Source organism: Paraurantiacibacter namhicola (assembly GCF_001687545.1).
Classification (GTDB): domain Bacteria; phylum Pseudomonadota; class Alphaproteobacteria; order Sphingomonadales; family Sphingomonadaceae; genus Paraurantiacibacter; species Paraurantiacibacter namhicola.
In genome coordinates this window covers 56,154-500,660 of record NZ_CP016545.1, presented here as the reverse complement: position 1 = coordinate 500,660, position 444,507 = coordinate 56,154, and the positions used below count along the sequence as shown (strand labels likewise).

Below are 444,507 nucleotides of genomic sequence, written 5' to 3'. Positions count from 1 at the left end.
TGCGCAACGGGCGGCGGGCGGACCTGATGGGCATCGATCCCAAGGGCCGCATCGTGATCGTGGAGATCAAGACGGCGCGCGGCGATCTGATGGGCGATGCCAAGTGGCCGGACTATCTCGATTATTGCGACCGTTTCTACTGGGGCCTGCCACCGGAACTGGACCGCGCCTGCCTGGAGGATGCCGGGTTCAAGCCCGAGTGCTGCGGCATCATCGTGGCGGACGAATACGATGCGGAGATCGTGCGGCCCGCGCCCAGCCACCCGCTCGCCGCGGCGCGCCGCAAGAAGGAAGCGGAGCGGCTGGCCCGCGTCGCCATGCGCCGGATCGCCGTGCAGGCAGACCCGCAATGCGCGCCGTGGGGCAACGAGGCGGGCTGAGCCCTATCGCATCCGGGCAACAGCGGCGCGCGAATACGTCTGCGCCCCGCCCTGTCCGATTGCGCGCCATGCGCAGCGCCTGCTAGGAGGCGGGCGATGGAGGGACTGCTTGCCATAGCGATTGCTGCGGCCGCGATGACGGCCATCGTGGCCGTGCGCTACCTGCTCACCAGTGGCCTGTTCGCCTTTGCCACCTCGCGCGCGCGGCCTGGCCTCTACCAGGGCCTGAACCCGCAGATCCGCCGCGAGATCGGCTGGTCGCTCGCCTCCGCTGCCATCTACGGCATCCCCGCCGGCATCGTGGCCTGGGGCTGGCAGCAGCATGGCTGGACACAGATCTACACCCAGTGGGACGCGATGCCGCTGTGGTACCTGCCGCTGTCCGTTTTCCTTTACATGTTTGCGCACGATACGTGGTTTTACTGGAGCCACCGCTTCATGCACCGGCCCAAGTGGTTCAAGATCGCGCACGCCGTGCATCATGCCAGCCGCCCGCCCACCGCCTGGGCTGCCATGAGCTTCCACCCGTGGGAAGCGCTGACCGGTGCGATTGTCGTGCCGCTGCTGGTATTCGTAATTCCGATCCATGTCGCCATGCTGGGCAGTGTGCTGGCCATCATGACGATCATGGGCGTCACAAACCACATGGGGTGGGACATGTTTCCCCGGTGGCTCGTTCATTCCCGGTTGGGAAGCTGGCTGATAACGGCCAGCCACCACCAGCGTCATCATGATGAGTACCTATGCAACTTCGGACTGTATTTTCGTTTCTGGGACCGGTTGTGCGGCACGGATCGCGGACTGTCCCGGCGCTGACGGTCGCTGCGTGCGCGCTGGCGCTGGGCGGCGCTGCGCCCGCGCCGGTCAAGCCTGCAGGCACTGACGTCACCGTGTCAGTGGTGGACATCCGCGCCGCCAAGGGCAGCGTGCGTGCGTGCCTGACGCCGGACCCGAAGGCCTTCCCGAAATGCGACGGTGATGACCGGGCGCAGGAACTGGCGGTGAGCGCCGATGGCAAGTCGGCCAAGCTGGTGTTCCGCAACGTCCGGCCCGGAACCTACGCCATTTCGCTGCTGCATGACGAGAACGACAACGGCAAGATCGACACCGCGCTCGGCATGATGCCCAAGGAAGGCTACGGCTTCTCACGCGATGCCAAGGTGTCGATGGGCCCGCCCAAGTTCCACAAGGCCGCCTTCGAAGTGGGCGAGAAGCCTGTCAGCCAGACGATCCGGGTGCGCTACTTCCTGTAACCCTGCCGCGTCGCCGTGACGCCACGCAGCAAACCAGCGCCGAAAGATGCGCCAAGGTTTAACGGTTAATTTACCATGCATCGTCACAACCGACTGGAGAACTCCAGGAAACGGGGGCTGTGGCCTTTTTATGGACAATTTGCGGGGCAATTTCGAACTGGGCGGCCAGGACGGCACGGATTACGATCCGTCCGAGGATGAGCGCGTCGACGCCACGCCGCCTGCCGTCATCGGAACCGACGAACGCCGCATGCAGGTGCGCGCCTACAATCACTGGGCCGGCCTGCTGGAAGATCGCGCCTTTCCCTCGATCGAGGACCTCGATCCGGAATCGCTCGACGATTTCGGGCCGCATAGCGTCCTGCTGGATTTCTCCGGCGGGGTCGAGAATCCCGGCATCTCCTATCTCGGCAGGGAACTGGCGAGCGAATGCGACGTCGATCCCGACGACCTGACCGCGCTGGACGATGTTCCCAGCCGCAGCCTGCTGAGCCGCATCACCGACCATTACATGCAGATCCTGGCCAACCAGGCCCCGATCGGCTTCGAGGCCGAATTCGTGAACCAGCGCGGCGCCACGATCCTGTATCGCGGCATCCTGCTGCCCTATTCCAGCGACGATGACACCATCGACTTTATCTATGGCGTCATCAACTGGAAGGAACTCGCCGACGCAGCGACGTCGGAAGAACTGCTGCTGGAAATCGACCAGGCGCTGGAAGACAGCCCGCTGCGCAAGAAGGGCGAGGACCTTTCCACCGACTGGGCCGACGGACCTGCCGCGCCAGTCGCAAACCATGCCGCGAACGATGCCGATGGCGAGCACGACATTGCTGCCGTCGATGAAGGTTTCGACGAAAGCGTCAGCCTGCCCGCCGCCGATGTTCCCGCAGCCACTCCTGAAGCCGAGGATGACGGCCTGCCCGCACCCAGCTTCGGCGCGACGCTGGGCCGGCTGACCGGTTCCGGCGATGACGGCGACGAGGACGATCTCGAGGACGAGGAAGAGGGCGACAGCTATTCCGGCATGGGACGCTTCGCATCGCTGGTGCGTCCGGCTGGCGGCGCCGATGCGCCGAAGAAAGCCTCTGCCATCCCGTCTGCTTACGAGCCGGGTGAAGATGCCTGGATCGACAGCGAAGAGGGCACTGCCCCCAATGACTTGGGCGCAGATGTGAGCGCTGATGAAGGTGCCGGCGAAGGCGCTTCCAAAGACGCTTACGACACTCCGGAAGCCGGCGCTGCGGATGAACCCGCGACGGGCGCGACCATTATCGAGCTTCCCGTTGCCAGCGAAGGCGACATGGAACTGGGCGACTGGCTCGCCGCCGCTCGCGAATGCGCCGCCGAAGCGCGCAGCAGCGAAGATCGCACGCGGAGCGCGCTGTATGAAGCCGTGGGTCGGGCCTACGATTTCTCGCTCGCCGCTGCCGAAGAACCGGAAGATTTTGCCGAGCTGGTGGCCGATAGTGGCCTGGCCGTGCAGGACCGCGCGCCGATGACGCCGGTCGTGAAACTGGTGTTCGGCGCGGATTACGACAAGACGCGCCTGACCGAATATGCCGCTGTCCTCTCCCACGCACACCGGCTGGAAATGCCGCGCGGCAAGCTGGCCGATTTCCTGCGCGAGGCCGATGGCGGCCTGAAGGGCGTGGTCCAGGCAGAACGTCGCCTGCGCCGCGAAGAGAGCGGCGAAACCGCCCTCACCGCGGACGAGGCACGCGAAGCACTGTTCGAACAGCTGCGCGCCATGCCGCCGCAGGGATTCGACGCGCTGGACGGCGAAGGCGAGGAATTTGCCTTGCTGATGGTTCGCCGCCTGGAAGATGGCCGCGTGGTATTGCTGGGCGAAGTGCCCGAGGATGCCGCGCTGGTAGAGCGCGCCGCTCGCAAGATCGCGGGCTGATCCGGCGCATTCCTTTTCCCGCGGAAGCGTGACAAATTTGCGCAAGCTCTGGATTGCCGCGGCCCGGCAGTGCTAGCGCCTGCCGCATGGTATTTTCCCCTAAAGCGCCCGTCCGCATTCAGCCCTATTTCGGCCATCGCAGCCGGGGCCGCCTGCTGCTGTCGGCGCGGGCGCTAAAATCGGGCTCCCCCAACTTCCGCAAGACCGGCGGCCGGCTGCAGGCCATCCGCACGATGCTGGCGCAATTCGCCTCGCGCGAGGCAGAAGGTGTCGAGGTCCGGCTGGAAATCGAACTGGCCGACGGACGCAGCGAGAGCTTTACCCGGGTGACCGACGCGGAAGGCTTCGTGCATTTCGACGTCACGCTCGACCCGGAACTGGCGATGCCGGATGCCACGATGTGGGATGTGGTGGCGCTTCACTGGACCAATGAGGACGGCCCGCAATGCGTGGAAGGCCACGTGCTGGCGCCGGCCGCCAACGCGCGGCTGGCTGTCATCTCCGACATCGATGACACGATCATAGAGACCGGCATCACCGGCGGTTTCCGCTCCATCGCGCGCAACTGGCGCCGCGTCGTGGCGCAATTGCCGGAGGACAGGATCGCCGTGCCGGGGGCCGACGCCTTCTACGGCGCGCTGGGCGGCGGCGCGGTGCTGCAGGACGGGGCAAGCTCTGCCAACAAGCATATCCCGGCCACCAACCGGCCGTTCTTCTACATTTCGTCCAGCCCGTGGAACCTCTATTCCTACCTCATCGCCTTCCAGCGGGCAAACAAGCTGCCGCTTGGTCCGCTGAAGTTGCGCGACTGGGGTTTCGACCGGGCGACGCTGGGCAAGAAGGGCCACGGCGCCCACAAGAGCGCCGCGATCCGCGAGATACTGGCGATGTATCCGGACTTGCGCTTCGCCCTGATCGGCGACGATACGCAAGGTGACCTACCCGCCTATGGCGAAGCCGTGCGCGCCTATCCCGGACGGATCGCCGCCATCTTCATGCGCAAGGCAGCGGGCGAGGTCCTGAATGCCGAGGAACAGACCGCCAAGGCGCTGATCGAGGCTGCCGGCGTGCCCATGTTCATGGGCGAAACCTGGGAAGAAGGTCAGAAATTCCTGAAAGCCGCGGGCGTATCCATGGGCGGTGAGACCGAGCAGATCGTGCGCCGCGTGGAAGGGCTGGTGGAATGAGCGAGACGAGGGGGCGGCGCGGCTGCATGAAAGGCGTGCTGGTGTCGCTGCTGTTGACGGGCGGCGCATTGTTCCTGGCCTATCGCTGGGCCGTGGGCGCGGGCTCTGTCGGCGCGCTCGACGGGATCGACAAGACCCTTGCAGGCGGACCCGATTACCTCGTCCACGAGGAAGCCTTCGGCGACCATCCGGCGCAGCGGCTCTATGTGTTCAGGCCTCAAGGTGCAGCGGCGGACGCGGCGCTCCCGGTGGTCATCTTCATCCATGGCGGCGGCTGGACCGCCGGAGATCCCGCCGATTACGGCTTCGCGGGGCGCAGGCTGGCCGAAATGGGCTATGTCGCGGTCATCCCGGGCTACCGCCTGAGCGAGGCGGGCATTTTTCCCGCCATGCTGGAAGACGGCGCCTCCACCGTGCGCTGGACGGTCGACAATATCGCCCGGTTCGGCGGCGATCCTGGCCGTATCTACGCCTCTGGCCATTCGGCCGGCGCCTATAACGCGGTCATGCTGGCGCTGGACCGGCAGTGGCTGGGCCGCGAAGGCCTGGGCGAGGATACGCTGAAAGGCATCATCGGGCTGGCCGGGCCGTATGATTTCCTCCCCTTCAACAGCGACGGCACGAAGCTGGTCTTCGGGCAGGAGGACGATCCGGAACGCACGCAGCCGGTCAATTTCGCACGGGCCGGCGCGCCGCCCATGCTCCTGCTGACCGGGACCGAAGATACGGTGGTGGAGCTGCGCAATTCCCGATCGCTGACCGATGCGCTGGAAGCGGCGGGCAGCCCGGTGCAACTGGTGAAGTTCGAAGGCATGGACCACGTGCAGATCCTGACGACCATCGCGCGGCCGTTCTCCTACCGTGACGAGCGCGTGCTGCGCGCCATGGCTGCTTTCCTGCCCGATCCGGCCAGCGCGGCCCCCACCCCGCAGGCCCCGGCAAGCGCGCGATCCGAGTAACGCTTCAGTTCCGGTTCAGCGCGAATCACGCTAGCGTGGCGCCATGACCCGTATATTTGCCCGTTTCCTGGCCGTTATCGCTGCATTCGGCATGGTGGCGCAGCCCGCCGCCGCACAAAGCATCCTGCGCGATGCGGAAACCGAACAGCTGCTGCAGGACATGATGGACCCGCTGGCCGAGGCCGCCGGGCTTGGCGCCGGATCGGTCGAGGTCGTGCTGATCAACGATGGCTCCATCAACGCCTTCGTGGCGGGCGGGCAGCGCGTCTACATCCATTCCGGCCTGATCGGCGCCGCCGACACGGCGAACGAGGTGCAGGGCGTGCTGGCGCACGAGCTGGGCCATATCACCGGCGGGCATATCCTGCGGTTCGAGGAAGGGATCGGCAACGCCACCAAGATCACGCTGCTGTCGCTGCTGGTCGGTATCGGGGCGGCGCTGGCCGGGTCGAGCGATGCGGCCGTCGGCGCCATGGCGCTGGGCCAGCAGGCCGCACAGCGCAGCTTCCTGTCCTTCAGCCGCGCGCAGGAATCCTCTGCCGATGCTGCGGGTGCCGAGTATCTCAGCAAGGCCGGCATTTCCGGCCGGGGCAGCCTGGCCTTCTTCGGCAAGCTGCAGAATTACGAGTTCCGCCGCGGTTACAGCCAGTCCGACGAGGCAGGCTTTGCCCGCACGCACCCGCTATCGGGCGACCGTATCGCCAATCTGCGCGCCGATTACGAGGCCGACCCGGCATGGGATACCCCGTCCGACCCGGTGCTGGAGCGCCGCTTCACGCAGGCCAAGGCCAAGCTGTTCGGATACCTCTCCCCGCCCGAGCGCACGCTGCAATTCTATCCTGAGAACGACCAGACCGTGCCCGCGCGCTATGCCCGCGCCTATGCCTATCACAAGGATGCCCGGCTCGACATGGCGCTGGCGGAAACCGATGCGCTGCTGCTGGACGATCCGGACAACGCCTATTTCCTGGAGCTGCGCGGCCAGGTCCTGCTGGAATCGGGCAAGCCGCTGGACGCGCTGCCGAACCTGCGGGAGGCGACCCGGATTTCCGGCCATCACCCGCTGATTGCCTCCACCTTCGCCCATGCCCTGATCGCCACCGAGGACGAGGCATATCTGCCCGAAGCCGAGCAGGTGCTGCGCGCCGCCGTGGGCCGCGACCGTGAGAACCCCTTCGCCTGGTACCAGCTGGGCATCGTCTATGGCCGGCAGGGCGACATGCCCCGCGCGCGCCTTGCCAGCGCCGAGTTCGCCATCCTGACGGGCAAGCCGACCGAGGCGCTGAGCCATGCCGAATATGCCGAGGCGAACCTGCCTTACGGCACGCCGGATTGGATCCGCGCGCAGGACGTGGCTCTGCAGGCGCGCGATCAGCTTGAACGGATGCGAGAGCGCCGATAGGGCAAGGCCATGCGCTGGCTCGCCACGATCCTTGTCTCCCTCCTCGCAGGCTTTGCGGGCGCGGGGCTGTGGCAGGTGAGCGGGCTGGGCGATACCGCCGTGCGCAGCGCCATCATGGCGCAACCCGAAATCGTCCCCGACGCGATCGAGCAGTGGCAGCGAGACGAGGCGGCCAAGCGCGTCGCGAAATACACCGAGCAGATCGAGACGCCCTGGCCCGGCGCGGTCCTGGGCAACCCCGAAGGCAGCGTGACACTGGTGGAGTTCAGCGATTACGGCTGCGGCTATTGCCGGCAGAGCGTTGCGGATGTGGAGGCGCTGATCGCCGCCAACCCGGACCTGCGCGTCGTCATCCGCGAGCTCCCCATCTTTGGCGAGAACAGCGAGGCCGCCGCCCGCATGGCGCTGGCCGCGGCGGAGCAGGGCAAGTACCGCGAGTTCCACCTCGCCATGTTCGAGGCGGGCCAGCCCGGCCCCGCCACCATCGCGGCCGCAGCACGCGCCGCAGGGCTCGACATGGCGCGGGCGGAGGCGGACATCGCCAGCGGCCGCTTCGATCCCCACCTGAAAGCAAACGCCTTCATGGCGAATGAGCTGGGCCTGCGCGGCACGCCCGGCTTCATCGTCGGCGATGCGCTGTTCGACGGGGCCGTTGGCGAGCAGCGGCTGGGCGAGGCCATTGTCAATGTACGCGATGCGGCAGGTGCAAGCTGAGCTGGCTGCGCAACTTCCTGGGCCTGAGGTCCGCAAGGGACGCGAAGCGGCGCGACGAGCGCGGCATCAATTCGCTGCCCTTCCGCCCCACGCCCTTCTTCGCGGACAAGAACCGCGCCTTCTGGCGCCTGCAGATGCTGGGCTGGGGCGGCGCCATGCTGCTGCGCGCGGTGACCAGCCTGGCCAATGGCCGCCCGCTCTCCTTCTACATCATCGTGCTGATTGCCACGCTGACCGGCTTTTTCATCAGCCTCGTGCTGTCCGTCATCTACAGCCGCCTGATCAACCAGAAGCCGCTGGTGACATGGGGCGTGACGGCGATCGTGCTGATGCTGGCCGTGGCGCTGTCCGCCACGATCAACGGCTGGACCGTCAGCCTGTACCAGGCGGGCAGCGAGACGAGCTTTGCGCAGCTGGTGCTGGGTGTGTTTTACCTCGACATGACGCTGCTGGGCGCATGGTCGGCGCTGTATTACGCTATCAATTTCTTCCTGCAGGTGGAACAGCAGGCTGACCGGTTGGAGCGGCTGGAGATGCAGGCCACCAGCGCGCAGCTGGCGATGCTGCGATACCAGCTGAACCCGCACTTCCTGTTCAACACATTGAATTCCATCAGTACGCTGGTGCTGACCCAGCAGACCGAGCCTGCCAATGCCATGCTGACGCGGCTTTCGGCCTTCCTGCGCCACACGCTCGTCACCCAGCCCGGTGGCCGCGTGACCATTGCGCAGGAGGTGGAGACGCTGAAGCTGTACCTGGCGATCGAACACATGCGGTTCGAGGAACGGCTGCGCACCCGCTTCCGCGTCGATCCTTCGGCAGAAAAGGGGTACATCCCCTCGCTGCTGCTGCAGCCGCTGGTGGAAAATGCCATCAAATACGCCGTCTCCCCGCAGGAGGAAGGCGCGGAGATCACGCTGACGGCCAAGCGCATGGGCGACCGGCTGATGCTGTCCGTCGCCGATACCGGCCCCGGCATGTCCCGCCGCGGCGAAGCACCCCGCCCCCAGCCCGGTTCACCCAGCCAGACCGTTTCCACCGGCGTCGGTCTGCCCAATATCCGCGATCGGCTCGCACAGGCGTATGGCACGGATCATCGCTTCGCCATTCACAGCCCGGAAGAAGGCGGCTTTATCGTGCGGATAGAGATTCCGTACGAAGAAGCGGAGGAAGAGGGCGCGCGCGAAATCGGCGCAGCCCAGAAACCTCCGCGCTTGCCGCGGGTTGAGGAAGAGAGCGCGCAAGGCAGCTTTGCGGGCATGCTGGGACAAAGACCATGACAATTCGCACCATTATCGTCGACGATGAGAAGCTCGCCCGGCAGGGGCTGGAATTGCGGCTCGAGAAATTCACCGACGTGGAGATCATCGCCACCTGCGCCAACGGCCGCGAAGCGATCCGCGCGATCAAGACGGAAAAGCCGGACCTCGTCTTCCTGGACGTGCAGATGCCGGGTTTCGACGGGTTTTCCGTGGTGAAAGGCGTGATGGAGCTGGATCCGCCGCTGTTTGTTTTCGTCACTGCCTTCGAGGAGCATGCGATCCGCGCCTTCGAGGCCAATGCCATCAATTACCTGATGAAGCCGGTCGATGGCGACAAGCTGGCCGATACGCTGGAACGCGTGCGCCAGCGCCTGGCTGAGAAGAAGTCCGCCGACGAGGCCGACAAGCTGAAAGACGTGCTGGCCGAAGTCGCCCCCGAAAAGGTCGATACGTTCGAATCCGGCGAGGACGACGCAGCCGGCCGTTACGAGAAGCTGCTGAACGTGAAGGACCGCGGCCAGATCTTTCGCGTCGATGTCGAGACGATCGAGCATATCGAGGCGGCGGGCGATTACATGTGCATCTACACCGGCGACAATTCGCTGATCCTGCGCGAGACGATGAAGGACCTGGAGCGCCGCCTGGACCCCAAGACCTTCCAGCGCGTGCACCGCTCCACCATCGTCAACCTCGACCAGGTGCGGCAGGTGAAGCCGCATACCAATGGCGAATGCTTCCTGGTGCTGGATAGCGGGGCGGAGGTGAAGGTTTCGCGCAGCTACCGCGATGTGGTCGCGCGGTTTGTGCACTAATTATGTCTTTCGAACTCCATGGCTTCGATCTTGACGCATTCGTGCGGGACACGCTGGCGGAGGACCTGGGCGAAGGCCTGCCGGGTGGCGGCCGCGATGTCACCGCCGAGAGCGTAATCCCGGCCGATGCGCGCTTCCAGGGTGTCATGGACAGCCGCGATCCCATCGTGGTGGCGGGCCTGCCGATAGCCGAAGCCTTCTTCCGCGCGCTGGACCCGGACATGGCTGTCGAGCTCCTGGTGGACGAGGGGGCCGAAGTCGAACCGGGCACGGACCTGATGCGCCTGTCCGGCAATGCCCGCGCCATGCTGACGGCCGAGCGCAGCGCCCTCAACACCGTGCAGCACCTTTCCGGCATCGCCACCATGGTGCGCGAATATGTGACCGCGATGGATAATCCCGATTGCACGCTGCTCGATACGCGAAAGACCATCCCCGGCCTGCGCCACCTCGAAAAATACGCCGTCCGCATGGGCGGCGGCAGCAATCACCGCATGGGATTGTGGGATGCGGCCATGATCAAGGATAACCACATCCTTGTCGCCGGCAATGTGGGTGAGGCAGTGCGCCGCGCACGCGACGCAGGCGTGGCGGACATCATCTGCGAAGTAGACCGGATCGACCAGATCGAGCCCGCGCTGGAGGCAGGTGCCACGCGCCTGCTGCTTGACAACATGGCGCCCGACACCCTGCGCGAAGCCGTCGCCCTGGTAGATGGCCGCGTCCCGACCGAGGCAAGCGGCGGCATCAATCTCCAGACCATCCGCGCAAAGGCCGCGACCGGGGTGGATTTTGTCAGCGTTGGTCGCCTTACGCAGAGCGCACCGGCGGCCGATATCGGTCTCGATTTCACGCCGGTCTGACCGCTTCTCTTCCGCGAGCGGGCTTTACCAATGCCTGCGGATCGGCCAACCTGCGCCCATCCGGAAGATGAGGGGAAACGCGGCCATGAAACCCGCTTCGATCAAGACATTCGACATATTGTACCTCGGCTCCATCGCGATCACGATCATCGCGACCGTGCTCGCCTGGGACGGGCTGATGGCCGCGACCAATGCCGAGCTCGCGCGGCAGGGCATGGAAATGGGTGAGGGCACGAACACGCTGGCCATGATCAGCGCGGGCTTCGGGATCGGCATCGTCGTGGTAATCCAGCTGCTGCTGTGGGCCGGTGCTTCCATCTGGCGCGCAGGATGGGTCAAATGGCTGATCGCCGCGCTGGCGCTTTACAGCCTGGCCACCTTCTTCATCGGTTTCGGCGGCGACATCACGCTGCGCACCGTGCTGGTGGCCGCTGCCCGCCTGATGGCACTGGGCGCTGCAGCCATGCTGTTCAGGGCCGATGCCAAGGCATGGTTCGCCAAGGACAAGGCCTGAGCCGCTTGCGCGGGCATCTGGCTGCGATTGCGGCGGCCGCGGGCCTGCTTTCTCCGCTCCACGCGGCGGCGCAAGCCTATCAGTGCCGCGTACCGCAATCGGGCGTCACCGTGCCCGACATCCGGCCGCAGGGTCGCCCCCGGGAGATGCCGACCGAGGGGTATACACTCGCGCTCAGCTGGTCGCCGGAATACTGCCGCTTCCGCAAGGACAGCCGCCGCGACGCGCGGCAATGTTCCGGACAAGGCGGGCGCTTCGGCTTCGTCGTTCACGGGCTTTGGCCGGACGGGCCCGGCGATCGTTGGCCGCAATGGTGCCCCAACCGCCGCGACCTGCAGGCGGAGGAGGCGCGCCGCAACATGTGCATGATCCCCGATGCGCGGCTGCAGGCGCGGCAATGGGAGAAGCACGGCAGCTGCCGCTTCTCCAGGCCGGAAACCTATTACAAGGTGACGCGCATCCTCTGGAACAGCCTGCGCTGGCCCGATTTCGACCGGCTATCCCGCAAGCGCGGCCTGACCGCCGGGGACATCCGCGAAACCTTTGCGCAGGCCAATCCCTATTGGGAGCCGGAGCATGTCGGGCTGAAGCTGAATTCGCGCGGATGGCTGCAGGAGATGCGGCTGTGTTACGGCGCGGATTTCATGCCCACGCGGTGCGAGGCGCATCAGTTCGGCCCGCCAGGCAGCGCACGCGCGAAGATCTGGCGCGGGCTCTAACGCCGCGCGGCGAAGAAGTCGCGCAGGATGGCGGAGGCTTCGTCTGCTCCCATCCCGGCATAGACTTCCGGCTTGTGATGCGCCTGAGCATGCTCGAACACGCGCGCGCCATGCTCCACGCCGCCGCTCTTGGGATCGGACGCGGCGTAATACAGCCTGCCGATGCGCGCATGGGCGATGGCGCCGGCGCACATGGCGCAAGGCTCCAGCGTGACATAGAGATCGCATTCGGACAGCCGCTCCTGCCCCAGGTGCCGTGCCGCATCGCGCAGGGCGCGGACCTCGGCATGGCCTGTCGGGTCGGGCGGATCGCGCGTCACATTGCCGCTGGCCGCAATCACGCGCCCGTCATGGACAACAACCGCGCCAACCGGCACTTCGCCCGCCGCGGCCGCCTTTGCCGCTTCTTCCAGCGCGAGCTGCATGGGTGAGGGTAAGGGCCAGCGGGTCATGGCGCGGAGCTATACCGGCGCCTGCCCGCACGCAATGCTGCACGCAGGCGTGCGGCAATGCTTGACGATTCGCACCATGGGGGGTAAGCGCGCCGCTTCCCGGATAGAACCGTATTTTATTGAGAAGAGACGAAGCATGTCGCGCATCTGCGAACTGACCGGCAAGGGCCGCCTGACCGGCAACAATGTGAGCCACGCCAACAACAAGACCAAGCGTGTGTTCCTGCCCAACCTGCAGAACGTCACCCTGCTCAGCGAAAAGCTGGATCGCGGTTTCAAGTTCCGTGTGTCCACGCACGGCCTGCGCTCTGTCGAGCACAATGGCGGGCTGGACAATTGGCTGCTGAAGACGCGCGACGAGAAGCTCTCGGCCCGCGCGCTGAAGGTGAAGCGCGAGCTCAAGAAGGCTGCAAAAGCCGAAAAGGCCGACCAGGCCGCATAAGCACTCCGTCGCTACGGCGATCAGAAGACCCGCCCGCAGCCTGGCTGCCGGCGGGTTTTTCTTGTTCTTCCATCCGCTGAGGTGTGGCGCCCATTTCGGGCGATTTCAGTCCAGTTGGGCGCGAGCCCTGTCGTAAGCCTCGAATACCGGCGCCAGCATCTCGTGATAGGGCGCGGAGGATCCAAGGCCGCGCTTGTTGATTGGCTCGCGCACCTGCGCCGCGCTGTTGGTGATGACGGCCCGCTCGGTCTTGTGGGGTGCCAGCATGGCATCCTGCAGGTCCAGCCCGCAATGCGCGGCAATCGCGGCAATCATCGCCGCGCTGTCCTCAACCAGCTCGGTGAACTCGGTCACCAGCAGGCGGTCACCCAGCAGGCCGCGCCAATGTTCGAACAGCGCATCCTCCATGGCGAAGTGCGCGCCCAGCCCTTCCAGGCTCTGACTCCAGCTCACGCCGGTCAGGAAGAAGCTTCGGAAGGCAGACCAGGCGCAGTCGTGCATGTCGCGGCGCAGCCACACGAAACGGGCCTGCGGGAACATTGCCGCAGCCTGCGCGACGTAGCGGCTGGTGCTGAGCGACTTGTCGACCAGGCGGCCGTTGCCGAAACGCTCTGCAGCCAGGCGGCTGTAGAAACCCGCCGGGGTTTCCGGGCCGGAATAGCGGGCGATGGCGTCCACACCGGGCCCGCCGACGAGGCGCGCGACCTGCGGCAGCAGCTCGAGCTCACCGCCACCGCTGACTAAATCATGACTGGCCAGGATTTGCTCGACCAGCGTGGTCCCGGATCGCGGCAGACCGGTCACGAAGATGGGTCCGCGCGCATCGCCAGCGGCCGGCGTCCCCAGTGTCTCGATCGACAGGTTCCGCCGAGCCTCGGCCAGGTCGGCGGCGCGGTCGTAGGGACGCAGGCTTTCCAGCACCGCGCCGGACGCAGCATATCTGGCAAAAGCCTCGGCGTGGTCGCCCTGCTTCTCGTGTACGCGGCCGAGCGCCGTCTGGAGGGCCGCGGCGGACATGGTGGGCGGACCATTGGCAGTCTGTTTCGCGGCGAGCAGCTTTTCGCTCCACTCCGCGTCCAGCCCGCCCGCCATTGCCAGCCCGAGCCACGCCTCACCCGATGTTGGATCGAGGGTAAGGGCCTGCTGGAAATGCGAGCGTGCGGCCGGAAGGTCGCCAAGGTTCATGCGCAGAGTGGCGCGGGTGTAATGGTGGTTCAGGCGGTCGGGGACGGTCTCCGGCAGGGCCTGCAGGATCTCGTCAGCGACTTGCGGGCGGCCGCTGCGGGCATAGGTCGCAGCACGCTCGAACTCCGACCCCGGGCCGGGTACCTGCCGGGCCAGCGCATCGGCGGCGCGGCGGGCAAGCTCGTACTCGCCATCGTTCAGCATCACTTGCGCCACGGCCTTCCACTGCCCGGCAAGCCTTGCGCCCGCATCGAGCATGCCGGCCGCGTTCTGGCGGACGCCGACCCGGTCCTGCCGCTGCAACGCGGCCACGAAGGCTGCGGGGCTGGCAGGCGGGTTCATGCGGCGCCGCTGGGTCCGTAATAAGCGGTGAGGAAGGGCTTCATGTGTTCGCGATAAGGCTCGGCTGCACCAATACCCTTGCGGTTAATGGGCTGGCGAACCTGCATCGCGCTGGCCGTGCTGACCGCGCCGTCGCTTTCGTAGAAACGCGATTGCGCCTCTTCCGGATCTAGCCCTGCGTGGCGCGTGATCTTCTCGATCCACTCTTCGGGCGCGGCCACCAGCTCTTCATACGGCACAGTCAGCAGGCGGCCGCCAAGCTGGGCCTGCCAATGCGCGTGAAGGCGGTCTTCGGTCTTCATGTGATGGGCGATGGCTTCCTGCGACCAGCCTGAGATGGCAGCATTGGCCATCCAGGTGCGGAAGATCGACCATGCATTCTCCAGCGGGTCACGGCGCAGCCAGATAAACCGACCTTGCGGGAAGAGGGCAGCATAGGGTCCGAGCGAGCGCGACTGGTTGAGCGACTTGTCGACCAGCATTTGCGAGCCGGGCACCCGTTCTGCCGCGAGGCGAAGGTACAGCGCCTGCGCCTTCTGCAGCGAGGCGTCGTTCGCGGCGGCGTAGGCATCGAAATCCTTCGGTGCGAAACCGCCGATTTCGGCCTCCAACTGGCGGGCGAGACCCAGTTCGCCGCCGCCATCGACGGCGGAATGCGAGGAAAGGATCTGCTCGACCAGCGTGGTTCCGCTGCGGGGTAGGCCGGTCACGATGGTAAGCGGCCGTTCGGCTTCAGCCGGGTCTTTCCCGAGGCTAATCATCCGATCAATTGCCGCGCTGTCCCATGCGCTTGCGATGCGAGCGGAAGCTTCATTGTCGGGAGCGCTGTATGCGCGGGCATCCTTGGCAGCCCTGGCCTGTTCGAAATGGCCAAACGCCTTGTCGTGGTTGCCAGCACGGTGCGCCTGCATGGCGAGAGCCTGGTGGGCCGCGGCACGGTCGGTACCGTCAGCGAAGGCGTTCGTTTCGATCTGGCGGTGGATGGCAGCAAGGTCCTCAGCCGACAGACTGCCGATCTGGGCAAGTCCCAGCCATGCCGCGCCGGCGGCCTGGTTGACCGACAACGCTCGGCGATATTCGCGTTCTGCGTCATCGTTGCGGCCGAGGTTCCAATAGAGCGACGCCTTCAGGTAGGCGTTGGCGATGGCGTTGGGTTGGTCAGCGGGCAGCTTTTCAACCTTTTCCAGCGCATCGGCCGCGCGCCCGACGCGGCTGAGCAGGATGGCCTTCTCGTAAGCGATGGCGGGCGCCGTTCCCCCCTGGCCTGCCCAACGATCAAGCGCCGCGAGAGCGAGATCGAGCTCTCCCCAGCGGAAAACCTGTTGGGCGAGGCCCTGCCATTGCGGTCCGACCGGCGCATTCATCTGAACGAGCGTGCGCGCGCCCGCGATGGTGGATCGTCGATCATCCTGCTGCACACCGGACTTATAGGCAGCGGCTGCAATCTGGAGTCCGTTGGTATTCAATTGACGTCTCACAAAAAGAAAGGGGCGACCGCATGGCCGCCCCTTCCGTATCTAGTTTGCTGCCCCGTTTGGGGCAACCGGCATCAATCGCCGCCGTAACGCAGGGCCAGCGTGAAGCGGACCGAACGCGGAGCCTGATAGCCGCGAACCTTCTTGTAGTTCGGGTTGATACCGCCGAAGCCGATGTCACCGAACTCGTTGAAGTCGAGCTTGGACTGCCAGTTGAACACGTTGAAGATGTCCACACGGAAGTAGCTGTTGCCGATGTTGCGAAGCGGCAGCAGGTCGAAGCGAACGCCGAGATCGACACGCTTGTTCCAGTCCGATTCAAACGCCGAGCTACGCGGCACCAGGACAGAGCCCTGACCGTTGCCGATCGGCTGGCTCGGGTCGCCACCGAATTCCGGCTGACGGCAGTAGAACGATGCAGCGCCATACGAATATTCGAAGGCGGAGGAGTCGTTCTGGTAGTTACCGATACAGCTGAACTTACGCGGCGACTGGACAACGACGTTGGTCGAGATGTCGAGCCATTCCAGCGGCTGGATGTGACCGTAGAACTTGAACGAGTGCTCGCGTTCGTTGGCCAGCGGGCCGAAGGCACCATCCAGGAAGCCCGGCTGGTCGAAGTCCTGCGTAAGGCCGGCGTCGGACTGGTTGTTGTCCGACTTAACCGCACCTTCGAAGTTACCTTCGAGCTTGGTCCAGACGTAGCTGAAGTTGAAGCCGTAGAGACCGTCGAAGGACTTATCGACCACGAATTCCACCGCGTCATAGTCACGGATGGCTTCCGGGTAACCCAGCTGGGCTGCCGTCAGGGTCACGACGTCACACTGGCCAGCGATCGAACAATCGCCATCCAGACGGACGGTCATGTCCTTGCCGGGGTTGGTCAGCACGTACTGGTGGAAACCGGTCCACTCCGTGGGGCAGCCTGCGATGCCGTTGGCGGCGCAGTATGCGATCACGGCGGCGTCGATGGCTACGTCTTCCAGCGTCTCACCGAGACGACGGTTGATGTAGTTCACGCCGAAGGTCCAGTCGTCGATCTTGTGCTCGACACCGATGATGAACTCGTCGGTGTAGCTCGGCTGCAGGCTGGCGTTGACCAGCGTGTCTGTCGGGCCAAGCGTCCCGTCAGCGAACACTGCGCGGCAAACACGGCCTGCATCCGGCGTACCGGCGGGGCAGGTTGCGCTACCGAACAGGAAGCTGTTGGGCGAGGTGCCGAAGTTGGTGACTTCGCCATCAGCACCGACGGTGTAGAAATCCGGAATACCGTCACCGTCGACGTCGGGCGCGGAGCCGTAGAAGTCGAGCAGCAGGTAGTAGGATTCCGAACCGGCGAGACGGATGTTCGTGTTCGTCGCGATCGGCAGGAAGTAACGACCCCAGAAGCCGGTCAGCTTCGTACGGCCATCACCGAACACGTCGAATGCGGCACCGATACGCGGGCCCCACTGGTCACCGGAGTCGTAGTAAAGCTCGCCATTCTGCGTGTAGTTGCGGAAGCGATCGTTACGCAGACCCAGCTGCAGGTTCAGGCGGCCATCGAACAGCGACCAGTCGTCCTGGATGTAGAACGCCCGCATGTCGGTGTTGAAGGAACCTTCGTTGAAGTAACGATAGGCCAGTGCGAAGCGGCTACGGAAATCGTAGCGGTAGCCCGAACCCGTGTAGCGCGTGGTTTCCGACGCCGTCAGGTCTTCGTAATCGAAGCCGAAACGGAAGTGGTGCTCACCCAGGAAATCTACATAAACGTCGGCATCTGCACGGTAGAAGATACGGTCGTTCAGGTCGTTCACGTCACCGGTGACGGTGCCGTATGCCTGGCGGGTCGTGCCGAGACGCGTGATGGCCGAGCTGACGTTCGGATCAGCGACCTGCGTCGACTTGTCGTGGTTCTCACCATAGGAGAGCGACAGCGTGAACCAGTCCGTGAAGGAACCGGTGTAGGTCACGATGAAGTTGTCGCCACCGAAAGTGTTGACCACGTTACCGAGAATGCCGCCCGTCAGGCCGGCACCGCCACGCGCATCATAGATGGCGTATTCGGTTTCCTGCGTCTGGTCGTCGCGGAAGTAGGTACCTTCCAGACGGTGACCGTCAGCAATCACGAAGTCCAGCTTGCCGCCGAAGAACGGGGAGTCGCTGGTCGTGGTCAGGCGCTGGCCGCTGGGGGCCGTGCCGGTGCTGACGCCTGCGCTGGTGCCGGCCGACTTGAAATAGCGCGGCTGGTACAGAGCGTAGAAGAACAGGCGGTCCTTGATGATCGGGCCCGAAGCATACAGCGAAGCGTCATAGCTTTCGCTGAAGTCATCGTCGTTGAGCGACAGAACGTCGTCACCGGCGATCAGCGGGTTGTCCTGGAAGGTGTTCGGCGAAGTCGAACGGCCCCAGTTGGGGTTATACGTGGCGACAACACCGAATTCGAATTCGTTGGAACCCGACTTGGTGGTGGCCGAGGTCACACCGCCCAGCGCGCGACCGTATTCGGCCTGGTAGCCGCCGGTCTTGACGTCGAGGGTCTGGTAGAATTCGAACGGAATGATCGAACCGCCGAGGAAGTTACGGAAGTCCGTGATGTTCAGGCCGTTCACGTAGTAGGCGTTCTCAGCGACGGTTGCACCGCCGATGGAGACCAGGCTGCCGAAGCCGCCGTCACCTGCCGTCGTACCCGGAGCGAGAAGGATCAGGTCGTTCGCGTTACGCGAAACCGGAATGTTCTCTGCCAGGTCTTCGACGTCCAGCGTGATACCCGTCTGGGTGGCGCTGAAGTCGACGGTCTGCGTACGAATGCCGAGAACGACGATTTCGTTGCCGCCGTCAGCAACAGCAACCGCTTCGCCGGTGGCGATGTAGCGGTAGTTGTTGGTCTGACCAGCAACGACGCGTGCGCCGCGGTCTTCAACCAGCGGCGTGCCGTTCTGCGAAACGACAACGGTGTAGTTGCCGGTCGGCAGAGCGTTGACGGTGAAACCGCCGTTTGCGCTGGTGGTGGTGGAGTTGCTGAAGCCCTGTGCGTTCGAAGTCACCGTGACTTCTGCACCGGCAACCGGGTTGCCAGCTTCGTCGACCACGGTGCCCTGAAGCACACCGCGGGTGTAGTCCTGCGCTGCCGCAGGAGCAGCCACTGCAACCATGCCCGCGCCGACACCGACGATGGACAGTGCCTGCAGGCAGCTGGCGCTCTTAAGAGCAGATTTCTTGAGGAAAGATTTCACGTTCCAGTCCCTTTTTCCCGAAGGCCGTCGCGGATTATGCGACGGTTCCTGACATTTCCTGACTTCTTCCTGCGTGCGATGCGACACGAGTTGCCACACCACGGACGCACGACTCCCGTCCGGAAAATGATGCGCCCGAATGGCGGCAAAGCGGGGTCCACCACAAGGGGCACTTGCAGCTTGCGTTAAGATTGGGCGGGCGTTGTCACCAATTTGCCACACTACCGCGCGCGCCTTGCGAAAGCCGCGGCCTCACTGGGAAAGGACGCCTGTACGCAATATTGTTGCGCGATCTGGCGGTCATGCGTTGCATTCCAGCACCAGCGTTTCTTAACCGCCTGAATCGCCGGGCGAAGCTTCAGTCCATCGGTCCAGTGAACAGCAGCGGGTCGAGCCGCGCATCGCGCCATTTCAGGCCCCAGTGGAGGTGCGGGCCCGTTGCCCGGCCGGTCGAGCCTATGTTGCCGACATACTGGCCCTGCCGAACAACATCGCCGGTCTGCACCGCGATTCGCGAGCAATGCAGGAAGGCGCTGTTGAGGCCCTGCCCGTGATCGATGATCAGAAGGTATCCCTCCAGGCTGAAGGGGGTCTGCGTTGCCAGGACGACAACCCCGTCGGCCGGGGCGACGAAGGGCGTGCCGCTCTCACCCGTCGCAATGTCGATGCCCGAGTGATAGCTGCCCGGCTCCCCCCGATAAATGCGCTGCGATCCGAATCGCCCGGAGATGCGCCCCTTCACGGGCCAGATGAAATCCTGTTGCCAGCCATCGCTGTCCGCGTTGACGCGGCGTGCGGCGTTGATCTGCGCCAGCTCGGGCCGGCGACGCTCCATGAAGCTCGCGCTGGGCCCGCCGGAGCGGCGCGCGACATTCACGCGCTCTATATTCCACTCGCGCGGGGAGACTGCCACCGGACTGCTGATCGTGCGCCCGTCCGCCAGGGTGGCGACGAGGCTGGTCTGGCTGGCGGCATCGCGGTCGAATGCGGCGAAGAACATGCCGGCCTCGTCCAGCACCAGCGCCTGCTCGCCCAGCCGCGCCGAGACAGTGCCCGCCGGGGCCTGACCGCGGATCCAGCCGCCCTGCGTCAGCTCACCGCTGAAGAGGAAGGTGGTGGGGCCGACGGGCGTAGGTGTCGGGGTCGGGGTCGGCGCGGGTGTCGGCAGCGCCTGCGCCACGATGGTGGGGCTTGGCGATGGCGAGGGCGTGCTATCCGGCTCCTGCGCGCCGGGGATGCAGGCAGAGAGCGATACGGCGGCGATACCTGCGACGAGGGCGATGCGCATCAGGCCGCGCCCGGCGCGAGCCGTTCGGCGGCCTGCGAGGGCCCGGCATAGGCCTCCTGCCGCTCCACGCACCAATATCGCAGCTCTTCCAGCGGGACAGCCAGTCCGCTCACCGCGCAAACGACATGGTCGCCGGGTTTGACGACGCGAAAGCCGTTCGGGCCGTAAAGGAGCGTGGCGGGCTTGTTTCCGGAATTCATCAGCATGCGCGGCAATTTAGGCGCGGGGGCGAGTGGCGGCAAGGGCGTGGGTGGCCCGGCCTGTCCGAAGCAGCATCAGAACAGGTCGCCCTGCCGCTTTGCTGCCTCGCCGGTGCTGGGTTTGCGGGGCCTGGGACGGGCCTTCAGCGGCGGCGCGTCGCCGGGGGCGACCTGCAGCCTGCCATCGGCGAATTCCAGCGTCAGGACCGGCTGCTTGCCCGCCAGGTCGCGGCTGGCGATGACTGGCAGGTCCGGCGCGCTGACAAGGGCATAGCCGCGTGCGAGCGGCGCCTTGGGGTCAAGCTGGCGGCGCACGCGCTCCATGGCATCGAGGCGCGACGTCGCATCCTCAAACTTGCGGGTCAGCAAGGCGGGCGAGAGCCGAGCCTGCGCCAGCCGGCCGGCCCCGTCGCGAAGGGCGCGCTGCAGGATTGCGGGCGAGAGGCGCGCCGCCTGCAGCCGCTCGCGCCCCTTCGAGGCCCGGTCCGCCAGGCCGCGGCGAAGGCGTTCGGCGGCATCGTCCAGCGCCTGCTGCTGGGGCTGGAGAAGGGCATCGGGCCGGGGCAGGCGCTCGGCCCGGGCGGCCAGCCGCTCGCGGCCCAGCTGCACGGGGCGCAGGATGGCGCGTTTCTGCCGCGCGGCGAAGTCCGCCAGGGTGGCGACAAGCTCCCCGCGCACCGGCACCGCCATCTCCGCCGCCGCCGTGGGCGTGGGCGCGCGGCGGTCCGCAGCATAATCGGCCAGCGTCGTATCGGTCTCGTGCCCCACCGCGCTGATCACGGGGACCGGCGAGTCGGCGATAGCACGCACCACCACCTCCTCGTTAAAGCTCCACAAATCCTCGATCGAGCCGCCGCCGCGCGCCACAATCAGCAGGTCCGGCCGGGCATCCACCTCCATCGCGCCGAAGCCGCGCACGGCGGCCGCCACCTGCTCGGCGCTGCCCTGCCCCTGCACCATGACGGGCCAGACGAGCACTTCGCTCGGAAACCGGTCGGCCAGGCGGTGGAGGATATCGCGGATTACCGCGCCCGTGGGGCTGGTGACCACGCCGATGCGGCGCGGGATGAAGGGCAGCGCGCGCTTGCGATCCGCGTCGAACAGCCCCTCGGCCTGCAGTTTCGCCTTGGTCTTTTCCAGCAGCGCGAGCAACGCGCCCTCGCCCGCAATCTCCATACTGTCGATCACGATCTGGTATTTGGAGCGGCCGGGATAAGTCGTCAGCTTGCCGGAGGCGACCACCTCGATCCCGTCTTCGGGGCGGAAGGAAAGGCGCTGCGCATTGCCCTTCCACATCACGCCGTCGATCACGGCTTTTTCGTCCTTCAGCGCGCAGTACATGTGCCCGCTGGCCGCCCGCTTCACGCCCGAAAGCTCGCCGCGCAGCTTCACATGGCCGAAACGGTCCTCGACGGTGCGCTTCAGCAGCGAGGAAATCTCGGTGATGGAGAAAGGCGCGGAATTGTCGCCCGCGCGGCCCTTCGCTACCAGTCCTGACGCATTTTCATCCGAAGTTTCTGGAGCGGCCATGAATATCCTTCTGCTGGGCTCGGGCGGGCGCGAACATGCGCTGGCGTGGAAGCTCGCGCAATCCCCGCGCTGCGATACACTCTACGCCGCGCCCGGCAATCCTGGCATTGCGGAAGAAGCGGAGCTGGTGGCGCTGGACGCCGCCGATCACGCCGCAGTGGGCGCGTTCTGTGCGGAGCATTCGATCGGCATGGTGGTGATCGGCCCGGAGGCGCCGCTGGTGGACGGGCTCGCAGATTCCTTACGCGCCGAGGGCGTGCCGGTCTTCGGACCCGGGCGCGCGGCGGCGCAGCTGGAAGGCAGCAAGAGCTTCACCAAGGCGCTTTGCGACCGGGCGGGCATCCCCACGGCTGGCTATGTCCACGCGGCCTCGCTGGAGCAGGCCATGGGAGCGTTGGACCGATTCGAGCCGCCTTACGTGCTGAAGGCCGATGGCCTTGCTGCGGGCAAGGGCGTGGTCATCCCCGAAACGCGCGCGGAGGCCGAAGCGGCGCTGGCCGGCATGTTCGGCGGCCAGTTCGGCAGTGCGGGCGCGGAAGTGGTGGTCGAGGAGTTCATGCGCGGGGAGGAGGCGAGCCTCTTCGCCATTACCGACGGCACCAGCGTGGTCCCCTTCGGCACCGCGCAGGATCACAAGCGTGTGGGCGAAGGCGACACCGGGCCCAATACTGGCGGCATGGGCGCGTACTCCCCCGCGCCCGTCCTCACCGCCGATCTTGAAGAGCGCGCCATGGCGGAGATCGTGCGCCCGACGGTGGCGAAGCTGGCCGCAGAAGGCACGCCCTATTCCGGCGTGCTCTATGCCGGGCTGATGCTGACGGAGGACGGCCCGAAGCTGGTGGAATACAATTGCCGCTTCGGCGATCCGGAATGCCAGGTGCTGATGATGCGCTTTGCCGGAGACCTGGTGGAGGCCATGCTGGCCTGCGCCGAGGGACGTCTGGCCGACCTGCCCGCGCCGGAATTCTCGGGCGAGACCGCCCTGACCGTAGTGATGGCCGCCAATGGCTACCCCGGCACGCCGGAAAAAGGCGGCGCGATCGACCTGCGCGATGCGGAGGCGAAGGACGCCAAGGTCTTCCACGCCGGCACCGCGATGAAGGACGGCGCACTGGTGGCAAACGGCGGCCGCGTGCTGAACGTCACGGCGACGGGCGCGAATGTGACCGAGGCGCAGGCGACGGCCTACGAAGCAGTGGACGCCATCGACTTCCCCACCGGCTTCGTGCGGCGCGACATCGGCCATAATGAAATCCGGCGCGAGGCGGAACGGGATCGGGGGTGAGCGCACGCTCTGCGCCAGACGGCCCGAGCCTGGCTGAGGATGGCTGCGAGCACTTTCCACTGTTTGCTTCGGCAGAAGTGGAGCGCTTCCCGGTTCCCTCACTGCTCAGTCAAGGCAGGCGACCAGGTATGCGTCTGACTAGTCATTCCGACATAGCGGGTTGGCTCAAGCCAATTTCGAACCGGCTTTTGGCTTTTGGCGCGAAGGATTTTCGCCCCGTGCGTGCCGTGCTGTTCGACAAGTCGGCTAATACGAATTGGGCTTTAGGTTGGCATCAGGACAGAACCATCAACGTGGAGGAACAGCGTCCGGTGGAAGGGTTTGGGCCATGGTCGCGGAAAGCGGGCGTCCTGCATGTCGAACCCCCGTTTGAAATCATTGAACGCATGCTGACACTGCGCATCCATTTCGATGATACGCCTAAGGCCAACGCACCTTTAGTCGTTGCTTGCGGATCCCATCGACTTGGAAAGATCGCAAGCGGGCACGCCAACGTAGTGGCTGAGGCGTGCCCCGCGATCGAATGTGTCGCAAGCCGAGGCGACGTCTGGCTCTATGCGACTTCAATACTGCACAGCTCAAAACGCGCCTCTAGGCCGGACCGAAGACGCGTACTTCAAGTCGATTTCTCAGCTGACAAACTGCCCGGCGGCCTGAAATGGCTGGGCCTAGCTTGAGGCTGCAGGTTGAGACGGCTTCTTGAAAGAGCACCGGTGCACGGGTCTCGACCAAGGCAACGGCGAGGCGGCTCGTCGCTGCACTACAGCGGTTGCGTGAAGCCAGTCGGGCCGGTCAAACCATAGATCGGACCAGCGTCACCGCCCATGAAGCACCAAAGTCTGTCGCAGGCCTTTCACCATTAGGCCGCGCCCAGCCCGCGCCCGAATACTCAGCCCTTCTCAGCGATCAGCTTTGCGAGGTCCGCCTCCGGCCGCGCGCCGTAGTGCGAGATGACTTCCGCCGCGGCGATGGCGCCGTAGCGCAGGCAGGTTTCCAGCGGCTTTTCCTGGACGTGGCCGTGGAGGAAGCCGGCGGCGAAGAGGTCGCCTGCGCCGGTGGTGTCGACGACATGTTCGACCGGCTCGGCGGAAACCTCGGCGCGTTCGCTGCCCGCCAGCGCAACCGCGCCTTCGGGGCCGCGCGTCACGACCAGCGTGGGCACTTTGTCCTTCAGCGCGGCGATGCCGGCTTCGAAATCGTCCTCACCCGTCAGCGCGGCAAGTTCGGTGTGGTTGGCGAAGAGGATGTCGATCAGGCCATCTTCGATCAGGGCGCGGAAATCGTCGCCGTGGCGGTCGATCACGAAGACCTCGGACAGGGTGAAGGCGACCTTGCGCCCGGCCTTGCGGGCCGCCTCGATGGCGCGGCGCATGGCAGCGCGCGGCTCTTCCGGATCCCACAGATAGCCCTCGAGATAGAGGATCTTGGCGCCGCCGATGGCTTCCTCGTCCAGTCGCTCGGCGGGGAGGAACTGGCTTGCGCCGAGGAAGGTGTTCATCGTGCGCTCCGCATCGGGGGTCACGAAGATCAGGCAGCGCGCCGTGGCGGGGGAGCCGGTGCGGGCGGGCGTGTCGAAATCGATGCCCACGGCGCGGATGTCATGCGCGAAGACCTCGCCCAGCTGGTCGTCCGCGACCTGGCCGATGAAGGCGCACTGGCTGCCCATGGCGGACAGGCCCGCCAGCGTGTTGGCCGCGCTGCCGCCGGAAATCTCGCGCGCCGGGCCCATGGCATCGTACAGCGTCTTCGCGCCGTCCTCGTCCACCAGCGTCATGCCGCCCTTGTTGAGGCCCAGCTCGTCGATCAGGCCATCCTCGCACGGGGCCATCACGTCCACGATGGCATTTCCGATGGCGATCACATCGTAACGGGGCTGGGTCATTGGTCGTCCTGTCTATCCGGTTGGGAGGGCCGCTTGTCTGGCAGGCGGCAAAGCGGCGTTGACTTGGCCGCATCGCCGCGCAATCGCAAGGGCCTATGTCCCAGATCCTCTCCGCATTCCTCCTTGGCCTGCGCCAATTGGGCGATTCCCGCGTGCTGGCGATCCTGTTCAAGAGCATCGCCGCCAGCCTGGTGCTGTTCGTGATCGTGGCCGTGGCGGGCTGGTATGCCTTCGACTGGGCGATCGGCGCGCTGGGCCTGTCCGACACGCTGTTTGCGGGCGCAGGCGTGGTGCGCGAGGCGCTTTCCCTGCTGCTCGCCCTGGCAGGCCTGTGGCTGACATGGCGCATCGTGGCGATGGCCGTGATCCAGTTCTATGCCGACGACGTGGTGGAGGCGGTGGAAGCGCGCTTCTATCCCGAGGCTGCCGGTCGTGCCCGCACGCCGCCCCTGGCAGAGCAGGTCCGCGCCAGCCTGAAGGCCGCCGGGCGCGCGCTGCTGGCCAACCTCATCGCCCTGCCCTTTGCCATCGCCCTGCTGGTGACCGGGGTGGGGACCTTCGCCCTGTTCCTGGTGGTGAACGGCGTGCTGATCGGGCGTGAGCTGCAGGACATGGTCTGGCAGCGGCATCACGGCGCGATGGGTGTCGCAGCGGGTGGTGGCGCACATCCGCTGGGCAAGATGCAACGCTTCCTGCTGGGCGGGATCACCGCCGCCATGCTCGCCATACCGGGCGTCAATTTCCTCGCCCCGCTGCTGGGCGCGGCGAGTGCGACCCATCTGATCCATCGCAAGGATGCAACCGCAAATGCGCGCTAAGATCGCCCTTCTCCTGACTCCGCTGGCCGCAGCCTGCGCCAGCGTGCCCGATGCCCCGCAGCAGGCCCGCCCCGTGCCGCCTCGCCCGGAAGCCTCGCGCCCGCCGCCGCAGCAGTCGGTGACGCCGGCAGCCCCCGCCGGGTTCCTGCAGCCGCAGGTCCTGCGCATGCGCGGGCTGGAAGACGTGATCGAGCGCGACCGCGCCGCGCTGGTCGGTCTGTTCGGCACGCCGCGGCTGGATGTGGTGGAAGGCGATGCCCGCAAGCTGCAGTTCAGCGGCGAGGCCTGCGTGCTCGACGTCTATCTCTATCCCATGAGCCCGGGGGCAGAGCCGGTCGCGACCTATGTCGATGCGCGGCGCTATTCCGATGGGCTGGATGTGGACCGCGCGGCTTGCGTGGAAGCGTTGCGGCAGCGCTAGGCCGCCAGCCGCGTCACACCATGAAGCTTTCGCCGCAGCCGCAGGCGCCCTTGGCGTTGGGGTTCTCGAATACGAAACCGGCGGAGAAGTCGTCCTCCACCCAGTCCATCGTGCTGCCGATCAGGTAAAGCACGCTCGCCCCGTCGATGTAGAACGTGCCGCCCGGCGTCGCGATCTTCTCGTCGAAAGCCACTTCCTCGGTCACGTAATCGACCGAATAGGCAAGGCCCGAACAGCCCCGGCGCGGGGTGGAAAGCTTCACGCCGATGGCGTCGGCAGGCGCCTTGGCCATCAGGTCCGCAATGCGTTGCTCGGCGCGCGGCGTCAGGTTGACGGCGGCTTTGGGGGCGGGGCGGGTGCTTGTCGCGGTGTCGGTCATGTCAGTGCCTTTTGCCAGAACATGGCGGTGCCGGTGCCAGCGTCCAGCGCGTAATCGCCATAGCCGCAGCGCTGGTAGAGGGTCTTTGCCGTATCGTTGCCGCTCAGCACTTCCAATGTGACCTTGCACGCGCCGCGCTTCAAGGCCTCGGCATCGACGGCCTCCATCAGGGCGCGGCCGATGCCCTTGCCGCGGTGTCCCGGCAGCACGGCCATGTCATGGATGTTCACCAGCGGGGCCGCGTTGAAGGTGGAAAAGCCGGTGAAGCAATTGGCAAGCCCGACGGCCGAATCGCCGAGCCGCGCGATCAGGGAAAACGCCCCGGGCACCTGTGCCAGCGATGGCACGAGCCGGGCGCGGACATCTTCCGGCAAAGGCTCTCCGCCGCCCATGGCATCGCAGGCATATGCGTCCAGCAGGGTGACGATCGCCGCCGCATCGGCAGGATCGCCGTAATCGGCAAGCGCGACGGTCACCTCGGGCGCGGCCGTGCTCACAACATGCCCAGTTCGAGGCGGGCTTCGTCGCTCATCTTGGCCGGGTCCCATGGCGGATCGAAGGTCAGGATGACTTCGGAATCGCGGACGCCCGGCACGGCGCCTGCGCGCAGCTCGACCTCGGCAGGCATGGATTCCGCCACAGGGCAATTGGGCGTGGTCAGCGTCATGGTGACCTTCACGTCTGCATCCTGCGTGACATCGACCGCGTAGATCAGGCCGAGATCGTAGATATTCACCGGGATTTCCGGGTCGTAGATCTCCTTCAGCGCGGCCACGACAGCCTCATAAAGCTCTCCGCCCGGTTCGCCGGACGAGACCGTTTCCGGCTTCTTCTGGAGGAACCCTTCGAGGTAATCCTTCTTGCGCTCCAGCTTCTGCGGCGCAGATTCCTCCACCGCATCGTCGACCCTGGCACGCGCAGGCTTCGCCACCTCGGCAACCTGCTCATTGGGCGGCGGCGCGGCGATGTAATCCTTGGTCGAGCTTTCCTCGCTCATAATCGAATTCCTCAGGCGAATATCTTTTGTGTTCTCTCGATGCCGCGCACCAGCGCCTCGACATCGCTTTCGTCGCTGTACAGCCCGAAACTGGCCCGCGCCGTGGCGGGAACGCCCAGGTGCTCCATCAGCGGCTGGGCGCAGTGATGACCGGCGCGGATCGCGACATTCTCTTCATCCAATATGGTGCCGAGATCATGCGGATGCACCCCCTCCATTGCGAAGGAGAGAATTCCGGCAGATTTTTCGGGGCCCAGCAGGCGGATGGAATTGAAGTGGCTCAAAGCTTCGCGCGCCTTGCGCACCAGCCGTGCCTCATGCGCGAACAGGTTCTCCATGCCAAAGGCCTCGGTGTAATCCACGGCAGCATGGAGTGCGATCGCCTCCGTGATCATCGGCGTCCCGGCCTCGAAGCGCTGAGGGGCGGGCGCATAGGTCGTGCCGCCGAAATCCACCGTGTCGATCATGGCGCCGCCGCCCTGCCATGGGGGCATTTCGTCCAGGATCTCGCCCCGCGCCCACAGCACGCCGATGCCGGTCGGGCCGTAGAGCTTGTGGCCGGAGAACACGAAGAAGTCGCAGCCCAGCTCGGCCATGTCGAGCCGCATGCGCGGTGCGCTCTGGCAGCCGTCCAGCAGCAGCTTTGCGCCAACGGCATGCGCGGCCCTCGCCGCCCTCTTCGCGCCAAGGATCGAGCCGAGCACGTTGGAGACATGGGCCAGCGCGACCATCTTGTGCCGCTTGGTCAAATTCGCTTCCAGCCAGTCGAGGTCGATCAGGCCGTCCTCGGTCAGCGGGCAGACGTCGATCTCGGCGCCGACACCCTCTGCCAGCATCTGCCAGGGCACGATGTTGGAGTGATGCTCCAGCTGGCTGAGCATGATACGGTCGCCCTCGCCGACATTCGCCTGGCCCCAACTTTGCGCCACAAGGTTGATGCCCTCCGTCGCGCCGCGCACGAAGACGATCTCGTCCTCACTCTCCGCGCCGATGAACTTGGCGACACGCTTGCGCGCAGCCTCGAAGCCCAGCGTCATGTTGGCGGAGCGGGAATAGACCCCGCGGTGGACCGTGGCGTAATCTTCGCCCAGCGCGCGGCTCATCGCATCGATCACTTGCCTTGGCTTCTGCGCGGTGGCGGCAGTGTCGAGATAGTGCCACGGCTGGCCGTCTGCCGTCAGCAGGCCGGGGAAATCGGCGCGCACCTGATCCCCAGCGGAGGCTGGGGTCTCTTTCAGGCCCGTGCCAGGCCGAAGGAGGTTCCCGCCTTCGCGGGAACTCATGGAAGCGGGACTACCCATCACAGGTGCCGGTCCAGCTTGTCGAGCGCCACGCGCATCAGCCGCTCGCGCGCTTCCTCGTCATCGTCCAGCGCCACGAAGGCATCGCCGATGAAAGCCTGTACCAGCAGGCGGCGGGACTGTTCGGGAGAGAGGCCGCGCGTCGCCATGTAATAACGTGCGCTTTCGTCCAGCTGGCCCACGGTCGCGCCATGCGCGCACTGCACATCGTCGGCAAAGATTTCCAGCTGCGGCACGGCATTCACGCTCGCGCCCTTCTCCAGCAGCAGGCCCTTGAAGTCCTGCGCTGCATCGGTCTTCTGGGCATCGCGCACCACGTCGATCCGGCCGAGGAAATTGCCCGTGCCCTGCCCCCAGTGAACGCTGCGGATCACCTGGTTGCTGGTGGCATTCGGCTCCTCATGCGCCACGCGGGTGACGAATTCGCGCACCGTGTCGCGCCCGCCCACAGTCACGCCGCCAAATTCGAAATGCGCGCCATCCTCCAGCATCACCACGGTCTCGACCCGGCCAAGGTGGCCGCTGGCGATCACCGCGAACAGCTCGCACCGCGCGCCTTTCCCGATCGTCACGCGCAGCCGCGTGAGCAGCGTATCGTCCGACACGCCGCCCTCGTCCTCGATCACCAGCAGCTCGCGATAGGTCTCGCCCGCCGGCACCTCGATATCGCGCCACTGGTCGAAGCGGCCAAGGTCCATGCCCTCAAGCGCGTCCGTATCGGAATAGCGCCAGGCCTCGTCCTTACGCGTGGGGAGGAGGATGCTCTGGGTCATGCAGGCTCCGCCATGACCGCGTCATAGCCTTCGCTTTCAAGGCGCAGGGCGATGTCCGGCCCTCCGGTCTTCACGATCCGGCCATCGGCCAGGATGGAGACCTTGTCCGGCTGCACCACGTCCAGCAGGCGCTGGTAATGGGTGATCAGCAGCACGGCCTTGCCGCTGGCGCGCATGATGGAATTGATGCCCTCGCCCACCACGCGCAGCGCGTCGATGTCGAGGCCGCTGTCCGTCTCGTCCAGCACGGCGAATTTGGGATCGAGAATGCCCATCTGTACCATCTCGGCGCGTTTCTTCTCGCCGCCGGAGAAGCCGACATTCACGTTGCGCTTCAGCATTTCCATGTCGAGGCCGAGCAGCGCGGCCTTTTCCTTGGCCAGCTTCAGGAACTCGCCGCCCGACAACTTCTCTTCGCCGCGGTGCGCGCGCTGGGCATTCAGCGCCTCGCGCAGGAACTGCACGTTGGAGACGCCGGGAATCTCTACCGGGTACTGGAAGCCCAGGAACATGCCTGCTGCGGCGCGCTCATGCGGCTCCAGCTCCAGCAAGTCCTCGCCATTGTACGTGACGGTGCCGCCCGTGACTTCATAGCCCGGGCGCCCGCCCAGCACATAGGCCAGCGTGGACTTGCCCGCGCCGTTCGGCCCCATGATCGCATGGATCTCGCCCGCCGGGATTTCCAGCGTCAGGCCCTTGAGGATTTCCTTACCGTCAATCTCGGCGTGGAGGTTTTCGATTTTCAGCATTCGATCAGTCTCATTCAAATTTCGTCATTGCGAGGAGCCGAAGGCGACATGGCAATCCATCTTCCGGGCTTGCGTACAGGCGCAGCGGTAGGAGATGGATTGCTTCGCTCCGCTCGCAATGACGGTGAACCTATCCGCGTCACCTGCGCCCCCTTGGCGGGCCATTGCCATCGCGGTCATAGCGTGGGCGGCTCTGGCGCGGGTTTTCGGCGAGGTGCTTGCGGCGGGCATCGGCCTTGTCGGCGATGCGCATGCGCATGCCGGCGGCGATCCGGGCGAGCGTGTCGTCCATATGCTCGAGGATGGCCTCGGGCGTGATCCGCATCACGCGGATGCCGACCGACTCAAGGCTCTTGTCGCGGCGCCGGGAAATGGTCGGGTCAGCCTCGGGGTCGTCGATAATGATCGCCATGCCGAGGTTGTGGCAGTTGAAGTCCACGATGGCGCTGCCGACCACGGCGAAGCGCTTGAAAGTGTATTTGCCGAAATCCGCCTTGGCGAAGCGTTCGGCCAGCGCCGTATGCGCGGGCGAGGCAAAGCGCTTCATCTCGCGCGCACGGTCATGCAGCGCGTCGAGCCGCTTGTCGCTGATTTCCCAGCCGCGCCCCTTCTTCTTGAGCGCGGGCGCTTCGGCATCGTCGGATGGCGGGCGCAGGTTGAGGGTTTTGCGGTCAGTCATTTTCTTGTGCCGAATGCCAACGAAGACTTTTTGCAAACTCTTGGCTGCGTCTATGAACGAACTGAATTTTCTCTTCAGGCAACATCTCGTTCGGCATCCAAACCGCGCATTCCCAATAGATCACCTCGGCGAGCGCGCGCGATTCACTGCTGCTCAGCTTTTTGTCCAGTTTGGCCAATTGATCATTCGCCTTCTCACCCAGGCATCGTTGGTGATCAATCAACCAAGGCGCTGGAGTTTCTGCATGCGCTGCAAATGAAGCAAAAAGAAGCGCAATTCCCATGAAGAGTCGCATCACCCCACACTCCCTTCGAGCGAGATCGCCAGCAGCTTCTGCGCCTCGACCGCGAACTCCATTGGCAGTTCTTTCAGCACTTCCTTCGCAAAGCCGTTGACGATCAGGGCCATCGCCTCTTCCTCGCCCAGGCCGCGTTGCATGGCGTAGAAGAGCTGGTCGTCGCTGATCTTGCTGGTGGTCGCCTCGTGCTCGATCTGTGCGGATGGATTCTTCACCTCGATATAGGGCACGGTGTGCGCGCCGCATTTGTCGCCGATCAGCAGGCTGTCGCATTCGGTGCGGTTGCGCACGCCTTCCGCGTTCGGACCCACGCGGACGAGGCCGCGATAGGTGTTGTTGCTGTGGCCGGCGGAGATGCCCTTGGAGATGATCGTGCTGCGCGTGCCCGGCGCATTGTGGATCATCTTCGTGCCGGTATCGGCCTGCTGGTAATTGTTGGTCACCGCGACCGAGTAGAACTCGCCCACGCTGTCGCGCCCGTTGAGCACGCAGGAAGGATATTTCCACGTCACCGCACTGCCGGTTTCCACCTGCGTCCAGCTGACCTTGCTGCGGTCGCCCTGGCACAGCGCGCGCTTGGTGACGAAATTGTAGATCCCGCCCTTGCCCTCGGCATCGCCCGGATACCAGTTCTGCACAGTGGAATACTTGATCTCCGCATCCTCCATCGCGACGAGCTCGACCACTGCGGCGTGGAGCTGGTTCTCGTCGCGCATGGGCGCGGTGCAGCCTTCGAGATAGCTGACGTATGAGCCCTTTTCGGCCACGATCAGCGTGCGTTCGAACTGGCCGGTATTCTCCGCATTGATGCGGAAATAGGTGCTCAATTCCATCGGGCAGCGCACGCCTTCGGGAATGTAGACGAAGGTGCCGTCGGAAAAGACCGCGGCATTGAGGCAGGAGAAGTAATTGTCACGCTGCGGCACCACCTTGCCGAGCCACTTCTTCACCAGCTCCGGATATTCCTTGATCGCCTCGGAAATGCTGCGGAAGATGACGCCCGCCTTCTCCAGCTCCTCGCGGAAGGTGGTGGCGACCGAAACGCTGTCGAACACCGCATCCACCGCAACCTTGCGCGCATTCTTCACGCCCGCGAGCACTTCCTGCTCGCCCAGCGGGATGCCGAGCTTGTCGTAGACTTCCTTGATCGCCGGATCGAGATCGTCGAGCGAATCCAGTTCCGGCTTCTTGGTCGGCGCGGCGTAGTAATAGGCGTCCTGGTAATCGATTTCCGGATAGCCAAGCTTGGCCCAGTCCGGCTCCTCCATGGTCTGCCAAAGGCGGAAGGCCTTCAGGCGCCAATCCAGCATCCATTCCGGTTCACCTTTCTTGCCGGAAATGAAGCGGACGGTGTCCTCCGTCAGGCCCTTTTCGGCAAATTCGGTGTCGATTTCCGTCGACCAGCCATGCTCGTACTCTGCGGCCTTGGCGGCTGCATCATGCGCTTCCTGGTCCTGCATCGGGGCGAGATCGTTCATGCCATTTCCCTCGCGCCTGCCAGCTGCGTCAGCGGGATGTCCGCCAGCGCGCCGCGCAGGGCATTGTTGATTACCGGCCAGTGCGGCTTCACGCTGCAGGTGTGGTCCACCGCGCAATCCGCGCCGTCCACGCATGCGGTTAGCGCGATGGGGCCTTCCACCGCTTCCACGATATCGGCCACGCTGATCGCCGCCGCCGGGCGCGCCAGCTGCAGCCCGCCGCCCGCACCGCGCATGGAGCGGATCAGGCCGGCGCGGCCAAGCAGGCTGACCACCTTCTGCACCGTGGGCACGGGCAGGCCGGTTTCCGCCGCCAGCTCTGCCGCCGACACGCGCGATCCGCCACAATGGCGCGCGGCGGCGCACATCGTGACGACGGCATAATCGGCCATGCTGGATAGGCGCATTGCGGGGTCCTGGCGGTTAATCGGAGTGATTCGTTCCGGTTTCCAGCTAGGGAGCGCGCCCACCCCCTTCAAGCAAAACCGACTGTTGCGAATCACTCTCAATCCCGCAGGATTGCTGCAATTATCGCGAAAAAAAAGGGGCGGCGCCGAGATCGGAGCCGCCCCCTTGGAAGTCGAGAACTCGATGGCGTTCGCCAAGAGCCCTTCGGGTCGCAGCGGTGTCATTGCACGAAAATGGAATAAACAATTGTAAAAATGCGTCACGCATTGTGCCTGCATACGATTGCTGCGCATTTTCTCTGCGAAAGACAGGTGTCGACAGCCGCCCACCGGTTTGCCATGCGCGCTTCCCATGCTCTTCAAGCTGGCCCGGCCCGTCATCTTCGCGCTCGATCCCGAACGCGCGCACCGCCTCTCCATCGCTGGGTTGAAGGCCCTGCCCGGCAGGGCCGCGCCCGCGGCTGGGCCGCTCGCGACAGAAGTGGCCGGGCTGCAGTTTCCCAATCCCGTCGGCATGGCCGCAGGCTATGACAAGGATGGCGAAGTCCCCGATGCGCTGATGGGTCTGGGCTTCGGCTTCGCGGAGATCGGCTCCATCACGCCGCTTCCCCAACCCGGCAATCCGAAGCCGCGCCTGTTCCGGCTGGTGCAGGACCGCGCGGTCATCAATCGCATGGGCTTCAACAATGGCGGGATGGACGCAGCTTTCGCTCGCCTCGCGCGGCGCAAGCGGGACGGCAGCGGCGTACTGGGCGTCAATGTCGGCGCCAACAAGGATGCGGCGGACCGCGTCGCAGACTATGTCACCGGCATCACGCGCTTCTCCGGCGTGGCAGACTATATTACGGTCAATATCTCCTCTCCCAATACGCCGGGCTTGCGAAACCTGCAGGCGAAGGGTGAGCTGGAAGCCCTGCTGGAAGCCATTGCTGCTGCGCGCCAGCCGGAAACACCGCCGGTCTTCCTGAAAGTCGCGCCGGACCTCGAGAGCGGCGATCACGAGCGCATCGTGCGGGCCGCGCTCGATAATGGCATCGCGGCCCTGATCGTTTCGAACACGACCATCTCGCGCCCATCGCTGCAATCGGCGGATGCCGGGGAGGCAGGCGGCCTGTCCGGTGCGCCGCTGAAGGCTTTGGCGCTTTCCCAGCTTCGCCGCTTCCGCGAGATTGCGGGCGACACGCTGCCGCTGGTTGGCGTCGGCGGGATCGCCACGGCCGAAGATGCCTGGGAGCGGATCCGCGCCGGGGCGAGCCTGGTGCAGCTTTACAGCGCAGCGGTCTATCGCGGGCCCGGCATCGCGCGCTACATCACCCGCGGGCTGGAGCGGCTCATGCGCGCGGACGGCTTTGCCTCCATTGCCGAAGCGGTGGGAAGCGAATAGCACCCCAGCGCATGACAATCCGCACGCTGTTCGCGCTTTTCGCCGCCTTCTCGCTCTGCGCCTGCCCGCCGAAGGAGCCGCTGGCCTCCACCGCTTCGCCTGTTGCCGGGCAATCGCAAACCGGCCTGGTCACCGCTGCCGATCCGCGCGCGGCGGAAGCGGGGATGGACATGCTGCGCATGGGCGGCAACGCCACCGATGCGGCGATTGCCACGATGCTGGCCCTGACCGTGGTGGAGCCGCAATCGAGCGGCATCGGCGGCGGCGGCTTCCTGCTGCTGGGCACGCCGGATGGCAGCGTCACCACTTACGATGGCCGCGAAACCGCGCCATCGGCCGCCGGGCCGGACTGGTTCCTTGGCAGCGACGGCAAGCCGATAGGCTACCGGGAAGTGGTGCTGACCGGTAAAAGCGTCGGCGTCCCCGGCAATATCGCCCTGGCGGCGAAAGCCCATGCCGAGCGCGGCCGTCTGCCCTGGAAGACGCTGTTCCAGCCCGCCATTGCGCTCGCTCGCGACGGCTTCCGGATCAATCCGCGGCTTTACATGTCGCTGGACGCCTACCGCGAACGGGCCGGTAACTCCGCCTTCGGGCGCAACCTCTATTTCGAAGCCGACGGCAGCCCGAAGCCGGTCGGGACGCTGATCGTAAACCCTGAACTGGCAGGCACGTTCGAGGCTATGGCGGAGATGGGCGCGCAGGCATTCTACACCGGTGCGCGCGCAGAAACACTGGCCGAAACCGTCGCCGCAGCCACTCCGGGCGAAGCGCGCATGAGCGCTGCCGATGTCGCGGCCTACCGCGCGAAGGAGCGTGAGACCGTCTGCGGGTCCTATCGCGGGTATCGCATCTGCGGCATGGGCCCGCCATCTTCCGGCGGGATCGCGGTGCTGGCAATGCTTGGCCAGCTGGAGCGCTTCGACCTTGCGGCCATGGGGCCGGATTCGCTGACCTTCTGGCAGCTGTTCGTCGATTCCAAGCGCCTCGCCTACGCCGACCGCGAGCTTTACACCGGCGATGGCGATTTCGTGTCCGTCCCCGTCGCGGGCCTCGTCGAACCCGATTACCTCGCCGCGCGATCGCTGCTGCTGCAGCCGGGCCGCGCGCTGGCCTCTGCCGAGCCGGGCAGCCCGCGCGGCGCACCTGCCCCTGCCGGCGACGGGGATGAACCGCCCGAGAACGGCACGTCGCACTTCGTGGCCGTGGACGGCGAGGGCAACATGGCCAGCTGGACCTCCACCATCGAAGGGGCGTTCGGCAGCGGGCTGATGACCGGCGGCTTCTTCCTGAACAACGAGCTGACCGATTTCAGCTTCTCGCCCGAGGCAGATGGCCTGCCCGTCGCCAACCGGGTGGAAAGCGGCAAACGGCCGCGCAGCTCCATGGCGCCGACGATCATCTATGCACCCGATGGCGAGCCCTTCATGCTGGTGGGCGCAGCAGGCGGGGCGACGATCCCGGTACAGGTCGCGCGCAGCATCATCGGCGTGATCGACTTCGGCCTGCCGCTAGAAGATGCGCTGGGCCTGCCGCTGGTCACCACTTTCAGGGAGACGGTCATCGTGGAGGAGGGCAGCAGCCTGGAGCCGCGCATGGCCGAGCTCTCCGCCATGGGCTTTTCCAACGTGCGCTCCGCCACCCCGCCCTTCCGCGCCGTGGGAGCCATCCGCACGCCCGATGGTTGGGTGGGGGCATACGATCCGCGGCTGAAGGGCGTGCTTGCCATTCCCGACTAGCTTGCCTGCCAAGCCAAGCGTGCCTAAGCCTTGGCGCCATGACAGCCGGACTAACCGGCGATAGCTATGAGAGGAGGCAGCAGGGGTGCAGCTTTCCGATTTCGAAAATGCCACCGACCTTGTGTCGCTGTTCCTTGAGCGGGCAGACGAGCGGGGCGACATGACTTTCCTGGCCGCGAAGAAAGCGGGCAAGTGGGAAAAGACAAGCTGGACCGAGGCCGCAAGGCAGGTCTGCCAGCTGGCCGAGGCGCTGCGCGCCATGGGGCTGCAGGACGGCGACCGGGTGATGCTGGTCAGCGAAAACCGCCCCGAATGGGCAATCGCAGACCTTGCGATCATGGCCGCCGGGTGCATTACCGTGCCGGCCTATGTGACCAATACCGAGCGTGACCACTTGCACATCCTGGAGAACTCCGGTGCGCGGGCGGCCATCGTTTCGACCCAGAAGCTGTCGAAACCGCTCCATCCCGCGATCCTGCAATCGGGAATCGTGGAGCATGTGATCGGCATGGAAGCGCTCGACTGCAGCCAATCCAGCGGCTTCGACTGCCATGTCTGGTCCGACCTCGTGGCGGGCGATGCCGGCGAATCGCGCAAGGCGGTCGAGGCGCGCGCAGAGACAATCCAGCGCACCGATCCGGCGTGCATCATATACACCAGCGGCACCAGCGGCGCTCCGCGCGGCGTGCTGCTGCATCACGGCGCGATCCTGTGCAATGTGGACGGCGCGGCGCATATCCTGGCCAATGATTTCGGCTGGGATGACGAACGCTTCCTGTCCTTCCTCCCGCTGAGCCACGCGCTGGAGCACACTGCCGGGCTTTACCTGCCCATCGGCATGGGCGCGGAAATCTGGTTTGCGGAAGGCCTGGACAAGCTGGGCAGCAATATCGAGGAAGCGCGCCCCACCATCATGGTGGTGGTCCCGCGCCTGTTCGAATTGCTGCGCGGCCGGATGGTCAAGCAGGTGGAAAAGCAGGGCAAACTTGCCAATTTCCTGCTCGGCCAGGCGCTGGGCATGGCGGAGCGCAAGGGCGCAGGCAAATCCGGCCTGCTCGACTGGCCTGTCGCCAAGCTGCTGGACCTGACCCTGCGCCCGAAGGTGCGCGAGAAGTTTGGCGGACGCATGAAGGCGCTCGTTTCCGGCGGCGCGCCGCTTAACCCGGAAGTCGGCAGCTTCTTCGAGAGCATGGGCCTCGTCATGCTGCAGGGATATGGCCAGACCGAAAGCGCGCCTGTCGTCAGCTGTAACCGTCCCGCCGTGGGTATCCGCATGGAAACCGTCGGTGCGCCGATGAAGGACGTCGAGGTGAAGATCGCCGAGGATGGCGAGATCCTGGTGCGCGGTGAGCTGGTGATGCTGGGCTACTGGCAGAACCAGGCCGAAACCGATCGCACGATCAAGGATGGCTGGCTGCATACCGGAGATATCGGCCTGCTGGACGATAAGGGCCGCATCCAGATCACCGACCGCAAGAAGGACATCATCGTCAACGACAAGGGCGACAATATCGCCCCGCAGAAGATCGAAGGCATGCTGACGCTGCAGCCGGAAATCGCGCAGGCGATGGTGAGCGGCGACAAGCGCCCCTATGTCGTCGGGCTGATCGTGCCCGATGCGGACTGGGCGCTGGAATGGTCGCGCCAGAACGGCGAGGAATTCAACCTGAAGGCGCTGCAGGACCTGCCAGCCTTCCGCAGCGCCGTGCGCGCGGCGGTGGACCGGACCAACCAGGACCTGTCGGTGATCGAAAAGGTCCGCCAGTTCTGCTTCGCGGACGAGCCGTTCGACATCGACAACGGTGAGATGACGCCCAGCATGAAGATCCGCCGCGGCCCGATCCGCGAACGCTATGCCAGCCGGATGGACGGGCTTTACCGCGGGTGAGGCCCCGGCACGCCCTGCTCGCCCCGATATTGCTGCTGGCGGGCTGCGCCAGCACGCCGGAGCCGGCCTTGCTTTCCGCACTGGAGGCGGGCTGGGAAGGCGAGCGTGTCTGCGAATTGCTGCATGAGACACCCGGCGACCGCATGCTGCGATGCACATTTGCGCCGGGTGTGGGGCATGAACGCCATTATCATCCGCCGCACTATGGCTACGCATTGAGCGGCGGGACCATGCAAATCACGGATGCCGGCGGCACGCGTGAAGTCCGGCTGGAAACAGGCTCCAGCTATCGCAGCGAGGGAACCGCCTGGCATGAAGTGGTGAATGTGGGCGACACGCCCGTCATCTACCTGATCGTCGAGGAAAAGCCGGACGGCCGCTAAGCGCTGGCCAGAATCCGGTTTAGGCCGCTTCGGCCTCCACCCATTCGGGATAGAAGCATGGCTCGCGCTCGGACCAGCCGGGTGCTGTCGCAGCGGCTTCGCTCAGCGATTGCAGCAGCATCTTGCGCCGCGCGGGGCGGATTTGCGGCAGGGCCGCAGCCCCGCAGAAGATCGCCGGCAGGAAAGGCCGTGCCCGCGCGCCCAGCAGGCGCTCGTAGAGGAAGCGAAAGGCGGAGAAGCTGTCGATCCGCTCCATGGCGAGATCCTGCGCCGCAATCCGCATCAGCGGGGCAACGAAGCTCTCGACACCGTCGATCGCGTTTTCGGACGGCACGCAGTCACGCAGCGTCTTGAGTTCGCGGTATGCCAGATACTGTCCGCGGATCGCCCGCCCGTCGCCGCTTTCGCGCTGCCAGCGCTTGAACGCATCGCCGCGGTTCAGCCCGATATCCAGGCTGCGCTCGATGAACAGCTGTTCGCTTTCGGTGAAGCTGGCGAATTCGCGCAGTTCCGAAATGGTCAGCGATGCAGTCTTCGTTCCGGCCATGAAAGCCCCCTGTGATTACAGGGAGAATGTCACCGAGTTTGGTTAACAAATCGTGCGCGGGGCGAAGCTTTTGTGCATGCCCACATGCGCGCGGCCGTCAGATCAGGCCGGCCAGCGGGCTGGAGGGATCGGCATATTTGCGCGTGGCCATGCGTCCCGACAGATAAGCGTAGCGCCCGGCCTGCACGGCCAGCTTCATGGCGCGCGCCATGCGCAGCGGGTCCTTCGCCTCGGCAATGGCGGTGTTCATCAGCACCCCGTCGCAGCCCAGCTCCATGGCAACGGCCGCGTCGCTGGCCGTCCCGACACCGGCATCGACCAGCACGGGCACTTTCGCACCCTCCACGATCAGGCGGATGGTCACGCGGTTCTGGATGCCCAGCCCGCTGCCGATCGGCGCGCCCAGCGGCATGATGGCCACCGCGCCTGCCTGCTCCAGCTGCTGCGCCGCGATGGGATCGTCCGCGCAATAGACCATCGGCTTGAAGCCTTCATTGGCCAGCGTTTCGGTCGCCTTCAGCGTCTCGCGCATGTCGGGGTATAGCGTGCGCGCCTCGCCCAGCACTTCCAGCTTCACCAGGTCCCAGCCGCCCGCCTCGCGCGCCAGCCGCAGCGTGCGGATGGCCTCATCCGCCGTGAAGCAGCCTGCGGTGTTGGGAAGGTACGTGACCTTCTTCGGGTCGATGTAATCCATCAGCACCGGCTGGCCCGGGTCTGAGATATTCACGCGGCGCACGGCCACGGTCACGATCTCTGCGCCGCTTGCCTCCACGGCAGCCGCGTTCTGGGCAAAGTCCTTGTACTTGCCCGTCCCCACGATCAGCCGAGAGTTGAATGTGTGGCCAGCCACTTCCCAGCTGTCGTCGCCTTGTCCGCCGCCTACGAAATGCACGATCTCCAGCGTATCGCCATCGGCCAGCTGGGTTTCGGCCAGCTGGGAGCGCGGAGCGATCTCGCCATTGCGCTCCACGGCAATTTTCGCCGGATCAAGGCCGATTTCCTGCGCCAGTTGGGCGACAGTGGATGCGGAAGTGCGGCGGGTTTCGCCGTTGACGGTGATGGAAATGGATGCGGACATGCGCCGCAGATAGAGCCTAGCGCGCGCCGCGCAAGTTCAGGAAGTGTCCTGCGGCCACCAACACGACGCCGATAACGGTCAGGACCGCCTCTTCCACACCGTGATCCATCGCCAGCGCACCGCCCATGAACGACAGGCCCGTCATCGCCACGACGAAGGGCTTGCGGCGGCGATGCTTGATCGCGCCCAGGCCAATGGCGATGCCCGCGATAACGGTGGCCACCAGCAGACCAATCTCGTGGAACAGCGGGTTGAGGAAGAACGATCCGCCTGCGCCAACGCTGGCCACCAGCAGCAGGCCGCCAATGCAATGCAGCGCGCACAGCCCCGAAAGGGCGATGCCGACCCGGTCGAGACGCGGGGCCTGGATGGGGGAATCATTCGTCACGCGGGCTAGATATGTGACCATGTAACATTACGCAAGGGCTGGGCGTGTTCGTTCGGTCTTGAAAAAGGCTCGCCTCGCGCGCACCTGTGCCCCCATGGTCGCACATTCCGCCAAGCGCAGCTCGTCCGAAGCCCTGCATGATGCCGGAACCGGGACGGCGCGCCCGCACCTACTGGCCCGCTGGCTGTTCATCGTGGCCGGGCTCGTCATCGCCATCGTGACGGTGGGCGGGATCACCCGGCTGACCGAAAGCGGCCTGTCCATAACTGAATGGAAGCCGTTCCTGGGCGCCCTCCCCCCGATGAACGAGGCGGACTGGCAGGCCGAGTTCGAACTCTACAAGCAGATCCCGGAATATACGCAGATCAACGGGCCGGCCGGGATGGACCTGGCAGCGTTCAAGACAATCTATTTCTGGGAATGGGTGCACCGCCAGATGGGCCGGGTGATCGGCCTGGCGCTGCTGCTGCCCTTCCTGTGGTTCTGGCTGCGCGGCGCGATCCCTGCCGGGTACAAGCTGCGAATCGGCGCGCTGGTCGCGCTGGTTGGCCTGCAGGGCAGCATCGGCTGGTGGATGGTCGCATCCGGGCTGGAAGCGCGGACCGATGTCAGCCACTTCCGCCTGTCCGTGCACCTGCTGACCGCCCTGTTCCTGCTGGGCGGGCTGGTCTGGACGGCGCTGGACCTGCGGCGCTTCGGGCAGCGTCCCGCGCGCTTCACGGGCCTCTCCATCGCTGTGCTGGCGGTGCTGTTCATCCAGCTGCTGCTGGGTGCCTGGGTGGCAGGCCTGAATGCAGGCCTCGCCAGCGACACCTGGCCCGCAATGCAGGGGCAGTTCGTCCCGGAATTCGATACCTCGCGCGGCGCGCTTTGGGCGCTGACGCATGACCCGTTCCTGCTGCACTGGCTGCACCGCTGGTGGGCCTTTGTCGCCCTCGCTGCGCTGATCGTGATTGCGCGCAAGGTGAAGCCGGTGCAGCGCGGTGCATCGATCGCCCTCAATGCCACGGTCGGCGTGCAGGTGATCCTGGGCATCCTGACTGTGCTGAGCGGTGTCGCCATCTGGATTGCGGTGGCACACCAGACGGTCGGCGCCTTGCTGGTGGTCGCCTTCGCCTGGGCCGCGCACGCGCTCGGCCGGCAGGAGTGACCAGGGCCGCCTTCGTCTGGTGCCCCTGTCCCGATGCGGACAGCGCAAGGGTGCTGGCGGATGGCTTGCTGGCCGAAGGCCTGATTGCCTGCGCCAATATCCTGCCCGGAGCCGAGTCGCGATTCGTTTGGCAGGGCGAGGTGCATGCCTCGTCCGAAGCGATCCTCGTACTCAAGACCACCTGTTCGCGGCTGGATGATGCCATCGCACGCCTGACAGCGTTGCATCCATACGACACTCCGGCAGTAAGCGGGTGGCTGGCGGATGCCAGCGCGCAGGTAACGCTGGACTGGCTTTCGGCAATCGGGAAGACTGCCTGATCATGGCCGATCGTCGCAACGCCCTGAAACTAGCCCTCTATGGCGCCTGCGCGCCGCTCTTCGCCATGCGGGCAGCCCCCGCGCTGGCCAAAAGCGCACCGGCAGGGCTGTTCCGGCCACCGATGAGCCCACTTTGCTATACCCGCGCCCTGCACCGCGAGCTGGGGCGCGGCGCGCATATCGAAGTCAGCCGGGCCTTTTCCGTACGCTTTTCCAGCGAGGCCGCCGGATTCCGCCTCGACGGGTCACAGATTTCCGCCGAGGTCGACATGCCGCCCTCCCTGGAAAGCCTCGCCCGGATCGAACGGGAAAGGCGCGAGGACGGGATCTTCCCGATGCAGCTCGACAATGCCGGCGCCATTATCGGCGGGCCGGATTACCGGGCAGACGAAGCCATCGGCCGTGCCATCGGAGTGGTCGAGCAGAAGCTGGCGACCGGCAATTTCGATGGTGCTGACCAGCAGGTGATTTCCGGCATGCTCCAGGCGGCCCACCGGCAGAGCGAAAGCCTGGTGGCCACATTGCCGGTCGACCTCTTCGCGCCGCGCCAGAGGGCGACACATGACAGCCGCAGCGTGAACCTGCCCGGCGGCAGCACCGGCCGGATCGAGGTGTCGTTCGAAGCGCAGGTCGATCCCGAAACGGGCGTGCTGCAAAGCGCGCAGCGCCGCATCGTCACGCGCATCGGGGACAGCGCCCGCGCCACCGTGGAAAGCTGGTCTCTGGCACCGCTTTCGGCCTGACGAAACGGTTGGGGGTATTATTATACCTCCCCGCTGACCCGCCGTTTTGCTTGACTTGCGGCCCCTTACCCATCATTTGGCGCGCTCTTCGCGACCAGGGATCTTCGATTCTGCGGCCGCGATGCATTTTTGCATTACAAGGATTCCAACAGCCATGAAGGCGCTCAGCAAGCAGACCCGGTCGATCAAGCCGGCCGAGGTCGAAAAGAAATGGCACCTGATCGATGCGGAAGGACTGGTCGTCGGCCGCCTTGCATCCATCATCGCCAACATCCTGCGCGGCAAGCACAAGCCGAGCTACACCCCGCACGTCGATTGCGGTGACCACGTCATCGTCATCAATGCCGACAAGGTTGCCTTCACCAGCAACAAGGCGGCCAAGAAGGTCTACTACAAGCACACCGGCTATCCCGGCGGCCTGAAGGAAACGACCGCTGCGAAGGTGCTGGAAGGCCGCTTCCCCGAACGCGTTCTGGAAAAGGCTGTCGAGCGGATGATTCCGCGCGGGCCGCTGGGCCGCGACCAGATGCGCGCCCTGCACCTCTACAATGGCACCGAGCATCCGCATGAGGGCCAGAAGCCCGAGACGCTCGACGTCGCTTCGATGAACCGCAAGAACAAGGTCTCCGCATAATGGCCGAGAATACCGAAACCGTATCCGACCTGTCGGACCTGAAGGATATCGCAGGCGATGCACCGGACGCCGGTGAAACCGCTGTGGAAACGCCGTCCGCGCCGCTGCGCGAGCAGGAACTGGACGGCCAGGGCCGTGCCTATGCCACCGGTCGCCGCAAGGACGCGGTCGCCCGTGTCTGGCTGAAGCCCGGCAAGGGCAAGATCACCGTCAACGGCCGCGACCAGGAAGTGTATTTCGCACGTCCCACCCTGCGCCTGGTGATCAACCAGCCGTTCGCCGTGACCGACCGCGAAGGCCAGTACGACATCGTCGCCACCGTCAAGGGTGGTGGCCTGTCCGGCCAGGCAGGCGCCGTGAAGCACGGCATCTCCCAGGCCCTGACCAAGTACGAGCCCGCCCTGCGTGCCGCCGTGAAGTCCGCCGGCTTCCTGACGCGCGACAGCCGCGTGGTGGAGCGTAAGAAGTACGGCCGTGCCAAGGCACGCCGCAGCTTCCAGTTCTCGAAGCGCTAAGCCTTCAGGACAGACTGTTCATGGAAAGGGCGGCCCGCGGGTCGCCCTTTTCTTTTGCGCCTCAATGCACCGGAGGATCGGTCCGGGGGACCTGGTTCACCGGTGCGACCGGCTCCCCTGCTTCGCGCGGGGGCAGCGCGTTTTCCGGCACGTCGTCGATCATCATGTCGGCCGTTTCGACATCCTGCAGATTGCGCACTTCCACATCCAGCGTCTCGCCATCCCAGCGCAGCAGGTTGAAGCTGGCGGGGGTGGAGCGGGTGCGTTGGCTAAGTGTCCCGGCACCGATCATGCGAATGGGCCCGTGCGCCGTATGCTCCATGATATCGAAGGCGTCGTGGACGTGCCCGCTCAGCACCGCGAGCACGCCGCGCTTCGCCAGCTCGTCCAGCGCTTTCTGGCCATTGCGGGTCAGGGCCGTGCCCTGCGTGCCGACTTCGCGCAGCGGATGGTGCACCGCCACGACGGCGCGATTGCCGGCAGGCACACTGTCCAGCGAGGCAAGGCAGCGTTCCAGCGCCGCATCGGTCACCCAGCCCTTCGACCAGTTCAGCCGGGGCTGCCAGCGCCGCACCGTCTTGAGCGACACGATGGAGAGGCCGGGCAGGTCGAGGTCCCGCTCCACCTTGTCCTCGATCGCGCGGAAGCGCTTGTACGGATCGAAGAACCGTTCGATCGGATTGAAGTACGGCATGTCGTGATTGCCGATCTCCACCGTCACCGGCACGTCCAGCGACAGGATCCAATTGCAGGCCGCATCGAATTCCCGGTGCCGCGCGCGCATGGTCAAATCGCCGGTAATGGCGATGGCGTGCGGGCTGCGCTCGGCAATTTCCTGCTGCACCCAGTCGAGCGCGCGATTGTCCTCCAGGCCGAAGTGGATGTCGGACAGGTGGAAGATCAGGGTCTGCTGGGTCATGTGCCTGTAGCAACCAGCTGCACGGGGCAGCGTTCCAGCGTGAAGAGCTCTGCAGCATCGCCGCTCGCAGGCTCCCCGTCGAAACTCATGTCCATCCCGCCTTCCTCCAGCGAAGCAATCCGCACGCGCCGCGCATGGCCCAGCACCTCGTGCGGACCCTCGCGGAACCGGCGCATCAGTATGGCGAGGCCCTGCTTCGCGTAACCGGCAAAATCCTGCGCGGTATAGGCGACTATCCGCAGGCCGTCCTCGTGCGGTTCCAGCTCAATGACGGGATAGCCCTCCTCGCGGCCGAGCTTCGGATCGGCGCAAGTCACCATCGGGCCATTGACGCTAAGGCCAACTGCATCGCGGGTCTCGTTGGCCAGATCTCCCAGGCTGCCATCCTCCGGGACATCGCGCATGGCCTCGCGCACATGGTACCAGTGTGTGCCCGGCCCGCAGGCAATCGCCACGAGCGATATGCGCGTCCCGTTCCTGACCACGGGCTCGCACGATCGGCGGAAGTCGCCGGCGGCGAAGCGGGCCGCAATCTCCTCGGCGCCGGCGTCCTCGCCATGGAGCCGCGCGCACAGCAGGTTCATCGTCCCGCCGGGTAATGGCAGCAGCGCCCCGTCCCAGCCGGAGAGCGCCTGGATCGCTAGGTTGATCGTCCCGTCGCCCGCAAAGACAGCAAGGCAGTCCAGGCCCTCGTCATCGAGGTCCTTGCCGCCGGGCACGTCATCATCGGGCAATTGGTACGTCTTGGCGACGTCCACCTGCCCACCCTCGAGCACGGCGACCAGCCGCTCCACGGCTTCCTGCGAATAGCTGCCGCTCGCGCTGTTCACGACCAACGCAATGCGCGTGGGGGGAGCCTGCTCGCCAGCCACCTACATTCGTCCCGAGAGGATGGCCCACGCCGTCCCGCAATTGAAGATGGAGTAGATCACATAAGCCCAGCCCCAGCCGGGGAAGCCGTTTGCCGCCAGCAGCATGGCAGCCAGCAGGATCGCGAATTCGAACAGCAGGCTGGCGCGTCCGTCCATGGCGGTGAAGAAGCGCCCGGCCTGCTCCAGCATGGGGTGACCGCTTTCCAGCACGGCGGCGTGCAGCGCGAAATTCACGATGCCAAGAATGAAACAGAGGCCGAGCACGAGCATGCGGCGCAGCATGGCCTATCGCGGACCGAATGCAAGCGGAGCGGCGCTGTCGCTGGTCGGCCCGTGTTGGCGAATCGTCGAGCGGGTGTGGTCTTGCGCGGCGGGCCGGTTAGGCAGGAAATGCGTCCTGCGGCTTACCCCCTACGTCCCGAACCCCCGCCGCGGGACGCAAACCCCCCCGACCAGCCCGAGAGACTCAGCGCCCGGCGATGGCCTTGACCTTACGCAGGTATGTGCGGCCAATGCGAAGCGCCTCGCCGTCCTCCAGCTCCACCGACCAGACGCCCAACCCTTCGTGGCGCAGGCCGCGGATGGCATCGCGCCGCAGGATGGTGGAGCGGTGGATACGCATGAACTTTTCCGGGTCCAGTTTCGCTTCCAGCCCGGCGATGGTCTGCAGCAGCAAGTAGCTGGTGTCGCCGACATGCAGCCGGACATAATCGCGCTCGGCATCGATCCGGTGCACCTGCCCGGCCTCGATCCGCAGCAGTTCGCTGCGATGCGGCACCCAGAATTCGCTGAGCCAGCGCTCGTCCGCCGCCTCGCCCGGATTGCGGCGGGAGGTTGCGCGCCCGATGGCCCGCTCCAGCCGCTCCGCCGCGACAGGCTTCAGGACATAATCGACGGCTTCGAGGTCGAAGGCCTCGACGGCGAAATCCTCATGTGCGGTCACGAAGATGACCGCCGGGGAATTGTCGAATTCCGCCAGCGCGCGGGCGACCTGCAGGCCGTCCATCCCCGGCATCGTCATGTCCAGCAGCACCACGTCGGGTGCAAGCTCGCGAGCCTTCTCGACGCCGCTTTCACCATCGCTTGCTGTATCGACCACCTCGATGGCGTCCAGCTCCCGGCACAGCACCTGCATCCTCTCGATGGCCAGCGGCTCGTCGTCGACGATCAGGGTGCGCAAGGGCTGTCCTCCTGCTTGCGGTGTTTCGGTCATGCCGCCACCACGCGCGGCTCTGCCTTCGGGCGGACACCGGTAAGCGGGATGGTGATGCGGGTAGCGAAGCCCTCTACGCTTGGCCCGCTGGCGATCTGCGCCGCGTCCCCGAAGGACGCCTGCAGCCGGTCGCGCACATTGGCGAGGCCGATGCCGAAGCCGGGGCGCGTCTTGCCCGGGCCTTCCGATACGCCGCCATCATCCGCGACTACGATCACGAGACGGTCGCCTTCCGCATGGGCGGACAGGGTGATCGTCACCTCGCGCTTCACGGGCGCGACGGCATGCTTGACCGAATTCTCGACGATGGGCTGCAACAGCATGCCGGGCATGCGCGCTTCCACCAGGTCCTCGGGAAGGTCGAACACCGCGCGCAGGCGCTTGGGGAAGCGCACGGCCTCGATGTCGAGGTAAAGGCGCTGCAGGTCGAATTCCTCGGCCACGGTCACATCCGCGGTGGGATCGTCGGCCAGGCTGCGGCGATAGAAACGGCTGATCGTCTGGATCATCTTTTCCGCCTCCTTCGCCCGGTCCGTCAGCACCATGGCCGACAGGGAGTTGAAGGTGTTGAACAGGAAATGCGGGTTCACCTGATATCGCAATGACCGCAGCTCGGCCGCGCGCGCCGCCTCGCGCGCCTGCGCCTCGCGCCGTTCCGCCGTGCGGGCCTTCTGGCCAACCAGCATGGCGATATAAAGCGCGCACCAGGTCAGCATCATGAAATACCGCCCGAAGCTTTCTTCGGCGATGCGCAGGCGGGAACGCTCGTTCTCGGACTGGCGCAGCACGACTATGGGCTCACCGCCCGTCTCTTCCGGCATGGCCGTGACGAATGCGCCGGATCGCGGAGGCAGCGAGACCACCAGGTCTCCGTTCTCGTCACGCGAGAGGTCCAGCCCCTGTTCGGCGGCCTTGCGCTGGTTCACCTGGTCCATGATGTCGGAGAAGGCGAGGGCATTGGCCTGCGTCAGCAGCACGGCGGTCGGCATGGCCAGCACCAGTGCGGCGGCAATCTTTGCCCACAGCGGCCTGCGATCGAACAGCCGGAGCATGATCCAGAGCAGGCCGGTGATGCCCACGCCCATCAGCGAGGTCAGCCCGCGGCGCCACAACAGCTCCTGCGAAAAGCCCAGGTCGAGCATTTCCGCACGGATCGTGTTGAGGATGAAATAGCACAGCCAGAGGCCGACGATCGACGCGAAGACGGCGCGCGCGGGGACGCGCGCGGTTTCGGGCCGGCTCCCGCCAAGGGTCTCGTCGCTTGTCATCATGCTGCCATAGACCTCGCAGGGCTTTTCGCGCCATGGCGGCGGTCGAAGCCCGTCCGCTCTTGGTCGAGTGCCCCCTTGCCTCAGCCGAGGAGGTTTTCCTTCGCGATACGGTCCCGCCAGTGCGCCGGGGCCTGCACGTGGACATTGGTCCCCTTGCTGTCGACCGCCACGGTCACGGGCATGTTCTCGACGGTGAATTCGTAGATCGCCTCCATGCCGAGGTCCTCGAAAGCCACGACCTTCGCTTCCTTGATGGCCCGCGCCACGAGGTAAGCCGCGCCGCCTGTTGCCATCAAATAAGCGACCTTGAAGCTGCTGATCACGTCCACCGCATCGGCCCCGCGTTCCGCCTTGCCGATCATCGCGAGGAGGCCCTGGTCCAGCATCATCTGCGTGAATTTGTCCATGCGCGTGGCGGTGGTGGGGCCGGCCGGGCCGACGACTTCGCCCATCACCGGGTCGACCGGGCCGACGTAATAGATGGCGCGGCCCTTGAAGTTGACGGGCAGCTCTTCGCCGGCATCCAGCATGTCCTTGATGCGCTTATGCGCGGCATCGCGCCCGGTCAGCATCTTGCCCGACAGCAGCAGGCGGTCACCCGCCTCCCAGCTTTCCACCTCGGCCTGCGTGAGGTTGCCCAGATCGACGCGCTTCGCCTCTGCATCGGGCTGCCAGTTGACCTTGGGCCAGGCGTCCAGGTCCGGCTTCTCCAGGTAGCTCGGGCCGGAGCCGTCGAGTGTGAAATGCGCATGGCGCGTGGCGGCGCAATTGGGGATCATGCCCACCGGTTTGCCCGCAGCATGGCACGGCCAGTCCAGGATCTTCACGTCGAGCACGGTGGACAGGCCGCCCAGCCCCTGTGCGCCGATGCCCTGCGCATTGACCGCATCGAAGATGTCGATTCGCAGCTGTTCGATGTCACTGCTCGCCCCGCGCGCCTTCAGCTGGGCCATGTCGATCGGGTCCATCAGGCTCTGCTTGGCAAGCTTCAGGCAATGTTCCGCCGTGCCGCCTATGCCGATGCCCAGCATGCCCGGCGGGCACCAGCCTGCGCCCATGCTGGGGATCTGCTCCACCACCCAGTCCACGATATTGTCGGACGGGTTCATCATCTTGAACTTGGACTTGTTCTCGCTGCCCCCGCCCTTGGCCGCGACATCGACGCTGACCGTATTGCCCGGCACCATGTCCACCGACAGGACACAGGGTGTGTTGTCGCGCGTGTTGCGGCGGGTGAAGGCAGGATCGGCCAGGATGCTGGCGCGCAGCTTGTTGTCGGGGTTGGTATAGCCGCGCCGCACCCCTTCATCGACCACGTCCTGCAGGCTCTTGTCGCTGTCCAGCCGGCAATCCTGGCCCCATTTGACAAAGACGTTGACGATGCCGGTGTCCTGGCAGATCGGGCGGTGCCCCTCGGCACACATGCGGCTGTTGGTCAGGATCTGCGCGATGGCATCCTTTGCCGCCGGGCCCTGCTCCGCCTTGTAAGCGTCGCCCAGCGCGCGGATGTAATCCATCGGGTGGTAGTAGCTGATGAACTGCAGCGCATCCGCAACACTCTCGACCAGGTCTTCTTCGCGGATTGTGGTCATGTCGCTCATCGGGTCGATACTCCTGCCGGTCGATTTGGATGCGCGCATAGTAGGGCAAGTCGGCAAAGGTCAAAGGCGCTTGGCGTTGAGGGGCCATGCTCCTAAAGCTCGTCCCCACCAAAAACGCCCGTAACGACGCGAGAAATAATGGCCGACGATAGCAAGACCGCCCGTTTCACCACCGCCCGCAAGGCCATGGTCGACAGCCAGCTGCGCACCAGCGGCGTCAATGCGCCTTTCGTGCTCGCCCGCATGGGCAGCGTCCCGCGCGAGGATTTCGTGCCGGAAGCGCAGGCTGCATTCGCTTACATGGACCGCGCGGTTCCCCTGTCCGGCCGTTCGGCCTTGCCGCCGCCCGTGGTGCAGGGCCGGATGCTGGAAGAAGCCGCCCCCGCCCTGTCCGACGACGTGCTGCTGGTGGATCACGCGCCGTCCTACTTGGCCGAGCTGCTGCGCCCGCTGGTCACCTCCGTCACGGTCATCTCTCCGGAAGACGCGGTTAAGGCATCGCGCAAGCGCACGAAGCACACGCTGCTGATCGTGCATGGCGCAGCCGAACAGCTGCCCGATACGCTGGTGAAGCGGCTCGCCGATGATGGCCGGATCGTGACCGGCCTGTTCGACCGGGGCGTCACCCGCATCGCCATCGGTCGCAAGTCCGACCGCGACGTCGCTTTCTATCCGGTCGCCGAAATGGGCATTCCCGTGCTCGAAGAATTTGCCAAGCCGAAAGCCTGGAGTTTCTGAGCATGATGCGCCGCGCCGCCTCCGTCCTGCTGGCAGCCGGCTGCGCGCTTGGCGCCATGCCTGCGCAGGCCGATACGCTGCGCGACGCGCTGATCGCGGCATACCGCACCAACCCCACGCTGGAAGGTGCCCGGGCCCAGCAACGCGCGACGGACGAAACCGTTGTGATCGAGCGTGCCAACCAGCTGCCCAACGCCAGCGCGACGGCCAATTACAGCGAATTCCTCTACAACAGCGGTGACAATCCCGGCCCTTCGCGCTCCGTCGGCGGGTCGATCAATATCGGCTATCCGATCTTCGATGGCGGCGGGAATCGCAACGCCCTGCGCGCAGCCGAAACGCGCGTGGGCGCCGGACGCGCGGATTTGCGCGGTACGGAAAGCTTCGTCTTCACGCGCACCGTCTCTGCCTACATGGACGTGATCCTGAACGAAGCGATCGTCCGCCTGAACGAGCGCAATGTCTCCGTCCTGACGGTAAATCTCGAAGCCACCAGCGACCGCTTCCAGATCGGCGACCTGACGCGCACCGACGTGGCGCAGTCCGAAGCGCGGCTGGCGCTGGCCCGGGGCGATCTGCGCCAGGCGCAGGCGAACCTGCTGCAGGCGCGCGAGAATTACATCGCCATCGTCGGCATCGCGCCCGACAATCTGCAGCCACCCCCGCCGCTTCCCGGCATGCCGAGCAGCGCGGACGAGGCCGTGCGCGTGGCCCTGCTGAACAATCCGGACCTGCTGGCCGCACGCGAGCGCGCCGATGCGGCGGGTTACGATATCCGCGTGGCGGGATCGACCCGCATGCCGAGCGTCAGCGTCTTCGTCGGCGGCGACTACACCGATTTCGTCGGTTCGGTGCCGACCGCCGCCCAAGCCATCATCGCGAACAATTCCAGCTCGGTGACGGCAGGCGTGCGCGCCACCATCCCGTTGTACCAGGGTGGCCGGCCCGCCGCGCTGGAACGCCAGGCCCAGGCGCGTGCCTCCGCTGCGCAGGAGCAGTTCATCGCGACCGAGCGCGACGTGATCGCCCAGACCCGCTCGGCCTATGCCAGCTGGCAGGCATCGCTTTCCATCATCGCGTCCACTCAGGCTGCGGTCGATGCGGCGGAGCTCAGCCTCGAAGGTGTGCGGGCGGCCAATTCCATCGGCAACCGCACGGTGCTGGATGTGCTGAATGCGGAGCAGGAGTTGCTGCAAGCCCAGGTCCAGCTCGTGACGGCCAAGCGCAACGCTTACGTGTCCGGCTTTGCGCTGCTGGCCATCATGGGCCGCGCCGAAGCGCGCGACCTCGGCCTCGATGCCTACGGCCCGCTGTACGATCCGATCACCAATTACGACCGCTCCAGCGCGGTGCTCTGGGACTGGTCGAGCCGGCCGGACCCCGGCAACCCCAGTCCCGGAACCGTTGACATTCCCGCGCAGGATGGCGAAGTCCGCGGTCAGGGTAACGGGGATTTCGGGTTATGAGGCACGATAGCGAACCTTCGGTCGAGGAGATCCTCGATTCCATCAAGAAGGTGATCGCACGCGACAATCGCGGCCGGGCCGAACAGGCGCGCCGTGTGCGCGAGAACACCGGCATGCCTGCCGGCACTTCCGAGCGCGAACTGATCGAGCCTGCCGATTCGGACGAGGCGGATGAGATCCTCGACCTCGGCACCGATGCCGAACTGCTGGCCGAAGACGAAGCCCCGGGCGGCCTGACCAATCCGCAATCGGCCGAAAGCATGCGCGAATCGCTCGCGGCCCTTGCGATGCTGGCGGAACCCGGCGCGCAGCCGCAGATCGTTCGCTCCGGCGAGACCTCGCTGGAAGGGCTCGTTCGCGAAATGCTGCGCCCGATGCTGGCGCAGTGGCTGGACGACAATCTGCCCGCCACGGTGGACCGCCTGGTGCAGGCCGAAATCGCGCGGATCGCCGGCAAGAAGGGCTGATCCTTGCAAGGCCGGATGGCCGCGCTACAACGCCGTCCATGAAAACACGCACATTCGGCCGCATCTTCGGCCTCTCGCTGGCCTCGGCCTGCACGCTCGCCCTCGCTGCTCCGGTCGCCGCGCAGAATAGCGATCCCCAGCCCATCTCCGCATTGGACCTCGCCACCCTGCCCCGGCTTGGCGGCGTCACAGTGTCGCCGGACGGCAACCGCGCCATCTACAATGTACGCGCAACCGACCGAGAGACCTTCGAGCGCAGCGGCACGTTCTACCTGCTGGACCTCACGCGCCCCGGCTCCGCGCCTGTCGCGCTCACCTTGCCAGCCGATGTGGCGGACCCGCAATTCGGCAGCGACGGCATGGTCTATTTCATGTCCGACCGCCCGGACGGGCCGGATGAAGAAAGCGGCAATCCGCGCGTCTGGCGTATGGCGCTGGCCGAGGACGGCACTCCGGGCGAAGCGAGCGTGGTGCTGGACATCGCTGCACCATTCGACGGCTACGCCCTGTCCCCCACAGGCAACGCCATCGCCATCTGGGGTACGACCGCGCGCGAATGCGAACAGCTCGGCTGCGAGGACGCCGCCGATGCCAATGCCCCCAGCGGCCGCCTGTATGAAGGTGATGCCGGCTTCGTGCGGCACTGGGACAGCTGGGTGAAGCCCGGCAAATACAGCCGCGTTTTCATGTTCGGGCTGGAGGACGGCGTGGCAGTCGGTGACGGCGCGGCGCTCGACGGGCCGCACGATGCGGCAGGCGCACCCACCGGCAACACGCCCACCCGCCCCTTCGGCGGGTCCGAGGACATCGCCTGGGCACCCAACGGACAGAGCGTCTATTTCGTGGCGCGCCAGACGGGCGCCGCCGAACCGATGTCGACCAATCTCGACATCTGGCATTCGCGGATCGACCAGCAGGTCCCCGCCAATATCACGGACGGGAACGAGGCGCTCGACGCCCTTCCCACCCCCTCGCCCGACGGCAAGTGGCTGGCCTACGTCGCCATGGCGCGCCCCGGTTACGAATCGGACCGGCAGGTGATCCACCTGCGCGACACGGCGACGGGCAACGTCCGCGCGCTGACGACCGAATTCGACCGCAGCTTCGGCTCGCTCGCATGGTCGCCCGATTCGCGCTGGATCTACGCCACGGCGCAGGACGTGCTCGACACGCCCGTCTTCCGGATCGATCCGCGCAGCGGGGCGGTGACGAAGCTGGACCTGCTGCCGGGTAACGAAGCGCATATCGGTGATGTCCGCCCGCTGTCCGGCAACCGCCTGCTGTTCCGCCGTGATTCGGTGGCGCACCCGGCGGAGCTGTTCTTGTGGAACGGCAAGGGAGCGGCAACGCGCCTGACCGATGTCGCCTTCTCCCAAACGCAGGCCATGGCGGCGGTCGAAACGACGCGCTTCAAATTCGCAGGGGCCGGCGGCGCGGAGGTCTGGGGCCAGATTCACAAGCCGAGCTGGGCCGAAGGCGAACTGCCCGTGGTGCTCTATGTCCATGGCGGGCCGCAGGGCAGCTTCAACGATGGCTGGTCCACCCGCTGGAATCCGCGCACCGTCGCCAGCCAGGGCTATGCCGTGGTCAGCGTCGATTTCCATGGCTCCACCGGATACGGGCAGGCCTTCACCGACAGCATCAATGCCGACTGGGGCGGGAAGCCGCTGGAAGACCTGCAACTGGGCCTTGCCGCCGCGCTGGAGCTGGATCCACAGATCGACGGGGAGCGCGCCTGCGCCATGGGCGCCAGCTATGGCGGTTACATGATGAACTGGATCGCCGGGAACTGGCCCGACCGGTTCGACTGCCTGGTGCAGCATGACGGCCTGTTCGACATGCGCAGCTTCTATTACACAACCGAGGAACTGTGGTTTCCGCGCTGGGACTTTGGCGGATCCTATGCCGAGCAGAGCGAGCTGTACGAGCGGTGGAACCCGGTGAATTACGTCGACAATTGGAAAACGCCGATGCTGGTGATCGCGGGCGAGCAGGACTTCCGCGTGCCTTACACGCAGGGCATCGCCAGCTTCACCGCCTTGCAGGAACGCGGCGTCCCCAGCCAGCTGCTGGTCTTCCCGGACGAGAACCACTGGGTGCTGAAGCCGAAGAACTCAGTCCAGTGGCATAACACCGTCTTCGACTGGCTGGCCCGCTGGCTGAAGCCGTGAGCGAAAAAAAGCTGGGCAAGGCGGAAAAGGCTTTCGCCAAGATCGGTGGCGGGGCGATGTCCCGCCACATCTTCCTTTGCGCCATTTCGGACAAGCAGAAATGCTGCAAGCGGGCCGAGGGCGAGGCCGCCTGGAAATTCCTGAAGCGGCGCATGAAGGAATTGGGCCTGACCTCCCCCGCCAAAGCGCCCGATGGTATGGTCGTGCAGCGCACGAAGGCCGATTGCCTGCAGGTGTGCGAGGCGGGGCCCATCGCCGTCGTCTGGCCGGACGGGGTCTGGTACCATTCCTGCGATCCGGACGCGCTGGAGCGGATTATCCAGCAGCACCTGATCGGCGGGGAGCCGGTGGAAGACCTGCGCCTGCGTCCGCCGCGAGAGGCCTAGTCGCGCGAATCCTGATCCGGTGTGTCGCCGGACTTGTCTCCGGGCAGCTTCCCATCCAGCGAATTGTCGACCGATTCGTCATGCCCCGTGCCGCTGGACATGAAAATCAGCCCCATCAGGGCTGCGGTCAGCAGCATCATGAAGCCGATGCCCAGCGCGACGGCGATGAAGAAATGGACCGAGACCATGCCGTGCTGGCGATAAAGCAGGAACAGCGCGATCCCGACCGTGGTGACAGTAATCAGGAACATGAAACGCATGAGCCGGCGGAACCTGGCCCAGGCGAAGCTGGCGTTTTGGGGGTCGTCCAGGGGCGATTTGCCGATCATCCCCGCCTGATGGCGCATTGCGGATTTGGCGGCAAGCCGCCTCTGTGGCACATTTGCGTTACACCGCAGCGGAGAAACTCATGGATATCGCCCACCTGATTGCCGATCGCGACCCCGACGCCATCGTTTCCTGCAATACTTCGCATAGCGTGCGCGATGCCGTGAAGCTGCTCGCGGAGAAGCGGATCGGCGCGATCCCGGTGATGCAGGATGGCAGCGTTGCAGGCATCTTCTCCGAACGCGACGTGCTGTACCGACTGGCCGATGAAGGCGCGCTGTGCCTCGACAAGACGGTGGGAGAGGTGATGACCAGCCCGCCCATCACATGCGCGGCGGATATGAGCGCAAACCAGGCGCTGGCCCTGATGACGCGCCGGCGCATTCGCCACCTGCCGGTGGTGGATGGAAGCCAGATGGTCGGTTTCATTTCCATCGGCGATATCGTGAAAGGCCGCATCGACGAGGTGACCGAGGAAGCCGAGCAGATGCGCCAATATATCCAGACCGCTTGAGCGCGGGGCCTGCGCCCCCTATCTCTTGACCATGAGCACCATGGCCCTTTCCCCCTCCGCCGCCGAGCGCGTGCGTCTGATTGCGCAGAAGCAGGGAAAGCCCGCCATCCTGCGGCTGTCCGTCGAAGGCGGTGGCTGTTCCGGCTTCCAGTACAAATTCGACCTGGCCGAGGCGCCGGAAGGTGACGATACGGTCAGCGAAACCGATGGCGCGAAGCTGGTGGTCGATCCGGTGAGCCTGGACCTGGTGGCTGGCAGCATCGTGGATTTCGTCGAATCGCTGGGCGGCGCGGCCTTCCGGGTCGAAAATCCCAACGCGGCTGCCGGTTGCGGTTGCGGTTCCAGCTTCGGCATCTAAGGTCCGCGGCATGCGGATTGCCACCTTCAACATCAATGGCGTGAAAGCGCGCCTGCCCCGCCTGCTGGAATGGCTGGAGGAAACCCGCCCGAAGGTCGCCTGCCTGCAGGAGATCAAGAGCCAGGACGAAGGCTTTCCGGGCGAGGAATTCGAGAAGATCGGCTATCACGCCATCTGGCACGGGCAGAAAAGCTTCAACGGCGTTGCCATCCTGGCCGATGGCGAGGAGCCCGTGGAAATCCAGCGCGGCCTGCCGGGCGATGATGAGGACGAGCAGGCCCGTTATCTGGAAGCCGATGTAGGCGGCGTGCGTGTGGCCAATCTCTACCTGCCCAATGGCAACCCGCAGCCCGGCCCGAAATTTGATTACAAGCTGGCGTGGATGAAGCGCCTGCGTGCCCGCATGGCAGAGCTCGCCGCGCGCGAGCTGCCGACCGTGGTGCTGGGCGACTTCAACGTCATCCCGCATGACCGCGACGTGTGGGCCGTGCGCGCCATGGCGGAGGACGCCCTGATGCAGCCGGAATCGCGCGATGCCTATTTCCGCCTGCTGGGCGATGGCTGGACCGATGCGATCGAAACGCTGAACCCGCGCGGCGGTGTATGGACGTTCTGGGACTACCAGGCCGGTGCCTGGCCGCGCGACCATGGCTTCCGCATCGACCACCTCCTGCTGTCACCCGAAGCGGCCGACCGCTTGCGCGCCGCGGGCGTGGACAAGGAATATCGCGGGCGGGAAAAGGCCAGCGACCACGCCCCCGTCTGGGTGGAACTCGCCGACTGAATCAAAAAGGGCGACCCCGCGGGGCCGCCCTTCCTTGTTTCGATTGCCTGTCAGCTATCAGCGATAGAAAACGTGCGTGCTGATTTTGGCGCGCCGGGTCATCCGGCTCGCCCAGCGCGGCTTCACGTAAGTGGCGTGGAAGTAGAGCGCATCGCCCACTTCGCTTTCCCACAGGCCGCGGTGCGCGATGCGGGCGACCTTGCGGGCGCGGTTCCATGCAGCACCGCTGCGGGGCTCGGGAATGCGACCACCCTTCACGAAGGAGAACTGCGAACGCTGCTTCACGACACTGCAATAGGTGTCGGGGAAACGGCTGCTGTCCGCGCGATTGATGATGACCGTGGCAACAGCCAGCTGGCCGGCAACGGGTTCACCGCGGGATTCGAAATAGACGGCCTTGGCGAGGCACTGCATGTCGGCGCTCATGTCGCCATCATGCGGGACATTTGCCATGACCTCGTTAAGCGAGTTGCCGGCGACCGGGGCTTCCGGCTCGGCGGGCTGCTCGGTTTCGGCAGGGATTTCCTGCACCACCGGCTCTGCCACGAAGCGGACTTCGGGAGCGGGCTCTGCAGCCGGCTCGACCGGGTCCTGGATCTGGGATCCGGCAATCACTGCCGGTTCGGCGGTATCCTGGGCGAAGGCGCCATCGCCCTGCGCCATCGCGTACCATCCCGTGCCAAGAAGGGCCACGGCGAGCGCCGCGGTCCGAAGTTTCGAAACTTTCATCGATCCCTAAACTCTAGGCGGTGAGCGCACTGTCGCAGGATGGCGATCCGGGGCTGTCCAGAGCCCGCTTGGTGGATCGGCATGACCTGCCGGCCACTCCCCGTCTACGCAGCGACCCGCAACGGCAGCATGCCGTGCGTTTCAAAATCGTCCGCGTTGTTGGAAGTTGCCGCCCAAATAGTAGGCTAGGACTAACTGTCAACTAACGGTTCCGTCTCCCGCGACGAACCGTGTTGCATTTTCGACGTCCAGCTCCACGACCCACAAATCGGGGTCCTGCTGCGCCCTGCGACGCCAGAAATCGAAGAAGTCCGCTTTGTTTTCAGGGTCTTCCGTGCGGGCGCATTCGAATGCACGGGTCCCGTCGCGCTGCGGCATCCGCTCCCAGGCGCTGGCATTTGTGCCATTTTCGCAACAAATTACCATGATTGTCCCGGCATCGCGCTCACCCTTGGAAAGGACCGTCGCAAAGCCGCCTGCGGCCTGCACGGCGCGGATCAGGCCGGAAACCTCGATATGTGTGGGGAGCCTCTGGTCGGGCAAGGGCGCCGTCAGGTCCGGTAGCCGGGCAGGCCGCCCAGCGGGATGTTGCTGCGCATGAAGGTGCCCGTACCGCGCCCGATTTCCTCGCCCTCGGCATCGACCAGCCGGGCTTCGGCCACATAGACTCGCCGCTTGCCGCTGATCCACTTGCCCTCGGCCACGACCGGCCCTTCGCGCACCGGCTTGGTGAAGAACAGGTTGAAACCGGTGGTCAGCAGGAAACGGTCCGTGACGAGCGAATTGGCGGCATAGAAGGCCGCATCGTCCAGCATCTTGAAATAGAGCGTCCCATGCGCTGCGCCCGCGGCATGGTGGTGCTCCTCACCGACTTCGAAGCTGATTCGCGCCTCCCCCGGACCCGGCACTTCGAGGCGCGAGCGGAACAGCGCGTTGACGGGCGCGGAGGCATAGAGCGATTCGAGCGCGCGGAAATGGCCTGACTGGCCGATATCTCCGGCGTTCTCAGGCAGCGTCGCGGTCCCCGGCATTGGTAATGAGACCATACAGCACTTCCGGCGTATCCGCCGCTGTCAGGGCATCGCGCATGGCATCGTCGCGCGTCAGGCGCGAAATGGCGGCAAGGGCATGCAGATGCGTTGCCCCGGCATTTTCCGGGGAGACCAGCCCGAAGACGAGGTCCACCGGCATGCCGTCGGCCGCCGCGAAATCCACCGGGCTGTCCAGCTTCAGCAGCACGCCGACCGGGCGCTGCAGCCCGCCGATGCGCGCATGCGGGATGGCAACGCCACGGCCAAAACCGGTGCTGCCCAGGGCCTCGCGTTCGCGCAGGTGGTCGAGCACGTCCTGCAAATCAAGTTCGTATGCGGTCGCGAATCGGGCAGCCAGCAGCTCAAGGATCTCGTCCTTGCTGCCCGCATTGCTCAATGCGACGGCGTCCGCCGTGATCAGGAAGTGCACGTTCATTGCTTCACTCGTTCAAACATTGGCCCGCCATGCGGCGAAAGCCACCTGAAACCCTCAGGTTGTGATTTGATGGCGGGCTGCGGACCCGCCAGAGATCAGGCCGGTTCCACCCAGCCGATCGACCCGTCAGGGCGGCGATAGACCATATTATGCCGCCCGGTTCCAGCATTTTTGAAAAACAGCGCAGTGGTGTTGCGCAAATCGAGCATCATCACCGCGTCAGAAACGCTGGCCTCCGGGATGTCGACGCGGGTTTCGGCAATGATCGGGGGCGCGTCTTCGGCCACTTCCTCTTCGCTGTCGATATCGGCCGTATTGGCGAACACGACATAGGCTGCATCCTCCTCACGCGCGGCGTGGGCGGCCTGTTCGTGGCGATCTTTCAGCCGGCGCTTGTAGCGGCGCAGCTGCTTCTCGATCTTTTCCGCCGCATCGTCGAACGCCTTGTGCGCATCATGCGCATCGCCGCGCGATTTCAGCACGAGTCCGTGGCTGACATGCATGACGATATCGGCGGTGAAGGCGTTGGCGGGAGCTTTCCCGAAAGTGACGTGGGAGGAGATGGCCCGACTGAAATGCTTATCGACGATTGTGCCCAAACGATCCTGCGCATGCTCCTGCAGCGCGGTTCCGGTGTCGACCTGGTGGCCGGATACACGAATGTCCATAAGCTGGTGCTACTCCATCTGTTGCCGTCCGCGATCCCTGACCGGCAGCCTAGGCTGTCCAGAGCGGGGAATCCAATGATTCGAGAAAGGCCTTATGCCGGGCCAGCTCTTCCGGCGATGCGGCGTGCGGGCGGGGCGGGCGGAATTGCCCCGTGCGCGGGACGAAGCGCGCCGTCACGGCCTCCCCCTCATCGCCGCCGTCGCTGCCATCGTCCGCCAGGCCCAGGCCGATCTGCCGGCCGCCGGTCAGTTCGACATAGACCTGCGCCAGCAGTTCGGAATCGAGCAGGGCGCCGTGCAGCGTGCGGTGGCTGCGATCGACGCCGTAACGCGTGCAAAGCGCATCGAGCGAATGCTTGGCGCCGGGGTGCCGCTTGCGCGCAAGGACCAGCGTATCGATCATCCGGTCCAGCGAGATCGCCTCGAACCCGCAATTCTCAAGCTCGAAATTCAGGAAGTTGAAGTCGAACTGCGCATTGTTCGCCACCAGCGGTGCATCGCCGAGAAACTCAAGCAATTCGCGCGCCATTTCCGCGAAAGGCGGCTTGTCCGCCAGGAAGCTGTCGGAAATGCCATGAATCTTCTCGGCCTCGGCCGGCATCGGCATGCCGGGGTTGTAATAGGCGTGATAGGTCTGGCCCGTGGCCACGCGGTTGACCATTTCAATGCAGCCGATCTCCACCATCCGGTCGCCTTTCCTGGGGTCCAGGCCGGTGGTTTCGGTGTCGAATATGATCTCGCGCATGAGCGATGGAATCGCACCTGCGTGGCTGGCATTCAAGCCTTCGCGGCCTCGCTGCCAAGTTTCTTCACCAGATCCGCGACGGCAGCCCGGGTCTGCTCCAGCGTCATGCCCGTGTCGATGACGTGGTCCGCCCGCAGGCGCTTCTCCACATCGGGCAGCTGCAGCTCGAGGATCTCGGCAAACCGCTCGGGCGTCATGCCGGGGCGGGCCAGGACGCGGGCGCGCTGGATGGCGGCGGGGGCGGAGACCACCACAATGACGTCCACCACGTCCGCGCCGCCCTTCTCGAACAGCAGCGGGATATCGAACAGCACCATCGGCGCAGAGCCATGCTCCAGCAGGAAGGCCGCGCGGCGCTCCGCAACCGCAGGGTGCACAATGGATTCAAGCCTTGCGAGCGCTTCGGGATCGTCGAATACGAGCGCACCCATGGCCGCGCGGTCCAGCCCGTCCGGCCCGGTCGTGCCCGGAAATGCCGCCTCGATCGGTTCCAGGAGCGCGCCGGCCGGGCCCTGCAATTTGCGCACGGCGGCGTCGGCATCGAAAACCGGCACGCCACGCTCGGCAAACATGGCAGCAACCGTGCTCTTGCCCATGCCGATGGAGCCGGTCAGGCCGATAACGAGCGGGCGACTCATTGCGCCAAGGCCTGACGCAGCGCCGCATCGCGGTCTGCGCGTGGGGGCGGGGCGCCAAAGAACTTCTCGAAGGCGATGGCAGCCTGGCCGATCAGCATGGAGAGGCCATCGACCGTCTCCAGCCCGGCGGCGCGGGCTCCGGCAAGGAAGGGTGTGTCCAGCGGATCGGTGACGATGTCGTAGGCCAATGAGCGGGGCGGGGCATGGCTCCAGTCGAAGGAAAGCGGTGACTGCCCGCGCATGCCCAGCGGGCTGGCATTGACCACCAGGTCGCAGCAACCTTCCCGGTCGTCGAAGGCGAAGTCGGTTGGCGCGGCAAAATGCTCGAGCGGGGCCACATGATGCTCCCCGCCAGGATCCAGCTCGTCCAGCAAGGCGCGCGCCTTGTCCAGATTGCGGCCCGCCAGGACGATGACAAAGCCCTCCGCCGCAAGTGCAGCAACAATCGCCCGCGCCGCGCCGCCAGTGCCCAGCACGCGGGCCATGCGGAAGAGGTGCTGCTGGCCCAGCCGGTCCTTCAGCGGCTCCAGGAAACCGGGCGCATCGGTGTTGCAGCCGACCAGCGCCTCGCCCTCGCGCACGATCGTGTTGATCGCGCCAATGCGCCGGGCGAGCGGATCCAGCCGGTCGACCAGTTCCAGCGCGGTCTGCTTGTGCGGCATGGTGATATTGCAACCGCGCCAGTCCGGGTCCTGCCGCCGCGCATCCAGATAGGCGGGCACGCCGCCAGCCTCGACCCGGTGCGCGCGGTATTCGGCTTCAAGGCCCAGCTCTGCCAGCCAGTGACCATGGATCAGCGGCGATTTCGACTGCGCGATGGGATCGCCGATCACCTCCGCATAGGGCAGGGCGGCCTGCGTCACGATTGCAGCACGCCGATTTCGCGCAAGGCGCCGAGGACGGGCACCAATGGCATGCCGAGGATGGTGAAATAGTCGCCCTCGATCCGCTCGAAGATCTGCACGCCCAGCGCCTCCATCCGGAACACGCCGACGCAATAGGATACCTCGGGCCACTCGGTCTGTAGGTAGGCCTCGATGAATTCGTCCGACAATTCACGCACTTGCAGTGACGCCACGCCGGAATGGCGCCACACGATATCGCCTGAGATGGCTATGGCCGCCGCCGCATGCAGCTGCATCACGCGGCCGGAGAACGCCCGCAAATGGCGCGCGGCGTCCTCTCGCGAGGCGGGTTTGTCGAAGCGTTCGTTCCCCAGCACGACGAGGGAATCGCTGCCCAGCACGGCGGCATCGCCAGCCTCCACGGCCAGTGCCTTTGCCTCCGCCAGCGCAAGTGCCACCTGGTCCGGCCGCGCACCGCCCAGCCCCGCTTCCACGGCGCGCTCGTCCACATCGGCAGGGCGCGCTTCGAATGGTACGCCGGCACTGCGCAGCATGTCCTGCCTCGAGGCGGACTTGGAGGCGAGCACCAGCGCCCGCGCCGAGCTGCCCGGCCGGGTCATATGGGCTTTAAGCCTTCCTGCGCCTCCCCGCCTTCTTCCAGCATCGTCTCGCGCTGGTTGTAGAGGCGGATCACGGCAGCGGCCGTCTCCTCGATAGAGCGGCGCGTCACGTCGATCACGGGCCAGCCATTGTCGGCAAACATGCGGCGGGCGAACTTGTTCTCCGCTTCCACCGCATCCTGGTCGATATAGGAGGTGGTCTTTTCCTCGTTCAGCGACAGCAGCCTATTGCGCCGGATTTCCAGCAGGCGGCGCGTCGCCGTGGTCAGGCCGACCACCATGGGCTTCTTCAGCTGGAACAGCTTCTGCGGGGGCGGGCTTTCCACCACCAGCGGGATATTGGCGACCTTGTAGCCGCGATTGGCAAGATAGATGCTGGTCGGCGTCTTGGAGCTGCGCGACACGCCCGCCAGCACGATGTCGGCCTCCTCCCACTCGTCGTAAAGCAAGCCGTCATCATGCGCGATGGTGAACTGGATGGCATCGACCCGCGCGAAATAGGCATCGTCCATCTTGTGCTGGCGGCCCGGGCGGCCATGCGCTTCCTGCCCCAGCTGCGCCTCCAGCGCCTCGGTCACGGCGTCCAGCGCATCGACATGCGGCAGGCCCATGGCGCGGCAGCGTTCTTCCAGCCTCTCGCGCGTCTGCTCGTTCACGAGGGTATAAAGCACCAGCCCCGGATTGTCCTTCAGCTCGCCCATGATACGGTCGAGGTGCTGCTGGCTGCGCACCATCGGCCAGAAATGGCGCTGCACGCCGGCATCCTCGAACTGGGCGAGGGCGGCCTTGGCGATCATCTCCAGCGTTTCGCCGGTGGAATCGGACAGGAGGTGGAGGTGCAGTCTGGTCATTTTCGCCATGTGGACAAGTGGGGGCATAAACCACGGGACATGGCTGCGGACAAGATCGGGATAGAAATCCGTCCCCGCTAACGGGTGATTCCTGCAGCGGCTTATCCGTGGGAAGCCCTGGTGTTTGCACAGCATTCTCTGGCCGTGGACAGCTCTCGCTTGACTCACGTGCGGTGCGGAGTCGCAAGACCGTTCTGCGGTTTGCAGCCGGGGAAAAGTCTGGCAGGGCGCGTTTCGTCCCCGGTTTCCACAGGGCCAACAGACTCCAGAATCCTATATATAAATATATTGTTTTTTGATTGGACCATTCCGCAATGCCCGGACTTCTCCTAGAAACGTTGAACGGTAACAAGGGTGAGCGGGCACCCGTATGGCTGATGCGGCAGGCCGGACGTTACCTGCCGGAATACCGCGCCTTGCGGGCGGATAAGGGCGGTTTCCTGGAGCTGGTGTATGACAGCGAGGCCGCGGCAGAGGTCACGCTGCAACCGATCCGGCGGTTCGGGTTCGACGGGGCGATCCTGTTCTCGGATATCCTGATCGTCCCCTATGCGCTGGGGCAGACGCTGGAATTCCTGGCAGGCGAGGGCCCCAAGCTTTCGCCGGTGCTGGCAGATACGCCCTTCGCCGCGCTGGAGCCCGATGCCAGCCGGTACGACGCGATTTACGAGACGGTGCGCCAGGTGCGTGCCGGCCTGGGGGATGAGACCACGCTGCTGGGCTTTGCCGGTTCTCCCTGGACCGTGGCGACTTACATGGTGGCAGGGCAGGGCAGTAAGGACCAGCAGGCCGCACGCAGCCTGGCTTACCGCGACCCCGCGGCCTTCGACGCAATCATCGATGCGATCGTCTCCGACACGGTGGAATACCTCTCCGGCCAGATTGAGGCGGGGGCGGAAGCGGTGCAATTGTTCGATAGCTGGGCCGGATCGCTGAGCCCGGCGCAGTTCGAGCGCTGGGTCATCGCACCCAATGCGCGCATCGCCTCTGCGGTGAAGCAGCGGCATCCAGCGGTCCCCGTCATCGGGTTCCCGAAGGGCGCCGGCACGAAGCTTCCCGCTTATGCCCGCGAAACGGGCGTGGACGCTGTGGGGCTGGACGAGACGGTGGAGCCGGAATGGGCGCACCGCGAGCTGCCCGCCGGCATGCCGGTGCAAGGCAATTTCGATCCGGTCCTGCTGTTGTCGGGCTCGGAAGAACTCGAGGGCGCGGCAAGGGGCATATTACGCGCCTTTGCGGACCGCCCGCATGTCTTCAACCTGGGTCACGGGATCGACAAGGAAACGCCGATTGCCAATGTGGAGCGGCTGCTGGCGGTTGTGCGCGGCGGCGCGGGCTCCTAACTGGCGGATATGCAGGAAGCGCTCCTCCCGATCTATGCCTGGCTGAAGGCGGGACACCTCATCTTCGTGATTTTCTGGATGGCCGGGCTATTCATGCTGCCGCGCCTGTTCGTCTATCACCAGGAAGCGGCCGAAGGTTCCGAAGAGGCGACAAAATTCGTCGACCGGGAGCGCAAGCTGCTGAAGATCATCCTGCTGCCATCCATCGTGGTGGTTTGGGTGCTCGGCCTGCTGCTCGCCAGCACGATCGGAGCCTGGAGCAGTGGGTGGTTCCACGCCAAGCTGCTCTTCGTGATCCTGCTGTCCGGCTATCACGGCTGGATGAGCGCTTATGCGAAAAAGCTGGCGCGCGGCGAACGCACCCTGAGCGGCAAGCAGCTGCGGCTGGTGAACGAAGTGCCGGGCGTTGCCGTGGCGATCATCGTGATCCTGGCAATCGTAAAGCCCTTCTGAGCCCGCGCCAAAGAACGCATCCGCCCGATTGACGGGCCGCAGCGGCGGGCGTATCGCCGCAGCAACGGAATTGGGCTGTAGCCAGTGGCGCAGCCGGGCCCGCTTTCCCCAAGCCCCATGGCCCCGTCACCGCGCTCTCCGGCCCCGAACACACGAATTTTCCCATACGGAACACATCAAATGCATCTGAAAGAACTGAAAGAACGCACACCGGCCGAACTGGTGAGCATGTCGGAAGAATACGGGGTCGAAGGCGGCTCCACCATGCGCCGGCAGGACCTGATGTTCGCCATCCTCAAGGAAGTGGCGGAAGAAGGCGAAGAGATCATCGGCATGGGCACGATCGAAGTGCTCAACGATGGCTTCGGCTTCCTGCGCAGTCCGGAAGCGAATTACCTTGCCGGGCCGGACGACATCTATGTTTCGCCCAACCAGGTCCGCAAATGGGGCCTGCGCACCGGTGACACGGTGGAAGGCGAGATCCGCGGTCCCAAGGACGGCGAACGCTATTTTGCGCTGACCAAGCTGCAGACCGTCAATTACGAAGATCCCGACCAGGTCCGCACGCGTACCAATTTCGACAATCTGACGCCGCTCTATCCGGAACAGCGCCTCAACCTCGATACGCTCGACCCCACGGTGCAGGACAAGTCGGCCCGCGTGATCGATCTGATCAGCCCGCAGGGCAAAGGGCAGCGCGCCCTGATCGTGGCCCCGCCGCGCACCGGTAAGACCGTGCTGCTGCAGAATATCGCCAAGGCCATCACGGACAACCATCCGGAAGTCTTCCTGCTGGTGCTGCTGGTGGACGAGCGCCCGGAAGAAGTCACCGACATGCAGCGCAGCGTGAAGGGCGAGGTAATCTCCTCCACCTTCGACGAGCCTGCCAATCGCCACGTGCAGGTTGCCGAAATGGTGATCGAGAAGGCCAAGCGCCTGGTGGAGCACAAGAAGGATGTCGTCATCCTGCTCGATTCCATCACCCGTCTTGGCCGCGCCTACAACACCGTGGTGCCGAGCTCCGGCAAGGTGTTGACCGGCGGTGTCGACGCCAATGCCCTGCAGCGCCCGAAGCGGTTCTTCGGCGCGGCACGCAACATCGAGGAAGGCGGATCGCTTTCCATCATCGCCACCGCGCTGATCGATACCGGCAGCCGCATGGACGAGGTGATCTTCGAGGAATTCAAGGGCACCGGTAACAGCGAAATCGTCCTCGACCGCAAGGTTGCGGACAAGCGCATCTTCCCGGCGCTGGATGTCGGCAAGTCCGGCACCCGCAAGGAAGAGCTGCTGGTGGACAAGGACCAGCTTTCCAAGATGTGGGTCCTGCGCCGTATCCTGATGCAGATGGGCACGGTCGACGCGATGGAATTCCTGCTCGACAAGATGAAGGATTCCAAGACCAACGAGGACTTCTTCGCCACGATGAACCAGTAAGGGGCAGGGCAAGGAACCGCTTGTGGAACGGCTCATCTACACCAGCACTGCGGCGGAAAACCTCTCGTCTCCGGATGTCTTTGCCATCGTCGCACAGTCCGAGCGGAACAATTCAGCCTCCGGCATCGGCGGCTTCCTGATCCATTCGGGCGGCCGATTCCTGCAATTGCTGGAAGGTCCGGCCCTGCGGCTGGAAGCGCTGATGGCGGAGATCGAGGCCGATGCCCGCCACCACGGCGTGGAAGTGATCTACCGCGCTCCGGCCGAGGAAACCTGGTTTCCGGACTGGGACATGAAACCGCTGATCTCCTTTTCCGGTACGCCGGGCCTGGAGGAACTGCGCGAAGTGCTGGCGGAGAAGGATCCGTCGGGTGAAATCATGGGCCATGTCCTGAGCTTCCTCGAAGGGCCTGCCCCGCGTTGAGTACAGACGATGCCTTTGCGGAGGACGCAATGGTGACCGTCGCCATTGCCGTCTCCCGCGTGCAGGCGGTGGTCATGGCAAGCATGCTGCGCTCGGCCGGCATCATGGTTCACATCCACGGCGACCATCACGCATCGGCAGAGGCCATATCGCTGGCGCTGGGCGGGCATCGCCTGATGGTGCCTGCTTGGCAGTGGGAAGCGGCCAGCGCGGTAATACGCGAGGCGGAATTGCCGGGGAGCTGGGAATTCTGCAGCGGTCCGGCGAAGGCCCTCTGGCGGTTCGTGGGCGTGTATTTCGGCGCCGAACTGGCGATCGGTTTGCTGGGCGTGCTCACAGTTCCGGGACTCCCGGCTGGGAACTTGCTTGCCGGGATGCTTGTCAACGTCCCGGCAACGGTGCTGGCGGCGCGCGGAAGCCCGCAGGGCCCCGCCGAGTTCTTCCTGGCGCCGACCGCGAGCTAGGCCGCGCGCTTGAAGCTGCCGGCCTGCGCCATGGCCCAGATGCGGGCGAGGGCGAGGGTTTCGGTATTTTCCAGCAGCGCGCCCGGCTCCACGAATTCATAGATCCGGTCCATCGCATCGCTGCGCGCGCCATTGACGCGTTCGCGCAGGTCGATTGGCTCGATCTGCCAGGGATTGTCGAGCCCCATGGCGACGACGATCTCGCGGAAAGCGTCGAGCGTGGCGTGCTGGTAGCGAGCGACGCGCTCCGCCTTGTCCTCCACCGCCAGCCCGGCTTGGCGCCAGGCCTTCTGCGTGGCGACGCCGGTGGGGCAATTGCCTGTGTGGCACTGCATGCTTTGCACGCAGCCCAGCGCGAACATGAAGGGCCGGGCCGAATTGCACCAATCCGCCCCCATGGCAAAGGCGCGGGCCATCTGCGCGCCGGAGTGGATCTTGCCCGATGCGGCGATCCTGACCTGGTCCTTCAAACCGATGCCCACAAGCATGTTGCGCACGAAGATCAGTCCTTCGCGCAGCGGCATGCCGACGGCATTGCTGAGTTCCAGCGGAGCTGCGCCCGTTCCGCCTTCCGCCCCGTCCACCGTGATGAAATCGGGGACGATGCCGGTCTCCAGCATGGCCTTGCCGATCGCGAAGACCTCATGCGGCTGGCCCACGCATAGCTTGAGGCCGACCGGCTTGCCGCCGGAGGCATCGCGCAGCTGCGCCAGCCATTCCAGCATGCCGATGGGGGTTGAAAACGTGCCATGCGCTGCGGGCGAGTAGCAGGTCTCCCCCACCTCGACGCCGCGGGCCTCCGCGATCTCCTCGGTCACCTTGTGGCCCGGCAGCACGCCGCCATGGCCGGGTTTAGCGCCCTGGCTCAGCTTGATTTCGACCATCTTGACCTGGCCGTCACCAGCCCGCTCGGCAAACTGTTCGATATCGAAGCTGCCATCCTTGTGGCGGCATCCGAAATAGCCGCTGCCGATTTCCCAGATCAGGTCGCCGCCATGCTTGCGGTGGTAACGGCTAATGCTGCCTTCGCCTGTGTCATGCGCGAAATTCCCCTGCTTCGCGCCGAGGTTTAGCGCCTCGATGGCGTTTGCGCCAAGCGAACCGAAGCTCATGGCGCTGATGTTCAGCAGGGCGGAATCGTAAGGCTTGGCGCAATCCTTGGATCCGATAGGCAGCCGCCATGATTCCGGCGCATTCTCGTGCGGGGTGATGGAATGGCCAAGCCATTCATACTCGTCGGAATAGACGTCCAGCTCCGTGCCCATCGGATGCACGTCCTGCTGGCCCTTTGCTCGGGCGTAGACCAGCGCGCGTTCCTGGTGGCTGAAGGGCCGGCCTTCCAGGTCGTCTTCCACGATATAGGCCTGCGCGAAGGGCCGCAGGTCCTCCATGATCCAGCGGATCCGGCTGACCAGCGGGTAATTCCGGCGCAGCGAATGGCGCGTCTGGACAAAGTCCCACAGCGCCAATGCGGTCAGCGGGGCCAGCAGCCAGAGGGCAGGGCCCCACAGGAGCCATGCAGCCGCGCACAGGGCGGCCAGCAGCAACGGGATTGCGTAACGCCAGGGAAAGGTCATCCAGCGGCGCTCAGGCCAGGTGCCGGGCGAAGAACTGCGCGGTGCGTTCATCCGCGATTTGCGCCGCTTCCTCGCTCCGGCGATCGCCGAACTCGGTGGCAAAGCCGTGGTCCATGCCCTCGTAATCGTGCAGCGTGACCTTTGGGTGACCGTCCAGGCCTTCATGCATGGCGGCCTGCGTTTCCTTGTCCACGAAGCCATCCTCTTCGGCGATGTGCAGCATCAGCGGATTGGCGATGGCGTCTTTCTCGCGCAGCAGGTTGTCCACGCCCACGGCATAATAGCCGACGCTGGCATCGCTGTCCGTGCGTGCTGCGGTCATGTAGGCAAGCCGCCCGCCGAGGCAGTAACCGACCGCGCCCACCTTGCCGCCGCCGGTTGCCTTGCGGGCGTGGGCGATGGTGGCGGCGATGTCGCGCACGCCCTGGTCCTGGTCGAACTTGCCGAACAGGCCCATGGCCTTGTCCATCTCGTCCGGGATGTCGGGGTCGAGCTCGATCCCGTCCTCGAACTGGTGGAACAGGTCTGGCGCGATGGCGAGGTATCCCGCTTCCGCCAACTTGTCGCATTTGCGGCGGATCCCGGCATTCACCCCGAAGATTTCCTGGATCACCACGATGGCCGCTTTGGGGGTTTCCTGTGGCTTTGCGAGGTAGGCGCCGAACGAGCCGCTGGCGCCGTCCGTGGTTTCGAGGGTGGAAATGCGGATGTTCTCGCTCATATGGGTATCCTCGCTCCGGGGAATGCTGTCACTGTCTTCCCACATACGAGCAAGCTAGGCGAAAGGTGCCCGTGATGAAAATGCATATCGAAATCGACTGTACGCCCGAAGAAGCGCGCCAGTTCATGGGCCTGCCCGATGTGGAGAAGGCGAACAGCGTCTATATCGACACCATCACGAACGCGATGAAGGGTACCAGCAACACCGAACAGCTGGAAACCTATGCCAAGCAGCTCGCGCCCATGGGCCAGCTGGGACTGAAGATGTTCCAGAACTTCATGGAGAATGCATCCAGCGCGGCGCAGGCCGGGTCCAAGGGCGCGTCCTCCCCCTCTTCTTCCAAGAAGAAGTAGGGCACGCGGGACCGGGGCGATGTCCGGCGCGGATACGATCTTTGCGCTCTCGAGCGGTGCGCCGCCTTCCGCCATTGCCGTGATCCGCGTCACGGGTCCGCGCGCGCTGGATGCGTTGGCGGCCCTCGGTTGCGTAGCGCCTGACGCGCGCCGGGCCGGCCTGCGAACCTTGCGAGGGGCGGATGGCGGGGTTCTCGACCATGCGCTGGTTGTCGTATTTCCCGGGCCCGAGACGGCCACGGGCGAGGACCTGGTCGAACTGCACCTGCATGGGGGCAGGGCGGTCATTGCGGCCGTCTCACTCGCCCTGGAGGCGGTGGATGGCCTGCGGCCCGCGCTGCCGGGCGAGTTCACCCGCCGCGCCTTTGCCAATGGCCGCATGGACCTGGCCGAGGCCGAGGGGCTGGCTGACCTGCTCGCTGCAGAAACCGAGTTGCAGCGGCGCGTCGCGCTCGATTCGGCATCTGGTGGGCTTTCGCGGCGGATCGAAGGCTGGCGGGACGATGTGCTCGGCCTGTCTGCACAGGTGGAGGCCGTGCTCGACTTCGATGACGAGGACGATGTGTCCGACCTTCCGGCGGGATTTGGCGAGGCGGTGCGAGTGCTTGCAGGGCAAGTCCGGGCTGCGGTGGCGACACCGACTGTCGAGCATCTCCGCGAAGGCTTCCGCGTAGCGTTGGCGGGTCCGCCGAATGCCGGAAAATCCACGCTTTTCAATGCTTTGCTGGAAGAAGAGGCTGCAATTGCCGCCCGGACGGCTGGAACCACGCGCGATGTGCTGCTGCGCAATGTTGCCCTGGACGGCGTGCCTTTCACCTTCGTCGATATGGCCGGCCTGCGCGACGATACCTCGGACGAGGTCGAGGCAATCGGCGTCGGGAGAGCGGGCGAGGAGATCGCGCGGGCTGACCTCGTCCTGTGGCTTGGTGAGGGCGAGGAGCCGGAGGGCGCATGGCGTGTCCGGTCGAAATGCGACCTTGATGACCGGCAGCCCGGTCGTTCATCCGATTATCGCATCTCGGCCGTGACCGGAGAGGGCATGCCAGAACTCAAGCGGGCGCTGGTCGCAGAGGCACGCTCCCGCTTGCCGAAGCCCGGCGCCACTGCGCTGAACCAGAGGCAGAGGGCTTTGCTGCAGGACGCTCTTGCCGCGTTGGACGGGGCTGGCGAGACGCGCAGGGACCTGCTGATCGTCGCTGAGGACCTGCGCTCGGTAAGGGCGGCTTTCGATGCGCTGGTGGGGCGTTCCGGCGTTGAAGACGTGCTGGATACGATCTTCGGGAAGTTCTGCATCGGTAAGTAGTGTTTCACGTGAAACATCGCCCAACCCGTTCCGCCCATCCCTAAGGCTTTGACCGGGGCGCAGTGCGGCATTATCGGGCAGGAATGCAGGAATTCGATATCGTAGTGGTCGGCGGCGGCCATGCCGGTTGCGAGGCGGCAGCGGTTGCGGCCCGGATGGGCGCACGCGCCGCGCTGGTGACATTCGACCCTGCGCGAACCGGCGCGATGAGCTGCAACCCGGCAATTGGCGGCCTTGGCAAGGGCCATCTGGTGCGCGAGGTGGATGCCCTCGACGGCCTGATCGGGCGCGCAGCCGATGCGGCGGCAATCCACTACCGCATGCTCAACAAGTCGAAGGGTAGTGCCGTCTGGGGCCCGCGCGTGCAGGCGGACCGTTCGCTGTTCCTTCGCTCCATACAGGACATGATCGCAGCGCAGGATGGTCTGACCGAGATTGCGGGCGAGGTCGCATCGCTCATAATGGAGGGTGGATCAGCCCGCGGCGTCATGCTGGCCGATGGAAGCAAGATTGCTGCGAAAGCGGTGATCCTCTGCACCGGGACCTTCCTTGGCGGACGCTTGTTCCGCGGCGAGGAGCGCCTGGAAGGCGGGCGTATCGGCGAAAACGCAGCCCACCGACTGGCCGAACAGATGCGGGAAGCGCAGCTTCCAATGGCGCGCCTCAAGACCGGCACGCCGCCGAGGCTCGACGGGCGCACGATCGACTGGGCGGCGCTGGAGGAGCAACCGTCCGACAGCGATTCCTGGACCATGTCCGCCATGTCGCGCTCGCGCACAAACCCGCAGGTATTCTGCGCCATTACGCGCACCAATGCCCGCAGCCACGACATCATTCGCGCGAACCTCGACCGTTCGCCTCTGTTCAGCGGCGCGATCGACGCGGCCGGCCCGCGCTATTGCCCGTCGATCGAGGACAAGATCCATCGCTTCGGCGACCGCGACGGACACCAAGTGTTCCTTGAGCCGGAGGGGCTGGACACGCCGCTGGTCTATCCCAATGGGATCAGCACTTCGCTGCCAGTGGATGTGCAGCTGGGCATGCTGCGCACCATGGACGGCCTGCATGCAGTGGAGATGGCGGTCCCCGGCTATGCCGTGGAATATGACCATATCGATCCGCGCTGCCTCGACAGCGGACTGCAGGTGCAGGCGATCCCCGGCCTTTATTGCGCAGGGCAGATCAACGGCACGACTGGCTATGAGGAGGCAGCCGCACAGGGCCTTGTCGCCGGTATGCATGCTGCCGCCGCGGTCACCGGTAAGGCGCCTGCCTCACTTGATCGTGCCAATTCCTACATCGCTGTCATGGTCGATGACCTGACCTTGCACGGGGTCAGTGAGCCGTACCGTATGCTAACCTCGCGCGCCGAGTACCGGCTGCGGCTGCGCGCCAACAATGCGACAACACGCCTGACGGGCTTGGGGATCGATTGCGGCTGCGTGGGTCCGGAGCGTGCCGACTGGTACCGTGCCCGGATGCAGGACCGGGCGGAGCTGGAGGAGTTCCTGGCGCAGCCGGTCCCTGCAACCGAATTGGCGGATGCCGGGCTTCACGTGAAGCGCGATGCCGGGACGCGGGCGATTGCGGAGTGGCTGCAGTTCGACCAGGTCGCGCTCACAGATTTTGGCGCTCATGCGCCGGATGGCATTTCGTTGACGGGCGCGCTTGCCGAGGAACTGGCAGAGGACGCGGCTTACCGCCCCTATCTGGAGCGGCAGGATCGCGAAATCGCCGAACTGCAGGCCAGCATGCGCGTCCGTCTTGGCCCGGACTTCCCATACGCCTCCGTCCCGGGGCTCTCGAATGAGATGGTGGAACGTCTGGCCGCGTCAAGGCCGGCAACACTGGCAGACGCACAGCGCGTGCGCGGCATCACGCCGGCGGCGCTTGCTGCTGTGTTGGTAAAAGCGCGGCGACGCGAACAGGAGAAAGCCGCATGATCGCAGGTGAATCGGCAGCCCGGGCCTATTGCGCGGGACTGGTCGATGAGGAGGCCATGGAGCGCCTCGCGGCTTTCGCGGCAATCGTCGCTGAGGAGAACGAGCGGCAGAACCTCATCGCAAAGGCCACGCTCGAACACATGTGGCAGCGCCATATCGCCGATAGCTTGCAGCTGCTCGAGCATGTTCCACGTGAAACATCGACGCTGCTCGATCTGGGAACGGGTGCAGGCTTCCCCGGCATGGCCCTCGCCATTGCGAGGCCGGACTGGACCACACATTTGGTCGAATCGCGCCGCAAGCGTTTCGAGTGGCTTGCAGACGTTGCGGCCCGGCTTGGCCTGAAATCGTGCGCGGTTCACGGAAGTCGGCTCGAACTTGTGGATAGCTTTCCGGTGGACGTAATCTGCGCACGCGCCTTCGCTCCGCTGCCCAAGCTGCTGGAGTTATCCGCGCGCTTTTCCACACGCTCGACCGCCTGGCTGTTGCCGAAAGGGCGATCGGCAGCGCAAGAAATGGAAGCACTGCCAGCGAATCGCCGCGCAATGTTCCACGTGGAACAATCGCTGACCGATGCAGATGCGGGAATCTTGGTAGGGAAGGGGAGGCCGGCAGGTTTATGATCACCGTTGCGATAGCGAACCAGAAGGGTGGCGTCGGCAAGACGACGACTGCCATCAATATCGCCACCGCCATGGCCGCAACCGGCTGGAAGACCATGCTGATCGACCTCGATCCGCAGGGGAATGCCTCCACAGGCCTGGGAATCGATGCGGCCCACCGTGAGATGAGCAGCTATGACGTGCTGGTCGAAGGCGCTTCGCTGCAGGAATGTGCGGTTCCCTCCGGTATTCCCGGTCTCGATGTCGTCCCGGCGACCGTTGATCTCAGCGGCGCGGAGATCGAGCTGGTTGCACGCGAAGACCGTGCCGGGCGGCTGAAGGCGGCATTGCGGGGCGATGATACGCACGAGATCTGCTTCATCGACTGCCCGCCATCGCTCGGCCTGCTGACCCTGAACGCGCTGGCTGCCGCCGATACACTGCTTGTGCCGCTGCAGTGCGAATTCTTTGCGCTGGAGGGGCTAAGCCAGCTGCTCCAGACCGTCGAACAGGTGCAGGATCGGTTCAATCCGGACCTGGGCATCGTCGGTGTGGCCCTGACGATGTTTGATCGCCGCAATCGCCTGACCGACCAAGTGGCGGACGACGTTCGCGAATGCCTGGGCAATCTGGTGTTCGAGGCCGTGATCCCGCGCAATGTGCGCCTGTCAGAGGCTCCCAGCCATGGCCTCCCGGCGCTGATTTACGATCACAAATGCCCCGGTAGCCGGGCCTATATGGCGCTGGCCCGCGAATTGATCGGGCGCCTGCCCAAGGAAAGGATCGCAGCATGAGCGCGAAGACGACCACCGGCACGCCAGCGAAGGCAGCAACTCCGCCGAAGCGAAAGCTGGGCAAGGGACTGGGCGCATTGATGGGCGAGGCCCGCCGGGAGGAACCGCTGGTGCGGTCCTCCGGCAGGGCTCCGGCGCAGGGCACGAATTCGGCCCAAGGCGCTGGAAGTTCAGGACAATCTTCGCAAAACGCCGCGCCTTCTTCTGCCAATATGCTGGCCATTGCCGCGATCGAGCCGCATCCGGAGCAGCCGCGCCGCCATTTTGACGACGGTGCGCTGGCAGAACTGGCTGCATCCATCGAATCGCGCGGCGTCATCCAGCCCGTGATCGTCCGCCCGCTCGCCGGCGGCCGCTACCAGCTCGTCGCGGGTGAGCGTCGCTGGCGCGCGGCGCAGAAGGCGCGGCTGCACGAGATACCCGCCATCGTGCGCGAGCTGGACGAACAGGAGGTCATGGCGCTCGCCCTGATCGAGAACGTCCAGCGCGAAGACCTGAACCCGGTCGAGGAGGCGCGCGCCTATCATCGCCTGTCCGAGCAGGAAGGTATGACCCAGGCGGAGATTGCCAAGCTGGTCGACAAGTCGCGCAGCCACGTGGCGAATCTCCAGCGCCTGCTCGCCCTGCCGGACGCCGTGCTCGATCATGTCGAGGCCGGGCGGCTGGACATGGGCCATGCACGCGCCCTGATCGGCCATGACGATGCGACCGCGCTGGCCGATGAAGCCGTGCGCAGGAAGCTTTCCGTGCGCGATGTCGAGAAGCTGGCGCGCAAGGGCCGCGAGGGTGCTTCCGGCGGGGAGGGGCGCAAGACCGCTCGCCAGCCACGCGGGGGCGCAGAGGATGCGGACATCGCAGCGGTAGAGAATCACCTGGAAGAGATTCTCGGCCTGTCGGTAAAGATCGCTACGGACGCCGATCCGCGCAGTGGAGCGGTAACGATAAAGTATCGTACCCTGGACCAGCTGGACCTGATCTGCCAGCGTCTGACAGGCGCAAGCATCTGAAATTATTACGATAAGTTCCCACCTGCTGGTTAAAACCTTAAGGAAAAAGACCTAGGTGTTAACCACGCTTGCTGACCAAGCCTGAACGCCGGGTCGCTATTTCAGACATCGCGTTGGAGGCCGATTGGCTTCCTGCCGGGTGCCCTTGCAGCCTTCTGGCGTTGGGCAGTTCAAGTTTGAAAGGGACCTAAGTTATGAAATTCACGAAGATTGCCGCAACCGGTGCTGCACTCGTCTCCCTGGCCGTTGCTGGCCAGGCCCAGGCCGCCACGCAGGCTTCCGCCGACGTGCGCGCTGAAGTGCTGTCCGCACTGTCCGTGACGGTCGACGCCACCGACAACGTCCTGAACTTCGGCACGGTTGCCGACGGCGGCCTGACCGCTGACGTGGACGTGATTGTCAATGCAGACGGCACCCGTGGCAGCACCTGCCCCGCCACGCTGATCTGTGGCGGCACGCTGGCAACGCCGACCTTCACGATCGCTGGCCTCGCCGGCCGCAGCGTGCAGGTGACGTTCCAGAACGCAACCGAAACGCTCAGCCACGCCGCTCCGCCGGCCGGCACCGACGGCACGATGACGGTGAAGGACTTCACCACCAGCCTGACCGGCAACGCTGCAACGCTGCCCGCCGGCGGCACGCAGGACTTCACGGTCGGCGGCACGCTGACTGTTGGCCCGAACCAGGCCGAAGGCACTTACAGCGGCACCGTTACGGTGAACGTCGCTTACAACTGAGCCGATGCGCCCGTAGCGGCGCACGCCAGAAAAGCATGAGGGGCCGCCTCCGGGAAACCGGGGGCGGCCCTTTGCTTGCGCCTCCGCGCCATCCCGTAAGCCGCGCCCTTCCATGCTTTACGCGGAATTAACCCTGTTGGCGTAGCCCGGACAGGCACCCCCGCTGCACGAAATGGCTGCGGGCGAGTTTTCGAAGAAGAGGATCGCACATGTTTCGCACCGTATTCCCGGTACCCTTCAGGAAGGCCGCGCTGGCCGCTGCAACGCTCATAAGCTCCTTCGCCCTTGCACCGTCCGCTGCCGCGCAGGGCGACTTGCTGATCGCGCCCACGCGCCTCGTGCTCGATGGCCGCAACGGCGGCGAGATCATCCTGTCCAATATCGGATCGGAAGACGCGACGTACCGTGTGACGCTGGAACTGCGCCGGATGATGCCGGACGGATCGCTGGTGGAAGTGGAGGAGGGCGCAGAGAATGCGCTTGAGATCTCCAGCCGCGACATGGTCCGCTATGCCCCGCGCCGCGTCGTCCTGCCGCCCAACCAGCCGCAGGCCATCCGCGTCAGCGCGCGGCCCAGCGCGGACCTGCCCGACGGCGAATACCGCGTGCACATGTCCTTCAATGCCATCCCGAAGGCGCAGGAAGTCACCGAGGCTGCGCCGGCTGGCGGGGGCATCAGCATCAACCTGATCCCGATCTACGGCATCACCATGCCGATCATCATCCGCAAGGGGCAGCTGGAAGTGACCGGCTCGCTCGACAATGCGCGGCTTACGACCATCGACGGGAATCCTGCCTTCGCGATCGATATCGCGCGTGAGGGAAGTGCCTCGCTATATGGCGACCTGGTGGTCAGCAAGCCGGGCGTGGACGACCCTGTGTTCGCCGCCCGCGGACTGGGCGTCTATCCCGAAATTACCAAGCGCCAGGCCGTCTTCGGAATCCCCGCCGAGATGGTGGACACCCTGCGTGGCCCGGTGCGGATCGAATTCCGCGAACCGCCCGAGCGCGGCGGCGGGCTCATCATGGCTCTCGACGCGGTGCTGTAAGGCAGCGGACGGGACATACGGATAGCGCTCATGCGGATCCTGCGGGCCTTTGCGACCAGGGCCGCTGCCATTACGGCGGCGGCCCTTGTTGCGTCTGCACCGCTAAGCCCCGCATCGGCGCAGGACGCCGCGACGCCATCCACCTGGCAGGCAAATGAGGACGATTTCATCTTGCTGGAGCCGCAGGTGAAGAAATACCGCCTGACCTTCGAGCTACGCGGCTACCAGACGCCGGGCGGCACTTGCGTGGACCTGGCCGACGTCATTCAGTCATTCGACCTGCCGGTGCGACTCGACAAGAAGTCGCGCCGCGCAACCGGGTGGCTTTTCAGCGAGCAGCGCACATTCACCCTCGATCGCGACTCCAACACGGTACAAATCGTGAACAAGAGGCGTGATTTACGGACTGGCGAGCTGTATGACACGCCCGAGGGCTGGTGTGTCGATACGAAGAGCCTTTCCGACTGGCTTGGTGTCTCGCTGACGCCCAATCTCTTCGAATCCGTGCTGAAGGTGGAAAGCGACGCGCCCCTGCCTTTCATCCAGCGGATCGAGCGCGAAAGTCGCGCGGCGCGACTTTCCGGGCGCGCCCCGACCGATCTGTCCAAGCTTCCGCAAGCGCGCAACGACTACCAGACCTTCCGCCTGCCGAGCGTCGATGTCGTTGCACGGGTCGGCCACAAGTCCGACGGATCGAGCACCCGCACTACCGGGCAGTACGAGATCTTCGCCACCGGAGAGCTCGCATCCGCCAGTTTCGAGGCGCGTCTTGCCTCCGACGACCAGGGAACGCCCGCCAGCCTGCGGATGCGCGCTTACCGCGTGCAGCCGGAAGGCGGCATGCTGGGCCCGCTCGATGCAACGCAGGTGGGTGTCGGCGATGTGGACTATCCGGGCGGCCAGCTGGCAGGCGGTCCCGCCGTCGGGCGCGGCCTGTTCGTCAGCAACCAGCCGCTCAATCGCCCGAACACCTTCGGCAAGACCGTGGTGCGCGGCGCGCTGCCGGTGGGCTGGGACGCCGAACTTTACCGCAACGGCCAGCTGCTGGCCTTCCAGCCGTCCCCCATCGACGGACGTTACGAATTCGAAGTCGACCTCCTGCTGGGCCGAAACGAGCTGGAGATCGTGCTTTACGGTCCGCAGGGGCAGATCCGGAAGGATACGCGATCCATCCCGGTGGGTTATTCCGCGCTGGAGCCCGGTAAGCTGGAGTATTGGGCCGGCGCCGTGGAGCGCAACCGTGACCTCATCAGCTTCTCCAGCTCAAGCGTGCGGCCGGAAGGCGGCTGGATCTTCGGGGCAGGCGCGCAATATGGCATCGACCAGCGGACCTCTGCGGGCGTCAGTGCGCAATCCATGTATCTATTTGGAAAACAACGATATTACGTCGAAGGCTCTGTGCAGCGGTCGCTTGGGCCGGTGTTGGTGAATGTCACCGGTGCGCAGGAGTTCGGCGCAGGCCAGGCCTTCCGCGCGGAGGCCATTGGGCGTTTCGGGAGGACGAATTTCCGGGCCGAGACCTTCTTTACCAACGGCGGCTACACCAGCGGCACGATCCGGCCCGATGAAAAGAGCGCGCAGCGCTTCGAAATCGACCATTCGCTGAAGCTGGGCAAGCAGGACATGCCGGTGGCCTTCGGCTTCTCCCGCTCGGTCAGGCGCGATGGGCAAAAGGTTAACGAATTCTTGCTGCGCGGATCGCTGATCCTTCCGCAGGTCTCGCTAACCGGTTTCGTGCTGCACCGCGACGTGTCGGGCGTGCCGCCGGGATCGAGCGAGGCGGACCAGACGCGTGTGGGCGTGCTGGCCAACACCCGCTTCCTGGGGTTCCGCATGCGCGGCGAGGCGCAATTCCGCATCAGCGGGCCGGACCAGGGCTTCGAAAGCGCGCGTATCAGTGCGGACCGGGCCATCGGCGTGCGGTCGGACCTGCGCGTCGATGTGCAGCACTTCGCGCGGACCAATGTCACGCAGTTCGGCGCGGGATACATCCACCAGTTCGACAAATTCGCGCTGCAGGCTGGCGGCACACTCGATACGCGCGGCTCCTATGGCCTTAACCTGTTCATCAGCTTCAGCGTGGGCCCGGACCCACTGAGCGGCGGGTGGCACATGTCGAACGAGAAGCTGGCCCAGCGCGGGCAGGCGGCAGTGTCCGTCTTCGTCGATCGCAACGGCAATGGCCGCCGCGAACCGGGCGAGGAGGCGCTGCCGAATGTGGGCGTGACGGCCGGGCAGTTCGGCTCCTCCGCGCCGACGGATGAGGACGGCCACGCTTTCGTGGCGGGGCTCGATCCGTATCGCCAGGTCCTGGTCGGTATCGATTCCTCCACCTTGGAGGATCCCTTCTTGGTGCCGCGCGGCAAGGGCGTGGTCGTAACCCCGCGCCCGGGCGTGGCAGCGACGGTCGAGCTTGCCGTCACACCGACGGGCGAAGTGGAAGGCATGCTGCTGGATGCCGAAGAGCGCCCGCGTCCGGGCGTGAAGCTAGAACTGGTGCGCAGCGACGGCGAAGTCGCGGCCACGACCATCTCCGAATATGACGGATTCTTCCTGTTCGACCGCGTGCCCTATGGCGATTACGCGCTGCGCATTTCTGCCGACAGCGCGCGGGTCCTGTCCGTGCGCCGCGAGCTCGCGACCGGCCTTGCGGTGGGCGATGCACAGCCGGTGCAGAATGCCGGCACGATCAGGCTTTCCCCGATAGAAGTCGCCGACAATTCGCCCTGACCGCGCATCCGGCCTTTCGGCCGCGCCCCTGGTTTACTTGACGTAGCGCGTGCGCTTGGCGGGTGTGCGCTTGACGGGCACGGTGCGCACGGGTGTGCGCTTGGACGCGGGGCGCTGGACCGGCACTTCGACCACTTCGGTCTCATAGACCGTCTCGTAAGTCACATGCTCTTCCACCACCACATTGCGCTGGGCGCGGCGGGGGCGCTCTACCGGCACGCGAACGACCATCATCGGCACGGCATAGGTATATCCGACGACCTGGCCGTGATGGCCATAGCTGCCGTGATGACCGGCCGGCGCGCGCCAGTTCGCCTCGTAATCGGCGAGATAGGCTTCGCATTCATTGCGCGCATCGCGGCCATCGACGGCATTGCCGATCGCCGCCCCGGCAAGACCGCCCACGCCGGCACCGATCAGCGTACCGCCAAGGCGATCGCCCCGGCCGGCCACGCGGTTGCCAATCACACCGCCGACTGCTGCGCCTGCCAGACCGCCGATCAGCGTGCCGCTGCCATTGGCCTTCACGCGGCGGGTGCACTCATCCAGCCATGCACTCCGCTCGTATTCGGAATAGCCGCGCTGGACAGGCTGCTGCGCAGCGTGGTGCTGAACGTTGCGATAGGCGCCGCACGGTGCCGGCGCGCGCTCGGCCGTCCGGCACATGGTGGCGGGCTGCGCGTATTCGACTTCGTCCTCGTAATAGACCTCTTCCGCATAGGCGGCATCGTCTTCGTAATAGTAATCCTGCGCGGCGGCCGGGCTGGCTATCAGCGCGAGCGTGAGGCCGGTGGCGGCGAGTGCGGAGCGGTGCATGATCATTCCCCTTGTCGATGGCAGGCAGCACGCGAGGTGCGCGAGTTAACCCCGCGGTTACCATGCAGTTTCCCGCAATCAGGAGTCTTTCGCCGGGCGCGTCCCGTTTCGGGGCGGTCAGGCGCGATCAGGCGCGCTCAGATGCGCGCGGCAATCGCCTCGGCGAGCGCTTCGATCCCGGCCTGGTCACCTTCATCGAAGCGGGCGGGGCTGGGGCTGTCGAAATCGAGCACGGCGATGACTTCGCCGCCGCGCTTCACCGGCACCACCAGTTCGGACCGGCTGGCCGCGTCGCAGGCGATATGGCCGGGGAAGGCATGGACGTCCGCCACGCACTGGCTCTCGCCGCTTTGCGCCGCCGTGCCGCACACGCCCTGTCCCAGTGGGATGCGGATGCAGGCGGGGCGGCCGACGAAGGGCCCCAGCAACAGCCCGCCATCCACCATGCGGTAGAATCCGGCCCAGTTCAGGTCCGGCATCGCTTGCCACAGCAGCGCCGCGATATTGGCCATGTTGGCCACGCCGTCGGGCTCGCCTTCGGTCAAGGCGACGGCGGCTTGAGTCACTTCGCGGTAGAAATCGGCCTTGGGCTGGGCGGGATCGGGCTGGAAATCGAACATCGCCAAGGCATCTAGGGCCTTGCGCGATTGCCGCAAGGTCCAGCCTGCTTTATCCTGCCCGGCATGAGCACCCTCAAGAAAATCGGCATCGGCCTCCTCGTCTTCGTCCTTGTCCTCGCCATCGCGATCTGGTGGCTGATGCGGGGCGACACCGCGCAATACAGTGTGGAGGCTGTGACCGGCACCGATCCCACGCTGGCGGAAGCGGATGCCCAGCTGCTTCCCACGGTCGCCATTGCAGAGCCTGTCGGCTGGCAGGAAGGTGAAGTCCCCGAAGCGGCGGACGGGCTGGTCGTGAACCGCTTTGCCGAGGGGCTCGACCATCCGCGCGTGATGCATGCCCTGCCCAATGGCGATGTGCTGGTTACGCTGACAGCAGCCCCTCCGGGCGAGGTGGCTGGCGGCTGGCTGACGAATTTCGTCGCGGGTCTGCTGTTCGACAAGGCCGGCGCGGGCGGCGAATCCGCCAACACGCTGATGCTGCTGCGCGATGTCGATGGTGACGGCACGGCGGACCGGCAGATCGCCCTGCGCGACGACCTCTCCTCGCCGTCCGGCATCGCCTGGTCCGATGGCACGCTGTACATCGCCAATCACGATGCTGTCGTCAGCTTCCCTTACGAGCTGGGCGCGGGCGAGATCGCGGGCGAGGCGCGCAAACTGATGGACCTGCCGCCGGCCGGCAATCACTGGATGCGCAATATCGTACTGAGCGAGGATGCGACCAAGCTTTACGTCGCGGTCGGTTCGGCCAGCAATATCGGCGAAGGCGGCATGGCTATCGAGGAAGGCCGCGCCGCGATCCATGAGCTGGACCTCGAAACCGGGCGCTCGCGCCTGTTCGGGGCGGGCCTGCGCAATCCCAATGGCCTTGCCTGGAACCCCTGGTCGGGCGAGCTCTGGACCACGGTGAACGAGCGAGACATGCTCGGCAGCGACCTCGTGCCCGATTACCTGACCAATGTGCCCGTAGGCGTGCATTACGGCTGGCCGTGGTTCTACTGGAACGACATTCGCGACGAGCGGGTGGACCACCCGCTGCCCAACCGCTTCCTGGCGGAATACACCCGCACCCCGGAATATGCGATGGGGCCGCATGTCGCGGCGCTGGGCCTGTCCTTCACCCGCGGCGGTGCGCGCATGGGCGAACGTTTCGGCCAGGGCGCCTTCATCGCGCGCCACGGATCATGGAATCGCAAGCCACCTGCCGGATATGACGTGGTCTATGTCGCCTTCGATGCGCGCGGCAATCCGCAGGGCAAGCCGCTGCCGGTGCTCACCGGTTTCCTGACCGGGGACGGCACCACGCGCGGCCGCCCGACATGGACCGAATGGGACCGGACCGGCGCGTTGCTGGTGACGGACGATACCGCCGGCATCGTATGGCGCGTGACCGCTCCCGATGCGGAGCCTGCCGCTGCGCCGGTCCGCAACACGGGCCGCAGCCTGCCGCCCCGACGCCAGCTGATCGGCGATCCCTCGCGCGCATTCGAGGAAGGCGCGATCGCGCCGGGCTCGCTCTAGGCGCAGGGCACTTCGCGGCTTCGGAAGGGAAGCGATGGGCGATATCTGGACAGAGATCGTGGCGGCCAATGCTGCCGGGATCGCGCGCGCGGCCGATGTCATCGCGCGCGGCGGCCTGGTCGCCGTGCCGACGGAGACGGTCTATGGCCTCGCCGCGCGGGCCGATGACGCGCAGGCCGTCGCGGGCATCTACCGCGCCAAGGGCCGCCCGGATTTCAACCCGCTGATCGTCCATGTCCGGGATGCCGCCCATGCGGCAGAGCTGGTGGAATGGCCGGATGGCGCGGCGAGCCTTGCCGATGCGCACTGGCCGGGGCCGCTAACGATGGTGCTGCCTGCGCGCGAGCCCAGTCCTGTCACGGCAGCGGTGCGCGCCGGCCTGCCGACGCTTGCCGTCCGCTGCCCTCAGCACGAGGCGATGCAGGCCCTGCTGCAGGCGACCGGCCTGCCGCTGGCTGCCCCCTCGGCCAATGCCAGCAACACCGTCAGCCCGACCTCGCGCGAACATGTGCTGGCGACGCTCGATGGCCGTATCGACATGGCCATCGACGGCGGGCCCTGCCGCGCAGGCGTGGAATCCACCATCGTCGCCCTGCGGGACGCGGGTCGGTGGGAGCTGCTGCGCCCCGGCCCTGTGGAGGTGGAAGGCGCCAGCCCGCCAGCGGCGAGCGGTAAGGTGGAGGCCCCCGGCCAGCTCGCGCGGCATTATTCGCCCGGGAAACCCGTCCGGCTGGAAGCTGCGGCGGCACGGGAAGGCGAATTCCATATCGGCTTCGGAAAAGTGGCGGGGGACGTCTCGCTCTCTCCCGGCGGCGACATGTGGGAAGCTGCCGCCCGGCTCTATGCCTGCCTGCACGAGGCCGCCCGCTCCGATGCACCGCGCATTGCGATTGCCCCGGTTCCGGCGCATGGTGTCGGGGCCGCGATCAATGACAGGCTGCGCCGCGCCGCTGCCTGAACCGGAAAAGAGGCGCATATGGTCCTCGCTCACTTCCTTCTTGCCATGCCGCTGGCGCTTGCCGCCTGCGCTGCCAATTCCGCCGGTCAGGCCGGTCCGCTTTCGCTCGACGTTGGGGATCGACCCCGCGGGATCGCGCTGGCGGACCTCGATGGTGACGGGCGCATGGACATCGCCGTCGCCAATGCAGACAGCGACAGCCTGTCCATCCTGCTGCAATCCGCCGACGGCACTTTCGTGCGGAGCGATTTTGCCGCCGGAAACGAGCCATCCGATATCGAACTTGCGGATTTCAACGGCGACGGCACCCTGGATGCCGCATTTGCCAATCATGAAACCTCGCTTGTCACCGTGCTGCTCGGCGATGGTTCGGGCGGCTTTGCGCCCATGCCTGGATCGCCCTTCGACAGCGGTGCGCGGCCGCACCTGCACGGTCTGGCGGTCGGCGATTTCAATTCGGACGGCCATCTCGATATTGCTGCGGATTCCTCGGACCTCGACAGCATTGCCGTGCTGCTTGGCAAGGCAGGAGGTTTCGAGGCGGGACAGCAGGTGGCGGCGGGGCAATTCCCCTATTACCGCGTGGATGCCCGGCCCGATGGCGCGCAGACCGGCATTCTCATCCCCAGCCCGCGGGCCCACACCGTTTCGCTCATCCCCGGATTGGCCGATGGCGGCGCGGCGCTAGTCGCGGTCGGCCAAGCGCGCGGCGCGATGATGGTTGTCGATGCCAATCTCGACAGCAAGGGCGGGCGCGACGTTGTGGCTGCGCATGAAAATGCCGTGTCGCTGTGGGTGGCCGGTGACGAGGGCTTCACCGCGCTTCCCGGATCGCCGCTGGCCTTCGAGATCCCGACCGAAATCGCCGTGGGGGATATGGACGGTGACGGGCGCGACGAGATTGCGATTGGATTGTGGGACAGCGACCGGGTCCATATCCTGTCGCCCGAAGGCGCTCTGCTGGGCACGATTGCGGCCTGCTTCCGCCCCGTCGGGCTGGCTATCGGCGATGTCGATGGTGACGGGCGCGGCGACCTGGTTGCCGGCTGCTGGGAGGAACCGCGCGTAATGCTGTTTACCGATCCCCTCCAGCAGCTCGTGCAGGAATAGTCGGCAGCGCGCCTAAGGCTCCGGCGATGCGGGAAGCTGGCGGCTGATCTCGCGCATTTCGGCGGCGATCGAATCGCGCTCGCGGCATTTTTCCGCGTCGCCGCGCAGACATTTCGCGTCCGCCTTGTAATAGTCGCGCTCCAGCCTGCCGAGGCGCTCTTCCAGCTTGCGGATCTCGCGGCCGCGCTTTTCATCGGCTTCGGACTGGCTGGTGGTGACGCCGTCCACCACGGCGCCTGCGGCCTTGACCGGCAGGGTGGCGACATCCCACGCCGCCTTTGCCAGGCAGGCCTGCAGCGAGAGGCCGAGTCCCAATAGGGCACATGCCCGAAGCGACAAAAGGAAAGCCCGCGCGACCATGGCAGGGCCGTAGCAGCGCGGGCTTTTCAGTTCGATGAACTTGTGAAGCGCGGATTACCCGGCGGTGGGGGCATCCGGCGCTTCGGGTGCATCCGGCATGTCCGGTGCGTCCGGTCCTTCCGGTGCCTCGGCCGCTTCGGCGGGCTGGGCTGCCGGTGCAGCATTGCTGCGCGGCTGGCAGGTCAGCTTGCCGCTGCCGAAGCTGCTGAGTTCGCATTTCGCGCTGCCGTGGACGACGATATCGCCGGCGCCGGCAATGCTGGCATTGACCGTGCCATCGGATGCGAACTCCGCATTGCCCGATCCGCCGATGTTGATGTCAGCCTCCTGCACCTGCAGGTCCGGAGCGACGAGGTCGCCCGATCCGCCGACAGACAGGCTCAGCTTCGTGGCCTTGCCGGACGCCATGACCTTGCCCGAACCACCGATTGCGATGCTGAGCTCGTCGGCATCCAGCGTGGCGATGTTCACGGAGCCCGATCCGCCGATGGCGATGGAGGCGTCCTTCGCCATGGTCGGCGTTTCGACCGATCCGGATGCGCCGATGGCAATTTCGGACGGGGCGGGCATGGTGACATTGACGGTGGCAATGCCGCCGCCCTTCCAGCCATCTTCGCGGGCGATACCAAGCGTGCCGTCCTTCAGCACGAAGCGCAGCGTATCGGTCGCCTCGGTATCGCCTTCGACGGTGATGGCCAGCGTATCGCCTTCGGTAATGCGGACCAGGTCCGGCCCGGCGATGGCGAGGGTCGTGGGGGCAGCGCCCGACATGTCGAGTTCCGCCAGCGGGACGCCCTCTTCGCCGTTGAACTTCATGTCCATATTGCTGTCGCACCCGGCCAGAGCAACGCCCATGGCGAGACCCAGTACCGGCCCCAACTTGCGGAAAAACTTGCCTGCTCGCATCGTCGCACTCCCTGAAAAAGCGTCCAATTCCCTATGTGTATTATCAAGGTAATACGCCGGAGCACGGTGCGCAAGCGGCGCAACGCAAAAGGGCTGCCAATCGGCAGCCCTTCGCAGAACCCTGTCGGCTGTTGGCCGAAATCAGGAGTCTTCGGTGTTCTCGTAATATTGCGGGGCGTGCTCCTTCAGCACGTCCAGGATCTTGGTGAGCGCGGTGGGCTCATCCGTCTTTTCCATGGCCGCGAGTTCACGTGCGAGGCGGCTGGAGGCCGCTTCGAAGATCTGCCGCTCGGAATAGCTCTGCTCGGGCTGGTCTTCCGGGCGGAACAGGTCGCGCGTCACCTCGGCGATGCTGACCAGCTCGCCGGAGTTGATCTTGGCTTCGTATTCCTGGGCGCGGCGGCTCCACATCGTGCGCTTGACCTTGGGCTTGCCCTTCAGCGTCTCCATCGCTTCCTTCAGCGTCTTGTCGCTGGAAAGCTTGCGCATGCCGATCGATTCCACCTTGTTGGTGGGCACGCGCAGCGTCATTTTCTCTTTTTCGAAGCGGAGCACGTAAAGCTCCAGCTGCATCCCGGCGATTTCTTCGTTCTGCAGTTCGATCACACGGCCAACGCCGTGCTTGGGGTAGACAACATAATCGCCGACATCGAAGGCGAATTCACTGCTTGCCATGAAAAATCCTTTCACGCGGCCGGGAAACCTGCGTCAATCGGGTGGCCTTCCCGCCGGTGGCGGAGCCAAGAACGCCCGAAGATGCCGGTAATGCCCTGCCTTTCCGAATCAGGCTGCCGCCGAAACCAGACGGCGGAGGTGATGGATTATATAGCAGGTTTGTAACAAAATTTCCAGCGCCTGTTGCATTGGGCGCAAGTGCGGCCTCTCTCAGCCCTGTTCGCGTGCCGAGACGGCGGACATCTCGGCGCCCAGCAGCAGGATATAGGCGCTGGCGTAGAACCACGTCAGCAGGATCACCACTGCGCCGAGCGAACCATAAGTCGCATTGTAATTGCCGAAATTGGAAACGTAGGCGGTGAAGGCCAGCGTGGCGACCAGCCATCCCGCCGCAAACAACAGCGCGCCGGGTACCGTGGCGCCCCAGCCCAGCGTGGGCCGGGCAGGCGCACGGCGGTAAAGCACGGCTGCGCCGGCAAATCCGGCCAGGAAGACCAGCGCATGGCCGAATAGCGGCGCGAGGATGCCGGGCAGGGCCGCCGTCAGCGTGACGGACAGTGCGACCAGAGCAAGGCCGATGACGGCACCGAGTGTGATGGCCAGCGCCACGAGATTGGAGCGCAGGAAGCTGCGCCCCTCCTCCACGTCGAACACGATATTCAGGCCCGTGACCATGCCGCCCGCCGCGCCGCGCGCGCTGATGATGGCGAGTCCAAGAGCAATGACGAGCCCGATGCCCTTTGCGCCGGACCGCGTCTCCACCACCGCTTCAAGCTGGCTCGTGACCAGCTCCGCCGCGGATTGCGGCAGCGCGCCGGCAATGGCCTGCGCGTGGCGGGCGAGCGTCTCGGGATCGACGAACAGGCCGTAGGACAGCACGGCCACCGCCATCAGCGGTACCATGGCGAGGAAGGCGTAATAGGCCATGCCGGCAGCGGCCAGGCCGATATTATCGGCCGAACCGGCGCTCCACGCAGCCTTCAGTCTTGCAAAAACGAACCTGGAAGCGACGGCTCAGTCGCCTTCGCCGGGCTCGGGAGAGAAGAACTTCTCGTACTTGCCCTCTTCGCCCTTGTGCTCGTCGGCATCGGCGGGCGGATCCTTCTTTTCCGTGATGTTGGGCCATTCGGCGGAGAACTTGGTGTTGATCTCCAGCCATTTTTCCTGGCCGTCCTCGGTATCGGGAAGGATCGCTTCGGCCGGGCATTCCGGCTCGCACACGCCGCAATCGATGCATTCCGAAGGATTGATGACGAGCATGTTCTCGCCCTCATAGAAGCAGTCGACGGGGCACACCTCCACGCAGTCGGTGTACTTGCACTTGATGCAGGCATCGGTGACGACATAGGTCATGGCGCGGCGTGTCCTTGTTCATTCCGGCCATCCGGCAGCCGGTCTTCGCGGCCTGCTATGGCCAAAGGGCGTGCCGGGTCAAGCACATGGTAATGTTCGCGTGCCTCTGCCGGCGATCCGCGGCGCTGCGGGATGGCCAGGATGCGCACCACCAGCACGCCCGATCGCAGCGGCATGGTGAGGATATCATCCACCCACACGCACTGGCCTGCCTGCTCGATCCGCTGGCCGTTGCGGCGGAAATGGCCGGCCTCGATCCAGTCGCGGGCGGCGGCGCGGGAGCGCGCGAAACGCAGGTAGCACAGCAGCTTGTCCAGCCGCAGGCCGCCCTCGCGCATCAGGCCGCAGCCCCGATCAGCGCACCAGGCCCTTCAGCGCGGCGAACGCGTTTTCAGGCCGCGGCTCTACGGGTTTCTGCGGTTTGGCAGGTCGCTTGCCGCCAGCTTTGCCACCAGGCTTGCCGCCGGGCTTGCCACCGGGTTTACCACTGGCGCGCGGCTTGCCGCGATGCGCGGGCGCGGCGGAGGGATGGCGGTCCTTGCGCGGCGGACGCCAGCTCCAGCTCGCCGGGGCAGGCGCGCCGTGCACACCTTCCTCCAGCGGCTTTGCGCGGCGCACGGCGAAGCCCGCATCGCGCATCAGCCGGTCGTAATTTTCCATCAGCAGGCCCATGGAGACGGGCAGCGCGTCCTCCAGCCGGAAAAACTTCTTGTCCTGCTTCACCCGCGCCTCATGCGCGGCGCGGAACAGCTTTTCCGCCATGTCCACGCGGATCGCCTGCTTGCCCGCGCGGCGATAGCCTGCAGGCGGCTGCTTCCCGCCTTCGATCACGGCCTGCATTTCCGGATTGAGCGGCCTGCGGTCCACGCCAAGCTCTCGCAGCAGCGCGCGCGGCGCGGGTTTCAGCAGGGCGGGCAGATAGACATCGAGCGAGCCGATGATGACGCCGAGACGCCGCAGGGCAGGGCGTTTCTCCTTCGGAATCACCGCAAGGCCAGCGGCTTCCCGGTGCACCACGCCGGCGCGTTCGATCAGCGTCAGCACGAGCGCGCGCGCCTCCGATCCTAATGCCTCGTCCTGCGCAGCCTCTTCCAGCGCGCGCAACGGGGCGAGCGGGGCGAGGCGGTTCTCGAACCAGATCTCCAGCGCGCGTTCCAGCGCGGTGCGGTCAGCCGGGTTGAGGGCCGAGAGGTCCTTCTCCAGCACCAGGCGCGGGCTGCTGGGCTGGCGCGTGCGCTCGATGGAGGCCACGGCCTGCTCGCCGCGCCACACGCGGCCCTTCGCAATGGTGAGCTCGCCCAGCTCGTCCGCCACCAATCGCTTCGCGCGGTCCGCCAGCAAGGCAGGCATGTGCTTTTCGGCCGCGGCCAGCATCAGGCGGCGCTCCTCGCTATCGGCGCTGTCATCGACGATGAAGCGAAAGCCATCGAGGCGGCCGATGACATGGTCTTCCACCATGACCCGGTCGGTTTCATCCAGCGTGACGCGCAGCAAGTTCGTATCCTTCATGCCGCGCATCAATACAGCTGTGCGCCGATTTACGAAACGTTCCGTCAGCCGCTGGTGCAATGCGTCGGACAAGCGGGCTTCCACGGCGCGGGCGCGGCCGGCCATCTCGTCGCGCGCCAGCACCCAGTCCGGCCGCTGGCAGATATAGGCCCAGCTGCGGATCGCGGCGATACGGCCTTGCAGCGTGTCGATATCGCCATCGGGCTTGTCGAGGTCTGCGATGCGCGCCGCGACATAATCCGCGCCCAGGTAATCGTGCTTCAAATCCTGCCACAGCCGCGCCACGAAGCGGGCATGGGCATCCGCGCCCAGCTGGCGGAAATCGGGCAGCTGGCAGGCCTCCCAGAACCGGCGGACGCGGGCGGGTGTCGTGACGCCATTGGCGATATCGGGATTGTCGGACAGGCGCTTCAGCACGGCGAGGTCGATGCTTTGCGGCGCAGCGGTCAGCTCCGGCTGGGACGGGCGCTGTTCCAGGTCGCCGATCAGCACGGCGAGCGAGGAGAAGCGCGGCTCCGCATTGCGCCAGTACAGCTGGGTGAGCGGGGCGAAGCGGTGTTCCTCGATCGCGAAGACTTCTTCGTCGGTGAATTCCAGCGGGGTCCCGCCGCGCCGCCCGCCGCCGCCGGATAGCGTGCCGAAGCTGCCATCGGTCTGGTGCCGCCCTGCGCGCCCGGCGATCTGCGCCATCTCCGCCGGGTGCAGCCGCCGCTGGCGTACGCCGTCGAATTTCGACAATGCGGCGAAGGCGACATGGCGCACGTCGAGGTTCAGTCCCATGCCGATGGCATCGGTGGCGACGATGTAATCGACCTCGCCCGACTGGAACAATTCCACCTGCCGGTTGCGGGTTTCCGGGCTCAGCGCGCCCATGACCACCGCCGCCCCGCCCCGGAACCGGCGCAGCATTTCCGCCAGCGCATAAACCTGCTCCACGCTGAAGGCGACGATGGCGCTGCGGCGGGGCAGGCGGGACAACTTGGCCGCGCCCGCATGGGTGAGCGTGGAGAAACGCGGCCGTTCTTCCACCACGGCTTCGGGCACCAGCTTGCGCAGCACCGGCTCCAGCGGGGCGGAACCGAGGATCATCGTCTCCTCCCGCCCGCGGGCATGCAGCAGCCGGTCGGTGAAGATATGTCCGCGCTCACGGTCGGCGCCGATCTGCGCCTCGTCCAGCGCCACGAATGCGTGGCCTCCGCCATTCCTTGGCATCGCCTCCGCCGTGCACAGCATGTAGCGCGCACCCGGAGGTTCGATCCGTTCCTCCCCCGTGATCAATGCCGTCACGGCGTCGCCCTTGATGGCGCGGACCCGGTCATAGACCTCGCGCGCCAGCAGCCGCAGCGGGAAGCCGATCGCGCCGCTGGAATGGGCGCACATGCGCTCTATGGCGAGATGGGTCTTGCCGGTGTTCGTCGGGCCGAGGACGGCGCGGACATGGGACTGGGGGCCTTTGTGCGACACGATGCCCCGGAATCTGGCCCTTGCCGCCCGCCTGCGCAAGGCGTGGCCGCGAATGGCGCACAGTTCGGCGCACCGGGGAGTCCGCTCACCGGAATTTTACCCGGCATTAACTTTAAGCGCGCAAGCAATACTGCCAAGAAAGCCGCCGGATCGTGGGGGTCGCAACCTCCCCTTCAAGAGGGCCATCGGCCCGGCACAGCAAGCGAGGAACAGGCGTGTTCACACAGGCCGACAGCGAAGCACTGCCGGAAGGCAACCGCGCGCAGCCCGCGTCGCTGTCGCATGACGCCATCATCGGCGCGCCGCTGCGTGCGAAGATCGCGCGCGAAGGCGGCACTCTGGGCCAGCGTTACGAGAACTGGCGGCAGGCAGCATCGGCCCGCCTCTCCGCCCTCGACCTCGCGCCCGACCTTGCCAGCAATATCGGCAGCGTACGGTGGCTGCGCGGCAGTGCGACATTGCTTGGCCTGACCGTGCTGGCCTTTGCCTTCTGGCCCGATTTCTCCCGCCTGGAAGCTGCGCCGCCCGTCGATATCGACGAGGCTGCGCGTGACGAGTTTCGCAGCCAGTCCATCGCCCCGTTGGCGCTGGGCGCGGACAGCGGCCGCCGCATGGGCGAAAGCCGCTTCGTCTCGCAGCTGGCCTCTGCGCCGGAGCGTCCGCGCATGGACGTGCTGGCCACGCTGGCGCAGGGCGATGGCTTTGCCCGCATGCTGACCCGTGCAGGGGTGGGCGAGGCGGAGGCGATCCGCGTTGCGGAGATGGTGGGTGACGCCATGCCGCTATCGCAGATCCAGTCCGGCACGCAGGTGGATATTACGCTGGGCCGCCGCGCCGCGCCGGACATGCCGCGCCCGCTGGACGCGCTCAGCTTCCGCGCGCGCTTCGACCTGCAATTGCGCGTGACGCGCACCGATGGCCGGCTGGTGCTGGACCCCGTACCGATCAAGGTGGACACGACGCCGCTGCGCATTCGCGGCAAGGTCGGCAGCAGCCTTTACCGCTCCGCCCGTGCAGCCGGCGCCCCGGCCAGCGCGGCGCAGCAATATTTGCGCGCCGTGGGCAATGAGGTGAACCTCGACACCGCAATTTCCGCCGCGGACGAATTCGACCTGATCGTGGAATACAAGCGCGCCGCAACCGGCGAGGTGGAGGCGGGGCGCCTGCTCTACGCCGGTCTGGTGCGCGACGGGAAGCCCAAGCTGCAGCTGATGCGCTGGGGCCCGCAGGGGCGCTTCTTTGAAGCCAGCGGCGTTGGCGAACAGCGTGAGGGCATGGTGCGCCCCGTGCCCGGCCGCGTCAGTTCCAATTACGGCATGCGCCGCCATCCGATCCTGGGATACAAGCGGATGCACCGCGGCATGGACTTCAAGGCGAGCCACGGCCAGCCGATTTACGCCGTGACCGATGGCACCGTGGCCATGGCCGGACGCAATGGCGGGCATGGCAATTACGTGAAGCTGACCCATGGTGGCGGCCTGCAGACCGGATATTCGCACATGAGCCGCATCGCCGTGCGCAGCGGCCAGCGCGTGCGGCGCGGGCAGGTAATCGGCTATGTCGGCTCCACCGGCCTAAGCACCGGCCCGCACCTGCATTACGAGGTGTATCGCAATGGCCGCACGGTGAACCCGGCGGGCATCAAGTTCGTGACCCGCGCGCAGCTGGAAGGGGCTGAATTGCAGGCCTTCCGCGGGCGACTGTCCAGCCTGCAGTCGGTCACTCCGGGCGCTGCGCTGGTCTCATTGGCACCCGATCCCGGCCTGGAGGAGCGCCCCGAGCGCGAGATCGACCGGCTGGAGCGCCGCCGCCAGGTCCTCTGACCTAGCGCGATGTGCGTTGCCCTGCGCCCCGCCATGCGGCACAAGCTGGCCCCATGACCGGAGCATTCCCCAACACCCGTTTGCGCCGCACCCGTGCGCATGGCTGGAGCCGCACGATGTTCCGCGAAACGCGGCTGGCCGCGGCGGACCTGATCTGGCCGATATTCGTGACGGAAGGCAGCGGCGTCACCGATCCCGTCGCCAGCCTGCCCGGCGTGTCGCGCCGCAGCGTGGACGGCATCGTGGAGCAGGCGCGCGAGGCGGTGTCGCTCGGCATCCCGTGCATCGCGCTGTTTCCCTACACGCAGGCAGACCGCCGCAGCGATGACGGGGCCGAAGCGCTAAATCCGGACAACCTCATGTGCCGCGCCATCAGGGCGGTGAAGGATGCTGTCGGCAGCGACCTTGGCGTGCTCGCCGATGTCGCGCTCGATCCCTACACAAGCCATGGGCAGGACGGACTTCTGGACGCGTCGGGCTATGTCGCAAATGACGATACGGTTGCCGTTCTGGTGGACCAGGCGATCGTGCAGGCGGAGGCCGGCGCGGATATCGTCGCCCCGTCGGACATGATGGATGGCCGCGTGCGCGCGATCCGCATGGCGCTGGAAATGGGCGGGCATCACAATGTCCAGATCATGGCCTATGCCGCCAAATATGCCTCCGCCTTCTATGGCCCGTTCCGCGATGCGGTCGGAAGTTCCGGCGTACTGCAGGGCGACAAGAAGACCTACCAGATGGACCCGGCCAATGGCGAAGAGGCGTTGCGGGAAATCGCGCTCGACATCGCGGAAGGTGCGGACAGCGTGATGGTGAAGCCGGGCCTCGCCTATCTCGACATCATCTGGCGCGCGAAACAGGCCTTCGACGTGCCGATCTTCGCTTACCAGGTCAGCGGGGAATACGCCCTGGTAGAGGCCGGCGTGGCCGCAGGCGTGGGCGAGCGCGAGGCGCTGGTAATGGAAAAGCTCATCGCTTTTCGCCGCGCGGGCTGCACCGGCATCCTGACCTATCACGCCCCGCAGGCCGCGCGCTGGCTCGCCAATGCGTGAATTTCGCCTGCCGACCGATCGGCTGGTGCTGCGCGACTGGCGCGGCGATGCCGACTGGAAGGCCTTCTTCCGCCACACCAATACCGAAGCTGTGATGCAATGGCTGGGCGGGGTGCTGGACGGCGATGGCATGGCGATGCAGCGCGCACGGGTGGAAGCCTGCGAGGCTGGTCACGGCCATTGCTTCTGGCTGGTCGAGCGACTGGCGGATGGCGGACATCTGGCGGGAGAGGTGCTGGGCTTCTGCGGCCTGAAACGCGCCGATGCGCCGGGCAGCAGCATTACCGGCGAGATGGAGATCGGCTGGCGCTTCCGCAGCGATGCCTGGGGCAAGGGCTATGCACGCGAGGCGGCGGAGGCAGCGATGGATGCGGGCTTCACCCGCTTCGGTGCGGAGCAGATCCACGCCATCACCGTGATCGACAATGCGGCCAGCTGGCGGCTGATGGAGCGGCTCGGCATGCAGCGCCGCGAGGATCTCGATTATCAGGACATGCGCTACGATCCGCCCTGGCGCGACAATATCATCTGGACGATGAAGCGCGCGGATTGGGAGGCGCTAGACAGCAATGCGACAAGTGGACGGGGCTATGACTGACGCCGTGACGGCTGGCGAAGCGCCAAATAGCGCCGGATCTCAGCCGCGCCGCTGGCTGTTCGTGCTGGCCATCCTGACGGGCAGTTTCCTGCTGTTCCTGGTGCAGCCCATGGTCGCGCGCATGGCCCTGCCGAAACTGGGCGGCGCGCCGAATGTCTGGAACAGCGCCATGCTGGTTTACCAGGCGCTGCTGCTGGGCGGGTATGCCTATGCGCATTTCATCGGGCGGTTGTCCCTGGCGAAGCAGGGCTATGTCCACCTCGCCGTGCTCGCGCTCGCTGCGCTGACCCTGCCGCTGCACCTGGCCGAAATCGCGCCCGCCGCGCCGGGGTGGGAGGCGCTGTGGGTGCCATGGCTCTTCCTGCTGAGCGTAGGGCCGGTGTTTTTCGCCGTCAGTGCGCAGGCGCCGCTGGTGCAGCGCTGGTTTGCCGCGCATCCGCAGGCGGGCAATCCCTATCCGCTTTACGCCGCGTCCAACCTTGGCAGCTTCGGCGGGCTGATCGCCTATCCCTTGCTGGCCGAGCCACTGCTGCCGCTGGCGCAGCAGGGGCGGCTTTGGGCGTTTGGCTACCTTGTCCTGCTGGGCCTTGTCGCGGCGCTCGTCTGGGCGCGGCGCGGAGTGGCAGCGGCCGCTCCGGCGGTTCGGGCCACCGAAGAGGCAGCACCGCAGGAGCGGACCGGCTGGCGGCGCATCATGCTGTGGCTGGCGCTGTCTGCCGTGCCCAGCGGGCTGATGCTGTCCACCACCACCTATCTCACCACCGATATCATGGCGATGCCGCTGCTGTGGGTGATTCCGCTGGGCCTTTACCTCCTCAGCTTCAGCATCGCCTTTGCCGAAGGGCGCGGGCTTGCCCGGCTATTCGTGCTGGCCGCGCCGGTTGTTCTGCTGGCCGGGGCCGCGATGGCAATCTACGGCTCGGGCCGCCCGGGCCTGAGCGCGGCGATCGCCAGCGTGGTGCTGCTGTTCGTGGTGGCCACGGCGCTGCATGCGCGCCTGTACGAGAGCCGTCCGGAGCCTGCACAGCTGACGCGCTTCTATCTCGTCATGTCGCTGGGCGGCGCGCTGGGCGGCCTGTTCACGGCGCTGATTGCGCCGGTCACCTTCGACTGGACGTGGGAACACCCCATCCTGATGGTGGCGGCCGCCGCCCTGCTGCCGCTCGGCGCTTATCGCGGCTTTGCGGACCGGTTCGTGCTTCCGGCCTTCTTCGTGCGCTGGACGCTGCTCCTCGCGCTGATCGCCGCGCTGTTTGCGGGGCTCGCCTTCCTGAAGATCGGGGAGGAGATGGGCCGTCCGGGCTGGGCAATCGCCATCGCGCTGCTGGGCCTGTTCGCCTTCGCGCTGTTCGTGGCCATCCGGCGTTGGTCCTTCGTGGCCGGGACCGCCACCGTGCTCGCCGCGCTGGGCGGCATCATGCAGTTCCAGGTCAGCGCATCGGGCGATCGCAGCCGCAGCTACTTCGGGGTCTATTCCGTGATCCGGCAGGACGATGGCACGCGCCAGCTGATGCACGGGACCACGACCCACGGTATCCAGCTGGCAGGAGAGGATGGCCAGCGATCGCTTGCGCCGTCGACTTATTACGGCCCGACATCGGGGGCCGGGATGGCTTTGGCCAGCGTGCCGGAGCTGTTTGGTAGGGATGCGCACATCGGCGTGCTGGGCCTCGGCGTGGGGACGCTCGCCTGCTTCCGCCAGCCGGGCCAGCGGTGGACGCTGTTCGAGATCGATCCGGCCGTGGTGCGCTATTCGCGCGACGGGACCTTCACCTATGTCGAGAAATGCACGCCCGATGCCGATGTCCGCGTCGGCGATGCGCGGCTGGAAATGGCCGAAACGCCCGCCGACAGTTACGACCTGCTGGTGCTCGACGCATTTTCCAGCGATTCCATCCCGCTGCACCTGCTGACGAATGAGGCGATGGGCCATTACCGCCGCGCGCTGGGCGAGCGGGGCATATTGGTGGTCAATATCACCAACCGCTTCCTGCAGCTGAAGCCGGTGCTCTCGGCGCTGGCGAAGGAGCAGGGCATGGTCGCCCTGGTGCGCGACGATGTGCCGGACTGGGAAGCGGGCCTCTATTCCTCCACATGGGTGGTGATGACGGCGGATCCGGCAGTGCTGGCCCACCTTGCGGACAAGGGCGAGTGGGAAGAATTGCCCGTGCCGGACCGCGCGGCATGGACGGACGATTACGCCTCCATCCTGCCGCACCTGATCTGGGAGAATTTCCTGTGAACCACATCCCGCAATCCGAATGGGCCGAGCGCTTTCCGGGTGCGACCATCATCCCGTTCGAGGGCAAGCATCCGCAGATCGACGAAAGCGCGTTCGTTGCGCCCGGGGCGCGGATCATCGGGGACGTGACGCTCGGCCCGCAATCCAGCGTCTGGTACAATTGCGTGCTGCGCGGGGACATCCACCGGATCGAGGTGGGCGCGCGCTCCAACGTCCAGGATGGCAGCGTCTTCCATGTCGAGGGGCCGCGGCCCGACACGGATGGCTGCCCCACCATCATCGGCGAGGATTGCGTGATCGGTCACATGGCCGTGGTCCACGGCTGCACGGTGGAGGACAAGGGCTTCGTGGGCATGGGTGCCGTTGCGATGGACGATTGCCGCATCGGCGCGGGCGGCATGCTGGGGGCGGGCGCGCTGCTCAGCCCCGGCAAGCATATCCCGGCAGGCGAGATATGGATCGGCCGCCCGGCCAAGCCCTTCAAGCAGCGCAGCGAAACGGAGATCGAAAAGGTCCGCTTCCAGACCGAACGCTACATGCGCCTCGCGCAGCGCCACATGGCGGAGCTGCGCCGTTAGGCTTCCCCGGTCCGCTTAAGTCGGACCCCACGGGCCACCCCGCGGAGGCGGGGCCGCAAATGAAGACCGAGTTGCGCGGCGCTACTTCGCGGTTCCCGAGCGCCCTTATCCGCCCGCGCGGCTGCGCTCGGCGGCTTCGATATATTCCTCAGGCCAGGTGACCTGCGTCTGCGTCTGCGGATTGAAGACGTCCCCGGCATATTCGGCATTCTCGGCCGCGGCGATCTCTTCGGCAGTCAGGAACTCGCTCGGCTCCAGCGCGAACACGTCCAGCCCGCGGCTGATCTCGGTCGCGTAGATCCGGCCCTTGTACCAATATGCGGACCAATAACCGCCGGTAACCAGCTGGTCCTTGTCCACCGGGCCGCGGTCGAAATAGGCGATCTCCACCGGGTTGGTCGCGTCGGTGAAGTCGATCACGCTGATCCCACCCTGGTACCAGGCCTGCACGAAGATATCGCGCCCCGGCACCGGGACGATCGAGCCATTATGCGCGACGCAGTTTTCCTTGTCGCTCTGCGGTGCGGGCAATTTGTACATCCCGCGATATTCCAGCTTCCCGTCCACGAAGGCGTAGAAGGCATCCGCGCCCCAGTTCTGGGGGTCGCCGGCCTGGCAGCGCGGCCGCCCGCCGCCGCCCCATTCATCCGTGAACAGCACCTTCGTGCCATCATTGTTGAAAGTGGCGGAGTGCCAGTAGGCGAAGCCCTTGTCCGTCACATCGTCGATGCGCTTCGGGCGCAGCGGGTCGGAGATATCGAGCACGATGCCGTTGCCGGAACAGGCGCCCGCCGCGATATTCTTTGCCGGGAATACGGTGATATCGTGGCAGTGGTTGGTGACGCTGGTGCGCTGCGTATCGCGGCCATGGTCGCCGCCGCGCCAGAGGCCGGCAATCTCGCCATCGGTTGCAAACACGCGCGGCTTTTCCACCACCCGTGCGGAAGCGGGGTCGGATACGGGTATCTCGATGACGTCGATACTGAACAGCGCCGTCCCGTCACCGGCCGTCTCGATGCATCCTGCCAGCTCCTCTTCGTCACGTACGTAGGAGGAGCCGGAGTTGTAGACCACCAGCCGCTCGGCATCTGCGCGCACGATGGAATGGGTGTGGCTACCCCGGCAGGTCTGCACCTGGCCCACCTGGCGGGGGCGGGTGAGGTCGGAGATATCGAAGATGCGCAGACCGCGGAAACGCTCCTCGCTTACCTTGTCGGTCACGCCCTGCAGCCCGCAGTCCTTGCGGCCCTGGCTGGATTCCACGCTCATCACCAGGAGGTCGCCCGCGATCGAGACATCGCCCTGCCCGCCGGGGCAGACGACGGAGCTGACCAGCTGCGGCACGCCGTCCGCGCCGAGGCGATAGGCGTTGAAGCCGTGATAGCTGCCGACAACCATCACATCGCCGGCAAACGCCATATCGGTGAAGCTGAAGCTGAGCAGCGATCCGCGCTTGCCGAATTGCGGCTTGTCGGCCTCCGCATCTTCTTCCGCTTCGGACATCGATGTTTCGGTTTCGGCTTCCTCCTCGTCCTTCTCGACCAGGGGGCGAAGCTGCGCGGGGTTCGCCGGATCGAAGAAGCCGGCGGGCTTTGGCATCACTGCCACCTTGCGCATGTGCAGGATCGCCTCGTCCGCATCGCGGAAGCCTGCGCCCAGCGTCGCGCGCGGATCCTGCGACAGGGTGGCCGCGATGGCGTTCATCCGGTCGATCTCGGACTTCTGGTCGCCCAGCACCTCATTGGTGAATTCGTACATCACCGGGTCGTAAGCACTGCCGGGCTGCTTGTGCAGCTCCTCTACCATGTCGACCGCGCCCAGGTGGTGCGCGGTCATCAGCTGCAGGAAAAGCCGGTCGAATTCCGTCCCGCTGGAGGCTGCGAGCTGCGCCATCTGCTCGGGCGTGGCCATGCCTTTCATCATGTGGTCATGGTGCGCATGGCCCATGCCCATGGGCATCACCTCGATATTGCGCGCTTCGAGCCAGCCGCGCATGAATTTCATCTCGTCGGCCTGCGTCGCCTCGATCCTGTCGGCGATCTTCAGCACGGCATCGTTACTGGTGCGCCCCTTCGCCAGCTGCGCCATGTCCAGCGCCTGCTGGTGGTGCACGATCATGCCCTGCATGAAGGCCACATCGGCGGGGGAATAGCGCGTGTCCGCCAGCGCGATGGCTTCCTCGCTGGAAACGACACGCGGGGCTTCACCCGGCGCGCCCGGCAGGATGATCGGCACCTCCTGCGCGGCGACAGGGGCGGTGGTGGCCAGCATGGTGGCCATGAGGAAAACAGACTTGTGCATTGCGACCTCCGAAGGAATGCCGGAGGGCTAACAAACGCAATTCATGGTGGAAAGGGGTCTTGTGCCCTTAATCCCGCACCAGCTTGCGCAGCGCCTCGATCCGGTCCGCTTCGTGCGGCGGCTTGTCCCAGCGGATGCGGTGGATGCGCGGGAAGCGCATGGCGAGGCCGCTCTTGTGGCGCTTGCTTTCATGCACGCTGTCGAAGGCGACTTCGAACACCATGCTGCGGTTGGTCTCGCGCACCGGGCCGAAGCGGTTGACGGTGTTCTGGCGGACGTGGCGATCCAGCTTCTTCAACTCCTCGTCCGTGAAACCGGAATAGGCCTTGCCGACGGGCAGCAGGTCCGCGCCCGCGTCGGGATCGCCGTCCCAGCACCCGAAGGTGTAATCGGAAAAGAAGCTGGAGCGTTTGCCGCTGCCGCGCTGGGCATACATCAGCACGCAGTCGACCAGCAGCGGGTCGCGCTTCCATTTGTACCAGAACCCCACGCGGCGCCCGGCGATATAGGGGCTGTCGCGGCGCTTCAGCATCAGGCCCTCGATCGCATCGTCGCGCGTGCCCTCGCGGATTTGGGCCAGGTGCTCGAAATCGCGCGCCTCCACGATGCTGCTGATGTCGAAATGGCTGCCGGGCAGCTCGCTCATCAGCGCCTCCAGCCGCGCGCGACGCTGGGTCCAGGCCATTTCGCGCAAGTCCTCGCCCTTCACCAGCAGCGCATCGTACAGCCGCACGAAGGCGGGGCTTTCCGCCAGCATCTTCTTGCTGACGGTCTTGCGGCCGAGGCGCTGCTGCAGCGCGTTGAAGCTGGCCGCGCCGCCCTCCTCACCGCCCTGCGTGCTGCCCCGCACCAGCAGCTCGCCGTCCAGCACGGCATCGAAGGGCAGCACGTCCAGCAGTTCCGGGAAGGTGGCGGAGATATCGTCACCGCTGCGCGAATAGACGCGCGTTTCGCCGCCGGCTCGCACCAGCTGTACGCGGATTCCGTCCCATTTCCACTCCGCAGCGTAATCGGCCAGGTCCACCACCGTTTCCTCCAGCGGATGGGCCAGCATGAAGGGGCGGAAGGTGGGCAGGTTGGCGATATCGGGCGGGTCTTTGCCATGCGCGCCCCAGTCGAACAGCTCCGGATAGGGTGGGGCGAGGCCGTGCCAGTATTCCTCCACCTCCTCGACAGGCACATCGAAAGCCTGCGCGAAAGCGGTCTTGGCCAGCCGGCTGGACACGCCGATCCGCATGCCGCCCGTCGCCAGCTTCAGCAGCGCGTAACGGCCGGAGGAATCGAGCCGGTCCAGCAGCCGCGGCAGTTCGGTCACCACGCTCTTGCGGTTCATCGCGCTGAGCAGTTCCACCGTTTCGGACACCGAGGGCGGGGAAGGCGGGTCATCCGGTTGGGGCCAGAGCAGGCTCGCCGTCTCCGCCGTATCCCCCACGAAATCGCGGCTGAGCGTCCAGAGCACGGGGTCCACCCGGTCCTTCAGCAAGTTCCGGATGGTGGAGGATTTCACCGCCGGGAAGTCGAGCCCATCGGAAAGCGCCGCCAGCGCCCAGCCGCGATCCGGGTCGGGCGTCGCGCGCAGGTACTCGGCAATCAGACGCAACTTCTCATTGCGGGAGCGGGTGTAAACCAGCGCGTCGATCAGGGCGGCGAACTCTTCCAACGTCGCTATCGCCTAGGATGAGACCGGAGATGCGGTGCGCTGCCGCCCGGCCGCCATGAAAGGGACCAAGAACCAGCCGAAGCTGAGCAGGATATAGGCGCGCTGGGTAAGCCCCCGATATTCGGCCGGATCGAGCCCGACGAGCAGGAACCACATGTAAAAAAGGCCTGCGAAAGCCACGAACAGCGAGATTTGCTTGCCGACCGGCGTTAGCCAATCGGAAAATTCGGTTGCAAAAAATGCCGGCAGCAGCACCGCGAAAATGGCCAGGCCGTACAGTCCGTGCCGTGGATCACCCGCGACGAAAATGCCGTTGAACAGCATGGCAAGGCCAAAGGCGAAGCCGGCAAGCGCGCTCCAGGACCAGCTGATCCCGCCCTTTGCGAGCAATAGGCCGATGGAAAAGGCGATGATCGAAGTGCCGGCGAGCGCAGCCGATATGCGTACGATCGCACTGATCCACTCTGGGCCCAGCTGGTACTCGCTCAGATGGCTCGCAAAACTGTCGAACCCGGGCACGAAAGGGCTGAGCAGCATCGGAATTACCATTGCGACCGGCGCGATGATGCCTTGCCTGATCAGGTGGTGGGCCAGCATTGGGTGTCGTTCCTTTCTTGGGATCCATCAGATCCTTTCCGCCTAATCATCCTCGTCCTCGTAGCCAACCATCGCCAGTGCGCGCGCGCGGCGCTGGTGGAGCTGGCACCAGCGCAGAAGCGCCTCCTCGCGGCCGTGGGTGACCCAGGTTTCCTGCGGGTCGACTTCCTGAATGGTGCGGGTCAGTTCCTCCCAATCGGCATGGTCGGAGATGACCAGCGGGAGCTCCACATTGCGCTGGCGGGCGCGCTGGCGCACGCGCATCCAGCCGCTGGCCATGGCGGTGATGGGTTCGGGCAGGCGCCGGCTCCAGCGGTCGTTCAGGGCGCCGGGCGGGCTCACCACGATATGGCCGCGAAGATCATCCTTCGGCGTGTCGGCCACCGGCGCAAGCCTGCCGAGGTCGACCCCGAAGTCTTTGTAAAGATTGCACATCTTCTCCATCGCGCCGTGGAGGTAGATGACGTCATGGTGTCCTGCCGCCCGCAATTCCGCGATCACCCGCTGCGCCTTGCCCAACGCATAGGCGCCCACCAGCACGCAGCGATCGGGATGGGCCGCCAGCGCGCTTGTCAGCTTGGCCATCTCCTCCTCGATCGGCGGATGGGTGAAGACCGGCAGGCCGAATGTCGCCTCGGTAATGAAGATGTCGCAGGGCGTCACTTCGAAGGGCGGGCAGGTGGGATCGGCGCGGCGCTTGTAATCGCCGGTGATGACCACGCGCTCGCCCGCATGTTCCAGCAGGATCTGCGCGCTGCCCAGCACATGCCCCGCGGGGATGTACGTCGCATCGACGCCGCCCTTCAGGCGGATCGTCTCGCCATAGGCCACGGGCACGGCGCGGTGCGGGATTTCGCCTGCATCGTCCTGCGCCCCAGTGCGATAGCGAAGCTCCATGATGGCGAGCGTCTCGGGCGTGGCCACCGTCTCGCCATGGCCGCCGCGCGCATGGTCGGCATGGCCATGGGTGACGAGCGCGCGGTCCACCGCCCGGCTGGGATCGATCCAGCAATCGGCGGGCACGACATGCACGCCCCAGGGTTCGGGGCGGATCCAGGAAAAAGGCGCGGCCATTGCGGGATAAAGCCGCGATGGCGCGCTTATGTTCCGGCCCTATGTCCCGGCCCTATGTCCCGGCACGCGCCCTGGCCTGCTGCGCCTGGTAGGCTTCGATATTCGGATCGCGGCGCAGGATCTTCGATTGCGGGTCCAGCGTGACGATCTGCGCGTCCTCCCCGATTTCGAGCACCGCGCGGTTGCCCGTGAACTCGGCGCGCATCAGCTGGCCGTCCACCATCACTTCCACCGGCATGGCGAATTCGACATTGCCCACATCGCGCCATTCCAGCGCCAGCGTGCCGCCATCGCGCGTCGCGACGAGGTCCGGCAGGGCGGCCTGGCGCAGGTAGACCTCGAAGAACCAGCCGAGCTCCAGGCCCGATTCTTCTTCCGCAATCTGCAACAGGTCGTCCGTGTCGCGCAGGACCGGCATGAACCGGCCCGGCTGCGGATCGAAGGTGTCGTAAACCAGCAGCGTCATGCTGCGGAAGAAGGCATCGTCCCCGATCAGCTCGCGCAGCGTGTGCAGCACCCAGCTGCCCTTGGCATAGATGTCGCTGCCCCAGCCGGCATCGTCCAGATATGCGTCTGATCGCACATGATCGCGCGGCGCGACGGGCACCTGGTTGCGGATGATATTGCGCGCGCCCGCCATCTTGGCGTGATAGGCATGCTCGCCCGCAATATCGCGCAGGTACAGCGCCTCCATGTAGCTGCCCGTGCCCTCGTGAAGCCACATGTCCGCATTGCTGCGATGGGTCAGCTGGTTGGCGAACCATTCATGCGCGAATTCGTGGAACAGCAGCCAGTCGTAAGGCATGACTCCGCGCTTGTAGCCATTGCCGTAGGCGTTGATGGTCTGGTGCTCCATGCCCAGGTGCGGCGTGTGGACGACGCCCGCTTTCTCGTCCGCGAAGGGATAGGGGCCGATGCGGCGCTCGAACCAGTCGATGTAAAGCGCCAGCTCGTCCAGCAGGCGCCCGGCATTCTCTCCGTCGCCCGGCAGGTGATAGAACACCAGCGGGATGTCCTGCCCCGACGGGCCGCGATGTGTGCGCTCCAGCACCTCGTAAGGCCCGATGTTCAGCGCCATCGCGTAGATGTTCGGGTGCTTGGCCAGCCAGCGATACCCGCGCCACTCGCCGGCGGTCTCCTCGCCCAGCAGCCTGCCATTGCCCGCGGCATAGAGGTTGCTGTCGGATGGCACGAAGATCGTGCTCTCCACCTCGGCAATCTCCTTCGTCGAATGGTCGATGCAGGGATACAGCAGGTCGCATCCATGGCCCTGCATGGCGGTGGCGATCCAAGGCTGGCCATCGGGCGTCTGCGACCAGACGAAGCCGCCGTCCCAGGGCGCCCGCGGCGCCTCTCGCGGAACGCCTTCGTATTGGATCTGCACCGAATAGCGGCGCGGATCGCGGCGGCTCTCTGGCAATTCGATCGACAGCAGCCCGTCTGCGTGGGTGAAGCTGCCCGGCGCGATCTGCATGCCGCCCACCATCACCTGCGAGACGGCCAGCCGCTCATCCAGCTCCAGCTCGACCCGCTTCGGGGTCCCGTTTGCGGCGAATGTGTAATCGGCCAGCCCGCGAATGCTGGTCGTCTCCGGCATCACCCAGATCTTCAGGTCCAGTTTCAGCGGGACCAGCTTGGCCTGCTCGCTGGTCAGCGGCGTACCGGAAACCAGCGTGCGTATCGGCTCCGCCTGCGCCTCAGCCGTGTCCTGCGCGGCAGACATGCCCATCGGCATGGCGGCGGCCAGGCCGGCGAGTAGTGTGATCCTGAGTGGCTGGCGCATGCATGTTCCCCCAAAGCAAAACGGGCGGATGCATCATGCACCCGCCCGCCGCGTGTTCAAACCATTTTGCCGCTCAAGCGATCAGCTGTCGCCGGAGCCGTCGTCCCCCGAGGCATCCGCGCCGGACGTGTCGGGCGTATCCTTGGGCTTATCCTTTGAAGGGGCCTTCTTCTTGGCGGCTGGCTTCTTTTTGGCTTTCTTGGCCTTGGACTTGGGCGGGGCCGGGGCGAGTTCGAAGGCGAGCTTGTCGTCCTTCACGCTCACCTGCACCTCGCCGCCGCCGGACAATTTGCCGAACAGCAGTTCCTCGGCCAGCGGCTGTTTCACCTTTTCCTGGATCAGGCGGTCCATCGGGCGCGCGCCATAGAGGCGGTCGTAACCGCGCTTGCCCAGCCATTCGCGCGCATCGCCGTCGAACTGGATGTGCACGTTCTGGTCGGCCAGCTGCAGTTCCAGCTGCAGGATGAACTTGTCCACCACGCGGCTGATCGTGCCCGTGCCGAGGTAACCGAACGGCACGATGGCATCGAGGCGGTTGCGAAACTCCGGCGTGAACATGCGCTTCACGGCTTCCTCGCTGGCATCTTCCTTCGACACGTCGCCAAAGCCGATGCCCTGTTTCGCCATGTCGGACGCGCCGGCATTGGTCGTCATGACCAGCACCACGTTGCGGAAGTCCACCGTCTTGCCGTGATGGTCCGTCAGGCGGCCGTTATCCATCACCTGCAGCAGGATGTTGAACAGGTCCGGATGGGCCTTCTCGATCTCGTCCAGCAGCAGCACGCAGTGCGGGTTCTGGTCGATGGCATCGGTCAGCAGGCCGCCCTGGTCGTAACCGACATAGCCCGGAGGCGCGCCGATCAGGCGGGAGACGCTGTGACGCTCCATATATTCCGACATATCGAAGCGCTTCAGCTCGATCCCCATGATGGAGGCAAGCTGGCGGGCGACTTCGGTCTTGCCGACGCCGGTCGGGCCGCTGAACAGGAAGCTGCCGATGGGCTTCTCCGGATCGCGGAGGCCCGCGCGCGACAGCTTCATCGCGGTCGAGAGCTTCTCGATCGCCAGGTCCTGCCCGAACACGACGCGCTTCAGGTCCTTCTCCAGGCTGCCGAGCGCGGCCTTATCATCCTTGCTGACGGATTTCGGGGGGATGCGCGCCATGGTAGCGATCACCTTCTCGATTTCCTTGGCCGTGATGGTCTTGCGGCGCCGGCTGGGTGGGACCAGCATCTGCATCGCGCCGACCTCGTCGATCACGTCGATCGCCTTGTCCGGCAGCTTGCGGTCATTGATATAACGCGCGCTCATTTCCACCGCCGTCTTGATGGCGTCGGGCGTGTAGCGCACCTTGTGATGCTCCTCGAAGGCGCTGCGCAGGCCCTTGAGGATCTTGATCGTGTCTTCCACCGTGGGCTCGTTCACGTCGATCTTCTGGAACCGGCGCAGCAGGGCCCGGTCCTTCTCGAAGTGATTGCGGAATTCCTTGTAAGTGGTCGAACCGATGCAGCGGATCGTCCCGCCGGACAGGGCGGGCTTCAGAAGGTTGGAAGCATCCATGGCCCCGCCGCTGGTGGCCCCTGCGCCGATCACCGTGTGGATCTCGTCGATGAACAGCACCGCGTCGGGCATCTTTTCCAGTTCGGAAACGACCTGCTTCAGCCGCTCCTCGAAATCGCCGCGATAGCGCGTACCGGCCAGCAGCGCGCCCATGTCGAGCGAGTAGATGACCGCATCGTTCAGCACTTCGGGCACGTCGCCTTCCACGATCTTGCGCGCCAGGCCCTCGGCAATCGCCGTCTTGCCCACGCCGGGATCGCCCACATACAGCGGGTTGTTCTTGGACCGGCGGCACAGGATCTGGACCGTGCGGTCAACCTCGGCATTGCGGCCGATCAGCGGGTCGACCTTGCCGTCCTGCGCCTTCTTGTTGAGGTTGACGGTGAACTGGTCGAGCGCGGTTTCCTTCTTCTTGCCGCCGGGCTTGGTATCGCCGTCCTCGGCCCCCTCCGCGCCTTCGGGCGGGCGGGCTTCACTGCTGCCGTTCTTGGCGATGCCGTGGCTGATGAAGCTGACCGCATCCAGCCGGCTCATATCCTGCTGCTGCAGGAAATAGACGGCATAGCTGTCGCGTTCGGAGAACAGGGCGACCAGTACATTGGCGCCCGTCACCACGTCCTTGCCGCTGGCCTGCACGTGCAGGATGGCGCGCTGGATCACGCGCTGGAAGCCGGCCGTGGGCTGCGGATCGCTTTCCGGCTCACCCTCCAGCTTCTTGAATTCCTGGTCGAGATATTGCTGCACCGCCAGGCCCAGCTCATCGAGGTCGACACCGCAGGCATTCATCACCTCGGCCGCATCGCTATCGTCCACCAGCGCCAGCAGCAGGTGCTCCAGCGTGGCGTATTCATGCGTGCGATCGCTGGCGAGCTGCATCGCGGTGTGGAGGGTCTTCTCTAGGCTCTGGGCAAAACTTGGCATGGTCTATCCGTTATTCGGCCGCGTCCGGCATGGTCCGGGAACGGCAGGGTAAGGCGGGAAACTGAACGCACGGCAAACGGCTGGCTGCCGGCGGGTCCCTGTTGCAGGGAATATAGGAAGCCGCCGCGCGATTTACAGGTGCGGGCGGATTGGGTCGGCATGGCTCAGCCGGCCTGCCCGGATTGGGGCGGGGAACCAAACAGCGCATCGGCCGCCTTGCGGTGGTCCGCGGCCCGCGCATGCTGCGCCTTCACCCGCGCGATTTCCGCTTCAAGCAGTGCAACCCTCTCCAGCAGCTCTTCCTGCGAATAGCTGTCCAGATCCTCTTTCGAGAGCTGGTCGGCCGCATCCTGGCGCGCCCGCGGGAGGTCGTCTTGGTCCATTGCGCAGCCAGTGTCCTGCGCTTGGCGCTTGCTGTCAACGGGCGCTATCACTACGCCAACAGGCGTGGCGAAGGGGCCACAGCAACGTGACAGAGCAACGTGACAGGGGGGTAACGTTGGACGAGGCATCGGCCATTCCGGAAACCATGCAGGCAATCCGCATCGCGCAGCCGGGCGGGCCGGAGCAGTTGCAGCTGCATGAGCTGCCCGTGCCGCAGCCGGGGCCGGGCGAAGTGCTGGTCCGCGTCAGCCATGCCGGTGTGAACCGGCCGGACGTATTCCAGCGCCTCGGCCTTTATCCCCCTCCGCCCGGTGCGCCCGAGACGCCGGGGCTGGAAATCTCCGGTGACGTCGTGGCGCTGGGCGATGGGGTGGCGGCAGAGATGCTGGGGCAACAGGTCTGCGCGCTGGTTCCGGGCGGCGGCTATGCGCAGTATTGCTGCGCAAAGGCCGGGCAGTGCCTGCCAGTGCCGCAGGGCCTCTCGCTGGCAGAGGCTGCGGCCCTGCCCGAAACGCTGTTTACCGTATGGCATAACGTCTTCCAGCGCGGTTTCGCGCGCGATGGCGAGGTGCTGCTGGTGCATGGCGGGACGAGCGGGATCGGCACCATGGCGACGCGGCTGGGCAAGCTGCTAGGGCTGACGGTGATCGTCACCTGCGGCAGCGAGGCGAAGTGCGACGCCGCGCGCGACGTCGGCGCGGACCTGGCGATCAATTACAAGGCGGAGGATTTCGGCGCGCGCGTGCTGGAACATACCGGCGGGACAGGCGCGGACGTGGTGCTGGACATGGTCGCGGGCGAATATACGCAGCGCAACCTCGATTGCATGGCGCCGGACGGCCGGCTGGTCACCATCGCCGTGCTGGGCGGGGCGCAGGCGCAGGTCAACATGGCCAAGGTGATGATGAAGCGCCACGTGCTGACCGGGTCCACGCTGCGCGCGCGGCCCGATGTCTTCAAGCAGTTGCTGGCGCAGGATATCGCGCAGAACGCCTGGCCGATGGTGGCCGAAGGGGAGCTGCGCCCGGTGATGGACCGCACATTCCCGCTGGCAGACGCCGCCGCCGCCCATGCGCGGATGGAGGCGGGCGATCACATCGGCAAGATCGTGCTGGCCGTGGGCGATGGCGCAGCGGGCTAAGCATGCGGCAAACGCGGCCCCGCTTGCGCTTTTTCTTGCCGCGCGGGGCGAATGCGCTTACATCGGGCATGCAACGGCCGCTCCGCAAGGGGCGGCCCTTTTAATTTCAGCGGAGAAATCATGTGGCCCAGTCCACTAACCAGCCCACTCCCCTCATGCCCCATGCGACAGCCAGCTGGCTGATCGACAACACCGCATTGGGCTTCACCCAGATCGCCGATTTCTGCGGCCTCCACATCCTGGAAGTGCAGGCCATGGCGGACGACCTGGCAGGCTCCAAATATACCGGCCGCGATCCGGTGCATTCCGGCGAGCTGACCCATGCCGAAATCGAAAAGGGCGAGAAGGACCCGGAATATGCGCTGGTCATGCAGCGCGCCCCGGTCGATGTCAGCCGCACCAAGGGCCCGCGCTACACGCCGGTGTCCAAGCGCCAGGACAAGCCGGACGGCATCGCATGGCTGCTGCGCAACCACCCGGAAATTTCCGACGCGCAGGTCGGCAAGCTGATCGGCACCACGCGCAACACGATCAACGCCATCCGCGAACGCACGCACTGGAACATCCAGAACATCCAGCCCAAGGATCCGGTGACCCTGGGCCTGTGCAGCCAGCGCGAGCTGGACGCCGCCGTGGCCAAGGCCGCGAAGAAGGCCGCCGCCAACGCGCCCGAGCCGGTCGAAGGCGAAGAGGTGGTCGAAGAGGCTCCCGTCCAGCCGCGTGACGACAAGGCCGCGCTGATCGAGGAACTGAAGGCCGAGCGCGAGGAAGCCGCCAAGGCTGCTGCGCAGGCCGCGCAGGAAGCCGAAGCCGAAGCATGGCTGACCGCCAAGCGCGCTGCCGAAGACGGCGAGACGAACGAAGGCTGACCTCCTCCGGCCAGCGATGGCCGATAGATAGCAAAAGGGCCGCTTCCCGATCCGGGTAGCGGCCCTTTTTGTTTTCCTGCCCTGTCAGGCGAAGCGCGCGATCAGTTCGCGACGGTCAGCACCGGTTCCCCGCCATCATTGCCGTTCTGCTTGGCTGCGGGCTTGGCGCCCTGCGTGGATGCGCGGGCCTCGCCGTGCGAGAAGCGACCTTCGATATGCGCGCCCTGTTCCACGGTCAGCGCTTCGTAACGCACGTCGCCCTCGATGCGGGCGCTGCGCAGCACGACGAGTTCGCGAGCGGAGATCGTGCCCTTCACAGTGCCGGAGATGCGGGCGCTTTCCGCCTCGATCGAACCGTTGATGACGCTTTCCTCGCCCTGCACGATGGCCTTGCAGGTGATGTCGCCATGCACCTTGCCATCGACATGCAGGTCGGCATTGGCGGAAATGTCGCCGGTGATCGAAACGTCCGGGCCGAGGACGGAGAAGGTCGAGCCGGGATTAGCCACGTTTCTTTTCCTTTGCGGTGGAAGCGGGGCGTCGGGCTTCTTCGAGAACATTCGGGGCCGTCTCCAGGAACGGGCGCGGATTGACCGCACGATTGTTGATGCGCACTTCGAAGTGCAGGTGCGGGCCGGTGGAGCGCCCGGTGGAACCGATGGCGCCGATGACGCTGCCGGCGTCGACTTTCTGACCGACCTTGGCGTTGTAACGCGACATGTGGGCGTAGCGGGTCATCATGCCGTTGCCGTGGGTGATTTCCACCGTCTTGCCGTATCCGCCCTTGTAACCGACGAAGGTCACCTTGCCGGCGGCTGCGGCGTGGATCGGGGCGCCCACGGGGCCCTTGAAGTCCAGGCCGCTATGCATGGCGCCCGAACCGTTGAACGGATCGCGGCGATAGCCAAAGCCGCTGGAGATCATGTTGATATCCGCCGGCATGACCTGCGGAATGCCGGCCAGGCCGCGCTCCAGCGCGTCCATGCGGGCAAGGCTTGCGCCCAGGCGCTGGAAGCGCGGGTCGATGCTCTTGCCCAGCGCCTCGAAAGGACCACCCATGGCATCGCGCGAATTGGCGAGCATGGCGTCGGGGTTGAGGCCCAGCTTGCGAATCGCCTTCTCGGCGCGGGCTGCGCGGCGGTCCGCAAAGCGGGTCATGCGTTCGGCCAGCGCGATCTGGCGGCGCTCGATCTGGGCCAGGCGGGCTGCCTCGGGGAAGCTGGCGGACACCTTCTGCACGGTGGCGGCGGTTTCGCTTTCGCTATCGGTTACCGTTTCGCCTTCGCGCACGTCTTCCGGCAGCATGGGCAGCATGTCTTCAAGGAAGTCCTGCCGCGTCTCGAGCTCGTCGGCCACGGAATCCAGGTCGTCGCTATAGGCGTCGAGCCGCGTCTGCGCGTCTTCCACCTTCGCTTCGCGGTCCAGCAGGGCCATCCGTTCGGCCTGGGCGCTGTATTGCATGACGCCCGCACCCACCACGGACACGCCCCAAACCAGCAGCGCGGCACAGGCCGCGCCGGCAGCGGTCATCTGCATCTTCGTGGTAATCGTGATGAAACGGACCTGCCCGTTAGACCGCATGAAAAATTCGCGATCCGGGAACCAGCTCCGCAGGCGCGCCAGAAAGCCGCCTCCGGTTTCGTTCTGCAAGATGTCGACCCCGTACTAAATAAGTGTCCAAACCCGCGGCGTGGTTAGCAACAGGGTCACGATTCGCAAAATTACCTACGTTTAAAGGGGGCGAGCCGAGAAAAAGAAGCGATGAAACGTTTCATCCGGCGGGAACTTGCCGGGACTCTGTGCGTGAGCGTTCACAGAATCGATTCGGCATTTGGGCCGGCTTTGCGTCCGCTCCGGCGAAAATCCTGACAAGGCGAATGATGTTTGTTAGGCACACCGCATGACCGATCAGACCGCATTTTCCGCCGATCCGGAGGCGCTTGTTGCCGGCCTTGCGCGCGATGGCCGCGCAGCCCAGCGTCAGCTCGCCCGGATGAGCGACGGACAGAAGGCTGCCGCCTTGCGCGCTGCCGCCCAGGCGCTGCGCGATCACGAGGCGGACATCCTCCATGCCAATGCGAAGGATATCGCGGCGGGCCAGGAGCGCGGGCTAACCGGTGCGCTGCTCGATAGGCTGAAGCTGGATGGGGAGCGGCTGGAAGGGATCGCCGCCGCGCTGGAAAACGTCGCATCCCTGCCCGATCCGGTGGGCGAGGTAATCTCGAAATCCGAAGCACCCAGCGGGCTGGACCTGCAGCGCGTGCGCATCCCGATCGGCCTGATCGGCATCATTTACGAAAGCCGCCCCAACGTCACGGCGGACGCGGCGGCCCTGTGCTTGCGCTCCGGCAATGCAGCCCTGCTGCGCGGCGGCAGCGAGGCGGTGCATTCCAACCGCGCGATCCTGGATGCTCTGACCGAGGGGCTGACGAAAGAAGGCGTACCGGAAGCAGCCGTGCAATTGCTGCCAACGCAGGACCGCGCCGCCGTGGGGGCGATGCTGAAGGCGGCCGGGCTGATCGACATGATCGTGCCGCGCGGGGGCAAGAGCCTGGTGGAGCGGGTGCAAAACGATGCCCGCGTGCCCGTGCTCGCCCACCTCGATGGTATCTGCCACACCTATGTGCACGCGGCGGCAGAGCCCGGCATGGCGGAGAAGCTGGCCGTGAATGCGAAGCTGCGCCGCCCCGGCATCTGCGGCGCGATGGAGACGCTGCTGCTCGATTCGCAATTTCCCGAAAGCGCGCGGATCGTGGGCGCGTTGCTGGACGGCGGCTGCGAACTGCGCGGCGACAAGCGGGCGCAGGCGCTCGATTCGCGGATCGTTCCCGCCTCGCCCGAGGACTGGGACACCGAATATCTCGACGCCATCCTGTCGGTCGCCGTGGTGGACGGGATGGATGATGCGCTAAGCCATGTCGCGGCGCATTCCAGCGGGCACACCGATGCCATCGTGACGTCGGACGCCGATGCCGCCCAGCGCTTCCTGGACGAGGTCGATTCGGCCATCGTCATGGTCAATGCCTCCAGCCAGTTCGCCGATGGCGGGGAATTTGGCCTGGGCGCGGAAATCGGCATCGCGACCGGGCGGCTGCACGCCCGCGGTCCCGTGGCGCTGGAAGGCCTCACCACATACAAGTGGCAGGTGCGCGGCACCGGGCAGGCGCGCGCCTGATGCGCGGCGGGCCGATCGGCCTCCTTGGCGGCAGCTTCAACCCGGCGCATGGCGGGCACAGGCGGATCAGCCTGTTCGCCCTGCGCGCGCTGGGTCTGGCGGAGGTCTGGTGGATGGTTTCGCCCGGCAACCCCCTGAAACCGAAGGAAGGCATGGCCAGCCTGACCGCGCGCGTCAAAAGCGCGCAGGTGCAGGCGCGGCGCGCGCCGATCCGGGTGACCGCGATCGAGCAGCAGCTGGGCACGCGCTACACCGTCGACACGCTGGCAGCGATCCGCCGCCGCTTCGCGAACCGCGATTTCGTGTGGCTGATGGGGGCGGACAATCTTGCGCAGTTCCACCTGTGGAAGGACTGGCAGGCCATCGCCCGCCAGATGCCGATTGCGGTGATTGCGCGCCCGGGGTATGACAGTGCTGCAATTGCGAGCCCCGCAATGGCCTGGCTGCGCCGCTACCGGCTCTCCGCCGCCAGTTTCAGGAGCCGGACGGATTGGAGTGCCCCCGCGCTGATCGAACTGCGTTTCGACCCGGATCCCCGCTCGGCCACCGCTCTGCGCCGTGCCGATCCCGACTGGGCCGACGCTTTTGCCGGTCCGCCGCCGCGCGACGAGGTTACCCATTCGCTTATTCAGCAACATACAAGGTCCGGCGCGGCATGACCGCCCGCACTGACCGCTTTTCAAGACTTACAGGAGACTGATCCGCCGCGGCCAAATTCGCCGCGCGCCATCACGCCATGACCGACGCATCGCAACATATCGCGGAAAAACCCGCCACCGAGCCGGGCTCGCTGCACGAACTGATCATCGACCAGCTGGACGACGACCAGGCGCAGGACCTCGTCTCCATCCCGCTGGCGGGCAAGTCCTCCATCGCCGATCACATGGTGATCGCATCGGGCCGCTCCACGCGGCAGGTGGCCGCCATGGCCAGCAAGCTGGCGCAGAAGGTGAAGGACGCCGGCCACGGCCGCGCGCATATCGAAGGCCTGCCCGCAGCCGACTGGGTGCTGGTGGATGCCGGTGACGTCGTGGTGCACCTGTTCCGCCCCGAAGTCCGCAGCTTCTACAACCTCGAACGCATGTGGGGTTTCGGGGACGAGGAGAAGGCGGCAGACGCGGCCGGGGGCTGAGATCGGGCGTAGTGGCTCCGCGTTTGTTTGTCTCATGAACCCGCATCCGCGGGTTCGTCCTCCCGGCTATTCCCTACGCTTCGCTCCGGGGCCGGTCCGGGCGGGCGGTCGCCTTTGCGGTCCGCTGGACGCGGACCGGACTTGAGATAGCCAGTTCGGGAGCGCTGAAATTCTTCTCCACATCATCGCACGGGGCAAGATCGCGCGTTCGCCGGAGGCGGAGCTGCTGGCGCGGTATGAGAAGCGCATCACCTGGCCCTTCCGCCATACCGAGCTGCCCGAAACCGGCGGCAGGATCCCCGACGCGCTGACGCCGTGCCGCACTGTCCTGCTGGACGAGCGGGGCAAGGCCATGGGCAGCGAGGATTTCGCGGCCCTGCTCGGCCGCTGGCGTGATGACGGCATCCGCGAAACCCGCTTCGTACTGGGCGCGGCAGACGGGCATTCCCAGCAGGAACGCGCCGAGGCCGACCTGCTGCTCGCCTTCGGCAAGGCGACCTGGCCGCACCTGCTCGCCCGCGCCATGCTGGCAGAGCAGCTGTTTCGCGCCACCTCCATCCTTGCAGGGCATCCCTATCATCGGGCATGACGGCTGCGTGATCACGCTGGCCAACCAGACACCGGAAACCCAGACACCGGAATCGAGGCCGCGGCGCTGGCCGCTGGTCGCCTTCCTGCTGGTGCTGGCCGCGTCGCAGGCTACCGCCCAGCGCGAGCCCGTCTTCACCTCTGCCGAGGAAGGCCGCGCGGCGCTCGAAACCGCGGTGGAGCAGCGCAAGCATGCCGAAGCCCGCAGCATCCGGCTGGAGCGCGAGGCCAGCGAGGCTGAGACCGCCGCCGCGCGCACCAGGAAAGAAGCCGCCGCGCTGGCCGCCCGCGTGCAACAGGCCGAAGCCGGCATCGCCGCCGCTGAAGCACGCATCGCCATGATCGATAACGAGCGCCGCAAGCTGCGTGAGGAGCTGGGCGCGCGGCAGGGCCCGGTGGTCCGCCTCACCGCCGCCTTGCAGAAATTCAGCCGCCGCCCGGTGGTGCTGTCGCTGCTGCGCCCCGGCTCCATCCGCGACGTGGTCTACACCCGCGCCATGCTGGCGAGCGCCGTGCCCCAGGTGCGCCAACGCACATCCGGCCTGCGCGCCCGGCTCGATCGCAGCCGCAGGCTCCGGCGCGAGGCGGAACAGGCCCGCGGCGTCCTGCGCGCCGAGCAGGAGGCGCTGGACGAGCGGCGCACCGAGCTGGCCGAGCTGGAGACGCGCCAGCGCCTCGCCGCGCGGCAGGCGAGCGGCAATGCGGCACGCGAATCCGAACGCGCGCTGGCGCTGGCGGAGGAGGCGCGCGACCTCGACGGGCTGGTGGGTGAACTCGACCGGGCAGGGTCCTTGCGCGACAGGCTGGCGGCACTCCCGGGCCCGAAATTGCGGCCGGAACGCCCGCAGGATGCGCAGGTCACCGCGCCGGAACGCGCCGCGCAGGGTACTGAAGGCATCCGCACCCGTCCGCCCAGCCCATACCTCCTGCCTGTGGCCGGGAGAACCGTCACCGGCTTCGGTGCGCCCTCTTCCGGCGGGCTGTCCAACGGCCTGACCATCGCCCCGCGCGGCGGCGCGCAGGTGATTGCGCCTGCGCAGGGCCGCGTGGTCTTCGCCGCGCCATACGAGGGCTATGGCCGCATCGTGATCGTGGAGCACGAGGGCGGCTGGACCAGCGTGGTCATGGGCCTTGCCCGCGTGGACGTGAATGTCGGTGACGAGGTGACGGGCGGTTCGCCGCTGGGTATCGCGCCGCAGGGGCGCCCGACCATCTCGCTGGAATTGCGGCGCGAGGGCGAGCCGGTCAATCCCGTCCCATTCCTGGGCTGATTGCCGGCCGCCGCCTCGTCCGGCGCATCCTCATCTGGCGTTAAGCCCTCCTGCGCGATAGGATGGCCATACGATAACGGGATCCTTCAATGACATTCGCACCCAAGAAATTCGCACCGAAAAACCTTGCGCGGGCCGCCCGCGCGGGCGCGCTGCTGACTGCCGTCGCCCTGCTGCCCGCCACCACGGCCGGTTTCGCGCAGGTCGAAAGCCGGGCCAGCGGCGAATTTGCCACGCTGTTCGCCGTCGTGGACCGGGTGAAGGCCGTCTATGTCCGCGAAGTGGATGACGAGACGCTGGTGAACGGCGCCATCAAGGGCATGCTGGCAGAACTCGATCCCCATTCCGCCTATATCTACGGCGACGGCTACGAGCGCCTGACCACCATGATAGACGGAAATTACCAGGGGTTGGGCATCCAGGTCCAGGGCGAGGACGGCGCGGTGAAGGTCGTCTCCCCCTTCAAGGGGTCCCCGGCAGACAAGGCCGGCCTGAAGGCGGGCGATTACATCACCCATATCGATGGCAAGCTGATCGTCGGGCTGGAGCTGGACGAGGCCATTAGCCAGATGCGCGGGCCTGCGGGCACGGCCATCACGCTGACGGTAGTGCGCGCCGGGCGCGATGCTCCGCTGGAAATCACCGTGACGCGCGGCGTGATCGAGCTGGAGCCGGTGACCTGGGAGCTGAAGGACGGCAATATCGGCTATATCTCGGTCAACGAGTTCAGCCGCGATGTCGGGCGCGATGTCGCCCAAGGCCTGGCCGACCTGCGCAAGCAGGCAGGCGGCACGCTGAACGGCCTGGTGCTGGACCTGCGGCGCAATCCGGGCGGCTCGCTGGACGAGGCCGTGGCCCTGTCCGACCTGTTCCTGGACGAAGGCCAGATCGTGTCCCAGCGTGGGCGCGGACGGCGTGACACCATCTATTACGACAGCGAGAGCGTGTATCCGGGCGACGTGGCCGACGGCGTGCCGATCATTGTGCTGATCGATGCCGGCTCCGCTTCCGCCAGCGAAATCGTGGCAGGCGCGCTGCAGGACCAGAAGCGCGCGCTGGTGATGGGCGAGCGCAGCTTCGGCAAGGGCAGCGTACAGACGCTGATGCCGCTGACACGCAACACCGCGCTGAAGCTGACCACGGCGCTGTATTACACGCCTTCGGGCCGCAGCGTGCAGGAAGGCGGGATCGAACCCGATATCCGCGTGCCGCAGCTGTCCGATCCGGACATGGCCGCACGCGCCAAATTCACCTTCCGCGAGAGCGACCTGCAACGCCACATCGTGAATGAGCAAGATTTGAAGGACGAAACGCTGGAGATCGACAACAAGGCCGATCCGCGCTTCACCGCCACGCCGGAAGAGCTGGCCGAGCAGGGCATCGAGGATTTCCAGCTGCATTACGCGCTGCAGACCCTGCGCCGCACGTCGCGCACCGCAACTGCGCGCCGCTGACAGGATGGCGGGAATGCCGATAACGCGCGCAGAGCGGCTCGCACGGCAAATCGCCATCGGCCTGCCCGCCGTGCTGCTGGGCGGGGCCTATATCTCGCAATATGGCTTCGGCCTGTTCCCGTGCGAGCTGTGCTGGTGGCAGCGCTATCCCCATTTCGCGGCCGTGGCGCTCGCCTTGCTGGCTTATTTGCTGCCGCGCCCGCGGCTGTGGACTTCGCTTGCGGCCGGCGCGATCCTGACCAGCGCGGGCATCGCCGGTTTCCATGCGGGCGTGGAATGGGGCTGGTGGGAAGGGCTGGATACCTGTTCCGGCGCGGCCAGCGGGGGCGGGGGCAACGCCCTCGACAATATCCTCGGCCAGTCGATGATTTCCTGCGACAAGGCAGCGTGGCGGCTGATGGGCATTTCGCTCGCAGGCTGGAATTTCCTCTTTTCTGCGGCGGGCGGGATAGCCATCTTTGCCTTGCTGCTAAGGAAACCGAGATGACCGACCAAGCGACTGCCAAGCCCGACCGCTCTGCCATGATCCGCGTGGACCAGGCGGGCGAACTCGGCGCCACGCGCATCTACGAAGGCCAGCTGGCCGTGCTGGGCGAGAACGGCCCGCATGCGGCCGAAATCCGTGCCATGGCGCAGCAGGAAGAAGGCCACCGCGCCCGCTTCGACGCACTGCTGGCAAAACGCGGCGTGCGGCCGACCCTGCTGCAGCCTTTCTGGTCCGCCGCTGGATACGCGCTGGGCGCGGGTACGGCGCTGATGGGGCCGAAAGCCGCCATGGCGTGCACCGCTGCGGTGGAGACCGAGATCGACCGGCATTATTCCGCGCAGCTCGATGAATTGCAGCGCGATCAGGACGATCCCGAACTCGCCGCCATGATCGAGGAATTCCGCGAGGACGAGCGCGAGCACCGCGACCACGCGATTGCCGCAGGCGCGGAAGAGGCGCCCGGCTATCCCATCCTGTCCGCCGCCATCCGCTTCGGCTGCCGCGCCGCGATCCGGCTGGCGGAGCGTATCTGACGCTGCCCGAAGGCTTCGCAAACGGCGGAACGCTGCGGCTTGCCGCCCGTTTGCTTCATAACCCGTTCACCGGCCAGCGCGCCTTATTGCAGCAAGCAGGGTGCAAAGTTCCGGTGCACCGCAATTGATGGAAGAATGCCCATGACCCGCCTCGCCCTCCTCAGCCTTGCCCCCGTCGCTGCCATGGCGCTGGCCGCAGCCCCTGCCGCCGCGCAGGACGAAGGCGGCGACCGGGTCAACACGCTGATTATCTATGGCGATGATCCCTGCCCGCAATCGGCCGAAGACGAAATCGTGGTCTGCGCCCGCCTGGACGAGGGCGAACGTTACCGCATCCCGGAAAACCTGCGTCTCAGCGACAGTCCTGCCAACGAGGCATGGGCCAGCCGCGTGCAGAGCTTCGAGACGGTCGGCAAGTTCGGCCCGCTGTCCTGCTCCACCGTGGGCCTCGGCTCCGAACTGGGCTGTACGGCGGAACTGATCGACGCGGCCTACAAGGAAAAAGAGAACAATCCCGGCGTCCGCTTCGAGGAAATCATCGCGCAGGAACGCGCCAACCGCCTGGCCGAGATCGACGGTGATGCTGCCGAACAGCAGGCCCGCGTCGAGGAGATCGAGGAAGAGCGGCTTGGCTCCGGCTTCCGCGAAGTCGATCCCAATGCCCAGCCGGTCGTGGTGTCCACCATGGATGGCGGAAGCGAAGAAGGCGATGAGGGCGATGAGGGCGGCGAATAAGCCTCTTTAGGAGGCCCGTTTCCTATTCGCCGGTGTAATCCCGGTACCAATCCACGAAAGCGGGCACGCCCTGACTGACCGTGGTCGTCGGTTCATAGCCGCGGTCCGCGCGGATCGCGTCGATATCGGCAAAGGTCTTGTGCACGTCGCCCGGCTGCATCGGCAGCATCTCGAGCTGCGCCTTGCGGCCGCAGGCTTCTTCCAGCACCGCGATCACGTCCATCAGCTTCTCGCTCTGGTGATTGCCGATATTGTAGAGCGCATGCGGCTTCGTGCTGCCGCCGGCCTTTGCCTGCCCGTCATCGGCGGGCGGGCTGTCGAGGCAGGCGACCACGCCGCTCACGATATCGTCGATGAAGGTGAAATCGCGGTACATGTCGCCGTGATTGTAAACCGGGATGCTTTCGCCAGCCAGGATCCGCTGGGTGAAGCGCCACAGCATCATGTCCGGGCGGCCCCACGGTCCGTAAACGGTGAAGAACCTGAGGCCCGTCAGCGGGATGCGGTAGAGATGGGCGTAAGTCTCGCTCATCAGCTCGTCCGCCTTCTTGGTGGCGGCATACAGACTGACGGGGTGGTCCGCGCGGTCGTCCACCGAAAACGGCAGCTTGGCATTGCCGCCATAGACGCTGCTGGAACTGGCATAGACCATATGCGCCGCCTGCCGGTGCCGCGCGATCTCCAGCATGTTCAGGTGCCCTGCCAGATTGCTGGCGACATAAGCGTGCGGGTTCTCCAGCGAATATCGCACGCCCGCCTGCGCGCCCAAATGCACGATCCGGTCGAACTGCTCGCCCTCCAGAGCCGCCTTCAGCGCGGCCATGTCGGAGAAATCGACCCGCTTGCACGCGAAGCTGCCGCCCGTATCCGCAGCATTGGCATGTACGCGCGCCAGCCGGTCTTCCTTCAGGCTGACCTGGTAATAATCGTTGAGGTTGTCGATGCCGAGCACGTCGTCCCCGCGCGCCAGCAAGCGGTCGCTGAGCGCCGCACCGATGAAGCCCGCCGCGCCGGTGACCAGTACCCTCACTTCGCATCCTCCAGCAGGCTTCGGAACCAGTCGATCGTGCGGCGCAAGCCATCATGCAGCGCGATCTTCGGCTCCCAGTCCAGCTCGCGCTTTGCCAGATCGATGCTGGGGCGGCGCCGCACGGGATCGTCCTGCGGCAGGTCGGTGTGCACGATCTCGCTCTTGGTGCCGGTCAGCGCGATCACTTCGCGCGCCAGCTCGCCAATGGTGAATTCGCGCGGATTGCCCAGATTGACCGGCCCGGTGAATTCGGGGCCTGTATCCATCAGCCGCACCAGCCCTTCGACCAAGTCGTCCACATGGCAGAAGCTGCGCGTCTGGCTGCCATCGCCGTTCACTTCCAGCGGCTCGCCGCGCAGCGCGCGCACGATGAAATTGCTCACCACGCGCCCATCATTGGGATGCATCCGCGCACCATAGGTGTTGAAGATGCGCGCGACCTTGACCGGCAGGCCCATCTGGCGGTGGTAATCGAAGAACAGCGTCTCGGCGCAGCGCTTGCCTTCATCATAGCAGCTGCGCGGGCCGATGGGGTTCACATTGCCCCAGTAATCCTCCGTCTGCGGGTGCACGGTGGGATCGCCGTAAACCTCGCTCGTGCTCGCCTGCAGGATGGGGCAGTCCAGCCGCTTGGCCAGTCCCAGCATGTTGATCGCGCCGTGCACGCTGGTCTTGGTCGTCTGCACCGGGTCGTGCTGGTAATGCACGGGGCTGGCCGGGCAGGCGAGGTTCCAGATGGCGTCAACCTCCACATACAGCGGGAAGGTAACGTCGTGGCGCAGGAATTCGAAGCGCGGATTGTCCAGGTGATGCGCAATGTTCTGCTTGCTGCCGGTGAACAGATTGTCGGCGCACAGCACCTCGTGCCCGTCGGCCAGCAGGCGGTCGATCGCATGGCTGCCGATGAAGCCGGCCCCGCCGGTGACGAGGACGCGCTTCCGGTCGAAATAGGTCCCGCCTCTCGTCATTCGAGGTCAGCCGAGCGCGATATCGGGCGCGTCTTCCTGCTTCATACCGACCACGTGATAGCCGGCATCGACATGGTGGGTCTCGCCCGTCACGCCGCTGGACAGGTCCGAGAGGAAGTACAGGCCCGATCCGCCGACATCGTCGATGGTGACATTGCGGCGCAGCGGCGAGTTCAGCTCGTTCCACTTCAGGATGTAGCGGAAATCGCCGATCCCGCTGGCGGCCAGCGTCTTGATCGGCCCTGCGCTGATGGCATTCACGCGGATGTTCTGCGGGCCAAGGTCATTGGCGAGATATTGCACGCTTGTTTCCAGCGCCGCCTTGGCCACGCCCATCACATTGTAATGCGGGATGACCTTTTCCGCGCCGTAATAGGTCAGCGTCACGATGCTGCCGCCGTCCGGCATCATCTCCGCCGCGCGCTTGGCCACGGCGACCAGCGAATAGGCCGAGATGTTCATCGTCATCAGGAAGTTGTCGAGGCTGGTGTCGACATATTTGCCGCGCAGCTCGTTCTTGTCGGAAAAGCCGATGGCGTGGACGATGAAGTCGATGGTGTCCCAGCGCGATTTCAGTGCATCGAAGGCCGCGTCGAGCGCGTCCATGTCCGACACATCGCATTCCAGCAGGAAGTCCGATCCCAGCTGCTCGGCCAGCGGCGCAACGCGCTTCTTCAGCGCCTCGCCCTGGTAGGAGAAGGCGAGCTCCGCCCCGTGTTCGGACAGCTGTTTGGCAATGCCCCAGGCCAGCGACTTGTCATTTGCCAGGCCCATGATGAGCCCGCGTTTACCCTGCATCAGACCGCTCATGTCCCGGCCTCCTCCGTCTGCGCGCTCGCGGCCGCGGCGCGGCGCTTACGCTCCCTGTTGTCTTCCTGCCCTACCCGGTCTTCCTCCTCTTCGGGAGTTTCGGCCAGGGCAGCGTTCAGTTCCGCTCCCATAACCATGCCGAGGCCGACTAGCCAGAAGAAGAACAGCGCCACCATTACCCCGGCCAGCGAGCCATAGGTGGCCGACATGCGGAACACGCTGCGCAGCAGCGGCGGCAGGGCCACGGTCACCAGCACCCACCACCCCGTCACCAGCAGCGCGCCCGGCCACTTGGGATAGCGGCGCACGCGGTATTTGGCCGGCGTCAGCGTGTAGAACAGCAGGTATAGAGATCCGAACAGGCCGAGTGCGGGCACGATGCGCGACAGGGCAAGCTCTCCCAGTATGTCGTTCAATTGCGGGAAATAGGCAGCGATGATCTGCTGCGCGGCGCCGATCACCACCTGCGCGATCAGGCTGAGCATCATCAGCGCCACGGCCGCCAGGATGATGCCGGTGGAGAAGATGCGGTATTTCCAGAAGGCCTTGGTCGCCTTCGTCCCATAGGCGCGGCGCAGCATGTCGCGGATCGTTTCCACCAGGCTGCCCACGGTCCACAGGCCGAACAGGCCCGCTACCCACAGCAGCCAGCCATTGCGCGCCTCCACCACGGACCGCGCAACCGGGCCGATCACCTCGCCCACCACGGGGGGCAGGGCGGTCAGGACGGCATTAATCGTGGCCGCGCGCTCGCTTTCCTCCCCGATGACGGAGAAGATTGCAGCGGCGGTGATGAAGAAGGGAAAGATTGCCAGCACGGCCATGTAGGCGAGGTTGCCGGCATGGATGAAACCGTCGTTGAAAGTGCCGACCGCCACGCGCTTGGTCACTTCGAAGGCGCGCGTGCCGGGGCCGTATTTCTCGCGCAGCTTTTGCCCGCGCTTGTGCCGCGCCGCACGGGCGCGCGCCTCGGGCGAGAGGTCTTCCACCGGCTCTCCGGGGGCGGGGATCTCGTCCTCGTCTTGCTGGTCAGCCAGGGCCATTGCGCACGGCGTAACCCCATGGTGGCCGCAAGTCGAGGGCGCAGGGGCTGCAAAAGGGACGCCCCGGCGCGTTATTTCAGGATGTTAGCCGCCCATGTCGGCGCGGACGTTGCGCCCGTCCGACCAGTCGCCCAGCCGATCCTTCAGCGCGGACAGGTCTTCGGGCAGCTGGATTTCCAGCGTCACCAGCTGGTCCCCGCGGCCGCCGCTCTTCTTCGAAAAGCCCTTGCCGCCAAGGCGCAGCACGCTGCCGCCATTGCTGCCGGGCTTCAGCGTCATCATCACGGCGCCGTCTACCGTGGGCACGCGCACCTTCGCCCCGTTCACCGCCTCGTCCAGCGTGATGGGCAGGTCCATGCGCACATCGTCGCCTTCGCGCTTGAAGAAATTGTGCCGTTCGATTGCGACGGTGACGATGGCATCGCCATTGCCGCCTGCGCCGGGCTGGCCCTTGCCCTTCAGTCGCATCTGCGTGCCATCCTCCACCCCGGCGGGCAGTTTCAGGTCGATCGTCTTGCCATCGGCCAGCGTGATGCGCTGGTCCTTGCGCGCGGCCGCATCCACGAAGGGCACGCGCAGCCGGTATTGCACGTCCGCACCCTTCGATGGCGGGGCGCGCCGCTGCTGGAAGCCGCCGCCGCCCATGCCGGAGCGTGCGCCGCCCCGCGCGCCGCCGCCGCCGAATAGCCCCTCGAACAGATCGCCCAGGTCCACGCCTTCCGCGCCTTGCTGGAAACCTTCGAAATCACGCGCCGAGAAGCCGCCCTGGCCGCCGCGCGCCCCGCCGCCGCCGAACGGATTGCCGCCTCGGCCGCCGCCAAAGCCGCCACCCATTCCGAAGGGATGCGCGGGGTTGCCATCCGCGTCGATCTCGCCCCGGTCGAACTGCGCGCGCTTGTCCTTGTCGGACAGCAGGTCATAGGCATTGGTGACAGTGCTGAACTTCTCCGCCGCCTTCGGATTGTCCTTGTTGCGGTCCGGATGCAGTTCCTTGGCGAGCTTGCGATAAGCGGACTTGATGTCCTTCTCGCTTGCGGAACGGCTCACGCCGAGAGTTGCATAGGGGTCTGCCATGGTGTGTTAGCTAGGTAATGCGCGCGGACCATGCAAGGCAATCGCGGGCGGTGCGGCCTTTCCTACGCCAGCCATGCTGGCTAGGGGCGGGGCATGAGGTTGGAAACTGTCCATCGCATGCACCATCGCCGCCCTGCCGGAACGCGTGTGCCGCGGCCGCGCTTTTTCGGCTCAGGACTGTGTAACACCTGTAACACCTTAAGGTACGTGCCATGAAAGCTGAACAGAGCGCGCTGGAGCCGACGGACCCGATCGCGCTGTTCGATGCCTGGTTTGCCGAGGCAAAGGGCAGCGAGCCGAACGATCCCAATGCCATGGCGCTCGCCACCGCGACGCCCGATGGCGCGCCGTCGGTCCGAATGGTGCTGCTGAAGGATCACGATGTGGCGGGCTTTGTGTTCTACACCAATGCGCAGAGCCGCAAGGGCGGCGAGATCCGCGCTAACATGCAGGCCGCCCTGCTGTTCCACTGGAAGAGCCTGCGCCGCCAGATCCGCATCGAAGGCCCGTTGCATGAAGTGAGCGCGGCGGAGGCGGATGCCTATTTCCACTCGCGCGCCCATGTCAGCCAGGTGGGCAGCGCGGCGAGCGACCAGTCGCGCCCGCTGGAGCAGCGCGCCGACTACCTCGCCCGCGTGGAAGCGCTGGCGGAGCAGTATCCGGAAGGCACGGACGTACCGCGCCCCGATCACTGGACGGGCTTCCGGCTTGTGCCCAGCGCCATCGAGTTCTGGCTCGACCGGCCGAACCGGCTGCATGACCGGCGCCTCTACAGCGCAGACGGAAAGGGCGGCTGGACCAGCACGCTGCTCTACCCGTGATCATGTGCTCCCTTTCCCCAACCGCTCACCCTGAGCCTGTCGAAGGGTCCGTGTGGCGCGCGCCGGTCAAGCGTCCTTCGACAAGCTCAGGACGAGCGGAGGTTGCGCGATGACGGAGATGACCAAACGCAACTGGCTGACGCGCAGCGCCGCGCTGGCGAGCATCACGGTGGCCGTGCTGCTGGTCGGCCTGAAGCTGTGGGCGACATGGCGCACAGGCTCCACCGCCATGCTCGGCAGCCTGGCCGATTCGGCGCTCGACATGATTGTCAGCATGGCCACCTTCGTGGGCGTATGGATCGCCAGCATGCCGGCGGACGAGGATCACCGTTTCGGACATGGCAAGGCGGAGGCGCTGGCGGCCATCTTCCAGGTCCTGCTGATCGCCCTGTCGGCGCTGGCCATTGCGGCGCGCGCGGTGGAACGCCTGCTGGCGGGCGACACTGCAGTCAGCGCGGTGGGCGACGGGGTGCTGGTCTCCACCATCGCGATTGTCGCAACCATTGCTCTGCTGGCGTGGCAGCGCTTCGTGATGGCCCGCACGCGCTCGGTCGCGATCCATGCGGACCACGTGCATTACCAATCAGACCTGCTGCTGAACGTGGCGGTGATCGCCGCCCTGCTGCTGGAAAGCACCTTCGGCCTGGCGGGCGCCGATCCGCTGTTCGGCCTTGGCATCGCACTCTGGCTGGGCTGGGGCGCATGGCGCGCGGCGAGCGAGGCGGTGGACCATCTGATGGACCGCGAATGGCCGGAGGATGAGCGCCGCCGCTTCGTGGAGATCGCGCATCGCCATCCGGAGCTGTCCAACCTGCATGACCTGCGCACGCGCTCTGCGGGGGACCGCGACTTCGTGCAGTTCCATGTCGACTTGCCCGGTGCCATGACCGTGGAGCAGGCGCATGACATCATCGAGCGCGTGGAAGAGGACCTGTGCGGCCACTTCCCGCGCATGGAGCTGCTGATCCATATCGACCCTGCCGGACATGTCGACGACCCCGGCAATCCGCTGGTCGAGGAAGACGAGTTCGCCAAGCTGGAGGAGACACCGGACAATGCCTGACACGCTGCCCTACTGGCATGTTGACGCCTTTGCCTCGCGCCCGTTTACCGGCAACCAGGCGGCCGTGATGCCGCTCGTGGAATGGCTGCCGGACGCGGTGCTGCAAGCCATCGGGGAAGAGAACAACTTCGCGGAAACCGCCTTCCTGGTGCCCGATGCCACGGGCGAGGCCGATTACGAGCTGCGCTGGTTCACGCCGACCTGCGAGATCCGCCTGTGCGGCCATGCCACGCTGGCGAGCGGTCATGTGCTGCTGGGCCAGAATGGCGGCGACCGGGTCACTTTCCGCACCCGCAAGGCCGGCGTGCTCGAGGTGCGTCGCAGCGATGCGGGATACGAGCTGGCTCTGCCTGCGATCCCGACCGAGCAGGGCGAGTGGGCCGAAGCGGCGGCCTTGCTGGGCGCGCAGCCGCAGGAGGTGTGGCTGAACCCGGATCGCTACGGCATCTACCTGTTCGGCAGCGAGGATGAGGTGCGCGCGCTGTCACCCGACATCCGCGGGCTGGGCGCACTGGGGGACGACCAGTTCATCTGCACCGCGCCGGGCGACCGCACCGACGTCGTCAGCCGGGTCTTCGTGCCCGGCGGCGGGGTGGATGAGGACAGCGTGACCGGCTCCGCCCACGCGGCGCTCACCCCGTTCTGGGCTGCGAAGCTGGGGCGCGATGCCTTCACTGCACACCAGGCCAGCGCGCGGGGCGGCGATGTGGCGTGCAGGCTTGCCAAGAGCGATGGCGGCGAGCGCGCGTGGCTCGGCGGGCAATGCGTGACGGTGGTGGAAGGCCGCTTCTACGTCAGCGGGTAAAGCGCAAAGAGCTCGGCCAGCAGCGGGACCATCAGGTCTCGCTCCTCATTCGTGCTCTTGCCCAGCCGAACCACGGTCAGGCCCTGCTCGGGCGAAACCACGACATACTGGCCGAGGTGGCCAACGGCGGCAAAGGCGGTGTCCGGACCCTGCGCGGGCCACAGCACCGTGCGGTCATTACCCGATGCGCGATTGAGCCAGAGATGCGCGCCGTAATCGCTTGCCCGCGGGCTGGGACGGCGCATGAAGTCCACCCAACTGCGCGGTACCAGCTGCACGCCGCCCTTGCTGCCGCCATTGCGCAGCAGCTCGCCCAGTTTCGCCCAGTCGCGCGCCGTGGCCCAGATGTTGGACCCGGCCAGCATGGTGCCCTGGGCATCGAATTCGCCGGTGAAGCTGGGCGCGCCCATGGGCGTTGCCAGCCGCGATTCGAGGAAGCCCGCCACCGCCTCGCGCCGCGCATCAGGCCCGGCGCCCGGTGCCAGCACGCGCGCCGCCACGTCCGCCAGGATGACGGAGGTGTTGGTGGAATAGTCGAACTCGGCGCCCGGCTCATGCTCCAGCGGCTGCGCCTGCGCCCAGGCTGCCATGTCGTCGCGCCCGTCGAGGAACATCATCCGCACTTCCGGGGATTCGTAGACCGGGTCGCTCGCCTCGGCATGCCGCAGCCCGCTGCGCATCTGCAGCAGCTGGCGAATCGTGATCTCGCCGCGCGGATCGCCGCTCCGCTGCCAACGCGGGATGGGCGGCGATTCGTCCAGCGCCAGCTGCCCTTCGGCCACCAGCGCGCCGATCATCAGCCCCGTCACCGTCTTGGACAGCGACCAGCCGATGAAGCGCGTGCCCGGGCCAAAGCCCTCGGCATAGCGTTCGGCCACCACCTCGCCGCGGTGCATCACGATAACCGCGCGCGTCTCCCCGATGCCCTCGGCCGTGAACAGCGCATCGATCTTGCGGGCCAGCTTCTCGCGCTCCACGCCCGGGCTTTCCACCACCGCTTCCAGAGCGCTTTCGGGCAGGGGCGGTTCGGGCGGCGGGCCATCGCTGCCGCAGCCTGCCAGCACCGCCGCGGCCAACAGGGCTGGCAGCAGGCGGGCAAGCGGGTTAGGGGAGCGGGACCGGCGCGACATGTCGTCCGCGTCTCTTCCCCAAGCAGGTGGACATGGCAACCGCAAAGCGTCGCACCGGACCCAAGGCGAAGCGCACATGGCTGCGCGTGCTGGTCGTGCTGCTGCTGGTTGTGGCAGCGGCGGCATGGTTCTGGCGCGCCCCGATCACCGGCATGTCCGGCGCAGGCGCGGCTTACGGCGCGCGCATCGCGTGCTCCTGCAAATATGTCGGCGGGCGCGATCTGGATAGCTGCCGCGCCGACCTGGAAGACAGCATGTGGGCCGTGTTCCTCAGCGAGGATGAGGCGAAGCAGAGCGTGACCGCCCGCGTACCGCTGGTCGCCAGCGAAACGGCGACTTACCGCGAGGGACAGGGCTGCGTGCTGGAGAGCTGGGAAGACTGATCAGCCCGCTCAGCGCACGATGGTGCTCTCCGACAGCCCGGGCGGCGGGGGCGGGGGCATCTGCGGCTTCGGCCCGGGCGTGACCGGCGCATCGGGATGGCGGCATACGTCCCCGCCGATGGCCTCGATGGGAGGCGGCGTGTTCAGCAATGGAGGGCAGGGCGCAGGCGGCGTGCGGGGGCCAACGCGCTTCGATTCCACGGCGGCGCGGCTCTCGTTTGCGGCTCGGCAGGCTTCGGCCTCATCCTTCTGCGCGGCATAGGCGGCGTCGTAATGCCGCTGCTTCTCCGCTTCGATCGCGAGGAAGGCCGCCGAGCAATCGGGCAGGCGCTTGGGCGTGCCGGTCATCAGGGCGATGGGCGCATCACCGCAGGCCTCGCGGAAGGCGGCCACGCCTTCCAGCTGCGCGTCATCGACGGGGCTGAGCCAGACCAGGCCGCCCGGCTCGCCGATGCGCAGCTGGTATTCCGCGGCGCCATCGGGCTGCCCTACGGCGAGATAGCCCTGCGCATCGCGGAACAAGTCGATCGGGCCGAAGGGAATGACGAGATGCTCCTCGTCCCATCCCTCCTTGCGCGCGCGCAGGCACCCTTCGCGCAGCAGCAGGGTCGCGCCGGTCGCCGAGTGCTCGGGGCGCATCTCCAGAGTCGAGTATTCCGGCCGCACGCCCTCATCCAGCACCGTGACGGATGGCCACGCCCTGACGAATCGCGCGACGTCTTCGGCCACCGTGCCGGACGTCGACCCGCGCCCGACGCGGGCATCGACCATCCCTGCCCGCAGCACGGGCGCTTCAATTACGGTGCCATAGATACTGGCGACGAAGTCCATGCCGCGCGTCGGTTCGCTGTCCGGATCGCCGGGCCAGAGGTCTGGCAGGAACACCTCGAATGTCGGCGGGCGGGACTCGCTTCCCTCCGGCGGGCCGTAAGGATCGAGCCAGACATAGATGAACGCCACCACCGGCACGGCGAGGATCAGCGGCACCAGCATCCAGTTGCGGCTGTTCCACTTGTCCCGCAACCAGCCCATCAGGCCTTGTCCGTATCCTCGATCCAGCCTCCGCCTACCACGCGCTCACCGGCATAGATGACGGCGGCCTGGCCGGGCGAGACGCCCAGTTCCGGCTGGTCGAAGCGCAATGTCACGGTCTTGCCGTCACCCAGCGCGCCATCCAGCCTGACCGGTACGGGCTTGGCCATGGAGCGGACCTTGGCTGTCAGCGGCGCATCGGGTAGCGGGCCGATGCGGTTGGTCTCGATCACTTCGGCGCTCGCGACAGCAAGCATGCGGCGCGGGCCGACCAGCACGCGGGCCTCATCCGCATCGATGCCCATCACGTAAAGCGGTTCCGGCTGGCCGCCGATATCGAGGCCGCGCCGCTGGCCGACGGTGTAATGGATGACGCCGGGATGGGTCCCCAGCTCCTCGCCAGTCTCCGCATGGACGATAGCGCCGGGCCGGCCGCCTTCGGGCCGCATCGCCTTCACGATCTTCGCATAATCGCCATCGGGCACGAAGCAGATGTCCTGGCTGTCCGGCTTGGCGGCATTGCGCAGGCCGAACTCCTCGGCAATCTCGCGCACCTGCGCCTTGGGCAGGCCGCCGAGCGGGAAGCGCAGGTAATCCAGCTGCTCTTCCGTGGTGGCATAGAGGAAATAGGACTGGTCGCGCGCCGGGTCCGTCGCGCGGTGCAATTCGGGGCCGGCGAGGCCGATGATGCGCTGCACATAATGGCCGGTGGCAAGGCAATCCGCGCCCAGCTCGCGCGCCATGGCGAACAGGTCCGTGAACTTGGGCCCCATATTGCAGCGGATGCAGGGGATCGGCGTACGTCCAGCCAGGTAATCGTCGGCAAACTGCTCGACCACTTCCTCGCGAAACGCGCTTTCATGGTCGTGGACGTAATGGGCAAAGCCCAGCCGGTCCGCCACTTCGCGCGCATCGCGGATATCGTCGCCCGCGCAACATGCACCCTTGCGCCCGGTCGCCGCGCCGTAATCGTACAGCTGGAGCGTGATGCCGATGACCTCCGCCCCGCTGCGCGCAGCCAGCGCGGCGACCACGGAGGAATCGACCCCGCCGGACATGGCCACGACGATACGGCACTGCTCCGCCGGGCGGGGCAGGTCGAACAGGCCGGCGGCTTCGGCCGGCGAAAGGGATAGCTGCGCTGCTGGCATGGATGGCCCTTTACAACATGGGCAGGCCGCGCGCCAAGCCCTCCTCGCCGGCCTGCCCGGACCGCGCGGTAACCTCTCCTAAGAGATGATGAAGGCGCGCTTTACCCGATCTTGACGCTTCGCCCGGTAAAGGGGCGGACATGTTCGAAGGACGTTTTCCATTTGCCGGCCTTGGCCCGGGTGCTGACGATGCGGTGAAACCCGTAGCGGCCGACGCGCTCGTGCGGCTGGAATGGGATGTACTGAAAGCCCGTCTGGGCGCGGCGCGCGAATTGCGCGGGGCGCTGGGGCACGAGGCGTGGTCCGGGACGCAAGAGGGCATGGATGATGCCAGCTTCGATCCCCGATCGGCCCGCAAGCTGCACGCCCATGGTGATGGCAAACAACCCTTTAACCTTGATTTTTCAGCAGATGGTAAGCCCGTTGGCGACACTATCCTTCCCAGTGACGCGGCGGCCCCGAAGGGCATGGCCCAGAACCCCGCCCGATCCGGCGATCCGAGGATTTAAATGATCGAGAACCAGAAAATCCGTCCTGCACAGGTCATCGGCCCGCTCGGAGAGCCGCTGACCATCGACGACTTGCCCAAGCCCAGCACCAAGCGCTGGGTCGTGCGCCGCAAGGCGGAAGTCGTCGCTGCGGTCAATGGCGGCCTGCTGACGATCGACGAAGTGCTGGAACGCTACAGCCTGACGCTGGAGGAATTCGCATCCTGGCAGCGCGCCGTGGACCGTTCGGGCATGCAGGGCCTGCGTGTCACCCGCATCCAGCATTACCGCGATCTCTACGAACGCCAGCTGAAATACTGAACCTAAATCCGCGCAGGCCGCGAATTGCGGGAACTTTGCGTCTCGGCTACGAGTCTTCCCTCATGACCCCGCACAAGGGCGGGCATGTGTGAGGAGAGAGCAACATGGGTTGGATTATCGCAATTATCGTCGGCGGTGTCGCCGGCTGGCTGGCCAGCATGGTGATGAACCGGGATGCCTCGATGGGCATTTTCTGGAATATCGTCGTCGGCATCATCGGATCCATCCTAGGCAATCTGATTGCCGGCCCGCTGCTGGGCATTGCCGGATCGATCCAGGAGTTTTCGCTGACCGGTTTCCTGATTGCCATCGTCGGCGCCATCGTGCTGCTGGGCATCGTGAACCTCGTGCAGCGCGGCCGCGTTCGCTAAGCACGACACCAAATACAGTTAAAGAAGGGCGGCCCGCCATGCGGTGCCGCCCTTTTTCGTGCGCGCCGCCTGTTCCAGCCGCCTAGGCCTGCGTCGGGCGGCGATGGCCTTTGGTGGAATGGGCGATTGCGGGTTCCGGGGGGCAGCCCTAAGGCCGGAGGATGGCGGTAACGCGTATCCGGTGCGCTTTTGTGGGCGCTGTGATATGGCCAGCCGGCAGGGATTGAAAAGCAGGTAGGGCGGATGAATTACGAAACGCGGATGAACCTGGAAAGTGGCACCGGCACGACTGCCGGCGAAGACCCGCTGGAGGCAGAGCGCAAGCGTGCCGGAAAGCGGCGGCTTTTCCTCTTCATCGCCATCGGCCTGATTGCCATCCTTGCAGCCGGCTATGTCTGGAATGCCATGGCGGGCGAGGAAGAAGAGGCCCCGCCCGAGCAGACCGCCGCCGTCACCGTCGTCAGCCCCGGCGCGGGCACGATCGAAGGCATGATTTCTGCCACCGGCACGCTGGCTGCCCGCCGCGAGATTCCCGTCGGCGTGGTGGGCGAGGGCGGCCGTGTCGTCTCCGTACCCGTCGAAGAAGGCCAGTGGGTCCGCGCAGGACAGGTCCTCGCCGTGATCGACCGCAGCGTGCAGAACCGCCAGCTGGAAAGCGCGGCAGCGCAGATCGAGGTCGCCCAGTCCGATGCCAATCTGGCGCAGGCCAATCTCGACCGCGCGTTGCAGCTGGTCGACCGCGGCTTCATCTCGCAGGCCGATGTGGACCGCCTGACCGCGACGCGCGATGCCGCCGTTGCCCGGGTCAAGGTCGCGCGCGCCAGCTATGGCGAGCTGCAGGCCCGCAATGCGCGCCTCAACATCGTGGCGCCGGCCGCTGGCCTGCTGCTGACCCGCAATGTGGAGCCCGGACAGGTCGTTAGCGGCGGCTCCGGCGTGCTGTTCATGATCGCCCGCGGCGGCGAGATGGAGCTGATGGCCGAAGTGGGCGAGCAGGAATTGTCCCGCCTGTCCGTCGGCGTCCCCGCTACCGTGGTGCCCGTGGGCACGGACAAGGTCTTCGAAGGCCAGGTCTGGCAGATCGCCCCCACCATCGATGCCCAGAACCGGCAGGGCACGGCGCGCGTCGCCCTGCCTTATGCACCCGAACTGCGGCCCGGCGGTTTTGCCACGGCCACCATCCGCTCCGGCACTGTCACGGCCCCGATGCTGCCCGAAAGCGCGATCCAGTCCGATGACGGCAGCAGCTACGTGCTGGTCGTCGACGGAGAGAACCGCGTACGTCGCCGCCCGGTGAAGCTGGGCATGGTGACCGACAACGGGATAGCCATCTCCAGCGGCCTCGACGGCACGGAACGCGTCATCGTGCGCGCTGGCGCTTTCGTGAAGGAGGGCGAGGAAGTCCGCCCGATCGTGGCCAAGGAAGGCTGACAGGCCACACATCATGAACTTCAACCAGATTTCCGCATGGTCCATCCGCAACCCGATCATCCCGATCGTGTTCTTCGTGGCGCTTACCTTTGCCGGCTTGCTCAGCTTCAACCGGATGGAAGTGCAGAACGACCCGGACGTGGATTTCCCCGTCGTGATCGTGGGCATCAACCAGCCAGGCGCCGCACCGACGGAAATCGATACGCAGATCACCGAAAAGGTGGAAAGCGCCGTCAGCACGGTTGAAGGCGTGGACGTCATCACCTCCTCCGTCAGCGAGGGCTACAGCCAGACGGTGGTGCAGTTCCAGATCGGCACCGACATCAATGTGGCCGTGAACGAGGTAAAGGCCTCGGTCGACCAGGTGCGCGGAGACCTGCCGGACGGCATCCTGGAGCCGCGCGTCTTCCGCGTGCAGAACTCCGACAATTCCTTCGCCAGCTATGCGGTTGAATCGCAGGACATGACGATGGAGCAGCTGAGCTTCTTCGTCGACGATGTGATATCAAAGCGGCTGCTGGCCGTGCCGGGCATGGCATCTGCGGGACGGCGCGGCGGCGTGGACCGCGAAATCCGCGTTGTGCTGGATCCGCAGCGCATGCAGAGCTTCGGCGTTACCGCCTCGCAGATCAACGGCGTGCTGCGCCAGAACAACACCGATGCCGGCGGCGGCCAGGCGGAAATCGCCGGCTCCCGCCAGTCCGTGCGCGTGCTGGGCAATGCCGATACCGCCTTCGAGCTGGGCGAGCGGCGCATATCGCTGGGTGGCGGGCGCACCATCAAGCTGAGCGACGTTGCCGATGTGAGCGACGGCAACAGCGAAATCCGCTCCATCTCCAAGGTCGACGGCAAGCCTGTCGTGACCTTCCGCCTGACGCGCGCCAAGGGCGAATCCGACGTATCCGTCTACGATGCAGCGCAGATCGTCATCGCGCAGATCGAGGAAGAGAACCCCGGCATCGACATCGTCGAGCTCGACAACCAGGTGCAATATACCAAGGGGCAGTACTCCTCCTCCATGGCAGCCATGATCGAAGGGGCCGTGCTGGCCGTGGTCGTGGTGTTCTTCTTCCTGCGCGACTGGCGCGCGACCATCATTGCGGCGATCGCCATCCCGCTTTCGGCCATTCCCACCTTCTTCTTCATGGACCAGCTGGGCTTTACGCTAAACTCCTTGAGCCTGCTGGCGCTGGGACTGGTGGCCGGGGTGCTGGTGGACGATGCGATCGTGGAGATCGAGAATATCGTGCGCCATATGCGCATGGGCAAGACGGCTTACCAGGCCAGTATCGACGCGGCGGACGAAATTGGCCTGGCCGTGGTGTCCACCACCTTCTGCATCGTCGCCGTCTTCCTGCCGGTGGGCCTGATGCCGGGCATTGCGGGCGAGTTCTTCAAGAATTTCGGCCTGACGGTCGTGGTCGCCGTGCTGATGAGCCTGGCGGTCGCGCGCATGATCACGCCCATGGCCGCGGCCTATTTCATGAAGTCGCACGGCCATGCCGATCACGCCAACGGCCCGTGGGTCAACCGGTACGAAAGCGTGCTGCGCTGGACGCTGGATCGCAGTGAGGCGAATCGCCTGCGCGAAGGCGTGGAGACGGTCCATGCGCGCTGGTGGGGCTATCCCATCGGTATCGTGCTGTTCACGCTGATCGGCCTGTCGTTTGCAGGCGCGACCGGCGCCGTCTTCTACTTCGTCGACCAAGCGCTGGCGCCGCATGTCGGCCTCGGTCTGCTGCGCAAATTCATCGTTCTGATCTTTTCCGCAGTCGTGGGCTGGTACGCCGCGCGGCTGGTCGCGCTGTTCGTGCGCTACGTGCTCGTCGGCTTCATCCCGGGCATGCTGCTGGGCGAGCGTTTCCGCGCCTGGTACGATTACCGCGCCCGCCGCTTCTGGGCGCGGTTCCACGACAATCGCGTAAAGGTGATGGGCGTTGGCCTGTGGGCCTTTGTCGCCACAATCATATCCATGGCATCGCTGCCAGTGCAGTTTCTCCCCAACGTCAATCTCGATTACAGCCAGATTTCCATCCGCATGGCGCCCGGCACGACGCTGGAGCAGACGGAGGAGATGGCAGACAGTATTGAGGCCATCGTCCGCGAAGAGCCGGAGGTCGAGCGCATCCTGGTTTTCGTGAGCGAAGGCAGCGCATCGCTCAGCATCACCCTGCGCGACGGACGCGAGCGGACGAGCCAGGAATTCGAGCGGGAAACCGCCCGGTACTTCGCCGACATTCCCGATGCGCGCGTCAGTTTCCGGAACAATCAGGGCCCCGGTGGCGGCGGCACCGGCCGTGATATCACCGTGATGCTGCAGGGGAGCGACCCCGATCTGCTGGAAAGCACGGCGCAGCAGGTTGTGGAGGAAATGCGCGGCCTGTCAGAGCTGGGATCGCCGCGTGTGGAAGCCGACATGCAGCGGCCGGAACTCATCATCACGCCCCGGCCGGAACTGGCCGCATCGCTTGGCGTGTCGACAGTCTCGCTCAGCCAGGCGATCCGCATCGCGACCATCGGCGAGGTCGACCAGTCGGCGGCCAAGTTCTCCCTGTCCAACCGGCAGGTCCCTATCCGCGTGATGCTGCCCAAGAGCGGGCGCAGCTCCATCGAGACGATCCGCAACCTGCCCGTGCCAACGAGCTCCGGCGGTTCGGTTCCGCTGGAACGCGTGGCGGAGATCAGCTTCGGCTCCGGCCCCACAAGCATCCAGCGTTACGATCGCCAGCGCCGCGTCTTCATCGGTGCCGACCTTGCGCCGGGCGCGGAAATGGGCGTGGCGAATGCCAAGATCAAACAGCTGCCGACGATGAAGAGCCTTCCCACCGGCGTATCGACGCAGGCTGCCGGTTCGGAAGAGTTCCTTGCCGACCTGATATCCGATTTCCAGACGGCGCTGGTGACGGGCATCATGCTCGTCTTCGCTGTGCTCGTGCTGCTGTACCAGCGCCTGATGAGCCCGTTGGTAAACATGGGCGCACTGCTCCTTGCGCCCCTTGGCGGCTTCATTGCCATTGCGCTTATCGGACAGCCGATATCCATGCCCGTCTTCATCGGGGTGCTGATGTTGTTCGGTATCGTGTCCAAGAACTCGATCCTGCTGGTCGATTTCGCGATTGACGAGATGGCCAAGGGCACGCGCAAGTTCGAGGCGATCATCGATGCCGGTCGCAAACGCGCCCAGCCCATCGTGATGACCACGGTCGCTATGACTGCGGGCATGATCCCAACGGCCATGTCGCTGAATGGCGATGGCGCATGGCGCGCGCCGATGGGCACGGTGGTGATCGGCGGCCTGATCCTTTCGACCCTGCTCACCCTGCTGATCGTGCCTGCGGGCTTCAGCCTGGCTGACGGTATCGAGAAGCGATACGGGCCCAAGCTGCGCAAGAACCTTCTGTCTTACCGCCCCGGTGACGAGAAGGGCGGTGCGTCCGATGCATCCGGAGAGCAGCCGGGTCAGGCGCAGCCGGCCGAGTGACGCTGCCCACGCCCGTGACCGGAAACCTGCCGCCCGATCGCGCGCGGCGGATGCGGATCGTGGCGACCGGGCTGCTGGTTGTCATGGCCGGGCTGTTCCTGTTGGGCCACCGGCTGGAGCAGGTCGATCCCACATGGGGCTATTTGCGCGCCTTTGCCGAAGCCGGCCTGGTGGGCGGCCTGGCAGACTGGTTCGCGGTGACGGCTCTGTTCCGCCGCCCGCTTGGCCTACCCATACCGCACACCGCCATCATCCCCGAGAACAAGGACCGCATCGCCGATACGATGGCGCGGTTCCTGCAGTCCAACTTCCTCATCCCGCAAGTGGTGGCGCGGCGCATGCGCGGCATGAACGTGGCACAGGCGGCCGGCGATTTCCTCGCGGCCCCGAAGGACGAGAGCGGCGTTCGCTCGCGCATCGCGGGCGGTGCGGGGGAGATGTTCGCCGAGCTTCTCGAATCGCTCGATCCGCAGCGGCTTGGCATGCAGGTGCGCGCCGGGCTGGCGGGGCAGCTGGAGAAGCTTGAAATCGCGCCGCTGCTCGGCCGGATGCTGGAGAGCGCCATTGCGGACAAGCGCCACCTGCCGCTGCTGGACACCGGTATCCGCTGGGCCGGCAATGCGCTGGAATCGAATGAGAACATGGTCCGCACCATGGTCCATGAACGCGCCTATGCCATCGTGCGCTGGACCGGGCTGGACGAGAAGCTCGCAAACTCCGTGCTGGATGGCCTCTACCGCCTGCTGGCCGAGATCGCGATCGACGTGAACCACCCCGTCCGCGGCAAGATCGAGGAGGGTCTCGCCAGCCTCGCGCATGACTTGCAGCACGATCCCGAAACGCGCGCCAAGGTGGAGAAGGCGAAGGCGGAAATGCTGGCCAACCCCGCCCTTGCCGACTGGTGGATGGCGGTGTGGGAGCGTATCCGCCTCTCGCTGATCGACAGCGCGCGCAATCCCGCGAAGGACGGGCTGGGCGCACAGATGGGCTCCATGCTGGGCGAGCTTGGCCGTGCGCTGCAATCGGACGAGCGGCTGCAGTGGCAGATCAACCGCTTCGCGCGCCGAACGGCGGTGGGCGTCGCCACCCGATACGGCTCCAATATCGTGCAGCTTGTTTCCGAGACCGTGCGCCGCTGGGATGCCCGCACGCTGACCGGCAGGCTGGAAGGCGCCGTGGGGCGCGACCTGCAGTTCATCCGCGTGAACGGCACGCTGGTCGGCGGGCTGGTGGGCGTGACGCTGCACTTCCTGCTGAAATTCATCTGAGCGCTGCGCCGATGACGACCGGCCCGTTCCTGACGACCGACCGGCTGGAGCTCTGGCGGCCGACGCAGGCGGACATGCGCCCCATGTTCGCCATCATCAGTGAACCGGAAACGGGGCTGCACTTCGGCAATTCGGTGACGCTGGACGATCATTTCATGCGCTTTTGCCGCAATGCCGGCAGCTGGGCGCTTTACGGCTATGGCGGGCTGATGGTGCGCGAACGGGGCGGGGACGGATCGCTGCTGGGCAATTGCGGCATCTTCCACTCGATCCGCGGCATGGGCGAGGATTTCGACGACCGTGCCGAGGCCGGCTGGATCCTGCGCCACGCCAGCACGGGCAAGGGCTATGCCGAAGAAGCCATGCGCGCGATCCTGGCCTGGTTCGACCGCGAGTATGGGCAGGAAGTCATGTGCATGGTTGCGCCGGCCAACACGCCGTCGCTGAAGCTGGCGGACAAGCTGGGCTTCGGCCTGCTGCGCGATACCAGCTTCGCGGATGGCGAGGAGATACGCCTCATGCGCCGCGCGCCACCAGCTCGCAGCTAGTTCAGCTGGTACGAGATCGCGAGCGAATAGAAGCTCGCCACCGGCGTACCGGACGCATCGTGGGCCGGATAGAAGCGGCCCTGTCGCTTCAGCACGCCGCAAGCAGCATCGTAGAATTCCTTGCCTGAGAGATTTGACTGCGGGTGACAGTCCGTAACCCGGCCTTCGGTATCAATCGCCAGGCGCACCCGGATCAGGCCATTGTTTCCACTGCGCAATGCCTGGCCGGGGTAATGCTGTTGGACATAGGGGATCCATTTATAGCCGTCGCGCATGGCCGTATGGCGCTTTTGCGCGTGATAGCTGGCCGCGTCATAACCCCAGGATTCCAGCAAGGCATCGGTGCAGTCGCGAAGTTGCATCATCGGGCCAAGCATCGTGCCCGTCTTGAGCAGGACCGGTTCGCCCAGGCCGGTCCGCACCCAGATGCCGGTCGCCTTTTTCTCCATGGCAGCCCGTTTGTACGGGTCGACCGGAACGCGCTCGTAATCCTCGTCACCCGGAGCGGGCTGGTCGTCCGGTTCTTCGTCCCGCTCTTCCAGAGGCAAGTCGAAATGCGCGTTTGTTATGAAGCCGCCGTACTGGGCCGAGCGCGCAAACATCGGAAGGCCCGAGTGCCATTCCGTTTCCGGCGAGAAGCGGAAAGAAAGCTTGTTCCTTTCAAGGTCCGCCTCGGACACGAACACGGAAAGTTCGAAGACTTCGTCCGGACTGTACCGCCGGATCTCCGCCTGGCCCCTGCGCGGACCGCTTTTGAAGCCGCGGACCATCGCGCAGCTTTCGCCGTCCGTTGACACTTGCCACGGCGTGGTGGGCGTGAAGACCCGCCATGCATCATCCGGCAGGACGTCGTCGGCGGCCGAAGTCGCAGACGCCGAAACCGGCGCTGCGATCAGCGAAAACGAGAGGACGAGAGGTAAAGCGAGCTTGGTTTTCAATGCCATGCGCGCATTACAGCATCATCAAAGCTTTTCGGTCAACTCCGGAACGGCCGTGAACAGGTCCGCGACCAGGCCGATATCGGCGACCTGGAAGATAGGCGCATCCTCGTCCTTGTTGATGGCGACGATGACCTTGGAATCCTTCATGCCCGCAAGGTGCTGGATGGCGCCGGAGATGCCGACGGCCACATAAAGCTCCGGTGCCACGATCTTGCCGGTCTGGCCGACCTGGTGATCGTTGCTGATGTAGCCGGCATCGACTGCAGCGCGCGATGCGCCCACGGCAGCGCCCAGCTTGTCGGTCAGCGGCATGATGTACTGTTCGAACGTGGCGGCATCCTTCAGCGCCCGGCCGCCGGACACGATGGTGCCCGCGCTGGTCAGTTCCGGACGGTCGGACTTTGCCGCTTCCAGGTTCACGAAGGTCGACATGCCGGAATCGCCGGGGCCGCTGACGTCTTCGATCGCGGCGCTGCCGCCTTCCGGCGCGGCCTTGTCGAAAGCGGTGGTGCGCACCGTGATGACGAGCTTGTCGTCCGTCGCTTCCACGGTGGCGATCGCATTACCGGCATAGATCGGGCGGGTGAAGGTCTTGCCCCCTTCCGCACTGATGATGTCGGACAGCTGCATCACGTCCAGCTTCGCGGCGACGCGCGGGGCGATGTTCTTGCCGGTCGTGGTAGAGGGCGCAAGGAATGCGTCATGGTGGCCCATCAGGTCCACGATCAGCGGCGCGACGTTTTCGGCCAGCTGGTGTTGGTAAGCGGCGTCATCGGCCAGATGGACCTTGCCAACGCCGGCAATTTTCGCGGCTTCTTCCGCCACGCTGCGGCAGCCGGAACCGGCGACCAGCAGGTGGACTTCACCCAGCTTTGACGCGGCAGTGACAGTCGCCAGCGTGGCATCGCCGACAGAGTTGTTGTCGTGTTCTACGAGTACGAGCGTCTTCATTACGCAACCCCCAGGGCTTTGAGCTTGGCAACCAGCGCATCCACATCGGCGACCTTTTCACCGGCCTGGCGCACGGGCGGCTCGGCAACATTGGTGGTCTTGATACGCGGGGCGGTGTCCACGCCGTAATCGGCGGGCGATTTGGTATCGAGCGGCTTCTTCTTGGCCTTCATGATGTTGGGCAGCGAAGCATAGCGCGGCTCGTTCAGGCGAAGGTCCGTGGTGACGACAGCCGGCATGGCCAGCTTCACCGTCTCCAGGCCGCCATCGACTTCGCGCGTCACGCTGACGTGGTCCCCGTCGATTTCCACCTTGCTGGCGAACGTGCCCTGCGGCCGGTCGAGCAGCGCGGCGAGCATCTGGCCCGTCTGGTTCGAATCGTCGTCGATCGCCTGCTTGCCCAGGATCACCAGGCCGGGCGTTTCTTCGTCCACGATGGCCTTCAGGATCTTCGCAACGGCGAGCGGTTCCACCTGATCGTCCGTTTCCACCAGGATCGCGCGGTCTGCGCCCATGGCCAGCGCGGTGCGCAGCGTTTCCTGCGCCTTGGCCGGGCCGACAGAGACCGCGATGACTTCTTCAGCCTTGCCGGCTTCCTTCACGCGCAGCGCCTCTTCCACCGCGATTTCGTCGAAGGGGTTCATGCTCATCTTGACGTTGGCAAGATCGACACCGGAACCGTCCGCCTTCACGCGCGGCTTCACGTTGTAATCGATCACCCGCTTTACGGGGACGAGGATCTTCATGGGGCGTACCTTTCCGTATTCTCGAATCTTGCGCGGCTTTTAGAGGATGCCTTCCCTATACGTCAAGCAGCGTACCTTAAGGAACGCGTCGGCGCGACGTATCGGGAAACCTCTCCCCCTTGGCCAATGCTGCGCTGGCTCTCGCGTTCCCCGGCGCGCGGGTCAAGCAATATGGCTCTCCAGCGCCAGAAGCGTTACATTCCATCAGCAGGAGGGATATTTGCCATGACTATTCGCCATCTGGCCGCAGGGATCGCGCTGGCCTGCGCCGCGCTGGCAGCGCCGGCCGCTGCACAGGAAACCCGCGTTCTGGGCGAGGGCGAGGCGCCTCCGGCCGCCACCCTGGCCGATGTCGCCTGGCTGCAGGGCCAGTGGCAGGGCGAGGGGATCGGCGGTGCGCCCGCTTCCGAAAGCTGGCTGCCTGCAACCGGCCCGCTGATGGTCGGCAGCTTCGTGCAGCAGGATGGCGAGGGCGGCGTCATGTTCACCGAGCACATGTATATCGCCGAGACGGACGGCAGCCTGGTGGTGAAGCTCAAGCATTTCGACGACCAGCTGGTGGGCTGGGAGGACAAGGAGGGCATGGTGCGCTTCCCGCTGGTGGCGGTGGAGCATTGCGCGGCCTTCTTCAACGGGCTGACCTATCGCTGCCTCGATGCCGATGCGGGCCCGGAATCCGGCCTGCTGGTCGCCGTGCGCATGAGGCAGAAGGATGGCAGTACGAGCGAGCTGGTGTTCCGCTTCTACCCGCTGGGAGGGGCAGCGTCCGGAGTAGGGGCCGACTGAGCGGAACTGCCCACCCCGCCGACCGTTCGATCAGGCGGGGGAGAGACCCATGGCCGATACGCCGCATTCCGTAGGCGACATCCTCGATAACCTTTCCGAGCAGGCCTCCGACGGCAAGCCGGTGAGCGTGGGCGATATCGCCCATACTTTCGGCGCGCGTACCTTCGGCCCTGCCATCATGGTCCCTGCCCTGCTGGAGCTCACCCCCGTCGGCGCCATTCCCGGCGTGCCGACAACGCTTGCGGCGATCATCGCCCTGGTTGCCGCGCAGAAGATGCTGGGCATGAGCCACCTCTGGATCCCGGGCTTCCTGAAGCGGCGCGAAGTCTCCGCCGAGAAGATGGACAAGGCGGTGGGGAAATTGCGCCCGCTGGCAAAGTTCATGGACAAGCATTTCCATGGGCGGCTGGAACGCCTGACTCATGCGCCCTTCAGCCGGATCGCGGCGGGCGTGGTCATCCTGCTGTGCTGCACCGTCCCCTTCCTGGAAGTGCTGCCCTTCGCCAGCAGCGGCCCGATGCTGGCCATCGCGATGTTCGGCCTGGCCGTGCTGGTGCGCGACGGCGCGCTGATGATCGTCGCCCTGCTAATCAGCGCCATCGCCATGCTGGGCGGTGCATTCTGGTGGGGCAGCGGGGGCGAGGGCTCCGGCTGAACCTGCCGCCCCAATGAAAAGAGCCGCGCGTATCGGCTACGCACGGCTCTGTTTCGAACCCTCAGAAGAGGAAGAAAGGCTGCGTCAGGCGGCCTGCTTCACTTCCGCCACGATCTTCTTCGCGGCATCGCCCAGATCGTCCGCAGCCACGATGGGCAGGCCGGAATTTGCCAGGATGTCCTTGCCCTTCTGGACGTTGGTGCCTTCCAGGCGCACGACGAGCGGCACGGACAGGTTCACTTCCTTGGCGGCTTCCACGATGCCCTGCGCGATGATGTCGCACTTCATGATGCCGCCGAAGATGTTGACCAAGATGCCTTCGACAGCCGGGTCCTTCAGGATGATCTTGAAGGCGGCCGTCACCTTCTCCGTCGTGGCGCCGCCGCCGACATCGAGGAAGTTGGCGGGGAAGGCGCCGTTCAGCTTGATGATGTCCATCGTTGCCATGGCCAGGCCCGCGCCGTTCACCATGCAGCCGATATTGCCGTCCAGCTTGATGTAAGCGAGGTCGTATTCGCTGGCTTCCACCTCGGCCGGGTCTTCTTCGGTCTCGTCGCGCAGCGCTTCCACATCGGGATGGCGATAGAGCGCATTGCCATCGAAGCTCATCTTCGTGTCGAGCACCAGCAGCTGGCCGTCCTTGGTCTCGACCAGCGGGTTGATCTCCAGCATCTCGCAATCGAGGTCCATGAACGCGGTGTAAAGCTGCTTGGCCAGCTTCTGGCAGGCCTTGTTCAGCGCCCCGTCCAGTTCCAGCGCAAAGGCCACGGCGCGGCCATGGTGCGGCATGAAACCCTGTGCGGGATCGATGGTGATGGTGGTGATCTTCTCTGGCGTGTTGTGGGCCACGTCCTCGATATCCATGCCGCCTTCGGTGCTGGCGACCATGGCCACCTGCCCGCTCGCGCGGTCCACCAGCATGGCGAGGTAATATTCGCTCTCGATGTCCACGCCGTCCGTCACATAGAGGCGATTGACCTGCTTGCCCTCGTCACCGGTCTGGATGGTCACCAGCGTGTTGCCGAGCATCTCGCCGGCGTCGCTGCGCACGTCGTCGACGCTGTGGGCCAGGCGCACGCCGCCTTTGGCATCGGGCCCAAGTTCCGCGAACTTGCCCTTGCCGCGGCCACCGGCGTGGATCTGCGCTTTCACGACATAAAGCGGCCCGGGCAGCTTGCCGGCGGCTTCTACAGCCTCTTCCACCGTGGTGGCGGCGTGACCGGCCGGGATGCCGATGCCGTATTTCGCGAGCAGTTCCTTGGCCTGGTATTCGTGGATATTCATGGAGCTTCCGCAGCCTCTCAATAGGGATATTGCACGTGGCGGCGGGCATAGGGGGATGGCGCACCCCTTGCAATGCTACCTTCCGCCATCCAGTTCACGATCCGTGATAGATTCCCTTCGCCTCGAACAGATCTGCCGGGAGGCCGGGCACATGGCGCTGGCGCTGTGGCCCGGGAACCCGAGCGGTTCGGGCGATGCATTGGAAAGCTGGGAGAAGTCTCCCGGATCGCCCGTGTGCGAGGCAGACCTTGCCGTGGACCGGTTCCTGAAGCGTGAGCTTGGCGCCCTGCTGCCCGCCGCCGGTTGGCTGAGCGAGGAGACGGCGGACGACCCTGCGCGGCTGGGCAAGGGGCTCGCGTGGCTGGTCGACCCGATCGACGGGACGCGCGACTTCATCCGCGGCAGGCCCGGCTGGGCCGTCAGCGTGGCGCTGGTGAGCGGCGGACGCCCGCTGATCGGCACGCTGGTGGCCCCGGCGCGGCAGGAAGTCTGGTCCGCCACCGCGGGGCGCGGCGCGTGGCGCAATGGGGAGCGGCTGGTCGCCTCCACGCGCAAGACGCTCGCCGGAGCGCGTGTTCCCGCGCATGATTTGCCGAAAGAGGACCAGATCCTCACCAAGGTTAGCCAGCCCAATTCCATTGCCCTGCGCATCGCCATGGTCGCCAATGACGAGGCGGATCTGGTGGCCACCCTGCGCTGGGGGTTCGAATGGGACGTTGCGGCAGCGGCGCTGATCGCGCGCGAGGCTGGCGCTGCGGCGACCGACGCCTTCGGCAAGCCGCTGGCGTATAACAAGCGCGACCCGCGCGCCTTCGGCCTGCTGGTCAGCGCGCCCGCCATCCATGGCGAGGCGGTGGCGCACCTGGCCGGGCGCGCCGCGGCCCTGGCCCCCAAGGGCTGAGCGCAAAAGGAAAGGGCGACCCCTCGCGAGGCCGCCCCTTACCGTGTTCACGCGATGCGCTGCGATTACATCGCAGCGTCGATTTCCGCCTGCGTCAGCGGGGTGATCTTGATTTCCACGCGGCGGTTCTGCGCGCGGCCATCTGCCGTGTCGTTGCTGGCGATCGGATACTGCTCGCCATAACCGATGGTCTGCACCCGGCTGCGGGCAACGCCGCGCATTTCCAGGTAGCTGGCAACCGCTTCGGCGCGGCGCTTCGACAGGCCGAGGTTGTAATCTTCGCGGCCGACCGAATCGGTGTGGCCCATCACGTCGATCAGGCTGTTGGGATATTTCACCAGGCTGGCAGCGACTTCATCCAGGCCGGCGCGCAGGCCGGGGCTGATTTCGGTGCTGTCGGTGGCGAAGGTGAGGTCCGGCAGGTTGACCAGGATGGCCTCGCCATCGGGGGTCTGGCTCACATCGATGCCGGAGCCTTCGGTCGCCTCGTCGATTTCGCGGATCTGTTCGTCCATCCGGTAGCCGACATAGCCGCCGATTGCGCCGCCGGCAGCTGCGCCCACGATGCGGGCCGTCTTGCCGCCGATCACGCCGCCCAGCAGGTAGCCGAGAGCTGCGCCGCCGACGCCGCCGATGGCGGTGCGCGACACCTTCTTCTCGCCCGTATTGGGGTCTGTGACACAGGCCGATGTACCCATCAGCGCCAGTGCAGCGGTCGAAGACACAAGCAGTTTCTTGATATTCATGGGGCAGTCCCCCTTCCATGGTTGAACCCTTAACCAGCCCACAACGCATCATGGCCCCTCCCGTTCCACGCAAAAAGCGCAGGCCTGTCATTCGACAAGCGCGCAAAACCTGCTAGCGCGAAACTCAAATGACACCCTTCCCCTGGTTCGATTTCTCCGTGCTCGTTGCGCTCATCCTGATCAACGGCGTGTTTGCCATGTCGGAGCTGGCCATCGTGTCCGCCCGGCAGGCGCAGCTGCGCATGGAGGCGGAAAAGGGCAGTGGAGCAGCGCGCACCGCTCTGTCGCTGGCGCAGGATCCCGGCAAGTTCCTGTCCACCGTGCAGATCGGCATCACGCTGATCGGCATCATCGCCGGTGCCTATTCCGGGGCCACGCTGGGCGGACCTGTGGGCGAGCGGCTGGAGGCCATGGGCCTGCCGGCAGATACGGCGGAGACGGCGGGCTTCGTCTCGGTCATCGTGCTGACGACCTATCTCAGCCTGGTGATCGGGGAGCTCGTGCCAAAGCAGGTGGCCCTGCGCGCGGCGCTGCCCATCGCGCTGGCCATGGCGCGGCCGATGGCCATGCTGGCCCGCATCGCCGCGCCTTTCGTCTGGGTGCTGGACAAATCCTCCAGCCTGCTGATGCGGCTGCTGGGCATCCGCCACAAGGGCGAGCACGGGCTGACCGCGCAGGAACTGCAGATGATCTTTGCCGATGCCACCCGCAGCGGCGCGATCGAGGAGGAGGAGCGCGCCATCCTGTCAGGCGTGATGCGCCTCAACACCCGCCCGGTGCGCGAGCTGATGACGCCCAGGACGGAGCTCGACTGGATCGACGCCTCGGCCACGGCGGAGGAGTTCCGCGCGCTCATCTCCGAATCGCCGCATTCGCTGATCCCGGTGGGGCAAGGCACGGCGGACAAGATGCTGGGCGTGGTGAAGGTGCGCGAAGTGCTGGCCGAGCTTCTGGATGGCAAGCCGCTGGACCTGCCCGCCATGGTCACCAAGACCGAAGTCGTGCCGGACCAGCTGGACGCCATGGACGCCTTGCGCATCCTGCAAAGCTCCGGCGCGGGGATCGCCATGGTGCATGACGAATACGGCCATCTGGACGGTATCGTGACCAGCGCGGACCTGCTTTCCGCCATCGCCGGCAGCTTCGCCAGCCATGCGGACGAGGGCGACGAGCCCATGGTCGTGGAACGCGCCGACGGCAGCCTGTTGATATCCGGCGCGATGGGTGCGGACGACCTGGCGGACCGGCTGGGCATCGAATTGCCCGAAGCCCGCGAGTTCGCCACGGCGGCAGGCTTCGTCCTGTTCTACCTCAAGAAACTGCCCGAGGAGGGCGAGTGGTTCGAGGAACAGGCCTACCGATTCGAAGTCGTCGACATGGACGGCCGCCGCATCGACAAGCTGCTGGTGAGCGGGGTGAGCTAGCGGAGCCTGTCGGCCACGCCAGGTTGATTACCCGACGATACCGGCCTTTGCCGCCTGGCCGTCACCTTCGGGGGCGGCGATGATGGCGGTGGTCGACTCGCCCTTGTCCACCGTGAAGGTGTCCGGATCGCCGACATTGGAACGGATGCCTGCATCGGCGCTGCCTGCGCGGGCCAGCGCGTCGCTTTCGATCGCGCTGCGGGCCTGCGGGCCGCCGAACAGGGCGTCCAGCGCCTGCTGCGAGGCGGTGCCTTCGGCCGGGCGCGGAGCACCGGGCTGCGGGGGCTCGAGATCGTAATCGGGCGGGACCACCAGCGGCGCCTGGCGCTGCACGGCGAATTCGTCAGGCCGGTCGCGGCCCAGCACACCGCCGCCCTGGCAAGCGGAAAGCGCCATGCCGGCAGTGGCCAGCAGCAGGGTGGATCGGGCAATCTTGGTCATTCAAATCTCTCCGCGAAGGTCTTGTTCGCTTGGCATGTGGCGGCGATGCCGCCCAGGGAAAAACGCGTTTATCAGGCGGTCTCGCTCTGCGTGTCGCCGGGTTTCTCGCCCATGAACAGCGCGCGGGCAAGCAATATCACGACTCCGATGGTAATTGCCGCATCGGCCACGTTGAAGATCAGGAAGGGGCGAAACTCCCCGATGTGGAAGTCGGCAAAGTCGAGGACATAGCCGAAGCGGACCCGGTCGAGGATATTGCCCAGCGCGCCGCCCAGCACCAGCGAAAGCGCCACGACATCGCCCAGCAGCTTCTCGCGCAGCATCCAGAACAGCACGATCGCGGCGATCAGCGATGTGGCGATCACCAGAAACCAGCGCATTTCCTGGCTTTCGGCGGTCAGCATGCCCAGCGAAATGCCGTAATTGTGCGTGCGCGTGAAATCGAAGAAGGGCAGCAGGTCGATCGTCTCGCCGCGCAGCATGCCCAGATGCACGTCCACCAGCCACTTCGTCGCCTGGTCGGCCAGGAAGATGACGCCCGCGATGGCGAGGCCGATGGTGGTGTTGCGCCGGTCGATCACCATGCTCATGCCTCCCCGCCTTGCGCGTGGGCGGCATCCCATCCGTCCACCACGCGCTCGCAGCGATTGCATAGCGCGCCGTCCTCTTCCACCTCGGGCAGCAGGCGCCAGCAGCGCCCGCATTTCGCATCGTCGGACTTGGTCACCGTGATGCCCTCGCCATCATGCCGCGTGACGGTGCCGGTGATGAACAGCTCAGCGAGGTCCTCGTCGCTGAAGCCTTCGGGCACGGCGCTGGCGGGGACGGAGACTTCGGCTTCGAGGCCGGAGCGGATTACCTTCTCGCGCCGCAGCGGCTCGATGGCTTCGAACACGTCTTCGCGAAGTTCGCGCAGGGCCTTCCAGCGCGCGCCGTCTGCTGTCACGCCCGGCACCATCGGCCATTCCAGCAGGTGGACACTGCCGCCGTCTGGGTAGCGGCTCTGCCAAACTTCCTCGGCGGTAAAGACCAGCACCGGCGCAGCGTAGCGGACCAGCGCGTGGAACAGCAGGTCCAGCACGGCGCGATAGGCGCGGCGGCGGTCATCCTCCGGCGCATCGCAATAGAGGCTGTCCTTGCGGATATCGAAGAAGAAGGCGCTGAGGTCCTCGTTGCAGAACTCGGTCAGCGCGCGGACATAGGTGTTGAAGTCGTAATCCTCGACCGCCTTGCGCAGCCGCCCGTCAAGATCGGCCAGCAAGGCGAGGACATAGACTTCCAGCTCCGGCACGGCGCCGGCATCTTCCAGATTGCCCGTGTAGCCTTCCAGCGCGCCCAGCATGTAGCGGAAGGTGTTGCGCAGGCGGCGGTACTGGTCGCCCACGCCCTTCAGGATTTCCGGGCCGATGCGGTGGTCCTCGGTGTAATCGACACTGAGCGCCCACAGGCGGATGATGTCCGCGCCGTATTCGCCCATCACTTTCAGCGGATCGACCGTATTGCCGAGCGACTTGGACATCTTGCGCCCGTCAGCCGCCATGGTGAAGCCGTGGGTCAGCACCGCCTTGTACGGCGCGCGGCCGCGGGTGGCGCAGCTTTCCAGCAGCGATGACTGGAACCAGCCGCGATGCTGGTCGCTGCCTTCCAGGTATAGGTCCGCGGGGCTGGAAAGCTCGGGCCAGTTGTCCGACTCCAGCACGAAGGCGTGGGTGGAACCGCTGTCGAACCAGACATCGAGGATGTCGGCGACCATTTCGTAATCGTCGGGGTTGCGGGTTTCGCCCAGGAAATGCGCGGCATTCTCCTCGCGCCAGGCGTTCACGCCCTCGGCCTTTACCGCCTCGACGATGCGGGCGTTGACGGCTTCATCGACGAGGTATTCGCCGCTCGCCCGGTCCACGAACAGGGTGATCGGCACGCCCCAGGCACGCTGGCGGCTGAGCACCCAGTCCGGGCGGCCTTCCACCATGGAATCGATGCGGTTCTTGCCCTTGGCCGGCACGAAGCGGGTGGCGTCGATGGCCTGCATGGCCTTCTGCCTCAGCGTCATCCCAGCGGAAGCTGGGATCTCGTCCGGGCTGGCGTTCCCATTGAGAGAGGTCCCAGCTTCCGCTGGGACGACGGACGTTTCCTGGTCCATCGGCACGAACCATTGCGGCGTGCAGCGATAGATGACCTTGGCCTTGGACCGCCAGCTATGCGGGTAGGAGTGCTGGTAATCCGCCGATGAGCTCAGCAGCGCGCCCGCCTCGCGCAGGTCGGAGCAGATCGGCCCGTCCGGCGCGTTGAATTTCGGGTTGATGACGCTGCCCGAACGCTCGTCGGTGCGGGGCAGCCACAACCAGTCTTCCTTGTAGCGGCCATCGGCATCGACCACGAATTTCGGGTTCAGCCCATGCGCCTTGCACAGCTCGAAATCGTCCTCGCCATGGTCCGGCGCCATATGGACAAGGCCCGTGCCGCTGTCCGTGGTGACGAAATCACCCGGCAGCAGCGGACGCGGCTCGGCAAAGAACCCGCCGAGGTGGTGCATCGGGTGGCGGGCGATGGTTCCGGCGAGGTCGGAGCCTTTAAAGGTCTTCCCGAAATGCTCCAGATGTTCACTAGGATTCGCCGCGTGGAAGCGCTCGATGAAAGCTTCGACAAGCGGTTTGGCGACCAAGAAATTTCGATTGGTCCCGCCCCATTCCACGAGCGCATAGTCAACATCCGGCCCATAGGCCAACGCCTGGTTCACCGGGATCGTCCACGGCGTGGTCGTCCAAATCACCGCGTGTGCGCCGACCAATTTGGGCACATTCGGGCACTCCGTGATCTCGAACGCCACGTCGATCTGCGTCGAGGTGATGTCCTCGTACTCGACCTCGGCCTCGGCGAGCGCGGTCTTCTCCACGGGCGACCACATCACCGGCTTCGCGCCGCGATAGAGCTGGCCGGTCTCGGCGAATTTGAGGAGTTCGGCGACGATGCCCGCTTCGGCGTCGGGGGCCATGGTCAGATAGGGCCGGTCCCATGCGCCGGAGATGCCCAGCCGCTTGAACTGCTCGCGCTGGACGCCCACCCATTCGGCGGCATATTCGCGGCATTCGGCGCGGAATTCGGCCGCGGGGACCTCGTCCTTGTTGCGCTTCTTCTTGCGGTATTTCTCCTCCACCTTCCATTCGATGGGGAGGCCGTGGCAATCCCAGCCGGGCACGTAAGGCGCATCCTTGCCAAGCAGGCTCTGCGTGCGGACCACCGCATCCTTCAGCACCTTGTTCAGCGCATGACCGATGTGGATGTTGCCATTGGCGTAAGGCGGGCCGTCATGCAGGATGAATTTCTCGCGACCGCTGCGCGCCTCGCGCAGCTGGCCGTAGAGGTCTTCCTCCTCCCAGCGCGCCAGGATTCCGGGCTCCTTCTGCGGCAGGCCGGCCTTCATGGGGAAGCCGGTCTTCGGCAGGAAGACGGTGGGGCGGTAATCGCGCTGCTGTTCGGGTTCGTCGCTCATTGCGAGGGCGCGCTTAGAAGCTTCCTCGCCTCCTCGCAATCCTGCGCCATCTGCGCCGTCAGCGCATCCATGCTGTCGAACTTCGCTTCGGGGCGCAGGAAATGCTCCAGCCGCACCTCGATCTCGCGTCCGTAGAGGTCGCCGGAAAAGTCGAAGAAATAGGGCTCCAGCAATTCCTTGGGCGGATCGAATGTGGGGCGGATGCCGACATTGGCCGCACCGATCAGCTCCTCGCCGCTGTCCAGCACGCGGGCGGTGACGGCGTAAATGCCGAAGCGCGGGCGCAGATAGCTGCCCAGTTCCATGTTCGCGGTGGGATAGCCGATGGTGCGGCCCACCTTGTCGCCATGGATCACCGGCCCGCGGATTGCGAAGGGGCGGGTGAGGAGTTCGGCCGCGCGCCCGCAATCGCCCGCCTTCAGCGCATCGCGGATGCGGCTGCTGGATATGGTCATGCCTTCGTCAGCCACCGGAGAGATGGCGCGCGCAGCAATGCCATGCGCCGCCCCGACATCGCGCAGCACGTCCACATTCCCGCCGCGGCCCTTGCCGAAGGTGAAGTCCTCCCCCGTCACGACGCCCGCCGCGCGCATATGGTCGCCCAGCAGAAGGCCGATGAAATCCTGCGCGGTCATGCCCGCCAGCGCATCGTCGAAAGTGAACACCAGCATGCCGTCCGCGCCGGCAGCGGCGAACCATTCCTCGCGCTGGTCCAGCGTGGAGAGGCGGAAGGGCGGCACATGCGGCGCAAAATGGCGCACGGGATGGGGATCGAAGGTGGCGATGACGGCGGGGCGGCCCTCGGCGCGCGCCCAGTCGATGGCCTCGCGCGCGACATGCTGGTGGCCGGTGTGGAAGCCGTCGAAATTGCCGAGCGCGATGATGGCGCCGTGCAGCGCCTCCGGCATCGGGTCGCGGTGAGTGAGGCGGATCATGAGCTGCGCTCCGGCGCGGGGAGCGGCGGCATGGGGGGATCCAGCGGAATGATCCCGCGCTGTATCACCCGCAGGGCATTGCCGCCCATGGCCAGCCGGATTTCCTCGTGGCTGAAGCCTTCGTCCAGCAGCGCCTGCGTCACCTGCACCAGCTGGCTTGTGTCGAAGCGCACCGTCACCGCCCCGTCGAAATCGCTGCCCAGCGCGACGTATTCGATGCCGACCAGGTCGCGCACGTGGCGCATCGCCTTGGCGATGGCGCGCGGCGAGGTATCGCACACCGCGCCGGGCCAGTATCCAATTCCGATGACGCCGGCCGTTACCGCAACACCGCGGATTTCGTCATCGGTGAGGTTGCGGTTCTCCTCGCAGGCTGCCTGCACGCCGCCATGGCTGGAGACGACCGGGCGCTTCGCCATGGCCAGCACATCGGCCACGCAGGCGCGGCTGCAATGCGCGATGTCCACTATAATTCCCATGCGCTCCATTTGACGGATGGCGTCGCGGCCCATCGGGGTCAGACCACCTTTCTCGACGCCGTGCATGGACCCAGCCAGCTCGTTATCGAAGAAATGCACCAGCCCCGCCATGCGCATGCCCGCATCGTACAGCACCTGCAGATTGGCGAGATCGCCTTCGAGATTATGCAGGCCTTCCACGCTGAACATAGCGCCGATGGGCGGATGGGCAGCGCCCTTTACTCCGTATGGAGCGCGGAGCCAGCTCTCGCTATTTGAGCGGTGATCGACCAGCGTCGATATATCCTCATGACTTCGGATCGTGCGCAATACGCCCCACTCATCAGCGGCAACCGCCCGGTCCAGCTTCTCCGCATGGAACAGCGAGCGTTCCAGCAGCGAGCCCCAGGTCCGCACCGGCTGCAACTGGCCGATCACCAGCGGAGTGATGTTGTCCGTGTCCGCGCTGTTACTCTCGTAATTCTGCCCGCGCGGCATCTTGGTGACGCTGGAGAAGATTTGCAGCGCGACATTTCCCCGCATGAGACGCGGCAAATCCATGTGCCCGCGCGCGCCATCATCCAGCAGGTCGCGGTCCCACAGCAGCGTGTCGCCATGCAGGTCCACGATGGTCAGGCTGGCATGCAGTTCGCGCGCCTCGTCCGAAACCTCCAGCAATTCCCCGCCGTCGATCACGTTCATGCTGCGCTCGGCAATCCCGGGGGCGAAGCCGAAGAAGCCGATCGCCGCCAGCAGCAGCACCGCCAGCAAGCCGATGCGGAAGATGCGCTTCATCCGCGCGGCTCCAGCGTGACGAAGGAATACCCGGGCAGGTCGCCCGCCGGGTCGAACTCCTCGCGCCGCACGCACTTCCATGCCTCAGGGTCCAGCGCCGGGAAGGTCGTGTCGCCTTCCACCTCGGCATGGACCTCGGTCATCTCGATGCGTTTCGCCATGGACAGGAAGCGGCGATAGATCTCGCCCCCGCCGATCACGGAGATGCTTCCCGATCCGGCCAGCTCCAGCGCCTCGGCGGCGTTGGCGGCCACCTGCACGCCGTCAGCCTTCCAGCCCTTGGCCCGTGTCATCACGATGTGGCGGCGGCCGGGCAATATGCCGGGCAGGCTTTCGAAGGTGCGGCGGCCCATGATCATGGGCGTGCCCGTGGTCAGCGCCTTGAAGCGTTTCAGGTCTGCCGGGATGTGCCAGGGCAGGTCGCCGTCGCGGCCAATCACGTCATTGGCGGCCTTGGCCACCACCAGCACCACTTCGCGCGCCATCTCAGCGCTCCAGGAGGGTCACGTGCCCCATCTTGCGGCCTTCGCGCGCCTCGCCCTTGCCATAAAGGTGCAGGTGGGCATCTCCCTGCTCCAGCCAGTGCTGCCAGTCGCCAGCGGCGGCGCCGATGATGTTGGCCATGTCCACCTTGCGCGCGGTTGTGGCGGTATCGCCCAGCGGCAGGCCGCAGATGGCGCGGATATGGTTCTCGAACTGGCTGGTGGCCGCACCCTCGATCGTCCAGTGGCCGGAATTGTGCACGCGCGGGGCCATCTCGTTGAAGACCGGTCCGGCCTCCGTGGCAAAGAATTCGCAGGTCAGCACGCCGACATAGCCAAGCGCATCGGCCGCATCGCGGGCCAGTTTGCGGGCTGCTTCTACCTGTTCGCCCACGATGGCGGGCGCGGGCAGGGAGGAATGGGCCAGGATGCCGTTCTCATGCGTGTTATGCGCGCTGTCCCAGAAGCGCACCTCGCCATCGCGGCCGCGCACCAGGATGACGCTGAATTCGCAAGTGAAGCGCACGAAGCCTTCATAGACCAGCGAATCGCCGGGCAGGCGCATGCCTTCCGCCTCGCGCCGGTCCATGATGCGCCACTGGCCCTTGCCGTCATAGCCATCGCGCCGCGTCTTGAGGATGCCGGGCGTGCCGATGCGTTCGATGGCGCTGGCCAGGTCCTCGTCCGAGTCCACCTTGGCAAAGGGCGCGGGCGATCCGCCCAGATCCGTGACGAAGTTCTTTTCCGCCAGCCGGTCCTGCGCCGCTTCCAGTGCGCGGGTGGGGGGATGCAGCTTCTCCGCCGGGATCGCGGCGAGCGGGGCAACGGGCACGTTCTCGAACTCGTAAGTCACCACGTCGCAGGCCTCGCCGAAGCGGGCCATGGCGGCCTGGTCGGTCCACTTGGCGCTGGTGAATTCCGCGCTCACCTCTGCCGCCACGCTGACCTTTTCGGGGGCGAAGACATGGCAGCGATAGCCCAGCTGAGCGGCGGAAACCGCCAGCATGCGGCCGAGCTGCCCGCCGCCAAGGATGCCGATCGTGCTGCCGGGCGCGATCATCGCCCTATTCCGGCCGCTCTGCCACAGCGTCGCGCCGGGCATCGCGCCAGTCCTTCAGCCGCTGCGAGAGCGCGGGGTCGGACAGGGCGAGGATGGCTGCCGCGTAAAGGCCCGCATTGGTCGCGCCCGCCTCGCCGATGGCAAAGGTGGCGGTGGGGACGCCGGCGGGCATCTGCACGATGGAAAGCAGGCTGTCCTGCCCGCTCAGCGCCTTGGACTGCACCGGCACGCCCAAGACGGGGAGGTGGGTGAGCGCGCTGATCATGCCCGGCAGGTGCGCCGCGCCGCCCGCGCCGGCGATGATGACCTTGTGCCCGGCATCTTCCGCGCCGCGCGCGAAGTCCACCATGCGGTCGGGCGTGCGGTGAGCGGAGACAATGCGCGCCTCGTAGGCCACGCCCAACTCGTCCAGCGCCTGTGCGGCGCATTGCATGGTCGGCCAGTCGGACTGGCTGCCCATCACGATTGCGACTGGTGCTGCCATCTTCTCAGATATCCTTGAGGTACCGCATCTCGCCGGGCTGCAATTCGCCATCGGCGTCGGCTGCGAATTCGTAGATGATCGGCTGGCCGGTGGGAATTTCCAGCCCGGTGATGTCATCGTCCGAGATGCCGGACAGGTGCTTCACCAGCGCGCGCAGGGAATTGCCGTGGGCGGAGACGATCACCGTCTCGCCGTCTTCCAGCACCGGCAGGATGGCGTTTTCCCAGAATGGCAGCACGCGCTCGATGGTCAGCTTCAGGCTTTCCGTGCTGGGGATATCGATGCCTTCGTAACGCGGATCGCCGAGCATGTCGTATTCATGGCCCGGTTCCATTTCCGGCGGCGGCACGTCGAAGCTGCGGCGCCAGATATGCACCTGCTCGTCGCCATGCTTGTCGCGCGTTTCCTGCTTGTCGAGGCCGGTCAGCCCGCCATAGTGCCGCTCATTCAGGTGCCAGTCCTTGGTCACCGGGACCCACAGGCGATCGGCAGCATGCAGCGCCAGGTGCAGGGTGCGGATGGCGCGGGTCTGCAGGGAGGTAAAGGCGCTGGTGGGCAGCACGTCCTTTTCCTTCAGCAGCTCGCCCGCGGCAGTCGCTTCGGACACGCCCTTCTCCGTCAGGTCGACATCCCACCAGCCGGTGAAACGGTTTTCGAGGTTCCACTGGCTCTGCCCGTGGCGGACGAGGATCAAGGTCGACATGTCTGTTCCCTGTTAATGCGCGTTTTTCGCGCGTTAGCTGTCACCGGCGGGCTTGGAAAGCGCGGAAGCGGGCGATTCGGCCGTGGGCGCCTCGCTAGGCCCATCGCTCAAGAGGCGCGATTGCTGCTTGCGGCGGCGCAGGTTCTCGCGCAGTTTTTCCGCCAGCCGCTCCTCGCGCGACATTTCCTTGCCCTGATCTTCAGTCATGGGAAACACCTAGCGGGTATGGCGCGGATTGCTCAAGCTATGCTTGACATGGCGGCGGTGCGAGACAATAGCGCGCCACCGTAATCGGCGGGCCGACGCAGGCCTGCCCGCGTGCCGCGGTAGCTCAGTGGTAGAGCGCACCCTTGGTAAGGGTGAGGCCGAGAGTTCAATTCTCTCTCGTGGCACCATTTTCACCTTAAAGGTGAAAATGGTTTCTGTTTTCTTGATCCCTCAAGCGCCGGGCGCGGGCCGTCCGGCCCGCTTGGCTTCCGGCCTAACCGGCCGGCGCGCGGTCGCGCTTGCGGTCGATTTCATCGACCGAACTATAGCCAGCCCAGTTAGTTTGAACTTGGACTAGGCGATAAAGCCAGCGGTGTAGTGCCAGTCCGGAACGCGACCAGCGGACCGCAAGGGCGACCGCCCGCTCGCAGGTGCCCCGCAGCGAAGCGGAGGGAACAGCACCGAGGACGAACCCGCGGATGCGGGTTCATGAAACAAAAAGGCGCGGAGCCACCCGCGCCCGCAAATTCCTTCCCATTTCGGTGCATCACCTCTATAACACACCTATGGACGACCAGACAGAGGGGAGCGCGGCCCAGGCCGGGCCCAAGACCGAGACCCAAACCGATATCGACAGGGACGAGCTGACGCAGCTCGATCCGGCTTACACCACCGTGCTGCGCATCGTGGCGGCGCTTACCAGCCTGCCGTTCATCATCGGCGCACTGGTGCTGGAGATTGCGGACCTGCTGCCCACCGGGGCCATCATCGCGCCGGTGTTCCTGATCGCGCTGATGCTGGTGCTGCGCCTGCCCATGCGGCGTTACCAGGCGCGCGGGTATCGGCTGGATGCGGACCGGCTGCGCGTGGTGCGCGGTATCTGGTTCAATTCCGACACCGTCGTCCCCTTCGCCCGCGTGCAGCATATCGATGTGGAGCAGGGCCCGCTGGAGCGGCTGTTCGACCTTGCCACGCTGACGGTCCACACCGCCGGGTCGCACAATGCCAGCGTCCACCTGCCCGGCCTGAAGCATGCCGATGCCACCGACATGCGCGAGACGATCCGCCGCGCGATCGGCAAGGAAGAATTTTGAACGAGGCGACCGACCTTACCGGCCAGCCGCGGCGCACGCAGCCGCTGGGGCTGGTGATCGGCGCGCTGCAGGGCCTGCGCTCGGCGGTGTTTTCGCTGGCGGCGCTGTGGTTCGTGACGCGCGACGACCTGGGCGGCGTGTCCTGGGCGATTTACGCATTTGCCGGGATGGCGCTGCTGGCCATCGGTTTCTCCTTCTTCTTCTCATGGCTCGCCTGGACCCGCCGGACCTACACCACGGGCCGCGACGATATTCGGGTGGAAAGCGGCATCGTCAGCCGCCAGGCGCGCTCCGTGCCCTATGACCGGATCCAGGATGTCAGCCTGGAACAGGCTCTGCTGCCGCGCCTTTTCGGCCTCGTTTCCGTGAAATTCGAAACCGGCGCGGGCGGCAAGGAGGAGCTCAGCCTTTCCTATCTGACCGAAGCAGAGGGCGAGGAACTCCGCAGCACCGTGCGCGCGATGAAGGCGGGCGCCGGCAGCGTGCCCGTTGCTGCCGATGGCGAAGCTGCCGAAGCGCCCGAAGAGGAAGAGGCCCGCACGCTGTTTGCCATGGGGCCGGGCCGCCTGCTGACCTTTGGCGTGTTCGAATTCTCGCTCGCCTTTGTCGCAGTCTTGTTCGGTGTGACGCAGCAGTTCGAATTCCTGCTGCCCTTCGATGTGTGGGATCCGGACGTCTGGATGGGCTGGGTGAACGAAGGCAGCGAGCGGCTCGGCGGGCTTGGCCCGATGGCGCAATTCGCCGGTTTCCTGGCAGCGGCCGTGTCGCTGATCCTGACCGGCCTGGCGGCGGGCATCGGCAAGACATTCCTTCGCGACTGGGACTTCAAACTGGAAGACACGCCGCGCGGCCTGCGCCGCCGCCGCGGCCTGCTGACCAAGACGGACGTGATGATGCCGCTCCACCGCGTGCAGGCGATTATCGTTTCCACCGGCATCGTGCGCCGCCTGTTCGGCTGGCACGGGCTGAAACTGGTCAGCCTGGCCCAGGATTCGGGCAATGCCAGCCACGATGTCGTGCCATTCGGGCGGATGCCGGAAATCGCGCCGGTGGCCGATGTGACGGGATTTGCTTTGGCGGGTGAAGACACGTCCTGGCACCGATCGAGCCGCGAAAGCCGGATCGACGGAGCCATCCTCGCCATCGCGATCGCGCTGCCCATATCCATCGCCATCGGGCTGGCGCTGCATTTCCTGCCGGACGTTTCGGTGAAAGGCCGGGTTGCAGCACTGCCACTGTTTTTCGGCGTGCTGGTCGCCGCGCGCGAGTACTTCCTCTGGCGGTATGAGCGGCATGCGATCGATGCGGCGCAGGTCTATACGCGGACCGGCTGGCTGGCGCCGAAGCTGGTCGTTGGAAATCGCGTGAAGCTGCAATCGGTCGAAATTGCACAGGGACCCATCGCCCGGCTGCGCGGCTATGCCACGCTGCACTGCGGGCTGGCCGGCGGGAAGTTCGCTATCGAGAACCTGCCGCTGGCACGGGCAAGGGCCGTGCGTGAGGAACTGCTGGCCAGCATGTGCGCGACGGACTTTGCCGACACGCGCAAGGCGAGCTGACCGGCGCCTTAGCTTTCGATTTCGGCCCGCACGTCAGACCACTCGGGATGCTTGCGAAACTGCGCCTCGACATAGGGGCATTGGGGCACGATGGTGAAGCCCTGCTCCTTTGCATCGGCCACCAGCGCCTTGACCAGCTCCAGCGCGATGCCCTTGCCGCGGGCTTCGGGCGGGGTGAAGGTGTGGTCCGCGATCCGCGCTTTCCCGCGCGCCGCCCAGGTCAGTTCGGCGCGCTTCTCGCTGCCTTCCACGGGGGCGTAATAGGCACCGCTGGTGCCATTGTCCTCGCGGGTGATCTCTATACTGTCGGCCATGTCGGTGTCGTCTCCTTCTTGCGCTGAACGGGCGGGGCGGGCAGGGCGTTCCGCGATGACTTCGACCCGCCAGTTCCTGTCCGACAATGCCGCCGCCGTGCACCCGAAGGTGTGGGAGGCGATGCGCGCCGTGGACGAGGCCGATGCCCCCTATGACGGCGACCGCGCCAGCGCCGCGCTGGACGAGCGGTTTGCGGACCTGTTCGGCCGCGATTGCACCGCCCTGTGGGTGGCGACGGGCACGGCAGCGAACTGCCTTGCGCTCGGCACCATGGTGCAGCCGCATGGCGGTGTCGCCTGCCACCGCGAAGCGCATATCGAGATGGACGAAGGCGGCGCGCCCGGCTTCTACCTCCACGGCGCGAAGCTGCTGCTGTGTGGCGGGGAGCATGCCAAGGTCACGCCGCACACGCTGGCCGCCACGCTCGATCCGATCCGCGACGATGTGCACCAGGTGCAGCCGCACGCGCTCTCCATCACGCAGGCCAGCGAATATGGCTGCATCTATTCGGGCGAGGAGCTGGCCGCGCTTAAGGGTGAATGCGACGCGCGAGGTCTGGGCTTCCACATGGACGGCGCGCGCTTTGCCAATGCCGTGGCCTTTGCCGATGCGCCTGCTTCCGCCGTGGCCGGGCCGGTCGATGCGCTCAGCTTCGGCTTCGTGAAGAATGGCGGCATGGGCGCAGAAGCCATCGTGTTTTTCGATACCGACCTTGCCGATGTCGCGCGCTATCGCCGCAAGCGCGCCGGGCATTTGCAAAGCAAGGGCCGCTACCTCGCGGCGCAGATCCTCGCCATGCTGGACGGCGACCTCTGGCTCGAGAATGCGCGCGCCGCCAATGCCGCTGCGGCGGAGATTGCCCGCGGCGCAGGCGCGCGGCTGCTGCATCCCGTGCAGGCGAACGAGGTATTCCTGCAATGCGATGCGGCTGAGCGCGCAGGCCTGCGCGGCCAGGGCTTCGGCTTTTACGACTGGGGCGAGGGCGCCGCGCGCTTCGTGGCCGGCTGGGACGCGCGCGAGGAAGAGGCGCAGGCGCTGGGCAAGGCTATCGCCGCCCTATGAGCGCGCCGGTCGCGGACGCAGCGCCGCCGCACACATTGCTGCGCCCCGCCATTGCGCTGCCATTCCTGCTCGTCGCGCTGCTGTGGGGCAGCACGTGGTATGTCATCACCACGCAGATTGGCGACGTGCCTGCACCGTGGGCGGTGACCTATCGTTTCATGCTGGCAACGCCTGCCATGTTCGCGCTGGCCGCCTGGCGCGCAAAGGTCCTGGCCATGCCGCGCCGCGCGCACATGCTGGCGCTGGCCATCGGGCTGTTCCAGTTCTGCGGCAATTTCAACCTGGTCTATCTGTCGGAGCTGCACCTGACCTCCGGCATCGTTGCGCTGCTGATCGGCATGATGCTGGTGCCCAATGCCATCTTCGGGCGCTTCCTGCTGGGCCAGCCGATCACCGCGCGCTTCGTGCTGGGCAGCGCCATCGCGCTGGCGGGCATCGCCGCGCTGTTGGTGAACGAGGCGCGCGAGGCGCCGCTGGGCGGCAATATCCCGCTCGGCACGGTGCTGGCGCTGCTGGCCATGCTTTCGGCGAGCTTTGCCAATGTCATCCAGGCGCGGCCATCGGGCAAGGATGTGCCGCTGCTGACGCTGCTGGCGTGGTCCATGCTGTATGGCACGGGCCTGGACGCGGCGCTGGCCTTCGTGCTGACCGGGCCGCCGGTGATGCCGGACCAGTCGATATTTTGGGCCGGGACGGCGTGGCTGGCGCTGGCGGGGTCGGTCGGGACATTCCCGATCTATTACGACCTCGTGCGCAAACTGGGCGCGGGCCGGGCGGCCTATAACGGCGTGCTGGTGATCGTGATCGCCATGGCCGTATCGACCGTGCTGGAAGGCTATCGCTGGTCGCCGCTTGCTGTGGCGGGCGGCGCGCTGGCCATGGTCGGCCTCCTCGTCGCCCTGCGCGGACGCCAGATGGCGGTCAAAGCAGGCTCCTGAGCCCTTCGCGGTAAGTCGGGTATTCCGGCTCCCACCCCAGAACACGCTTCGCCTTGCCATTCGCGACGCGGCGGTTCTCGGCATAGAAGCCGCGCGCCATGTCGCTCAGGCCCGCCTCGTCCATCGTCTGCAGGGGTGGCGGCTCCACGCCCAGCAGGCGGCAGGCTTCCTCGGTCACCGCATTGTGGCTGGCGGGTAGATCGTCGCCGAGATTGTAGGCCCCTGCCGGCGCATCGCCCGTCAGCGCAGCCGTCACACCGCTGGCGACATCCTCCACATGCACACGGCTGAAGACCTGTCCCGGCATGTGGATCCGGTGCGCCTTGCCGCTGCGCACGCGGTCGAGCGCGCTGCGAGAGGGGCCATAGATGCCCGGCAGGCGGAAAACCCGCGCGCCCAGCTCCAGCCATTTCGCATCGGCCTCCGCCCGCGCAGATCGGCGGCCCGTGCCGGTGGGCGAGGCCTCGTCCACCCAGGCCCCGCCTGCATCGCCGTAAACGCCGGTGGAGGAGAGATAGCCCATCCAGCGCTCGCCAAGATCGCTGGCATAGCGTTCCAGCGCCGGGTCTGTCCCGCTCTCCCGGTCCGGCGGCACGCTGGAGAGGACATGGCTCGCCCGCGCCAGTTCGCGGCGCACGGCATCGGCGTCTTCGAAGTCCACATCGCCGTCGCTGCCGGTGGCGGAAACCTGCCAGCCCAGCGCCTCCACACTGGCCTTGATCCGCTTTGCGCTATAGCCGAGGCCGAAAATGAACAGATAGGGCATTGCCGCGTTGTAGGGGCGAAGCTGCCATCCGGAAAGACAGGACGACCATGGATATTGCCCGCACCCCCAGCACCGCAGACGGCAACCCGCACCTGGCGGACGCCCCGCCGGAGCCGCAGGAACCCGCGATCATCCGGCGCGAGGATTACACGCCGTTTGCCTGGCTGGTGCCCGAAACGCATCTCGACTTCGAGCTGGGGCTGGAGAGCACACGCGTCACCGCCACGCTGAAGGTGGAGCGCAATCCGGCGGCCGAGGCGAGCCCCGTCCTGCGCCTGAACGGCGACGGCTTGAAGCTGGAGAGCCTGCACTGCGACGGCGAGGACTGCGCCGGCTGGGCGATGGACGGGGATGACCTGCTGGTAACGCTGGAGGGCGATGCGCATACCATCACCATCGTCACGCGCTTCGATCCCAGCGCCAATTCGCAGCTGATGGGCCTGTTCGCCTCGAACGGTATGCTGTGCACGCAGTGCGAGGCCGAAGGCTTCCGCCGCATCACCTTCTTCCCCGACCGGCCCGACGTGCTAAGCACTTACACTTTGCGCATGTCCGGCCCCAAGGCGCAGTTCCCGGTCCTGCTGAGCAATGGCAACGAGGTCGCCACGGGCGAGGATGGCGACAATCACTGGGCCGAATGGCACGATCCCTGGCCCAAGCCGTCCTACCTCTTCGCGCTGGTGGCCGGGCAGCTGGTGGCCAATCGCGACACATTCACCACTATGGGCGGCCGCCGCGTCGACCTTGCCATCTGGGTGCGCGAGGGCGACCTGGAGCGCACCGACCATGCGATGGATTCGCTGAAGCGCAGCATGAAGTGGGACGAGGAGGTGTTCGGCCGCGAATACGATCTCGACATCTATAACATCGTCGCCGTCTCCGATTTCAACATGGGCGCGATGGAGAACAAGGGCCTCAACGTTTTCAACACGAAATACGTGCTGGCCGATGCCGACACCGCAACGGACGGCGATTTCGACGGGGTGGAAGGCGTGATCGCGCACGAATACTTCCACAACTGGTCGGGCAATCGCATCACCTGCCGCGACTGGTTCCAGCTGTCGCTGAAAGAAGGCTTCACCGTCCTGCGCGACCAGCTGTTCAGCCAGGATATGGGCAGCGAGGCGGTGTGCCGCATCGGCGATGTGCGCGTGCTGCGCGGCGTGCAGTTCCCCGAGGACAGCGGCCCGCTGGCACATCCGATCCGCCCGGACAGCTACCGCGAGATCAGCAATTTCTACACCAGCACGGTCTATAATAAGGGCGCGGAAGTCATCCGCATGATGCGCAGCATGGCCGGGCCCGAACGCTTCCGTAAGGGCACGGACCTCTATTTCGAACGCCACGATGGCGAGGCGGCCACCTGCGAAGACTTCATCCGCGCGATGGAGGAGGGCGCCGGGCTGGATCTGGAGCAGTTCCGCCTGTGGTATCGCCAGGCCGGCACGCCCAAGATCGAGGCCTCCGTCCTGCACAGCGACAAGACGACGCTTCTCGCGCTGAAGCAGAGCGTGCCGCCGACCCCCGGCCAGCCGGACAAGAAGCCCATGCCCGTGCCCCTGCGGATCGCCATGTTCGACCGCGCAACCGGCCAGCATCGCGGCGAGCAGCTGGTCATCATGGACGAGGCGCAGAAGGGCATAAATTTCGATGGCTTTGCGGAGCCGCCGATCCTCTCGATCAACCGCGGCTTCACTGCGCCGGTGACCATAGAGCGCGACATTGCAGATGCGGACCTGGCTTTCCTGGCCGCGCATGACGATGATCCCTTCGCCCGGTACGAGGCGATGCAGGACCTCGTCACCCGGCACCTGGTCGCTGCAGCGGACAACCGGCTGGACGATGCCGCGAAGGCTTCCGCGCGCGAGGCGATCGGACAGGCGCTGGCCAATATCATCGGCGACGAGGCCGTGGACGACCTCATGCGCGGCGAGCTGCTGGTGCTGCCCAGCCAGACCTATCTTGCAGAGCAGGTGCTGCTGGCGGACCCGGCCGCCATCCACCGCGAGCGCGAGGGGCTGAAGGCATGGCTGGGGGCGGAGCTGGAAGACCTGTTCACCGCCATGCACAGCCGCGCCAGCAAGGTCCCCTATTCGCTGGATGCCGCCGCCAAGGGCGCGCGCAAGGTGAAGGTGCAGGCGCTGGTCTACCTTGCCGCCGGCGCTCCCGACGTGGCCCGCGCGATGGCGTGGGAGCAGTACCGCGGCGCCGACAACATGACGGACCGGCAGGGCGCGCTGATGGTCCTTGCCGGGATCGACGGCATCGAGCGGACCAATGCGCTGCTCGATTTCTACAACCGCTACGAAGGCAACGACCTGGTCATCGACAAATGGTTCAGCGTGCAGGCGCAGTCGCTCCATCCCAATGCCATCGAGCATGTGAAGGCGCTGGCAGACCACCCCGATTTCACGCTGAAGAATCCCAACCGCGTGCGTTCGCTTTACATGGCGTTCGCCGCCAATCCGCATGCCTTCCATGCGGCCAGCGGCGAGGGCTACCGGATGATCGCCGACCTGATACTTCAGCTCGACCCGATCAACCCGCAGACCGCCGCGCGCTTCGTGACTCCGCTGGGCCGCTGGCGCCGGCTGGAGCCGGGCCGCAGCGCCCTGATGCGCGAGCAGCTGGAGCGGATTGCCAAGGCCGACAAGCTGAGCCGCGACACCTATGAGCAGGTGACCCGCAGCCTTGGCGACTGAGGCGCCCCCGCATCTGCGCGCCCCGGCGCTCGGCCCGGTCCCGCACGGCTTCTTCGGCAGCGAGGGCGGCGTTTCGGCGGGCGAAGTCGCCGGGCTGAACGTCGGCTACGGGGCGGAAGACGATCCGGCCTGCGTGGCGACCAATCGCCGCCTCGCCGCCGATGCCGTGCTGCCGGGCGCACAGGTGGTGGCCGTCTACCAGGTGCATTCGCCCGATGTGGTGAGCGTGCCTGCGCCATGGGGCGATGACGCCCGGCCCGAGGCGGATGCGTTGGTCACATCCGTGCCCGGCCTGCTGCTGGGCATCGTTACTGCCGATTGCGCGCCTGTGCTGCTGGCGGACACATCCGCCGGTGTCGTGGGTGCGGCCCATGCAGGCTGGCGCGGCGCGCATTCCGGCGTGCTGGAAAACACGCTCGCGGCGATGGAGGAGCTGGGCGCCGCGCGCGGGAACATCGCCGCCGCCATCGGCCCCTGCATCGCGCAGGCAAGCTACGAGGTGGACGCGGGCTTCCGCGCGCAGTTCTCCGATGCGGACGCGCACCATTTCGCCGCCGGGCGCGAGGGGCACTGGCAGTTCGACCTGCCCGGCTATGTCGCCGCGCGGCTGGAGGCGGCAGGCGTGGGTCATGTGGAGGACACGGCGCGGGATACCTACCCTCCAGGCAGCGGCTATTTCTCCTTCCGCCGGGCGACGCACCGCGCCGAGGCGACCTATGGGCGGCAGTTCTCGCTGATCGGCCTGCCGCAGGACTGAGCCGACCATCGGCTGCGCGCACGGCTGGCATCCGCAAACACTGTCATCAAAGCGCCCAATTGCCTGTTGGCATCGGTGGCACGAGCGGCTATTGGCCGCGCCAAGACGCCTTCCGGCAGGCCGGTAGGCGCGTTCTGACAGGTCACTTCGATCCGGGTAAGCCGCCCATGCGGGCACGGGCCTCCCGGCAGCCAAGGCAGGGTTATGGCAACGAGCACCGACACCACCGTCAACACCACCGATGTGGCTGCCGAAACGGTAGGCGAAGACGGCGTCCGCCGGCGCGATTTCATCAATATCGCGGCGGTCTCCGCTGGCGGCGTTGGCGCGCTGGCAGTGGTTTACCCGCTGGTCTCGCAGATGGCCCCGTCCAAGGACGTGCTTGCCGAGTCGACCACGGAACTGGACATTTCCGCCATCCAGCCGGGGCAGGCCGTGAAGGCCGTGTTCCGCAAGCAGCCGGTTTTCGTCCGCATGCTGACCGAAGCGGAGATCGCAGAAGCCGATGCGGTGTCGCTGGGCGACCTGCGCGAGCCGGAGACGCTGGCCGACCGGACGCTGGAAGGGCATGAGAACGTGCTCGTCACCATGGGCGTGTGCACCCACCTCGGCTGCGTGCCGCTGGGCGCTGCCGAAGGCGAGAACAAGGGCGAATACGGCGGGTATTTCTGCCCCTGCCACGGTTCGCATTACGATACGGCGGGCCGTATCCGCAAAGGCCCGGCGCCGACCAACCTGGTCGTGCCGGATTACACCTTCACCACCGACACCACCATCGTGATCGGCTGAGGCGAGAGTAAGAGACCATGAGCTTCCCCTGGGCCAAGCAATACGAACCCAAGATGCCGGTGATGCGCTGGCTGGACGAAAAGCTGCCTCTGCCGCGCTTCGTCTACAATGCCGTGGGCGCTGGCTACCCGGTTCCGCGCAACCTGAATTACATGTGGAACTTCGGCGTGCTGGCCGGTTTCTGCCTGGTCCTGCAAATCGTGACGGGTGTCATCCTGGCGATGCACTATGCGCCCAATGCGCTGGTCGCCTTCGACACCACCGAACACATCATGCGCGACGTCAACTGGGGCTGGATGATGCGCTATGCGCACGCCAACGGCGCCAGCTTCTTCTTCGTCGTGATCTACATGCACATCTTCCGCGGCCTGTTCTATTCCAGCTACAAGGCCCCGCGCGAGATGATCTGGCTGCTGGGTGTGGTCATCTTCCTGCTGCTGATGGCCACCGCCTTCATGGGTTACGTGCTGCCGTGGGGCCAGATGAGCTTCTGGGGCGCCAAGGTCATCACCGGCCTGTTTTCCGCTATCCCGCTGATCGGCGAGCCGCTGCAGGTCTGGCTGCTGGGCGGCTATGCGCCTGACAATGCCGCGCTGAACCGCTTCTTCAGCCTGCACTTCCTGCTGCCTTTCGTGACGGCCGGCGTGGTGATCCTGCACATCTGGGCGCTGCATATCCCGGGCTCCAGCAACCCGACGGGTATCGAGATCAAGTCCGAAAGCGACACCGTGCCGTTCCACCCGTATTACACGGCGAAGGATGGTTTCGGCCTGGGCATCTTCCTGATCCTTTACTGCACCTTCGTGTTCTTCCTGCCGAACTTCCTGGGCCACCCGGACAATTACATCCCGGCCAACCCGATGGCGACGCCGGCGCACATCGTGCCCGAATGGTACTTCTGGCCCTTCTACGCCATCCTGCGTGCCTTCACCGTGGACTTCATCCTGTCGGCGAAGCTGTGGGGCGTGCTGGCCATGTTCAGCTCCATCTTGCTGTGGTTCTTCCTGCCCTGGCTGGATCGCAGCCCGGTGCGCAGCGGCCATTACCGCCCGCTGTTCCGCAAGTTCTTCTGGTTCGGCCTTATCCCCGCCATGGTCGTGCTGTTCATCTGCGGCGGCGCCCCGGCTGAAGAGCCCTATGTGATGCTGAGCCAGATCGCGACGGCATATTACTTCCTGCACTTCCTGGTCATCCTGCCGATCGTCTCCTCGATCGAGCGGCCCGAGCCGCTGCCCTATTCCATCACGGAAGCGGTGCTGGGATCGGACAAGAAGGCGGTGCTGGGCGAAAACACCTCGCCGGCCACCTGAGCGAAACGGTTTCAAGGAACGCACACGACATGATCCGCATCATCGCTATCCTGATCGGCCTCGGCTTCTCGCTGGTTGTCGGCATCGCCTTTGTCACCGGCGCCTATACTGCCGCGACCGAAGACGTGGAAAAGCCCGTCGAGTATGAATTTCAGCTTCCGGCCCACGGGCCCGAAGGCGGTTTCAGCTTCGAAGGCGTGCTGGGCACTTATGACAAGCAGCAGCTGCAGCGCGGCTACCAGGTGTACCGCGAAGTTTGCTCCGCCTGTCACGGCCTGCGCCACGTCGCCTTCCGTAACCTCAGCGAGCTGGGCTATGACGAAGGCCAGGTGAAGGCGCTTGCCGCACAGTGGCAGGTGCCCGGCATCGATCCGGCCACCGGCGAAGCCACCATGCGCGAAGGCACGCCTACCGATTACTTCCCCTCGCCCTATCCCAATGATGTGGCGGCAGCGGCGGCCAATGGCGGCAAGATCCCGCCCGACCTCTCGCTGATCACCAAGGCGCGCCATCACGGCTCTGCCTATGTCTATTCTCTGCTGACGGGCTACCGCGATCCCGCCACCTTCGCCGTGAACGGCAAGAAGTTCAGCGAAGCCGCGCCGGACTTCGAACTGCCGCCCGGTGGCTATTTCAACGCCTATTACCCCTCGCTGGTGATCGGCATGGCGCCCCCGATCACGGCCGCCGGACAGGTGACCTATGAAGACGGTACGGATGCGACCATCTCGCAGATGTCGAAGGACGTTGCCGCATTCCTGACCTGGGCGGGCGAGCCGACCATGATCAAGCGCAAGCAGACCGGCGTGCCGGTGCTCGGCTTCCTGATCTTCTTCACGATCCTGGCCTTCATGGCCAAGAAGCAGGTCTGGGCCGACGCAAAGCCTGCCCAAAAGCGCACTGGGCGCAAGGACTGAGCGGACTTTCGATGAGGCGCGCCGGATGACCCTGGAGGACATCCGCGCGCTCATCCGCACCGTTCCCGATTTCCCGAAAACCGGGATTCAGTTCCGCGACATCTCCACACTGCTGGCGCACGGCCCGGGCCTTGCCGCCACCATCGATCACCTGTGCGAGCGTGCCGAGGCGCTTGGCCCCTCCGCCATCGCCGGGATCGAGGCGCGCGGCTTCCTGTTCGGGGCGGCCATGGCGGCTCGCCTGGGCCTTGGCTTCATCCTGCTGCGCAAGCCGGGCAAGTTGCCCGTGCCGACCATCGGCCACGATTATGCGCTGGAATATGGCACAGCGCGGCTGGAGCTCGATCCCACGCTGGTCGATGACGGGCGGGACGTGCTGATCGTCGACGACCTGCTGGCCACCGGCGGCACGGCGCTGGCCGGGGCGCACCTGCTGCGGCAGGCCGGGGCGCGGGTGGATCATGCGATGTTCGTCGTCGACCTGCCGGACCTTGGCGGTGCGCGCGCGCTGGAAGGGGCGGACATCCGGCCGCAATCGCTCGTCGCCTTCGACGGGGACTAAAGCGCGCCGGCCTGCATGGGATAGAAAGCCGCCGCCGGGCATTATAACTTGCAGGCCGCAGCAAGGGGGAGCAGGGCGCACACATGGAACACCAGGCATTAGTTATCGCCCTGGTCGGTGTACTTGGCATCGGCGCGCAATGGATCGCATGGCGCACGGGGCTACCTGCCATCGTCCTGATGCTGGCCGCCGGTTTCCTCGCAGGCCCCATCCTCAACATCTTCGACCCGGAGGTGGCCTTCGGTGAGTTGCTGGAGCCCATCGTGGGCATTGGCGTTGCGCTGATCCTGTTCGAAGGCGGGCTCAGCCTCGATTTTCGCGAGCTCAACAAATACGGCAATGCCGTCTGGCGGCTGGTGATCCTTGGCGTGCCCATCGGCTGGCTGCTCGGCTCGCTTGCCAGTTTCTACGTCGCGGGCCTCGTCTGGCCGGTGGCGATCCTGTTCGCCGGCATCCTGGTCGTGACCGGCCCGACCGTGGTCATGCCGCTGCTGCGACAATCCAGCGTAGAGGCGCGCCCTGCCGGCATCCTGAAGTGGGAAGCCATCGTCAACGATCCCATCGGCGCGCTGTGCGCCGTGATGGCTTATGAATATTTCCGCCTGTCGGCCGATGGCTCCACCCTTGTGGAAGTCGTCCCGCCGCTGATCATTGCCGCGCTTGTTTCCGGCGTGATCGGCTATGCCGCCGCGCGCGCCATCGCCTTCACCTTCCCGCGCGGGCTGGTGCCGGAATACCTCAAGGTCCCCGTCCTGCTGGTTACCGTCATCGGCGTGTTCGTGGGCTGCAACATGATCGAGCACGAGGCCGGCCTGCTGGCCGTCACCGTCATGGGCATCGCGCTTGCCAACATGCATGTCGCCAGCCTGCGCAGTATCCACCCCTTCAAGCAGAACATCGCCGTGCTGCTGGTCTCGGGCATCTTCATCCTGCTGTCCGCCAGCCTCGATTTCGAAGAGCTGCAGCAGTTCCAGTGGCGCTTCGGCCTGTTCCTGCTGGCGCTGCTGTTCATCGTGCGCCCGGCCACCATCCTGCTCAGCCTGCTGGGCAGCAAGATCCCGTGGAACGAGCGGCTGTTCCTGGCCTGGATCGCCCCGCGCGGCATCGTGCTGGTCGCGATCAGCGGCCTGTTCGCGCTGCGCATGGCGGACCTTGGCTTTGCCGATGGCAGCGTGCTGATCGGGCTGAGCTTCGCCGTGGTGGTGACCACCATCCTCGCGCATGGCTTCACCATCAACATCGTGGCCAAGTGGCTGGGCATCAAAGGCGCGGAGCGTCCCGGCCTGGTCGTGGTCGGCTCCACCCCCTGGACAATCGCGCTGGCCAAACAGATGGACGAGCTGGGCACGCCCACGCTGATCGTCGACACCAGCTGGTCCCGCCTCAAGCCCGCGCGGCAGGCGGGCCTGCAGACCTATCACGGCGAGATCCTGAACGAGGCGACGGAGCACAATCTCGACCTCGGCCCCTACCAGGTGCTGGTCGCCGCGACCGAGAACGAGGCGTATAACACGCTGGTGTGCAGCGAGTTCGCCCCGGAAATCGGCACGGACAAGGTGTACCAGCTGGGCGAGCTGGACGATGACGACGATCACCGCGCCCTGCCGCGCAGCCTTCGTGGGCGAGCCCTGTTCGCCAGCGGCTGGGGCGTGGACGAGGTGGCCGAGAAAACCGGCGAGGGCTGGGTCTTCCGCAAGACCAAGCTGTCCGAGGAATTCGATGTCGACGCCGCGCGCGAGAAGCTGCCGAATGCCGCCAATATGCTGTTGCTGATCCGCCCCAGCGGGAACCTGCGCTTCTTCACCCATGCTTCGGTCCCCGAACCGGAAGCGGGCGATACGATCGTCTCCTTCTCGCCCCCGCGCGAAAGCGGGGAAATGCGCGAGAAGCGGGCGAAGCGCGATGCCGAGAACGGCAATGGAAACGGCAATGCGCGGCCGGAGCCGGGCTGATGGAAATGCTGGAGAGAACCGAGATGACCAAGCGACCCGCATATCGCCACGCCGCAATCGCGATGACGCTGGCCGCAGCGCTGCTGGCCAGCGGCTGCAAGGTAAAGGACACGCGCGAGGATGGCGGCGAGGCTGCACCCGACCCGTCCGAAACCACGCTGATTTCGCCGGATCCCACGCCCGCGGCCGCCGAAACGCCGGTCAATTCCATCATCCGGCCCGACCTGGAAGACAATCCCGTGGTCGAAAGCCCGCCGGAGCCGCAATCGCTCACCATCGGCTTCCCCGATGGCGGATACGCAGTGTCGGCGGGTGGCAAGCGCACACTGCGCGCCTTGCTGGACAGCGATGCCTATGAGGAAGGCTGGCCCATCGTGCTGCGCGGCCACACCGATTCTGAAGGGGACGACCAGGGCAATATCTTTGCCAGTCGCAAGCGCGCCGAAGCCGTCGCCGGATGGCTGACGGAAAACGGCGTGGACGAGGACCGGATCGAGATCATCGCGCTTGGCGAACAGCGCCCCGTTGCCCCCAATGCCAAGCTCGACGGCACGCCGAACGAGGCCGGTCGCCGCGCCAATCGCCGCGTGGATGTGTGGCTGGGCGAACCGGGCAGCCAGCCCCCGGAAGACACCGAAGAGGAGGAGGCCGAGGCCCCTCGCGGCAACCCGCGCCCGTTGAGCGAACCGCGCGCCACCCGCACACCCGCTCGCTGATTGCCGGAGGTCCGCCCGAACCGGATGCTTGACGACGCGCGCCCATCGGTGGCAAGCGCGCTGCGCTGGGAATGCGGGTATAGCATAGTGGTAATGCTCTAGCCTTCCAAGCTAGCTAGAGGGGTTCGATTCCCCTTACCCGCTCCAGCCTTCTTACAGCCATCACTCCCCCGAGAACGCAAACGGCACGCCCGTGTCGCGGTAAGCGGTGGGGCTCATTTCGCGGCCCATGGGCGGGGCGCTTCGGGCGATGCAGTGGGGGCGGTGGCACAGGCGGCAGGCGACGCCGATGGGGGTCGGCTCGCGGCCTTCCAGTGTAGAGGAATAGACCAGTTCGGCGGAATGGCTTGCCGGGCAGGCCAGCGCCACACTGCGTAGCGCGGCGGGCGCATCGAAGGCGCCGCCACCCGATTTCACCGTGCGCGCGATGGAGACGTAGCGCTCGCCGTCCGGCAGCTCGATCTCCTGCGCGATGACCTGCCCCGGCGCGGCGAAGGCATGGTGCACGTTCCACAGCGGGCAGGCCCCGCCATGGCGCGCGAAGGGGAAGCCTGCCCCGTCCAGCCGTTTCGAAACATTGCCCGCCCGGTCCACCCGCAGGAAGAAGAACGGGATGCCTTCCTCGCCCGGCTGGCGCAGAGTGGTCAGGCGGTGGGCGACCTGTTCGAAGCTGGTCCCGAAGCGCCCGGCCAGCGCCTCCACGTCATAGCGCAGCTCCCGCGCGGCCTTCAGGAAGGGGCGATAGGGCATGATCAGCGCGCCAGCCCAATAGGATTGCAAGGCGCGGCGTACCAGCATGGCCGCATCCTCGGATTGCAAGCGACCTTCCTCTACCAGCGGCGCAATGGCCTCGCCCTGTTCCAGGATCGCCACCTGCAGCGCCAGCTGGAAGCGGCGCGATGACAGGTCCAGCCGTTCGTTCAGCAACAGGCGGCGGCGGTGGTAATCGAGGAAGCGCAGCGCCCCCAGCAGCAGGCCCGCATCGACGAAGCGCACCTCCAGCCCGTGATTGTCCTGCAGGCGCGCCGACAGCGCCTCGATACTGCCCAGCTCGCTCGCCAGTTCCGCTGCGCTCGCATCCAGCGCTGGGAAGCAGTTCTGCCGTGCGGCCAAGAAGGCGCGCGCCTCGCCCACCGGGTCGCTGGTGCCGGGCGCGGCGCTCCCTTCCGCGCTGTCCATCCGCTCGGCCAGGGCCAGCCGCTCTTCCTCGAACGCGGTCTGCAGGCGCAGGAACGCCTCGGCAAAACCGGGATAGGATGTGGCAATATCGGCGGCGTCGAGCGCGGGCAGGTCGATATCGGCAAAGATCGGGTCGCGCAGGGCCCCCTCCAGCCGCGTGCCCAGCTCTTCCTCCGCCCCGTCCGCCAGGTCGGCGATATCGATGCCGTATGTGGTGGCCAGGTTCAGCAGCAGCTCGGCGGTGACGGGACGCTGGTTGCGCTCCATCAGGGCGATATAGCTGGGGGAGACGCCGAGATCCTCCGCCATGTTGGCCTGCGTCAGCCCCCGGTCGCGCCGCACGCGCTTCATCCGCGGGCCCATGTAGATTGCCTTGCGCGCCATATCCGGCTCCTGACTTTCCGCCTGTGTCGAGTGCTTACAACTTTACAACACATTCTTGTAAAGTTTGACAACGCGACACTGCAAGCGATTTTCGCAGGCGCACGTCCGCTGCATGGTCCGTCCAGAAGACAACCCAAGGACGGATAACGCCATCATGACTTACAGCCAGATACTCGCCGCAAAGCGTGACCTGATCGCAGACGAAGGCCCGCGCTGGACCGGCATCGATCCCGAAGCCGCGGCCCGCATGGAATTGCAGAACCGCTTTCGCACCGGCCTCGACATCGCGCGTTACACTGCAAAGATCATGCGCGAAGACATGGCCGCTTACGATGCGGACCCGGCCAATTACACGCAGTCGCTGGGCTGCTGGCACGGTTTCATCGGCCAGCAGAAGATGATCAGCATCAAGAAGCATTTCGGCACGACCAAGGGCAAGTACCTGTACCTGTCCGGCTGGATGGTGGCCGCGCTGCGCAGCGAATTCGGCCCGCTTCCCGACCAGTCCATGCATGAAAAGACGAGCGTGCCCGCGCTGATCGAGGAACTGTACACCTTCCTTCGCCAGGCCGATGCGCGCGAGCTGGGCGGCCTGTTCCGCGAGCTGGACGAGGCCAAGGCCAGCGGCGACGTGATGAACACGCACCGCCTGCTGCATGCCATCGACGATCATCAGACGCATGTCGTGCCGATCATCGCCGATATCGATGCCGGCTTCGGCAATGCCGAGGCGACGTATCTCCTCGCCAAGAAGATGATCGAGGCCGGCGCCTGCGCGCTGCAGATCGAAAACCAGGTGTCGGACGAGAAGCAGTGCGGCCACCAGGACGGCAAGGTCACCGTGCCGCACGAGGACTTCCTGCAGAAAATCCGCGCGATCCGTTACGCCTTCCTCGAACTGGGCGTGGACGATGGCATCATCGTTGCCCGCACCGATTCGCTGGGCGCAGGCCTGACCAAGCAGATCGCTTTCACCAAGGAGCCGGGCGACCTCGGCGACCAGTACAACAGCTTCCTCGATTGCGAGGCAGTGGACACGGCGGATATCGGGACGGGAGAAGTCCTTATCAGCCGGGAGGGCGGGCTTTTCAGACCACGACGCCTGCCCTCCAACCTTTACCAGTTCCGCCCCGGCACGGGCGAGGACCGCTGCGTGCTCGACTGCATCACCTCGCTCCAGAACGGTGCGGACCTGCTGTGGATCGAGACCGAGAAGCCGCATGTCGAGCAGATCGCCGGCATGGTCGACCGGATCCGCGAAGTCGTGCCCGATGCCAAGCTGGTGTATAACAACTCGCCCAGCTTCAACTGGACGCTGAACTTCCGCCAGCAGGTTTACGATGCCTGGGAAGCGGAAGGCCGCGACGTGACCGATTACGATCGCGCCATGCTGATGAGCCAGCATTACGACGACAGCGAGCTGGCGGCCGAGGCGGATGAGCGCATCCGCACCTTCCAGGCCGACGGCGCGAAGCGGGCGGGGATCTTCCACCACCTGATCACGCTGCCGACGTATCACACCGCGGCGCTTTCCACGGACAACCTCGCCAAGCGTTACTTCGGCGACGATGGCATGCTGGGCTACGTCAAGACCGTCCAGCGCGAGGAAATCCGCCAGGGCATCGCCTGCGTGAAGCACCAGAACATGGCCGGCTCCGACATCGGGGACGACCACAAGGAAGCCTTTGCCGGCGAAGCGGCCCTGAAGGCCGGCGGCAAGGACAACACGATGAATCAGTTCGCGGCGTAATCCGCTGCGAGAATGGGCCGCTGCCAACCCCCACGGCAGCGGCCACTCAAAGGAGAGTAGAAATGGCCGAACCGACAATGGCCCGCCCCGTTTTCTCGACCGAGGATTTCCGCCTGCTGCGCGCAGCGGTGGTGGAATACATCCGCGCCCATGATGGCGAAGAAGGCGTCGAGAAATACGTCAACTTGCACCACCGGCTGGGCCGCTTCGGCGAACGTCCGCCGCGCCACACGCCCGCCACGGCGAAAAGCGATGCGGCATGACGACCGAGGCCGTGCTTGAACGCAGCCCCTCGCCCGATAGGGAAGATGGCATGAACACGCACACCCACGGCATGGTAGAGCGGGCGGGGCTGGCAATCGCCGCCCCGCTTGCCGCTTTCCTGGAGGACGAAGTCCTGCCGGGCACGGGCCGCGACGTCGCCGCCTTCTGGCGCGGCTTTGCCGGCATCATGGACCGCTTCGCCCCGCGCAATGCCCGGCTGCTGGCCGTGCGCGAGAGCCTGCAAGCGCAGATCGACGACTGGCACAGGGACAATCCCGGCAAGGGCGGCGCGCCCGAGGCCTTCCTGCGCGAAATCGGTTATTTGGTGGAAGAGCCCGAGGCCTTCGCCATCGCCCCGCCGCCGGCCGACCCCGAAATTGCCGACATCGCCGGGCCGCAGCTGGTGGTGCCGGTTCTGAACGCCCGCTTCCTGCTCAACGCCGCCAATGCGCGCTGGGGCAGCCTGTACGACGCGTTTTACGGTACCGATGCGCTGGACGGCTCCGCGCCGCCGCCGGGCGGTTATGACGAAGCGCGCGGTGCCGCCGTGGTGGCGCGCGGACGGGCCTTCCTGGACGAGGCCGTGCCGCTGGCAGCGGGCAGGTGGAGCGACTGGGACGGCCAGGCGCCGGACCTCGCCGACCCTGCACAGCTGGCTGGCCGCGCGGGCGAGAACATCCTGCTCGTCCACAACGGCCTGCATATCGAAATCGTGATCGACCGCGACCATCCCATCGGGAAAACCGATGCGGCGGGCGTGGCCGATATCCGGCTCGAAGCGGCGCTTTCCACCATCGTGGACCTGGAAGATTCCGTCGCCGCCGTCGATGCCGAGGACAAGGTCGCGGCCTATCGCAACTGGATGGGCGCGCTGCGCGGCGACCTGGAGGCGGAGTTCACCAAGGGCGGCCAGACCATGCTCCGCCGGAGCGAGGCCGACCGCGACTATACCGCGCCGAATGGCAGCGCCTTCACCCTGAAGGGCCGCAGCCTGCTGCTGGTGCGCAATGTCGGCCATTTGATGACCACGCCTGCCGTGCGCCTGCCCGATGGCAGCGAAGCGCCCGAAGGCCTGCTGGACGCCGTTGTGACCGGCGCGATCGGCCTGCACGATATCGAGGGCCTCGGCCCCCGCAGCGACATCGGGCGCAATTCCCGCCACGGCGCAATCTATGTCGTGAAGCCCAAGATGCACGGCCCGGAAGAGGCCGCCTTTGCCAATGCCGTATTCGATGCGGTGGAGGACATGCTCAGCCTGCCGCGTCATACCATGCGCGTGGGCGTGATGGACGAGGAACGGCGCACGTCTGCCAACCTTGCCGCCTGCATTCATGCGGTGAAGGACCGCATCTTCTTCATCAACACCGGCTTCCTGGACCGGACGGGTGACGAGATCCACACCTCCATGCTGGCCGGGCCTTTTGCCCGCAAGGCCGAGATCAAGCAGGCGAAATGGATTTCCGCCTATGAAGATCGCAACGTCCAGATCGGCCTCGCCACCGGCTTTTCCGGCAAGGCGCAGATCGGCAAGGGCATGTGGGCCGCGCCTGACCGCATGGCGCAGATGATGGCGGAGAAGACCGGCCATCCCATGAGCGGGGCCAGCACCGCATGGGTCCCCTCGCCAACGGCGGCCGTGCTGCACGCGGTGCATTACCACCAGGTCGACGTGAAGGACCGGCAGGCCGAACGCGCGAAGGAGGGCATCGCGCCGCTGGCGGACCTGCTCACCGTGCCGCTGGGCAGCGGGGACTGGTCTGCCGAGGAGATCGCGCAGGAACTGGAAAACAATGCGCAGGGCATCCTGGGCTATGTCGTGCGCTGGATCGACCAGGGCGTGGGCTGCTCCAAGGTGCCGGACCTGAGCGATGTCGGCCTGATGGAAGACCGCGCCACGCTGCGCATCTCCAGCCAGCACATCGCCAACTGGCTGCAGCACGAAATCGTCACTCCGCAGCAGGTGGACGAGAGCCTGCAGCGCATGGCCGCGCAGGTCGATGGGCAGAACGCAGGCGACCCGGCTTACGAGCCGATGGCCGGCAGGTGGGACGAATCGCTTGCTTACAAGGCCGCGCGGGCGCTTGTGTTCGAAGGCACCACGCAGCCATCGGGCTATACGGAGCCGATCCTGCACGGCGTGCGGGCGATGAAGAAGGCGAAAGCCTGCTAAAAATTGCCGACAACAGCAAACAGACGCCGCTCCGCCGATTGACGGGGCGGCGTTTTTGCTTAGGAGTCCGCCGCGTCGGCCGGGCCTTCGGGTCCGGGCGCGCCACGGGAGAGTGCGGGGCCTGCAATGGCTTCGCCGCCGAAGGAGCAACCGCCCCGGAATCTCTCAGGCCAAAGGACCGCGGCGCGAATCCACCGGCACTCTGGAAAGCGCCCTGCCTGGCAGGGCCACCGAAGGTGTAAGCGCGGGCATTCCCCGCGTCAGGCTCTCAGGTTTTCCCGACAGAGGGGGTGTGCGGCTTACGCAAACGGTCCACCCGGGCCGTGCCGCCCTGTCGGATGAAACACCATGGCCGGACCTTCCGCCACCGATGATGTGAAAACGCTGCCGCTGGATGCCTGGCACCGGGCGCAGGGCGCGCGCATGGTGCCCTTCGCTGGCTATGCAATGCCGCTGCAATACGAAGGCATCGTGGCAGAGCATGAGTGGACGCGCGAGCGTGCCGGCCTGTTCGATGTCAGCCACATGGGCCAGCTGGTGGTGACCGGCGAGGGCGCTGAAGAGGCGCTGGAAGCCATCCTGCCAGCCGATATCGCCGCTCTGAAACCGGGCCGCGTGCGCTATTCCCTGCTGCTGGACGACAATGGCGGCATCGTGGACGATCTGATGGTCACCAACTGGTCCAGCGACGAGGCTGGCGAGTGTTACGGCCTGGTGGTCAACGGGGCGACCAAGCACGGTGATATCGCCTTCCTGGCCGAGCGCCTGCCCGACCACATAACCCTGACTCACCGGGTGGACCGCGCGCTGCTGGCGCTGCAGGGCCCGGCGGCGGCTCAGGCGCTGGAGCGCGTTCTGCGCGGCGTGAATGAGGATTTCTATTTCATGCAGGCCAGGGCGTGGGAGTTCGGGATGCTCGATCTCGAAATCACCCGCAGTGGCTATACGGGCGAGGATGGCTACGAGATCTCCGTGCCTGCCGAACATGCCGAAACGCTGGCCGGGCGGCTTTGCGCCGAACTGGAAGTGAAACCCGCGGGCCTCGGCGCGCGCGACTCGCTGCGGCTGGAAGCAGGCCTGCCGCTTTACGGCCATGACCTGTCGCTCGACACCGATCCGGTCAGCGCAGGCCTGTCCTTTGCCATCAGCAAGCGCCGCCGCACCGAAGGCGGCTTCTCCGGCGCGGACCGCGTGCTTTCCGTGCTGGAGAAGGGCGCGGAGAAGCGCCTCGTCGGGCTGGAGCTGGAAGGCCGCCTGCCCGCGCGCGAAGGAGCCTTGCTGTATGCCGGTGACGAGGAAGTCGGCGTGGTGACCTCCGGCGGGTTTTCCCCCACGCGCGGCCACCCGATCGCCATGGGATATGTGCTGGCCGGCCATGCGGGCGAGGGCACCGCGCTCGAAGCGCAGGTCCGGAACAAGCGCCTGCCCACGCGCGTCACGAAATTGCCGTTCGTAAAACAGAATTACCACCGCAAGGGAGCAGCCTGATGGCGCGATATTTTACCGAGGAGCATGAGTGGATCGAAGTCGAGGGCGATGATGCCACCATCGGCATCACCGATTTCGCGCAGGAACAGCTGGGCGATATCGTCTTCGTCGAAGTGCCCGAAGAAGGCGCCGATTTCGCCAAGGGTGACGAGGCGGCCGTGGTCGAAAGCGTGAAGGCGGCAAGCGACGTCTACGCCCCCGTCTCCGGCGTCATCACCGAAGGCAATCCCGCGCTGGAAGAAGACCCCGCGCTGGTGAACTCCGATCCGGAAGGCGAAGGCTGGTTCTTCAAGCTGACCCTGGCCGACAAGTCGGAGCTGGAAGGCCTGATGGACGAGGACGGCTACAAGGAATTCGTGGCTAATCTGTGATGCCAAGGGGTGAGCCCCGGCGCAGGCCGGGGCCTCCCGCAATCCTACAGCCCTGCCGAGAGAGGTCCCTGCCTTCGCAGGGACTCATGAGAGAAGCGAGACGATGCGCTACTTACCCCTGACCGATGCCGATCGCGGCGCCATGCTCGATGCCGTGGGGGCCTCCTCCATCGACGACCTGTTTGTCGATGTTCCGGAAGCCGCGCGGCTGGATGGGCCGATCCGCGGCCTGCCGACCCATGCCGGCGAAATGGCGGTCGAGAAGCACATGCGCCGCTTGTCGAAGAAGAACCTCGCGGCAGCGGATGCGCCGTTCTTCCTTGGTGCGGGGGCCTATCGCCACCACGTGCCCGCATCGGTCGATCACATCATCCAGCGCGGCGAGTTCCTGACCGCTTACACGCCTTACCAGCCGGAAATCGCGCAGGGCACGCTGCAGATGCTCTTCGAATTCCAGACGCAGGTCGCGCGCCTTTATGGCTGCGCGGTGGCCAATGCGAGCATGTATGATGGCTCGACGGCGTGCTGGGAAGCCGTGGCCATGGCCAGCCGCATCGCGCGCGGCAAGAAGCGCAAGGTCGTGCTCTCCGATGCGCTGCATCCGCATTACGCCGAAGTCGTGCGCACCATGGCCAAGTTCACCGATGACGAGATCGCCGGCGGCGCGCCGAGCCTCACGCCCGCGCCGGACGATGACGCGCTGATCGGCCTGATCGATGGCGAGACCTCCTGCGTCGTGGTGCAATATCCCGACGTGCTCGGCCGCCTGCCGGACCTCGCCCGCATCGCCGAGGCCGCGCACGCGGCGGGCGCGCTGCTGATCGCCGTGAATACCGAACCGGTGGCGCTGGGCGCGATCCAGTCTCCCGGAGAGCTGGGCGCCAATATCGTGGTGGGCGAAGGCCAGGCCATCGGTGTCGGCCTGCAATTCGGCGGGCCGTATCTTGGCCTCTTCGCCGTGCGCGACCAGAAGCATGTGCGCATGATGCCGGGTCGCCTTTGCGGCGAGACGGTGGATGCCGATGGCAAGCGCGGCTTCGTGCTGACGCTCTCCACGCGCGAGCAGCATATCCGGCGCGAGAAGGCGACGAGCAACATCTGCACCAATAGCGGGCTGTGCGCCCTGGCCTTCAGCGTGCACATGACGCTGCTGGGCGAGAAGGGCCTGACCGCGCTGGCGGCGGAGAACCACCGCCTCGCCTGCCTTGCGGCGGAGCGGTTGGCGCAGATCCCCGGCGTCAGCGTGCTGAACGAGAGTTTCTTCAACGAATTCACTATCCGCATCGGCCGCGACGCGCGCGACGTGGTGCGCAAGCTGGCGGATGACGGCGTGCTGGCGGGCGTTTCGCTCGGCCGCCTGTTCCCCGGCAATGCAGAATTGCACGATGCGCTGCTGGTCTGCGTGACCGAAACCTCCGGCGAGGACGATATCGATGCCCTCTGTGCTGCGCTGAAGGAGGTACTGTCATGAGCAATCCTAACGCATCCGGCTGGAAGCCCGGCTCTCCGGTTTCCGCAGACAGCTTCAGCGGCCCGGCCACAACCACCGGCAACCGCGCGCTGATGCTGGAAGAGCCGCTGATCTTCGAGACCGGCTCGCTGGACCGGACGGGCGTGGACCTGACCTTCCCGGGCCAGATGGACCTGGCCGGTGTCGATGCCGCCGCGCCGGTGCGCAGCGAGCCTTCCGCCAGCAAGCTCGGCAAGTTCGCGCGCAAGGAAGCCATCGGCCTGCCCGGCCTGACGGAGCCGGAAACGGTGCGCCATTATACGCGCCTGTCGCGCCAGAATTACGCCATCGACCTCGGCCTCTTCCCGCTCGGTAGCTGCACGATGAAGCACAACCCGCGCCTGAACGAGAAGGTCGCGCGCATGCCCGGCTTTGCCGATGTCCACCCGCTGCAGCCAGTCGAGACCGTGCGCGGCGCGCTGGAGGTGATCAACGAACTCGCCTTCTGGCTGATCGAGCTGACCGGCATGCATTCGGTGGCCATGAGCCCCAAGGCGGGCGCGCATGGGGAACTCTGCGGCATCCTGTGCATCCGCGCCGCGCTGGAAGCACGCGGCGATGCCCGCAAGGTCGTGCTCGTGCCCGAAAGCGCGCATGGCACCAATCCCGCCACCGCCGCCTTCGCCGGTTACGAGATCGAGGACATCCCGGCCAATTCCGACGGGCGCGTCGATTTCGATGCGCTGAAATCGCGCCTCGGCCCCGATGTCGCAGGCGTGATGATCACCAACCCCTCAACGCTCGGCCTGTTCGAGCGGGACCTGAAGGCGATCTCCGACGCGGTGCATGAGGCGGGCGGTTTCGTTTACTGCGATGGCGCGAACTTCAACGCCATCGTCGGCAAGGTGCGCCCCGGCGACCTTGGCGTGGATGCGATGCACATCAATCTGCACAAGACCTTCTCCACCCCGCATGGCGGCGGCGGGCCCGGCTCCGGCCCGGTCGTGCTGTCCGAGGCGCTGAGCCCCTTCGCCCCGCTGCCCTATGCCGCCCGCACCGCGGATGGCACGGTGCACCTGGTCGAGGAGGAGAGCGCCGACAGCTTCGCGCAAGAGCACTTCGGCAAGACGCTGCAGAGCTTCGGCCGCATGACCGCCTTCCACGGGCAGATGGGCATGTTCACCCGCGCGCTCACTTATATCCTCAGCCACGGGTCCGATGGCCTAAGGCAGGTGGCGGAGGACGCGGTCCTCAACGCCAATTACGTGCTGCGCCAGCTGGAAGACGTGCTGCACGCGCCCTTCGCCCACAGCGGGCCGTGCATGCACGAGGCGCTCTTCGGCGACAAAGGCTTTGCCGAGGGCCTGTCCACGCTGGATCTGGCCAAGGGCCTGATCGACGAGGGCTTCCACCCCATGACCATGTACTTCCCGCTGGTGGTGCACGGCGCGATGCTGGTGGAGCCGACGGAAACCGAGAGCAAGGCGGCGCTCGACCAGTTCATCGGCGCGCTGCGCAGCGTGGCGGAGCGTGCGAAGGCTGGCGACGAGACGCTGAAGACCGCACCGCATTACGCCCCGCGTGCAAGGCTGGACGAGACGCTGGCGGCAAGGAAGCCGGTGCTGGCGTGGAATGGCGAGGTCGCCCCGTCCGGCACGCCGGTGCCAAGCGAGATCGGCGGGCAGTAAGGCTAAGCGGCGCAGCTTTACGCGTTTGGCCCCACCGCCATATTGTCGATCAGCCGCGTGCCGCCGATGCGCGCGGCGACGAGCAGGCGGGCGGGCTTCTCGCCCAGCGCCTCCAGCGCCTCCAGCGAGGCTGCGTCCGCCAGTTCGGCGTAATCGACGCTGTCGAAGCCGCCGCCCAGCAGCGCGTCTTCCAGCTGGCCCAGCGTGCCGTGCACCTCTTCGCCGCTCTCGATCCGGGCAATGGCTTCGCGCATCTCGCGCGGCAGGGTCGCGGCGCGCTCACGGTTCTCCTCCGACAGGTAGCGGTTGCGGCTGCTCATCGCGAGGCCGTCCGCCTCCCGCACCGTGGGCACGCCGTGGATCGCTTCGGCGCGCGGCAGCAGCAGGTCCATGTCGGCGGCCATGCGGCGGATCACGGCGAGCTGCTGCCAATCCTTCTCCCCGAAGAAGGCCATGTCCGGGCGGACCTGGTTGAACAGCTTGCACACCACCGTTGCCACGCCATCGAAATGGCCCGGGCGGTTGGCGCCGCACAGCCGGTCCGGCAGGCCGGTCACGCGGATCTTGCTGGCGAAACCTTCGGGATACATTTCCTCCACCGATGGCGCCCACAGCAGCGCACACCCCGCGCCCACCAGCATGGCGGAATCCTGGGCCAGCTGCCGGGGATAGGCGTCCAGATCCTCGCCCGGGCCGAACTGCGTGGGGTTCACAAAGATGCTGGCCACCACATGGTCGGCATGCTTCGCCGCCTCGCGCACCAGCGTCAGATGCCCATCGTGCAGCGCGCCCATCGTAGGGACCAGCGCCACCGTGCCGCCGCCCCCACCACTGGCGGATCGCAATTCGTCCACAGCTTCGCGCAGGGTCCTGACCGTGTTGACGGTTTGCATGGATGCCAGCCTCCGATAGGGTATTGGAAACGGCGGCTTAGCCCCGCCAGCGCAGTCAGGAAAGAGCAGCAATTGAGCACCACCGCCCCTCACCGCATCGTCTTCGCCAATGAGAAGGGCGGCACGGGCAAGTCCACCACGGCGGTGCATGTCGCCATTGCGCTGGCCGCGCAGGGACACCGCGTGGCCGCGATCGACCTCGACCCCCGGCAGCGCACGCTGGCCCGTTACCTGGAGAATCGCTGCGAGACGATGCAGCGCCGCAGCATCGACCTGCCCACCGTGGCATTCGACGTATTCGAGAACGGCGACGTCATCGCGCTGGAGGCGGTGGCGGAGCGACTGGGCGCCGATGCCGATTACCTCGTCTTCGACACGCCGGGCCGCGACGATCCGCTGGCGCGCCATGTCGCGACGAAGGCAGATACGCTGGTCACACCGATGAACGACAGCTTCGTCGATTTCGACCTGATCGGGCAGGTGGATGCGGAAACCTTTAAGGTCAAACGCCTCAGCTTCTATGCCGAACTGCTGTTCGAGGCGCGCAAGACCCGCGCCATGAAGGAACGGCGCGAGATGGACTGGGTGGTGGTGCGCAACCGCGTCCAGCGCCTCGACGCGCGCAACCAGGTCCGCATCGACCAGGCCCTGACGGAGCTGTCCAAGCGCGTCGGCTTCCGCGTGGCCCAGGGCCTGTCCGAACGCGTGATCTACCGCGAACTGTTCCCCTCGGGCCTCACCCTGCTCGATCGCGGGCACCTGGGGGAGCTGGGCACGAGCCACCTGATCGCACGGCAGGAACTGCGCGAGCTGGTGGGCGCGCTGAACCTGCCAGCAAAACCGAGCGCGCCGCCCAGCCAGGCACAGGCAGCCTGATCGATGCTCAAGCTCCTAATCCTCGCCGCCATCATTTGCGTCGGCTGGAAAATGGCGCTGGGTCGCTGGCCCTGGCAGAAGCAGGACGGCACGCGCCAGCAGGCCCTGTTCCGCGCGCGCAAGCTGCTGGGTGTGCCCGCCAATGCCCGCCATCAGGACATCATCGAGGCGCATCGCCGCCTGATCACAATGGTCCACCCGGACCGGGGCGGCAGCAATGCGCAGGTGCATGAAGCGAATGACGCCCGCGACCTTCTACTGAACGAATTGCCCGACAGGAGCACGCATCCATGAGCCACCAATTCGATCCCACCGTCCTGCGCGAATACGATATCCGCGGCATAATCGGCGAGACGCTGGGGCCGGACGATGCCCGTGCCATCGGGCGCACATACGGCTCCATCCTGCGCGAAGCGGGCGGCAAGACGGTGGCCGTGGGCTATGACGGGCGCGTCAGTTCACCGCTGCTGGAGCATGCGCTGGTGGAGGGGCTGACCGCCTCGGGCTGCGATGTGGTGCGCATCGGCATGGGGCCCACGCCCATGCTCTATTTCGCGGAAGCCTCAATCGAAGAGGTTGACGGCGGCATCGAGATAACCGGGAGCCATAACCCCGCCAATTACAACGGCTTCAAGATAGTAATCCAGGGCCGACCGTTTTTCGGGGAGGACATCTTGGCTCTCGGCCGCCGCGCTGCCGCCGGCGACTGGCTGGACGGCACCGGCACTGCGCGCCAGCTCGATATCATGGACGCCTATATCGACGCCCTCCTCAAGCCCCTCGAAGGGGTCGATGGTGATGGCCTGGCTGCCCTGCGCATCGGCTGGGACGCCGGGAACGGTGCCGCCGGCCCCGCGCTCGAACGCCTTGTCGCCCGCATGCCGGGGGAACACTTCTGCCTGTTTACCGATGTCGATGGCAACTTCCCCAATCATCATCCTGATCCAACTGTGGAGGCCAATCTGGAAGACCTCCGCCAGCTCGTCAGCGAGAAGAACCTCGACTTCGGAGTGGCATTCGACGGTGACGGCGACCGCATCGGTGCCATCGACGGCCAAGGTAGGGTGATATGGGGTGATCAATTGCTGATGATCTATGCGGAAGACCTCTTAGGTAATCGCCCGGATGCCACGATTATCGCCGATGTGAAGGCCAGCCGCGCCCTGTTCGACCATGTCGAAAAGCACGGCGGCAAGCCGCTGATGTGGAAGACGGGCCATTCGCTGATTAAGTCCAAAATGAAGGAAACGGGCAGCCCGCTGGCAGGCGAGATGAGCGGCCACGTCTTCTTCGCGGACGAATATTATGGGTACGACGATGCGCTTTATGCCGGCGTGCGGCTGATCACGGCCAGCGCGCGGCTGGGCAAATCCGTCACCCAGCTGCGCGGCGAGATGCCCGCCATGCTCAACACGCCCGAAATGCGCTTCCAGGTGGACGAGAGCCGCAAGTTCGCCGCCATCGACGAGGTGAAGGCGCGGCTGGCGGACAGCCCGGATGAGGTGAACTCCACCGATGGCGTGCGCGTGACCAATGCCGATGGCTGGTGGCTGCTGCGCGCCAGCAATACGCAGGACGTGCTCGTCGCCCGCGCCGAAAGCGATACGGAAGAAGGCCTCGAACGCCTGATGGCGCAGATCGACGAGCAGCTGGCCCTGAGCGGGCTGGAGCGCGGTGAGAGCGTAGGTCACTGACCGGATCTGCAGAGGGGGCAATCATGAAAGCGGTTTTGGGATTCTTGGCGGGCGCGGCGCTGATGTGCGGCATGCCGGGCGCGGCACATGCGCAGGAGCGCAACAAGGATGCGGCGAGCGCGGAAGAGACCGATGCTGTCTTTGCCGACCTGACGTTCTTCGAGCTCGATATCGATCCGCTCACCGATGTGCAGGAAGCACGTCTGCCTGCGGCCGAGCGCGTGGCCCTGCAATTGATGCCCGAAGGCTCCTTCAAACGCATGATGTCCGACCAGCTGATGCCGGTTTTCGAATCCGCTTTGGCGTCGGAAAAATCTGACCCGCGCGAAGCCCTGACGAATCTGACAGGCCTGCCGAGCTGGCGCATCAACGCGCTGGACGATGATGCCGCTGCATCGGCCCTGGCCATACTCGACCCGAACCAGGCAAAGCGGGAAGCTGCGACCTTCCAGTGGCTCATGGGCATGTTGGACGAGATGTTCACACTTCTGGAGCCGCATTATCGCGCGGGCATGGCGCAGGCGATCGCGGTCGAATTTACCGCAGAAGAGCTCGAGGAGATGGAGGTTTTCTTCGCAACGCCGGCGGGTGCCCGGTATGCGACCAATAGCTATCTCTTGCACAGCAGCCCCCATGTCCTGGATGCAACGAACCAGATCGGACCGCTCATCGGCCAGATGTTTCCCCGCCTCATGGAGGAGGTGGCGGAAATCGAAGAGCGCTACGGTTCGGCGCGGTCGATAGGCGAACTGCCCGCAGACGAGCTATCGAAGCTGGCCGGATTGTTCGGCATTTCCTCGCAGCAATTGCTGTCCGAAGCGGCCGAGGACGAGGAAGAGATCGACTTCAGCGAGGATTGAGCGCGCGGCGGGCGCATGGCGCACTTTCCTACAGGACGGCGCCCGTGCTGGGCCCGGGCCATGCCTGCACTTCGCCCCCTCACTTGCGACATGTCACCTCCGTCACGCGGTGTGCGGACCGTGCGGGACACACCGGCTCGCTTTTTCGTTCTAGGACTGTGTCACACCTGTATCACCTTTCAGCTTCGCCAGTCCGAACATGAACGGCGCGGCCATTCCGCCGGAGATCGCGGCCTGGTTCGATGCGCGCGGCTGGCGGGTGCGGCGGCACCAGGCCGAGATGCTGGAGACCAGCGATGCCGGGCGGCACGCGCTGCTGGTGGCCGATACGGGCGCGGGCAAGACGCTGGGCGGCTTCCTCCCCACGCTTGCCGCCTTCACGCCCTCGCGGCTGGATGGCGCGGCCCCGCCCGAGGGCCTGCACACGCTCTATGTCAGCCCGCTGAAGGCGCTGGCGCACGATGTGCAGCGCAACCTCATTACCCCGATCGAGGAAATGGGCCTGCCCATAAGGGTGGAGACCCGCAGCGGCGACACCCCGTCCGACCGCAAGAAGCGCCAGCGCAGCCGCCCGCCGCATGTCCTGCTGACCACGCCCGAAAGCCTCTCCCTGCTGCTCAGCTATCCGGACAGCGACACGCTGTTTGCCGGCCTGAAACGCGTGGTGGTGGACGAGGTGCACGCCTTTGCCACCCAGAAGCGCGGCGACCTGCTGGCCCTCGCGCTCACCCGGCTGCAGGCCATTGCCCCGGACATGGAGCGTGTGGCGCTCTCGGCCACGCTGGCGGACCCGACTGCTTACCGTGAATGGCTCGCCCCGTGGGGGGAGATCGACACGGTCGAACTGGTGAAGGGCGAGGATGGCGCTCCGGCCGAGGTTGAGATCCTGCTGCCTGTGGAAGAGCGCGTGCCCTGGGGCGGCCATGCCGCGACTTGGGCGATCCCGCAGCTTTACGAGTATGTGAAGCAGAGCCGCACCACGCTGATCTTCACCAACACCCGCTTCCTGGCCGAGTATATCTTCCAGCACCTGTGGGATGTGAACGAGGACACGCTGCCCATCGGCATCCACCACGGCAGCCTGGGCATAGAGGCCCGGCGCAAGGTGGAGGGCGCGATGGCGCGGGGCGAGCTGCGCGCGCTTGTCTGCACGGCCAGCCTGGATTTGGGCGTGGACTGGGGCGACATCGACCTCGTCGTGCAGATGGGCGCGCCCAAGGGCTCCAGCCGTCTGCTGCAGCGTATCGGGCGCGCCAACCACCGGCTCGACCAGCCCAGCCGCGCGCTGCTGGTGCCGGGCAACCGCTTCGAGTTCCTGGAAGCGATCGCGGCGAAGGAAGCCGTGGACGATGGCCAGCGCGACGGCGAGGACTTCCGGCCCGGTGGGCTCGACGTGCTCGCCCAACATGTAATGGCGCGCGCCTGTGCGGGGGAGTTCGAGGAGGCCGCCTTCCTGCGCGAGGTGCGTTCCTGCCTCAGCTACGCATGGGTGGACGAGGATGTCTGGAACCGCGTCCTGCACTTCGTGGCGACAGGCGGTTATGCGCTGGAGGCCTATGACAAGTTCAAGCGCATCGTGCGCGACAAGCAGGGCGTCTGGCGCCTGACCCACCCCGAACATGCCGCGCGCCACCGCATGAACGCCGGGATCATCATCGATTCCGAGATGCTGCAAGTCCGCTTCCGCAACGGGCGCAACCTTGGCAAGGTGGAGGAACGCTTCGCCGCTTCGCTCAGCCCTGGCGATACGTTCAGCTTCTCCGGCATGGCGCTGGAAGTGGAGCAGATCCGCGACATGGAGCTGGTCGTGCGGGCGGCCAAGAAAAGCGCGGCGATCCCCTCCTATGGAGGGCTGCGCCTGCCGCTGACAACTCATTTGGCAGACCGCGTGCGCGCGATGCTGGTGGACCGCGCGGGCTGGGCGCGCTTCCCCGACGATGTGCGTGAATGGCTGGAAGTGCAGGACTGGCGTAGCCAGCTGCCCGGGCCGGACAATCTGCTGGTCGAGAGCTTCCCGCACGGCCAGCGGCACTACACCGTGTACTACACCTTCGTCGGCTGGAACGCGAACCAGTCGCTGGGGATGCTTATCACCAAGCGGATGGAGGAGCTGGGCTTGGTGCCTGGCGGCTTCGTGGCGAATGACTATTCGCTCGCGGTGTGGAGCCTGAAGCCGGTGACGGACCCGGCGCCGCTACTCTCGCCCGACATTCTGACGCATGAATTCATCGACTGGGTGCAGGATTCGCACCTGCTGCGCCGGGCCTTTCGTGAGGTTGCCGTGATCAGCGGTCTGGTGGAGCGGCAGCATCCCGGCAAGCGCAAGACGGGCAAGCAGGTCACCTTCAGCACCGACCTGATCTACGACGTATTGCGCAAGTACGAGCCGGATCATGTGCTGATCGAGGCGGCTTGGGCCGATGCGCGGGAGAAAATGACCGATATCGGCAGGCTCGGCGACCTGCTGGACAGCGCGGCCGACCGGCTACTGCATGTCGAGCTGGACCGGGTGAGCCCTCTGGCCGTGCCGGTGATGGTGATGATCGGCCGCGAGAGCGTGCCGCAGGGCGCGGTGGACGAGGAGCTGTTGCTGGAAGCCGAAAGCCTGGCAGGCGCTGCAATGCGGACGAGTGACCCAGAACAGCTGAACGGCCCTGGCTAGGCCCAGCTGCGCTGGAGGATGCGCGTTAGGCTCAGTCGCGTTCGAAGTTCCGGTAGCGCTCATTCCCGACAAAGCCGACCTTGGTGACGCCAGACACATCCACCAGCCGCATGAGGCGTGCGGTCTTTTCGTAACTGGCCCCGGCTTCCGGCGCGATTTGCGTTTCGGGCTCCGGCACGCGGGTCTCGACCAGGCGGAGCGCGGCGAGGGCCTGCGCCTCGCTGACCTTAGTGCCGTTCCACAGGATGCTGTCCTGCGCGGTCACGACGAGGCGGTTCTGGTCCGGCTCCAGTATGGGCGGATTGACGGGATCCGAGCTAGGCAGGTCGATTTGATCCGCTTACCGCAGGCGAGTGGTGACTTCGCGCAGGGCCGGTCGGCGGCAGGGGCATGCGACGTCTGCGGCAGGCAAAAGAAAAGGGGCGGATCGCTCCGCCCCCTCTCAGATTGCTATGGTGGTCGGATCAGCCGCCGACGGGGTTGGCCGGGCCACCCGTACCGAACTGGCGGTACTGTTCGTTGCCGACGAAGCCGAACTTCGTGACGCCCGAGCCCTTGATGATCTGCAGCACCTTGGCCGACAGGTCATAGCTGGCATTGGCTTCCGGTTCGAACTGCAGTTCCGGCTCGATCGCGAAGGTCAGCGATTCCTGCAAATTGGCGACGAGACCACCCTGGTCGATCGGCTCGCCATTCCAGAGGATCGTGTCGTCCGCCAGCAGGACCAGCTTGTTCTTCACCGGATCGATATCCGGCAACTGCTGGTCGGGGTTTGGCTGCGGAAGGTCGATATCGACCGAGTGCGTGGCCACCGGGATGGTGATGATGAACATGATGAGGAGCACGAGCATGACGTCGATAAGCGGCGTCGTGTTCATGTCCATCATTGGCTCGCCATCGTCTTTGCCGCCTGACATTGCCATGGGTTTCTACTCCTGAATTCTGCTTGCCGAACCGATCAGCCGCCGTTGGGGTCGACCGGGTTGGAAATGAAGCCGACCGTGGGATAGCCCGCAGCCTGCACGTTGAAGATGGCACCCGCCACGCAGCGCCAGGGCGCGTTCTTGTCAGCACGGATGTGAACCTGCGGAACCTTTTCCGGATCTTCCAGGATGGCATCGATGCCGCCGGCACGCTGCACGATCTGGTCGAGGCGCGCGAAGGCGCGGTCATACAGTTCCTGCGAGGTCACTGGCGTGATGTTGTTGAAATAGACGCGGCATTCGCCATTGCGCGAAGCGCCGGAAAAACCGCCCTCGCCGGCGCTAAGGCCCTGTGCATCGGTGGTGCTGACCGTCAGCAGCAGGTTCTCGACCTTGTCATCCGATTCAATGGATTCGAAAATCGGGATTTCCAGCTTCTCGATGGTCTGGATGGCGACCGGGACGGCAATCAGGAAGATGATCAGGAGCACCAGCATCACGTCCACGAGGGGCGTGGTGTTGATATCCGACATCGGTGTCTCGGCACCCGATCCGCCTGTAGAAATGGCCATTGGTTAGGTATCCTGTCTCAAAACTTACCGACTTCGAAGTGGGCGGCATGCCGTGGCACGCCGCCCCCGTTCGAAACGACCTTACTTCTTTGCGGTCGTCGTCGTTGCCGAGCCTGCCGGCTTGGCTGCGGCCGGAGCCGTCTTTGCAGCGGTGCCAGCAGCCTGCGTGGAGGTCTTGGACATCGTCTGCGGGCGGATCTGGCCGTCCGAGGTGATGTAAGCCTGCAGGTCCGTCGAGAAGCCCGACAGCATGGCAAGGATGCGTTTGTTGCGGCTCTGCAGCCAGTTGTAGGCGAGCACCGCCGGAACGGCGACGAGCAGACCGATGGCGGTCATGATCAGGGCTTCACCCACCGGGCCGGCAACGGCGTCGATGGAAGCGGAGCCGGCCATGCCGATCTTGATCAGTGCGCGATAGATGCCGATCACCGTGCCGAGCAGGCCGATGAACGGCGAGGTGGCGCCGACCGATGCGAGGAACGGGAGGCCACCGGCAAGCTTCGCTGCGATGGCGGATTCCGAACGTGCCAGCGAACCGTGCAGCCAGTCATGGGCTTCCAGGCTGTCGGTCATCTTCTTGTGCTGCGATGCGGCAGCAAGGCCATCGTCGACCAGCTGGCGCCATGCGCTGTTCTTGTCGAGCTTGGTTGCGCCTTCGCTAAGCGAATTGGCACGCCAGAAGTTGGTGCGGACACCCTGGTACTGGCGAAGGATCTTGTTCTGCTCGAGCAGCTTCGTGATCAGGATGTAGAACGAGCCGACAGACATGATGACGAGAACGCCGAAGATGGACCAGGCGACGAAGCCGCCCTGGTTCATGGCTTCGATGAAGCCGAACTGGTTCTTCGGCGCTTCTTCGCCAACTGCGGCAATAAGGTTGGTAAGCATGCGGATTTCCTCTCTGAAAGGTCTGAATTCTGTTTAGTTGAGCTGGTAGACGATGGTGGTGGACCAACGACCCGTGATCGGGTTGCCGGCATCGTTCAGCGCGGGGTTGAACCGGCCGTAACGGCTGAGGTCCTTACAGGCCGCGTCATCCAGCACGCTGGAGCCGGAGCTGCGGCTGACCGAGCAGGAATCGACCCGCCCGTTCGTACCCACGGTAACCGTCACACCAACACGGCCTTCCACACCTTCACGCAGGGCGCGGGATGGGTAGTTCTCGATGATACGGCGGGTCCAGCGTGCCTGTCCGTCCGGCGACACACCACGGGCCTGCGAAGGCGGCGGCGGCGGCGGGGGCGGCGGCGCGGGGGGTGCCGGCGGCGCAGGGGGCGGGATCACGCGCGCCGGCGGAGCGGGCGGCGGGATCTGCGTCTGCGTCTGGATGTCCGGCGGCCGCGTGCTCACATTGATCGGCGGCGGCGGAGCCACAGGCGGCGGCGGTGCCACGTTTTCCTGAGGCTCGGGCGGAGGGGGCTCCTCCTCCGGCTCGGGCGGTTCGGGCTCGTCGATGTCCACCGTCGTCACGCGTTCGGCAATCTCCTTGACTGCCGACATGGCCAGGCCCGTAACCAGGGCGTAGCCGAGCGCAACGTGGATGAGAGCAACGATGATGATCGCGATAACCTTGTTACCGCTCATTTGTTGGTCAGCGTAAGCCATCCAGTCGCATCACTCCGTTCACGTCTTGGGAAACCTTTCGATTTCCGCACAATCCGGTTGCTATTGCCGGATGCCAAGCGGCCATCCTGCCAGCGCCCGGAAGCGTTTGTCCAGCCTGTTGACCAAAATGGGGTCCAGCATTCTTACTGATGCAAGACCCGCATTGTTCCGGGCGTCCAGGCTGCCGGGCAGCTTATGTTTTGTTGTCTCGGCCCGTTCGGCGCGGTCTTAACGAGAGGTTACGGAACCGGCAAACGGTTTATCGGTTAACCGCGGATTCACAGGCCGGTAGCCCCTTAAAGGGACGTCTCGGGCCTGCTGCAAAGGCAGGCCATCTTTCGCGAAAGCTCGCGCAAATGCTGCCCCATGATAGGAAGGTCGCCATGAAATTTCCTTCGATTCGCAACCTCGCCGCGCTCCTTCCGGCGGCGCTCCTCGCCTCTGCATGTGCGGGCGGCCCGCCGCCGGTGTCGGCGCAGTCGATGGCCGCTTCGCAAGCCACTTATGGCGATCTTGTCGCGCTCTCAGAGGCATCGCCCGTCGTGGTGCGGGTGGAAATTCGCGACCAGGCCATGCTGGAGCCAGAACGCAGCCCCGGCCTCGCCCCCGGGATGGCGCGCGTCTATTTCGAATCGCGTACGCAGAACGTCCTAAAGGCTCCTGGCGCGATGGGCGGCGAGTTCGCCTTCCTGGCCGATGTGCCGCTGGGTCCGGACGGCAAGGTGGCCAAATACAAGAAGCAGGAATGGCTGCTGTTTGCCCGCCCCGTGGCCGGCAATCCGGGCCAGCTGCAGCTGGTTGAGCCCGACGCCTACCTCCCCGCCAGCCCGGCGGAAGAGGCACGGGTCCGCGCCGTGATTGCGGAGCTTCTTTCCCCAGACGCCCCCCCCGTGGTGACGGGGATCGGCGATGCCTTGTGGATGCCCGGCAACCTGGCCGGCGAATCGGAAACGCAGGTATTCCTGACTACGCGCAGCAACGCCCCCGTCTCGCTCAGCGTCGTCCGGCGGCCCGGTATGGCGCCGAGCTGGGGCGTATCCTGGAGCGAGATCGTGGACCAGTCCGCGCGGCCGCCGCAGCGCGGGACGCTGCGCTGGTACCGCCTCGCATGCTCCCTGCCTGCAACCTTGCCGGCAGGCGCAATCCTGCAGGACGGGGCACAGGTGCGTGCGCGCGCACAGGAAGATTACGCCTTCGTGATCGACCAGCTTGGCCCCTGCGATCGGACGCGCGCTCGCAGCCGCGGCTGATTTCTTTCGCAACGAAAACCGATTTTGGCTGGCCAGCAAAGGCCAAGCCTCTTTAACCCGCCAGCCGATCCCCCAGACGGGATGGACAAGTTGGACGGAATAATGACGCAGGAATTGCGGATCGCCCTTGCGGGGCTGGGCACTGTGGGCACGGGCGTCGTGCGCTTGCTGGAGGAAAACGCGGACGAAATCCGGGCAAGGGCCGGCCGGGACATCCGCATCACCGCCGTCAGCGCCCGCGACCGCACGCGCGACCGCGGCATCGATATTGCGTCCTATGCCTGGGAAGACGAGATGGCGCAGCTGGCAGCGCGCAGCGATGTCGACGTGGTGGTGGAGCTGGTCGGCGGTTCCGACGGCCCGGCGCTGGCGCTGGCGCGCGGCGCGTTGGAGGGCGGCAAGCACCTCGTCACGGCGAACAAGGCGATGATCGCCCATCACGGGGCCGAGCTGGCCGCGCAGGCCGAGCAGGCGGGCGTGTCGCTGCAATTCGAAGCGGCGGTGGCAGGCGGCATCCCCGTGCTGAAGGGCCTGCGCGAAGGGGCCGCGGCCAACCGCGTGGAGCGGGTCTACGGCATCCTCAACGGCACCAGCAATTACATCCTCTCCGCCATGGAGAAGACCGGGCGCGACTTCACCGACATCCTCGCCGATGCGCAGGAGCTGGGCTATGCCGAGGCCGACCCGACCTTCGATATCGAGGGGGTGGACGCAGCGCACAAGCTGGCCATCCTCGCTGCCATCGCTTTCGGTACGAGGCCCGATTTCGGCGCTGTGGAGACCGGCGGCATCTCCGGGGTGCGGGCCGCCGATATCGCCCAGGCCGATGCGCTGGGATATGTCATCCGCCTGATTGGCATGACCGACTGCGCGGCCGGAGAGGATGGTAAACCCCGCCTGTTCCAGCGCGTGCAGCCTTACCTCGTGCCCAAGTCTCACCCGCTCGCGGCGGTCGATGGCCCGACCAATGCGGTGGTGGTCGAGGGCAATTTCGCCGGCCGACTGCTGTTCCAGGGCGCAGGTGCGGGCGACGGGCCGACGGCCAGCGCGGTCGTGGCCGATCTGGTGGACATTGCCCGCGGCAATCCGGCAGCCCCTTTCGGCCTGCCGGTCGCATCGCTCGCCAGCAGCAGCCCGGCCGACACGGCGGAGCGGCGCAACCGCGCTTACCTGCGCTTCGTGGTGAGCGATCGCCCGGGCGTGATGGCGGAGCTGACGGCTGCCATGCGCGACGCCGGTGTCTCGATCGAGAGCCTTATCCAGCACGGCAAGCCGGAAGAGGCGGGCGATGTGCTGGTGGCCATCGTCACCCACGAAGGACCGGAACGGACCGTGTCCGATGCGCTCGCCGCGCTCGCCCAGTCCGACTGCATCGCGGAGCCGCCGCTGGTGCTGCGCGTATTGGGCTGATTTTCCTCGCTGGAGTGCGGGCTGGCGGCTCGACAAAACCCGCGCGCCTACCTAAGCGGCGTGCAGCCGCAGAATACGAATGCATGAAGCCAGCGAAAGAGCATAAATGAGCCAGTCCGATAACGTCCTCGACCGCGTCCTCGTCCTCGAACTGGTCCGCGTGACCGAGGCTGCCGCGGTTGCCGCCAGCAAGCTGATCGGCCGCGGCGACGAGAAGGCTGCAGACGCTGCCGCCGTGGAAGCCATGCGCAAGGCGTTCGACACGCTGTACATGGATGGCACCGTGGTGATCGGCGAGGGCGAGCGGGACGAAGCGCCCATGCTCTATATCGGCGAGAAGGTGGGCGGCGCGCCGGGCAAGGGCCCGAAGATCGACATCGCGCTCGACCCGCTGGAAGGCACCACCATCACTGCCAAGGCCGGTCCGAATGCGCTGGCCGTGCTGGCCGCCGCGAAGGAGGGCGACCTCCTCAACGCGCCTGACACCTATATGGACAAGATCGCCGTCGGCCCGGGCTACCCCGCCGGCGTGATCAGCCTAGAGAAGTCGCCCTCCGACAATGTCCGCGCGGTGGCCGAGGCGAAAGGAGTGAAGCCGTCCGACATCATCGTTTGCGTGCTCGATCGTCCGCGCCATGCGGAGCTGATTGCCGAACTGCGCGGCCTGGGCTGCGGCGTCGTGCTGATCGGCGATGGCGATGTGGCAGGCGTGATCGCCACCACGGACGAGGACACGACCATCGACATGTACATGGGCCAGGGCGGGGCGCCGGAAGGCGTGCTGGCAGCTGCCGCGCTTCGCTGCGTCGGCGGCCAGTTCAGCGGGCGGCTGGTGTTCCGCAACGATGACGAGCGCGCCCGCGCAGCCAAGTGGGGGATCGAGGACCTCGACCGGATCTACGCGCTGGAAGACCTCGCCAAGGGCGACTGCATCTTTGCCGCCACCGGCGTCACCGATGGCTCCCTGCTGGACGGCGTGAAATATCGCCGCGGCGGCGTGATGACGACCGAAAGCGTCGTAATGCGCGCCAGCAGCGGCACGGTGCGCTGGGTGAAGGGCGAGCATCGCGGTCCGAAGGGCTGAGTCCAGCGGGCCAGCCCGCGCCGGCCGCAAGTTCAAAAAAGCGCGAATCTGGATAAACCGCCGCCAGGCCTGTTGCGCGGCCGGCGCGCTGGGCTAGGGCAGGGGCATTCACCGTCAGAAGGGATTCGCATTCCATGAAGATCATGTCCGGCAATTCCAACCTGCCGCTCGCCCGTGCGATTGCGGCTTATCTGGAAATCCCGCTGACGGACGCCAGCGTGCGCCGCTTTGCGGACGAGGAGATCTTTATCGAGATCCACGAGAACGTGCGCGGCGAGGATGTCTTCATCCTGCAGTCCACGTCCTATCCGGCGAATGACAATCTGATGGAGCTGCTGATCGGGATCGACGCACTCAAGCGCGCCTCCGCCCGGCGCATCACCGCCGTGATCCCCTATTTCGGCTATGCAAGGCAGGACCGAAAGCCGGGCCCGCGAACGCCCATCTCGGCCAAGCTGGTGGCGGACATCATCACTCGCGCCGGGGCCGACCGCGTGCTGAGCGTGGATTTGCACGCCGGCCAGATCCAGGGCTTCTTCGATATCCCGACGGATAACCTCTATGCCGCGCCGACCATGGCGGCCGATATCCAGGCACGGTACGGCGGGCAGGATCTGATGGTCGTGTCCCCCGACGTGGGCGGCGTCGTGCGTGCCCGTGCGCTGGCCAAGCGGCTCGACAATGCGCCGCTCGCCATCGTCGACAAGCGGCGCGACCGCCCCGGCGAATCGGAAGTGATGAACATCATCGGCGAAGTGTCCGGGCGCCATTGCATCCTGATCGACGACATCGTCGATTCGGGCGGGACGCTGTGCAACGCCGCGCAGGCCCTGCTGGATAACGGCGCGAAGTCCGTCGCGGCCTATATCACCCACGGTGTGCTGTCCGGCGGAGCGGTGGCCCGGGTGGACAAGAGCGCGCTGAAGGAGCTGGTCATCACCGACAGCATCCTGCCGACCGATGCGGCCAAGGATTCCGAGCGTATTCGCATCCTGCCGATCGCCCCGCTGATAGGCGAGGCCGTGCGCCGCATTGCGGACGAATCGAGCGTATCCAGCCTGTTCGACTAGGCCCGGGGCGGCTGCCTCAGGTCACCGGCTCGCTTCCGGGATCGCGCCATGGGCCGATCTCGTCGGGATGGAGCTGCTTAAGCGCATCCAGCCGGCAGCGTTGCCGCACTTCCAGGCTGAGCCGGAGGAAGGGGTGTGCGCCGGTCTTCAGGTCCTTGGGCCGAAGGTCGAAGAAGGACTTTATCTCGCGAATCAGGTGGGACTGGTCGGTGTAGCGCAGCGCCAGCCCCGCTTCGTCCTCCTCGCGCGCGACGCCCAGCAGGGCCGCGCCCATGTCCATGGCGCGCGCACGGCGCATGGCGAACTTGGGCGTCACACCGAAATCGCGCTTGATGATCCGTTCCAGCGTCCGCCTGCCCACACCTGCGCGGCGGCAGAAGTCCTCGACGGGCAGGTGCGGATTGACCAGCGCCTGCCGCTCGAACGCCAGCGAAAGGGGGTCCGGCTCGGCCGCATCGATCTGGTCGATGTAACTGCCCAGCACCTTCTCGAGCGCGATGATCCAGTTCTCATAGGGCTCGTCCAGCGGGGCATGGCGATGAACCGCCTTCGTCACCTCCGCAATGCTGTCGAATTCCACGATGCGGTCCAGCATCTCGCTCTGCGGCGGGCCGCCAAGGACGCTGGGCGCGCCAGCCGTGAAGTGCAGGGTGATGGCGATGTAGCGGCCTTCGATGGCCAGCGGCATGCAGCGGCTCTGCGGTCCGAAATACAGCGCCTTGCCCTCCGCGCCCGGGTCCCAGACCTGCTGGCCGTCCAGTGTGTCCGCCGTCCAGGGATCGCGGTAGATGATCCGCAGGCATGAATGGTCGACGAACATCCCGCATTTGACGCGCACGCCGGGCGGCAGCTCGCCTTCCGAAACGCTCCACCAATAGAACCACGGTCGCAGCCGCTCTGCCGGCGCGCGCGACCAGGCGAGCGGCGCGCCGCCGCGCGTGCGCCCCGTCTGCGATTCGACCTGTGCCTGACTTTGCGCCCCCATGGACGAGAGGTCTGCGACAGAAATGCGCCGCTTGCAACGCGTTAGGTCTGCGCTAACAGCGTCCGCCAGGGCAGGTGCCCGCTTCCGGAGGTTTCGATGACGCCCGACGATATCCAGTTTGCAGAGCGGCTGGCCGACGCCGCGCGAGAGGCGATCCGCCCGCATTTCCGGCAGGGCGTGCAGCCCGATCGCAAGGCCGATGCCTCGCCCGTCACCATTGCCGACCGGGCAGCGGAAGAGGCCATGCGGGCCCTGCTGAGAGCAGAGCGACCGGACGACGGCGTGCATGGCGAGGAGTTTGGCGTCACCGAAGGGACATCGGGTCGCCAGTGGGTGCTCGACCCGATCGACGGCACCACGGCCTTCCTCGCCGGGCGGGCGACCTTCGGGACGCTGATCGCGCTGCTGGAAGGCGGCTTCCCGGTGCTTGGCATCATCGACCAGCCGATCCTGTCCGAACGTTGGCTGGGCGTGGCTGGGCGCGAGACGACTTTCAATGGCGCGCCGGTCTCCACCCGCCGCTGCCGCGAACTGTCGGATGCCGCGCTGGCGACCACGGGCGCGCATTATTTCAGCGAGGACGAGGGCCATCACTTCATGGCGCTTGCCTCGAAGACCGATCACAAACGCATGATCATGGGCGGCGATTGCTATAATTATGCCATGGTCGCGCATGGCCAGCTGGACGTGGTGTGCGAGGCGGGCCTGAAACTGCATGACTTCGCCGCGCTCGTCCCGGTGGTGGAGGGCGCTGGCGGCACGATGTGCGACTGGCAGGGCGATCCGCTGCATGCGGGAAGCGACGGGCGCGTGCTGGCGATGGGCGATCCGGCGCGGCTGGAAGACGTGCTGGAAGCTCTGGCCGGCTGAACGCCCGCAAGGCTTGCAATCCGCGCGCCATCCGCTATTTGCGCGCACTTCACCGACACGTGATTCATCTGCCGGTCTGGCCGTTAGGGCTGCCAGGGCTGGTTGGACGTGTTTCTGAACTAGGAGACGAAAATGCCCAAACTGAAGACCAAGAGCGGCGTCAAGAAGCGCTTCAAGCTCACCGCCACCGGCAAGGTCAAGCATGGCGTGGCCGGCAAGCGCCACCGCCTGATCAGCCATAACGCGAAGTATATCCGCCAGCAGCGCGGCACCAAGGTCCTGGCGAAAGCCGATTGGGCTGCCGTGAAGAGCTGGGCCCCCTACGGGCTCAAGTAAGCAGGAGGATATAGACAATGCCCCGCATCAAACGTGGTACGACCACCCGCACCAAGCACAAGCGTCTGCTGGACCAGGCCAAGGGCTATCGCGGCCGCCGCAAGAACACCATCCGCGTCGCGCGCCAGGCCGTCGAAAAGGCCGGCCAGTACGCTTACCGCGACCGCAAGGTTAAGAAGCGCAACTTCCGCGCCCTGTGGATCCAGCGCATCAACGCGGCTGTCCGCGTCGAAGGCCTCACCTATTCTCAGTTCATGCACGGCGTGAAGCTGGCCGGTATCGAGCTGGACCGCAAGGTCATGGCCGATCTCGCGATGAACGAATCCGCGGCGTTTACCGCCATCATCAAGCAGGCGAAGGAAGCGCTTCCCGCCTGATTGTTGACGCGATACGAAAACCAGGAAGCGCCATCCGAAAGGGTGGCGCTTTTTGTTTGTCCGGTTAAGAGGCACGCACGATGAGCCAGGAACAGGAAAAACAGGTCGCCGACACGCTCGAGCGACTGCATGGAGCGGACAGCGTCGACGCGGTCGAGGCAATCCGGGTCGAGGCGCTGGGCAAGCAGGGCTGGCTGAGCGGCCTGATGAAGACGCTCGGCAAGATGACCCCCGAAGAGCGCCAGGTGGAAGGCCCTCGCATTCAGGGCCTGCGTGCCCGCGTGGCCGACGCCATTGCGGACCGCAAGGCCGTGCTGGAGGCCGCTGCGCTGGAAGCCAGGCTGGCGAGCGAGGGGATCGATCTCACCCTGCCCGCCCCGGCCATGCCGCAGGGCAGCGTCCACCCGGTCAGCCAGGTGATGGACGAGCTGGCGGAGATTTTCGCCGACCTTGGCTTCGCCGTCGCCACCGGTCCCGAGATCGAGGACGACTGGCACAATTTCACCGCGCTCAACATGGCCGAAACGCACCCCGCGCGCGCCATGCACGACACCTTCTATTTCCCTGACGTGGATGCCGAAGGCCGCCGCATGCTGCTGCGTACGCACACCAGTCCGGTGCAGATCCGCAGCATGATGAAGCAGGGCGCGCCGATCCGTATCATCGCACCCGGCCGCGTCTATCGCTCCGACAGCGATGCGACCCACACGCCCATGTTCCACCAGGTCGAAGGCCTAGTGATCGACAAGGACATCCACCTCGGCCATCTGAAATGGACGCTGGAGACTTTCCTCAAGGCCTTTTTCGAGCGCGAGGATATCGTCCTGCGCCTGCGCCCGAGCTACTTCCCCTTCACCGAGCCAAGCGTCGAAGTCGATGTCGGCTGGAAGGATGAGAACGGCAGGCGCGTGCTGGGCGGCGACGGCGATGCGCCGGGCCATGGCTGGATGGAGCTGCTGGGCAGCGGCATGGTCAACCGCCGTGTCATCGAATTTGCCGGGCTTGACCCGGACGAGTGGCAGGGCTTCGCCTTTGGCGTGGGTGTCGATCGCCTCGCCATGCTGAAATACGGGATGGACGATTTGCGCGCCTTCTTCGACGGCGACCACCGCTGGCTGGCGCATTACGGCTTCTCCGCTTTCGACCAGCCGACACTTTCCGCCGGTGTAGGAGCGCGCTCATGAAGTTCTCGCTCGAATGGCTGAAATACTTCCTCGAAACCGATGCCTCGGTTGCTCAGATCGCGGCTGCGCTCAACCGCATCGGGCACGAGGTGGACGAGATCGAGGACCCGGCCGAGAAACTCGCGGGCTTCCGTATCGCGCATGTCCTGACGGCTGCGAAGCATCCCGATGCCGACAAGCTGCAGGTCCTCTCCGTCGACACGGGCGAGGGCGAACCGCTGCAGGTCGTATGCGGCGCGCCCAACGCGCGGGCCGGGATGAAGGGCGTGCTGGGCCTGCCCGGCGCGGTCGTGCCGGCCAACGGCATGGAACTTCGCAAGAGCGCCATTCGCGGCGTCGAATCGAACGGCATGATGTGCTCCGTGCGAGAGCTGGAGCTGGGCGAGGAGCATGACGGCATAATCGAGCTGCCCGGCGATGCGCCCGTGGGCCAAGGCTTTGCCGAGTACCAGGGCGCCAGCCCGGTCTTCGACGTGGCCATCACGCCCAACCGTCCGGATTGCATGGGCGTTTATGGGATTGCCCGCGATCTCGCGGCGGCCGGCGTGGGACAGCTGAAGGACTTCGCGGTGCGGCAAACGGACGGCGAGGGTGCTTGCCCGGTCGAAATCCGCACCGACGATCCGGACGGCTGCCCGGCCTTCCACGGCCGCGTCATTCGCGGCGTCACGAATGGCACAAGCCCCGAGTGGATGCAGCGCCGCCTTATCGCGGCGGGCCAGCGGCCGATAAGCGCGCTGGTCGATGCGACCAATTACCTGATGCTCGCCTTCGGGCGGCCGGCGCATGTCTACGACCTCGCGAAGCTCTCCGGCCCCGTCGTGGCGCGGCGAGCGAAGGACGGCGAGACCATCGAGGCGCTGAACGAGAAGACTTACACGCTGGACGACACCATAACCGTGATCGCGGACGATAATGGCGTTCACGATATCGGCGGCATCATGGGCGGCGAGCATTCCGGCGCGACCGAGGCGACGACCGACGTCCTGCTGGAAATCGCCTATTTCGATCCCGCGCGGATTGGCGTGACCGGCCGCAAGCTGGGCATTGCGACTGATGCGCGTACGCGATTCGAGCGCGGCGTGGACCCGGCTTTCCTTGAGGATGGGCTTGCCATCCTGACAGACCTAATCGTGCGCACATGCGGCGGCACGCCTACCGAAGCGGTCCGCGCAGGCTCCGCGCCGGATGGGGCAAAGGTCATCGCTTTCGATCCCGCCCTGACGCAGCGCCTTGGCGGTGTGGACGTGGATGAGGCGGAGCAGCGCCGGATCCTGGAAGCACTCGATTTCAAGGTCGGCCCGGACTGGCAGGTCACCTGTCCGCCGCGGCGCCACGATATCGAAGGCCCGGCCGATCTCGTCGAAGAAGTCGTCCGCATCCACGGACTGGACGCCGTGGAAAGCGTGGCCCTGCCGCGCGCGGAGGGCGTCGCGCGCCCCACCGCCACGCCGCAGCAGGCAATGGAGCGCCGGCTGCGCCGCGCCGCTGCTGCCGGCGGTCTAAAGGAAGCGATCACCTGGTCCTTCCTGCCCGTGCCGGAGGCGGAGCATTTCGCCGACGGCCACCAGCTGTGGGTGCTCGACAATCCGATCAGCGAGGACATGAAGGCCATGCGCCCGTCCCTGCTGCCGGGCCTGCTGTCTGCCACCAAGCGCAACATGGACCGCGGCGCCGACAGCCTGCGCCTGTTCGAGATCGGCCGACGCTATTTCCGCAGGTCAGACGGCGCGAGCGACGAGAAGGCCGCGCTGGGCGTGCTGCTGGCTGGCGAGAAGACGTCCCGAGGCTGGGCAAGCGGCAAGGCCAGCGCCTTCGACGCATATGATGCCAAGGCTGCCGCCGAGCGGCTGCTGGCCGAGGCTGGCGCGCCGGTCGAAAAGCTGATGGTGATGGAGGATGCGGGGGAGCAGTTTCACCCCGGCCAGTCCGGCACACTGCGACTTGGCCCCAAGAACGTGCTGGCCCGCTTCGGCGCGCTGCACCCGCGCACTCTGGAGGCCTTCGACGTCGATGGCCCGGTGATGGCGGCGGAAATCTTCCTCGACGCCATCCCGCAGAAGAAGGGCGCCAGTTTCGCCCGCTCCGCCTATGCGCCGCCCGCTCTGCAGGCGATCACGCGCGATTTCGCCTTCCTGGTGGACGCCAGCCTGCCCGCCAGCGACCTGCTGCGCGCGGTGAAAGGCGCGGACAAACAGGCCATCGTGGATGCCCGCGTGTTCGACGTCTTCGCCGGACAGGGCGTGGCGGAAGGCAGGAAATCCGTCGCGCTGGAAGTCACCCTCCAGCCGGGCGAGAAGACCTTCACCGACGAGCAGATCAAGGCAATCAGCGACGCCATCGTCGCCGCCGCCGCCAAGCAGGGCGCGGAGCTGAGGGGGTGAAAACAGCCTTCGTCTCAGGCGCCACCTCCGGCATCGGCGAGGCCACTGTCCGCACGCTTGTGGCGAGCGGCTGGCGCTGTGTTGCGACCGGGCGGCGCGGTGAGCGGCTGGATGCGCTGGTGGAAGAGCTGGGCGCGGACAAGGTTCACCCGGCCGTGTTCGACGTGCGCGACGAAGCGGCGATGGATGCCGCCATCGAAGCGCTTCCGGGCGATTTCGCCAAGGTCGACCTGCTGGTGAACAATGCCGGGCTCGCCAAGGGGCTGTCCGCTGCGCAGGATGCTGACCTTGCCGACTGGCAGACCATGATCGACACCAATGTCACGGCCATGGTGAAGCTGACGCGCAAGCTTCTGCCGGGCCTGATCGAGCGGCGCGGGGCGATCATCGCCATCGGCTCTGTCGCTGGCAGCTACATTTACCCCGGCGGCAATGTCTATGCGGGCAGCAAGGCCTTTGCGAACCACTTCACGCTTGCCCTGCGCGCGGACCTGCACGGCACCGGCGTGCGCGTGACGAGCATCGAGCCGGGCATGGTCGAAACTGAATTCACCAAGGTGCGCACCGGCAGCCAGCAGGCATCGGACGATCTCTATCGCGGGTCGGACCCGATGACGGGGCAGGACATCGCCGATACCATCCGCTGGATTGCCGAACTGCCGCCGCATCTCAATATCAACCGGCTGGAACTGATGCCGGTGAACCAGGACTTCGCCGGCTTCCGCGTGCACCGGGAGGATTAGCACCGATACAAGCCACGCTCGTGCTGAGCCTGTCGAAGCACGCCCGCGCCACGCCAGCATCCTTCGACAAGCTCAGGATGAGCGGATGAAGGTTAGAGAACTTATGACCAACCAGCGCCGCACCTTTGCCATTATCTCCCACCCCGACGCGGGTAAGACCACGCTGACCGAGAAGCTGCTGCTTCGCGGCGGCGCGATCCACCTTGCGGGCGAGGTCAAGGCGCGCGGCGCAGCGCGGCGGGCGCGCAGCGATTGGATGAAGATCGAGCAGCAGCGCGGCATCTCCGTCACCAGTTCCGTGATGACCTTCGAGCGAGACGGCATCACCTTCAACCTGCTCGATACGCCGGGGCACGAGGACTTCAGTGAAGACACTTACCGCACGCTGACGGCGGTCGATTCGGCCATCATGGTGCTGGACGCCGCCGCCGGTATCGAACCGCAGACGCTTAAGCTGTTCGAGGTATGCCGCCTGCGCAGCGTGCCGATCATCACCTTCATCAACAAGATCGACCGCGAAGGCCGCGATGCGTTCGAGCTGCTGGACGAGATTGCGGAAAAGCTGGCGCTCGACACCAGCCCGATGAGCTGGCCGGTCGGCATGGGCGGCCTGTTCGAAGGCGTCTTCAATTTCGAGACGAAGCAGCTCCACCTGCCCGAAGGCGATGGCAAGGAATTCCTCGGCAAGACGATCCAGACCGATGGCCCGGAAGACCCGGCGCTGGCCAATCACCTTTCCGCCGATGGTGTGGAGCGCGTAGCGGAAGAGGGCCTGCTGGCGCGCGAGGGCTATCCCGAGTTCGATTTCGAGGCCTATCGCAATGGCGATCTGACGCCGGTCTATTTCGGCAGCGCGCTGAAGGAATTCGGCGTGGAGGCGATCATCGATGCGATTGCCAAGTATGCGCCCGCCCCGCGGCCCCAACCGGCGGGCGATGGCGAGATCAGCCCGGACCATGACGAGGTCACCGGCTTCATCTTCAAGGTGCAGGCCAATATGGATCCGAACCACCGCGACCGCATCGCCTTCATGCGGCAGGTCAGCGGCACCTTCAAACGCGGCATGAAGCTGACGCCGAGCGGGCTGGGCAAGCCGATCGCCGTGCATTCGCCGATCATGTTCTTCGCGCAGGACCGCGAGATTGCCGACACCGCCGAGCCGGGGGATATCATCGGCATTCCCAACCATGGCACGCTGCGCGTTGGCGATACGCTGAGCGAAAAGGACGAGGTGCGCTTCACCGGCCTGCCCAATTTCGCACCGGAAATCCTGCGCCGCGTCCAGCTGAAGGATCCGACCAAGACCAAGCAACTGCGCAAAGCGCTGGACGATCTTTCCGAAGAAGGCGTGATCCAGGTGTTCTACCCGGAACTGGGCGCGCAATATATCGTGGGCGTGGTCGGCCAGCTGCAGCTGGAAGTGCTGATCAGCCGCATGGCCGCCGAATACAAGGTGGATGCCGCGCTGGAGGCATCGCCCTTCGCGACCGCACGCTGGCTCAAGGGACCGGATGCGGCCCTGTCGGAATTCGAAGGCTTCAACCGTCCGAACCTGGCGCGGGACCGCGACGGCGACCTCGTCTTCATGGCGAAAAGCCCCTGGGACGTGAATTACCAGCAGGAAAAGAATCCGGAGCTGACCTTCTCCGCTACCAAGGAGCGGTGACATCCGGCGCGCGCCTGCGTAGCGTAGCGCAATGGCCGACTTCACCGATACGCTCTCGCCAGACCACATCGCCATGATCGAGGCGCAGCCCGTCTTCTTCGTGGCGACGGCGGCGACGGGTGCGCGGATCAACCTCAGCCCCAAGGGTCTGGACGATACGCTGCGGGTCCTTGCGCCTGACCGAGTTGCCTATCTGGACCTGGCGGGATCGGGGAACGAGACGCAGGCGCACCTGAAGGCGGACGGGCGGATCACCCTGATGGTGTGCAATTTCCGCCAGCCGGCGCTGATCCTGCGGATCTACGGCACCGGCGTGCCGGTGATGCCGGGCGATGCTGGCTGGGAAGATCTGGCCGCGCACTTCAAGCTGCTGCCGGGCACGCGGCAAATCTTCGATATTGCGGTGGAAAGCGTGCAGACCAGCTGCGGCTGGGGCGTCCCGCTAATGGAATACGAAACGGACCGCGCGACGCTGGTGAAATACCACGCGCAGGCCGAGCCGGAAAAGTGGGAAGCCAAGCACGCCGCGCGCGATACCAGCATCGACGGCCTGCCCGTACGGCCGCCCGAACGCTACATCGCTGGCGATTGAGCGGCACGGCAATGCGGCTCCGGATCGCCAGCTACAACATTCACAAGGCGGTGGGCACGGACCGCGTGCGCGATCCCGAACGTATCCTGACGGTGCTTGGCGAGCTCGATGCCGATATTATTGCGTTGCAGGAAGTGGACCGCCGCTTCGGGCGCAGGATCTCTGTCCTGCCGAGACAGGCGGTGGAGGAGCACGGCTGGCACGTCGCGCGGCTCCGGACGCGGCCGGCGAGCATGGGTTGGCATGGCAATGCCGTGCTGGTGCGCCGGCACATCGCCATCGACCGGACGGAAGCGATCGCGCTCCCACGGCTGGAGCCGCGCGGCGCGGTCTGCGCGCACCTCTCTGTCGGCGGATCGGCCTTGCGCGTGGTTGCCACCCATCTCGACCTGTCCGGCATCAGGCGGCGCCACCAGGTCGCCTCGATTGCCGATCACATCCTGGGCGAGGGTGGTCCCGCAGTCGTGCTGGGCGATTGCAACGAATGGACGCCGGGAAGCCAGATGCTGCGTCCTTTTCCGGAAGGATGGCAGCTCGCCGATCCGGGCCGCTCCTTCCCCAGCCGCAGGCCGGTGGCAAAGCTCGACCGCATCCTAGTAAGCCCGGAGATGCGGCTGCTGGACAGCGGCGTGCACCATAGCCCCCTGTCTGCCCGCGCGTCCGACCACTTGCCCGTATGGGCGGACCTCGACCTGCCTGAAATATAGGCAGCTGCCGATTATCTAGGCGGTCGGGCAGGCCCGCTCGCGCAACATAATTTCACGATTACCCCAAAAGGCGCGCTCCGGCGAACTGGCACGCTTGTTGCAGCGCACAATGCGACCGGACGCGATCCGGTGAGCAAGAGGGGTTCGTGATGAAATTCATCGTTGCCATCATCAAGCCGTTCAAGCTGGACGAAGTGCGCGAGGCGCTGAGCGCCATTGGCGTCGCCGGCATGACGGTTTCCGAAGTGAAGGGATTTGGCCGCCAGAAGGGCCAGACCGAGATTTACCGCGGTGCGGAATATTCCACCAACATGCTGCCCAAGGTGAAGCTGGAAATTGCCGCTGCGGATTCGCTCGCTGCGCAGGTCGTGGAGACCATCCAGCAGACCGCCAGCACCGAAAGCATCGGGGACGGGAAGATCTTCGTCCTCGATCTCGCATCCACAACCCGCATCCGCACCGGCGAAACCGGCGACGCGGCGCTTTGACGAAGGGGGTCAAGACAATGATTCGCAAGGTATTCGCAGGCGCAGCGGCGCTTGCATCGACGGTGGCCTTCCCGGCCGCCGCATTCGCACAGGAAGCGGCAGAAGCCGCAGCGGCCGTGCCCAATCCCGGCAACAATGCGTGGATGATGACGGCAACCGTCCTGGTCATGCTGATGATACTGCCGGGCCTGGCCCTGTTCTACGGCGGCCTCACCCGCTCAAAGAACATGCTGTCCACCATGACACAGGTCGGCGGCGCGGCTGCGCTGGCGATGCTGGTCTGGGTGATGTGGGGCTATTCCACGGCCTTCGGTCCCGAAGGCAATGCCATCTTCAGCTGGGGCGTGCCCTTCCTTGCCGGGATCGACGCGTCCAGCACGGCGGCCACCTTCACCGACGAGGTGATCAGCGAGTACGTCTTCATCAGCTTCCAGATGACCTTCGCAGCAATCACCGCCGCGCTGATCCTGGGCGCGACGGCGGAGCGGCTGAAGTTCAACGCCGTCATGCTGTTCGTGCCGATCTGGCTGACCATCGTCTATTTCCCGATCGCGCATATGGTGTGGGCCGGGGGCGGCTTCCTGTTCGAGAAGGGCGCGCTGGACTTCGCGGGCGGCACCGTTGTGCACATCAATGCCGGTGTATCAGGCCTCGTGCTGGCCTTCCTGCTTGGCAAGCGCCGCGGCTATCCGGCAGAACCCATGCCGCCGCACTCCATGACGCTGACCATGGTCGGTACGGGCCTGCTGTGGGTCGGCTGGTTTGGCTTCAACGCTGGTTCGGCGCTGGAAGCGGATGCCTCGGCCGGTCTTGCCATGATCAACACCTTCGTCGCCACGGCGGCCGGTGCGCTTACCTGGATGGTGATCGAGCGGATGGCGGGCCACAAGGGCAGCGCGCTGGGCTTCTGCTCTGGCGTTATCGCCGGCCTTGTCGCTGTGACCCCGGCTGCTGGCAACAGCGGACCGTTTGGCGCGATCCTGCTCGGCATCCTCTCCTCCATGGTCTGCTACTTCGCAGTGGCGAAGGCGAAGGCAAAGTTCGGCTATGACGACAGCCTCGACGCTTTTGGCATCCACGGTGTGGGCGGCATCGTCGGCGCGATCGGTACGGCCGTGGTTTACCAGCCGTTTCTCGGCGGACCTGGCGACGGATCGACCGCGCTGGGCGCGCAGCTCTGGATCCAGACCGAAGGCGTGCTCGTCACCATCGCCTGGGCTGCCATCGGCACCTTGGTCGCAGGCTTCATCGTAAAGGCCCTGATCGGCCTGCGGGTCGATGCCGAGGCCGAAAGCGATGGCCTCGATATCTCCGAGCACGGCGAACGCGCTTACAACTGATCACGAACTTGCCGGGGCGGGCACTCCTCTCCCGCCCGTCCCGGCAATACCCACGTTCCTCCTGCGAACGTTAGACTTTCCGGGCTGGCAGGTGTACGCACCGCCAGCCCTTTCTTTAAGTTCCGAAAAATCGTCTGGCAGGCCGGATTCAAGGGAACGGATGTCGTCCTCGCGATTAGTACAAGCGTTGCCGATGGGACACACGGGGTCACTTGAAAGAGACAATTCAAGCAATTGGCCATGGACAGGCGGGGCGCATGCGCCTATTCGCCTACTGGGCAATTGTGACGGTGTTGGCGACGTAGGCTTCGTCGTCCCATTGTGCGATTGACGATCATATGGCGGGCATCGGCCCGCTTCATGAGGGAGTTTTTATGATGAACCGCAATTTCCGTCAGCTTCTGGCGGTCAGTGTTGCGGCGAGTGCGCTTTACAGCGTCCCCGCAGCAGCACAGAACCCGATTATCACGCGGCCCGATGGCAACATCACCGCTACGCTGAATGATCCAGTCTTCGTTTTCGACCGGAACCAGGATGCTCTCGCCAGCGCTCTGCAGAACGAACGTCCGCGCACGCCGCGCACGACCGACTTCCAGAACCTGCTGAACCAGCTGAACGGCCAGAATGCGCAGCAGTATTACGATGCTCTGTCGCAGCTCAGCGGTTCGGCTTACGCCACGTACATGCAGTCGCTCGGCACGTTCGGCCAGCGCACGGCCGGCTTCCTGGCCGACCAGGGTGCATGTCGTGACCTCGACCTGACGAATGGCATTTCGTGCGACACGAATGCTGGCGCGCTGTGGATCTCGGGCAATTACGCTCAGGAACACATCGACTCCGGTGTCGTCGTTGACACGCCGCGTCTGGATTCCGACCAGTACCTTCTGATGCTTGGCGGTGACCTGCCCATCGGTGAGCACGGCAAGATCGGTGTGGCCATCGGCTACATGGAAAACGACGCCGAGTTCGTTGGTCGCACCAACAACCAGAACAGCATGATCAATGGCGATGGCTATATGATCGGTCTGTACGCTGCGAATGACAGCGGCCCGTTCTACGTTCGCCTGTCGGGCAGCTATGCTGACCTGGACGTGGAAAGCGCCCGTTCGATCAACATCGCTGGCCCGAACGGCCTCGCCGGTACGGCTCGCGGTGTCACGAACGCCGAAATCTGGAGCGCAAGTGGCCAGGCCGGTTTCCGCCTGCCGCTCGGTTCCTCCGTGTGGCTTTCGCCCTACGCAGGTGTTGACTTCGTCAACGCCGAACTGGACGAATTCACGGAATCCGGTTTCGCCGACGCCAACCTCATCGTCACCGGTACGGACGAAGATTACCTGACCTCCGAACTGGGCCTCGAGCTCGGCGGCGTTCTGGGTAACATTCGCCCGAGCCTGAAGGTGGCATGGCGTCACGTGTTCGAGAACAACCCGGGCTTCTTCACCGCGCAGTTCGCCGGTGCACCGGGCACGCGTTTCCTCGTAACGGGTGACGATCGCGTCGACGATTTCATCGTTGGCGGCGTTGGCTTCGCAGCCGGCCTGACCGACAACACCTACCTCGAAGCTGGCTTCGAAGGCTGGTTCTCGGACAAGCACCAGGTGAACTCGGGCTTCGTGACCCTGCGTCACGAGTTCGGCGCTCCGGAAGTTGTGGCTCCGCCGCCGCCTCCGCCCCCGCCGCCGCCCCCGCCGCCTCCGCCCCCGCCGCCTCCGCCGCCGCCGGTCGTTCAGACCGTCTGCAACAAGGGTCCGTACATCGTGTTCTTCGACTGGGATAAGTCGAACATCACGCCGGCAGCTGCCACGGTCCTGGACAACGCGGTCGCAGCCTACGCCGATTGCGGTACGGTTCCGATCATGCTGGCCGGTCACACCGACCGTTCCGGTACGGTTACCTACAACGAAGGCCTGGCCGAGCGTCGCAATGCGAGCGTTCGTAGCTACCTCACTGGCGCAGGCGTCCCGAACGCCCGCATCTCCAGCGAAGGCTTCGGCGAATCCATGCCGCGCGTCCCGACTGCGGACGGCGTGCGTGAGCCTCAGAACCGCCGGGTGGAAATCACCTACGGTCCGGGTTCCGGCATGTAATTTCGCACATAGCGAAACAAGAAGGGGCCGGGGGTATCACCTCCGGCCCTTTTCTTTTGTGCGATTGATTTCAGGAAGGCAGCGCCGGATCAGGCTGACGAATGTCAAAGCGTTCGGGTCAGCCGGTCGCGCCGACAAGCCCGCCGCAATGTGCCCGCGCGTTATGGCCGCGAATGGTTGGCTGACGTACGAAGTGGCCGGAAGTACGCAGTTGCCTGATCAGGTCAAAGCCAGCGCCACGCCCGACCGGGCCTCTTGTGCGGCTGCGTCTACCGAAGCCAATGACTGGTACACGGGTACTTAGCCACAGTCGTCAGCGTAACGACCGCGCCCTTATCTGGTCGGACGTCTCGCGTGAGCCATCGTGGCTCCAACCCGGCGGCTTCCAGAGATACTTCGCCTTGCTGCCCCAAGGGGCGTGCCAGACGTCCCTGGCGATACCTTTCCACTCATGGAACGCCACATGCAGCAGGTTGAAGGTGCCGAGCTGGTGCACGATGCCGTACCGAATTTCTTCGTCATCCCGCTCGGGCTCATAAGTGCCGAATATCCGGTCCCAGATAATCAGCGTGCCCGCGAAATTGCGGTCCAGATATTGCGGATTGACCGCATGATGGACCCGGTGGTGGGAGGGCGTGTTCATCACGCTTTCGAACCACCGAGGCATCCTTCCGATGGCCTCGGTATGTATCCAGAACTGGTAGATCAGGTTGAGCCCGCCGCATGCCAGGATCATCGCCGGTTCGAAGCCCACCGCCGCCAGCGGCAGCCGGAAGATAAAGGACAGGGCCAGAAACCCTGTCCAGCTCTGCCGCAGAGCCGTGGTCAGATTATAGTGCTGGCTCGAGTGGTGATTGACATGCGCCGCCCAGAACCAGCGCACGCGGTGCGCCGTGCGGTGGAACCAGTAATAGGCCAGGTCATCCAGCACGAAGCAGAGAATCCAGGCCCACCAAGCCCAGCCGATATCGAACAGGACGAGGCCATGCATAGCGACCAGCATCGCAAGCACCGCACTGGCCGACAGGGCGCCGGCGACCGTGCTCCCAAGCCCCATGAATAGCGATACGGCGGTATCGCGCGGCTCATAGGCGGAGCGCGCCTTGCGTACAGCCCAGACGGCCTCCGCCAGGATCAGCGCGAGGAAGAGCGGGATTGCGTAAGTGACAGGATCGAACCTCTCCATGCCTCAGCTCCTATCCGCCAGATGCTGTACCCAGCCTTGCGCCGCAGAAGGCAGCCTGACCAGTTGCTGCGCGCTGCGGCCAGACAGGCTCAGTGCCACTTCGCCGTCACTCCCTTGCGCCGCGCGCGTGACCAGTCCCGCGGCGAACTTCGAACCGTGCCGATAGACAAGCACACAGCGGCCCGATTCGCCGCGAACCAGCGCGCCATCCTTTGCGTCCAGCACGGCAACATCTGCCGTATCGAAGCCGGGAAAGGCATGCTGCGCCAATCGCAAGGCTTCCTCCTCGCCAATCGGTTCGGCCTCCCGGCCAAGCTTCAGAAGCACCACCAAGCCGATCATCGCGCAGATCGCGACCAATGATAGGCCAAACTTCAGCAGCTCTCCGGACATAACGCCTCAGCCGGCAGCTTCGGCCTCCTCCTGCCTGATCCGCTGCCGCCGATTACGCTGCACCATGTTGAGCAGCTCGACGCTCACGGAGAAGGCCATGGCCGCATAGATGTAACCCTTGGGCACATGGAAGCCGAAGCCGTCTGCGATCAGCACCAGGCCGATCATGACCAGGAATGCCAGCGCCAGCATCACGAGCGTAGGGTTCTTTTCGATAAAGCGCGCCAGCGGATCGGCTGCCACCATCATTACGCCGACGGTGATGACGACTGCGGTCACCATGATCGGAATATGATCCGTCATACCCACGGCAGTCAGGATCGAATCGACCGAGAAGACGATGTCGATCGCCACGATCTGCACGATCACTGCGCCGAATGTCGCCTTCACCACTGCGGCGCCCGGGCTCTTGTCGAGCAGATCGCCGCTGTCGTCCTCCGGCTCCATCGAATGGTGGATTTCCTTCGTGGCCTTCCACAGCAGGAACAGCCCGCCCACCAGAAGGATGAGGTCGCGGCCTGAGAAGGCGGTCTCGAAGCTCGCCTTGTTTGTGCCCTCGACCGGCGGGCCGGTAATGCCCAGGTCGAACAGGGGCGTCTGCAGCGTCACGATCCAGCCGATCAGCATCAGCAGGCCGATCCGCATGATCAGTGCGAGCGCAAGCCCGATGCGGCGTGCCTTCTGCTGCTGGTGTTCCGGCAGCTTGTTCGAAAGAATCGCGATGAAAATCAGATTGTCGATCCCCAGCACGATCTCCAGCGCGATCAGTGTGAGCAGCGCCGCCCAGGCGGCCGGGTCGGAAAGCAGGGCCATGATATCCATGCGCGCTGATTGACGTATCGGCGCCCGTCTCGCAAGGCCACATCGTGCGTTCAGGCGCTGCTCCGACCGGCCCCGAAATGCTGCCCCCTTAAAATGTTCGCGCGGAATCGTATTTCGCTGTATAGCCCTGCGCGTGTTGTTCCGGAGCGGCCTCGTCCGTCCGCGCCGGAATTGTCGGTTTCGAGGACGGGTTCGGGGTTTAGTTCGAGTAATGGGTTACGATAAAAATCGCCGCGGTCGCGGACGTGACAAGCGCGACGGGTTCGGCGAAGAATCCTTCAATCCTTTCGGTGATGGCGGCCCGCCGCCTTACCAGAGCGGTGGCGATCGCTGGAACGACGGTGGCGGCGATCGCTGGAATAACGATGATCGTGGCGGCAATCGCGGCGGCGGCGGCGGTGGCGGTGGCTATCGCGGCGGTGGCGGCGGTGCTGGCGGCGGCGGCGCACCGCGTGGCCCCGGTGGCGGCGGCGGAATGCCTGCCCAGGTCGTTGGAACCGGCCAGGGAAAAGTGAAGTTTTTCAATGTGCAGAAGGGCTTCGGCTTCATCCAGCGCGATGAGGGCGGCGAAGATGTCTTCGTGCACATCAGCCAGGTGGAACGTGCCGGACTTGAAGGCCTTGCCGAAGGGCAGGAACTGCAGTTCAACCTAGTCGATCGCGGCGGCAAGGTCTCCGCGGCCGACCTCCAGGTCGTTGGCGACGTCATCGAAGTCGAGAAGCGCGGCCCGCAGCGCGAGCTGACTGGCGAACGTGCCACGGGAACGGTGAAGTTCTTCAATTCCATGAAGGGCTTCGGCTTCATCACGCGCGACGATGGCAAGGAAGACGCCTTCGTGCATATCAGTGCAGTCGAGCGTTCCGGCCTGCCAGGCATCGATGAAGGCGACCGATTCGAATTCGATCTCGAAGTGGATCGCCGCGGCAAGTATTCTGCCGTGAACCTGTCGCGCGCGGCCGAATGAGCCACGCTACATCGCAGGCGATTGACCCGCCTGCCCTTGCTCAATAGAGCATGACGAATGGCGGCCCGGCGGGTCGCCATTTGTCGTTACGGTAATATGCACCGCAATCTTTGAAGAGGATTTCGCAATGGCCATCACGCCGCTCATGCCTGTCTACCCGCGGTGCGATGTCCGCCCTGTTCGCGGCGAGAACTGCCACCTTATCGGCGAGCATGGGGAGCGTTATCTGGATTTTGCCGCCGGTATCGCGGTGAACCTCCTGGGCCATTCGCATGCTGGCCTGATCGGCGCGATCCAGAAGCAGGCGGAAACGCTGATGCACGTGTCAAACCTGTATGGCAGCCCGCAGGGTGAAAGCCTCGCGCAGCGCCTGGTTGACCTGACCTTTGCAGATACGGTGTTCTTCACCAATTCCGGAGCGGAGGCGGTGGAAGCCGCGATCAAGACTGCGCGCGCCTATCACCAGGCAGCGGGAAATGATGAGAAGTATGAGCTGATCACCTTCTCCAACGCCTTCCACGGCCGCACGATGGCCACCATCAGCGCGTCCAACCAGGAAAAGATGCACAAGGGCTTCATGCCCCTGCTTCCGGGCTTCAAATATGTCGAATTCGACGACCTCGAAGGCGCGAAGGCGGCCATCGGTCCGAACACCGCAGGCTTCCTGGTCGAGCCAGTGCAGGGCGAAGGCGGCATCCGTCCCGCCTCACCGGAATTCCTGGAGGGCCTGCGCAGCCTGGCCGACGAGCATGACCTGATGCTGGTGCTCGATGAAGTGCAGAGCGGCGTCGCGCGCACGGGCAAGCTGTTTGCGCATGAACTCTATGACATCCAGCCGGACATCATGGCGGTTGCCAAGGGTATCGGCGGCGGCTTCCCCTTCGGCGCATGCCTCGCCACCGAGAAGGCGGCGCGCGGGATGGTCTTCGGCACGCATGGCTCGACCTATGGCGGCAATCCGCTCGCAATGGCCGCAGGCGAGGCGGTCCTCGATGCGGTTGCCAACGAAGAGTTCCTGGCATCCGTGCGCGACAAGGGCGAGCGCATCCGCGGCCGGCTGGAGCAGTTCATCGGCAATTACCCGGATCTGTTCAAGGGCGTTCGCGGGCATGGCCTGATGCTGGGCATCCAGATGCATGTCGAGCCGCGGCCGTTCATGCAGCACCTGCGTGACAAGCATGGCCTCCTGACCGTGGCGGCCGGTGACAAGACGCTGCGCCTGTTGCCGCCGCTGGTCATTGGCGATGCGGAAATCGACGAATTCTTCGACAAGCTCTCAGCCGGCGCAGCGAATTTCGAAGCCGAATGAGCCAGGCGCGGCATTTCCTCGACCTGTCGGATGCCGGCGGGGATGCCATTGCGGCGATGCTTGCCGATGCGCAGGACCGCAAGAGCGCGCGAAGGGACTGGCCGAAGGGCAGGGCGGATGACGACCACCCGCTGTCTGGCCACGTCCTGGCTATGATCTTCGAGAAGAACTCGACCCGGACGCGCGTCAGCTTCGATATCGCGATGCGCCAGCTCGGCGGCTCGGCCTTCGTGCTCGACAGCCAGACGAGCCAGTTGGGCCGCGGCGAGAGCATTGCCGATACGGCCCGCGTTCTCAGCCGCATGGCGGATGCCATCATGCTGCGGACGGACGATCACGCCAAGGCCGAGGAAATGGCGCGGCACGCGACCGTGCCTGTCATCAACGGCCTGACGGATCGCTCGCATCCCTGCCAGATCGTGGCGGACCTGCTTACCATCGTGGAAAATGGCAAGCCGCTGCCGGGCCTTGAAGTTGCGTGGCTGGGCGATGGCAACAATGTGCTGCATTCGGTTCTGGAAGCGGCGGGGATTTTCAAGTTCAACGTGCGCGTGGGATGCCCGGATGGCTATGCGCCCGATGCCGATTTCGTGCGGCAGGCCCAGGAACAGGGCGCGCAGGTCGCGATCGGGACCAATGCGTCCGAAGCCGCAGTCGGCGCGGATGTCGTCATCACCGACACGTGGATTTCCATGGGCCAGGATCATGCGGATGCGAAACTCGCGGCGATGGAGCCGTTCCGGGTCGACGCCGCACTGATGCAGCAGGCCAGGCCCGATGCCATCCTCCTTCACTGCCTTCCTGCCCATGTCGGGGACGAGGTCAGCGAAGACGTTTTCGAAGGCCCGCAATCGCGCGTTTTCGACGAGGCGGAGAACCGCATTCACGCGCAGAAATCCATACTGCGCTGGTGCTTCGGCCAGCTTTGATTGCCTGCGGGTTCAAAACCCGCACTTCGGCCCCATATGGCCCCCATGACGACAGCACCGGAAAATCTGCGCCAGACCGGCTTCGACCAGCCGATCCATTTCGCCCTGCCCGATCGCGATGCGCGCGGGCGGCTGGTGCGGCTTGGTCCGGTTCTGCAAGAGATACTCGGCACGCACGCCTATCCGTCGGCCGTGGCACATCTCCTGGCCGAAGCCATCACGGTATGCGCGCTCATGGGTTCGCTGCTGAAGGATGAGGGAAGCCAGCTGACCATGCAGGCGCAGGCCAAGGGCGGCGCCGTCACGCTGATGGTCTGCGATTACCGCGATGGCGAGGTGCGCGGCTATGCCGACTGCGACCGCGAAAAGGCCGCGGAACTCAGCCCGGGCGCGCCGCTGTCCGTGCTGTTCGGCGAAGGACATTTGGCAGTAACATTCGACCTGGCCGTGAAGCCAGGCCGGTATCAGGGCATCGTGCCGCTGGAAGGCAGCTCGATTGCCGAGGCCGTCGAGGGCTATTTCGTGCAGAGCGAGCAGCTGCCCAGCCTGATCCGGACGGCCATCCGGCTGGACGGGGACGCCCCTGTGGCGGCGGGCATGCTGCTGCAGCACCTCCCCGATGGCGAGGAAGGCCGCGAGCGACTGCATGTCCGGCTCGATCATCCCGAATGGCAGCATGCCTCCACCATGGCCGCATCGCTGCAGGACGAGGAGCTTCTCGACCCGGACCTGTCACTCGAGGATATCGTGTGGCGGCTGTATCACGAGGAGCGCGAGATCCTGACCGAGCAAGGTCCGGCTCTCAGCCGCGGTTGCCGCTGCTCGGTCATCCATTTCGAGAACGTGCTGGCCCGTTTCGGCAAGGAAGACCGGGATGAAATGCGCTCCGACGACGGGTTCATTCGCGTCGATTGCGCGTTCTGTTCGCGTGAGTTCCTGGTCGAGGATTGACCGCGCAGGGACGCGGGCATAGCCGTTTGCGCATGAGCGATAATGCAAAGAGGCATGCCGTCATCCTGCTGTCCGGCGGGATGGATTCCATGGTGGCAGCGGGGCTGGCGCGCGAGAGCGGCTTCCGCATCAGCGCGCTGACCATTGATTACAACCAGCGCCACAGGGTGGAACTGCAGGCTGCGCGGGCCATCGCCGACCATGTCGGGGTGGAGCGGCATGTGGTGATGCCCCTGGACCTGCGCCAGTTCGGCGGTTCCGCGCTTACCGACGATATCGACGTGCCCAAGGAGGGCGTCGGATCCGCTATTCCGGTGACATACGTCCCGGCTCGCAATCTGGTGTTCCTGTCGCTGACACTTGCGTGGGCTGAAGCGATTGGCGCGCACGACATCTTCATCGGTGTGAACGCGCTCGACTATTCGGGCTATCCCGATTGCCGGCCCGATTTCATCGCCAGCTTTGCCGAGACCGCCCGGCTCGCAACGCGCGATGGCGTGGGCGGCGACGGGTTCACCATCCACACGCCGCTGATGGACATGACCAAGGCGGATATCGCGCGCGAAGCGGATCGGCTTGGCCTGCCAGCCGGGCTCAGCTGGTCATGCTATGATCCGACGCCCGAGAACCTCGCCTGCGGTCGCTGCGACGCATGCCGCCTGCGCGCAAAAGGGTTTAGCGAGGCCGGGTTGCCCGACCCCACGCCCTACGCCGAGGCGCCGCCCGCCTGATCAGCGGGTGAAGACGCCGCAGGCCACGCGGCTGCCAGCGGCACCTGCCGGATCGGACTTGTAGTCGTCGGGGCCGGCATGCACGACGATGGCCGTACCGTCCGCGTCGTAGATCGCCTCGAGGGCCTCATCGCGCGGCATGGTAAGCGTTGCGCTGACCGTTCCGGCGCCTTCCGGACCGATCGTGACATTGGGCAGGTCGCCAAGATGCGCGCCCTGCGGGTTCAGCGTGCCATGTTCGTTGCCACGCGGGTTCAGGTGCCCGCCTGCACTGGTGAAGTCGGGTGCGACGCAGCTGCCCGTCGTATGCAGGTGGACGGCATGCTCGCCAGCGGAGAAGCCGCCAAGCGCTACCGTGACATCGACCTGCGAGCCGTTGCCGTAGAATTGCGCGGTCCCGGCGGGCAGGCCATTGGCGAAGCGCAGCGTGGCGGAGCCAAGCCGCTCGGTAGGAACGTCGGCGATGGTCTGGCACCCGGCGAGGAAGGCAAGGGCGGGAAGGGCGGCAAGGATTTTCGAACGCATGGCAAAACCTCCGGCAGTTTTCCGAAGATAACGGCGCGGCGCGCAAAAAGGTCCGGTCAGCCTGCCGCCAGCACGCCGGATGCCACCAGGATGGAGACCAGCTCCGCTATCGCCGTGCGCGCTTCGGCATCGACAGTATCCCCGCCGGAAGGAGCCGCAGGGGTGGTGGCCCGCATCCATGCGCCATCGAAGCGTGCGGCCTGCCCCGCCGTTTTGTCCATGACCGTCAGCCCGTCGAACGGCGCGGTGAATAGCCAGGTGCCTGCCGAGCGATAGGCCAGCGATCCGTCATGACCAGTCCAGGCACCACCTGCGCCAGCGGCCACGATCCACGCCTGCCCATCCTCGGCGCTGGGCGGAGGGGCTGCCAGCTCGCCTTCGACCGCAGGTTGCAGAAGGGCATCGGCGCGCAGCAGCGCCTCGTTCACCGTCACTTCCTTCTGCGCCTGGCCCACATGGAGCAGGGGCAGGCCAAGGCGCGGAGTGGTGGATTGCAGGGATACGGGATCGGTCATTGCAAGGGGGTCCTTCAGGGATGGTCAGTCGATTGTGCCGAGCAGCAGCGGCGGCGAGAGGTCGAAGCGGCCCACCTGCTGCACCCACAGCGGCGAACCGGCGAAACTGGCCCTGAGGCTCGCAAGCAGATCGGCGGGGATTTCGAGCGAGGGGCTGGCTGCTTCCCAGATTCGAACTGGGGCCGCCACGGGGCCAAGCCCGATGCGATAGGCCTCGCGCTCTTCCACCAGCGGCACGTCGACATGGTCGCGCCATTCAAAGCTGCCGCGGGTGCGGCGGGTCCAGCCCAGCAGCATTCCGCCATCGCTTGAGGTGGCCTTGCGCGGATGGACGGGATGGAGCGGGCGCAGGCTGAGTCCTTCATTGCGAAGCGGGACCACGACCGGTGCGAAGTCCCCGATCCCTTCTGCTGCGATCTGCCTTTCATCCTGTGTGCCAAGGCTCGCCGCATCCAGTCGGCTTGGCGCGGCATCGAGGAGTACGAACGGCGTGCCCGGGGAATGACCGGTGAAGGCCGCAATCTCGGTTCCGCCGCGTCCGCGCAGCAGGCCGGTGAGCCGCCAGCGCGATCCCTCGATCCGCTGTGCGCCTGAGAACTGGATCGCCTCGCCGCCAATCATGGCCACATTGGCGCCAGCGAGGACCGCCTGCGGCGATGCCGGCACGAGCGCGAGATCGGGCGCGGCGAGGTCGACTTCTACTGACGCACCCGCCTCGAAAAGCAGCGCGTCGCTTGGGGCAAGCGCGGTGTGGAGGCTGCCGATCACGGCCCGTGTCCGGCCGGTAACGCCGATCGGCTCCAGCCCGGCCGGCGTGACCAGTGACAGGCCCGCGCCGCGCCATCCGGCGTCGGGGGCGCTGGCGGCGGCATAGGCGACGCGAAGGCCAGCGTCTCCCGAACCATCGAAGGGGACTTCGAAGGCTTCGAGCAGCGTTGGCGGCGTCACAAAATCGAACTTGGGCAGCGATGTGCCGGGATCGCTTGGCATGGCCGGTGCGGCGGCGCGCACGATCCGCTCGAGCGAGAGTTCGACGCCGGTATCGCGCCACTCCCACCGCACCACGCGCCATTTTCCCGGCCGGTCCGGCAGGGTGACTACGGAGCCGGGGCGCACGCCGACGGCAAGCTCCGCCGTGCGCCAGGATACGAGGTCGCGCGCCCATGCCGCCCGCTCGGCTGCATCGCTGGCAAGCGAGCGTGCAGTCTCGGCGGCGAGCGTGCCGGGAAAGTCTAGCGTGCCGGCATGACCCGGCCTTGCGCGGCCATCGGCACGTTGCATCCCAATCTGGTAATCGCGTGCAGGGTCGTAATAGCGCACGGCCTGCGGGATTTGCCGGGCGTCCGCCTGCCTGCGGCTGACCTCCCCTGTCAGCGGTGCGAAAGTGTCCGCGTCCTCGCCCGCCATTGTCGGCTCGCCGAGCGCGATGGGATTGTCCAGCCCGAGCGCGGCAGACTGGATGGTCAGGGCACTTCCGCCGGTATCGCAGGACAGCGGATACAGCGTGTCGATGGACTGCATGACGGAGGTGAGCGTGCCGCCGTCATGGGTGTAGCCCTCGAGCCCGGGTAACGGCGCCCCTCCCGCATCGGCAGCGAGCGGTGCGACCATGTCGACGAGGCTCGGCGCGCCCTCTCCCCCGAAAATCTCGAAGCTGAGTGCGGGTATCCGGTTGCCGAAATCGGCGAGGTCGAGACCGTCGAACACGCAATAGGCCGTGCCGCGAAAGGCCGGGCAGGCTGCGCCCCTGTCCGATGCGATGAGCGGGTCGGGCGCGGCATCGCCGTCACCATTGTAAATCCGCAATTGCCCGCCCGCCTTCAGGTCGCCCGCAGCACCGCGCAGCAGGTTCCCGTCCGCCCAGATGCGGCCGACGCCGGATATGCGCTCGCTGGCCAGCGCGACTGCGAAGTTGGCGGAGTAGGCGTAAGTGGTCACGCGGGGCGAGCCCTTCCCGCCGCCGCTCTCTTCCTTGCGCTCGATCAGATCGGTCGCCCAGATCACCGTGCCGGGCATGCGCATGCGGCCGAACACGCGCGGGATCGGCGTGCCATAGCTGCTGGTGGTGACGGCCAGTTCCTTCAGGCGCGGTCCTTCGCGGCTGGGGCTGCCGACGACCGCACGGTCGATCTGGTTGCCGATGAGCGATCCGAGTGCACCGCCGAGCGGCCCGCCGATGATCGTGCCGATGGCGGTGAAAACGAGTGTGGCCATGATGGGTGGTCCTTCAGGGGCGCGTGCGCCAGCAGCCGAGTACAGGCCAGGGAATGGGCTCGGGCGAGAGGGTGACGCGGCCAAGCCCGGCATGGGCGTGGACAAGGCCTTCGTGGGTCACGATCCCGAAATGGATCTGCGAGGCAGACATGGCCAGAGCGACCACGTCGCCTTCGCGGCGCTCGTCCCGCACGGGCGCAAGGCCAAGCGTGCGGGCGATTCGAGCGAGGTCCGGCGGCGCCTGCTGCCGCATGCGGTATTGTGAGCACGCCGCAATTGCCGCCGGATCCGCGCCGAGCGACTGGAGGACCAGGCCCACGCAATCGACCCCGGTCACGCGGTCCCGGCCATGCAGGCGAAAGGGTGCACCGACCAGGCTGCGCGCGGCAGCAGCGATGGCCGCGCCGTCAGATGCTGGCATCAGTTCGAGGGGTAGCGTGTGAGCAGGTCGTTGCCGGGTACGAATGGCTCGCCGCGAAAGTTCACGGCATTGCCGAACCGCGACTGGCAGGTGGCGAGCGTGTGATCGCATCCCGTGCGAAGGCGCGCCGAAGTCCCCGTCGCAAGCGCTGGGTCCAGCGGCCGGTCGAGCACGAAGCCTTCTGCCGAAATGGCAATCACCTGCATCGTCACTCCCGCATGCGGGCCGTCGAACCAGCGCACCGTTCCGCCAGCATAAAGCGGATCGACGATCGTGGTGCCGCCGCGTACAAAGGCGACGGCGTTGCTATCCGCCGCGATGCGCTGGGCTTTACCTTCCACGGTGTGGCGGGCGGGATTGACCCCGCATTCCCGTCCGCAGAACTCTGCTCGGCAGGTCGGGCTGGTGCGCGGGATATCGTCGCGGGCCAGCTGCGCCTTGGCGGAAAGCAGCTCGGCCTCGAAGCTGGTCCCCTGCCGCGAGATGGCGCCCATTTCTCCGCGATAAAGGACGGCGTGCTCGCCCGTCTCCCAGTCGACGATACCGCTTTCGACCTGCGCGCCATCGAACTGGCCATTGGAGAGCTCCTCTGCGGCGATCGCATCATGCGCCAGCGCGCCGCGGATTTCGGCGCTGTCGGGCGCGAAATCGGCTGTGCGGCTGATGGCGGCGGAGAGCATTCCGGGAGCGGCACGCAGGCGGAGCGAGCCCAGCATCAGGTCGCGGTCATGGCTGGTGAAACCCAGCGCCACGCCGTCGCGCCGCAGGATGCGCCAGAAGGTGGCCGTGCCCTCAAGCTCATTGGCGAAGAAGGTCCGGCTCATACCGCCTCCCGCAATTCGACCAGCGGAATGGACGGCACCTCGCCTGCACGGAAGGCCAGCGCGCTGAGGTCCAGCCGGTCTTCGGCGAAGCGGACGGGCACGTCGAACAGGAAGCCCGCCGTGATCGCAGCGCCATCGGGCGGAGCGGTCTCGAAGGCGATAACGCCGCCGTCCTGCAACGCCCAGCCAGCCGCTGGCTCGCCATCGATTGCCACGCGCACGCTGCCAGCCACCGGGCGGGTGATGCGCCGGACCTGTGGCTCCTCGCCGTCGCCATAGCTTTTCACCAAGGGGAAACTGGCGGTCAGCCCATCGCCCGTACCGATGGGCTGGTCGGTGTGCGTGGGGGTGCCGGTCATGCCGTTGCTCGAATGGTCGAAGGGATCGGACAGGCGGAAGCCGCGAGCAGCACCGCGCCGCGCGCGGAAAAACTGGAGCAGGACCGCCATTTCCGCCTCGGAGCGGATACCGGGACCCACGTCATAGCGTGTGCGCGCGTCGGCCCACTGGCTGCTGCGCCTCTCGTGCCCAGATGCGGTGACCGAGACATTGGTCACGAATTCGGGGCTGGTCATGGTGTCGCGCCCCAGGGCGAGCGGATAGGGCACATCGTCGAAGGCTTGCATGTCGTCATCCTTGCTGGCGGGCAGGCGCAAATATCCGTCGCGGCAGACCTGCGGCAGCGCCCAGACATAGAGGTGTTCGATCCCGCGGCTGGCCGCCTCGTCCAGGCCGGCGTCGATGCGCGGCCAGAAAGCGGCGGCGTCTTCGGGCCGCAGGACAAAGCCGGAGAGGTAATCCTGCCTTTCGCGCGGGTAGCCGAGGCGTTCGTCCACCGTGCGATAGGCGGCCTTGCGAAGGGCTTCGGCCCCGGCGGTCAGCCAGTCGTAATCCTCCAGCTGCAGGCGGTCGAAGGCCGGCCAGGCCCAGCCGGTGGGCAGGTTTGCGCGGCGAAGCTCCGGCATGTCCTCGGCCAGGATCGTGGGGGTGAAGGCCAGCAGCATGGTTTCCGCGCCCGCCGCGCCCGCTTCGGCACGCACGGCATCGGCCAGTGCGATCGTAGAGGCAGCCAGCAGCGCGCCTGCCGCGTCGAGCAGGTCCAGCTGCGCCTGGTCCAGCGGCGCGCGCATATCCGTTATGACAGGTGGATTGCCGCCCAGCGCGGCGCGGGCGGCATCGTCATACAGGCAGATTGCGCCGTCCGCCGGGGTCCACCACCAGGGTTCGCCCACCTGGAACAGCACGGGCAGGCCTGCTGCCAGTTGCAGGGCAGTGAAGGCGCGCGCCGCCGCTTGCAGCCAGTCCATCGCATCGCTGCTGGCCGGAGAAAGCAGGGCGGAGGGCGGGACCCAGCCGGTGCGGCCGGGCGTGCCGTCATGCGCGCGCTGCTGCCAAGTATCGGGGCAGATTTCCGCGAACAGCTCATAGGATAGGGAGACGATCGGCTGGAAGTCCGCCGCCGCGCAGGCTGCGAAGAAGCTGGCATGCCACCGTTCCGCAGGGGTGCAGAGTTCAGCGGGCTGCGCCACCTCCAGCACCACGTCGCCGCGGTCGGCAAGCGCCATGAAATGGCTCATGCCGACATAATGGCAGATGCGACCACGATAGCCGAGCTGGCGACAATTGCGCAGCACGCGGGCCGGGTTCAGATTGTAGCTATCGTCGTAAGCGGTCGCCATCTGCACGCCGTGCGCAGGCAGGATGGCATCGCCGATGACGAGCATGGCCCGTTCGCCTTCGCAGGCGATATTGGCCAGCGTGACCTGCGCCTGTGCGGGCGTTGGCAGCAGGGTGTCGTCGCCCGCCGCGTAGCTTGTCGGGACCAGCGAGATGAACATGCGGTCGATGTCGGACGGCCACACCGGGTCCGGATTTTCCGAGATGTCCCATCCGCCCGAAAGGCTGGAGAAGGGCAGCTCGATCCGCGCATCGGTGGGCGATCCGATGGCGTAATTCCACAGCCGCACATACCAGGATCGCTGCTGGCCAGCGGCATCGCGCCCCTCGATGGTCAGGGTCGGGCCGTTGACCGCATCGAGCGGCATCATGTCGCCGCTGCTGCGCCAGTCGAAGCGCAGCGTTGTGCGCGCATAGTCGCGGTCCGTGTCATAGCCGAGCAGCGGGTGGTCCCACGCATCCTCGCTCGCCCAGATCAGGCCGCAAAGGTCGGATTTTCGATGGAAAACCAGGTCCACCTGCAGGTCCGCCGGTCCGGCGGAGACCGCGCTGGCCATCATCGGGCGGGGGAAATCGACGGTCCAATAATGCGGATCGAAGCGCTGGATGAAGTCCGTGTCCTGCCCTTCGCGCTTGTCTGCGAGCCAGAATGCCATGCAAGCCTCCTTCAAACCTGCCGCAAGGCGTTGCGGACCTGCGCCGCGACCTGCCGGCCGGAGCGTTCGAGCGAGCGCGGCGCGCTGCTCCCGCGCGGCGCGGCGATCTGGATGGCGACGCGCACATCGCGCGCGCCTGTGCCCGAGCCGCCCTGTCCGGTTTCGACCCGGCCCGCGCTGGTGGGCACGAACATTTCCGGCCCGCGCTCGCCCACAAGGTAAGCCTGGCCGGGCGAGACGGGGCCGCCGGTCGCGCGCCCCGGAAGGCCGAAGATGGCGCCCAGTGCGCCCGTCAGCAGTCCGCCGAGGCCGCCGCTGCCGCTGGTGGCCGGGCCACCGCCGAACAGATTGCCGATGCCGCTCTTCAGCGCCTGCGCGGCAATCTCGTTCAGTGTGTCGAGCGCCACGCGCTTCAGATCGTCGAAGCCCAGCGTGCCGCGGCGGATTGCGCCCAGCAGGCCGCGCTCCAGCACATTGCCGGCGCGGGCAAAGCCATCGACCAGCGAGCTGTCGATCGTGCTGCGCAGCCCCTCGATATCGGATCTGAAGCCGTCCGTGCTCGCCCGCACGTCCACCATCAGCGTTTCCAGTTCATCATCCATGGCGTTCGCGCTCCAGCATTGCCTGCAGCCCTGCGCGGTCCAGTGGCTGGTCCGGCGCGGCGTGCGTTTCGTTCGAAAAGATTGCCGCCAGCTCTTCCGGCGTGGCGGCCCAGAACTGGTCGGGCGTCCAGCCCAGCGCGCGCGGCACCAGGCCTGCCAGCCGCTGCGCCGCGTCGGAGAAAGTGCCTGTCATCAGGCGCCTTTCAGGATCTGCCCCAGCAGCGCGCGCAGGGGCGCCGCGCATCCGGCCAGCCCGGCGCGCATCACCGCCTCGCCCATCTCGGCGCGGGTGATGTCCTCACGGTCCACCAGGCAATGCCAGAACAGGGCTTCCAGTTCGGCGATTTTCAGGCGGCCCTCGCCGGCGCGCTCGACCAGCGCAAACAGCGGGCCAAGCTCGTCCTCCGCCGCGACGAGCGCGGTAAAGGTCGGGCGCAGGACACGCAGCTCGCCGCCGATATCCAGTGAGGCTTCACCGCGCAGGGGATTGGCGCCGCTCAAGCGGGCACCACGGGGCCGGAGCTTTCCAGCTGCATGGTGTAACTGCGCTCGCCGTTGAAATCCCCGGCGTAATCGAGCCGCTGGACAAGGAAGCGGCCGCGCAGGCGCTCGCCATCCTCGAAGCTCAGCTCGTAATCGTCGATGGTTCCGGCCAGCGCATGTGCGCGGATCGAACCTTCGGCCTGGCTGCCGAGGAAGATGCCCGCCGCACTGACGGAGACGGACCGCGTGCCCGCGCCGGACAGCAGCTCTCGCCAGCCGCCCGATTCCTTGTGCGTGACGACCACGGTGTCGCCATTGATGGACATCTGCGTGGTGCGCAGGCCCGCGACGGTTTCGAAGGCTGGCGGCTCGGCTCCATCGCCGATCTTGAGGAGGAAGGCGGCACCTTTCTGGGCTGGCATGGTATGTCTCCGAAAGAATGTGAGGGTGTTGGGCCCTCCTCCAAGTCAGAGGAGGGGAGGGCGGTTGTGCGAACAGAATGGCCTAGAAATTTTCGTCACCCCGGACTTGATCCGGGGTCCCGCTCGTTCCGAAGCTGCACTGGAAGGCAGCGGGACCCCGGCTCGGGGGCCGGGGTGACGAGCAATGTCAGTTTTCAAGCAATCGGAAGCGGTATTCCATCAGCATGGCGCGGATGTTGCCGGGGCGTTGCTCGGCCCGGGCACGCAGGAACTGCGTCGTGACGATGGTAAGGCCGGGGTGATCACGCGGCAGGCCTTCCACGCGCAGCTCTATGGCGCGGACAAGCTCTGCGGCGGTGGCGGGATCGTCGCCCCGGCAATGCAGCTCCAGCGCCACGCGAACTTCGCGCCCGCGCCGGTTCTTGGTGCTCCAGTCGGCGGAGGCGCTGGCGGCGATGGCAAGCCAGGGATGGCTCGCACGCGTTGGCGCCTCTTCCGTGACGGAATTAAGCGTTGCGGCAAGCGCGGGATCGGCGCGCAACCAGTCGATGAGTGCGGCGCGGAGGAGGGTTTCCATACTTTGCTCCTGGCGAAGTTCGGTGCGCGCATGCGCACCGCAAGGCCGACCGGCCGTCGCGGCTTATGCCGCGAAGCCAAGCGGTCCGGACGGACCGCGCCCGGCGTTTGAGGGCGAAATCAAAAATGCGGCCAAAGCAGGCCGGGTTTGCGCCAGCGCAGCGGATCTGCCCGGCGGGACAGCAGGCGGTTCGCAGTATGCGCCCTCGCCATCTGGCGGGCCTTCGCAGCCAGCTGGCTTGCCAGCGCACCATCGCGCGTTTTCGCCTGCAGCATCAGGCCACCCTCAGCCGCCGCCAGGGCCGCCACAGGGCAGCCACGGCGCTGGGCGGATTGGCCGAGGCCCGGCTCTCGTCCCGCTGGCGATAAAGCTCCGCCGCAAGGCGCACCACGCCGTGGCGCAGCGCGTCGGGCAGCGAGTCCCAATCAGCGGCGAGACCGGCGATGAAGCGCACCGCGATGCGGCCCGCCGCGCCCTGCCGTATGATCCGGACATGCGCGCCGCCATGAGCATCGAGGTCGGCCTCGAATGCGTCAGGTGCGAAGCTGAAGCGCGAACCCTCCGCCGGAATGCCTTCCATGCCCAGCACGGCCTGGACGGGCCGGGTGGTCAGTCCGCGCCAGCCGCCGCCTGCGGGCAGGATTTCCTCGCAGGTCGCCTCCAGGGGAAGCGAGCCGGTGAAGCCTTCGCAGGCCTCCAGCGCCGCGCCGATCAGGCCAGTCAGTAGCGCGTCCTCGGCAGTGTTGGTGATGGCGAGCCAATCCTTCAGCTCGCGCAGCGCCGCATCCGCCGGAGCGGGGGGCACCAGGATCGTGCGGTTCATAAAATTGTCCACTTGTTTCATGCAGTCGCGTCCGCGGCTGCGTCCTCGGTGCTGTTCCCTCCGCTTCGCTGCGGGGCACCTGCGGGCGGGCGGTCGCCCTTGCGGTCCACCTGCGGCGGACCGAACTTGCGCGTCCAGAATCTTTTGAGGGTTCCTGGTCGCGGCAGCCAAAGGGCGACCGCCCGTCGCGCGGTTAGCGCGCTAGCCAAGGCTGCGGACGCAGCCGCCGGCGCTTGAGGCTAACAAAGATGCCTTATTCCTCGATCTTCAGCAGCTTGATCGCCGCGCTATCGAGCACCTGGCCGCCCACGCGCTTGGTGGCGTAGAAGTGGACGAAGGGCTTGTTGGTGAAGGGATCGCGCAGCACCTGTGTGGCGCTGCGTTCCGCGATCAGGTAACCGGCGCGGAAGTTGCCGAAGGCGATGGGGAAAGCGCCCGCGCCAACATCCGGCATGTCTTCCGCTTCCACCACCGGGTAACCCAGCAGGCGGTCCGGCTGCCCTTCGACCAGGCCCGGCTGCCACAGGAACGCGCCATCGGCCGTCTTCAACTTGCGCACTTCGGACAGGGTGGAGGAGTTCATCACCCAGCTCGCGCCCTGCCGGTGGCCGGCCTTCATCGTGTGCACGAGGTCGATCAGGCGGCTTTCCGGATTGGTGTCGAAGCCGTTCGCATCGCCGCTGCCGATATACTGCAGACTTCCGAAGGGGCGCACCGCGTCACCGGCCATGGAGACGGGCGAGGACAGGAAGCCGAGCGGCTGGTCCGCGCCCGTGCCGGACACGAAGGCTGCCCCTTCCGCGCGGGCGAATTCCATCGCGATTTCGCTCGCCAGCCAGGCCTCGATATCGAAACCGGCATCGTCCAGCATGGCCTGGCTCGCGGCCGGGTTGGCGTAAAGCTCGCCGAAGGGCGGGGCGATTTCGGCGAACTGCGGCGTGTCGGTATCGGGCCGCGATGCCGTTTCGGACACCCAGCCGCTGGCCGTTCCGCCGGTGCTCACCAGCTTGCGATAGCCTGCGCTGCCGACCTGGACGACCTGCGCGAGGGCGCGGATCGGGCTGATTTCCTTCAGCTCCGCACTGATGGCGGCATCGATTTCGCGCGGGACGGCATAGCCGCCATCCGCCGGGGTGGTGGCGCTCAGCGACTTCACCTCGGTCTCGCGGCCATTGCGAAGATAGCCATCGACGAAGCCCTTCACTTCGGTGCTGGCGGCGGGAGAGGTGGCCAGAGCCGGGCGGGCAGCCGCGCGGCCGATCTTGTCCACGCGGGCCTTCACCTCGTCCACGTCGGAGCGCAGCGAGACGATCGACTCCTCCGCGCGGTCCTGCCGGGCGACGATGTCGAAGCTGTCGTCCAGCACGGTGTCCGCAGCGGCGGCGGTATTGGGGGTCATTTCCATGGGGTATTCACCTTTCTTCGGGGGGAGAATGCTTGTGTTTCGCTCGCACCTCCGTGCGAGCATCCTCGGTGCCGCTCCCTCCGCCCAAGTAGATTTGGGCTTCGGGGCACCTGCGGGCGCGCGGTCGCGCTTGCGGCCCGCTTCTGCGGGCCGTCCAAGGTCCCAGCTGAGCCGGGTCGACGACCAGTCGACCGCAAGGCCGACCGGCCGCCCGGACCGGCCCCGGACCCCGGACTTGATCCGGGGGGAGGGAGTAGCCGGGAGGACCCAGCCGCGGAGGCGGCTGCATGAGACAGTCTATGCAACCAAGTGCACGCGCGATCCGTGTTGCAGGGGATGGGTGACGAGGCTGACTTCGAACAGGTCGATATCCTCCAGCACGCGCCCTTGTGCTGAGCGGTGGAAGCCGCGCGCCCGGTAGCCGAAGCTGAGGCCGTTGACCGCGCGCTGGCGCAGCATCTGTGCGGCGCGGCCTTGCGGATTGTCGATCTCCGCCACCACGCGCAGGCCGCGCTCGTCCTCGCGGGCGGTGCGGACCCAGCCGATGCGCTGCTCCGGCTTGTGCTGCCAGTAGAGGGGGATGCTGCGCTGCTCGCTCAGCGTGCGGGCAAAGGCGCCGCGGCGGATGGTGTCGCGCCCGGCATCCGGCACATCGAACAGCGCAGCGTATCCGGCGATACGCATCGTATCGCTCCTGCCCCGGACCCGATCCGGGGTCATCGCAGCATCCCCGGCACGCCGAGCCGCACGGCAATGCCGATCAGCAGCAGCGCCATCACGCCGCGCACGGCCCACTCGATCGCGGCCTTCCAGGCGCTGGCCTTGGCGGCGCGCCAGGCCCCCAGCAGGTCGCGCAATTCGTCGAGGTCCTCGCAGGCGCCTTCGTCGGCGAGGCCGAGGCGGGATAGCACGCGGTTTGCGCCGAGCTCGCTCGATTCCTCCACGATGGCGCGAAGGGTGACGAGGTCCGTCCCCTCACTAGCGGCCTGCGAGATCAGCCTCGCCAGCATGTCTTCACGGTTCATTCGGCGTCTCCTTCGGCTTGGGGCGCGAGGCCCAGCATGGCGCGTTTCTCGGCTGGCGAGAGGAAGTCGGCCCCGCTCACCTGTGCCCACAATTTCTCCCGGTCCTCCGCCAGCGCGGGCACGTGGTCGAGATCGACGCGCAGGTCGAGATCGGGGAAATGGCCTGCCAACCCTTCGGCCAGCCCGCCCAGGATCTTGCCCGCCATGGGCAGCAGCGTCAGGCGCCAGAGGGCGCGGTTCGCCTCGCGGTAATTGGAATAGGTGTTGTCGCCCGGGAGGCCGAGCAGCATGGGCGGCACGCCCAGCGCCAGCGCAATGTCGCGCGCGGCGGCCGCTTTCAGCTCGGCGAAATCCATGTCTGCGGGCGACAGCGACATGGCCTGCCAGCTGAGCCCGCCCTCCAGCAACATGGGCCGCCCGGCATTGCCGCTGCCGGCATAGGCCTGGCTGAGTTCCGCCTTCAGCCGCTCGAACTGGTCGGGCGTCAGCGTCGCGCCGTCGCCCGTGTCGTAGACCAGCGCCCCGGAAGGCCGCGCCGCGTTCTCCAGCAGCGCCCGGTTCCAGCGCGCGGCAGCGTTGTGAATCGCCACCGCCTGGTCGGCGGCCGAAAGCGCGCCTGCGCCGTAATGGTCGTCCGCCGGGTGGAAGTGCTTCAGATGGATGACCTGCGGCCAGCCATCGGCATCCTCGGCGCCCAGCACCAGCTCGCGGTCCCCCACCTTGTAACGGAAGGCGGACGGCCAGCCATTCTCGTCCGGCACGATGGAGACGCGCTCCGGCCGCAGCGCAAACAGCTCCACCGGATGCCCGGCGGCGTCGCGGCTGACCTGTACGAAGGCATTGCCGTGAAGCAGCAGCTGCGCGGCGAGCGTTTCCAGCAGCGACTGCCCCGCACTCGTCGCTTGGACCAGCGCGAGGGCGCGGGTGTCGGTCTCTACCAGCGGGGCGCTGCCCACGCCCTCGGCCACGATCCGCGCCGCGCGCTGCGCCACCGGATTGTCGAGATAGGCCCGCCGGATGGCATGGCGATAATCGTAGGGCGGTGTCGCGCCGCCCGTCTCGTGCGCCCACTGCCAGGGCGAGGCATATCCGCGTGCAAGCGGCACACGCGATCCCGCCCCGCCCTTGAAGGCGGAGCGCAGGTTTTCAAGGATGGACATGGGATTCTCCGATTGGGAGGAAGCGGGACCCCGGCTCGGGGGGCGGGCTGACGGATATTCCAAATCTCTGCGTCACCCCGGGCTTGACCCGGGGTCCCGCTTCCTTTGGAAATAACGGATGGATCGCGAAAAACAGGGCGGCTGGTGCTACATCATGGCGGACCGTTATCGCGGCACGCTCTATGTCGGTGTCACATCCGACCTCGCGGCTCGGGTTACCCAGCACCGCGAGGGCCGGGGTTCGGAATTCTGCAAAAAATACGGACTCACACGCCTTGTTTGGGTGGAGCGAGGCAACACGATCGATGAGTGCATCGCGCACGAGAAGCGCATCAAGAAGTGGCGGCGCGTGTGGAAGTTCGATCTGATTGAAAAGGCTAACCCGGACTGGGACGATCTCTTCGATCTTCTGACTTAGCGCCATGAAGGAAGCGGGACCCCGGCTCTGGGGCCGGGGTGACGGCAATTTTTCAGTTCAACGTCGGTCCGGACTTGATCGGGGGTCCCGCTGCTTCTTTTAAAACCCGCTGACCCGCGGCCTGCCGCTGCGGCTCAGCATCAGTTCCGTCAGCGCCCAGACCAGTGCGTCCGCCCTGTCCGGTGACCGCCCCGGGCCGCGGTAGTCGCCGCCGCTCATCAGGCCGCAGAGTTCGTCTTCCAGCTTCGGGAAGCATTGCGCGTGACGCACGCGGCCCGCTTCGTAGAGCGCGGCGACCGGCTCTGCGCGGGCGACCTTGCCGCGGCTGGCGTGGACCAGTTTCAGCGGCAGGCTGTATTCCGCCGCGCGCAGAACGCTCGCCACCATCGCGCCGCCCTGGTTTGCCTCCGCCACTACGCGGTCCGCGTTCCAGGCGCGCGCCGCGCGGGCGACGGCCCTGGCCCAGCGTTCGGGGCTGGGCTTCGCGATGCTGGCATCGGACAGCACCTTGCCCACGCCGCTTTCCGTCACGCCGCACACCACGATACCGCAGGCATCGCCATTGGCGCTGGCGGGCGGGTCCACGCCCACGACGATGCGCGTGCAAGGCTCGCTCGGCACGTCCTCGCGGCACTGTTCCAGCAGAGCGCGGTTCCACAATGCGCCCTCGACATCGGTCAGCAATTCGCCGTCCAGTTCCTGCCGTCCAAGCGCGCTCCTGGCGTAGCGGCGGCGCACCGAATTGACGAAGCGCTGCGGCAGGTTGGCCACGTTGTCGTAAGTCGATCCGCGCGTCACAACGATCTGCCGGTCCGTATCGGCGCGGGTGAACAGGTCCTTCACCAGCGGCACGGCGCGCGGCGTGGTGGTGGCCACCAGTTGCGGCCGCTCGCCCAGCCTGATGGCCATGACGAGATTGTCCCACGCCCGCTGCGCCCGGTCCCCGGCCAGCGTCCACTTGCCGATCTCGTCACACCAGGCGTGGCTGAATTGCGGGCCGCGCAGGCCTTCCGGTTCGGCAGCGGAATAGAGCTGCGCCTGCGCGCCATTGGGCCATTCCAGCCGCCCGAGCGAGGGCGAGAAGGCGGGCCGCTCCCACTGCGGGCAGCAGGCGAGCACGCCGCTTTCCCCTTCCACCATCACGCTGCGCGCTTCGGCCAGCGATGCGCCGACCAGCGCGATGCGGGCATCGCCGTCGCCGCGCGCCACCTTGCGCACCCATTCCGCCCCGGCGCGTGTCTTGCCGAAGCCGCGCCCGGCGCAGACCAGCCAGGTGTGCCAGTCGTCATGCGCAGGCGGCATCTGTTCGGGCCGCGCCCACAGCCGCCAGTGCGTGTCGAAGCGTTCCTGCTCACTGTCGGAGAAGTGCTTCAGCACCTTGCGCTTTTCCTGCGTTGTCAGGTCGTCCAGGTCGAGCAGGAAACGCCGCCGGTCCGGCTCAAGCATCCGGGCTTTCCGCCTGCGAAAGGTCCGCCAGCAGTTTCTGCCCCTCGCGCTCACGGGCGCGCAGCCGGTCGATCTTGCGCTCGATCCCCAGCAGGATCTCGTCCTCGTCCTTCATCGTGTGGCGGGCGCGTTCCTTGGCCACCGTGTCCTTGTGCAGGGTCAGCAGCCGCAGGGCGTTGGCGATGTCGAACTTGTTGCTGTTCGCCGGGACACCGTGCCGCAACCGCTCCAGCGTTTCGAGCTCCAGGTGAGCATAACCCTCCTGCAGCGCTTCCAGCCACTGGCGTGCGAAATCCCGGTTGGTGCGCCGTTCCTTGTATGCCGTTGCCACCGGTATCATTGCCGCTTCGGCCGATTTGGTCACGTTCGATGTGGATGCCAGAGCTTCGAGGAATTGGTCCTTCCATTGCGCCCGCCTGGTCGCCCGCTGTTTCGCCGGCTCGGCGGACTTGATCGCTTTCTCCCATTGTGCGGCGAAATGCGCATGATGATTGCGCCGGTAATAGGCAGTGCTCGGATCGATGACGACCAGGCGGCACGCCGCAGCAACCGTTTCGCCCGCAGCCAGGGCGGTAAGGAAGTCCGCTTCCCAATTGGACAGCTGGACGGCGCCCTTCTCTTTCCTGTTTTTCCCCATGTCACGACCCCCGGAAAATGCCTGCGAAACCGGACGCGATAAGGGCGGCCGCCCCTCCTGGAGCGCCGCCCTTTCGAATCGGTCTATCGCGATGTTCCGTTTCTCTAACCAAAGATCGTGACGATGTCAATAAAAATGTGCCAGATAGGTTATTTCGCTGGACTTGCAGGGGGCAGGTCGCTCGCGTAATCGCCCATTTCCTCGTCATTGCGAGGAGCGCAGCGACGCGGCGATCCACGGCGCGTTCTTGCAGGGACTGAATGATGGATTGCCGCGCGACCTGTCGGTCGCTCGCAATGACGGGTGGGACGGATCAATGGTAAGCCGCTGGCTTCGCGCCTTGTACGACTGGGTGATGGAAAAGGCCGCGCATCCCCATGCGCAGGGCTGGCTGGCGCTGTTCTGCTTCGTGGAAGCCAGCTTCTTCCCCATCCCGCCGCACCCACTGCTAGGCCTGATGTGCCTGGCCGAACCGAAAAAAGCGATCCGCTTCGGCGTGATCGCCACGCTGGCCTCCGTTGCGGGCGGGCTGCTGGGTTATGCCATCGGCTGGGGACTGTGGGACAGCGTGGGCCGCCAGCTGGTCGGCCTGCTGGGCATGACCGAAAGCTTCCCCACCGCCGCCTGTTATTTGCGCGAGTTCGATTTCGAGGCGATCCTGATTGCGGGCGCAACGCCCGTACCCTTCAAGCTGCTGACCATCGCATCGGGCTTCGTAGGCATGAACCTGGTCACCTTCGTGCTCGCCAGCATCGTGGGGCGGGGCATGATCTTCTTCACCGTCGGCGTGCTGTTCCGCGTGTTCGGCGCGCCCATCAAGACCTTCATCGAGAAGTACCTAGGCCTCGTCACCATCGCCTTCGTCGCGCTGGTGGTGGGCGGCATCATCGTGCTGACGCAGGTCGGCAGCGGCGGTGAGGATCCGGCCGACAAATGCGCCGGGGCTACTTACGAAAGCCTGGGCCTGGGCGGCTGACGCAAGAAGGGCGGGGCGCCTGTTCGCACCCCGCCGCTTCATTGCTGGCCGCGAAGGTCAGCCTTCGAATTGCGTCGTCAGCGTAATCTCGGTGTGCAGCAGCTTGGAGATCGGGCAACCGGTCTTCGCCTCGCCCGCCAGCTCCTCGAACTTCGCCTTGTCGAGCCCGGGCACCTTGGCCTTGGTTGAAAGCGCGGACTTGGTGACGGTGAAGCCGCCATCGTCCTTCTCCAGCGTCACTTCGCAGCTGGTCGTGATGGAACCGTCCTCATGCCCCGCCTCGGCCAGCTTGAAGCTGAGCGCCATGGTGAAGCAGCTGGCATGTGCCGCGGCGATCAGTTCTTCGGGATTGGTGCCGGCTTCATCTTCGAAACGGGTCTGGAATCCATAGGGCTGGGCGGACAGTGCGCCGGAGCCGGTGGACACATGGCCTTTCCCGCCCTTGCCGAGGCCTTCGTAAGTCGCGCTGCCTGAATTTGTGGTCTTCATGGTGTCGTCTCCTTTGTCAGGGAGACGGGTGAAGGCCACTCACGGTTCCGCCGACGGATCCGCGTCAGATGATGCCCACGGCCTTCCCGGCACGCTCGAACATGCCCAGGATGGTGCCGACTTCCTCTTCGGAATGCTCGGCGCACAGCGAACAGCGCAGCAACGTCATGTTGGCCGGCGTGGCCGGCGGACGCGCGAGGTTCACGTACAGCCCTTCGTGCAGCAGCGCCTCCCACATGGCCGCGCCCTGTTCCAGGTCCGGCATGATGACGGCGACGATGGCGCTCTGCGGCTCTTCGGTGCCCAGCTTGAAGCCCAGATCCTTCAGGCCGCCATGCAGGCGCTTGGAATTTTCCCAGAGGTGCGCGCGCTTGTTGCCGCCGTGCATCAGCTTGCGGATGCTGGTGGCGGCGGTGGCGACGACGCTGGGCGGCAGGCTGGCGGTGAAGACGTAAGGGCGGCAGACCAGCCGCATGATCTCGAACTTCGGGTGGTTGGAGACGCAGAAGCCGCCCACCGTGCCCACGCTTTTCGAGAAGGTGCCGATGATGAAATCGCACTGGTCCATGATACCGGCCGCCTCGCACACGCCGCGGCCGTTCTCACCGATGAAGCCCATGGAATGCGCCTCGTCCACCAGCACCATGGCGCCGTGCGACTTGGCGATGCGGACCATCTCCGCCAGCGGGGCGACGTCGCCCAGCATGGAATAGACGCCTTCCAGCACCACCAGCTTGCCGGCGCCTTCAGGAATGCGCTTCAGGCGCTTTTCCATCGCTTCGATGTCATTGTGCTTGAAGGGCACGATCTCCGCATTCCCCATCGCGCAGCCATCGTAGATCGAGGCGTGCGAATCGATGTCGAGCACGACGTAGTCGCCCTTGCCCGCGATGGTGGAGATGATGCCGAGGTTCGCCTGGTAGCCGGTGGAGAACACCATGGCATGGTCCATGCCGTAAAATTCCCGCAGCGCGTCCTCGCACTCCTTATGGCCCTGGTATGTCCCGTTGAGCACGCGGCTGCCCGTGGTGCCGCTGCCGAAATTGTCGAGCGCATCCTTGCCCGCCTCGATCACGTCCGGATCGAAGGTCATGCCCATGTAATTGTAAGTGCCCAGCAGGATGGTGTCGCGCCCGTTGCAGATGGCGCGGGTGGGGGAGAGCACCTTTTCCATCACCAGGCTGAAGGGATCGGTCAGCCCGGCCGACAGCAGGTCATGGCGCTGCTGGATCAGCGGGTCGAACTTGCTGAACAGGTCCTGCCCGTCGCCTTCGCGCTCCACCGGCTGGTCCGGCTGCGAAATACCCTCGCTCACGTGGTCACCATCTTTTCGACCGCATCGACGAGCTGGCCGTAATTCTCGATCTCCGCCTGCTGGTTCATGGAGATGATGATGTCGAACTCATCCTCGATCGCAGCGACGAAATCCATGACGGTCAGGCTGTCAAATTCCAGGTCGCCGGCAAAGGTCGTCTCTTCGGTGATCGCCACCTCCTTCTTGTTGAAGGGTTCGATCAGTTCGCGGATCTTGGCGTCGATTTGGGCGCGGTCCATGGCTGGCCTTTCGGGCGTTTAGCGTTTGACCCGCCCGCAAAAGCGGGGCGGGCGGGGTCTTGTCAAGTTTGCGGGTGATGCAAGGCGCGTGAAGCGGCCCTCAGACGTGTGCCGGATTGGCGGCGCTTGCGGCCGGATCGGGGGTCAGCAGGCCGCGCACTGCGGTCATGAAGGGGCCGATGCTCACCGGCTTGGAAAGATAGCCTTCCGCGCCGGTATCGCGGATCCGTTCCTCGTCACCCTTGCCGGCATATGCGGTCACGGCGAGCACCGGGATGTCCCGCAGATTCGAATCGCCTTTCAGGCTGGCAATCAGGTCCAGGCCTGACACGTCCTGCAGCTGGATATCCATGATCACCAGGTTGGGGACAAAGGCGCGGGCGCGTTCGATTGCTTCACCGCCCTCTGCTACGGGTTCGACGGCGAAACCCCCGGCTTTCAGGACGTCGCAGAAAAGTTTGCGATTGAGGTCGTTGTCCTCGACAACGAGGATGCGCTGCGTCATTTGCTGCCCCCTCCCGCCCGCAGGGACGAATGCCCCGCGCGGTGGATAACTTGTGATCTTGGTAAACGCTTGGACCTTTTGTGACAATCGCCAATCGACCAGCTGACGCTTCCGCCGATCCCGCGCAGCTCGCCTTGCAGGCGCTCGCATGGGCGCTTGAGGAGGAGCGGCGTGCCCAGCGGCTGCTGGACCTGACCGGCCTGACGCCGGACGACTTGCGCACCCGGCTGGATACGGCTGCAGTGCAGGGCGCGATCCTGGATTTCCTGATGGCGCACGAGCCTGACCTGCTGGCTGCCGCTGCTGCAATGGGCGTGGAGCCTGCGGCAATCCCCGCCGCCCGCGAAAGGATCGATCGATGAAGCGCCCTCTGGTCATAACCGATTGCGACGAAGTGCTGCTGCACATGGTCCGCCCCTTCCGCGACTGGCTGGGACGCGAGCATGGCATCGATTTCGCGCTGGAGGGCAATCCCTTCATCCAATCCATGTCCCGCCCCGACGGCAGCACGCTGACCGAGGCGGAAGTGTGGGAGATGCTGGGCGGCTTCTTCGACACCGAAATGGGCACGCAGACGCCGATCGAAGGCGCGCTGGAGGCGATGGCGAAGCTGCAGGGCGACGCGGATGTGGTGGTGCTGACCAACCTCAACCATTCCCGCAACGAGGCGCGCACCCGGCAGCTGGCTGCCCTGGGCTTCGAAACCAAGGTGTATACCAACCAGGGCCCGAAGGGCGCCGCGCTGGCCCGCATCCTGGCCGAGCATGAGCCATCGCGCGCTGTCTTCATCGACGATCTGGCTGTCCACCACGCCAGCGCCCGCCAAGAGATTGGCCATATCCACCGCCTGCACCTGTGCGGGGAACCCAGTGTCGCGCCGCACATCCCCTGCGCTTATGAGGCAGGCGATGCCCATGCCCGGATCGACCGCTGGGCGGAGGCACTGCCCTGGATCGAGAAGACATTACTTGGAGAGAGCACATGAGCATCGAAGCCCGCCTGACCGAACTTGGCATCGTGCTGCCCGAGGCGGCCGCGCCCGTCGCAAGCTACGTTCCCGTGGTGGTGGCCGGCGGCTTCGCGCATGTCTCCGGCCAGCTGCCGTTCGTGGATGGCAAGCTGGCGACCGGCCGGCTGGGCGAGGATGTCTCGCTGGAGGAAGGCATGGAAGCGGCGCGCGCCTGCGGGCTGATGATCCTGGCGCAGCTGAAGGCCGCGCTGATCCCGCTCGACCGGGTGGACCGCATCGTGAAGCTTGGTGCCTTCGTCAATTCCACGCCCGATTTCACGGACCAGCCCAAGGTCGCGAACGGCGCATCGGACCTGATGTATGACGTGTTCGGCGAGCAGGGGCGCCATGCCCGCGCCGCAGTGGGCGTACCGTGCCTGCCGCTCGGCGCTGCTGTCGAAGTGGACGCCATCGTCGCGCTCGCAGGCGAATAGGCCCGGAAGCGAACGGCCCGGCGTGCCCGCAGACTGGCTTTTCGGCACGCAGTTCGCGCATCGCGGGCTGCATGGGCCCGGGGTCCCGGAAAACTCCCTCCCCGCCTTCGCCGCAGCCATGGAGCGCGGCATGGGCATTGAATGCGACATCCAGCGCAGCGCCGATGATGCGGCGATGGTCTTCCATGACTGGGAGCTGGAGCGGCTGACGGGCGAGAAGGGGCTTACGGCTGCGCGCAGCGCGCAGGAGCTGCGGCAGCTGTCGCTGCTGGGCACGAAGGCCCATCCGCCCACGTTGTCGGAGTTGCTGGAGCTGGTTGCGGGCCGCACGCCCCTGCTGATCGAGATCAAGTCGCGGCAGGGCTATGACGTGGCGCGCAGCTGCCAGAGCGTGGCGGACTGCCTGCGCGGCTATTCCGGACCGGCCGCGGTAATGAGCTTCGATCCGCGTGCCCCGCGCTGGTTTGCCCGCCACGCGCACCGCGTCTTGCGCGGCCTCGTGGTCACGGAAGAGGGCGCGCGGGGCTTCGCCGGCTTGGTGCGCCGCCACCTCGCATGGCGCCATTCGCGCGCGCAGTTCCTGGCCTATGACGTGCGCGACCTGCCCAGCAGCTTTGCCGCGCGGAAACGCTCGCTGGGGGTGCCGGTGCTGACATGGACCGTGCGCAGCGCGGAAACACGCGAGACGGCGCACGCCAACGCCGATTCGCCGATAGCGGAAGGTCCGGGGGTCGTTTAACGCCGCGCGGCGCCTACATTGGCTGTCATGGCCGACTCCTCCATCTCCGTGCGCATAGCGCCGTCGGTCGGTTCGCTGGACGGCGCGCAGTGGGACGCATTGGCAGGCGGCAACCCCTTCATGCGCCACGCTTTCCTCACCGCGCTGGAGGATTCCGGCAGTCTCGGGCCCGGCACCGGCTGGCAAAGCGTGCCGCTGGTGATCGAGGATCACGCGGGCCGCCTGCTCGCAGCCCTGCCCGCATATCTGAAGGGCCACAGCCAGGGCGAGTTCGTGTTCGATCACGCCTGGGCCGATGCTTACGAGCGGGCAGGGGGCGACTATTATCCCAAGCTGCAGATCGCCGCGCCCTTCACGCCGGCCACCGGGCCGCGCATCCTGGCCGAAGACGAGAATTATGCCCTGGCTCTGCTTCACGCGGCCGAGCGGCTATGCGAGCGCCAGCCGCTTTCTTCCGCCCATGCGACCTTCATAGAAGAAGGCCAGCGCAGCCTGTTCGAAAAGGCCGGATGGCTGTCTCGCCGTGACATCCAGTTCCACTGGCGCAACCGCGACTATGCCGATTTCGAGGGCTTCCTGGCGGACCTGACCAGCCGCAAGCGCAAGGACCTTCGCAAGGAGCGGAGCCGGGCCGTGGAGGGCATCACCGTGCGCCACTTGACGGGCGCGGAAATCGAGGAGCGGCACTGGGATGCGTTCTGGATTTTCTACCAGGACACCGGCGCGCGCAAATGGGGCAGCCCCTACCTGACGCGCGAGGCCTTCAGCCTGCTGGGCGAGCGGATGGGCGAACAATTGCTGCTGGTCATGGCCTTCGACGGCGATGTGCCCATTGCGGGCGCGCTGAATTTCATCGGGCCGGACGCGCTATACGGGCGATATTGGGGATGCGTGGAAGACCGCCGCTTCCTGCATTTCGAGCTGTGTTACTACCAGGCCATCGATGCCGCGATTTCGCGCGGGCTGGGCCGGGTGGAGGCTGGTGCGCAGGGCGGGCACAAGCTTGCGCGCGGATATGAGCCGGTCGAAACGGCATCGGCGCATTATATTCGCGATCCGGGCTTCCGGCGCGCGGTGGCGGATTTCCTTCAGCGGGAACGCGAAGGCATCTCCATCGACCGTGTCTTCCTGGACGAGCGCACGCCCTTCCGGAAAAGTTAGGCGCTCAGGCGACGCGGCGTGCGCTGCTGGCAAGCCATTCGCGGGCGCGGCGCTGGGCTTCGCCGATTTCGCGGGCGGTCATCTCGTCGGAGATATCGGCCCGGCACCATGCGGCTTCCTCGTGACCCTTCGAAGCGGCAAGGTTGAACCACATATGTGCTTCGACCAGGTCGCATTCGACGCCGTGGCTTCCGGTGGAGAAGGCAACGCCCAGGTCGTACCAGGCGTTGGTGTCGCCGGCCTGCGCTGCCCCCAGGCATTTCGCAATCAGCTGGTCACCAGCCTTGCGGGCCGCTTTCTTGGCGTCTTCGAACGCTGCGATCGATACCAGTTCCATATCCCCAAGTCCCTGTCTTGGCCTCCCGATCCCCTGCCGGAAGGCTCTTGCATCACCGGTTTCACCCCATCGAGGTCAAGAAATGGTTAACGCCCCTTTCACCATCGGGCAGGCAACGGGCAGGGATCGGCGCGGCAGGGTCGTGGGGACTTCGCGTCTTGTGCCTGTCACCATGCGTCTTTATAGGCCCGCCGCACCGACCGGATGCCGCCCCGCCGACCAAAGCCAATTGCGGGGACAAGGCGCGGCGGCTGGATGCTTGGGAGTACTGCGTTGATGGCCTCTGTGCTGGGCGACGATATCGATATTCTTGCAAAGGCGAAGCGTGCGCTCGCCGCCGATTACACGCCCTCGGAAGACGAGGAGTACATGTCGGACAAGCAGCTGAACTATTTCCGCGTCGTGCTCCTGGAATGGAAGAAGTCCATCCTGACCGCAGCCGAAAACACGCTTCAGAACCTGCAGGACGGTCCGATCCGCGAAGCCGATTTGAATGACCGGGCCTCCAGCGAAACCGATTGGGGGATCGAACTTCGCACCCGCGATCGCCAGCGCAAGCTGATCGGTAAGATCGATTCCGCCCTGCGCCGCATCGACGCAGACGAATACGGCTGGTGCGACAAGACGGGCGAGCCCATCGGCATCAATCGCCTGATTGCCCGGCCCATCGCCACCATGACGGTGGAAGCCCAGTCCGCACATGAACGCCGCGAGAAGATCTCCCGCGACGACTGACCCAGATCGGGACACACTGCCATCGCGGCGGTGGATATTAAGCTTTGGATAACCGACCCGGCGCATTCACCGCGTTATGAATTCTTGTGCGCAAAGGCAGGGATAAGGTCCGGCTGCTGCGCGCCATTCGTGAACGGTGAGAGATTGATGAGCAACGTCGATACACGGCAGGTCAAGCGCGACAGCCTCTTCCTATTGGCAGAAGTGCGCGTGGATGGCGGGGACCAGGTCTTCCGCGTGAAGGTCCGCAACCTTTCTGCTGGCGGGATGATGGCCGAAACGGCCGATGCACGTGTCCTGCGCGGCACGCCTGTTACCGTGGTCCTGCGCAATATCGGCGAAGTCGAAGGCTCCATCGCCTGGATCCAGGGCGAACGGTTCGGCATCGCCTTTGCCGAGGAAATCGATCCGCAACTCGCACGCGCGACCATGGAAGCGAACACCGGCAATTCCGACACGCCGCGCTTTGTACGCCCGGTTGGCGTGGCAAAGGACGATTCGCGTATCCGCAAGATCTGACTCTTCCGCTGGACCCCGCATCCGCATAGGGTGCCGGCCATGCGCGGAATCGCCCGATCCTTCCTTGCCGGACTGACCCTGCTGGTCGCAGCCTGCTCAGGCAGCGATGACGGAATTGTGCGCGTCGTCCTGGCGGGCGAGGGGCAGGACCTGACCAATTCCGGCCTGCGGCTGGCACCGGGCGCGCAACTGGCCCGGGCCGCCACGGCAAGTGGCCTGGTCACCTTCGATGCCGGCGGCGAGGTTATCCCCGGACTGGCGGACAGCTGGATCGTCACCGACGATGGGCGGTCCTACATCTTCCGTCTTCGCAATGCCCGCTGGCCCGACGGCACGGCCATTGACGGGCGCACGGCCGCCGCTTCGCTCAGACGCGCGATTTCGGGGCTGGAAGGCACGTCGCTCGCCCTGGACCTGGCGCCGGTGGCGGAAGTTCGTGCCATGGCAGGCCGCGTGGTCGAACTGCGGCTCTCCGCGCCCATGCCCAACCTCCTCCAGGTCCTCGCCCAGCCGGAACTCGCCCTGCGCACCAATCGGCAGGGCCTTGGCCCGATGATGATGGAGGACGGCGGCGAGGGGACGGTCGACCTCGCCATGCGTTCGCCCTCCAGCCGCGGCTTGCCGGAAGACGAGGACTGGGCGCAGGATTTTCGCCCTGTCGCGCTTTCCTCCGCTTCCGCCGAGGATGCCATTGCCGGTTTCTTCGACGGACAGAGCGACCTTGTCACCGGCGGGCGGCTGGATTTCTGGCCGCTGGCCGATCCCGGTCCGCTTTCGCGCGGTGCCCTGCGTATCGATCCCGCCATCGGGCTCTTCGGCCTGCAGGTGGTTCGCACGAACGGCGTGCTCTCGACGCCGGAAGGCCGTGACGCCCTGTCGCTGGCGCTGGACCGCGATGCGCTGATCGAACCCTTCGGCATCGCCGGCTGGAGCCCGACCGCACGCATCGTGCCCCCGGCGCTCTATGGCGATGCCAATGTGCCGGAACGCTGGACGCAATTCTCGCTGGAGGAACGCCGTTCGGAAGCCGGGCGGCGCATCGCATCGCTGGTGTCGCAGCTGGGCGAAGACGCGGCGCGCGTCACCATTTACCTCCCCGCAGGGCCGGGAAACGATCGCCTGTTCGCGGAACTCGATGCCCAGTGGCGGCCGCTGGGCCTGGACCTCGTGCGCGAGGAACGCCGTGCCAGTGCGGAGATCGTACTGGTGGACCGGACGGCGCGCTTCGCCGGGCCCCGCTGGTATCTGAACCAGTTTCATTGCGACCTCGATCGCGGTGTCTGCTCACCCGAGGCGGACGACATGATCGCAGCTGCGGTCAGGGGCCGGTCCGAACTGCCGATGGCGCAGATCATGGAGCAGGCGGAGGCGCAAATGCTGCAGGAAGCGATCTACATCCCCATCGGCGCGCCGATCCGCTGGTCCTTGGTGCGCGGCGGGCTGGATGCCTTCGTGCCCAATGCCTGGGCATTCCATCCCTTGCCCCCCCTGGCGCAAATCCCCAATTAACACCGGAAGGAGCTGCCCGATGGAAGACCCGCAAAAGCCCCGCCCCGCCCGGCCCCGCCCGATGCAGGCCGGACCCGCCATGGAAGGCAGAGACGGCTTCGACCTGCCGCTGGGCAATGATCCGCAAAGCATCCGCCGCCGGATAGAGGCGATGGAAAAGGTGCTGGAACGCAGCTTCGTCATCCCCGGTATCAACCGGCCCGTGGGCTTGGACGCGATCGCGGGCCTCATCCCGGTGGTGGGCGATTTCATCACCGCGGCCATGGGCGCCTATATCGTGTGGGAAGCGCGCAATCTGGGCCTGCCGAAATGGAAGCTTCTGCGCATGGCCGGCAATATCGCCGTGGACAGCGCAGTGGGCGCGGTCCCGCTTGCAGGCGACCTGTTCGACTTCCTCTATCGCTCCAACAGCAAGAACCTGCGGATCGTGAAGGCGCATCTCGACAAGCATCACCCCGCCACGCAGGTGATCGAGCAATAGTTCCATTTGCAACCGCTCTCGCGTAAGCCCCCGGCATGGCGAATGGCGACGTTACCTATTCAAGCTACTTGGACCTCGACCGGGTCCTGTCTGCGCAGCATCCGGCATCGGACGCGCATGACGAATTTCTCTTCATCATCGTCCACCAGGCCAGCGAGCTGTGGCTTAAGCTGTGCCTGCACGAGCTTTCCGCCGCGCGCGATCTGATCATCGCGGATGAGCTGAGCCCGGCCTTCAAGATGCTGGCGCGCGTGGCGCGGGCTCAGAACCAGCTGATTTCCAGCTGGGACGTGCTCAGCACGATGACCCCGCACGATTATTCGCTGATCCGTCCGCACCTTGGCGGCTCCAGCGGCTTCCAGTCCGCGCAATACCGGCTGATGGAATTCATGCTGGGCGGCCGCAACCCGGACATGGTGACGATGCACGAGGCAACGCCCGACGTGGCGGCAAAGCTGCGCGCCGAGCTGGAGCGGCCGAGCCTTTACGGCGAAGTCCTGCGCCTGATGCGGCGGCGCGGTTTCAGCATCCCGGACGGGCTGGTGAAGGGCGATCTTGCCGGCCCGCACGAGGCGATCCCGGAAGTGACGCAGGCCTGGGCGCAGGTCTATCGCCAGCCGGATGAATACTGGGACCTTTACGAGCTGGCCGAAAAGCTGGTGGACCTGGAATACCATTTCCAGCGCTGGCGCTTCGGGCACCTAAAGACGGTGGAGCGGATTATCGGCTTCAAGCGCGGTACGGGCGGCACGGCGGGCGTGCCCTACCTCGAAAGCGTGCTAAAGCTGGGCTTCTTCCCCGAATTGCTGGCGGTGAGGACGGAGATTTGACCGACACTACGCTGCTGCAATCCGCGCGCGAGCTTGATGCGGGCGATGCCATTGCGGGCTATCGCGGGCAGTTCGACCTGCCGCCGGGTGTCATTTACCTCGATGGCAATTCACTTGGCGCCCTGCCGCTGCGCACGGCGGCGCATCTGGGCGAGGTGGTCCGCAAGCAATGGGGCGAGGGGCTGATCCGCAGCTGGAACACGGCGGACTGGGTGAATTTGCCGCAGCGCGTGGGCGGCAAGATCGCCCCGCTGATCGGCGCGCAACCGCACGAGGTCATCGCCTGCGATTCCACCAGCGTGAACCTATTCAAGCTGATAGCCGCGGCGCTGCAGATGCGTCCCGGCCGGAAGGTGGTGCTGAGCGAGCCGGGCAATTTTCCGACCGACCTCTACATGATCGCCGGGCTGGAAGCGCAGGGGCTGGCAGAGCGGCGCCTGGCGGAGCGTGCACGGCTGGTCGATGCGCTGGACGATGATGTCGCCCTGCTGATGCTCACCCATGTGCATTACAAGACCGGCGAGATGTTCGACATGGCCGCGCTGACGAAGGCGGCGCATGAAGCGGGCGCGCTGGTGCTGTGGGACCTTTCCCATTCGACCGGCGCTGTGCCGGTGCAGCTGAATGCGGCGGGTGCCGATTTCGCGGTCGGCTGCGGCTACAAATACCTCAACGGCGGCCCCGGCGCGCCAGCATTCGCCTATGCGGCCGAGCGCCATCACGACACGATGGGCCAGCCGCTGACCGGCTGGTTCGGCCATGCCGCACCCTTTGCCTTCGAGGACGATTACCGCCCTGCGCCCGGGATGGAGCGGATGCTGGCGGGCACGCCGCCCGTATTGGGTCTGTCCGCGCTGGAGCAGGGCGTGGAACTGGTGGCAGAGATCGGCATGGACCGTCTGGTCGAAAAATCGCGCGGGCTTTCAGAGTTCCTGCGCCGCGCCATCGCCCATTTCGCCCCGGACCTGCCCTGCATCAGCCCAGCCGACCCGGCGCAGCGCGGCAGCCAGCTCAGTTTCCGCCACGAGAACGCCTATGCCCTCAGCCAGGCCCTGATCGCGCGCGGCATCATCGGCGATTTCCGCGATCCGGACATCCTGCGCCTCGGCCTCGCGCCTGCCTACATCCGCTACGAAGATTGCTACCGCGCCGCGGAAGCGCTGGGCGAAATCCTGCAGACCGGCGAGTGGGAGCGTGACGAGTTCATGCAAAGGGCGGCGGTGACTTAACGATCCGTCTCTGCTGCCTTCACGATCGCAGCCGATGCCCAACGGTCCAATGCTGCTCTCTCTTCCGTATTGGAATACTCACCTATGATCTGGCTTTTTAGCCAGCGTAGTTCTTTAGCAATTTCTTCTGCTGGACCGTCTTCATAATCATCGAAATACGCAGTCATATACCAAACAAAAGTTTGGCCGAATGCCCGTGGAATATAGTCTTTTTTGACGCGATTTTTACGCGCCAACAAAGAGAGACGATAATAAAAGTCTGCCACTGACCAGATTGCATCCAAATCGTCTCGACTAAGGCTTTTGAATTTTTTCTCTTCGCCGACTTCCAATTTAATCTTTGGATAGCGCAAAATTGCATCCATTGCCGTCCTGCGATCATCTTGCATTGCACGGCTATTGAATTCTTTTTGCAGATCGAGGGTGGTGTTCCAAATATTGAGCTCCGTCTGAGCGGCGGAATTGCTTTTCGCTACCCAGACAACGCCAATCAATCCGATCAGCGCCCCTACGGACCCCGCCGCCACAGCACTAAGGGTGTCGGCATTGCCCATGATTTCAAGAAACGAACCCATGTATTCGGCTTAGGCCTCCAGCTCGATGTCCCAGTAAAGCCAGTCGCGCCAGGTTTCGTGCAGGAAGTTCGGCGGGAAGCCGCGGCCCTGCTGTTGCAGCTGCCAGTGCGTCGGGCGGATGGGCCTTGTGTAGAGCTGCATGCCGGCTTGCTGCGGCGTGCGCCCGCCTTTCTTCATGTTGCAGGGTGCGCAAGCGGTGGCGATATTCTCCCACGTCGTCTTGCCGCCCAGTCTTCGGGGCACGACATGGTCGAAGGTCAAATGCTGCTGGCTGCCGCAGAACTGGCAGGAGAAGCGGTCACGCAGGAACAGGTTGAAGCGCGTGAAGGCGGGAAATTCACTCGGCTTCACATATTGCCGCAGCGCGATGACGCTGGGCACTTTCATGTCGAGGCTCTGCGAATGCACCGCCCGGTCGTAACTGGCGATGATGTCCACCCGCTCCAGGAACACCGCCTTGATCGCGGTCTGCCAAGGCCAGAGCGAGAGCGGGTAATAGGATAGCGGGGTGTAATCGGCGTTCAGGACCAGCGCCGGGCAGCTTTCCAGCGTGCGTTCGGGATCCTCCGCCATGGAGCGGAAGTTTGCGGCCCTTTCGATCAGATCGGCCTTGAACACGTCGCGGCTCCCTCCCGATTGACGGCAGGTCACCATTTGCACGGCATTGCGTCAACCCGGTTACGCGCAGGCAATCCACAGCTTTCCACTTGCTGTCCCCGCATTTGCGCTAGGAAGCCTGCGTGACGATCACCCGCTTCGCCCCCAGCCCCAACGGCCCGCTGCACCTCGGCCATGCTTACAGCGCCATCGTGGCACATGACCTGGTGGCGGCGCGGGCCGGCCGCTTCCTGTTGCGGATCGAGGATATCGACGGCGGCCGTTCGCGGTCCGAACTGCCTGAGCAATTCCGCGCCGACCTGGCGTGGCTGGGGCTGGAATGGGAAGAGGTCGCAGCGCAGTCCACACGTATCGAAGCTTACGAGGCGGCGGCGGAGACGCTGCGCGGGGAAGGCTTGCTGTATCCCTGTTCCTGCACCCGCGCCGACATTGCCGCCGCCGCGACGCAGACCGATCCCATGGGCGCGCCGCTTTATCCCGGAACCTGCCGGACGCGCGGCCCTGTCGGCGAGGGGCCGTTCGCATGGCGGCTGGATGTCGATGAAGCCGTCAGCCGGACCGGCGCGCTGACCTGGTCGGACGAGCTGGCCGGAGAGCAGGAGGCGCAGCCAGGGCTGCTCGGCGATGTCGTGCTGGTCCGCAAGGATGCCGCTACGCCGGCCAGCTACCATCTTGCCGCCACGCTGGACGATGCGGCGGATGGGGTGACGCTGGTGACGCGCGGATCGGACCTATTTGCCGCCACCCATGTGCACCGCTTGCTGCAGGAACTGCTCAGCCTGCCCGTGCCGCGCTGGCATCACCACGCGCTGCTGGTGGAGCCGGACGGACAGAAACTGGCGAAGCGGCGCGGCTCTGGCGCAGCGGGTTTCGGGCTGTCCGAAAGGCGGCTGGCGGGGGAGGATGGCCCCGCACTGGCGGCCGATATCAGGGCGGGCCGCTTCCCCTCTGGAATAAGCCTCTCACCCTCCCTATCTTGACGCCATGCAGACAGTCCTCATCATCGTCCTCGTCTTCCTCATGGTCATGGTCGTCGTCGCGCTCGTGCGCGGCATCGTCGCGTTCCTGCAGTCCACCAAGATGGACCTGGAGGAAGGGGACGAGCGCATGCATGCCAACCAGACGAAGCAGAACCAGGCGATGTTCGCGCGCATCAAGTACCAGGCACTGGCCATCGTGGTTGTGGCGATCATCCTCGCCATGGCCAGCTGATCGGCGCTGCGCCCGGCCGATGGTAAAACTCAACAAGATTTACACCCGCACCGGCGATGACGGCACCAGTGGCCTCGTCGATGGCAGCCGGGTGGCGAAATTCTGCCCGCGCATGGACGCGATCGGCGTGGTGGACGAGGCGAATGCCGCGCTCGGCCTCGCCCTGCTCGCCGCGCAGGATCATGCCGAGGCCCTAACCCGCATCCAGAACGATCTGTTCGACCTGGGCGCGGACCTTGCGACCCCGGGAGACGACTTTGCGCCGTCCGAAATGGTGCTGCGCATCGTGCAGTCGCAGGTGGACTGGCTGGAGCAGGCGATCGATGCGCTCAACGAAAATCTCGAGCCGCTGACCAGCTTCATCCTGCCGGGCGGCAGCGAGGGCGCGGGGCGCCTGCATATCGCACGCGGCACGGTCCGGCGGGCCGAACGGGCGATGGCGGAGCTTGCTGCGTCGGAGCCGGTCAATCCGGCTGCCCTTGCCTATATCAACCGGCTTTCGGATTACCTCTTCGTTCTCTCCCGCGCCGTAAATGCTGCGCAGGGCGGCGATCCGCTCTGGGTACCGGGCGCAAACCGCTAATATGCGGGAACGCGGCCTGTCTCCTGCCCGTTGACGGGGAAAGGAGACTCCCGATGAGTGATACGAACCCGGAATCGAAAGAACAGCGCATGGCTGACCAGGCGCCGGAACTGCACAATGACGAGCAGGACGATCACCGCAGCCAGGCGCAGGAAGTTGCCGCGCAGGCACAGGCGCTGACCGAAGAGACCGGCAGCCCGACCGAAAGCACGAAGTCTCCGAACAGCTCCGGCCTGATGGGCGATTCCACGCAGGATCTTGTCGACCACATGCGCGACATGGAAAGCTCCGGCCGGATCGACATGGACGCTTACAGCGGTGAGCCGAACATGGATGACAATGCCGGCAAGTATGGCGAAGCGAACAAGATCGACCGCGACCTGCCCTCCGACGGCGAAGCAGCCCCGAAGGACTAGAGCGGATCGTCAGGCGGCAATCTGTCCGTCATTCAGCACCCATAGCGCCACGATCAGCAGGGCCGCCCCGGCGGAGATCGCATAAGCGATCAGCTTGATATTGGGCAGCTTGGGCGAGTCCACTGCGTGGCTGGAAAGCCGGGTGAAGGCCCGGCAGGCCCGCCGCTCTGCGCCCAGCGCAAAAACGATCGCCAGCGTGATGAACATCGTCGCGATGGCCTTGGCCAGCCATGGTGGCTCGAACTCGCCAAATAGGGCGCGAAAGCCGATGCCGATGGCGATGGCCGCGAAGGCGGTGCGCATCCAGCCGGCAAAGGTTCGCTCCAGCGCCATGATGGTGCGGTCCTCGGCCCAATCGGTCCGGTCCTCCGCCCATTTCGTGCTCTTGTCGGTGTCGGACGCGGGGTCGGGATTTTCTGCCATTGTAAGGTAATGCCCGCGCGGCTCAGCCCGTTCCCGCTTCGCGCTTCAGCTCATACAGCAGCTCCAGCGCCTCGCGCGGGGAAAGCGCGTCCACATCGGTGGCGCTGAGCTTCTCGCGCAGCAGGTCGCACTCTTCCTCCTCCGCCTCGGCGGCAGCGGCGAAAAGCGGCAATTCGCCAAGCCCGGCGGCAAGCCCGCCGGTCTCGGCGCGGCCTTTTTCAAGCTTGTCGAGGACAGACTTCGCGCGCTTGACCACGGGCTGCGGCACACCAGCCAGCTTGGCCACGGCCAGGCCGTAGGACCGGTCCGCCGGCCCTTCCGCCAGCTCGTGCAGCAGCACCAGCTCGCCCTTCCATTCGCGCGCACGGACGTGGTGCAGTGAAAGGCTGTCGCAGGTTTCGGCCAGCCGGCTCAGTTCGTGGTAATGCGTGGCGAACAGGCAGCGAGCCCGGTTCGTCTCGTGCACCGCTTCGACCACGGCCCAGGCCAGCGCCAGCCCGTCATAGGTGGAGGTCCCGCGCCCGACCTCGTCCAGTATGACGAAGCTGTCCTCCGTCGCCTGGCTCAGGATGGCGGCGGTTTCGACCATCTCGACCATGAAGGTGGAGCGTCCGCGGGCGAGGTTGTCCGATGCGCCGACGCGGCTGAAGAGCCGGTCCACCAGCCCGATCTTCGCGCGGCTGGCGGGCACATAGCCGCCCGCCTGTGCCAGCAGCACGATCAGCGCGTTCTGGCGCAGGAAGGTGGATTTGCCGCCCATGTTCGGCCCGCCGATCAGCCATAGCCGGTCGGTCTCGCCCAAGGTGCAATCGTTGGCGACGAAGCGCTCGCCGGACTTCGCCAGCGCCGCTTCCACCACCGGATGGCGCCCGCCTTCGATTTCCAGGCAGCGCGCTTCGGCGATCTCCGGCCGTGCCCAGCCGCCTTCCGCCGCGCGTTCCGCCTGTCCTGCGCCGACGTCCAGCCGGGCCAGCGCCGCTGCCGTGGCGGCAATCGCCTGCCGCGCGGTCACGACGGCCTCGACCAGCTCCTCGAAATGCGCCTCTTCCGCTGCCAGGGCCCGCCCGCCCGCCTCGGAGATGCGGCTCGCCTCCTCGTGCAGTTTCAGGGAGTTGAAACGCACCGCATTGGCCATGGTCTGGCGATGGGTGAAGCCGCTGTCCGCGGCCATCAGCTTGTCGCCGTGCTTGGCCGGGACTTCGATGAAATAGCCGAGCACGCCGTTATGCTTGATCTTCAGCGAGGGGGTGTCCGTCTCCTCGCGGTAGCGGCCTTCCAGCGCGGCGATGGCGCGGCGCGCATTGCCGGAGACATCGCGCAGCTCGTCCAGCGCCGCATCGTAGCCTGCCGCGATATAGCCGCCGCCCTGGCGTTCGGTGGGAGGCGAAGGAACCAGCGCGCGGCCGAGCAGATCCGTCAGCGCGCCGTGGCCGCCCATGTCCGGCAGCAGCCTGTCCAGCAGGGCGGGGCGCTCGTCGCTCGCTTGCAGGAAGTCGCGCACGCGGCGTGCCTCCACCAGCCCGTCACGCACCTGCCCAAGGTCGCGCGGGGACCCGCGCCCGGCAACGATGCGGCCCAGCGCCCGCCCGATATCGGGCAGCGCGCGCAGCACTTCGCGCAGGTCCGCGCGCAGGATCGGATCGTCATGCAGGAAGGCGACGAGCGCCAGCCGCTGCTCGATTGCTGCGCGGTCGCGCAGGGGCGCGGAGAGGTCTTCTGCCAGCAGCCGCGCGCCTGCACCGGTGGAGCAGCGGTCCACTGCCGCCGCCAGGCTGCCGGCGCGCCCGCCATCCTGCGCGGTGAGGATTTCCAGGCTGGTGCGTGTAGCCTCGTCCATCGCCAGCGCAGCATCGCTGGCCCGGGCCACGGGCGGCAGCAGGAAGGGAAGCGTGCCGCGCCCGGCATGGTCGAGATACGCGACCAGCCCGGCGGCCGCCGCGAGCATGGCGCGGGTGAAACTGCCAAAGCCATCCAGCGTGGAGGTGCCATGGATCGCCTTCAGCCGCGCCGCGCCGTCATCGCTGGCAAAATCGCTGGCGGGGCGGGGGATGGCGTCAGGCGCTGCCGGCCAGCCTTCAGGCGCTACCAGCTCGCTCGCGCCGATCCGGGCCAGCGCAGCGGGCAGCGCATCGGGCGCGCATTCCTCCAGCTCCATCCGCCCGGTCGAGATATCGCAGGCAGCAATTCCCACGCTGCCGCGCAGCTCGCACACTGCAGCCAGCATGTTTGCGCGGCGCGGCTCCAGCAGGGCTTCCTCGGTCAGCGTTCCGGCGGTGACGAAGCGCACGATGTCGCGCGCCACCAGCACTTTCGAGGACGGCAGGCCCTCGCGCTTGGCCCGCGCCTTTGCCTCCTCCGGCGTTTCCACCTGTTCCGCGATGGCCACGCGGCAGCCCGCCTTGATCAGCCGGGCAAGATAGCTCTCGGCCGAGTGCACCGGCACGCCGCACATCGGCACGGGCTGCCCGTCATGCTCGCCGCGGCTGGTCAGCGCGATGTCCAGCACGCCGGCGGCCACGCGCGCATCCTCGAAGAACAGCTCGAAGAAATCGCCCATACGGTAGAATAGCAGGCAATCGCCCGCCTCGCCCTTCAGCGAGAGATATTGCTGCATCATCGGGGTTGCGCCGCCGGCCATCGGGCAGGCGTAGCGCGTGGCCATCCGATTCGGGAAGCGCGCGCCTGCCGGTTTCCCCTGTCCCTTGGCAAAGCCAGCCGCTAGGGCTGGGCGCGCAGAGAGTTTCAGAGGGACACGCAGGTTTTGGCAGAAGAGAAGCAGTCCGGTTTCACCGCCCGCGAGGCGCTGTTCTATCACGAGACCATCCGCCCGGGTAAGATCGAGATCATCGCATCCAAGCCGATGGCAACGCAGCGCGACCTGGCGCTGGCTTATTCGCCCGGCGTGGCTGCCCCGGTGGAAGCGATTGCGGAAGACCCGGCCAATGCTGCCAGATATACCGCGCGATCCAATCTCGTGGCGGTCATCTCCAACGGCACTGCGATCCTCGGGCTGGGCAACCTCGGCGCGCTTGCATCCAAGCCGGTGATGGAAGGCAAGGCGGTGCTGTTCAAACGCTTCGCCGATGTGGATTCGATCGATATCGAGCTGGACACCGAAGACCCGGAAAAGTTCATCGAAGCCGTGGCGCTGATGGAGCCGACATTCGGCGGCATCAATCTGGAAGACATCGCCGCGCCCGAATGCTTCATCATCGAGCAGGCCCTGCGCGAGCGGATGAAAATCCCCGTGATGCATGACGACCAGCACGGCACGGCCATCATCGCGGCTGCGGGCCTTATCAATGCGGTGCACCTGACGAAGCGCGAGCTGAAGGATTGCCGTATGGTGGTGAACGGCGCGGGCGCTAGCGCGCTTGCCTGCACCGCGCTGATCAAGGCGTTGGGCGTCCCTCACGAGAATGTGATCGTTTGCGACCGCTCCGGCCCGATCTACCCCGGCCGCGACAATGTGGACCAGTGGAAGAGCGCGCATGCCGTGCCGACAGATGCGCGCACGCTGGAAGAGGCGCTGGATGGTGCGGACATCTTCCTGGGCCTATCTGCCGCCGGTGCGCTGAAGCCGGAATGGGTAAAGAAGATGGCGCCGCAGCCCATCATCTTTGCCATGGCAAACCCCGTGCCCGAAATCATGCCGGACGAGGCGAAAGCCGTGCGCCCCGACGCGATCATCGCCACCGGGCGCAGCGATTTCCCCAACCAGGTCAACAATGTCCTGGGCTTCCCCTTCATCTTCCGCGGTGCGCTGGATGTGCAGGCCACCGCCATCAACGAGGAAATGAAGATCGCCGCTGCCGAGGCCATCGCCCGGCTGGCGCGCGAGCGCGTGCCGGAAGAGGTTGCCGCAGCTTACGGCGTCAATCACCAGTTCGGGGAGGATTACATCATCCCCGCGCCGTTCGATCCGCGCCTTATCGAAGTGGTCTCCTCGGCCGTGGCCAAGGCCGCGATGGAGAGCGGGGTCGCCCGCGCGCCGATCGCCGATTTCGACGAATATGCCGTTGCGCTCAAATCGCGTCTCAACCCCACGACCGCCGCGCTGACCACGATTTACGAGCAGGCGCGCGCCAATCCCAAGACCATGGTCTTTGCTGAGGCGGAAGAGGAAGTGGCCCTGCGCGCCGCGATCCAATTCCGCGATTACGGCTATGGCACGCCCATCCTGGTCGGCCGGACGGAGCGCGTTCGCGAATTGCTGGTGGAGCTGGCGGTGGACGATCCGGACAGCTTCCAGATCGAGAATTCCTACACCTCCAGCCATGTGCCGGCGATGGTGGATTACCTCTACAAGCGGCTGCAACGCCGCGGTTATACAGAGCGTGACGTACGCCGCATGGTGAACCAGGAGCGCAATGTCTTTGCCGCGCTGCTGGTGGCGCTGGGCGTTGGCGACGGGCTGATATCCGGCCTGACGCGCACCTTCAGCCAGACGGCGCGCGAGATTTCCCGCGTGCTGGATTCAAAGCCTGGCGCAACGCCCTTCGGCATTCACATGATGATCGGCAAGAACCACACCACCTTCCTTGCCGACACCACGATCAACGAACGGCCCACGGCAGAGGAACTGGCCCATATCGCCAAGGAAACCGCCGCCGTCGCCCGCCGCATGGGCCACGAACCGCGCGTTGCTTTCCTCAGCTATTCGACATTCGGGAATCCCTCCGGCCAGTGGCTGGGCAATATTCGCGATGCGGTGGCCATCCTCGACAAGGAAGACCCCGGCTTCGAATATGAAGGCGAGATGGCGCCCGATGCCGCGCTCAATCCCAAGGTGATGGAGCTGTATCCGTTCAGCCGCCTGTCCGGCCCGGCCAATGTGCTGATCATGCCCGGCCTGCAATCGGCCAATCTATCCGCCAAGATCCTGCGCGAGCTGGGCGGGGATGCCACCATCGGCCCGATGATGATCGGTTCGGAAAAGCCGGTGCAGATCGCCCCGATGACCGCCATCGCCCCCGACATCCTGACGCTGGCCGTCCTGGCGAGCGCAGGCGTGGTGGGCTGACGGCGGCATCATGCCTGGCCGGGATCAAAAGTTGGCGGTTTTTGGTTATCTGTTCGATCTGAGCCAGGGGAAATTTCCTTGGACCACCAGCAGGAGTGTGCCCGCATGACCGAGGAAAGCAGCATCAATGTCCAGCGTGAAGGGCTGGTCGAAAAGGTCCTCACCAAGGAGGAGCAGGATCGCCTGACGCCAGCTGCGGTGATCGATCTCCTGAAGCAGGGCAACGCGCGTTTCGCCAATGGCGATGTGACGCTGCGCAATCACGTGGCGCAGGTGCGCATGGCGGCTGCCAGCCAGTTTCCCAAGGCCATCGTCCTGTCATGCGTAGATTCCCGCGTGCCGGTGGAGGATGTGTTCGACCGCGGTATCGGCGATTTGTTCGTGGCCCGCGTGGCCGGCAATTTCGTCAACACGGATATCCTCGGCAGCATGGAATTTGCCTGCAAGGTCTCCGGCTCGAAGCTGATCCTCGTGCTCGGCCACCAGCATTGCGGCGCGGTGAAGAGCGCGGTGGATGCCGTCGAGCTGGGCAACATCACCGCCATGCTCTCCAAGATCCGCCCGGCCGTGGAGGCCGTGGAAGAGGGCGGCGACCGCAGCAGCGCCAATGACGATTTCGTGCACCGAGTGGCGACCCATAACGTGGAGCGCAATATCGAGCGGATCCGCGAGGAAAGCCCGATCCTGCGCGAGATGGAGGAGAACGGCGAGATCGCCATCGTCGGCGGGATGTACTCGCTGGAAACCGGCAAGGTGACCTTCTTCGGCGACTGATACGGGCAGGCCGCCGCGCCGTCAGCTGCCGGCGACCTCCCGCCATTTACCCGGTGCGAGGCCATCCAGCGTCCACTCGCCCACCTTCCAGCGCACGAGACGCAGCGTCGGATGTCCCACGGCCGCAGTCATCCGGCGCACCTGCCGATTGCGGCCTTCGGTGATGACCAGCTCTATCCAGCTGTCTGCCACATTCTTGCGGAAACGGATGGGCGGGTCGCGCTCCCAGATCGCAGGCGGATCGATCCGGCGGGCCTTGGCAGGACGGGTCAGTCCATCCTTCAGCATCACGCCGCCACGCAGTTTTTCAATCGCCGCGTCGTCCGGCTCACCCTCGACCTGCGCCAGGTAAGTCTTGGGCATCTTGTGCTTCGGCTCCGCGATCCGGGCCTGCAGGCGGCCATCGCCCGTCAAGAGAAGCAGCCCTTCGCTGTCCCGGTCCAGCCGCCCGGCGGGATAGACGCCGGGCACGTCGATATATTCCGCCAGCGTGGGATGCGGGCTGTCATCCTTGCCGCCGCTGAACTGGCTCAGCACGCCCATCGGCTTGTTAAAGGCGATCAGGCGCGTCATGCGCGTCGCCGCCGCGCCGCGATGCCGATGGCTGCGAGCACGCCTGCGGGCAACCAGATCCACACTAGCTCGCTCGCCAGTGTTTCCACGCCCCGCATTGAAAAGAATCCCGCTCCGATAGGTGACACGCGGACCGGCGTCACTGGCCAGAAAAGCCGCTCCTCACTGGCAGGCCAGAGCAGCCCGACGCCAAGCCCGCCATCGGTGAGCATATCGAGCAGGCCGTGCGAGGCGGTGGCGAGGAAGAGGAACAGGAAGGCTGGCCAATTGCGCGCCTGCGTCCAGACCGCCGCGATCGCCGCGGCCACCAGTCCGGCAATCGCCAGCGAATGCGTTGCGCCGCGGTGGCCCCAGGCATCGGCATAGTCCACACCGAAGCGGAGGCCGATGACGTCTGCGTCGGGCAGCATGGCCAGCACGGAGCCAGCCAGCGCTACCTTCGGCGGGATCGTGCCCCGGCCCGCCAGAGCGGCGGCGGCCAGCGGCACGACTGCGTGTGTCATGATCGTCGGCATCGCCTCAGCGCCGCCGATATCGGAAGTACCAGACCTCGTGCCCGTAGACCGTGCGCGCCTTGTGCTCGTAGCGCGTCTCGCTCCAGCCCGACGGGCGGTTTTCCCAGTCGCCGCGCGCCTCTGCCAGCCATTCGAAGGTCTTTGCGTGGCGGTCCATCACCATCATGGCGTGGCGGACATAGACCGGGTGGTCCGTACCGAAGCGAAATTCGCCGCCGGGCTTCAGCTTGCGCGCGATCAGCTGCACTGGGCCATCGTTCATCATGCGCCGCTTGGCATGGCGGGCCTTGGGCCAGGGGTCCGGGTGCAGCAGGTACACCATGCTGAGCGCGCCGTCCGGAATGCGGGCGAGCGCGTCCAGCGCATCGCCATGGAACAGGCGGATATTGGCCAGGTTCTCGTCGCGCACATGGCCCAGCGCCTGCGCCACGCCGTTCAGGAACGGCTCCGCGCCGATGAAGCCGTGATCCGGCAGCATGTCCGCGCGGTAAGCGAGGTGCTCGCCGCCGCCGAAGCCGATCTCGAAATGCAGCGGGCGATCGGCGCCAAACAGGCGCTCTGCCGTCACTTCGCCTTCCGCCGGCACTGCGATCTGCGGCAGCAGCTTGTCGACCATCTCCTGCTGGGCTGCGCGCAGGGGCTTACCCTGGCTGCGGCCATAAAGCCTGCCGATCGTGGTCGGGTCGCCTTCCTTGTGTGCGCTCATGGCGCAGGCGGTTAGCGCAATGTGGGGCGGTGAAAAAGGGCGCTCGGCATAATCCGTAGCGGTTTCCCGTTCGGATAAGCCGGAGCGCCCTGCCACCTTGCGGCGGCTGCCGCCTGCATAACGCCGGGCGGTAAACAATCAATCGCCCCGCACCGCCGGGAGGAGGCGGGCGGGGCGAAAAGGCGATTGCGGGATTGACCGGGCAATCCGGTCGCCGCGAAGCGATCAGGCCGCTTCGACTTCTTCCTGCGGGTCGCGCAGCACATAGCCGCGGCCCCATACGGTCTCGATGTAATTGTCCCCGCCGCATGCGCTGGAAAGCTTCTTGCGCAGCTTGCAGATAAACACGTCGATGATCTTGAGTTCGGGCTCGTCCATGCCGCCATAAAGGTGGTTGAGGAACATTTCCTTGGTCAGCGTGGTGCCTTTGCGGAGCGAGAGCAGCTCCAGCATCGCATATTCCTTGCCGGTCAGGTGGACCCGCGCGCCGTCGACTTCCACGGTCTTGGCATCGAGGTTCACGGCCAGCTTGCCGGTGCGGATGATCGACTGGCTGTGGCCCTTCGAACGGCGCACCACGGCGTGGATGCGGGCGACCAGCTCGTCGCGGTGGAACGGCTTGGTCACGTAATCGTCGGCGCCGAAGCCGAAGCTGCGGATCTTGCTGTCCATTTCGGCAATGCCGGACAGGATCAGGACCGGCGTCTGCACCTTGGCGACGCGCAGCTTCTTCAGCACATCGTAACCATGCATGTCAGGCAGGTTCAGGTCGAGCAGGATGATGTCGTAGTCATAAAGCTTACCCAGATCCAAACCCTCTTCGCCCAGGTCGGTCGAATAGACGTTGAAGCCTTCCGTGGTCAGCATGAGCTCGATCGCCTTGGCGGTTGTCGGCTCGTCTTCGATCAGCAGTACACGCATGGGATTATCCCCCCTGATTCGTGATGGCGTTTTGCCTGTCGTAACCCCGCGGTAACGGGTGTTGATGCGTATTAACCACGCCATCTCTCAACGAAAAAGGTTAACAAGCAGTAAGCGGCGTTAACGTTTTTGGGCTGAGTCTTTTGGGTGACAGTAGATTTGTCTGATGCGCCCACGTCCGTGGGCGCGTCCTCCCGGCTGTTCCCTTCGCTACGCTGCGGGGCCGGTCCGGGCGGGCGGTCGCCCTTGCGGTCAGCTGATTGCGGACCGGGGGCGGACGATGTGATAAACGTCAGTGGCTTACAGACAGCACAGATTTCCAGCGACGCGCCTTCTACCCCAAACCCGCCAGCTTCTTCGCCCGCCGTCTCTGCACGCTTGAGCCGATGCCCATGGCCTCGCGGTATTTGGCTACGGTGCGGCGGGCGATGTCGAAGCCTTCGGACTTCAGCAGGTCCACCAGCTTGTCGTCGGAGAGGATGGACTTGGCGTCCTCCGCGTCGGTCAGGGCCTTGATGCGGGCTTTTACGGCCTCACTGCTGGCGCCTTCGCCATCTTCGCCTTCGCCGGTGCGGCCGACGCCGGAGGTGAAGAAGTATTTCAGCTCGTAGGTTCCGCGCGGGCAGTTGAGGTATTTGTTGCTGGTGACGCGGCTGACCGTGCTTTCGTGCATGTCGATCTCTTCGGCCACCTCGCGCAGGGTGAGGGGTTTCAGCTCGCTCACCCCGCGGCGGAAGAAGCCTTCCTGCCGCTTCACGATCTCGCGCGTGACCTTCAGTATGGTCTTCGCCCGCTGGTCCAGTGCCTTGATCAGCCAGTTGGCGTCGGCCAGCTTCTCGCCCAGCCAGCCGGTGCTCGCCTTGTCGGTGCAGCCGGATTTCAGTTCGAGGTAGTAGCTGCGATTGACCACCAGGCGCGGCAGGGTCGCCTCGTTCAGCTTTATCCGCCAGCCGTCAGTATCGTCGGGGGCGAGCAGCACGTCCGGCTCCACCGCGCTGCCAGCCTCGCTGCCGAAGGCCAGGCCGGGCTTGGGATCGTAACCGCGCAGTTCGGCGAGCATATCGGCAAAATCCTCGTCATCCACGTCGCACATGCGTTTCAGCCGGGACACGTCGCCGCGCGCCACCAGGTCGAGGTTGTCGATCAGCCGCGCCATGCACGGATCGTAGCGGTCGGCCTCTTTCGCCTGCAACGCGAGGCATTCGGCAAGGCTCCGCGCGCCCACACCCGTCGGGTCGAGCGACTGGATGAGGGCGAGGGCATACTCCGCCTCCGCCATGGTGCAGCCGAGGTCGCTGATCAGATTGCGCAGGTCGCTCGTGAGGTATCCCGCCTCGTCCAGCAGGCCGGCGATGTAGCGGGCGATGAAGGCCTGCCGGTCGCTGGCTGCCGCGGGGCCGATTTGCGCGTCGAGATGTTCGGCAAGGGTGGGGCCTTGCGCGCCGCGCTCCGCGATATCGCGCAGTTCCTCGCTGCCACCAGCGCCGCCTGCTGCGGACCAGTCGCCCGTATCCCGGTCGCGGTCGAGCGCACTTTCATCGATGTCGAGGGCGCGTTCGCCTTCGGCCGATGTGGCATCGCGCGGTTCGGCCTCCACCGGCGCCTCGCGGTCTTCCGCCTTTACCTCGCCCGCTTCCAGCAGCGGATTGGCCTCCAGCGCTTCGCCGATGAAAGTCTCGATCTCCAGATTGGACAGCGCCAGCAGCTTGATCGCCTGCTGCAATTGCGGCGTCATCACCAGCGACTGGGATTGCCTGAGGTCGAGGCGCGGGCCGAGGGCCATTGGACCTAGTCCCGCTCGTGCTGAGCTTGTCGAAGCAAGCCAGCGCTGCGCCCGCATCCTTCGACAGGCTCAGGATGAGCGGACGGTGGAACGACAGGCATCACAATTCGAAGGATTCGCCCAGATACAGGCGACGCACGTTCTCGTCCGCGACCAGCTCTTCCGGACTGCCGGCAAACAGCACCTGGCCACCGTAGATGATGCAGGCGCGGTCCACGATCTCCAGCGTCTCGCGCACGTTGTGATCGGTGATCAGAACGCCGATGCCGCGCGTCTTCAGCTCCGCCACCAGGTCGCGGATATCGCCGATGGACAGCGGGTCGATGCCGGCGAAGGGTTCGTCCAGCAGCATGATGCTGGGTTTTGCCGCCAGCGCGCGGGCGATTTCGCAGCGGCGGCGTTCACCGCCCGAAAGCGCCATGGCCGGGCTGGTGCGCAGGCGGGTGAGGCCAAACTCGTCCAGCAGCCGCTCCAGCTCGCTCGCCTGCACGTCCTTGTCCGGCTCGTTCATCTCCAGCACGCAGGCGATGTTCTGTTCCACCGTCATGCCGCGAAAGATGCTGGTTTCCTGCGGCAGGTAGCCCAGGCCCAGGATCGCGCGGCGGTACATCGGCAGCTTGGTCACATCCACGCCGTCCATCAGGATGCGGCCGGCATCTGGGCGCACCAGGCCCATGATAGAATAGAAACACGTGGTCTTGCCCGCGCCATTGGGGCCCAGCAGCCCCAGCACTTCGCCCTTGCCCACCGTCAGCGAGATATCGGAGAGGACCTGCCGCTTGTCGTAGCTCTTGGCGATGCTGACCACTTCCAGCCCGCCCTGCGGGATGGGCGGAGCGGCATTGACAGGGGCCTCGGCCATGCTTTCGGCCAGCGCCGCCTCGTCGATCGGATGCGTTTCAAGCGAGCTCATGCAACTGCCCTAAACGCCTCGCCCACGCGATTGAAGCCCATTTGGCAGGATTTGTGCATGGGCATCGACGAACGGCTTTGCCCTAGGGCGCCCATCCGGCCCGAAGCGGCACACCTTGCGCCGGGTCAGTCCCCTTTCTTGCCAGACCTGCATGAAAGTGGTCTAACCCGACTCGGGAATGGGAAAGGAGGCATCCGATGGCGAATACGCTGTGGCATGCAAAACAGACGGGGCAGGTTGCGCAGGGTTTTGACGGGGCCGAGGGTTCTGACAGGACCAAGCCCCTGACCAAGCGGATGAGCGACCATATCGCCTTCGCGCTGCTGGTTTACACCGGCCTCAACATCTTCGTTACCATGGAGGCGATCAAGGGCACGAATGGCTCCATCCTGCCCTATTTCGGTCTCGTGGTGCTCGTCGCCGCGATCATTCCCGCCTGCCGGAAGCTGGAAAGCCGCTGGGAACGCCTGACCACAACCGGTGCGGAAGACGCGCAATTGACCGGCCTGTTCCGGCGCGACGTGCTGGCACTGTGGGCCTGCGCCATCGGCCTGCCCTTCGCACTGACCGGCCTTCACGGCCTGCTCGCCTGACAGCATCGCCCCCCTCCCGCCTTGCGCTGGCGGGAACCGAAAGCCATGGCGCGGCGCTTCCCTTCCTGAACGAAGGGGAATTTGCATGACCGCGCTGCCTGGCATCACACGCATCATCCTGGCGCTTGCCCTGCTGTTGGCGGGTTCCTTTGCCGCGCCGCTTGCCTCGCCGGCCATGGCCATCCTGCCCGCGCCGGAAGAAGCTGCCGCTCCCGAGCAGGACGCGCCTGCGCAGGTCATCGACACGCAGGTCGACGCAGGCGATGACGAGCGCATCCAGAAGCGCATCACCTCCATCTTCGGGGAGCTCGATGCGCTGTCGGGCATCAGTGTCGCCGTATCCGAAGGGGTCGTCACCCTGTCCGGCACGGCGCCCGATGCCGCCGCAATCGACCAGGCGGAACGCATCGCGGGCGATGTGCGCGGCGTGGTCACGGTGGCCAACGGGATAGAGCGTGACGTCTCCGTTGACGGCGGGCTGGCGGGTCTGGGCGGCCTTGCAGACTTGTGGACGAAGTTCATTGCCATGCTCCCGCTGATCGGCGCGGCCATCGGCGTGGCGGTGCTGATCAGCCTTGTCGGATACCTTCTCGCCGGGCTGACTGGCCTGTGGCGGCGCATCACACCAAACTCCTTCCTGGCAGAGCTGGCGGCGAGTGCGATCCGCTTCATCTTCGTGCTGGGCGGCCTGATCATTGCGCTCAACATGATCGGCGCGGGCGCGCTGCTGGGTGCAGTGCTGGGCGGTGCCGGCGTGATCGGCATCGCGCTGGGTTTCGCCATGCGTGACACGGTGGAGAACTATGTCGCCAGCCTGATGCTAAGCCTGCGCCAGCCTTTCCGTGCCAACGACCATGTCGTGATCGATGACAAGGAAGGCCGCGTCATCCGCCTGACCAGCCGTGCGACGATCCTGATGACGCTGGACGGCAACCATTTGCGCATCCCCAATTCCAGCGTCTTCAAGGCCGTGCTGCTGAATTACACGCGTAACCCGCAGCGCCGCTTCGAATTCGATGTCGGCATCGATGCGGACGATAGCGCCGATGCTGGCCGCCAGACCGGCGTAAAGGCGCTTGCCGCACTGCCATTCGTGCTGGACGATCCTGCGCCCGAGGCGCGCACGGTGGACGTGGGCGATTCCAGCATCGTGCTGAAATTCCTCGGCTGGGTCGACCAACGCGAGGCGGACTGGCACCAGGCCCGCAGCAAGGCGGTGGCCGCAGTCAAGGTCGCGCTGGAAGACGCGGGCTTCGGCCTGCCGGAACCGATCTACCGCCTCCGCTTCGACCCGCGCACCGATCCGCTGCCCTTCCAGAACGTCGACAAGCCGAAAGGCAAGGATGGCGCGGCGCCAGCACCATCACCGGCCCCGGCAGCAAAGCGCCAATCGACCGCCCCTACCGGAGCCGACATCGATCACGACGACGTGAAACCCAAGGACGAGATCGCCCAGATGGTCGACCGCGAACGCCGCGAGGAACCGCAAGCGGAAGGCGGCGACCTGCTGGATTCCAGCCGCCCGGTGGAGTGAGGCTGCGCGCAGCCCCACTTGCTTGACTGCCCCTTCGCGCCTGATACCCTCCGCTCTCCCACAAAAAGCGGAGCGGGCCTGCGCATGCGTAACTCGATACTGTTTGCCGGCGCGCTTTCGTGCATCGCCGCCCCCGCCTTTGCGCAGGGCTCTTCCCAATATCAGCCGAGCGCGGAAGAGGTGGATGCAATTGCCGCGGGCCTGCCGCAGCTGATGCTCCATCCGCTGTATGACGAGCCCTATGTCTGCAGCGAACATCCCTTCGGCACCAGCATGGAGCCGGGCGACTCGCTGGGACAGGACTGCCTGATTATCGGCGGCATGGATTGGGAAACCAATTCCGGCTTCATGACCTATTACCGGACCGATGGCGGCGAGAACAGCGACTGGTACGGCTGGGGCAAGCCGGTGTTCGCGCCAGCGGCGGGCACGATCGGCCGCGTGCATGTAAACGAGGTGGTCAACACCCCGGGCACGATGATCCGCGGCCTGCCGACCATGCTCTCGATCACGGATGAGGCCGGCAACAGCTATGTGATCGGCCACCTGGGCGAGATCCACGTCGAGGAAGGCCAGAGCGTCGCCGCAGGTGAGCAGATCGGCACGGTGGGCAATAACGGCAATTCGCGCAGCCCCCACATCCACGTCGGTGCCATCACAGCCGATGGCAAACCCGCCCAGATCCGCTGGAACCTGGTCACCTCCGCCCTACGGACGCGGGATTATGTCACCAAGATGCGCGCCGAAAGCAAGGCAGGCGGACACGCTGAGGCTGAATGAGCGCAAATACAGGACGCCAAGCGGACAGGGTGACAATCGGCCAAGCGATGCGGTTGGCGGAGGCATAAGGCGTTCCGAGACGAAAGCGACCATTGCGCGGGCCATCTGGGTTGTAGATGATGGCAATGTGGCACCTGCATTTCTTATCGACGTGGTCACGGGACGACTCACTATTGGAGAGGTCACGCTCGAACCCCATCAGTCGAAGACAGCGGCGAAGCGTTGCGTCGCGCCGGTTCTGACCGGCGAGAAGGACCACGCGAATGGTTATGAATGGCTGTATCTTGCAGGGCTGACATTCGGAGGCCGACCGGCGGCCTTGCAGCTGTGCTTCAAACAGTCAAAGCTTTGGCAAGCATCGTGGAGCGTTGACCTTCCTGGCGCTCCGCTGGAGGTTGGATGGCCGTCAAGAGAAGCAATCGACAACGAGATTGCAAGTGTCCGCGCCGTGCTTGAGCAGAGCGGCTTCAAATTCGATGGCCGCTCCGCAAGATACGAGTGGGGTCTGGTGTGGAGTGGCTATGACCCAAAAGGCCATCTCGCGAGTAACGGGCTTCGTTACAGGACTGCCTGAAATTTCCGAATTCTCGGCGCAGCGCCTTGCAGCTTGCTCAAAACTGCCCGATCTCACCCATCAGAGCCTGGAACCACCCCGCGCCCGTATCGAAGGCCTTGCCGCCCGCGATGCGTTCGAATTCGATCACGCGCATTTCGTCGTCCCGCTCTTCGTCCTGGCCGACGACGCCACTCTCCGCGCGTAGCGCGGCATCCACGGCTAGCGCGGTGCACTGCGCGATCAGGTCGCGGTCCTGGGGGTTGGCGGGGGCGGAGCGGGAGAAGTAGCCGCTTTTCTGCACCAGCACCTTTTCCGCGCCCAGCGCGTCGGCAAAGCGGCTGGCGAACCACTGGCCCGGATTGATCTTGTCGAGCTGGACGTGGCCGAAGGCGTCACGCGGCACGTCCTCGCCTGCGGCCTCCATGGCGCCGACGATTTCCTTCGCACCCGCGCCTTCGGAGATGAACAGGTTCACGCCGCCATATTCGTCCATGATGGCGGTCAGGCGCTGCGCCTCGGCCTCGATGTCGAAGGGGCTTTCCGGGATATAGACGCCGTGCACGTCCCAGCGGGCGGCGGCATTGTCGACCCATTCCACGAAGGGCGCGGTCTTGACCCATTCGTGGTGCTCGCGTGCGGTCGCCGCCGTCAGCCAGCCGCAATTGCGGCCCATCACCTCGTGCACGATCAGCATGCGCGGGTTGGCGGAAAACTCGGCGATGATGTTGCGGGCATAAAGCGCGCCCTGCTCGGCAGCGGTCCATGCGCCCAGCGACTGCTTGATCGGGACGACATCGTTGTCGATCGTCTTGGGCAAGCCGACCACGGTCAAATCGTGGCCGTTATCCTTCAGGTACGCGGCAAGGTCTGCAGCGGCGGTATTGGTATCGTCCCCGCCGATGGTGTGCAGGATGTCCACCCCGTCCGCTGCCAGCTGCCGCGCGGCGACTGCCAGCGGGTCCTCGCCGGGCTGGACCAGGCCGCGTTTCTCGCAATCGGCCACATTGGTCAGCTTCACCCGGCTGTTGCCGATGGGGCTGCCACCGAAGGCGTGCAGCCGCCCCGCTGCCTCGCGCACTTCCGGGGTCGCTTCCACGCTGTTGCCCGTCAGCAGCCCGGCATAGCCGTTGCGATAGGCAAGGATGCGGGCACCCGGCGCGACCCGGCTGTAGCGTTCGATCAGCCCGCCCACGGCAGAGGAGAGGCACGGCGCCAGACCGCCCGCTGTCAGGATCGCGACGGTCTTTTCTGCCATGCCCCTAAGCCTCCCGGTCGTGGTTCAGGCGTTGTAACGCTCGATGGCTTCCAGCGTGATCCGCTTGGCTTCCGCAGCATCGCCCCAGGCGCCGATGCGGACCCACTTTTCGGCTTCCAAATCCTTGTAGTGGGTGAAGAAGTGCTCGATCTGCTGGAAGATGATGCTGGGCAGGTCCTTCGTCTCGGCAATGTCCGAGTAATAGGGGAAGGTCGTGTCGATCGGCACGCAGACCAGCTTCTCGTCGCCGCCATGCTCGTCTTCAAGGTTCAGCACGCCGATGGGGCGGGCGCGCACCACACAGCCGGCGATGAACGGACTGCGCGCGATGACCAGCGCGTCCAGCGGGTCGCCATCGGGGCTGAGCGTGTGAGGCACGAAGCCGTAATTGGCGGGGTAACGCATGGGCGTGTGCAGGATGCGGTCCACGAACAGCGCGCCCGATTCCTTGTCGAATTCGTACTTCACCGGTTCGCCGCCGGTGGGCACTTCGATGATGACGTTCAGCTCTTCGGGCGGATTGCTGCCGGTGGGGATCTTGTCGATACGCATGGGTCGCGGTCTTCTCTCGGTTGGTTTGCGGCCCCTCTCCCAAAAGGCTTCGCTGCGGCACTTAGCGAGGGCGGCGGCATTGCGGAAGGGGGACGATAGTCCTAATCGCGCTGGCCATGAGCAAGACACCACAAGCCATCCGCGGAACGCAGGATATTTTCGGACCCGATGCGGAAGCCTTCGCCTTCGTGACCGGGACCTTCGAGCGTGTGCGCAAGCTCTATCGGTTCCGCCGCGCTGAAATGCCGGTGTTCGAGAAGACCGAGGTGTTCAGCCGCGCCATCGGCGAGACGACCGATGTTGTCTCGAAAGAGATGTACTCCTTCGAGGACCGGGGCGGGGATTCGCTGACGCTGCGGCCGGAATTTACCGCCGGGATCGCGCGCGCTTACCTCTCCAATGGCTGGCAGCAGCACGCGCCGCTGAAGCTGGCGACGCACGGGCCGCTGTTCCGGTATGAGCGGCCGCAGAAGGGCCGCTATCGCCAGTTCCACCAGATCGATGCGGAGATCATCGGCGCGGCCGAGCCGCAGGCGGATGTGGAACTGCTCGCCTTTGCCGACCAGCTGCTGAAGGAGCTGGGCATTACGGGCGTGACCCTGCACCTCAACACGCTGGGCGATGGCGACAGCCGCGAGGCGTGGCGCGCGGCGCTGGTGGAATACTTCCAGGCGGTGCGCGGGGAGCTTTCCGAGGACTCGCAGGAGCGGCTGGAGAAGAACCCGCTGCGCATCCTGGATTCCAAGGACCGGCGGGACCAGAAATTCGTGGCCGATGCGCCGAAGATCGACCAGTTCCTGTCGGACGAGGCGCGCGCCTTTTTCGACGCGGTGACCAGCGGGCTGGATGCAGCCGGCGTGAAATGGCAGCGCGCGGAGAGCCTGGTGCGCGGGCTCGACTATTATCGCCACACCGCCTTCGAGTTCATCCCCGACGAGGGCAGCGAGGCCGCGGGCAAGCTCGGTTCGCAGAGCACGATCCTTGGCGGCGGGCGCTATGACGGGCTGATGGAGAGCCTCGGCGGTGCGGCGACGCCTGCCGTGGGCTGGGCGGCCGGGATCGAGCGGCTGGCGATGTTGGTCCCGGAGAAGGCCGAAGCGCCGGCCGATGTCATCGTCGTCGTCGAGGATGATGCGGTTATGTCAGATGCCATCGCGGCGCTCGGCAAGCTGCGCGCGGCAGGCATGTCGGGCGAATTGCTGGCATCGGGCAGCCCGCGCAAACGGTTCGACAAGGCTGTGAAAGCGGAGCCGCGCGGCATCCTCGCATTCTCGCAGCGCGACGGCGAGACAAGCTCGCGCATCAAGGCCGACGAAAGTGTGACCGCTGACATAGAGCGCGCACTGGCCTAGATCGTCACCCCGGACGTGATCCGGGGTCCCGCTTCCTTCTCGCAGCGGAAAAGAAAAAGCGGGATCCCGGCTCGGGGGCCGGGATGACGAATAAAGAGAGTCTAGTGACGATACCTGCCGAACGCCTGCAACAGATCTCGCACCGCTTTGCGGAGCTGGAGGCGCGCATGGCTTCGGGGCAGCTGGAGGGCGATGCCTTCGTTCAGGCCAGCCGCGATTATGCGGAGCTGGAGCCGGTCGCCAAGTCCGCCGCGCAGGTGCAGGCCATGCGCGCGGAAATGGCGGGGCTGGAGGAGATGCTCGCCGATCCGGAAATGAAGGCCATGGCGGAGGAGGAGCTGGCCGCGATCCGTGCGGAGCTGCCAGAAGTCGAACGCGCACTCGCAATTGCCATGCTGCCGCGCGACACGGCCGACGCGAAGCCTGCCATGCTGGAAATCCGCGCCGGGACGGGCGGGGACGAAGCGGCGCTGTTCGCGGGCGATCTTTACCGCATGTACGAGCGCTTCGCGGCGGAGAACGGCTGGAAGGTCGAGCCTGTCAGCATGAGCGCGAGCGAAGTCGGCGGCTTCAAGGAGATCGTCGCCAATGTCACCGGCACGGGCGTTTTTGCGAAGCTGAAGTTCGAAAGCGGCGTGCACCGCGTGCAGCGCGTGCCGGAGACCGAAAGCGGCGGGCGCATCCATACCAGCGCGGCGACCGTGGCCGTGCTGCCGGAACCCGATGCCGTCGATGTCGAGATCGATCCGGGCGATCTGAAGATCGACACCTATCGCGCGAGCGGCGCGGGCGGACAGCACGTCAACACCACGGACAGCGCAATCCGCATCACGCATGAGCCGACCGGGCTGGTGGTCACCTGCCAGGACGGGCGCAGCCAGCACAAGAACAAGGAAAAGGCCATGCAGGTCCTTCGCGCGCGCCTCTACGAGCGCGAGCGCGAGGCGGCGCAGGGCGCGGAGGCCGAAGCGCGCAAGGCGATGGTCGGCAGCGGCGACCGCTCCGAGCGCATCCGCACCTATAATTTCCCGCAGGGCCGCGTGACGGACCACCGCATCGGCCTGACGCTGCACAAGCTGGACGAAATCCTTGCCGGGCCGGGGCTGGGCGAGCTCGTTTCCGCGCTGATCGCCGAGGACGAGGCCAAGCGGCTGGCGGCGCTGGATGGATAGGCCGGCAAAGCGTGAGTTCCTGCGCAGGCAGGAACCTCTTGCCATGATCGCTCCATTAGGTGGCACGAGACCCCCGCCTTTGCAGGGGATCATGCTGTGAGTTGCGACATCGCGACAGCGCTACGCGACGCTGCCACGCAGCTCGCCGCCACCTCCGACACGGCCCGCCTCGATGCCGAATTGCTGATGGCGCATGCGCTTGGCCTGACCCGCTCCGACATGCTGCTGCGCCACATGCGCGAGCCGGCGCCCGAGGGCTTTGCCGCTCTTGTCGAGCGCCGCGCGGCGCATGAACCCATCGCCCACATCACCGGCGAGCAGGAATTCTACGGGCGGAGCTTCGCCGTCACGCCCGATACGCTGGTCCCGCGCGGGGACAGCGAATGCGTGGTCGATGCCGCTCTGGAGGCTGTGCCGGACGCGCGCAGCATAATCGATCTCGGCACGGGCACGGGGTGCCTGCTGCTGACGTTGCTGGCCGAGCGTCCCCAGGCGACAGGCGTGGGTGTGGAGCGATCGGATCGCGCGCGCGCCGTCGCGGTGGGCAATGCCCGCGCACTGGGGCTTTCCGGCCGCGCCGACATGGTGGCGCGCGACTGGACCCGGGACGGCTGGCGCGATGGCCTCGGCCGCTTCGACCTTGTCATCTCCAACCCGCCCTATGTGGAGGCGGAAGCCGCGCTTCAGCCCGATGTCCGCGATTACGAGCCGGGAGAGGCGCTGTTTGCCGGGCCGGACGGGCTGGAGGATTATCGCCTCCTGGTCCCCCAGCTGCCCGCGCTGCTGCTGCCCGGCGGCGTGGCCGTGCTGGAAATCGGCGCTGCGCAGGACGTGGCGGTCACGCAGCTGGCGGTGGATGCGGGCTTCGCCGTGACGCTGCGGCGCGACCTTGGCGGCCGTCCGCGCGCCCTGGTCCTACGCCACGGCGATGCGCGCCCGGGCAATTAAGGTCTTGGCAAGGCAGCCGCGACTAGCTACGCCAGTGAACAGGACGCGGTCAGGCACTTGCCCGGCACGCTCCGCCCCCACCAATCTTGGCTTTACACGCGGCGTTCGCGCTCGCGCAGTGCGGTAAGAAAATGGGGATAAGGCGTTACTTCGGCAGGATCGCCGTAGCCGCCGAGAGGGTCTAGCGGCCACAAAGGCATGTCAGCCACTGGCCGCCAAGCAAGGAAGTCAATTCCCTTGAACAACAACAATCGTAACAACAATCGCCGTCGCGGACGCGGGAACAATCGCAGCCAGGGCGGCGGCGCGCCGATGAACCAGAACCGGATCGACAGCCGGGCTCGCGGCAACGCGCCCCAGATGCTCGACAAGTACAAGAAGCTGGCTCACGACGCGGCCATGAACGACGATCGGGTGCAGACCGAATATTACCTGCAGTTTGCCGATCACTATTTCCGCGTCATCGCCGATAACAAGGCCCAGAAGGACGAGCAGCGCGCCAAGCGCGAAGCCGAGCGCGGCCCCGACGATGACAGCGATGGCGACGACCAGTCCGATGACAATCGCGGCGAGCGCAACAACGATCGCGGCAATGATCGCGGCAATGACCGCCAGAATGACCGCAAGCCGCGTGGGCGCAAGCCGCGCGCAGCCCGCGACGATGATGGTGCGAATGGCGATGCGCGCGAGGGCTTCGAAGGCGAGCAGGCCGACGGCAATCCCTTCACGCCCGAAGAAAAGCCGCGCCGCACCCGCAAGCCGAAGCCCAAGGCCGAAGCAAGCGGCATCGAAAACGCGCTTCCGCCTGCCATCGGCAATGACGATGACGGCGCTGCCCCCGTGGCAGAGGCAAAGCCGCGCCGCACCCGCCGCGCGAAAAGCGATGACGGCGAAGGCGCAGCAGAAGCTGTAGGCTGATCGGCAGGGGGTGGCCGGAATGACGGCTGCACACCTGTCCGGCCAGGCTGGCCAATCCGCAATGCCGGCGAAGGGGGCAAATCGCCTCCTGTCTGTTCTGTCCGCACGTCCGGCACTCGCCAGCCTTGTCCTGGGCCTCGTATCCGCGACCGGATTCCAGCCCCTGGGCCTGTGGCCGCTGGCCCTGCTGGCGACCGGGCTCTTCGCCCTGCTGCTGCAAGCGGTCGGCGGCGGGTGGAAGCGCGGGGCGTGGCTCGGCTGGCTTTTCGGCCTGACGCATTTCACCTTTGGCAACAGCTGGATCGCGACGGCCTTCACCTTCCAGTCCAACATGCCCGAGGCGCTGGGCTGGCTCGCCGTGCCGCTGCTGTCGGTCTACCTCGCCGTCTATCCTGCGCTGGCTGCCGCGCTCGCAATGCGGCTGTCCGGTCCGCATCGCGGGATGATCCCGCTGGTGTTCTTCGCCGCGGCGTGGATCGTCACGGAATGGCTGCGCAGCTGGGTCTTCACCGGCTTTGCCTGGAACCCGCTCGGCATGATGCTGCTCGGTCCGTTCGACCGGCCGGGACTTGCTGCGCTGACGCCATGGCTGGGCACTTACGCCTTGTCCGGGCTTACCATACTGGCAGGCGGAGGCACCGTCCTGGCACTGGCGGAGAAGCGCTTTGCGACTGCAGGCCTGTCCGCCGCGCTGCTGGCTGCCGGCATGTACTGGCCCGCCGCCGCGCCGCGCGAAGGCACGCTGCCTGTCACGCTGGTCCAGCCCAACCTGACACCCACGCAGATTTCCGACCCGGCAAGCTACGAGACGAATTTCCTTGGCCTCGCCGCCGCCTCGCTGCCGCTGGATCGGGGCGAAACGCGGCTGGTGCTGTGGCCCGAATCCGCGCTCGCCGACTATCTCGAATACGGATACCCGCAGCGCTATTACGACCGGACGACTGCGCTGGGCAGCCCGCGCTTTGCCCGCCAGCGGGTCGCCCGGACACTGGGTGGTGGCAGCCTGCTGCTGACCGGGAACATCACGCTCGATTTCGAGGGTGGGAAGCTGGCCGGCGTCGGCAATTCGGTCATCGCGCTGGACGATGAGAGCGAGATCCGCGGCATCTACGACAAGGCGCACCTCGTGCCCTATGGCGAATACCTGCCGCTGCGCTCGCTGCTGGAGCCGATCGGCCTGTCGCGGCTGGTGCCGGGCAGCGTGGACTTCCGGCCGGGCCCCGGCCCGCGCACGCTGGAGCTGGGCACCTATGGCAATGCCGGCATCCAGATCTGTTACGAGATCATCTTTTCCGGCCAGGTCGTCGATCGCGGCAACCGGCCCGATTACATCTTCAATCCGTCGACAGATGGCTGGTTCGGCTATTTCGGTCCGCCGCAGCACCTGGCGCAGGCCAGGATGCGCGCGATCGAGGAGGGGCTGCCCGTCCTGCGCGCCACCACCACCGGTATCAGCGCAGTGATCGATGCGCGCGGCGTTGTGCGCGAGCATGCGCCCATGAATGTCGCCCGCCGCATCGATACGCGCCTGCCGCCCGCCCATGCCCCCACGCTGTTTGCGCGTGCCGGGAATGTCCTGCCGCTTGGCTGGGCGCTATTTTTGCTACTCGCCGGGCTTGTTGCCTTGCGACGCAACGCCCGTTAGGACGCCGCGACCCATTTTTCCGCCCGATATACCGGCTCGATACCCGCAAGGATTCTCGATACATGCGCGCTGATTACCTGTTCACGTCCGAAAGCGTTTCCGAAGGCCACCCGGACAAGGTTTCCGACCAGATTTCGGATGCCATCGTCGATTACATGCTGGCTCGCGATCCGGAAGCACGGGTTGCCTGCGAAACGCTCACCACCACGCAGCGCGTCGTGCTGGCTGGCGAAATCCGCTGCAAGGGCGTGTACGAGAACGGCGACTGGGTGGATGGCTGCCTGGACGAGATCGAGCAGCTGGTGCGCGGCGTGGTGAAGGACATCGGCTATGCGCAGGATGGCTTCCATCACGATACGCTGACTTTCGAGAACCATCTCCACGGCCAGAGCGCGCACATCGCGCAGGGTGTCGATTCGAGCGGCAACAAGGACGAAGGCGCGGGCGACCAGGGCATCATGTTCGGTTTCGCCTGCGACGAGACGCCCGACCTGATGCCCGCCACGCTGGATTACAGCCACAAGATCCTGCACCGCCTGGCGGAAGACCGGAAGAGCGGCGCCGCCCCCTTCCTGGAGCCGGACAGCAAGAGCCAGGTCACGCTGCGCTACGAAAACGGCAAGCCTGTCGCCTGCACGGCGCTGGTCGTCTCCACCCAGCACGCGCCGGGCTATGACCAGGGCGAAAAGGAAGCCGAACTGCATGCTTACGTGAAGCGCGTTGTGGGCGAAATCCTGCCAGAAGGCTTCATTTCCGATGAGACGGAATGGCACATCAACCCCACCGGCACGTTCGAAATCGGCGGTCCGGATGGTGACGCGGGCCTGACGGGCCGCAAGATCATCGTCGACACATATGGCGGCGCATCGCCCCATGGCGGCGGCGCGTTCAGCGGCAAGGACCCGACCAAGGTCGATCGCAGTGCGGCCTACATCACGCGGTACTTGGCCAAGAACATCGTGGCTGCGGGCCTTGCCTCGCGCTGCACGATCCAGCTTGCTTACGCCATCGGCGTGTCCAAGCCGCTGTCGCTTTATGTCGACACGCATGACACGGGCACGGCAGGCGATGCCGAGCTGGAAGCGGCGATCAAGTCCATCGGCAAGCTGGGCGGCCTCACCCCGCGCGGCATCCGCGAGCACCTCGGCCTCAACAAGCCGATCTATCGCCAGAGCGCGGCTTACGGCCACTTCGGCCGCACGGCGGAAGGCGACGCCTTCCCTTGGGAGCGGACCGACCTGGTGGAGGACCTGAAGGCCGCGCTGAACGGCTGACGGCGTCTGACATTCCAAACACACGAAGGGCGGACCCGGCGGGCCCGCCCTTCTTGCAAGTGGCTGGCATGAATCAGTCGGCGGGTTGGTAGCCGAGCTGGTCCTCGCGCAGCCAGCGGCCGACCTTGCGGCCGAACTTCGCGATGGCGTTCATGTTGAAGAAGTGCATGGCGCCCAGCACCACCACGACCAGCCCGACCTTGCCCGACAGGAAGCGGATGGCCCCTGCCATGTCCTGCGGAGCTGCGCCGAAGCGCAAGGTCAGCAGGATCCAGCCCAGGTTGATGAGGTAGAACCCGACCACCAGCAGGTGGTTGGTCGAATGCGCCAGCTGGTCATCATGCCCGAAGCATTCCTTCAGGAAGACGATGCCGTTCTTCGACAGGGTCCGCGCGACCCAGACGGTCAGGGCCACGCTGATGGCGAGGTAAGCGATGTAGCTGGTAACGAGCATCGTATGTCTCCTTCTTCTCTTCGCTTCAGTGGATGAGGTCGTGGATGGGGTTGGAGCGGCGACGGCTATTGTCATCCTCGGAGCGGTTTACGAACCGCGCGCGCCAGCGGCCCCAACTCATCCCGGTGACGGCGCCCGCGGCGAGTCCGGGTAGGGCAAACAGCAGCAGGCCCTGCGAGTTCAACCCGCTGACGGATGTAATGAATGCGGGCACAAGAAAGCCGAAAAAGGCCCCGGCAGCAGCGTATCGTTTTGGGCATTCCCCTTCCGACTCGCTCAACATCATCGTCAGCGGCAGGCCGATCACAACGAAGCCGATGGCCGTGAGTATCCAAGCCACGCCAAGCGGTGCCAGTACGAGTCCGAAACTATTGGCGAAGTCGAAATAAGGGCTCTCCGCAATATCGATCAGCATCCAGACGCTTATCCAGCCGCTACCGGCCAGAGCGCCCAGGCTGATGCTGAACAGTGCCGCGCCCAGATGCTTCAATCGCAGACGTTCGGAAGTTTCTGTAATTTGCGAAAACGTTGAGCGTGAGGAAGTCATGAGCCTGATCCTTTCGGCCTGTGGCAATCGGGTGTGCTAGTTCGTGCCCGGCAGAAAACGGGCGACTTTGCCGCCCAGCTTCATCAGCGTGACCAGCGTGCTCTTCGGCAGGCGGCGGACATCGTCGTACCAGCTCGCCAGCGTGCCGAGGAAATCATGCATGCGCCCGATGCGCTGGCGGACATGGTCCGGCACGTCGCCGCGCTGCTCAAGCGCCTCGGCCAGCTCGCCCAGCATCTGGATCGTCGGGTCGATTTCGCGCTTCTTGCGCTCCGCACTGATCTTCATCAGCATGTCCCAAAGGTCCGTATCGGCGGTGAAGTGATCACGCCGGTCGCCCTCCACATGGACACGGCGGACGATTGCATAGGACTGCAATTCCTTCAGGCCATTCGACACATTCGACCTGGCCAAGCCCAGCGCCTCGCAGATTTCCTCCGCGTGGAGCGGCCGCTCCGAGAGGTAAAGCAGCGCATGGATCTGCGCGACCGAGCGATTGACACCCCATTCGGTGCCCATCTCACCCCAATGCAGGATGAAGGCGCGAACCTCGGGAATGTCCATCAAGCGAATCATCGAATACCTCTGATTTCTGTAATTTCAGAAATAGCAGGCGACATTGGGATTGCAAGCCTCGAAGTGGTGCCGGGCGACTTTCGCGCGCAGCCGCTCCCGCCGATCCGTCAGAATACTTCCTTTTTGCGGCGTCATGCCGGGATTGCTTGAAACCGGGGCCAGCGCGTGATTTAATCCGCCATATCAAGGGCCAGTCGGGGAATCGGGCGGGCCGGGGGTTAATTTCGGGGTCTGACATGAGAGTTTACGCACGTTTTCTCGCACCGCTCGCGCTGCTCGGCGCTGGCGTCGTCGCCACGCCTGCCGCGGCAGAGCGGCCGGTTACGGATTTTACTTCGCAGGAAGTAATCGACTGGGCGAAGATCTCGCCCGATGGCACCAAGATGGTCGCCGATATGGAAATCGAGGGCGAACGCCGCCTGACGATCTTCCCGCTCAACGGGCAGGGCGAATCCCTGCCGCTCCAAATGGGCGAAGGCGAAGTCCACTATGTGGAATGGGTCGGCAACGACTGGATCGTCTTGATGGTCGGGCGCGATGGATATTGGCGCAATTACGAGACGTATATCACCCGTCTGGTCGCACTTAAGGTGGACGGCTCCGAACAGCATGAACTCAGTCCGCCAAAGGGAATGACGCCTGAGGGTTATCATCCCTATGGCGGCACCGTGCGCTGGGTCGCAAAGGATGGATCGCCAAACATTTTGGTCGAGTTCACGCCGAATCCCTTCGACACGACGCCGGAGGGTCGTTTCCCCCGCGTTGCAAAGGTCGATATCGCCAAGGACAAGTGGACTTTCGTGACACCGGCGATGGAAGGCGTACGCAATTGGTATGCTGATACCACCGGCGCGGTTCGCGTGGGCGCAGGCCGCGAGAAGGGCGGCGTGTCCCGGCTTGTGTACCGCGAGGATGGTGAAAGCGGCCTGTTCAAGGAAGTGAACTCGGTTGGCCGCGTTGAGCAGCTGCCCGTCCCGCGCCTGTTCCTGCGCGACGACAAGGCGCTCGTTGTCAGCCGCCACGAAGGATACTCCGCTGTCTACGAGATGGACCTGACCACGATGCAGACCGGCGCCAAGGTTTTCGGTGCTCCGGGCTACGATGTGTCCGGCATCCTGACCGATCCGGTCAATCCCAATGGCCTGCGCGGCATCACTTACGAGGACAGCCGCAGCCGCGTGCAGTGGTTCGATCCGCGCTTCAACGCGGCGCAGGACGTGATCGATGCCACATTTGGCCCGGGCAATGCCCGCATCGCCAGCTCCTCCTATGATGCGAACCAGCACATCATCAAGGTCAACCGGGGCGAAAGCCCGGGCTATTATTTCTACGACGTGGCGGCCAAGCGGATCGCCCCGATTGCCAAGCCGACAAGCGACCAGCGCTGGGCCCCGACCCGTGCGGTGAAGTACAAGGCGCGCGACGGACTGGAGATCGAGGCATTCCTCACCCTGCCGCGCGACAAGGAGGCGAAGAACCTCCCTGTCCTGATCATGCCGCACGGCGGCCCCCGCGTGCGCGATTACGAGGGTTGGGACCTTTGGGCGCAGTTCTTTGCCGATCGCGGTTACCTGGTCATCCAGCCCAATTATCGCGGCTCCACCGGCTACGGCTTCGAGTTCGAGCGTGCCGGCGTGGGCGAATGGGGCCTGAAGATGCAGGACGATCTCGACGATGCGCTGGCATGGGCTGTCTCCGAAGGACTGGCCGATGGTAGCCGTGCCTGCATGATCGGCGGTTCCTATGGCGGTTACGCCGCCATGCGCGCCGCACAGCGCAACCCGGACCTTTACCGCTGTGCCATCAGCTTTGCGGGCGCATCCGACCTGCAGGACATGATGACGACCGACCAGGGCGACTTTGTCGATGTCACCGACATCACCGAATACTGGAAGGAGCAGACGAAAGACCTGAAGGCCGTCTCGCCGGTGAATTATCCCGAGCAGTTCGGCACGCCGATCCTGCTGGTCCATGGCAAGGAAGACAAGCGCGTGCCCGTTCGCCACAGCCGCCGCATGGCGGAGGCGCTGCGCAAGGCGGGCAAGCCTTATGTCTACATCGAGCAGGAAGAGAACGACCACCACTTCACGCGGGACGAGGACATGCACCAGTTCCTGTTGGAAGCGGAAAAATTCCTCGACCAGCACAACCCGGCGTGATCGGCAGCGGCTCGCCTAGGCGGCTCGCTGCAATCCTGTCTGCCTGCCTTGCCGCAATCATGCTGCAGGCAGGCAGTCCGGCGCTTGCCGCCGAACCCCTGGAGCTGCCAGAGGGAGAGGCGTGGACGCATCCGCACAGCGGCATCACCGTGCCTTTCGAGCTTGGCGGGTATGAGCGGTCGGGCGGACACGCCTACGCCTCGGACTTCCTCGATGTCGGCATGGCCTTCGACAGGCCCAGTCGCGGCGAGATGGTGTCGGTCTATATCTATCGGATAACCAATGGCGGCGTGCCCGTGTGGTTCGCCCAGTCGCGCGGTGCGATCGAAGGGCGCGACATCTACAACAGGTTGGAGCTCGCGAATGGACCGGTGGCCTTTGCCCCCCCGGGCTATGCCGAGCGGTCGGGCCTCATGGCCGTGTGGGCCGGGGACAATGGCTCGATCACTTCGACCGGCCTGGCGCTGTTTGCGGCGGGCGACTGGTATGTGAAGATCCGCGTCAGTTCCAGCAGGCGCTCCGCCGCCAGCACCGCGATCTGGATGGCGGAGGTGGCGAAATCGCTGGTCATTCCGGAAGCCCTGCGCAGTGGCGCGCAAGCAGCCCCGGTCACGGACTGCGAGCTGCCGCTGGCTTTCACGGGCACGTCACGCGACGTCCCGCATGACAATGCCAGGAACGCGATGATCGGAATGCTGCTGTCCGCGATGGGCGATGCGCAACCTTCGCAGCCGGCAACGCCGGTCCGTTGGTGCCGTGAGGAGCAGATTGCCCCGATGCAGGTCATTTACCGCCCGGTTGGCACTGACGACAGGTACCTGCTGGCGCTGGGCGATAACGGCCGCGCGGTCTGGGTTGGACAGCTTCCGGCGGTGAAGGACCTGATGGGCAGTCTCGCGCCGGCTGGCGAGGCTTTGCCGTACGATGTGATCTACCACCAGGCGGACAAGAGCACGGCTTTTCGTCCGCAGGACCGGATGCCCACGCCCGAAAGGCTGGTTGGCGTAGTGGACCGGGGCACGCCTGTCGCCGAGGTCGCGACCTGGGGTGATGAGCGGCATGTGAAGGTCTTCACTACCGGCGAGGACTGATAGCAGTCGCCTTCTTGGCGGCGTTTAGAGCCGCCCCTCCAGATCCTTCGGCAGGTGGCGCGCGGCGAGGCCGTAATGCAGCGCCGACCAGATGCAGAGCATGGCGGCAATCGCCAGCGCATAGGCCAGCCCGCGTCCGGGATCGTACACCAGCGCCAGCCTGTCGCTCAGCATGCCGACAAGGAATGGGCCGAGCGCGCCCGCGAAACTGTAGATGCCATTGAGCAGGGCGGAGGCGGTGGCGCGCATGCGCGGGTGCATCAGGTTCTGGATCGCGGCGTAAGTGATGCCCAGGAAGCCGAGGTTGAAGAAGGAGGCCAGCGCCACGAACGCCAGCAGCATCTCCAGGCTGTCACGCGTCAGGCCGAAGGCCAGCAGCGGCCCGCCAATCGCCAGGAAGATGCCGGGGATCAGCGCATAGGCGGCGGGCGAGCGGGGGCCGATCCGGTCGCCCAGCCAGCCGCAGAACACCACCGAGAACAGCGCCGGTATGCTGGCGATCAGCCCGGCGTAGATCGCCGCCTCGCCAATCGGCAGGCCGAAGCGGCGCATCAGCATGGACGTGAAGAAGTAATTGAGCGCAAAGGCGAACATCGCCGCCAGCGCCCCGCCGATGACCAGTTGGCGGGCGCTGCGCACGCGCCAGAACCGCACGAGCACGTCGCGGAAGCTGGGCAGGTCGTCTGCCGATTCCGTGTCATGCCGCCCGCGCGTGGGTTCGGCCACGAACAGCCAGACGGCGGCGGCTATCAGGATGCCGGGGATCGCGGCGACGATGAAGGTCGCACGCCAGCCCAGCTCCTGCGCCACCAGCCCTCCGCCCACGAAGCCGATCAGCGCGCCCAGCGGCGGGGAGAGCAGCAGGATGGATATGGCGAGCCCGCGCCTGCGGGCCGGAAAGTAATCGGACAGCACCGACTGGTTGCCCGCCAGCCCGATCGATTCCGCCAGCCCCACGCCCATGCGCGCGACCAGCAGCTGCACCCAGCTCGTCGCAATGCCGCAGATGCCGGTGGCGACGGACCAGGCGAAGGTGCCGAATGCGATCAGGTTCACCCGCACCACGCGCTCCGCGAACCGCGCCGCGATGATGCCGAAGATGACATTGAGCAGCGCAAAGGCCGCGCCCATCAGCGAAACCTGCGTGTCAGACAGGCCAAACTCGTCCTTGATCGGCTCTACCAGGACGTTGACGATGATCCGGTCGATGAAGCCGACCGTGGCCACGCACAGCAACAGGGCGAGCGCCAGCCATGGCGCATCCCGGCGTGTGCGGGGCGTCATCAGCTGGCCAGCCTGCCGCGCGGGCGGGCGATGCTCAACTTACGTAATGCGCTGTGGTCTTCTCGGCGATGTCCTCCGCCGTCACGCCCGGGGCCAGCTCGACCAGCTTGAACGGGCTGGAATGGTCCGGCCGGTGGAACACGGCGAGGTCGGTGATGATCATGTCCACCACGCCAGTGCCGGTCAGCGGCAGGGTGCATTCCGGGATGAACTTGGGATCGCCGTGCTTGCTGGTGTGCTCCATCACCACGATGATCTTCTTCACACCGGCGACCAGGTCCATGGCGCCGCCCATGCCCTTCACCATCTTGCCGGGGATCATCCAGTTGGCGATGTCACCGCCCTGGCTGACCTCCATCGCGCCCAGCACGGTCAGGTCGATATGGCCGCCGCGGATCATGGAAAAGCTGGTGGCGCTGTCGAAATAGGCGCTGTGCGGCAGCTCGCTGATGGTCTGCTTGCCGGCGTTGATGAGGTCGGCATCTTCCTCGCCCTCGTAAGGGAAGGGGCCGATGCCCAGCATGCCGTTCTCGCTCTGCAGCGTGACGAACATGTCCTCGGGGATGTGGTTGGCGACCAGCGTGGGGATGCCGATGCCCAGGTTGACGTAATAGCCATCCTCCAACTCGCGCGCGGCGCGGGCGGCCATTTCATCACGGGTCCAGCCCAAAGACGCCTTGGGTTTGGTTTCGGTGTCGCTCATGTCATTCGCCCTCGTCGGAAATGGGTTCTGCCGGTTCCCAGCGCACGTCGGGCGGGAACACGTCGTCCACGCTGCCGCGTATGCTGGCACCGTAGACGGGATTGGGAAGGAGGAACCAGCCATTGCCCCACAGGCCGGCCGTCTCCTCGCTGGCGGCGAGCGTGCGGCGCGCCTGCACGCTGCGATTGCGATCGTTATAGACGTCCGCGAAATCGCCGAGGTTGTCGCCGACCAGCGCGATGACGCAATAGTCCTGCGCAATCACCATGCGGCGGCCGTCCTTTTCGCTTCCCTTGGCGTCATCGCCCTTGAGCCACAGGTTCTCGCGGTGGATCGCCGGTCCGAAGCCGGCGCCGTCCAGCGCGGCGGCCGTGGCGGCCGCGTTCTTGGAGGCGCGATTGGTGTTGAAGATCACCGTCACGCCCGCCGCGCGGATCCGGCGGACCGCGTCCAGCGAACCGGGCACCGGCTCCACCAGCGCCGCGCCGGTCCGCTCCCACTCGTCCCAGACCGCTGAATCGTAGCCGACGCCTTCGCGCGCCTGCCAGTATTCGTAACCGCTGTTGAGCAGCAGCGTCTCGTCGACATCGAACACCACGGCGAGCGGCTTGGGCGTACCGTCATCCCGGGTGCAGGGCGTTTCGCCAATGCGGCCGTCCAGGCCCATGGCCACGGAGGAGGCAGGGCGCGAGCCGGCGCGTCGCTCAACGAAATCGCCCAGCGCATCGAAGGCCTGCAGGGATGCAACCGCCGCTTCGCCGCTGCCGTAGAGCCAGCGCATGGAATCGGGTGCATCGCGCTCGCCGCCAGGGCCCGCCTGCGCCTGCTCAATGGCTGGTTCCACCATCAGATCGGTGGAATTGTCGGTCACCGATACGCAGCCGCCCAGCAGCAGCGCGGCGCTTGCCAGCATCAGGGCGCGCATCAGGCGCTCTCCCGCTGGCGCGTGGTCGTGAATTCGATCTTCTTGTCGTAAGGCGCGCCCACCACCATGCGCTGCACGAAGACGCCGGGCAGGTGGATGCTGTCGGGATCAAGCGCGCCCACGGGGACGATTTCCTCCACCTCCACCACGCAGACCTTGCCGCAGGTGGCGGCCGGCTGGTTGAAATTGCGCGCGGTCTTGCGGAACATCAGATTGCCCGTTTCGTCCGCTTTCCATGCCTTCACGATGGCAAGATCGGCAAAGATGCCGCGCTCCAGGATGAAGTCTTCCATCTCGCCGTCGCGGTTTGCGAACTGCTTCACTTCCTTGCCCTCGGCCACCTGCGTGCCGACGCCGGTCTTGGTATAGAAGCCGGGGATGCCCGCACCGCCTGCGCGCATCCGCTCCGCCAGCGTGCCTTGCGGGCAGAACTCCACCTCCAGCTCGCCGGAAAGATATTGCCGCTCGAACTCCTTGTTCTCGCCGACATAGCTGCTGATCATCTTGCTCACCTGCTTGGTACGCAGCAGCTTGCCGATGCCTTCATTGTCGATCCCGGCATTGTTGCTGGCAAAGGTCAGGTCCTTCACGCCGCTGTCCTGGATCGCGACCAGCAGGCGTTCCGGTATGCCGCACAGGCCGAAGCCGCCAGATGCGATCATCATGCCGTCGCGCAGCAGGCCATCGAGAGCGGCGGCGGCGTCGGGGAAAATCTTCTGCATGTTTCGGGCCTCTTGGCGTGCAATTACTGGTTGCCGCCTGCTTACGCACGGCGGCGCGCGGCGCAAGGGGGGCTGCGCGATTTGGAGACGTGCGCCAATTTGCTGCAATGCAGCAAAATGGCGGGACTAGCTGGCCAAACGATATGAGGTAGCCGTGATGGCAAGGCACGCGACGCCAATAAAAATCCTCAATACAACTCTCTAGGGTCACTGTTGCGCCGGACGCAACAGCCTTTGCCTATTTCGCACTTGCGAGATAGACGCCTCACGCGCATATCGAGCGGGCCTTACAGGCATCCTCTCCCAAGACTTCCAAGGCCCGGCCGGTTCATCCGCCCGGGTCTTTTTTTGTCTTTCGTCCGGCCTTCGTATCAGTCCGTAAAACACAGCCTGCCCGGCACAATCGGCTGCCTCGTCCATTTGCATGGGGGCGGGGGCGTACCTAGCTATCGCCTCTACAGGATTACGGGACGCTGGGAGCGATTGCCGATATGGCCGATGCGGATGCTGCGAAGATAGAAGTGGAAGATGGCGCAGTGCGCCTGCAGGTGGCCGCCGCGCGGCAGGAGGAATCCGGTCGCGGCGTTGCCCGCCTCCCGCGCTCCGCCTTCCAGGCGCTGGGCATTACCGAAGGCGATCCGATCGAGGTGGAGGGCAAGCGCTCCACCGCCGCAATCGCCCTGCCGGCCTATGACGAGGACGAGGCGCTGGACGTGGTGCGGCTGGACGGCCTGCAGCGCGCCAATGCGGAAGCCAGCAGCGGCGAGCATGTGACCATCCGCCGCGCTGAAACGCGCGCCGCAACGCGCGTTGTGTTCGCGCCGGCGCAGAAACAGATGCGCCTGCAGGGCCCGACCGAGGCGCTGAAGCGCGTGTTCTTCGGCCGCCCGATCTCCGCCGGGGACCTCGTGGCCACCAGCGGCCAGCAGCCGGTGCAGAACGTGCCGCCCGAAGTCAGCCGCATGTTCAACCGCCCGGCCTACGCCCTCACGCAGATCCGCCTGCGCGTCGTGTCCAGCAGCCCCAAGGGCATCGTCCATATCGACGAAGGCACGGAAGTGGAGCTGCGCTCCGAATTCGAGGAGCCGCGCGATAGCCGCGGCATCATCAATTACGATGATGTTGGCGGCATGGAAGACACCATTAAGCAGCTGCGCGAGATGGTGGAGCTGCCGCTGCGCTATCCCGAGCTTTTCACGCGTCTTGGCGTCGATCCGCCCAAGGGCGTGCTGCTGCACGGTCCGCCCGGGACCGGCAAGACCCGCCTGGCACAGGCCGTGGCGACCGAAAGCGATGCCGAGTTTTTCACCATCAACGGCCCGGAAATCATGGGGTCTGCCTATGGCGAGAGCGAGAAGCGGCTGCGCGAGGTTTTCGAGGAAGCCGAACGTGCCAGCCCCTCCATCGTCTTCATCGACGAGGTCGATTCCATCGCGCCCAAGCGGCAGAACGTGCAGGGCGAGGCAGAGAAACGGCTGGTCGCCCAGCTGCTGACGCTGATGGACGGGCTGCAGGCCCGCGCGAATGTGGTGGTGATCGCCGCCACCAACCGCCCCGATGCAGTGGACGAGGCGCTGCGCCGCCCAGGCCGCTTCGACCGCGAAATCGTGATCGGCGTACCGGATGAAAGCGGACGCCGCGAAATCCTGTCGATCCACACGCGCGGCATGCCGCTGGGCGAAGGCGTGGACCTGAAGGAACTGGCCCGCTCCACCCACGGCTTCGTGGGCGCGGACCTTGCCGCACTGGCGCGCGAGGCTGCCATCGAGGCAGTGCGGCGCATCATGCCCCGGCTCGACCTCGATGCCCGCGAGATCCCGGCAGAAGTGCTGGAAGACCTTTGCGTAGAGAAGGAAGACTTCCGCGAGGCTTTGAAGCGCGTGCAGCCCTCCGCCATGCGCGAAGTCATGGTCCAGGCCCCCACCGTGGGCTGGGACGATCTTGGCGGGCTGGACGAAGCGATCGACAAGCTGCGCGAAGGCGTGGAACTGCCGCTGCGCAACCCGCAGGCGTTCGAGCGCATGGGCATCCGCCCGGCCAAGGGTTTCCTGCTTTATGGCCCTCCCGGCACCGGCAAGACGCTGCTGGCCAAGGCCGTGGCCAAGGAAGCGGAAGCGAATTTCATCTCGATGAAAAGCTCCGACCTGCTTTCCAAATGGTATGGCGAGAGCGAGCAGCAGATCAGCCGCATGTTCGCCCGCGCCCGCGCCGTAGCGCCGTGCGTGGTCTTCATCGACGAGATCGACAGCCTGGTGCCCGCACGCGGAAGCGGGGCAGGCGAGCCGCAGGTTACGGCCCGCGTGGTCAACACCATCCTGGCCGAAATGGACGGGATGGAGGACCTGCAGAGCATCGTCGTGATCGGCGCAACCAATCGCCCGACGCTGGTGGACCCGGCGCTGCTGCGCCCGGGCCGGTTCGACGAGCTGGTCTATGTCGGCGCGCCCGACCGGAAGGGCCGTGAGCACATCCTGAAGATCCACACCTCCGCCATGCCGCTGGCGAAGGACGTGGACCTTGCACAGGTGGCGGAGAAGACCGAGCGCTTCACCGGGGCGGACCTGGAGGACGTGGTGCGCCGCGCAGGCCTGGTCGCCATCCGCCGCGACGGCGAGAATGTCAGCGAGGTTTCGGCACAGGATTTCGCCGAAGCGCTGGAGGATTCACGCGCCACCGTCACCGCCAAGATGGAAGCGGAATACAAGAAGATGAAGGGTGAGCTGAAGAAGCGCGCGATGGAAGTGACCCCCATCGGCTTCATCCATGACGGCATGGTGGAATCGACCCGCAGCAAGAAGCACGGCGATGTCACGGACTAGCGCGCCGGCCTATTCCTTCGTGTCGTAAGCCCGGGCGTTGGCCGCTTCCACTTCCAGGCGGTGGCGGATCAGGGCGTCCGGCATTTCGGCGCGCAGCCAGTCCAGCATGTGCTCGCGGATCACGCAGCGCAGCTCGAACAGGTCGGAAATCGTCGCCGCGCTGACGGCAAGGCGCAGCTCGATGGTTTCGGGATGCGCTTCGGTCATCAGCACGCCGGCGGTGCGTCCGTCCCATTGCTTCTGCTTGGCCACGAAACGCAGGAACTCCTCGCGGATCGGGCCGACATCGGTTGCCGGGTCCAGGTGCAGGTAGACCGGGCCGGTCAGCTTTTCGCTCTTGCGGCTCCAGTTCTCGAAGCTGGTGTCCAGGAACTGGCTGGTGGGCACGACCACGGCCCGCTCGTCCCAGGTGCGCACGATGACATAGCTCATGCGGATTTCCTCCACACGGCCGGTGTGGCCGTCCACCACCACGAGGTCCCCCAGCCGCAGCGGTTCGGTGATGGCCATCTGTAGCCCGGCGATCAGGGACTTGAGCGCCGGCTGCGCCGCGGCGCCCACGGCGAGGGCTGCGAGACCGGCGGAGGCGAGCAGCGTGGTGCCGATATCGCGCACGGCGGGGATGCCCAGCAGCATCAGCCCCACTGTGATGAAGATGATGACGAAGGTGGCCGTGCGCGAGAAGATCAGCAGGCGCGTGCGGCGGCTCCGCATGGCCACGGGATCCTGGCTCGCCTCCATCCGCAGCTCCAGCGCCGCTGTCAGCGCGCGCACGAGCGTGTAGGCGATCCAGCCGAGCAGTGCGGGGCGCACGAAGCGGGCCACAGGCTCCCAGATGGCCGCGAGGTTTGCGTCGGCCTGCGCAACCAGCGTTATGCCGATGGCGATGAAGGACCATTTCACGGGTGAGCGCACCCGGTCGAGGATCAGATCGTCCGTTTCCACCTCGGACAATCGGGTCAGCCGCTCCGCAACCGCAAAGATGATGCGATACAGCACCAGCGCGGCGACAACGGCGAGCAGCAGGGCCAGCGCCGTGATGCCCACTTCGGACCAGTCGATGGACCAGCGGTCGGGATTGAGGCGCTCAAGCATGGGTCACGCGATTATGGGGGGCTGCATGGACATGCAAGCCCGATGCGGCTGCGAGCATGCCCGTTCAGCCCCCTTCCAGCGGGATGGCAATCAGGACGCGCAGCCCCTGCGGCGTGAACTTGCGCGTGATCTCGCCGCCCATCTGGCGCGCGGAGCCTTCGATCAGCTGGCTGCCAAAACCGCGGCTGGCAGGTTCCTCGCCCGCCTGCTCGCAATATTCGTCCCAGTGCAGGCGCAGCGTACCGTCGTAATTGTCCCAGTGCACGTCAAGCAGACCGTCCTGCTGCCAGCAGCCATATTTCACCGCGTTCGTGACCAGCTCGTGCAGGACCAGGCCCAGCGGCGTGACCTTTTCTGCCGGCAGCATCACATCGTGCCCGGTCACCTGCGTGGTGCGAATGTCGGACCGGTAGGGCGCAAGCGTAGTTTCGACGAGGTCGCGCACGGATGCGACGGCGTGGCCGCCTGCCCCCTGCGTCACGTCATGCGCGGTCAGGAGCGCGCGGATACGTTCGGTAATCGCGCCGACGGTCTCCTTCGCCTCGGGCTTACCCTTGCCGGACATCTGGACGATGGCCAGCACCACGGCGAACAGGTTTTTCACTCGGTGGTTCAGTTCCTTTGCCAGCAGGTCCGCTCGGTCGCGCGCGACTTCCAGCTCGGCGGCGTGGCTTGCCTCCGCTTCCGCCTCGGCCGTGCGGCGCACCAGGCGGAAGGTGAAATAGACCGACAGCAGCACCAGCAGCACCAGTGCGGCGAGCAGGGGCAGGACCCGCGCCTCCACCGCATCGGTGCGCTGCGCGGCGGCAATCAGCAGGCCTTCCTCGTTCCGCTCCAGCGCATCCAGCTTCTCGCGCAGTGTGCCCATCAGCGCCTCTTCACCGTCGGCGAAGACCAGCGAGCGGGACACGTCCAGCGTGCCGGTTGAGACATCCTGCACCTGCCGGTCCATCTCCCCGAAGATGTCGGACACGCCAGCGGCCAGCTCAGTCACCAGCACGCCCTGTTCCGGTGTCATGTCGCGGCCCAGCGCATCGCGCAGCCTGGCGATGGCGGGCATCACGTCCGCGCGACCCTCGCGGTAACTGTCGAGATAATCGGAATCGAGCGAGAGAAGGTATCCGCGCTGCCCGCTCTCAGCCTCCACCAGCCCGCGCCGCACGGCCTGCACTTCGCCCAGCACCTTCGTGGTGGCCAGCACCTGCGTGCGCTCGTCCCGCTCCGCCTCGATCGTGTTCCACACCAGCGCGACCATGGCGAGCAGGGCCATGGCCGTCAGGCCCAGGAGGATGGGCAGAGCCCAGCGGTGCGGTGGCGGGCGATAAGCCATCAGTGCGCGGCATCCCAGCTGGCGCCGTGGCCGATCTCGATCCCCAGCGGCACGTCGAGCTGCACGGCGGGCAGGGCGGCTTCGGCCATCACCCGCTCGATCACCGGGCTGGCGGCAGCGACATCGCCTTCCGGCAATTCGAAGACGAGTTCATCGTGCACCTGCAGCAGCATGCGCACACCTTTTCCGTCTCTTGGGCCAAGGCCTGCATCCTCCAGCGCGGGCATCATGCGCGCCATGGCCCGCTTGATGATATCGGCGCTGGTCCCCTGGATGGGCGCGTTGATGGCGGCCCGTTCGCTGCCTGCCCGCTCGTTCGGGTTCTTGCTGGTGATGCGCGGAAACCATGTCTTCCGGCCGAACAGCGTCTCTGAATATCCCTTCTCGCGCACCCGCTCCAGCGTGTGGACGATGTATTTCTGGATGCCGGGGAAGCGTTCGAAATAGCGGTCGATCATGGCCTGAGCCTCGTCCGGTTCCACATCCAGCCGCCCGGCCAGGCCCCAGCGCGAGATGCCGTAGAGGATGGCGAAGTTGATCGTCTTGGCCGCCGCGCGCGTGTCGCGGTCCACTTCGCCATACATCTCGCGCGCCGTGCGAGAGTGGATGTCCTCGCCCGCCGCGAAGGCCTCTTTCAATGCGTCCACATCGGCCATGTGCGCGGCCAGGCGCAATTCGATCTGCGAATAGTCGGCGGCCAGCAGCACATTGCCGTCCTCGGGCACGAAAGCCTCGCGGATCTGGCGGCCGATGGCCGTGCGGATGGGGATGTTCTGCAGGTTGGGATCGGTGCTGGACAGGCGCCCGGTCTGCGCGCCGGTCAGGCTGTAACTGGTATGCACGCGGCCGGTGTCGGGATTGATCGCGGCCTGCAGCGCATCGGTATAAGTGTTCTTCAGCTTGGCCAGCTGGCGATATTCCAGCACCTTGCTGGCAATGGCCGCGCCTTCGCCATCCAGCTTCTCCAGCACGGCCTGGTCGGTGGAATACTGCCCGCTCTTGCCCTTGCGCCCGCCTTTGTAACCCAGCTTGTCGAACAGGATTTCGCCCAGCTGCTTGGGGCTGCCGATGGTGAATTCCTGGCCCGCTTCGGCGAAGATTTCCTTTTCCACCCGCGCCATCTCGGTTGCGAATTCCTCGCTCAGGCGGGACAGCTGCGCGCGGTCCACCTTGATGCCGTGCCGCTCCATCTGCGCGACGACGGGGATCAGCGGCCGGTCGACCCGCTCATAGACCCGCACCGCGCCTTCCAGCGGCAGGCGGGGCTTGAGATGGTGGTAGAGCCGCCAGGTGACCTCGGCATCTTCGGCGGCATATTCGGTCGCCTTGTCCAGCGGGACTTCGCCAAAGGGTATGGCCTTCTTACCCGTGCCGCACACCTCCTTGAACGCCATGGGCGTGTGGCCAAGATGCCGCTCGGAGAGTTCGTCCATGCCGTGCCCGCCGCCAATGCCTTCCAGCTGGCGGCCGGCATCCATGTCGAAGCTCATGATCATGGTGTCGTCGATCGGGCCGACGGCGATGCCGTGGCGGGCCAGCACGTTCAGATCGTACTTGCCGTTATGGAACACCTTGATCACCGCATCGCTTTCCAGCAGCGGTTTCAGCAGGGCGATGGCCTTTTCCAGCGGCACCTGCTTTGGCTTCTCGGCAAACATGTCGCTGCCGCCGCCGCCTTCGTTCAGATGGCCGAGCGGTATGTAACAGGCATCGCCCGCGCCAAGTGCCAGGCTGACACCCACCAGGTCCGCGCGGATCGCATCCAGCTCGCTCGTCTCCGTATCGACGGCCACGATCCGCGTCGCCATGGCGCGCGCGATCCATTCTTCCAGCGCTGCCTCGTCCTGGACGCAAGCATAGGCGCTGCGGTCGATGGCGGGCCATTCGGGCAGCGGCTGGCGGTTGCCTTCGGGCGCTGCATCCGCGCCCTTCGTGTCGCGCGCCACATTGTCGAGATTGGTCTTGCGGCCCGGGCTGCCGCTGCCGGCCTCCAGCCGCTTGGAAAGCGAGTGAAAGCCGTGCGCCTCCAGGAACTCCGCAAGCGGGCCGGGCGGGATGCCGTCCAGCCTCATGTCATCGAGTGCGATGGGCAGCGGGCAATCCTCGCGCAGGGTCACCAGCACGCGGGACAGCTCAGCGCTCTCGCGCCCTTCCAGCAGGCGTTCCTTCAGCTTGGATTTCTTCATGTCCGGCGCAGCGTCCAGCGCGGCGGCCAGGCTGCCGTTCTCGGAAATCAGCTTGGACGCGGTCTTGGGGCCAACGCCGTAAATGCCGGGGATATTGTCCACGCTATCGCCCATCAGCGCCAGCACATCGCCCAGCTGCTCCGGGCGCACGCCGAACTTCTCCTCGACCTCGGGGATGAAGATGCGCGCATCCTTCATGGTGTCGAGCATGTCGATGCGGCCCTTGCCGCCGGGACCTTCCAGCTCGCCCACCAGCTGCATCAGATCCTTGTCGGAGGAGACGATGGTGACGTCCCAGCCTTCCGCCTGTGCGGCGCGGGCATAGCTGGCGATCATGTCGTCCGCCTCCACGTCCGGCTCCTCCACCAGCGGCAGGCTGAAGGCGCGCGTGGCATCGCGGATCAGCGGGAATTGCGGCACCAGGTCTTCGGGCGGGTCGGGCCGGTGCGCCTTGTATTCGGGGTAGATGTCGTTGCGGAAGGAATGGCTCGATTTGTCGAGGATGACCGCGAGGTGAGTCGGGCCGTCAGCCTTGTCCAGGTCCTCGGCCAGCTTCCACAGCATGGTGGTGTAGCCATAAACGGCGCCCACGGGCGTGCCTTCGGGGTTCGTCAGCGGGGGCAGGCGGTGATAGGCGCGGAAGATATAGGCCGACCCGTCGACCAGGTAGAGGTGGTTCTTCGGGGAATCGGTGGCCGACTCAGCGGATGTATTTTCGCTCATGGCGGCAGGTGGTAGCAGCCGCGCTGGCCCCGGTCAGCGGGTTTCCCACAGGCATTTGCGGCAGAATTCCGCCAATTAGGGCGATTTCGCCACATTTGCCTTGCACTGCCACATTGCCGCCTTTATTTAGGCATCGAGTTCGACCCCCGAGGGGGAGAATTCGGCGGGCTCCCATCTGGGAACTGCCAGACTAACGCATTTCTAGGGGATTAAACCTATGCGCAAGATCATCATCGCCGCCGCAGCCACCGCTGCTCTGTCGCTCGCCGCTTGCTCGGAAAACACCGAAACGGCTGCTGAAGAAGCTACCGATTCCGCAATGGCCGACGCTGAAGCCAACATGGAAGCCGCTGGCGATTCCGTCGAAGAAGCTGGTGCCGAAGCTGGCGCCGCCATGGAAGAAGCTGCGGTTGAAACCGAAGCTGCCGTGGAAGGCGAAAGCGAAGCCGAAGCTGCTGCTGAATAAGCTGCGCTTTATCGCTTAAAGAATTGGGGCGTGGCCTTCGCGGGCCGCGCCCTTTTTCTATGCGCGGCTGACACGCGCAGGATGGCCAGACCTGCGGCGAATGCCCGGCCTTGGCCCGTCAGGAATAGATTTGAAGGATCAGGGTGCGGAGCGGTGCGGGGCGCTGGTCCAGCCGCGATTGTCGCGCTGGGCATAGGCCATATTATCCAGCACGCCGCGCGCGATGGTGGCGATGCGCGCCTCGCGCTGGCGCTTGCTGCCCTGCCCGGTGACATAGATCGCCACCACGATGGTGCGCCCGTCAGGCATGGTCAGGAAGCCAATATCGCTGGACGTGTTGTTGAGCGAGCCGGTCTTGTGGCCCACGGTCACGTAATCCGGCATCTGCGCCGGGATGCGGCGCTTGCCCGTGATGCAGCGTTCCATGGCCGACAGGATGACATTGCGGCTGGAGGCGCTGAGCCAGTGGCCGTTGTAGATCCCGGCCAGCAGGTAACCCATGGTGCGCGGGCTGGCGCTGTCGCGCACGTCCACATGCATCGCCGGGTCGAACTCGCCATCGTCGCGCACCAGCGTGGCGATGTCGCGGGTCAGGGTAAATTCCGTCATGCCCACGCTGCGCGCCCAGTCATTCACCGCCTGCGGTCCGCCCACGGCTGCCAGTAGCGCATCGGTTGCGGGATTGGACGAGCGCGTGATCATCAGGTCGATCAGCTCGTACGCCGACATATACTTGCCCGCCTTCACCGGCGCGCGGGCGCTGGAGAACGCCTTGGAGCGCAGCGGCCAGAGCAGCGGCCATTCGGTCTGCAGCGTCCAGCGGCCCTGGTCCACGCCTGCCAGATACGTCGCGGCAATCGCGATCTTGCTGGTGGAGGCCATGGGGAAGCGCTGGTCGCCCAGAACGGACACTTCCATGCCGGTGGACAGGTCCAGCGCATAGACGCCGATGCGCCCGTTCGAGCCATCGGCCAAAGCGGCGATATTGCGTTCGACAGGCGTATCGTACTGCGGCGAGTAATCGCGCGGGGCGCGCATTTCCGTCCCGAAGGCGCGGTCGAAGCTGCGCTCGAAATCCGGGTTCGATTCGTTGGCGCTGGCAGGCGCAATTGCGCCCAGCGATGCGGAGAGGAAAAGGGCTGCCCCGGCAGCGAAACGTCGCAGGATACCTGTCATCATGTTTTGCAAGCTATCGAATTGATGGTTTGCAAAGGCTTAACGAGAGACGAGGCGTGCACAATTACCGCCGCGACGAAACGATGTGTCGCGGCGGCAGAATGAATCCAATGTGCGATTTTGCGGCTGTTTCAGGCCGCGGGCCGCGGATCAGGCGGCAACGATGGCCTTTTCGATCTGTTCGGTCGGCTCGTTCGTAAGGGTCTTGGCCAGTTCACCGGCAAGGCGGCTTTCCAGCTCCTTGTGGTAATGGCGGCGCATCTCACCCAGCGTCTTGGGATCGGCAATCACGACCAGGTCCGAGAATTCGCCTGCGATCGCCTGCTGGTTCAACCACTCGGCCGCTGCCGTTGCGTGAGCCAGCTCGTTCAGGTCCGTTTCGCCCTTGCGCTGGCTCACCGGGTCCTGGTGCTTCACGCCGGCGCTGAAATTGGTCGCTTCCAGTTTCGGCTCTGCCACCTTTTCCAGCTTCGGTTCGAAGATCTGGCCGGTGTTGCGCATCACAACGAACCGCTCCCCGTCGACGAGGGCGATGTGCGCGTTGTGGGGGCATTTCATGATCGGATTCTCCTGTTGGATGTTCTCCCTTTCCAACGCGCATCCCGGCCTGCGGGTCCAAGAAAAAGGGCCCGGCGGATCGCTCCGCCGGGCCCATCTTTTCCTGCGGTGATCCCCTGCAGAGGCAGGGGTCTCGTGCTTGATGGCACAAGGTTCCTGCCTGCGCAGGAGCTCACTGCTTGGGAGCGAGTGGCTTAGAAGCCCATGCCGCCGCCCATGCCGCCCATGCCGCCCATGTCGGGCATGCCGCCACCGGCAGGCTTGTCTTCCGGGATTTCCGAAATGGCCGCTTCGGTGGTGATCAGCAGGCCTGCAACCGAGGCTGCGTCCTGCAGGGCAGCGCGCACGACCTTGGTCGGGTCGATTACGCCGGCCGCCACGAGGTTCTCGTAGGTGTCGGTTGCAGCGTTGAAGCCCATCGTGTCGTCATTGCCGTCGATCAGCTTGCCGGCGACAACCGCGCCGTCATGGCCGGCGTTCTCGGCGATCTGGCGGATCGGTGCCTGCAGGGCGCGGCGAACGATGTCGACGCCGCGCGTCTGGTCGTCATTGGCGCCTTCCAGGCCGTCGAGCGAACGCGTGGCGTACAGCAGGGCCGTACCGCCGCCCGGGACGATGCCTTCTTCAACGGCAGCGCGGGTTGCGTGGAGCGCATCATCGACGCGGTCCTTGCGTTCCTTCACTTCCACTTCGGATGCACCGCCGACCTTGATGACGGCAACGCCGCCAGCCAGCTTGGCCAGGCGTTCCTGCAGCTTTTCCTTGTCGTAATCGGACGAGGTCGTCTCGATCTGCGCACGGATCTGCTCGACGCGGGCCTTGATGTCGCCTTCGTCGCCGGCACCGTCCACGATGGTCGTGTTGTCCTTGTCGATGGTGACGCGCTTGGCTTCGCCCAGCATGCCCAGCGTGACGTTCTCAAGCTTGATGCCGAGGTCTTCGGAAATCATCTCGCCCTTGGTCAGGATGGAGATGTCCTGCAGCATAGCCTTGCGGCGATCGCCGAAGCCCGGAGCCTTGACGGCTGCAACCTTCAGGCCGCCGCGCAGCTTGTTGACCACCAGGGTGGCCAGCGCTTCGCCTTCGATGTCTTCCGCGATGATCAGCAGCGGACGGCCGCTCTGCACGGCTGCTTCCAGCACGGGCAGCATGGCCTGCAGGTTCGTCAGCTTCTTCTCGTGGATCAGGATGTACGGGTTATCGAGTTCGACCGTCATCTTCTCCGGATTGGTCACGAAGTAAGGCGACAGGTAACCGCGGTCGAACTGCATGCCTTCCACGACGTCCAGTTCGAAGTCGAGACCCTTGGCCTCTTCCACGGTGATCACGCCTTCCTTGCCGACCTTGTCCATGGCTTCGGCGATCTTCTCGCCGACTTCACGGTCGCCATTGGCGGAAATGATGCCGACCTGGGCGATTTCCTCGGAGCCGGAGACGTCCTTGGAACGGCCCTGAAGGTCTTCAACGACCTTGGTGACAGCGAGGTCGATGCCGCGCTTCAGGTCCATCGGGTTCATGCCGGCGGCAACCGACTTCATGCCTTCCTTGACGATCGACTGGCCCAGCACCGTGGCGGTGGTGGTGCCGTCACCGGCGATGTCGTTCGTGCGCGAGGCCACTTCGCGCAGCATCTGCGCGCCCATGTTCTCGTACTTGTCCTTGAGCTCGATTTCCTTGGCGACGGAAACGCCGTCCTTGGTGATGCGCGGTGCGCCGAAGCTCTTGTCGATCACGACGTTGCGGCCCTTGGGGCCCAGCGTGACCTTGACGGCGTTGGCGAGCGTGTCGACGCCCTTCATGATGCGTTCGCGTGCGTCGCGACCGAATTTCACGTCCTTGGCAGACATTGGATGTTCTCCTGGAATTCGTTGTTTGTTGAAAGCGGGAAAAGGGTGGGGCTCAGCCCATCACGCCCATGATGTCGCTTTCCTTCATGATCAGCAGGTCTTCGCCGTCCACCTTCACTTCGGTGCCGGACCACTTGCCGAAAAGGATGCGATCGCCTTCCTTAACGTCCAGCGGGGTGACCTTGCCGTCTTCGGCCTTGGAGCCATTGCCCACAGCGACGACTTCGCCTTCGCTGGGCTTTTCCTTGGCGCTGTCGGGGATGATGATGCCGCCTGCGGTCTTCTCTTCCGCTTCAATACGGCGGACCAGAACGCGGTCGTGCAACGGACGAAATGCCATGATATGACCTCTTCCATTCTCAAAGAATTGATGTGTCTTGGCACTCCCCTCATGAGAGTGCCAGCGGCGCGCATTTGGGGACGGCGCTTCACCGAGTCAACGCCTGCGCGCGAAGAATCTTTCCGCGCCGCAGGGCAGGCCGTGCCGCGTGTCAGGCGGCGCGACGATCGAGGCCAAGCACGCCGCGCCTGCGCCAGCGCCAGGTCAGCAGCAGCGCCGCGCAGCCAAGCCCCGCGGCAAGGCCCAGCCACACGCCCGTTCCCGAAAGCGATGTGCCGAAGCCCAGCCACAGCGCCGTGCCCATGCCGGCGATCCAGTAGCTGAACAGCGCGATCCACATCGGCACGCGCGTGTCCTGCAATCCGCGCAGGGCGCCGGCTGCCACGGCCTGCATCCCGTCGAACAGCTGGAAGGCTGCGGCAACCGCAAGGTATCGCAGCGCGAAGCCGACCAGCGCAGCATTGGCCGGGTCCCAGGGGTCGATATAGATCGCCAGCAGATATTGCGGCGCGAACACCATGGCCGCGGCGGTCGTCAGCATGAAGCCCGTGCCAAGCGCGATGCCGACCCACCCGGCGCGGCCCATCCCGGCCTTGTCACGCGCGCCGTAGAAGTATCCGACCCGGATGGTCGTCGCCTGACCGATGCCGAAGGGCACCTGGAAAGCCAGCGCCGCGATCTGGATGGCCAGCGTATGCGCCGCCACCTGCGTCACGCCGATCCGGCCCATCAGGAACACCGCCGCGCCGAACACGCTGGCCTCTGCCAGCACGGTCAGGCCGATGGGCGTGCCGATGCGCACGATGTCGCGCAGGCGCTGCCAGTCCGGCACCCACCAGCGCCCGAAGATGCGGTAGGCATGCAGCCGCCGGTCCAGCCGGATCACCGCGCAATAGGCCGCCAGGATCGCCAGCGATGTCAGGATGGTGGCAATGGCTGCGCCTGCCAGCCCCAGCGCGGGCGCGCCAAGGTTGCCGAAGACGAAGGCATAATTGGCCAGCGCGTTCACGCCCACGCCTCCGCCGGTGATCGCTGTTGCCAGGATCGGGCGGCCCAGCGCCGACACGAAACTGCGCAGCGTGCCTGCCAGGATCATCGGGATCATGGAGATGACCAGCAGCACATTGTACTCGGTCGCCAGCGCCGTGATACCCGCATCCTGCCCGGTCAGCCGCATCAGCGGCCCCAGCATCAGGCACAGCGCCACCCCGCCGAGCCCCAGCCCCACGCTGAGCCACAGCGCCATGCGCGTGGCGCGGCGCACGGGGCGCAGCGCAGGCGCGCGCTCGCCCAGCGCAGCCGCGATCACCGGGGCCACGGCGCCCGTCAGGCTGGAGAGGCTCCACATCACCACCGCGAACAGCGAGACCGCGATGCTGGAGGCCGCCAGCTCCGCTTCGCCCAGCCGCGCGATGAACATCACGTCCACCGCATATGTCAGCATCTGGAGCAGGTTTGCGAGCGCGAGCGGGAAGGCGAGGCGCAGCGTTGCCCCGAATTCCGCCCTCAGTTCCGGCTTGAGTTCGCTCGTCCGCGTGCCCATGGTCGCCGCGGCATAAGGGCCGCAGGCTGCGCTGCATAGCGTCATGGCCGCGGCGCACGCTCATAACGGGGAAAACAGGTGGACCACGAAAGTACGGCTCTGATCTTTCGCGACGGCGTGCTGATGCTGGGCTTCGCGCTCGGCTTCGTGCTGCTGTTCCGCCGTTTCGGCCTGGGTGCGACGCTGGGATACCTGGTGGCGGGCGCCATGGTCGGACCATACGTCCTGGGCCTTGTCGGCAATGCCGAGCAGATGGCCGGGATTGCGGAACTGGGCATCGTGATGCTGCTGTTCATCGTGGGGCTGGAGCTGGCGCCTGCGCGGCTGTGGCGGCTCAAGAGCGCCATTTTCGGGCTCGGCCTGTCGCAGGTCGTGCTGTGCGGGCTGGCAGTGACGGGCCTCGTCTGGCTGGCGGGCACTTATCCGCTGGCGGCGTGCTTTGCCATCGGCCTGCCGCTGGGCCTCAGCTCCACCGCGCAGGTGCTGCCCATGCTGCAATCGGGCGGCAAGCTGAAGACGCCGTTCGGGGAACGTGCCTTTTCCATCCTGCTGTTCCAGGACCTGTCGATCATCCCGCTGATCACCATCGTCGCCGCCCTTGGCGCGCGCGGGTCCGAGGATTCGCAGCCGGTCTGGCAGCTGGTCGCCTTCACCCTGCTGGCCATTGCCGGGCTGATCCTGGCCGGGCGCTTCATCCTGCGCCCGCTGTTCCGCCTGATCGGCGGGCTTGGCGAGCGCGAGATGTTCGTGGTGGCGGGCCTGTTCACCGTGCTGGCCAGCGCGGCCGTGATGGAAGCCTTTGGCCTGTCCACCGCGCTGGGCGCCTTCATCGCCGGCGTGATGCTGGCCGACACGCCCTACCGGCACGAGCTGGAAGCCGATATCGAGCCTTTCCGCTCCATCCTGCTGGGGATGTTCTTCCTGGCGGTGGGCATGATGCTGGACCTTGGCGCCGTGGCGGAGCGGCCCGGCTTCGTCATCGGCATGGCGGTGGCCCTGATCGCCACGAAGACAGCGATCATCTTCGGCCTGGGCATGCTGCTGAAGATGACATGGCGCGCTGCGCTCGCCCTCGGCCTGCTGCTGAGCCAGGGCGGTGAGTTCGCCTTCGTGCTGTACACGCAGGCGCAGGGCAGCGGGCTGCTGGATGTCGAGACGACCAGCCTGTTCAGCGCCATCGTGACCATTTCCATGGCCGCCACGCCGTTCCTGATGATGGCGACCCGCCGCATCCGCACCGAGCCCAAGAGCGAGGAAGAGCGCGAGAAGCCGCAGCGCGACGGGGCGAGCGCGCTGGTCATCGGCTATGGCCGCTTCGGCCAGACGGTGTCGCAGATGCTGATCCTGGGCGGGATCGACGTGACGCTGATCGACAACAAGGCCGAGCAGATCGACCTGGCCGAGGAATTCGGCGCGAAGGTCTATTTTGGCGATGGCAAGCGGATCGACCTGCTGCGCCAGGCCGGCGCTGAGGAAGCGGACATCATCTGCTTCACCATCGGCAAATCGCCGGACGAGGAATTCCTTGAATCGCTGGAAGAGGCCTTCCCCGATGCCGCCATCTTCCTGCGCGTCTACGATCGCCGCTCGCTGATCGAGCTGCACGAGGTGCCCCATACCTATGCCATCCGCGAGTTGATGGAGAGCGCCGTCCAGATGGGCCGCGCCGCGCTGGAGGAACTGGGCGATAATCTCGAAGACGTCGACAAGGCCGAACGCGCTTACCGCGACAACGATGCGGAGCGGCTCGACATGCAGCGCGAGGAAGGCTCCATCTACGCCGGGATGGACCGCACCATCACCCAGCGCACGCGCGAGGAACGGCGCGACGAGGCCGACTGACCCTTCGGCTTGACGGCGCTGGAAGACCGTGAGCGGCCGCTGATCGATAGCCGCTGTCCGGGCGGGGCCGGGGCGCTACGCAAATGAGCATGACGACCATATCCAACCTTGCGGGCGCGGCCCTGCGGCTGCTCCTTGCATCGATGCTTTTCGCAGGGCTCGCTGCCTGCGCTAAATTGCCGATATCGGGTAATGCCGACCCGGCGATGGCGCGCGCGGCCCTCTGGTCAGAAATAGACAGGCCTGCAGGCTCTGCGGGATCGCCCACCATCGTATTCATCCACGGCAACGGTAACGCCAGCTCGGGTGACTGGCAGGAGGTTCGCCGCCAGCTGCAGTCATCGGGCCTGCCCACCCTGGCCTATGACCGTGCAGGCCATGGCCGCAGCGAACGCTGGACTGGCGAATACAGCATCGCGGGCGAGGCGCTCGACCTGGCGGCCCTGCTGCGCCAGCACGGCGTGGACGGACCGGTCATCCTCGTGGCGCATAGCTATGGCGGTGCGGTGGCACAGATCTTTGCGGCCAGTGACGACCGGGTGGCAGGCATCGTCTTCGTGGACGCGCTGGTGCCGGGATCACTGACCGAAGCAATCGCGGCGGCAGAACTGGCGCGCTACAGCCCGCAATTCGCCATGGTCCGGGAGAAGGCGCCGGAGCTGGCGAAAACCGTCATCCCGATCCTGCAGGCTTTCCCGCAAACCTCGCGCGACCTTTCTGCTGTGGCCTATCCTGCAACGCTGCCGGCAATCGTGCTGCGCGCCGAAGAACGCTATCTGCAGGACCCTGCCGGGCAGGCAGAGGAAGACGCGGCCATCGCCCGCTTCATCGGCGGCGGGCCGCGCCGCACGGCCAGCACCGTAGCGGGTACGGGGCACCAGATCATGAAGGACGACCCTGCGGCCGTTGTCGCTGCGATCCTTGGCATGGCGAGGGCGCAGAGGTATTAATCGCCCGCTCACCATGCACCCCTATGCGGGGCGCATGTCACGTCCATTTCCCTTGAAGGCAGCATGCGTGCCGGCCGCGCTGCTGGCCCTGTTTGCCGCATCGCCCGGCGCTGCGGCGCAGGAAGTCTTCGGAGGGGTCTATGCGCATGGGGTGGAGACGCCCTTCACCTTCGACACCTTCGAGGGCGGGACGGACATCGTCATCGGATACCGCTTCGAAAGCCCGGAGCTGCTGGAGCCGCTGGGTAGCCCGCAGCCCTATGTCGTCGGATCGCTCAACACGTCGGGTGACACCTCCTTTGCCGGCGGCGGGCTGGCCTGGACGCTGGGGAAGGGGCCTGTCTTCGTGCGGCCGGGTGTCGGGCTGGTGGTGCATGACGGGCCCGGCTTCCGCCTCGCGCCCGATGGCAGCAAGCGCACGGATCTTGGCAGCCGCGTGCTTTTCGAGCCGGAGATTGCGCTCGGCTACCGCGTCAACCCGCGCCTGTCCGTGGAGGCGAGCTGGATGCACGTCAGCCATGCGCGCATCTTCAACAGCGGCCAGAACCCGGGCATCGACATGATGGGCGTGCGCCTGAACCTGCGCGTGCCTTAAGCTGGCTTAGGCGCTGGTAGCCTGCTGCATTTGCCGCGGCGGCGATAGCGCGGGCGGCTTAAATCTACGGTTCGATAAGCGGCGATGCCCTTGTCTTCTAAGGACATTGCATGCCGCGCGCCCTTGCCCCCGCAGCGCATGACATTTATCGGTGGAGTCAGCAGGCCTGGGATCGGGCCTGTACTGACTGGGGGAACATCATGATTTTCAGGAAGCTTGCGGCAAGCCTTGCGCTTGCCGGCCTTACCTTCGCACCGCTTTCCGCACAGGCGCAGGGCGCGCTCAGCTACGAAGACGCGCGCGACTGCGCGGTTATTTACGTGCTGTTGACGGGTGTTGCGCAATCAGAAGGCAATCCGGATGCGCATTATCTGGAAAAAGGGGCAGAACACTGGATGGTCATGGCGCAGCGCCGGACGGCAAATCCGGGCGGGGTCGTCTACGAAATCGAGCAGAAAACGGTGGCGATTGCCAACAATTACGCGGGCAACATCGCGGGCCTGAAGGCCGATATGCGAACACCAGTCGCGCAATGCGAAACCCTGATGCGCGCAAATTCGGCCGAATTCGAGAACGCCCGGCCCTGATCGGTTTGGCAGTTGGACAAGGGAAGGGCGGCTCCGCAACGGGCCGCCCTTTTTCGTGCGCGCCAAGCGCCGGACCAGCTTGGGGCAAAAGGAAAGGGCGGCGTCCTTGCGAACGCCGCCCTTCCTGGTGATCTCTCGGGTGAGAGATCGAAGTGTAAGCGCCCTTGCGGGCTTTGGGCTTACTTCAGTTCGACGGTACCGCCGGCTGCTTCGATCTTGCCCTTGATTTCTTCGGCTTCCGCCTTGTTCACGCCTTCCTTGAGCGGCTTGGGCGCGCCTTCGACGAGGCCCTTGGCTTCGGTCAGGCCGAGACCCGTGATGGCACGGACTTCCTTGATGACCTGGATCTTCTTGCCACCGTCGCCGGTCAGGATGACGTCGAATTCGTCCTTCTCTTCGGCTGCAGCGGCTTCACCACCACCGGCCGGGCCGGCGACTGCGACTGCTGCGGCGGCGGAAACGCCCCACTCTTCTTCCAGCGCCTTGGCGAGCTCGGCGGCTTCCATGACGGTCAGCTTCGAAAGTTCTTCAACAAGCTTGGCAACATCGGCCATAACTACATACTCCGTTTAATCTGGCTGGGGCTGAACTGCGGACCATTCCGCGCCCCGGAAAATGTTCTGATGCGATTGAACCGCTTACGCCGCTTCCTTGGCGCCATAGGCACCGAAGACGCGGGCAAGCTTGCTGGCCGGCTCGTTGACGACCCGGGCAATCTTCGTTGCCGGGGCGTTGATGAGACCGACGAGCGTGCCGCGCAGCTCGTCGAGGCTGGGCATGGAAGCCAGAGACTTCACACCTGCTTCGTCGAGCAACTGCCCACCCATTGCGCCGCCGACGATTTCGAGCTTGTCGTTCGTCTTGGCGAATTCCACCGCAGCCTTCGCGGCAGCGACCGGATCCTCGGAATAACCGAGGGCGGTCGGGCCGGTCAGAAGATCGGACAGATCTTCGTACTGGGTGTCCTTCAGGGCGAGCTTGGCAAGGCGGTTCTTCGCAACCTTGTAGGACGCACCGGCTTCACGCATCTTCGAGCGCAGATCGGTGGACTGCGCCACCGTCAGGCCGAGGTTGCGGGTGACAACCACCACGCCAGCCTCGTTGAAGACTTCGTTGAGCTGGGCGACCGCTTCGGTTTTTTGCGAACGATCCATGCCGTACTCCTTCACTATGGCCGCACACCTTTGCAGGCGAGCGACCGGCTCACGTAACCACGCCGCTCATGCGACATGGCAAAGGTCCGTTTCTGGGGAAGGAGGTGCGTGACGGGTCACGCCTGCTGCATGCCGCCGGGCGGCACGCGGAAACTCTTTTCCCCGTCTAGGCTGGAAATTAAGAAGGCCAGATTGCCTTCACCAACTGTCTCGGACGGATGACCACCGAAGTGGTCGGGCGGGCAAATACGCTGCCCGGCCCGAAAGTCAAGCGGGCGACATGGGCCTCGCCCGTGCCGCCCGCCCAAAATCGTATAGGTATGCGCTTTACTGGACGACCTGTTCGGCCTTCTCTTCCAGATTATCGGCCTTCTGTTCCAAATTTTCGGCCTTCTGCTCCAGCTGCGCTTCTTCGACGGAATCGGTCGCGGCTTCTGCGCGCTCGGTCGCCAGGTCTGCGCGCTCTTCGGCTACGTCGGCCTGCGCTTCCAGCACATCGGAGGTGGCGGCATTGATGTCGTCCTGCTGCTCCCCGGCTTCTTCGGCCGGCCCGTCGCATGCGGTCAGGGCGAAGGCGAGCGGTGCGGCGGCAAGTATCAGAATTTTCATGGGGTTCCCCTTTGTGCGGGCGGATGCGCCCGGTGGCTCCCCAATGGCGGCGCGGGCAGAAGGTTCCGCCCGCGCCGATTGCATCGCTATCCAGCGGCGAAGGTCAGGTAACTGATCAGATTGCCGCCCGCATGGATGGCCCAGCCAGGCACGATGGATCCGCCGCCGAATTTCTCATTGGCATATCCCATGATCCAGCCGGCCAGTCCGGGAAGGCCGAAGACTATCGCGACGCTCGCGGCTGTTGCTTCGGGACCGCCGGGCGCTGCGAATAACAGCAGGTGGACAGCGCCGAAGATCGCGGCCTGCAGCAAATTGCCGAGCTTGAAGCCAAGCCGGTTGATCAGCCGCTTGGCAATCAGGCCGCGGAAGATGATCTCCTCGGTCAAGCCGGTCTTGATGACCGCCATGATCAGGATCAGCACAATGGTCGTCGCCGACATGCCAGCTTCGGCAAGACGCCCCCCGACCGTGCCTTCCGAAGTTGCGATTGCGCCGAAGGGGCCGAAGTGGACCGCGAGGCTGGAAATCACGGTTATGCCGGCAAACAGGATGAGCGTTCCCTTCCACCAGCCGGGTGTGGGGGCAGTCAGGCCGGTCCAGTCACGAAAGGGCGCAATCCTCTTCCCGATCAGAGCCCAGGCCCCGCCCGCGACGCCCATGGCAATCGCGAGCTGGACCAGGGTGTTTATCGTCTCCTGCAGGATCATCGGGCTGCCTCATATCCCAGCAGGTCTCCCGGCTGACATTCCAGTTCGCGGCAGATTGCCTCCAGGGTGGAGAAGCGGATGGCCTTGGCCTTGCCGGTCTTCAGGATGGAGAGGTTGGCCAGGGTCAGGCCCACCCGCTCCGCCAGCTCGGTCAGCGTCATGCGCCGCACGTGCAGCAGGTCGTCGAGTTTCACCACGATGCTTGCTCCTTCATTGTCGATGCCCATCATACGGTCCCTTCAAGGTCTTCGCGCAGGGCGGTCCCGTGACGGAACACGCGGGCGAGGATGAAGAGGGTGAGGATCAGGACGATGCCGCCCAAATCCACGCTGGCATCCACCGTGCCGGGATCTTCACCGAGCGTCTTGGCCATCCACACGCCCAGACCCGCGATGGGCAGGACCAGCACGTTGATCGCCAACATCAGCCACGCCATGCCCGTCAACCGATCGGCATTGGCCGGCGCGAAGGGATCGCCTTCGGCCACGCTGTTCACGATGCCCAGCATGTGCCGGAAGAAACGCCAGCCAAGGTAAAGCAGCCCGGCGATTGCGGCGAGCAGCCCGGCGGCGGCAAAGCCCATGCTGCGCGGTAGGTCGGGCTGCTGGATGTCGGGGAACAGGCCGGTGCCGTATAACAGCATCGTCACGGCGCCCAGCGCCACGAAGAAGCCGGCAAAGGCCACGATGCCCAGCAGGAACCAGACGATAGCCTTGGCGATGGCCAGCAGCGGGTCGGAAGTAAGCTTTGCCATATCAGGTCTCCTCTTGCTCGCGGCTCAGGCGATGGCAGGCGCGGCGGCGGAAGCCATCACGGGCTGCGCGGCCGGAACGCTGGTGAGCGGGACGATGGTGCCGAAGGCCAACACGATGGCGGCAAGGGCGGCGGCGGAGTGTTGTGCGAACTTGGTCATTTATCGATCTCCTTGGTGTCACTTATCGAAGAACGATATGGCCGAGTCGATTCTTATTGTCAAACGATATTATTGAAAAACGATATAGGAAGGTTGGGGGGGGAGCATTGTTTGTCTCATGAACCCGCATCCGCGGGTTCGTCCTCGGTGCTGTTCCCTGCGCTTCGCTGCGGGGCACCTGCGGGCGGGCGGTCGCCCTTGCGGTCCGCTGGCGCGGACCGGACTGGACCTCCGCTGAAGGCTTGTTCCGTTCTTCCGCTCAAAGCTTTCGAGGCTGGCTCTAGTCCGGTTCGCCGAAGGGCGAACCGCAAGCGCGACCGCGCGTCGGCCGCTAGGCCGTAGCCAAGCAGCGCGGACGCGCTGCGCCCGGCGCTTGAGGGCGCCAACAAAAGGGCGCGGGGCCACCCACGTCTCCGAGCGACCGACTGGTTGCGCCTCGGCCCAGCCACGGCGTGTTCCTCAAACCACCACCCCAACGCTCCTGCCGCCATTGACCAAATCCAACACGCCACCTATATCGCGCCCCGACCGGACAGCTTCGAGCACGGCATGCCTGACGCGGGGGCGTGCCCAGGATGGAGGCCCGGTTTCCCGTGAGATCCAAGAGAAGCTGCGGCTCGCAGGCCTGATGGCGTGCGTGCATCGCGGCCCTTTTTGCGTCTCATGGCCACACCCGTGCCGATTCGAATTTTTCACGCCGGCACCACCATGGGCTGCCGGCCAGACGAGCAAGGCGAACCCGTATTATGGCAAGCAAGGCGAAGGCACCGGAAAAGACCGGCGGCAAGTCCAAGCGCATCCGCAAGATCTTCGGCGACATCCACGAAGTGGTGCAGATGCCGAACCTGATCGAGGTGCAGCGCGAAAGCTACGAGCAGTTCCTGCGCTCCGATCCTTCGATCGACTATGTCTCCGGCCTCGAAAAGACGCTGCGCAGCGTGTTCCCGATCCGCGACTTTGCCGGCACCGCCGAGCTCGACTTCGTGCATTACGAGCTCGAGCCGCCGAAGTACGACACTGTCGAATGCCGCCAGCGCGGCATCACCTATGCTGCCCCGATGAAGGTCACGCTGCGCCTGATCGTGTTCGAGGTGGACCAGGAAACCGAAACCCGCTCCGTGCTCGATATCAAGGAGCAGGACGTTTATATGGGCGACATGCCGCTCATGACGGAGAACGGCACCTTCATCATCAACGGGACCGAGCGTGTCATCGTGTCGCAGATGCACCGTTCGCCGGGTGTGCTGTTCGACCATGACCGCGGCAAGACCCACTCGTCCGGCAAGTTCCTGTTCGCCGCCCGCGTCATCCCGTACCGCGGCAGCTGGCTGGACTTCGAATTCGACGCCAAGGACATCGTCAACGTGCGTATCGACCGCAAGCGCAAGCTGCCGGTCACCGCGCTGCTGTATGCGCTGGGCCTCGATCACGAGCAGATCCTCGAGCATTTCTACGAGACCGTGACCTGGAAGCGCGCTTCCAAGAAGGCCGGCGAAGGCTGGGAAATCCCCTTCGTCGCCGACCAGTGGCGCGGCCAGAAGCCGGCCTTTGCGCTGGTCGATGCCAAGACGGGCGAGGAAGTGTTCCCCGCCGGCCAGAAGGTTTCGCCCCGCGCCGCCAACAAGGCGGAGAAGGACGGCCTCAAGACCCTGCTGATCCCGACCGAGGAAATCTTCGGCCGCTATTCGGCCAAGGACCTGGTCGAGGATTCGACGGGCCGCATCTACATCGAGGCCGGCGAGGAAGTTTCGCCCGAGAACCTCGACAAGATCGACGCTGCCGGTATCGACCAGCTGGAACTGCTGGATGTCGATCACGTCACCACCGGCCCCTGGATCCGCAACACGCTGCAGGTCGACAAGGCCGAGAACCGCGACGAAGGCCTGGAAGCGATCTACAAGGTCATGCGTCCCGGTGAGCCGCCGACCAAGGAAACCGCAGAAGCGCTGTTCGAAGGCCTGTTCTTCGATGGCGAGCGTTACGACCTGTCCGCCGTGGGCCGCGTGAAGCTGAACATGCGCCTGGAACTGGACGCCGAAGACACCGTCACCACGCTGCGCAAGGAAGACATCCTGGCCGTGGTGAAGGAACTGGTCGACCTGAAGGACGGCAAGGGCGAAGTCGACGACATCGACAACCTCGGCAATCGCCGCGTGCGTTCGGTGGGCGAGCTGCTGGAAAACCAGTACCGCGTCGGCCTGCTGCGCATGGAGCGCGCCGTGAAGGAGCGCATGAGCAGCGTGGACGTGTCCACCGTCATGCCGAACGACCTGATCAATGCGAAGCCCGCCGTGGCTGCCGTGCGCGAATTCTTCGGCTCCAGCCAGCTTTCGCAGTTCATGGACCAGACCAACCCGCTGTCCGAAGTCACCCACAAGCGCCGCGTGTCCGCACTCGGCCCGGGTGGTCTTACGCGTGAGCGTGCCGGCTTCGAAGTGCGCGACGTCCACCCCACGCACTATGGCCGCATCTGCCCGATTGAAACGCCGGAAGGCCCGAACATCGGCCTGATCAACTCGCTCTCCACCTTTGCGCGGGTCAACAAGTACGGCTTCATCGAAACCCCCTACCGCTCCGTGAAGGACGGTAAGGTTTCGGGCGAGGTCACGTACCTGTCCGCCATGGAAGAGCAGAAGCACACCGTGGCGCAGGCTTCGGCCGAAACCGACAAGAATGGCAAGTTCGTGGAAGAGCTCGTCTCGGCCCGCCAGAACGGCGAGTTCGTGATGAGCATGAACGAGCAGGTCACGCTGATGGACGTTTCGCCCAAGCAGCTCGTCTCGGTCGCCGCATCGCTCATTCCGTTCCTGGAAAACGATGACGCCAACCGCGCGCTGATGGGTTCGAACATGCAGCGCCAGGCCGTGCCGCTGGTGAAGGCCGAAGCGCCTTTCGTCGGCACCGGCATGGAAGGCACCGTCGCCAGCGACAGCGGCGCGGCGATTTCCGCCAAGCGTTCCGGCGTGGTCGACCAGGTCGATGCCACCCGCATCGTGATCCGCGCCAGCGGCGAAGTCGATGCCGCCAATCCCGGCGTCGACATCTACACGCTGCAGAAGTTCCAGCGCTCCAACCAGTCCACCTGCATCAACCAGCGCCCGCTGGTGAAGGTTGGCGAGATGGTCAGCGCCGGCGACATCATCGCGGACGGCCCCTCCACCGACCTCGGCGAACTGGCACTGGGGCGTAACAGCCTCGTCGCCTTCATGCCGTGGAACGGTTACAACTATGAAGACTCCATCCTGATCTCCGAGCGCATCGTGAAGGACGATGTGTTCACCTCGATCCACATCGAGGAATTCGAGGTCATGGCCCGCGATACGAAGCTGGGTCCGGAAGACATCACGCGCGACATTCCCAATGTCGGCGAGGAAGCCCTGCGCAACCTCGACGAAGCGGGCATCGTCTACATCGGCGCCGAAGTGCACCCGGGCGATATCCTGGCGGGCAAGATCACGCCGAAGGGCGAAAGCCCGATGACGCCGGAAGAGAAGCTGCTGCGCGCCATCTTCGGTGAAAAGGCCAGCGACGTGCGCGACACCTCGCTCCGCCTGCCGCCGGGCACCAGCGGCACCGTGGTCGACGTGCGCATCTTCAACCGTCACGGCATCGAGATCGACGACCGTACGCGTGCCATCCAGAACGAGGAAATCGAACGCCTCAAGAAGGACAGCGAAGACGAACGCGCCATCCTGAACCGTGCGACTTACAACCGCCTGGAAGAAATGCTGGACGGCCAGACCGCCTCGGCAGCGCCGAAGGGCGTGAAGAAGGGCGCCAAGATCGACGCTTCCGTCCTGGAAGGCGTGGACAAGCACGAATGGTTCAAGTTCGCCGTCGCCGACGACAACATGCAGGCCCAGCTGGAAGCGGTGAAGGGCCAGTATGACGAGGCGATGAAGGCCATCAAGGACAAGTTCGAGGACCGCAAGGAGAAGCTCGAGCGCGGGGACGAACTCGCCCCCGGCGTGCTGAAGATGGTCAAGGTCTTCGTCGCGGTGAAGCGCAAGCTGCAGCCGGGCGACAAGATGGCCGGCCGCCACGGCAACAAGGGTGTGATTTCGCGCATCCTGCCGGCCGAGGACATGCCCTTCATGGAAGACGGCACCCCGGTCGACGTCGTGCTGAACCCGCTGGGCGTGCCGTCGCGCATGAACGTCGGCCAGATCTTCGAGACGCACCTCGGATTCGCAGCGCGCGGCCTGGGCATGCAGATCGCGGAACAGCTGGACGACTGGCGTGCCTCCAACCCGGACATCTCGACCGGCAAGCCCCCGGCTGCGCTGGTGGACAAGCTGAAGGATGTCTACGGCGAGAACTATCACGACGACATCGACAGCCGCACGAACGAGGAACTGGCGGAACTCGCCGGCAACCTTCGCACCGGTGTGCCGATGGGTACGCCCGTGTTCGACGGCGCGCGTGAAAGCGACGTGACGGACATGCTGGTGAAGGCGGGTTACAACTCGTCCGGCCAGTCCACGCTGTATGACGGCCGTACGGGCGAAGCCTTCGACCGTCCGGTGACTGTCGGCATCATCTACATGCTGAAACTGCACCACCTGGTGGACGACAAGATCCACGCCCGTTCCATCGGCCCCTACAGCCTCGTCACCCAGCAGCCGCTGGGCGGTAAGGCGCAGTTCGGCGGCCAGCGCTTCGGCGAGATGGAGGTCTGGGCACTCCAGGCCTACGGCGCGGCTTACACGCTGCAGGAAATGCTCACCGTGAAGTCGGACGACGTGGTCGGCCGCTCCAAGGTCTACGAAGCGATCGTCAAGGGCGACGACACCTTCGAGGCGGGCATTCCGGAAAGCTTCAACGTGCTCGTCAAGGAAATGCGCTCGCTGGGCCTCAACGTCGACCTCACCAGCCTCTCGGATGGTGAAGACGACGATGACGATCCGGCCCTGATGGCGGCGGAGTGAGGGGCGACCTAGCCCCTCACCACCACCCCAGCCTGCAGCAATTCACCCGTAAGGGAATGTGAAATGAACGAACTGACCAAATTCACCAACCAGCTGAACAAGCCGGAAACCTTCGACCAGATCCAGATCGGCCTGGCTTCGCCTGAGCGTATCCGCAGCTGGTCCTTCGGCGAGATCAAGAAGCCGGAAACCATCAACTACCGTACGTTCAAGCCGGAACGTGACGGCCTGTTCTGCGCGCGTATCTTTGGCCCGACCAAGGATTACGAATGCCTGTGCGGCAAGTACAAGCGCATGAAGTACAAGGGCGTCGTCTGCGAGAAGTGCGGCGTCGAAGTCACGGTCACCAAGGTGCGCCGCGAGCGCATGGGCCACATCGAACTGGCCGCGCCGGTTGCCCACATCTGGTTCCTGAAGTCGCTGCCTTCGCGCATAGGCCTGCTGCTGGACATGCAGCTGAAGCAGCTGGAGCGCGTGCTCTATTTCGAAAGCTACATCGTCACCGAACCCGGCCTGACGCCGCTGGAGAAGTTCCAGCTGCTGACGGAAGACGAGCTGCTGGAAGCGCAGGACGAATACGGTGAAGACGCCTTCAGTGCCGGGATCGGCGCCGAAGCCGTCAAGCTGATGCTGATGGACCTGGACCTGGAACAGGAACGCGACGACCTCATGGAGGAACTCGCCACCACCAAGTCCAAGCTGAAGCCGGCCAAGATCATCAAGCGCCTGAAGGTCGTGGAAAGCTTCATCGATTCCGGCAACCGCCCGGAATGGATGATCCTGGAAGTCGTGCCGGTTATCCCGCCGGAACTGCGCCCGCTGGTCCCGCTGGATGGCGGCCGCTTCGCGACGTCCGACCTCAACGACCTCTATCGCCGCGTCATCAACCGTAACAACCGCCTGAAGCGCCTGATGGAACTGCGTGCGCCGGACATCATCGTCCGCAATGAAAAGCGCATGCTGCAGGAAGCCGTCGACGCATTGTTCGACAATGGCCGCCGCGGCCGCGTGATCACGGGCACCAACAAGCGCCCGCTGAAGTCGCTGTCCGACATGCTGAAGGGCAAGCAGGGCCGCTTCCGTCAGAACCTTCTGGGTAAGCGCGTCGACTATTCCGGCCGTTCGGTCATCGTGACCGGCCCGGAACTCAAGCTGCACCAGTGCGGCCTGCCGAAGAAGATGGCGCTCGAGCTGTTCAAGCCGTTCATCTACGCGCGCCTCGACGCCAAGGGTCTTTCCATGACCCTGAAGCAGGCGAAGAAGTGGGTGGAGAAGGAGCGCAAGGAAGTCTGGGACATCCTGGACGAGGTTATCCGCGAGCACCCCGTGCTGCTGAACCGCGCGCCCACGCTGCACCGTCTCGGCATCCAGGCGTTCGAGCCCGTGCTGATCGAGGGCAAGGCCATCCAGCTGCACCCGCTCGTCTGCTCGGCCTTCAACGCCGACTTCGACGGTGACCAGATGGCCGTCCACGTGCCGCTCTCGCTGGAAGCCCAGCTGGAAGCGCGCGTGCTGATGATGTCCACCAATAACATCCTCAGCCCCGCGAACGGCAAGCCGATCATCGTGCCTTCGCAGGACATGGTGCTGGGCCTGTACTACCTTTCCATGGACCGCGAAGGCGAGCCGGGCGAAGGCAAGGTGCTGGCCGATATCGCCGAGGTTCACCAGGCGCTGCATGTCGGTGCGGTGACGCTCCACTCCAAGATCCACACCCGCGTCCCGCAGACGGACGAGAAGGGCAAGGAAGTGATGGTCCGCGTGGAAACCACGCCGGGCCGCATGCTGATCGGTGAATGCCTGCCGAAGTCGCACACCGTGCCCTTCGCCGTCATCAACCGCCTTCTGACCAAGAAGGAAATCGGCGACGTGATCGACCAGGTCTATCGCCACACCGGCCAGAAGGACACGGTGCTGTTTGCCGACGCCATCATGGCGCTGGGCTTCCGCCACGCGTGCAAGGCCGGCATTTCCTTCGGCAAGGATGACATGATCATCCCGGACACGAAGAACGGTATGATCGATGAGACCAAGTCGCTGGTTGCCGATTACGAGCAGCAGTACCAGGACGGCTTCATCACCCAGCAGGAAAAGTACAACAAGGTGATCGACGCCTGGAGCCGTTGCGGCGACCAGGTTGCGGCCGCCATGATGGACGAGATCGAGGCGACGCCGAAGGACGACGATGGCCGCGAAGCGCCGATCAACTCGATCTACATGATGTCCCACTCCGGCGCGCGTGGCTCCCCCACGCAGATGAAGCAGCTGGCGGGTATGCGCGGCCTGATGGCCAAGCCGTCGGGCGAGATCATCGAGACGCCGATCATCTCCAACTTCAAGGAAGGTCTGACCGTCCTTGAATACTTCAACTCCACCCACGGCGCCCGCAAGGGTCTCGCGGATACGGCACTGAAGACGGCAAACTCGGGCTACCTGACGCGCCGCCTGGTCGACGTGTCGCAGGACTGCGTCATCGTGGAGGAGGACTGCAAGACCTCCAATGCGCTGGAAATGCGCGCCATCGTGCAGGGCGGTTCCGTTATCGCCTCGCTCGGCGAGCGTATCCTGGGCCGCACCGTGGCCGAGAACATCGTGAATGCCGCGACGGACGAAGTGATCGTCAAGGCCGGCACGATGATCGACGAATCGATGGCTGTCGCCATCGAGGAAGCCGAAGTGCAGCAGGCCAAGATCCGCTCCCCGCTCGTCTGCGAGGCGGAACAGGGCGTGTGCGGCAAGTGCTACGGACGTGACCTTGCTCGCGGTACGCCGGTCAACATCGGTGAAGCTGTCGGCGTGATCGCCGCGCAGTCCATCGGTGAACCCGGCACGCAGCTGACGATGCGGACCTTCCACATCGGCGGCGCCGCGCAGGTGAACGAAACCAGCCACCTGGAATCGATCTCCGACGGTAAGGTGGTCTTCCGCGACATGCCGACCATCACGGACAAGAAGGGCCGCCGCCTGTCGCTGGCCCGTTCCGGCGAGATGGTTGTGGTCGATAACGAAGGCCGCGAGCGCGCCATCCACCGCGTGCCTTACGGCACCGTGCTGATGTTCGAAGACGGCGCCAAGGTGAAGGAAGGTGACCGGCTGGCGGAATGGGATCCGTTCACCCTGCCGATCATCACCGAAACCGCCGGTATCGTGCGTTACCAGGACCTGGTCGAAGGCAAGACGCTGGAAGAGCGGGTGGACGATGCCACCGGTATCGCCCAGCGCGTTGTCACCGAATTGCGCGCTTCCGGGCGTGCCAAGAAGGAAGACCTGCGTCCGCGCCTGACCCTGATGGGCGACGAATCGTCCGGCAAGAAGGGCGATGACACGGAAGCTGCGCGTTACATGCTGGCACCCGGCACCACCCTGTCTGTCGATGACGGGCAGGAAGTGCAGGCAGGTGACATCGTGGCCCGTGCTTCGCGCGAGGCGTCCAAGACGCGCGACATCACCGGCGGTCTGCCGCGTGTTGCCGAGCTGTTCGAAGCGCGTATCCCGAAGGACGTGTCCGTCATCGCCAAGACCGATGGCCGCATCGAATTCGTTCGCGAATACAAGGCCAAGCGCAAGATCGCGATCGTCCCGGAAGAGGGTGATCCGGTGGAATACCTGATCCCCAAGACCAAGGTGATCGACGTGCAGGAAGGCGACTTCGTGAAGAAGGGTGATACCCTGATTTCCGGCTCGCCCAACCCGCATGACATCCTGGAAGTCCTGGGCGTGGAAGCGCTGGCCGAATACCTCGTGAACGAGATCCAGGAAGTCTACCGACTGCAGGGCGTGAAGATCAACGACAAGCACATCGAGGTGATCGTTCGCCAGATGCTGCAGAAGGTCGAGATCACCTTCGGTGGCGACACCACCCTGCTGCCGGGCGAACAGGTCGACCTGGACGAGATGAACGAGGCCAACGCCAAGCTGGCCCCGCGCAAGAAGAAGGCCGAAGGCAAGCCGGTGCTTCTGGGCATCACCAAGGCTTCGCTCCAGACGCGTTCCTTCATCTCCGCCGCGTCCTTCCAGGAAACCACCCGCGTGCTCACGCAGGCGGCCGTGGAAGGCAAGAAGGACACGCTGGTTGGCCTGAAGGAAAACGTGATCGTGGGCCGTCTCATCCCCGCCGGTACCGGCGCGGGCATGAACCGCGTGCGCGTCACCGCCTCCAGCCGCGACGCCGCGATCCGCGCGCAGTGGAAGAAGCAGCAGGAAGCCCTCCTGGCTGCCGAAACCGCCGCTGCGGAGCACGAGGCCGAACTGGCACAAGGCGAGGAAGCTGCGATCGGCGACGATCCGCTGGCGACCATGCAGGGCGAAACGCACGGCACGGACGCCGATGCAGGCGATTACCTGCGCGACGACCAGTCCGAGGCGCCCGAAGCCATCGTGAAGGACGAAGCCGCCAAGGAAGCCTCTGAAGAGGCTCCGGAAGCCGGTGAAGCTGCCGATGCTGGCGAAGCTGCCGATGGCGAGGAAAAGTCGGAAGACTGATCCGGCGCTCATCGCCAAGGATAAAGGCCCCGCCGGACATCACCGTCCGGCGGGGCTTTTCTTTGCAGCCGGGGCGGTTAGCATCGCGCCCATGCGCATTCGTCTTGCCCCCGCTCTCGCCATCCCCGCCGCCGCCCTGCTGTCCGCCTGCCAAGAACAGACGCCGCCGGCCGAGCCAATGCCGGTCACATCGGAGGCCGATCCCGCCCCCGGCCAACCGGCCATCGCCACCGGCGTGATCACCGATCCGCTGGTGCTGGAAGGCGAATACCGTGTCGCCGGTATCGACGGCGCGGAGGTGGACCTGCCCCATGCCATGACGGTGACAATCACGCCCGGCACCATCCGCTACATCTCGCAATGCGTGACCGGAGCGTGGCGTTACCGCTTCGAAGGGCAGGCCATCGTGCTGGAGCAGGTGGTGGAGGCAACCTGCGACCGTGGCCGCTATCCGGAGGAGGAGGGTATCGAGAGCGCCCTTGCCGCCGTCACCCATGTCCGCCGCACGGCCAGCAATGCGGTGGAATTTTCCGGCAGGGGCCGGACCGTCACGCTCTTCTCGCAATAGGCGCTGCGCCGCGCTATCGGAGCGCGCATGGTCACCACCCGTTTCGCCCCTTCGCCCACAGGCCGGCTGCATGTCGGCAATATCCGCACCGCGCTGCACAACTGGATGCTGGCGCGCAAGAACGGCGGCCGCTTCCTGCTGCGGATCGACGACACGGATGCGGAGCGAAGCCGCGAGGACTATGTCGACGCCATTCGCGCGGACCTTGCATGGCTGGGGCTGGAGCCGGATGGCGAGGAACGCCAGTCGCAGCGGCTGGCGCTGTACGAGGCGGCCTTTGAGAACCTGCGCGATGCAGGCCGGGTCTACCCGGCTTACGAGACCGCGCAGGAGTTGGAGCTCAAGCGCAAGATCCAGCTGGGCCGCGGCCTGCCCCCCATCTACGACCGCGCGGCGCTGGCGCTGACAGACGAGGATCGCGCAGCAAAAGATGCTGAGGGCATCGCGCCGCACTGGCGTTTCCGGCTGGACCATGACGAGCCGATCCGCTGGGAAGACGGCGTTCGCGGGCCGCAGAAATTCGACCCCGCGCAGCTGTCCGATCCCGTCATCCGCAGGGCCGATGGCAGCTGGCTGTACATGCTGCCTAGCGCCGTCGACGATATCGATATGGGCGTTACCCACGTGCTGCGGGGCGAGGATCACGTTTCCAACACTGCCGTGCAAATTCAGATGTTTACCGCACTTCATGCTGCACAAGAGACCGCAGCAGAACCGCATCCGGATTTCGCGCACGAGGCCCTGCTGGTGGGCCGCGAGGGCAAGTTGTCCAAGCGGCTGGGATCGCTGGGCTGCGATGCCTTTCGCGAGCGCGATATCGAGCCGGAAGCGCTCGTCGCGCTGCTTGCCCGGCTGGGCACCAGCATGCCGGTGGAGCCGATCGCCGAGCGTGAGAAGCTGGTCGAAAGTTTCGATCTCTCCACCTTCGGCCGCGCCCCGGCGAAGTTCGACGATGCGGAGCTGGAGCGGGTCAACACCGCCATCGTCCACCAGCTGCCCTTCGAGCATGTGGCAGGCCGCCTGCCCGATGGCATGGGCGAAGATGGCTGGCTGGCCGTGCGTCCGAATCTGGAGACGGTGGCACAGGCCGGCGAATACTGGGCCATCGTCACCGGGCCGATCGCGCCTGCCGAACTGGAAGCCGAGGACCGCGCCTATGTGGGTGAAGCGGCGCAGGCACTGGAATGGGGGGAGGATCCCTGGCAAGCCCTGACCACGCGCCTGAAGGATAGCACAGGCCGCAAGGGCAAGGCGCTGTTCCTTCCGCTGCGCCTTGCGCTGACCGGCCGGGCAAGCGGCCCGGACATGGGCGCAATCCTGCCGCTGATCGGGGAGGATGCCGCGCGCGAGCGACTGGCCGCCGCAGCGGGCTGACAGGCCATGCCCTTTAGGGCGCGACAAATTGTTACGGCTTGGGGCTTCCTGTGGGCGCAGTTTCTGCTAATGCGAACCCATTGCAATAAGGAATACCCAACCATGAACCGTATCACGTTTCTCGCTCTCGCATCTGCCAGTGCGCTGGCACTTGCTGCCTGCTCGGATGGCTCCGACAACATGGCCCCTGCAGAACAAACCGCTGCGGCTGAAACCAGCGCTGCCGATACCGCCGCTGCGGAAGAAGCGCCTGCGGTGCTGAATGCCAATGATGCGACCATCGAGCAGCTGGGCGCCGTGGATGGCGTTTCTGCCGAACTGGCGCAGGCCATCGTCGACGGACGGCCCTATGCCAGCGTTACCGATCTTGCCGCTGTGCTGGGCGAAGAGGGCAGTGCGCTGCTCTCCAGCGTGTTCGTACCGGTCAACCTCAACACGGCAAGCGAGGAAGAGCTGCGCCTCATCCCCGGCATGAACGACAAGATGGTGCACGAATTCGAGGAATACCGCCCCTACGCCACGATGGACGATTTCGACCGCGAGATCGGCAAGTATGTGGACGAGGAAGAGGTCGCCCGCTTCCGCCAGTATGTGACGCTTTAAGCGCCCCCTACGCCTTCGACCTGGCGCGGGCCTGCAACACCACCCGCGCCAGTTCGATGGCCAGCAAGATCCCGGCATTGATCCACGCCACCAGCGGGTTGAAAGCCGACATGATCCAGTGGCTGAAAACCAGCACGGCGGCGGGGTAAACCAGCCGGTGCAGCCGCTTCCAGCCGCGCTTCAGCGCCTTCATGCTGGCATCGTTGGAGGTGATCGCCAGCGGCACGAACAGCGCAAAGCCGGCCCAGCCTGCCAGCAACCACGGCTCCCAGAACTCATCGATCCAGTATCCGCCCGGCCCCTTGCGCCACAGGTAGATGCCCAGGTGCAGCGCGGCATAGGCAAAGCTAGCAACCCCAAGATCGCGCCGCCGCTTAAGCAGCCAGCCGGTCCACGCCGCGCGCCCCGTCATAAGCCGCAGCGGCGTCACCGCCATCGCCGCCATCAGCAGCCAAGCCGCCCAGTCCCCGCTGTCGGCCACTGCATTGCCATAGCCATAGGTGTCAGGCGTCAGCCCCCAGCGCCCAAATATCCAGCCGCCGGGCAGGGCGAGGAGCAGCCAGAGAAGCGGGCGGCGCAGGCCCACCCTATTCCCCGTAATCGTCCAGCTCGTCGCCGCTCAGCGTCACCACATGCAACAGGTTCGTGGCGCCGGGCATGCCGAAGGGGACACCGGCGAGGAAGACCAGCTTCGCGCCCGCGCCGCCGAAGCCGTGGCGCAGGGCCATGCGCTTGCCCTTGGCGATCATCTCCTCGAAGCTGCCGATGTCCTTGGTCTGCACGGCATGCGCGCCCCACAGCAGGGCCATGCGGCGTGCGGTGTCGATGGACGGGGTGAGGGCGAGCAGCGGCGTGGCCGGGCGTTCGCGCGCCACGCGGCGGGCAGTGCTGCCCGAACTGGTGAAGACGCAGATCGCGTTGATCGGCAGCAGGTCCGCCGTCGTCATGCAGGCATGGCTGAGCGCGTCCGACGTGGTCGGGTGCGGCGGCGTCTCCAGCAGGCGCACGCGCTGGGTGTAAAGCTCGTCGCTTTCCACCTGCCGGGCGATGCTATCCATCATCAGCACGGCCTCTTCCGGCCATGCGCCCGCAGCGGTTTCGGCAGACAGCATCACGGCATCGGCGCCATCGTAGACGGCATTGGCCACGTCCGAAACTTCGGCGCGCGTCGGGGCCGGGCTCTCGATCATGCTTTCCAGCATTTGCGTCGCCACGATCACCGGCTTGCCGGCAAGTCGCGTGGCGTTGACGATCTTCTTCTGCAGCGGCGGGACTTCCTGCGGCTCAAGCTCCACGCCCAGGTCGCCGCGGGCCACCATCACGCCGTCGCAATGCTCGATGATGTCGTCGAGACGCTTGACCGCCTGCGGCTTCTCGATCTTGGCGCACAGAAAAGGCGCGCCCTTCGCCTTGTCGCCGATCAGCTTGCGCGCTTCGGCGAGGTCGTCCGGCCGCTGCACGAAGGACAGGGCAATCCAGTCCGCGCCCTGGTCCACGGCAAAGGCGAGGTCCTTGCGGTCCTTCTCCGTCAGCGCAGGGATGGGCACTTCGGCATCGGGCACGTTCACGCCCTTGCGGTCGGAGATCACGCCGCCGACTTCGGCCACGCAGACGATCCGGTCCTTATCGGCGCTGCGCACGCGCAGGCGGATCTTGCCATCATTGATCAGCAGGCGCTGGCCTTCTTCCAGGATGCCGAACAGCTCCTTGTGCGGCAGCTGTACGCGATTGGCGTCGCCCGGTGTCTCGTCCCGGTCCAGCGTGAATGTCGCGCCGTGCTCGATCCGCGCCTCGCCCTCGGCAAAGGTGCCCACGCGCAGCTTCGGGCCCTGAAGGTCCGCCAGGATGGCGACGGGGCGGCGGAACTCGTCCTCCAGCGCGCGGATGCGGCTGATGGTTTCGGCATGGGTCGCCTGGTCGCCATGGCTCATGTTCACGCGGAAGGCGTCTGCCCCTGCCATGAAGAGCGCGCGCAGGGTTTCCGGGTCGCGGCTGGCGGGGCCAAGCGTCGCGAGGATCTTGACCTTGCGGCCACGGGGTTCGAACGGTGTCATGGGCGCGATGCTATGGCAGCAATGTGCGACATGACAAGGACAGACGCGCGATGACTACGAATGCAACCAATCCCGGCGGCGATGCGCTGGACAGCCTGCCGGACGACGTGGCCGCCGCGGCCTTCCGCCGGCTGGTGCGCCACCTGCGCCATCGCCACGATGCCCAGAATATCGAGCTGATGGGGCTGGCGGGCTTCTGCCGAAACTGCCTGGCGGACTGGATCCGTGACGCCGGTTACGAAGGCGACAAACCCGCCGCGCGCGAGGTGATCCACGGCATGCCGGCGGAGGAGTGGAAGGCCACGCGCCAGAGCGAGGCGACACCCGAGCAGCTGGAGCGCATGCAGGCCAGCATCGCGAAGAACGCGCCCGACCTGCGCTGAGCGGCAAGGCGGTGGGCTGCGAGGCGGTGGCCGGGGAATTTCTCCACATCGCGATTCGCGCGCTTCACCCGCTCCGGTGCGCCCGCTAACCAGCGGCCAAGCGATTCTCGCACCAACTTACCGGAGCTACCCCGAAATGGCCGAAACCACCGATGACCGCCTGCGCCTGCTGATCGAACGTATCGAGCGGCTGGAAGAGGAAAAGAAGGGCATCGCCGACGATATCCGCGACGTCTATGCCGAAGCCAAGGCCGTGGGCTATGATCCCAAGATCATGCGCCAGATCGTGCGCCTGCGGAAGATGAAGCCGGACGACCGGAGCGAGCAGGAAATGATCCTGGATACCTACAAGGCCGCGCTCGGCATGGGTTGAGCCCGGGGCTTGAACACCGCGCCGCGACTGGCGTCACAAGGAGACGAGACATGGCCACCCCCTGGACTTCCGCCGAAGACGCAAGCCGCGGCGCGCGGGAGGCGGGGATGATCGTCTCCACCACCACCGCCATCGAAGGCCGCCCGGTCAAGCAGTACCTTGGCGTGGTGACGGGCGAGGTGATCGTGGGCGCGAACCTGTTCCGCGATATCTTCGCCTCCATCACCGATCTCGTCGGCGGGCGCAGCGGCAAGTACGAAGAAGTGCTCAGCCGCGCGCGCCGCGAGGCCATTGCCGAAATGAAGTCCGAAGCCATGCAGCTGGGCGGCAATGCCGTGATCGGCGTGGATATCGATTACGAGGTGCTGGGCCAGAAAGGCTCCATGCTGATGGTCAGCGTGTCCGGCACGGCCGTGCTGCTCTGACGCCTCAGGTAAAGGCCAGGATCAGCCCCACCGCCAGGCCATTGTGCATGGCGTGCAGCGTGATGCTCGACCACAGGCCGAAGGTGACGCGTGAATAGCCCCAGACCAGGCCCGCCACGGCCTGCGGCAGGACCAGCGGCAGCAGCGCCACCAGCGGCAGGTCCCCCTGCTCGTAATTGCCGATATGGATCAGCGCGAAGGCGATGACCGAAAGGGCGTAGAACCACACGAAGCCGCGCTGGTACCATCCCGGAACCTGTTTTCCGCGCAGCAGTGTGAGCGCCAAGATCACAGCCACAACCAGCACGCCCACGAAGACCAGTGTCGCCTGCGTCATCTGTTCCTCCGGCAGCGCGCCGGGGAAGCTGCTGGCCAGGAAGCCTATCATCAGCAGGCCGGAGACGAGCAGCGCGGCGGGTCGCCCGCTCAGCCAGCCGCGGAAGGACGCTTCCTCCATAAGCGGTGCCACGATGACGATGGCAAAGACGATAAGCGGTCCGAAATCGAGATCCTCCAGCGCATTGTCGGGAAACTCCACGCCCAGCGCCTCTGCCGCCAGGAAGATGAGGAGGATCGGCACCATCAGCGCGATGTCGAGGAGGAAGAGGTGCAGCGTGCGCCGGATCGCCTCGCCCTTCGCGCCCGTGGGCGGGGCAGGCTCCGTCTCGCCGGGCGCGGCATCGCCAAACACCGCGCGGTAGCCGATGTTCTCCTGCGGCAGCTGCGGGCTCTTCAGGAAGCTGAAGAAATCGCGCCAGGTCTGAGTGATACCCTGAGCAGCACTGGGCCCCCCAGCGAGGGTTGGCGAAGTCGTGTCCATCGGTCTATGGCCCCGTTAAATCCTTGAACATTCGAGTAGCAGGAAACCCATGGCAGGCCATTCCAAATTCAAGAACATCATGCACCGCAAGGGTGCGCAGGACAAAAAGCGGTCCAACCTGTTTTCCAAGCTGAGCCGCGAGATTACCGTGGCGGCAAAGATGGGCACGCCCGATCCGGACATGAACCCGCGCCTGCGGTTGGCGGTCAACACGGCCAAGGCGCAGTCCATGCCCAAGGACAATATCCAGCGCGCCATCGACAAGGCGAGCGCGCAGGACGCCGAGAATTACGAGGAAGTGCGCTACGAAGGCTATGGCCCCGGCGGCAGCGCGATCATCGTGGAAGCCCTGACCGATAACCGCAACCGCACCGCCACGGCCGTGCGCACCGCCTTCAGCAAGCATGGCGGCAATCTGGGCACGGAAGGCAGCGTGGCCCACGGTTTCGAGCGGCTGGGCCTGATCGTCTATCCCGCCGACGTGGGCAGCGAGGACAAGGTGCTGGAAGCGGCGATGGAAGCCGGCGCGGAAGATATCGCCAGCACCGATGACGGGCACGAAATCTGGACCGCGGCGGAAGACCTTCACCAGGTCGCAACCGACCTGGAAAAGGCGCTCGGCGAGGCGGAAACCGTCAAGCTGGCGTGGAAGCCGAACCTCACCGTCGACATGGACGAGAAGAACGCCGCCACCCTGCTGAAGCTGATCGACGTGCTGGACGACGATGACGACGTGCAGACCGTGTGGGGCAATTACGACATCTCCGACGAGGTGATGGAAAAGGTGGGCGGCTGATGCGTCCTGCGGCCATCCTTGCCGCGGTCCTGATGGCAATAGGCGCGCTTGCGGCGACCCCGGCCGGAGCGTCGAAGACACCGCAAGTGCTCTTCGAGTGCAAGGATGCCGACTGGTCCGTCCGGCTGCTCGGCACGGGTGACGGTAAGCTGGTCCTGATCACCAGCAGGCTGAGCGGCCCGCCCAGCACCGCCGGTGTCACTTCGAGCTGGCGGGAGGTCCGCGAAGGCCGCGTGACGGGGCAGGAAGGCGGCCACCAGTCGCATCTGCGCCTGCATGACGGATACCGCCAGATCATCCTGTTCGAGGGCAGGAGCGGGAATTTGTCCGACAATCCGGGCGAGACCCATGCGGGAGCGATGACCTTCACGCAGAGGAATCCGGCACAGGATTTGCGCGTTACATGCGAAGCGGACGAGACCAATGCTAAGCTGGTCGAAAACACGGTGAAATGGGCGGAGCAGACCGGCGGTCCCGTGCCCCAGCCCGAAGACGAGGGCGGCGAATTCGACGCCTGGTTCTGATACCGTGATTATCCTCGGCCTCGATCCTTCGCTCAGCTGCACCGGCTGGGGCGTGATCCGCAGCGAGGGGGCGCTGCTTTCGCATATCGCCAACGGCCAGGTGAAGACCGATCCCAAGGCCCCGATGGCAGAGCGGCTGCACCAGTTGCACCGCGCCATCGCCGATGTGATCGAGAGCCACGGCCCGGACCGCGCCGCCTGCGAGGAGGTATTCGTCAACAAGAATGCCCAATCCACCATCAAGCTGGCGCAGGCGCGCGGCGCAGTGATTGCCGCCTGCGGTGGGCGAAGCCTGGCCGTGAACGAACATGCCGCGCGGCTGGTGAAGAAAGCCGTGGTGGGCACGGGCGCGGCGGAGAAATCACAGGTCCAGGCCATGCTGAAGGTCCTGCTGCCGGGCGCATCCATCGCGGGCGCCGATGCAGCCGATGCGCTGGCCGTGGCCATTGCGGACGCGCATCTGGGCTGAGAGCGCACGCACGGAACGCGCGGTGTCTTTCACGCGTATAGGCTTGCAAGACGCGGAACAGGGCGTGTCGCAACCCTATCGGAGACGTTCCCATGCAAAAGACATTCATTCCCGCAATCCTGGCAAGCACGCTGGCCCTTGGCGGATGCGCCCAGCTGGGCGATCTTGGTGGCCTCGGCGGGATCCTGGGCGGCGACGACCGGGGTGACAATTACGGCTATGGCTACCAGAACAATTCGGAATTCGAGCGCGCTGCCGTGCAGGCCTGCGGGCGCGAGGCGGAACGCTATGGCCGGGTGAACATCACCTATGCCGAACAACGCTCGCGCGGCACCTACACCGTGCAGGGCCGGATCGATAACCGCGACCAGCGCCGCGACCAGTTCACCTGCGAATTCCGCGACGATGGCCGCATCGTGGATTTCAAGCTGGGCTGAGCGAACGCGCCCAGATTGACTTAACGGGGGCCGGGAGTCATTCCGGCCCTCGATGTACCTGGTGGTCTTCCGCAACCGCAAGCGCGCCGACATGGACGCCGCAGCTTACGCAGCCGACGCCGCACGCATGGCGCAGCTGGCCGCCGCGCAGCCGGGATACCTTTCCTTCAAGAGCTACACTGCCGAAGATGGCGAGACCGTCGCGATCAGCGAGTGGGCGGACGAGGAGAGCGCACGCGCCTGGGGCCGGATGGAGGAGCACCGCGGCGTGCAGGCGCGTGGGCGGGCGGAATATTACGAAAGCTATACGCTGTTTGCTGGCGAGCCGGGGCGCATCCACCGCTTTCCTACTTCCGAATGAGGTGTACAGGCGCGCCGCATGTCGCTGCCAATTCCTCTTCCTGTCCCCGTTTCGAAGCGCGCGCTTGCCCGGCAGGTTTTTCCGCCCCAGGACTGTGTAACACCTGTAACACCTTGTAGGACTTCGCCTCATGAGCACGCACATCTACGGCATCCCGAACTGCGACACCGTGAAGAAGGCCCGCAAATGGCTCGATGCGCAGGGCGTGGATTACACCTTCCATGACTACAAGAAGGAAGGGGCCGAGCGCGAGGCGCTAGAGCGCTGGTCCGACCGGGTCGGCTGGGAAGTGCTGCTGAACCGCCGCGGCACCACCTTCCGCAAGCTGCCGGACGAGCAGAAGGACGGCATCGACCGCGAGGCCGCCATCGCGCTGATGCTGGAGCATCCCAGCATGATCAAGCGCCCGGTGATGGAGCGCGACGACAGCGACCGCGTGCTGGTCGGCTTTGCGGAAAGCGAGTGGGAGAACGTGCTGTGCTGAGGGCGGTGCTGGCCCTGCTGGCCGCGCTTCTGGCGGGCGCTCCGGCCATGGCGCAGGAGGAGACCGCGATGGCGGATGCTGACATGATCGTGATTGCCCATCGCGGCGCAAGTGCAGAGCGCCCCGAACACACGCTGGAGGCCTATGCGCTCGCGATCGACCAGGGGGCCGACTACATCGAGCCGGACCTTGTGGTGACCAAGGACGGCGTGCTCGTCGCCCGCCACGAGAACGAGCTGTCGGACACGACCGATGTCGCCACGCGGCCGGAGTTCGGCGGACGGCGCACCACCAAGGTGATCGATGGCGAGGAGGTCACCGGCTGGTTCGCGGAGGACTTCACGCTGGCCGAGCTGGAGACGCTGCGCGTGCGCGAGCGCTTGCCGGAGCTGCGGCCCGGCAACACGGCCTACGACTACCTCTACCGCATACCCAGCCTGGGCGAGATCATCGCTCTGGTCAGCGCCAAGGAGGCGGAGACCGGTCGGCGCATCGGGCTCTATCCGGAACTGAAGCACCCCGCGCATCTCGAAACGCTCGGTTTCGACCCGGCGCAGATGCTGGTCGATGAGCTGGCGGGGTCGGGCTACGGCGCGGGCGATCCGGTCTTCGTGCAGAGCTTCGAGGTCGTCCCGCTAGTGCGTGTGAAGCAGGGCAGCGCCTTCCGCACGATCCAGCTGATGAGCCTGGAAGGCGGCCCGGCCGATGCGCCCGCCAATGTCACCTATGCCAAGATGATGACGCCCGAAGGGCTCGCGCAGGTTGCGCGCTACGCGGACGGGATCGGCGTGCCCATCGCCGCCGTGCTGACCGCCGATGGGGGCTCGACCGGGCTGGTGGGGGCCGCGCACGAGGCGGGCCTGCTGGTGCATGTCTGGACGCTGCGGCCCGAAAACGCCTTCCTGCCCGAGGGGCTGCAATCGGGCGAGGGACCTGCCGAGCACGGCTGCGACGATGTGCTGTTCTACGCCCTTGTGCGCGTAGGGGTGGACGGGGTGTTCGCCGACAGTCCGGCACGCACGGTGCCGCTCAAGGGCGGGAACGGCGGGCGATGCGCACGGGCATGGTTGCCCGCGACGCCGCTGTCACCGGGTGACTGACAGGATGTAATCGAGGCTGGTATCGTCCGAGACCTCGAAGCCCTTCAGCGGATTGAAGGCGATGCCCTTCATGCGCCCGGTGCGAAGGCCCGCCGCAGTCAGCAGGTCGGTCAGCTCGTCCGGCGTGATGAAATCGCCCCAGTCGTGCGTGCCGCGCGGCACCGCGCCCACCGCTTCGGCCGCGCCGGTCAGCAGCAGGCGGGACTTCACCGTGCGGTTGGGGGTGGAGAGCACCATCAGCCCGCCATCGGCCAGCCGCGCGGCAAGCTGCGCGATGAAGGCGGGCTTATCGGCCACATGCTCGATCACCTCCAGGCAGGTGACGAGGTCGAATGTGCCAAGGCCCAGCTCGCCAAGTTCGCCGTGGCGGTAATCCACGGACAGGCCCATGCCTTCTGCGTGAAGCCGCGCCACCGCCACGTTCTCGGCCGCCGCGTCCACGCCGGTGACCTCGGCGCCAAGGCGTGCCAGCGGTTCTGCCAGCAGCCCAGCGCCGCAGCCGACATCCAGCGCGGTCTTGCCCGCCAGCGGCTGCGCGGCCTCGATGTCGCCGCCCCAGTGCATGTCCACCGCATCGCGGATGAAGGCCAGCCGGACCGGGTTCAGCCGGTGAAGCATGGCCGATGTGCCCTTCGGGTCCCACCAGTCCTGCGCCAGCGCGCCGAAGTGTTCGGCTTCGGACGGGCGGATGGTTGCAGGTGTTACAGTTGCATCGGACATTCGCGCACACTAACAGCGCGGCTTCGCGCTATCCAGCGCTTTGGCCAGCCATCTGAGGGGGCGACGTGGCACGTATCGTGATGAAATTCGGCGGAACCTCCATGGCGGGGACCGAGCGGATTCGCCGCGTGGCGGGCATCGTGCGCAAGCAGCAGGCCGCCGGACACGAGGTTGCCGTGGTGGTCAGCGCCATGGCCGGCGAAACGGACCGGCTGGTCAACTTCTGCCGCGAGGCGAACCCGCTTTACGATCCCGCCGAATACGATGTGGTGGTGGCAAGCGGCGAACAGGTCACGGCCGGACTGCTGGCCCTGACGCTGCAATCCATGGGCTGCGAGGCGCGCAGCTGGCTCGGCTGGCAGATCCCGGTGCGCACGATGGACGCTTATGCCAAGGCGCGCGTGAACCTGATCGATGGCGATGCCTTGTCGGCCGCCATGGCCGCCGGCCAGATCGCCGTCATTCCCGGCTTCCAGGGCGTGTCCGAAGAAGGGCGCATCACCACCATGGGCCGCGGCGGATCGGACACCAGCGCCGTGGCCGTGGCCGCTGCGCTGAAGGCCGACCGGTGCGACATCTACACCGATGTGGACGGGGTCTACACCACGGACCCGCGCATCGTGGCCCGCGCGCGCAAGCAGAAATACGTCACATACGAAGAAATGCTGGAGCTCGCCTCGGTCGGCGCAAAAGTCCTGCAGACCCGCTCCGTCAGCCTTGCGATGAAGGAGAACGTGCGGGTCCAGGTGCTCAGCAGCTTCATCGATGACGATGCCCCGCCGGCGGACGAACTGCCCGGCACCATGATCGTCTCCGACGAGGAGATGGAACAGATAATCAAGGATACCGACATGGAACGCCAGCTCGTGACCGGCATCGCGCATGACAAGAACGAGGCGCGCGTCGTCCTCACCCGCGTGCCGGACAAGCCCGGCGCCGTCACCGCCATCTTCACGCCGCTGGCCGATGCAAGCATTAACGTGGACATGATCATCCAGAACGTGGGCCGCGAAAAGGGTGAGACGGATGTGACCTTCACCGTCCCCCAGGCCGACCTTGCACGCGCTCAGGCACTGCTGGAAGACCGCCAGGATGAGATCGGCTACAACCGGATCATCACCGATGCGAAGGTCGCCAAGATCAGCGTCGTGGGCGTTGGCATGAAGAGCCATGCAGGCGTTGCCGCCACCATGTTCAAGGCGCTGTCCGACCGCGGCATCAACGTGCAGGCGATCTCGACCTCCGAAATCAAGGTCAGCGTGCTGATCGACGAGGACGAGACCGAGCTGGCCGTGCGCGTTCTTCACACCGCATACGGTCTGGACGACGAGGGCTAGAACTCCGGCGTCTCGCTGACGGTGACTTCGACGCGGTCGCCTGCGCCAAGCGGGACGACACCGCGCCCGAAACGCACGTAGCGCCGCGGGCCGCGCGTCAGGCCATTGTCATAGGCCGCTTCCGCCGCCGTGCGGTCATAGCCCATCCACACCAGCGTTTCCGGGAACAGCTGGCTGAGCGAATGCCCTTCGCGCGGCGAATCGTCGTATACTGCCGAGCGCTCTGGCGAGAGGAAGGCCAGCAGCGGCACTTCATATTCCGTGCGCACTCCGTCACGGCTGCAATGCGGCAGGGTATCGGGCGCGATGTTCTGTCCGTGGTCGGAAGTGTAGGCGATGGCGACATCCGCCCGGTCGACACCTTCCAGGAGCGTTTCGAAGAAGTCGCGCTTCGAATAGGTCAGGGCCGCGCGATATTGCTCGGCTGGCGGCGCATCGGTGGGAACCGTGCCGACCGGGAAGTGGTCGCGGTACTGGAAATGCACGCCGCGCAGGACGACGAAGGTGAAGCTGCGCTCACCGGACTTGAGCTGCCCGTTCAGCCAGCCCGCAACCCGGCGATCGGTGTCCATGTCGCCCGCCATGTTGAGCGTCTCGTCCACCAGCGCCAGCTCCGGCAGCAGCAGCAGGTTCTGCGGCGGGCCATCGACCTGCGCCTCGACCAGCAGCGTGCGGTAGCCCGCCTTCTTCGCGTAAGCCCAGATGGAGGGCGTGGCGCGCAAATCCATCTCCGGTCCCGCACGGTCCACCGCCACGCCGGAGCGCAGCGCCACATTGGCGGGCGCGCTGCAATTGCCCATCGCCCATGCCCGGCCGAAATCGACCGGCTGAAGAGCGGCGAGGCGCGGTGCGATGAGCCGGGCGAAGGGATCGTAAGCGATGCTCTCGTCCACGATCCACACGACATGGCGCGGCGTTCCGGCCGTGTCCGGCGCGATGCTGACGGCTGCGCGCGCCGGGGGAGGCTCGGCAGCGGCGACACGCAGGGCGAGCGAATAGACATTGCGCTCTGCCGCCCCTGCCGCCGGAAGCCAGATCAGGCCAAGCAGCGTGGGCAGGGCCAGAGCGAAAAGCCCCAAGGCCAGCGCGCCCTTGCGCGGTGCCAGCACCTTGCGCGCGGCCCAGAACAGGCCGGTTGCCACTACGGCCTGCGCCAGCGCCAGCACCAGCGGGCCGAAGAACTCGCCCATCGCGGGCCCCGCCTGACGCGTCTCGGCCAGCAGCCATGCAAGCTTGCCCGCATCCAGCGTGTCCGCAACCGTCATTCCGAAGCCGAGATTGACCAGCACGGATACGAAGGCCAGCGCCAGCGCCGCTGTCATCCAGCGCGTAGGCAGCAGCCACAATGCCGCCAGCAGCGCCGCGCCCTGCAGCGCCAGCCAGCCGAAATTCGCTGCCGCGCTGGCCATGTCGCCCGCGGCCCAGCGGTACAGCACGCCGTGCGTCAGCTGGTAGCGATTGGCCACGGCATAGCCCGCCGCGAACAGCGCCAGCGCCAGCAGCACGCGCCAGAGCGGCAAGCGCCGCTGCATGGTTTCCGCATCGTTCATCACATGCGCGCCCTATCGCAGCGCTATTGATAAAGGTTTGACGCGCTTGCCCGCCGCTCGCGCCCGCCCTAACGCTGCGCGCATGACAGACTATGCAAAGACGCGCGGCCTGATGGCACGCGGGGCCGAATTCCTGGGCAGCGAATATGCGATCATGTGCGGGGCGATGAGCTGGGTTTCCGAGCGCAACCTCGTATCCGCCATGTCCAATGCCGGCGGCTTCGGCGTGATCGCATGCGGTGCGATGACGCCGGACCTGCTCGACACGGAAATTGCCGAGACGCGCAAGCTGACGGACAAGCCCTTCGGCGTGAACCTGATCACCATGCACCCGCAGCTGATGGAGCTGATCGAGGTTTGCGGGAAACACGGCGTGACGCATGTCGTGCTGGCAGGCGGCATCCCGCCCAAGGGCAGCGTCGAGGCCATCAAGGGCCATGGCGCGAAGGTCATCGTCTTCGCACCCACGCTGGCGCTGGCCAAGAAGCTGCTGCGCAGTGGCGGCGATGCACTGGTGATCGAAGGCATGGAGGCAGGCGGCCATATCGGGCCCGTGTCCACCAGCGTGCTGGCGCAGGAATTCCTGCCCGCCCTGTCCGAAGATCACCTCGTATTCGTCGCTGGCGGCATTGGCCGGGGCGAGGCGATGGCCGGCTATTTGGAAATGGGCGCGGTAGGCGTGCAGCTGGGCACGCGCTTCGCATGCGCGACGGAAAGCATCGCCCATCCGGACTTCAAGAAGGCGTTCTTCCGCGCCAATGCCCGCGATGCGGTTGCATCCGTGCAGGTCGATGCGCGCCTGCCGGTGATCCCGGTGCGCGCGCTGAAGAACAAAGGTACGGAAGAATTCACCGCCAAGCAGCGCGAGGTAGCCGGCGTGCTCGACCGCGAGGAAATCGCCATGGCCGAGGCGCAGCTGCAGATCGAACATTACTGGGCCGGTGCCCTGCGCCGCGCGGTCATCGATGGCGACGTCGAAAACGGCAGCCTGATGGCCGGCCAGAGCGTGGGCATGGTGAAGGAAGAAGAGCCCGTGGCTGACATCATCGCCGCCCTGATGGCCGAGAGCGAAGCCGCCCTGACGCGGCGGTAAACGCCGACTGACCGGTTAACGCCGCGCCCACGATCCGTTAACCAAACAGGCGTAACGATGGTCCTCCAGCTTCGATGGAGGGCCCCATGGCCACGCAACCTGTCCCGCTTTGCCCCGCCGATATCGGCGCGCTGTGCGATGTGCGCGGTGGCCGTTTCGAAGTCGCGCTGTCGAGCCTCTCCAGCGGGGCCTGCGAGATCGAGGACTGCCCCGATTGTGCAGATGGCGATTTCGTCCACCTGCGTATCGACGGGCGGATCGACATCAACGGCACGATCGCCTGGCGCCGCGGCCAGCGGGCCGGGGTCCGCTTTCACGGCCAGATCCATCCGGTCGTAATCCAGCAGCTTTCCGGCACCGCCTGAGATTTCATGCGTTGAGCCTCCAGCAACGGAGGATCAGCGACTATGTGTGACCAGGACCAGATGGCGGCGATGGGCCGCGTGAACCGCAGGCAATTCGGGGCCATCGGCCTTGCAGGCGGCGCGGCAGCCGGGCTTTCGGCCTGCACCACAATGGACACGGCAACCTCCTCCAGCCTGACCGAGCGGCAGGTGACATTCGATGCGCCCGGCGGCCGGATGGATGGCTATTTCGTCCATCCGCGCGACGGGGCGCATCCCGGCGTGATCCTGTGGCCCGATATTGCCGGCATCCGCGAGGCAAAGCGCGCCATGGCCCGCAGGCTGGCGGGCGAGGGCTATGCCGTCTTTGTCGCCAACCCCTATTACCGCAGCGTCGTTGGCGAGCAGTTCGCAGATTTCGAGACGTTCCGCGCGGCCGACGGCTTCCAGAAGGTCGCCCCCTGGCGCGAGAAGAACACGCCGGAAGCGGTCATGGCCACGGCGCGTGCGGTGGTCGACTGGCTGGACGATCAGGAACGCGTCGATTTCGGCAAGGGCATCGCCAACCAGGGCTATTGCATGACTGGCAGCTGGACGGTGTTCACCGCCGCCGCCCGGCCGGACCGCGTGCGTGCAGCCGCCAGCTTCCACGGCGGCGGATTGGTGGTGGACGGCGCGATGAGCCCGCACCGCCTCCTTTCGAAGACCGATCCGGCAGCGCATTTCCAGATCGCGATTGCCCAGGATGACGACGCCAAGGCGCCCGATCACGACAATATCCTGCAGCAAAGCCTGACCGGCGCGCCGCGCATGGGCGAAGTGGAGGTCTTTCCCGCCAACCACGGCTGGACCGTGCTGGACAGCCCGGCATACGACCGCGCCGCCGCAGAGCGCGCGTGGGGCCGCATGCTGGCGATTTACCAACGGTCGCTCTGACCCGAAGCGGGACAGGACTTTTGCCTTGGGAACCGGCATGTTGGCAAAAGGTTAACAGAGGCGAATACCGGGGTTCCATCAATCGTAGGGGAATACGCATGAAACTGAAGATCGCTGCCATCGCCGCACTCGCTGCAACCGGGCTTTCGGGCTGCATGAGCTATGACGAAGCCGATGAGGTCGTCGTGAGCCAGCCGCCGATGGGCCCCGGGGCCATTGCCGGCACCGTCGCGGCAGACCGCGATGGCGACGGTGTCGTCGACGGCTATTACCGCGATGGCTATTACTACGCATTCGAAGCGCCGCCCTGCCCGGTGACGGAGCCGGCCTATGTTCCCGCTCCTTCCGGGGAACGCGGTTAATCACACGCCCATTGCGGGTGCGGTAGGGGTGCCGCACCCGCAACGACGGGTTTTATACGGGATCGCATGATGCATCGCCTCGCCTCCGCCATTGCTGCATCGTTTGCCGCGCTCGCCGTGCCCGGTCCCGCTGCGCTTGCCGCGCAGGTGCCGACGGACCTGCTGCCGACCAGCGCGAACCAGGGTGAGATCGCCCGCATCCTTGCCGACAAGGCAGGCGGGGACCTGCGCGATTTCTATAGCAGGCGCGGATACTGGCCGCTCTGGATAGAGAATGGACAGCTTTCGCAGGCCGCTTACCAGCTCGTCCCGATGCTGGAGACGGCTCAGCTCGACGGGCTGCGCGCGCGCGATTACGATGCCGAGGAGCTGACGCGCCTGGCTGCGCAGGCCCGCTCCGGCGATCCGGCGGCGCTGGCCAAGGCGGAACTGGCATTCTCCCGCGCCTTTGCCCGCTATGTCACGGACCTGCGGCAGCCTTCGGTGGAGATGAATTACTTCTCCGAACTGGCAAAGCCGCAGACCGGCGATGCTTCCGAGATCCTGCGCCGCGCTGCGCTGTCCACCGACTTTACCGGCTACATCGCCCGCATGGGCTGGATGAGCCCGCATTACGTGCGCTTGCGTGCGGCACTGGCGGAAGGCTCCGGCGATGTGGCGCTGCCGGTCGTTTCGCACGGGCCGACCTTGCGGCAAGGGGACCGGGGCCTTCGCGTAGTGCAGCTGCGCCGCCGCCTCGGCCTGCTGGAATCCGACATTTTCGACGGCGTGCTGTATCACGCGGTTCAGGACTTCCAGCGCCAGCGCGGCCTGACGCCCGATGGTGTGGTCGGGCCGCAGACGGTCTCGGCCATGAATCACAGGCGCGGGCATGACACCGCCGCGCTCCAACGCAACATACAGCGCCTGCGCGCCTTGCCTGGCCCTTATGAAAAGCACGTAGTGGTGAATGCGGCGACGCAGGAACTGGTGTATTATGACGAGGGGCGCGAGCAGGGCCGGATGAAGGTGGTTGTTGGCACACCCGACACGCCCACGCCCATGATGGCTGGCGTGCTCGCCTATGCCACGCTCAACCCGTATTGGAACGTGCCCGTCAGCCTCGTGCAGAAGCGCATCGCGCCCGCCGTGGCGCGCGGCAATTCGCTCGATGCCATGGGTTACGAGGTGCTTTCCGACTGGACGGCCGACGCCCAGGTGCTCGACTGGCGCTCGGTGGACTGGAAGGCCGCAGCACGCGGCGAAACGCAATTGCGCGTGCGCGAGCTGCCGGGGAGCGGCAACGCCATGGGGGACGTGAAATTCATGTTCCCCAATGACATGGGCATCTTCCTGCACGATACCGATGGCAAGCACCTGTTCCGCAAGCGCGACCGCTTCTTCAGCAATGGCTGCGTCCGGCTGGAGGCTCCGCGCGAGCTTGGCGCCTTCCTGTTTGGCAAGCCGATGCCCGCCCCGTCCAGCGACCAGCCGGAACAGCATGTCCCGCTGCCCCGGCCCGTGCCGGTGTTCATCACATACCTGACTGCAGAGCCCGCTGGCGACGGCGGCATTGCTTATCATGATGACCGCTATGGCTGGGATCGCGGGCCGTTGATGGCCCGCCGCTGACGCAGGTTATCGCAGGGAAGGGCCGCTGCGGCGCGCGCGCACTTGTTGCAGCGCAACATATGGTCTAGGGGCGCGCCAGCTAATTTCCGCTTCCCGAAAGAATCGATATGTCCCTTCGCAACGTGGCGATCATCGCCCACGTCGACCACGGCAAGACAACGCTCGTCGACCAGCTTTTCCGCCAGTCCGGCACCTTCCGTGAAAACCAGCGCGTGGAAGAACGCGCAATGGATTCCGGCGACCTGGAAAAGGAACGCGGGATCACCATCCTTGCGAAGCCGACCAGCATCGAATGGGCACCCGAAGGCGGCAAGGAAAACTACCGCATCAACATCGTCGATACGCCCGGCCATGCCGACTTCGGCGCCGAGGTGGAGCGCATCCTGTCCATGGTGGACGGCGTGATCCTGCTGGTCGACGCTGCCGAAGGCCCGATGCCGCAGACCAAGTTCGTCACCGGCAAGGCGCTGGGCCTGGGCCTGCGCCCGATCGTGGTCGTCAACAAGATCGACCGTCCCGACGGCCGTGCCAGCGAAGTGCTGGACGAAGTCTTCGACCTGTTCGTGAACCTCGACGCCAATGACGAGCAGCTCGATTTCCCCGTGCTCTACGCGTCGGGCCGAGCCGGCTATGCCAGCGAAGACATGGAGGCGCGCGATGGCGACCTGACGCCGCTGTTCAAGGCCATCGTCAGCCATGTGCCGGAACCCGACCTCGATCCCGATGCCGATTTCGCCATGCTGGCCACCCTGCTGGACCGCGACAATTTCCTCGGCCGTATCCTGACCGGCCGCGTCGAAAGCGGCCGCCTGGAAACCGGCATGCCGATCAAGGCGATGGACGTGAACGGCAACCTCGTCGAAGCGGGCCGCGCCACCAAGGTGTTTGCCTATAACGGCCTGGAACGCGAGCCGGTGCTGCACGCCAAGGCGGGTGACATCGTGGCCATCGCCGGCCTGACGGAAGCGACGGTTTCCAACACCATCTGCCACCCGAATGTGACCGCGCCGATCCACGCGCAGGAAATCGATCCGCCCACGCTCTCCATGACGTTCAGCGTCAATGACAGCCCCTATGCCGGCCGCGAAGGCGACAAGGTGCAGAGCCGTGTCATCCGTGACCGGCTGGAGCGCGAGGCCGAAACCAATGTCGCCATCCGCGTCACCGAAAGCGCCGAACGCGACGCTTTCGAAGTCGCTGGCCGCGGCGAATTGCAGCTCGGCGTGCTGATCGAGAACATGCGCCGCGAAGGCTTCGAGCTTTCCATCAGCCGCCCGCGCGTGCTGTTCCGCGAGGAAAATGGCGAGCGCATGGAGCCTTACGAGACTGTCGTCGTCGACGTGGACGACGAATTCTCCGGAACGGTTGTCGAGAAGATGGCGCTGCGCAAGGCAGAGATGACCGACATGCGCCCCAGCGGCGGCGGCAAGACGCGCCTGACCTTCAGCGCGCCCAGCCGCGGCCTGATCGGCTATCACGGCGAGTTCCTGTCCGACACGCGCGGCACTGGCATCATGAACCGGCTGTTCGAGAAGTACGGCCCCTACAAGGGCAAGATCGAAGGCCGCCAGAACGGCGTGCTCATCTCCATGGAGCAGGGCGAGGCCATGGCCTATGCGCTCAACACCATCGAGGAGCGCGGCGTCCTGTTCATCGGTGCGAACGAGAAGCTGTACCAGGGCATGATCATCGGCGAGAATGCCAAGCCGCAGGATCTGGAAGTCAATCCCCTCAAGTCCAAGCAGCTGACCAACTTCCGCGCCAGCGGCAAGGATGAAGGCATCCGCCTGACCCCGCCGCGCAAGATGACGCTGGAACAGGCCATCGCCTACATCCAGCCGGACGAGCTGGTGGAAGTGACACCCAAGTCCATCCGCCTGCGCAAGCGCCACCTCGACCCGCACGAGCGCAAGCGCGCATCGCGCAAAGCGGAAGACTGAGTTTTTTGAAAATAATGCGGGCGGGGATGTAACCACATTCCCGCCCGCTGCGAATGCTTCCTGAACCCGTTTACTTTCAGGAACGCATCATGTCCCGTATCTTTCTCGCCCTGACAATTCTGGCAGGCGCTGCCTTCCTGGTCCTCTCCGCATGGATTGCTCCTGCAGAGGCGCGGGAGGTTTCCGGCTGGAAGGCCTATTCGCCGGCATCGTTCGAGACGTTGAGAGCGTCCGGCCGGCCCATCGTGGTTGATGTCCACGCTTCGTGGTGCCCCACCTGCCGTGTGCAGGCCGGGATCCTCGATCGTTACCGCAAGAGCGATGCGTTTGGCGATGTTGCCTTCGTGCGGGTCGATTACGACAACGACCGCCAGTTTCTGAAAGACTTTCGCATACCGCGCCAATCCACCATCCTGGTGTTCAAGGGTGGCCGCGAAGTGGGCCGCTCCGTAGCGGAAACCAATCCCGAAAAACTTGGCGCCTTGCTGAAGCGCGCTTTGTAACCCGCGCTCACCGAGAATTAGCCAGACACTACAACAAAAACACACGCAGGAGCCTTCTATGACCCGCATTATCCTTATCATCCTTGCACTGGCAGGCGCAGCTGCCATCGCCTGGTACGCGCTGACGCCCAAGTTCGATGACGAACCGGCCACGAACTGGCCCGGCTATGAAGCTGCGCAATTCGATGCGCTGCAGGCAGACGGCGAGCCCATCGTGGTGGACGTCTACGCGCCGTGGTGCCCCACGTGCCGCAGCCAGGAACCGATCCTGGAAGGCTTCCGCACCGATCCCAAGTTCGAAGGCGTGAACTTCGTGCGCGTCGATTACGACAACGATGCGCAGTTCCTCGAAACCCATGCCATCCCGCGCCAGTCCACCGTCCTGGTATTCAAGGACGGCAAGGAAGTCGCCCGCTCGGTTGCTGAAACCGATCCGGCCAAGCTGGAAGCGCTGGTCAGCCAGGCGCTGTAAGGCGCCGCTCCCACATCTTCCAACGCAGCGCAGGGGTTTCACGCGATGACCGCCAGCTACCTGCTCGCCTTGCTGGCGGGCGCGATCACCATACTGAACCCCTGCGTCCTGCCCCTGATGCCCGTGATTGTCGGGTCATCGCTGGGCAAGAGCCGCTACGGGCCGCTCGCCCTGGCGCTGGGCCTCGTCCTGTCCTTCACCGTCTTTGGCTTCGCTGTCCTCGCCTTTGGCCACGCCATCGGTCTCGACGCGCGCAGCCTGCGGGTCGTGGCGGGCGTGCTGCTGGCGCTGGCCGGTGTCGTGCTGCTGGTGCCGCCGCTGCAGGCAAAGCTCAGCCAATGGGGCGCGCCGCTGGCCAATGTCGGCAACCGCATGCTGGGCCGTGTGGGCGGAGACGGCGCGGGCGGGCAATTCCTCGTCGGCACGCTGCTCGGCATCGTGTGGGCACCCTGCGTCGGCCCCACGCTGGGCGCAGCCATCGGCGCTGCCAGCGCGGGTGAGAACCTGGCGCAGAGCTTCGCGACTTTCGCCTTCTTCGGCGTAGGTGTCGCAGGCAGCATCCTCGCCTTCGCTTACGGCTCGCGCGCTGCCATGCGTGACCGGGTGAAGGGTACGGCGGCCATCGCGAAATATGCCAAGCCGGTGTTCGGCGTGATCCTGTTTGGCGTGGGCCTTGCGGTCCTGACAGGCGCGGACAAGCTGCTGGAGGCCGCCATCCTCGACCTGCTTCCGCAATCGCTGGTGGACTTTACCACCCGCTACTGAGCGCCGCCCCGCCGCCGGACCACCGGTTTCGCTTGCCCGCCGCCCCCGCTGCGCTATCCTGCCAGCCGGAACGGGAGAGCAAACATGGAAATCCTGCTTGGCGCACTGGTGCTGGCAACCCTCATCTTCCTGCTGATGGGCGTACGCGTCGTGAAGCAGGGCTTCGTCTACACCATCGAGCGGCTGGGCAAGTTCACGCTGGCCGCAGAGCCGGGCCTGCACTTGATCATCCCCTTCATCGACCGCGTCGGGCAGAAGGTGAACATGATGGAGCAGGTGCTGGACATCCCGGGCCAGGAAATCATCACGGCAGACAATGCCATGGTCGGTGTGGATGCGGTGGTCTTCTTCCAGGTGCTGGACGCCGGTAAGGCCGCATACGAGGTCTCCAACCTGTTCCAGGCGATCATGGCGCTCACCACCACGAACCTGCGCACCGTGATGGGTTCGATGGATTTGGACGAGACGCTGTCAAAGCGTGACGAGATCAATGCGCGCCTGCTGTCGGTGGTCGATCATGCCACTTCGCCGTGGGGCGTGAAGATCACCCGCGTGGAGATCAAGGACATCCGCCCGCCGCTGGACATTTCCGAAGCCATGGCCCGCCAGATGAAGGCCGAGCGCCTGAAGCGCGCCGAAATCCTCGAAGCCGAAGGCGACAAGACCAGCGCCATCCTGCGCTCGGAAGGCTCCAAGCAGTCCGCCATCCTGGAAGCAGAGGGCAAGCGCGAAGCCGCCTTCCGCGACGCCGAGGCGCGCGAACGCGCTGCCGAGGCCGAGGCCAAGGCCACGCAAATGGTGTCCGATGCCATCGCCAGTTCCGGCAGCCAGGCGATCAATTACTTCGTGGCGCAGGAATACACCAAGGCGATCGGCAAGTTCGCCACCAGCCCCAATGCCAAGACCATCCTGTTCCCGATGGAAGCGACCCAGCTGATGGGCACGCTGGGCGGTATCGGAGAGCTGGCAAAGGACATCATCGGCGACAAGACCGGCGATGTCGGCACGCCGATCCCCGACAGCCGCCGCTCCCCCGTCCCGCGCACGAAGCGCGGCGAGTAAGCGGGGGCCGGGCCGATGGACTGGGAAGGAATCGATGCCCACTGGCTGTGGCTGACGCTGGGCGTCGTGCTGGCCGCGCTGGAGATGCTGGTGCCCGGTGTCTACCTGATCTGGCTGGCCGTCGCCGCCCTGATCACCGGCGTGCTGACTTACGGCCTCGACCTGTCACCCGCCATGCAGGTGATCGACTTCGTATTCCTCAGCCTGATCATCGCCTTCTCGGCCAAGCGCTTCCTCAAGGAGCGTCCGATCGTCAGTTCCGACCCGCTCATGAACAAGCGTACGGGGCGCATGGTGGGCCAGACCGCAGTGGTCGCCGATGCTATCGAGGATGGCGAGGGCCGCGTCCTGCAGGGCGACAGCGTTTGGCCTGCGCGCGGCCAGGACTGCCCCAGCGGCACGAAGGTGCGCATTACCGGCAGCGATGGCGCCGTGCTGCTGGTGGAGCCGCTGAACCTTCTGACGGACGAGAGCACTCAGCCTGCGACCGAAAGTGACGCAGAGCCGGAGCCTCCCGCTAAGGACTAGGTCAGCTGGAGACGCGGGCCTTGGTGAAGCGCCCGTGCTTCCTGTAGCGCTGCATCCACTTGTCCAGGAACAGGTCCAGCGGCCGCGGCGTGATGCCCAGCTTGCCGATGGTGGGCAGCTTGCCGCCAACCGTGCTGCCGCGCTTCAGCAGCAAGAACTGGTCCGAATTCATCGGCGTGAAGGGGATGGCGGCAAAGATCTTGCCCAGCGCATCGGGCACGGGAATGAAGCTGCGCTTGCGATCCTGTGCGGCGGCCAGCTTCTCGTGCAGCTCTTCCATCGTGATCACGTCCGGCCCGCCCAGCTCGAAACGCTTGCCGCCATGCTTGCCGGGATCTTCCAGCGCCACGGCGACCGCCTCGGCCACATCGTCCACCCACACCGGCTGGATCGGCGAATCCGCCCCGAACACGGGCAGGGCCGGCAAATTGCTGATCATCCCGGCGAACATGTTGGTGAAATCGTCTTCCTCGCCGAAGATGATCGACGGGCGCATGATGCTGGCCTTGGGGAAGGCTTCCAGCACCAGCTTCTCGCCAAGCCCCTTGGTGCGAGCGTAACCGCTCTGTTCGTCATCCGCATCGGCCCCGATGGCGGAGATATAGACGAAGCTCTGCGCGCCCTGCTCGGCGGCGTAGCGGGCGGCAAGGCCCGCTCCCTTGGCCTGCAAGGCTTCCTGGTCACCGGCAAAGGTGCCGACGAGGTAAACCGCCGCATCCGAGCTCTGCATCACGGCCTCGATACTGCGCTTGTCCTTCGCGTTGCAGCGGGCGAATTGCAGCTGGCCCAGATTGGCGAGCGGTTTCAGTGAGAATGCGCTTTCCGGATTGCGCCCGGCCACGCGCACACGCGCGCCGCGCTCCAGCAGGGCCTGCGCCACGTGCCGGCCGAGGAAGCCATTGCCGCCGATCAGCGTGACCAGCTTGCCTGAGAGGGGAGATGCCTTTGCCATACCTGTCCAATCCGGCGGCCCCCTGCCGGGTTCCGCATGCCTGTTCGCCCGCGGCCATGCCGCATGGCGCGGCGCGCCGCAAGCAGGCAGGTGGGCGGGGCCCGGTGCGTACTGTCATTTCATTTGCCCTGGCAGCCGCAGAATCGTTGACACAGGTGCGCAAGGGGGGCTATCGGCGCGCCCCTACCCGCAGCAACCAACGATGTGTTGCCTGCTTCCGGTGCCCAGATGGCGGAATTGGTAGACGCACCGTCTTCAGGTGGCGGCGCTCGCAAGGGCGTGGAGGTTCGAGTCCTCTTCTGGGCACCATTTCATCGTACATCGATGTTCGCTGGCGGTTGCAAAAACCGCGGAAATCTGCCAAAAGTAGGGCTGATTTGGCCGCTGGCGCCCGCTCACATTCGCCGACAATCGCGACATTGTGGGGGCCACGCTGGGGGCCATTCTGAAATGGCTTTCAGGAGTGGCCCCCAATATGGCGCTTACCGATACATCGATCCGCAACGCCAAACCCGGCCCCAAGCCGAAGAAGCTATTCGACGAGCGCGGGCTGTTCCTGCTTGTCCAGCCATCAGGCGGGAAACTCTGGCGGCTGAAATACCGCTATCTCGGCAAGGAGAAGAAGCTCTCGCTGGGCATCTATCCGGACGTTTCGCTGAAGGTGGCGCGCGAGCGGCGCGACGAGGCGCGGACGATTCTTGCCAACGGCACCGATCCCGCGACTGTCAAAGCGGCGCTGAAGGATGAAGCCAAGGAAGCGGCTGCGAACACGTTTGCGTCGATCGGTGAGGAATACGTCGCCAAGATGGAGCGGGAGGAAAGGGCGGCGGTCACGATCAAGAAGACCCAGTGGCTGCTATCGTTGCTCAATCGCGATCTTGGCAAGCGGCCTATTTCGGAAATCACGCCAGCCGAACTGTTGGCGTCGCTGAAGGATGTCGAGTCTCAAGGCCAGTTGGAGACAGCGCGGCGGATGCGTTCGCTTTCTGGCCGCATTTTTCGGTATGCCGTTGCGACCTCCCGCGCGAACGCTGATCCGTCGGCACTGTTGCGCGGTGCGTTGACCGCGCCGAAGGTGAAGCACCACAGCGCCATCCTGGAGCCGGAAGCCGTTGGTGGGTTGCTGCGCGCCATCGATGGCTATTCCGGCCAGCCGCTCACGCTGCTGGCGCTCCAATTGACGCCTCACGTCTTTGTACGCCCCGGCGAACTTCGCCGCGCGGAATGGCAGGAGTTCGATCTCGACGAGGCCATCTGGACGATCCCCGCCGAGAAGATGAAAATGCGTGACCCGCATGTTGTGCCGCTGTCGAAGCAGTCGCTTGCGTTGATGGAGTCGGCCAAGGCCATCAGCGCGGGCCAGCGCTACGTTTTCTCGTCGCTCTATCCCGGCAAGCGGCCAATGTCGGAAAACACCATCAATGCCGCACTTCGGCGGCTGGGTTACAGCGGCAAGGAAATGACCGCACATGGCTTTCGGGCGATGGCCAGTACCTTGCTCAACGAGAGTGGTAAGTGGTCGCCGGATGCTATCGAACGGGCGCTGGCCCATAAGGACAGCAATGCGGTTCGAGGCACCTATCATCGGGGCACGCACTGGCATGAGCGCCTGGAAATGACGCGGTGGTGGAGTGACTACTTGGATCAGCTGCGGGTCGGTGGCGAAGTTGTAGAGTTCCCCAGTGCAAGAGTGGCTGATCCTACAACCTGATAATCCACCAGCGTTCGCTACCGTTCGCTTGCGCTCAGGAATTGCCTCGCGATAGTCTTTGCAAATGGCCGATCAATGGATCGCTGCAAGCACGGCGCTAGAACTCGGCATCGACCGAATGTCTCTTTGCGCGCGGCTTCATAAGGGTGAAGTCTTGGCGCGAGCTTCTTCTCTCCATCGAGGCGACCAGAGCGCAACCAATGCTAACATTCCTAAGGAGTTTTGGTGGGCTGAAGGGCACGGAGCACTTGAGCAGGATTGGCAAACGGGTGACTTCGCAACCTCGATTGAGCGAGGAGACTTCCAGGGAGAATGGCAAGCCTTTGGCGTAAAGTTTTCGCTGTCTAGCCTCTTGATGATGTTGCCCTTTGAATTGCGTCCAGAGAAACGGCGCGTTCTTTCCGTCGCGGGCAATGACAAGTGGATTCCCGCTGATGATGCTCGGCAGCTGGCTTACCACTGCGGCAAAGAAAATGGTTCAGAATACATAGTCGAACAGGCTCGACTTGGCTTCTTGGTCGGAGTTGCAGTCGAGGCACACGGAGCCTCGCGACCTACCAACTTTCTCAGGTGGGACTGGGAGGAGCGAGAGTGGGAGATACCAGATTGGTTCTGGAGTGACTTCGCACGCCCAATCGGTGCACGAAGCAAGTGGGAAATCGGCTTTTTCGCAGGTGAAGGCTCCTCTCCTATCGGTTCAAGATACGTTGAAGTCAGCGGCGTGCATTTTCTTCGATCAAGCGTTGCCGCATGTCTGAACTTACCCGAGCAACCTGCAACTCCCGAATCGAGCGGAAGAGTTGGCCGCAGACCAAAATATGATTGGCCTTCTGCAACTCTGGCGGTTTTTGGCCTTATCCATCGTGGCGACTTCAAACCATCGAGCCAAGCCGATGTTGAGCGCTGTTTGATTCAGCATCTAACCGAAGGTGAAAACAGTCCTTCCGAAAGCACCGTTCGACCATATGCGAAGCTGATCTGGGAAGAAGCTGCGAAGGTCTGAAATACCGAGTGCGGCCATTTGCGGCCCTATTTCGGCCTTCTCGTCCGACAGAAAGACTGATTTCGCCGATGCTTGTTCGCATCCGCTGGCACTTGCCAGCCAACTACGGAGCGCGAACATGGAAGCACTGCTTGTCTCTATCAACGAAGCCGCCAAGGTTCTGAACCTTGGCCGCACTTCGATCTATGCCTTGATCAACGAGGGCAAGCTCGAAACCCGCAAGATGGGTCGCCGCCGCTTGGTGACGACCGCGTCGATCATGCGCCTGGCCGACGGGCAGGACTAGGGCGACTCAGAAATGGGCCGGGTCAACTCGCGTCTCGCCAAACTGCATCGGTCTTATGACGTCGCAGAACTGGCGCAGCTGCTCGGTGTGCATAAGCACACTGTGCGGAGCTGGTTGAAGGACGGATTGCCCGTTGTCGATGGCACTCGCCCCGTCCTGATCCATGGTGACGAGTTCCAGGTGTGGTTGGCTAAACGGACCAAGTCGAAGAAGTGCCCGCTGAAACTGGGCCAGCTCTATTGCGTGAAGTGTCGCGAGGGGAAGCGGCCTGCGCTCGAAATGGTCGAGTATGTCCCGCTGAACGATACGACCGGCAACCTCAAGGCAATGTGTGAGACCTGCGGAAGTATGATGCACCGCCGCGTGCGGCGAACGGCGATCTCGGCAGTCATGCCCAAAATCGATGTCCAGATCACGCAAGCCTCTCCGAGCATAGGAGTGCGGACAACGCCCTCCCTAAACACTGACAAACTTGCGGAGGACTAGGCCATGGCAAGGCACAACGCGGCAAACACCCGGATCAAGCGGGAATATTTCGACTACATGAAGGAGGCGATGCGGCGCGACGAAGCGTCGATCGATCAGGTTGCGAAGGCACTTGCCCGCTTCGAGGAAGTCACTGGTCACAAGGACTTCAAGAAGTTCCACCGCGAACAAGCGAAGGCTTTCAAGCGAAAGCTGGACCTCGAAGTGAACCTGCGCACGGGGAAGCCGCTGGCGCGGGCGACCGTCCACTCGACGCTCTCTGCTCTGCGCGCGTTCTTCATCTGGCTCGCTGGCCAACCGGGCTACAAGTCGAAGATTTCCTATTCCGATGCCGACTACTTCAATTTGTCCGAGAAGGATGTCCGCATCGCCAAGGCCAGCCGCCAGAAGCCGGTGCCTACGTTGGAGCAGGTGTACCACGTGATCGCGTCGATGCCCGCCGTGACGGACATCGAGAAGCGCAACCGCGCGCTGATTGCGTTCACCATCCTGACCGGCGCGCGGGACGGGGCGCTCGCCTCGTTCAAGCTCAAGCACGTGAATCTATCGGAGGGGCTTGTCGACCAGGACGCCCGCGACGTGAACACGAAGGCGAGCAAGAGCTTCCCGACCTGGTTCTTCCCTGTTGGCGGTGACGCGATGAAGATTGTAATCGACTGGTGTGCCTACCTGCGTGACTCGCTGCTCTGGGGCGACAATGACCCGCTCTTCCCTAAGACGCAGATGGGACTTGGCGAGACTGGCGGCTTCCAGGCCGTCGGTCTGTCGCGTGAGCATTGGAGCGGAGCGGGGCCGATCCGCAAGATCTTCCGCGAGGCGTTCGAGGTGGCTGGCCTGCCCTATTTCAATCCCCACAGCTTCCGCGATGCACTCGTGCAACTTGGCGAGCGCACTTGCAGGAGCCCCGAAGAGTTCAAGGCATGGTCGCAAAACTTGGGCCATGAGCGCGTGCTGACGACGCTGACTAGTTACGGCACCGTCCCGGCCGTAAAGCAGGCGGAACTTATACGAAAAGCGGGGACAGGCGTCTCGACAGATGTGATGGCCCGGTTGGACACAGCTGAACTGATTGCTGAGTTGGCAAGACGGCATTCTTAGCGCTCGTCAACTCGAACTATTCAAGTTCTTTTCCGCGAGCTAAGCTTCCCGAATCAAACGATTCTTGGGGGGTGACAATGAAGCCAGACAAATTGACCGTGTTTGAAGTCTTCTCGAAAGAGAAGCGCTTCGTAATTCCGCTTTTCCAGCGGTCATATGTTTGGAATGAACAGGATCAATGGGAGCCGCTTTGGGAAGACATTTCCAGCCGCGCAGTGGCTCACCTCGATCGGCTTGAGAAGGACGTCGAAGGGGAGGTCCGGTCCCATTTCCTTGGGGCTGTCGTGCTTAATGTAACCAAGACACCAGGTCGCGGAATTGCACGATCGGACGTGATCGATGGCCAGCAACGCCTAACCACCCTTCAGATCTTTCTCTCCGCGCTCCGGGATCTCAGCGAGGAGCTGCACGCTGAAAAGAGCGACCGTGAACTCTTCAAACGGCTGACGCGCAATCCCGACTGTGACGACGATTCTGACGAATTGTTCAAGGTCTGGCCTACGAACTCCGATCAAGCAGATTTCGCCAAGGTTGTTCTCGCTGGAAGCGCCAACGAGTTGTCGATTACGTATGCCGATTACGGCGATAGTCCACCAAGGCTGGCACAAGCCTATCTCTATTTCGAGAAGGCACTTCGCGACTTCCTTACGTCCGAAGAACTCGAAGCACAGATTGGCGACCGCTTCCTATCGATCGTCAAAGCAATCAAGGACTCGCTCCAACTCATCGTTATCGAGTTGGAGCCCGGCGACGATCCGCAGATTATCTTCGAAACCTTGAATGCACGGGGCCAGCCGCTTTTGCCTTCAGACCTGATTCGCAACTTCGTATTCATGCGGATCACCGACAAGGAGAGCAATCGGCTCTATGGAACCTACTGGCACCATTTCGATACAGACCGGGTGGATGAGCCGGACGAGGATGGCGAAAACCGTTTCTGGCATATCGAGGAGAGGCAAGGCCGCCTGCTAAGGCCACGCATCGACCTCTTCATCTTCCATTATCTGGTGATGCAGACTGAATCGAGCATTCGCATAGAGCGGCTGTTCAAAGAGTTTCGTGATTGGAGAGATAGCGGCTCGCTCAGCAACGAAGAGTTTCTCGCAGACTTGAAAGCAGCCAGCGGGCATTTCCGGAGATTGATCAGTCCGGAAGGAGATTCTCGACTTGAGGTCTTCGCGCGTCGCTTGCGCTCTCTCGATACAAGCACCGTTTACCCGCTTCTGCTTTTCCTTGCGTCGATCGAAGGGAGACCGGGCAAAAGTGCAGAGGTGGACCAGGCTGTCCAGGATGTAGAATCCTTCATGATCCGCCGGTTCATGTGGAACCTGACCACGAAGAATTACAATAAGTTTTTTGTGTCGGTTTTGGCCAAGGCGAAAGCGGCACATCGCGAGGGGAGGTCTGTTGCATCGGCAATTAGAGCCGAACTCTTGCGCTCGCAAGAGTGGTCGGCTGTTTGGCCGGATGACGAAGGATTTGAAGAGGGCTGGTGCTGGAAAAAGCTCTATGTGCGCTCGCGTCCCGACAGGGCGGTGATGATCTTGTCCGCGCTCGAAAATGCCAGCCGAACGAATAAGAACGAGCGCGTGAACATCCAAAGCGGGCTGACGGTCGAGCACCTTTTGCCGCAAAACGGTGAGCTCGATGATTATCCTTACGCTTCGGACGAAGACTATGAGCGTGAAGAGGATGAGTCGGTTGAGGAAGGCCGCGAAGATATGATGCACACGGTCGGCAATCTGACTTTGTTGACCGGCCCTCTCAATTCCTCGGTCTCGAACGGACCGTGGCCGAAGAAGACACGCGCAATGGTCGAGGATAGCGATCTGCGTCTGAATGCATGGCTGCGCAATGACCCGCCAAGGGTCTGGCACGAAGGGAAAATCTGGGAGCGAAGCGAAGAGCTATTTGAGCTCGCTCGCGAGATATGGCCTCGGCCCGATCCGGCTGGTGACGTTTGATTGCTTTGCAACCGACTCGTCTTCAGGGCGGGCCTCCCCTAATGTCCTGCACGATGACTGACATAGACCCGCAAGCCATTACTCTTCGTTCGACCCGCATTGCGGCTGGCCTGTCTGTTGACGACGTTTCCAAGGAGTTCGGGGTGGCCGTGGACGATGTATTACAGTGGGAGAGCGGAGCTCGGACTCCACCGCCAAATGTTCGTCGTTCGCTTGAGGTGATCGGAGCGATGGCTGGCAAAGGTAGCTCAGCGGGGCTGCGACCGCGCCAGGCGGAGTTTGCTGAAACTCGCGATGATGGGCCCTTGTACAAGACCGAAAGCCTGATCAGATCGAAGCAGCGTGTGGCCGACCACGGTGAGGTGTTCACGCCGCCCTGGCTGGTCGAAAAGATGCTCGATCTGGTCAAGGGCGAGACCGAGCGCATCGACTCCCGCTTTCTCGAACCTGCCTGCGGTAGCGGCAATTTCCTCGTGCCAGTGCTCCAGCGCAAGTTGGCAGCGGTAGAGACGAAGTATGGTAAGTCTTCGTTCGAGAAACGCCACTACGCCATGCTGGCCCTGACCAGCCTCTATGGCATCGAGCTGCTGGCAGACAATATCGCCGAGTGTCGCGCCAATATGCTGGAGGTGTTCGCGCAATATCTTGGGCTTGAGCCAACCGATGAACTCCATCGCGCGGGGTCGCACGTGCTTTCGCTCAACCTCATTCATGGAGATGCCATGACCATGAAGGGGGCGGACGGCGAACCTATTGTGGTGGTGGAGTGGGCCTATCTCGGTAAGGGCAAGTTCAACCGGCGCGACTTCCGACTGGACGTGCTGACCGGCATGTCGAAGTTCAAGGAGGAGCGCTCGCTGTTTGCCGGGCTGGGCAGCCACGAGATATTCCAGCCGACGGAAAGCTATCCGTCGATGACGGTGCGAGAGCTGGCCGCGCAGGACGGGGAGAGTGCCGAATGAGCGAGCAGGCCACGTTTGCCCTGAAAGGGCGCAATCCCGATGTGCTGAGCTGCATCGCCAACCTGTCGAACGACGAAGTGTTTACGCCGCCCGAGTTTGCCAACCGGATGCTCGATACGCTGGAAGAGGCCTGGGCGGCGGACAATGATGGCGCGAGCATCTGGGCGGATAGCAGCGTCACCTTTCTAGACCCCTGCACCAAGTCGGGCGTGTTCCTGCGCGAGATCACCAAGCGTCTGATCACCGGGCTGGAGGAAGAGATTCCGGACCTTCAGGAGCGCGTAGATCATATCCTGACGAAGCAGGTGTTCGGGATCGGTATTACGCAACTGACCGCGTTGCTAGCGCGGCGGAGCCTATATTGCTCAAAGCACGCGACGGGCGAGCATTCGGTGGCGTCGACTTTTGATAATGATAACGGGAACGTGTGGTTTGAGCGCACGGAGCATTCTTGGGTAGGCGGAAAGTGCAAGTATTGTGGAGTTGCGAAAGAGACATTTGAGCGTGGTGACGACATGGAAACTCACGCCTACGCTCTAATCCACACCGAGAATGCAAAAGCTCTCGCACGCGAAATATTCGGAGACAGTATGCAGTTCGATGTCGTTATCGGGAATCCCCCTTATCAGCTAAATACAGGGGGCTATGGCACACAGGCTCGACCGATATACCATCAGTTCGTTGAGCAAGCCAAGGCTCTGGAGCCGCGTTACTTGTCCATGATTATTCCATCGCGTTGGTTTTCCGGAGGGATGGGGTTGGACGATTTCCGTCAGTCGATGCTCTCCGATGCAAGCGTCCGTTCAATCGACGATTTTCTTGCGGCCTCTGACGTGTTCCCGGGAGTCGGACTCAAGGGGGGTGTGTGCTACTTCTTATGGGATCGGGACAATCTCGGGGCCTGCCGCGTCGCAACTCACTACCAGGGCAGGGAGCCATCAATCATGACGCGTCCGTTGCTCGAAGAGGGGGCAGACATTTTTGTGCGTTTTAACGAGGGGCTGTCCATACTGAAAAAGGTCGTTGCCCATGAAACCGGGAGTGATGGTTCGTTAGCTTTGCCTGAAGAAAAGCGGTTCATTAATTTGGTGAGTTCAATTGGCGCTTATGGATTGGAGAGCACTTTTCGAGGTCGAGACGAGAAAAAGGATGACGATCTGAAGGTCTACAGGAATGGAGGCGTCGGTTATATAGCACGCTCTGAAGTAGGCAAAGAAGAGCACACTTTCGATAAATGGAAGGTTTTTATTGGAAGAGCTGCGCCAGGAACTGGCAATAAAGACACCTATCCTCACAAAATTTTGAGCACGCCATTCTTGGGAGAGCCGGGAAGCATATCATCTTGGACATACATGTATATTGGACCATTCGAAAAAAAATCAGAAGCTCAAAGTGTTCTTTCCTATTTATCGTGCCGTTTAACTCGCCTTTTGATCCTGCTGCATAAACCTTCTGCTGATACGACGCGAAAAGTCTACACATTTGTGCCGAAGCAAGACTGGTCGAAAATGTGGTCGGACGCTGATCTATATGAAAAGTATAGACTATCTGACGAAGAAATTGGTTTCATAGAAGCTTTTGTTCGACCGATGGATGTCGAAGTTGACTAAGCCCTCCATTGACGAAATCCTGACGTCCAAGCCTGAAGCGCGCCTACGCATCTATGCTTGGTCGCCGGATGATCCCCCTGCCGATTATGTTGGCCTGATCAAGGTTGGGCAGACCACGCAGGAGAACGTCAACGACCGCATCAGGCAATCGCAGGGGCAGATGCAGCAAGCCTATACGCTGCACACCGATCCCGATACTTTTGCAGAGCGTGAAGACGGCTCGATATTCCGCGACGGCGATGTGCGGCAGAGGCTGATCAACAACGGGCACGAAAATGTCCTGCACGGCTCTTCGCGTGAATGGATGCGTTGTTCGCCGCAGGATGTGCGCAGCGCTATCATCGAGCTGCAACAGGGCCTGCGGTTCGAGACCGCTCGCGACCAGACCTTCCCCATGCGCGATGAGCAAGCCGACGCGGTCGATCAGACTTTCGAATATTACCAGTCACGCTGGGCAGAAGACGCCAAGGCGGTTCCGCGCTTCCTCTGGAACGCCAAGATGCGCTTCGGAAAGACTTTCACCAGCTACCAGCTCGCGAAGAAGCTGGGCGCAAAACGCGTTCTGGTGGTGACTTTCAAGCCTGCGGTCGAAGATGCCTGGCAGACCGATCTGGAGAGCCATGTCGATTTCGACGGCTGGCGCTATGTTTCGCAGAAGTCAGGCGGTGATCCGCTGGAGGTACCAGCCGATACGCCGATGGTCTATTTCGGCTCATTCCAGGACCTGCTCGGAAGGGACGGCAACAGCGTCAAGAAGAAGAACGAGTGGATTCACGCGATCAATTGGGATCTGGTCGTGTTCGACGAATACCATTTCGGTGCCTGGCGCGATTCCGCGAAGGAGCTGTTCGAGGGTGAGGACGAAGCGGTCGCCAAGAAGGAAATCGAGCAGGAGTTTGCCAGTACGCTCGACAAGGTGAATGACCAGCTCGACGTAGTCGGTGACGATGAGGAGCTGTTCCTGCCGATCACCACGCGCGCCTATCTCTATCTATCCGGCACTCCCTTCAAGGCGCTGGCCACTGGCGAGTTCATCGAAGAGCAGATCTTCAACTGGACCTATACCGATGAGCAGCGGGCGAAGGCCGAGTTTGCGAAGGCGCATCCTGACCAGCGGAACCCTTATGGCTCGTTGCCGCAAATGCGCCTGCTCACCTACCAGATGCCCGACGAGTTGCTCTCCATCGCGAGCGGAGGGGAGTTCGACGAGTTCGATTTGAACGAGTTCTTTTCCGCTTCGGGCAAAGGCGTGATGGCGACATTCACGCACAAGGACGAGGTCCAGAAGTGGCTGAACATCATTCGCGGTTCTGGCGATACGGAGGCGATCACTGGCCTCAAGACCGGAACCCGCCCACCTTGGCCTTACTCCGATGTGCGGTTGTTGCCTTATCTCAATCACACATTCTGGTTCCTGCCCCATGTCGCCGCCTGCGAAGCGATGAAGAACCTGCTGGAGGAAAAGCAGAACACCTTCTGGCACGACTATGATGTGATCGTTTCGGCTGGGACCGCTGCTGGCATTGGTCTGGATGCATTGCCGCCCGTACGCGATGCGATCAAGGGCGGGCACGACACCAAGACGATCACGCTGTCATGCGGCAAGCTGACGACTGGTGTGACAGTGAAGCAGTGGTCATCCATCCTGATGCTGCGCAACCTGAAATCGCCGGAGACATATTTTCAGGCGGCGTTCCGCGTGCAATCGCCATGGTCGATCAGCAATCCCGACGGCGATGATCCCAGCCGCGAAGAGGTCTTGAAGCCCGCGTGCTTCGTCTTCGATTTCGCGCCTACCCGCGCTTTGCGACAGATTTCGGAATACGGCATCGGGCTATCGCCGGGCGAACCCAATCCCGAAAAGGCGGTTGCAGATCTCGTCTCGTTCTTGCCAGTGCTTGCCTATGATGGCGCGCAAATGGTGCAGATCGATGCGGGCGGCATTCTCGACATCGCCATGGCAGGCACCTCGGCAACCCTTCTCGCGCGCAAGTGGGAATCGGCGATGCTGGTCAACGTAGACAATGACACTTTGCGCCGCGTCCTCGATAGCGAAGAGGCGATGGATGCGGTGAGCAGGATCGAGGGCTGGCGCGCCCTCGGCGACAACGTGATCGAGACGATCATCAACAAGAGCGAGAAGGTCAAGGAACTCAAAAAGAAGGGCAAGGAAGGAGAGCTGTCCAAGAAGGAGAAGAAGGAACTCACCGAAGAGGAGCGCGAATACAAGTCGATGCGCAAAAAGGTTCAGGAGAAGCTGATCAAGTTCGCAACGCGCATCCCGGCCTTCATGTATCTCACCGATTTCCGCGAGAACACGCTCGTCGATGTGATCACAAAAATCGAGCCAGAGCTGTTCCTGACGGTCACTGGTCTAACAGTCGCAGACTTCAACCTGCTGGTTGACCTCAAGGTTTTCAATACCGAGCGCATGAATGCCGCAGTCTTTGCGTTCCGGCGCTATGAGGATGCGTCGCTTCGCTATACCGGCATCGATAGCCATGAAGGGCTTTCAAGAGTAGGCGGATATGACACGGTGATCGCCAGAGAGGCTTGAGGCGGAATTTGCGGTAGTGGCGTTTAGTGCAGAGTGATGAGTAAATGGAGCTCATATGGCAATGCGGGGCTACACCAAAATCATCGTTGAAGTTTATGATTCCGGTCGTGTTGGCGGAAAGCACGGGACGAGACACGTTCGTCCGGCGCGGGGTCAGCCATTTCCCCAAAGCCTGGACGTTGAATGCGATTCCTCGTTAGCTTCCCATCCTGTAGGAACGCGGTTTCGAATGGATGTCTAATTGAAGTATCGCGAAGGGGCGGGCGAACACCTGTACTCGTACTGGGGTTGGCCCGCTGAGAAACTGCGAGACTGAGCAAGCGACCAAACTATTTCGGGTAAAGAAGCTAGCTTGGGGGCCAATTTGGGGGCCACTTTTGGACGGCTAATCGAAAATATGAGCTAGAACAATTTGTTAATGCACATATTCGAGTCCTCTTCTGGGCACCATTTTCGCGAAAATCCGGCTTGAAAGCGGCTTTCAGTCGCGGCGGACCTGTACCCTTGTGCCGGCCATTCCGCGCGTGATGGCGAAGGGTTTGTCGATCGAGATATCCGCGCCCGTCACATTGTCCATCCCGACGCATTTCTCGCCCAGGCGGTGGGCGAAGGTTTCGATCAGCGGGATGTGGACCAATGCCAGCGCGTCGATCTCGGAAACGATCCAGCGATAATCCAGCGTCTGTTCGATATCGCTGACAGAAGGAGCCGCAATCTCCACCTCCACATTCACTACCAGCGGCTGCCGCCGGCCGATCTCGTCGGGATTTATGCCGATATCGGCCAGCACCGGATAATCGCGCACCCGCACGATGGTTGTCGCACTAATCCCTGCCATCTTGACCCTTCCCGGCGTTGCGCGCCGCCTTCAATGTATTGGCCAGCAGGCAGGCGATGGTCATCGGACCGACACCACCCGGCACAGGCGTGACCGCCTTGGCATGTTCCATTTCGTCGATGGCGATATCGCCCACCAGGTTCTCGCCGCCATCCTCGCGCGCGGCGCGGGTGATGCCCACGTCGATCAGCACGGCGCCCTGCTTGACCCAGAAGCCGCGCACCAGGCGCGGCGCGCCGGCGGCCGCGATGATGACATCGGCCCGCCGCGCGATCTCGGGCAGGCCGCGCGTCTCTATATGCGTGACAGTGACGGTGGCCTCGCGCTCCAGCAGCAGCATGGCAATCGGCTTGCCCACGATGTTCGATTTCCCGATCACGACCACGTTCATGCCCGTCAGGTCATCGATCACGGTATCGAGCAGCTTCATTACACCCAGCGGGGTGCAGGGGACCAGCCCGCCCGTGCCGGTCGACAGGCGGCCCACATTGACCGGATGGAACCCGTCGACATCCTTGGCCGGGTCGATCGCGCCAAGGATCACGCCTGCCTCGATATGCGGCGGCAGGGGAACCTGCACGAGTATGCCATGGACGGTAGGGTCGACATTGAGCCTTGCGATCAGCGTCAGCAGGGCATCCTGCGAGGTGCTTTCCGGCAGGCGGTGCTCGTAACTGACAATGCCAACGCGCGCGCAGGCCCGGATCTTGTGCGAGACGTAGACCTCGCTCGCCGGATCGCTGCCGACCAGCACCACGGCGAGCCCCGGCGCCTCGTGCCCGGCGGCTATGCGCTCGGCCACTCCGGCCCGCGTTTCTTCATCCAGGCTTCGCGCAAGCGCGCGCCCATCGATCAAATTCGCCAACTGGCCATTCCCTCTTCCCGAAGCGGCATTGCCCCTCCGACCAATGGCGGGCCTGATGCCGAGCACGATTGCCGAAAGCAATTGCCGTTCATCTGCACCGCACCAGCAAGACATTTGCAAATGTTATGACACGGCCTGGCAGCGGGCTGGCGGGTTCGCGGCAGCCCGTGCGCAACCGGCGGAAATCGGGGATTCCTTGCCCGCAGCGCCCGGCCTGCCGGGATCGCACTAATCCCGAGCATTAGTATGCCGAATGCAGGTTCTGCGCGTTGCGAACCCGCCCCCGCGCAATGCATATGAGCCTCAGGGGTTGTCCCACGGATTCTCGGACGGATTTTGCCAGTGACTATGACGACAAACGCGCGAGTGGTTGTGATCGGCGGGGGCGTGGTGGGCGTGAGTACGCTCTACCATCTCGCCAAGCTCGGCTGGTCCGATGTGGTGCTGATCGAACGCAAGGAACTGACCAGCGGTTCGACCTGGCATGCCGCCGGCCTGCTGCCGCTGTTCAATCTCTCCTATTCTGTCGGCAAGATCCACCAGTACTCGGTCGATTTCTATCCCACGCTGGAGGAGGAGACCGAGCTGAACGTCGGTTTCTCGCGCGTGTCGAACATCCGCCTCGCCAAGACGCAGGACCGGATGGACGAGTATCATTATTACGCAGGCGTCGCGAAGACGATCGGCGTGCATTGCGATTTCCTGACGCCGGACGAGGTGAAGGAAATCTGGCCGCTGGCCGAAACGCACGACATCATCGGCGCGATCCGCCATCCGGACGATGGCTATATCCAGCCGGCCGATCTAACGCAGGCGCTGGCAAAGGGTGCGCGCCAGCGCGGCGCAAAGATCCATCGCAACACGACCGTCACCGGCATTACGCAGAAGGCCAATGGCGAGTGGGTCGTCTCCACCGACCAGGGCGACATCACCTGCGAGCATGTGGTGTCCTGCACCGGCAATTTCGCGCGCCAGACCGGCAAGATGGTCGGCCTCGATATTCCGGTGATCCCCGTGGAGCACCAGTATTTCGTCACTGAACAGCACCCGCTGATCATGGAGCGGCGCGCACAGGGCCTGCCAGAGCTTGGCGTCCTGCGCGAGAGCGATTCCAGCTGGTACATGCGCGAGGAGGCCGGCGGCCTGCTGCTCGGCCCGTACGAGGTTGGCGCGCCTGCCTGCTACGTGGACGGACCTGCCGTCAACAGCGAATACGAACTGTTCCCGGACGATTTGGAACGGCTGATGCCACATATCGAAACGGCGATCGACCGCGTACCGGCGTTTGGCGAAGTGGGCGTGAAGAAGGTCTATAACGGCGCCATCGCCTATACGCCCGACGGCTCGCCGATTATCGGCCCGGCCTGGGACCGCAAGAATTTCTGGCTGAACGAAGGCCACAGCTTCGGCATCACGGCCGCAGGCGGTGCAGGCTGGCAGCTGGCCCACTGGATCGTGGACGGCGAACCGACCATCGACATGATGGGCGTCGACCCCCGCCGCTTCGGCGAATATGCGGGCGAAGGCTATCTGATCGAGAAGAACGAGGAAGCCTACGCCAAGGTCTTCACCGTCCATTATCCGGACGAGGAACGCGAAGCGGGCCGCGGCCTGCGCCGCACGCCCTGCTATGACCGGATGAAGGACCTGGGCGCGGTGTTCGGCACGGTGTTCGGCTGGGAACGGCCCAATTGGTTCGCACCGGAAGGCTACGAGGTTTCCGAAGAGGAGCTCGGCAAGACCGACGTGCTGCTGAACCACAACCACCCGGTTCACGATGGTGCGCCGATCCAGGAAAAATGGTCGTTCCGCCGCTCCAACTATTTCGAGCATGTCGGCAACGAGGTGAAGCACGTCACCAGCAAGGTCGGCATCCAGGACATGTCGCCATTTGCCAAATGCCGTATCTCCGGCCCGGGCGCGGCGGACTGGCTGGGCGGCCTGCTGACCAATTTCGTGCCCAAGACGGTCGGCCGCCTCTGCCTCAGCTATCTGCTCACCAGCGAAGGCGGCGTGCGCAGCGAATTCACCGTCTACAAGACGGGCGAGCAGGAGTTCTACCTCGTCTCCGCTGGTGCCTATGAGCGGCACGATCACGATTACCTGAAGAAGGCGATGCCGACCGATGGTTCTGTCACGTTCGAACGGCTGACCACCAGCATGGGCGTGCTGGTGCTGGCCGGCCCGCGGGCGCGCGACGTGCTGTCCAAGGTGACGCGCGCCGACCTGTCGAACGAGGCCTTCCCCTGGCTGACCGGCCAGAAGATCAGCATCGGCACGGCGCCGGTCCACGCCCTGCGCGTGAACTTCATCGGCGAGCTGGGCTGGGAAATCCATCACCCGATCGAGATGCAGAACTACATCTTCGACCAGCTGATGGCGGCGGGCGAGGAGTTCGAAATCAAGCCCTTCGGCATTCGCGCCATGGTGCTGATGGCGATGGAGAAAAGCTACAAGCTGATCCCGCGCGAGCTTTCGATCGAATACTCCGCGCATGAAAGCGGGCTCGATCGCTTCATTTCGAAGAAGAAGGAACACTTCCACGGGCGCGAGCGCCTGCTGGAGCGGCAGGCTGCCGGGCTGAGCAACACGCTGGTGACGATGGAGGTCATGGACGTGACCGATGCCGATGCCCGCGGCTCCGAAGCGATCTACCAGGGCGACGAGCTGGTCGGGCGCGTAACCTCCGGCGGTTATGGCTGGCGCGTGGGCAAGAGCCTGGCTCTGTCCATGGTCCGACCCGACCTGGCCGAACCCGGCACCGAGCTGGAAATTGCGATCCTAGGCAAGCGCCACAGGGCCGTGGTCATCCCCGACAGCCCGTTCGACCCTGAAAACGAGGCCCTGCGCGCCTGATCCGATGGTGAAGTTCAGCGCCCTTTCCCTGTTCGCCAAGGCACTCGGCCACCACAAGGCGTGGCCGGAGCAATGGCCCGACGCCGCGCCCAAGAAATCCTACGATGTCATCATCGTGGGCGCGGGCGGGCACGGGCTGGGTGCCGCCTATTACCTGGCGAAGAAGCACGGCATCACCAATGTCGCCGTGATCGAGAAGGGCTGGCTGGGCGGCGGCAACACGGGCCGCAACACCACGATCATCCGCTCCAATTACCTCTATGATGAGAGCGCGCATCTCTACGACCATTCGGTGAAGCTGTGGGACGGGCTGAGCCAGGACCTCAATTACAACGTCATGTATTCCAAGCGCGGCGTGCTGATGCTGGCGCATAATGTGCACGACGTTCAGAGCTTCAAGCGGCACATCCATGCCAATCGCCTGAACGGTGTCGACAATGAATGGCTGACCCCGGAAGAAGCGAAGGAATACTGCCCGCCGCTGTCGATCGATCCGGCCGCGCGCTATCCCGTGCTGGGCGCGGCCCTGCAGCGGCGCGGCGGCACGGCACGGCATGACAGCGTGGCCTGGGGCTATGCCCGCGCGGCTGCGGCGCTGGGCGTGGACATCATCCAGAACTGCGCCGTCACTGGCATCCGCCGCGGGGCCGACGGCGCGGTGCAAGGCGTGGAGACCCAGCGCGGTTTCATCGGCGCGAAGAAGATCGGTGTTTCGGCGGCAGGCAACAGCTCGCTGATCATGAAGATGGCCGGGCTCGATTTTCCGCTGGAGAGCTATCCGCTGCAGGCGCTGGTCAGCGAGCCGGTGAAGCCGGTCTTCCCCTGTGTCGTCATGTCGAACACGGTCCATGCCTACATGAGCCAGAGCGACAAGGGCGAGCTGGTGATCGGTGCGGGTACGGACCAGTATGTCAGCTATTCCCAGCGCGGCGCCTCCCACATTATCGAGCACAATATCGCGGCCATCTGCGAGATCTTCCCGATCTTCCGCCGCATGCGCATGCTGCGTAGCTGGGCAGGGACGGTGGATGTGACGCCCGACCGCTCGGCGATCCTGGGCAAGACGCCGGTGAAGGGCCTGTATGTGAATTGCGGCTGGGGCACCGGCGGCTTCAAGGCCACGCCTGGCGCGGCGGACCTGCTGGCCTGGACCATCGCCAAGGACGAACCGCACCGCATCAATGCGCCCTTCACGCTGGAGCGATTCCGCAACGGGCGCCTGATCGACGAGGCCGCCGCTGCTGCGGTGGCGCACTGATATGCTGCTGATCCGCTGCCCCTATTGCGAACAGGACCTGCCGGAGGTGGAGTTCACCTATGCCGGCGAAGCCCATATCGCGCGCCCGCTCGACCCTGCCGCCCTGTCGGACGAGCAGTGGGAGAAATACCTTTTCGTGCGCGCCAACCCGCGCGGTCGCCACAATGAACGCTGGCGGCACAGTTTTGGCTGCGGGCGCTTCTTCAATGCCGTGCGCGACACGGTGAGCGACAAGTTCGAAGTGACCTACAAGGCCGGGGAGCCTCGCAAATGAGCGGCTGGCGCGTAGAGGGACTGGGGCGGATCGATCGCTCTAAGCCGGTCGCCTTCCAGTGGGACGGCACGGCGCGCGAAGGCTTTGCCGGCGATACGCTGGCGAGCGCGCTGCTGGCCGATGGCGAAACGCTGTTCGGGCGCAGCTTCAAATACCACCGGCCGCGCGGGCTGATGTCGGCCGGCACGGAAGAGGCCAATGCGCTGGTCTCCGTCGACCGCGGGCCGGGCCGCTTCACGCCGAACCTGCGCGCCACCATGGTCGAGATCTACAGCGGCCTCGACGCGCGCAGCCAGAACCGCTGGCCGTCTCTCAAGACGGATTTCGGCGCGATCAACGACCGGCTGGGGCGCTTCTTCCCTGCGGGTTTTTACAACAAGACCTTCATGTGGCCGCGCAGCTTCTGGGAGAAGCTGTACGAGCCTGCGATCCGCAAGATGGCGGGACTGGGCGACGCGCCCGAACTGCCCGATCCCGATCATTACACTGCCGAATACCTCCATGCCGAAGTGCTGGTCGTCGGCGCTGGCCCGGCTGGTATCGAAGCCGCCTTGGAAGCGGCGCGGGCCGGCGGGCGGGTGGTGCTGGTGGACGAGCAGGACGAGCTGGGCGGCGGCGCGCTGTCCGACCCGGCGCAATGGCCCGCGCTTGAGGCTTCCGTGCGCGAGCTGGAGCAGGCTGAGAATGTCCGCATCCTGCGGCGGACCACGGCGCTCGGTTATTATCACGACAATTTCATCACCGCGATCGAGCGGCTGACGGATCACCTGCCGGAAACCGGCAATGGCCCCCGCGAAAAGCTGTGGCGCATCCGCGCAGGCGAAGTGGTGCTGGCGCAGGGCGCGATCGAGCGTCCGCTGGTTTTCGAAGGCAATGATACGCCCGGCGTGATGCTGGCTTCGGCCGCGCGGACCTATCTCCACCGCTACGGCGTGGCGGTGGGCCGCAATGTCGCGCTGATGGCCTGTCACGACAGCGGCTGGCACGATGCATTTGCCATGCAGGATGCCGGCGTAAAGGTCGCCGCCATCGTCGATTACCGGGCCGATGTGCCGGGTGACCTGATCGACGCCGCGCGCGACCGGGGCATTTCCTACCACCTCGATGCCAGCGTGTTCGAAGTTGAAGGCCGCCATGCGGTTTCGGGCATTTCCATTGCCGGCAATGACGGTTCGCGTCGCAGCAAGATCGCCTGCGATGCGCTGCTGATGGCGGGGGGCTGGACACCCAGCATCCACCTCTGGTCGCATTCGAAGGGTTCGATCACCTGGGATGACACATGGGGCGCTTATCTGCCTGACAAGCCGCATGAGAACGTCCGCTGTGTTGGCGCGTGCGGGGGCGCATGGGATTTCGGGGGCGGGGTCAATCTGGACCGCCTGCCCACGCCCAAGGACCCGGCCACCGTCAAGGCATTCGTCGATTTCCAGAACGATGTGACCGCCAAGGACATCGCCCTTGCCGTGCGCGAAGGCTTCAAGTCGATCGAGCATATCAAGCGCTACACCACCACCGGCATGGCGACCGACCAGGGCAAGACGAGCAACCTCAACGGCCTGCAGCTTGCCTCCACCGCGCTCAGCCGCCCGATCCCGCAGATCGGCCTGACCACCTTCCGCCCGCCCTATACACCGCAGACCTTCGGCGCGATGGCGGGGCATGCGAAGGACGCGCTGTTCCAGGCGACGCGCACGACCAATATCGACGGCTGGGCCGAGGAACACGGCGCGGTGTTCGAGCCTGTCGCCCAGTGGCGCCGGGCGCGCTATTTCCCGCAAGGCGGCGAGGACATGCACGCTGCGGTCAACCGCGAGTGCCTGGCGGTGCGAGAGGGTGTGGGAATTTTCGATGCCTCGACGCTTGGCAAGATCGAAGTCGTCGGCCCGGATGCCGCCGAATTCCTCAACCGCATGTACACCAATCCGTGGAAGATGCTGGAGCCGGGCCGCTGCCGTTATGGCCTGATGTTGAAGGAAGACGGCTTCATCACCGATGACGGCGTTTCCGCGCGGCTGGCGGACGACCGCTTCCACCTGACCACCACAACCGGCGGCGCGCCGCGCGTGCTGACGATGATGGAGGATTACCTCCAGACCGAATGGCCGGACCTGGACGTCTGGCTGACCAGCACGACAGAGCAATGGGCGGTCATCGCGCTGCAGGGCCCGAAGGCGCGCGACGTCATTGCGCCCTTCGTGGAGGGCATCGACCTCTCGCCCGAAGCCTTCCCGCACATGGCGGTTCGCGAAGGCAAGATCTGCGGCGTGCCCACGCGCCTGTTCCGCGTCAGCTTTACTGGCGAACTCGGCTTCGAAATCAACGTGCCTGCCGCCTATGGCCGCGCGCTGTGGGAGCGGTTGATGGAAGCCGGCGCAGCGCATGGCATCACGCCCTACGGGACCGAGACGATGCACGTGCTGCGTGCGGAGAAGGGCTACATCATCGTGGGCCAGGACACCGACGGCACGATCACGCCCACCGATGCGGCGATGGACTGGGCCATTGGCAAGAAGAAGACCGATTTCGTGGGCATGCGCAGCCTGAAGCGCCCCGACATCGTCGCGGCCGGGCGCAAGCAGCTGGTTGGCCTGCTGACCGAAAATCCGGAAGAGGTGCTGGAGGAAGGCGCGCAGATCGTGGCCGATCCGAACCAGCCTGTGCCCATGACCATGCTGGGCCATGTCACCTCGAGTTACTGGAGCGCCACGCTGGGCCGTTCCATCGCCATTGCCATGGTCGCAGGCGGGCATGGCCGGATGGGCGAAACACTCCATATCCCGATGCCGGGCAAGACCATTCGCGCCGAAGTGACCGGCATGGTCTTCTATGATCAGAGAGGGGAGAAGCTCGATGGCTGAGGCGCTTCGCCGCAGCGAGCCCGTGCCGCTCGCCCCTGCAGAATTTGCCGGCGTGACGATCGCGCTGGAGCCGCCCATGGCGCGCTACTCCCTTCGTGCGCGCGATCCGGCCCTGCTGGACAAGGCCATCGGCGGCGTCTTGCCGCGCAAGATCGGTTCGATCGGCGATGGCATCATCTGCCTTGGACCGGACGAATGGCTCATGCGCATGCCCGCCGGCACAGCTGCTCCCGGGAAGCCGGGCGAACCGCTGAGCGTTGTCGATGTGTCGGAGCGGCAGGTTGCCATATCCATCGAAGGCCCGCGTGCGGTGGAAGTGCTGCGGCGCGGCAATCCGCTGGACCTCGAAAACTTCCCGGTCGGCAGTGGCAAGCGCACCGTCTTCGAAGCCACAGAAATTGTCCTGATACGCGAAACCGATACGCGCTTCGTGATCGAGGTCTGGCGCAGTTTTGCTGAATTCGTCTGGGGTGTGCTGGTGAAGGCAGCCACCGAGAGCTGAACCGGTAGGAAGTGCGAGGTGCGCACTGCGGCCCTCGCGCAAGGCATTGAGAGGTGTCGATATGGTGCAAGGCGTAACTCTTGTCGCGGACCAGCAGACCGGCGGGGCGATCATCGCCCGCGGCACGGCAGACCGGCTCCACCTCCATCCTATCTGGCTGCGCGAAAGGGTAAACGACCCCGCGCTCGTCGACCCGGTCAATCACCAGCGCCTGTATGAACCCAATGACCTGCCGGGCGACCTGCGCGTGGCGGATATCGCGGCGCTGGAAGACGGGGCCTTTGCCATCAGCTTCAGCGACGGTTTCAGCTCGCGCTTCGATGCCGCGCGCCTGCTGGTGGAATGCGGGTGGGAGGACGATCCGGAGCGCACGCCGTCGCCGATCGCCTGGACCAATGCCAGCGGCGAAATCCCGTCCGTGGATTTCGCTGCAATCGACACGGCGGACGGCATGCACGCGCTGCTGGACGGTTTCTTCGCGCGCGGCTTCTGCATCATCCGGGGCACGCCGCACCAGCCGGGCGACCTTGACGCGCTGGCCCAGCGCTTCGGCTATATCCGCGAGACGAACTGGGGCCGCCTGTTCGACGTCTACAGCAAGCCGGTCGCCACCGACCTTGCCTATACCGGCCTCGCGCTCGCCGCGCATACGGACAATCCATACCGCTTCCCCGTGCCCGGCATCCAGTTCCTCCACTGCCTTGAGAATAACGTGGCGGGCGGGCTTTCCACCGTGGTCGACGGGCTGGCGCTGGTCGAGCACATCGAAGAGGTCGCACCGCAGGAAGCACGCGTGCTGGAAGAACTGCCCGTACGCTTCCGCTATGATACCTCCAGCTGCATCGTCGAGGACGCGAGCCCGCTGGTCGAGCGGGACAGCCTGGGCCGATTAATCGGTCTGCGGCTGAGTTCGCGGCTCGATTATGTGCTGCCGGCCGAGCCGGAGAAGCTGGACCTGTTCTATTCCGGCAGGCGGCGCTTGCAGAAGCTGGCGAACGATCCCAGGTTCCAGCTGAGTTTCCCCTTCGAGCCGGGCCTGCTGCTGATGATGGACAACCGCCGCACGCTGCATGGCCGCACCGCTTTCGACGGGACCAGCGGCCGGCGCCACCTGCAGGGCTGCTACATCGATCATGACGGGCCGCGCAGCCTGTGGCGCACACTGATGCGCGATGGCGTGGCCAGCCTCGGGCGCGAAGCGGCATGAGCGGCGCGGGCAAGGTCACTTTCACCCGCATGGATGAAGGCACGCATGACGATTACGCGCTGCTGGAAGAGCATGAGGCGGCTTTCAAGGCGCAGCTGCCGGCGCGGCTGATGGCACGGCTGCGCGCCATGGATGACGGGCTGTCGGGATACCAGGTATCGCGCCTCGATCATTCGCTGCAAACCGCCACGCGAGCACGGCGCGATGGAGCAGATGCAGACTGGGTGGTGACCGCGCTGCTGCATGATCTGGGCGACGAGCTGGCGCCGGAAAACCACGACACGCTCGCTGCCGCCATCATCGCCCCCTATGTGCGCGAGGAGTGCACCTGGGCGACGCGCCATCACGGCATTTTCCAGTTCAAATATTATGGCGACAAGGTCGGGCTCGACCCCGATGCGCGCGAGAAATACCGGGGCGATCCGCACTTTGCGGCCACCGCGCATTTCTGCGAGGCGTGGGACCAGACCAGCTTCGATCCCGCCTATGCAACGGAGCCCCTGGAAAGCTTCGCGCCGGAGCTGGAGGAAGTGTTCTTGCGGCCGGCGTGGGACGAGGCCTATCTGCGCCCCGGATTCGTAACGCGATTCGTGAGTTGAGTTCACGGCGGGCTGCGTGCCTGCCCCGGACCTAAGGTGCAGCATGACCCGGATATTCCTCGCCCTCGGCTCGCTGTTCGTCTCCTCCGCGATCCTGCTGGCCGGCGGGGCGCTGCAGAACACGCTGATTTCGATCCGGGCGAGCATGGAAGGCTTCGCGCTCCAGTCGATCGGCATCGTCATGGCCGGGTATTACGCCGGCTTCATCCTTGGCTGCGTGATGACGCCGGAGATGGTGCGCCGCGTTGGCCACATCCGGGTGTTCGCCGCCCTGTCTGCATTGGCTGCCGCATCCAGCCTGATCTTCGCGATAGAAGCATCCGCATGGCTGTGGACGGGCCTGCGCGTGGTGGTCGGCTTCAGTTTTGCCGGTCTCTACATGCTGATCGAGAGCTGGATCAACGAACGCTCCACCAATTCCAATCGCGGGCAGGTTCTGGCGATCTATCGCATCATTGATTTCGCGGCGATGACGGTGGGCCAGTACCTGCTGCTGCTGGCCGATCCTGCAGGCTTCATCCTGTTCTCGCTGGTCGCCGTGCTCATCGCGCTCGCCATCGTGCCCGTCGCCCTGACGCGGATCGAGCATCCCTCGCCCCCGCGCGAGGCGAAGCTGAACCTGCGGCGGCTATGGGCGGTGTCCCCGCTGGCGGTGGCGGGCTGCTTCGTGGTCGGACTGACCAATGGGGCCTTCTGGTCCATCGGCCCGATCTACGTGCAGCAGATGGGATACGGGTCGGCGATGATCGCGACCTTCATGAGCGCGGCCATCCTGGCAGGCGCGGCGGCGCAATACCCGCTCGGCCTGATGTCGGACGTGATCGACCGGCGCAAGATCCTGATCCTTGCATCGACCGGTGCAGCCATCGCCGGCGCAGCACTGATGGTGCTTGGCACACGGTCGGACTTCGCCATGCTGGCAGGCGCGGGCGGTTACGGCATCTTCGCCATGGCGCTGTTCGGCCTGGCGGCGGCCCATGCCAATGATCATGCGGAGCCGGACGATTTCGTGGCGATCAGCGGCGGGCTGCTGCTGATCTATGGCCTTGGCTCGGTGGCAGGGCCGCTCCTTTCGCCATCGATCATGACCGCGTTCGGCCCGTCGGCCCTGTTCGGTTACACGGCGGCGATGCATGCCGCGCTGGTGGTGTTTGGCCTGTACCGCATTGCGCGGCGCCGCAGCGTCCCGGCCAGCGAGCAGGACGGGTTCATCATCGCCCGCCCGACCACACCCGCGGTGTTCGAATTCGATCCGCGTAGCGGCGACTAGGCGACCCGGTCATCGATCGGCAGGCGATCCTTTACCGGTGCCTGCCGCTCCGCACTCGGCGTATTGCCGAATGCCTCGCGGTAACATTTCGTGAAATGCGCCGGAGACGCAAAGCCGGTTGCCAGCGCCACCTGCACAACCGGGAGCGCAGTGTGGCCCAGCAAATGCCTGGCGCGGGCGAGCCGGAGGCCGAGATAATAGCGCGAGGGCGTCTTCTCGAAATGCATGGCAAACAGCCGTTCCATCTGGCGCGGCGACAGGCCCGCGCCTTCCGCGATGCGGTCCAGCGGTGCGGGGTGCTCGATCGCCTCTTCCATCAGCGCGATGGCCTGGAGCAGCTTGGGATGCCGCACGCCGGTCCGCTCCAGGATGGAAAGGCGCTGCGGCTCATGCGCCTCGCGGGCGAAGTGATGGACCATCAGCTCGGCCACGCCGACGGCCAGCTCCCGCCCGTGGTCCAGCGCGATGAAGTGGATCATCATGTCCAGCGGGGCCGTACCGCCCGAGCAGGTCACGCGGTCGCGGTCGATTTCATACAGGCGCGAGGTAATTTCGAGCTCCGGAAAATTCTCGGCAAAGCTGACCAGGTCTTCCCAGTGGACCGTGCAGCGATAGCCGCCAAGCAGGCCGGCCTCGGCCAGGATGATGCTGCCCGTGCACACCCCGCCAAGCGATTCGGTATGCCGCGCCTGCAGGCGAAGGGCATTCAGCAGCGCCGGTGACGCGTGATCTGCGGCAGAAAGCCCTGCGCAGACCAGCAGCACGCCCCCTTTGGCCACGTCCGCCAGCGAACCATCCGCCACTACGCTGACGCCATTGCTGGCTTTCACCTGGCCGCCATCCAGCGTGGCCACGCGCCAAGAATACAGGGTGCGTCCCGCCGTCCGGTTGGCCGCGCGCAGGGGCTCGATCGCGGCGGTAAATGCCATCATCGAAAACTCGGGGACGAGCAGGAATGTGAATTTGCGGGTGGGCGCAGCAGGCACGCCGTTTTCGCCGCCGGTAAACTCGCCCATGCCCGTCTCCTCTCCGCACTCGCTGAGCGCGTCGATAATGTCGCATTTATAGCATTTGTTGTCGCATGCAGAATAGACAGAAAGCGCAGGCCTACGCATTTTCCATCCACTCCCGGAAGAGGAGGTCCCGGGCGGTCAATTGCCGCCCTCGTCGCGCTGGAGAGGATGCGGCTTATGAGCGAAGATTCCGAAGAAATCATCCTGCGTGATCTGAACGACGACGATCTCGTCGAGCAGATGAAGGACGACCTCTACGACGGGCTGGCGGACGAAGTGCACGAAGGCACCACGATCCTGCTGGAACGCGGCTGGGACGCGAACGAAGTGCTGAGCGACGCGCTGGTCGAAGGCATGCGCATCGTGGGCGTCGATTTCCGCGACGGCATCCTGTTCGTGCCCGAAGTGCTGCAATGCGCAGGGGCCATGAAGTCCGGCATGGAACTGCTCCGCCCGATCCTCGCAGCCAGCGAGAACAAGGCCAGCCTCGGCAAATATGTCATCGGCACGGTCAAGGGCGACATCCACGACATCGGCAAGAACCTGGTCGGCATGATGCTGGAAGGGGCCGGTTTCGAAGTGATCGACCTGGGCATCAACAACCCGATCGAGAACTACCTCGCCGCGATCGACGAGCATGAGCCTGCGATCCTGGGCATGTCCGCCCTGCTGACCACCACCATGCCGTATATGGGCGTCGTGATCGAGGAGCTGGACAAGCGCGGCATCATGAAAGAGCTGCCGGTCATGGTTGGCGGTGCGCCGCTGAACCAGGAATTTGCCGATGCCATCGGGGCAACCCAATATGGCCGCGATGCTGCGATGAGCGCCGAACTCGCCCGCGCGCTGGTTGGGCAGAACCACTGATGAGCGGCGCCGCTCGCCGGTCGGGCGGACGGCAGTCTCGATTGGCACGGCGCGCCCGTCCGCAGGGCGAATCGGGTGCAGTCGGGGCGACGCTGGCGACCACCACGCGCAATCCCGATGGCCCGGCGCTGATCCTGGCCTGCGGTGCGCTGGCGAACGAGATCATCGCCCTGCGCAAGCAGCTGGGCGTGGGCGAGGATGCGCTGGTGCTGCATTGCCTGCCGGCAGAACTGCATAACCGCCCGGCGCAGATCGCGCCGCGCGTCGATGAGTTCCTGGCGCAGCACCGCGAAAAGTATTCGCAGGTCCTGATCGGCTATGGCGATTGCGGGACGGGCGGCGCGTTGGATGCCGTGCTGACCCGCCATGATGCAGAGCGGCTGCCGCATGCCCATTGCTATGAATTCTATGCCACCAGCCCGGTATTCGAGGACATTACCGAGGCAGAGGTCGGAAGCTTTTTCGTCACCGATTTCCTGGTCAAGCATTTCGACCGGCTGATCTGGGAAGGGCTTGCGCTGGATCGGCACCCGGAGATGCTTGAGAGCCTGTTCGGCAATTACCGCGACCTTGTTTACCTGGCGCAGGCCGATGTGCCGCTGCTGCGTATCAAGGCCAAGGAAGCGGCCGACCGGCTGGGCCTGAATTACGTATTCCGCGATGTGGGTTATGGCGACCTGGCCAGTGCCGTGGCAGCCGTGGCGCGCGAATCCGGGGCGCAGCCGCATGTATAGCGTGCGCCTGTGGTCAGTGCGCCATTCGCGCGGGATGGAGCGCGTCTACAACGCGATCAACCCGGCAATCGTGAAGCTGCTACGCGGTGTGACGAAGGTGTTCGGCCGCAGCCTGGACCGCCCGATCACCGCCGTGGAGCGGGTGGGCAAGGAGTTCTTCTTCGACTGCAAGATGTGCGGCAACTGCGTGCTTTCCAGCACCGGCATGTCCTGCCCGATGAATTGCCCCAAGACGATCCGTAACGGCCCGTGCGGCGGCGTGCGCGAGAACGGCATGTGCGAGGTGAAGCCGGAAATGCGCTGCGTGTGGCACGCTGCGTGGGACGGGGCGAGCCGGATGCGCGAAGGCAGCGAGGCGATCCGCGACCTGCAGTTTGCCGTGGACCAGCGTAACAAGGGCAAGTCATCCTGGCTGAGGCTGGCCCGCGATGAGTGACGATTTCGCCTTCGACGAATATGGCGCCAATCCCGGCGACCCGCTGCCGATGCGCGAGGGGTATTCCTCGCACGGCCGGTTCGAGCGCGTGCTGCGTTCAGGCCATTTTGCCATCACATCCGAAATCGCTCCGCCCGACAGCGCCGATCCGGACGAGGTGCTCAATCGCGCCTCGCTGTTCGATGGCTATGTCGACGCCATCAACGCGACGGACGGGTCGGGCGCCAATTGCCACATGTCCAGCCTGGGCGTCTGCGCCCTGCTGACGCGCGTTGGCTATTCGCCCATCATCCAGATCAGCTGCCGCGACCGGAACCGCATCGCCATCCAGGGCGACGTGCTGGGGGCCGCCGCGCTGGGCGTATGCAGCGTGCTGTGCCTGTCCGGCGACGATGTCAGCGTGGGCGACCATCCGGAAGCCAAGCCCGTCTTCGATCTCGATAGCGTATCGCTGCTGCAGACCATCCGCACCCTGCGGGACGATGAGCATTTCCTGTCCGGCCGCAAGCTGGATGAAGGCCCGCGCCTGTTCCTTGGCGCGTCGATCAATCCCTTCGCGCCGCCGATCGCCAACCGCGTCGACCAGTTCGCCAAGAAGGTCGCGGCAGGTGCGCAGTTCGTCCAGTCGCAATATTGCTTCGACGTGGACATGGCGCGCGAGTTCATGAAGCGCGCGGTCGACATGGGCCTGGCGGAGCAATGCTATACGCTGATGGGTGTGGGCGTGCTGGCCAGCGCAAAGACCGCCATGTGGCTGCGCAGCGCCATTCCCGGCGTGCATATCCCCGATGCGCTCGTTCGCAGGCTGGAGCAGGCCGAGAAACCGCGCGAGGAAGGCCGGGCCATCGCTGTCGAGCTGATGCAGCAGCTGGCCGAGATCGAAGGCATCAACGGCATCCACCTGATGGCTTACAAGCAGGAGCAGTTCGTGGGCGAGATCGTCACGCACTCCGGCGTGCTGGGCGGCCGCAAGCCGTGGGCCCTCGCGGGCGCGGAAGACGCGCTGCAGACCAATATCGAACATCAATTCCAGGCGGCTCAAGGATAAGGACCCACCCCGCATGTCACGAACCGTACTCAGTTCCGCCTCAAAGGAAGTCATCATCGGCTTCGACCAGCCCTTCGTGATGATCGGGGAGCGGATCAATCCCACCGGGCGCAAGCTGCTCGCCGCCGAAATGATGGAAGGCGACTATTCGCGCGTCCAGGCCGATGCGCTGGCGCAGGTGGAAGCGGGCGCACAGATGCTGGACGTCAACGCTGGCATCCCGCTGGCGGACGAGCCGAAGATCCTCGCCGAGGTGGTCCAGCTGGTGCAGTCGGTGACCGACGTGCCGCTGTGCATCGACAGCTCCATCATCGAAGCGCTGGAGTCCGGGCTTGCGGCTTACCAGGGCCGCGCTCTGGTCAACTCCACCACGGCCGAAAGCGAAGTGATGGAACGCGTTTTGCCGCTGGTGAAGAAATACGATGCCGCCGTGGTCGCCATTTCCAATGACGAGACCGGCATCTCGGAAGATCCGGACGAGCGTTTCAAGATCGCCAAGCTGATCGTGGAGCGTGCGCAGGACCACGGGATCAAGCCGCAGGACGTCGTGGTGGACCCGCTGGTCATGCCGATCGGCGCCATCAATTCCGCGGGCAAGGACGTGTTCCGCCTGATCCGCCGCCTTCGCGAGGAGCTGGGCGTCAACACCACCTGCGGGGCATCGAATGTCGGTTTCGGCCTGCCCAACCGGCACGCCATCAACAACAGCTTCCTGCCCATGCTGCAATGCGCCGGCATGACCAGCGCGATCCTGAACCCGCTGCATGAAGGGCTGGTCCCCGCCATCAAGGCGGCGGACGTGCTGAACGGCAACGATCCCAATTGCGCCAATTGGATCAAGACTTACCGCGAACCGCCTGCCGAAGGCGAAGGCGAGGGCCGGGGCGGTCGTCGCGGCAGCCGCCGCCGCCGTGGCTGACCTGCGCACCGGGCAGTGCCTCTGCGGTAATGTGACTTACCGCGCAGAGGGGCTGCGCGACATCTGGTACTGCCATTGCCGGCAGTGCCGCCATGTCACCGGGCATTACATGGCCGCCTGCCGCACCGGGAATGGAGAGCTGGACTGGGACGGGCTGATTTCCTGGACGCCGCATTCCGGATCGTCGGAGCTTGCGCGCTGCCGGCAATGCGGCACGCCGCTGTTCTGGCGCCAGCGCGCGGGCAAGACCATCAGTGTCCTGGCCGGAAGCCTGGACGACACTGCAGGTCTCGCCACGCCCGGCCATATCTTCACCGCCGAAAAGGGCGATTATTACGATGTGACCGATGGGTTGCCCGCATGGCCCGGACAGCCATCGGGAGGCTGCTGAGGCACGCATGACGCAGCACAAGGTCATCTTCACGCCTTCCGGCATCCGCGCCACGGCCAGCGGTGAGGACACCGTTTACGACGTTGCGCTGGCCGCCGGCGTGGACCTGCAATCCATCTGCGGCGGCAAGGGCATGTGCAACCGCTGCCAGGTGGAAGTGGAGCCGGGCAGCCACGCGAAATACGGCATCACCGTGGGTGAAGATGCCCTGTCCGATTTCACCGACAGCGAGAAGCGGGCAATAGAGAAGGGGCGGCTGCAACCCGGCCGCCGGCTGGCCTGCCGCGCACGCGTCCTGGGCGATGTGGTGGTGGATGTGCCCGCCGACGCGCGCGAATACGACACCAGTATTTCCAAGACCTCGGTCGCCTTCCTGACCGATCTCGCACCGGCCGTCACGCTTCACATGCTAGAGCTGCCGCAGCAGGAGCTCGACGATAACCCCTCCGATGCCGAGGCGCTGAGCGCCGCCCTGCGCCGGTTCGGGATCGAAGCTTCGCCCAAGCATCGCACGCTGGTGAAGCTGCAGCCGATCCTGGCGAAGAACAACCGGCGGCTGATCGCGGTGGTGCGCGACGACCGGGAAATCATCGACATCTGGCCGCCGGAGATGTTCCACGTCTACGGCGCGGCAATCGACATCGGTTCGACCTCCATCGCGCTTTATGTCTACGATCTCTCGCAGGGCGAGCTGGCCTATGAGGCGAGCGCGATGAACCCGCAGATCCGCTTCGGCGAGGACCTGATGAGCCGCGTGTCCTACTGCATGCTCAACAAGGGCGGTGAGGAGAAGCTGACCAAGGCCGTGCGCGAGCAGGTCGCCGCCATGCTGGAGCAGGCGCGGGTGACGCTGAGCCTGGGCCAAAACCAGATCCTGGAAGTGGTCGCAGTGGGGAATCCCATCATGCACCACCTGTTCCTCGGCATCTCTCCGGTGGAGCTTGGCCAGGCGCCCTTCACGCTGGCCGTCAAGGACCAGTTCCAGGTGCCCGCCCGCCTGCTCGACCTCGGCATATCGGAAAGCGCGCGTGTTACCATGCTGCCGCTGATCGGCGGGCATGTGGGGGCGGATACGACAGGCGCGTATCTTACGCAGATCGACGCGATGGAGGGCCGCAGCGTCCTGCTGGTCGATATCGGCACCAATGCGGAAATCGTGCTGAGCCACGGCGGGAAGGTCGCCGCGGCGTCCTCCCCCACGGGCCCCGCCTTCGAAGGCGCGGAGATCAGCGCCGGGGTGCGCGCCAGCAAGGGCGCGATCGAGCGCGTACGGATCGATCCTGCGACAGGCTCCGCCAGGGTCCGCATCATCGGCCATGACGAATGGAATTCCGACAGCGACGGATCGGCCCTGCCGCACCGCGTCAGCGGCATCTGCGGTTCCGGCATCTTCGAAGTGATGGTGGAACTGGCGGATGCCGGCTTCATCGACCGGGGCGGCCTGTTCCGCCCTGAAGCATGCCCTGCGCGCTTCGTGCAGGACGGGAAGAGCTGGAAGTTCCTGCTGGTCGACCAGCCGGGCGCGCAGATCTGGATCAAGCAGACCGATATCCGCAGTGTGCAGCTGGCCAAGGCAGCTCTGGCGGCGGGCGTGCGGTTGCTGACCGACCATTTGGGCTGCGAGAGCTTCGACGAGGTGCTGCTGGCCGGCGCTTTCGGCAACCACCTCGATTCCTCCTACGTCGCGCGCATCGGCATCATCCCGGGGGCCGAGGCGGACCAGATCCGATCCATCGGCAATGCCGCAGGGATGGGCGCGGCCATGGCGATGTTCAACCGCGCCGAGCAGCAGAAACTGGTCGAGGCGGTGCGCCATATCGAAAAGGTCGAGACCGCGACCGAACCCAAGTTCCAGGACTATTTCGTGGAGGCGATGGCATTCCCCTCCGCCCCGCAATCGAATGATGAAAACCAGCAGGGGCGGGGCCGCCGGCGCCGCTCGCGCGACAGGACAGCATAGGAAGGACCATTACCATGGCGAGAGAAGGACGTTCCGGGGGCCGCCGCGGCCGCGCCGCAGCCAATGCTGCCGAGGCACAGCCGCGCGCAGCCTATATCAAGCGCAAGATCCCGCCCTATGAGGTGCTGGGCGATGCCGACCTGGCGACAATCGAGGATAATGCCGAGACGATCCTCTCCGAGATCGGGATCGACATCAAGGACGACCCGGAAACCATCGAGATCTTCGTCAAGGCCGGCGCGACCGCCGATGGCGAGCGCGTGCGCTTCCCGCGCGGCATGTGCCGTAACCTCATCCAGGCCACCGCGCCCAGGCAGTTCACGCAGCACGCCCGCAACCCGGCCAACAATGTAGAGATCGGCGGCGACAACACCGTGCTCGTCCCGGCTTACGGCTCCCCCTTCGTCTATTCGCGCGAGGAAGGCCGCCGCTACGCGACGATCGAGGACTTCCGCAATTTCGTGAAGCTGGCTTACATGGCGGACAGCCTGCACCATTCGGGTGGCACGATCTGCGAACCGGTCGACCTGCCGGTGAACAAGCGCCATTTCGACATGGTCTACAGCCACATCAAATACAGCGACAAGGCCTTCATGGGTTCGGTCACGCACCCCGACCGCGCCGAGGATTCGGTCGCCATGGCCAAGATCGTATTCGGCGACGATTTCGTCGACCAGAACTGCGTGCTGATCAATCTGATCAACGCCAATTCGCCCATGACCTTCGATGACACCATGCTCGGTTCGCTGAAGGTCTATGCCAAGCACAACCAGGCCGTGATGGTCAGCCCCTTCATCGTGGCAGGCGCGATGAGCCCGGTAACGGTGGCCGCAGTGGCCGCGCAGTCGCTGGCCGAGGGCATGGTCGGCATGTCGCTCGCCCAGCTCGTGCGCCCCGGCGCGCCGGTTATCTACGGCAATTTCGTCAGCTCCATGTCCATGCAGTCCGGCGCGCCGACCTTCGGTTCGCCGGAGGCTTCGCTGGTCATCAACACCGGCGCGGCGCTGGCCCGCCGCCTTGGCGTGCCGTTCCGCAGCGCGGGCGGCTTTACCGCGTCCAAGGTGCCCGACGCGCAGGCGGCTTACGAAGCTGCCAATACGCTGCAGCAGGGCCTGCTCGCGGGCGTGAACTTCATGCTGCACACGGCTGGCTGGCTCGAAGGCGGGCTCGCCATGGGGTACGAGAAATTCGTGATGGACTGCGACCAGGCGGCCATGATGGCGGTCTATGCCAATGGCGTGGACATGACGGAGAACGGACAGGCGATGGACGCACTGCGCGAAGTCGGCCCCGGCCAGCATTTCCTTGGTTGCAGCCACACGCAGGCAAACTTCAAGAGCGCCTTCTACCGCTCCACCATCGCCGACAACAACAGCTACGAGCAGTGGGTCGAGGACGGCTCGCTCAGCGCGGAAGACCGTGCGGAGAAGCTCTATAAACAGCTGCTTTCCGATTACGTACCGCCCGCGCTCGACCCGGAAATCGACGCGCGGCTGGTGGAGTTCATGGAAACCCGCAAGGCGAGCTTCCCGGATTCGAATATCAGCTGAGGCCTGCCTGCCCCCGCTCCATCAGCTCCAGGGATAGGGGCTGTTGGAGACGGGGTGCAGCTTGCCTTCCTCGTAGCGCGCGAAGCGGAAGGGTTCGAGCAGGCGGCTTTTCTCGCCAAGGATTTCCTGCGCTACCAGCTTGCCGACGCCGATCATCTTGTAGCCGTGATTGCTGTCCGCGATCACCCAGGCGTTGTCGCGGAACACGTCGATCACAGGGAAGCTGTCGGGCGTGAAGCAGCCGACGCCGCCAGAGGGCTCCTTGTGGTAATCGGCCATGCGGCCTTCGAAACGCTTCTGGCAATGGGCGAGGGCGGAAACCCACATCACCGCGAAATCGGGCGAGGAAATCCACTCCGGGCTCGCCGGACCGTAGGGGTCGATCGCCAGCTCTTCCGCCGGGGTCGTCACCTCGTAGGGCATGGCGCCGCCCTGGATGCCGTTGAAGTTGAAATCCGGCTTGTAATAGATGCCCCACAGCTCGTTGGTGATCAGCGATCCGTCCACCGTGGAATAGAGCGGGGCGTCGGTATCGATATGGATGACGGGCGGCATGGCCCCGTCATTGGTCTTCTGGATCTCGGGATCGACCGCCAGAACGCCTTCTTCCAGCTGCCAGAACTTCCACATGGGAACGCCTTGGTGCAGCGTGCCATCACTGCCGCGCACTTCGATGGTCTGCGGCAGTTCCAGCATCGACCACATGTCGCGCACCCACGGACCGGCGCCGATAACCACCTGGTCGCAGCGGATTTCGCCGCGGTCCGTCAGCACCGCCTCGATTGCGGAGGAATTGCCGCTGGCGGCGCGAAAGCCGGTAACCGTCGTGCCGCCAAGCAGCCGCACGCCTTCGCTCTCGGCCTTTTTCCAGACGCCCTTCATCGCCAGCATATTGTTGGCGTAGCCCCCCTTCTTCTCATGCAGGACGGAGGTGATCCCCTTGGCCTGCCAGTCGGAAAAGATCGATTGCATGTAACGCGCGCTGTCGCCTTCCCCTTCTACGAAGGTGCTGTCGTAGCCGATGGCCTTCTGCTGATCGTAGATCGAGGCGACATCTTCATGCATGCTTTCGGGCGAGATCTGCATGTAGCCTACCGGGTGGTAGCTGTAGGTCTCGGCATCTTCCTCCCAGACCTCGACCGAATGCGCCATCAGCTCGCGCATGGCAGGCTGGAAGTAGTTGTTGCGCACCACGCCGCAGGCGATGCCCGATGCGCCCGACCCCACATCGCCCTTGTCGACGATCACGATATCCTCGCCAGAGCCAAGCCCGCGTTCGCGCAGCATCACCGCGAGGTGATAGGCGACCGAGAGGCCATGCACGCCGGCACCGACGATCACATATGGGGCATGTTCGGGAAGGGTCATTGCGCAGCGCTCCTCAATCGCCTGGCGTGCAGCGTGCCATTGCCGGTGCCGCAGGCCAATTGCCGAAGCCTTGCATCACGGCCTCTGATGGCAGCGAACAGAAATGCTTGGCCAGCTCAGCACGCGAAAGCCGGGTCGATCGGGAAGTGGGTCAGCCGCTCGTTCCCCGTATCGATGACCAGTACCATGTCCTCGTGCTTCACCCCTTCGCCGCCGTGTTCGGAGCCGACGAAGGCCTCCACCGCGAACACCATGCCGGGCTTCACCAGGCCTTGCGGATCGGTTTCGTCCGAGTCCTCGGGATAGCGGATTGCCGGGCATTCGTCCGCCATACCGACACCGTGCGCCAGGACGCTGTACCTGTGCGCACGGAACTCTTCGGGCAGGCGGTGGGCCTGCGCACTAATCTCGGCAAAGCTGGTGCCGGGGACGATCAGCGCGGCATTGTGAGCGACATGGGCGAGGGCGATGTCGCTCAGGCGCCGCTGGTGGTCTGATGGCTTGCCATCCCCTGCCAGCCAGCTGCGCGAATAATCGACGCAGTAACCGTAGGCGCCGATCAGGTCCGTATCGAAGGCAACGATGTCGCCAGCCTCGATGATGCGCCCGCTGCATTCCTGGTACCATGGGTTGGTGCGCGGGCCCGAGGTCAGCAGCCGCGTTTCGATCCATTCGCCGCCGCGCTTGATGTTGCCGGCGTGGAGGTGGGACCACAGCTCCACCTCGCTGATTCCGGGCTGGAAGGCTTCCCGCATTTCGGCGACGCTCGCGTCACAGGCAGCGATGGCGCAGCGTATCGCGGCAATCTCGTCGGCGGACTTGATCTCGCGGGCGCGCTCCATTGCGGGTTGGCCCTCGGCAAGCGCGGCGCCGCATTGCTGGAATGCGAAGATGACCGAAGGGTCTGCGCGGTCGATTGCGAGGCGCCCGCCGCCCCCGCCCGCTTCGCGCAGCACATACATGACCTCGGTCGCAAATCTCGCGGCGGGAACGCCGGCGTGCTCGCCGTAGCTGAAGACCGGCGCGCCCCCGCTCGCGCGCGTCTCGCCCACCAGCGGCAGGTCTGCGGAGAGATGCGCGCAGCCCTTGAAGTCCCACAGGATCACGCGCCCGGCGGCAGATACCAGCACCGCGCGGCACGGGTTGTGTGCGACCCAGAGCTGCATGTTGGGGCAATCGGTGATGTAGCGGATATTGACCGGGTCGAAGCACAGCATGGCGGAGATGCCGCGCCGGTTTATCTCGTCAATGACACGACCCAAGCGGTAGGCGCGCATCGCGTCCAGGTCCGGCAGGATGAGGTCAAGCGCCTCCCATTCGCTTAAGGCGATGCGGCTGGGCGCGCTGCTCTTGCTGCCAGCCGAGGCGGTTGTCCTCGCACCCGGGCCGATGCGCGATCGCATGGAGGCTGCTCAGTCCAGCGCCACGGCGATGTTCTTCGTGCGCACGTAATTGAGCAGGGCCTCCGCGCCCTTCTCCCGCCCGAAACCGGATTTTCCGACGCCGCCGAAGGGTGTCTGGATGCCGCCGGCAAACCACTTGTTGACGAAGACTTGGCCCGCACGCAGCCGGTTCGCCGTTCGCAACGCGACGCCGATGTCGCGCGTGAACAGGCCCGCGACCAGCCCGAATTCGGTGCCATTGGCAAGCGCGATGGCCTCGTCCTCGCTGTCGAACGGCGTGACACACAGGACCGGTCCGAAGACCTCCTCCTGCGCGATCGGCGAGGCTGGGTCGACATTGTCGAGGATGGTGGGCGCCATGAAATGCCCCGGCCGGTCTATCCGCGCACCGCCGGTGGCGACCTCCTGTCCGTCGCTGCGCGCACGGGCGACCATGGCCTCCACCCGGTCGAGCTGCGCGGCGGAGATCTGCGGTGTGTGATCATGGTTGGACAGGCCGTCACCCACGCTAAGCGATCCGGCCATGGCGACCAGCCGCTCCATGATCTCTGCGTGGCGCGAGCGATGGACAAGTAGACGCGACATGGCCGAGCAGACCTGCCCGGCATTGTTGAAGATGCCCCATTTGACGCTCTCGACCAGCGCGTCCGCATCGGCATCCGCATAAGCGATGGCTGCCGACTTTCCGCCGAGTTCGACCAGGGCCGGCGTGACTATATCCGCGGCGGCATGGAGTATGGCCTGCCCGGTGGCGACTGAGCCTGTGAAGACGATCTGGTCGACGTCCGGCGATCTGACCAGCCTGGCCCCAAGATCGGCGCCAATTCCGTTGAGGATGGAGACCGCGCCCTTGGGAACCCCCGCCCGATCGATAGCATGGCCCAGCATCAGCAGTGCCGCCGGGTCGAGCTCGGGGGCCTTCAGGATCGCGCAATTGCCCGCCGCGAGGGCCGGGGCGAGAGACCGCGCGGCGAGCGAGACCGGGTAATTCCAGGGAATGATCTGCGCCGAGATGCCATACGGCTCCAGCACCGTGAAATCGGCAAGACCGGGACCAAGGGGTATCGAGCGGCCTTCGATCTTGTCCGCGAGGCCGGAATAATATTCGAAATAGGCGGCAGCCTCGGCGAATTCGCCTTGCGCATCCTCCAGCCGCTTGCCGCTCTCGCGCGCCAGCAAGGGGCTGCCTTTCTGCGCCAGGGTGCGGATCTCGGCCGCGATACGGCGCAGCAAGGCGGCGCGCTCGGCGGGCAGCATGTCCGAGATTGCGCCGCGGGCCACGCAATCTTTCGCCGCGCCGATGGCAACGTCCAGGCTCTCGCTGCCGGCGATGGCCGCATCCAGCACGCGTTCTTCGGACGCCGGATCCTCTACTGCGATCGATTCACCGCCATCACCGCCGCGCCATTCGCCTGCGACGAAGTTGCGGGCAAGCCCGTCTGCAGCGAAATCATCCGTCATCCAACGTCCTCCAGAAGCCTGCCTGCAATCCACTGGTGGAAGGCATGCGTTGGCCTGTCCATCGCCGGGGCGAACTTTCCGCCATCGAATTTCAAACCGCTACGGCCGCGTTGCATGCCTTCGACCGATGCGACGTCTTCCTCGAACACGGTGCGCCACAGCTGGGCATTGCGTTCGCGCAAGGCAGTCCACTCGTCGCCGGAAACCCCGGCATCGGCATAGTAAAGCGCAACATGTTCGCGCGTGCGCGCCGGGCCATCAGGCTCCAGCACGATGGCAAAGCTGTGATCGCGGTGGACACCCAGAAGGACGTTGGGAAACAGCGAGATATATTCCCCTTGTGTCTCCCAGCTTTCCGACAGGTTGGCAAAATCGGGAAAGCGCTGGCCTTCCTCACCTGCGAGCTGGCGGTAAACCCGGGTGCCCTGTCCCGCAAAATGGCCAAGCTCGATGATGTCGTAATGATCCTCCAGCCGCGAATAGGTGTTGAGTGCGGGGTGTACGAAGGGGAGGTGATAAGCCTCGCAGTAATTCTCGACTGCAAGTTTCCAGTTGGTGCCGACATCGATGGTGAAGGCGCTTTCCTCCCCGCAGAAATGCACGGGCTGATCGAACTCGGCCCATCGCTCGATGGCGGCGGCGGCGTATTCCTCGAACGGAGGCGCTGTGCCCGATACATTGACGAAGACCACATCCTGCCAGACGTGGGAGGCGATCTCGACCAGCCCGAACTCGCCCTTGTCGAAGGCCGGATCGCTGTTCTTGCCGGGGCCGCCAAGGTGCGGCGTTGCGGCCAGCGCGCCATCGAGCTTGTAAGCCCAGCTGTGATAGGGGCAGCGGATGAGGTTGCCCGGCACCTTGCACGGCGCATCCACCAGCACGGTTCCGCGGTGACGGCAGACATTCTGGTACACCCGCACCTGCCCTTCGCGGTCGCGGACGATCAGCAGCGGCATGCCCAGGAAAGTGACGGGGTGGACCTGCCCGCTTGCAGGCACATCCTTGCCAAAGCCGATCCCGCTCCAGTTGCGGAACAGGACCTCGTCGCGCTCTACCGCGAAATGGTCGGGGCCGGTGTAGTGCTCATTGGGCAGCCCGCGTGCCTGTTCGATCGGCAGGCGGACCTTTTCCAACGCTTCGATATCGAGAACAGACGGCATGCGCACGGCCTCTTCAGCAGTTGACGCCAAGGGAGGTCTCACTCCGCCCGGTCATAGACAACAACATTTCCGCTGATGGTTTGCTTCGCCAGGCGCCATCCATGCACGAGGGGCGGGGCGGATCAGCCGTCGCCATCCGCCCCGCTCGTGCAGTCGACACCGTGGCGCATCCGGATCGTGTCGCGCCAGATGGCCTTGACGACGGCGATGGCCAGAAGCGCGCTGACGAAGCTGAAGGGCAGGGCCCCGATGATCATGGCCGTCCGGATTGCGCCAAGCCCGCCAACGACCAGCAGGCTGCCGACCACAAGCGCGATGGCTACACCCCAGAAGATGATGTGGCGGCGCCCGTGATCCTCACTATTGCCCCCCGCGTTGATCGTATTGACCACCAGGATCGCGCTGTCGGCGGAGGTGATCACATATGTCAGCAGCAGCACGACCACGAGGATGGAGAATCCATAGGCCAGCCCCGGGCTCATCAGGGCAGCGATGGTGGCGTAAAGCTGGTCCGAAATGACGGTCCCGATAATCTCGCCCTGGCCTGCGCCGCTCAGCACCAGATCGACGGCCGTGCCGCCAATCAGCGCCAGCCAGACGAAGCACATCAGCGCTGGCGCAAGCACCACGCCGAGGATGTATTCGCGCACAGTCCGCCCTTTCGAGACGCGGGCGATGAACATGCCGACGAAGGGGGCAAAGGCGATCCACCAGGCCCAGTAGAATACGGTCCAGTCGAGCTGCCACTGCGCGACGGCATCGCCGATCGACGTCCCGTCGGACGAGGCACCGCCAAAGGAAAGGGCGGGCAGCGAAACGATATAGTCGAACAGCCCCCGGCCGAAGATTTCCAGGCTAAGCAGCGCCGAGCCCGCGACGATGAAGGCGGCAAACAGTACGAAGGACAGGATCAGGTTCAGGTTCGACAGCCATTTGATGCCCCGGCCAACGCCGGAGAGCGCCGAAAGTGTGGATGCGCCCACGATTACGATCAGCGCCACGATGATCGCTGCGGTCGATGCTGACGCGTCCTCGGCAAGCAGCCATTCGCCCAGGCCGATACGGTGCAGTCCGTGAACGAATTGTTCCACGCCGAGGCCGAGCGTGACCGATATGCCCAGGATGGTGGCGACGACGGCCACGATGTCCACCAGGTGGCCCGGAAGCCCCGTCAGGTGGCGTCCGAAAAGTGGTGCCAGGCCGGAGCGGATCGTCAGCGGCAGCCCGCGGCGATAGGCGACATAGCCGATCGACAGCCCGGCCAGCGCGTAGATCGCCCAGGCCGAGAAGCCCCAGTGCAGGAAGGAATAGAGATAGGCGGAGCGCACCGCGCCTTCGGTCAGCGCCGTGGCTTCGCCGGCTATGATAACGGGGTTGTTCTGCAGGTGTGCCAGCGGCTCGCCAGTGGAATAGGTCAGCATCCCGATGCCAAGGCCTGCGCCAAACATCATGGCGAACCAGGAAAAGCGGGAGAATTCGGGCACGTCGTCCGCCTGGCCCAGCTTGAGCCGGCCCGACACGGGCAGCAGCGCCAGCACCACGCTGAGGGCGAGAAAGCCGCCGACAAGCCAGATATACCAGCCCGAGAACATCTGGATCAGCGTGGCATTGGCCACGCCCAGCACCTCGCCCGCATTCAGCGGGAAGGCGATGGCCCAGATGATCAGCAGCGAAACGATGATCTTCGAAGGGAGCGCCACATGCTTGCTGAAGCCGGAATAGAAACCGTCTTCGGATACGGCGATGGGCAGTTCCGTTAACGGCGGCTCTATCGTCTTCTGATCGTTCTCACCCATCCCGGTTCCCCTCCGCTTCCCTCGGCTGCGCGTTCATGCCTGTAACCGGCAGCAGATTCTCACAGGCTGGCAGGGGTAGTCGGCAAAATGGGCGGGTGGAACAATTGCATGACCAGAAGGGGGCATGATAAGTGAGAGTAATGCTGATTATCGGATGCATGCACTGCAATGTTGCAGGAATCCCGATTAGCGAGGGCGCGGGTCACAGGGTCGATAGGGGGCCGGTTGGCGGATAGCAGATGAAGCACGGTAAATCGCTCGGGAGCTTCGAGTTCCGCACGCTCCAGGTGTTCGTCACCACCGCCGAACAGGGTGGGATGACGCGCGGCGCGGAAGTGCTGGGGATGACGCAATCGGGGGTCTCCCAGACCATCGCTGCGCTGGAGGAGGCTGTTGGCCGGCAGCTGTTCGACCGGACCGTGCGGCCCATCGTCCTTACCGGGGCTGGCCGGGCGCTGCTGGAGAGGGGGAAGAAGATCCTTGCCGATGTCCAGCAGGCCTATTTCGAAGCGGCCGAGATCGAGAAGGCCCAGCTTGCCAATATCTCGATCACCATGCCCGAAAGCCTGGCCAATGTGCTTGGGCCGCGGCTGTATCACCGGGCCGGGGCGATGGCGCGTTCCTGGCGCATCTCGAATGCGTTGTTTCCCGACCAGCTTTCCCGCTTCAACGCGCACGCAGCGGACATCATGATCACCGAGGAAAGCCATGTTTCCGGCATGATCGGGGTCGAACGCTACACCGTCTTTACAGAGCCATACGTACTCATCTTCCCGAAGGATTTCCCGCTTGAGACAGAGCTGGGTCCGCACCTTTCGGCCAGCAAGTTCATTCGCTTCTCCCTGCGGTCCTCGGTCGGGCGCAAGACGGAGGCGCAGCTTAACCGGCTGCAGCTCAAGTTCCCCGAACAGGTCGAATTCGACTCGGTCACGGGACATGCGCGCGCGGTTTCGCTGGGCGATGGCTGGGGCATCACGACCCCCTTGTGCCTCGCACAGACGCCGGACGTTTTCGATGACCTGGTCGTGAAGCCGATCAGCCGCGGCAGTTTCTATCGCCGCATGTCACTCGTCGCCCGCGAGGGCATCCTGGGCAAGGCGACGGAGACGGTTACCGAGGAATGCCGCGCCATCCTGTCGGAGGATGTGATCCCTTCGCTCGTTGAGCGGCTGCCATGGCTCGAAGAGTTCATGAGCGTGGGCGAGCCATAGGGCTTACAGGCGCAAAACCTCGCTTCCCACGCGATGCCACGGCGCGCGATTGGCAAGCATAACCATCCGTCATGCTGTCGATTAGATTAGCGCCACTAATCATATTCCATCTTGTCCGGCGGCTCACATAAGTCAGAATTAGCAGCACAAATGCGCGGCCGGACAACCGGTCCGATGGAGGGGGCACAGCCTTAATACCTTATGCCACAAGAGAACCTGCCGCCGCCGGGCGCGCCCGATATCGAAATCGCCCGTGCCGCCCGGATGGAGCCCATCCTGCCGCTCGCAGAGCGTCGCCTCGGCCTCGAACCGGAAACGCTTGTGCCTTACGGCCACCACAAGGCGAAGCTCAGCCTGGAGCATATCGCCTCGCTGCAGGACAAGCCGGATGGCAAGCTGGTGCTGGTTACTGCCATCACGCCCACGCCCGCCGGTGAAGGAAAGACCACGACGAGCGTCGGCCTGACGGATGGGCTGAACGTCATCGGTGTCAACGCCATGGTCTGCCTGCGCGAGCCTTCGCTCGGCCCGTGTTTCGGGATGAAGGGCGGCGCCGCTGGCGGTGGCCGTGCCCAGGTCGTGCCGATGGAAGACATCAACCTGCACTTCAACGGCGATTTCCACGCCATCACCTCGGCGCACAGCCTGCTCGCCGCGCTGATCGACAATCACCTGCAGTGGGGCAACGCGCTCGACATCGATCCGCGCCGCATCACCTGGCGCAGGGTCGTCGACATGAATGACCGCGCGCTGCGCAACATCACCATCGGCCTTGGCGGCCCGGCCCATGGCATCCCTCGCGAAAGCGGTTTCGACATCACCGTCGCGTCCGAAATCATGGCGATCCTGTGCCTGGCGAAGGACCTGGAAGACCTGCAGAAGCGGCTCGGCGATATCATCGTGGCGCGCACCCGCTCCAAGAAGCCCGTCACTGCGCGTGATATCGGCGCGGACGGTGCGATGGCGGTGCTGCTGAAGGATGCGCTGGCGCCCAATCTGGTGCAGACCATCGAGCACAATCCCGCCTTCATCCACGGCGGCCCCTTCGCCAATATCGCGCATGGCTGCAATTCGGTCATGGCCACCAGCAGCGCGCTTAAGCTGGCCGATGTGGTTGTCACCGAGGCAGGCTTCGGCGCCGATCTGGGCGCGGAGAAATTCCTCGACATCAAGTGCCGCCAGTCCGGCCTGCGCCCCGACGCCGTGGTGCTCGTCGCCACAGTGCGCGCGCTGAAGATGCAGGGCGGGGTGAAGAAGGACGATCTCGGCACGCCCGATGTCGACGCGCTGAAGCGCGGCTCGGTCAACATCGCGCGGCATATCGAGAACCTGAAGAAATTCGGCATCAAGCCGGTCGTCGCAATCAACCATTTCGTCCACGATTCAGAGGACGAGGTCGCGGCCCTCAAGCAGGTCTGCGCCGATAACGGTGTCGCCTGCGCGGTGTCGAAGCATTGGGCCGAGGGCGGTGAAGGCGCGCGCGAACTGGCAGAGGCGGTGAAGTCTTCGCTCGATGCCGGCGAGACCAAGGTCAGCCTGCTGTACGACAACGACCTCCCGCTGGCCGACAAGATCCGCACGGTGGCGAAGGAGATCTACCGCGCCGAAAACATCGTGCTGTCAGGCGCGGTCGAGCGCACGCTGAAGGAATTCGAGGACCTTGGCCACGGCCATGTCCCGATCTGCGTTGCCAAAACGCAGTACAGCTTCAGCACTGACCCGGCACTCAACGGTGCACCTTCCGGCCATACGGTCGAGGTGCGCGAGGTCCGGCTGTCGGCCGGCGCTGGCTTCGTGGTGGCAATCTGCGGGGACATCATGGTGATGCCCGGCCTGCCGCGCCATCCGGCTGCGCTGGATATCGGGCTGGACGGCGACGGCCAGATCGTCGGCCTGGCCTGAGGCGCCTCGAATTTCAGTTTGCCAGCCGGGAGGAAAGCCGATCGCCGATCGACAGGAGCAATTGACCGTCCGCATCAGCCGTGATGGACCGCTGAAGGGGTATAATCCGGCCGTGGTCATCGCATCGGCAAGCATCGCCGTGTTGCTGATCGGATGGGCGGTCATTTATTCCGCATCTGCCGGGGCTGCGCTTGCCAGCCTCAACCAGTTCGTGGTCGACCGGTTCGGGGCGTGGTACCTTTACGCCATGTTCGCCTTCGTGGTGTTCTGCGTGGCCATCGCGGCATGGCCTGCGACAGGCAGGCTCCGGCTCGGCAAGCCTGGCGAGCGGCCGGAGTTCTCCAACTTCTCATGGATCGCGATGATGTTCGGCGCGGGCATCGGCATGGGGGTGCTGACCTATTCGACTGCCGAGCCGATTTTCCATTTTTCCACCAATCCCGATGTGATCAACGGGGTGGTGGAGACCAATTCGGCAGACAATGTCCGCTCGGCAATGAAATGGTCGGTGCTCCACTGGGGTTTTTCCGCTTGGGGGTGCTACGCGCTGGTCGGCCTGTCGCTGGCCTATTGCAGCTTCAACAAGGGCCTGCCGCTCAGCCTGCGCTCGGCGCTGTACCCGCTGTTCGGCAAGTCCCTTTCCGGCCCCCTTGGTCACGCAGTCGATGTGGTCGCCGTCCTGGCGACGATCGTCGGGGTCACGATCACGATCGGTTACGGTGTTGCGCAATTCTCATCCGGATTGTTCTACATCACCGGCTGGGACTGGGTGATGACCGAGGCCGGCAAGCCGGCACTTGCCGCCATGCTGGCTTTGCTGATCGTGGTGATGGCGATCTCCACCGCTTCGGCATTTTCCGGGGTGGAGAAGGGGATCAAGTGGCTGGCCGATGTTAACCTCGTGCTGTCCATCTTGCTGCTCGCCTTCTTCCTGATTGCCGGGCCGACCCTGTTCGAGCTGAAGACGCTGGGCGTGGCGATCTGGGATTACGTCACCGGTTTTGCATCCATGGCCACGCAGCACTTCGCTGCCGACGGCAGTTCGCAGGGTGATGCCCTGGCCGAATGGCAGGGGGCCTGGACGATCTTCTACTGGGCATGGTGGATCGCGTTCGCACCATTCGTGGGCATGTTCCTGGCGCGGGTGTCGCGCGGGCGCACGATCCGCGAATATGTACTGGGCGCCATGCTGGTGCCGACGCTGGTCTGCTTCTGCTGGTTCGCCTTCATCGGCGGGACCGCGTTGGAACTGGAGCTGAGCGGGCGCGCGGGCGGCGTCATCCTGGAAGCCGACCTGTCGGCGCGCCTGTTCGCCACGCTCGACGTGATGCTGGGCAATTGGGGACTGGTGGCCATGAGCGGGCTCGTGGTGGTCCTGCTCATCACCTTCCTCGTCACCTCCGCGCAATCGGGAATCCTCGTCATTCACACGATCTCCTCGGCAGGGGAGATCGGGCGGCGCAAGGGCTCTCACATCGCCGGCTGGGGACTGCTGATCACCGCGGTGATCGGGGTCCTGCTCAGTGTGGGCGGGCTCGATGCCATCAATGCAGTAATGACAGTGGGAGCCTTGCCGTTCTCTGGCGTGATGGTATTGATGATGTTCGCGCTGGCAAAAACCTTGCTGCGCGATCGCACCGCATCATCGCCATGAGGAGAGGGCTTCGCTCGCAAGGGGCGTCTGGCCTGCCCGAGGCGCCAGCCACAACCGGTCCCGGATAGGGGTTATGAGATACATCAGTTTCTCTGATTTTTAGGGATTAATGGATATTTTCCTACGCGTGCGATACGCTGGGATTTGGAGGGATTTAGCCACAGGTGACTGAAACCGGGTGCTAATTCCCCAGCCATGAGGTTTAATATCGTTTTTTTATCAATCCGTACGTTTATCTGACTTGCAAATCTATGTGCCGCTCACCGATCACGGTCGGGAGTGTGTGAGGCATTCATAAGATCCGCATATTTGTCGAGCGGACGGGGCCACGAAGTCGTGATTAAGGGAGATCGTCAATGTCGAAGCTTAAATTGATGCAGGGAGCTGCAGTCTGTGCACTCGCAATCGGGGGCACCGCGCAGACCGCGCATGCCCAGGATGCTGCTCCAGCAGAAGAGCAGGAGGCTCGGCAGGGCGGTATCACGGAAATCGTGGTCACCGCCACGAAGCGGACCGAAGACCTGCAGGATGTCCCTGTGGCAGTGCAGGCCATCGGCAGCGAAGCGCTGGACCAGCTCGGCGTTGCGACCTTCGACGATTACCTGGTGCAGCTGCCCGGCGTATCGGCTGGCGGCGGCGGCCCCGGCCAGAGCACGATCTACATCCGCGGCCTCGCCTCGACGACGCCCGCCAACTCCATCGCAGGTGTGGCCGGCCTCGCTCCGAACGTCGCGCTTTACCTCGACGAGCAGCCGGTGTCGCAGCCGGGTCGTAACCTCGACGTTTACGCTGCCGACCTCGAGCGTGTGGAAGTCCTGGCCGGCCCGCAGGGCACGCTGTTCGGCGCCAGCTCGCAGGCCGGTACGGTTCGCCTGATCACCAACAAGCCGGTGACCGGCGAATTCCAGGCCAAGTTCAAGGCCGGTGTCGCCTTCACCAAGGACGGCGAATCCAGCCAGAACCTGGAAGCAATGGTCAACGTCCCCTTCGGTGACAGCTTCGCCCTTCGCGTGGTCGGTTATATCGACAACCAGGGCGGCTATATCGACAATGTCGCCGGCACGCGGAGCCTGGCAGACAGCGCCCGCTTCCGTCCCCAAGGCACGGTGCGTGAGAACGGTGTGCCCGTTAGTGCAGCGCGCCGCGGCTTCCAGTCCACGTCGAACCTTTCGGGCGTAACTTTCCTCAACGCCGACAACAGCGCGCTGGTCGAAGAGAATATCAACGACTCCCAGTATCTCGGCTTCCGCGTCTCGGCTCGCTACGAAATCGGCCTCGACTGGTCGATCACCGCGGCACACGCCCGCCAAGGGCTGGAAACAGACGGTGTTTTCCAGGTCGATCCGACGCTGGGCAAGGACGACGTCCAGCGTTTCGTGCCGGAACGCCTGGAAGACAACTTCCATAATACCAGCTGGACGGTGGAAGGCCGCGTTGCCGGTCTCGATGTGGTTTATACCGGCGCATATACGGTCCGCGATTCCGACCAGGTGGCTGATTACACCGAATATCTCTTCGTCGGTCAGTACTTGCCCTATTACATCTGCGACGGGTCGGTGACGTATCCCGGTTCGGCAGCGCCGTCCGGCACTTGCCAGGCGCCGACATCGCAGACCGATGCCACGTCCAAGACCACGGTCTTCACGCAGGAACTGCGCTTCAACACGCCGGAAGAATACTTCATCCGCGCGACGGTTGGTGGTTTCTACAGCGACCTCGTCCTCGAGGAGCGCGTGGACTTCCAGTACCTGAACAACGTGATCGCCAATCCGTTCGGCGGCTTCCCGGCCAACTTCCCGCAGCCGGGCGTGTACAACTCCGATCCGGGCCCGTTCCCGGCGGAAACGATCTTCCGCAACGACATTCGCCGTACCGACAAGCAGTTCGGTATCTTCGGTGAGGTCACGGTTGACCTGGGCGACCAGTTCTCGGTCACCCTTGGTGCCCGTTACTACGACGTGGAAGTCGATTTCGAAGGCAGCGCGAACGGTTCCTTCTGTAACGCAGGCGGTACCGACCAGAACGCCTTCGGCACCAACATCAGCGACCTGTTCGATGGTGACGGCCAGTTCACCTTCATCGGCAGCTGTAATGCGGCCCTGCGCCAGACCTTCACGCTGAACGACAGCGTGCAGGACATCCAGAATGCTGGCCTGAATGCAACGCAGGCGAACCTGGTGTTCAACGCGCTCCGCGCGCCGGACACCGCTTCGACTGATGGTTTCATCTTCAAGGGCACGCTCAACTGGACGCCCACCGATGACCTGCTGTTCTATGCGACCTATTCGGAAGGTTTCCGTCCGGGCCTGCTGAACCGTCCTGGCGGTGCATCGAACGGTGCCGGCTTCACGGTGCCCTTCGCGATCGAGACCGATGAGGTCACGAACTACGAAATCGGCTGGAAGACGAACCTGTTCGACAACCAGGTCCGGTTCAACGGCAACGCGTTCTACGTCGATATCGAAAACCTGCAGACGACGATCTTCGATCCGAACATCACCAATCTGTTCTTCTCGGACAATGCGGCGAATGCCCGGATCAAAGGCGTCGAGGCCGATCTGACCTTCGCGCCGTACAGCATTCCCGGGCTGACCGCGACGGCTGCATGGTCGCTGCTGGACACGGAAATCACCGAAGTCCTGACGCCGACGAACGATGTGGTCCTGGGTTCCGAACTTGCCTTCGCTCCGAAGGCGCAGGCCAATGTGCTGGTACGTTACGAATTCGACGTATCGACCGACCTTACGGCTCATATCCAGCCGCAGGTGACCTATACGGCATCGCAGGAAACGGACATCATCCAGATCAACCGCATCACGCTGCCTGCGTGGACGACCTTTGCCCTTTCGGCAGGCGTCACCAATGGCGACTGGTCGCTGGAGATCTTCGGTGAGAACCTGACCAACGCTTCGGCGCCGATCAGCGGTAACTTCATCAACGACCGCACGCGCTGGGTGATCTCGCGTCCGCAGACGGTGGGGGCACGCGTCAGCTACCGCTACTGATTGTAATGCGGTAAAAGCTGACTACTGACGGGGGCTGGCCGGTTTCGGCCGGCCCCTTTCGTTTCAATGGGATCGGATTTCTTTTCACGACATGGCTGACAATGCGACCAGTGACCAAGACAAGCTCGCAGACGTCCAGGCGCTCATGTACGAAGGGAAGTTCGAGGATGCGATCGGCGTCCTTTCCGGACTTTCCGCACCAGACAATCCGGACATCGAGGCGCTTTACCTGACGGCCGTCTGCCGCCGCTATCTCGGCCAGCTGGACGAATCGCTGGACCAGATCACGCAGCTGCAGCAGGTCGCACCCGATTTCGGCCGGGCGCTGCAGGAGGAAGGCCACATCCGCCGCGCCATGGGGCAGGCGGACCGCGCCCTCGAAGCCTATCGGCGCGCGTGCCAGAGCAATCCCGCACTGCAGGCCAGCTGGTCCGCGCAGGCCGCCATCCTCTCTGCCCAAGGAAATGGCGAAGCCGCGGCCGCCGCGCAGGCGCAGGCCGACCGTCTGGCGGCGCTGCCCAAGCCGCTGGTGGCGGTCACCCACCTGATGCACGAAGGCAAGATCCTGAAGGCCGAAAGCCTGTGCCGCGAATTCCTGATCGCCAACAAGACCCATGTCGAAGGCATGCGCCTGCTGGCGGATATCGGTGTGCGGCTTGGCGTGATGGACGATGCGGAATTCCTGCTGGAAAGCGCGCTGGAATTCGAACCCGCCAACGTCCAGGTCCGGATCGATTACATCCAGGTCCTGCGCAAGCGGCAGAAGTTCGAGGCTGCGCTGCAGCAGGCCAGGAAGCTGTTCGAGTCCGATCCGGGCAGCCCGATCTTCCAGTCGCTATACGCAATCGAGGCGATGCAGACCGGCGATTATGACCAGGCCTTCGAGCTTTTCGACAAGGTGCTGGAGCGTTTCCCTGACGATCCTTCCACGCTGACCAGCCGCGGGCATGCGTTGAAGACGGTGGGCAAGCATGAGGATGCGATCGCGTCCTATCGCAAGGCCTTTGCGGTCAATCCCGGCTTCGGCGATGCCTATTACGGACTGGCCAACCTCAAGACCTATCGCTTCAGCGAAGCCGAGCTGCAGCAGATGCACCAGCAGCTGGAAAGCAAGGCGCTGACTTACCAGAACCAGGTCCATGTCTGCTTCGCCCTGGGCAAGGCGCATGAGGATCGCAGCGAATACGAAAAGGCGTTCCGCTTTTACGAGCAAGGCAACGAACTCAAGCGAAAGCAGTCACGTTACAAGGATGACGTGATGACGGCGGAGTTCGACGCCCAGATCGAACATTGCGGCCGCGACCTTTTTGCGAAGCACGAAGGGTCAGGTTTCGCTGCCGGCGACCCCATCTTCGTGGTCGGCCTCCCGCGTGCGGGCTCGACGCTGATCGAACAGATCCTGGCATCGCATTCGCAGATCGACGGGACGCTGGAGCTGCCCAATATCCTGACGCTGTCGCACCAGCTGAGGGGCCGCAAGCTGGCGGGCGGCACGTCGGATTATCCCAAGGTCCTGCACGATTTGACGGGCGAGCAGCTGGCCGCGATGGGCAAGGACTACATCGACAGCACTGCGATCCACCGGCAGGGCGCGGCCTATTTCGTCGACAAGATGCCCAACAATTTCCGGCACATCGGCCTCATCCAGCTGATCCTGCCCAATGCCAAGATCATCGATGCCCGGCGCGAGCCGATGGCGTGCTGTTTCTCCGGCTTCAAGCAGCTGTTCGCCGAGGGGCAGGAGTTCACTTACGGCCTGCATGAGATCGGCAGCTATTACCGTGATTACGTGCGGCTGATGGACCATTGGGACGAGGTCCTGCCCGGCCGCATCCTGCGCGTGCAGCACGAAGATGTGCTGGACGATCTGGAAGGCCAGGTCGCCCGCATCCTCGACTATGTCGGCGTGCCCTTCGAGCAGAGCTGCGTGGAATTCCATAAGACCAAGCGCGCGGTCCGGACGGCAAGTTCGGAGCAGGTGCGCCAGCCGATCAGCAAGGCGGCCGTCGACCAGTGGCGCAATTTCGAGCCCTGGCTCGGACCTTTGAAGAATGCGCTCGGGCCGGTGCTCGAACGCTATCCGATCGCTGCCAGCGACTGAATGATACCGGGGAGATATGGCGCATGACTGACGTGAAACTGGCGCTGGACGAAGTGCACGCACTGGTGGTGGACACGCTGATGCGGTGCGGCTGCGACGAGGAGAACGCCGCCGCCGTCGCCCGCGTGATCACCGCAGCCGAGCGTGACGGATGTCATTCCCACGGGCTGATGCGGCTTGCCGGCTATGCCGCGACGCTCAAATCGGGGAAGGTCAATGGCAAGGCCCGCCCGCGCGTCGAGCAGATTGCCCCTGCTGTCGTGCGCGTGGATGGCGACGGCGGCTTTGCCCCGCTCGCGCTGGAGACGGGGCGCCAGCCGCTGGTGGATTGTGCTCGAAAGAACGGGATCGCGGCCCTGGCGCTGGTCGACATCTATCACTTCGCCGCCCTGTGGACCGAGATTGAGCCGCTGGCCGAGGCCGGCCTCTGCGCCCTTGCCTGCACTTCCTACAAGCCGGCAGTCATCCCGGCCGGCGGCAAGAAGGCGCTCTATGGGACCAATCCGATTGCGTTTGGCTGGCCGCGCAAGTCCGGTAACCCGGTCGTCTTCGACCAGGCGACGTCCGTCGTCGCGCGCGGCGAGGTCATGCTGGCGGCGCGCGAAGGCCATCAGATGGCGGAAGGCGTCGGCGTGGATGCTGACGGCAATCCCACCACCGATCCCAATGCGATACTCGAAGGCTCGCTGCTGGCATTCGGCGGCCACAAGGGATCCTCGCTTGCCATGATGGTGGAGTTGCTGGCCGGCGGGCTGATCGGCGAGAGCTTCAGCTTCGAAGCCGCCAGGCGCGACAACAATGACGGCGGGCCGCCGCAGGGCGGCGAATTCATCCTGGCGATGGACCCCGGAATGTTTGGCGATGCGGAGGGCTGGCTGGATCACAGCGAGCTGCTGTTCGAGCAGATCGCCGCGCAGGAAGGTACGCGGCTCCCCGGTGACCGCAGGCATGCCAACCGCGAGCGCAACACGCGCGATGGGATTTCGCTGTCCCAGGCGGTATATGACAAGATCCTGGAGCTTTAGAGAGACACGCCATCAAGCAGTTCGGCATCACCCTGCGGCACTTGCGCGCATTTGTTGCAGTCGGCCAGCTGGAGAGTTTCAAGCTTGCCGCGCGCGAACTGCTCAGGACCCAGCCTGCCGTTTCGCTGGCGATCAGCCAGCTGGAAGATTCGGTCGGGGTCAAACTGCTCGAGCGCACCACGCGCAAGGTGCTGCTGACGACCGAGGGCGAGCATTTCATGCCGGTCGCCGCGCGGCTGATCCGCGATTTCGATGCCGCGCTTTCCGATCTGAATGCAACATCCGAACGGCGCAGCGGGCATGTCAGCCTTGCCGTTCTGCCGTCTGTGGCCACGCGCCTCCTGCCGGAAGTGTGCCGCCAGTTTTCCGAGGAATTTCCCGGCATTTCGGTCCACATGATCGATGACAATTCCCGGGGTATCGAACAGCGACTGGCGCGGAACGAGGTCGATTTCGGAATCGGCGGACGCTCGCCGGGGCGCAGCGATCTGGATTATCGCCTGCTGCTGGAAGACCGGATCGAACTGATCTGCCACCGCGACCATCCGCTGGCGCAGGAGCAGGGACCGATCGAATGGGCCCAGCTATACGGCCAGCGGTTCCTCGATTCCGGGCTTCACAATCTGACCAAGGCGCAGGACCTGATCGGCAAGACGCAGTACGAATTTTCGACCACCACGCTGCTCTTCGCCATGCTGAAGGCGAATTTCGGGGTCACCGTCCTGCCTTCGCTGGCGGCGCAGAATGCCGATCCCGTGCTCGTCTCGCGCCCGCTTATCGAGCCGGAAGATACGCGCGCCATCTACCTCATCACCAAGAAGGGGTGGTCGCTTTCACCCGCTGGCGAGGCAATGATCGAGACGATCCTGCAGATCATTCCGGCGATGATCAGGCGGCTTGAGCTGGAGAATGTCGAAGTGCGGTTCAGCGACGCCGATTTCAAAGACCTGATCACTTTTCCAACCGGCGCAGCTCCCGGCGGATAAAATTTGCTTATGAAATCGTGTCACTGCCATCCGGCAGTCAGGCAGCGCGTTTATAAAGCACCGATAAAGCGTGCAATTTTGATAATTACCGAATCCTTATCACTGGATAGCCTTATCTGACTTGCGCGCCGCCAAACTACTGGTGACAAGGGTGAGAGGGCATTCGCTTTGAAGGGCCCAGGAGGCGCGGCGTGACGGAAACCTACAAGAATCTCATCGACGGCAATTGGACTGGCGGGGGGGAACTTGTCGCCAACATCAATCCGTCCGATCACGCCGATGTCATCGGCCATTATTCTGCGGCCAGCGTTGCCGATGTCGAGCAGGCGATTGCCGCAGCAAACCGAGCAGGGGCCGAATGGGGTGCAACCGGTCTGGAGCAGCGCAAGGCAGCCCTCGATTTCATTGGCGACGAGCTGATTGCCCGGTGCGAGGAAATCGGCCGCGTGATTGCGCGCGAAGAGGGAAAGACAATTCCGGAAGGGAAGGGCGAAGCTTTCCGCTCCGGCCAGTTCTTCCAGTATTACGCCGCCGAGTGCCTGCGCCAGATCGGTGAGCAGGCGGCCTCTGTCCGTCCCGGCGTCGATGTCGAGGTGACGCGCGAGCCGGCCGGCGTGGTCGGTGTGATTACGCCGTGGAACTTCCCGGTCGCCGTGGCCGCATGGAAGATCGCCCCGGCGCTCGCCTTCGGCAACAGCGTGGTACTCAAGCCTTCCGAGACGACACCTGCCAGCGCCGCCATCCTGGCCGACATCATCCATCGCAGCGGCATCCCGGCCGGTGTGTTCAACATGGTCATCGGCGAGGGGCATGACGTCGGCAGCGCACTTGCCGGATCGCCCGGGATCGACGCGGTGACCTTTACCGGCTCGGTCGCCGTGGGGCGCAAGATTGCGCAGTCAGCCATTACGAACATGGCGCGCATCCAGCTGGAAATGGGCAGCAAGAACGCCCTCGTCGTGCTGAACGATGCCGATATGGACCTGGCCGTCCAGTGCGCGATTGGCGGGGCCTTCTTCGGCACGGGCCAGAAATGCACGGCCTCCTCGCGCCTGGTGGTGGAGGAAGGGATCCATGACGAATTCCTGGAGCGGATGATTGCCGCCGCCGATGCGCTGGTGGTTGGGCATGCGCTGGACGAGAAGACGCAGATCGGCCCGGTCGTGACCGAGCGCCAGCTGCAGCAGATCGAAGGCTACCTCCAGCTCGGCAAGGACGAGGGGGCAGAGATCGCCACGGGCGGCGACATCCTGGAACTTGCCACCAAGGGCAATTTCATGCGGCCCGCCATCTTCACCGGCTCGAACAACAAGATGCGGATCAACCGCGAGGAAATCTTCGGCCCGGTCACCAGCGTGATCAAGGTCGCCGATTACGACGAGGCGCTGGCCGTTTCCAACGACACGGACTTCGGGCTGACATCCGGCATCATGACCAATTCGCTCAGCCGCGCGCGGCATTTCAAGCGCCACTCGCAATCCGGCTGCGTGATGGTGAACCTGCCGACGGCGGGCACCGATTACCACGTGCCCTTCGGCGGGCGGAAAGCCTCCAGCTACGGCCCGCGCGAGCAGGGCACATACGCCAAGGACTTCTACACCATCGTCAAGACCAGTTACGTCGGCGGATAGGGGCGGGGCACATATGACCAAGGACGACCTGCTGATCATCGATGCCCTCCAGTATGTGAACTGGAACAGGGAGCTGTTCGAACAGGCGCGCGAGGGCGGCGTGGATGCGATCCATGTGACCATCGCCTATTGGGAAAACTTCGCCGAGGTGGAGGCCAATATCGCGCAGTGGGACCGGCATTTCGAGGAATGCGGCGACCTGGTGATGCCGGTGCGGCAGGCGGAAGATATCGACGCCGCGCGCGCTGCGGGCAAGACCGGGATCATCCTCGGCTTCCAGAACTGTTCGCCGGTCGAGGACGACTTGCACAATGTCGAGCGGCTGCACGCGATGGGCGTGCGGATCATGCAGCTGAGCTATAACAACCAGAGCCTGCTGGCGACCGGCTGTTACGAGGATGACGATGCCGGCATCACCCGCTTCGGCCGCGAGGCGATCAAGGAAATGAACCGCGTCGGCATGCTGATCGACATGTCGCACAGCGCCGAGAAATCGACCCTGCAGGCCATCGAATATTCGCAGCGCCCGATCGCGATCACGCATGCCAACCCCTCCAGTTTCCACGAGGCGCTGCGCAACAAGTCCGACACCGTGCTGCGCGCGCTGGCGGAATCGGGCGGCATGCTGGGCGTCAGCCTGTATCCCTTCCACCTTCGCGGCGGGTCCGACTGCAAGCGCGAGGATTTCTGCCAGATGGTGTACGATGCCGCCAACCTGATGGGCGTGGAGCGAGTCGGTATCGGCTCCGACCTGTGCCAGAACTGGGGGTATGAAACCTTGGAATGGATGCGCAGCGGCAAGTGGACCTTCAGGCCGGATTACGGCGAAGGCAGCGCTGCGAATGCCGACTGGCCGCGCCAGCCAGACTGGTTCCGCGACAGCCGCGATTTCATGAACATAGCAGAAGGCCTGCGCGAAACGGGCTTCTCGGATGAGGAGGTGCGCAAGGTGATGGGCCTCAACTGGCTGGAATTCTTCCGCGATGCCTTCGCGCCAGCCTCCAGTGTCGGCGCCTGAACCATGGCCGGGCATGATGTGATGTCAGGCAGCCAGCCAGCAACCCGCACCGACGATGGCCTGAAACTGCGCCCCGCGGCCGTCGTGATGGACTTGGAGCGGCTCGGTACGCTCCATCCCTACCGCCTCAGCTTCATGCGCTCTCTGATCCGCAAGATCGGGCGCGAGAACTGGCAGATAAAGCGCGCCAATCACGCGCTGGACGATCGGGGCCACGGCCATGTCGTCTATGAGATCCGCACTGCGAACCAGCTGTTCAGCTTCGTCGCCTTCGCCAAGCATCTGGAGCCGGAAAGCCGCAGCGACCGGGTGATTGCCGAAGACTGGGACATGACCGCGACGCTGTGCGAAGGAACGGTGGATACCGAGCGGCTGGAGCGACTGCGGTCCAATGTGCCGCTGCAGGAAAAGGGGCGCGTCGATGCGAGCTGCCTGGTCCTGTCGCGCGCCAACAAGAGCGTGCGGAACTTCGACTACGTGGTCGATTGCCTGTGCGAGGGCCACCAGCCTTCCGTCGATGTGTTGGCAAAGGTCGGCTATCTCTATCGCACCACGGCGGTCTACGGCAGCGGCAAGTTCGGCCTTGCCGACTGGCGCAAGGTCAGCAGCGAATATCCCGATTTCTCGCGACCCTTCATGGCCGAAATGCTGGTCTGCTACCTCATCCGGCAATTCAGCCTCGACCAGGTGGAGCACATCGCCCACCACCGCTCCGGCGGCAGCCACGTGCCGCTGGACGCGGCGCTGAAGCGGTATATCGGCATCGGCAATGCCACCGGCCTCGGCATGGCGCCCTATCTCATCAACCACCCCCTGCTGATCAACCGCTGGATCGAGGCGCGCGAAACCGCGCTTGCCCGCGTGCTGCGCGAGGGGGCTTTCGATACGGCGCGGTTCGAGCGGTTCTGCGCGATCGCCCGGCAGGCGATCCGGCATCTGGAGGAAATCGCCACCGACAATCAGGACCAGAACGCGATTAACGATCGCACGCGGCAGGAATTGTCGGCCCTGCTGGCACGGCTGGAAAGCGGCGATACGCCTTCGTCATGGCAGGACATCATGGACCTCGCCGAAGATACCGTAGGCACGGAAGCGCGCGAACTGACCTGCTCCATCATGATGGAGCTGCATCCCGAGCTGATCGACGACCTTGAAGATGGGCTCTGCGAGGATGAGGAATACCGCCTCGACCCCGATATGTCGCTGGACGAGCTGCGAAGTGTGATCGAGGACCGGTATGACTGGGCGCTCGCCTATGACTTCGATGATGAGGCGGCGCGCGCGACCTTCTGGTACCGGTCCGAGGAGAAGATGGAGCCCCGTCTCGGCGTGCGCGGACAGGAGCCGGGCGAGGACCGCGAGATGATGCTCGGCATCGGATATGCGGTGCAGCAATGCTATGAGGCGCTAACCGAATTCGCGGTGTCCGAGGGGGATGCCACCGTGGCGGACTTCGCAATGGCACATCCGGAGCACCGGCGCGTGCTGCGGCGCATCCAGACCATGGCGCGCACCCATTACGGGGAAATTCGCGCCAATCTGCTCGATGCCGCCGTCCTCCCGATCCACCTGCTTCGCTGCAAGCTGTCGTTCTTCGGTGTGGGGAAGTTCGACCCGCGCTCGCGCCTGTGGGTGCGCAACACCATGTTCCAGGGCGCCCCATTGCCCGAGGAGCTTGGTGAGCCGGGTTGCGACGAGTGGTATTTCCCGGTCAAACCGCAGGCCGCCTGATGGCCAGCGCCGGTGGGAGCAGCGCCGATGGCAGCGGGCCCCTGATCCTGTCGCGCAACGAGCTTCTCGCCCTTCTGCGCCGCGTATTCGAGGCGCTTTACGGCAAGACTTGCGATTACGAGGCCATGGCCGAGCAGATCCTGTGGCTGGAATGCCATGGCCTTGGCGGGCTGGACCTGCTGCACGATTGCCTGGCGCGGCTGGACGGCGAGGAGAGGCATGCCGACCGCCACCTGCTGGGCGCATTCCTGACCAAGGGGCCAACCATCAGGTTCGATGCAGGTGGGGCGAGCCTGATCGGCTTTGGCGACTTGCTTGCCGATGTGCTGATTGCGCGCTGCGCCGGCGGTGAGATCCGCCAGGCCGAAATCGCCGATTTGCGGGACGCGCGGGCCATACTGCCCCAGCTGCACCGCATGGCGCTGGCAGGACGCTTCGCGGCGGTGCGCATTTCAGGGCGGGGCAATGGGGCGGACCGCTTCGCCCGTGTGAGTGCATCCTCGCCGCTTCCGGACCTGTCGGGCTGGGAAGGGGCGGTGGACTGCGCGGAGCAGGCGTCGCTCCACCTTGTCTGCGCGGGCAGCGAAGAGGGCCTGCGCAGCGCGATGAGGGACCTGCATCCGGACTGGCCGGAGCCGGCAGTCACCGCCGACCAATTGGCGGGCACATATCGCGGCAGCCTGAATAACGGGGTCAAGGTTCGCGACCTTGCGGCCCTCCATGCCATCGCCGACCGCGTGCTGGTGGAAGCCACCGAGGAATCGCGGCGCGGGGCGGGCGAATAGCGCGCTTTCCGGCGTCTGGATTAGGGGCGCTAATGGGACGGGTTAGATGGCCTCATCGGCTATCTTATCGCCGGCGCAGCGCGTAATTTCGCAGGGCGATGCAGCGCTATTCCATCCTCTCCCTGCTCAAGAACGCAGCCACCGGCCACCGCCAGTGGGAGCGGGCATGGCGCGCGCCCGAACCCAAGCCTGTCTATGACGTGATCATCGTGGGCGGCGGGGGACACGGCCTCGCGGCTGCCTATTACCTCGCGAAGCTTCACGGCATCCACAATGTCGCGGTGCTGGAGAAGGGCTGGCTGGGCGGCGGCAATATCGGCCGCAACACCACCATCATCCGTTCCAATTACCTGCTGCCGGAAAACAGCCGGTTCTACGAGCATGCGATGAAGCTGTGGGAAGGGCTGTCGCTGGACCTCAATTACAATGTGATGTTCTCGCAGCGCGGGGTCATCAATCTGGCGCACAGCCCGGCGCAGATCGATGCCTTTGCGCGGCGCGGCAATGCCATGCGGATGGAAGGGATCGATGCGGAGCTGCTGACCCCGCAGGAGATCAAGCGCCGCATTCCGTCCATCGATATTGGCGCAGATACGCGGTTCCCGATCCTGGGCGCGCTGTGCCAGCCGCGCGGCGGGACCGCCCGGCACGATGCGGTTGCCTGGGGTTATGCCCGCGCTGCCGACGCGCTGGGCGTCGACATTATCCAGAACTGCGAAGTGACCGGCTTCATCCGCGACGGAGACCGGGTGGTCGGCGTCGAGACGAACCGGGGCGAGATCCGCGCGCCCAAGGTCGGGGTCTCGGTCGCGGGCAGCACGTCGGAAGTCATGCGGCGGGCAGGGATCGAGCGCCTGCCGATCGAATCGCATGTCCTGCAGGCCTTCGTGTCCGAGCCGTTGAAGCCGGTGATCGACACCGTCGTCACCTTCGGCGCAGGCCATTTCTATATATCCCAGTCGGACAAGGGCGGCCTGGTCTTCGGCGGCGATATCGATGGTTACAACAGCTACGCTAGTCGCGGGAACCTGCCCGTGTTCGAACATGTGGCAGCTGCTGCCGTGACTCTGCTGCCCAACCTTTCGCGCCTGCGGCTGCTGCGCAATTGGGGCGGCATCATGGACATGTCGATGGACGGCAGCCCGATCATCGATGTCGGCCCGTTGCCCGGAATGTATCTCAACGCCGGCTGGTGTTACGGCGGGTTCAAGGCGACGCCCGCGGCCGGCTGGTGCTTTGCCCACACCATCGCGCAGGACCGTCCGCACGAGCTGAACGAGGCCTTCGCGCTGGATCGCTTCGAAGCGGGGCGGTCGCTCGATGAAAAGGGCATGGGCCCGCATCCGAGGCTGCACTGATGCGCATCCACTGCCCCCACTGCGGCCTGCGCGACCACGGCGAATTCGGCTATCTGGGCGATGCCGGCGTCAGGCGGCCGGAGCATGGCGATACCGATGTGGCGGCATGGAACGAGTATGTCTTCCAGCGGACCAACCCGCGCGGCACGCATTTGGAACACTGGCAGCACAGCGCGGGCTGCCGTGCCATTCTGCGGGTGGAGCGGGACACGCTTTCGCACAAGGTTCTCTCGGTCGCGCTTGAAGGGGGGCTGGGCTGATGGCTGCATATCGTCTGCCTTCCGGCGGCACGTCGATCGATCGCGGCGCGCCCCTGCAGTTCACTTACGACGGCAAGGTGCTGGAAGGCTTTGCCGGGGATACGCTCGCCTCGGCCCTGCTGGCGAATGGCCGCATGGTCGTGGCCAGATCCTTCAAATACCACCGTCCGCGCGGCGTGTTCAGCGCCGGGCACGAGGAGCCCAATGCGCTGGTGACCCTGCGCAGCGGCGGACGGACTGAGCCAAACGCCAAAGCGCCCGCAACCGAGCTTTATGACGGGCTGGAAGCGCGCAGCCAGAACGCCTGGCCGTCTCCGCGCTTCGACCTGATGGCGGTCAACCAGCTGGCGGCGCCGCTGTTTGTCGCGGGATTTTACTACAAGACTTTCATGGGCACCGGCCAGCGCTTCTGGCATTTCTGCGAACGCTTCATCCGGCGCGCGGCGGGCATGGGCGCGGCCGGGTCGGAGGCCGATCCGGATCGCTACGAGCGGGCGAATTTGTTTGCTGACGTGCTCGTCATCGGCGGCGGCGCGGCCGGTGTCGCGGCGGCCCGTGCTGCGGCATCCTTCGGCCGCAAGGTTCTGCTGGTGGACGAGAATACGGCGATCGGCGGCGCGATGCCGGAAGATGCCGGGACGATCGACGGCCACGAACCAGCGGAATGGGCGGCGCAGGCGCTGGACGGGCTGAACAACGTCACGGTGATGCCGCGCACCACGGTCTACGGCTATTTCGACGACAATGTACTGGGCGCGGTCGAGCGCGTTGCCGATCATGTCGCATCGCCCGGCGCAGGGCAGCCGCGCCTCCGTCACCTGAAGATCTACGCCGGCAAGGTGGTGATCGCGGCAGGCAGCATTGAGCGCCCGCTGGTCTTCGCCGGCAATGACAAGCCCGGGGTGATGCTGGCCCAGGCAGGGCTGCGCTACGCCTATCGTCACGGTGTCGCGGTGGGCCGCAAGGTGGTCATCACCGGCAATAACGACAGCATCTACGCCGCTGCCGCGTCCCTCGCGTCGCTTGGCGTGAGTGTCACTGCGCTGGTCGACATGCGAAGCGATCCTCCGGCCGAGCTCGTCGCCCGCGTAGAGGCGCTGGGCCTGCGCTGCCTCGCCGGGCGCGCGGTCTTCAGGGCCAAGGGCTTCCAGTCGCTCAAGTCGGTGGAGATTGCGCCATTCGTAGCGGGCGAGGTCGAGACCGACCGGTCCATCCGGCTCGATTGCGATGCGCTGCTGGTCTCGGGCGGGTTCACCCCCATGGTCAATCTGTGCAGCCAGGCCGGCACGCCGCCGGTCTACGATCCCGCGATCGACGGTTTCCTCCCCGGCCAGCCGCTGCAGGACTGGACTGCGGCGGGCGCGGCGAGCGGCGCCATGGACCTGGCGGCGGCCGTCGCCTCGGGCCACGCGGCGGGATGCGCTGTTGGCGGGGCTGGCGCATTTCCCGCCCCGAACGTCACAGGCAGCGCGGCGCAGGCCAATCCCGGTGCGCCTGCCTGCATCGCGGCGCCCGGCAAGAGCTTCGTCGATTTGCAGCACGATGTGACGGTCAAGGATATCGAGCTGGCCCACCGCGAGGGCTTCCGCTCCATCGAGCACGTCAAGCGCTACACCACGCTGGGCATGGCTGCCGACCAAGGCAAGACATCGAATGTGAACGCGATTGCGCTGATGGCGGGGCTGCAGGGTCTTTCGCCCGACCAGGTCGGGACTACGCGCTTTCGCCCGCCCTATACGCCGGTGGCGCTGGGCGCGCTGGCAGGCCGGGAAGTGGGGCAGGATTTCAAGCCCGTCCGCCGCACGCCCATGCATGACTGGCACGTCGCCCATGGTGCGGAGATGATCGATGCGGGCACATGGGTGCGCCCGCGCGTCTATCGCACGCATGCAGGCGAGAGCCTGTTCGATGCCTATGTGCGCGAGGCACGCGCGGTGCGTGCCAGCGTCGGCATCGTGGACGTGACCACACTGGGCAAGATCGATGTGCAGGGGCCGGATGCGGCTGAATTCCTCAACCGGCTCTATGCAAATCCCTTCCTGAAAGTGCCGGTCGGCAAGGCCCGTTATGGCGCGATGCTGCGCGAGGATGGGATCCTGTACGATGACGGCACCACCTGGCGGCTGGCAGAGGACCGGTTCCTCACCACCACCACCACTGCACGTGCGGCCGGTGTCCTTGCCGAAATGGAGCGCCTGCTGGCGGTCGAATGGCCGGAATTGCAGGTGCAGGTTACCTCGGTCAGCGACCAGTGGGCGGCGATGGCCGTGGCCGGGCCCAATGCCCGGCGCACCTTGCAGAAGATCCTCGAAGGGCTCGACATCGACAACGAGGCTTTCCCATCCATGGCGGTGGGCAAGGGCAGGATCGGTGATTGCGATGTGATGGTCGCGCGGCTCTCCTTCTCCGGCGAGCTGGCATACGAGGTCTATTGCGGCAGCGGTGACGGCACGCGTGTCTGGGAAGCGATCATGGCCGCGGGTGAGGAATTCTCCATCACCCCCTATGGCACGGAGGCTCTCGGCACGCTGCGCATAGAGAAGGGTCACATCAGTGGCCCCGAGCTCGACGGGCGCACGACGCTGGACGACATTGGCCTGGGCAAAATGGCATCGCGCACCAAGGCCTATGTCGGCTCCGTCCTGCTCGATCGGGAAGGGCTGACAGCCGAAGACCGCTTGCAGCTTGTCGGGCTGGTTTCGACGGGCAGGAAAGCGCTGCGGGCCGGGGCGCAGATCGTCGATCCGGCGGCGCCCGGGAATGCCCTCGGCCACGTCAGTTCGACCACTTTCAGCCCGGCGCTTGATGAATTCATCGCGCTCGCCCTCGTGTCCGGTGGGCGGGCGCGCATCGGCGAGGAGATGCTGGCCCGCTTCCCGCTCGCCGATCAGTCCGACCCGGTTCGGTTGGTCGATCCCGTGTTCTTCGACCCCCAGGGGGAGCGGATGCATGGCTGATATCGCAATCGAACCGATCGCTTTCAAAAGCCTGTTCATGGCCAGCCTCTGGCGCGGCACGGCGCCTGCCGGGGCGGCGCAGCTGGAGTCCGCGCTGAATTGCGCGCTGCCGGACAAGCCCAATCGCTTCACGGAGAAGGACGGGATCGTCGCCGCATGCCTGATCCCGGGCCGTTACCTGCTGCTCGCTGAAACCGGCCAGCTTTACCCGGCAGCCGCAGGGAACTGCGACCCGGCACTGGTGTCGCTGGTCCAGCTGGACCACAGCCGCAAGGCCTTCCGGGTCAGCGGACCGCAGGCCGCGCGGCTGCTGATGAAAGGCGTGGCGATCGACCTCGACGAAGCGGCGTTTCCTGCCGGTTCGCTGTTCCAGTCCTCCATCCACGATATCGGCGTGGTCGGGCTGCGGCGTGGGGCATCCAGCTTCGACCTTCTCGTTTACACCAGCTTCGCTGACTCCTTCGAGCATTGGCTGCGTGACGCAGCGATGGAGTTTTCCTGAGCGCAGCGGTAAAGTCGGCCAATCGCGAGGGAGGACCGGGTTTGAAACTTCCGATTGGCTTCGACATTCATTCGCTCGAAGTGTTCATGCTGACGGCCGAACTGGGCGGGATGACGCAGAGCGCGGAGCATCTGGGCATGACCCAGTCGGCGGTGTCGCAAATCGTCTCCAAGCTGGAGAGCGCGCTTGAAACCCGCCTGTTCGACCGGACCACGCGGCCCCTGACGCTCACGGCCAGCGGCCGCTTCCTGCTGAATGACGGCGCGCGGCTGGTGGCTGACGCAAAGCGCCTCGCGTCCGAAATGCGCGGCCTCGGCAATCTGCCGATGAACAGCGTCACCATCGCCATGGCCGAAAGCATGGCGAACCTCGTCACCGTCCCGCTGCTGCGTGAGCTGGGCGGGAATGCCGGGCAGTGGCTGATCCGTTCCGGGACCTCCCCGGCCCAGCACGAGGATTTCCTCAACCGCAAGATCGACATACTTGTCACCGCAAGCACGGATCTGGAAGGTGCGGACGGCTTCGACCAGATGCCGATTTTCGACGAGGAATTCGTGCTCGCCTTCCCCGCCGGCCACGCCGGTGCGGTGGACCAGATCGGCGACATTCAGGACCTGCCCTTCATCCGGTATTCGCTGAAATCCGCGATCGGGCTGCGCATCGAAAGCCAGCTGTCACGCATGCGCAGCAAGCTGAAAAATTCGGTCGAAGTGGACTCCACCGCGCAGCAACTGACCGCGATCAGCGAGGGGCTGGGCTGGGGCATCACCACGCCGCTGTGCCTCGCCAGCCATCCGGCCCTGTTCGAGCGACTGAGGGTGGAGCCGATGCGGCAGGCCCAGTTCCGGCGCTATTTCACCCTCATTGCAAGGCGGGGCGAATTCGGCGACCTGCCGGGCAAGCTGGCAACGTCCATCCGCGGTTCGATCCAGGAAATCGGGCTCGCACCGCTTTTCGCGGCGCATCCCTGGCTGGAGCAGAAGGTCAGGTGGCCGGAGACCGCAAAAGCAGGCTGAGTAATCAGTCTCTTGTTTTTGGCTAATCATGCCCTGCCGGCACCACTTGAACTGCCGGTCAAGTAACTGAAATAAAACAAGATTGTCGCAATTTCGGCAGCGGCCTCGCGATGCGCGGGGAGGGCGGGCTTGTTGTCAACGGGAAGGGTTTGCGTCACTTCTTGTCGCGAACGTTTGGCCGCCCTTCGCGATAATCGATTGGACTTGCATTGAGCTCTGCCGCTCGCATTCAGGAAATCTGCGCCGCGCACTCCGCGCGCAAGGGTCCGCTATTGCCAATCCTGCATGATTTGCAGGCCGAGTTCGGCTGCATCGACGAGGAGGCGGAGGGCCTGGTGGCCAAGGCGCTGAACCTGAGCCGCGCCGAAGTGCACGGCGTGGTCAGCTTCTACCATGATTTCCGGCCTGCGCCGGACGCCCGGCCCGAAGTGCAGATCTGCCGCGCCGAAGCCTGCAAGGCGCGCGGCGTCGAGGCCATCGTGCCCGATGCGGAGCGGGCGGCGGGCAAGCGGGTACGCCTCTCCACTGTCTACTGCCTCGGCCTGTGCAGCGTCGGCCCCAATGCGCGGATCGGCGACGCGGTGTATTCGCGCCTCGATGCCGAGCGCATCCAGCAGCTGGTGGAAGGCGCATGAGCGTGGTCCGCATCTCTGACGACAGCCTGGCCAAGGCATGCGGGGCGGACGCGCTGGCAGCTGCATTCGAGAAGGCCGGCGCGACGGTTGAGCGCGTCTCCAGCTGGGGCATGCACTGGCTGGAGCCGCTGGTGGAAATCGGCGGGCGCGGTTTCGGCCCCGCCACGCCGGGCGATGTGGACGCGATCCTGGATGGCAGCAGTGCGCTGGATATCGGCACGATTGCGGAGCATCCCTTTATCGCCGGCCAGCAGCGCCTGACCTTTGCGCGTGCCGGCCTGACGCGCCCGCTCAGCCTGGAAGATTACGCCGCGACCGGCGGCTGGGCCGGGTTCGAGCGCGCCAAGGGGCTCGGCTCGGAAAAGATCCTGGAAGAGGTCACCCAGTCCGGCCTGCGCGGCCGGGGCGGGGCGGGCTTCCCGGCCGGGATCAAGTGGCAGACCGTGGCCCGGGCTGCGGGCGAGGAAAAGTACATCGTCTGCAATGCCGACGAAGGCGACAGCGGGACCTTTGCCGACCGGATGCTGATGGAAGGCGATCCCTTCGCGCTGGTCGAGGGGATGGCGATTGCCGGGCTGGCGGTCGGCGCGGGGCATGGGTTCATCTACTTGCGCAGCGAATATCCGGACGCCATCGCCAAGATGGAAGGCGCGATCGCGCTTTCCGCCGAGATCGTCGCACCCTTCAAACTGGAAGTGCGTGTGGGCGCAGGCGCATATGTCTGCGGCGAGGAGACCTCGCTGCTCAACTCGCTGGAAGGCAAGCGCGGAGAAGTTCGGGCCAAGCCGCCGCTGCCGGCGCTGGAAGGCGCCTTCGGCAAGCCGACCGTGGTCAACAATGTCCTGACGCTTGCCGCCGTGCCGCACATCCTGGCCGAGGGCGGAGCCTCGCTTTACGAGAGCCTCGGCATCGACCGGTCCAAGGGGACCATGCCGGTGCAGCTTGCAGGCAATATCCGGCATGGCGGGCTGTACGAGACCGCATTCGGCATCAGCCTGGGCACCCTGGTCAATGACATCGGCGGCGGGACCGAGTCCGGCCGCCCGGTAAAGGCCGTGCAGGTCGGCGGGCCGCTGGGCGCCTACATGCATCCCGACCGCTTCGACCTGCCGTTCGACTACGAGGCCTTTACCGCTGCCGAAAGCCTGATCGGGCACGGCGGCATCACCGTGTTCGACGAGACGGCGGACATGGGCGCCATGGCCCGCTTCGCCTTTGAATTCTGCGCAGCGGAAAGCTGCGGCAAGTGCACGCCGTGCCGCATCGGTGCGGTGCGCGGGGCCGAGCTGATCGACCGTATCCGCGATGGCGGCCGCGTGCGCGACAGGATCGAGCTGGCACCGCAGATGCACAACACAAAGACCGCCGCGCGCAGCCAGGAGGACGAGGTCCAGCTGGTCGAGGATCTGTGCGAAGTGATGCGCGACGGATCGCTGTGCGCGCTGGGCGGCTTCACGCCCTTCCCGGTCATGAGCGCGATGCGCCACTGGCCCGAGGATTTCGGGCTGGAGCGCAAGGTATGATCCTGGGCGCGGTCCTTGCGGGCGGCCAGTCCTCCCGTTTCGGGAGCGACAAGGCACAGGCTCAGCTGCACGGCGAAACGCTGCTGGAGCGGGCCGTGAACCAGCTTTCCGCGCAGTGCGATGCGGTGGTGGTGGTCGGGCGCGAGGAGGCCCCGGTGACCGCGCTGGCCGATTGGCCGCGGCCCGGCATGGGGCCGCTTGGCGGGATCGCCGCCGTTCTGCGCCATGCGGGCGAGAACGATTGCGAAAGCGTGCTGACCTGCGGGGTCGACAGCGTGGCGCTGCCGGCAGACCTGCTGGACCAGCTCGGCAGCCCGCCCGCCTATGCCGCAAGCCAGCCCGTCATCGGCCACTGGCCCGCATCCGGCTTCGCGCAGGTCGCGGAGATCCTGCGCGGCGATGGCCGCCATTCCATGCTGCAATTCGCGCAGAGCCTCGGCGCGCGCAATGTGCACCTGAACACCAAACCTGATAACATCAACACGCAGGCCGATCTTGCGGCAGCGGAGGCACGCGATGACCTATGAGCGCCAGACGGATTTCGGGACGCCCGAAAGCCGATCGCAGGAAAGCGTAACGCTGACCATCGACGGGCGGCAGGTGACCGTGCCCGCCGGGACCAGCGTGATGCGCGCGGCGCGCGAATGCGGCGGCGACATCCCCAGCCTGTGCGCCACGGACAATGTGAAGAGCTTCGGTTCCTGCCGCATGTGCCTGGTGGAGATCGACGGGCGGCGCGGCACGCCCGCCAGCTGCACCACGCCTGCCGAAGACGGCATGGTCGTCCACACGGAAAACGCGCGGCTGGCGAAGCTGCGGCGCGGCGTGATGGAACTCTACATCTCCGACCATCCGCTGGACTGCCTGACCTGCAGCGCCAACGGCGATTGCGAGCTGCAGGATACCGCCGCCGAAGTGGGCCTGCGCGATGTGCGTTACGGCTATGAAGGTGCCAACCACCTGGGCGAGGCGACCGACACCTCCAACCCCTATTTCGATTTCGACCCGTCCAAGTGCATTGCCTGCTCGCGCTGCGTGCGCGCCTGTGACGAGGTGCAGGGAACATTCGCCCTGACGATGGATGGCCGCGGCTTTGCATCCAAGATCAGTGCAGGCGCAGCAGGGGACGATTTCCTCTCCAGCGAATGCGTCAGCTGCGGGGCCTGCGTGCAAGCCTGCCCGACCGCGACCTTGCAGGAAAAGAGCGTGAAGGAGCTGGGCAAGCCCGAACGCGCCGTCGTCACCACCTGCGCCTATTGCGGCGTTGGCTGCACCTTCCGCGCGGAGATGAAGGGCGAACAGCTCGTCCGCATGGTCCCTTACAAGGACGGCAAGGCCAATCGCGGGCACTCTTGCGTGAAGGGCCGCTTCGCCTGGGGCTATGCCAATCACAACGATCGCATCACATCGCCGATGATCCGCGACAGCATCGCGGAGCCCTGGCGCGAAGTGAGCTGGGACGAAGCGATTGCCTTTGCGTCCGGTCGCCTGTCGAAGATCAAGGCCGAGTACGGGCCCCGCGCGCTGGGGGGTATCACCTCCAGCCGCTGCACCAATGAAGAGACCTTCCTGGTCCAGAAGATGATCCGCAGCGTGTTCGGCGCCAACAACGTCGATACCTGCGCCCGCGTGTGCCACTCGCCCACCGGATACGGCCTCAAGACCACCTTCGGCACCAGCGCCGGAACGCAGGATTTCGACAGCGTGGAGCATACCGATGTCGCTCTGGTGATCGGGGCCAATCCCACCGATGGTCACCCGGTCTTCGCCAGCCGTCTGAAGAAGCGCCTGCGCCAGGGTGCGAAGCTGATCGTGATCGATCCGCGCCGCATCGACCTGGTCCGCTCGCCGCATGTGGAGGCATCCTTCCACCTGCCGCTGCAGCCCGGCACGAATGTCGCCGTGCTCACCGCCATCGCGCATGTCATCGTGACCGAGGGTCTGGCGGACGAGGCCTTCATCCGCGAGCGCTGTGACGTGGAAGCCTATGAGGACTGGGCGCGCTTCGTTTCCGACGCGCGTCACTCGCCCGAGACGCTGGAGCCTGTCACCCGCGTGCCCGCAGCGGAGCTTCGTGGCGCAGCGCGCCTGTTCGCGACCGGCGGCAATGGCGCGATCTATTATGGCCTCGGCGTGACCGAGCACAGCCAGGGATCCTCCACGGTGATGGCCATCGCCAACCTCGCCATGGCCACCGGCAACATCGGCCGCAAGGGCGTGGGCGTGAACCCGCTGCGCGGCCAGAACAACGTGCAGGGCGCCTGCGACATGGGCAGCTTCCCGCACGAACTGCCCGGCTATCGTCACCTGTCCGACAGCGCGACGCGCGAGATGTTCGAGGCGGATTGGGGCGTTGCGCTGGATCCGGAGCCGGGCCTGCGCATCCCCAACATGCTGGATGCCGCCGTCGATGGCAGCTTCCGCGCCATCTATATCCAGGGCGAGGACATCCTGCAGTCCGATCCCAACACGCAGCATGTGGCGGCCGGGCTTTCGGCCATGGACTGCGTGATCGTGCACGACCTGTTCCTGAACGAGACGGCGAATTACGCGCATGTCTTCCTGCCGGGCAGCACCTTCCTGGAAAAGAACGGCACCTTCACCAATGCCGAACGCCGCATCCAGCCGGTGCGCAAGGTGATGGAGCCCGCCAATGGCTATGAAGACTGGCAGGTCACGCAATTGCTCGCCAATGCGATGGGCGCGGGATGGGAATACGATCATCCCAGCGAAATCCTGGACGAGATCGCGCGCCTTACCGCCAGCTTTGCAGGCGTGAACTGGCAGATGCTGCAGGAACGCGGCAGCGTGCAGTGGCCGGTGAACGAGAAGCATCCCGATGGCTCGCCCGTCATGCACCTGGAAGGCTTCGTGCGCGGCAAGGGGCTGTTCGTGGTGACGGACTACGTCCCGACGGACGAGAAGACCGGGCCGCGCTTCCCCTTGCTGCTGACCACGGGCCGCATCCTCAGCCAGTACAATGTCGGCGCGCAGACGCGGCGCACGGCCAATACCGTCTGGCACCAGGAAGATGTGCTGGAAGTCCACCCGGTCGATGCGGAAAACCGCGGCCTGAAGGATGGCGACTGGGCGCGGCTGGCCAGCCGGACCGGCGAGACAACGCTGCGTGTGACAGTGACGGACCGCGTGGCGCCGGGCGTGGTCTACACCACCTTCCACCACCCCGCGACGCAGGCCAATGTCGTCACCACCGACTATTCCGACTGGGCAACGAACTGCCCCGAATACAAGGTGACAGCGGTGCAGATCACTCCGTCCAACGGCCCGACCGACTGGCAGGAGGATTACCGCGAGCTGTCCGAGCGCAGCCGCCGGATCGAGACCGAAGAAAAAGAGCCCGCCGAATGACGGAGGGAGGGACCCACGGGCAGCAGGTGGAAACGCTGTGGCGATACGTCAACCAGATCGCGAAGAACTTCGTGGCCATCGGGCATGACCGCGCCGTTCTGGCCACGGCCGATCACATCGAAAGCTTCTGGGACCCGCGCATGAAGGCGGCAATCTTCGCCAGCGACCGCAGCGGGCTGGACCCCATTGCTGCCGAGGCCATCGCCCATCTGGAACACAAGGGTGACCCCGGATCGCAGACGCGGGCGACGGAATTTTCGACGCATGGGGGCCTGCACAATTCGGATGCCGGATAAAGCGCGCGAAGTCTTTGCCGACGGCACATCGCAGGACATTGCGCGCAGCTGGGTGCCTGAAGTGCCCGTCGCGCTGGAATTCAACGGGCTGGCCTATGCCGTAATGATGGCAACGCCCACGGACCTGGAAGACTTCGTGCGCGGTTTTGCCCTGACCGAAGGGCTGGCGCAGGGCGTCGCGGAAATCGGCACCATCGCGATTGCGGAGACTGACAAGGGCATAGTCGCACGCGCGCAATTGTCCGGGCTGGGCGTGGAACAGCTGACCGAGCGGGTGCGCACCCGCGTGGCCGAGAGCAGCTGCGGGCTTTGCGGGATCGAGAACTTGGAGGCGGTGGGAAAGCCCCTGCCCAAGGTGCCTGCGCATCAAGAAGCGAGCAGCGATGCGATCTTTGCCGCCGTGGGCGCGATGCGGGATAAGCAGGCCCTGGGCCGCGCAACCGGCGCGGCGCATGGCGCAGGCTTCGCGGACCTGTCCGGCAAGATCGTGGAAGTGCGCGAGGATGTCGGCCGGCACAATGCGATCGACAAGCTGATCGGCGCGCTGGCGGCGAGCGGGCGCGACATCGCCGCAGGCATGGTCATCTCGACCGCGCGCTGTTCCTACGAGATCGTGGAGAAGGTGGTGAAAGCAGGCGGCACGCGGCTCGTCACCGTCTCTTTGCCCACCAGCATGGCGGTGGACCGGGCACGGGAAGCGGGCCTCAGCCTCGCCTGCCTTGCCCGGAACGACAGCTTCCTGCGGATCTAGCGCAGGGGGCGATAGAATTTAATCTACGCTGAGTTCCTCGCCCATACCCAGCAGGCCTTCGCCGTAGAGGTATGTGGAATTGAAGCGGGCGTATTCCTCCAGTTTCACGCGGTCATCCACATGCAGATTGCCGCGGCGGAATTCGGCGATGCCGGCTTTACGCATTTCGCCAAGCGCGCGGCTCATGTGGATGGAGGTCGTACCGCACATTTCGGCAAGGTCTGCTTGCGTCAGCGGGGTGCGCACGCCGCGCGGGCCGCCAAGGCCGACCATTTCCAGCCGGTGCCAGATTTCACAGAAGATGTGCGCCGCGCGCCGCGATGCGGTGAGCTGTTCCATCTTCATGATCCATTCGCGGTGGATGGCCGCGTCGAGCAGGGTGGAGAACCACAGCAGGCGGGCGAGGTGCGGCCATTTGACCATCACTTCTTCCAGCCGTTCGTGCGGGACATAGGCAATTTTTGCGGGACCGAGCGCCGCCAGGTCATGGTCCAGCCGCTTCAGTGCGAAACCGTGCAGGTCGACGAAATCGCCCGGCACCTGCACGCCAACGATGAAGCGCTTGCCTTCTTCCGTGATCGACCGGGTCATGTACCCCTCGATCAGGATGTTGGAGCAATTGACGACATCGCCGCGCTTCACGACGACTTCCGAAGGTTCCAGCACGCGGGTCTCGCTGGCGAGCCCTTCGAGGATCTCCTTCTCCTCCACGCTCATCGCGTGGCGCAGGCGCCCCATGAGAAATCGCCCGGATACCGGGTAGCGTTCGAGTTCGGATTCACCATCGGCCATGGATAATAAACAGCAAGTACGGGCACTCGGTTCCGGCGAATATGCGCTATTTGCGCTTCGGCCGCGCGATCAGGACGCTGGAGCCTTTGGGGACTTCCACATCGGCCAGCTGCCGCGCCACCGCGCACTGGCCGGATTGGACAGCGATTCCATCCACTTGCGCATCGCCGCGGTAAGGCAGGACCAGTGCGGGTCCGGCGCCGCTGTGCAATTTGCCCGGCCAATTGCCATCGGCCACCTGGTCCAGCGTGAAATACCGGTTTTCCAGCACGCGCCCGCTTTCCTGCGGATCCAGCCGGCTGCGCAGTGACGGGTCGAAGGCGCCGCCATCTGCCACGGGAATGGCTGCATCGAGATGCAATTCGCGGGGGCGGCCGTAATCGAACAGGCGGTATGTGATGTCGGAGTTCTGCTGCACTTCGATCACCGTCACGCCAGCACCGATGGCATGGACCGTGCCTGCAGGGATGGAAAAGACATCGCCCGCGGCCACTTCGTGCCACGCCAGCAAGTCCTCGATCGAGCCGTCCAGCGCCGCATCGCGCATGTCCTGCGCGGACAGCGCATGCCGAAAGCCGATGCCCAGCTGCGCGCCCGGATCGGCGGCGAGTACGAACCAGCATTCTTCCTTGCCGCTGCGCCCGTATCCGGCAGCCTCGGCCTGGTCGTCGTCCGGATGCACCTGGACGGACAGTTTCTCACTGGTGAAGAGGTATTTGGCGAGCAGTTCGGGCAGCGTTTCGGGCGGCTCGAACCAGATTTCCCCTATGCGCTTGCCCGCAGGCGCGGCGAAGGGTGCGGGCAGCCTGTCGCGGCCCCAGGGCTTCTCCACAATGCGCGTCGGCAGGATCGTCATGGCTCGGGCCTAGGCCAGCATGGTTAACACAGTGTTGAAGCCTCGCGCGCGGGCGGGCAGGCGTCAACTTGTCATTCACCCCGGCCTGCCTACATAATGCGGTGACAGAAAGGTCCCGCACATCATGAGTGACAATCAGGAGCCGGAAGGCGATCCGAAACCCAACCCCTGGATGAAGAGCCTGCTGGTATGGGGCGGCATTTTCCTGGCCCTGCTGCTGGTGGTGCAGATGGTTGGCGGCCCGCGCGAGGAGCCGGGCACGCAGATCGCCTATTCCGATTTCCGCAAGCAGGTGGCCGAAGGCTCCGTGGAAAGCGTGAAGATCGCGCCGGACAAGATCGCGGGCAAGCTGAAGAACGGCAACACCTTCTCCACCGTCCCGGTCGAAAACGACACCAACCTTCCGGTCCTGCTGGAAGAAAACGGCGTGACCTTCTCCGGCGCGGCGGAAGAGAAGATGAGCGTGCTGACGGTCATCCTGATCCAGTCCCTGCCATTCCTGCTGATCCTGGGCATCGCCTTTTTCGTGCTGCGCCAGGTGCAGAAGGGCGGCGGCGCGGGCGGCGCGATGGGCTTCGGCAAGTCCAAGGCCAAGATGCTGACGGAAAAGCAGGGCAAGGTAACCTTTGCCGATGTCGCCGGCATCGACGAGGCGCGCGAGGAGCTGGAAGAGGTCGTCGAATTCCTCAAGGATCCGCAGCGCTTTTCCAAGCTGGGTGGTCAGATCCCCAAGGGCGCGCTGCTCGTCGGCAGCCCCGGCACGGGTAAGACCCTGCTGGCCCGCGCAATTGCGGGTGAGGCCGGCGTGCCTTTCTTCACCATTTCGGGTTCGGACTTCGTGGAGATGTTCGTGGGCGTGGGCGCAAGCCGCGTGCGCGACATGTTCGAACAGGCCAAGAAGAATGCGCCCTGCATCGTCTTCATCGATGAAATCGACGCCGTTGGCCGTAGCCGCGGCCATGGCCTTGGCAATTCCAACGACGAGCGCGAGCAGACGCTGAACCAGCTGCTGGTCGAGATGGACGGCTTCGAAGCCAATGAAGGCATCATCATCGTTGCCGCCACGAACCGTCCGGACGTGCTGGACCCGGCGCTGCTGCGCCCGGGCCGCTTCGACCGCCAGGTGGTCGTGCCCGTGCCCGACATCGACGGGCGCGAGAAGATCCTGGAAGTGCACATGAAGAAGGTGCCGCTGGCGCCTGACGTGAACAGCCGCACCATTGCGCGCGGTACGCCCGGCTTCTCCGGCGCGGATCTCGCCAACCTCGTGAACGAGGCCGCACTGCTGGCCGCACGGCGCAACAAGCGCCTTGTCGCCATGCAGGAATTCGAGGACGCGAAGGACAAGGTCATGATGGGCGCGGAACGCCGCAGCATGGTCATGACCGAGGACGAGAAGAAGATGACCGCTTATCACGAGGCGGGCCACGCGCTTGTCTCGCTGAACGAGCCGGCTTCCGATCCCATCCACAAGGCCACCATCATCCCGCGCGGCCGCGCGCTGGGCATGGTGATGCGCCTTCCGGAACGGGACAATTACTCTTACCACCGCGACAAGATGCATGCGAACCTTGCCGTCGCCATGGGTGGCCGCGTGGCCGAGGAGATCATCTTCGGGCACGACAAGGTTTCCAGCGGCGCATCGGGCGACATCCAGTATGCCACCGACCTGGCCAAGAACATGGTCACGAAGTGGGGCATGTCGGACAAGCTCGGCCCGCTGCAGTACGAACAGCAGCAGGAAGGCTATCTCGGCATGGGCCAGTCGGCCCGGACGATGGCCGGTGCGGAAACCAACAAGCTGATCGATGCGGAGATCAAGTCGCTGGTGGAAGGCGGCCTGAAGCGCGCGACCGAGATCCTGACCAAGCAGGAAGACAAGCTGCACCTGCTGGCCCAGGCCATGCTGGAGTATGAGACTCTGACCGGCGAGGAAATCAATGAGCTGATGAAGACCGGCAAGATCGACCGGCCCGACGAGCCGCGCGGCCCCGCGCCGGTGCGGCCCGCACAGGGATCCAGCATCCCCAAGGCCGGCAAGCGTTTCTCCGGTGATGGTGGACCGGCCCCGCAGGCCGGCTGACGCCGCAGACCGCCCAGACAGAAAGGCCCCGGACCGCATCGCTGCGCTCCGGGGCTTTTTCTTGCCGCTTGCGCGTCAGGTGAGGACGAGTGCCGTCATCAGCATCACGAATGACGCCATCACGATCCAGATGAAGCTGGACAGGACCAGCACGCGCCAGATCGCACCAAACCGGCTGAGCCCATAGGTGCCCTTCAGATGCCGATACAGATGGAAGGGCGCGTAAAGCATCGGGATCAGGATCAGTGGTTGCAGCTCGAAGGCTCCCAGCACGGAAACCAGCACCAGCAGGAACGTCATGAAGGCGATGGAATAGGTCACGAAGACCGTGTGATCATACAGCCGGAACTTGCGGCTGAACGGGAACAGCAGCCACATGAAGGGCAGGCTGAGCGGGATCAGCAGCCAGCTGAGCTTGTAGGAATTTGTCTGCAATTTGTAGATCAGCAGGTTCGGATTGGCCTTGGCTTCCTTCCACCGCGTGTTGATCCATTCGGCCGCCGAGGGGTCGGTCGCCGGATCGAACTGCAGTTCCGGCTCAACCGGAATTTCGCCGTCCTGGTACATCTCCGCCAGCTTGGCAAAGAAGACCCGCTCCGCCTGCAGCGTGGCGATTTCCTCGCGCAGTTCGGCAGCCCTTGCAGGCTCGGTTTCGGGGTCGTCGATGGTCGTGCTGAAGTCCTCGACCCGGCGGTCGATCTCAGCGACCGTCTCGATCACCTCGTCCTCGGTCGCGATGTCCGGGCCCTGTTCGATCTTGCCGATCCCGCCGGCCAGGCTGATCAGGGCGAAGGTGATGAAGATGACGAACAGGAACAGCGCGATGGGCGAGATGTAGCGCGCGCGCTTCCCGTCGATATATTCGCGTGTCAGCTTCCCCGGCTGCCAGGCGAGCTTGGGCAGGGTGCGCCATAGCTTCCCTTCGAAATGCAGCACACCGTGCATCAGGTCATGGAAGAAAGCGCCCAGAGTGCGATGCAGATGGGCCCGCTGGCCGCAATTGTGGCAATGCGCGCCCTTGAGTGGCGTTTCGCAATTCAGGCAGTTTTTCTCCTGCCAGTGCCCGCCTTCGTCCAGCGGCGTCTGGACCGGATGGCCGGAAGCATCGGGCTCCACGACGCGCGCGAGGACGCCGCCCTCGATGGCCGTGCCGATCCCGTCCGTAATGTCGCTCATCCTAGAACCCCCTGCGATCGCGCCAGCGTAACCCGCAATACTGGCCCGGTCGAGGTGCAATTTAACGGAACAGATGCGGAACAGCGCCGTTGGTTGGGAAAGGAGATTCCCCATGACTGCACCGCAAGTATCAGAGCACCCGAAGTCCGATCCCGCCTCCAACGCGCAGAAGGATCCGGAGAACTGGACCACGGGTGACGAGCGCATGACCGGCGCGCAAGCGAGTTATCTGAAGACCTTGTGCGAGGAGGCAGGCACGCCCGATCGTTACGATACCGGACTGACCAAGGCCGAAGCCTCGCAGCTGATTGACGAACTGCAGGCAGAAACGGGCCGCGGGACGGACTGACTCTGCCGCCAACGCCTCCCACGCCGCAAATGAAAAGGGCCGCTTCCCGTGACAGGAAGCGGCCCTTTTTCATGCGCAGTGCGCGAAAGCGTCAGCCTTCGTAATCGGCACCGATGCTGGTGGAGCGTGTCGGTGCGGCGGCGGACAGGCGCATGGCTTCGGCCGACTGGGTCAGCGATGCCACGTCATCGGCCTCGTCTTCGTCATCCGGCAGGACGCGCTGCATGCTCTGAGTCAGCGATTCGCTCAGCGCCTTCGGCTTTACCGTCTGCTCAGCGATTTCGCGCAGGGCCACGACGGGGTTCTTGTCCCGGTCACGGTCGATGGTCAGCTCCGCACCGCCGGAAATCTCCCGTGCGCGCTGGGCAGCCAGCAGGACGAGATCGAAACGGTTGGGGACCTTGTCGACGCAATCTTCGACGGTAACGCGCGCCATCGGGCACTCCTTGAATCTTCTGACAGTGCAGGAAAGCGTCCCAGCTATGCTGCAGTGCACGACAAGTCAAGGTTTTCAGCGGGGCGGCGGCATGCCACAGCAGCCCGATGGCCGATAGCGAGACGACCTTCGATTACAGCGATATGGACCCCTTCAGCGCCGAGGCGCAGGGCCAGTCGCTTACCTTCTATCCCGCCGGCAAGGACCGGCGTGCGGCGCTGCTGGAGCTGGTGAAGTCCGCAAGGACCAGCCTGAAGGTCGTGTTCTACATCTATGCCGAGGATGGCATTGGCGAGGAACTGCGCGATGCGCTGGCAGAAGCAGCGGAGCGGGGCGTCGATACCGTGCTGCTGGTCGATGGCTTCGGGGCAGAGGCCAGCGAGCAGTTCTTCGACCGGCTGAAGCGTGCTGGCGGCTCAGTCTGCCGCTTCAGCCCGCGCCGCACGCAGCGCTACCTCATCCGCAACCACCAGAAGATGGTGATCGTGGATGATGAGCGCGCCATGTTCGGCGGCTTTAATATCGAGGATGATTACTTCGCCCCGCCGGAGGAAAACGGCTGGAACGACATCGGCATCAGGCTGGAAGGCAGCGCGGTCGAAGGTCTGGTGGACTGGTTCGGACGCCTAAAGGACTGGACCGACGATGACGAGGCGCATTTCCGGGCCATCCGCAAGACGGTGAAGGAATGGGAGTGGGGCGAGGGCGTTCTGAGATGGCTGGTCGGCGGACCCACGCGCGGCCTTTCCACCTGGGCGCGCTGCGTCAGCGAAGACCTGATGCGCGGCAAGCGGCTAGACATGTTCATGGCCTATTTCAGCCCGCCGAAACGCCTGTTGAAACGCATCGGCGACATCGCGGACCGGGGCGAGGCGCGCCTTCTGATGGCGGGCAAGAGCGATAACAACGCGACGCTGGGCGCCACCCGCTCGCTGTACGATTACCTGCTGAAGCGCGGGTCCAAGATCTGGGAATTCCGCCCGTGCAAGCTGCACACCAAGCTCGTGGTGCTTGACGATATCGTCTATGTCGGCAGCGCCAATTTCGACATGCGCAGCCTGTACCTGAACCTGGAAGTGATGCTGCGGATCGAGGACGCTGATCTCGCCGCAAAGATGCGCGAATTCCTGGACCACCAGATCGCCGCGTCCAAGCGCATCACGCCCGAAGAACACGCCAAGCGAGCGACCTTGTGGAACCGCTTCCGCTGGAACCTCGGCTGGCTGCTGTGCAACGTGATGGATTACACCGTCAGCCGGCGGCTGAACCTGGGGCTGTAGCCGGAACCATTTCCGCTCACCCTGAGCTTGTGACGCTCCGGGCCAGCTACGCTTCCGAAGGGTGCTGCGTGACGCCCTTCGACGGGCTCAGGACGAGCGGGGTCCGGCCCGAATTACGCTTATTCGTAATCGCCTTGGTAATCGTCTTCGGCAAGGTCGCTGAAGCGGGTGATCTTGGGTTCGAAGCGCAGCCGTACGCGGCCGGTTGAGCCGTGGCGCTGTTTGGCCACGATCAGCTCGGCAAGGCCGTGCACGCGTTCCATTTCCTGCGACCACGCCTGGTGCGTTTCGATGGTCCTGGGATCGTCCGTCGCGGTGGGCATCTTCGGCTCGCGCAGGGCGACGTAATAGTCTTCGCGGAAGACGAACCAGACCATGTCGGCGTCCTGCTCGATAGAGCCGGATTCGCGCAGGTCGGACAGCATGGGCTTCTTGTCGTCGCGCTGTTCCACCGCGCGGCTGAGCTGGGAGAGCGCGATGACCGGCACTTCCAATTCCTTGGCCAGCGTCTTCAGGCCGCGCGAGATTTCCGAAATCTCGTTCACGCGGTTGTCGTTGGCGCGGCCCGATCCCTGCAGCAGCTGCAGGTAATCGACCACGATCAGCCCGATCTCGTGCCGCCGTTTCAGTCGCCGCGCGCGGGTGCGCAGCGCGCCGATGGTGAGGGCAGGCGTATCGTCGATATAGAGCGGCAATTCGGCGAGGCGCTGGCTGGCATAGGACAGCTGCTGGAAGTCGTCGCGGCTGATCTTGCCCATGCGCAGAGCTTCGGAGCTGATACCGGCCTGCTCTGCCAGGATACGCGTGGCGAGCTGGTCGCTCGACATTTCCAGGCTGAAGAAGGCGACGCCCGCACCCACGGTCTTCTCGATCCCGTCGCGCTTGTCGCGCAAATATCGGTCCGCGCAATTGAAGGCGATATTTGTGGCGAGCGAGGTCTTGCCCATGCCCGGGCGTCCGGCGAGTATGATGAGGTCGGAATCGTGCAGGCCGCCGATCTTCTCGTTCACGCTGGAAAGGCCGGTCGTCTTGCCGCTGATATGGCCGCCGGAATTGATCGCGGTCTCGATCATCTCCAGCGCCTTGCTCGTCGCGCCGCGGAAGCTGTCGGCATCTTTCGTGCCGGCTGCGCCTTCGGCCACGCGGAACAGGCTGGCTTCGGCCTGTTCGATCTGGCGCATCGGCTCCACTTCGTCCGAGGTGTCGAGCGCGCCTTCAACCAGCTCGCGGCCCACGCTCACAAGCTCTCGCAGCAGGGCGAGGTCGTAGATCTGCTGGGCCAATTCGCGCGGGGCCAGCAGGCCCTGCCCATCGGCCGTCAGCCGCGCCAGATAGCCGGTGCCGCCCAGCTCCTTCAGCGCCTCGTCCGCTTCGAAATAGGGCTTCAGCGTGACCGGAGTGACCACCATCTGCTTGTCGATCAGGACAAGGATCCGCTCGTAAATGCGGCCATGCAGCGGCTCGAAGAAATGGTCCGGATGCAGCGCTATGGGCAGCTCTTCCAGCAGCCGGTTGTCGATCAGCACCGCGCCCAGGAAGGTGGCTTCCGCTTCCGGGTTGGCGGGCAGGGACCGGCCGCCCGATTCGCCACCTGATTCGGAGGTCGGGGTCTGGGTTGCTGCACGGATCAGGAGGTCTTCATCGGCCATCCGCCCCTGATGGGGCCAAGCGCATGTTGCCGCAAGTCCACAAGGCCGCCGATTGCGCATGCCAGCCTGTGGATAGCGGGGATGACGCTTGCCGCCCCCGCGTGGCTCTGCAAAAGCTGGGGCCGACAGACCATGGATACCAATCGCATCGCCACCATCACGCTCGACGAGACGAGCATATTGCGCCGGAGCGAAACCGTGGCCCGCGAACGCGAGGTGGCGCTGCGCGACCTGGTGGAGGACAACAGCTTCACCCCCGTGCGCGCGGCGGAAAATGGTCATGTTGGCCCGTGGGACTTGAAGCTGGCGGTGCGAGAGGCGCGGCTGGAACTGGCGATCCACGATGCCAAGGGTGAGGAAGCGGGCTTGATCGCGCTCGGCACCACGCGTTTCCGCCGCGTCATCCGCGAATATTTCGCCATTTGCGACAGTTACTACAAGGCGCTGCGGCAGGCCTCCGCGCCCGAACTCGAGACAATCGACATGGCCCGGCGCGGTATCCACGATCGCGGCACGCGCCACCTGATGGACGCGCTGGACGGCAAGGTGGACACGGACTTCGCCACCGCGCGGCGGCTCTTCACGCTGCTCTGCGTCCTCCACATCAAGGGCTGAGCGGCAGGCATGGCGCGACGCAGGAAGGGGCGCTGGAAGGGCAGGCTGCTGGCAGCCGTGCTGCTGCTGGCGCTGGCCGGCAGTGCCTACGGTTGGTGGCGGGCAATCCACTGGACACCCGACGCCGCGCAATATCCGGTGCAGGGCGTGATTGTCGGCGCGCGGGAAGGCGCGGTCGATTTCGCAGGACTGGCAGCACAGGGCGCGGGTTTTGCCTATCTGGAGGCAAGCCGCGGGGCGGATGAGCGCGATGCGCAGTTCGGCGCGAATTTCCGCGTGGCCAGCGCCTCCCCCCTGCCGGTGGGGATCGTGCACGATTACGACCCGTGCTCCTCGGCCGAGGCACAGTCGGCAAACCTCGTCACCATCGTGCCGCGCGACACGCGCCTGCTGCCGCCCGTCATCGCGCTGGACCGGCTGGCGAGCGATTGCGAAGACCCGATGAGCGAGGCTCGGCTGGAAAGCGAGCTGATGACCTTCGTGAACCAGGTGGAAGGCCACGTAGGCCAGCCGGTGGTGCTGAAGATATCGCCCGCTTTCGAGGCGCGTTACGGCGTGGCCAAATCGCTGGAGCGAAACCTCTGGCTGGAACGCGACTGGCTGGAGCCGGACTATGCCGGGCGCCCGTGGACGCTATGGACAGCCAATTCGCAGCTGCACGGCAAGGCGAGCGAGGAGCCGATCCGCTGGGTCGTGCTGCAACCGTAAGGGACACAGGCAATGGACGAAGCGACGAAGAACGAGCTGGTCGAGGCGGCACGCGAAGCGGCGAAACAGGCCTATGCGCCCTATTCCGACTTTCACGTCGGCGCGGCGCTGCTGTTTGCCGATGGCGAGATCGTGGGCGGCTGCAATGTCGAGAACGCCAGCTATGGCCTCGCCCTGTGCGCCGAGACGGTGGCCGTGGCCAAGGCCATGGGCGCGGGCCGGCGCGGCGGGCTAGTCGCGGTCGCAGTCACCGGGCCGGGCGCGGAACCGATCACGCCGTGCGGTCGCTGCCGCCAGGTGCTGAATGAGCTGGCCGCGCTGGGCGGCACGGATCCGCTGGTGCTCTGCGTGGGGCCGGATGCGGTAGAGGAAATGCGGTTGTCGCAGCTGCTGCCCGCCGCCTTCGGTCCGGCCAGCCTGGACTGAGAGCCTAGGGCTCCACCGCGCAGATTGTTGCGAGCATCGCGCGGTGATCGGCGCTGGTCTGCTCCATCACCTCGAATGATTTGATCGTGAGGTCGCCCTTCACCATCAGCTGGTCGAGCGGCCAGCCGAGCCAGGTCATACCCGCGGGGAAAGTGGGGTAGGCGCCGCGTCCGATGCGCGGATCGCGCCAGCCGCCCGCCTCGCGAAAGCCGGCGGTGGTGCGCGACCATGGCACGTCGTTGAAGTCGCCCATCACGATCGCCTCGGCCGCCTTGCGCGGCGTAGTGCTGCCGGCGCGGGCGATGTTGGCGTCGCGCTTGGCCGTGCTCTGGCCGGGCAGTGGCGGCTTGGGGTGCAGGCCGATGAACTCGAATGCGCCCCCGCCCGGCAGCGCCATTGCGCCGTAGAAGGTCGGCGTATCGCGGCTGGTGTTCTCGACATAGGTGCCTTCCAGGAACGGCAGCCGGGTCGCGAAGGCCATGCCATAGGCGTTGTCCAGCGGGTATTCCTCAAGAGTGGGATAGGCGGTGAGCACAGGGGCCAGCGCGTCCAGCCAGCGCTGGTCCGTCTCCATCAGCAGCAGGATATCGGGGTCGGCCAGCCGGATCTGCTCCAGCACCGGCGCGAAGTCGCGGTTCTCCTGCTTCACATTGATGGACATAGCGGAAAAGCACGCATCGTCCGCCGCTCCGGGCGCGCCGATGCTGGCGATCTGCGCAGGCGCGATCGCAAGATAAGGCCACATGCGCCAGAGGTTGATGAGCGCGGCCAGGCCGAATGCGCCCACGATCAGCCAGCGGCGGCATCGCACGATGAAGAAGGCAGCGATGCCGAGCGCGGTGCACAGGAAGACCAGCGGCTCGCGCACGAGGTCGATCGAGCGCACCAGCCAGAAGTCCGTCGGGACCAAGCTGGCCAGGATGGCGAGCAGCGCCAGCCCCGCGAATATTTCAAACGCGATCTCTCGCTTGCCGTGTGGCTGCCTGCCTGCCGCTGTCATGATTTTTCCCCTTGGAGGGGTGGCAACGGGCGAGGCAGGCTATCGTGCCCGCATGGGGTCGAGAATGGTCCTGAGCATCGCCTACGGCATCAGTCGTCCAGCCATTCGACCAGCGCGGCCAGGCATTCGCGGGCCAGCATGCGGCAGCGTTCCGGGCTCCATCCCTGTTCCACGTCCGCGCAGGGCGCGTGGTCCTTGAACGGCATTTCCAGCGTCATGGACACGGCGCCGAAACGCTCGGCCAGCTGGTTCGTGCTCATGGAGAGATTGGCCTGTCCGGGCTTGGACACGGCGTACCCCAGCTCCGTCTGGAACTCCGCCGTGCGCCGGTCGAGGATGGAGCGATAGCGGTAGTAGGCATCGCCCTGCTCGTCCGTCCAGGAAGGGATGCCTTCGAATCCGGCAAGGAAGTTCGCCGGAATGGCCTCGTCCCCATGCACGTCCATCGCGAAGTCCACGCCGGTCTCGTCCATGGCATTGCGGATGGCGAGCACTTCGGGCGAACGCTCCGCCGTCGGCTCTGCCCATTCGCGGTTCAGGTTTACGCCCGCCGCATTGGTGCGCAAATGCCCGCGGCGCGAGCCATCGGGATTGCAGTTGGGCACGATATGCAGGCGGCACTTGCGGCGCAGGATACGGCCCACGGCATCGGCCGGATCGCACAGCACGTCCAGCGCGCCTTCCATCCACCATTCGGCCATGCTTTCGCCGGGATGCTGCCGGGCGTAGAGCCAGACCTGCTTGTCGCCTTCGCCCATGGACAGGCAGTCCAGCGGCTGGCCGTCCAGCGTATTGCCAAGGCAGCGATAATCCACGCCCCCGCGCTCTGCAGCCTGCGCCACCAGGTCGTGATGCCGTTCCATGGAATAGGGCGCGAAATAGGCGAACCAGGCGATGTCGCTTTCCGGCATGTAGCGGATCGTCAGCGTGCCGCCGTCCGCGTCCTTGTCATAGCTGCTGGGTGCGCGGCCCCAATATTCGCGGTCTTCCGATACGCAGGCGTCGTAATCCGGCCATCCGGCGGGATAGGCGCTGTCTTCCAGACCGGTGATCTTCAGCTCCAGTTCCTGCCCCTGCGCGCCGCTGACACGGAAGTGGAACCACTGGTTGAATTCGCTGTCCTTGTCCTTGCGCAGGGCCAGCTTGGCCGCGGTGCCCGATATGGAGTGGACTTCGATATTGCCGCTGTCGAAAGCGGCGTGGATCTGGATGTCGTTCATTCTACCTCGATAGTCTCGCCGTCGTTTCCGGGAAAGCCTTCCATCAGCGCATAGGCAAGGCGCATGGCGGCTGCATCATTATCGGCATAGTCGCTGTTGTCCGTGGCCGAGAAGCTGGCGCGCCCTTCCCAAAGCACGGCCGTGCTGGCCTTGTCGCGAATGACCACGCCGATGGAGCGGTCGAGCGAATCGGGCTTGCGGCCGCCAAGGTTGATGCCCACGCCCACGCCCACGCCGGAGCCATAAGAGCCGGTCGATCCGCCCACGCCTACATTGACGGGGCTGCGCTGCGCAGCGTCCAACACGGCGGTGTCGAAGCGCAGCTCCGCCACCTGCGCCGCATCGGCCGCTGGGACGACGGTATAGCCCTGGTCCGCCAGCGCCGCACCCAGCGCATCGGCATAGGTGCGGAAATCGGCTGCAAACGCGCCTTCCATTTCCACGCCAAGGCCCGGCGCGGGCACCACGGCAATCGTGCCGCTGCCAAGCTGTGCGGCTTGCGGCGCCACGAAGCGCGTGACCGATACGGGTGAGACGAAGGCGGGGCTGGCGCAGCCTGCAAGGCCAAGCCCGCTGGCCAGCAGAGCGGCGACGATCTTCGAGCGAATGTTCATGTCTGCGATCCTCTTCTGCCAGACCAACGCGGGGGGAGGGCGGTCTGTGCCCGAATTTTACCCAACGGCAGCGTTTGCCATGTTAGGGGGCCGGCCATGAGCGATAAAGTCCCCGTTCTCGTGACCGGCGGTGCCGGTTATATCGGAAGCCACGCCGTGCTGGCCCTGCTGGACGCCGGATGGCCCGTGGCGGTGATCGACAACCTCGTCACCGGGTTCCGTTTCGCCGTGCCGGACGGCGTGCCCTTCTACGAAGGCGATATCGCCGATGGCAGTCTGTTGGCGCGCATCTTTGCCGAGCAGGGCACGCGAGCAATCATGCACTTTGCGGGCTCCGTCGTGGTGCCGGAATCGGTCGCGGATCCGCTGAAATATTATCACAATAACACCGCCAAGACGCGCGACCTGATCGCCAGCGCGGTGGCGGGCGGGGTGCCGCATTTCATCTTCAGCTCCACCGCCGCGACATATGGCACGCCGGACGTCTCGCCGGTCACGGAGGATACGCCGCAGGTCCCGATCAACCCCTATGGCTGGTCGAAGCTGATGAGCGAGCGGATGCTGGAAGACACCGCCGCTGCCCATGACATCAACTATTGCGCCCTGCGTTATTTCAACGTGGCTGGCGCGGACCCGCAAGGCCGCAGCGGGCAGTCCACCGCGGGCGCGACTCACCTCATCAAGGTCGCCGTGGAGGCGGCGCTGGGCAAGCGCGAGAAGGTGGGCGTGTTCGGCACGGATTACGATACGCCGGACGGCACGGGCGTGCGCGATTACATCCACGTCAGCGACCTTGCCGCCGCGCATGTGCTGGCGCTGGAGGCCCTGCTGGCCGATCCGGAGCGCAATTTGCGCATGAATTGCGGCTATGGCCGCGGCTTCAGCGTGCTGGAGGTGCTGGACGCGGTCGACAGGGCGACCAACAATCCGATCAGGCGCGAGCTGGCCCCGCGCCGCGCGGGCGATCCGGGATCGCTGGTGTCGGACAATAGGCGCATCCTTGATACGCTGCCCTGGCAGCCGCGCCATGCGGACCTCGATACCATTGTCGGCCACGCGCTGGCGTGGGAGCGAAAGCTGGACGATATCCGCGCGCGAAACTGAGCCGCCAGGGCCCCGCAGCGCTTGACTTGGCCGGGGACCCGCACTAACCGCCCGGCTTGAATTTCCGGCATCGGAGGACCATCTCCGGTGCCGCTTTATATTCCGGGACAGATACCATGAAGATCCGCAACAGCCTCAAGTCGCTGAAGAACCGCCACCGCGATTGCCGCGTTATCCGCCGTCGTGGCCGGACTTATGTGATCAACAAGACCAACCGCCGCTTCAAGGCCCGCCAGGGCTAAGGCGCCGCGCCGCATCGCCGCAGGGCGATGACGGGGTCAAGCGAATCGGGCCGCTCCGTCGATTCGGGGCGGCTTTTTCGCGCCTGCTGAAATGAGCGAGTCCATGACCAAGGCCGTCGTCTTCGATGTCGGGCGGGTGCTGATCCAGTGGGATCTGCGCTGCCTGTTTGCAAAGTTGATCGCCGACGAGGCGGAGCTGGACTGGTTCCTGACCCACGTCGTGACCGAACAATGGCACTTCCAGACCGATGCGGGGCGCCCGGTGGCCGAGATCGTCGCAGAGCGCAAGGCCGAGTTCCCGCAGCATGCCGCGCTGATCCAGGCGTACCGCGACCGGTTCCTGGAAACCGTGCCCGGCCCCGTCCCGGGAACGGCGGCGCTGGTGGACCGGCTGGCGGCAATCGGCGTGCCGCTGTTCGCGCTCACCAATTTCGGGTCGGAGTTCTGGCCGCAGTTCCGCCCCACCTGCCCGCCGCTGCGGCACATGCGCGATGTGGTGGTGAGCGGCGACGAAAGGCTCGCGAAGCCCGATCCGCGGATTTACGCGCTGGCAGAGGAGCGGTTCGGCCGCGTGGGCGACGCGCTGTTCTTCACCGATGACAACCCCGACAATATCGCCGCTGCAAAGGCGCGCGGATGGGACGCGGTGCTGTTCGAAGATGCCGCGCAATTGGAGCGCGAATTGCAGGCTCGCGGCCTACTCTGACACCAGGCACAAAAAACCCCCGCGGATCGAATGAACGATGCGGCGGGGGCTCTAGTGTCGCGCTGCCTTATTGGAGAGGGGGGGGGCAGCGCGGGGTGGTCTTCGTGTCAGGCGTTGCACTGCGCCAGGGTGGCAGCATCCATTTCGACGCCGCCGACGCTGAAGCGCACGACTTCGCCGGCCTTCTTGGCCAGGCGCTTGCACGCAACCACGTCGCGGCTGCGGCTCTTGGCGGCGGCGCAGCGCGTTTCATTGCAGCGCCACAGCATGTTCTTGGCGATCACCTTGTCATCCCCGGCCGGCTGGGCCAGCTCTGCGCGGTAGTAGATACCGCCATCGCGCGCGGTCGCGGGGGCAGCGGCCATGGCAAGGCCAGCGACGGACAGGGCGGCGAGGATCAGGGGGGAACGGCGCATGGGAAATCTCCGGAAGGTTGCAGTTCGATACGGGTTGCGACTCGCTACCTATCATGTCAGTAGCTTTGTGCAACCATTATCGGCGCGCATCACGGCCATTGCCCAAAGCGCCAGACAGGAATAACCCTGCCTGACGCCGCGAGAGGACCACATGGGCGAACTGCACGAGAACCTGCGCGAAATCGTCGATTGCGGCCTGCCGACCGCGCTCGATGTGATTGGCGACAAATGGAGCTTCCTTGTCCTGCGCGCCTGCTACAATGGCTTCCTGCATTTCGAGGATTTCCAGGCCCAGCTGGGTATCGCTCGCAATATCCTGTCCAGCCGGCTGACCAAGCTGGTCGACGCGGGCATCCTCGAGCGCCAGCCATGCGAAAGCGACAAGCGAAGGATCGAATACCGCCTGACCCGCAAGGGGCTGGACCTGCTCCCCGCCATGGTCGCGCTGCGCCAGTGGGGTGAGAAATACGGCGGCCCGGTGCTGCCCAATCCCGTGCTGGTGGATAAGCAATCCGGGCAGCCGCTCGCCCCCGTGGTGATGCGCAGCGCAGATGGGCGCGAGCTGGATTACGAAGACCTGGACTGGGCAGAGCGCAGCGACCTTGGCCTGCCGCCATCGGACCGCGAGGGCTGCTGCTGACCATGGCAGGCGGCGGTAAGGGCACCGGCGCTCCCGGTCCCGAGCGCACTGCGGATGGCCGCTACATCATTGTCGATGGCGTGCTGTGGCGGGCGACCAACCCCGCCCTGCCCGAGGCGCGGCGGCAGGAACTGGTCAACCAGCTGATGGATGCGCGCCGCGCCGTGGGGGCCGCCAAGCGGGCGAGCGATCCGGAGGCGGAAAAGGCCGCGCGTGCCGAAGTGCATGCGGCCAAGGTCGCGCTGGGCGAGCGCGGGCCGGTGTGGTGGGATGACGGCGCACCCGATTACAATCGGAAAAAGGTCGCCAATACGCCCTACGCTGCGGCTCACCCGTCCTGAACACGCTTGCCGGGCTGCGGCCATGCTCGCATGTTGTTGACTTGCGCATGAGCTTGCGTCAGATTTGTCCGGACAAATTTTGAGAGGACGCCGATGGCCGCCGATCTCCCGCCGCCCTATACTGCCCTGACCCGGCACGAAATGATGCCGCGCACCACGCATGACGAGGCCGCGCGCTTCAATTTCCTGACCGCCTTCAACCGCTACCTTTCGGGCGATATCGGCCGCGGCAACAAGCTCGCTTACGAGAAGCGCGTGCTGCCTGCGATCCGCGAGGAGCTGGGCCGCGATCCGCAGCATCGCTACGAAATCCGCGATGCCATGAACCGCGATTCCTGGCACCGCATGTGGTCTGCGCTGAAGCGCAATTCCATGGAGATGCGCCAGCATTTCGGGCGGCAGGTGGTGCTGCGCCAGATCGATGAACTGAGCGCCATGGCCCGCCAGTATAACGAGCATTCCGGCATGCTGGAGCTCGACCCCGCCATAGAGCAGCCGCATTACCAGACGGCGGTGGACATCCACTGCCAGCCCGGCGGCTATCACGGCGGGGAGCACGAGGGCGATGTCACCGTTGGCGCCAATTACGATGTCGGCCTGTTTGCCACGACCGGTGGCGCGCTGGGCGGGCTGAACGATGGCGGCGGCCAGGCGGTTGTCGAATGGGCGAAGAAGGAACGGCCCGACTGGCAGCCCCGCCGCATCCTCGATATCGGCGCGACGGTTGGGCACAATGCCGTGCCCATCGCGCTGGCCTATCCCGATGCAGAAGTGATCGCGATTGATACGGCGGCCGCCAGCCTGCGCTATGGCGCGGCGCGCGCGGCGGCGATGGGCGTGAAGAACATCCGCTTCATCCAGGCCTCCGGCGAGGATTTGTCACGCTGGGCGGATGGGCATTTCGATTGGGTGCAGACCACCATGTTCCTGCATGAGCTGTCTTCCAAGGCCATGCCCCGGCTGCTGGCGGAGGCGCACCGCGTCCTGACGCCGGGCGGGCTGATCTTCCACATCGAACAGCCGCAATATTCGGACGAGATGCCGCTTTTCGAACAGTTCATGCGCGACTGGGATGCCTTCAACAATAACGAGCCTTTCTGGTCCGCCATGCACGGGCAGGATCTGGAGCAGGTGATGGAAGACGCCGGTTTCCCGCGCGAACGCCAGTTCGTGGCCGGCGTGCGGGCCGTGGTCGATCCGGAAATCTTCCCGCCTTCCCCCGACGATGGCGAGGAAGATTACGGCCGTGCGGCCATCTGGAATGCCTATGGCGCGTGGAAGCCTGAAGCCGAAAAGGCGGCCGCCGCATGAGCGACGATTTCGACTGGGTCGCCGCTTCCGGTCGCCGCGCCAAGGGCAGGCGACCGGACTATTTCGAGGATCCCGCGCTGGACCGGCTCTATTCCGTCGTCTTCGCGCTGGCAGCGGATGTCTCCGCCCTGCGTGAACGGCAGGACACACTGGAGCGCCTGCTCGATGAGAAAGGCACGGTAAGCCGCGCCGATATCGAAAGCTACGAGCCGGACCGCAAAGCAGGGCGTGAGCGCGCGCTGGCCACCCGCGCCTTCGTCAACCGCATCATGCGCGGTTTCCAGCAGACGGTGGAAGCGATGGAGGCGGACGATCCGCCGATCATGGACTGGGTCGAGAAGCTGTCGAAAGAATAGCAGGACCGGCGCGGAGGGAATCATGGACAGACGCACATTGCTTGGCGCGGGCGCAGGGCTCGCGAGTGCAGTCGCCTTCGACTGGGGCGCCTTTGCCGCGCCTGTCGCTGCCGCCACGCAAACCCATCACGGCGGCGCCCTGCAGATGCGCAGCGATGGCAGCTACGCCACCGTCCCGCTGGCCAAGCAGAGCCTGAGCATCGCGGTCGCCCAGACGCGCGTCGTGCCGGTGGAGCTGGGCAATATCGAACAGACTCGCCGCGCCAATGTGCAGCACATGTGCGACGTGATCGATATCGCCAACGGCTTTTCCGGGGCGAAGGATCTGATCGCCTTCCATGAATTTCCCATCACCGGATACCGCCATGTCTGGAACCTCGACGATGCGCGGCGCGTCGCGATCGAGATTCCGGGGCCGGAGACGGAGATGCTGGCCGCCAAGGCGCGCGAATACGGCAGCTACCTGAGTTTCGGGTCCTATGTCCGCGATCCGGACTGGCCCGGCCGCCTGCTGTCGATCACCACGATCATCGACGACAAGGGCGAAATCATCGCCAAGGATTGGAAGGCGCGCAATCTGAAGGGCTTCTTCCCCGGCGGGCGCGAGCTGTTCACCACCACGATCTACGACGTGCTGGACGAATATGTCGAACGCTATGGCCGCGACCATGTGATCCCGATCATCAAGACGCCGATCGGCAATCTCTACACCAGTTCCAGCCAGCTGGAGCCGGAGCTGTTCCGCGCAGCATCGATGAAGGGCGCGGAGATCATGCTGCGCACCGCAACGGGCAATTACAACACTTTGGATATCCGCGCGGTCAGCATGTACAACCGCATCTGGTCCACCATCGCCAACAACTCCGCCTCGCCGGAGAACCAGTATTACCTGGCGGACTCCAATCCCGGCCATGCCGGCATCGTGGGCCCGGACGGCGAGTTTGCCGAAATCTCCGAAACCGATGACGAGACGCTGGTCTATGGCCGCATTCCCATCGGCAGCTTCCGCGCCAGCCACCGCCAGCCCATCGTGCATAGCGAGCTGGTGATGGACGTGTTCGAGCAATATCGCAGCCCCTACGGGCCGAACCTTATCGCCGATTACCAGCCCACCGATACGGAGGACGCGGGCCGATACCTGCGCTCCAAGACGCGGTGGTAGGAAAGGACCAGCCATGCCCGCCTATATGATCGTCACCTGCCAGATCCATGACCGCGAGGCCTTTATCGCAGGCTACGGCGCCAGGGCCGCCGCCCTGGTTGAGCAGCACGGCGGACGCTACCTGCTGCGCGCGCCGGGGGCGGAATTGCTGGAGGGCGATTTCGGCGACGGGGCCAGCATGGTCATCTCCGAATGGCCGGACAAGGATGCCGTGCACCGTTTCTGGAACAGCCCGGAATATGCCGAGGCAAAGAAGCTGCGTGAGCCGATTTCCGACTGCCAAGTACTGGTGATCGAAGCGCCCAGCCTGGCGGACGCCTTCAAGTGACCGACATCCTCAAGCGCACCACGCTGATGGTCCGCGATGCCGATGTGGCGGCGGACTGGTACGAGGATGTGCTGTGCATGAGCCGCTGGATGGATGTGCCCTTCACCCTGTCGGGCACGCAGCTGGCCGCCGGCAAGAAGGGGGACCAGACGCGCCTGATCATCATGCAGGCGCAGCACGATACCATCGGCATGATCGGCCTGCTGGAATTCACCGACCCGCGCCGCCCCGACATCCCAGATGAATTGCCGACGGAGATCGGCTTCGGTGCGCCCATCTTCGTGGTCGAGGCGCAGGATTGCCGGGCAACCGTGGAACGTGCCCGCGCGCGTGGCTCTCGCATCCATTCCGAGCCGCGCGAATGGACGGTCACCGGTGCAGACGGCAAGCGCAAGGACATGCTGGGCGCGGGCTTCTGGGACCTCGACGGCTATTTCTACGAAGCGAACCAGGTGGTGAAGGTCCACGATTGATGGACCGCGCAGGCGCCATTGCCAGTTTCGACGCGCTGGCCGCCCATGCGGTGGAGGAGGACGCCAATTGCCAATGGCGTATCGCGCGCCGCCCGGTCGGCAATGTGGAGCCCGAAGACTTCGAATGGCGCGTCACCGATATTCCCGAACCGGGCGAGGGCGAGGTGCTGCTGAAGACGCTCTACCTGGGCCTTGCGCCCGTGATGCGCTTCTACATGCAGGGCACGGCGCGGACCGGCGATGCGGGGCTCGAGATCGGCGACGTGATCCACGGGCGCGGCGTGGCGCAGGTGGTAAAAAGCCGCCATCCCGGCTGGCGAGAGGGCGAAATCGTGCAGGGCCAGATGGGCTGGCAGACCTGGAAGGTCAGCGCCATGACGGCGCAGGAGAAGTTCTTCCGCATGCCGAAGAACGGCCTGCCCGCCGCACTGGGGGCAGGCGTGCTGGGCATGACCGGGCTATCCGCCCACGCCGGTTTTTTTGCCTGCGGCGACCCGAAGCCGGAAGACCGCATGGTCCTGTCTGGCGCAGCGGGCGGCGTCGGCTCCATGGTCGCGCAGATGGCGGCCAAGGTCGTGGGCTGCGATGTCGTTGGCATGGCCGGTGGGCCGGAGAAATGCGATTTCATCCGCTCGCTCGGCTGCTCCGAAGCCATCGATTATCGCAGCGAGGACATACCCGGTCGGCTGGACGCTTTGCGCCCCGACGGCATCGACCTGTATTTCGACAATGTCGGCGGGGAAACGCTGGAGGCGGTGCTGGAGCGGCTGCGCATGCATGCCCGGGTGGTGCTTTGCGGTTCCATCAGCGAATATACCCGGGACGAGCCGTTCGCCCTGCCCAATTACACCCGCCTTCGGGCAACCGACAGCGTGATGCGCGGCTTCTTCGTCTACAACCACCTGGACCGCTGGGACGCGGTGATGGAGGAAATGGCCGGCTGGATCACCGATGGCCGGCTGAAGCCCGTGCAGGATATCGAACAGGGCTTTGCCGCGATGCCGCGCGCGCTGGCCCGGCTGTACCATGGCGGCAACGTCGGCGTGCAATGCTGCAGCGTGCGCGGCGAACCGGAGGAATGGCTGTGAGTGAAACCGAAAAACCGCCGGTACGCTTCCAGCGCGCCAATTTCGTGGTGCGCGACCTGGACCGGGCGCTGACCTTCTATGAAGGCGTGCTGGGCTTTGAGGTCACTTACCGGCTGGGCCACAATCCGGACAGCTATTCGATCCCCGTGTTCGAGATACCGGAGGGCGCCGAGCTGGGTTTTGCCATCCTCTCGCTGCCCGGCCAGCCGCGCGTCATGGCGTTGAGCGAGATCGGCGGGATTGCACTGACTGATGTGCCGCATCCGCGCCGCGGGGCCATCGTGCTGGAAACGCAGGACCCGGACGGCGTGATGGAAGCCAGCCGCAAGCTGGGCCTGAAGGTCTATGAGGAAGGCGAGCTGAAGACCTATGACGGGCGCATCGGCCGCGAGATCGGGATTGCAGATTTCGACGACAACCTCGTGGTGATTTACCTGATACCGGAGGATGGCCAGTGACCGCCGAAGCCGCAGCCCCGACAGAGGTGGAAGCTGCCGCCGAAACCGCGCGCCCATATCCCAGTGCCGCAGCGGGGTGGCTGCTCGTCGTGTTCCTGACGGTGGGTTACATCTTCAGCTTCGTGGACCGCTACATCCTCGGCCTGCTGATAGAACCGATCAAGGCGGAGTTCGGGCTTTCCGACCGGTCCATCGGCTGGCTGCTGTCGGCCTTCACCTGGGTCTATGGCTTTGTCGGCATCTTCATGGGCTGGCTGATCGACCGGGGCCGCCGGACATGGATCGTGGCCATCGGCATGGCGCTGTGGTCCGCCGCGACCATCGCCACGGGCATGGCGAAGAACTTCGTCCAGCTGTTCGCCGCGCGCATGGGCGTGGGCGTGGGCGAGGCGACGCTTTCACCCGCCACATTCTCCATCATCGGTGACAGCTTCCCGCCCGAAAAGCGCGGCAAGCCCATCGCTTTTTATTCAAGCGCGCTGCCCATCGGCGCGGGGCTTGCCTCGCTGCTGTCCGGCGCGGTCATTGCGTGGACGGCGGCCAGCGGCAGCCAGAGCGTGCCATTCCTGGGCGAGCTTTCGCCGTGGCGTTTCACCCTGCTGGTCGTGGGCCTGCCCGGCCTCGTCTTCTCGGCGGTGTTCTTCTTCATGCGCGAGCCTGCGCGCCGGCCCAATGTGGCCGCACCCGATGTCATTTCAGGCAATGGCTTCGGCGATGCGCTGCGTTACATCCGCGACAATTTCGCGCTGTATTTCGGCTTCGTCATGGTGGTCTGCTGCATGACGGCCATCGCTTACAGCCAGGGTTTCCTCGCTCCGACATTCGAGCGGACCTGGGGCTGGTCGCCGCAGCTTTACGCCACGGTCAACGGCATCGCCCTGCTGCTGATCGGGCCGCTCAACATGATGATCATGGGCACGATTTCGGACAAATGGACCGCCAAGGGCGTGCCCGATGCGGCGCTGAAGCTGATGTATATCGGCTTTTTCATCATGGTGCCCACCGCCGCGATCCCGATGTTCATGCCCACGGCAGAGCTGGCCTTTGCGGTGCTGTGCATCAACACCATCGGTATCGGTATCGTCTCGGCCATCGGGGTGACGGCGCTGCTGGTTATCACGCCCGCGCAGATCCGCGGACAGGTGGTGGCGCTGTATTACCTGGCGATCAGCTGGTTCGGCTCGCTCGGCCCCATCGTGGTGGGCGAATTGTCGAGCGCGGTATTCGGCGAACAGGATCTGCGCTATGCGGTGGCCGCTGTGCCATTCATTTTCGCCATCGTTCCGCTCGCCATGATGCAGCTGACCAAGCGCCGCTACATCGTTCAGGCGGAGCGGCTGGGCCAGACCGCCGGATGAAGCCTGCCGCCAGCGAGCCGTATTACGGCGACCTCTACTGCGAATATTACCTCGCGGAATCGGACGGGCAGGGCGATGTGCGCCGCGCCGCCTTGCGCGAATATGTGCCCGGCCTGCTGCTGGCAGGCATTGCGGCGCTGGCATCCGCTTTCCTCGCAAACCAGTACGGCTTCCCGGTCATGTTGCTGGGCCTGCTGATCGGCCTTGGCCTGAGCTTTGCAGGCGAGGGTGAGAAGGTCGCGACCGGGCTGGACTTCGCATCACGGCGGCTGCTGCAAGTGGGCATTGCTTTGCTGGGCCTGCAGGTGGGGCTAGCGCAGGTGTTGGCGCTGGGCTGGCAGGGCCTGCTCGGCGTGCTGCTGGTGATGGCCGGCACATTTGCCGCAGGGATAGGCGCGGCGCGGATGATGGGCGAAGGGCGCGAGGCTGGGATACTGGCCGGCGGGGCTACGGCCATCTGCGGCGCGTCTGCTGCCATGGCGCTATACGGCGTGATCGGGCGCGAGCGGCTCGACCAGGCGCGCTTTGCCATCACGCTGGTCGGCGTTGCGCTGGCGAGCGCGATTGCGATGTCCTTCTACCCGGCCTTCGCAAAGCTGGCGGGGATGAGCGATGCGCAGGCGGGCTTCCTGATCGGTGCCTCTGTCCATGATGCGGCGCAGGCGATCGGCGGCGGCTTTTCCTTCTCCAACGAGGCTGGGGCGAGTGCGACCGTGGTGAAGCTGGCGCGCGTGGCCATGCTGGGCCCAATCGTGGCGCTGGTGGCTTTCTGGCTGTCGCGCAGCGGCGGCGCCCCTTCGCAGCAGCGCGGCGTGCGCTTCTCCATGCCGTGGTTCGTGCTGGCCTTCCTTGCGCTGGCCGTGGCCGGAAATGCGATTGCCGTGCCGGAGGCCTGGCGCGCCGGGGCGCTCGATTTCTCGAAGGCCGCTCTCCTGCTGGCCGTTATCGCCACTGCCATGCGCTCGCGGCTGGAGTTGCTGCGGGAGGCAGGGTGGCGGCCGCTGGTGCCCGTTGCCGCAGCCAGCCTGACAGCCTTTGCATTGGCCAGCGGCGTGGCGCTTTTCGCCATCGCGTAAGTCAGTTCGGGCGCGGCAGCGCCGTGGTCGATTTCATCTCCTCCATGCTGAACATGGCGGTCACGTCCGACAGGCCGGGTATGCGCGCGATCAGCCGCTGGTAGATCCGGTCGTAATCACCGATGTCGCGCACCCGCAACTTCAGCATGTAATCGATGTCCCCCGCCATGCGGTGGCACTCCATCACCTCGTCCAGCGAGTCGATGGCGGCGGCAAACGTGGCGAGCCACTCGCTGTCATGCCGCGTGATGCGGATCGCGACGAAGACACTGGTGGCGAGGCCTACGCTGGCAGGGTCCACCAGCGCCACGCGGCGGGCGATGATGCCGGCATCCTCCAGCCGCTTGATGCGCCGCCAGCAGGGGTTGGCGGACAGGCCGACCTTGTCTCCGATGGCCTGCGCGGTCTGCGAGGCATCGCGCTGCAATTCGGCCATGATGGCCCAGTCCATGGTATCGATTTGCAGTTTATCGCTCATAGGTGGGATGGATTAGCGCATATTTCGCAAATACGCGAGAAATTTGGGACCAATTCGCACAGCGCTTCGCATATACACACTGCAAATATGGGAATGAGGGCCACTTCGTGAAAATCTTTACCGACCATCCCGCCTCCGTCGGCGAAACTTACGGGCAGCACCTGGTCCATGCTTCGGGCTTCGGCATCAGGATGATCGCAGGCGGCATCGCCTGCCTGCTGCACGGCATCTTCCCATTCCTGTGCGTGAAGACGGGCAGCGCGCAGATCGTCACCCTGCATGACCGGATGGTGACCGGCCGGGTGAAGACCCATGACGGGTGGAGCTACATCATCTAGCTGCCGCCGCGGCGCTCAGTCTTCCTGGGCGACGGCTCCGCTGGCCATCAGGCGCGCGATCTCTTCGGCGTCATAGCCCAGTCCTTCCAGCACGCTGCGGCTGTCTGCGCCCGGTCTCGGCAGCGCCTGCGGAGCGCCGATGCGCTTGCCCCCCATTTCCAGCGGCACGGTGGGCAGGCGCACCTCAGCCCCGTCGGCCAGGGTCACATCCTCCAGCCCGCCTTCGGCCAGCTGCGGATCGTCGAACAGGTCTTCCGGACGGTTGATCGGTGCGAAGGGCAGGCCGGTGCCTTCCAGGTTCTCGATCACTTCGGCGCGGGTCATCCCGGCGATCAGATCGCGCACTTGCGGCATGATCCGGTCGCGCGCAGCGACGCGGGCGTTGTTCTCGCGCAGCGTTTCGTCCGCCCATAATTCGTGCAGGCCGAACAGCTTGCAGAATTTCTCCCACAGCGCGTCTGTCACCACGCCGATGAAGACGGGCTCGTCCTGCGTCTCGAACATATCGTAGATCGCCCAGGCGGAAACGCGCGCAGGCATGGGCGCGGCGGGCGAACCGGTGACGGCGAACTGCGCCATGTGCTGCCCGACCAGGTAAGCGGTCGTCTCGAACAGGCTGGCGACCACCTTCTGGCCGCGCCCGGTGCGGTGGCGTTCCTCCAGCGCGGCCAGCACGCCGATCACGCCGAACAGACCGCCGGTGACATCGACCACGCTGGCCCCTGCGCGCAGGGGGCGGCCGGGCGGGCCGGTCATGTATGCAAGGCCGCCCATCATCTGCGCCACTTCGTCCAGCGCAGTGCGGCTTTCGTAGGGGCCGGGCAGGAAGCCTTTTTCGGAGCAATAGACCAGCCCCGGATTGACCGCCGCGCAGCTCTCGTAATCGAGGCCCAGCCGGTCGAGCGCGCCGGGCCGGAAATTCTCCACCAGGATATCCGCCTTGGCGACAAGGTCCCTCGCCACGGCGAGCCCCGCATCGCTCTTCAGGTCGAGGCAGATCGACTTCTTGCCGCGGTTGTACATCGGGAAATATCCCGCTCCGCTGCCGACGAGGCGGCGTGTCCGGTCACCCCCAACAGGCTCCACGCGCACGACATCCGCGCCCAGCCCGGCAAGGATGTGCCCGACCGTGGGGCCCATCACCATGTGTGTGAATTCGACCACGCTGATACCTGCCAGCGGTGTGGGCGCGCTCATGCGGCGGTCCTTTCATCGTAATCGAGCATGGGGCCGGCATCGGGCGTGAAGCCGTAAAGCGGTTCGCCCGGCAGCGCCTCGCGCAGGATCTGGCGCACCTTCAGCAGCGCGCGCAGGTCTATCCCCGTGTCGAAGCCCATGGAATTGAGCATCAGGACGAGATCCTCCGTCACGATATTGCCGCTGGCCCCGGGCGCGAAGGGGCATCCGCCCAGCCCGCCCAGCGAGGCATCGAAGGTGGTGATGCCTTCCTCCAGCCCCGCCACGACATTGGCGAGGCCCAGCCCGCGCGTGTTGTGCAAATGCAGCGTGGTCAGCATGTCATCGCCCACGGCGGCCTTCACGCGGCGCACCAGTCGCCGAACCTGTGCCGGGTCGGCATAGCCGGTGGTGTCGGACAGGCCCAGTTCCTGCGCGCCTGCGCTGGCAGCAGCCTCTGCCAGCCGGACCACCTGGTCCTCGCTCACCGCGCCTTCCAGCGTGCAACCGAAGGCGGTTGCAAGGCCGACCGCGAAATGCACGCCGCCGCCGCGCGCGATGCGGGACGCTTCGCCGATCTCGGCAATCATCTCCGGATGGTCCTTGCGCAGGTTTTTCTTCGAATGCGTCTCGCTCATGGAGAAGGGCAGGCTCATGCCGTGGACGCCCGCCTCCACCGCGCGGCTTGCGCCCTTGGCATTGGGCACCAGCGCGACGACATTCAGTCCCTCGATCCCGCGCGCGAAGCGGACCAGCTCCGCCGTGTCCGCCATCTGCGGCAGCAGCGAGGGGGGCACGAAGCTGCCGACCTCGATTTCCGGCACACCGGCCGCCGCCTCCGCCGCGATCCAGCGCTTCTTGTCCTCCAGCGACATCATCGCCTTGATGGACTGCAGGCCGTCGCGCGGGCCGACTTCGGAAACCAGTATGCGTGTCATGCGGTATGCTCCGGATAGATCCACGGGCGGGCCTGCCTGTCTGCCGCCGCCCATGCGCGGATATCGGGCATCTGTGCCAGGGTGAGATCGATGGCATCGAGCCCTTTGGCCAGCATCAGCCTGGCTTCGGGATCGATGGCGAATGCGTGCGTTTTGCTGGCAGACCGTATCTCCTGCGCGGCAAGGTCCACGGTCACCTGCTGCCCGGCCAGCGCCGCCACATCGCTGCGCTCCAGCGTGATGGGAAGGATGCCGTTGCGCAGGCAATTGGCGTGGAAGATAGGCGCGAAGCCGACGGCGATGACGGCCCTGATGCCCCATTCGGCCAGCGCCCAGACCGCGTGTTCGCGGCTCGACCCGCTGCCGAAGTTCGCGCCAGCGGCGATGATCTGGGCGTGGCGATATTCGGGCTGGTTGAGCACGAAATCGGGGTTTTCCGTGCGCGTGTCCGCGTCGGTATAGCGTAGCGGGGCAAACAGGCCGTCTGCCAGGCCGGTCCTGCCGGTTGTCTTCATCTCGCGGCTGGGGATGATCGTGTCGGTATCGACATTGTCGATCATCAGCGGCGCGGCGCGGCCCGCCAGCGGCTGCGGAAAACCGCTCATGCCGCCTCCTCCGCCTGCGTGCTGCCATCCGGCGCATAATCGCGCGGATCGGCGATCGCGCCTGCGATGGCGCTGGCGGCGACGGTTTCCGGCGAGGCGATATGCGTGCGGATGCCGGGGCCCTGCCTGCCGGGAAAATTGCGGTTGGTGCTGGAGATCACGCGGCTGCCTTCGGGAAAACCCTCGCCGCCAGCATAAAAGCACATGGAGCAGCCCGACATGCGCCATTCGAAGCCTGCATCGGTGAAGACTTTGTCCAGTCCTTCCGCCTCCGCCTGGCGGCGCACGGCCATGGAGCCGGGGACGACCAGTGCCTTGCGGATGGAGGGCGCGATCCGCCTGCCGCGCAGGATATCCGCCGCGCGCCGCAGATCCGCGATCCGGCTGTTGGTGCAACTGCCGATGAAGGCGGCATCCACCGGCGTCCCCGCGAGTTGGGCGCCGGGAGCGAGACCGATGTAATCGTGCACGCGCTGAGAGCCTTGCGGGACTTGTCCATCCACGGGGAGCGATTCCTCCGGCGAGGTGCCCCAGCTGACCATCGGGGCGATGGTGGCGGCATCCACTTGGATCTCTTGGTCGAAGCGCGCGCCCTCGTCGCTGCGCAGGTCCTGCCAATATGGGCCATCGAAGGAAGCCGGGGCGAAGCGCCGACCGGCCAGCCAGTCGAAGGCCTTGGCATCGGGCGCGATGAAGCCCGCCATCGCGCCGAATTCGGTGGCCATGTTGCACAGCGTCATGCGCCCTTCCATGTCGAGCGCGCGCACTGCATCCCCGGCAAATTCCACCGCGTGACCTGCCCCTCCGCTGGCCCCGTGCGCGGCGATCAGGTGCAGCGCCATGTCCTTGGCCGTGACGCCCCGCGCCAGCGCGCCGTCGAAGCTGACGCGCATGGTCCTGGGCCGCTGCAGGCGCAGCGTGCCGGTCACCATGGCATGCTCTGCCTCGCTTGACCCGATGCCCCATGCCAGCGCCCCGAAGGCCCCTTGCGTGCAGGTATGGCTGTCCGGGGCGACCAGCGTGCAGCCGGGCAGCACGATGCCGAGTTCCGGCGAGATGACGTGGACGATCCCCTGCGCCGGGTCATCTACGTCGAACAAGGTTATGCCCGCTGCCCGGCAGGCGGCGCGCGTCTGGGTGATGAAAGCTTCGCCGCCCGGCATCGGCGTCGCATCGGTGCGGCCGGGCCGCGTGTCCACGATGTGATCGGTGACGGCAAAGACGCGCGCGGGGTCGAACACCTCGCGTCCCATTTCGGCCATCCGGCCAAGCGCAGCAGCTCCGGTGCGTTCATGCAGGAACACCCTGTCGATGGCGATCAGCTGCGCGCCCGATGGCGTTTGCGCCACGCGGTGCGCGTCCCAGATCTTGTCGAACAGGGTGCTGGGCATATGCGGCCTGTCAGTCCCCGAAGCCGGTGCCACCGCCGAAGGTCACCTGCTCGCCCGCGGCGGCTGCGGCCTGCATTTCCTCGTCGACACTTCGCCAGTCCCTGGTCACCAGCTTTTCCTGGATCGCGGTGCGCGTTTCCAGCTTGCCGTTGCGGATCCAGTGCCAGGTACGGCAGCGGTCCGTGCCTTCGTCGGAAATCTGGATCTGTTCGTAGAGGTAAAGCGAGGGATCGCCGGTGCGCTGCCAGTATAGCATGACGGTGCGGTTGAACTCGTCGAGCGGCACTTCGGCGGCCCAGCCCTGGATGAGGTCATTGTCCCACCACACGCGGCCGTCGCGATATTCGGCGGGAAATTCGCGGATTTCCGTCCGGCCATCGGGCCAGATGTAGTGGTTCGTCTGGTAATAGGGATGCTCGCCACCGTCCGGGAAGCGGCAGAGCAGGCGGCTCGCATGCTCGTCGATCTTCTCGTTCTGCGCGTTGAAATAGGAATAGGTCCCATCCCACACGCCTTCGTGGCGTGCGAGCAGCGGCATGGCTTCACGGATGTCGGTCATGACAAATCGTCCTTCCGGTTGCAGAGTATGTGGTGATAGCGAGCCGCCATGTCACCTGCCCGCAGGCGGGCACGGGCGCGCGGCGCGATGGCGGCGGGTTCGAGCAGGGCGGGGTCGAGCGGGCGGGCATGGCCTGCATTCGCCTCGTACCACGGCTCGAAAATGGCTTCCGCCCGGGCAGCGCCCCATGCGCGCAGCAGGTGCGTGCCGAAACGATCGGGCGTCATGTCGGGATAGAGCCGCTCGGGGTCGCCCATTGGCGCTTCGGGCCAGTCGATCCTTCCCGCGCCCAGCCTTTCGGCAGCGGCGTGGATGGCAGCTTCCGGGTCCGGGCAAGGATCGGACAGGCCGTGCCCGGGTACGTCGATGGCCAGTGCAGCTTCCTGCGGCGGCGCCATCTCCGCAGCAGGCGCATGCAGCACCAAGCGATCTGCGCCGGGCGTGCCGCGCCAGTGGAGCAGCGCGCCGTCCATATCCAGCCAGCCCTCATCCGCATCTTCCGGCAGGCGCGGGCAATCCGGGCCACTGGCATGCTCCAGCAGGAAGGCGAGGCTTTGCGCCCGGTGGTCCTCCGGCGTCGCAACCTTCCGCGCCTCCCACCCGGCGGGCATCTCTCCCAGCCGGTCGATGTGCTCCTGCAACGGATCGCCGTCATAGGCTGTGATCAGGACGGGCGGCGTCTGGCTGCCGGGCGCCGGGATGTCGCGCGGGGCGCGCAGCACGGCGCCATATCCGGCGCGGTAGGCATTGCCGGAATCCAGCATCTCCATCACCGCCTGCTGCACGCGCGGCAGGTCCGCATGGGCGACGGACAGGCGCGCTTCCTCGCGCGTGTCGAACCAGGGGAAGAACCAGCTCTGCTCCAGCATGCGGTTCCACAGCCACGTCAGGTGCTCGCCATAGGGGGCCGGGTGCCATTCGGGCAGGTAGCTCGTGCCGAACAGCGCCATCTCCTCCGGCGTCCAGATCGCATAGCCGCCGACCGCCAGGCACCGCAGCATCTGCGGATGGCGCTTCAGCAGCGTGACGAGGATGATCCCGCCCGAATGGAAGCCATAGGCCGCCACGGGCGCAATGCCGAGCGCGTCCACGAATTGCGACAGCCCATCGGCGAAATCGGCGATGTCCGGCTCGCCCGGCAGGGGGTCGGACTGGCCGAAGCCGGGCGTATCGGGCGCGATGCAGGTGAAATGCGCGCCCCATTCGCGCATCAGCGCCTCATATTCCGCGCCGGAGCGGGGGCTCTGGTGCACCATAAGCAGGGCGGGCCCGCTGCCACACACGCGGTAATGGACGCGGCGCCCGCTGCCGGGCAGGGTGAGCATGTGGCGGGTGATCGTCACCGATAATTTGTCCGGACAAATTTCACTCGACAAGCTTCTACGCGTGCTTATTGTCGCCTGTCAAAGAGGAATCGGGAAGTTGAGGCAGGCATGAGCGAAATGGTCGGCACGAAGATGGTCCGCGATGATCGCACCGCGCGCGAACTGTTTGAAGAGGTCATGGCCAATCCCGCCCGCCGCAAGTTCGGTTTCGGCATCAAGCTCGCCATCGTGAACGTGGACGTGCAGCAGGCCTATACCCGCACCGACCTGTTCAAGACCGCTTACGAGACCGACCCGCGGCAGATCGAGCATATCAACACGATCAGCCGGCTGGCACGCGAACGCGGCATGCCCGTGATCTGGAGCCGGGTTGCCTATGCGGACAATGCGCAGGACGCAGGGGTCTGGGGCACGCGCACCGATACCGAGGACTCGCTGCAGAACATCAAATACGACAGCGAGCGTCACCAGTTCGACCCGCGCTGCGAGATCGATGCAGGCGATCTGACTTATACCAAGCGCATGCCCAGCGCGTTCTTCGAGACGCCGCTGGCCAGTTATCTGACATTCCACGGCGTCGATACGGTGGTGGTGACCGGCGGCAGCACCAGCGGCTGCGTACGCGCGACGGCAGTGGATGCGCTGAGCCACGGCTACCGCGCGATTGTCCCGATCGAGACCTGCGCCGACAAGCACGAAAGCTATCACTTCGCCAATCTCACCGACCTGCAGCTGAAATATGCCGATGTGGAGCCGGTGCAGGCGGTGGTGGACTGGCTGGAGGCGCGCTGAGCCGATGCAGGAAGGCGCGCCCGATCCCGGTCTCTACGACTACCATCCATACAGGGGCCGCAGGAAGATCGCCTGGCCTGAAGGCAAGACCTGCGCCGTATGGGTCGCGCCTAATCTGGAATATTACGAGATCGATCCGCCGGCCAACCCGCACCGCAAGGCCTGGGCGCGGCCGCATCCCGATGTAACGGGCTATTCCTACCGCGACCATTCCAACCGCGTCAGCCACTGGCGCATGGCCGACGCGATGGAGCGGCACGGCTTTCCCGGCAGCGTCAGCCTTTCCGTCGCCCTGTGCGACCACCACCCCGATGTGGTGGCGGACGGCGCAGCGCGCGGGTGGGAGTTTTTCAGCCACGGCATTTACAACACCCGCTATTCCTACGGCATGGACGAGGCGCAGGAACGCGCCATCATCGAGGACTCCATTGCAACGGTGGAGCGCGCCACCGGCCAGCGTATCCGCGGCTGGCTGGCGCCCGCGCTGACGCACACGCCGCGAACGCTGGACCTGCTGGCCGAATATGGCCTCGATTACACCTGCGACCTCTATCACGACGACCAGGTGCAGGAGGTGAAGGTGGCCAGTGGACGGCTTGCCTCCATCCCTTACAGCCTGGAGGTCAACGACCATTACGGCTTCAACGTCTATGGCATGTCGGGCCGCGAATATGCCGATTGCCTGGTCCGCCAGTTCGAGCGGCTGGCGGCGGAGGGCGAGCAGTCCGGCACGGTCATGTGCATCCCGCTGCACGCTTACCTGATCGGCCAGCCGCACCGCATCGGCCCCTTCGAGGAGGCGCTGCGCCACATCGCCGCAGACCCCCGCTGCTGGAAGGCACGGGCGGGCGAGATCGTGGATGCCTGGAGGGCACAGCAATGAGCCTGGACCCGGCCTATCTGGAATATCCGCACCGCCGCGAGGGATACGATCATTCTCTGTATGAATGGTCCGCCATCCATCAGCGCCCGCCCGTCCGCTGGCCGGAGGGCAAGAGCGTCGCTGTCTTCCTGTGCGTGACGCTGGAGTGGTTTCCGATCCTGCCGGACGGGCCCTTCAAAGCGCCGGGCCACATGGTGACCCCCTATCCGGATTACCGCCACTACACCGTGCGCGATTACGGCAACCGCGTCGCGGTGTGGCGGATGCTGGATGCCTTTGCCAAGGCCGGGGTCACGGCCAGCTTTGCCGTCAATGCCGCCGTGGCGGAACGCTATCCCAAACTGGTGGAGGCGGTGCAGCAGGGCGGGCATGAGATCATCGCCCATTCGACCGATATGAACGGCACGATCGACTCCAGCCTTGGTGAGGAGGCGGAGCGCGCGCTGGTGGCGGATGCGCTCGGGCGGCTGGAAGCGGCCACGGGCGAAATGCCGAAGGGCTGGCTCTCCATCGCCCGCTCGCAAAGCTGGCGCACGCTGGACCTGCTGGCCGAGCATGGCTTGGAATATTGCTGCGACTGGGTGAATGACGAACTGCCCTATCGCTTCGCCAATGGCGTGGTGGACCTGCCGCTTAGCGCGGAACTGTCCGACCGGACGATCATCGCCGCCCAGCAGCATTCCGCCGAGGCATGGGGAGAGATGATGCGCGATGCCTTTGGCTTCCTGTCACGCGAGGCCGCCGCGCAGGGCAGCGCGCGCCTGCTGCCGATGGAGCTGACGCCTTATATCATCGGCCAGCCGTTCCGGATTGCAGCGCTCGAAAGCCTGCTGGCCGACCTGGCGGCACGGCCCGAGGCATGGTTCGCATCCGGCAGTGCCATCACCGAGAACTGGACCTCGCAGCAATGAAAGCCACCAACCCGCGCACCGGGAAGCAGGATTACGAATTTGCCGAGGACACACCCGCCAGCGTAGCGGAGGCAGCCGCGCGGCTGCGAGCCATGCAGGCCGAATGGGAAGCACGCGGGCCGGATGGCAGGGCCGAGGTCCTGCTGCGGCTGGCCGATGCAATGGATGCGCGCGGGCAGGATGTTGCTGCAGCGCTGGAGGTGGACACGGGCCGCCGCACCATCGCCCGGATCGAGGTAGAGGGCCTGGGGCGCATTTTGCGCAAATGGGCCGCGCGCGGGCCGGAGCTGTTTGCGCAGCTTCCGGCTGATGCCGCGCCTTCCCTGACGCCCGGCATCGAGATTGCGCCGCGCTTCTCCGCCTTCCCCCTGTTCGGGGCCATCGCGCCGTGGAACTTCCCGGTCTTGCTAAGCCATGTCGATGCCGTGCCCGCGCTGATGGCTGGCTGCGCGGCGCTGGTGAAGCCGAGCGAGGTCACGCCGCGCTTCGTGGAGCCCATGCGCGCCATCCTGGCCGACATTCCGGAGCTGCCGCTGGCTTACGTCATGGGCGGGCCGGAAGTGGGCGAGGCGCTGGTGGGCGCGATCGATTACGTCTGTTTCACCGGCTCCACTGCCACAGGCCGCAAGGTGGCCGAAGCCGCTGCCCGCGCGCTGATCCCCGCAAATCTGGAGCTGGGCGGCAAGGACCCGATGATCGTCACCGCCAGTGCGGAACCGGAATGGGCCGCGCGCACGGCCCTGCGCTCCAGCGTGGTGGCCACCGGCCAGGCCTGCCAGTCCATCGAGCGCATCTATGTCGCCCGCGAAATTGCCGAGCCTTTCATGGCCGCGCTGGTTACCGAAGCGGAGCGCGTGCGTGTGACGGGGCAGGACGCGGACGGTCACCTTGGCCCCTTCATCTTCCCCGCTCAGGCAGCCAAGGTGCAGGCGCAGATCAGCGATGCCGCTGCCAAGGGCGCGCGCGTGCTGGCCGGAGGGCAGGTGGAAGAGCATGGCGGCGGGCAATATCTGCGGCCCACCGTGCTGGCCGATGTGACGCCGGACATGGCCGTGATGCAGGAAGAAACTTTCGGGCCCGTCCTGCCTGTGACCGTGTTCGACGACATCGGGGAGGCCATCGCGCTGGCAAATTCCGGCGAATATGGCCTGTCTGCCGCCGTACTGGCAGGCTCGCTGGAGGAGGCCGCCGGGATCGGCGCGCAGCTGGATGCCGGCGCAATCAGCCTGCAGGACGGCTCGCTCACCAGCATGGTGGGCGATGCGACCAACCATTCGCGCAAAGGCAGCGGGCTTGGTCCCAGCCGGATGGGCGATGAAGGCCTGCTGCGCTTCCTGCGGCGGCAGGCGCTGATGCGGCAGACCGGCCAATGCGCCACGATCGACGCCTATCGCGAAGGCGCCTAGCGGCTCAGCTCCACCAGCTCGTAAGCGTTCATCATGTACCCCTCTATGCTGGCATAGACGAGCACGGCGTCGTCGTCCGCCGTCACCCAGATGTCGAAATCCGGATGGCGCGTGCCGCCCATGCCGTCCTCGCTATCGTCGACGTAGCGGAAGTGGCGGCAGGCGAAGGTCCCGGCGGCAACTTTCCGCTCTTCCTCGC

The 444,507-nt window shown here is 65.3% G+C and carries 447 protein-coding genes, 3 tRNA genes and 2 riboswitches (2 of these 452 running past the window's edge); of the genes, 267 read left to right on the top strand and 183 right to left on the bottom strand.

From position 1 onward, the window contains the following. The 13 genes from A6F65_RS02485 to A6F65_RS02420 all read left to right on the top strand — a co-directional run. On the top strand, positions 1-380 hold the 3' portion of the coding sequence (locus tag A6F65_RS02485) for an MmcB family DNA repair protein (RefSeq protein WP_067789800.1). 88 nt of this gene lie to the left of the window's left edge; the window shows 380 of its 468 coding nt (coding positions 89-468); its start codon lies off the left edge, out of view; the stop codon is at positions 378-380. Between the two features lie 96 nt (positions 381-476). Next, a complete protein-coding gene (locus tag A6F65_RS02480; RefSeq protein WP_067785603.1) occupies positions 477-1,196 on the top strand; it encodes a sterol desaturase family protein in 720 nt (239 codons plus the stop codon). Next, positions 1,163-1,633: a DUF2141 domain-containing protein gene (locus A6F65_RS02475; RefSeq protein ID WP_237164861.1), complete on the top strand. Its 471-nt coding sequence runs from the start codon at positions 1,163-1,165 to the stop codon at positions 1,631-1,633. Before A6F65_RS02480 ends, A6F65_RS02475 begins: the two co-directional genes overlap by 34 nt. A 130-nt stretch (positions 1,634-1,763) precedes the next feature. Further along, complete coding sequence (locus A6F65_RS13235; RefSeq protein ID WP_067785601.1) at positions 1,764-3,539, top strand: PAS domain-containing protein; 1,776 nt, start codon at positions 1,764-1,766, stop codon at positions 3,537-3,539. Between the two features lie 86 nt (positions 3,540-3,625). Beyond that, entirely contained in the window at positions 3,626-4,726 is a 1,101-nt protein-coding gene (locus tag A6F65_RS02465; protein ID WP_067785598.1) for a phosphatase domain-containing protein, read from the top strand. After that, entirely contained in the window at positions 4,723-5,685 is a 963-nt protein-coding gene (locus A6F65_RS02460) for an alpha/beta hydrolase (RefSeq protein WP_083989162.1), read from the top strand. Before A6F65_RS02465 ends, A6F65_RS02460 begins: the two co-directional genes overlap by 4 nt. A 43-nt stretch (positions 5,686-5,728) precedes the next feature. Next, the gene (locus A6F65_RS02455; RefSeq protein WP_067785595.1) at positions 5,729-7,087 is read left to right on the top strand and encodes a M48 family metalloprotease; all 1,359 of its coding nucleotides are present in this window, start codon (positions 5,729-5,731) and stop codon (positions 7,085-7,087) included. Between the two features lie 9 nt (positions 7,088-7,096). After that, positions 7,097-7,801 carry a DsbA family protein gene (locus A6F65_RS02450; RefSeq protein WP_067785592.1) on the top strand — a complete coding sequence of 235 codons (705 nt, stop codon included), beginning with the start codon at positions 7,097-7,099 and terminating at the stop codon, positions 7,799-7,801. 65 nt (positions 7,802-7,866) lie between these two features. Next, a complete protein-coding gene (locus A6F65_RS02440; RefSeq protein WP_067785587.1) occupies positions 7,867-9,081 on the top strand; it encodes a sensor histidine kinase in 1,215 nt (404 codons plus the stop codon). Further along, positions 9,078-9,875 (top strand): LytR/AlgR family response regulator transcription factor, encoded by a 798-nt coding sequence (locus A6F65_RS02435; RefSeq protein ID WP_067785584.1) that lies wholly within the window; start codon positions 9,078-9,080, stop codon positions 9,873-9,875. The genes A6F65_RS02440 and A6F65_RS02435 overlap by 4 nt, the downstream gene beginning before the upstream one ends. 2 nt (positions 9,876-9,877) lie before the next feature. Further along, positions 9,878-10,738, top strand: a complete 861-nt coding sequence (gene nadC / locus A6F65_RS02430; RefSeq protein ID WP_067785581.1) for a carboxylating nicotinate-nucleotide diphosphorylase — start codon at positions 9,878-9,880, stop codon at positions 10,736-10,738. Between the two features lie 85 nt (positions 10,739-10,823). Continuing rightward, on the top strand, positions 10,824-11,252 hold the full coding sequence (locus A6F65_RS02425; RefSeq protein WP_067785578.1) for a hypothetical protein: 429 nt from the start codon (positions 10,824-10,826) through the stop codon (positions 11,250-11,252). 5 nt (positions 11,253-11,257) lie between these two features. Further along, positions 11,258-11,971, top strand: coding sequence for a ribonuclease T2 family protein (locus A6F65_RS02420; RefSeq protein WP_237164860.1), 714 nt, complete (start codon positions 11,258-11,260; stop codon positions 11,969-11,971). Here the strand turns inward: A6F65_RS02420 and A6F65_RS02415 are convergent. After that, the gene (locus tag A6F65_RS02415) at positions 11,968-12,423 is read right to left on the bottom strand and encodes a nucleoside deaminase (protein ID WP_083989160.1); all 456 of its coding nucleotides are present in this window, start codon (positions 12,421-12,423) and stop codon (positions 11,968-11,970) included. The genes A6F65_RS02420 and A6F65_RS02415 overlap by 4 nt on opposite strands. Before the next feature lie 136 nt (positions 12,424-12,559). On the opposite strand from A6F65_RS02415, the gene rpmB reads away from it, so the two are divergent. Next, on the top strand, positions 12,560-12,865 hold the full coding sequence (gene rpmB / locus A6F65_RS02410) for a 50S ribosomal protein L28 (RefSeq protein WP_067785569.1): 306 nt from the start codon (positions 12,560-12,562) through the stop codon (positions 12,863-12,865). 105 nt (positions 12,866-12,970) lie between these two features. On the opposite strand, the gene A6F65_RS02405 is transcribed toward rpmB, so the two are convergent. From A6F65_RS02405 to xseA, 6 genes are all read right to left on the bottom strand, one after another. After that, the gene (locus A6F65_RS02405) at positions 12,971-14,392 is read right to left on the bottom strand and encodes a tetratricopeptide repeat-containing sulfotransferase family protein (RefSeq protein ID WP_067785566.1); all 1,422 of its coding nucleotides are present in this window, start codon (positions 14,390-14,392) and stop codon (positions 12,971-12,973) included. Next, positions 14,389-15,858, bottom strand: coding sequence for a tetratricopeptide repeat-containing sulfotransferase family protein (locus A6F65_RS02400; protein ID WP_067785563.1), 1,470 nt, complete (start codon positions 15,856-15,858; stop codon positions 14,389-14,391). Before A6F65_RS02400 ends, A6F65_RS02405 begins: the two co-directional genes overlap by 4 nt. A gap of 83 nt (positions 15,859-15,941) precedes the next feature. Then, positions 15,942-19,082, bottom strand: a complete 3,141-nt coding sequence (locus A6F65_RS02395) for a TonB-dependent receptor (RefSeq protein ID WP_067785560.1) — start codon at positions 19,080-19,082, stop codon at positions 15,942-15,944. A gap of 358 nt (positions 19,083-19,440) precedes the next feature. Further along, positions 19,441-20,370, bottom strand: coding sequence for a M23 family metallopeptidase (locus A6F65_RS02390; RefSeq protein WP_067785557.1), 930 nt, complete (start codon positions 20,368-20,370; stop codon positions 19,441-19,443). Further along, positions 20,370-20,576 (bottom strand): DUF2093 domain-containing protein, encoded by a 207-nt coding sequence (locus tag A6F65_RS02385; RefSeq protein ID WP_067785554.1) that lies wholly within the window; start codon positions 20,574-20,576, stop codon positions 20,370-20,372. The genes A6F65_RS02390 and A6F65_RS02385 overlap by 1 nt, the downstream gene beginning before the upstream one ends. Positions 20,577-20,645: 69 nt before the next feature. Further along, positions 20,646-22,100: an exodeoxyribonuclease VII large subunit gene (gene xseA, locus A6F65_RS02380; RefSeq protein WP_067785552.1), complete on the bottom strand. Its 1,455-nt coding sequence runs from the start codon at positions 22,098-22,100 to the stop codon at positions 20,646-20,648. On the opposite strand from xseA, the gene purD reads away from it, so the two are divergent. Together purD and A6F65_RS12650 are read left to right on the top strand one after the other, a co-directional pair. Beyond that, complete coding sequence (gene purD, locus A6F65_RS02375; RefSeq protein WP_067785549.1) at positions 22,099-23,385, top strand: phosphoribosylamine--glycine ligase; 1,287 nt, start codon at positions 22,099-22,101, stop codon at positions 23,383-23,385. The genes xseA and purD overlap by 2 nt on opposite strands. A gap of 128 nt (positions 23,386-23,513) precedes the next feature. Next, positions 23,514-24,062 carry a phytanoyl-CoA dioxygenase family protein gene (locus A6F65_RS12650; RefSeq protein ID WP_083989159.1) on the top strand — a complete coding sequence of 183 codons (549 nt, stop codon included), beginning with the start codon at positions 23,514-23,516 and terminating at the stop codon, positions 24,060-24,062. Between the two features lie 212 nt (positions 24,063-24,274). Here A6F65_RS12650 and A6F65_RS02370 read toward each other — a convergent pair whose 3' ends face one another. Beyond that, positions 24,275-25,267, bottom strand: a complete 993-nt coding sequence (locus A6F65_RS02370; RefSeq protein WP_067785546.1) for an adenosine kinase — start codon at positions 25,265-25,267, stop codon at positions 24,275-24,277. A gap of 95 nt (positions 25,268-25,362) precedes the next feature. Here A6F65_RS02370 and A6F65_RS02365 point away from each other — a divergent pair, with 95 nt between their 5' ends. Both A6F65_RS02365 and A6F65_RS02360 read left to right on the top strand, forming a co-directional pair. Beyond that, complete coding sequence (locus tag A6F65_RS02365) at positions 25,363-26,085, top strand: EI24 domain-containing protein (RefSeq protein WP_083989158.1); 723 nt, start codon at positions 25,363-25,365, stop codon at positions 26,083-26,085. After that, on the top strand, positions 26,075-26,506 hold the full coding sequence (locus A6F65_RS02360; protein WP_067785543.1) for a hypothetical protein: 432 nt from the start codon (positions 26,075-26,077) through the stop codon (positions 26,504-26,506). The genes A6F65_RS02365 and A6F65_RS02360 overlap by 11 nt, the downstream gene beginning before the upstream one ends. 13 nt (positions 26,507-26,519) lie before the next feature. Here A6F65_RS02360 and A6F65_RS02355 read toward each other — a convergent pair whose 3' ends face one another. From A6F65_RS02355 to A6F65_RS02315, 10 genes are all read right to left on the bottom strand, one after another. Beyond that, a complete protein-coding gene (locus A6F65_RS02355) occupies positions 26,520-26,885 on the bottom strand; it encodes a HesB/IscA family protein (protein WP_067785540.1) in 366 nt (121 codons plus the stop codon). Continuing rightward, positions 26,882-27,382, bottom strand: a complete 501-nt coding sequence (locus tag A6F65_RS02350; RefSeq protein WP_237164858.1) for a GNAT family N-acetyltransferase — start codon at positions 27,380-27,382, stop codon at positions 26,882-26,884. The genes A6F65_RS02355 and A6F65_RS02350 overlap by 4 nt, the downstream gene beginning before the upstream one ends. Then, the gene (locus A6F65_RS02345) at positions 27,379-27,882 is read right to left on the bottom strand and encodes an SUF system Fe-S cluster assembly protein (protein WP_067785534.1); all 504 of its coding nucleotides are present in this window, start codon (positions 27,880-27,882) and stop codon (positions 27,379-27,381) included. Before A6F65_RS02345 ends, A6F65_RS02350 begins: the two co-directional genes overlap by 4 nt. Before the next feature lie 11 nt (positions 27,883-27,893). Then, positions 27,894-29,165 (bottom strand): cysteine desulfurase, encoded by a 1,272-nt coding sequence (locus A6F65_RS02340; RefSeq protein ID WP_157093021.1) that lies wholly within the window; start codon positions 29,163-29,165, stop codon positions 27,894-27,896. A gap of 17 nt (positions 29,166-29,182) precedes the next feature. Continuing rightward, positions 29,183-29,956 (bottom strand): SufD family Fe-S cluster assembly protein, encoded by a 774-nt coding sequence (locus A6F65_RS02335; protein WP_067785530.1) that lies wholly within the window; start codon positions 29,954-29,956, stop codon positions 29,183-29,185. After that, entirely contained in the window at positions 29,953-30,705 is a 753-nt protein-coding gene (gene sufC / locus A6F65_RS02330; RefSeq protein WP_067785527.1) for a Fe-S cluster assembly ATPase SufC, read from the bottom strand. The genes A6F65_RS02335 and sufC overlap by 4 nt, the downstream gene beginning before the upstream one ends. Before the next feature lie 139 nt (positions 30,706-30,844). Further along, positions 30,845-31,384 carry a DUF559 domain-containing protein gene (locus A6F65_RS02325; RefSeq protein ID WP_067785524.1) on the bottom strand — a complete coding sequence of 180 codons (540 nt, stop codon included), beginning with the start codon at positions 31,382-31,384 and terminating at the stop codon, positions 30,845-30,847. Beyond that, positions 31,377-31,682, bottom strand: coding sequence for a hypothetical protein (locus A6F65_RS12815; RefSeq protein WP_157093020.1), 306 nt, complete (start codon positions 31,680-31,682; stop codon positions 31,377-31,379). Before A6F65_RS12815 ends, A6F65_RS02325 begins: the two co-directional genes overlap by 8 nt. Continuing rightward, the gene (gene sufB / locus A6F65_RS02320; RefSeq protein ID WP_067785521.1) at positions 31,679-33,160 is read right to left on the bottom strand and encodes a Fe-S cluster assembly protein SufB; all 1,482 of its coding nucleotides are present in this window, start codon (positions 33,158-33,160) and stop codon (positions 31,679-31,681) included. Before sufB ends, A6F65_RS12815 begins: the two co-directional genes overlap by 4 nt. Then, the gene (locus A6F65_RS02315) at positions 33,157-33,567 is read right to left on the bottom strand and encodes an SUF system Fe-S cluster assembly regulator (protein ID WP_067785519.1); all 411 of its coding nucleotides are present in this window, start codon (positions 33,565-33,567) and stop codon (positions 33,157-33,159) included. The genes sufB and A6F65_RS02315 overlap by 4 nt, the downstream gene beginning before the upstream one ends. Before the next feature lie 352 nt (positions 33,568-33,919). On the opposite strand from A6F65_RS02315, the gene A6F65_RS02310 reads away from it, so the two are divergent. From A6F65_RS02310 to A6F65_RS13150, 4 genes are all read left to right on the top strand, one after another. Further along, positions 33,920-34,951 carry a quinone-dependent dihydroorotate dehydrogenase gene (locus A6F65_RS02310; protein ID WP_067785516.1) on the top strand — a complete coding sequence of 344 codons (1,032 nt, stop codon included), beginning with the start codon at positions 33,920-33,922 and terminating at the stop codon, positions 34,949-34,951. Positions 34,952-34,962: 11 nt separating this feature from the next. Continuing rightward, on the top strand, positions 34,963-36,687 hold the full coding sequence (gene ggt / locus A6F65_RS02305; RefSeq protein WP_067785513.1) for a gamma-glutamyltransferase: 1,725 nt from the start codon (positions 34,963-34,965) through the stop codon (positions 36,685-36,687). Positions 36,688-36,772: 85 nt separating this feature from the next. Next, entirely contained in the window at positions 36,773-38,575 is a 1,803-nt protein-coding gene (locus tag A6F65_RS02300) for an AMP-dependent synthetase/ligase (RefSeq protein ID WP_067785510.1), read from the top strand. Then, positions 38,572-38,958: a cupin domain-containing protein gene (locus A6F65_RS13150; protein ID WP_067785507.1), complete on the top strand. Its 387-nt coding sequence runs from the start codon at positions 38,572-38,574 to the stop codon at positions 38,956-38,958. Before A6F65_RS02300 ends, A6F65_RS13150 begins: the two co-directional genes overlap by 4 nt. Before the next feature lie 19 nt (positions 38,959-38,977). Here the strand turns inward: A6F65_RS13150 and A6F65_RS02290 are convergent, their stop codons facing one another. The 3 genes from A6F65_RS02290 to A6F65_RS02280 form a co-directional block, all read right to left on the bottom strand. After that, the gene (locus A6F65_RS02290; protein WP_067785504.1) at positions 38,978-39,505 is read right to left on the bottom strand and encodes a hypothetical protein; all 528 of its coding nucleotides are present in this window, start codon (positions 39,503-39,505) and stop codon (positions 38,978-38,980) included. A 97-nt stretch (positions 39,506-39,602) separates the two neighbouring features. Next, complete coding sequence (gene thiS / locus A6F65_RS02285; protein ID WP_083989156.1) at positions 39,603-40,583, bottom strand: sulfur carrier protein ThiS; 981 nt, start codon at positions 40,581-40,583, stop codon at positions 39,603-39,605. Positions 40,584-40,599: 16 nt separating this feature from the next. Next, positions 40,600-40,971, bottom strand: coding sequence for a MerC domain-containing protein (locus A6F65_RS02280; protein WP_237164856.1), 372 nt, complete (start codon positions 40,969-40,971; stop codon positions 40,600-40,602). A gap of 94 nt (positions 40,972-41,065) precedes the next feature. Here A6F65_RS02280 and A6F65_RS02275 point away from each other — a divergent pair, with 94 nt between their 5' ends. From A6F65_RS02275 to rpsI, 5 genes are all read left to right on the top strand, one after another. Continuing rightward, positions 41,066-42,121, top strand: coding sequence for a COX15/CtaA family protein (locus A6F65_RS02275; RefSeq protein ID WP_083989155.1), 1,056 nt, complete (start codon positions 41,066-41,068; stop codon positions 42,119-42,121). Further along, positions 42,118-42,441: a divalent-cation tolerance protein CutA gene (gene cutA, locus A6F65_RS02270; RefSeq protein ID WP_067785498.1), complete on the top strand. Its 324-nt coding sequence runs from the start codon at positions 42,118-42,120 to the stop codon at positions 42,439-42,441. Before A6F65_RS02275 ends, cutA begins: the two co-directional genes overlap by 4 nt. A gap of 2 nt (positions 42,442-42,443) precedes the next feature. Continuing rightward, entirely contained in the window at positions 42,444-43,184 is a 741-nt protein-coding gene (locus tag A6F65_RS02265) for a hypothetical protein (protein ID WP_067785495.1), read from the top strand. 154 nt (positions 43,185-43,338) lie between these two features. Continuing rightward, positions 43,339-43,818 carry a 50S ribosomal protein L13 gene (gene rplM / locus A6F65_RS02260; RefSeq protein ID WP_067785492.1) on the top strand — a complete coding sequence of 160 codons (480 nt, stop codon included), beginning with the start codon at positions 43,339-43,341 and terminating at the stop codon, positions 43,816-43,818. Further along, a complete protein-coding gene (gene rpsI / locus A6F65_RS02255; protein WP_067785489.1) occupies positions 43,818-44,333 on the top strand; it encodes a 30S ribosomal protein S9 in 516 nt (171 codons plus the stop codon). The genes rplM and rpsI overlap by 1 nt, the downstream gene beginning before the upstream one ends. A 61-nt stretch (positions 44,334-44,394) precedes the next feature. Here the strand turns inward: rpsI and A6F65_RS02250 are convergent, their stop codons facing one another. The 6 genes from A6F65_RS02250 to A6F65_RS02225 form a co-directional block, all read right to left on the bottom strand. Further along, complete coding sequence (locus A6F65_RS02250) at positions 44,395-45,252, bottom strand: metallophosphoesterase family protein (RefSeq protein WP_067785486.1); 858 nt, start codon at positions 45,250-45,252, stop codon at positions 44,395-44,397. Beyond that, the gene (locus A6F65_RS02245; RefSeq protein ID WP_237164855.1) at positions 45,249-46,082 is read right to left on the bottom strand and encodes a diacylglycerol kinase family protein; all 834 of its coding nucleotides are present in this window, start codon (positions 46,080-46,082) and stop codon (positions 45,249-45,251) included. The genes A6F65_RS02250 and A6F65_RS02245 overlap by 4 nt, the downstream gene beginning before the upstream one ends. 42 nt (positions 46,083-46,124) lie before the next feature. After that, on the bottom strand, positions 46,125-46,394 hold the full coding sequence (locus A6F65_RS02240; RefSeq protein WP_067789770.1) for a hypothetical protein: 270 nt from the start codon (positions 46,392-46,394) through the stop codon (positions 46,125-46,127). Between the two features lie 196 nt (positions 46,395-46,590). Continuing rightward, positions 46,591-47,337 (bottom strand): LytR/AlgR family response regulator transcription factor, encoded by a 747-nt coding sequence (locus tag A6F65_RS02235; protein ID WP_067785483.1) that lies wholly within the window; start codon positions 47,335-47,337, stop codon positions 46,591-46,593. Next, positions 47,334-48,605, bottom strand: coding sequence for a sensor histidine kinase (locus A6F65_RS02230; protein WP_067789765.1), 1,272 nt, complete (start codon positions 48,603-48,605; stop codon positions 47,334-47,336). Before A6F65_RS02230 ends, A6F65_RS02235 begins: the two co-directional genes overlap by 4 nt. Before the next feature lie 83 nt (positions 48,606-48,688). Beyond that, entirely contained in the window at positions 48,689-50,209 is a 1,521-nt protein-coding gene (locus A6F65_RS02225; RefSeq protein ID WP_083989153.1) for a fumarate hydratase, read from the bottom strand. Between the two features lie 138 nt (positions 50,210-50,347). Here A6F65_RS02225 and A6F65_RS02220 point away from each other — a divergent pair, with 138 nt between their 5' ends. From A6F65_RS02220 to A6F65_RS02200, 5 genes are read left to right on the top strand one after another with little or no spacing between them, the layout of a single operon-like run. Further along, on the top strand, positions 50,348-50,947 hold the full coding sequence (locus tag A6F65_RS02220; RefSeq protein WP_067785477.1) for a protein-L-isoaspartate O-methyltransferase family protein: 600 nt from the start codon (positions 50,348-50,350) through the stop codon (positions 50,945-50,947). Positions 50,948-50,949: 2 nt separating this feature from the next. Beyond that, positions 50,950-52,413, top strand: a complete 1,464-nt coding sequence (locus A6F65_RS02215; RefSeq protein ID WP_335645332.1) for a TolC family outer membrane protein — start codon at positions 50,950-50,952, stop codon at positions 52,411-52,413. Further along, a complete protein-coding gene (locus A6F65_RS02210) occupies positions 52,410-52,880 on the top strand; it encodes a DUF2497 domain-containing protein (protein WP_067785474.1) in 471 nt (156 codons plus the stop codon). Before A6F65_RS02215 ends, A6F65_RS02210 begins: the two co-directional genes overlap by 4 nt. A gap of 38 nt (positions 52,881-52,918) precedes the next feature. Continuing rightward, complete coding sequence (locus A6F65_RS02205) at positions 52,919-55,051, top strand: S9 family peptidase (protein WP_067785471.1); 2,133 nt, start codon at positions 52,919-52,921, stop codon at positions 55,049-55,051. Further along, on the top strand, positions 55,048-55,437 hold the full coding sequence (locus tag A6F65_RS02200; protein ID WP_067785468.1) for a (2Fe-2S) ferredoxin domain-containing protein: 390 nt from the start codon (positions 55,048-55,050) through the stop codon (positions 55,435-55,437). The genes A6F65_RS02205 and A6F65_RS02200 overlap by 4 nt, the downstream gene beginning before the upstream one ends. Here A6F65_RS02200 and A6F65_RS02195 read toward each other — a convergent pair. Beyond that, positions 55,434-55,688, bottom strand: a complete 255-nt coding sequence (locus tag A6F65_RS02195; RefSeq protein ID WP_335645331.1) for a hypothetical protein — start codon at positions 55,686-55,688, stop codon at positions 55,434-55,436. The two genes, A6F65_RS02200 and A6F65_RS02195, sit on opposite strands and share 4 nt — an antisense overlap. Before the next feature lie 158 nt (positions 55,689-55,846). Here A6F65_RS02195 and A6F65_RS02190 point away from each other — a divergent pair, with 158 nt between their 5' ends. The 3 genes from A6F65_RS02190 to xth are packed head-to-tail and all read left to right on the top strand — an operon-like array spanning position 55,847 to position 57,420. Continuing rightward, a complete protein-coding gene (locus A6F65_RS02190; protein WP_067785462.1) occupies positions 55,847-56,278 on the top strand; it encodes a CBS domain-containing protein in 432 nt (143 codons plus the stop codon). Positions 56,279-56,309: 31 nt separating this feature from the next. Beyond that, entirely contained in the window at positions 56,310-56,636 is a 327-nt protein-coding gene (locus tag A6F65_RS02185; protein ID WP_067785459.1) for a HesB/IscA family protein, read from the top strand. A gap of 10 nt (positions 56,637-56,646) precedes the next feature. Then, entirely contained in the window at positions 56,647-57,420 is a 774-nt protein-coding gene (gene xth, locus A6F65_RS02180) for an exodeoxyribonuclease III (RefSeq protein ID WP_067785456.1), read from the top strand. 57 nt (positions 57,421-57,477) lie between these two features. Here xth and A6F65_RS02175 read toward each other — a convergent pair whose 3' ends face one another. The 10 genes from A6F65_RS02175 to A6F65_RS02130 form a co-directional block, all read right to left on the bottom strand. Next, the gene (locus A6F65_RS02175; protein ID WP_067785453.1) at positions 57,478-58,149 is read right to left on the bottom strand and encodes a cell wall hydrolase; all 672 of its coding nucleotides are present in this window, start codon (positions 58,147-58,149) and stop codon (positions 57,478-57,480) included. 198 nt (positions 58,150-58,347) lie between these two features. Continuing rightward, positions 58,348-58,692, bottom strand: coding sequence for a DUF1491 family protein (locus A6F65_RS02170; protein ID WP_067785451.1), 345 nt, complete (start codon positions 58,690-58,692; stop codon positions 58,348-58,350). A gap of 8 nt (positions 58,693-58,700) precedes the next feature. After that, the gene (locus tag A6F65_RS02165) at positions 58,701-59,180 is read right to left on the bottom strand and encodes a PaaI family thioesterase (RefSeq protein ID WP_067785448.1); all 480 of its coding nucleotides are present in this window, start codon (positions 59,178-59,180) and stop codon (positions 58,701-58,703) included. Then, on the bottom strand, positions 59,155-59,616 hold the full coding sequence (locus A6F65_RS02160) for a PTS sugar transporter subunit IIA (protein ID WP_067785445.1): 462 nt from the start codon (positions 59,614-59,616) through the stop codon (positions 59,155-59,157). Before A6F65_RS02160 ends, A6F65_RS02165 begins: the two co-directional genes overlap by 26 nt. 95 nt (positions 59,617-59,711) lie before the next feature. Next, complete coding sequence (gene hpf / locus A6F65_RS02155) at positions 59,712-60,284, bottom strand: ribosome hibernation-promoting factor, HPF/YfiA family (protein ID WP_067785442.1); 573 nt, start codon at positions 60,282-60,284, stop codon at positions 59,712-59,714. 49 nt (positions 60,285-60,333) lie between these two features. Beyond that, on the bottom strand, positions 60,334-61,029 hold the full coding sequence (gene dnaQ, locus A6F65_RS02150) for a DNA polymerase III subunit epsilon (RefSeq protein ID WP_067785439.1): 696 nt from the start codon (positions 61,027-61,029) through the stop codon (positions 60,334-60,336). Between the two features lie 32 nt (positions 61,030-61,061). Continuing rightward, a complete protein-coding gene (gene coaE, locus A6F65_RS02145) occupies positions 61,062-61,667 on the bottom strand; it encodes a dephospho-CoA kinase (RefSeq protein WP_067785436.1) in 606 nt (201 codons plus the stop codon). Continuing rightward, positions 61,664-62,530 (bottom strand): shikimate dehydrogenase family protein, encoded by an 867-nt coding sequence (locus A6F65_RS02140; RefSeq protein ID WP_067785433.1) that lies wholly within the window; start codon positions 62,528-62,530, stop codon positions 61,664-61,666. Before A6F65_RS02140 ends, coaE begins: the two co-directional genes overlap by 4 nt. After that, positions 62,527-63,132: a Maf family protein gene (locus A6F65_RS02135; RefSeq protein ID WP_067785430.1), complete on the bottom strand. Its 606-nt coding sequence runs from the start codon at positions 63,130-63,132 to the stop codon at positions 62,527-62,529. The genes A6F65_RS02140 and A6F65_RS02135 overlap by 4 nt, the downstream gene beginning before the upstream one ends. After that, positions 63,129-63,983, bottom strand: coding sequence for a pyruvate, water dikinase regulatory protein (locus tag A6F65_RS02130; protein ID WP_067789756.1), 855 nt, complete (start codon positions 63,981-63,983; stop codon positions 63,129-63,131). The genes A6F65_RS02135 and A6F65_RS02130 overlap by 4 nt, the downstream gene beginning before the upstream one ends. 314 nt (positions 63,984-64,297) lie before the next feature. Between A6F65_RS02130 and hemE the strand changes: the two genes are divergently transcribed. The 5 genes from hemE to A6F65_RS02105 all read left to right on the top strand — a co-directional run bounded on the left by hemE (position 64,298) and on the right by A6F65_RS02105 (position 68,104). Further along, positions 64,298-65,326, top strand: a complete 1,029-nt coding sequence (gene hemE / locus A6F65_RS02125; protein ID WP_067785427.1) for a uroporphyrinogen decarboxylase — start codon at positions 64,298-64,300, stop codon at positions 65,324-65,326. A gap of 9 nt (positions 65,327-65,335) precedes the next feature. Beyond that, positions 65,336-65,779 (top strand): protoporphyrinogen oxidase HemJ, encoded by a 444-nt coding sequence (hemJ, locus tag A6F65_RS02120; RefSeq protein WP_067785424.1) that lies wholly within the window; start codon positions 65,336-65,338, stop codon positions 65,777-65,779. Between the two features lie 180 nt (positions 65,780-65,959). Continuing rightward, positions 65,960-67,216 carry a transcription termination factor Rho gene (gene rho, locus A6F65_RS02115; RefSeq protein WP_067785421.1) on the top strand — a complete coding sequence of 419 codons (1,257 nt, stop codon included), beginning with the start codon at positions 65,960-65,962 and terminating at the stop codon, positions 67,214-67,216. A 22-nt stretch (positions 67,217-67,238) separates the two neighbouring features. Then, positions 67,239-67,640: a BLUF domain-containing protein gene (locus A6F65_RS02110; RefSeq protein WP_067785418.1), complete on the top strand. Its 402-nt coding sequence runs from the start codon at positions 67,239-67,241 to the stop codon at positions 67,638-67,640. Positions 67,641-67,669: 29 nt separating this feature from the next. After that, the gene (locus A6F65_RS02105) at positions 67,670-68,104 is read left to right on the top strand and encodes a putative signal transducing protein (RefSeq protein WP_067785415.1); all 435 of its coding nucleotides are present in this window, start codon (positions 67,670-67,672) and stop codon (positions 68,102-68,104) included. Here the strand turns inward: A6F65_RS02105 and A6F65_RS02100 are convergent. Together A6F65_RS02100 and A6F65_RS02095 are read right to left on the bottom strand one after the other, a co-directional pair. After that, positions 68,101-69,681, bottom strand: a complete 1,581-nt coding sequence (locus A6F65_RS02100; RefSeq protein WP_067789753.1) for an FMN-binding glutamate synthase family protein — start codon at positions 69,679-69,681, stop codon at positions 68,101-68,103. The two genes, A6F65_RS02105 and A6F65_RS02100, sit on opposite strands and share 4 nt — an antisense overlap. Positions 69,682-69,691: 10 nt before the next feature. Then, positions 69,692-70,402, bottom strand: a complete 711-nt coding sequence (locus A6F65_RS02095; protein WP_067785412.1) for a dienelactone hydrolase family protein — start codon at positions 70,400-70,402, stop codon at positions 69,692-69,694. Between the two features lie 74 nt (positions 70,403-70,476). Here A6F65_RS02095 and A6F65_RS02090 point away from each other — a divergent pair, with 74 nt between their 5' ends. The 9 genes from A6F65_RS02090 (at position 70,477) to A6F65_RS02050 (ending at position 80,920) form a co-directional block, all read left to right on the top strand. Then, the gene (locus A6F65_RS02090; protein WP_205631895.1) at positions 70,477-70,755 is read left to right on the top strand and encodes a DUF6489 family protein; all 279 of its coding nucleotides are present in this window, start codon (positions 70,477-70,479) and stop codon (positions 70,753-70,755) included. 19 nt (positions 70,756-70,774) lie between these two features. Next, complete coding sequence (mnmE, locus tag A6F65_RS02085; RefSeq protein WP_067785409.1) at positions 70,775-72,058, top strand: tRNA uridine-5-carboxymethylaminomethyl(34) synthesis GTPase MnmE; 1,284 nt, start codon at positions 70,775-70,777, stop codon at positions 72,056-72,058. An 83-nt stretch (positions 72,059-72,141) separates the two neighbouring features. Next, complete coding sequence (gene mnmG, locus A6F65_RS02080) at positions 72,142-74,001, top strand: tRNA uridine-5-carboxymethylaminomethyl(34) synthesis enzyme MnmG (RefSeq protein WP_067785406.1); 1,860 nt, start codon at positions 72,142-72,144, stop codon at positions 73,999-74,001. Continuing rightward, the gene (gene rsmG / locus A6F65_RS02075; protein WP_067785403.1) at positions 73,998-74,624 is read left to right on the top strand and encodes a 16S rRNA (guanine(527)-N(7))-methyltransferase RsmG; all 627 of its coding nucleotides are present in this window, start codon (positions 73,998-74,000) and stop codon (positions 74,622-74,624) included. Before mnmG ends, rsmG begins: the two co-directional genes overlap by 4 nt. Next, positions 74,621-75,397, top strand: coding sequence for a ParA family protein (locus A6F65_RS02070; RefSeq protein WP_067785400.1), 777 nt, complete (start codon positions 74,621-74,623; stop codon positions 75,395-75,397). The genes rsmG and A6F65_RS02070 overlap by 4 nt, the downstream gene beginning before the upstream one ends. Then, positions 75,394-76,404, top strand: coding sequence for a ParB/RepB/Spo0J family partition protein (locus A6F65_RS02065; RefSeq protein ID WP_067785396.1), 1,011 nt, complete (start codon positions 75,394-75,396; stop codon positions 76,402-76,404). The genes A6F65_RS02070 and A6F65_RS02065 overlap by 4 nt, the downstream gene beginning before the upstream one ends. A 194-nt stretch (positions 76,405-76,598) precedes the next feature. Then, on the top strand, positions 76,599-77,141 hold the full coding sequence (locus tag A6F65_RS02060) for a DUF4402 domain-containing protein (protein ID WP_067785393.1): 543 nt from the start codon (positions 76,599-76,601) through the stop codon (positions 77,139-77,141). Between the two features lie 209 nt (positions 77,142-77,350). Further along, positions 77,351-78,190 carry a fimbrial biogenesis chaperone gene (locus A6F65_RS02055; RefSeq protein ID WP_067785389.1) on the top strand — a complete coding sequence of 280 codons (840 nt, stop codon included), beginning with the start codon at positions 77,351-77,353 and terminating at the stop codon, positions 78,188-78,190. Positions 78,191-78,220: 30 nt separating this feature from the next. Next, positions 78,221-80,920 (top strand): MSCRAMM family protein, encoded by a 2,700-nt coding sequence (locus A6F65_RS02050; protein WP_067785386.1) that lies wholly within the window; start codon positions 78,221-78,223, stop codon positions 80,918-80,920. A gap of 33 nt (positions 80,921-80,953) precedes the next feature. Here the strand turns inward: A6F65_RS02050 and A6F65_RS02045 are convergent, their stop codons facing one another. Together A6F65_RS02045 and A6F65_RS02040 are read right to left on the bottom strand one after the other, a co-directional pair. Next, entirely contained in the window at positions 80,954-81,736 is a 783-nt protein-coding gene (locus A6F65_RS02045) for a glycine zipper 2TM domain-containing protein (RefSeq protein WP_237164854.1), read from the bottom strand. A gap of 137 nt (positions 81,737-81,873) precedes the next feature. Further along, positions 81,874-82,356 (bottom strand): GAF domain-containing protein, encoded by a 483-nt coding sequence (locus tag A6F65_RS02040; RefSeq protein ID WP_067785379.1) that lies wholly within the window; start codon positions 82,354-82,356, stop codon positions 81,874-81,876. Positions 82,357-82,419: 63 nt separating this feature from the next. Here A6F65_RS02040 and A6F65_RS02035 point away from each other — a divergent pair, with 63 nt between their 5' ends. The 3 genes from A6F65_RS02035 to A6F65_RS02025 are packed head-to-tail and all read left to right on the top strand — an operon-like array spanning position 82,420 to position 85,948. Continuing rightward, entirely contained in the window at positions 82,420-83,880 is a 1,461-nt protein-coding gene (locus A6F65_RS02035; RefSeq protein ID WP_067785376.1) for a PQQ-dependent sugar dehydrogenase, read from the top strand. A gap of 34 nt (positions 83,881-83,914) precedes the next feature. Next, positions 83,915-84,838, top strand: a complete 924-nt coding sequence (locus tag A6F65_RS02030; RefSeq protein ID WP_067785373.1) for an L-threonylcarbamoyladenylate synthase — start codon at positions 83,915-83,917, stop codon at positions 84,836-84,838. An 18-nt stretch (positions 84,839-84,856) separates the two neighbouring features. Beyond that, entirely contained in the window at positions 84,857-85,948 is a 1,092-nt protein-coding gene (locus A6F65_RS02025; RefSeq protein WP_083989151.1) for an FG-GAP repeat domain-containing protein, read from the top strand. 12 nt (positions 85,949-85,960) lie between these two features. Here A6F65_RS02025 and A6F65_RS02020 read toward each other — a convergent pair whose 3' ends face one another. The 7 genes from A6F65_RS02020 to A6F65_RS01990 all read right to left on the bottom strand — a co-directional run bounded on the left by A6F65_RS02020 (position 85,961) and on the right by A6F65_RS01990 (position 92,131). Next, positions 85,961-86,263 carry a hypothetical protein gene (locus A6F65_RS02020; protein WP_237164853.1) on the bottom strand — a complete coding sequence of 101 codons (303 nt, stop codon included), beginning with the start codon at positions 86,261-86,263 and terminating at the stop codon, positions 85,961-85,963. A 99-nt stretch (positions 86,264-86,362) separates the two neighbouring features. Continuing rightward, positions 86,363-87,214: a head GIN domain-containing protein gene (locus A6F65_RS13090; protein ID WP_067785365.1), complete on the bottom strand. Its 852-nt coding sequence runs from the start codon at positions 87,212-87,214 to the stop codon at positions 86,363-86,365. A gap of 141 nt (positions 87,215-87,355) precedes the next feature. After that, entirely contained in the window at positions 87,356-87,889 is a 534-nt protein-coding gene (locus tag A6F65_RS02010) for a CarD family transcriptional regulator (protein ID WP_067785363.1), read from the bottom strand. 210 nt (positions 87,890-88,099) lie between these two features. Continuing rightward, complete coding sequence (locus A6F65_RS02005) at positions 88,100-88,873, bottom strand: YihY/virulence factor BrkB family protein (RefSeq protein WP_083989150.1); 774 nt, start codon at positions 88,871-88,873, stop codon at positions 88,100-88,102. Positions 88,874-88,903: 30 nt separating this feature from the next. Continuing rightward, the gene (gene fdxA, locus A6F65_RS02000; protein WP_067785357.1) at positions 88,904-89,242 is read right to left on the bottom strand and encodes a ferredoxin FdxA; all 339 of its coding nucleotides are present in this window, start codon (positions 89,240-89,242) and stop codon (positions 88,904-88,906) included. Continuing rightward, positions 89,239-89,580, bottom strand: a complete 342-nt coding sequence (locus A6F65_RS01995) for a S4 domain-containing protein (protein ID WP_237164850.1) — start codon at positions 89,578-89,580, stop codon at positions 89,239-89,241. Before A6F65_RS01995 ends, fdxA begins: the two co-directional genes overlap by 4 nt. 16 nt (positions 89,581-89,596) lie before the next feature. Beyond that, positions 89,597-92,131, bottom strand: a complete 2,535-nt coding sequence (locus A6F65_RS01990) for a helicase-related protein (protein ID WP_083989149.1) — start codon at positions 92,129-92,131, stop codon at positions 89,597-89,599. 299 nt (positions 92,132-92,430) lie between these two features. Between A6F65_RS01990 and A6F65_RS01985 the strand changes: the two genes are divergently transcribed. The 5 genes from A6F65_RS01985 to A6F65_RS01965 are packed head-to-tail and all read left to right on the top strand — an operon-like array spanning position 92,431 to position 98,508. After that, positions 92,431-94,038, top strand: a complete 1,608-nt coding sequence (locus tag A6F65_RS01985; protein ID WP_083989148.1) for a M23 family metallopeptidase — start codon at positions 92,431-92,433, stop codon at positions 94,036-94,038. Positions 94,039-94,091: 53 nt separating this feature from the next. Further along, positions 94,092-95,090, top strand: a complete 999-nt coding sequence (gene hemB, locus A6F65_RS01980; protein ID WP_067785351.1) for a porphobilinogen synthase — start codon at positions 94,092-94,094, stop codon at positions 95,088-95,090. Beyond that, complete coding sequence (locus A6F65_RS01975; protein WP_067785347.1) at positions 95,083-95,688, top strand: GNAT family N-acetyltransferase; 606 nt, start codon at positions 95,083-95,085, stop codon at positions 95,686-95,688. Before hemB ends, A6F65_RS01975 begins: the two co-directional genes overlap by 8 nt. Then, positions 95,681-97,930 (top strand): spermidine synthase, encoded by a 2,250-nt coding sequence (locus tag A6F65_RS01970; RefSeq protein ID WP_067785344.1) that lies wholly within the window; start codon positions 95,681-95,683, stop codon positions 97,928-97,930. Before A6F65_RS01975 ends, A6F65_RS01970 begins: the two co-directional genes overlap by 8 nt. Further along, positions 97,927-98,508, top strand: coding sequence for a gamma carbonic anhydrase family protein (locus A6F65_RS01965; RefSeq protein ID WP_067785341.1), 582 nt, complete (start codon positions 97,927-97,929; stop codon positions 98,506-98,508). The genes A6F65_RS01970 and A6F65_RS01965 overlap by 4 nt, the downstream gene beginning before the upstream one ends. Before the next feature lie 105 nt (positions 98,509-98,613). On the opposite strand, the gene A6F65_RS01960 is transcribed toward A6F65_RS01965, so the two are convergent. The 7 genes from A6F65_RS01960 to A6F65_RS12805 all read right to left on the bottom strand — a co-directional run bounded on the left by A6F65_RS01960 (position 98,614) and on the right by A6F65_RS12805 (position 108,787). Further along, complete coding sequence (locus tag A6F65_RS01960; RefSeq protein WP_067785339.1) at positions 98,614-100,809, bottom strand: DUF305 domain-containing protein; 2,196 nt, start codon at positions 100,807-100,809, stop codon at positions 98,614-98,616. 67 nt (positions 100,810-100,876) lie between these two features. Further along, positions 100,877-102,469 carry a cisplatin damage response ATP-dependent DNA ligase gene (locus A6F65_RS01955; RefSeq protein WP_067785336.1) on the bottom strand — a complete coding sequence of 531 codons (1,593 nt, stop codon included), beginning with the start codon at positions 102,467-102,469 and terminating at the stop codon, positions 100,877-100,879. A 12-nt stretch (positions 102,470-102,481) separates the two neighbouring features. Next, on the bottom strand, positions 102,482-103,066 hold the full coding sequence (locus tag A6F65_RS01950; protein WP_067785333.1) for a DUF998 domain-containing protein: 585 nt from the start codon (positions 103,064-103,066) through the stop codon (positions 102,482-102,484). A gap of 42 nt (positions 103,067-103,108) precedes the next feature. Next, positions 103,109-104,140 carry a ligase-associated DNA damage response exonuclease gene (locus tag A6F65_RS01945; protein WP_067785330.1) on the bottom strand — a complete coding sequence of 344 codons (1,032 nt, stop codon included), beginning with the start codon at positions 104,138-104,140 and terminating at the stop codon, positions 103,109-103,111. Between the two features lie 52 nt (positions 104,141-104,192). Further along, the gene (locus A6F65_RS01940) at positions 104,193-105,923 is read right to left on the bottom strand and encodes a M1 family metallopeptidase (RefSeq protein ID WP_083989147.1); all 1,731 of its coding nucleotides are present in this window, start codon (positions 105,921-105,923) and stop codon (positions 104,193-104,195) included. Between the two features lie 81 nt (positions 105,924-106,004). Continuing rightward, on the bottom strand, positions 106,005-108,404 hold the full coding sequence (gene clpA, locus A6F65_RS01935) for an ATP-dependent Clp protease ATP-binding subunit ClpA (protein ID WP_067785327.1): 2,400 nt from the start codon (positions 108,402-108,404) through the stop codon (positions 106,005-106,007). Positions 108,405-108,568: 164 nt separating this feature from the next. Then, positions 108,569-108,787, bottom strand: coding sequence for a DUF1192 domain-containing protein (locus A6F65_RS12805; RefSeq protein WP_067785324.1), 219 nt, complete (start codon positions 108,785-108,787; stop codon positions 108,569-108,571). Between the two features lie 146 nt (positions 108,788-108,933). On the opposite strand from A6F65_RS12805, the gene A6F65_RS01925 reads away from it, so the two are divergent. Together A6F65_RS01925 and A6F65_RS01920 are read left to right on the top strand one after the other, a co-directional pair. Further along, positions 108,934-109,929: an NAD(P)H-quinone oxidoreductase gene (locus A6F65_RS01925; protein WP_067785321.1), complete on the top strand. Its 996-nt coding sequence runs from the start codon at positions 108,934-108,936 to the stop codon at positions 109,927-109,929. Between the two features lie 155 nt (positions 109,930-110,084). Then, positions 110,085-110,798: a DUF1013 domain-containing protein gene (locus A6F65_RS01920; protein WP_067785318.1), complete on the top strand. Its 714-nt coding sequence runs from the start codon at positions 110,085-110,087 to the stop codon at positions 110,796-110,798. 101 nt (positions 110,799-110,899) lie between these two features. Here A6F65_RS01920 and A6F65_RS01915 read toward each other — a convergent pair whose 3' ends face one another. Then, positions 110,900-111,307, bottom strand: a complete 408-nt coding sequence (locus A6F65_RS01915) for a bactofilin family protein (RefSeq protein WP_067785315.1) — start codon at positions 111,305-111,307, stop codon at positions 110,900-110,902. Continuing rightward, on the bottom strand, positions 111,300-112,448 hold the full coding sequence (locus tag A6F65_RS01910) for a M23 family metallopeptidase (protein ID WP_237164849.1): 1,149 nt from the start codon (positions 112,446-112,448) through the stop codon (positions 111,300-111,302). Before A6F65_RS01910 ends, A6F65_RS01915 begins: the two co-directional genes overlap by 8 nt. Before the next feature lie 250 nt (positions 112,449-112,698). On the opposite strand from A6F65_RS01910, the gene A6F65_RS01905 reads away from it, so the two are divergent. The 9 genes from A6F65_RS01905 (at position 112,699) to A6F65_RS01865 (ending at position 120,173) form a co-directional block, all read left to right on the top strand. Continuing rightward, a complete protein-coding gene (locus A6F65_RS01905) occupies positions 112,699-113,973 on the top strand; it encodes a glutamate-5-semialdehyde dehydrogenase (RefSeq protein ID WP_067785312.1) in 1,275 nt (424 codons plus the stop codon). Further along, positions 113,973-114,632 carry a nicotinate-nucleotide adenylyltransferase gene (locus A6F65_RS01900; protein ID WP_067789736.1) on the top strand — a complete coding sequence of 220 codons (660 nt, stop codon included), beginning with the start codon at positions 113,973-113,975 and terminating at the stop codon, positions 114,630-114,632. Before A6F65_RS01905 ends, A6F65_RS01900 begins: the two co-directional genes overlap by 1 nt. Positions 114,633-114,709: 77 nt before the next feature. Beyond that, positions 114,710-115,105 carry a ribosome silencing factor gene (gene rsfS / locus A6F65_RS01895; protein WP_067785310.1) on the top strand — a complete coding sequence of 132 codons (396 nt, stop codon included), beginning with the start codon at positions 114,710-114,712 and terminating at the stop codon, positions 115,103-115,105. Between the two features lie 169 nt (positions 115,106-115,274). Then, entirely contained in the window at positions 115,275-115,694 is a 420-nt protein-coding gene (locus tag A6F65_RS01890; RefSeq protein ID WP_067785307.1) for a 23S rRNA (pseudouridine(1915)-N(3))-methyltransferase RlmH, read from the top strand. Next, positions 115,666-116,964, top strand: a complete 1,299-nt coding sequence (locus A6F65_RS01885; RefSeq protein WP_083989145.1) for a murein hydrolase activator EnvC family protein — start codon at positions 115,666-115,668, stop codon at positions 116,962-116,964. Before A6F65_RS01890 ends, A6F65_RS01885 begins: the two co-directional genes overlap by 29 nt. 89 nt (positions 116,965-117,053) lie before the next feature. Further along, positions 117,054-118,418, top strand: coding sequence for a S41 family peptidase (locus tag A6F65_RS01880; protein ID WP_067785304.1), 1,365 nt, complete (start codon positions 117,054-117,056; stop codon positions 118,416-118,418). A gap of 13 nt (positions 118,419-118,431) precedes the next feature. Then, on the top strand, positions 118,432-118,905 hold the full coding sequence (locus A6F65_RS01875; protein WP_067785301.1) for a disulfide bond formation protein B: 474 nt from the start codon (positions 118,432-118,434) through the stop codon (positions 118,903-118,905). Continuing rightward, on the top strand, positions 118,902-119,438 hold the full coding sequence (locus tag A6F65_RS01870) for a demethoxyubiquinone hydroxylase family protein (RefSeq protein ID WP_067785298.1): 537 nt from the start codon (positions 118,902-118,904) through the stop codon (positions 119,436-119,438). Before A6F65_RS01875 ends, A6F65_RS01870 begins: the two co-directional genes overlap by 4 nt. Positions 119,439-119,579: 141 nt before the next feature. Continuing rightward, positions 119,580-120,173, top strand: a complete 594-nt coding sequence (locus tag A6F65_RS01865; protein WP_157093018.1) for a hypothetical protein — start codon at positions 119,580-119,582, stop codon at positions 120,171-120,173. 22 nt (positions 120,174-120,195) lie between these two features. Here A6F65_RS01865 and A6F65_RS01860 read toward each other — a convergent pair whose 3' ends face one another. The 5 genes from A6F65_RS01860 to A6F65_RS01840 form a co-directional block, all read right to left on the bottom strand. Next, positions 120,196-121,203, bottom strand: coding sequence for a GDP-mannose 4,6-dehydratase (locus tag A6F65_RS01860; protein ID WP_067785292.1), 1,008 nt, complete (start codon positions 121,201-121,203; stop codon positions 120,196-120,198). After that, positions 121,200-122,171 (bottom strand): UDP-glucuronic acid decarboxylase family protein, encoded by a 972-nt coding sequence (locus A6F65_RS01855; protein WP_067785289.1) that lies wholly within the window; start codon positions 122,169-122,171, stop codon positions 121,200-121,202. The genes A6F65_RS01860 and A6F65_RS01855 overlap by 4 nt, the downstream gene beginning before the upstream one ends. A 6-nt stretch (positions 122,172-122,177) precedes the next feature. Then, positions 122,178-122,981, bottom strand: coding sequence for an enoyl-ACP reductase FabI (fabI, locus tag A6F65_RS01850; protein WP_067785286.1), 804 nt, complete (start codon positions 122,979-122,981; stop codon positions 122,178-122,180). Next, positions 122,978-124,024 (bottom strand): YihY/virulence factor BrkB family protein, encoded by a 1,047-nt coding sequence (locus A6F65_RS01845; protein WP_067785284.1) that lies wholly within the window; start codon positions 124,022-124,024, stop codon positions 122,978-122,980. The genes fabI and A6F65_RS01845 overlap by 4 nt, the downstream gene beginning before the upstream one ends. Before the next feature lie 84 nt (positions 124,025-124,108). Next, positions 124,109-125,098: a DnaJ C-terminal domain-containing protein gene (locus A6F65_RS01840; RefSeq protein ID WP_067785281.1), complete on the bottom strand. Its 990-nt coding sequence runs from the start codon at positions 125,096-125,098 to the stop codon at positions 124,109-124,111. A 212-nt stretch (positions 125,099-125,310) separates the two neighbouring features. On the opposite strand from A6F65_RS01840, the gene pdxH reads away from it, so the two are divergent. From pdxH to A6F65_RS01825, 3 genes are all read left to right on the top strand, one after another. Then, positions 125,311-125,919 carry a pyridoxamine 5'-phosphate oxidase gene (pdxH, locus tag A6F65_RS01835; RefSeq protein ID WP_067785279.1) on the top strand — a complete coding sequence of 203 codons (609 nt, stop codon included), beginning with the start codon at positions 125,311-125,313 and terminating at the stop codon, positions 125,917-125,919. A 118-nt stretch (positions 125,920-126,037) separates the two neighbouring features. Beyond that, the gene (locus A6F65_RS01830) at positions 126,038-126,982 is read left to right on the top strand and encodes a cation diffusion facilitator family transporter (RefSeq protein ID WP_418303120.1); all 945 of its coding nucleotides are present in this window, start codon (positions 126,038-126,040) and stop codon (positions 126,980-126,982) included. Continuing rightward, on the top strand, positions 126,975-127,787 hold the full coding sequence (locus A6F65_RS01825; RefSeq protein WP_067785274.1) for a PhzF family phenazine biosynthesis protein: 813 nt from the start codon (positions 126,975-126,977) through the stop codon (positions 127,785-127,787). The genes A6F65_RS01830 and A6F65_RS01825 overlap by 8 nt, the downstream gene beginning before the upstream one ends. Here A6F65_RS01825 and A6F65_RS01820 read toward each other — a convergent pair. Then, on the bottom strand, positions 127,772-128,917 hold the full coding sequence (locus A6F65_RS01820; protein ID WP_067785272.1) for a serine hydrolase domain-containing protein: 1,146 nt from the start codon (positions 128,915-128,917) through the stop codon (positions 127,772-127,774). The genes A6F65_RS01825 and A6F65_RS01820 overlap by 16 nt on opposite strands. Before the next feature lie 32 nt (positions 128,918-128,949). Here A6F65_RS01820 and A6F65_RS01815 point away from each other — a divergent pair, with 32 nt between their 5' ends. Next, positions 128,950-129,300, top strand: a complete 351-nt coding sequence (locus A6F65_RS01815) for a hypothetical protein (RefSeq protein WP_157093017.1) — start codon at positions 128,950-128,952, stop codon at positions 129,298-129,300. A gap of 9 nt (positions 129,301-129,309) precedes the next feature. Here the strand turns inward: A6F65_RS01815 and A6F65_RS01810 are convergent, their stop codons facing one another. Then, positions 129,310-130,332 (bottom strand): hypothetical protein, encoded by a 1,023-nt coding sequence (locus tag A6F65_RS01810; protein WP_067785270.1) that lies wholly within the window; start codon positions 130,330-130,332, stop codon positions 129,310-129,312. After that, positions 130,332-131,483: a tRNA 2-thiouridine(34) synthase MnmA gene (gene mnmA, locus A6F65_RS01805; RefSeq protein WP_067785268.1), complete on the bottom strand. Its 1,152-nt coding sequence runs from the start codon at positions 131,481-131,483 to the stop codon at positions 130,332-130,334. Before mnmA ends, A6F65_RS01810 begins: the two co-directional genes overlap by 1 nt. A gap of 140 nt (positions 131,484-131,623) precedes the next feature. Between mnmA and A6F65_RS12800 the strand changes: the two genes are divergently transcribed. From A6F65_RS12800 to A6F65_RS01770, 7 genes are all read left to right on the top strand, one after another. After that, positions 131,624-131,992, top strand: coding sequence for a hypothetical protein (locus A6F65_RS12800; RefSeq protein ID WP_157093016.1), 369 nt, complete (start codon positions 131,624-131,626; stop codon positions 131,990-131,992). Beyond that, positions 131,993-132,292, top strand: a complete 300-nt coding sequence (gene sciP, locus A6F65_RS01795; protein WP_067785262.1) for a CtrA inhibitor SciP — start codon at positions 131,993-131,995, stop codon at positions 132,290-132,292. 104 nt (positions 132,293-132,396) lie between these two features. Continuing rightward, positions 132,397-132,663 (top strand): GlsB/YeaQ/YmgE family stress response membrane protein, encoded by a 267-nt coding sequence (locus tag A6F65_RS01790; protein WP_067785260.1) that lies wholly within the window; start codon positions 132,397-132,399, stop codon positions 132,661-132,663. Positions 132,664-132,906: 243 nt separating this feature from the next. Continuing rightward, positions 132,907-134,094, top strand: a complete 1,188-nt coding sequence (locus A6F65_RS01785; protein WP_067785257.1) for an efflux RND transporter periplasmic adaptor subunit — start codon at positions 132,907-132,909, stop codon at positions 134,092-134,094. 13 nt (positions 134,095-134,107) lie between these two features. After that, complete coding sequence (locus A6F65_RS01780) at positions 134,108-137,575, top strand: efflux RND transporter permease subunit (RefSeq protein ID WP_067785254.1); 3,468 nt, start codon at positions 134,108-134,110, stop codon at positions 137,573-137,575. A gap of 50 nt (positions 137,576-137,625) precedes the next feature. After that, positions 137,626-138,843: a DUF445 domain-containing protein gene (locus A6F65_RS01775; RefSeq protein ID WP_067789727.1), complete on the top strand. Its 1,218-nt coding sequence runs from the start codon at positions 137,626-137,628 to the stop codon at positions 138,841-138,843. 11 nt (positions 138,844-138,854) lie between these two features. Continuing rightward, positions 138,855-139,391 (top strand): GNAT family N-acetyltransferase, encoded by a 537-nt coding sequence (locus A6F65_RS01770; RefSeq protein ID WP_067785251.1) that lies wholly within the window; start codon positions 138,855-138,857, stop codon positions 139,389-139,391. On the opposite strand, the gene A6F65_RS01765 is transcribed toward A6F65_RS01770, so the two are convergent. From A6F65_RS01765 to A6F65_RS01755, 3 genes are read right to left on the bottom strand one after another with little or no spacing between them, the layout of a single operon-like run. Continuing rightward, positions 139,388-140,335: an energy transducer TonB gene (locus A6F65_RS01765; protein WP_067785248.1), complete on the bottom strand. Its 948-nt coding sequence runs from the start codon at positions 140,333-140,335 to the stop codon at positions 139,388-139,390. The genes A6F65_RS01770 and A6F65_RS01765 overlap by 4 nt on opposite strands. Positions 140,336-140,353: 18 nt before the next feature. Next, complete coding sequence (locus A6F65_RS01760; RefSeq protein WP_067785245.1) at positions 140,354-141,283, bottom strand: electron transfer flavoprotein subunit alpha/FixB family protein; 930 nt, start codon at positions 141,281-141,283, stop codon at positions 140,354-140,356. After that, positions 141,283-142,029, bottom strand: coding sequence for an electron transfer flavoprotein subunit beta/FixA family protein (locus A6F65_RS01755; RefSeq protein WP_067785242.1), 747 nt, complete (start codon positions 142,027-142,029; stop codon positions 141,283-141,285). Before A6F65_RS01755 ends, A6F65_RS01760 begins: the two co-directional genes overlap by 1 nt. 225 nt (positions 142,030-142,254) lie before the next feature. On the opposite strand from A6F65_RS01755, the gene A6F65_RS01750 reads away from it, so the two are divergent. Both A6F65_RS01750 and A6F65_RS01745 read left to right on the top strand, forming a co-directional pair. Further along, positions 142,255-142,815, top strand: coding sequence for a DUF6265 family protein (locus A6F65_RS01750; protein ID WP_067785239.1), 561 nt, complete (start codon positions 142,255-142,257; stop codon positions 142,813-142,815). Between the two features lie 49 nt (positions 142,816-142,864). Continuing rightward, a complete protein-coding gene (locus tag A6F65_RS01745) occupies positions 142,865-143,470 on the top strand; it encodes an exopolysaccharide biosynthesis protein (protein WP_067785236.1) in 606 nt (201 codons plus the stop codon). Positions 143,471-143,554: 84 nt separating this feature from the next. Here the strand turns inward: A6F65_RS01745 and sucC are convergent, their stop codons facing one another. Beyond that, positions 143,555-144,754 (bottom strand): ADP-forming succinate--CoA ligase subunit beta, encoded by a 1,200-nt coding sequence (gene sucC / locus A6F65_RS01740; protein WP_067785232.1) that lies wholly within the window; start codon positions 144,752-144,754, stop codon positions 143,555-143,557. A 103-nt stretch (positions 144,755-144,857) separates the two neighbouring features. On the opposite strand from sucC, the gene A6F65_RS01735 reads away from it, so the two are divergent. Next, complete coding sequence (locus A6F65_RS01735; RefSeq protein WP_067785229.1) at positions 144,858-145,655, top strand: 3'(2'),5'-bisphosphate nucleotidase CysQ; 798 nt, start codon at positions 144,858-144,860, stop codon at positions 145,653-145,655. 65 nt (positions 145,656-145,720) lie between these two features. Here the strand turns inward: A6F65_RS01735 and A6F65_RS01730 are convergent, their stop codons facing one another. Then, the gene (locus A6F65_RS01730) at positions 145,721-146,401 is read right to left on the bottom strand and encodes a YiaD family glycine zipper/OmpA-like lipoprotein (RefSeq protein WP_067785226.1); all 681 of its coding nucleotides are present in this window, start codon (positions 146,399-146,401) and stop codon (positions 145,721-145,723) included. Positions 146,402-146,529: 128 nt separating this feature from the next. Here A6F65_RS01730 and A6F65_RS01725 point away from each other — a divergent pair, with 128 nt between their 5' ends. Further along, positions 146,530-147,825, top strand: coding sequence for a hemolysin family protein (locus A6F65_RS01725; RefSeq protein WP_067785223.1), 1,296 nt, complete (start codon positions 146,530-146,532; stop codon positions 147,823-147,825). 27 nt (positions 147,826-147,852) lie between these two features. On the opposite strand, the gene A6F65_RS01720 is transcribed toward A6F65_RS01725, so the two are convergent. From A6F65_RS01720 to A6F65_RS13005, 10 genes are all read right to left on the bottom strand, one after another. Then, the gene (locus A6F65_RS01720) at positions 147,853-148,266 is read right to left on the bottom strand and encodes a DUF3035 domain-containing protein (RefSeq protein WP_067785220.1); all 414 of its coding nucleotides are present in this window, start codon (positions 148,264-148,266) and stop codon (positions 147,853-147,855) included. A 71-nt stretch (positions 148,267-148,337) separates the two neighbouring features. Continuing rightward, a complete protein-coding gene (gene lspA, locus A6F65_RS01715) occupies positions 148,338-148,856 on the bottom strand; it encodes a signal peptidase II (protein WP_067785217.1) in 519 nt (172 codons plus the stop codon). Next, positions 148,853-151,756 carry an isoleucine--tRNA ligase gene (gene ileS / locus A6F65_RS01710; protein ID WP_067785214.1) on the bottom strand — a complete coding sequence of 968 codons (2,904 nt, stop codon included), beginning with the start codon at positions 151,754-151,756 and terminating at the stop codon, positions 148,853-148,855. The genes lspA and ileS overlap by 4 nt, the downstream gene beginning before the upstream one ends. Further along, complete coding sequence (locus tag A6F65_RS01705) at positions 151,753-152,691, bottom strand: bifunctional riboflavin kinase/FAD synthetase (protein ID WP_205631894.1); 939 nt, start codon at positions 152,689-152,691, stop codon at positions 151,753-151,755. The genes ileS and A6F65_RS01705 overlap by 4 nt, the downstream gene beginning before the upstream one ends. Beyond that, the gene (locus A6F65_RS01700) at positions 152,688-153,944 is read right to left on the bottom strand and encodes a dipeptidase (protein ID WP_067785211.1); all 1,257 of its coding nucleotides are present in this window, start codon (positions 153,942-153,944) and stop codon (positions 152,688-152,690) included. The genes A6F65_RS01705 and A6F65_RS01700 overlap by 4 nt, the downstream gene beginning before the upstream one ends. Next, the gene (locus A6F65_RS01695) at positions 153,941-154,429 is read right to left on the bottom strand and encodes a dihydrofolate reductase (RefSeq protein WP_067785208.1); all 489 of its coding nucleotides are present in this window, start codon (positions 154,427-154,429) and stop codon (positions 153,941-153,943) included. The genes A6F65_RS01700 and A6F65_RS01695 overlap by 4 nt, the downstream gene beginning before the upstream one ends. Position 154,430: 1 nt before the next feature. Beyond that, positions 154,431-155,486, bottom strand: a complete 1,056-nt coding sequence (locus A6F65_RS01690; RefSeq protein ID WP_067789721.1) for a 5-(carboxyamino)imidazole ribonucleotide synthase — start codon at positions 155,484-155,486, stop codon at positions 154,431-154,433. Between the two features lie 4 nt (positions 155,487-155,490). Then, on the bottom strand, positions 155,491-155,970 hold the full coding sequence (purE, locus tag A6F65_RS01685) for a 5-(carboxyamino)imidazole ribonucleotide mutase (RefSeq protein ID WP_157093015.1): 480 nt from the start codon (positions 155,968-155,970) through the stop codon (positions 155,491-155,493). Between the two features lie 4 nt (positions 155,971-155,974). Next, entirely contained in the window at positions 155,975-156,673 is a 699-nt protein-coding gene (gpmA, locus tag A6F65_RS01680) for a 2,3-diphosphoglycerate-dependent phosphoglycerate mutase (protein WP_067785205.1), read from the bottom strand. A 33-nt stretch (positions 156,674-156,706) separates the two neighbouring features. Beyond that, entirely contained in the window at positions 156,707-156,880 is a 174-nt protein-coding gene (locus A6F65_RS13005; RefSeq protein WP_169816989.1) for a hypothetical protein, read from the bottom strand. 113 nt (positions 156,881-156,993) lie between these two features. On the opposite strand from A6F65_RS13005, the gene A6F65_RS01675 reads away from it, so the two are divergent. The 3 genes from A6F65_RS01675 to A6F65_RS01665 all read left to right on the top strand — a co-directional run bounded on the left by A6F65_RS01675 (position 156,994) and on the right by A6F65_RS01665 (position 159,533). After that, positions 156,994-157,068: transfer RNA gene (locus A6F65_RS01675), tRNA-Thr, on the top strand. Positions 157,069-157,446: 378 nt separating this feature from the next. Beyond that, the gene (locus A6F65_RS01670; protein ID WP_083989144.1) at positions 157,447-157,974 is read left to right on the top strand and encodes a PH domain-containing protein; all 528 of its coding nucleotides are present in this window, start codon (positions 157,447-157,449) and stop codon (positions 157,972-157,974) included. Beyond that, positions 157,971-159,533: a PH domain-containing protein gene (locus A6F65_RS01665; protein ID WP_237164846.1), complete on the top strand. Its 1,563-nt coding sequence runs from the start codon at positions 157,971-157,973 to the stop codon at positions 159,531-159,533. Before A6F65_RS01670 ends, A6F65_RS01665 begins: the two co-directional genes overlap by 4 nt. An 8-nt stretch (positions 159,534-159,541) precedes the next feature. Here the strand turns inward: A6F65_RS01665 and A6F65_RS01660 are convergent, their stop codons facing one another. After that, positions 159,542-159,847 carry a GNAT family N-acetyltransferase gene (locus tag A6F65_RS01660; protein ID WP_067785199.1) on the bottom strand — a complete coding sequence of 102 codons (306 nt, stop codon included), beginning with the start codon at positions 159,845-159,847 and terminating at the stop codon, positions 159,542-159,544. 55 nt (positions 159,848-159,902) lie between these two features. On the opposite strand from A6F65_RS01660, the gene A6F65_RS01655 reads away from it, so the two are divergent. Continuing rightward, positions 159,903-160,910 carry a threonine aldolase family protein gene (locus A6F65_RS01655; protein ID WP_067785196.1) on the top strand — a complete coding sequence of 336 codons (1,008 nt, stop codon included), beginning with the start codon at positions 159,903-159,905 and terminating at the stop codon, positions 160,908-160,910. After that, positions 160,907-161,848 carry a DMT family transporter gene (locus A6F65_RS01650; RefSeq protein ID WP_067785193.1) on the top strand — a complete coding sequence of 314 codons (942 nt, stop codon included), beginning with the start codon at positions 160,907-160,909 and terminating at the stop codon, positions 161,846-161,848. Before A6F65_RS01655 ends, A6F65_RS01650 begins: the two co-directional genes overlap by 4 nt. Here A6F65_RS01650 and A6F65_RS01645 read toward each other — a convergent pair. Next, complete coding sequence (locus tag A6F65_RS01645; RefSeq protein ID WP_067785189.1) at positions 161,832-162,614, bottom strand: Rossmann-fold NAD(P)-binding domain-containing protein; 783 nt, start codon at positions 162,612-162,614, stop codon at positions 161,832-161,834. The genes A6F65_RS01650 and A6F65_RS01645 overlap by 17 nt on opposite strands. A 47-nt stretch (positions 162,615-162,661) precedes the next feature. On the opposite strand from A6F65_RS01645, the gene pepN reads away from it, so the two are divergent. The 9 genes from pepN (at position 162,662) to A6F65_RS01600 (ending at position 172,466) form a co-directional block, all read left to right on the top strand. Next, complete coding sequence (gene pepN, locus A6F65_RS01640; protein WP_067785186.1) at positions 162,662-165,316, top strand: aminopeptidase N; 2,655 nt, start codon at positions 162,662-162,664, stop codon at positions 165,314-165,316. Next, positions 165,306-166,073 carry a peptidoglycan editing factor PgeF gene (gene pgeF / locus A6F65_RS01635; protein ID WP_067785183.1) on the top strand — a complete coding sequence of 256 codons (768 nt, stop codon included), beginning with the start codon at positions 165,306-165,308 and terminating at the stop codon, positions 166,071-166,073. Before pepN ends, pgeF begins: the two co-directional genes overlap by 11 nt. Before the next feature lie 204 nt (positions 166,074-166,277). Beyond that, positions 166,278-166,862, top strand: coding sequence for a ubiquinol-cytochrome c reductase iron-sulfur subunit (petA, locus tag A6F65_RS01630; RefSeq protein WP_083989143.1), 585 nt, complete (start codon positions 166,278-166,280; stop codon positions 166,860-166,862). A gap of 17 nt (positions 166,863-166,879) precedes the next feature. Further along, the gene (locus tag A6F65_RS01625) at positions 166,880-168,172 is read left to right on the top strand and encodes a cytochrome b (protein WP_067785180.1); all 1,293 of its coding nucleotides are present in this window, start codon (positions 166,880-166,882) and stop codon (positions 168,170-168,172) included. A 29-nt stretch (positions 168,173-168,201) separates the two neighbouring features. Beyond that, positions 168,202-169,089 carry a cytochrome c1 gene (locus tag A6F65_RS01620; RefSeq protein WP_067785178.1) on the top strand — a complete coding sequence of 296 codons (888 nt, stop codon included), beginning with the start codon at positions 168,202-168,204 and terminating at the stop codon, positions 169,087-169,089. A gap of 25 nt (positions 169,090-169,114) precedes the next feature. Further along, entirely contained in the window at positions 169,115-169,651 is a 537-nt protein-coding gene (locus A6F65_RS01615) for an adenine phosphoribosyltransferase (protein WP_067785175.1), read from the top strand. 83 nt (positions 169,652-169,734) lie between these two features. Further along, the gene (locus tag A6F65_RS01610; protein ID WP_067785172.1) at positions 169,735-171,603 is read left to right on the top strand and encodes a cation:proton antiporter; all 1,869 of its coding nucleotides are present in this window, start codon (positions 169,735-169,737) and stop codon (positions 171,601-171,603) included. Positions 171,604-171,626: 23 nt separating this feature from the next. Continuing rightward, a complete protein-coding gene (locus A6F65_RS01605) occupies positions 171,627-172,319 on the top strand; it encodes an OmpA family protein (protein ID WP_169816988.1) in 693 nt (230 codons plus the stop codon). Positions 172,320-172,392: 73 nt separating this feature from the next. After that, positions 172,393-172,466 (top strand) — tRNA-Gly (locus tag A6F65_RS01600). Positions 172,467-172,481: 15 nt separating this feature from the next. On the opposite strand, the gene A6F65_RS01595 is transcribed toward A6F65_RS01600, so the two are convergent. Continuing rightward, positions 172,482-173,882: a helix-turn-helix domain-containing protein gene (locus tag A6F65_RS01595; protein WP_067785155.1), complete on the bottom strand. Its 1,401-nt coding sequence runs from the start codon at positions 173,880-173,882 to the stop codon at positions 172,482-172,484. 154 nt (positions 173,883-174,036) lie between these two features. Between A6F65_RS01595 and A6F65_RS01590 the strand changes: the two genes are divergently transcribed. The 7 genes from A6F65_RS01590 (at position 174,037) to gcvPB (ending at position 183,063) form a co-directional block, all read left to right on the top strand. Further along, on the top strand, positions 174,037-175,632 hold the full coding sequence (locus A6F65_RS01590; RefSeq protein WP_067789705.1) for an isocitrate lyase: 1,596 nt from the start codon (positions 174,037-174,039) through the stop codon (positions 175,630-175,632). Positions 175,633-175,694: 62 nt separating this feature from the next. Further along, positions 175,695-175,895, top strand: coding sequence for a hypothetical protein (locus A6F65_RS01585; protein WP_067785152.1), 201 nt, complete (start codon positions 175,695-175,697; stop codon positions 175,893-175,895). Between the two features lie 50 nt (positions 175,896-175,945). Further along, positions 175,946-178,066, top strand: a complete 2,121-nt coding sequence (locus A6F65_RS01580; protein ID WP_418303111.1) for a malate synthase G — start codon at positions 175,946-175,948, stop codon at positions 178,064-178,066. A 95-nt stretch (positions 178,067-178,161) separates the two neighbouring features. Then, a riboswitch (glycine riboswitch) is annotated at positions 178,162-178,257 on the top strand. A gap of 1 nt (position 178,258) precedes the next feature. Beyond that, positions 178,259-178,361: riboswitch (glycine riboswitch) on the top strand. A 53-nt stretch (positions 178,362-178,414) separates the two neighbouring features. Then, positions 178,415-179,554: a glycine cleavage system aminomethyltransferase GcvT gene (gene gcvT / locus A6F65_RS01575; RefSeq protein WP_067785146.1), complete on the top strand. Its 1,140-nt coding sequence runs from the start codon at positions 178,415-178,417 to the stop codon at positions 179,552-179,554. Beyond that, positions 179,554-179,925 carry a glycine cleavage system protein GcvH gene (gene gcvH / locus A6F65_RS01570; RefSeq protein WP_067785144.1) on the top strand — a complete coding sequence of 124 codons (372 nt, stop codon included), beginning with the start codon at positions 179,554-179,556 and terminating at the stop codon, positions 179,923-179,925. The genes gcvT and gcvH overlap by 1 nt, the downstream gene beginning before the upstream one ends. 103 nt (positions 179,926-180,028) lie before the next feature. Then, the gene (gene gcvPA, locus A6F65_RS01565; RefSeq protein WP_067785141.1) at positions 180,029-181,396 is read left to right on the top strand and encodes an aminomethyl-transferring glycine dehydrogenase subunit GcvPA; all 1,368 of its coding nucleotides are present in this window, start codon (positions 180,029-180,031) and stop codon (positions 181,394-181,396) included. Then, entirely contained in the window at positions 181,393-183,063 is a 1,671-nt protein-coding gene (gene gcvPB, locus A6F65_RS01560; RefSeq protein ID WP_067785138.1) for an aminomethyl-transferring glycine dehydrogenase subunit GcvPB, read from the top strand. Before gcvPA ends, gcvPB begins: the two co-directional genes overlap by 4 nt. A 17-nt stretch (positions 183,064-183,080) precedes the next feature. Here gcvPB and panC read toward each other — a convergent pair whose 3' ends face one another. Then, positions 183,081-183,956, bottom strand: a complete 876-nt coding sequence (panC, locus tag A6F65_RS01555) for a pantoate--beta-alanine ligase (protein WP_067785135.1) — start codon at positions 183,954-183,956, stop codon at positions 183,081-183,083. 72 nt (positions 183,957-184,028) lie between these two features. On the opposite strand from panC, the gene A6F65_RS01550 reads away from it, so the two are divergent. From A6F65_RS01550 to A6F65_RS01530, 5 genes are all read left to right on the top strand, one after another. After that, positions 184,029-184,832 carry a division plane positioning ATPase MipZ gene (locus A6F65_RS01550; RefSeq protein ID WP_067785132.1) on the top strand — a complete coding sequence of 268 codons (804 nt, stop codon included), beginning with the start codon at positions 184,029-184,031 and terminating at the stop codon, positions 184,830-184,832. 3 nt (positions 184,833-184,835) lie between these two features. Further along, a complete protein-coding gene (locus A6F65_RS01545; protein WP_067785129.1) occupies positions 184,836-185,126 on the top strand; it encodes a DnaJ domain-containing protein in 291 nt (96 codons plus the stop codon). Further along, positions 185,123-186,526: a phosphoglucomutase/phosphomannomutase PgmG gene (gene pgmG, locus A6F65_RS01540; RefSeq protein ID WP_067785126.1), complete on the top strand. Its 1,404-nt coding sequence runs from the start codon at positions 185,123-185,125 to the stop codon at positions 186,524-186,526. Before A6F65_RS01545 ends, pgmG begins: the two co-directional genes overlap by 4 nt. A gap of 23 nt (positions 186,527-186,549) precedes the next feature. Then, entirely contained in the window at positions 186,550-187,386 is an 837-nt protein-coding gene (locus A6F65_RS01535; protein WP_067785115.1) for a hypothetical protein, read from the top strand. 199 nt (positions 187,387-187,585) lie between these two features. Next, positions 187,586-190,048, top strand: coding sequence for a ligase-associated DNA damage response DEXH box helicase (locus A6F65_RS01530; protein WP_067785113.1), 2,463 nt, complete (start codon positions 187,586-187,588; stop codon positions 190,046-190,048). 31 nt (positions 190,049-190,079) lie between these two features. Here the strand turns inward: A6F65_RS01530 and A6F65_RS01525 are convergent, their stop codons facing one another. The 5 genes from A6F65_RS01525 to A6F65_RS01505 all read right to left on the bottom strand — a co-directional run bounded on the left by A6F65_RS01525 (position 190,080) and on the right by A6F65_RS01505 (position 193,127). Beyond that, positions 190,080-190,373, bottom strand: a complete 294-nt coding sequence (locus A6F65_RS01525) for an ExbD/TolR family protein (RefSeq protein ID WP_257784273.1) — start codon at positions 190,371-190,373, stop codon at positions 190,080-190,082. Positions 190,374-190,512: 139 nt separating this feature from the next. Beyond that, complete coding sequence (locus A6F65_RS01520; protein ID WP_067785107.1) at positions 190,513-190,971, bottom strand: ExbD/TolR family protein; 459 nt, start codon at positions 190,969-190,971, stop codon at positions 190,513-190,515. A 35-nt stretch (positions 190,972-191,006) separates the two neighbouring features. Then, positions 191,007-191,543 (bottom strand): ExbD/TolR family protein, encoded by a 537-nt coding sequence (locus tag A6F65_RS01515; protein WP_205631893.1) that lies wholly within the window; start codon positions 191,541-191,543, stop codon positions 191,007-191,009. An 81-nt stretch (positions 191,544-191,624) separates the two neighbouring features. Next, positions 191,625-192,431: a MotA/TolQ/ExbB proton channel family protein gene (locus A6F65_RS01510; RefSeq protein WP_067785102.1), complete on the bottom strand. Its 807-nt coding sequence runs from the start codon at positions 192,429-192,431 to the stop codon at positions 191,625-191,627. 33 nt (positions 192,432-192,464) lie between these two features. Continuing rightward, entirely contained in the window at positions 192,465-193,127 is a 663-nt protein-coding gene (locus A6F65_RS01505; protein WP_237164845.1) for an energy transducer TonB, read from the bottom strand. A gap of 404 nt (positions 193,128-193,531) precedes the next feature. Here A6F65_RS01505 and A6F65_RS01500 point away from each other — a divergent pair, with 404 nt between their 5' ends. From A6F65_RS01500 to A6F65_RS01485, 4 genes are all read left to right on the top strand, one after another. Beyond that, positions 193,532-194,398 (top strand): hypothetical protein, encoded by an 867-nt coding sequence (locus A6F65_RS01500; protein WP_067789699.1) that lies wholly within the window; start codon positions 193,532-193,534, stop codon positions 194,396-194,398. Positions 194,399-194,500: 102 nt separating this feature from the next. Next, complete coding sequence (locus tag A6F65_RS01495; RefSeq protein WP_067785096.1) at positions 194,501-195,808, top strand: homoserine dehydrogenase; 1,308 nt, start codon at positions 194,501-194,503, stop codon at positions 195,806-195,808. A gap of 106 nt (positions 195,809-195,914) precedes the next feature. After that, positions 195,915-196,892 (top strand): class II fructose-bisphosphatase, encoded by a 978-nt coding sequence (gene glpX / locus A6F65_RS01490; protein ID WP_067785093.1) that lies wholly within the window; start codon positions 195,915-195,917, stop codon positions 196,890-196,892. A 134-nt stretch (positions 196,893-197,026) separates the two neighbouring features. Next, a complete protein-coding gene (locus A6F65_RS01485) occupies positions 197,027-197,962 on the top strand; it encodes a ribose-phosphate pyrophosphokinase (protein WP_067785082.1) in 936 nt (311 codons plus the stop codon). A 16-nt stretch (positions 197,963-197,978) separates the two neighbouring features. Here A6F65_RS01485 and A6F65_RS12640 read toward each other — a convergent pair whose 3' ends face one another. Next, complete coding sequence (locus A6F65_RS12640) at positions 197,979-198,947, bottom strand: helix-turn-helix domain-containing protein (RefSeq protein ID WP_169816987.1); 969 nt, start codon at positions 198,945-198,947, stop codon at positions 197,979-197,981. A 96-nt stretch (positions 198,948-199,043) separates the two neighbouring features. On the opposite strand from A6F65_RS12640, the gene hisN reads away from it, so the two are divergent. The 12 genes from hisN (at position 199,044) to A6F65_RS12635 (ending at position 211,721) form a co-directional block, all read left to right on the top strand. Then, positions 199,044-199,817, top strand: coding sequence for a histidinol-phosphatase (hisN, locus tag A6F65_RS01475; RefSeq protein WP_067785080.1), 774 nt, complete (start codon positions 199,044-199,046; stop codon positions 199,815-199,817). A gap of 132 nt (positions 199,818-199,949) precedes the next feature. Next, positions 199,950-200,153, top strand: coding sequence for a 50S ribosomal protein L35 (gene rpmI, locus A6F65_RS01470; RefSeq protein ID WP_067785076.1), 204 nt, complete (start codon positions 199,950-199,952; stop codon positions 200,151-200,153). A gap of 17 nt (positions 200,154-200,170) precedes the next feature. Continuing rightward, positions 200,171-200,530, top strand: coding sequence for a 50S ribosomal protein L20 (gene rplT / locus A6F65_RS01465; protein ID WP_067785074.1), 360 nt, complete (start codon positions 200,171-200,173; stop codon positions 200,528-200,530). A gap of 80 nt (positions 200,531-200,610) precedes the next feature. After that, a complete protein-coding gene (pheS, locus tag A6F65_RS01460; RefSeq protein WP_067785071.1) occupies positions 200,611-201,714 on the top strand; it encodes a phenylalanine--tRNA ligase subunit alpha in 1,104 nt (367 codons plus the stop codon). Beyond that, positions 201,711-204,098 (top strand): phenylalanine--tRNA ligase subunit beta, encoded by a 2,388-nt coding sequence (gene pheT, locus A6F65_RS01455; protein ID WP_067785068.1) that lies wholly within the window; start codon positions 201,711-201,713, stop codon positions 204,096-204,098. Before pheS ends, pheT begins: the two co-directional genes overlap by 4 nt. Continuing rightward, on the top strand, positions 204,095-204,841 hold the full coding sequence (locus A6F65_RS01450) for an SDR family NAD(P)-dependent oxidoreductase (RefSeq protein ID WP_067785065.1): 747 nt from the start codon (positions 204,095-204,097) through the stop codon (positions 204,839-204,841). Before pheT ends, A6F65_RS01450 begins: the two co-directional genes overlap by 4 nt. Before the next feature lie 103 nt (positions 204,842-204,944). Further along, positions 204,945-206,507, top strand: a complete 1,563-nt coding sequence (locus A6F65_RS01445) for a peptide chain release factor 3 (protein ID WP_067785062.1) — start codon at positions 204,945-204,947, stop codon at positions 206,505-206,507. 31 nt (positions 206,508-206,538) lie between these two features. Beyond that, positions 206,539-207,099 (top strand): pyridoxamine 5'-phosphate oxidase family protein, encoded by a 561-nt coding sequence (locus A6F65_RS01440; protein ID WP_067785059.1) that lies wholly within the window; start codon positions 206,539-206,541, stop codon positions 207,097-207,099. An 11-nt stretch (positions 207,100-207,110) separates the two neighbouring features. Then, on the top strand, positions 207,111-207,806 hold the full coding sequence (locus A6F65_RS01435; protein ID WP_067785055.1) for an endonuclease/exonuclease/phosphatase family protein: 696 nt from the start codon (positions 207,111-207,113) through the stop codon (positions 207,804-207,806). A 149-nt stretch (positions 207,807-207,955) separates the two neighbouring features. After that, a complete protein-coding gene (locus A6F65_RS01430) occupies positions 207,956-208,294 on the top strand; it encodes a P-II family nitrogen regulator (protein ID WP_067789693.1) in 339 nt (112 codons plus the stop codon). A 17-nt stretch (positions 208,295-208,311) separates the two neighbouring features. Next, positions 208,312-209,634 (top strand): ammonium transporter, encoded by a 1,323-nt coding sequence (locus A6F65_RS01425; protein ID WP_067785052.1) that lies wholly within the window; start codon positions 208,312-208,314, stop codon positions 209,632-209,634. A gap of 338 nt (positions 209,635-209,972) precedes the next feature. Further along, positions 209,973-211,721 (top strand): autotransporter domain-containing protein, encoded by a 1,749-nt coding sequence (locus A6F65_RS12635; protein ID WP_157093013.1) that lies wholly within the window; start codon positions 209,973-209,975, stop codon positions 211,719-211,721. Between the two features lie 313 nt (positions 211,722-212,034). On the opposite strand, the gene A6F65_RS01415 is transcribed toward A6F65_RS12635, so the two are convergent. From A6F65_RS01415 to A6F65_RS01405, 3 genes are read right to left on the bottom strand one after another with little or no spacing between them, the layout of a single operon-like run. Further along, complete coding sequence (locus tag A6F65_RS01415) at positions 212,035-212,907, bottom strand: sterol desaturase family protein (protein ID WP_067785049.1); 873 nt, start codon at positions 212,905-212,907, stop codon at positions 212,035-212,037. A gap of 3 nt (positions 212,908-212,910) precedes the next feature. After that, a complete protein-coding gene (locus A6F65_RS01410) occupies positions 212,911-213,300 on the bottom strand; it encodes a hypothetical protein (RefSeq protein ID WP_157093012.1) in 390 nt (129 codons plus the stop codon). Between the two features lie 6 nt (positions 213,301-213,306). Beyond that, positions 213,307-214,122 (bottom strand): TerC family protein, encoded by an 816-nt coding sequence (locus A6F65_RS01405; protein ID WP_067785040.1) that lies wholly within the window; start codon positions 214,120-214,122, stop codon positions 213,307-213,309. A 211-nt stretch (positions 214,123-214,333) separates the two neighbouring features. Here A6F65_RS01405 and A6F65_RS13225 point away from each other — a divergent pair, with 211 nt between their 5' ends. The 5 genes from A6F65_RS13225 to queC all read left to right on the top strand — a co-directional run bounded on the left by A6F65_RS13225 (position 214,334) and on the right by queC (position 219,006). Next, the gene (locus tag A6F65_RS13225; RefSeq protein WP_067785037.1) at positions 214,334-215,086 is read left to right on the top strand and encodes a cold-shock protein; all 753 of its coding nucleotides are present in this window, start codon (positions 214,334-214,336) and stop codon (positions 215,084-215,086) included. Positions 215,087-215,213: 127 nt separating this feature from the next. Then, on the top strand, positions 215,214-216,395 hold the full coding sequence (locus A6F65_RS01395; RefSeq protein ID WP_067785034.1) for an aspartate aminotransferase family protein: 1,182 nt from the start codon (positions 215,214-215,216) through the stop codon (positions 216,393-216,395). After that, a complete protein-coding gene (gene argF / locus A6F65_RS01390) occupies positions 216,392-217,324 on the top strand; it encodes an ornithine carbamoyltransferase (protein ID WP_067785031.1) in 933 nt (310 codons plus the stop codon). The genes A6F65_RS01395 and argF overlap by 4 nt, the downstream gene beginning before the upstream one ends. A 36-nt stretch (positions 217,325-217,360) precedes the next feature. Continuing rightward, the gene (gene hslO / locus A6F65_RS01385) at positions 217,361-218,275 is read left to right on the top strand and encodes an Hsp33 family molecular chaperone HslO (RefSeq protein ID WP_237164840.1); all 915 of its coding nucleotides are present in this window, start codon (positions 217,361-217,363) and stop codon (positions 218,273-218,275) included. A 32-nt stretch (positions 218,276-218,307) separates the two neighbouring features. Beyond that, on the top strand, positions 218,308-219,006 hold the full coding sequence (gene queC, locus A6F65_RS01380) for a 7-cyano-7-deazaguanine synthase QueC (protein ID WP_067785028.1): 699 nt from the start codon (positions 218,308-218,310) through the stop codon (positions 219,004-219,006). On the opposite strand, the gene A6F65_RS01375 is transcribed toward queC, so the two are convergent. The 17 genes from A6F65_RS01375 to A6F65_RS01300 all read right to left on the bottom strand — a co-directional run bounded on the left by A6F65_RS01375 (position 219,007) and on the right by A6F65_RS01300 (position 232,335). Continuing rightward, positions 219,007-219,531: a superoxide dismutase family protein gene (locus A6F65_RS01375; RefSeq protein ID WP_067785025.1), complete on the bottom strand. Its 525-nt coding sequence runs from the start codon at positions 219,529-219,531 to the stop codon at positions 219,007-219,009. Positions 219,532-219,587: 56 nt separating this feature from the next. Next, positions 219,588-220,046 (bottom strand): DUF2793 domain-containing protein, encoded by a 459-nt coding sequence (locus A6F65_RS01370; protein WP_067785022.1) that lies wholly within the window; start codon positions 220,044-220,046, stop codon positions 219,588-219,590. A gap of 24 nt (positions 220,047-220,070) precedes the next feature. Next, complete coding sequence (locus A6F65_RS01365) at positions 220,071-222,260, bottom strand: phage tail protein (RefSeq protein WP_067785019.1); 2,190 nt, start codon at positions 222,258-222,260, stop codon at positions 220,071-220,073. A 13-nt stretch (positions 222,261-222,273) separates the two neighbouring features. Beyond that, complete coding sequence (locus tag A6F65_RS01360; RefSeq protein ID WP_067785016.1) at positions 222,274-222,681, bottom strand: NlpC/P60 family protein; 408 nt, start codon at positions 222,679-222,681, stop codon at positions 222,274-222,276. Then, complete coding sequence (locus tag A6F65_RS01355) at positions 222,681-223,505, bottom strand: DUF2163 domain-containing protein (RefSeq protein ID WP_067785013.1); 825 nt, start codon at positions 223,503-223,505, stop codon at positions 222,681-222,683. Before A6F65_RS01355 ends, A6F65_RS01360 begins: the two co-directional genes overlap by 1 nt. After that, entirely contained in the window at positions 223,502-225,838 is a 2,337-nt protein-coding gene (locus A6F65_RS01350; RefSeq protein WP_067785011.1) for a DUF2460 domain-containing protein, read from the bottom strand. Before A6F65_RS01350 ends, A6F65_RS01355 begins: the two co-directional genes overlap by 4 nt. A gap of 11 nt (positions 225,839-225,849) precedes the next feature. After that, positions 225,850-226,440, bottom strand: coding sequence for a tail tape measure protein (locus A6F65_RS01345; protein WP_067785009.1), 591 nt, complete (start codon positions 226,438-226,440; stop codon positions 225,850-225,852). Beyond that, positions 226,433-226,633, bottom strand: a complete 201-nt coding sequence (locus A6F65_RS01340; protein ID WP_067785006.1) for a phage tail assembly chaperone — start codon at positions 226,631-226,633, stop codon at positions 226,433-226,435. The genes A6F65_RS01345 and A6F65_RS01340 overlap by 8 nt, the downstream gene beginning before the upstream one ends. Beyond that, on the bottom strand, positions 226,633-226,941 hold the full coding sequence (locus tag A6F65_RS01335) for a gene transfer agent family protein (protein ID WP_067785003.1): 309 nt from the start codon (positions 226,939-226,941) through the stop codon (positions 226,633-226,635). Before A6F65_RS01335 ends, A6F65_RS01340 begins: the two co-directional genes overlap by 1 nt. Next, positions 226,938-227,345, bottom strand: a complete 408-nt coding sequence (locus A6F65_RS01330) for a phage major tail protein, TP901-1 family (RefSeq protein WP_067785000.1) — start codon at positions 227,343-227,345, stop codon at positions 226,938-226,940. Before A6F65_RS01330 ends, A6F65_RS01335 begins: the two co-directional genes overlap by 4 nt. A 187-nt stretch (positions 227,346-227,532) precedes the next feature. Then, complete coding sequence (locus A6F65_RS01325; RefSeq protein ID WP_067784997.1) at positions 227,533-227,922, bottom strand: DUF3168 domain-containing protein; 390 nt, start codon at positions 227,920-227,922, stop codon at positions 227,533-227,535. Positions 227,923-228,041: 119 nt separating this feature from the next. Further along, positions 228,042-228,197, bottom strand: coding sequence for a hypothetical protein (locus A6F65_RS12795; RefSeq protein ID WP_157093010.1), 156 nt, complete (start codon positions 228,195-228,197; stop codon positions 228,042-228,044). After that, complete coding sequence (locus A6F65_RS01320; RefSeq protein WP_067784994.1) at positions 228,197-228,745, bottom strand: head-tail connector protein; 549 nt, start codon at positions 228,743-228,745, stop codon at positions 228,197-228,199. The genes A6F65_RS12795 and A6F65_RS01320 overlap by 1 nt, the downstream gene beginning before the upstream one ends. Positions 228,746-228,998: 253 nt before the next feature. Next, on the bottom strand, positions 228,999-230,150 hold the full coding sequence (locus tag A6F65_RS01315) for a phage major capsid protein (RefSeq protein WP_067784991.1): 1,152 nt from the start codon (positions 230,148-230,150) through the stop codon (positions 228,999-229,001). Between the two features lie 297 nt (positions 230,151-230,447). Continuing rightward, positions 230,448-230,834: an HK97 family phage prohead protease gene (locus tag A6F65_RS01310; RefSeq protein WP_067789687.1), complete on the bottom strand. Its 387-nt coding sequence runs from the start codon at positions 230,832-230,834 to the stop codon at positions 230,448-230,450. Positions 230,835-230,866: 32 nt separating this feature from the next. Continuing rightward, entirely contained in the window at positions 230,867-231,175 is a 309-nt protein-coding gene (locus A6F65_RS01305; protein WP_067784988.1) for a DUF6127 family protein, read from the bottom strand. Further along, positions 231,172-232,335, bottom strand: a complete 1,164-nt coding sequence (locus A6F65_RS01300; protein WP_067784986.1) for a phage portal protein — start codon at positions 232,333-232,335, stop codon at positions 231,172-231,174. The genes A6F65_RS01305 and A6F65_RS01300 overlap by 4 nt, the downstream gene beginning before the upstream one ends. A 118-nt stretch (positions 232,336-232,453) precedes the next feature. On the opposite strand from A6F65_RS01300, the gene A6F65_RS01295 reads away from it, so the two are divergent. After that, the gene (locus tag A6F65_RS01295; protein ID WP_067784984.1) at positions 232,454-232,753 is read left to right on the top strand and encodes a GIY-YIG nuclease family protein; all 300 of its coding nucleotides are present in this window, start codon (positions 232,454-232,456) and stop codon (positions 232,751-232,753) included. A 99-nt stretch (positions 232,754-232,852) separates the two neighbouring features. On the opposite strand, the gene A6F65_RS01290 is transcribed toward A6F65_RS01295, so the two are convergent. Both A6F65_RS01290 and A6F65_RS01285 read right to left on the bottom strand, forming a co-directional pair. Then, positions 232,853-234,199, bottom strand: a complete 1,347-nt coding sequence (locus A6F65_RS01290; RefSeq protein ID WP_067784979.1) for a DNA-packaging protein — start codon at positions 234,197-234,199, stop codon at positions 232,853-232,855. Beyond that, the gene (locus tag A6F65_RS01285; RefSeq protein ID WP_157093009.1) at positions 234,192-234,836 is read right to left on the bottom strand and encodes a hypothetical protein; all 645 of its coding nucleotides are present in this window, start codon (positions 234,834-234,836) and stop codon (positions 234,192-234,194) included. Before A6F65_RS01285 ends, A6F65_RS01290 begins: the two co-directional genes overlap by 8 nt. A 316-nt stretch (positions 234,837-235,152) precedes the next feature. Here A6F65_RS01285 and A6F65_RS01280 point away from each other — a divergent pair, with 316 nt between their 5' ends. Further along, positions 235,153-235,812, top strand: a complete 660-nt coding sequence (locus tag A6F65_RS01280) for a YqaA family protein (protein ID WP_067784974.1) — start codon at positions 235,153-235,155, stop codon at positions 235,810-235,812. A gap of 57 nt (positions 235,813-235,869) precedes the next feature. Here A6F65_RS01280 and A6F65_RS01275 read toward each other — a convergent pair whose 3' ends face one another. The 4 genes from A6F65_RS01275 to A6F65_RS01260 all read right to left on the bottom strand — a co-directional run bounded on the left by A6F65_RS01275 (position 235,870) and on the right by A6F65_RS01260 (position 238,360). Beyond that, the gene (locus A6F65_RS01275; RefSeq protein ID WP_067784971.1) at positions 235,870-236,301 is read right to left on the bottom strand and encodes an OsmC family protein; all 432 of its coding nucleotides are present in this window, start codon (positions 236,299-236,301) and stop codon (positions 235,870-235,872) included. A 64-nt stretch (positions 236,302-236,365) separates the two neighbouring features. Beyond that, positions 236,366-237,616 carry a serine palmitoyltransferase gene (spt, locus tag A6F65_RS01270; RefSeq protein WP_083989138.1) on the bottom strand — a complete coding sequence of 417 codons (1,251 nt, stop codon included), beginning with the start codon at positions 237,614-237,616 and terminating at the stop codon, positions 236,366-236,368. Next, positions 237,613-237,855 (bottom strand): acyl carrier protein, encoded by a 243-nt coding sequence (locus A6F65_RS01265; protein WP_067784963.1) that lies wholly within the window; start codon positions 237,853-237,855, stop codon positions 237,613-237,615. The genes spt and A6F65_RS01265 overlap by 4 nt, the downstream gene beginning before the upstream one ends. A 100-nt stretch (positions 237,856-237,955) precedes the next feature. Next, positions 237,956-238,360, bottom strand: coding sequence for a response regulator (locus A6F65_RS01260; RefSeq protein WP_067784961.1), 405 nt, complete (start codon positions 238,358-238,360; stop codon positions 237,956-237,958). A gap of 80 nt (positions 238,361-238,440) precedes the next feature. Here A6F65_RS01260 and A6F65_RS01255 point away from each other — a divergent pair, with 80 nt between their 5' ends. From A6F65_RS01255 to A6F65_RS01235, 5 genes are read left to right on the top strand one after another with little or no spacing between them, the layout of a single operon-like run. Further along, positions 238,441-238,722 (top strand): DUF3572 family protein, encoded by a 282-nt coding sequence (locus tag A6F65_RS01255; protein WP_067784959.1) that lies wholly within the window; start codon positions 238,441-238,443, stop codon positions 238,720-238,722. Then, on the top strand, positions 238,719-239,345 hold the full coding sequence (locus A6F65_RS01250; RefSeq protein ID WP_067784956.1) for an HAD family hydrolase: 627 nt from the start codon (positions 238,719-238,721) through the stop codon (positions 239,343-239,345). Before A6F65_RS01255 ends, A6F65_RS01250 begins: the two co-directional genes overlap by 4 nt. Beyond that, a complete protein-coding gene (locus tag A6F65_RS01245) occupies positions 239,342-239,803 on the top strand; it encodes a RidA family protein (protein ID WP_067784953.1) in 462 nt (153 codons plus the stop codon). Before A6F65_RS01250 ends, A6F65_RS01245 begins: the two co-directional genes overlap by 4 nt. 22 nt (positions 239,804-239,825) lie before the next feature. Beyond that, complete coding sequence (locus A6F65_RS01240) at positions 239,826-240,542, top strand: glycerophosphodiester phosphodiesterase family protein (protein ID WP_067784950.1); 717 nt, start codon at positions 239,826-239,828, stop codon at positions 240,540-240,542. A gap of 27 nt (positions 240,543-240,569) precedes the next feature. Next, positions 240,570-241,703: a GNAT family N-acetyltransferase gene (locus A6F65_RS01235; RefSeq protein ID WP_067784947.1), complete on the top strand. Its 1,134-nt coding sequence runs from the start codon at positions 240,570-240,572 to the stop codon at positions 241,701-241,703. A gap of 4 nt (positions 241,704-241,707) precedes the next feature. Here A6F65_RS01235 and A6F65_RS01230 read toward each other — a convergent pair whose 3' ends face one another. Beyond that, positions 241,708-242,040, bottom strand: coding sequence for an SEL1-like repeat protein (locus A6F65_RS01230; RefSeq protein WP_067784944.1), 333 nt, complete (start codon positions 242,038-242,040; stop codon positions 241,708-241,710). Between the two features lie 276 nt (positions 242,041-242,316). On the opposite strand from A6F65_RS01230, the gene dksA reads away from it, so the two are divergent. The 6 genes from dksA to kynU all read left to right on the top strand — a co-directional run bounded on the left by dksA (position 242,317) and on the right by kynU (position 247,343). Next, positions 242,317-242,775, top strand: coding sequence for an RNA polymerase-binding protein DksA (dksA, locus tag A6F65_RS01225; RefSeq protein WP_067784941.1), 459 nt, complete (start codon positions 242,317-242,319; stop codon positions 242,773-242,775). A 147-nt stretch (positions 242,776-242,922) separates the two neighbouring features. Then, the gene (locus tag A6F65_RS01220) at positions 242,923-243,294 is read left to right on the top strand and encodes a PilZ domain-containing protein (protein WP_067784939.1); all 372 of its coding nucleotides are present in this window, start codon (positions 242,923-242,925) and stop codon (positions 243,292-243,294) included. A gap of 39 nt (positions 243,295-243,333) precedes the next feature. Further along, on the top strand, positions 243,334-244,803 hold the full coding sequence (locus A6F65_RS01215) for an ABC transporter substrate-binding protein (protein WP_067784937.1): 1,470 nt from the start codon (positions 243,334-243,336) through the stop codon (positions 244,801-244,803). 19 nt (positions 244,804-244,822) lie between these two features. After that, positions 244,823-245,284, top strand: coding sequence for a DUF4112 domain-containing protein (locus tag A6F65_RS01210; RefSeq protein ID WP_083989136.1), 462 nt, complete (start codon positions 244,823-244,825; stop codon positions 245,282-245,284). Positions 245,285-245,319: 35 nt separating this feature from the next. After that, positions 245,320-246,114, top strand: a complete 795-nt coding sequence (locus A6F65_RS01205) for a tryptophan 2,3-dioxygenase (protein ID WP_067784934.1) — start codon at positions 245,320-245,322, stop codon at positions 246,112-246,114. Positions 246,115-246,125: 11 nt separating this feature from the next. Next, positions 246,126-247,343 (top strand): kynureninase, encoded by a 1,218-nt coding sequence (gene kynU, locus A6F65_RS01200; protein ID WP_067789674.1) that lies wholly within the window; start codon positions 246,126-246,128, stop codon positions 247,341-247,343. Here the strand turns inward: kynU and A6F65_RS01195 are convergent. Both A6F65_RS01195 and A6F65_RS01190 read right to left on the bottom strand, forming a co-directional pair. After that, on the bottom strand, positions 247,340-247,918 hold the full coding sequence (locus tag A6F65_RS01195) for a hypothetical protein (RefSeq protein WP_067784920.1): 579 nt from the start codon (positions 247,916-247,918) through the stop codon (positions 247,340-247,342). The genes kynU and A6F65_RS01195 overlap by 4 nt on opposite strands. Positions 247,919-247,927: 9 nt before the next feature. Next, positions 247,928-248,536 (bottom strand): HNH endonuclease, encoded by a 609-nt coding sequence (locus tag A6F65_RS01190; protein WP_067784917.1) that lies wholly within the window; start codon positions 248,534-248,536, stop codon positions 247,928-247,930. 122 nt (positions 248,537-248,658) lie between these two features. Here A6F65_RS01190 and gluQRS point away from each other — a divergent pair, with 122 nt between their 5' ends. From gluQRS to A6F65_RS01170, 4 genes are read left to right on the top strand one after another with little or no spacing between them, the layout of a single operon-like run. Continuing rightward, positions 248,659-249,516, top strand: coding sequence for a tRNA glutamyl-Q(34) synthetase GluQRS (gene gluQRS / locus A6F65_RS01185; protein WP_067784914.1), 858 nt, complete (start codon positions 248,659-248,661; stop codon positions 249,514-249,516). A gap of 4 nt (positions 249,517-249,520) precedes the next feature. After that, positions 249,521-249,748 (top strand): HIG1 domain-containing protein, encoded by a 228-nt coding sequence (locus A6F65_RS01180; RefSeq protein WP_067784911.1) that lies wholly within the window; start codon positions 249,521-249,523, stop codon positions 249,746-249,748. 19 nt (positions 249,749-249,767) lie between these two features. Then, positions 249,768-250,331: a cob(I)yrinic acid a,c-diamide adenosyltransferase gene (locus tag A6F65_RS01175; protein ID WP_067784909.1), complete on the top strand. Its 564-nt coding sequence runs from the start codon at positions 249,768-249,770 to the stop codon at positions 250,329-250,331. A gap of 53 nt (positions 250,332-250,384) precedes the next feature. After that, on the top strand, positions 250,385-250,747 hold the full coding sequence (locus tag A6F65_RS01170; protein WP_067784906.1) for a hypothetical protein: 363 nt from the start codon (positions 250,385-250,387) through the stop codon (positions 250,745-250,747). 9 nt (positions 250,748-250,756) lie between these two features. Here A6F65_RS01170 and A6F65_RS01165 read toward each other — a convergent pair whose 3' ends face one another. Then, the gene (locus A6F65_RS01165; RefSeq protein WP_067784904.1) at positions 250,757-251,170 is read right to left on the bottom strand and encodes a YidH family protein; all 414 of its coding nucleotides are present in this window, start codon (positions 251,168-251,170) and stop codon (positions 250,757-250,759) included. A gap of 22 nt (positions 251,171-251,192) precedes the next feature. Next, a complete protein-coding gene (gene mutS, locus A6F65_RS01160) occupies positions 251,193-253,808 on the bottom strand; it encodes a DNA mismatch repair protein MutS (protein ID WP_067789670.1) in 2,616 nt (871 codons plus the stop codon). A 123-nt stretch (positions 253,809-253,931) separates the two neighbouring features. On the opposite strand from mutS, the gene A6F65_RS01155 reads away from it, so the two are divergent. Both A6F65_RS01155 and A6F65_RS01150 read left to right on the top strand, forming a co-directional pair. Beyond that, a complete protein-coding gene (locus A6F65_RS01155) occupies positions 253,932-256,193 on the top strand; it encodes an NADP-dependent malic enzyme (RefSeq protein WP_067784901.1) in 2,262 nt (753 codons plus the stop codon). A 105-nt stretch (positions 256,194-256,298) separates the two neighbouring features. Continuing rightward, positions 256,299-256,967, top strand: coding sequence for a carbonic anhydrase family protein (locus tag A6F65_RS01150; protein WP_083989135.1), 669 nt, complete (start codon positions 256,299-256,301; stop codon positions 256,965-256,967). A gap of 21 nt (positions 256,968-256,988) precedes the next feature. Here the strand turns inward: A6F65_RS01150 and A6F65_RS01145 are convergent, their stop codons facing one another. From A6F65_RS01145 to lptB, 6 genes are all read right to left on the bottom strand, one after another. Next, entirely contained in the window at positions 256,989-257,540 is a 552-nt protein-coding gene (locus A6F65_RS01145) for a pseudouridine synthase (RefSeq protein ID WP_067784896.1), read from the bottom strand. Then, the gene (locus A6F65_RS01140) at positions 257,537-258,043 is read right to left on the bottom strand and encodes a metal-dependent hydrolase (protein ID WP_205631891.1); all 507 of its coding nucleotides are present in this window, start codon (positions 258,041-258,043) and stop codon (positions 257,537-257,539) included. Before A6F65_RS01140 ends, A6F65_RS01145 begins: the two co-directional genes overlap by 4 nt. Before the next feature lie 16 nt (positions 258,044-258,059). After that, complete coding sequence (gene trmB / locus A6F65_RS01135) at positions 258,060-258,761, bottom strand: tRNA (guanine(46)-N(7))-methyltransferase TrmB (protein ID WP_067784890.1); 702 nt, start codon at positions 258,759-258,761, stop codon at positions 258,060-258,062. Between the two features lie 225 nt (positions 258,762-258,986). Beyond that, positions 258,987-259,682, bottom strand: coding sequence for a response regulator transcription factor CtrA (gene ctrA / locus A6F65_RS01130; RefSeq protein ID WP_067784887.1), 696 nt, complete (start codon positions 259,680-259,682; stop codon positions 258,987-258,989). A gap of 334 nt (positions 259,683-260,016) precedes the next feature. Continuing rightward, entirely contained in the window at positions 260,017-261,465 is a 1,449-nt protein-coding gene (rpoN, locus tag A6F65_RS01125) for an RNA polymerase factor sigma-54 (protein ID WP_067784885.1), read from the bottom strand. A gap of 100 nt (positions 261,466-261,565) precedes the next feature. Beyond that, on the bottom strand, positions 261,566-262,327 hold the full coding sequence (gene lptB / locus A6F65_RS01120) for an LPS export ABC transporter ATP-binding protein (protein WP_237164919.1): 762 nt from the start codon (positions 262,325-262,327) through the stop codon (positions 261,566-261,568). A 248-nt stretch (positions 262,328-262,575) separates the two neighbouring features. Here lptB and A6F65_RS01115 point away from each other — a divergent pair, with 248 nt between their 5' ends. The 4 genes from A6F65_RS01115 to A6F65_RS12790 all read left to right on the top strand — a co-directional run bounded on the left by A6F65_RS01115 (position 262,576) and on the right by A6F65_RS12790 (position 265,859). After that, positions 262,576-262,971 (top strand): hypothetical protein, encoded by a 396-nt coding sequence (locus tag A6F65_RS01115; protein WP_237164839.1) that lies wholly within the window; start codon positions 262,576-262,578, stop codon positions 262,969-262,971. Positions 262,972-263,056: 85 nt separating this feature from the next. Beyond that, on the top strand, positions 263,057-264,505 hold the full coding sequence (locus A6F65_RS01110) for a mechanosensitive ion channel domain-containing protein (RefSeq protein ID WP_205631890.1): 1,449 nt from the start codon (positions 263,057-263,059) through the stop codon (positions 264,503-264,505). Between the two features lie 84 nt (positions 264,506-264,589). Beyond that, the gene (locus tag A6F65_RS01105) at positions 264,590-265,285 is read left to right on the top strand and encodes a M23 family metallopeptidase (protein ID WP_067784879.1); all 696 of its coding nucleotides are present in this window, start codon (positions 264,590-264,592) and stop codon (positions 265,283-265,285) included. A gap of 127 nt (positions 265,286-265,412) precedes the next feature. Beyond that, positions 265,413-265,859 (top strand): hypothetical protein, encoded by a 447-nt coding sequence (locus tag A6F65_RS12790; RefSeq protein ID WP_157093008.1) that lies wholly within the window; start codon positions 265,413-265,415, stop codon positions 265,857-265,859. A 37-nt stretch (positions 265,860-265,896) separates the two neighbouring features. Here A6F65_RS12790 and A6F65_RS01100 read toward each other — a convergent pair whose 3' ends face one another. Both A6F65_RS01100 and ppa read right to left on the bottom strand, forming a co-directional pair. Beyond that, positions 265,897-267,096 (bottom strand): pyrophosphate--fructose-6-phosphate 1-phosphotransferase, encoded by a 1,200-nt coding sequence (locus A6F65_RS01100; RefSeq protein ID WP_067784876.1) that lies wholly within the window; start codon positions 267,094-267,096, stop codon positions 265,897-265,899. Positions 267,097-267,120: 24 nt separating this feature from the next. Further along, positions 267,121-267,648: an inorganic diphosphatase gene (gene ppa, locus A6F65_RS01095; protein ID WP_067784873.1), complete on the bottom strand. Its 528-nt coding sequence runs from the start codon at positions 267,646-267,648 to the stop codon at positions 267,121-267,123. 116 nt (positions 267,649-267,764) lie between these two features. Here ppa and hisS point away from each other — a divergent pair, with 116 nt between their 5' ends. The 6 genes from hisS to metK all read left to right on the top strand — a co-directional run bounded on the left by hisS (position 267,765) and on the right by metK (position 274,957). Continuing rightward, positions 267,765-269,000 carry a histidine--tRNA ligase gene (gene hisS / locus A6F65_RS01090; protein WP_067784872.1) on the top strand — a complete coding sequence of 412 codons (1,236 nt, stop codon included), beginning with the start codon at positions 267,765-267,767 and terminating at the stop codon, positions 268,998-269,000. Positions 269,001-269,083: 83 nt separating this feature from the next. Beyond that, positions 269,084-270,172, top strand: coding sequence for a peptide chain release factor 1 (prfA, locus tag A6F65_RS01085; RefSeq protein ID WP_418303110.1), 1,089 nt, complete (start codon positions 269,084-269,086; stop codon positions 270,170-270,172). Positions 270,173-270,268: 96 nt separating this feature from the next. Then, positions 270,269-271,120: a peptide chain release factor N(5)-glutamine methyltransferase gene (gene prmC / locus A6F65_RS01080; RefSeq protein ID WP_067784865.1), complete on the top strand. Its 852-nt coding sequence runs from the start codon at positions 270,269-270,271 to the stop codon at positions 271,118-271,120. A 237-nt stretch (positions 271,121-271,357) separates the two neighbouring features. Next, entirely contained in the window at positions 271,358-272,038 is a 681-nt protein-coding gene (locus A6F65_RS01075) for a DUF4167 domain-containing protein (RefSeq protein ID WP_237164837.1), read from the top strand. A 19-nt stretch (positions 272,039-272,057) separates the two neighbouring features. Beyond that, a complete protein-coding gene (gene lnt / locus A6F65_RS01070) occupies positions 272,058-273,683 on the top strand; it encodes an apolipoprotein N-acyltransferase (RefSeq protein WP_083989134.1) in 1,626 nt (541 codons plus the stop codon). Positions 273,684-273,745: 62 nt separating this feature from the next. After that, positions 273,746-274,957, top strand: a complete 1,212-nt coding sequence (gene metK / locus A6F65_RS01065) for a methionine adenosyltransferase (RefSeq protein ID WP_067784847.1) — start codon at positions 273,746-273,748, stop codon at positions 274,955-274,957. Positions 274,958-275,030: 73 nt separating this feature from the next. Here metK and A6F65_RS01060 read toward each other — a convergent pair whose 3' ends face one another. Genes A6F65_RS01060 through A6F65_RS01050 form a run of 3 tightly spaced genes read right to left on the bottom strand, consistent with a single transcriptional unit; the run spans position 275,031 to position 276,531 of the window. Continuing rightward, positions 275,031-275,411 (bottom strand): hypothetical protein, encoded by a 381-nt coding sequence (locus tag A6F65_RS01060; protein ID WP_067784844.1) that lies wholly within the window; start codon positions 275,409-275,411, stop codon positions 275,031-275,033. 25 nt (positions 275,412-275,436) lie between these two features. Then, positions 275,437-275,958: a hypothetical protein gene (locus tag A6F65_RS01055; RefSeq protein WP_157093007.1), complete on the bottom strand. Its 522-nt coding sequence runs from the start codon at positions 275,956-275,958 to the stop codon at positions 275,437-275,439. A 36-nt stretch (positions 275,959-275,994) separates the two neighbouring features. Next, positions 275,995-276,531: a GbsR/MarR family transcriptional regulator gene (locus tag A6F65_RS01050; RefSeq protein ID WP_067789658.1), complete on the bottom strand. Its 537-nt coding sequence runs from the start codon at positions 276,529-276,531 to the stop codon at positions 275,995-275,997. A 239-nt stretch (positions 276,532-276,770) separates the two neighbouring features. Between A6F65_RS01050 and A6F65_RS01045 the strand changes: the two genes are divergently transcribed. Next, positions 276,771-278,693, top strand: a complete 1,923-nt coding sequence (locus tag A6F65_RS01045) for an alpha/beta hydrolase family protein (protein ID WP_067784839.1) — start codon at positions 276,771-276,773, stop codon at positions 278,691-278,693. A gap of 59 nt (positions 278,694-278,752) precedes the next feature. Then, positions 278,753-279,784 (top strand): hypothetical protein, encoded by a 1,032-nt coding sequence (locus tag A6F65_RS01040; RefSeq protein WP_157093006.1) that lies wholly within the window; start codon positions 278,753-278,755, stop codon positions 279,782-279,784. A gap of 24 nt (positions 279,785-279,808) precedes the next feature. On the opposite strand, the gene A6F65_RS01035 is transcribed toward A6F65_RS01040, so the two are convergent. From A6F65_RS01035 to A6F65_RS01020, 4 genes are read right to left on the bottom strand one after another with little or no spacing between them, the layout of a single operon-like run. Continuing rightward, positions 279,809-281,068: a spinster family MFS transporter gene (locus tag A6F65_RS01035; RefSeq protein ID WP_067784835.1), complete on the bottom strand. Its 1,260-nt coding sequence runs from the start codon at positions 281,066-281,068 to the stop codon at positions 279,809-279,811. A gap of 34 nt (positions 281,069-281,102) precedes the next feature. Continuing rightward, positions 281,103-281,738 (bottom strand): CoA transferase subunit B, encoded by a 636-nt coding sequence (locus A6F65_RS01030; protein WP_067789656.1) that lies wholly within the window; start codon positions 281,736-281,738, stop codon positions 281,103-281,105. Between the two features lie 34 nt (positions 281,739-281,772). Further along, on the bottom strand, positions 281,773-282,696 hold the full coding sequence (locus A6F65_RS01025; protein WP_083989133.1) for a 5'-nucleotidase, lipoprotein e(P4) family: 924 nt from the start codon (positions 282,694-282,696) through the stop codon (positions 281,773-281,775). Beyond that, complete coding sequence (locus A6F65_RS01020; protein WP_067784829.1) at positions 282,696-283,418, bottom strand: CoA transferase subunit A; 723 nt, start codon at positions 283,416-283,418, stop codon at positions 282,696-282,698. Before A6F65_RS01020 ends, A6F65_RS01025 begins: the two co-directional genes overlap by 1 nt. Positions 283,419-283,909: 491 nt before the next feature. Between A6F65_RS01020 and A6F65_RS01015 the strand changes: the two genes are divergently transcribed. Further along, entirely contained in the window at positions 283,910-286,237 is a 2,328-nt protein-coding gene (locus tag A6F65_RS01015) for a CDC48 family AAA ATPase (RefSeq protein WP_067784826.1), read from the top strand. Positions 286,238-286,246: 9 nt separating this feature from the next. Here the strand turns inward: A6F65_RS01015 and A6F65_RS01010 are convergent, their stop codons facing one another. From A6F65_RS01010 to polA, 3 genes are all read right to left on the bottom strand, one after another. Then, positions 286,247-287,332 carry a mechanosensitive ion channel family protein gene (locus A6F65_RS01010; protein WP_067784823.1) on the bottom strand — a complete coding sequence of 362 codons (1,086 nt, stop codon included), beginning with the start codon at positions 287,330-287,332 and terminating at the stop codon, positions 286,247-286,249. A gap of 64 nt (positions 287,333-287,396) precedes the next feature. After that, entirely contained in the window at positions 287,397-288,662 is a 1,266-nt protein-coding gene (locus tag A6F65_RS01005) for a sensor histidine kinase (protein ID WP_067784821.1), read from the bottom strand. After that, the gene (gene polA / locus A6F65_RS01000) at positions 288,662-291,571 is read right to left on the bottom strand and encodes a DNA polymerase I (RefSeq protein WP_067784819.1); all 2,910 of its coding nucleotides are present in this window, start codon (positions 291,569-291,571) and stop codon (positions 288,662-288,664) included. Before polA ends, A6F65_RS01005 begins: the two co-directional genes overlap by 1 nt. A 217-nt stretch (positions 291,572-291,788) precedes the next feature. Between polA and A6F65_RS00995 the strand changes: the two genes are divergently transcribed. Beyond that, entirely contained in the window at positions 291,789-292,037 is a 249-nt protein-coding gene (locus A6F65_RS00995) for a hypothetical protein (RefSeq protein ID WP_067784817.1), read from the top strand. A 138-nt stretch (positions 292,038-292,175) separates the two neighbouring features. On the opposite strand, the gene A6F65_RS00990 is transcribed toward A6F65_RS00995, so the two are convergent. The 5 genes from A6F65_RS00990 to A6F65_RS00970 form a co-directional block, all read right to left on the bottom strand. Beyond that, positions 292,176-293,216, bottom strand: a complete 1,041-nt coding sequence (locus A6F65_RS00990; RefSeq protein ID WP_335645330.1) for a serine hydrolase — start codon at positions 293,214-293,216, stop codon at positions 292,176-292,178. 147 nt (positions 293,217-293,363) lie between these two features. After that, positions 293,364-293,771: a baeRF12 domain-containing protein gene (locus A6F65_RS00985; protein ID WP_067789648.1), complete on the bottom strand. Its 408-nt coding sequence runs from the start codon at positions 293,769-293,771 to the stop codon at positions 293,364-293,366. Between the two features lie 194 nt (positions 293,772-293,965). Continuing rightward, positions 293,966-295,618 carry a chaperonin GroEL gene (groL, locus tag A6F65_RS00980; RefSeq protein ID WP_067784814.1) on the bottom strand — a complete coding sequence of 551 codons (1,653 nt, stop codon included), beginning with the start codon at positions 295,616-295,618 and terminating at the stop codon, positions 293,966-293,968. A 52-nt stretch (positions 295,619-295,670) separates the two neighbouring features. Continuing rightward, positions 295,671-295,958 carry a co-chaperone GroES gene (gene groES, locus A6F65_RS00975; RefSeq protein ID WP_067784811.1) on the bottom strand — a complete coding sequence of 96 codons (288 nt, stop codon included), beginning with the start codon at positions 295,956-295,958 and terminating at the stop codon, positions 295,671-295,673. A 151-nt stretch (positions 295,959-296,109) separates the two neighbouring features. After that, entirely contained in the window at positions 296,110-297,501 is a 1,392-nt protein-coding gene (locus tag A6F65_RS00970) for an MATE family efflux transporter (protein WP_067789645.1), read from the bottom strand. A gap of 78 nt (positions 297,502-297,579) precedes the next feature. Here A6F65_RS00970 and A6F65_RS00965 point away from each other — a divergent pair, with 78 nt between their 5' ends. From A6F65_RS00965 to A6F65_RS00950, 4 genes are all read left to right on the top strand, one after another. Beyond that, positions 297,580-299,343, top strand: coding sequence for a cation:proton antiporter domain-containing protein (locus A6F65_RS00965; RefSeq protein ID WP_418303109.1), 1,764 nt, complete (start codon positions 297,580-297,582; stop codon positions 299,341-299,343). Positions 299,344-299,432: 89 nt separating this feature from the next. Then, a complete protein-coding gene (locus A6F65_RS00960) occupies positions 299,433-300,293 on the top strand; it encodes an alpha/beta fold hydrolase (protein ID WP_169816986.1) in 861 nt (286 codons plus the stop codon). A 67-nt stretch (positions 300,294-300,360) separates the two neighbouring features. Beyond that, complete coding sequence (locus A6F65_RS00955) at positions 300,361-300,888, top strand: acyloxyacyl hydrolase (RefSeq protein ID WP_169816985.1); 528 nt, start codon at positions 300,361-300,363, stop codon at positions 300,886-300,888. Positions 300,889-300,998: 110 nt separating this feature from the next. Then, on the top strand, positions 300,999-301,475 hold the full coding sequence (locus A6F65_RS00950; RefSeq protein WP_157093005.1) for a hypothetical protein: 477 nt from the start codon (positions 300,999-301,001) through the stop codon (positions 301,473-301,475). Positions 301,476-301,654: 179 nt separating this feature from the next. Here A6F65_RS00950 and rplL read toward each other — a convergent pair whose 3' ends face one another. The 7 genes from rplL to A6F65_RS13200 all read right to left on the bottom strand — a co-directional run bounded on the left by rplL (position 301,655) and on the right by A6F65_RS13200 (position 304,861). After that, a complete protein-coding gene (rplL, locus tag A6F65_RS00945; protein ID WP_067784801.1) occupies positions 301,655-302,029 on the bottom strand; it encodes a 50S ribosomal protein L7/L12 in 375 nt (124 codons plus the stop codon). An 84-nt stretch (positions 302,030-302,113) separates the two neighbouring features. Continuing rightward, positions 302,114-302,629, bottom strand: a complete 516-nt coding sequence (gene rplJ, locus A6F65_RS00940; RefSeq protein WP_067784798.1) for a 50S ribosomal protein L10 — start codon at positions 302,627-302,629, stop codon at positions 302,114-302,116. Positions 302,630-302,956: 327 nt separating this feature from the next. Further along, complete coding sequence (locus tag A6F65_RS00935) at positions 302,957-303,238, bottom strand: hypothetical protein (protein ID WP_157093004.1); 282 nt, start codon at positions 303,236-303,238, stop codon at positions 302,957-302,959. A gap of 86 nt (positions 303,239-303,324) precedes the next feature. Beyond that, a complete protein-coding gene (locus tag A6F65_RS00930) occupies positions 303,325-303,948 on the bottom strand; it encodes a CPBP family intramembrane glutamic endopeptidase (protein WP_067784791.1) in 624 nt (207 codons plus the stop codon). Further along, positions 303,945-304,175: a helix-turn-helix domain-containing protein gene (locus tag A6F65_RS00925; protein WP_067789634.1), complete on the bottom strand. Its 231-nt coding sequence runs from the start codon at positions 304,173-304,175 to the stop codon at positions 303,945-303,947. Before A6F65_RS00925 ends, A6F65_RS00930 begins: the two co-directional genes overlap by 4 nt. Continuing rightward, a complete protein-coding gene (locus tag A6F65_RS00920; RefSeq protein WP_067784788.1) occupies positions 304,175-304,702 on the bottom strand; it encodes a DUF2975 domain-containing protein in 528 nt (175 codons plus the stop codon). Before A6F65_RS00920 ends, A6F65_RS00925 begins: the two co-directional genes overlap by 1 nt. Before the next feature lie 24 nt (positions 304,703-304,726). Beyond that, a complete protein-coding gene (locus A6F65_RS13200; protein WP_257784260.1) occupies positions 304,727-304,861 on the bottom strand; it encodes a hypothetical protein in 135 nt (44 codons plus the stop codon). Positions 304,862-305,607: 746 nt separating this feature from the next. On the opposite strand from A6F65_RS13200, the gene rpoB reads away from it, so the two are divergent. The 5 genes from rpoB (at position 305,608) to A6F65_RS00895 (ending at position 316,816) form a co-directional block, all read left to right on the top strand. Further along, on the top strand, positions 305,608-309,789 hold the full coding sequence (gene rpoB / locus A6F65_RS00915) for a DNA-directed RNA polymerase subunit beta (RefSeq protein WP_067784785.1): 4,182 nt from the start codon (positions 305,608-305,610) through the stop codon (positions 309,787-309,789). A gap of 63 nt (positions 309,790-309,852) precedes the next feature. Further along, positions 309,853-314,271: a DNA-directed RNA polymerase subunit beta' gene (gene rpoC, locus A6F65_RS00910; RefSeq protein ID WP_083989131.1), complete on the top strand. Its 4,419-nt coding sequence runs from the start codon at positions 309,853-309,855 to the stop codon at positions 314,269-314,271. 91 nt (positions 314,272-314,362) lie between these two features. After that, positions 314,363-314,839 carry a hypothetical protein gene (locus A6F65_RS00905; RefSeq protein WP_067784782.1) on the top strand — a complete coding sequence of 159 codons (477 nt, stop codon included), beginning with the start codon at positions 314,363-314,365 and terminating at the stop codon, positions 314,837-314,839. Positions 314,840-314,866: 27 nt separating this feature from the next. Continuing rightward, positions 314,867-316,213 (top strand): glutamate--tRNA ligase, encoded by a 1,347-nt coding sequence (gltX, locus tag A6F65_RS00900; protein ID WP_067784779.1) that lies wholly within the window; start codon positions 314,867-314,869, stop codon positions 316,211-316,213. Between the two features lie 102 nt (positions 316,214-316,315). Continuing rightward, on the top strand, positions 316,316-316,816 hold the full coding sequence (locus tag A6F65_RS00895) for a ComEA family DNA-binding protein (RefSeq protein ID WP_067784776.1): 501 nt from the start codon (positions 316,316-316,318) through the stop codon (positions 316,814-316,816). Between the two features lie 7 nt (positions 316,817-316,823). On the opposite strand, the gene A6F65_RS00890 is transcribed toward A6F65_RS00895, so the two are convergent. After that, positions 316,824-317,402, bottom strand: coding sequence for a ferric reductase-like transmembrane domain-containing protein (locus A6F65_RS00890; RefSeq protein WP_083989130.1), 579 nt, complete (start codon positions 317,400-317,402; stop codon positions 316,824-316,826). A gap of 1 nt (position 317,403) precedes the next feature. Continuing rightward, entirely contained in the window at positions 317,404-318,870 is a 1,467-nt protein-coding gene (gene pyk / locus A6F65_RS00885) for a pyruvate kinase (RefSeq protein ID WP_067784773.1), read from the bottom strand. Positions 318,871-318,920: 50 nt separating this feature from the next. On the opposite strand from pyk, the gene A6F65_RS00880 reads away from it, so the two are divergent. The 3 genes from A6F65_RS00880 to A6F65_RS00870 all read left to right on the top strand — a co-directional run bounded on the left by A6F65_RS00880 (position 318,921) and on the right by A6F65_RS00870 (position 320,051). Then, a complete protein-coding gene (locus A6F65_RS00880; RefSeq protein WP_067784770.1) occupies positions 318,921-319,253 on the top strand; it encodes a DUF1244 domain-containing protein in 333 nt (110 codons plus the stop codon). 136 nt (positions 319,254-319,389) lie between these two features. Then, complete coding sequence (locus A6F65_RS00875) at positions 319,390-319,626, top strand: DUF2312 domain-containing protein (protein WP_010233163.1); 237 nt, start codon at positions 319,390-319,392, stop codon at positions 319,624-319,626. Between the two features lie 107 nt (positions 319,627-319,733). Beyond that, positions 319,734-320,051, top strand: coding sequence for a YbjQ family protein (locus A6F65_RS00870; protein ID WP_067789625.1), 318 nt, complete (start codon positions 319,734-319,736; stop codon positions 320,049-320,051). A 4-nt stretch (positions 320,052-320,055) separates the two neighbouring features. Here the strand turns inward: A6F65_RS00870 and A6F65_RS00865 are convergent, their stop codons facing one another. Then, on the bottom strand, positions 320,056-320,871 hold the full coding sequence (locus A6F65_RS00865) for a CPBP family glutamic-type intramembrane protease (protein WP_067784767.1): 816 nt from the start codon (positions 320,869-320,871) through the stop codon (positions 320,056-320,058). A 49-nt stretch (positions 320,872-320,920) separates the two neighbouring features. Between A6F65_RS00865 and A6F65_RS00860 the strand changes: the two genes are divergently transcribed. From A6F65_RS00860 to A6F65_RS00830, 7 genes are all read left to right on the top strand, one after another. Then, positions 320,921-321,667: a YebC/PmpR family DNA-binding transcriptional regulator gene (locus A6F65_RS00860; protein WP_067784762.1), complete on the top strand. Its 747-nt coding sequence runs from the start codon at positions 320,921-320,923 to the stop codon at positions 321,665-321,667. After that, positions 321,667-322,191, top strand: coding sequence for a hypothetical protein (locus A6F65_RS00855; protein WP_067784760.1), 525 nt, complete (start codon positions 321,667-321,669; stop codon positions 322,189-322,191). The genes A6F65_RS00860 and A6F65_RS00855 overlap by 1 nt, the downstream gene beginning before the upstream one ends. 4 nt (positions 322,192-322,195) lie before the next feature. Continuing rightward, positions 322,196-322,660 (top strand): crossover junction endodeoxyribonuclease RuvC, encoded by a 465-nt coding sequence (gene ruvC / locus A6F65_RS00850; RefSeq protein WP_067784757.1) that lies wholly within the window; start codon positions 322,196-322,198, stop codon positions 322,658-322,660. A 92-nt stretch (positions 322,661-322,752) separates the two neighbouring features. Next, on the top strand, positions 322,753-323,097 hold the full coding sequence (locus A6F65_RS00845; RefSeq protein WP_067784753.1) for a hypothetical protein: 345 nt from the start codon (positions 322,753-322,755) through the stop codon (positions 323,095-323,097). A 52-nt stretch (positions 323,098-323,149) separates the two neighbouring features. Further along, positions 323,150-323,458, top strand: coding sequence for an antibiotic biosynthesis monooxygenase family protein (locus A6F65_RS00840; RefSeq protein ID WP_067784750.1), 309 nt, complete (start codon positions 323,150-323,152; stop codon positions 323,456-323,458). Between the two features lie 130 nt (positions 323,459-323,588). Further along, positions 323,589-323,942 (top strand): ArsC family reductase, encoded by a 354-nt coding sequence (locus tag A6F65_RS00835; protein WP_067784747.1) that lies wholly within the window; start codon positions 323,589-323,591, stop codon positions 323,940-323,942. A gap of 47 nt (positions 323,943-323,989) precedes the next feature. Continuing rightward, positions 323,990-325,042 carry a glycerophosphodiester phosphodiesterase family protein gene (locus A6F65_RS00830; RefSeq protein ID WP_083989556.1) on the top strand — a complete coding sequence of 351 codons (1,053 nt, stop codon included), beginning with the start codon at positions 323,990-323,992 and terminating at the stop codon, positions 325,040-325,042. Here the strand turns inward: A6F65_RS00830 and ubiG are convergent. Then, positions 325,028-325,762 carry a bifunctional 2-polyprenyl-6-hydroxyphenol methylase/3-demethylubiquinol 3-O-methyltransferase UbiG gene (gene ubiG, locus A6F65_RS00825; RefSeq protein WP_067784741.1) on the bottom strand — a complete coding sequence of 245 codons (735 nt, stop codon included), beginning with the start codon at positions 325,760-325,762 and terminating at the stop codon, positions 325,028-325,030. The two genes, A6F65_RS00830 and ubiG, sit on opposite strands and share 15 nt — an antisense overlap. 65 nt (positions 325,763-325,827) lie before the next feature. On the opposite strand from ubiG, the gene A6F65_RS00820 reads away from it, so the two are divergent. Further along, positions 325,828-327,099: an aspartate kinase gene (locus A6F65_RS00820; protein ID WP_067784738.1), complete on the top strand. Its 1,272-nt coding sequence runs from the start codon at positions 325,828-325,830 to the stop codon at positions 327,097-327,099. Here A6F65_RS00820 and A6F65_RS00815 read toward each other — a convergent pair. Beyond that, positions 327,096-328,649, bottom strand: coding sequence for a sulfatase-like hydrolase/transferase (locus tag A6F65_RS00815; RefSeq protein WP_067784735.1), 1,554 nt, complete (start codon positions 328,647-328,649; stop codon positions 327,096-327,098). The two genes, A6F65_RS00820 and A6F65_RS00815, sit on opposite strands and share 4 nt — an antisense overlap. An 82-nt stretch (positions 328,650-328,731) precedes the next feature. Between A6F65_RS00815 and A6F65_RS00810 the strand changes: the two genes are divergently transcribed. From A6F65_RS00810 to A6F65_RS00760, 11 genes are all read left to right on the top strand, one after another. Beyond that, positions 328,732-329,742: an NAD(P)H-dependent flavin oxidoreductase gene (locus A6F65_RS00810; protein WP_067784732.1), complete on the top strand. Its 1,011-nt coding sequence runs from the start codon at positions 328,732-328,734 to the stop codon at positions 329,740-329,742. An 86-nt stretch (positions 329,743-329,828) separates the two neighbouring features. Beyond that, the gene (locus A6F65_RS00805) at positions 329,829-330,107 is read left to right on the top strand and encodes a PilZ domain-containing protein (RefSeq protein ID WP_169816984.1); all 279 of its coding nucleotides are present in this window, start codon (positions 329,829-329,831) and stop codon (positions 330,105-330,107) included. 42 nt (positions 330,108-330,149) lie between these two features. Beyond that, positions 330,150-331,022 carry a dienelactone hydrolase family protein gene (locus A6F65_RS00800; protein ID WP_067784726.1) on the top strand — a complete coding sequence of 291 codons (873 nt, stop codon included), beginning with the start codon at positions 330,150-330,152 and terminating at the stop codon, positions 331,020-331,022. 98 nt (positions 331,023-331,120) lie between these two features. Beyond that, complete coding sequence (locus A6F65_RS00795) at positions 331,121-331,384, top strand: hypothetical protein (protein ID WP_067784723.1); 264 nt, start codon at positions 331,121-331,123, stop codon at positions 331,382-331,384. A gap of 66 nt (positions 331,385-331,450) precedes the next feature. Continuing rightward, positions 331,451-332,995, top strand: coding sequence for a L,D-transpeptidase family protein (locus A6F65_RS00790; protein ID WP_067784720.1), 1,545 nt, complete (start codon positions 331,451-331,453; stop codon positions 332,993-332,995). A gap of 107 nt (positions 332,996-333,102) precedes the next feature. After that, entirely contained in the window at positions 333,103-334,935 is a 1,833-nt protein-coding gene (typA, locus tag A6F65_RS00785) for a translational GTPase TypA (RefSeq protein WP_067784717.1), read from the top strand. Between the two features lie 89 nt (positions 334,936-335,024). After that, positions 335,025-335,438 carry a thioredoxin family protein gene (locus A6F65_RS00780; protein WP_169816983.1) on the top strand — a complete coding sequence of 138 codons (414 nt, stop codon included), beginning with the start codon at positions 335,025-335,027 and terminating at the stop codon, positions 335,436-335,438. A gap of 58 nt (positions 335,439-335,496) precedes the next feature. Next, positions 335,497-335,910 (top strand): thioredoxin family protein, encoded by a 414-nt coding sequence (locus A6F65_RS00775; RefSeq protein ID WP_067784714.1) that lies wholly within the window; start codon positions 335,497-335,499, stop codon positions 335,908-335,910. A gap of 45 nt (positions 335,911-335,955) precedes the next feature. Further along, positions 335,956-336,675 (top strand): cytochrome c biogenesis CcdA family protein, encoded by a 720-nt coding sequence (locus A6F65_RS00770; protein WP_067784711.1) that lies wholly within the window; start codon positions 335,956-335,958, stop codon positions 336,673-336,675. Between the two features lie 84 nt (positions 336,676-336,759). Further along, positions 336,760-337,737 (top strand): SPFH domain-containing protein, encoded by a 978-nt coding sequence (locus tag A6F65_RS00765; RefSeq protein ID WP_067784708.1) that lies wholly within the window; start codon positions 336,760-336,762, stop codon positions 337,735-337,737. Positions 337,738-337,752: 15 nt separating this feature from the next. Beyond that, positions 337,753-338,265 carry an NfeD family protein gene (locus tag A6F65_RS00760; protein WP_067784705.1) on the top strand — a complete coding sequence of 171 codons (513 nt, stop codon included), beginning with the start codon at positions 337,753-337,755 and terminating at the stop codon, positions 338,263-338,265. Between the two features lies 1 nt (position 338,266). Here A6F65_RS00760 and A6F65_RS00755 read toward each other — a convergent pair whose 3' ends face one another. Then, positions 338,267-339,217 carry a complex I NDUFA9 subunit family protein gene (locus A6F65_RS00755; protein WP_067784702.1) on the bottom strand — a complete coding sequence of 317 codons (951 nt, stop codon included), beginning with the start codon at positions 339,215-339,217 and terminating at the stop codon, positions 338,267-338,269. 222 nt (positions 339,218-339,439) lie between these two features. Here A6F65_RS00755 and A6F65_RS00750 point away from each other — a divergent pair. From A6F65_RS00750 to A6F65_RS00715, 10 genes are all read left to right on the top strand, one after another. Beyond that, positions 339,440-339,526, top strand: a tRNA-Leu gene (locus tag A6F65_RS00750). Positions 339,527-339,692: 166 nt separating this feature from the next. Further along, positions 339,693-340,928: a tyrosine-type recombinase/integrase gene (locus A6F65_RS00745; protein ID WP_067784699.1), complete on the top strand. Its 1,236-nt coding sequence runs from the start codon at positions 339,693-339,695 to the stop codon at positions 340,926-340,928. A 64-nt stretch (positions 340,929-340,992) separates the two neighbouring features. Continuing rightward, positions 340,993-341,931 (top strand): hypothetical protein, encoded by a 939-nt coding sequence (locus tag A6F65_RS12785; RefSeq protein WP_157093002.1) that lies wholly within the window; start codon positions 340,993-340,995, stop codon positions 341,929-341,931. Positions 341,932-342,049: 118 nt separating this feature from the next. Then, on the top strand, positions 342,050-342,217 hold the full coding sequence (locus A6F65_RS12630) for a helix-turn-helix domain-containing protein (RefSeq protein ID WP_083989128.1): 168 nt from the start codon (positions 342,050-342,052) through the stop codon (positions 342,215-342,217). 12 nt (positions 342,218-342,229) lie between these two features. Further along, positions 342,230-342,703, top strand: a complete 474-nt coding sequence (locus A6F65_RS00740) for a helix-turn-helix domain-containing protein (protein ID WP_067784696.1) — start codon at positions 342,230-342,232, stop codon at positions 342,701-342,703. A 3-nt stretch (positions 342,704-342,706) separates the two neighbouring features. Next, positions 342,707-343,801 (top strand): tyrosine-type recombinase/integrase, encoded by a 1,095-nt coding sequence (locus A6F65_RS00735; protein WP_067784693.1) that lies wholly within the window; start codon positions 342,707-342,709, stop codon positions 343,799-343,801. 77 nt (positions 343,802-343,878) lie between these two features. After that, positions 343,879-345,765 (top strand): DUF262 domain-containing protein, encoded by a 1,887-nt coding sequence (locus A6F65_RS00730; RefSeq protein WP_067784690.1) that lies wholly within the window; start codon positions 343,879-343,881, stop codon positions 345,763-345,765. A gap of 53 nt (positions 345,766-345,818) precedes the next feature. Beyond that, positions 345,819-346,727 (top strand): DNA methyltransferase, encoded by a 909-nt coding sequence (locus A6F65_RS00725; protein ID WP_237164836.1) that lies wholly within the window; start codon positions 345,819-345,821, stop codon positions 346,725-346,727. Then, positions 346,724-348,337: an Eco57I restriction-modification methylase domain-containing protein gene (locus tag A6F65_RS00720; RefSeq protein ID WP_067784684.1), complete on the top strand. Its 1,614-nt coding sequence runs from the start codon at positions 346,724-346,726 to the stop codon at positions 348,335-348,337. The genes A6F65_RS00725 and A6F65_RS00720 overlap by 4 nt, the downstream gene beginning before the upstream one ends. Beyond that, positions 348,330-350,894, top strand: coding sequence for a DEAD/DEAH box helicase family protein (locus A6F65_RS00715; RefSeq protein ID WP_205631889.1), 2,565 nt, complete (start codon positions 348,330-348,332; stop codon positions 350,892-350,894). The genes A6F65_RS00720 and A6F65_RS00715 overlap by 8 nt, the downstream gene beginning before the upstream one ends. A gap of 481 nt (positions 350,895-351,375) precedes the next feature. Here the strand turns inward: A6F65_RS00715 and A6F65_RS00710 are convergent, their stop codons facing one another. Together A6F65_RS00710 and A6F65_RS00705 are read right to left on the bottom strand one after the other, a co-directional pair. Continuing rightward, the gene (locus A6F65_RS00710; RefSeq protein ID WP_067784679.1) at positions 351,376-351,732 is read right to left on the bottom strand and encodes a dihydroneopterin aldolase; all 357 of its coding nucleotides are present in this window, start codon (positions 351,730-351,732) and stop codon (positions 351,376-351,378) included. Next, complete coding sequence (locus A6F65_RS00705; RefSeq protein ID WP_067784676.1) at positions 351,719-352,597, bottom strand: bifunctional 5,10-methylenetetrahydrofolate dehydrogenase/5,10-methenyltetrahydrofolate cyclohydrolase; 879 nt, start codon at positions 352,595-352,597, stop codon at positions 351,719-351,721. The genes A6F65_RS00710 and A6F65_RS00705 overlap by 14 nt, the downstream gene beginning before the upstream one ends. A 348-nt stretch (positions 352,598-352,945) precedes the next feature. Between A6F65_RS00705 and A6F65_RS00695 the strand changes: the two genes are divergently transcribed. Genes A6F65_RS00695 through A6F65_RS00660 form a run of 8 tightly spaced genes read left to right on the top strand, consistent with a single transcriptional unit; the run spans position 352,946 to position 363,421 of the window. Further along, positions 352,946-355,453 carry a GcvT family protein gene (locus tag A6F65_RS00695; protein ID WP_067784671.1) on the top strand — a complete coding sequence of 836 codons (2,508 nt, stop codon included), beginning with the start codon at positions 352,946-352,948 and terminating at the stop codon, positions 355,451-355,453. A 4-nt stretch (positions 355,454-355,457) separates the two neighbouring features. Then, a complete protein-coding gene (locus A6F65_RS00690) occupies positions 355,458-356,711 on the top strand; it encodes a sarcosine oxidase subunit beta family protein (protein WP_067784668.1) in 1,254 nt (417 codons plus the stop codon). A 1-nt stretch (position 356,712) separates the two neighbouring features. Next, positions 356,713-356,985: a sarcosine oxidase subunit delta gene (locus A6F65_RS00685; RefSeq protein ID WP_067784665.1), complete on the top strand. Its 273-nt coding sequence runs from the start codon at positions 356,713-356,715 to the stop codon at positions 356,983-356,985. Next, positions 356,982-359,843, top strand: a complete 2,862-nt coding sequence (locus A6F65_RS00680; protein WP_067784662.1) for a glycine cleavage T C-terminal barrel domain-containing protein — start codon at positions 356,982-356,984, stop codon at positions 359,841-359,843. Before A6F65_RS00685 ends, A6F65_RS00680 begins: the two co-directional genes overlap by 4 nt. Next, positions 359,836-360,345, top strand: a complete 510-nt coding sequence (locus A6F65_RS00675; protein ID WP_067784659.1) for a sarcosine oxidase subunit gamma — start codon at positions 359,836-359,838, stop codon at positions 360,343-360,345. The genes A6F65_RS00680 and A6F65_RS00675 overlap by 8 nt, the downstream gene beginning before the upstream one ends. A gap of 46 nt (positions 360,346-360,391) precedes the next feature. After that, on the top strand, positions 360,392-361,552 hold the full coding sequence (locus A6F65_RS00670; RefSeq protein WP_157093001.1) for a TauD/TfdA family dioxygenase: 1,161 nt from the start codon (positions 360,392-360,394) through the stop codon (positions 361,550-361,552). After that, on the top strand, positions 361,549-362,151 hold the full coding sequence (locus A6F65_RS00665; protein WP_067784654.1) for an HD domain-containing protein: 603 nt from the start codon (positions 361,549-361,551) through the stop codon (positions 362,149-362,151). The genes A6F65_RS00670 and A6F65_RS00665 overlap by 4 nt, the downstream gene beginning before the upstream one ends. 43 nt (positions 362,152-362,194) lie before the next feature. Then, complete coding sequence (locus tag A6F65_RS00660; protein WP_067784651.1) at positions 362,195-363,421, top strand: MFS transporter; 1,227 nt, start codon at positions 362,195-362,197, stop codon at positions 363,419-363,421. On the opposite strand, the gene A6F65_RS00655 is transcribed toward A6F65_RS00660, so the two are convergent. After that, complete coding sequence (locus tag A6F65_RS00655) at positions 363,418-364,536, bottom strand: GlxA family transcriptional regulator (RefSeq protein ID WP_205631888.1); 1,119 nt, start codon at positions 364,534-364,536, stop codon at positions 363,418-363,420. The genes A6F65_RS00660 and A6F65_RS00655 overlap by 4 nt on opposite strands. Positions 364,537-364,611: 75 nt before the next feature. Between A6F65_RS00655 and A6F65_RS00650 the strand changes: the two genes are divergently transcribed. Genes A6F65_RS00650 through A6F65_RS00615 form a run of 8 tightly spaced genes read left to right on the top strand, consistent with a single transcriptional unit; the run spans position 364,612 to position 372,339 of the window. After that, a complete protein-coding gene (locus A6F65_RS00650) occupies positions 364,612-365,301 on the top strand; it encodes a corrinoid protein (protein ID WP_067784645.1) in 690 nt (229 codons plus the stop codon). A 41-nt stretch (positions 365,302-365,342) separates the two neighbouring features. Next, a complete protein-coding gene (locus A6F65_RS00645; protein WP_205631887.1) occupies positions 365,343-366,035 on the top strand; it encodes a DUF1638 domain-containing protein in 693 nt (230 codons plus the stop codon). Further along, entirely contained in the window at positions 366,028-366,471 is a 444-nt protein-coding gene (locus A6F65_RS00640; protein ID WP_067784643.1) for a methylenetetrahydrofolate reductase C-terminal domain-containing protein, read from the top strand. The genes A6F65_RS00645 and A6F65_RS00640 overlap by 8 nt, the downstream gene beginning before the upstream one ends. Continuing rightward, positions 366,464-367,519, top strand: coding sequence for a methylenetetrahydrofolate reductase (locus tag A6F65_RS00635; RefSeq protein ID WP_067784640.1), 1,056 nt, complete (start codon positions 366,464-366,466; stop codon positions 367,517-367,519). Before A6F65_RS00640 ends, A6F65_RS00635 begins: the two co-directional genes overlap by 8 nt. A gap of 13 nt (positions 367,520-367,532) precedes the next feature. Next, positions 367,533-368,438, top strand: a complete 906-nt coding sequence (locus A6F65_RS00630; RefSeq protein WP_067784637.1) for a methyltetrahydrofolate cobalamin methyltransferase — start codon at positions 367,533-367,535, stop codon at positions 368,436-368,438. Then, entirely contained in the window at positions 368,431-368,829 is a 399-nt protein-coding gene (locus tag A6F65_RS00625) for a GFA family protein (protein ID WP_067784634.1), read from the top strand. The genes A6F65_RS00630 and A6F65_RS00625 overlap by 8 nt, the downstream gene beginning before the upstream one ends. A 7-nt stretch (positions 368,830-368,836) precedes the next feature. Continuing rightward, on the top strand, positions 368,837-370,789 hold the full coding sequence (locus A6F65_RS00620; protein WP_067784631.1) for an ASKHA domain-containing protein: 1,953 nt from the start codon (positions 368,837-368,839) through the stop codon (positions 370,787-370,789). 14 nt (positions 370,790-370,803) lie between these two features. Then, on the top strand, positions 370,804-372,339 hold the full coding sequence (locus A6F65_RS00615; RefSeq protein ID WP_067784629.1) for a trimethylamine methyltransferase family protein: 1,536 nt from the start codon (positions 370,804-370,806) through the stop codon (positions 372,337-372,339). Between the two features lie 21 nt (positions 372,340-372,360). Here A6F65_RS00615 and A6F65_RS00610 read toward each other — a convergent pair whose 3' ends face one another. The 5 genes from A6F65_RS00610 to A6F65_RS00590 all read right to left on the bottom strand — a co-directional run bounded on the left by A6F65_RS00610 (position 372,361) and on the right by A6F65_RS00590 (position 379,527). Then, positions 372,361-373,707, bottom strand: coding sequence for an NAD(P)/FAD-dependent oxidoreductase (locus A6F65_RS00610; protein WP_067784626.1), 1,347 nt, complete (start codon positions 373,705-373,707; stop codon positions 372,361-372,363). Positions 373,708-373,823: 116 nt separating this feature from the next. Then, positions 373,824-375,110, bottom strand: coding sequence for a M24 family metallopeptidase (locus tag A6F65_RS00605; RefSeq protein WP_067784623.1), 1,287 nt, complete (start codon positions 375,108-375,110; stop codon positions 373,824-373,826). A 9-nt stretch (positions 375,111-375,119) separates the two neighbouring features. Further along, positions 375,120-376,571, bottom strand: a complete 1,452-nt coding sequence (locus A6F65_RS00600; RefSeq protein WP_067784621.1) for an aldehyde dehydrogenase family protein — start codon at positions 376,569-376,571, stop codon at positions 375,120-375,122. Further along, positions 376,568-377,731: an aromatic ring-hydroxylating oxygenase subunit alpha gene (locus A6F65_RS00595; protein WP_067784617.1), complete on the bottom strand. Its 1,164-nt coding sequence runs from the start codon at positions 377,729-377,731 to the stop codon at positions 376,568-376,570. The genes A6F65_RS00600 and A6F65_RS00595 overlap by 4 nt, the downstream gene beginning before the upstream one ends. Before the next feature lie 122 nt (positions 377,732-377,853). Further along, positions 377,854-379,527 carry a BCCT family transporter gene (locus A6F65_RS00590; protein WP_067784614.1) on the bottom strand — a complete coding sequence of 558 codons (1,674 nt, stop codon included), beginning with the start codon at positions 379,525-379,527 and terminating at the stop codon, positions 377,854-377,856. Between the two features lie 239 nt (positions 379,528-379,766). Between A6F65_RS00590 and A6F65_RS00585 the strand changes: the two genes are divergently transcribed. The 22 genes from A6F65_RS00585 to fdhD all read left to right on the top strand — a co-directional run bounded on the left by A6F65_RS00585 (position 379,767) and on the right by fdhD (position 409,243). Beyond that, entirely contained in the window at positions 379,767-380,738 is a 972-nt protein-coding gene (locus A6F65_RS00585) for a LysR family transcriptional regulator (RefSeq protein WP_067784610.1), read from the top strand. A 201-nt stretch (positions 380,739-380,939) separates the two neighbouring features. Then, a complete protein-coding gene (locus tag A6F65_RS00580; RefSeq protein ID WP_067784608.1) occupies positions 380,940-382,640 on the top strand; it encodes a formate--tetrahydrofolate ligase in 1,701 nt (566 codons plus the stop codon). Positions 382,641-382,701: 61 nt separating this feature from the next. Continuing rightward, complete coding sequence (locus A6F65_RS00575) at positions 382,702-384,294, top strand: BCCT family transporter (RefSeq protein WP_205631886.1); 1,593 nt, start codon at positions 382,702-382,704, stop codon at positions 384,292-384,294. 356 nt (positions 384,295-384,650) lie between these two features. Then, complete coding sequence (locus A6F65_RS00570) at positions 384,651-387,299, top strand: TonB-dependent receptor (protein WP_067784602.1); 2,649 nt, start codon at positions 384,651-384,653, stop codon at positions 387,297-387,299. 91 nt (positions 387,300-387,390) lie between these two features. Continuing rightward, entirely contained in the window at positions 387,391-389,400 is a 2,010-nt protein-coding gene (locus A6F65_RS00565) for a tetratricopeptide repeat-containing sulfotransferase family protein (protein WP_067784600.1), read from the top strand. Positions 389,401-389,423: 23 nt separating this feature from the next. Then, positions 389,424-390,425, top strand: coding sequence for an Ldh family oxidoreductase (locus A6F65_RS00560; protein WP_067784598.1), 1,002 nt, complete (start codon positions 389,424-389,426; stop codon positions 390,423-390,425). Between the two features lie 41 nt (positions 390,426-390,466). Continuing rightward, positions 390,467-391,411, top strand: coding sequence for a LysR family transcriptional regulator (locus tag A6F65_RS00555; protein ID WP_067784595.1), 945 nt, complete (start codon positions 390,467-390,469; stop codon positions 391,409-391,411). 191 nt (positions 391,412-391,602) lie between these two features. Then, positions 391,603-393,042 (top strand): aldehyde dehydrogenase family protein, encoded by a 1,440-nt coding sequence (locus A6F65_RS00550; RefSeq protein ID WP_067784592.1) that lies wholly within the window; start codon positions 391,603-391,605, stop codon positions 393,040-393,042. A gap of 13 nt (positions 393,043-393,055) precedes the next feature. Continuing rightward, complete coding sequence (locus tag A6F65_RS00545) at positions 393,056-394,060, top strand: membrane dipeptidase (RefSeq protein ID WP_067784589.1); 1,005 nt, start codon at positions 393,056-393,058, stop codon at positions 394,058-394,060. A 3-nt stretch (positions 394,061-394,063) separates the two neighbouring features. Continuing rightward, entirely contained in the window at positions 394,064-395,791 is a 1,728-nt protein-coding gene (locus tag A6F65_RS00540) for a hypothetical protein (protein WP_205631885.1), read from the top strand. Continuing rightward, entirely contained in the window at positions 395,758-396,576 is an 819-nt protein-coding gene (locus A6F65_RS00535) for a DUF3726 domain-containing protein (RefSeq protein ID WP_157093000.1), read from the top strand. The genes A6F65_RS00540 and A6F65_RS00535 overlap by 34 nt, the downstream gene beginning before the upstream one ends. A gap of 98 nt (positions 396,577-396,674) precedes the next feature. Next, positions 396,675-397,934, top strand: a complete 1,260-nt coding sequence (locus A6F65_RS00530; protein WP_067784583.1) for a sarcosine oxidase subunit beta family protein — start codon at positions 396,675-396,677, stop codon at positions 397,932-397,934. Beyond that, positions 397,934-398,194: a sarcosine oxidase subunit delta gene (locus tag A6F65_RS00525; protein ID WP_067784580.1), complete on the top strand. Its 261-nt coding sequence runs from the start codon at positions 397,934-397,936 to the stop codon at positions 398,192-398,194. Before A6F65_RS00530 ends, A6F65_RS00525 begins: the two co-directional genes overlap by 1 nt. Then, the gene (locus A6F65_RS00520) at positions 398,194-401,151 is read left to right on the top strand and encodes a sarcosine oxidase subunit alpha family protein (protein WP_067784577.1); all 2,958 of its coding nucleotides are present in this window, start codon (positions 398,194-398,196) and stop codon (positions 401,149-401,151) included. The genes A6F65_RS00525 and A6F65_RS00520 overlap by 1 nt, the downstream gene beginning before the upstream one ends. After that, positions 401,144-401,653, top strand: a complete 510-nt coding sequence (locus tag A6F65_RS00515) for a sarcosine oxidase subunit gamma (protein WP_067784574.1) — start codon at positions 401,144-401,146, stop codon at positions 401,651-401,653. Before A6F65_RS00520 ends, A6F65_RS00515 begins: the two co-directional genes overlap by 8 nt. A 41-nt stretch (positions 401,654-401,694) precedes the next feature. Further along, entirely contained in the window at positions 401,695-402,669 is a 975-nt protein-coding gene (locus A6F65_RS00510; protein ID WP_067784571.1) for a LysR family transcriptional regulator, read from the top strand. A 209-nt stretch (positions 402,670-402,878) separates the two neighbouring features. Beyond that, positions 402,879-403,304 carry an NAD(P)H-dependent oxidoreductase subunit E gene (locus A6F65_RS00505; protein ID WP_067784568.1) on the top strand — a complete coding sequence of 142 codons (426 nt, stop codon included), beginning with the start codon at positions 402,879-402,881 and terminating at the stop codon, positions 403,302-403,304. After that, on the top strand, positions 403,301-404,827 hold the full coding sequence (locus tag A6F65_RS00500) for an NADH-ubiquinone oxidoreductase-F iron-sulfur binding region domain-containing protein (RefSeq protein WP_067784565.1): 1,527 nt from the start codon (positions 403,301-403,303) through the stop codon (positions 404,825-404,827). The genes A6F65_RS00505 and A6F65_RS00500 overlap by 4 nt, the downstream gene beginning before the upstream one ends. Next, the gene (gene mobA, locus A6F65_RS00495; protein ID WP_067784562.1) at positions 404,824-405,354 is read left to right on the top strand and encodes a molybdenum cofactor guanylyltransferase; all 531 of its coding nucleotides are present in this window, start codon (positions 404,824-404,826) and stop codon (positions 405,352-405,354) included. Before A6F65_RS00500 ends, mobA begins: the two co-directional genes overlap by 4 nt. Beyond that, positions 405,344-408,196 carry a formate dehydrogenase subunit alpha gene (gene fdhF / locus A6F65_RS00490; RefSeq protein ID WP_067784559.1) on the top strand — a complete coding sequence of 951 codons (2,853 nt, stop codon included), beginning with the start codon at positions 405,344-405,346 and terminating at the stop codon, positions 408,194-408,196. The genes mobA and fdhF overlap by 11 nt, the downstream gene beginning before the upstream one ends. Continuing rightward, on the top strand, positions 408,193-408,492 hold the full coding sequence (locus tag A6F65_RS00485; protein WP_067784556.1) for a formate dehydrogenase subunit delta: 300 nt from the start codon (positions 408,193-408,195) through the stop codon (positions 408,490-408,492). Before fdhF ends, A6F65_RS00485 begins: the two co-directional genes overlap by 4 nt. Next, positions 408,482-409,243, top strand: a complete 762-nt coding sequence (gene fdhD / locus A6F65_RS00480) for a formate dehydrogenase accessory sulfurtransferase FdhD (RefSeq protein WP_067784552.1) — start codon at positions 408,482-408,484, stop codon at positions 409,241-409,243. The genes A6F65_RS00485 and fdhD overlap by 11 nt, the downstream gene beginning before the upstream one ends. Positions 409,244-409,261: 18 nt before the next feature. Here the strand turns inward: fdhD and A6F65_RS00475 are convergent, their stop codons facing one another. Together A6F65_RS00475 and A6F65_RS00470 are read right to left on the bottom strand one after the other, a co-directional pair. After that, positions 409,262-410,035, bottom strand: coding sequence for a Crp/Fnr family transcriptional regulator (locus A6F65_RS00475; protein ID WP_067784550.1), 774 nt, complete (start codon positions 410,033-410,035; stop codon positions 409,262-409,264). Positions 410,036-410,081: 46 nt separating this feature from the next. Continuing rightward, on the bottom strand, positions 410,082-410,891 hold the full coding sequence (locus tag A6F65_RS00470; protein WP_067784547.1) for a class I mannose-6-phosphate isomerase: 810 nt from the start codon (positions 410,889-410,891) through the stop codon (positions 410,082-410,084). Between the two features lie 124 nt (positions 410,892-411,015). On the opposite strand from A6F65_RS00470, the gene ftsH reads away from it, so the two are divergent. After that, positions 411,016-412,974: an ATP-dependent zinc metalloprotease FtsH gene (gene ftsH, locus A6F65_RS00465; RefSeq protein ID WP_067784544.1), complete on the top strand. Its 1,959-nt coding sequence runs from the start codon at positions 411,016-411,018 to the stop codon at positions 412,972-412,974. A gap of 75 nt (positions 412,975-413,049) precedes the next feature. Here ftsH and A6F65_RS00460 read toward each other — a convergent pair whose 3' ends face one another. Then, on the bottom strand, positions 413,050-414,150 hold the full coding sequence (locus A6F65_RS00460; RefSeq protein WP_067784541.1) for a DUF3667 domain-containing protein: 1,101 nt from the start codon (positions 414,148-414,150) through the stop codon (positions 413,050-413,052). Between the two features lie 112 nt (positions 414,151-414,262). On the opposite strand from A6F65_RS00460, the gene A6F65_RS00455 reads away from it, so the two are divergent. After that, positions 414,263-414,499, top strand: a complete 237-nt coding sequence (locus A6F65_RS00455) for a DUF3072 domain-containing protein (protein ID WP_067784538.1) — start codon at positions 414,263-414,265, stop codon at positions 414,497-414,499. A 91-nt stretch (positions 414,500-414,590) separates the two neighbouring features. Here the strand turns inward: A6F65_RS00455 and rpoZ are convergent, their stop codons facing one another. Then, a complete protein-coding gene (gene rpoZ / locus A6F65_RS00450) occupies positions 414,591-414,935 on the bottom strand; it encodes a DNA-directed RNA polymerase subunit omega (RefSeq protein WP_067784535.1) in 345 nt (114 codons plus the stop codon). A gap of 107 nt (positions 414,936-415,042) precedes the next feature. Here rpoZ and A6F65_RS00445 point away from each other — a divergent pair, with 107 nt between their 5' ends. Further along, positions 415,043-416,215 carry a phospholipase D-like domain-containing protein gene (locus tag A6F65_RS00445; protein ID WP_083989123.1) on the top strand — a complete coding sequence of 391 codons (1,173 nt, stop codon included), beginning with the start codon at positions 415,043-415,045 and terminating at the stop codon, positions 416,213-416,215. A 119-nt stretch (positions 416,216-416,334) separates the two neighbouring features. Here A6F65_RS00445 and A6F65_RS00440 read toward each other — a convergent pair whose 3' ends face one another. Next, positions 416,335-417,864 carry a replicative DNA helicase gene (locus A6F65_RS00440; protein ID WP_083989122.1) on the bottom strand — a complete coding sequence of 510 codons (1,530 nt, stop codon included), beginning with the start codon at positions 417,862-417,864 and terminating at the stop codon, positions 416,335-416,337. A gap of 132 nt (positions 417,865-417,996) precedes the next feature. Here A6F65_RS00440 and A6F65_RS00435 point away from each other — a divergent pair, with 132 nt between their 5' ends. From A6F65_RS00435 to A6F65_RS00425, 3 genes are read left to right on the top strand one after another with little or no spacing between them, the layout of a single operon-like run. Next, positions 417,997-418,479, top strand: a complete 483-nt coding sequence (locus tag A6F65_RS00435) for a UPF0262 family protein (protein ID WP_067789604.1) — start codon at positions 417,997-417,999, stop codon at positions 418,477-418,479. 9 nt (positions 418,480-418,488) lie between these two features. Then, positions 418,489-419,187 (top strand): glycoside hydrolase family 25 protein, encoded by a 699-nt coding sequence (locus A6F65_RS00430; RefSeq protein ID WP_067784531.1) that lies wholly within the window; start codon positions 418,489-418,491, stop codon positions 419,185-419,187. Positions 419,188-419,199: 12 nt separating this feature from the next. Continuing rightward, a complete protein-coding gene (locus A6F65_RS00425; RefSeq protein ID WP_067784528.1) occupies positions 419,200-419,613 on the top strand; it encodes a cytidine deaminase in 414 nt (137 codons plus the stop codon). Between the two features lie 4 nt (positions 419,614-419,617). On the opposite strand, the gene A6F65_RS00420 is transcribed toward A6F65_RS00425, so the two are convergent. The 3 genes from A6F65_RS00420 to A6F65_RS00410 all read right to left on the bottom strand — a co-directional run bounded on the left by A6F65_RS00420 (position 419,618) and on the right by A6F65_RS00410 (position 422,447). After that, positions 419,618-420,613 carry an endonuclease/exonuclease/phosphatase family protein gene (locus tag A6F65_RS00420; RefSeq protein WP_067784525.1) on the bottom strand — a complete coding sequence of 332 codons (996 nt, stop codon included), beginning with the start codon at positions 420,611-420,613 and terminating at the stop codon, positions 419,618-419,620. A gap of 89 nt (positions 420,614-420,702) precedes the next feature. Then, positions 420,703-421,833: a M14 family metallopeptidase gene (locus A6F65_RS00415; protein ID WP_067784523.1), complete on the bottom strand. Its 1,131-nt coding sequence runs from the start codon at positions 421,831-421,833 to the stop codon at positions 420,703-420,705. Then, complete coding sequence (locus A6F65_RS00410) at positions 421,830-422,447, bottom strand: DUF4136 domain-containing protein (RefSeq protein ID WP_067789602.1); 618 nt, start codon at positions 422,445-422,447, stop codon at positions 421,830-421,832. Before A6F65_RS00410 ends, A6F65_RS00415 begins: the two co-directional genes overlap by 4 nt. 96 nt (positions 422,448-422,543) lie before the next feature. Between A6F65_RS00410 and galE the strand changes: the two genes are divergently transcribed. The 3 genes from galE (at position 422,544) to A6F65_RS00395 (ending at position 424,499) form a co-directional block, all read left to right on the top strand. Then, positions 422,544-423,551, top strand: coding sequence for a UDP-glucose 4-epimerase GalE (galE, locus tag A6F65_RS00405; RefSeq protein WP_067784520.1), 1,008 nt, complete (start codon positions 422,544-422,546; stop codon positions 423,549-423,551). A gap of 116 nt (positions 423,552-423,667) precedes the next feature. Continuing rightward, positions 423,668-423,793, top strand: coding sequence for a type B 50S ribosomal protein L36 (gene ykgO, locus A6F65_RS00400; protein WP_007165381.1), 126 nt, complete (start codon positions 423,668-423,670; stop codon positions 423,791-423,793). Between the two features lie 103 nt (positions 423,794-423,896). Next, positions 423,897-424,499 (top strand): HAD family hydrolase, encoded by a 603-nt coding sequence (locus tag A6F65_RS00395; RefSeq protein WP_237164835.1) that lies wholly within the window; start codon positions 423,897-423,899, stop codon positions 424,497-424,499. Between the two features lie 107 nt (positions 424,500-424,606). On the opposite strand, the gene A6F65_RS00390 is transcribed toward A6F65_RS00395, so the two are convergent. Next, positions 424,607-424,915, bottom strand: coding sequence for a CC_3452 family protein (locus A6F65_RS00390; protein ID WP_067784514.1), 309 nt, complete (start codon positions 424,913-424,915; stop codon positions 424,607-424,609). 151 nt (positions 424,916-425,066) lie between these two features. Here A6F65_RS00390 and A6F65_RS00385 point away from each other — a divergent pair, with 151 nt between their 5' ends. From A6F65_RS00385 to A6F65_RS00335, 11 genes are all read left to right on the top strand, one after another. Next, on the top strand, positions 425,067-425,555 hold the full coding sequence (locus A6F65_RS00385) for a winged helix-turn-helix transcriptional regulator (RefSeq protein WP_067784511.1): 489 nt from the start codon (positions 425,067-425,069) through the stop codon (positions 425,553-425,555). A 2-nt stretch (positions 425,556-425,557) separates the two neighbouring features. Further along, a complete protein-coding gene (locus tag A6F65_RS00380; protein ID WP_067784509.1) occupies positions 425,558-425,896 on the top strand; it encodes a hypothetical protein in 339 nt (112 codons plus the stop codon). 93 nt (positions 425,897-425,989) lie between these two features. After that, a complete protein-coding gene (locus A6F65_RS00375) occupies positions 425,990-427,207 on the top strand; it encodes a class I SAM-dependent methyltransferase (protein ID WP_067784506.1) in 1,218 nt (405 codons plus the stop codon). Further along, positions 427,204-427,563: a hypothetical protein gene (locus tag A6F65_RS00370; protein ID WP_067784503.1), complete on the top strand. Its 360-nt coding sequence runs from the start codon at positions 427,204-427,206 to the stop codon at positions 427,561-427,563. Before A6F65_RS00375 ends, A6F65_RS00370 begins: the two co-directional genes overlap by 4 nt. Positions 427,564-427,585: 22 nt before the next feature. After that, positions 427,586-428,725, top strand: a complete 1,140-nt coding sequence (locus A6F65_RS00365) for a nitrilase-related carbon-nitrogen hydrolase (RefSeq protein ID WP_083989120.1) — start codon at positions 427,586-427,588, stop codon at positions 428,723-428,725. Positions 428,726-428,738: 13 nt separating this feature from the next. Further along, positions 428,739-429,053, top strand: coding sequence for a DUF1330 domain-containing protein (locus A6F65_RS00360; RefSeq protein ID WP_067784497.1), 315 nt, complete (start codon positions 428,739-428,741; stop codon positions 429,051-429,053). Continuing rightward, on the top strand, positions 429,050-429,526 hold the full coding sequence (locus tag A6F65_RS00355) for a VOC family protein (RefSeq protein WP_067784494.1): 477 nt from the start codon (positions 429,050-429,052) through the stop codon (positions 429,524-429,526). Before A6F65_RS00360 ends, A6F65_RS00355 begins: the two co-directional genes overlap by 4 nt. Then, positions 429,526-430,614, top strand: coding sequence for an NADP-dependent oxidoreductase (locus A6F65_RS00350; protein WP_169816982.1), 1,089 nt, complete (start codon positions 429,526-429,528; stop codon positions 430,612-430,614). Before A6F65_RS00355 ends, A6F65_RS00350 begins: the two co-directional genes overlap by 1 nt. Then, positions 430,611-431,072, top strand: a complete 462-nt coding sequence (locus A6F65_RS00345; protein WP_157092997.1) for a VOC family protein — start codon at positions 430,611-430,613, stop codon at positions 431,070-431,072. The genes A6F65_RS00350 and A6F65_RS00345 overlap by 4 nt, the downstream gene beginning before the upstream one ends. Then, positions 431,069-432,430 carry an MFS transporter gene (locus A6F65_RS00340; RefSeq protein WP_067784488.1) on the top strand — a complete coding sequence of 454 codons (1,362 nt, stop codon included), beginning with the start codon at positions 431,069-431,071 and terminating at the stop codon, positions 432,428-432,430. Before A6F65_RS00345 ends, A6F65_RS00340 begins: the two co-directional genes overlap by 4 nt. Continuing rightward, positions 432,427-433,506 (top strand): YeiH family protein, encoded by a 1,080-nt coding sequence (locus tag A6F65_RS00335; RefSeq protein ID WP_067784485.1) that lies wholly within the window; start codon positions 432,427-432,429, stop codon positions 433,504-433,506. The genes A6F65_RS00340 and A6F65_RS00335 overlap by 4 nt, the downstream gene beginning before the upstream one ends. A gap of 1 nt (position 433,507) precedes the next feature. Here the strand turns inward: A6F65_RS00335 and A6F65_RS00330 are convergent, their stop codons facing one another. After that, on the bottom strand, positions 433,508-433,984 hold the full coding sequence (locus A6F65_RS00330; RefSeq protein WP_157092996.1) for an Lrp/AsnC family transcriptional regulator: 477 nt from the start codon (positions 433,982-433,984) through the stop codon (positions 433,508-433,510). 107 nt (positions 433,985-434,091) lie between these two features. On the opposite strand from A6F65_RS00330, the gene A6F65_RS00325 reads away from it, so the two are divergent. Further along, entirely contained in the window at positions 434,092-434,322 is a 231-nt protein-coding gene (locus tag A6F65_RS00325) for a DUF6356 family protein (RefSeq protein ID WP_067789595.1), read from the top strand. A 15-nt stretch (positions 434,323-434,337) separates the two neighbouring features. On the opposite strand, the gene A6F65_RS00320 is transcribed toward A6F65_RS00325, so the two are convergent. Genes A6F65_RS00320 through A6F65_RS00295 form a run of 6 tightly spaced genes read right to left on the bottom strand, consistent with a single transcriptional unit; the run spans position 434,338 to position 440,334 of the window. Then, positions 434,338-435,519 (bottom strand): CaiB/BaiF CoA transferase family protein, encoded by a 1,182-nt coding sequence (locus A6F65_RS00320; RefSeq protein ID WP_067784482.1) that lies wholly within the window; start codon positions 435,517-435,519, stop codon positions 434,338-434,340. Beyond that, positions 435,516-436,436, bottom strand: a complete 921-nt coding sequence (locus A6F65_RS00315; RefSeq protein WP_067784479.1) for a hydroxymethylglutaryl-CoA lyase — start codon at positions 436,434-436,436, stop codon at positions 435,516-435,518. Before A6F65_RS00315 ends, A6F65_RS00320 begins: the two co-directional genes overlap by 4 nt. After that, complete coding sequence (leuD, locus tag A6F65_RS00310) at positions 436,433-437,041, bottom strand: 3-isopropylmalate dehydratase small subunit (protein ID WP_067784476.1); 609 nt, start codon at positions 437,039-437,041, stop codon at positions 436,433-436,435. Before leuD ends, A6F65_RS00315 begins: the two co-directional genes overlap by 4 nt. Beyond that, positions 437,038-438,432, bottom strand: a complete 1,395-nt coding sequence (locus A6F65_RS00305; protein ID WP_067784473.1) for a 3-isopropylmalate dehydratase large subunit — start codon at positions 438,430-438,432, stop codon at positions 437,038-437,040. The genes leuD and A6F65_RS00305 overlap by 4 nt, the downstream gene beginning before the upstream one ends. A gap of 10 nt (positions 438,433-438,442) precedes the next feature. Then, positions 438,443-438,991, bottom strand: a complete 549-nt coding sequence (locus tag A6F65_RS00300; protein WP_067784470.1) for a DUF3598 domain-containing protein — start codon at positions 438,989-438,991, stop codon at positions 438,443-438,445. Continuing rightward, the gene (locus A6F65_RS00295; protein ID WP_237164834.1) at positions 438,988-440,334 is read right to left on the bottom strand and encodes an alpha/beta fold hydrolase; all 1,347 of its coding nucleotides are present in this window, start codon (positions 440,332-440,334) and stop codon (positions 438,988-438,990) included. The genes A6F65_RS00300 and A6F65_RS00295 overlap by 4 nt, the downstream gene beginning before the upstream one ends. A 90-nt stretch (positions 440,335-440,424) precedes the next feature. Between A6F65_RS00295 and A6F65_RS00290 the strand changes: the two genes are divergently transcribed. The 4 genes from A6F65_RS00290 to A6F65_RS00275 are packed head-to-tail and all read left to right on the top strand — an operon-like array spanning position 440,425 to position 444,308. After that, complete coding sequence (locus A6F65_RS00290) at positions 440,425-441,108, top strand: isochorismatase family protein (RefSeq protein ID WP_205631884.1); 684 nt, start codon at positions 440,425-440,427, stop codon at positions 441,106-441,108. Between the two features lie 4 nt (positions 441,109-441,112). Then, on the top strand, positions 441,113-441,991 hold the full coding sequence (locus tag A6F65_RS00285; protein ID WP_067784464.1) for a polysaccharide deacetylase family protein: 879 nt from the start codon (positions 441,113-441,115) through the stop codon (positions 441,989-441,991). Further along, positions 441,988-442,902, top strand: a complete 915-nt coding sequence (locus A6F65_RS00280) for a polysaccharide deacetylase family protein (RefSeq protein WP_067784461.1) — start codon at positions 441,988-441,990, stop codon at positions 442,900-442,902. Before A6F65_RS00285 ends, A6F65_RS00280 begins: the two co-directional genes overlap by 4 nt. After that, positions 442,899-444,308: an aldehyde dehydrogenase family protein gene (locus tag A6F65_RS00275; protein WP_067784458.1), complete on the top strand. Its 1,410-nt coding sequence runs from the start codon at positions 442,899-442,901 to the stop codon at positions 444,306-444,308. The genes A6F65_RS00280 and A6F65_RS00275 overlap by 4 nt, the downstream gene beginning before the upstream one ends. On the opposite strand, the gene A6F65_RS00270 is transcribed toward A6F65_RS00275, so the two are convergent. Beyond that, positions 444,305-444,507, bottom strand: the 3' end of a protein-coding gene (locus A6F65_RS00270) for a DUF3108 domain-containing protein (protein ID WP_067784455.1). Its footprint extends 520 nt past the window's final position; the window shows 203 of its 723 coding nt (coding positions 521-723); its start codon lies off the right edge, out of view; its stop codon occupies positions 444,305-444,307. The two genes, A6F65_RS00275 and A6F65_RS00270, sit on opposite strands and share 4 nt — an antisense overlap.

What these genes read in the sequence shown, in the direction of transcription:
- A6F65_RS00620 (WP_067784631.1), top strand. Translation starts at nt 368,837, where the DNA reads ATGACGCAGCACAAGGTCATCTTCACGCCTTCCGGCATCCGCGCCACG.
- argF (WP_067785031.1), top strand. Translation starts at nt 216,392, where the DNA reads ATGAGCCAGGCGCGGCATTTCCTCGACCTGTCGGATGCCGGCGGGGAT.
- A6F65_RS01695 (WP_067785208.1), bottom strand. Translation starts at nt 154,429, where the DNA reads ATGGCGCGCGAAGTGGTGCTGGTGGTGGCCAAGGCCGCCAATGACGTG.
- A6F65_RS01700 (WP_067785211.1), bottom strand. Translation starts at nt 153,944, where the DNA reads ATGAAGCGCATCTTCCGCATCGGCTTGCTGGCGGTGCTGCTGCTGGCG.
- A6F65_RS00930 (WP_067784791.1), bottom strand. Translation starts at nt 303,948, where the DNA reads ATGATCCTGCAGGAGACGATAAACACCCTGGTCCAGCTCGCGATTGCC.
- gcvH (WP_067785144.1), top strand. Translation starts at nt 179,554, where the DNA reads ATGGCGCGATATTTTACCGAGGAGCATGAGTGGATCGAAGTCGAGGGC.
- rpoB (WP_067784785.1), top strand. Translation starts at nt 305,608, where the DNA reads ATGGCAAGCAAGGCGAAGGCACCGGAAAAGACCGGCGGCAAGTCCAAG.
- A6F65_RS01405 (WP_067785040.1), bottom strand. Translation starts at nt 214,122, where the DNA reads ATGGATATCATGGCCCTGCTTTCCGACCCGGCCGCCTGGGCGGCGCTG.
- gcvPB (WP_067785138.1), top strand. Translation starts at nt 181,393, where the DNA reads ATGAGCAATCCTAACGCATCCGGCTGGAAGCCCGGCTCTCCGGTTTCC.
- A6F65_RS00650 (WP_067784645.1), top strand. Translation starts at nt 364,612, where the DNA reads ATGAGCGAAGATTCCGAAGAAATCATCCTGCGTGATCTGAACGACGAC.
- A6F65_RS01995 (WP_237164850.1), bottom strand. Translation starts at nt 89,580, where the DNA reads ATGCGCGAGGGCGGCCTGCGGCTGGACAAGCTGCTGTGCTACCTGCGT.
- A6F65_RS00375 (WP_067784506.1), top strand. Translation starts at nt 425,990, where the DNA reads ATGGCCGCCGATCTCCCGCCGCCCTATACTGCCCTGACCCGGCACGAA.
- A6F65_RS00770 (WP_067784711.1), top strand. Translation starts at nt 335,956, where the DNA reads ATGACCGCCAGCTACCTGCTCGCCTTGCTGGCGGGCGCGATCACCATA.
- A6F65_RS00605 (WP_067784623.1), bottom strand. Translation starts at nt 375,110, where the DNA reads ATGCGATCGCGCATCGGCCCGGGTGCGAGGACAACCGCCTCGGCTGGC.
- A6F65_RS01245 (WP_067784953.1), top strand. Translation starts at nt 239,342, where the DNA reads ATGAGCATCGAAGCCCGCCTGACCGAACTTGGCATCGTGCTGCCCGAG.
- metK (WP_067784847.1), top strand. Translation starts at nt 273,746, where the DNA reads ATGCGCGCTGATTACCTGTTCACGTCCGAAAGCGTTTCCGAAGGCCAC.
- pdxH (WP_067785279.1), top strand. Translation starts at nt 125,311, where the DNA reads ATGAAAGCTGAACAGAGCGCGCTGGAGCCGACGGACCCGATCGCGCTG.
- fdxA (WP_067785357.1), bottom strand. Translation starts at nt 89,242, where the DNA reads ATGACCTATGTCGTCACCGATGCCTGCATCAAGTGCAAGTACACCGAC.
- A6F65_RS01840 (WP_067785281.1), bottom strand. Translation starts at nt 125,098, where the DNA reads ATGGCAGACCCCTATGCAACTCTCGGCGTGAGCCGTTCCGCAAGCGAG.
- A6F65_RS01810 (WP_067785270.1), bottom strand. Translation starts at nt 130,332, where the DNA reads ATGGGCTGGTTGCGGGACAAGTGGAACAGCCGCAACTGGATGCTGGTG.
- thiS (WP_083989156.1), bottom strand. Translation starts at nt 40,583, where the DNA reads ATGTCCGCATCCATTTCCATCACCGTCAACGGCGAAACCCGCCGCACT.
- A6F65_RS01820 (WP_067785272.1), bottom strand. Translation starts at nt 128,917, where the DNA reads ATGTCGCGCCGGTCCCGCTCCCCTAACCCGCTTGCCCGCCTGCTGCCA.
- A6F65_RS00760 (WP_067784705.1), top strand. Translation starts at nt 337,753, where the DNA reads ATGGACTGGGAAGGAATCGATGCCCACTGGCTGTGGCTGACGCTGGGC.
- A6F65_RS01705 (WP_205631894.1), bottom strand. Translation starts at nt 152,691, where the DNA reads ATGATCCGCCTCACTCACCGCGACCCGATGCCGGAGGCGCTGCACGGC.
- A6F65_RS00515 (WP_067784574.1), top strand. Translation starts at nt 401,144, where the DNA reads ATGGCTGATATCGCAATCGAACCGATCGCTTTCAAAAGCCTGTTCATG.
- A6F65_RS12805 (WP_067785324.1), bottom strand. Translation starts at nt 108,787, where the DNA reads ATGGACCAAGACGACCTCCCGCGGGCGCGCCAGGATGCGGCCGACCAG.
- groL (WP_067784814.1), bottom strand. Translation starts at nt 295,618, where the DNA reads ATGTCTGCCAAGGACGTGAAATTCGGTCGCGACGCACGCGAACGCATC.
- A6F65_RS00460 (WP_067784541.1), bottom strand. Translation starts at nt 414,150, where the DNA reads ATGAGCGACATTACGGACGGGATCGGCACGGCCATCGAGGGCGGCGTC.
- A6F65_RS00735 (WP_067784693.1), top strand. Translation starts at nt 342,707, where the DNA reads ATGGCAAGGCACAACGCGGCAAACACCCGGATCAAGCGGGAATATTTC.
- A6F65_RS01345 (WP_067785009.1), bottom strand. Translation starts at nt 226,440, where the DNA reads ATGGATGATGAACTGGAAACGCTGATGGTGGACGTGCGGGCGAGCACG.
- sufB (WP_067785521.1), bottom strand. Translation starts at nt 33,160, where the DNA reads ATGAACGATCTCGCCCCGATGCAGGACCAGGAAGCGCATGATGCAGCC.
- A6F65_RS02205 (WP_067785471.1), top strand. Translation starts at nt 52,919, where the DNA reads ATGAAAACACGCACATTCGGCCGCATCTTCGGCCTCTCGCTGGCCTCG.
- A6F65_RS00520 (WP_067784577.1), top strand. Translation starts at nt 398,194, where the DNA reads ATGGCTGCATATCGTCTGCCTTCCGGCGGCACGTCGATCGATCGCGGC.
- A6F65_RS00600 (WP_067784621.1), bottom strand. Translation starts at nt 376,571, where the DNA reads ATGACGGATGATTTCGCTGCAGACGGGCTTGCCCGCAACTTCGTCGCA.
- A6F65_RS00455 (WP_067784538.1), top strand. Translation starts at nt 414,263, where the DNA reads ATGACTGCACCGCAAGTATCAGAGCACCCGAAGTCCGATCCCGCCTCC.
- A6F65_RS01410 (WP_157093012.1), bottom strand. Translation starts at nt 213,300, where the DNA reads ATGTCCGGAGAGCTGCTGAAGTTTGGCCTATCATTGGTCGCGATCTGC.
- A6F65_RS01115 (WP_237164839.1), top strand. Translation starts at nt 262,576, where the DNA reads ATGGCGAATACGCTGTGGCATGCAAAACAGACGGGGCAGGTTGCGCAG.
- A6F65_RS00320 (WP_067784482.1), bottom strand. Translation starts at nt 435,519, where the DNA reads ATGAGCGCGCCCACACCGCTGGCAGGTATCAGCGTGGTCGAATTCACA.
- A6F65_RS01590 (WP_067789705.1), top strand. Translation starts at nt 174,037, where the DNA reads ATGACTTACAGCCAGATACTCGCCGCAAAGCGTGACCTGATCGCAGAC.
- dksA (WP_067784941.1), top strand. Translation starts at nt 242,317, where the DNA reads ATGGCCTCTGTGCTGGGCGACGATATCGATATTCTTGCAAAGGCGAAG.
- A6F65_RS00565 (WP_067784600.1), top strand. Translation starts at nt 387,391, where the DNA reads ATGGCTGACAATGCGACCAGTGACCAAGACAAGCTCGCAGACGTCCAG.
- A6F65_RS02360 (WP_067785543.1), top strand. Translation starts at nt 26,075, where the DNA reads ATGCGCGCTAAGATCGCCCTTCTCCTGACTCCGCTGGCCGCAGCCTGC.
- A6F65_RS02310 (WP_067785516.1), top strand. Translation starts at nt 33,920, where the DNA reads ATGCTCTTCAAGCTGGCCCGGCCCGTCATCTTCGCGCTCGATCCCGAA.
- A6F65_RS12650 (WP_083989159.1), top strand. Translation starts at nt 23,514, where the DNA reads ATGCGTCTGACTAGTCATTCCGACATAGCGGGTTGGCTCAAGCCAATT.
- A6F65_RS01945 (WP_067785330.1), bottom strand. Translation starts at nt 104,140, where the DNA reads ATGGCCGCGCCTTTTTCCTGGATCCGCCCCGAACCCTGGGGCGTGCAT.
- A6F65_RS02105 (WP_067785415.1), top strand. Translation starts at nt 67,670, where the DNA reads ATGGTGACCGTCGCCATTGCCGTCTCCCGCGTGCAGGCGGTGGTCATG.
- A6F65_RS00970 (WP_067789645.1), bottom strand. Translation starts at nt 297,501, where the DNA reads ATGGGCACGCGGACGAGCGAACTCAAGCCGGAACTGAGGGCGGAATTC.
- A6F65_RS01330 (WP_067785000.1), bottom strand. Translation starts at nt 227,345, where the DNA reads ATGCCAGCCCAGAAAGGTGCCGCCTTCCTCCTCAAGATCGGCGATGGA.
- A6F65_RS00420 (WP_067784525.1), bottom strand. Translation starts at nt 420,613, where the DNA reads ATGACAGCGGCAGGCAGGCAGCCACACGGCAAGCGAGAGATCGCGTTT.
- A6F65_RS00590 (WP_067784614.1), bottom strand. Translation starts at nt 379,527, where the DNA reads ATGGGTGAGAACGATCAGAAGACGATAGAGCCGCCGTTAACGGAACTG.
- A6F65_RS00800 (WP_067784726.1), top strand. Translation starts at nt 330,150, where the DNA reads ATGTGTGACCAGGACCAGATGGCGGCGATGGGCCGCGTGAACCGCAGG.
- A6F65_RS13005 (WP_169816989.1), bottom strand. Translation starts at nt 156,880, where the DNA reads ATGACTGAAGATCAGGGCAAGGAAATGTCGCGCGAGGAGCGGCTGGCG.
- A6F65_RS00330 (WP_157092996.1), bottom strand. Translation starts at nt 433,984, where the DNA reads ATGAGCGATAAACTGCAAATCGATACCATGGACTGGGCCATCATGGCC.
- A6F65_RS01425 (WP_067785052.1), top strand. Translation starts at nt 208,312, where the DNA reads ATGATTCGCAAGGTATTCGCAGGCGCAGCGGCGCTTGCATCGACGGTG.
- rpsI (WP_067785489.1), top strand. Translation starts at nt 43,818, where the DNA reads ATGGCCGAGAATACCGAAACCGTATCCGACCTGTCGGACCTGAAGGAT.
- glpX (WP_067785093.1), top strand. Translation starts at nt 195,915, where the DNA reads ATGAGCCAGTCCGATAACGTCCTCGACCGCGTCCTCGTCCTCGAACTG.
- A6F65_RS02225 (WP_083989153.1), bottom strand. Translation starts at nt 50,209, where the DNA reads ATGAGCGACATGACCACAATCCGCGAAGAAGACCTGGTCGAGAGTGTT.
- hisN (WP_067785080.1), top strand. Translation starts at nt 199,044, where the DNA reads ATGACGCCCGACGATATCCAGTTTGCAGAGCGGCTGGCCGACGCCGCG.
- A6F65_RS02365 (WP_083989158.1), top strand. Translation starts at nt 25,363, where the DNA reads ATGTCCCAGATCCTCTCCGCATTCCTCCTTGGCCTGCGCCAATTGGGC.
- A6F65_RS00370 (WP_067784503.1), top strand. Translation starts at nt 427,204, where the DNA reads ATGAGCGACGATTTCGACTGGGTCGCCGCTTCCGGTCGCCGCGCCAAG.
- A6F65_RS01055 (WP_157093007.1), bottom strand. Translation starts at nt 275,958, where the DNA reads ATGACTTCCTCACGCTCAACGTTTTCGCAAATTACAGAAACTTCCGAA.
- A6F65_RS01585 (WP_067785152.1), top strand. Translation starts at nt 175,695, where the DNA reads ATGGCCGAACCGACAATGGCCCGCCCCGTTTTCTCGACCGAGGATTTC.
- A6F65_RS00540 (WP_205631885.1), top strand. Translation starts at nt 394,064, where the DNA reads ATGGCCGGGCATGATGTGATGTCAGGCAGCCAGCCAGCAACCCGCACC.
- A6F65_RS01285 (WP_157093009.1), bottom strand. Translation starts at nt 234,836, where the DNA reads ATGGGGAAAAACAGGAAAGAGAAGGGCGCCGTCCAGCTGTCCAATTGG.
- A6F65_RS01485 (WP_067785082.1), top strand. Translation starts at nt 197,027, where the DNA reads ATGAAGATCATGTCCGGCAATTCCAACCTGCCGCTCGCCCGTGCGATT.
- A6F65_RS00630 (WP_067784637.1), top strand. Translation starts at nt 367,533, where the DNA reads ATGTCACGAACCGTACTCAGTTCCGCCTCAAAGGAAGTCATCATCGGC.
- hslO (WP_237164840.1), top strand. Translation starts at nt 217,361, where the DNA reads ATGGCCCCCATGACGACAGCACCGGAAAATCTGCGCCAGACCGGCTTC.
- A6F65_RS01990 (WP_083989149.1), bottom strand. Translation starts at nt 92,131, where the DNA reads ATGTGCGCCCATTCCAGCGGCGCGATCGGCTTCCCGCTGCGGCTGCTG.
- A6F65_RS00710 (WP_067784679.1), bottom strand. Translation starts at nt 351,732, where the DNA reads ATGGCAGGGATTAGTGCGACAACCATCGTGCGGGTGCGCGATTATCCG.
- A6F65_RS02450 (WP_067785592.1), top strand. Translation starts at nt 7,097, where the DNA reads ATGCGCTGGCTCGCCACGATCCTTGTCTCCCTCCTCGCAGGCTTTGCG.
- A6F65_RS13200 (WP_257784260.1), bottom strand. Translation starts at nt 304,861, where the DNA reads ATGACCAAGTTCGCACAACACTCCGCCGCCGCCCTTGCCGCCATCGTG.
- A6F65_RS00995 (WP_067784817.1), top strand. Translation starts at nt 291,789, where the DNA reads ATGCGCAAGATCATCATCGCCGCCGCAGCCACCGCTGCTCTGTCGCTC.
- A6F65_RS02165 (WP_067785448.1), bottom strand. Translation starts at nt 59,180, where the DNA reads ATGCCGGGGACCGCGACGCTGCCTGAGAACGCCGGAGATATCGGCCAG.
- typA (WP_067784717.1), top strand. Translation starts at nt 333,103, where the DNA reads ATGTCCCTTCGCAACGTGGCGATCATCGCCCACGTCGACCACGGCAAG.
- A6F65_RS01415 (WP_067785049.1), bottom strand. Translation starts at nt 212,907, where the DNA reads ATGGAGAGGTTCGATCCTGTCACTTACGCAATCCCGCTCTTCCTCGCG.
- A6F65_RS01260 (WP_067784961.1), bottom strand. Translation starts at nt 238,360, where the DNA reads ATGACGCAGCGCATCCTCGTTGTCGAGGACAACGACCTCAATCGCAAA.
- hemB (WP_067785351.1), top strand. Translation starts at nt 94,092, where the DNA reads ATGACCGGAGCATTCCCCAACACCCGTTTGCGCCGCACCCGTGCGCAT.
- A6F65_RS02240 (WP_067789770.1), bottom strand. Translation starts at nt 46,394, where the DNA reads ATGCTCGTGCTCGGCCTCTGTTTCATTCTTGGCATCGTGAATTTCGCG.
- A6F65_RS01615 (WP_067785175.1), top strand. Translation starts at nt 169,115, where the DNA reads ATGACCCTGGAGGACATCCGCGCGCTCATCCGCACCGTTCCCGATTTC.
- A6F65_RS00610 (WP_067784626.1), bottom strand. Translation starts at nt 373,707, where the DNA reads ATGACCCTTCCCGAACATGCCCCATATGTGATCGTCGGTGCCGGCGTG.
- rpoN (WP_067784885.1), bottom strand. Translation starts at nt 261,465, where the DNA reads ATGGCCCTCGGCCCGCGCCTCGACCTCAGGCAATCCCAGTCGCTGGTG.
- A6F65_RS02010 (WP_067785363.1), bottom strand. Translation starts at nt 87,889, where the DNA reads ATGGCAAGCAGTGAATTCGCCTTCGATGTCGGCGATTATGTTGTCTAC.
- A6F65_RS01500 (WP_067789699.1), top strand. Translation starts at nt 193,532, where the DNA reads ATGAAATTTCCTTCGATTCGCAACCTCGCCGCGCTCCTTCCGGCGGCG.
- A6F65_RS01365 (WP_067785019.1), bottom strand. Translation starts at nt 222,260, where the DNA reads ATGGCCACACTCGTTTTCACCGCCATCGGCACGATCATCGGCGGGCCG.
- A6F65_RS01340 (WP_067785006.1), bottom strand. Translation starts at nt 226,633, where the DNA reads ATGACAGGCACTTTCTCCGACGCGGCGCAGCGGCTGGCAGGCCTGGTG.
- A6F65_RS00545 (WP_067784589.1), top strand. Translation starts at nt 393,056, where the DNA reads ATGACCAAGGACGACCTGCTGATCATCGATGCCCTCCAGTATGTGAAC.
- A6F65_RS00660 (WP_067784651.1), top strand. Translation starts at nt 362,195, where the DNA reads ATGACCCGGATATTCCTCGCCCTCGGCTCGCTGTTCGTCTCCTCCGCG.
- gpmA (WP_067785205.1), bottom strand. Translation starts at nt 156,673, where the DNA reads ATGTCGACCTTGATCCTCGTCCGCCACGGGCAGAGCCAGTGGAACCTC.
- rplM (WP_067785492.1), top strand. Translation starts at nt 43,339, where the DNA reads ATGAAGGCGCTCAGCAAGCAGACCCGGTCGATCAAGCCGGCCGAGGTC.
- ctrA (WP_067784887.1), bottom strand. Translation starts at nt 259,682, where the DNA reads ATGCGTGTACTGCTGATCGAAGACGAGCCGACAACCGCCAAGGCGATC.
- ileS (WP_067785214.1), bottom strand. Translation starts at nt 151,756, where the DNA reads ATGAGCGACGAACCCGAACAGCAGCGCGATTACCGCCCCACCGTCTTC.
- mnmE (WP_067785409.1), top strand. Translation starts at nt 70,775, where the DNA reads ATGTCCGGCGCGGATACGATCTTTGCGCTCTCGAGCGGTGCGCCGCCT.
- A6F65_RS12785 (WP_157093002.1), top strand. Translation starts at nt 340,993, where the DNA reads ATGGCCGATCAATGGATCGCTGCAAGCACGGCGCTAGAACTCGGCATC.
- A6F65_RS01975 (WP_067785347.1), top strand. Translation starts at nt 95,083, where the DNA reads ATGCGTGAATTTCGCCTGCCGACCGATCGGCTGGTGCTGCGCGACTGG.
- A6F65_RS02160 (WP_067785445.1), bottom strand. Translation starts at nt 59,616, where the DNA reads ATGAACGTGCACTTCCTGATCACGGCGGACGCCGTCGCATTGAGCAAT.
- A6F65_RS02405 (WP_067785566.1), bottom strand. Translation starts at nt 14,392, where the DNA reads ATGAACCCGCCTGCCAGCCCCGCAGCCTTCGTGGCCGCGTTGCAGCGG.
- A6F65_RS01625 (WP_067785180.1), top strand. Translation starts at nt 166,880, where the DNA reads ATGAGCTTCCCCTGGGCCAAGCAATACGAACCCAAGATGCCGGTGATG.
- A6F65_RS00780 (WP_169816983.1), top strand. Translation starts at nt 335,025, where the DNA reads ATGTCCCGTATCTTTCTCGCCCTGACAATTCTGGCAGGCGCTGCCTTC.
- hemJ (WP_067785424.1), top strand. Translation starts at nt 65,336, where the DNA reads ATGCAGGAAGCGCTCCTCCCGATCTATGCCTGGCTGAAGGCGGGACAC.
- A6F65_RS02290 (WP_067785504.1), bottom strand. Translation starts at nt 39,505, where the DNA reads ATGGCCGGAACGAAGACTGCATCGCTGACCATTTCGGAACTGCGCGAA.
- A6F65_RS02275 (WP_083989155.1), top strand. Translation starts at nt 41,066, where the DNA reads ATGGTCGCACATTCCGCCAAGCGCAGCTCGTCCGAAGCCCTGCATGAT.
- A6F65_RS12800 (WP_157093016.1), top strand. Translation starts at nt 131,624, where the DNA reads ATGTTCGAAGGACGTTTTCCATTTGCCGGCCTTGGCCCGGGTGCTGAC.
- A6F65_RS00560 (WP_067784598.1), top strand. Translation starts at nt 389,424, where the DNA reads ATGACTGACGTGAAACTGGCGCTGGACGAAGTGCACGCACTGGTGGTG.
- A6F65_RS01650 (WP_067785193.1), top strand. Translation starts at nt 160,907, where the DNA reads ATGAGCGCGCCGGTCGCGGACGCAGCGCCGCCGCACACATTGCTGCGC.
- A6F65_RS00580 (WP_067784608.1), top strand. Translation starts at nt 380,940, where the DNA reads ATGCCACAAGAGAACCTGCCGCCGCCGGGCGCGCCCGATATCGAAATC.
- A6F65_RS01520 (WP_067785107.1), bottom strand. Translation starts at nt 190,971, where the DNA reads ATGGCAATGTCAGGCGGCAAAGACGATGGCGAGCCAATGATGGACATG.
- A6F65_RS01010 (WP_067784823.1), bottom strand. Translation starts at nt 287,332, where the DNA reads ATGCTTGAGCGCCTCAATCCCGACCGCTGGTCCATCGACTGGTCCGAA.
- A6F65_RS02095 (WP_067785412.1), bottom strand. Translation starts at nt 70,402, where the DNA reads ATGAGCGAGAACATCCGCATTTCCACCCTCGAAACCACGGACGGCGCC.
- A6F65_RS01655 (WP_067785196.1), top strand. Translation starts at nt 159,903, where the DNA reads ATGACTTCGACCCGCCAGTTCCTGTCCGACAATGCCGCCGCCGTGCAC.
- ppa (WP_067784873.1), bottom strand. Translation starts at nt 267,648, where the DNA reads ATGCGTATCGACAAGATCCCCACCGGCAGCAATCCGCCCGAAGAGCTG.
- A6F65_RS02335 (WP_067785530.1), bottom strand. Translation starts at nt 29,956, where the DNA reads ATGACCCAGAGCATCCTCCTCCCCACGCGTAAGGACGAGGCCTGGCGC.
- A6F65_RS01515 (WP_205631893.1), bottom strand. Translation starts at nt 191,543, where the DNA reads ATGGCCATTTCTACAGGCGGATCGGGTGCCGAGACACCGATGTCGGAT.
- A6F65_RS01905 (WP_067785312.1), top strand. Translation starts at nt 112,699, where the DNA reads ATGACCGATCAGACCGCATTTTCCGCCGATCCGGAGGCGCTTGTTGCC.
- A6F65_RS01235 (WP_067784947.1), top strand. Translation starts at nt 240,570, where the DNA reads ATGGCCGACTCCTCCATCTCCGTGCGCATAGCGCCGTCGGTCGGTTCG.
- A6F65_RS00845 (WP_067784753.1), top strand. Translation starts at nt 322,753, where the DNA reads ATGCAAAAGACATTCATTCCCGCAATCCTGGCAAGCACGCTGGCCCTT.
- A6F65_RS00920 (WP_067784788.1), bottom strand. Translation starts at nt 304,702, where the DNA reads ATGGCAAAGCTTACTTCCGACCCGCTGCTGGCCATCGCCAAGGCTATC.
- A6F65_RS01140 (WP_205631891.1), bottom strand. Translation starts at nt 258,043, where the DNA reads ATGACACACGCAGTCGTGCCGCTGGCCGCCGCCGCTCTGGCGGGCCGG.
- A6F65_RS01435 (WP_067785055.1), top strand. Translation starts at nt 207,111, where the DNA reads ATGCGGCTCCGGATCGCCAGCTACAACATTCACAAGGCGGTGGGCACG.
- A6F65_RS02195 (WP_335645331.1), bottom strand. Translation starts at nt 55,688, where the DNA reads ATGTTCCTGATTACTGTCACCACGGTCGGGATCGCGCTGTTCCTGCTT.
- A6F65_RS00415 (WP_067784523.1), bottom strand. Translation starts at nt 421,833, where the DNA reads ATGAACGACATCCAGATCCACGCCGCTTTCGACAGCGGCAATATCGAA.
- panC (WP_067785135.1), bottom strand. Translation starts at nt 183,956, where the DNA reads ATGCAAACCGTCAACACGGTCAGGACCCTGCGCGAAGCTGTGGACGAA.
- A6F65_RS01660 (WP_067785199.1), bottom strand. Translation starts at nt 159,847, where the DNA reads ATGGCCGACAGTATAGAGATCACCCGCGAGGACAATGGCACCAGCGGT.
- A6F65_RS02325 (WP_067785524.1), bottom strand. Translation starts at nt 31,384, where the DNA reads ATGACTGACCGCAAAACCCTCAACCTGCGCCCGCCATCCGACGATGCC.
- A6F65_RS02130 (WP_067789756.1), bottom strand. Translation starts at nt 63,983, where the DNA reads ATGACCAGACTGCACCTCCACCTCCTGTCCGATTCCACCGGCGAAACG.
- ykgO (WP_007165381.1), top strand. Translation starts at nt 423,668, where the DNA reads ATGAAGATCCGCAACAGCCTCAAGTCGCTGAAGAACCGCCACCGCGAT.
- A6F65_RS13225 (WP_067785037.1), top strand. Translation starts at nt 214,334, where the DNA reads ATGGGTTACGATAAAAATCGCCGCGGTCGCGGACGTGACAAGCGCGAC.
- ftsH (WP_067784544.1), top strand. Translation starts at nt 411,016, where the DNA reads ATGAGTGACAATCAGGAGCCGGAAGGCGATCCGAAACCCAACCCCTGG.
- rpmB (WP_067785569.1), top strand. Translation starts at nt 12,560, where the DNA reads ATGTCGCGCATCTGCGAACTGACCGGCAAGGGCCGCCTGACCGGCAAC.
- A6F65_RS00730 (WP_067784690.1), top strand. Translation starts at nt 343,879, where the DNA reads ATGAAGCCAGACAAATTGACCGTGTTTGAAGTCTTCTCGAAAGAGAAG.
- A6F65_RS13090 (WP_067785365.1), bottom strand. Translation starts at nt 87,214, where the DNA reads ATGCGAGCAGGCAAGTTTTTCCGCAAGTTGGGGCCGGTACTGGGTCTC.
- A6F65_RS00725 (WP_237164836.1), top strand. Translation starts at nt 345,819, where the DNA reads ATGACTGACATAGACCCGCAAGCCATTACTCTTCGTTCGACCCGCATT.
- A6F65_RS01025 (WP_083989133.1), bottom strand. Translation starts at nt 282,696, where the DNA reads ATGCGCGCCCTGATGCTGGCAAGCGCCGCGCTGCTGCTGGGCGGCTGC.
- A6F65_RS00830 (WP_083989556.1), top strand. Translation starts at nt 323,990, where the DNA reads ATGGCGCAGGAGGAGACCGCGATGGCGGATGCTGACATGATCGTGATT.
- A6F65_RS01780 (WP_067785254.1), top strand. Translation starts at nt 134,108, where the DNA reads ATGAACTTCAACCAGATTTCCGCATGGTCCATCCGCAACCCGATCATC.
- A6F65_RS00525 (WP_067784580.1), top strand. Translation starts at nt 397,934, where the DNA reads ATGCGCATCCACTGCCCCCACTGCGGCCTGCGCGACCACGGCGAATTC.
- A6F65_RS01620 (WP_067785178.1), top strand. Translation starts at nt 168,202, where the DNA reads ATGATCCGCATCATCGCTATCCTGATCGGCCTCGGCTTCTCGCTGGTT.
- A6F65_RS01250 (WP_067784956.1), top strand. Translation starts at nt 238,719, where the DNA reads ATGAAGCGCCCTCTGGTCATAACCGATTGCGACGAAGTGCTGCTGCAC.
- A6F65_RS02035 (WP_067785376.1), top strand. Translation starts at nt 82,420, where the DNA reads ATGAGCACCCTCAAGAAAATCGGCATCGGCCTCCTCGTCTTCGTCCTT.
- A6F65_RS01170 (WP_067784906.1), top strand. Translation starts at nt 250,385, where the DNA reads ATGAGTGATACGAACCCGGAATCGAAAGAACAGCGCATGGCTGACCAG.
- A6F65_RS00950 (WP_157093005.1), top strand. Translation starts at nt 300,999, where the DNA reads ATGCCGCGCGCCCTTGCCCCCGCAGCGCATGACATTTATCGGTGGAGT.
- pheT (WP_067785068.1), top strand. Translation starts at nt 201,711, where the DNA reads ATGAAGTTCTCGCTCGAATGGCTGAAATACTTCCTCGAAACCGATGCC.
- A6F65_RS00500 (WP_067784565.1), top strand. Translation starts at nt 403,301, where the DNA reads ATGAGCGTGGTCCGCATCTCTGACGACAGCCTGGCCAAGGCATGCGGG.
- pepN (WP_067785186.1), top strand. Translation starts at nt 162,662, where the DNA reads ATGGATATTGCCCGCACCCCCAGCACCGCAGACGGCAACCCGCACCTG.
- A6F65_RS01265 (WP_067784963.1), bottom strand. Translation starts at nt 237,855, where the DNA reads ATGGACCGCGCCCAAATCGACGCCAAGATCCGCGAACTGATCGAACCC.
- A6F65_RS01060 (WP_067784844.1), bottom strand. Translation starts at nt 275,411, where the DNA reads ATGCTCGTTACCAGCTACATCGCTTACCTCGCCATCAGCGTGGCCCTG.
- A6F65_RS00335 (WP_067784485.1), top strand. Translation starts at nt 432,427, where the DNA reads ATGAAGCCTGCCGCCAGCGAGCCGTATTACGGCGACCTCTACTGCGAA.
- A6F65_RS01825 (WP_067785274.1), top strand. Translation starts at nt 126,975, where the DNA reads ATGCCTGACACGCTGCCCTACTGGCATGTTGACGCCTTTGCCTCGCGC.
- A6F65_RS01295 (WP_067784984.1), top strand. Translation starts at nt 232,454, where the DNA reads ATGGATCGCGAAAAACAGGGCGGCTGGTGCTACATCATGGCGGACCGT.
- A6F65_RS01775 (WP_067789727.1), top strand. Translation starts at nt 137,626, where the DNA reads ATGCGGATCGTGGCGACCGGGCTGCTGGTTGTCATGGCCGGGCTGTTC.
- leuD (WP_067784476.1), bottom strand. Translation starts at nt 437,041, where the DNA reads ATGAGCGGTTTTCCGCAGCCGCTGGCGGGCCGCGCCGCGCCGCTGATG.
- A6F65_RS01015 (WP_067784826.1), top strand. Translation starts at nt 283,910, where the DNA reads ATGGCCGATGCGGATGCTGCGAAGATAGAAGTGGAAGATGGCGCAGTG.
- A6F65_RS00815 (WP_067784735.1), bottom strand. Translation starts at nt 328,649, where the DNA reads ATGAACGATGCGGAAACCATGCAGCGGCGCTTGCCGCTCTGGCGCGTG.
- A6F65_RS01760 (WP_067785245.1), bottom strand. Translation starts at nt 141,283, where the DNA reads ATGAAGACGCTCGTACTCGTAGAACACGACAACAACTCTGTCGGCGAT.
- A6F65_RS02355 (WP_067785540.1), bottom strand. Translation starts at nt 26,885, where the DNA reads ATGACCGACACCGCGACAAGCACCCGCCCCGCCCCCAAAGCCGCCGTC.
- hpf (WP_067785442.1), bottom strand. Translation starts at nt 60,284, where the DNA reads ATGGACATTCGTGTATCCGGCCACCAGGTCGACACCGGAACCGCGCTG.
- A6F65_RS02425 (WP_067785578.1), top strand. Translation starts at nt 10,824, where the DNA reads ATGAAACCCGCTTCGATCAAGACATTCGACATATTGTACCTCGGCTCC.
- mnmA (WP_067785268.1), bottom strand. Translation starts at nt 131,483, where the DNA reads ATGCCAGCAGCGCAGCTATCCCTTTCGCCGGCCGAAGCCGCCGGCCTG.
- A6F65_RS02315 (WP_067785519.1), bottom strand. Translation starts at nt 33,567, where the DNA reads ATGCGCCTATCCAGCATGGCCGATTATGCCGTCGTCACGATGTGCGCC.
- A6F65_RS00585 (WP_067784610.1), top strand. Translation starts at nt 379,767, where the DNA reads ATGAAGCACGGTAAATCGCTCGGGAGCTTCGAGTTCCGCACGCTCCAG.
- A6F65_RS01145 (WP_067784896.1), bottom strand. Translation starts at nt 257,540, where the DNA reads ATGACGCGCCTGATCGCCTTTAACAAGCCGATGGGCGTGCTGAGCCAG.
- A6F65_RS00695 (WP_067784671.1), top strand. Translation starts at nt 352,946, where the DNA reads ATGACGACAAACGCGCGAGTGGTTGTGATCGGCGGGGGCGTGGTGGGC.
- A6F65_RS02025 (WP_083989151.1), top strand. Translation starts at nt 84,857, where the DNA reads ATGGTCCTCGCTCACTTCCTTCTTGCCATGCCGCTGGCGCTTGCCGCC.
- groES (WP_067784811.1), bottom strand. Translation starts at nt 295,958, where the DNA reads ATGGCATTTCGTCCGTTGCACGACCGCGTTCTGGTCCGCCGTATTGAA.
- A6F65_RS01370 (WP_067785022.1), bottom strand. Translation starts at nt 220,046, where the DNA reads ATGACCGATCCCGTATCCCTGCAATCCACCACTCCGCGCCTTGGCCTG.
- A6F65_RS01855 (WP_067785289.1), bottom strand. Translation starts at nt 122,171, where the DNA reads ATGACGAGAGGCGGGACCTATTTCGACCGGAAGCGCGTCCTCGTCACC.
- A6F65_RS01950 (WP_067785333.1), bottom strand. Translation starts at nt 103,066, where the DNA reads ATGCTGGCCCACCACCTGATCAGGCAAGGCATCATCGCGCCGGTCGCA.
- A6F65_RS00430 (WP_067784531.1), top strand. Translation starts at nt 418,489, where the DNA reads ATGGCGCGACGCAGGAAGGGGCGCTGGAAGGGCAGGCTGCTGGCAGCC.
- A6F65_RS02190 (WP_067785462.1), top strand. Translation starts at nt 55,847, where the DNA reads ATGGATATCGCCCACCTGATTGCCGATCGCGACCCCGACGCCATCGTT.
- A6F65_RS02050 (WP_067785386.1), top strand. Translation starts at nt 78,221, where the DNA reads ATGCGGATCCTGCGGGCCTTTGCGACCAGGGCCGCTGCCATTACGGCG.
- A6F65_RS00875 (WP_010233163.1), top strand. Translation starts at nt 319,390, where the DNA reads ATGGCCGAAACCACCGATGACCGCCTGCGCCTGCTGATCGAACGTATC.
- A6F65_RS00745 (WP_067784699.1), top strand. Translation starts at nt 339,693, where the DNA reads ATGGCGCTTACCGATACATCGATCCGCAACGCCAAACCCGGCCCCAAG.
- A6F65_RS00855 (WP_067784760.1), top strand. Translation starts at nt 321,667, where the DNA reads ATGCGTCCTGCGGCCATCCTTGCCGCGGTCCTGATGGCAATAGGCGCG.
- A6F65_RS00865 (WP_067784767.1), bottom strand. Translation starts at nt 320,871, where the DNA reads ATGGACACGACTTCGCCAACCCTCGCTGGGGGGCCCAGTGCTGCTCAG.
- A6F65_RS01430 (WP_067789693.1), top strand. Translation starts at nt 207,956, where the DNA reads ATGAAATTCATCGTTGCCATCATCAAGCCGTTCAAGCTGGACGAAGTG.
- A6F65_RS00380 (WP_067784509.1), top strand. Translation starts at nt 425,558, where the DNA reads ATGGCAGGCGGCGGTAAGGGCACCGGCGCTCCCGGTCCCGAGCGCACT.
- A6F65_RS01290 (WP_067784979.1), bottom strand. Translation starts at nt 234,199, where the DNA reads ATGCTTGAGCCGGACCGGCGGCGTTTCCTGCTCGACCTGGACGACCTG.
- A6F65_RS00880 (WP_067784770.1), top strand. Translation starts at nt 318,921, where the DNA reads ATGACTACGAATGCAACCAATCCCGGCGGCGATGCGCTGGACAGCCTG.
- A6F65_RS02265 (WP_067785495.1), top strand. Translation starts at nt 42,444, where the DNA reads ATGGCCGATCGTCGCAACGCCCTGAAACTAGCCCTCTATGGCGCCTGC.
- A6F65_RS00305 (WP_067784473.1), bottom strand. Translation starts at nt 438,432, where the DNA reads ATGCCCAGCACCCTGTTCGACAAGATCTGGGACGCGCACCGCGTGGCG.
- A6F65_RS01770 (WP_067785251.1), top strand. Translation starts at nt 138,855, where the DNA reads ATGACGACCGGCCCGTTCCTGACGACCGACCGGCTGGAGCTCTGGCGG.
- A6F65_RS00300 (WP_067784470.1), bottom strand. Translation starts at nt 438,991, where the DNA reads ATGACCGACATCCGTGAAGCCATGCCGCTGCTCGCACGCCACGAAGGC.
- A6F65_RS00925 (WP_067789634.1), bottom strand. Translation starts at nt 304,175, where the DNA reads ATGGGCATCGACAATGAAGGAGCAAGCATCGTGGTGAAACTCGACGAC.
- A6F65_RS00775 (WP_067784714.1), top strand. Translation starts at nt 335,497, where the DNA reads ATGACCCGCATTATCCTTATCATCCTTGCACTGGCAGGCGCAGCTGCC.
- A6F65_RS01180 (WP_067784911.1), top strand. Translation starts at nt 249,521, where the DNA reads ATGCAGACAGTCCTCATCATCGTCCTCGTCTTCCTCATGGTCATGGTC.
- A6F65_RS00470 (WP_067784547.1), bottom strand. Translation starts at nt 410,891, where the DNA reads ATGACGATCCTGCCGACGCGCATTGTGGAGAAGCCCTGGGGCCGCGAC.
- A6F65_RS01510 (WP_067785102.1), bottom strand. Translation starts at nt 192,431, where the DNA reads ATGCTTACCAACCTTATTGCCGCAGTTGGCGAAGAAGCGCCGAAGAAC.
- A6F65_RS01580 (WP_418303111.1), top strand. Translation starts at nt 175,946, where the DNA reads ATGAACACGCACACCCACGGCATGGTAGAGCGGGCGGGGCTGGCAATC.
- A6F65_RS00475 (WP_067784550.1), bottom strand. Translation starts at nt 410,035, where the DNA reads ATGGCCGATGGTGAATCCGAACTCGAACGCTACCCGGTATCCGGGCGA.
- sciP (WP_067785262.1), top strand. Translation starts at nt 131,993, where the DNA reads ATGATCGAGAACCAGAAAATCCGTCCTGCACAGGTCATCGGCCCGCTC.
- A6F65_RS02090 (WP_205631895.1), top strand. Translation starts at nt 70,477, where the DNA reads ATGAAAATGCATATCGAAATCGACTGTACGCCCGAAGAAGCGCGCCAG.
- A6F65_RS01150 (WP_083989135.1), top strand. Translation starts at nt 256,299, where the DNA reads ATGACCGAGGAAAGCAGCATCAATGTCCAGCGTGAAGGGCTGGTCGAA.
- A6F65_RS01300 (WP_067784986.1), bottom strand. Translation starts at nt 232,335, where the DNA reads ATGTCCATCCTTGAAAACCTGCGCTCCGCCTTCAAGGGCGGGGCGGGA.
- A6F65_RS01360 (WP_067785016.1), bottom strand. Translation starts at nt 222,681, where the DNA reads ATGCCAGCATCTGACGGCGCGGCCATCGCTGCTGCCGCGCGCAGCCTG.
- A6F65_RS01845 (WP_067785284.1), bottom strand. Translation starts at nt 124,024, where the DNA reads ATGGCCCTGGCTGACCAGCAAGACGAGGACGAGATCCCCGCCCCCGGA.
- pyk (WP_067784773.1), bottom strand. Translation starts at nt 318,870, where the DNA reads ATGACACCGTTCGAACCCCGTGGCCGCAAGGTCAAGATCCTCGCGACG.
- A6F65_RS01690 (WP_067789721.1), bottom strand. Translation starts at nt 155,486, where the DNA reads ATGATCGCGCCCGGCAGCACGATCGGCATCCTTGGCGGCGGGCAGCTC.
- xseA (WP_067785552.1), bottom strand. Translation starts at nt 22,100, where the DNA reads ATGGCCGCTCCAGAAACTTCGGATGAAAATGCGTCAGGACTGGTAGCG.
- A6F65_RS00860 (WP_067784762.1), top strand. Translation starts at nt 320,921, where the DNA reads ATGGCAGGCCATTCCAAATTCAAGAACATCATGCACCGCAAGGGTGCG.
- A6F65_RS02345 (WP_067785534.1), bottom strand. Translation starts at nt 27,882, where the DNA reads ATGAGCGAGGAAAGCTCGACCAAGGATTACATCGCCGCGCCGCCGCCC.
- fabI (WP_067785286.1), bottom strand. Translation starts at nt 122,981, where the DNA reads ATGAGCGGTCTGATGCAGGGTAAACGCGGGCTCATCATGGGCCTGGCA.
- A6F65_RS01395 (WP_067785034.1), top strand. Translation starts at nt 215,214, where the DNA reads ATGGCCATCACGCCGCTCATGCCTGTCTACCCGCGGTGCGATGTCCGC.
- A6F65_RS01035 (WP_067784835.1), bottom strand. Translation starts at nt 281,068, where the DNA reads ATGACGCCCCGCACACGCCGGGATGCGCCATGGCTGGCGCTCGCCCTG.
- A6F65_RS01045 (WP_067784839.1), top strand. Translation starts at nt 276,771, where the DNA reads ATGAGAGTTTACGCACGTTTTCTCGCACCGCTCGCGCTGCTCGGCGCT.
- A6F65_RS00365 (WP_083989120.1), top strand. Translation starts at nt 427,586, where the DNA reads ATGGACAGACGCACATTGCTTGGCGCGGGCGCAGGGCTCGCGAGTGCA.
- A6F65_RS12640 (WP_169816987.1), bottom strand. Translation starts at nt 198,947, where the DNA reads ATGGGGGCGCAAAGTCAGGCACAGGTCGAATCGCAGACGGGGCGCACG.
- A6F65_RS00990 (WP_335645330.1), bottom strand. Translation starts at nt 293,216, where the DNA reads ATGATGACAGGTATCCTGCGACGTTTCGCTGCCGGGGCAGCCCTTTTC.
- A6F65_RS02250 (WP_067785486.1), bottom strand. Translation starts at nt 45,252, where the DNA reads ATGACCCAGCAGACCCTGATCTTCCACCTGTCCGACATCCACTTCGGC.
- A6F65_RS01440 (WP_067785059.1), top strand. Translation starts at nt 206,539, where the DNA reads ATGGCCGACTTCACCGATACGCTCTCGCCAGACCACATCGCCATGATC.
- ggt (WP_067785513.1), top strand. Translation starts at nt 34,963, where the DNA reads ATGACAATCCGCACGCTGTTCGCGCTTTTCGCCGCCTTCTCGCTCTGC.
- A6F65_RS01220 (WP_067784939.1), top strand. Translation starts at nt 242,923, where the DNA reads ATGAGCAACGTCGATACACGGCAGGTCAAGCGCGACAGCCTCTTCCTA.
- A6F65_RS01350 (WP_067785011.1), bottom strand. Translation starts at nt 225,838, where the DNA reads ATGGCATTCTGGCTCGCAGACAAGCGCGAAGGGCAGGACACGGACTTC.
- A6F65_RS01755 (WP_067785242.1), bottom strand. Translation starts at nt 142,029, where the DNA reads ATGAAGATCCTCGTCCCCGTAAAGCGGGTGATCGATTACAACGTGAAG.
- A6F65_RS02435 (WP_067785584.1), top strand. Translation starts at nt 9,078, where the DNA reads ATGACAATTCGCACCATTATCGTCGACGATGAGAAGCTCGCCCGGCAG.
- A6F65_RS02065 (WP_067785396.1), top strand. Translation starts at nt 75,394, where the DNA reads ATGAGCGCGAAGACGACCACCGGCACGCCAGCGAAGGCAGCAACTCCG.
- A6F65_RS01175 (WP_067784909.1), top strand. Translation starts at nt 249,768, where the DNA reads ATGGTAAAACTCAACAAGATTTACACCCGCACCGGCGATGACGGCACC.
- clpA (WP_067785327.1), bottom strand. Translation starts at nt 108,404, where the DNA reads ATGCCAAGTTTTGCCCAGAGCCTAGAGAAGACCCTCCACACCGCGATG.
- petA (WP_083989143.1), top strand. Translation starts at nt 166,278, where the DNA reads ATGGCAACGAGCACCGACACCACCGTCAACACCACCGATGTGGCTGCC.
- A6F65_RS01875 (WP_067785301.1), top strand. Translation starts at nt 118,432, where the DNA reads ATGCCGATAACGCGCGCAGAGCGGCTCGCACGGCAAATCGCCATCGGC.
- hemE (WP_067785427.1), top strand. Translation starts at nt 64,298, where the DNA reads ATGCCCGGACTTCTCCTAGAAACGTTGAACGGTAACAAGGGTGAGCGG.
- galE (WP_067784520.1), top strand. Translation starts at nt 422,544, where the DNA reads ATGAGCGATAAAGTCCCCGTTCTCGTGACCGGCGGTGCCGGTTATATC.
- hisS (WP_067784872.1), top strand. Translation starts at nt 267,765, where the DNA reads ATGAGCAAGACACCACAAGCCATCCGCGGAACGCAGGATATTTTCGGA.
- A6F65_RS00290 (WP_205631884.1), top strand. Translation starts at nt 440,425, where the DNA reads ATGAGCGAAATGGTCGGCACGAAGATGGTCCGCGATGATCGCACCGCG.
- polA (WP_067784819.1), bottom strand. Translation starts at nt 291,571, where the DNA reads ATGAGCGAAAATACATCCGCTGAGTCGGCCACCGATTCCCCGAAGAAC.
- A6F65_RS00530 (WP_067784583.1), top strand. Translation starts at nt 396,675, where the DNA reads ATGCAGCGCTATTCCATCCTCTCCCTGCTCAAGAACGCAGCCACCGGC.
- fdhF (WP_067784559.1), top strand. Translation starts at nt 405,344, where the DNA reads ATGACCTATGAGCGCCAGACGGATTTCGGGACGCCCGAAAGCCGATCG.
- mobA (WP_067784562.1), top strand. Translation starts at nt 404,824, where the DNA reads ATGATCCTGGGCGCGGTCCTTGCGGGCGGCCAGTCCTCCCGTTTCGGG.
- rplT (WP_067785074.1), top strand. Translation starts at nt 200,171, where the DNA reads ATGCCCCGCATCAAACGTGGTACGACCACCCGCACCAAGCACAAGCGT.
- mutS (WP_067789670.1), bottom strand. Translation starts at nt 253,808, where the DNA reads ATGGCCGGCGGCGCAACCCCGATGATGCAGCAATATCTCTCGCTGAAG.
- A6F65_RS00435 (WP_067789604.1), top strand. Translation starts at nt 417,997, where the DNA reads ATGGATACCAATCGCATCGCCACCATCACGCTCGACGAGACGAGCATA.
- A6F65_RS02415 (WP_083989160.1), bottom strand. Translation starts at nt 12,423, where the DNA reads ATGACCCGCTGGCCCTTACCCTCACCCATGCAGCTCGCGCTGGAAGAA.
- A6F65_RS02340 (WP_157093021.1), bottom strand. Translation starts at nt 29,165, where the DNA reads ATGAGTTCCCGCGAAGGCGGGAACCTCCTTCGGCCTGGCACGGGCCTG.
- A6F65_RS00985 (WP_067789648.1), bottom strand. Translation starts at nt 293,771, where the DNA reads ATGAAATGCCCCCACAACGCGCACATCGCCCTCGTCGACGGGGAGCGG.
- A6F65_RS01670 (WP_083989144.1), top strand. Translation starts at nt 157,447, where the DNA reads ATGGACGACCAGACAGAGGGGAGCGCGGCCCAGGCCGGGCCCAAGACC.
- A6F65_RS02465 (WP_067785598.1), top strand. Translation starts at nt 3,626, where the DNA reads ATGGTATTTTCCCCTAAAGCGCCCGTCCGCATTCAGCCCTATTTCGGC.
- dnaQ (WP_067785439.1), bottom strand. Translation starts at nt 61,029, where the DNA reads ATGCGCGAGATCATATTCGACACCGAAACCACCGGCCTGGACCCCAGG.
- A6F65_RS01325 (WP_067784997.1), bottom strand. Translation starts at nt 227,922, where the DNA reads ATGGAAACCCTCCTCCGCGCCGCACTCATCGACTGGTTGCGCGCCGAT.
- A6F65_RS00360 (WP_067784497.1), top strand. Translation starts at nt 428,739, where the DNA reads ATGCCCGCCTATATGATCGTCACCTGCCAGATCCATGACCGCGAGGCC.
- A6F65_RS01595 (WP_067785155.1), bottom strand. Translation starts at nt 173,882, where the DNA reads ATGGCGCGCAAGGCAATCTACATGGGCCCGCGGATGAAGCGCGTGCGG.
- sufC (WP_067785527.1), bottom strand. Translation starts at nt 30,705, where the DNA reads ATGCTGAAAATCGAAAACCTCCACGCCGAGATTGACGGTAAGGAAATC.
- A6F65_RS00655 (WP_205631888.1), bottom strand. Translation starts at nt 364,536, where the DNA reads ATGCGTAGGCCTGCGCTTTCTGTCTATTCTGCATGCGACAACAAATGC.
- rplJ (WP_067784798.1), bottom strand. Translation starts at nt 302,629, where the DNA reads ATGGATCGTTCGCAAAAAACCGAAGCGGTCGCCCAGCTCAACGAAGTC.
- A6F65_RS00895 (WP_067784776.1), top strand. Translation starts at nt 316,316, where the DNA reads ATGAACCGTATCACGTTTCTCGCTCTCGCATCTGCCAGTGCGCTGGCA.
- A6F65_RS01970 (WP_067785344.1), top strand. Translation starts at nt 95,681, where the DNA reads ATGACTGACGCCGTGACGGCTGGCGAAGCGCCAAATAGCGCCGGATCT.
- A6F65_RS00960 (WP_169816986.1), top strand. Translation starts at nt 299,433, where the DNA reads ATGACGACCATATCCAACCTTGCGGGCGCGGCCCTGCGGCTGCTCCTT.
- gcvPA (WP_067785141.1), top strand. Translation starts at nt 180,029, where the DNA reads ATGCGCTACTTACCCCTGACCGATGCCGATCGCGGCGCCATGCTCGAT.
- A6F65_RS01720 (WP_067785220.1), bottom strand. Translation starts at nt 148,266, where the DNA reads ATGACCAAGATTGCCCGATCCACCCTGCTGCTGGCCACTGCCGGCATG.
- gcvT (WP_067785146.1), top strand. Translation starts at nt 178,415, where the DNA reads ATGGCCGGACCTTCCGCCACCGATGATGTGAAAACGCTGCCGCTGGAT.
- A6F65_RS12630 (WP_083989128.1), top strand. Translation starts at nt 342,050, where the DNA reads ATGGAAGCACTGCTTGTCTCTATCAACGAAGCCGCCAAGGTTCTGAAC.
- sucC (WP_067785232.1), bottom strand. Translation starts at nt 144,754, where the DNA reads ATGAATATCCACGAATACCAGGCCAAGGAACTGCTCGCGAAATACGGC.
- ubiG (WP_067784741.1), bottom strand. Translation starts at nt 325,762, where the DNA reads ATGTCCGATGCAACTGTAACACCTGCAACCATCCGCCCGTCCGAAGCC.
- A6F65_RS01280 (WP_067784974.1), top strand. Translation starts at nt 235,153, where the DNA reads ATGGTAAGCCGCTGGCTTCGCGCCTTGTACGACTGGGTGATGGAAAAG.
- rplL (WP_067784801.1), bottom strand. Translation starts at nt 302,029, where the DNA reads ATGGCCGATGTTGCCAAGCTTGTTGAAGAACTTTCGAAGCTGACCGTC.
- A6F65_RS01880 (WP_067785304.1), top strand. Translation starts at nt 117,054, where the DNA reads ATGACATTCGCACCCAAGAAATTCGCACCGAAAAACCTTGCGCGGGCC.
- A6F65_RS00350 (WP_169816982.1), top strand. Translation starts at nt 429,526, where the DNA reads ATGGACCGCGCAGGCGCCATTGCCAGTTTCGACGCGCTGGCCGCCCAT.
- A6F65_RS01790 (WP_067785260.1), top strand. Translation starts at nt 132,397, where the DNA reads ATGGGTTGGATTATCGCAATTATCGTCGGCGGTGTCGCCGGCTGGCTG.
- A6F65_RS02040 (WP_067785379.1), bottom strand. Translation starts at nt 82,356, where the DNA reads ATGTTCGATTTCCAGCCCGATCCCGCCCAGCCCAAGGCCGATTTCTAC.
- A6F65_RS01960 (WP_067785339.1), bottom strand. Translation starts at nt 100,809, where the DNA reads ATGCACAAGTCTGTTTTCCTCATGGCCACCATGCTGGCCACCACCGCC.
- nadC (WP_067785581.1), top strand. Translation starts at nt 9,878, where the DNA reads ATGTCTTTCGAACTCCATGGCTTCGATCTTGACGCATTCGTGCGGGAC.
- rpmI (WP_067785076.1), top strand. Translation starts at nt 199,950, where the DNA reads ATGCCCAAACTGAAGACCAAGAGCGGCGTCAAGAAGCGCTTCAAGCTC.
- rho (WP_067785421.1), top strand. Translation starts at nt 65,960, where the DNA reads ATGCATCTGAAAGAACTGAAAGAACGCACACCGGCCGAACTGGTGAGC.
- A6F65_RS00720 (WP_067784684.1), top strand. Translation starts at nt 346,724, where the DNA reads ATGAGCGAGCAGGCCACGTTTGCCCTGAAAGGGCGCAATCCCGATGTG.
- A6F65_RS01505 (WP_237164845.1), bottom strand. Translation starts at nt 193,127, where the DNA reads ATGAGCGGTAACAAGGTTATCGCGATCATCATCGTTGCTCTCATCCAC.
- A6F65_RS01940 (WP_083989147.1), bottom strand. Translation starts at nt 105,923, where the DNA reads ATGCGCCAGCCACTCAGGATCACACTACTCGCCGGCCTGGCCGCCGCC.
- A6F65_RS01195 (WP_067784920.1), bottom strand. Translation starts at nt 247,918, where the DNA reads ATGGGTTCGTTTCTTGAAATCATGGGCAATGCCGACACCCTTAGTGCT.
- A6F65_RS01925 (WP_067785321.1), top strand. Translation starts at nt 108,934, where the DNA reads ATGCAGGCAATCCGCATCGCGCAGCCGGGCGGGCCGGAGCAGTTGCAG.
- A6F65_RS01745 (WP_067785236.1), top strand. Translation starts at nt 142,865, where the DNA reads ATGGCCGATACGCCGCATTCCGTAGGCGACATCCTCGATAACCTTTCC.
- A6F65_RS01495 (WP_067785096.1), top strand. Translation starts at nt 194,501, where the DNA reads ATGACGCAGGAATTGCGGATCGCCCTTGCGGGGCTGGGCACTGTGGGC.
- A6F65_RS02230 (WP_067789765.1), bottom strand. Translation starts at nt 48,605, where the DNA reads ATGACAAGCGACGAGACCCTTGGCGGGAGCCGGCCCGAAACCGCGCGC.
- A6F65_RS01830 (WP_418303120.1), top strand. Translation starts at nt 126,038, where the DNA reads ATGACCAAACGCAACTGGCTGACGCGCAGCGCCGCGCTGGCGAGCATC.
- A6F65_RS12635 (WP_157093013.1), top strand. Translation starts at nt 209,973, where the DNA reads ATGGCGGGCATCGGCCCGCTTCATGAGGGAGTTTTTATGATGAACCGC.
- A6F65_RS01005 (WP_067784821.1), bottom strand. Translation starts at nt 288,662, where the DNA reads ATGGCTTATCGCCCGCCACCGCACCGCTGGGCTCTGCCCATCCTCCTG.
- A6F65_RS01865 (WP_157093018.1), top strand. Translation starts at nt 119,580, where the DNA reads ATGACCCGCCTCGCCCTCCTCAGCCTTGCCCCCGTCGCTGCCATGGCG.
- A6F65_RS01315 (WP_067784991.1), bottom strand. Translation starts at nt 230,150, where the DNA reads ATGGAAATGACCCCCAATACCGCCGCCGCTGCGGACACCGTGCTGGAC.
- A6F65_RS02135 (WP_067785430.1), bottom strand. Translation starts at nt 63,132, where the DNA reads ATGACCCGGCCGGGCAGCTCGGCGCGGGCGCTGGTGCTCGCCTCCAAG.
- A6F65_RS00805 (WP_169816984.1), top strand. Translation starts at nt 329,829, where the DNA reads ATGGCCACGCAACCTGTCCCGCTTTGCCCCGCCGATATCGGCGCGCTG.
- lspA (WP_067785217.1), bottom strand. Translation starts at nt 148,856, where the DNA reads ATGAGCATGGTGATCGACCGGCGCAACACCACCATCGGCCTCGCCATC.
- lnt (WP_083989134.1), top strand. Translation starts at nt 272,058, where the DNA reads ATGACGGCTGCACACCTGTCCGGCCAGGCTGGCCAATCCGCAATGCCG.
- A6F65_RS00935 (WP_157093004.1), bottom strand. Translation starts at nt 303,238, where the DNA reads ATGAAAATTCTGATACTTGCCGCCGCACCGCTCGCCTTCGCCCTGACC.
- A6F65_RS01215 (WP_067784937.1), top strand. Translation starts at nt 243,334, where the DNA reads ATGCGCGGAATCGCCCGATCCTTCCTTGCCGGACTGACCCTGCTGGTC.
- A6F65_RS00640 (WP_067784643.1), top strand. Translation starts at nt 366,028, where the DNA reads ATGTATAGCGTGCGCCTGTGGTCAGTGCGCCATTCGCGCGGGATGGAG.
- xth (WP_067785456.1), top strand. Translation starts at nt 56,647, where the DNA reads ATGCGGATTGCCACCTTCAACATCAATGGCGTGAAAGCGCGCCTGCCC.
- A6F65_RS02460 (WP_083989162.1), top strand. Translation starts at nt 4,723, where the DNA reads ATGAGCGAGACGAGGGGGCGGCGCGGCTGCATGAAAGGCGTGCTGGTG.
- A6F65_RS00385 (WP_067784511.1), top strand. Translation starts at nt 425,067, where the DNA reads ATGGGCGAACTGCACGAGAACCTGCGCGAAATCGTCGATTGCGGCCTG.
- A6F65_RS01165 (WP_067784904.1), bottom strand. Translation starts at nt 251,170, where the DNA reads ATGGCAGAAAATCCCGACCCCGCGTCCGACACCGACAAGAGCACGAAA.
- pheS (WP_067785071.1), top strand. Translation starts at nt 200,611, where the DNA reads ATGAGCCAGGAACAGGAAAAACAGGTCGCCGACACGCTCGAGCGACTG.
- A6F65_RS02100 (WP_067789753.1), bottom strand. Translation starts at nt 69,681, where the DNA reads ATGACCTTTCCCTGGCGTTACGCAATCCCGTTGCTGCTGGCCGCCCTG.
- A6F65_RS02055 (WP_067785389.1), top strand. Translation starts at nt 77,351, where the DNA reads ATGTTTCGCACCGTATTCCCGGTACCCTTCAGGAAGGCCGCGCTGGCC.
- A6F65_RS02220 (WP_067785477.1), top strand. Translation starts at nt 50,348, where the DNA reads ATGGCCGACGATAGCAAGACCGCCCGTTTCACCACCGCCCGCAAGGCC.
- purD (WP_067785549.1), top strand. Translation starts at nt 22,099, where the DNA reads ATGAATATCCTTCTGCTGGGCTCGGGCGGGCGCGAACATGCGCTGGCG.
- A6F65_RS00425 (WP_067784528.1), top strand. Translation starts at nt 419,200, where the DNA reads ATGGACGAAGCGACGAAGAACGAGCTGGTCGAGGCGGCACGCGAAGCG.
- A6F65_RS01645 (WP_067785189.1), bottom strand. Translation starts at nt 162,614, where the DNA reads ATGCCCTATCTGTTCATTTTCGGCCTCGGCTATAGCGCAAAGCGGATC.
- A6F65_RS02030 (WP_067785373.1), top strand. Translation starts at nt 83,915, where the DNA reads ATGGGCGATATCTGGACAGAGATCGTGGCGGCCAATGCTGCCGGGATC.
- A6F65_RS01040 (WP_157093006.1), top strand. Translation starts at nt 278,753, where the DNA reads ATGCTGCAGGCAGGCAGTCCGGCGCTTGCCGCCGAACCCCTGGAGCTG.
- A6F65_RS01375 (WP_067785025.1), bottom strand. Translation starts at nt 219,531, where the DNA reads ATGCGTTCGAAAATCCTTGCCGCCCTTCCCGCCCTTGCCTTCCTCGCC.
- A6F65_RS02045 (WP_237164854.1), bottom strand. Translation starts at nt 81,736, where the DNA reads ATGCACCGCTCCGCACTCGCCGCCACCGGCCTCACGCTCGCGCTGATA.
- A6F65_RS01725 (WP_067785223.1), top strand. Translation starts at nt 146,530, where the DNA reads ATGACACCCTTCCCCTGGTTCGATTTCTCCGTGCTCGTTGCGCTCATC.
- rpoC (WP_083989131.1), top strand. Translation starts at nt 309,853, where the DNA reads ATGAACGAACTGACCAAATTCACCAACCAGCTGAACAAGCCGGAAACC.
- A6F65_RS01785 (WP_067785257.1), top strand. Translation starts at nt 132,907, where the DNA reads ATGAATTACGAAACGCGGATGAACCTGGAAAGTGGCACCGGCACGACT.
- A6F65_RS01210 (WP_083989136.1), top strand. Translation starts at nt 244,823, where the DNA reads ATGGAAGACCCGCAAAAGCCCCGCCCCGCCCGGCCCCGCCCGATGCAG.
- coaE (WP_067785436.1), bottom strand. Translation starts at nt 61,667, where the DNA reads ATGAGTCGCCCGCTCGTTATCGGCCTGACCGGCTCCATCGGCATGGGC.
- A6F65_RS02215 (WP_335645332.1), top strand. Translation starts at nt 50,950, where the DNA reads ATGATGCGCCGCGCCGCCTCCGTCCTGCTGGCAGCCGGCTGCGCGCTT.
- A6F65_RS01105 (WP_067784879.1), top strand. Translation starts at nt 264,590, where the DNA reads ATGCGTAACTCGATACTGTTTGCCGGCGCGCTTTCGTGCATCGCCGCC.
- A6F65_RS01530 (WP_067785113.1), top strand. Translation starts at nt 187,586, where the DNA reads ATGAACGGCGCGGCCATTCCGCCGGAGATCGCGGCCTGGTTCGATGCG.
- A6F65_RS02370 (WP_067785546.1), bottom strand. Translation starts at nt 25,267, where the DNA reads ATGACCCAGCCCCGTTACGATGTGATCGCCATCGGAAATGCCATCGTG.
- A6F65_RS00665 (WP_067784654.1), top strand. Translation starts at nt 361,549, where the DNA reads ATGAGCGGCGCGGGCAAGGTCACTTTCACCCGCATGGATGAAGGCACG.
- A6F65_RS01230 (WP_067784944.1), bottom strand. Translation starts at nt 242,040, where the DNA reads ATGGAACTGGTATCGATCGCAGCGTTCGAAGACGCCAAGAAAGCGGCC.
- mnmG (WP_067785406.1), top strand. Translation starts at nt 72,142, where the DNA reads ATGCAGGAATTCGATATCGTAGTGGTCGGCGGCGGCCATGCCGGTTGC.
- fdhD (WP_067784552.1), top strand. Translation starts at nt 408,482, where the DNA reads ATGCCGGATAAAGCGCGCGAAGTCTTTGCCGACGGCACATCGCAGGAC.
- A6F65_RS00570 (WP_067784602.1), top strand. Translation starts at nt 384,651, where the DNA reads ATGTCGAAGCTTAAATTGATGCAGGGAGCTGCAGTCTGTGCACTCGCA.
- A6F65_RS12795 (WP_157093010.1), bottom strand. Translation starts at nt 228,197, where the DNA reads ATGCTGCAGGCGAAAACGCGCGATGGTGCGCTGGCAAGCCAGCTGGCT.
- A6F65_RS02480 (WP_067785603.1), top strand. Translation starts at nt 477, where the DNA reads ATGGAGGGACTGCTTGCCATAGCGATTGCTGCGGCCGCGATGACGGCC.
- A6F65_RS00685 (WP_067784665.1), top strand. Translation starts at nt 356,713, where the DNA reads ATGCTGCTGATCCGCTGCCCCTATTGCGAACAGGACCTGCCGGAGGTG.
- A6F65_RS01610 (WP_067785172.1), top strand. Translation starts at nt 169,735, where the DNA reads ATGGAACACCAGGCATTAGTTATCGCCCTGGTCGGTGTACTTGGCATC.
- A6F65_RS02185 (WP_067785459.1), top strand. Translation starts at nt 56,310, where the DNA reads ATGAGCACCATGGCCCTTTCCCCCTCCGCCGCCGAGCGCGTGCGTCTG.
- A6F65_RS01750 (WP_067785239.1), top strand. Translation starts at nt 142,255, where the DNA reads ATGACTATTCGCCATCTGGCCGCAGGGATCGCGCTGGCCTGCGCCGCG.
- A6F65_RS00810 (WP_067784732.1), top strand. Translation starts at nt 328,732, where the DNA reads ATGACAGACTATGCAAAGACGCGCGGCCTGATGGCACGCGGGGCCGAA.
- A6F65_RS01355 (WP_067785013.1), bottom strand. Translation starts at nt 223,505, where the DNA reads ATGAGCCGGACCTTCTTCGCCAATGAGCTTGAGGGCACGGCCACCTTC.
- rsmG (WP_067785403.1), top strand. Translation starts at nt 73,998, where the DNA reads ATGATCGCAGGTGAATCGGCAGCCCGGGCCTATTGCGCGGGACTGGTC.
- A6F65_RS01730 (WP_067785226.1), bottom strand. Translation starts at nt 146,401, where the DNA reads ATGAATATCAAGAAACTGCTTGTGTCTTCGACCGCTGCACTGGCGCTG.
- A6F65_RS01020 (WP_067784829.1), bottom strand. Translation starts at nt 283,418, where the DNA reads ATGCAGAAGATTTTCCCCGACGCCGCCGCCGCTCTCGATGGCCTGCTG.
- A6F65_RS00315 (WP_067784479.1), bottom strand. Translation starts at nt 436,436, where the DNA reads ATGACACGCATACTGGTTTCCGAAGTCGGCCCGCGCGACGGCCTGCAG.
- A6F65_RS00485 (WP_067784556.1), top strand. Translation starts at nt 408,193, where the DNA reads ATGACGGAGGGAGGGACCCACGGGCAGCAGGTGGAAACGCTGTGGCGA.
- A6F65_RS02235 (WP_067785483.1), bottom strand. Translation starts at nt 47,337, where the DNA reads ATGACCGAAACACCGCAAGCAGGAGGACAGCCCTTGCGCACCCTGATC.
- A6F65_RS01305 (WP_067784988.1), bottom strand. Translation starts at nt 231,175, where the DNA reads ATGAACCGTGAAGACATGCTGGCGAGGCTGATCTCGCAGGCCGCTAGT.
- A6F65_RS01445 (WP_067785062.1), top strand. Translation starts at nt 204,945, where the DNA reads ATGACCAACCAGCGCCGCACCTTTGCCATTATCTCCCACCCCGACGCG.
- rsfS (WP_067785310.1), top strand. Translation starts at nt 114,710, where the DNA reads ATGACCGACGCATCGCAACATATCGCGGAAAAACCCGCCACCGAGCCG.
- A6F65_RS00690 (WP_067784668.1), top strand. Translation starts at nt 355,458, where the DNA reads ATGGTGAAGTTCAGCGCCCTTTCCCTGTTCGCCAAGGCACTCGGCCAC.
- A6F65_RS00765 (WP_067784708.1), top strand. Translation starts at nt 336,760, where the DNA reads ATGGAAATCCTGCTTGGCGCACTGGTGCTGGCAACCCTCATCTTCCTG.
- A6F65_RS02210 (WP_067785474.1), top strand. Translation starts at nt 52,410, where the DNA reads ATGAGGCACGATAGCGAACCTTCGGTCGAGGAGATCCTCGATTCCATC.
- A6F65_RS00870 (WP_067789625.1), top strand. Translation starts at nt 319,734, where the DNA reads ATGATCGTCTCCACCACCACCGCCATCGAAGGCCGCCCGGTCAAGCAG.
- A6F65_RS00445 (WP_083989123.1), top strand. Translation starts at nt 415,043, where the DNA reads ATGGCCGATAGCGAGACGACCTTCGATTACAGCGATATGGACCCCTTC.
- A6F65_RS01765 (WP_067785248.1), bottom strand. Translation starts at nt 140,335, where the DNA reads ATGGCATTGAAAACCAAGCTCGCTTTACCTCTCGTCCTCTCGTTTTCG.
- A6F65_RS02175 (WP_067785453.1), bottom strand. Translation starts at nt 58,149, where the DNA reads ATGAAAGTTTCGAAACTTCGGACCGCGGCGCTCGCCGTGGCCCTTCTT.
- A6F65_RS00410 (WP_067789602.1), bottom strand. Translation starts at nt 422,447, where the DNA reads ATGAACATTCGCTCGAAGATCGTCGCCGCTCTGCTGGCCAGCGGGCTT.
- A6F65_RS01815 (WP_157093017.1), top strand. Translation starts at nt 128,950, where the DNA reads ATGGCAACCGCAAAGCGTCGCACCGGACCCAAGGCGAAGCGCACATGG.
- A6F65_RS01870 (WP_067785298.1), top strand. Translation starts at nt 118,902, where the DNA reads ATGACCGACCAAGCGACTGCCAAGCCCGACCGCTCTGCCATGATCCGC.
- pgmG (WP_067785126.1), top strand. Translation starts at nt 185,123, where the DNA reads ATGAGCCACCAATTCGATCCCACCGTCCTGCGCGAATACGATATCCGC.
- A6F65_RS02060 (WP_067785393.1), top strand. Translation starts at nt 76,599, where the DNA reads ATGAAATTCACGAAGATTGCCGCAACCGGTGCTGCACTCGTCTCCCTG.
- A6F65_RS00790 (WP_067784720.1), top strand. Translation starts at nt 331,451, where the DNA reads ATGATGCATCGCCTCGCCTCCGCCATTGCTGCATCGTTTGCCGCGCTC.
- A6F65_RS00595 (WP_067784617.1), bottom strand. Translation starts at nt 377,731, where the DNA reads ATGCCGTCTGTTCTCGATATCGAAGCGTTGGAAAAGGTCCGCCTGCCG.
- A6F65_RS00285 (WP_067784464.1), top strand. Translation starts at nt 441,113, where the DNA reads ATGCAGGAAGGCGCGCCCGATCCCGGTCTCTACGACTACCATCCATAC.
- A6F65_RS00675 (WP_067784659.1), top strand. Translation starts at nt 359,836, where the DNA reads ATGGCTGAGGCGCTTCGCCGCAGCGAGCCCGTGCCGCTCGCCCCTGCA.
- A6F65_RS02385 (WP_067785554.1), bottom strand. Translation starts at nt 20,576, where the DNA reads ATGCTGATGAATTCCGGAAACAAGCCCGCCACGCTCCTTTACGGCCCG.
- A6F65_RS02455 (WP_067785595.1), top strand. Translation starts at nt 5,729, where the DNA reads ATGACCCGTATATTTGCCCGTTTCCTGGCCGTTATCGCTGCATTCGGC.
- rpoZ (WP_067784535.1), bottom strand. Translation starts at nt 414,935, where the DNA reads ATGGCGCGCGTTACCGTCGAAGATTGCGTCGACAAGGTCCCCAACCGT.
- A6F65_RS00795 (WP_067784723.1), top strand. Translation starts at nt 331,121, where the DNA reads ATGAAACTGAAGATCGCTGCCATCGCCGCACTCGCTGCAACCGGGCTT.
- A6F65_RS01310 (WP_067789687.1), bottom strand. Translation starts at nt 230,834, where the DNA reads ATGCGTATCGCCGGATACGCTGCGCTGTTCGATGTGCCGGATGCCGGG.
- A6F65_RS00395 (WP_237164835.1), top strand. Translation starts at nt 423,897, where the DNA reads ATGACCAAGGCCGTCGTCTTCGATGTCGGGCGGGTGCTGATCCAGTGG.
- A6F65_RS00755 (WP_067784702.1), bottom strand. Translation starts at nt 339,217, where the DNA reads ATGGCAAAGGCATCTCCCCTCTCAGGCAAGCTGGTCACGCTGATCGGC.
- A6F65_RS00390 (WP_067784514.1), bottom strand. Translation starts at nt 424,915, where the DNA reads ATGCGCCGTTCCCCCCTGATCCTCGCCGCCCTGTCCGTCGCTGGCCTT.
- A6F65_RS00635 (WP_067784640.1), top strand. Translation starts at nt 366,464, where the DNA reads ATGAGTGACGATTTCGCCTTCGACGAATATGGCGCCAATCCCGGCGAC.
- A6F65_RS01920 (WP_067785318.1), top strand. Translation starts at nt 110,085, where the DNA reads ATGCCCCATGCGACAGCCAGCTGGCTGATCGACAACACCGCATTGGGC.
- A6F65_RS00615 (WP_067784629.1), top strand. Translation starts at nt 370,804, where the DNA reads ATGGCGAGAGAAGGACGTTCCGGGGGCCGCCGCGGCCGCGCCGCAGCC.
- A6F65_RS00840 (WP_067784750.1), top strand. Translation starts at nt 323,150, where the DNA reads ATGTACCTGGTGGTCTTCCGCAACCGCAAGCGCGCCGACATGGACGCC.
- A6F65_RS00905 (WP_067784782.1), top strand. Translation starts at nt 314,363, where the DNA reads ATGCGCATTCGTCTTGCCCCCGCTCTCGCCATCCCCGCCGCCGCCCTG.
- A6F65_RS01320 (WP_067784994.1), bottom strand. Translation starts at nt 228,745, where the DNA reads ATGAACCGCACGATCCTGGTGCCCCCCGCTCCGGCGGATGCGGCGCTG.
- A6F65_RS01205 (WP_067784934.1), top strand. Translation starts at nt 245,320, where the DNA reads ATGGCGAATGGCGACGTTACCTATTCAAGCTACTTGGACCTCGACCGG.
- A6F65_RS00280 (WP_067784461.1), top strand. Translation starts at nt 441,988, where the DNA reads ATGAGCCTGGACCCGGCCTATCTGGAATATCCGCACCGCCGCGAGGGA.
- purE (WP_157093015.1), bottom strand. Translation starts at nt 155,970, where the DNA reads ATGGCAGCACCAGTCGCAATCGTGATGGGCAGCCAGTCCGACTGGCCG.
- A6F65_RS00740 (WP_067784696.1), top strand. Translation starts at nt 342,230, where the DNA reads ATGGGCCGGGTCAACTCGCGTCTCGCCAAACTGCATCGGTCTTATGAC.
- A6F65_RS00680 (WP_067784662.1), top strand. Translation starts at nt 356,982, where the DNA reads ATGAGCGGCTGGCGCGTAGAGGGACTGGGGCGGATCGATCGCTCTAAG.
- A6F65_RS01545 (WP_067785129.1), top strand. Translation starts at nt 184,836, where the DNA reads ATGCTCAAGCTCCTAATCCTCGCCGCCATCATTTGCGTCGGCTGGAAA.
- prfA (WP_418303110.1), top strand. Translation starts at nt 269,084, where the DNA reads ATGACGAATAAAGAGAGTCTAGTGACGATACCTGCCGAACGCCTGCAA.
- gltX (WP_067784779.1), top strand. Translation starts at nt 314,867, where the DNA reads ATGGTCACCACCCGTTTCGCCCCTTCGCCCACAGGCCGGCTGCATGTC.
- A6F65_RS01900 (WP_067789736.1), top strand. Translation starts at nt 113,973, where the DNA reads ATGCGCGGCGGGCCGATCGGCCTCCTTGGCGGCAGCTTCAACCCGGCG.
- A6F65_RS01535 (WP_067785115.1), top strand. Translation starts at nt 186,550, where the DNA reads ATGAAAGCGGTTTTGGGATTCTTGGCGGGCGCGGCGCTGATGTGCGGC.
- A6F65_RS13235 (WP_067785601.1), top strand. Translation starts at nt 1,764, where the DNA reads ATGGACAATTTGCGGGGCAATTTCGAACTGGGCGGCCAGGACGGCACG.
- A6F65_RS00835 (WP_067784747.1), top strand. Translation starts at nt 323,589, where the DNA reads ATGAGCACGCACATCTACGGCATCCCGAACTGCGACACCGTGAAGAAG.
- lptB (WP_237164919.1), bottom strand. Translation starts at nt 262,327, where the DNA reads ATGGCCGAGGCCCCTGTCAATGCCGCTCCGCCCATCCCGCAGGGCGGG.
- A6F65_RS01110 (WP_205631890.1), top strand. Translation starts at nt 263,057, where the DNA reads ATGACCGCGCTGCCTGGCATCACACGCATCATCCTGGCGCTTGCCCTG.
- A6F65_RS02390 (WP_067785557.1), bottom strand. Translation starts at nt 20,370, where the DNA reads ATGCGCATCGCCCTCGTCGCAGGTATCGCCGCCGTATCGCTCTCTGCC.
- A6F65_RS02070 (WP_067785400.1), top strand. Translation starts at nt 74,621, where the DNA reads ATGATCACCGTTGCGATAGCGAACCAGAAGGGTGGCGTCGGCAAGACG.
- trmB (WP_067784890.1), bottom strand. Translation starts at nt 258,761, where the DNA reads ATGAGCGCACACAAGGAAGGCGACCCGACCACGATCGGCAGGCTTTAT.
- A6F65_RS01605 (WP_169816988.1), top strand. Translation starts at nt 171,627, where the DNA reads ATGACCAAGCGACCCGCATATCGCCACGCCGCAATCGCGATGACGCTG.
- A6F65_RS00440 (WP_083989122.1), bottom strand. Translation starts at nt 417,864, where the DNA reads ATGGCCGATGAAGACCTCCTGATCCGTGCAGCAACCCAGACCCCGACC.
- A6F65_RS01100 (WP_067784876.1), bottom strand. Translation starts at nt 267,096, where the DNA reads ATGGCAGAAAAGACCGTCGCGATCCTGACAGCGGGCGGTCTGGCGCCG.
- queC (WP_067785028.1), top strand. Translation starts at nt 218,308, where the DNA reads ATGAGCGATAATGCAAAGAGGCATGCCGTCATCCTGCTGTCCGGCGGG.
- A6F65_RS01275 (WP_067784971.1), bottom strand. Translation starts at nt 236,301, where the DNA reads ATGAAGACCACAAATTCAGGCAGCGCGACTTACGAAGGCCTCGGCAAG.
- A6F65_RS00275 (WP_067784458.1), top strand. Translation starts at nt 442,899, where the DNA reads ATGAAAGCCACCAACCCGCGCACCGGGAAGCAGGATTACGAATTTGCC.